General features: G+C 68.8%; 422 protein-coding genes, 9 tRNA genes, 3 rRNA genes, 1 other RNA gene and 12 pseudogenes (1 of these 447 running past the window's edge). 213 read left to right on the top strand and 234 right to left on the bottom strand.

The window, feature by feature from the left end:
• Nucleotides 1-26 precede the first annotated feature (26 nt).
• The 3 genes from E0E30_RS06420 to E0E30_RS06430 are packed head-to-tail and all read right to left on the bottom strand — an operon-like array spanning nt 27 to nt 4665.
• The gene (locus tag E0E30_RS06420; RefSeq protein WP_130865596.1) at nt 27-3017 is read right to left on the bottom strand and encodes a UPF0182 family membrane protein; all 2991 of its coding nucleotides are present in this window, start codon (nt 3015-3017) and stop codon (nt 27-29) included.
• The gene (locus E0E30_RS06425) at nt 3014-3559 is read right to left on the bottom strand and encodes a PPA1309 family protein (RefSeq protein WP_130865597.1); all 546 of its coding nucleotides are present in this window, start codon (nt 3557-3559) and stop codon (nt 3014-3016) included. Before E0E30_RS06425 ends, E0E30_RS06420 begins: the two co-directional genes overlap by 4 nt.
• Nucleotides 3553-4665: a YlbL family protein gene (locus E0E30_RS06430; RefSeq protein WP_245306528.1), complete on the bottom strand. Its 1113-nt coding sequence runs from the start codon at nt 4663-4665 to the stop codon at nt 3553-3555. Before E0E30_RS06430 ends, E0E30_RS06425 begins: the two co-directional genes overlap by 7 nt.
• 92 nt (nt 4666-4757) lie before the next feature.
• Between E0E30_RS06430 and E0E30_RS06435 the strand changes: the two genes are divergently transcribed.
• Nucleotides 4758-6107: a zinc-dependent metalloprotease gene (locus E0E30_RS06435; protein WP_130865599.1), complete on the top strand. Its 1350-nt coding sequence runs from the start codon at nt 4758-4760 to the stop codon at nt 6105-6107.
• A 34-nt stretch (nt 6108-6141) separates the two neighbouring features.
• Here the strand turns inward: E0E30_RS06435 and E0E30_RS06440 are convergent, their stop codons facing one another.
• Both E0E30_RS06440 and E0E30_RS06445 read right to left on the bottom strand, forming a co-directional pair.
• Nucleotides 6142-6726 carry a M48 metallopeptidase family protein gene (locus tag E0E30_RS06440; RefSeq protein WP_130865600.1) on the bottom strand — a complete coding sequence of 195 codons (585 nt, stop codon included), beginning with the start codon at nt 6724-6726 and terminating at the stop codon, nt 6142-6144.
• Between the two features lie 140 nt (nt 6727-6866).
• Nucleotides 6867-8084, bottom strand: a complete 1218-nt coding sequence (locus E0E30_RS06445) for an integrase catalytic domain-containing protein (protein ID WP_130865601.1) — start codon at nt 8082-8084, stop codon at nt 6867-6869.
• 465 nt (nt 8085-8549) lie between these two features.
• Between E0E30_RS06445 and E0E30_RS06450 the strand changes: the two genes are divergently transcribed.
• Nucleotides 8550-9326, top strand: coding sequence for a hypothetical protein (locus E0E30_RS06450; protein WP_130865602.1), 777 nt, complete (start codon nt 8550-8552; stop codon nt 9324-9326).
• On the opposite strand, the gene E0E30_RS06455 is transcribed toward E0E30_RS06450, so the two are convergent.
• Complete coding sequence (locus E0E30_RS06455) at nt 9269-11353, bottom strand: ATP-dependent DNA helicase UvrD2 (protein WP_130865603.1); 2085 nt, start codon at nt 11351-11353, stop codon at nt 9269-9271. The genes E0E30_RS06450 and E0E30_RS06455 overlap by 58 nt on opposite strands.
• Nucleotides 11354-12078: 725 nt before the next feature.
• Here E0E30_RS06455 and E0E30_RS13755 point away from each other — a divergent pair.
• The 7 genes and pseudogenes from E0E30_RS13755 (at nt 12079) to recD (ending at nt 22204) form a co-directional block, all read left to right on the top strand.
• On the top strand, nt 12079-12201 hold the full coding sequence (locus E0E30_RS13755) for a hypothetical protein (RefSeq protein ID WP_280953319.1): 123 nt from the start codon (nt 12079-12081) through the stop codon (nt 12199-12201).
• Nucleotides 12202-12218: 17 nt separating this feature from the next.
• Nucleotides 12219-12530: a transposase gene (locus E0E30_RS06460; protein ID WP_130865604.1), complete on the top strand. Its 312-nt coding sequence runs from the start codon at nt 12219-12221 to the stop codon at nt 12528-12530.
• Between the two features lie 5 nt (nt 12531-12535).
• Nucleotides 12536-13123: an IS3 family transposase gene (locus E0E30_RS06465; RefSeq protein ID WP_130865605.1), complete on the top strand. Its 588-nt coding sequence runs from the start codon at nt 12536-12538 to the stop codon at nt 13121-13123.
• Nucleotides 13078-13554 (top strand): annotated as a pseudogene (locus E0E30_RS06470) (transposase); the annotation flags it as partial. The gene E0E30_RS06465 and the pseudogene E0E30_RS06470, both read left to right, overlap by 46 nt.
• Nucleotides 13555-13942: 388 nt before the next feature.
• Nucleotides 13943-17038: an exodeoxyribonuclease V subunit gamma gene (locus E0E30_RS06480; RefSeq protein WP_130865606.1), complete on the top strand. Its 3096-nt coding sequence runs from the start codon at nt 13943-13945 to the stop codon at nt 17036-17038.
• Nucleotides 17035-20361, top strand: coding sequence for a UvrD-helicase domain-containing protein (locus E0E30_RS06485; RefSeq protein WP_130865607.1), 3327 nt, complete (start codon nt 17035-17037; stop codon nt 20359-20361). Before E0E30_RS06480 ends, E0E30_RS06485 begins: the two co-directional genes overlap by 4 nt.
• On the top strand, nt 20351-22204 hold the full coding sequence (gene recD / locus E0E30_RS06490; RefSeq protein ID WP_130865608.1) for an exodeoxyribonuclease V subunit alpha: 1854 nt from the start codon (nt 20351-20353) through the stop codon (nt 22202-22204). The genes E0E30_RS06485 and recD overlap by 11 nt, the downstream gene beginning before the upstream one ends.
• On the opposite strand, the gene nudC is transcribed toward recD, so the two are convergent.
• Genes nudC through E0E30_RS06505 form a run of 3 tightly spaced genes read right to left on the bottom strand, consistent with a single transcriptional unit; the run spans nt 22163 to nt 29378 of the window.
• Complete coding sequence (gene nudC / locus E0E30_RS06495) at nt 22163-23089, bottom strand: NAD(+) diphosphatase (RefSeq protein ID WP_130865609.1); 927 nt, start codon at nt 23087-23089, stop codon at nt 22163-22165. The two genes, recD and nudC, sit on opposite strands and share 42 nt — an antisense overlap.
• On the bottom strand, nt 23086-26190 hold the full coding sequence (locus tag E0E30_RS06500) for an ATP-dependent DNA helicase (RefSeq protein ID WP_130865610.1): 3105 nt from the start codon (nt 26188-26190) through the stop codon (nt 23086-23088). The genes nudC and E0E30_RS06500 overlap by 4 nt, the downstream gene beginning before the upstream one ends.
• Nucleotides 26187-29378, bottom strand: coding sequence for an ATP-dependent helicase (locus E0E30_RS06505; protein ID WP_130865611.1), 3192 nt, complete (start codon nt 29376-29378; stop codon nt 26187-26189). Before E0E30_RS06505 ends, E0E30_RS06500 begins: the two co-directional genes overlap by 4 nt.
• Nucleotides 29379-29649: 271 nt before the next feature.
• On the opposite strand from E0E30_RS06505, the gene E0E30_RS06510 reads away from it, so the two are divergent.
• From E0E30_RS06510 to E0E30_RS06520, 3 genes are all read left to right on the top strand, one after another.
• The gene (locus tag E0E30_RS06510; protein ID WP_130865612.1) at nt 29650-29862 is read left to right on the top strand and encodes a cold-shock protein; all 213 of its coding nucleotides are present in this window, start codon (nt 29650-29652) and stop codon (nt 29860-29862) included.
• A gap of 62 nt (nt 29863-29924) precedes the next feature.
• Nucleotides 29925-30956 carry a protein phosphatase 2C domain-containing protein gene (locus E0E30_RS06515; protein ID WP_130865613.1) on the top strand — a complete coding sequence of 344 codons (1032 nt, stop codon included), beginning with the start codon at nt 29925-29927 and terminating at the stop codon, nt 30954-30956.
• A gap of 93 nt (nt 30957-31049) precedes the next feature.
• Nucleotides 31050-31277, top strand: coding sequence for a DUF3107 domain-containing protein (locus E0E30_RS06520; RefSeq protein WP_130865614.1), 228 nt, complete (start codon nt 31050-31052; stop codon nt 31275-31277).
• 46 nt (nt 31278-31323) lie between these two features.
• Here the strand turns inward: E0E30_RS06520 and E0E30_RS06525 are convergent, their stop codons facing one another.
• Nucleotides 31324-31992 carry a hypothetical protein gene (locus tag E0E30_RS06525; protein ID WP_245306529.1) on the bottom strand — a complete coding sequence of 223 codons (669 nt, stop codon included), beginning with the start codon at nt 31990-31992 and terminating at the stop codon, nt 31324-31326.
• 227 nt (nt 31993-32219) lie between these two features.
• On the opposite strand from E0E30_RS06525, the gene E0E30_RS06530 reads away from it, so the two are divergent.
• Complete coding sequence (locus E0E30_RS06530) at nt 32220-33977, top strand: DEAD/DEAH box helicase (protein ID WP_130866782.1); 1758 nt, start codon at nt 32220-32222, stop codon at nt 33975-33977.
• A 98-nt stretch (nt 33978-34075) separates the two neighbouring features.
• Here the strand turns inward: E0E30_RS06530 and trpS are convergent, their stop codons facing one another.
• The 6 genes from trpS to E0E30_RS06560 all read right to left on the bottom strand — a co-directional run bounded on the left by trpS (nt 34076) and on the right by E0E30_RS06560 (nt 43765).
• Nucleotides 34076-35182, bottom strand: coding sequence for a tryptophan--tRNA ligase (trpS, locus tag E0E30_RS06535; protein ID WP_130865615.1), 1107 nt, complete (start codon nt 35180-35182; stop codon nt 34076-34078).
• Between the two features lie 165 nt (nt 35183-35347).
• Complete coding sequence (locus E0E30_RS06540) at nt 35348-37081, bottom strand: cation:proton antiporter (protein WP_130865616.1); 1734 nt, start codon at nt 37079-37081, stop codon at nt 35348-35350.
• 132 nt (nt 37082-37213) lie between these two features.
• Nucleotides 37214-38068 (bottom strand): PHP domain-containing protein, encoded by an 855-nt coding sequence (locus E0E30_RS06545; protein WP_130865617.1) that lies wholly within the window; start codon nt 38066-38068, stop codon nt 37214-37216.
• Between the two features lies 1 nt (nt 38069).
• Nucleotides 38070-42725 carry an NAD-glutamate dehydrogenase gene (locus E0E30_RS06550; RefSeq protein WP_411914024.1) on the bottom strand — a complete coding sequence of 1552 codons (4656 nt, stop codon included), beginning with the start codon at nt 42723-42725 and terminating at the stop codon, nt 38070-38072.
• A 415-nt stretch (nt 42726-43140) separates the two neighbouring features.
• Nucleotides 43141-43377, bottom strand: coding sequence for a hypothetical protein (locus E0E30_RS06555; protein WP_130865618.1), 237 nt, complete (start codon nt 43375-43377; stop codon nt 43141-43143).
• A 10-nt stretch (nt 43378-43387) separates the two neighbouring features.
• On the bottom strand, nt 43388-43765 hold the full coding sequence (locus E0E30_RS06560) for a hypothetical protein (RefSeq protein ID WP_130865619.1): 378 nt from the start codon (nt 43763-43765) through the stop codon (nt 43388-43390).
• 592 nt (nt 43766-44357) lie between these two features.
• Between E0E30_RS06560 and E0E30_RS06565 the strand changes: the two genes are divergently transcribed.
• Nucleotides 44358-44831, top strand: a complete 474-nt coding sequence (locus E0E30_RS06565; protein WP_130865620.1) for a DUF2505 domain-containing protein — start codon at nt 44358-44360, stop codon at nt 44829-44831.
• A gap of 137 nt (nt 44832-44968) precedes the next feature.
• Here E0E30_RS06565 and E0E30_RS06570 read toward each other — a convergent pair whose 3' ends face one another.
• Nucleotides 44969-45460: a DUF6912 family protein gene (locus E0E30_RS06570; protein WP_130865621.1), complete on the bottom strand. Its 492-nt coding sequence runs from the start codon at nt 45458-45460 to the stop codon at nt 44969-44971.
• 177 nt (nt 45461-45637) lie between these two features.
• Between E0E30_RS06570 and E0E30_RS06575 the strand changes: the two genes are divergently transcribed.
• Entirely contained in the window at nt 45638-46189 is a 552-nt protein-coding gene (locus E0E30_RS06575) for an Rv3235 family protein (protein WP_130865622.1), read from the top strand.
• A gap of 38 nt (nt 46190-46227) precedes the next feature.
• Here E0E30_RS06575 and secA read toward each other — a convergent pair whose 3' ends face one another.
• The 10 genes from secA to E0E30_RS06625 form a co-directional block, all read right to left on the bottom strand.
• Nucleotides 46228-49002, bottom strand: a complete 2775-nt coding sequence (gene secA, locus E0E30_RS06580; protein ID WP_459348731.1) for a preprotein translocase subunit SecA — start codon at nt 49000-49002, stop codon at nt 46228-46230.
• A 59-nt stretch (nt 49003-49061) separates the two neighbouring features.
• Entirely contained in the window at nt 49062-50291 is a 1230-nt protein-coding gene (locus tag E0E30_RS06585) for a winged helix-turn-helix domain-containing protein (protein ID WP_130865623.1), read from the bottom strand.
• Between the two features lie 130 nt (nt 50292-50421).
• The gene (gene hpf / locus E0E30_RS06590) at nt 50422-51036 is read right to left on the bottom strand and encodes a ribosome hibernation-promoting factor, HPF/YfiA family (RefSeq protein ID WP_130865624.1); all 615 of its coding nucleotides are present in this window, start codon (nt 51034-51036) and stop codon (nt 50422-50424) included.
• A gap of 174 nt (nt 51037-51210) precedes the next feature.
• On the bottom strand, nt 51211-51855 hold the full coding sequence (locus E0E30_RS06595) for a ComF family protein (protein ID WP_245306532.1): 645 nt from the start codon (nt 51853-51855) through the stop codon (nt 51211-51213).
• 25 nt (nt 51856-51880) lie between these two features.
• Complete coding sequence (locus tag E0E30_RS06600) at nt 51881-53689, bottom strand: GerMN domain-containing protein (RefSeq protein ID WP_130865625.1); 1809 nt, start codon at nt 53687-53689, stop codon at nt 51881-51883.
• A complete protein-coding gene (gene mtrB / locus E0E30_RS06605) occupies nt 53686-55179 on the bottom strand; it encodes an MtrAB system histidine kinase MtrB (protein WP_280953307.1) in 1494 nt (497 codons plus the stop codon). Before mtrB ends, E0E30_RS06600 begins: the two co-directional genes overlap by 4 nt.
• An 80-nt stretch (nt 55180-55259) precedes the next feature.
• The gene (gene mtrA, locus E0E30_RS06610) at nt 55260-55967 is read right to left on the bottom strand and encodes an MtrAB system response regulator MtrA (RefSeq protein WP_280953263.1); all 708 of its coding nucleotides are present in this window, start codon (nt 55965-55967) and stop codon (nt 55260-55262) included.
• Nucleotides 55968-56053: 86 nt separating this feature from the next.
• Nucleotides 56054-56620 carry a YqgE/AlgH family protein gene (locus tag E0E30_RS06615; protein ID WP_130865626.1) on the bottom strand — a complete coding sequence of 189 codons (567 nt, stop codon included), beginning with the start codon at nt 56618-56620 and terminating at the stop codon, nt 56054-56056.
• Nucleotides 56621-56768: 148 nt separating this feature from the next.
• Nucleotides 56769-56972 (bottom strand): hypothetical protein, encoded by a 204-nt coding sequence (locus E0E30_RS06620; protein ID WP_210115791.1) that lies wholly within the window; start codon nt 56970-56972, stop codon nt 56769-56771.
• Between the two features lie 154 nt (nt 56973-57126).
• On the bottom strand, nt 57127-57750 hold the full coding sequence (locus E0E30_RS06625; RefSeq protein ID WP_130865627.1) for a TetR/AcrR family transcriptional regulator: 624 nt from the start codon (nt 57748-57750) through the stop codon (nt 57127-57129).
• Nucleotides 57751-57837: 87 nt separating this feature from the next.
• On the opposite strand from E0E30_RS06625, the gene E0E30_RS06630 reads away from it, so the two are divergent.
• On the top strand, nt 57838-58485 hold the full coding sequence (locus tag E0E30_RS06630) for a hypothetical protein (protein WP_130865628.1): 648 nt from the start codon (nt 57838-57840) through the stop codon (nt 58483-58485).
• 14 nt (nt 58486-58499) lie between these two features.
• Here E0E30_RS06630 and E0E30_RS06635 read toward each other — a convergent pair whose 3' ends face one another.
• The 11 genes from E0E30_RS06635 to smpB form a co-directional block, all read right to left on the bottom strand.
• A complete protein-coding gene (locus E0E30_RS06635; protein ID WP_130865629.1) occupies nt 58500-58985 on the bottom strand; it encodes a GyrI-like domain-containing protein in 486 nt (161 codons plus the stop codon).
• 264 nt (nt 58986-59249) lie between these two features.
• Nucleotides 59250-60493, bottom strand: a protein-coding gene (locus E0E30_RS06640; protein ID WP_130865630.1) for an IS3 family transposase whose coding sequence is annotated in 2 segments (ribosomal slippage) — nt 59250-60208 and nt 60208-60493 — 1245 coding nt in all. Because the reading frame shifts where the segments join, the coding sequence is not laid out codon by codon here.
• Between the two features lie 531 nt (nt 60494-61024).
• Nucleotides 61025-61394: a transfer-messenger RNA gene (gene ssrA, locus E0E30_RS06645) on the bottom strand.
• Nucleotides 61395-61431: 37 nt separating this feature from the next.
• Complete coding sequence (locus E0E30_RS06650; RefSeq protein WP_245306533.1) at nt 61432-62037, bottom strand: DUF1707 SHOCT-like domain-containing protein; 606 nt, start codon at nt 62035-62037, stop codon at nt 61432-61434.
• Nucleotides 62038-62157: 120 nt separating this feature from the next.
• Nucleotides 62158-63552 (bottom strand): argininosuccinate lyase, encoded by a 1395-nt coding sequence (argH, locus tag E0E30_RS06655; protein WP_130866789.1) that lies wholly within the window; start codon nt 63550-63552, stop codon nt 62158-62160.
• Nucleotides 63553-63631: 79 nt separating this feature from the next.
• Complete coding sequence (gene argF, locus E0E30_RS06660; protein ID WP_130865632.1) at nt 63632-64594, bottom strand: ornithine carbamoyltransferase; 963 nt, start codon at nt 64592-64594, stop codon at nt 63632-63634.
• A 21-nt stretch (nt 64595-64615) separates the two neighbouring features.
• Nucleotides 64616-65830, bottom strand: coding sequence for an acetylornithine transaminase (locus E0E30_RS06665; RefSeq protein ID WP_130865633.1), 1215 nt, complete (start codon nt 65828-65830; stop codon nt 64616-64618).
• Nucleotides 65831-65876: 46 nt separating this feature from the next.
• Nucleotides 65877-66809: an acetylglutamate kinase gene (argB, locus tag E0E30_RS06670; RefSeq protein ID WP_130865634.1), complete on the bottom strand. Its 933-nt coding sequence runs from the start codon at nt 66807-66809 to the stop codon at nt 65877-65879.
• The gene (argJ, locus tag E0E30_RS06675; protein ID WP_130865635.1) at nt 66806-67945 is read right to left on the bottom strand and encodes a bifunctional glutamate N-acetyltransferase/amino-acid acetyltransferase ArgJ; all 1140 of its coding nucleotides are present in this window, start codon (nt 67943-67945) and stop codon (nt 66806-66808) included. Before argJ ends, argB begins: the two co-directional genes overlap by 4 nt.
• A 9-nt stretch (nt 67946-67954) precedes the next feature.
• On the bottom strand, nt 67955-69034 hold the full coding sequence (gene argC, locus E0E30_RS06680) for an N-acetyl-gamma-glutamyl-phosphate reductase (protein ID WP_130865636.1): 1080 nt from the start codon (nt 69032-69034) through the stop codon (nt 67955-67957).
• Nucleotides 69035-69095: 61 nt separating this feature from the next.
• Nucleotides 69096-69578, bottom strand: coding sequence for an SsrA-binding protein SmpB (smpB, locus tag E0E30_RS06685; RefSeq protein ID WP_130865637.1), 483 nt, complete (start codon nt 69576-69578; stop codon nt 69096-69098).
• Nucleotides 69579-69696: 118 nt separating this feature from the next.
• Here smpB and E0E30_RS06690 point away from each other — a divergent pair, with 118 nt between their 5' ends.
• Together E0E30_RS06690 and E0E30_RS13290 are read left to right on the top strand one after the other, a co-directional pair.
• A complete protein-coding gene (locus E0E30_RS06690; protein ID WP_130865638.1) occupies nt 69697-70629 on the top strand; it encodes a hypothetical protein in 933 nt (310 codons plus the stop codon).
• 59 nt (nt 70630-70688) lie between these two features.
• Nucleotides 70689-70853, top strand: a complete 165-nt coding sequence (locus tag E0E30_RS13290; protein WP_167853910.1) for a hypothetical protein — start codon at nt 70689-70691, stop codon at nt 70851-70853.
• A 482-nt stretch (nt 70854-71335) separates the two neighbouring features.
• Here the strand turns inward: E0E30_RS13290 and E0E30_RS06695 are convergent, their stop codons facing one another.
• From E0E30_RS06695 to prfB, 4 genes are all read right to left on the bottom strand, one after another.
• Nucleotides 71336-72781 carry a M23 family metallopeptidase gene (locus tag E0E30_RS06695; RefSeq protein ID WP_130865639.1) on the bottom strand — a complete coding sequence of 482 codons (1446 nt, stop codon included), beginning with the start codon at nt 72779-72781 and terminating at the stop codon, nt 71336-71338.
• Nucleotides 72782-72806: 25 nt separating this feature from the next.
• Entirely contained in the window at nt 72807-73709 is a 903-nt protein-coding gene (ftsX, locus tag E0E30_RS06700; protein WP_210115792.1) for a permease-like cell division protein FtsX, read from the bottom strand.
• Nucleotides 73710-73789: 80 nt separating this feature from the next.
• A complete protein-coding gene (gene ftsE, locus E0E30_RS06705; RefSeq protein WP_130865640.1) occupies nt 73790-74476 on the bottom strand; it encodes a cell division ATP-binding protein FtsE in 687 nt (228 codons plus the stop codon).
• 176 nt (nt 74477-74652) lie between these two features.
• Nucleotides 74653-75762, bottom strand: coding sequence for a peptide chain release factor 2 (gene prfB / locus E0E30_RS06710; protein ID WP_130865641.1), 1110 nt, complete (start codon nt 75760-75762; stop codon nt 74653-74655).
• A gap of 27 nt (nt 75763-75789) precedes the next feature.
• Between prfB and E0E30_RS06715 the strand changes: the two genes are divergently transcribed.
• A tRNA-Val gene (locus tag E0E30_RS06715) sits at nt 75790-75863 on the top strand.
• Between the two features lie 116 nt (nt 75864-75979).
• Nucleotides 75980-76627: a DUF805 domain-containing protein gene (locus tag E0E30_RS06720; protein ID WP_130865642.1), complete on the top strand. Its 648-nt coding sequence runs from the start codon at nt 75980-75982 to the stop codon at nt 76625-76627.
• 188 nt (nt 76628-76815) lie between these two features.
• On the opposite strand, the gene E0E30_RS06725 is transcribed toward E0E30_RS06720, so the two are convergent.
• Nucleotides 76816-79143 (bottom strand): FtsK/SpoIIIE family DNA translocase, encoded by a 2328-nt coding sequence (locus E0E30_RS06725; protein ID WP_130865643.1) that lies wholly within the window; start codon nt 79141-79143, stop codon nt 76816-76818.
• A gap of 281 nt (nt 79144-79424) precedes the next feature.
• Nucleotides 79425-80390 carry a thiamine-phosphate kinase gene (locus tag E0E30_RS06735; protein ID WP_130865644.1) on the bottom strand — a complete coding sequence of 322 codons (966 nt, stop codon included), beginning with the start codon at nt 80388-80390 and terminating at the stop codon, nt 79425-79427.
• Between the two features lie 23 nt (nt 80391-80413).
• On the opposite strand from E0E30_RS06735, the gene E0E30_RS06740 reads away from it, so the two are divergent.
• Nucleotides 80414-80893: a DUF3515 domain-containing protein gene (locus E0E30_RS06740; protein WP_130865645.1), complete on the top strand. Its 480-nt coding sequence runs from the start codon at nt 80414-80416 to the stop codon at nt 80891-80893.
• A gap of 57 nt (nt 80894-80950) precedes the next feature.
• On the opposite strand, the gene E0E30_RS06745 is transcribed toward E0E30_RS06740, so the two are convergent.
• The 4 genes from E0E30_RS06745 to leuC all read right to left on the bottom strand — a co-directional run bounded on the left by E0E30_RS06745 (nt 80951) and on the right by leuC (nt 84921).
• Nucleotides 80951-82057: a D-alanine--D-alanine ligase family protein gene (locus E0E30_RS06745; RefSeq protein WP_130865646.1), complete on the bottom strand. Its 1107-nt coding sequence runs from the start codon at nt 82055-82057 to the stop codon at nt 80951-80953.
• A gap of 44 nt (nt 82058-82101) precedes the next feature.
• Complete coding sequence (locus E0E30_RS06750; RefSeq protein ID WP_210115872.1) at nt 82102-82794, bottom strand: lysophospholipid acyltransferase family protein; 693 nt, start codon at nt 82792-82794, stop codon at nt 82102-82104.
• A 104-nt stretch (nt 82795-82898) separates the two neighbouring features.
• Entirely contained in the window at nt 82899-83489 is a 591-nt protein-coding gene (leuD, locus tag E0E30_RS06755; protein ID WP_130865648.1) for a 3-isopropylmalate dehydratase small subunit, read from the bottom strand.
• A gap of 1 nt (nt 83490) precedes the next feature.
• Entirely contained in the window at nt 83491-84921 is a 1431-nt protein-coding gene (gene leuC, locus E0E30_RS06760) for a 3-isopropylmalate dehydratase large subunit (RefSeq protein ID WP_130865649.1), read from the bottom strand.
• A gap of 135 nt (nt 84922-85056) precedes the next feature.
• Between leuC and E0E30_RS06765 the strand changes: the two genes are divergently transcribed.
• Nucleotides 85057-85779, top strand: coding sequence for an IclR family transcriptional regulator (locus E0E30_RS06765; protein ID WP_130865650.1), 723 nt, complete (start codon nt 85057-85059; stop codon nt 85777-85779).
• 122 nt (nt 85780-85901) lie between these two features.
• Here the strand turns inward: E0E30_RS06765 and E0E30_RS06770 are convergent.
• The 4 genes from E0E30_RS06770 to E0E30_RS06785 form a co-directional block, all read right to left on the bottom strand.
• Nucleotides 85902-85977, bottom strand: a tRNA-Glu gene (locus E0E30_RS06770).
• Between the two features lie 78 nt (nt 85978-86055).
• Nucleotides 86056-86130: transfer RNA gene (locus tag E0E30_RS06775), tRNA-Gln, on the bottom strand.
• A gap of 48 nt (nt 86131-86178) precedes the next feature.
• A complete protein-coding gene (locus E0E30_RS06780; RefSeq protein ID WP_130865651.1) occupies nt 86179-87183 on the bottom strand; it encodes a CPBP family intramembrane glutamic endopeptidase in 1005 nt (334 codons plus the stop codon).
• A 2-nt stretch (nt 87184-87185) separates the two neighbouring features.
• A complete protein-coding gene (locus tag E0E30_RS06785) occupies nt 87186-87986 on the bottom strand; it encodes a fumarylacetoacetate hydrolase family protein (RefSeq protein WP_130865652.1) in 801 nt (266 codons plus the stop codon).
• 127 nt (nt 87987-88113) lie between these two features.
• Here E0E30_RS06785 and E0E30_RS06790 point away from each other — a divergent pair, with 127 nt between their 5' ends.
• On the top strand, nt 88114-89388 hold the full coding sequence (locus E0E30_RS06790) for a thymidine phosphorylase (RefSeq protein ID WP_130865653.1): 1275 nt from the start codon (nt 88114-88116) through the stop codon (nt 89386-89388).
• A gap of 31 nt (nt 89389-89419) precedes the next feature.
• Nucleotides 89420-90910, top strand: coding sequence for a metallophosphoesterase (locus tag E0E30_RS06795; RefSeq protein ID WP_130865654.1), 1491 nt, complete (start codon nt 89420-89422; stop codon nt 90908-90910).
• Nucleotides 90911-90928: 18 nt separating this feature from the next.
• On the opposite strand, the gene E0E30_RS06800 is transcribed toward E0E30_RS06795, so the two are convergent.
• Nucleotides 90929-92020, bottom strand: a complete 1092-nt coding sequence (locus tag E0E30_RS06800) for a branched-chain amino acid aminotransferase (RefSeq protein WP_130865655.1) — start codon at nt 92018-92020, stop codon at nt 90929-90931.
• A gap of 90 nt (nt 92021-92110) precedes the next feature.
• On the opposite strand from E0E30_RS06800, the gene E0E30_RS06805 reads away from it, so the two are divergent.
• Both E0E30_RS06805 and E0E30_RS06810 read left to right on the top strand, forming a co-directional pair.
• Nucleotides 92111-93178 carry a 3-isopropylmalate dehydrogenase gene (locus E0E30_RS06805; protein ID WP_130865656.1) on the top strand — a complete coding sequence of 356 codons (1068 nt, stop codon included), beginning with the start codon at nt 92111-92113 and terminating at the stop codon, nt 93176-93178.
• A gap of 83 nt (nt 93179-93261) precedes the next feature.
• Nucleotides 93262-93828 (top strand): O-methyltransferase, encoded by a 567-nt coding sequence (locus E0E30_RS06810; RefSeq protein ID WP_130865657.1) that lies wholly within the window; start codon nt 93262-93264, stop codon nt 93826-93828.
• Between the two features lie 170 nt (nt 93829-93998).
• Here the strand turns inward: E0E30_RS06810 and ilvC are convergent, their stop codons facing one another.
• The 5 genes from ilvC to hisF form a co-directional block, all read right to left on the bottom strand.
• Nucleotides 93999-95027, bottom strand: a complete 1029-nt coding sequence (ilvC, locus tag E0E30_RS06815; protein ID WP_130865658.1) for a ketol-acid reductoisomerase — start codon at nt 95025-95027, stop codon at nt 93999-94001.
• 36 nt (nt 95028-95063) lie between these two features.
• On the bottom strand, nt 95064-95579 hold the full coding sequence (ilvN, locus tag E0E30_RS06820; RefSeq protein WP_130865659.1) for an acetolactate synthase small subunit: 516 nt from the start codon (nt 95577-95579) through the stop codon (nt 95064-95066).
• Between the two features lie 3 nt (nt 95580-95582).
• Complete coding sequence (locus E0E30_RS06825) at nt 95583-97430, bottom strand: acetolactate synthase large subunit (RefSeq protein WP_210115793.1); 1848 nt, start codon at nt 97428-97430, stop codon at nt 95583-95585.
• Nucleotides 97431-97734: 304 nt separating this feature from the next.
• Complete coding sequence (locus E0E30_RS06830; RefSeq protein WP_130865661.1) at nt 97735-98130, bottom strand: HIT family protein; 396 nt, start codon at nt 98128-98130, stop codon at nt 97735-97737.
• A 49-nt stretch (nt 98131-98179) separates the two neighbouring features.
• Complete coding sequence (hisF, locus tag E0E30_RS06835; protein ID WP_130865662.1) at nt 98180-98941, bottom strand: imidazole glycerol phosphate synthase subunit HisF; 762 nt, start codon at nt 98939-98941, stop codon at nt 98180-98182.
• Nucleotides 98942-99001: 60 nt separating this feature from the next.
• On the opposite strand from hisF, the gene E0E30_RS06840 reads away from it, so the two are divergent.
• A complete protein-coding gene (locus E0E30_RS06840) occupies nt 99002-99193 on the top strand; it encodes a hypothetical protein (RefSeq protein WP_130865663.1) in 192 nt (63 codons plus the stop codon).
• Here the strand turns inward: E0E30_RS06840 and E0E30_RS06845 are convergent.
• From E0E30_RS06845 to E0E30_RS06870, 6 genes are all read right to left on the bottom strand, one after another.
• On the bottom strand, nt 99168-101939 hold the full coding sequence (locus E0E30_RS06845) for a DEAD/DEAH box helicase (protein WP_130865664.1): 2772 nt from the start codon (nt 101937-101939) through the stop codon (nt 99168-99170). The genes E0E30_RS06840 and E0E30_RS06845 overlap by 26 nt on opposite strands.
• A gap of 53 nt (nt 101940-101992) precedes the next feature.
• On the bottom strand, nt 101993-102850 hold the full coding sequence (gene tatC, locus E0E30_RS06850) for a twin-arginine translocase subunit TatC (protein ID WP_245306534.1): 858 nt from the start codon (nt 102848-102850) through the stop codon (nt 101993-101995).
• A gap of 20 nt (nt 102851-102870) precedes the next feature.
• Nucleotides 102871-103092, bottom strand: a complete 222-nt coding sequence (locus tag E0E30_RS06855) for a twin-arginine translocase TatA/TatE family subunit (protein WP_130865665.1) — start codon at nt 103090-103092, stop codon at nt 102871-102873.
• Nucleotides 103093-103163: 71 nt separating this feature from the next.
• Nucleotides 103164-103367, bottom strand: coding sequence for a hypothetical protein (locus E0E30_RS06860; RefSeq protein ID WP_130865666.1), 204 nt, complete (start codon nt 103365-103367; stop codon nt 103164-103166).
• 1 nt (nt 103368) lies between these two features.
• Nucleotides 103369-104340: a helix-turn-helix transcriptional regulator gene (locus E0E30_RS06865; RefSeq protein ID WP_130865667.1), complete on the bottom strand. Its 972-nt coding sequence runs from the start codon at nt 104338-104340 to the stop codon at nt 103369-103371.
• Nucleotides 104337-105404: a WYL domain-containing protein gene (locus E0E30_RS06870; RefSeq protein ID WP_130865668.1), complete on the bottom strand. Its 1068-nt coding sequence runs from the start codon at nt 105402-105404 to the stop codon at nt 104337-104339. Before E0E30_RS06870 ends, E0E30_RS06865 begins: the two co-directional genes overlap by 4 nt.
• Before the next feature lie 151 nt (nt 105405-105555).
• Between E0E30_RS06870 and E0E30_RS06875 the strand changes: the two genes are divergently transcribed.
• The gene (locus E0E30_RS06875; protein WP_245306535.1) at nt 105556-106422 is read left to right on the top strand and encodes an ABC transporter ATP-binding protein; all 867 of its coding nucleotides are present in this window, start codon (nt 105556-105558) and stop codon (nt 106420-106422) included.
• Between the two features lie 6 nt (nt 106423-106428).
• Entirely contained in the window at nt 106429-109029 is a 2601-nt protein-coding gene (locus E0E30_RS06880; RefSeq protein WP_130865669.1) for an ABC transporter permease, read from the top strand.
• A gap of 48 nt (nt 109030-109077) precedes the next feature.
• Here the strand turns inward: E0E30_RS06880 and E0E30_RS06885 are convergent, their stop codons facing one another.
• From E0E30_RS06885 to E0E30_RS06895, 3 genes are all read right to left on the bottom strand, one after another.
• A complete protein-coding gene (locus E0E30_RS06885) occupies nt 109078-109656 on the bottom strand; it encodes a hypothetical protein (RefSeq protein ID WP_130865670.1) in 579 nt (192 codons plus the stop codon).
• 71 nt (nt 109657-109727) lie between these two features.
• The gene (locus E0E30_RS13900) at nt 109728-110054 is read right to left on the bottom strand and encodes a type II toxin-antitoxin system PemK/MazF family toxin (RefSeq protein WP_130865671.1); all 327 of its coding nucleotides are present in this window, start codon (nt 110052-110054) and stop codon (nt 109728-109730) included.
• A complete protein-coding gene (locus E0E30_RS06895) occupies nt 110051-110257 on the bottom strand; it encodes an antitoxin MazE-like protein (RefSeq protein WP_130865672.1) in 207 nt (68 codons plus the stop codon). The genes E0E30_RS13900 and E0E30_RS06895 overlap by 4 nt, the downstream gene beginning before the upstream one ends.
• A 62-nt stretch (nt 110258-110319) precedes the next feature.
• Between E0E30_RS06895 and gluQRS the strand changes: the two genes are divergently transcribed.
• Nucleotides 110320-111360: a tRNA glutamyl-Q(34) synthetase GluQRS gene (gene gluQRS, locus E0E30_RS06900; RefSeq protein WP_130865673.1), complete on the top strand. Its 1041-nt coding sequence runs from the start codon at nt 110320-110322 to the stop codon at nt 111358-111360.
• Here gluQRS and E0E30_RS06905 read toward each other — a convergent pair.
• The 15 genes and pseudogenes from E0E30_RS06905 to E0E30_RS06975 all read right to left on the bottom strand — a co-directional run bounded on the left by E0E30_RS06905 (nt 111321) and on the right by E0E30_RS06975 (nt 125445).
• Nucleotides 111321-112373, bottom strand: coding sequence for an FKBP-type peptidyl-prolyl cis-trans isomerase (locus E0E30_RS06905; RefSeq protein ID WP_130866792.1), 1053 nt, complete (start codon nt 112371-112373; stop codon nt 111321-111323). The two genes, gluQRS and E0E30_RS06905, sit on opposite strands and share 40 nt — an antisense overlap.
• Nucleotides 112374-112439: 66 nt before the next feature.
• Nucleotides 112440-113180, bottom strand: coding sequence for a pseudouridine synthase (locus E0E30_RS06910; RefSeq protein WP_130865674.1), 741 nt, complete (start codon nt 113178-113180; stop codon nt 112440-112442).
• Between the two features lie 92 nt (nt 113181-113272).
• Nucleotides 113273-113650 (bottom strand): hypothetical protein, encoded by a 378-nt coding sequence (locus E0E30_RS06915; protein WP_130865675.1) that lies wholly within the window; start codon nt 113648-113650, stop codon nt 113273-113275.
• Entirely contained in the window at nt 113632-114552 is a 921-nt protein-coding gene (locus E0E30_RS06920) for a ParA family protein (protein WP_130865676.1), read from the bottom strand. The genes E0E30_RS06915 and E0E30_RS06920 overlap by 19 nt, the downstream gene beginning before the upstream one ends.
• 94 nt (nt 114553-114646) lie before the next feature.
• Nucleotides 114647-115579 (bottom strand): site-specific tyrosine recombinase XerD, encoded by a 933-nt coding sequence (xerD, locus tag E0E30_RS06925; protein ID WP_411913994.1) that lies wholly within the window; start codon nt 115577-115579, stop codon nt 114647-114649.
• Complete coding sequence (locus tag E0E30_RS06930) at nt 115576-116208, bottom strand: NUDIX domain-containing protein (RefSeq protein WP_130865677.1); 633 nt, start codon at nt 116206-116208, stop codon at nt 115576-115578. The genes xerD and E0E30_RS06930 overlap by 4 nt, the downstream gene beginning before the upstream one ends.
• Entirely contained in the window at nt 116205-117935 is a 1731-nt protein-coding gene (locus tag E0E30_RS06935) for a CTP synthase (RefSeq protein ID WP_245306536.1), read from the bottom strand. Before E0E30_RS06935 ends, E0E30_RS06930 begins: the two co-directional genes overlap by 4 nt.
• Nucleotides 117936-118110: 175 nt before the next feature.
• Nucleotides 118111-119772: pseudogene (gene recN / locus E0E30_RS06940) on the bottom strand (DNA repair protein RecN); the annotation flags it as partial.
• Nucleotides 119769-120731: an NAD kinase gene (locus E0E30_RS06945; RefSeq protein ID WP_411913995.1), complete on the bottom strand. Its 963-nt coding sequence runs from the start codon at nt 120729-120731 to the stop codon at nt 119769-119771. The gene E0E30_RS06945 and the pseudogene recN, both read right to left, overlap by 4 nt.
• Nucleotides 120732-120740: 9 nt before the next feature.
• Complete coding sequence (locus tag E0E30_RS06950) at nt 120741-121475, bottom strand: TlyA family RNA methyltransferase (RefSeq protein ID WP_130865679.1); 735 nt, start codon at nt 121473-121475, stop codon at nt 120741-120743.
• Complete coding sequence (locus tag E0E30_RS06955; RefSeq protein WP_280953264.1) at nt 121472-122170, bottom strand: energy-coupling factor transporter transmembrane component T family protein; 699 nt, start codon at nt 122168-122170, stop codon at nt 121472-121474. The genes E0E30_RS06950 and E0E30_RS06955 overlap by 4 nt, the downstream gene beginning before the upstream one ends.
• Nucleotides 122167-122880 carry an energy-coupling factor ABC transporter ATP-binding protein gene (locus tag E0E30_RS06960; protein WP_130865680.1) on the bottom strand — a complete coding sequence of 238 codons (714 nt, stop codon included), beginning with the start codon at nt 122878-122880 and terminating at the stop codon, nt 122167-122169. The genes E0E30_RS06955 and E0E30_RS06960 overlap by 4 nt, the downstream gene beginning before the upstream one ends.
• Nucleotides 122877-123470, bottom strand: a complete 594-nt coding sequence (locus E0E30_RS06965; RefSeq protein ID WP_130865681.1) for a biotin transporter BioY — start codon at nt 123468-123470, stop codon at nt 122877-122879. Before E0E30_RS06965 ends, E0E30_RS06960 begins: the two co-directional genes overlap by 4 nt.
• A gap of 192 nt (nt 123471-123662) precedes the next feature.
• Complete coding sequence (locus tag E0E30_RS06970; protein WP_130865682.1) at nt 123663-124655, bottom strand: HAD-IIA family hydrolase; 993 nt, start codon at nt 124653-124655, stop codon at nt 123663-123665.
• A complete protein-coding gene (locus E0E30_RS06975) occupies nt 124648-125445 on the bottom strand; it encodes a tetratricopeptide repeat protein (protein ID WP_245306537.1) in 798 nt (265 codons plus the stop codon). Before E0E30_RS06975 ends, E0E30_RS06970 begins: the two co-directional genes overlap by 8 nt.
• A gap of 663 nt (nt 125446-126108) precedes the next feature.
• Between E0E30_RS06975 and E0E30_RS06980 the strand changes: the two genes are divergently transcribed.
• Nucleotides 126109-126315 carry a hypothetical protein gene (locus tag E0E30_RS06980; protein ID WP_130865683.1) on the top strand — a complete coding sequence of 69 codons (207 nt, stop codon included), beginning with the start codon at nt 126109-126111 and terminating at the stop codon, nt 126313-126315.
• A gap of 368 nt (nt 126316-126683) precedes the next feature.
• Here the strand turns inward: E0E30_RS06980 and rrf are convergent.
• The 6 genes from rrf to E0E30_RS07010 all read right to left on the bottom strand — a co-directional run bounded on the left by rrf (nt 126684) and on the right by E0E30_RS07010 (nt 135223).
• Nucleotides 126684-126800 (bottom strand): 5S ribosomal RNA (gene rrf, locus E0E30_RS06985).
• Between the two features lie 127 nt (nt 126801-126927).
• Nucleotides 126928-129999 (bottom strand): 23S ribosomal RNA (locus E0E30_RS06990).
• A gap of 317 nt (nt 130000-130316) precedes the next feature.
• Nucleotides 130317-131833, bottom strand: a 16S ribosomal RNA gene (locus E0E30_RS06995).
• The 16S, 23S and 5S rRNA genes sit together here, the layout of an rRNA operon.
• Before the next feature lie 859 nt (nt 131834-132692).
• Nucleotides 132693-133949 (bottom strand): tyrosine--tRNA ligase, encoded by a 1257-nt coding sequence (gene tyrS / locus E0E30_RS07000; RefSeq protein ID WP_130865684.1) that lies wholly within the window; start codon nt 133947-133949, stop codon nt 132693-132695.
• A gap of 86 nt (nt 133950-134035) precedes the next feature.
• Nucleotides 134036-134578, bottom strand: a complete 543-nt coding sequence (locus tag E0E30_RS07005) for an arginine repressor (RefSeq protein WP_130865685.1) — start codon at nt 134576-134578, stop codon at nt 134036-134038.
• 69 nt (nt 134579-134647) lie between these two features.
• Nucleotides 134648-135223: a TetR/AcrR family transcriptional regulator C-terminal domain-containing protein gene (locus tag E0E30_RS07010; RefSeq protein ID WP_130865686.1), complete on the bottom strand. Its 576-nt coding sequence runs from the start codon at nt 135221-135223 to the stop codon at nt 134648-134650.
• Nucleotides 135224-135381: 158 nt separating this feature from the next.
• On the opposite strand from E0E30_RS07010, the gene bioB reads away from it, so the two are divergent.
• Nucleotides 135382-136470, top strand: coding sequence for a biotin synthase BioB (gene bioB / locus E0E30_RS07015; protein ID WP_130865687.1), 1089 nt, complete (start codon nt 135382-135384; stop codon nt 136468-136470).
• A gap of 111 nt (nt 136471-136581) precedes the next feature.
• Here the strand turns inward: bioB and pheT are convergent, their stop codons facing one another.
• The 8 genes from pheT to E0E30_RS07055 all read right to left on the bottom strand — a co-directional run bounded on the left by pheT (nt 136582) and on the right by E0E30_RS07055 (nt 145243).
• On the bottom strand, nt 136582-139131 hold the full coding sequence (gene pheT / locus E0E30_RS07020) for a phenylalanine--tRNA ligase subunit beta (RefSeq protein WP_130865688.1): 2550 nt from the start codon (nt 139129-139131) through the stop codon (nt 136582-136584).
• Nucleotides 139128-140237, bottom strand: a complete 1110-nt coding sequence (gene pheS / locus E0E30_RS07025; RefSeq protein ID WP_130865689.1) for a phenylalanine--tRNA ligase subunit alpha — start codon at nt 140235-140237, stop codon at nt 139128-139130. Before pheS ends, pheT begins: the two co-directional genes overlap by 4 nt.
• Nucleotides 140238-140298: 61 nt before the next feature.
• Nucleotides 140299-142266, bottom strand: a complete 1968-nt coding sequence (locus tag E0E30_RS07030) for a DUF2339 domain-containing protein (protein ID WP_130865690.1) — start codon at nt 142264-142266, stop codon at nt 140299-140301.
• Nucleotides 142267-142310: 44 nt separating this feature from the next.
• Complete coding sequence (locus E0E30_RS07035) at nt 142311-143117, bottom strand: TrmH family RNA methyltransferase (protein WP_130866796.1); 807 nt, start codon at nt 143115-143117, stop codon at nt 142311-142313.
• 38 nt (nt 143118-143155) lie between these two features.
• Nucleotides 143156-143527, bottom strand: coding sequence for a 50S ribosomal protein L20 (gene rplT / locus E0E30_RS07040; RefSeq protein WP_130865691.1), 372 nt, complete (start codon nt 143525-143527; stop codon nt 143156-143158).
• 74 nt (nt 143528-143601) lie between these two features.
• Nucleotides 143602-143808: a 50S ribosomal protein L35 gene (rpmI, locus tag E0E30_RS07045; protein ID WP_130865692.1), complete on the bottom strand. Its 207-nt coding sequence runs from the start codon at nt 143806-143808 to the stop codon at nt 143602-143604.
• Between the two features lie 65 nt (nt 143809-143873).
• Nucleotides 143874-144569, bottom strand: coding sequence for a translation initiation factor IF-3 (gene infC / locus E0E30_RS07050; protein ID WP_245306538.1), 696 nt, complete (start codon nt 144567-144569; stop codon nt 143874-143876).
• Between the two features lie 260 nt (nt 144570-144829).
• Nucleotides 144830-145243 carry an SseB family protein gene (locus E0E30_RS07055; protein ID WP_245306660.1) on the bottom strand — a complete coding sequence of 138 codons (414 nt, stop codon included), beginning with the start codon at nt 145241-145243 and terminating at the stop codon, nt 144830-144832.
• Nucleotides 145244-145355: 112 nt separating this feature from the next.
• On the opposite strand from E0E30_RS07055, the gene E0E30_RS07060 reads away from it, so the two are divergent.
• Nucleotides 145356-145862: a hypothetical protein gene (locus E0E30_RS07060; protein ID WP_130865694.1), complete on the top strand. Its 507-nt coding sequence runs from the start codon at nt 145356-145358 to the stop codon at nt 145860-145862.
• 139 nt (nt 145863-146001) lie between these two features.
• Here the strand turns inward: E0E30_RS07060 and hisG are convergent, their stop codons facing one another.
• Genes hisG through E0E30_RS07080 form a run of 4 tightly spaced genes read right to left on the bottom strand, consistent with a single transcriptional unit; the run spans nt 146002 to nt 148473 of the window.
• Nucleotides 146002-146856 (bottom strand): ATP phosphoribosyltransferase, encoded by an 855-nt coding sequence (hisG, locus tag E0E30_RS07065; protein WP_130865695.1) that lies wholly within the window; start codon nt 146854-146856, stop codon nt 146002-146004.
• A gap of 7 nt (nt 146857-146863) precedes the next feature.
• Nucleotides 146864-147130 (bottom strand): phosphoribosyl-ATP diphosphatase, encoded by a 267-nt coding sequence (locus E0E30_RS07070; protein ID WP_130865696.1) that lies wholly within the window; start codon nt 147128-147130, stop codon nt 146864-146866.
• A 42-nt stretch (nt 147131-147172) separates the two neighbouring features.
• Nucleotides 147173-147838, bottom strand: coding sequence for a nicotinamide riboside transporter PnuC (gene pnuC, locus E0E30_RS07075; RefSeq protein WP_130865697.1), 666 nt, complete (start codon nt 147836-147838; stop codon nt 147173-147175).
• A gap of 53 nt (nt 147839-147891) precedes the next feature.
• Nucleotides 147892-148473 carry a DUF3090 family protein gene (locus E0E30_RS07080; RefSeq protein WP_130865698.1) on the bottom strand — a complete coding sequence of 194 codons (582 nt, stop codon included), beginning with the start codon at nt 148471-148473 and terminating at the stop codon, nt 147892-147894.
• A 106-nt stretch (nt 148474-148579) separates the two neighbouring features.
• Here E0E30_RS07080 and E0E30_RS07085 point away from each other — a divergent pair, with 106 nt between their 5' ends.
• Nucleotides 148580-149539: an aldo/keto reductase gene (locus E0E30_RS07085; RefSeq protein ID WP_130865699.1), complete on the top strand. Its 960-nt coding sequence runs from the start codon at nt 148580-148582 to the stop codon at nt 149537-149539.
• Between the two features lie 61 nt (nt 149540-149600).
• Here the strand turns inward: E0E30_RS07085 and E0E30_RS07090 are convergent, their stop codons facing one another.
• From E0E30_RS07090 to E0E30_RS07110, 5 genes are all read right to left on the bottom strand, one after another.
• Complete coding sequence (locus tag E0E30_RS07090; protein WP_130865700.1) at nt 149601-150893, bottom strand: citrate synthase; 1293 nt, start codon at nt 150891-150893, stop codon at nt 149601-149603.
• Between the two features lies 1 nt (nt 150894).
• Nucleotides 150895-152238, bottom strand: a complete 1344-nt coding sequence (locus tag E0E30_RS07095; RefSeq protein ID WP_130865701.1) for a M20/M25/M40 family metallo-hydrolase — start codon at nt 152236-152238, stop codon at nt 150895-150897.
• A 144-nt stretch (nt 152239-152382) separates the two neighbouring features.
• Nucleotides 152383-153600 carry an integrase catalytic domain-containing protein gene (locus tag E0E30_RS07100; RefSeq protein ID WP_130865088.1) on the bottom strand — a complete coding sequence of 406 codons (1218 nt, stop codon included), beginning with the start codon at nt 153598-153600 and terminating at the stop codon, nt 152383-152385.
• 396 nt (nt 153601-153996) lie between these two features.
• On the bottom strand, nt 153997-154413 hold the full coding sequence (locus E0E30_RS07105) for a hypothetical protein (protein ID WP_130865702.1): 417 nt from the start codon (nt 154411-154413) through the stop codon (nt 153997-153999).
• Nucleotides 154414-154530: 117 nt separating this feature from the next.
• Entirely contained in the window at nt 154531-155103 is a 573-nt protein-coding gene (locus E0E30_RS07110; protein ID WP_130866398.1) for an RNA-guided endonuclease InsQ/TnpB family protein, read from the bottom strand.
• A gap of 75 nt (nt 155104-155178) precedes the next feature.
• Here E0E30_RS07110 and E0E30_RS07115 point away from each other — a divergent pair.
• Together E0E30_RS07115 and E0E30_RS07120 are read left to right on the top strand one after the other, a co-directional pair.
• A protein-coding gene (locus E0E30_RS07115; RefSeq protein WP_130865704.1) for an IS3 family transposase occupies nt 155179-156422 on the top strand; the annotation gives its coding sequence in 2 pieces (ribosomal slippage) (nt 155179-155464 and nt 155464-156422; 1245 coding nt in all).
• A gap of 4 nt (nt 156423-156426) precedes the next feature.
• A pseudogene (locus E0E30_RS07120) lies at nt 156427-156903 on the top strand (transposase); the annotation flags it as partial.
• Nucleotides 156904-157056: 153 nt separating this feature from the next.
• Here E0E30_RS07120 and E0E30_RS07130 read toward each other — a convergent pair.
• From E0E30_RS07130 to E0E30_RS07150, 5 genes are read right to left on the bottom strand one after another with little or no spacing between them, the layout of a single operon-like run.
• On the bottom strand, nt 157057-157302 hold the full coding sequence (locus E0E30_RS07130) for a ribbon-helix-helix domain-containing protein (protein ID WP_130865705.1): 246 nt from the start codon (nt 157300-157302) through the stop codon (nt 157057-157059).
• A 47-nt stretch (nt 157303-157349) separates the two neighbouring features.
• Nucleotides 157350-158186 carry a bifunctional DNA-formamidopyrimidine glycosylase/DNA-(apurinic or apyrimidinic site) lyase gene (gene mutM / locus E0E30_RS07135; protein WP_130865706.1) on the bottom strand — a complete coding sequence of 279 codons (837 nt, stop codon included), beginning with the start codon at nt 158184-158186 and terminating at the stop codon, nt 157350-157352.
• Nucleotides 158179-158883, bottom strand: coding sequence for a ribonuclease III (gene rnc / locus E0E30_RS07140; RefSeq protein ID WP_130865707.1), 705 nt, complete (start codon nt 158881-158883; stop codon nt 158179-158181). Before rnc ends, mutM begins: the two co-directional genes overlap by 8 nt.
• A 19-nt stretch (nt 158884-158902) precedes the next feature.
• Nucleotides 158903-159094, bottom strand: a complete 192-nt coding sequence (gene rpmF, locus E0E30_RS07145) for a 50S ribosomal protein L32 (protein WP_130865708.1) — start codon at nt 159092-159094, stop codon at nt 158903-158905.
• Nucleotides 159095-159137: 43 nt separating this feature from the next.
• The gene (locus E0E30_RS07150) at nt 159138-159686 is read right to left on the bottom strand and encodes a YceD family protein (protein WP_130865709.1); all 549 of its coding nucleotides are present in this window, start codon (nt 159684-159686) and stop codon (nt 159138-159140) included.
• 222 nt (nt 159687-159908) lie between these two features.
• On the opposite strand from E0E30_RS07150, the gene E0E30_RS07155 reads away from it, so the two are divergent.
• From E0E30_RS07155 to E0E30_RS07165, 3 genes are all read left to right on the top strand, one after another.
• A complete protein-coding gene (locus E0E30_RS07155; RefSeq protein WP_130865710.1) occupies nt 159909-161210 on the top strand; it encodes an ABC transporter substrate-binding protein in 1302 nt (433 codons plus the stop codon).
• A gap of 117 nt (nt 161211-161327) precedes the next feature.
• On the top strand, nt 161328-162260 hold the full coding sequence (locus E0E30_RS07160; RefSeq protein WP_130865711.1) for a carbohydrate ABC transporter permease: 933 nt from the start codon (nt 161328-161330) through the stop codon (nt 162258-162260).
• Nucleotides 162257-163174 carry a carbohydrate ABC transporter permease gene (locus E0E30_RS07165; RefSeq protein ID WP_130865712.1) on the top strand — a complete coding sequence of 306 codons (918 nt, stop codon included), beginning with the start codon at nt 162257-162259 and terminating at the stop codon, nt 163172-163174. Before E0E30_RS07160 ends, E0E30_RS07165 begins: the two co-directional genes overlap by 4 nt.
• Nucleotides 163175-163180: 6 nt before the next feature.
• On the opposite strand, the gene E0E30_RS07170 is transcribed toward E0E30_RS07165, so the two are convergent.
• Complete coding sequence (locus E0E30_RS07170) at nt 163181-164191, bottom strand: LacI family DNA-binding transcriptional regulator (protein WP_130865713.1); 1011 nt, start codon at nt 164189-164191, stop codon at nt 163181-163183.
• 115 nt (nt 164192-164306) lie between these two features.
• On the opposite strand from E0E30_RS07170, the gene E0E30_RS07175 reads away from it, so the two are divergent.
• The 3 genes from E0E30_RS07175 to E0E30_RS07185 are packed head-to-tail and all read left to right on the top strand — an operon-like array spanning nt 164307 to nt 170962.
• Complete coding sequence (locus E0E30_RS07175; protein WP_130865714.1) at nt 164307-167435, top strand: alpha-mannosidase; 3129 nt, start codon at nt 164307-164309, stop codon at nt 167433-167435.
• Nucleotides 167432-168616 (top strand): glycoside hydrolase 5 family protein, encoded by a 1185-nt coding sequence (locus E0E30_RS07180; protein WP_130865715.1) that lies wholly within the window; start codon nt 167432-167434, stop codon nt 168614-168616. The genes E0E30_RS07175 and E0E30_RS07180 overlap by 4 nt, the downstream gene beginning before the upstream one ends.
• Before the next feature lie 42 nt (nt 168617-168658).
• Nucleotides 168659-170962: a glycoside hydrolase family 31 protein gene (locus E0E30_RS07185; protein ID WP_130865716.1), complete on the top strand. Its 2304-nt coding sequence runs from the start codon at nt 168659-168661 to the stop codon at nt 170960-170962.
• Between the two features lie 19 nt (nt 170963-170981).
• Here the strand turns inward: E0E30_RS07185 and coaD are convergent, their stop codons facing one another.
• The gene (gene coaD, locus E0E30_RS07190) at nt 170982-171455 is read right to left on the bottom strand and encodes a pantetheine-phosphate adenylyltransferase (protein WP_130865717.1); all 474 of its coding nucleotides are present in this window, start codon (nt 171453-171455) and stop codon (nt 170982-170984) included.
• Nucleotides 171452-172057 carry an RsmD family RNA methyltransferase gene (locus tag E0E30_RS07195; RefSeq protein ID WP_130865718.1) on the bottom strand — a complete coding sequence of 202 codons (606 nt, stop codon included), beginning with the start codon at nt 172055-172057 and terminating at the stop codon, nt 171452-171454. Before E0E30_RS07195 ends, coaD begins: the two co-directional genes overlap by 4 nt.
• 150 nt (nt 172058-172207) lie before the next feature.
• On the opposite strand from E0E30_RS07195, the gene E0E30_RS07200 reads away from it, so the two are divergent.
• Nucleotides 172208-172624, top strand: a complete 417-nt coding sequence (locus tag E0E30_RS07200) for a pyridoxamine 5'-phosphate oxidase family protein (protein ID WP_130865719.1) — start codon at nt 172208-172210, stop codon at nt 172622-172624.
• Between the two features lie 20 nt (nt 172625-172644).
• Here E0E30_RS07200 and E0E30_RS07205 read toward each other — a convergent pair whose 3' ends face one another.
• The 3 genes from E0E30_RS07205 to E0E30_RS07215 all read right to left on the bottom strand — a co-directional run bounded on the left by E0E30_RS07205 (nt 172645) and on the right by E0E30_RS07215 (nt 177155).
• A complete protein-coding gene (locus tag E0E30_RS07205) occupies nt 172645-174906 on the bottom strand; it encodes an ATP-dependent DNA helicase RecG (RefSeq protein ID WP_245306539.1) in 2262 nt (753 codons plus the stop codon).
• A gap of 171 nt (nt 174907-175077) precedes the next feature.
• Nucleotides 175078-175263, bottom strand: a complete 186-nt coding sequence (gene rpmB / locus E0E30_RS07210; RefSeq protein ID WP_130865720.1) for a 50S ribosomal protein L28 — start codon at nt 175261-175263, stop codon at nt 175078-175080.
• A 203-nt stretch (nt 175264-175466) separates the two neighbouring features.
• Nucleotides 175467-177155, bottom strand: a complete 1689-nt coding sequence (locus tag E0E30_RS07215) for a ribonuclease J (RefSeq protein ID WP_130865721.1) — start codon at nt 177153-177155, stop codon at nt 175467-175469.
• A 247-nt stretch (nt 177156-177402) separates the two neighbouring features.
• Between E0E30_RS07215 and E0E30_RS07220 the strand changes: the two genes are divergently transcribed.
• From E0E30_RS07220 to E0E30_RS07230, 3 genes are read left to right on the top strand one after another with little or no spacing between them, the layout of a single operon-like run.
• Nucleotides 177403-178005 (top strand): hypothetical protein, encoded by a 603-nt coding sequence (locus E0E30_RS07220; protein ID WP_130865722.1) that lies wholly within the window; start codon nt 177403-177405, stop codon nt 178003-178005.
• Between the two features lie 26 nt (nt 178006-178031).
• Entirely contained in the window at nt 178032-178856 is an 825-nt protein-coding gene (locus tag E0E30_RS07225; RefSeq protein WP_167853911.1) for a Tat pathway signal sequence, read from the top strand.
• 47 nt (nt 178857-178903) lie between these two features.
• Nucleotides 178904-179497, top strand: a complete 594-nt coding sequence (locus E0E30_RS07230; RefSeq protein WP_130865724.1) for a GNAT family N-acetyltransferase — start codon at nt 178904-178906, stop codon at nt 179495-179497.
• A gap of 143 nt (nt 179498-179640) precedes the next feature.
• On the opposite strand, the gene E0E30_RS07235 is transcribed toward E0E30_RS07230, so the two are convergent.
• The 7 genes from E0E30_RS07235 to truB form a co-directional block, all read right to left on the bottom strand.
• On the bottom strand, nt 179641-181380 hold the full coding sequence (locus E0E30_RS07235) for a pyruvate dehydrogenase (protein ID WP_130865725.1): 1740 nt from the start codon (nt 181378-181380) through the stop codon (nt 179641-179643).
• 118 nt (nt 181381-181498) lie between these two features.
• On the bottom strand, nt 181499-182557 hold the full coding sequence (locus E0E30_RS07240) for an LmeA family phospholipid-binding protein (RefSeq protein ID WP_167853912.1): 1059 nt from the start codon (nt 182555-182557) through the stop codon (nt 181499-181501).
• Nucleotides 182550-183290, bottom strand: a complete 741-nt coding sequence (dapB, locus tag E0E30_RS07245) for a 4-hydroxy-tetrahydrodipicolinate reductase (RefSeq protein WP_130865727.1) — start codon at nt 183288-183290, stop codon at nt 182550-182552. The genes E0E30_RS07240 and dapB overlap by 8 nt, the downstream gene beginning before the upstream one ends.
• A gap of 193 nt (nt 183291-183483) precedes the next feature.
• Entirely contained in the window at nt 183484-185700 is a 2217-nt protein-coding gene (locus E0E30_RS07250; RefSeq protein WP_130865728.1) for a polyribonucleotide nucleotidyltransferase, read from the bottom strand.
• 388 nt (nt 185701-186088) lie between these two features.
• Nucleotides 186089-186352: a 30S ribosomal protein S15 gene (gene rpsO / locus E0E30_RS07255; RefSeq protein ID WP_130865729.1), complete on the bottom strand. Its 264-nt coding sequence runs from the start codon at nt 186350-186352 to the stop codon at nt 186089-186091.
• 222 nt (nt 186353-186574) lie between these two features.
• Nucleotides 186575-187534 (bottom strand): bifunctional riboflavin kinase/FAD synthetase, encoded by a 960-nt coding sequence (locus E0E30_RS07260; protein WP_130865730.1) that lies wholly within the window; start codon nt 187532-187534, stop codon nt 186575-186577.
• Between the two features lie 16 nt (nt 187535-187550).
• A complete protein-coding gene (gene truB, locus E0E30_RS07265; RefSeq protein ID WP_210115795.1) occupies nt 187551-188447 on the bottom strand; it encodes a tRNA pseudouridine(55) synthase TruB in 897 nt (298 codons plus the stop codon).
• On the opposite strand from truB, the gene E0E30_RS07270 reads away from it, so the two are divergent.
• Complete coding sequence (locus E0E30_RS07270) at nt 188434-189885, top strand: BglG family transcription antiterminator (RefSeq protein ID WP_245306541.1); 1452 nt, start codon at nt 188434-188436, stop codon at nt 189883-189885. The two genes, truB and E0E30_RS07270, sit on opposite strands and share 14 nt — an antisense overlap.
• A 20-nt stretch (nt 189886-189905) precedes the next feature.
• Here the strand turns inward: E0E30_RS07270 and E0E30_RS07275 are convergent, their stop codons facing one another.
• On the bottom strand, nt 189906-191123 hold the full coding sequence (locus E0E30_RS07275; protein WP_130865601.1) for an integrase catalytic domain-containing protein: 1218 nt from the start codon (nt 191121-191123) through the stop codon (nt 189906-189908).
• A gap of 272 nt (nt 191124-191395) precedes the next feature.
• Here E0E30_RS07275 and E0E30_RS07280 point away from each other — a divergent pair, with 272 nt between their 5' ends.
• Together E0E30_RS07280 and E0E30_RS07285 are read left to right on the top strand one after the other, a co-directional pair.
• Nucleotides 191396-192079, top strand: coding sequence for a PTS sugar transporter subunit IIA (locus E0E30_RS07280; protein ID WP_130865732.1), 684 nt, complete (start codon nt 191396-191398; stop codon nt 192077-192079).
• Nucleotides 192080-192093: 14 nt separating this feature from the next.
• Nucleotides 192094-192255 (top strand): annotated as a pseudogene (locus tag E0E30_RS07285) (transcriptional regulator GutM); the annotation flags it as partial.
• 8 nt (nt 192256-192263) lie between these two features.
• Here the strand turns inward: E0E30_RS07285 and E0E30_RS07290 are convergent.
• Nucleotides 192264-193571 (bottom strand): ISL3 family transposase, encoded by a 1308-nt coding sequence (locus E0E30_RS07290; RefSeq protein WP_130865734.1) that lies wholly within the window; start codon nt 193569-193571, stop codon nt 192264-192266.
• 146 nt (nt 193572-193717) lie between these two features.
• Here E0E30_RS07290 and E0E30_RS07295 point away from each other — a divergent pair.
• The 4 genes and pseudogenes from E0E30_RS07295 to E0E30_RS07310 all read left to right on the top strand — a co-directional run.
• Nucleotides 193718-194233: pseudogene (locus E0E30_RS07295) on the top strand (PTS glucitol/sorbitol transporter subunit IIB); the annotation flags it as partial.
• Nucleotides 194234-194258: 25 nt separating this feature from the next.
• Entirely contained in the window at nt 194259-194630 is a 372-nt protein-coding gene (locus E0E30_RS07300; RefSeq protein WP_130865735.1) for a PTS glucitol/sorbitol transporter subunit IIA, read from the top strand.
• A pseudogene (locus tag E0E30_RS07305) lies at nt 194627-194913 on the top strand (HPr family phosphocarrier protein). Before E0E30_RS07300 ends, E0E30_RS07305 begins: the two are co-directional and overlap by 4 nt.
• The gene (locus tag E0E30_RS07310; RefSeq protein WP_130865737.1) at nt 194906-196282 is read left to right on the top strand and encodes a sn-glycerol-1-phosphate dehydrogenase; all 1377 of its coding nucleotides are present in this window, start codon (nt 194906-194908) and stop codon (nt 196280-196282) included. The pseudogene E0E30_RS07305 and the gene E0E30_RS07310 overlap by 8 nt, the downstream one beginning before the upstream one ends.
• A 59-nt stretch (nt 196283-196341) precedes the next feature.
• Here E0E30_RS07310 and rbfA read toward each other — a convergent pair whose 3' ends face one another.
• The 6 genes and pseudogenes from rbfA to E0E30_RS07340 form a co-directional block, all read right to left on the bottom strand.
• Nucleotides 196342-196770, bottom strand: coding sequence for a 30S ribosome-binding factor RbfA (gene rbfA, locus E0E30_RS07315; RefSeq protein ID WP_130865738.1), 429 nt, complete (start codon nt 196768-196770; stop codon nt 196342-196344).
• 352 nt (nt 196771-197122) lie between these two features.
• A pseudogene (gene infB / locus E0E30_RS07320) lies at nt 197123-199540 on the bottom strand (translation initiation factor IF-2); the annotation flags it as partial.
• A 276-nt stretch (nt 199541-199816) separates the two neighbouring features.
• Complete coding sequence (locus tag E0E30_RS07325; RefSeq protein WP_130866801.1) at nt 199817-200605, bottom strand: TSUP family transporter; 789 nt, start codon at nt 200603-200605, stop codon at nt 199817-199819.
• The gene (locus E0E30_RS07330; RefSeq protein WP_130865740.1) at nt 200605-201378 is read right to left on the bottom strand and encodes a sulfite exporter TauE/SafE family protein; all 774 of its coding nucleotides are present in this window, start codon (nt 201376-201378) and stop codon (nt 200605-200607) included. The genes E0E30_RS07325 and E0E30_RS07330 overlap by 1 nt, the downstream gene beginning before the upstream one ends.
• 83 nt (nt 201379-201461) lie before the next feature.
• Nucleotides 201462-203157, bottom strand: a pseudogene (locus E0E30_RS07335) (TIGR03767 family metallophosphoesterase).
• Nucleotides 203158-203442: 285 nt separating this feature from the next.
• Complete coding sequence (locus tag E0E30_RS07340) at nt 203443-205188, bottom strand: proline--tRNA ligase (protein ID WP_130865741.1); 1746 nt, start codon at nt 205186-205188, stop codon at nt 203443-203445.
• 621 nt (nt 205189-205809) lie between these two features.
• On the opposite strand from E0E30_RS07340, the gene E0E30_RS07345 reads away from it, so the two are divergent.
• From E0E30_RS07345 to E0E30_RS07365, 5 genes are read left to right on the top strand one after another with little or no spacing between them, the layout of a single operon-like run.
• Nucleotides 205810-208347: a TIGR03773 family transporter-associated surface protein gene (locus E0E30_RS07345; protein ID WP_130865742.1), complete on the top strand. Its 2538-nt coding sequence runs from the start codon at nt 205810-205812 to the stop codon at nt 208345-208347.
• 10 nt (nt 208348-208357) lie between these two features.
• Nucleotides 208358-209896 carry an anchored repeat ABC transporter, substrate-binding protein gene (locus E0E30_RS07350; protein ID WP_130865743.1) on the top strand — a complete coding sequence of 513 codons (1539 nt, stop codon included), beginning with the start codon at nt 208358-208360 and terminating at the stop codon, nt 209894-209896.
• Between the two features lie 53 nt (nt 209897-209949).
• The gene (locus tag E0E30_RS07355) at nt 209950-210930 is read left to right on the top strand and encodes a choice-of-anchor M domain-containing protein (protein WP_130866802.1); all 981 of its coding nucleotides are present in this window, start codon (nt 209950-209952) and stop codon (nt 210928-210930) included.
• Nucleotides 210923-211681 (top strand): anchored repeat-type ABC transporter ATP-binding subunit, encoded by a 759-nt coding sequence (locus E0E30_RS07360; RefSeq protein WP_130865744.1) that lies wholly within the window; start codon nt 210923-210925, stop codon nt 211679-211681. Before E0E30_RS07355 ends, E0E30_RS07360 begins: the two co-directional genes overlap by 8 nt.
• A 12-nt stretch (nt 211682-211693) precedes the next feature.
• The gene (locus E0E30_RS07365; RefSeq protein WP_130865745.1) at nt 211694-212551 is read left to right on the top strand and encodes an anchored repeat-type ABC transporter permease subunit; all 858 of its coding nucleotides are present in this window, start codon (nt 211694-211696) and stop codon (nt 212549-212551) included.
• Nucleotides 212552-212637: 86 nt separating this feature from the next.
• On the opposite strand, the gene E0E30_RS07370 is transcribed toward E0E30_RS07365, so the two are convergent.
• From E0E30_RS07370 to dxr, 6 genes are all read right to left on the bottom strand, one after another.
• Nucleotides 212638-213474, bottom strand: coding sequence for a GNAT family N-acetyltransferase (locus E0E30_RS07370; protein WP_130865746.1), 837 nt, complete (start codon nt 213472-213474; stop codon nt 212638-212640).
• Between the two features lies 1 nt (nt 213475).
• Nucleotides 213476-214618, bottom strand: coding sequence for a flavodoxin-dependent (E)-4-hydroxy-3-methylbut-2-enyl-diphosphate synthase (ispG, locus tag E0E30_RS07375; RefSeq protein WP_130865747.1), 1143 nt, complete (start codon nt 214616-214618; stop codon nt 213476-213478).
• 130 nt (nt 214619-214748) lie between these two features.
• Nucleotides 214749-216599: an ExeM/NucH family extracellular endonuclease gene (locus tag E0E30_RS07380; protein ID WP_210115796.1), complete on the bottom strand. Its 1851-nt coding sequence runs from the start codon at nt 216597-216599 to the stop codon at nt 214749-214751.
• Complete coding sequence (locus tag E0E30_RS13480; RefSeq protein WP_210115797.1) at nt 216596-217333, bottom strand: lamin tail domain-containing protein; 738 nt, start codon at nt 217331-217333, stop codon at nt 216596-216598. The genes E0E30_RS07380 and E0E30_RS13480 overlap by 4 nt, the downstream gene beginning before the upstream one ends.
• Before the next feature lie 152 nt (nt 217334-217485).
• Nucleotides 217486-218769, bottom strand: coding sequence for a M50 family metallopeptidase (locus tag E0E30_RS07385; protein WP_130865748.1), 1284 nt, complete (start codon nt 218767-218769; stop codon nt 217486-217488).
• Complete coding sequence (gene dxr, locus E0E30_RS07390; RefSeq protein ID WP_130865749.1) at nt 218766-220031, bottom strand: 1-deoxy-D-xylulose-5-phosphate reductoisomerase; 1266 nt, start codon at nt 220029-220031, stop codon at nt 218766-218768. The genes E0E30_RS07385 and dxr overlap by 4 nt, the downstream gene beginning before the upstream one ends.
• 37 nt (nt 220032-220068) lie before the next feature.
• On the opposite strand from dxr, the gene E0E30_RS07395 reads away from it, so the two are divergent.
• The 3 genes from E0E30_RS07395 to E0E30_RS07405 are packed head-to-tail and all read left to right on the top strand — an operon-like array spanning nt 220069 to nt 223746.
• The gene (locus E0E30_RS07395) at nt 220069-221490 is read left to right on the top strand and encodes a serine hydrolase domain-containing protein (RefSeq protein ID WP_130865750.1); all 1422 of its coding nucleotides are present in this window, start codon (nt 220069-220071) and stop codon (nt 221488-221490) included.
• Nucleotides 221487-222590: an LOG family protein gene (locus tag E0E30_RS07400; RefSeq protein WP_130865751.1), complete on the top strand. Its 1104-nt coding sequence runs from the start codon at nt 221487-221489 to the stop codon at nt 222588-222590. Before E0E30_RS07395 ends, E0E30_RS07400 begins: the two co-directional genes overlap by 4 nt.
• 43 nt (nt 222591-222633) lie before the next feature.
• Nucleotides 222634-223746, top strand: a complete 1113-nt coding sequence (locus tag E0E30_RS07405) for a calcium:cation antiporter (RefSeq protein ID WP_245306543.1) — start codon at nt 222634-222636, stop codon at nt 223744-223746.
• Between the two features lie 127 nt (nt 223747-223873).
• Here E0E30_RS07405 and gdhA read toward each other — a convergent pair.
• The 8 genes and pseudogenes from gdhA to E0E30_RS07445 form a co-directional block, all read right to left on the bottom strand.
• Nucleotides 223874-225212: pseudogene (gene gdhA / locus E0E30_RS07410) on the bottom strand (NADP-specific glutamate dehydrogenase).
• Nucleotides 225213-225362: 150 nt separating this feature from the next.
• Complete coding sequence (rlmN, locus tag E0E30_RS07415; protein WP_130865752.1) at nt 225363-226583, bottom strand: dual-specificity RNA methyltransferase RlmN; 1221 nt, start codon at nt 226581-226583, stop codon at nt 225363-225365.
• 53 nt (nt 226584-226636) lie between these two features.
• Nucleotides 226637-227515, bottom strand: a complete 879-nt coding sequence (locus E0E30_RS07420; RefSeq protein ID WP_130865753.1) for a phosphatidate cytidylyltransferase — start codon at nt 227513-227515, stop codon at nt 226637-226639.
• A gap of 7 nt (nt 227516-227522) precedes the next feature.
• Entirely contained in the window at nt 227523-228044 is a 522-nt protein-coding gene (frr, locus tag E0E30_RS07425; protein WP_245306664.1) for a ribosome recycling factor, read from the bottom strand.
• A gap of 105 nt (nt 228045-228149) precedes the next feature.
• Nucleotides 228150-228863 (bottom strand): UMP kinase, encoded by a 714-nt coding sequence (pyrH, locus tag E0E30_RS07430; protein ID WP_130865755.1) that lies wholly within the window; start codon nt 228861-228863, stop codon nt 228150-228152.
• A gap of 193 nt (nt 228864-229056) precedes the next feature.
• Entirely contained in the window at nt 229057-229869 is an 813-nt protein-coding gene (gene tsf / locus E0E30_RS07435; protein WP_130865756.1) for a translation elongation factor Ts, read from the bottom strand.
• Between the two features lie 34 nt (nt 229870-229903).
• Nucleotides 229904-230788 (bottom strand): 30S ribosomal protein S2, encoded by an 885-nt coding sequence (gene rpsB, locus E0E30_RS07440; protein ID WP_130865757.1) that lies wholly within the window; start codon nt 230786-230788, stop codon nt 229904-229906.
• A 290-nt stretch (nt 230789-231078) separates the two neighbouring features.
• On the bottom strand, nt 231079-231630 hold the full coding sequence (locus E0E30_RS07445; RefSeq protein ID WP_167853913.1) for an LURP-one-related/scramblase family protein: 552 nt from the start codon (nt 231628-231630) through the stop codon (nt 231079-231081).
• A gap of 314 nt (nt 231631-231944) precedes the next feature.
• Between E0E30_RS07445 and E0E30_RS07450 the strand changes: the two genes are divergently transcribed.
• Nucleotides 231945-232829 carry a M23 family metallopeptidase gene (locus E0E30_RS07450; protein ID WP_459348734.1) on the top strand — a complete coding sequence of 295 codons (885 nt, stop codon included), beginning with the start codon at nt 231945-231947 and terminating at the stop codon, nt 232827-232829.
• Nucleotides 232830-232864: 35 nt separating this feature from the next.
• Here the strand turns inward: E0E30_RS07450 and E0E30_RS07455 are convergent, their stop codons facing one another.
• Nucleotides 232865-233785: a tyrosine recombinase XerC gene (locus E0E30_RS07455; protein WP_130865760.1), complete on the bottom strand. Its 921-nt coding sequence runs from the start codon at nt 233783-233785 to the stop codon at nt 232865-232867.
• Between the two features lie 53 nt (nt 233786-233838).
• On the opposite strand from E0E30_RS07455, the gene E0E30_RS07460 reads away from it, so the two are divergent.
• On the top strand, nt 233839-234876 hold the full coding sequence (locus E0E30_RS07460; protein WP_130865761.1) for a lactonase family protein: 1038 nt from the start codon (nt 233839-233841) through the stop codon (nt 234874-234876).
• A gap of 100 nt (nt 234877-234976) precedes the next feature.
• Nucleotides 234977-235579, top strand: coding sequence for a peptide deformylase (def, locus tag E0E30_RS07465; RefSeq protein WP_130865762.1), 603 nt, complete (start codon nt 234977-234979; stop codon nt 235577-235579).
• A 102-nt stretch (nt 235580-235681) separates the two neighbouring features.
• On the opposite strand, the gene E0E30_RS07470 is transcribed toward def, so the two are convergent.
• Nucleotides 235682-236491: a TrmH family RNA methyltransferase gene (locus tag E0E30_RS07470; RefSeq protein ID WP_130865763.1), complete on the bottom strand. Its 810-nt coding sequence runs from the start codon at nt 236489-236491 to the stop codon at nt 235682-235684.
• Between the two features lie 55 nt (nt 236492-236546).
• Here E0E30_RS07470 and E0E30_RS07475 point away from each other — a divergent pair, with 55 nt between their 5' ends.
• Complete coding sequence (locus E0E30_RS07475; protein ID WP_411913996.1) at nt 236547-237527, top strand: bile acid:sodium symporter family protein; 981 nt, start codon at nt 236547-236549, stop codon at nt 237525-237527.
• Nucleotides 237528-237618: 91 nt separating this feature from the next.
• On the opposite strand, the gene E0E30_RS07480 is transcribed toward E0E30_RS07475, so the two are convergent.
• The 3 genes from E0E30_RS07480 to E0E30_RS07490 form a co-directional block, all read right to left on the bottom strand.
• Nucleotides 237619-238803, bottom strand: coding sequence for an SPFH domain-containing protein (locus E0E30_RS07480; RefSeq protein WP_130865765.1), 1185 nt, complete (start codon nt 238801-238803; stop codon nt 237619-237621).
• A 168-nt stretch (nt 238804-238971) separates the two neighbouring features.
• Nucleotides 238972-239454, bottom strand: coding sequence for an NfeD family protein (locus E0E30_RS07485; RefSeq protein ID WP_130865766.1), 483 nt, complete (start codon nt 239452-239454; stop codon nt 238972-238974).
• A gap of 4 nt (nt 239455-239458) precedes the next feature.
• Nucleotides 239459-240247, bottom strand: coding sequence for an ABC transporter ATP-binding protein (locus tag E0E30_RS07490; protein WP_130865767.1), 789 nt, complete (start codon nt 240245-240247; stop codon nt 239459-239461).
• A gap of 50 nt (nt 240248-240297) precedes the next feature.
• Here E0E30_RS07490 and E0E30_RS07495 point away from each other — a divergent pair, with 50 nt between their 5' ends.
• Nucleotides 240298-241068 carry a hypothetical protein gene (locus tag E0E30_RS07495; protein WP_130865768.1) on the top strand — a complete coding sequence of 257 codons (771 nt, stop codon included), beginning with the start codon at nt 240298-240300 and terminating at the stop codon, nt 241066-241068.
• Nucleotides 241069-241111: 43 nt separating this feature from the next.
• Here the strand turns inward: E0E30_RS07495 and fabI are convergent, their stop codons facing one another.
• Entirely contained in the window at nt 241112-241885 is a 774-nt protein-coding gene (gene fabI, locus E0E30_RS07500; RefSeq protein WP_130865769.1) for an enoyl-ACP reductase FabI, read from the bottom strand.
• Between the two features lie 33 nt (nt 241886-241918).
• Entirely contained in the window at nt 241919-242644 is a 726-nt protein-coding gene (gene fabG, locus E0E30_RS07505; RefSeq protein WP_130865770.1) for a 3-oxoacyl-ACP reductase FabG, read from the bottom strand.
• Between the two features lie 79 nt (nt 242645-242723).
• Here fabG and E0E30_RS07510 point away from each other — a divergent pair, with 79 nt between their 5' ends.
• The 3 genes from E0E30_RS07510 (at nt 242724) to E0E30_RS07520 (ending at nt 244840) form a co-directional block, all read left to right on the top strand.
• Nucleotides 242724-243203, top strand: a complete 480-nt coding sequence (locus E0E30_RS07510; RefSeq protein ID WP_130865771.1) for a DUF3099 domain-containing protein — start codon at nt 242724-242726, stop codon at nt 243201-243203.
• Between the two features lie 18 nt (nt 243204-243221).
• Nucleotides 243222-243995, top strand: coding sequence for an SURF1 family cytochrome oxidase biogenesis protein (locus E0E30_RS07515; RefSeq protein ID WP_210115798.1), 774 nt, complete (start codon nt 243222-243224; stop codon nt 243993-243995).
• Nucleotides 243996-244192: 197 nt separating this feature from the next.
• The gene (locus tag E0E30_RS07520; RefSeq protein ID WP_245306665.1) at nt 244193-244840 is read left to right on the top strand and encodes a methyltransferase domain-containing protein; all 648 of its coding nucleotides are present in this window, start codon (nt 244193-244195) and stop codon (nt 244838-244840) included.
• A gap of 75 nt (nt 244841-244915) precedes the next feature.
• On the opposite strand, the gene E0E30_RS07525 is transcribed toward E0E30_RS07520, so the two are convergent.
• Nucleotides 244916-245449 carry a helix-turn-helix domain-containing protein gene (locus E0E30_RS07525; protein ID WP_130865773.1) on the bottom strand — a complete coding sequence of 178 codons (534 nt, stop codon included), beginning with the start codon at nt 245447-245449 and terminating at the stop codon, nt 244916-244918.
• 90 nt (nt 245450-245539) lie between these two features.
• Nucleotides 245540-247138 carry a ribosomal protection-like ABC-F family protein gene (gene abc-f, locus E0E30_RS07530; RefSeq protein WP_130865774.1) on the bottom strand — a complete coding sequence of 533 codons (1599 nt, stop codon included), beginning with the start codon at nt 247136-247138 and terminating at the stop codon, nt 245540-245542.
• A gap of 163 nt (nt 247139-247301) precedes the next feature.
• Here abc-f and ypfJ point away from each other — a divergent pair, with 163 nt between their 5' ends.
• Complete coding sequence (gene ypfJ, locus E0E30_RS07535) at nt 247302-248186, top strand: KPN_02809 family neutral zinc metallopeptidase (RefSeq protein WP_130865775.1); 885 nt, start codon at nt 247302-247304, stop codon at nt 248184-248186.
• 12 nt (nt 248187-248198) lie between these two features.
• Here ypfJ and E0E30_RS07540 read toward each other — a convergent pair whose 3' ends face one another.
• On the bottom strand, nt 248199-248627 hold the full coding sequence (locus E0E30_RS07540; RefSeq protein ID WP_130866805.1) for a GNAT family N-acetyltransferase: 429 nt from the start codon (nt 248625-248627) through the stop codon (nt 248199-248201).
• A gap of 162 nt (nt 248628-248789) precedes the next feature.
• On the opposite strand from E0E30_RS07540, the gene E0E30_RS07545 reads away from it, so the two are divergent.
• The 4 genes from E0E30_RS07545 to E0E30_RS07555 all read left to right on the top strand — a co-directional run bounded on the left by E0E30_RS07545 (nt 248790) and on the right by E0E30_RS07555 (nt 251397).
• The gene (locus E0E30_RS07545) at nt 248790-249149 is read left to right on the top strand and encodes a hypothetical protein (RefSeq protein WP_130865776.1); all 360 of its coding nucleotides are present in this window, start codon (nt 248790-248792) and stop codon (nt 249147-249149) included.
• Nucleotides 249150-249822: 673 nt separating this feature from the next.
• Nucleotides 249823-250032 carry a hypothetical protein gene (locus E0E30_RS13485; RefSeq protein ID WP_210115799.1) on the top strand — a complete coding sequence of 70 codons (210 nt, stop codon included), beginning with the start codon at nt 249823-249825 and terminating at the stop codon, nt 250030-250032.
• 42 nt (nt 250033-250074) lie between these two features.
• On the top strand, nt 250075-250692 hold the full coding sequence (locus E0E30_RS07550; protein ID WP_130865777.1) for a zinc metalloprotease: 618 nt from the start codon (nt 250075-250077) through the stop codon (nt 250690-250692).
• Between the two features lie 24 nt (nt 250693-250716).
• On the top strand, nt 250717-251397 hold the full coding sequence (locus E0E30_RS07555) for a hypothetical protein (RefSeq protein ID WP_210115800.1): 681 nt from the start codon (nt 250717-250719) through the stop codon (nt 251395-251397).
• Nucleotides 251398-251503: 106 nt separating this feature from the next.
• Here E0E30_RS07555 and E0E30_RS07560 read toward each other — a convergent pair whose 3' ends face one another.
• The 8 genes from E0E30_RS07560 to E0E30_RS07595 all read right to left on the bottom strand — a co-directional run bounded on the left by E0E30_RS07560 (nt 251504) and on the right by E0E30_RS07595 (nt 258338).
• Nucleotides 251504-251824, bottom strand: coding sequence for a metal-sulfur cluster assembly factor (locus E0E30_RS07560; RefSeq protein WP_130866806.1), 321 nt, complete (start codon nt 251822-251824; stop codon nt 251504-251506).
• Between the two features lie 95 nt (nt 251825-251919).
• Nucleotides 251920-252393: a Fe-S cluster assembly sulfur transfer protein SufU gene (sufU, locus tag E0E30_RS07565; RefSeq protein ID WP_130865779.1), complete on the bottom strand. Its 474-nt coding sequence runs from the start codon at nt 252391-252393 to the stop codon at nt 251920-251922.
• Nucleotides 252390-253640 (bottom strand): cysteine desulfurase, encoded by a 1251-nt coding sequence (locus tag E0E30_RS07570; protein ID WP_130865780.1) that lies wholly within the window; start codon nt 253638-253640, stop codon nt 252390-252392. The genes sufU and E0E30_RS07570 overlap by 4 nt, the downstream gene beginning before the upstream one ends.
• Nucleotides 253637-254407: a Fe-S cluster assembly ATPase SufC gene (sufC, locus tag E0E30_RS07575; RefSeq protein WP_130865781.1), complete on the bottom strand. Its 771-nt coding sequence runs from the start codon at nt 254405-254407 to the stop codon at nt 253637-253639. Before sufC ends, E0E30_RS07570 begins: the two co-directional genes overlap by 4 nt.
• Nucleotides 254408-254413: 6 nt before the next feature.
• Nucleotides 254414-254740: a Rieske (2Fe-2S) protein gene (locus tag E0E30_RS07580; protein ID WP_130865782.1), complete on the bottom strand. Its 327-nt coding sequence runs from the start codon at nt 254738-254740 to the stop codon at nt 254414-254416.
• Complete coding sequence (locus E0E30_RS07585; RefSeq protein ID WP_130866807.1) at nt 254737-255822, bottom strand: SufB/SufD family protein; 1086 nt, start codon at nt 255820-255822, stop codon at nt 254737-254739. The genes E0E30_RS07580 and E0E30_RS07585 overlap by 4 nt, the downstream gene beginning before the upstream one ends.
• Before the next feature lie 166 nt (nt 255823-255988).
• Nucleotides 255989-257449, bottom strand: a complete 1461-nt coding sequence (gene sufB / locus E0E30_RS07590) for a Fe-S cluster assembly protein SufB (RefSeq protein WP_130865783.1) — start codon at nt 257447-257449, stop codon at nt 255989-255991.
• 175 nt (nt 257450-257624) lie between these two features.
• Nucleotides 257625-258338, bottom strand: coding sequence for a helix-turn-helix transcriptional regulator (locus E0E30_RS07595; RefSeq protein ID WP_280953266.1), 714 nt, complete (start codon nt 258336-258338; stop codon nt 257625-257627).
• A gap of 456 nt (nt 258339-258794) precedes the next feature.
• Between E0E30_RS07595 and E0E30_RS07600 the strand changes: the two genes are divergently transcribed.
• The 8 genes from E0E30_RS07600 to E0E30_RS07635 all read left to right on the top strand — a co-directional run bounded on the left by E0E30_RS07600 (nt 258795) and on the right by E0E30_RS07635 (nt 269062).
• Nucleotides 258795-259898, top strand: a complete 1104-nt coding sequence (locus E0E30_RS07600) for a sugar ABC transporter substrate-binding protein (protein ID WP_210115874.1) — start codon at nt 258795-258797, stop codon at nt 259896-259898.
• Nucleotides 259899-260084: 186 nt separating this feature from the next.
• Entirely contained in the window at nt 260085-261689 is a 1605-nt protein-coding gene (locus tag E0E30_RS07605; protein ID WP_130865786.1) for an ABC transporter permease subunit, read from the top strand.
• A complete protein-coding gene (locus E0E30_RS07610; RefSeq protein ID WP_130865787.1) occupies nt 261689-262594 on the top strand; it encodes a sugar ABC transporter permease in 906 nt (301 codons plus the stop codon). Before E0E30_RS07605 ends, E0E30_RS07610 begins: the two co-directional genes overlap by 1 nt.
• A gap of 60 nt (nt 262595-262654) precedes the next feature.
• Complete coding sequence (locus tag E0E30_RS07615) at nt 262655-263671, top strand: LacI family DNA-binding transcriptional regulator (RefSeq protein ID WP_130865788.1); 1017 nt, start codon at nt 262655-262657, stop codon at nt 263669-263671.
• A gap of 339 nt (nt 263672-264010) precedes the next feature.
• Complete coding sequence (locus E0E30_RS07620; RefSeq protein ID WP_210115875.1) at nt 264011-266536, top strand: sodium-translocating pyrophosphatase; 2526 nt, start codon at nt 264011-264013, stop codon at nt 266534-266536.
• Between the two features lie 180 nt (nt 266537-266716).
• A complete protein-coding gene (locus E0E30_RS07625; RefSeq protein ID WP_411914025.1) occupies nt 266717-267427 on the top strand; it encodes an ABC transporter ATP-binding protein in 711 nt (236 codons plus the stop codon).
• A gap of 1 nt (nt 267428) precedes the next feature.
• Nucleotides 267429-268190: an ABC transporter permease gene (locus tag E0E30_RS07630; RefSeq protein WP_130865791.1), complete on the top strand. Its 762-nt coding sequence runs from the start codon at nt 267429-267431 to the stop codon at nt 268188-268190.
• Nucleotides 268187-269062, top strand: a complete 876-nt coding sequence (locus E0E30_RS07635; RefSeq protein WP_411914026.1) for a COX15/CtaA family protein — start codon at nt 268187-268189, stop codon at nt 269060-269062. The genes E0E30_RS07630 and E0E30_RS07635 overlap by 4 nt, the downstream gene beginning before the upstream one ends.
• 95 nt (nt 269063-269157) lie before the next feature.
• On the opposite strand, the gene E0E30_RS07640 is transcribed toward E0E30_RS07635, so the two are convergent.
• On the bottom strand, nt 269158-270129 hold the full coding sequence (locus E0E30_RS07640) for a heme o synthase (protein WP_130865793.1): 972 nt from the start codon (nt 270127-270129) through the stop codon (nt 269158-269160).
• Between the two features lie 177 nt (nt 270130-270306).
• Between E0E30_RS07640 and pgl the strand changes: the two genes are divergently transcribed.
• The 3 genes from pgl (at nt 270307) to E0E30_RS07655 (ending at nt 272481) form a co-directional block, all read left to right on the top strand.
• Nucleotides 270307-271041 (top strand): 6-phosphogluconolactonase, encoded by a 735-nt coding sequence (gene pgl / locus E0E30_RS07645; RefSeq protein ID WP_130865794.1) that lies wholly within the window; start codon nt 270307-270309, stop codon nt 271039-271041.
• Between the two features lie 62 nt (nt 271042-271103).
• On the top strand, nt 271104-271661 hold the full coding sequence (locus tag E0E30_RS07650; protein ID WP_130865795.1) for a DoxX family protein: 558 nt from the start codon (nt 271104-271106) through the stop codon (nt 271659-271661).
• A 28-nt stretch (nt 271662-271689) separates the two neighbouring features.
• Nucleotides 271690-272481, top strand: coding sequence for a DsbA family protein (locus E0E30_RS07655; RefSeq protein ID WP_130865796.1), 792 nt, complete (start codon nt 271690-271692; stop codon nt 272479-272481).
• A gap of 23 nt (nt 272482-272504) precedes the next feature.
• Here the strand turns inward: E0E30_RS07655 and E0E30_RS13635 are convergent, their stop codons facing one another.
• Nucleotides 272505-272681, bottom strand: coding sequence for a hypothetical protein (locus E0E30_RS13635; RefSeq protein WP_245306546.1), 177 nt, complete (start codon nt 272679-272681; stop codon nt 272505-272507).
• Between the two features lie 45 nt (nt 272682-272726).
• On the opposite strand from E0E30_RS13635, the gene E0E30_RS07660 reads away from it, so the two are divergent.
• Nucleotides 272727-273305 carry a DsbA family protein gene (locus tag E0E30_RS07660; protein WP_245306667.1) on the top strand — a complete coding sequence of 193 codons (579 nt, stop codon included), beginning with the start codon at nt 272727-272729 and terminating at the stop codon, nt 273303-273305.
• Between the two features lie 40 nt (nt 273306-273345).
• On the top strand, nt 273346-275943 hold the full coding sequence (gene valS, locus E0E30_RS07665; protein WP_130865797.1) for a valine--tRNA ligase: 2598 nt from the start codon (nt 273346-273348) through the stop codon (nt 275941-275943).
• Nucleotides 275944-276095: 152 nt separating this feature from the next.
• Here valS and E0E30_RS07670 read toward each other — a convergent pair whose 3' ends face one another.
• Complete coding sequence (locus tag E0E30_RS07670; RefSeq protein WP_245306547.1) at nt 276096-276665, bottom strand: P-loop NTPase family protein; 570 nt, start codon at nt 276663-276665, stop codon at nt 276096-276098.
• A 344-nt stretch (nt 276666-277009) separates the two neighbouring features.
• On the opposite strand from E0E30_RS07670, the gene E0E30_RS13640 reads away from it, so the two are divergent.
• Nucleotides 277010-281896, top strand: coding sequence for an endo-alpha-N-acetylgalactosaminidase family protein (locus tag E0E30_RS13640; RefSeq protein ID WP_130865799.1), 4887 nt, complete (start codon nt 277010-277012; stop codon nt 281894-281896).
• A 345-nt stretch (nt 281897-282241) separates the two neighbouring features.
• On the opposite strand, the gene E0E30_RS07680 is transcribed toward E0E30_RS13640, so the two are convergent.
• Nucleotides 282242-285520, bottom strand: a complete 3279-nt coding sequence (locus tag E0E30_RS07680; RefSeq protein ID WP_130865800.1) for a S41 family peptidase — start codon at nt 285518-285520, stop codon at nt 282242-282244.
• 110 nt (nt 285521-285630) lie between these two features.
• Here E0E30_RS07680 and E0E30_RS07685 point away from each other — a divergent pair, with 110 nt between their 5' ends.
• Both E0E30_RS07685 and E0E30_RS07690 read left to right on the top strand, forming a co-directional pair.
• Nucleotides 285631-286011 carry a hypothetical protein gene (locus E0E30_RS07685; RefSeq protein WP_130865801.1) on the top strand — a complete coding sequence of 127 codons (381 nt, stop codon included), beginning with the start codon at nt 285631-285633 and terminating at the stop codon, nt 286009-286011.
• 37 nt (nt 286012-286048) lie between these two features.
• The gene (locus E0E30_RS07690; protein ID WP_130865802.1) at nt 286049-286273 is read left to right on the top strand and encodes a hypothetical protein; all 225 of its coding nucleotides are present in this window, start codon (nt 286049-286051) and stop codon (nt 286271-286273) included.
• A gap of 17 nt (nt 286274-286290) precedes the next feature.
• Here E0E30_RS07690 and clpX read toward each other — a convergent pair whose 3' ends face one another.
• The 8 genes and pseudogenes from clpX to E0E30_RS07730 all read right to left on the bottom strand — a co-directional run bounded on the left by clpX (nt 286291) and on the right by E0E30_RS07730 (nt 293974).
• Nucleotides 286291-287580 (bottom strand): ATP-dependent Clp protease ATP-binding subunit ClpX, encoded by a 1290-nt coding sequence (gene clpX, locus E0E30_RS07695; RefSeq protein WP_130865803.1) that lies wholly within the window; start codon nt 287578-287580, stop codon nt 286291-286293.
• A gap of 153 nt (nt 287581-287733) precedes the next feature.
• A complete protein-coding gene (locus tag E0E30_RS07700; RefSeq protein WP_130865804.1) occupies nt 287734-288444 on the bottom strand; it encodes an ATP-dependent Clp protease proteolytic subunit in 711 nt (236 codons plus the stop codon).
• Between the two features lie 11 nt (nt 288445-288455).
• The gene (locus E0E30_RS07705) at nt 288456-289061 is read right to left on the bottom strand and encodes an ATP-dependent Clp protease proteolytic subunit (RefSeq protein ID WP_130866808.1); all 606 of its coding nucleotides are present in this window, start codon (nt 289059-289061) and stop codon (nt 288456-288458) included.
• Between the two features lie 349 nt (nt 289062-289410).
• Nucleotides 289411-290601 (bottom strand): annotated as a pseudogene (locus E0E30_RS07710) (AI-2E family transporter); the annotation flags it as partial.
• A 211-nt stretch (nt 290602-290812) separates the two neighbouring features.
• Nucleotides 290813-292462: a trigger factor gene (gene tig, locus E0E30_RS07715; protein WP_130865806.1), complete on the bottom strand. Its 1650-nt coding sequence runs from the start codon at nt 292460-292462 to the stop codon at nt 290813-290815.
• Between the two features lie 139 nt (nt 292463-292601).
• Nucleotides 292602-293177, bottom strand: a complete 576-nt coding sequence (locus E0E30_RS07720) for a dienelactone hydrolase family protein (RefSeq protein ID WP_130865807.1) — start codon at nt 293175-293177, stop codon at nt 292602-292604.
• Nucleotides 293178-293232: 55 nt separating this feature from the next.
• Nucleotides 293233-293814: an NAD(P)H-dependent oxidoreductase gene (locus E0E30_RS07725; RefSeq protein WP_130865808.1), complete on the bottom strand. Its 582-nt coding sequence runs from the start codon at nt 293812-293814 to the stop codon at nt 293233-293235.
• 86 nt (nt 293815-293900) lie between these two features.
• Nucleotides 293901-293974 (bottom strand) — tRNA-Gly (locus tag E0E30_RS07730).
• Between the two features lie 110 nt (nt 293975-294084).
• Between E0E30_RS07730 and E0E30_RS07735 the strand changes: the two genes are divergently transcribed.
• Nucleotides 294085-294501 carry a DUF2871 domain-containing protein gene (locus E0E30_RS07735; RefSeq protein WP_130865809.1) on the top strand — a complete coding sequence of 139 codons (417 nt, stop codon included), beginning with the start codon at nt 294085-294087 and terminating at the stop codon, nt 294499-294501.
• An 82-nt stretch (nt 294502-294583) separates the two neighbouring features.
• Nucleotides 294584-295042 (top strand): hypothetical protein, encoded by a 459-nt coding sequence (locus E0E30_RS07740; RefSeq protein ID WP_130865810.1) that lies wholly within the window; start codon nt 294584-294586, stop codon nt 295040-295042.
• A gap of 449 nt (nt 295043-295491) precedes the next feature.
• Here E0E30_RS07740 and E0E30_RS07755 read toward each other — a convergent pair whose 3' ends face one another.
• From E0E30_RS07755 to E0E30_RS07770, 4 genes are read right to left on the bottom strand one after another with little or no spacing between them, the layout of a single operon-like run.
• A complete protein-coding gene (locus E0E30_RS07755; protein WP_130865811.1) occupies nt 295492-296544 on the bottom strand; it encodes a tyrosine-type recombinase/integrase in 1053 nt (350 codons plus the stop codon).
• Between the two features lie 4 nt (nt 296545-296548).
• A complete protein-coding gene (locus E0E30_RS07760; RefSeq protein ID WP_130865812.1) occupies nt 296549-297217 on the bottom strand; it encodes a hypothetical protein in 669 nt (222 codons plus the stop codon).
• 14 nt (nt 297218-297231) lie between these two features.
• Nucleotides 297232-297636, bottom strand: a complete 405-nt coding sequence (locus tag E0E30_RS07765) for a M78 family metallopeptidase domain-containing protein (RefSeq protein ID WP_130865813.1) — start codon at nt 297634-297636, stop codon at nt 297232-297234.
• Entirely contained in the window at nt 297623-298111 is a 489-nt protein-coding gene (locus tag E0E30_RS07770; RefSeq protein ID WP_130865814.1) for a hypothetical protein, read from the bottom strand. The genes E0E30_RS07765 and E0E30_RS07770 overlap by 14 nt, the downstream gene beginning before the upstream one ends.
• A gap of 226 nt (nt 298112-298337) precedes the next feature.
• Between E0E30_RS07770 and E0E30_RS07775 the strand changes: the two genes are divergently transcribed.
• The 4 genes from E0E30_RS07775 (at nt 298338) to E0E30_RS07785 (ending at nt 300042) form a co-directional block, all read left to right on the top strand.
• Nucleotides 298338-298604: a helix-turn-helix transcriptional regulator gene (locus E0E30_RS07775; RefSeq protein WP_167853915.1), complete on the top strand. Its 267-nt coding sequence runs from the start codon at nt 298338-298340 to the stop codon at nt 298602-298604.
• Between the two features lie 96 nt (nt 298605-298700).
• Nucleotides 298701-298892, top strand: coding sequence for a helix-turn-helix domain-containing protein (locus E0E30_RS07780; protein WP_130865816.1), 192 nt, complete (start codon nt 298701-298703; stop codon nt 298890-298892).
• A gap of 143 nt (nt 298893-299035) precedes the next feature.
• The gene (locus tag E0E30_RS13300) at nt 299036-299203 is read left to right on the top strand and encodes a hypothetical protein (RefSeq protein WP_167853916.1); all 168 of its coding nucleotides are present in this window, start codon (nt 299036-299038) and stop codon (nt 299201-299203) included.
• Complete coding sequence (locus E0E30_RS07785; RefSeq protein ID WP_167853917.1) at nt 299200-300042, top strand: phage antirepressor; 843 nt, start codon at nt 299200-299202, stop codon at nt 300040-300042. The genes E0E30_RS13300 and E0E30_RS07785 overlap by 4 nt, the downstream gene beginning before the upstream one ends.
• A 161-nt stretch (nt 300043-300203) precedes the next feature.
• On the opposite strand, the gene E0E30_RS07790 is transcribed toward E0E30_RS07785, so the two are convergent.
• Nucleotides 300204-300887: a hypothetical protein gene (locus E0E30_RS07790; protein ID WP_130865818.1), complete on the bottom strand. Its 684-nt coding sequence runs from the start codon at nt 300885-300887 to the stop codon at nt 300204-300206.
• Between the two features lie 26 nt (nt 300888-300913).
• Between E0E30_RS07790 and E0E30_RS07795 the strand changes: the two genes are divergently transcribed.
• The 19 genes from E0E30_RS07795 (at nt 300914) to E0E30_RS07880 (ending at nt 311244) form a co-directional block, all read left to right on the top strand.
• Entirely contained in the window at nt 300914-301123 is a 210-nt protein-coding gene (locus E0E30_RS07795; protein WP_130865819.1) for a helix-turn-helix domain-containing protein, read from the top strand.
• A 97-nt stretch (nt 301124-301220) separates the two neighbouring features.
• Nucleotides 301221-301349 (top strand): hypothetical protein, encoded by a 129-nt coding sequence (locus E0E30_RS13760; RefSeq protein ID WP_280953267.1) that lies wholly within the window; start codon nt 301221-301223, stop codon nt 301347-301349.
• Nucleotides 301346-301936, top strand: coding sequence for a pentapeptide repeat-containing protein (locus E0E30_RS07800; protein ID WP_130865820.1), 591 nt, complete (start codon nt 301346-301348; stop codon nt 301934-301936). Before E0E30_RS13760 ends, E0E30_RS07800 begins: the two co-directional genes overlap by 4 nt.
• On the top strand, nt 301933-302142 hold the full coding sequence (locus E0E30_RS07805; protein WP_130865821.1) for a hypothetical protein: 210 nt from the start codon (nt 301933-301935) through the stop codon (nt 302140-302142). The genes E0E30_RS07800 and E0E30_RS07805 overlap by 4 nt, the downstream gene beginning before the upstream one ends.
• Complete coding sequence (locus E0E30_RS07810; RefSeq protein WP_130865822.1) at nt 302139-302354, top strand: hypothetical protein; 216 nt, start codon at nt 302139-302141, stop codon at nt 302352-302354. Before E0E30_RS07805 ends, E0E30_RS07810 begins: the two co-directional genes overlap by 4 nt.
• Nucleotides 302351-303325: a YqaJ viral recombinase family protein gene (locus E0E30_RS07815; protein WP_130865823.1), complete on the top strand. Its 975-nt coding sequence runs from the start codon at nt 302351-302353 to the stop codon at nt 303323-303325. Before E0E30_RS07810 ends, E0E30_RS07815 begins: the two co-directional genes overlap by 4 nt.
• Before the next feature lie 5 nt (nt 303326-303330).
• Nucleotides 303331-304233, top strand: a complete 903-nt coding sequence (bet, locus tag E0E30_RS07820; RefSeq protein WP_130865824.1) for a phage recombination protein Bet — start codon at nt 303331-303333, stop codon at nt 304231-304233.
• Nucleotides 304230-304619 (top strand): hypothetical protein, encoded by a 390-nt coding sequence (locus E0E30_RS07825; RefSeq protein WP_130865825.1) that lies wholly within the window; start codon nt 304230-304232, stop codon nt 304617-304619. The genes bet (E0E30_RS07820) and E0E30_RS07825 overlap by 4 nt, the downstream gene beginning before the upstream one ends.
• Nucleotides 304616-305077, top strand: coding sequence for a hypothetical protein (locus E0E30_RS07830; RefSeq protein WP_130865826.1), 462 nt, complete (start codon nt 304616-304618; stop codon nt 305075-305077). The genes E0E30_RS07825 and E0E30_RS07830 overlap by 4 nt, the downstream gene beginning before the upstream one ends.
• Complete coding sequence (locus E0E30_RS07835) at nt 305070-305531, top strand: single-stranded DNA-binding protein (RefSeq protein WP_130865827.1); 462 nt, start codon at nt 305070-305072, stop codon at nt 305529-305531. Before E0E30_RS07830 ends, E0E30_RS07835 begins: the two co-directional genes overlap by 8 nt.
• Nucleotides 305531-305752 (top strand): hypothetical protein, encoded by a 222-nt coding sequence (locus E0E30_RS07840; RefSeq protein ID WP_130865828.1) that lies wholly within the window; start codon nt 305531-305533, stop codon nt 305750-305752. The genes E0E30_RS07835 and E0E30_RS07840 overlap by 1 nt, the downstream gene beginning before the upstream one ends.
• Before the next feature lies 1 nt (nt 305753).
• Entirely contained in the window at nt 305754-306284 is a 531-nt protein-coding gene (locus tag E0E30_RS07845; protein WP_130865829.1) for a hypothetical protein, read from the top strand.
• Complete coding sequence (locus tag E0E30_RS07850) at nt 306281-307591, top strand: DNA cytosine methyltransferase (protein ID WP_130865830.1); 1311 nt, start codon at nt 306281-306283, stop codon at nt 307589-307591. Before E0E30_RS07845 ends, E0E30_RS07850 begins: the two co-directional genes overlap by 4 nt.
• 101 nt (nt 307592-307692) lie before the next feature.
• Nucleotides 307693-307956, top strand: coding sequence for a RusA family crossover junction endodeoxyribonuclease (locus E0E30_RS07855; protein WP_130865831.1), 264 nt, complete (start codon nt 307693-307695; stop codon nt 307954-307956).
• Entirely contained in the window at nt 307953-308276 is a 324-nt protein-coding gene (locus E0E30_RS07860; RefSeq protein ID WP_130865832.1) for a hypothetical protein, read from the top strand. The genes E0E30_RS07855 and E0E30_RS07860 overlap by 4 nt, the downstream gene beginning before the upstream one ends.
• Nucleotides 308273-309190: a hypothetical protein gene (locus tag E0E30_RS07865; protein ID WP_130865833.1), complete on the top strand. Its 918-nt coding sequence runs from the start codon at nt 308273-308275 to the stop codon at nt 309188-309190. The genes E0E30_RS07860 and E0E30_RS07865 overlap by 4 nt, the downstream gene beginning before the upstream one ends.
• Entirely contained in the window at nt 309190-309639 is a 450-nt protein-coding gene (locus E0E30_RS07870; protein WP_130865834.1) for a hypothetical protein, read from the top strand. The genes E0E30_RS07865 and E0E30_RS07870 overlap by 1 nt, the downstream gene beginning before the upstream one ends.
• A gap of 417 nt (nt 309640-310056) precedes the next feature.
• Entirely contained in the window at nt 310057-310863 is an 807-nt protein-coding gene (locus E0E30_RS07875) for a hypothetical protein (protein WP_130865835.1), read from the top strand.
• 78 nt (nt 310864-310941) lie between these two features.
• Entirely contained in the window at nt 310942-311244 is a 303-nt protein-coding gene (locus tag E0E30_RS07880; RefSeq protein WP_245306549.1) for an HNH endonuclease, read from the top strand.
• 240 nt (nt 311245-311484) lie between these two features.
• On the opposite strand, the gene E0E30_RS07885 is transcribed toward E0E30_RS07880, so the two are convergent.
• Both E0E30_RS07885 and E0E30_RS07890 read right to left on the bottom strand, forming a co-directional pair.
• Nucleotides 311485-311868: a hypothetical protein gene (locus E0E30_RS07885; protein WP_130865837.1), complete on the bottom strand. Its 384-nt coding sequence runs from the start codon at nt 311866-311868 to the stop codon at nt 311485-311487.
• 1 nt (nt 311869) lies between these two features.
• Complete coding sequence (locus tag E0E30_RS07890; protein WP_130865838.1) at nt 311870-312616, bottom strand: adenine nucleotide alpha hydrolase family protein; 747 nt, start codon at nt 312614-312616, stop codon at nt 311870-311872.
• A gap of 301 nt (nt 312617-312917) precedes the next feature.
• Here E0E30_RS07890 and E0E30_RS07895 point away from each other — a divergent pair, with 301 nt between their 5' ends.
• From E0E30_RS07895 to E0E30_RS07995, 23 genes are all read left to right on the top strand, one after another.
• Nucleotides 312918-313247: a phage terminase small subunit gene (locus E0E30_RS07895; protein ID WP_130865839.1), complete on the top strand. Its 330-nt coding sequence runs from the start codon at nt 312918-312920 to the stop codon at nt 313245-313247.
• Nucleotides 313248-313253: 6 nt separating this feature from the next.
• Nucleotides 313254-314768 (top strand): hypothetical protein, encoded by a 1515-nt coding sequence (locus E0E30_RS07900; RefSeq protein ID WP_130865840.1) that lies wholly within the window; start codon nt 313254-313256, stop codon nt 314766-314768.
• On the top strand, nt 314765-316090 hold the full coding sequence (locus E0E30_RS07905) for a phage portal protein (protein ID WP_245306550.1): 1326 nt from the start codon (nt 314765-314767) through the stop codon (nt 316088-316090). Before E0E30_RS07900 ends, E0E30_RS07905 begins: the two co-directional genes overlap by 4 nt.
• A gap of 2 nt (nt 316091-316092) precedes the next feature.
• Nucleotides 316093-316875 carry a VG15 protein gene (locus E0E30_RS07910; protein WP_130865841.1) on the top strand — a complete coding sequence of 261 codons (783 nt, stop codon included), beginning with the start codon at nt 316093-316095 and terminating at the stop codon, nt 316873-316875.
• Nucleotides 316876-316951: 76 nt separating this feature from the next.
• The gene (locus E0E30_RS07915) at nt 316952-317443 is read left to right on the top strand and encodes a DUF4355 domain-containing protein (protein WP_130865842.1); all 492 of its coding nucleotides are present in this window, start codon (nt 316952-316954) and stop codon (nt 317441-317443) included.
• Between the two features lie 4 nt (nt 317444-317447).
• Complete coding sequence (locus E0E30_RS07920; protein WP_130865843.1) at nt 317448-318383, top strand: phage major capsid family protein; 936 nt, start codon at nt 317448-317450, stop codon at nt 318381-318383.
• Nucleotides 318384-318414: 31 nt separating this feature from the next.
• Entirely contained in the window at nt 318415-318879 is a 465-nt protein-coding gene (locus tag E0E30_RS07925; protein WP_130865844.1) for a hypothetical protein, read from the top strand.
• Nucleotides 318876-319199, top strand: coding sequence for a hypothetical protein (locus E0E30_RS07930; RefSeq protein WP_130865845.1), 324 nt, complete (start codon nt 318876-318878; stop codon nt 319197-319199). Before E0E30_RS07925 ends, E0E30_RS07930 begins: the two co-directional genes overlap by 4 nt.
• On the top strand, nt 319192-319491 hold the full coding sequence (locus E0E30_RS07935; protein ID WP_130865846.1) for a hypothetical protein: 300 nt from the start codon (nt 319192-319194) through the stop codon (nt 319489-319491). The genes E0E30_RS07930 and E0E30_RS07935 overlap by 8 nt, the downstream gene beginning before the upstream one ends.
• 1 nt (nt 319492) lies before the next feature.
• Entirely contained in the window at nt 319493-319666 is a 174-nt protein-coding gene (locus E0E30_RS13305; RefSeq protein WP_167853918.1) for a hypothetical protein, read from the top strand.
• The gene (locus tag E0E30_RS07940; RefSeq protein ID WP_130865847.1) at nt 319663-320031 is read left to right on the top strand and encodes a hypothetical protein; all 369 of its coding nucleotides are present in this window, start codon (nt 319663-319665) and stop codon (nt 320029-320031) included. Before E0E30_RS13305 ends, E0E30_RS07940 begins: the two co-directional genes overlap by 4 nt.
• A 40-nt stretch (nt 320032-320071) precedes the next feature.
• Complete coding sequence (locus E0E30_RS07945; protein ID WP_130865848.1) at nt 320072-320644, top strand: phage tail tube protein; 573 nt, start codon at nt 320072-320074, stop codon at nt 320642-320644.
• A gap of 98 nt (nt 320645-320742) precedes the next feature.
• The gene (locus tag E0E30_RS07950; protein ID WP_130865849.1) at nt 320743-321063 is read left to right on the top strand and encodes a hypothetical protein; all 321 of its coding nucleotides are present in this window, start codon (nt 320743-320745) and stop codon (nt 321061-321063) included.
• A 137-nt stretch (nt 321064-321200) separates the two neighbouring features.
• The gene (locus E0E30_RS07955; protein ID WP_130865850.1) at nt 321201-321398 is read left to right on the top strand and encodes a hypothetical protein; all 198 of its coding nucleotides are present in this window, start codon (nt 321201-321203) and stop codon (nt 321396-321398) included.
• Nucleotides 321388-325605, top strand: coding sequence for a tape measure protein (locus E0E30_RS07960; protein WP_130865851.1), 4218 nt, complete (start codon nt 321388-321390; stop codon nt 325603-325605). The genes E0E30_RS07955 and E0E30_RS07960 overlap by 11 nt, the downstream gene beginning before the upstream one ends.
• On the top strand, nt 325602-327449 hold the full coding sequence (locus E0E30_RS07965; RefSeq protein WP_130865852.1) for a glycoside hydrolase family 78 protein: 1848 nt from the start codon (nt 325602-325604) through the stop codon (nt 327447-327449). The genes E0E30_RS07960 and E0E30_RS07965 overlap by 4 nt, the downstream gene beginning before the upstream one ends.
• Nucleotides 327446-328624: a hypothetical protein gene (locus E0E30_RS07970; RefSeq protein ID WP_130865853.1), complete on the top strand. Its 1179-nt coding sequence runs from the start codon at nt 327446-327448 to the stop codon at nt 328622-328624. Before E0E30_RS07965 ends, E0E30_RS07970 begins: the two co-directional genes overlap by 4 nt.
• Nucleotides 328621-330618, top strand: a complete 1998-nt coding sequence (locus E0E30_RS07975) for a hypothetical protein (protein ID WP_130865854.1) — start codon at nt 328621-328623, stop codon at nt 330616-330618. The genes E0E30_RS07970 and E0E30_RS07975 overlap by 4 nt, the downstream gene beginning before the upstream one ends.
• Before the next feature lie 7 nt (nt 330619-330625).
• Nucleotides 330626-330994: a hypothetical protein gene (locus tag E0E30_RS07980; RefSeq protein ID WP_210115801.1), complete on the top strand. Its 369-nt coding sequence runs from the start codon at nt 330626-330628 to the stop codon at nt 330992-330994.
• A gap of 1 nt (nt 330995) precedes the next feature.
• On the top strand, nt 330996-331925 hold the full coding sequence (locus E0E30_RS07985; protein ID WP_167853919.1) for a peptidoglycan recognition protein family protein: 930 nt from the start codon (nt 330996-330998) through the stop codon (nt 331923-331925).
• The gene (locus E0E30_RS07990; RefSeq protein ID WP_210115802.1) at nt 331922-332215 is read left to right on the top strand and encodes a hypothetical protein; all 294 of its coding nucleotides are present in this window, start codon (nt 331922-331924) and stop codon (nt 332213-332215) included. The genes E0E30_RS07985 and E0E30_RS07990 overlap by 4 nt, the downstream gene beginning before the upstream one ends.
• A complete protein-coding gene (locus tag E0E30_RS13310) occupies nt 332212-333471 on the top strand; it encodes a collagen-like domain-containing protein (RefSeq protein ID WP_167853840.1) in 1260 nt (419 codons plus the stop codon). The genes E0E30_RS07990 and E0E30_RS13310 overlap by 4 nt, the downstream gene beginning before the upstream one ends.
• A 9-nt stretch (nt 333472-333480) precedes the next feature.
• Nucleotides 333481-333975 (top strand): carbohydrate-binding protein, encoded by a 495-nt coding sequence (locus E0E30_RS07995; RefSeq protein ID WP_130865858.1) that lies wholly within the window; start codon nt 333481-333483, stop codon nt 333973-333975.
• Between the two features lie 116 nt (nt 333976-334091).
• Here E0E30_RS07995 and E0E30_RS13905 read toward each other — a convergent pair whose 3' ends face one another.
• From E0E30_RS13905 to E0E30_RS08040, 8 genes are all read right to left on the bottom strand, one after another.
• Entirely contained in the window at nt 334092-334646 is a 555-nt protein-coding gene (locus E0E30_RS13905; protein WP_130865859.1) for a MucR family transcriptional regulator, read from the bottom strand.
• Nucleotides 334643-335107 (bottom strand): hypothetical protein, encoded by a 465-nt coding sequence (locus E0E30_RS08005; protein WP_130865860.1) that lies wholly within the window; start codon nt 335105-335107, stop codon nt 334643-334645. The genes E0E30_RS13905 and E0E30_RS08005 overlap by 4 nt, the downstream gene beginning before the upstream one ends.
• Entirely contained in the window at nt 335107-335448 is a 342-nt protein-coding gene (locus E0E30_RS08010) for a hypothetical protein (RefSeq protein WP_130865861.1), read from the bottom strand. The genes E0E30_RS08005 and E0E30_RS08010 overlap by 1 nt, the downstream gene beginning before the upstream one ends.
• A gap of 62 nt (nt 335449-335510) precedes the next feature.
• Nucleotides 335511-335831: a hypothetical protein gene (locus E0E30_RS08015; RefSeq protein ID WP_130865862.1), complete on the bottom strand. Its 321-nt coding sequence runs from the start codon at nt 335829-335831 to the stop codon at nt 335511-335513.
• Between the two features lie 456 nt (nt 335832-336287).
• The gene (locus E0E30_RS08025) at nt 336288-337340 is read right to left on the bottom strand and encodes a tyrosine-type recombinase/integrase (RefSeq protein WP_130865863.1); all 1053 of its coding nucleotides are present in this window, start codon (nt 337338-337340) and stop codon (nt 336288-336290) included.
• 4 nt (nt 337341-337344) lie between these two features.
• Complete coding sequence (locus tag E0E30_RS08030; protein ID WP_130865812.1) at nt 337345-338013, bottom strand: hypothetical protein; 669 nt, start codon at nt 338011-338013, stop codon at nt 337345-337347.
• A 14-nt stretch (nt 338014-338027) separates the two neighbouring features.
• The gene (locus tag E0E30_RS08035) at nt 338028-338432 is read right to left on the bottom strand and encodes a M78 family metallopeptidase domain-containing protein (RefSeq protein WP_130865813.1); all 405 of its coding nucleotides are present in this window, start codon (nt 338430-338432) and stop codon (nt 338028-338030) included.
• Nucleotides 338419-338907, bottom strand: coding sequence for a hypothetical protein (locus E0E30_RS08040; RefSeq protein ID WP_130865814.1), 489 nt, complete (start codon nt 338905-338907; stop codon nt 338419-338421). The genes E0E30_RS08035 and E0E30_RS08040 overlap by 14 nt, the downstream gene beginning before the upstream one ends.
• A gap of 226 nt (nt 338908-339133) precedes the next feature.
• On the opposite strand from E0E30_RS08040, the gene E0E30_RS08045 reads away from it, so the two are divergent.
• From E0E30_RS08045 to E0E30_RS08055, 4 genes are all read left to right on the top strand, one after another.
• Entirely contained in the window at nt 339134-339400 is a 267-nt protein-coding gene (locus E0E30_RS08045) for a helix-turn-helix transcriptional regulator (protein WP_167853915.1), read from the top strand.
• Nucleotides 339401-339496: 96 nt separating this feature from the next.
• Nucleotides 339497-339688 carry a helix-turn-helix domain-containing protein gene (locus tag E0E30_RS08050; RefSeq protein WP_130865816.1) on the top strand — a complete coding sequence of 64 codons (192 nt, stop codon included), beginning with the start codon at nt 339497-339499 and terminating at the stop codon, nt 339686-339688.
• A 143-nt stretch (nt 339689-339831) separates the two neighbouring features.
• Nucleotides 339832-339999 carry a hypothetical protein gene (locus E0E30_RS13315; protein ID WP_167853916.1) on the top strand — a complete coding sequence of 56 codons (168 nt, stop codon included), beginning with the start codon at nt 339832-339834 and terminating at the stop codon, nt 339997-339999.
• Entirely contained in the window at nt 339996-340838 is an 843-nt protein-coding gene (locus E0E30_RS08055; protein WP_167853917.1) for a phage antirepressor, read from the top strand. The genes E0E30_RS13315 and E0E30_RS08055 overlap by 4 nt, the downstream gene beginning before the upstream one ends.
• A gap of 161 nt (nt 340839-340999) precedes the next feature.
• Here the strand turns inward: E0E30_RS08055 and E0E30_RS08060 are convergent, their stop codons facing one another.
• A complete protein-coding gene (locus E0E30_RS08060; protein WP_130865818.1) occupies nt 341000-341683 on the bottom strand; it encodes a hypothetical protein in 684 nt (227 codons plus the stop codon).
• A 26-nt stretch (nt 341684-341709) separates the two neighbouring features.
• Between E0E30_RS08060 and E0E30_RS08065 the strand changes: the two genes are divergently transcribed.
• From E0E30_RS08065 to E0E30_RS08150, 19 genes are all read left to right on the top strand, one after another.
• Nucleotides 341710-341919: a helix-turn-helix domain-containing protein gene (locus E0E30_RS08065; RefSeq protein ID WP_130865819.1), complete on the top strand. Its 210-nt coding sequence runs from the start codon at nt 341710-341712 to the stop codon at nt 341917-341919.
• 97 nt (nt 341920-342016) lie between these two features.
• Complete coding sequence (locus E0E30_RS13765; protein ID WP_280953267.1) at nt 342017-342145, top strand: hypothetical protein; 129 nt, start codon at nt 342017-342019, stop codon at nt 342143-342145.
• Nucleotides 342142-342732 carry a pentapeptide repeat-containing protein gene (locus E0E30_RS08070; protein WP_130865820.1) on the top strand — a complete coding sequence of 197 codons (591 nt, stop codon included), beginning with the start codon at nt 342142-342144 and terminating at the stop codon, nt 342730-342732. Before E0E30_RS13765 ends, E0E30_RS08070 begins: the two co-directional genes overlap by 4 nt.
• Nucleotides 342729-342938 (top strand): hypothetical protein, encoded by a 210-nt coding sequence (locus E0E30_RS08075; protein ID WP_130865821.1) that lies wholly within the window; start codon nt 342729-342731, stop codon nt 342936-342938. The genes E0E30_RS08070 and E0E30_RS08075 overlap by 4 nt, the downstream gene beginning before the upstream one ends.
• The gene (locus E0E30_RS08080; protein ID WP_130865822.1) at nt 342935-343150 is read left to right on the top strand and encodes a hypothetical protein; all 216 of its coding nucleotides are present in this window, start codon (nt 342935-342937) and stop codon (nt 343148-343150) included. The genes E0E30_RS08075 and E0E30_RS08080 overlap by 4 nt, the downstream gene beginning before the upstream one ends.
• Nucleotides 343147-344121, top strand: a complete 975-nt coding sequence (locus tag E0E30_RS08085) for a YqaJ viral recombinase family protein (protein ID WP_130865823.1) — start codon at nt 343147-343149, stop codon at nt 344119-344121. Before E0E30_RS08080 ends, E0E30_RS08085 begins: the two co-directional genes overlap by 4 nt.
• Nucleotides 344122-344126: 5 nt before the next feature.
• Nucleotides 344127-345029 (top strand): phage recombination protein Bet, encoded by a 903-nt coding sequence (bet, locus tag E0E30_RS08090; protein ID WP_130865824.1) that lies wholly within the window; start codon nt 344127-344129, stop codon nt 345027-345029.
• On the top strand, nt 345026-345415 hold the full coding sequence (locus tag E0E30_RS08095) for a hypothetical protein (protein WP_130865825.1): 390 nt from the start codon (nt 345026-345028) through the stop codon (nt 345413-345415). The genes bet (E0E30_RS08090) and E0E30_RS08095 overlap by 4 nt, the downstream gene beginning before the upstream one ends.
• A complete protein-coding gene (locus E0E30_RS08100; protein ID WP_130865826.1) occupies nt 345412-345873 on the top strand; it encodes a hypothetical protein in 462 nt (153 codons plus the stop codon). Before E0E30_RS08095 ends, E0E30_RS08100 begins: the two co-directional genes overlap by 4 nt.
• On the top strand, nt 345866-346327 hold the full coding sequence (locus E0E30_RS08105) for a single-stranded DNA-binding protein (RefSeq protein WP_130865827.1): 462 nt from the start codon (nt 345866-345868) through the stop codon (nt 346325-346327). The genes E0E30_RS08100 and E0E30_RS08105 overlap by 8 nt, the downstream gene beginning before the upstream one ends.
• Nucleotides 346327-346548: a hypothetical protein gene (locus E0E30_RS08110; RefSeq protein WP_130865828.1), complete on the top strand. Its 222-nt coding sequence runs from the start codon at nt 346327-346329 to the stop codon at nt 346546-346548. The genes E0E30_RS08105 and E0E30_RS08110 overlap by 1 nt, the downstream gene beginning before the upstream one ends.
• 1 nt (nt 346549) lies before the next feature.
• Nucleotides 346550-347080 carry a hypothetical protein gene (locus E0E30_RS08115; protein ID WP_130865829.1) on the top strand — a complete coding sequence of 177 codons (531 nt, stop codon included), beginning with the start codon at nt 346550-346552 and terminating at the stop codon, nt 347078-347080.
• Nucleotides 347077-348387 (top strand): DNA cytosine methyltransferase, encoded by a 1311-nt coding sequence (locus E0E30_RS08120; protein ID WP_130865830.1) that lies wholly within the window; start codon nt 347077-347079, stop codon nt 348385-348387. The genes E0E30_RS08115 and E0E30_RS08120 overlap by 4 nt, the downstream gene beginning before the upstream one ends.
• A 101-nt stretch (nt 348388-348488) precedes the next feature.
• Nucleotides 348489-348752: a RusA family crossover junction endodeoxyribonuclease gene (locus E0E30_RS08125; RefSeq protein ID WP_130865831.1), complete on the top strand. Its 264-nt coding sequence runs from the start codon at nt 348489-348491 to the stop codon at nt 348750-348752.
• Complete coding sequence (locus tag E0E30_RS08130; protein ID WP_130865832.1) at nt 348749-349072, top strand: hypothetical protein; 324 nt, start codon at nt 348749-348751, stop codon at nt 349070-349072. Before E0E30_RS08125 ends, E0E30_RS08130 begins: the two co-directional genes overlap by 4 nt.
• A complete protein-coding gene (locus E0E30_RS08135; RefSeq protein ID WP_130865833.1) occupies nt 349069-349986 on the top strand; it encodes a hypothetical protein in 918 nt (305 codons plus the stop codon). The genes E0E30_RS08130 and E0E30_RS08135 overlap by 4 nt, the downstream gene beginning before the upstream one ends.
• The gene (locus tag E0E30_RS08140) at nt 349986-350435 is read left to right on the top strand and encodes a hypothetical protein (RefSeq protein ID WP_130865834.1); all 450 of its coding nucleotides are present in this window, start codon (nt 349986-349988) and stop codon (nt 350433-350435) included. The genes E0E30_RS08135 and E0E30_RS08140 overlap by 1 nt, the downstream gene beginning before the upstream one ends.
• Nucleotides 350436-350852: 417 nt before the next feature.
• Nucleotides 350853-351659 (top strand): hypothetical protein, encoded by an 807-nt coding sequence (locus tag E0E30_RS08145; RefSeq protein WP_130865835.1) that lies wholly within the window; start codon nt 350853-350855, stop codon nt 351657-351659.
• Between the two features lie 78 nt (nt 351660-351737).
• Nucleotides 351738-352040: an HNH endonuclease gene (locus tag E0E30_RS08150; protein ID WP_245306549.1), complete on the top strand. Its 303-nt coding sequence runs from the start codon at nt 351738-351740 to the stop codon at nt 352038-352040.
• A gap of 240 nt (nt 352041-352280) precedes the next feature.
• On the opposite strand, the gene E0E30_RS08155 is transcribed toward E0E30_RS08150, so the two are convergent.
• Entirely contained in the window at nt 352281-352664 is a 384-nt protein-coding gene (locus tag E0E30_RS08155; protein WP_130865837.1) for a hypothetical protein, read from the bottom strand.
• A gap of 1 nt (nt 352665) precedes the next feature.
• Complete coding sequence (locus E0E30_RS08160) at nt 352666-353412, bottom strand: adenine nucleotide alpha hydrolase family protein (RefSeq protein WP_130865838.1); 747 nt, start codon at nt 353410-353412, stop codon at nt 352666-352668.
• Between the two features lie 301 nt (nt 353413-353713).
• Between E0E30_RS08160 and E0E30_RS08165 the strand changes: the two genes are divergently transcribed.
• The 23 genes from E0E30_RS08165 to E0E30_RS08265 all read left to right on the top strand — a co-directional run bounded on the left by E0E30_RS08165 (nt 353714) and on the right by E0E30_RS08265 (nt 374771).
• On the top strand, nt 353714-354043 hold the full coding sequence (locus E0E30_RS08165) for a phage terminase small subunit (protein ID WP_130865839.1): 330 nt from the start codon (nt 353714-353716) through the stop codon (nt 354041-354043).
• A 6-nt stretch (nt 354044-354049) separates the two neighbouring features.
• Entirely contained in the window at nt 354050-355564 is a 1515-nt protein-coding gene (locus E0E30_RS08170; protein WP_130865840.1) for a hypothetical protein, read from the top strand.
• Complete coding sequence (locus E0E30_RS08175; RefSeq protein WP_245306550.1) at nt 355561-356886, top strand: phage portal protein; 1326 nt, start codon at nt 355561-355563, stop codon at nt 356884-356886. Before E0E30_RS08170 ends, E0E30_RS08175 begins: the two co-directional genes overlap by 4 nt.
• A gap of 2 nt (nt 356887-356888) precedes the next feature.
• The gene (locus E0E30_RS08180) at nt 356889-357671 is read left to right on the top strand and encodes a VG15 protein (protein WP_130865841.1); all 783 of its coding nucleotides are present in this window, start codon (nt 356889-356891) and stop codon (nt 357669-357671) included.
• Nucleotides 357672-357747: 76 nt separating this feature from the next.
• Nucleotides 357748-358239 carry a DUF4355 domain-containing protein gene (locus E0E30_RS08185; RefSeq protein WP_130865842.1) on the top strand — a complete coding sequence of 164 codons (492 nt, stop codon included), beginning with the start codon at nt 357748-357750 and terminating at the stop codon, nt 358237-358239.
• 4 nt (nt 358240-358243) lie between these two features.
• Nucleotides 358244-359179, top strand: a complete 936-nt coding sequence (locus E0E30_RS08190) for a phage major capsid family protein (RefSeq protein ID WP_130865843.1) — start codon at nt 358244-358246, stop codon at nt 359177-359179.
• A gap of 31 nt (nt 359180-359210) precedes the next feature.
• Nucleotides 359211-359675, top strand: a complete 465-nt coding sequence (locus E0E30_RS08195; protein ID WP_130865844.1) for a hypothetical protein — start codon at nt 359211-359213, stop codon at nt 359673-359675.
• On the top strand, nt 359672-359995 hold the full coding sequence (locus E0E30_RS08200; protein ID WP_130865845.1) for a hypothetical protein: 324 nt from the start codon (nt 359672-359674) through the stop codon (nt 359993-359995). The genes E0E30_RS08195 and E0E30_RS08200 overlap by 4 nt, the downstream gene beginning before the upstream one ends.
• A complete protein-coding gene (locus E0E30_RS08205; RefSeq protein ID WP_130865846.1) occupies nt 359988-360287 on the top strand; it encodes a hypothetical protein in 300 nt (99 codons plus the stop codon). The genes E0E30_RS08200 and E0E30_RS08205 overlap by 8 nt, the downstream gene beginning before the upstream one ends.
• A gap of 1 nt (nt 360288) precedes the next feature.
• Complete coding sequence (locus E0E30_RS13320; protein ID WP_167853918.1) at nt 360289-360462, top strand: hypothetical protein; 174 nt, start codon at nt 360289-360291, stop codon at nt 360460-360462.
• A complete protein-coding gene (locus tag E0E30_RS08210; protein WP_130865847.1) occupies nt 360459-360827 on the top strand; it encodes a hypothetical protein in 369 nt (122 codons plus the stop codon). The genes E0E30_RS13320 and E0E30_RS08210 overlap by 4 nt, the downstream gene beginning before the upstream one ends.
• Nucleotides 360828-360867: 40 nt before the next feature.
• Nucleotides 360868-361440, top strand: a complete 573-nt coding sequence (locus tag E0E30_RS08215; protein ID WP_130865848.1) for a phage tail tube protein — start codon at nt 360868-360870, stop codon at nt 361438-361440.
• Nucleotides 361441-361538: 98 nt separating this feature from the next.
• Complete coding sequence (locus E0E30_RS08220) at nt 361539-361859, top strand: hypothetical protein (protein WP_130865849.1); 321 nt, start codon at nt 361539-361541, stop codon at nt 361857-361859.
• 137 nt (nt 361860-361996) lie between these two features.
• A complete protein-coding gene (locus E0E30_RS08225) occupies nt 361997-362194 on the top strand; it encodes a hypothetical protein (RefSeq protein WP_130865850.1) in 198 nt (65 codons plus the stop codon).
• Nucleotides 362184-366401 carry a tape measure protein gene (locus E0E30_RS08230; protein WP_130865851.1) on the top strand — a complete coding sequence of 1406 codons (4218 nt, stop codon included), beginning with the start codon at nt 362184-362186 and terminating at the stop codon, nt 366399-366401. Before E0E30_RS08225 ends, E0E30_RS08230 begins: the two co-directional genes overlap by 11 nt.
• Nucleotides 366398-368245: a glycoside hydrolase family 78 protein gene (locus E0E30_RS08235; RefSeq protein ID WP_130865852.1), complete on the top strand. Its 1848-nt coding sequence runs from the start codon at nt 366398-366400 to the stop codon at nt 368243-368245. Before E0E30_RS08230 ends, E0E30_RS08235 begins: the two co-directional genes overlap by 4 nt.
• Nucleotides 368242-369420, top strand: coding sequence for a hypothetical protein (locus E0E30_RS08240; RefSeq protein ID WP_130865853.1), 1179 nt, complete (start codon nt 368242-368244; stop codon nt 369418-369420). The genes E0E30_RS08235 and E0E30_RS08240 overlap by 4 nt, the downstream gene beginning before the upstream one ends.
• A complete protein-coding gene (locus tag E0E30_RS08245; RefSeq protein ID WP_130865854.1) occupies nt 369417-371414 on the top strand; it encodes a hypothetical protein in 1998 nt (665 codons plus the stop codon). The genes E0E30_RS08240 and E0E30_RS08245 overlap by 4 nt, the downstream gene beginning before the upstream one ends.
• A gap of 7 nt (nt 371415-371421) precedes the next feature.
• On the top strand, nt 371422-371790 hold the full coding sequence (locus E0E30_RS08250; protein WP_210115801.1) for a hypothetical protein: 369 nt from the start codon (nt 371422-371424) through the stop codon (nt 371788-371790).
• Between the two features lies 1 nt (nt 371791).
• Entirely contained in the window at nt 371792-372721 is a 930-nt protein-coding gene (locus E0E30_RS08255; protein WP_167853919.1) for a peptidoglycan recognition protein family protein, read from the top strand.
• Nucleotides 372718-373011, top strand: a complete 294-nt coding sequence (locus E0E30_RS08260) for a hypothetical protein (RefSeq protein WP_210115802.1) — start codon at nt 372718-372720, stop codon at nt 373009-373011. The genes E0E30_RS08255 and E0E30_RS08260 overlap by 4 nt, the downstream gene beginning before the upstream one ends.
• Nucleotides 373008-374267 carry a collagen-like domain-containing protein gene (locus E0E30_RS13325; RefSeq protein WP_167853840.1) on the top strand — a complete coding sequence of 420 codons (1260 nt, stop codon included), beginning with the start codon at nt 373008-373010 and terminating at the stop codon, nt 374265-374267. The genes E0E30_RS08260 and E0E30_RS13325 overlap by 4 nt, the downstream gene beginning before the upstream one ends.
• 9 nt (nt 374268-374276) lie before the next feature.
• Complete coding sequence (locus E0E30_RS08265) at nt 374277-374771, top strand: carbohydrate-binding protein (protein ID WP_130865858.1); 495 nt, start codon at nt 374277-374279, stop codon at nt 374769-374771.
• A gap of 116 nt (nt 374772-374887) precedes the next feature.
• Here the strand turns inward: E0E30_RS08265 and E0E30_RS13910 are convergent, their stop codons facing one another.
• From E0E30_RS13910 to E0E30_RS08310, 9 genes are all read right to left on the bottom strand, one after another.
• Nucleotides 374888-375442, bottom strand: a complete 555-nt coding sequence (locus E0E30_RS13910; protein ID WP_130865859.1) for a MucR family transcriptional regulator — start codon at nt 375440-375442, stop codon at nt 374888-374890.
• Nucleotides 375439-375903: a hypothetical protein gene (locus tag E0E30_RS08275; RefSeq protein ID WP_130865860.1), complete on the bottom strand. Its 465-nt coding sequence runs from the start codon at nt 375901-375903 to the stop codon at nt 375439-375441. The genes E0E30_RS13910 and E0E30_RS08275 overlap by 4 nt, the downstream gene beginning before the upstream one ends.
• Entirely contained in the window at nt 375903-376244 is a 342-nt protein-coding gene (locus E0E30_RS08280; RefSeq protein ID WP_130865864.1) for a hypothetical protein, read from the bottom strand. The genes E0E30_RS08275 and E0E30_RS08280 overlap by 1 nt, the downstream gene beginning before the upstream one ends.
• Nucleotides 376245-376306: 62 nt before the next feature.
• Entirely contained in the window at nt 376307-376627 is a 321-nt protein-coding gene (locus E0E30_RS08285) for a hypothetical protein (protein ID WP_130865865.1), read from the bottom strand.
• 398 nt (nt 376628-377025) lie between these two features.
• A tRNA-Pro gene (locus tag E0E30_RS08290) sits at nt 377026-377101 on the bottom strand.
• Nucleotides 377102-377111: 10 nt separating this feature from the next.
• On the bottom strand, nt 377112-377957 hold the full coding sequence (locus E0E30_RS08295; protein ID WP_130865866.1) for an alpha/beta fold hydrolase: 846 nt from the start codon (nt 377955-377957) through the stop codon (nt 377112-377114).
• Nucleotides 377958-378011: 54 nt separating this feature from the next.
• A complete protein-coding gene (lysX, locus tag E0E30_RS08300; protein ID WP_130865867.1) occupies nt 378012-381317 on the bottom strand; it encodes a bifunctional lysylphosphatidylglycerol synthetase/lysine--tRNA ligase LysX in 3306 nt (1101 codons plus the stop codon).
• 54 nt (nt 381318-381371) lie between these two features.
• A complete protein-coding gene (locus E0E30_RS08305) occupies nt 381372-382721 on the bottom strand; it encodes a hypothetical protein (protein ID WP_130865868.1) in 1350 nt (449 codons plus the stop codon).
• 68 nt (nt 382722-382789) lie between these two features.
• Nucleotides 382790-383605 (bottom strand): Fpg/Nei family DNA glycosylase, encoded by an 816-nt coding sequence (locus E0E30_RS08310; RefSeq protein WP_130865869.1) that lies wholly within the window; start codon nt 383603-383605, stop codon nt 382790-382792.
• Between the two features lie 133 nt (nt 383606-383738).
• Between E0E30_RS08310 and E0E30_RS08315 the strand changes: the two genes are divergently transcribed.
• On the top strand, nt 383739-384134 hold the full coding sequence (locus E0E30_RS08315) for a hypothetical protein (protein ID WP_130865870.1): 396 nt from the start codon (nt 383739-383741) through the stop codon (nt 384132-384134).
• On the opposite strand, the gene E0E30_RS08320 is transcribed toward E0E30_RS08315, so the two are convergent.
• On the bottom strand, nt 384100-384609 hold the full coding sequence (locus E0E30_RS08320; protein WP_130865871.1) for a ribose-5-phosphate isomerase: 510 nt from the start codon (nt 384607-384609) through the stop codon (nt 384100-384102). The genes E0E30_RS08315 and E0E30_RS08320 overlap by 35 nt on opposite strands.
• 78 nt (nt 384610-384687) lie before the next feature.
• Here E0E30_RS08320 and E0E30_RS08325 point away from each other — a divergent pair, with 78 nt between their 5' ends.
• Entirely contained in the window at nt 384688-385977 is a 1290-nt protein-coding gene (locus E0E30_RS08325) for a GNAT family N-acetyltransferase (protein ID WP_130865872.1), read from the top strand.
• Between the two features lie 57 nt (nt 385978-386034).
• Here E0E30_RS08325 and ligA read toward each other — a convergent pair whose 3' ends face one another.
• The 4 genes from ligA to budA form a co-directional block, all read right to left on the bottom strand.
• Nucleotides 386035-388236, bottom strand: a complete 2202-nt coding sequence (gene ligA, locus E0E30_RS08330; protein WP_130865873.1) for an NAD-dependent DNA ligase LigA — start codon at nt 388234-388236, stop codon at nt 386035-386037.
• Nucleotides 388237-388348: 112 nt separating this feature from the next.
• Entirely contained in the window at nt 388349-389905 is a 1557-nt protein-coding gene (locus tag E0E30_RS08335) for a histidine-type phosphatase (protein WP_245306551.1), read from the bottom strand.
• 149 nt (nt 389906-390054) lie between these two features.
• Nucleotides 390055-390657, bottom strand: coding sequence for a mycothiol-dependent nitroreductase Rv2466c family protein (locus E0E30_RS08340; protein WP_210115803.1), 603 nt, complete (start codon nt 390655-390657; stop codon nt 390055-390057).
• 136 nt (nt 390658-390793) lie between these two features.
• Entirely contained in the window at nt 390794-391507 is a 714-nt protein-coding gene (gene budA, locus E0E30_RS08345) for an acetolactate decarboxylase (protein ID WP_130865874.1), read from the bottom strand.
• 74 nt (nt 391508-391581) lie between these two features.
• On the opposite strand from budA, the gene E0E30_RS08350 reads away from it, so the two are divergent.
• From E0E30_RS08350 to pepN, 3 genes are all read left to right on the top strand, one after another.
• Nucleotides 391582-392043, top strand: coding sequence for a helix-turn-helix domain-containing protein (locus E0E30_RS08350; RefSeq protein ID WP_130865875.1), 462 nt, complete (start codon nt 391582-391584; stop codon nt 392041-392043).
• Nucleotides 392040-392636: a PIN domain-containing protein gene (locus E0E30_RS08355; RefSeq protein ID WP_130865876.1), complete on the top strand. Its 597-nt coding sequence runs from the start codon at nt 392040-392042 to the stop codon at nt 392634-392636. Before E0E30_RS08350 ends, E0E30_RS08355 begins: the two co-directional genes overlap by 4 nt.
• Nucleotides 392637-392761: 125 nt before the next feature.
• Nucleotides 392762-395353, top strand: a complete 2592-nt coding sequence (pepN, locus tag E0E30_RS08360) for an aminopeptidase N (RefSeq protein WP_130865877.1) — start codon at nt 392762-392764, stop codon at nt 395351-395353.
• A gap of 66 nt (nt 395354-395419) precedes the next feature.
• Here pepN and E0E30_RS08365 read toward each other — a convergent pair whose 3' ends face one another.
• Nucleotides 395420-395710, bottom strand: coding sequence for a hypothetical protein (locus E0E30_RS08365; protein ID WP_130865878.1), 291 nt, complete (start codon nt 395708-395710; stop codon nt 395420-395422).
• A gap of 190 nt (nt 395711-395900) precedes the next feature.
• Here E0E30_RS08365 and E0E30_RS08370 point away from each other — a divergent pair, with 190 nt between their 5' ends.
• Nucleotides 395901-397610: a glycoside hydrolase family 13 protein gene (locus tag E0E30_RS08370; protein WP_411913997.1), complete on the top strand. Its 1710-nt coding sequence runs from the start codon at nt 395901-395903 to the stop codon at nt 397608-397610.
• Between the two features lie 22 nt (nt 397611-397632).
• On the opposite strand, the gene E0E30_RS08375 is transcribed toward E0E30_RS08370, so the two are convergent.
• The 3 genes from E0E30_RS08375 to E0E30_RS08385 all read right to left on the bottom strand — a co-directional run bounded on the left by E0E30_RS08375 (nt 397633) and on the right by E0E30_RS08385 (nt 402392).
• The gene (locus E0E30_RS08375; RefSeq protein WP_130865879.1) at nt 397633-398517 is read right to left on the bottom strand and encodes an acyl-CoA thioesterase; all 885 of its coding nucleotides are present in this window, start codon (nt 398515-398517) and stop codon (nt 397633-397635) included.
• Between the two features lie 3 nt (nt 398518-398520).
• Nucleotides 398521-400404: an AMP-dependent synthetase/ligase gene (locus E0E30_RS08380; protein ID WP_130865880.1), complete on the bottom strand. Its 1884-nt coding sequence runs from the start codon at nt 400402-400404 to the stop codon at nt 398521-398523.
• 134 nt (nt 400405-400538) lie between these two features.
• Nucleotides 400539-402392, bottom strand: coding sequence for an AMP-dependent synthetase/ligase (locus E0E30_RS08385; protein WP_130865881.1), 1854 nt, complete (start codon nt 402390-402392; stop codon nt 400539-400541).
• A 207-nt stretch (nt 402393-402599) separates the two neighbouring features.
• Here E0E30_RS08385 and E0E30_RS08390 point away from each other — a divergent pair, with 207 nt between their 5' ends.
• From E0E30_RS08390 to E0E30_RS08400, 4 genes and pseudogenes are all read left to right on the top strand, one after another.
• Nucleotides 402600-403109: a MarR family winged helix-turn-helix transcriptional regulator gene (locus E0E30_RS08390; RefSeq protein WP_130865882.1), complete on the top strand. Its 510-nt coding sequence runs from the start codon at nt 402600-402602 to the stop codon at nt 403107-403109.
• Between the two features lie 75 nt (nt 403110-403184).
• A pseudogene (locus tag E0E30_RS13915) lies at nt 403185-403676 on the top strand (FAD-binding oxidoreductase); the annotation flags it as partial.
• 123 nt (nt 403677-403799) lie between these two features.
• Nucleotides 403800-406034 (top strand): annotated as a pseudogene (locus E0E30_RS08395) (FAD-binding and (Fe-S)-binding domain-containing protein); the annotation flags it as partial.
• 181 nt (nt 406035-406215) lie between these two features.
• Complete coding sequence (locus E0E30_RS08400; protein WP_130865884.1) at nt 406216-406542, top strand: putative quinol monooxygenase; 327 nt, start codon at nt 406216-406218, stop codon at nt 406540-406542.
• 90 nt (nt 406543-406632) lie between these two features.
• Here E0E30_RS08400 and ettA read toward each other — a convergent pair whose 3' ends face one another.
• From ettA to E0E30_RS08430, 6 genes are all read right to left on the bottom strand, one after another.
• A complete protein-coding gene (gene ettA, locus E0E30_RS08405) occupies nt 406633-408318 on the bottom strand; it encodes an energy-dependent translational throttle protein EttA (protein ID WP_130865885.1) in 1686 nt (561 codons plus the stop codon).
• A 337-nt stretch (nt 408319-408655) separates the two neighbouring features.
• On the bottom strand, nt 408656-409174 hold the full coding sequence (locus E0E30_RS13810) for a single-stranded DNA-binding protein (protein ID WP_130865886.1): 519 nt from the start codon (nt 409172-409174) through the stop codon (nt 408656-408658).
• Between the two features lie 115 nt (nt 409175-409289).
• A complete protein-coding gene (locus E0E30_RS08415) occupies nt 409290-410897 on the bottom strand; it encodes a YfjP family GTPase (RefSeq protein WP_130865887.1) in 1608 nt (535 codons plus the stop codon).
• Complete coding sequence (locus tag E0E30_RS08420) at nt 410897-412867, bottom strand: dynamin family protein (protein WP_130865888.1); 1971 nt, start codon at nt 412865-412867, stop codon at nt 410897-410899. Before E0E30_RS08420 ends, E0E30_RS08415 begins: the two co-directional genes overlap by 1 nt.
• Before the next feature lie 152 nt (nt 412868-413019).
• On the bottom strand, nt 413020-414372 hold the full coding sequence (locus E0E30_RS08425; protein WP_280953269.1) for a PrsW family intramembrane metalloprotease: 1353 nt from the start codon (nt 414370-414372) through the stop codon (nt 413020-413022).
• 80 nt (nt 414373-414452) lie between these two features.
• A tRNA-Arg gene (locus E0E30_RS08430) sits at nt 414453-414525 on the bottom strand.
• 136 nt (nt 414526-414661) lie between these two features.
• Here E0E30_RS08430 and E0E30_RS08435 point away from each other — a divergent pair.
• The 4 genes from E0E30_RS08435 to E0E30_RS08450 all read left to right on the top strand — a co-directional run bounded on the left by E0E30_RS08435 (nt 414662) and on the right by E0E30_RS08450 (nt 417266).
• The gene (locus E0E30_RS08435; protein WP_130865889.1) at nt 414662-415867 is read left to right on the top strand and encodes an MFS transporter; all 1206 of its coding nucleotides are present in this window, start codon (nt 414662-414664) and stop codon (nt 415865-415867) included.
• A 67-nt stretch (nt 415868-415934) separates the two neighbouring features.
• Nucleotides 415935-416543: an oligoribonuclease gene (gene orn / locus E0E30_RS08440; RefSeq protein ID WP_130866814.1), complete on the top strand. Its 609-nt coding sequence runs from the start codon at nt 415935-415937 to the stop codon at nt 416541-416543.
• Nucleotides 416536-417108 carry a DUF3267 domain-containing protein gene (locus tag E0E30_RS08445; RefSeq protein ID WP_130865890.1) on the top strand — a complete coding sequence of 191 codons (573 nt, stop codon included), beginning with the start codon at nt 416536-416538 and terminating at the stop codon, nt 417106-417108. The genes orn and E0E30_RS08445 overlap by 8 nt, the downstream gene beginning before the upstream one ends.
• An 85-nt stretch (nt 417109-417193) precedes the next feature.
• Nucleotides 417194-417266 (top strand) — tRNA-His (locus E0E30_RS08450).
• 190 nt (nt 417267-417456) lie between these two features.
• On the opposite strand, the gene E0E30_RS08455 is transcribed toward E0E30_RS08450, so the two are convergent.
• The 6 genes from E0E30_RS08455 to E0E30_RS08480 form a co-directional block, all read right to left on the bottom strand.
• Nucleotides 417457-418194 (bottom strand): amino acid ABC transporter ATP-binding protein, encoded by a 738-nt coding sequence (locus E0E30_RS08455; RefSeq protein WP_130865891.1) that lies wholly within the window; start codon nt 418192-418194, stop codon nt 417457-417459.
• Nucleotides 418191-419087 (bottom strand): amino acid ABC transporter permease, encoded by an 897-nt coding sequence (locus E0E30_RS08460; protein WP_130865892.1) that lies wholly within the window; start codon nt 419085-419087, stop codon nt 418191-418193. The genes E0E30_RS08455 and E0E30_RS08460 overlap by 4 nt, the downstream gene beginning before the upstream one ends.
• The gene (locus E0E30_RS08465; RefSeq protein WP_210115804.1) at nt 419084-419938 is read right to left on the bottom strand and encodes an ABC transporter substrate-binding protein; all 855 of its coding nucleotides are present in this window, start codon (nt 419936-419938) and stop codon (nt 419084-419086) included. The genes E0E30_RS08460 and E0E30_RS08465 overlap by 4 nt, the downstream gene beginning before the upstream one ends.
• Before the next feature lie 131 nt (nt 419939-420069).
• Nucleotides 420070-420525: a cupin domain-containing protein gene (locus E0E30_RS08470; protein WP_130865893.1), complete on the bottom strand. Its 456-nt coding sequence runs from the start codon at nt 420523-420525 to the stop codon at nt 420070-420072.
• A complete protein-coding gene (locus tag E0E30_RS08475; protein WP_130865894.1) occupies nt 420512-421843 on the bottom strand; it encodes an amidohydrolase family protein in 1332 nt (443 codons plus the stop codon). Before E0E30_RS08475 ends, E0E30_RS08470 begins: the two co-directional genes overlap by 14 nt.
• On the bottom strand, nt 421837-423252 hold the full coding sequence (locus E0E30_RS08480; protein ID WP_130865895.1) for an adenosylhomocysteinase: 1416 nt from the start codon (nt 423250-423252) through the stop codon (nt 421837-421839). The genes E0E30_RS08475 and E0E30_RS08480 overlap by 7 nt, the downstream gene beginning before the upstream one ends.
• Before the next feature lie 97 nt (nt 423253-423349).
• Between E0E30_RS08480 and E0E30_RS08485 the strand changes: the two genes are divergently transcribed.
• The 3 genes from E0E30_RS08485 to E0E30_RS08495 all read left to right on the top strand — a co-directional run bounded on the left by E0E30_RS08485 (nt 423350) and on the right by E0E30_RS08495 (nt 428824).
• Nucleotides 423350-425707, top strand: coding sequence for an excinuclease ABC subunit UvrA (locus E0E30_RS08485; protein WP_130865896.1), 2358 nt, complete (start codon nt 423350-423352; stop codon nt 425705-425707).
• 110 nt (nt 425708-425817) lie between these two features.
• Nucleotides 425818-426486, top strand: coding sequence for a response regulator transcription factor (locus E0E30_RS08490; protein ID WP_130865897.1), 669 nt, complete (start codon nt 425818-425820; stop codon nt 426484-426486).
• Nucleotides 426487-426496: 10 nt separating this feature from the next.
• A complete protein-coding gene (locus E0E30_RS08495) occupies nt 426497-428824 on the top strand; it encodes a sensor histidine kinase (RefSeq protein WP_130865898.1) in 2328 nt (775 codons plus the stop codon).
• A 4-nt stretch (nt 428825-428828) separates the two neighbouring features.
• On the opposite strand, the gene E0E30_RS08500 is transcribed toward E0E30_RS08495, so the two are convergent.
• From E0E30_RS08500 to E0E30_RS08510, 3 genes are read right to left on the bottom strand one after another with little or no spacing between them, the layout of a single operon-like run.
• Complete coding sequence (locus tag E0E30_RS08500; protein ID WP_130865899.1) at nt 428829-432323, bottom strand: error-prone DNA polymerase; 3495 nt, start codon at nt 432321-432323, stop codon at nt 428829-428831.
• A gap of 3 nt (nt 432324-432326) precedes the next feature.
• Entirely contained in the window at nt 432327-434015 is a 1689-nt protein-coding gene (locus E0E30_RS08505; protein ID WP_130865900.1) for a DNA polymerase Y family protein, read from the bottom strand.
• Nucleotides 434012-434653 carry a hypothetical protein gene (locus E0E30_RS08510; RefSeq protein WP_245306552.1) on the bottom strand — a complete coding sequence of 214 codons (642 nt, stop codon included), beginning with the start codon at nt 434651-434653 and terminating at the stop codon, nt 434012-434014. The genes E0E30_RS08505 and E0E30_RS08510 overlap by 4 nt, the downstream gene beginning before the upstream one ends.
• 344 nt (nt 434654-434997) lie before the next feature.
• Here E0E30_RS08510 and E0E30_RS08515 point away from each other — a divergent pair, with 344 nt between their 5' ends.
• From E0E30_RS08515 to E0E30_RS08525, 3 genes are all read left to right on the top strand, one after another.
• Complete coding sequence (locus E0E30_RS08515; RefSeq protein WP_130866816.1) at nt 434998-436161, top strand: Mur ligase family protein; 1164 nt, start codon at nt 434998-435000, stop codon at nt 436159-436161.
• Nucleotides 436158-436886, top strand: coding sequence for a type 1 glutamine amidotransferase (locus tag E0E30_RS08520; protein ID WP_130865901.1), 729 nt, complete (start codon nt 436158-436160; stop codon nt 436884-436886). Before E0E30_RS08515 ends, E0E30_RS08520 begins: the two co-directional genes overlap by 4 nt.
• A 114-nt stretch (nt 436887-437000) precedes the next feature.
• A tRNA-Lys gene (locus E0E30_RS08525) sits at nt 437001-437073 on the top strand.
• Nucleotides 437074-437281: 208 nt separating this feature from the next.
• On the opposite strand, the gene E0E30_RS08530 is transcribed toward E0E30_RS08525, so the two are convergent.
• The 6 genes from E0E30_RS08530 to E0E30_RS08555 form a co-directional block, all read right to left on the bottom strand.
• A complete protein-coding gene (locus E0E30_RS08530) occupies nt 437282-438640 on the bottom strand; it encodes an MFS transporter (protein WP_130865902.1) in 1359 nt (452 codons plus the stop codon).
• A 122-nt stretch (nt 438641-438762) separates the two neighbouring features.
• Nucleotides 438763-439713 (bottom strand): sugar kinase, encoded by a 951-nt coding sequence (locus E0E30_RS08535; RefSeq protein ID WP_130865903.1) that lies wholly within the window; start codon nt 439711-439713, stop codon nt 438763-438765.
• Nucleotides 439710-440411, bottom strand: a complete 702-nt coding sequence (locus tag E0E30_RS08540) for an L-ribulose-5-phosphate 4-epimerase (RefSeq protein ID WP_280953311.1) — start codon at nt 440409-440411, stop codon at nt 439710-439712. Before E0E30_RS08540 ends, E0E30_RS08535 begins: the two co-directional genes overlap by 4 nt.
• Nucleotides 440411-441280 (bottom strand): L-ribulose-5-phosphate 3-epimerase, encoded by an 870-nt coding sequence (locus tag E0E30_RS08545; protein WP_130865905.1) that lies wholly within the window; start codon nt 441278-441280, stop codon nt 440411-440413. The genes E0E30_RS08540 and E0E30_RS08545 overlap by 1 nt, the downstream gene beginning before the upstream one ends.
• Nucleotides 441277-441963, bottom strand: a complete 687-nt coding sequence (locus E0E30_RS08550) for an orotidine 5'-phosphate decarboxylase / HUMPS family protein (protein WP_130865906.1) — start codon at nt 441961-441963, stop codon at nt 441277-441279. Before E0E30_RS08550 ends, E0E30_RS08545 begins: the two co-directional genes overlap by 4 nt.
• A 5-nt stretch (nt 441964-441968) precedes the next feature.
• A complete protein-coding gene (locus E0E30_RS08555; protein ID WP_130865907.1) occupies nt 441969-442961 on the bottom strand; it encodes a phosphotriesterase family protein in 993 nt (330 codons plus the stop codon).
• Between the two features lie 174 nt (nt 442962-443135).
• On the opposite strand from E0E30_RS08555, the gene E0E30_RS08560 reads away from it, so the two are divergent.
• The 4 genes from E0E30_RS08560 (at nt 443136) to E0E30_RS08575 (ending at nt 447663) form a co-directional block, all read left to right on the top strand.
• The gene (locus E0E30_RS08560) at nt 443136-444068 is read left to right on the top strand and encodes a sugar-binding transcriptional regulator (RefSeq protein ID WP_130865908.1); all 933 of its coding nucleotides are present in this window, start codon (nt 443136-443138) and stop codon (nt 444066-444068) included.
• 208 nt (nt 444069-444276) lie between these two features.
• The gene (locus E0E30_RS08565) at nt 444277-445584 is read left to right on the top strand and encodes an ABC transporter substrate-binding protein (protein ID WP_130865909.1); all 1308 of its coding nucleotides are present in this window, start codon (nt 444277-444279) and stop codon (nt 445582-445584) included.
• Between the two features lie 187 nt (nt 445585-445771).
• Nucleotides 445772-446809 (top strand): carbohydrate ABC transporter permease, encoded by a 1038-nt coding sequence (locus E0E30_RS08570; RefSeq protein WP_130865910.1) that lies wholly within the window; start codon nt 445772-445774, stop codon nt 446807-446809.
• Nucleotides 446806-447663, top strand: coding sequence for an ABC transporter permease subunit (locus E0E30_RS08575; protein ID WP_130865911.1), 858 nt, complete (start codon nt 446806-446808; stop codon nt 447661-447663). Before E0E30_RS08570 ends, E0E30_RS08575 begins: the two co-directional genes overlap by 4 nt.
• Before the next feature lie 147 nt (nt 447664-447810).
• On the opposite strand, the gene E0E30_RS08580 is transcribed toward E0E30_RS08575, so the two are convergent.
• Nucleotides 447811-448356, bottom strand: coding sequence for a DUF3618 domain-containing protein (locus E0E30_RS08580; protein WP_130865912.1), 546 nt, complete (start codon nt 448354-448356; stop codon nt 447811-447813).
• A 103-nt stretch (nt 448357-448459) separates the two neighbouring features.
• On the opposite strand from E0E30_RS08580, the gene E0E30_RS08585 reads away from it, so the two are divergent.
• The 5 genes from E0E30_RS08585 to E0E30_RS08605 all read left to right on the top strand — a co-directional run bounded on the left by E0E30_RS08585 (nt 448460) and on the right by E0E30_RS08605 (nt 455248).
• Nucleotides 448460-448945 carry a peroxiredoxin gene (locus E0E30_RS08585; RefSeq protein ID WP_130865913.1) on the top strand — a complete coding sequence of 162 codons (486 nt, stop codon included), beginning with the start codon at nt 448460-448462 and terminating at the stop codon, nt 448943-448945.
• A 48-nt stretch (nt 448946-448993) separates the two neighbouring features.
• A tRNA-Leu gene (locus E0E30_RS08590) sits at nt 448994-449075 on the top strand.
• A gap of 205 nt (nt 449076-449280) precedes the next feature.
• A complete protein-coding gene (locus E0E30_RS08595) occupies nt 449281-450885 on the top strand; it encodes a class I SAM-dependent DNA methyltransferase (RefSeq protein ID WP_130865914.1) in 1605 nt (534 codons plus the stop codon).
• Nucleotides 450882-452093, top strand: a complete 1212-nt coding sequence (locus E0E30_RS08600) for a restriction endonuclease subunit S (RefSeq protein ID WP_130865915.1) — start codon at nt 450882-450884, stop codon at nt 452091-452093. Before E0E30_RS08595 ends, E0E30_RS08600 begins: the two co-directional genes overlap by 4 nt.
• Nucleotides 452090-455248: a type I restriction endonuclease subunit R gene (locus E0E30_RS08605; RefSeq protein WP_245306553.1), complete on the top strand. Its 3159-nt coding sequence runs from the start codon at nt 452090-452092 to the stop codon at nt 455246-455248. Before E0E30_RS08600 ends, E0E30_RS08605 begins: the two co-directional genes overlap by 4 nt.
• Nucleotides 455249-455424: 176 nt before the next feature.
• Here E0E30_RS08605 and E0E30_RS08610 read toward each other — a convergent pair whose 3' ends face one another.
• Nucleotides 455425-456079, bottom strand: the 3' portion of a protein-coding gene (locus E0E30_RS08610; protein WP_130865916.1) for an ISL3 family transposase. The gene runs 653 nt beyond the window's last position; only the last 655 of its 1308 coding nucleotides appear in the window; its start codon lies beyond the right edge, outside the window — the gene reads right to left on this strand; the stop codon is at nt 455425-455427.

A 456079-nucleotide genomic window follows, 5' to 3' on the forward strand; every position in this document is an offset into this window, starting at 1 on the left:
CCTGCCGGGGTCGCCACCCGAGGCCGTCAGCGAGTGCCGGTCCGGGCCTGTTCGACGAGCTTGCGGGCGGCCTCGACCTGCTTCTGGTAGCCGGCGAGGTCGCCGGCCTTGAGAGCCTTGTCGGCCGCCTGGAAAGCGGCGTCGGCCTGGTCGAGCAGGGCCTTGGCCTCGGCGCTGAGCGGGGTGCCGCTGCCGGACCCGCCACCCGACGAGGCACCCGCGGTCGAGCCCGATCCCGATCCCGCGTTGCCCTCCCCGGTCGTCGCCCCGGCGTCGCCACCGAAGACCTGGTCGAGCGCCTCCTGGAGGGTGTCGCCGATGCCGACGTGTTCGCCGAACCGCACCGCGACGAAGCGCAGCACCGGGTATCCACCGGTTCCGGTCTGGCGTTGGGCGTAGATCGGCTGTACGTAGAGCAGTCCCCCGCCCATGGGCAGGGTGAGGAGGTTGCCATGGGTGGCCGACGCCGACCCGCGGTTCTGGTACGGCAGGAGCTTGGCCGAGACCTTCTCGTCGGCGGTGATGGCGCTGGCCGTCTGGTTCGGTCCGGCGATCTGCGTGGTGCCCGACATCCGCAGCACGCGGATCTGCCCGTAGCCCGGTTTCGTGGCGTCCGAGCCGACGGCGACGTAGGCCGCGAGGTTCTGCCTCTTGCTGGGCACCATGACCGCGGTCGCCGAGTACTGGGCGCTGGCGTCGCCGGGCCAGGTGATCGTCAGGTAGTACGGCGGCTCGAGGCCGGCGTTGGTGCGCACCGGGTCGTCGGGGGCCTCCCACACGTCGTTGCGCTGGTACCAGGTGTCCGGGTTGGTCGTGTGGTAGCGGCCGAGCACCTGACGCTGCACCTTGAAGAGGTCCTGGGGGTACCGCACGTGGGCCAGCAGGCCGGCGCTCATCGCCGAGCGCGGCTGGACCAGCCCCGGGTACACCTTCTGCCAGGTGCGCAGGATGGGGTCCGAGGAGTCCCAGGCGTAGAGCTTGACGGTGCCGTCGTAGGCGTCGACGACGGCCTTGACGCTGTTGCGGATGTAGTTGACCGGGGTCGTCTCCTGGGCCACTCGCGACGGCGTCGTCGAGTCGGAGGCGGCCTCGCGCAGGTCGACCCGGGTGGAGTTCGGGTAGTCCGATGACGTCGTGTACCCGTCGACGATCCACACCAGACGACCGTCGACGACGGCCGGGAGGGCGTCGGAGTCGACGGTGAGCCACGGCGCGACCTTCGAGACGCGGTCAAGCGGGGCGCGGTCGTAGAGGATGCGCGAGCCGGCGTGGACCCGGTCGGACAGCAGGAGGTTGATGTCGCTCATCCTCGTGGCGTACATGGCCCGGACCATGGGATTGGTCAGCGAGACGCCGCCCTTGCCGGTGTACGTCGTCATCGTCTCGGTGCCGGTCGTGCCCGATCCGCCGCCCGGGGTGTCGAGTTCGACCGGTTGGGCTCCCGGACGTGCCCCGACGACGACCCACTGGTCGGACATCTCGCCGTAGTAGACCCGGGACTGCTGCTCGGCGATCGACCCGGTGGTGGGGATGTCCTTGGCCAGCCACTCGGGCTCCCCCGAGTTCTGACGCCGGCTGCCGGCCGCGGCGACCATGCCGAAGCCGTGGGTGTAGACGGTGTGGATGTTGTTCCAGCTCTTGTCGCCGATACCCGCCTCGTCGATCTCGCGGGCGGCGACGACGGCGTCGGTGGACCGACCATCGATGGTGTAGTGGTCGACGTCGAGGGTCCTGGGGAACGAGTAGAACCCGCGGACCTGCTGGAGCTGTTCGAAGGTCGGCGCGATGACCGACGGGTCCATGAGGCGGATCGACGGCAGCGCCTCGGCATCGGCCTTGAGCTGACCGGCCGAGACGCTCGTCCGCGCCGCATAGTCGGTGATCGTCGTCTGGTCGATGCCGAAGGCCTTGCGGGTGGCCGCGATGTTGGCGCTGATGTAGGGACGTTCCTTGTCCGGGGCGTCCGGGGTCACCTGGAAGCGCTGCATGATGCCCGGGTAGATGCCCTGGACGATGATCGTCGAGACGAGCATGAGGACGATGCCGAGACCGGGCACCGCCCAATGCCTCAACCATGCGTTGACGACGAACAACGCTGCGACGAGGAAGGAGATGACGGCGACGATGATCCGCGCCGTCGCCCGGTAGTGGTCGGCGGTGTACCCGACGCCGGTGAACAGCCCGTTGTCGGACAGGGCCAGACCGTAGCGTCCCAGCAGCGCCGAGATGCCGAAGACGACGAGGGTGAGCGCGACGAGGATCGACAGATGCCCCTGGGCCCCGGCGCTGAGGAACCGACGATGCGCCCGCCGCGTCCCCGGCCCGCCCTGGGCGGCCCCACCGGCCCGGACGGCACCGGGCGTCATGATCGTCGGCACGACCTGGACCGCGCCCATCGCCAGATGGACGCAGAACGCACCGATGAGGCTGACGATGAGGGTCGTCATCGCCAAGGAGGTGCAGAACCGGTACCACGGGAAGTCGAAGACGTAGAAGGACGCGTCTTTGCCGAAGTAGGGGTCGCGCACGCCGAAGGGGACGGCGTTCCACCAGGCCAGCAGGGTCGACGTCTGGCTGGCGGCCGATGCCGCGGCGAGCAGCCCGATGAGCGTCGCGGGGGCGACGATGGCCGCGCCGTGGTGGGACCGGAGGAACCCCTGGTACCGAGCGAGCAGCTCCGAGGACGTTCCGGAGGGCGATGCCGGCCGCAGTCGCAGGGCCAACCGCATGTTGGCGCCGACGAACGTCGCCACGAGGACGAGGGTGACGACGAAGAGCAGGGCGCCGGTGATGGTGCGGGTGAGGAAGACGGCGCGGAACCCGATCGCCGAGTACCACAGGAGATCGGTACCCAGTGCCGAGGCGATGGCCCAGCCCAGGACGAGGGCCGCGACGGTGACCAGGACGATGCGCAGGACCCGCCGCGCCCGGCCGACCGAGCCGGGCTGCCGGCCACCGGGGCCGGTGCGACGTGGCCTGCCGGGCTGGTTCGCGGATCGTCGCGGGGTCGGGCTCATCGTCCGGGCTCCGGGGTGACGGTCTGCAGGGTTCGAGCGAGCGCTGACTCGAGGGCCGGAACGAGGTCGACCCCGCCGAGGAGATCCTCGGGGTGGTCGAGCAGCCGCGCCAGGCCGTGATGGGTGCCGTCGCGCAGGGCGCCGACGACGACACGGACGTCCTGACGACGCGGGTGCGCCGCGACGAACCGGGCGGCCTCCTCGGGATCGGCGGGGATCTCGTCCTCCACATCGGCCGGCAGGAAGACCCGCTCCAGGGTGAGGGCGGCACCGGCGACCGTGTCGGGCCACATGATGGTGTCGAGGGCCGCCTCGACGTCGTCGCCGGCGTGGAACCCGTCCTGCTCGATGCTCGAGAGGGAATCGGGGGAACCGGCACTCACCTGACCGACGAGGGTCGGTTCGGCGGCCAGGAGCTCATCGGTGCGCACCAGGGCGAAGAGTCGTGCGGGAGCCCCCCAGCCGGCGTCGGCGACGAAGCGGTCGATCTCGGCCAGGGCCGCCACCAGGGCGTCCGAGGGGTTGGCGTCGTCACTCAGCAATGGGGAACCTCCTTGACGTCGACCCCGGACCGGATCTTCTGGATGGCGGAGATGGCCTCCTTGAGGCTGGCGACCTTGACGAGAGTCATCGTCGAGGAGGTCCCGGCCAGGTCGCGACAGTTGGACGCCGGCACGAGGAAGATCCGGGAGCCGTCACGCTGGGCGCCGGCGACCTTCTCACGGATGCCGCCGATCGCACCGACCGTCCCGTCGGGGGCGATCTCGCCGGTGCCGGCGACATGGAGCGAGCCGATGAGGTCGGCCGGGGCGATGGCCTGGTAGATCGCCAGCGACATCATGAGCCCGGCGCTGGGACCGACGATGTCGGAGGGAATGTTGTAGGTGACCGTCGGGGTGTACCGGTAGCCGGTGCCGACCGAGATGCCGATGACCGGGATCTTGGGGTCCTTGCTCGACGAGGCCGTCATGACGTAGAGGTTGCGGGTGGTGCCGTTGCGCAGCACGGTGATGGCCACCGAGTCGCCGACGGTGTGCTTGCGGATCGCCCGCTGGATGTCGGCTGCCGACTGCACGGCGGTGCCGTCGACCTTGGTGATGAGGTCACCGGGCTGGATGACGTTGTAGGACGGCCCGGAGGTGCTCACCGCAGCGGCCATGGGCAGCTCGGTGACGGGCTGGCCGGCGGCACGCAGGGCTGCGACGACGGCGTCGCGCTGGGAGGTGTCCATCATCTGCACCTCGTCGGCCTTGACCTGGTCGCTGCTGCGTCCGGGTTGGTAGACGGCTTCCCGGGGCAGGGCGTCACGATGCGGGAGCCACGCCGCGACGAGGGCTTCGGCCAGGCCGACGTGCGAGTCGACCTTGGTGACCGAGACCGTCGTCATGCGGATCTCGCCCTTGCTGCGCCGCGAGGTGAGTCCCTGGACCTGGATGATGGGCCGGTTCTGGGCAGTGGTTCCGGCGAGGTTGACGGTGCGGCCGGGAGCCCAGGTGACGAAGGGCACCGGGATGACGACGAGGGCGACGATGATGACGACGAGGACACTGGCCGCGGCGACGGCCGTCCACCGGTGCGGGCCGACGGTCGACGGGCGGTCGATCCGGTCCGCGGGGGACGGATCAGGGCTGGTCGCGGCGGCTGGCATGGCCGCCATGCTACTTCCTCACGCCGTTCGCGCCGCACCTACACTGGGTCGCGTCCACGAGCAATTCGACCGCAGCACCGAGGAGCAGGCCCATGAGCGACTCCGGCACCCCTGGCCCAGGCCAACCCGATCCCGAGGAGATGGCCGAACAGCTGCGCCGCATGATGGCGCAGATGGGCATGCCGGTCGGGGACGACGCCGCCTCCTTCGTGAACCAGCTCACCCAGATGTTCCAAGGGTTGTCGGCCGCCCAGACGGCGTCAGGACAGAACGGGCCGGTCGACTGGTCGCGCATCAAGGACATCGCCCGTCACGTCGCCGCCTCCCAGGGCCCCGACCCGACGCCCGGCCGCAAGGAGCGCGACGCCCTGCTCGACGCCTCCCGGCTCGCCGAGAACTGGCTCGACCAGGCCTGCGAGTTCGCCCAGGTGAGCGCACAGCCGGCGTGCTGGAGCCGCGCCGAGTGGATCGAGCACACCTTCCCGGCCTGGCAGAGCCTCGTCGAACCGGTCCTCACCTCCCTCTCGGACGCCCTCGTCGGCCTCGTCCAGTCGCAGACGCCGCCGGAGCAGGACCCCATGGCCGGGCTCGTCTCGATGATGGGGCCGTTCTTCAAGCAGATGGCCGCGAGCCTCTACGGGGCGCAGCTGGCCGAGGGGCTGGCCGAGTTGGCGGCGACGACGGTGAGCGGCACCGAGGTGGGCCTGCAGGTGCTGTCGGTGCCGCAGGTCGTCACGCTGCCCGCGAACGTCGCAGCCGCGTGGAACGATCTCGACCTCGACCCGCGCGACGTCGAGTTGTACCTCGTGCTGCGCGAGGCCGCTCGGCAGCGTCTCTTCAACTCGGTGGGCTGGCTGGGTCCGCAGCTGCTGGCCCTCGTCGAGCACTACGCGCGGGAGATCCGGATCGACTCGTCGGCGATCGAACAGGCCATCGACGTCGACGACCTGCAGAACCTCACCCCCGAGAGGATGCAGGAGATGTCACAGCAGCTGCAGGGTCGGCTCTTCGAGCCCACCCGCACCCCCGAGCAGGAGGGCATCCTGGCGCGCCTGGAGACCCTCCTCGCACTCATCGAGGGGTGGGTCGACGAGGTCACCGGCCAGGTCGCCGCGACGTGGCTGCCCAGTCACGCCCAGCTCGTCGAGGCGCTGCGTCGGCGTCGGGCCACCACCGGCCCGGCCGAACGGTTCTTCCAGTCCTTGCTGGGTCTGGAGTTGCGTCCGCGTCGGGTGCGGGACGCCGCCAACCTCTGGGCGGCGCTGCGCGACGCCAAGGGGACCGTCGGGCGTGACGCCGTCTGGCACCATCCCGATCTCGTGCCGACGGCCTCCGACCTCGACGACCCGCTGGGCTATGTCGCCGGGGAGCAGGAGGCGCCGCACGGTGCGGAGGACCTCGACGCCGAGCTGGAGCAGCTGCTGCGCGACGAAGGTCAGTGAGCGCGGGCTGCCGATCGCGTCGTCCGGGTGCGGCTCACCAGTCGCCCGGGTCGTCCGTGGGCTCGTCACCGTCACGCTCGGCGTCTCCCTGGGCCCAGGACCAGCCGCGGAGGAATCCCTCGGCCTCCTGGGCCCGCGGATGCCGGGCGACGAGGGTCCTGAACGCCGGCCCGTGGTCGGCGTGGACGAGGTGGCACAGCTCGTGGAGCAGGACGTAGTCGACGACCCAGCCGGGGAAGGCCTGCATGCGGTCGGACAGTCGGATCTCCCCGGTCGTGGCGGTGCACGATCCCCAGCGCTGGTTCTGGTTCGTCACCCAGCGGACCGACGTCGGGCGCACCGGGTGACCGACGTGCGGGTCGAGGTAGGTGTGGGCCAGGGTCCTGGCGCGTCGGGCGAGGTCGTCGTCCCCCCGATGGGAACGCCGGCGTCGGGCGAGCACCTTGCCGACGAGGTCCTCGACGCCGCGTCGTTCCTCCCGCGGATCCATCCCCCAGGGCACCATGACGAGGATGCCGTCGCCGTCCCGGCGGGCCGAGAGCGTCCGGCGACGGCGTCGACTGCGGCGGATCGTCACCGCGGGCCGATCAGGGGTCGGGGCCAGGTACGACTCGGTCATGGGCCCATCATCGCTCACGAGGACGGTCACTGTCGCGGGCTCGTGGGCACCTCGCCCGCTCAGGTGGCGTCTTGCCTCATGTCAAGATGTCCGGATGAGCGCAGCGCTTGCCTCAGCTGAAATGTCCGGATGGAGATGAGTCAGGCGGCGGGTTGGTCGGTCTGGGTGCGACGTTCGGCTAGGCGGATGAGTTGGTTCTGGATGTCGGTGATCCGCCGGGCCAGATCGGCGGGGTTGAGCCTGTCGTGCTCGGCTGCCAGGCGGGCCCGTGTGGCGGGGTCCAGGACACGGGAGTCGACCAGCCGCTGGTAAGGGGTCTTGGGCTTGTCGTAGACCCGCTTCTTGCGCCCCGCGGAGGTGGTGGTCCAGCCGATGGCCTTGACGCAGGGTAGTAGGTGGTTCTTGCGGGCCATCACCAGGGGCCACAATTGGTTGAGCAGCTGAAGCTCGGTTGCGGTCTCGTAGCGGTATCTGAAGGCGTGGCGGCGGACCCAGTCGCCGTTGCGCTGCTCGACGTGGGCGTTGTCGTTCTTCTTGTAGGGCCGCGAGCGGGACATCGCGATGTCGTGGCCCTTCGCCCAGTCGATGAGGCCCCAGTTGATGAACTCCGACCCGTTGTCGACGTGGACCTCCGCCACGGGCACGGGCATCTGGTCGACGATCCGGTCCATGCCGGCCCCGATGTGGACGAATGCCTTGTTCTTGACCGTGGTCAGGACCGTGTAGCCGGAGACGGGCAGGGTGGCCGACAAGGTCCACAGGAATTCCCCGACCAGGGTGTGGCCGCAGTGGGCCACGGTGTCGACCTCTACCAGCCCGGGATCGGTGATCGGCCCGTCCAGGCTGGTGCGCAGGGGCACCGCGGCACGCAGGATGTGAGGGGCGGGCCGGGTGGCTGACAGGCCGGCGGCCGGGTAGGCGGCGTCCTTGAAGGGTTTCAGGTACCTGTCGATGGTGGCCGCCGACATGGAGCGCAGTTCGGTCAGCACCGCGGGGGTGGCCCGGCGGGTGACTTTCCCGAACTCCTTGAAGCGTTCCAGCCTGTTCAGGGTGTCGTCCATCACGGGGGCCAGGTACTTCCCGGAGGGCTGACCCGTCACGCTCCACACGTGCTGGAGGACCTTCACGGCGTCGTAGGAGTACTTGCGGGGCCGGGGCCGGCGCTTCTGCTGGGACGCGGCACCTTTCCGCGTCAGGGCTGCCCGGATCGCGCGGCGGGCGTGGTCACGGGTCCAGCCTGTGGTGGCGGTCAGGGAGTCCAGCAGCACCGACTTGTCCTTCTTCGATGCGGCCCGGTACTGGTGGGCGTACTTCTTGGTGATCTCACGGCGTGCGGCCATCGACAGCTCCCGATCCATGGCCCGGGCCTACACCGTCAGTACGCGGACATCCTCATCTGAGGCACGTGCTGCCGCATCCGGACCTTTTACGTGAGTCTCGTCGGNGTACTTCTTGGTGATCTCACGGCGTGCGGCCATCGACAGCTCCCGATCCATGGCCCGGGCCTACACCGTCAGTACGCGGACATCCTCATCTGAGGCACGTGCTGCCGCATCCGGACCTTTTACGTGAGTCTCGTCGGGTGGTTGACCGGGACGGCCGGAACTCACTAGAGTCTGGCCAGACCCCCGGATCGCGGGTGTGCAGGGGAAGGCACACCGTACGGTCCGGGGGTTCTCGCTTCGTATGGTGTTGCCCGGGCGCCGTCGGGTGTTGCCCGGGTGTTGCTCCCGACCGGCCCGGTGTTGTCCGTTGTCACCGCGGTGTTGTCCGTCGGTCTCGGGATCTGGCCCCGCGGCCGGCGGACGGCAAGGGTGGGACCCATGATCCGACAGACCTTCCACCTCGACGCCGAGCTCGTCGCCGTTCCCGGCGGGACGAGGGTGCTCGCCGCCGACGGCCGCTGCTGGCTGCTCACCGGTGCCACCCGGGACGACGTCGCCGCCCTGCGCCTGCCGCGGGCCCTGGTCGATGCCCTGCTGGGGACCGGGATCGTCCGGGCACCACGGCATCGCTCGGTGGCCGTCGTCGGTTCGTGCGGTGCCGCTGACGACCTGGCACGGCGGCTCGGCGCGGATCCGGGCCTCGACTGTTCCTTCGTCGACGCGGCGCCCGGACTGGGCCGACCGGCCACCTGGCTGACGCTCGGCCTCGACCATCGCCGACACCCCACCGATCTGGCCGTCGTGTGGCCCGACGACCCGCTGGGATCGCGCCGTCTCGTCGACCTCCTGTGGCGGCGCGGGATTCCGGTGGTCGTGGCCTGGGGAACGACGAGCACCGGGTTCGTGGGGCCCACGAGCGTGCGCGGTCATGCCGTGTGCCAGTCGTGCCTCGACCTGTCCCTGGCCGGTCGGGACGCCTCGTGGACGTCGACGGTCGCCTCGGTGCGCACGACGAGCTGCGCACCGTGGGTCCTCGATCACCTGACCACCGAGATCGCCCGCAGATCGACGGGCTCGCCCTGCCCGGACTGGGCGGCGTGGTCGAGGTCAGGGGTGCGTCGCGGGACGGTACCGGTCAGTCCGGACTGTCACCGCTGTCACGAGGGCGCATCGGAGGAGGAGCCGTGGAGCACGGCGAGCAGATCGGTGGCGTAGCGCTCGACCTTGCGTCGTCCGATCCCCGGCAGGGCGAGGAGGGCCTGTTCGTCCTCGGGCAGGTGCTCGGCCACGGCCAGCAGACTGACGTCGGTGAGGACGACGTAGGGGGGCACCGAGTCGGCCTCGGCCCGTTCCTTGCGCCAGGCGCGGAGCCGGTCGACGAGTTCGGGGCTGACGTCGACCTCGCACGCCAAGTGGTGCCCGAGCTTGCGGTCGGTGGCGGCCGTCAGCGGGCCGCCGCACACCGAGCAGTCGACGACGCGGTGGCCACGGCGTCGCCCGGGCGCCGAACCCCTGGCCGTGCCCTGCCGCGGGGTGCCCGGCAGCCCGCGCAGGAACCGCGAGATGCCCCACCGGCCCCGGGCCGCCCCGGTCCGGGGGAACGAGATCCACAGCTCGCGTCGGGCCCGGGTCACCGCCACGTGGAGCAGGCGCCGCTCCTCGGCGAGCTCCTCGGCGCTCTCGGCCATGATGAACGGCACCATGGTGTCGCTCACTCCAACCAGGGCGACGACGTCCCACTCGAGGCCCTTGGCGGCGTGCATGGTGCACAGCGTGACGCCGTCGCTCACCGGCACGTCCTGACGTCGCGCCCGCTCCCCCAGCTCGGCGACGACGGCGGCCAGGGTGGCGGCCGGGTCGGCGTCACGGACGGAGCGCACGACCTCGTGGAGGGCCTGCAGCGACTCCCAGCGCTGTCGGACGGCCCCGTGTCCCTCGGGGGGTTGGTCGGTCCAGCCCTGGTCGGCCAGGACGGCGTCGGCCACCTCCGCGCCCGCGTCGGGGTCCGTCTCGGCACGACGGGCGAGCATGGTGAGCGTTCGGCGCACCTCGGCGCGTTCGTAGAACCGCTCGGCTCCCTTGACGACGTAGGGCACGTCGGCAGCCGCCAGGGCCGACTCGAGGGCCGGGGACTGGGAGTTGACGCGATGCAGCGCGGCCATCTGCGACCAGGGCGTGCCTGCTTCGTGGCGGGTGCGGAACCACTGGGCGACGGCGTCGGCCTCGGTGGTGTCGTCGGCGAAGGAGGCGTAGTGGGGAGCAGGTCCCGGCTGGCCCTGGCCGCGCAACCGCACGCCCTGACCGTGGTGGGCGCGCTCCTCGTCGTCGAGGTGATGGACGAGGACCGTGTTGGCCAGGGCGACGACCGGTTCGGTCGAGCGGTAGTTGCGCACGAGCTCGATGCGGCGGGCCCCGGGGTGGTCGGTGACGAAGTCCATGAGGTAGTCGGCCCGCGCTCCGGCGAAGGCATGGATCGACTGGTGCGGATCGCCGACGACGCACACGTCGTCGCGCCCGTCGAACCACAGCTCCAGCAGGGAGTGCTGGATCGGCGAGACGTCCTGGTACTCGTCGACGACGAAGTGGCGGTACTGCGAGCGGACCTGTTCGGCGACGTCCGGGTGGTCGCTGAGCAGGCCGACGGCGCACAGGAGGATGTCGTCGAGATCGATGACGCCGGCCTCCTGCTTGGCTGCCTCGTACCCGGCCAGGATGCGGCCGACCATGGCCGCCGACACACTGGCGACGACCCGGCCCTGGGCACGGGCCAGCGGGGCGTACTGGTCGGCGGGGATGTTGCTCACCTTGGCCCAGGAGATCTCCGCCGACAGGTCGCGCAACAGGGCGGTGTCGACGCCCAGGCCCGCTCGCCGCGCCGACTCGGCCACCAGCGGGAACCGGCCGTCACTCACCGGCGGCAGTTCGCATCCGTACGCGCGGGGCCAGAAATACCTCACCTGGCGCAGGGCGGCCGAGTGGATGGTGCGGGCCTGGACGCCGCGCACCCCGAGCTCCTCCAACCGGGTCCGCATGGTCCCGGCGGCACGGGTGGTGAAGGTGACCGCCAGGGTGCGCCGCGGGTCGAGCACGCCCGTCGACGCCCCGTAGGCGATGCGGCGGGTGATGGCCCTCGTCTTGCCGGTGCCGGCCCCGGCGATGACGCACACCGGCGCTCCGAAGGACGTCGCCACCTGGCGTTGTTCAGGGTCGAGGGCCTCCAGGATCGCCGCGGCATCAGTCACCCGACCACCATAGGGTGCGACGACGACAGGTTCGTGACGGGCTCGGTGGGCGGCGTCGGTCTCGGTGGGTTCTGGCCGCACTCATCGCATCGCTGCTGGCCGGCTCCGTGCTGGGGTCGCTCCTCCACCGTCCCTACTCGTGGAACACGACGATCAGCGACTGACCGACGCAGACCTGCGTCGTCCCGGTGTCGTGGAGTCGTCGTCACACGGTGAACGGCACCGCAGCGAAGCGTGACCGAGGTTGCGCTCATACCGAGGGTTCGGGCGCCATCGAACCTGCGGAGCGCGCCCTGCTCACCGCAATGCGGGGTCCCCATGAATGACGACACCGTGTAGTACGACAGGGCGGTCACGTCCTCCGCGATCTATCGGCGTGCCTTCGTGCGCCCGCGTCGTGACGCCCGGGACAGGACGATCGTCAGGATGGCGAGTGACACGGCAATCCCAGCGAGCTGACGGCTGTTCCCATCCGACACGATGACGACCAGGGACACAGCGACGGCAACGATCCCCACCGCCCACGCGGCGACAAGAACCACGCGATTCATGATGACCTCCTGTATCACCACTGGACTGGCTCTTCAGGATCCAGGGTGTAGTTGTGACTTGACTGTGTGAGAGTCTGCTGTAGTTGGCCTGTGGGGCCGGGGTGCGTGGGGGGAGGACCCTGCGCGAGGATCGGAGTGTCTTGAGTCCCGTCCTCGTGAATCGCAAGGTCCTCCATGAACCACGCTACCTTCGGCGCCCCCGACCTGACCACATTCGCCCGTCTGGACGAACTCGGTCTGGAGGTCACCGGCCAGCTGATCAGTGATGAATCGGCCTGGGTTTCGTTCCGTTCTTGAAGCAAGGATGGAACACGATGAACCAGAAGTACTCTCCCGAGATGCGCGAGCGCGCGCTGCGGATGCTCGATGAGGCCAAGGCCTCTGGTGAGCACTCGAATTTGATGTCCGCCGTGCGGCATGTTGCGGGGCTCCTCGGGATGAGCGCGGAGACGCTGCGGGTGTGGCATCGCCGCCGCGAGGTCGACGCCGGCGCGAAGCCCGGTGTCTCGAGCGATGTCGCTGAGGAGAACAAGCGCCTGCGCCGCGAGGTGGCCGAGCTGCGGAAGGCGAATGAGATCCTCAAGGCTGCGAGCGTGTTTGTCGCGAAGGAGCTCGACCGGCCCTGACCGGGATGATCCGCTTCATCGACGAGTATCGAGAGCGGTTCGGGGTCGAGCTCATCTGCCGGACGCTGCGCCCGGCAGTGCAGGGATTCATCACGTCCCGCGGGTATCGCGCCGCGAAGACCCGCGTAGCCTCCGCCCGGCAGCTGCGCGACGAGCTGCTGGTGCCCGAGGTCGCCAGGCTGCATGCGCAGAACTACGGCGTCTACGGGCGGCGGAAGATGCATGCTCTCCTGAAACGGCAGGGGTGGGGCATCGGCCGCGACCAGACCGAGCGCCTCATGCGCCTCGCGGGAGTGGGTGGGGTTCGCAAGTCGAAGAAGGTGTTCACGACCAGGCCGGACAAGGCGCAGGCCCTACCGCGGGACCTCGTCCAGCGGCGGTTTCCTGCGGACGCGCCGCGCCGACTCTGGGTTGCAGACATCACGTATGTGGCCACCTGGGCGGGCTTCGCATACGTCGCGTTCGTCACCGACGTCTATTCACGTCGGATCGTGGGCTGGAACGTCGCGGCGACGCTGCGCGCGGAGGTGCTGCCGCTGCAAGCGCTGGACATNGGGGCCGGGCGGGCGACCCCCTGTTCGGGGTCAGGCTGACCCTGCACACGGGCCGGGACCTGCTCACCGACCGGCAGGCCGCCCGCCTGGAACAGGTGTTCGCCGCCGACGCCCACGCCCCGGTCCAGGTCACCTGGGCGGTCTACCAGGAGATCGTGGCCGCCTACCGCGCCGAGAACCGTGCCGAGGGCAGACGCATCATGGCCCACCTCATCGACGCGATCGCCACCAAAGTCCCGAAGGCCCTGCCCGAAGTCACCACTCTGGGCCACACCCTGAAGAAGCGGGCCGACGACATCCTGGCCTACTTCGACCACCCCGGGACCTCGAACGGGCCCAGTGAAGCCATCAACGGCAGACTCGAACACCTCCGCGGCATCGCCCTGGGATTCCGCAACCTCACCCACTACATCACCAGATCACTCCTGGAGACCGGAGGATTCAGACCCCGACTACACCCTGGATCCTGAAGAGCCANTGAAGCCATCAACGGCAGACTCGAACACCTCCGCGGCATCGCCCTGGGATTCCGCAACCTCACCCACTACATCACCAGATCACTCCTGGAGACCGGAGGATTCAGACCCCGACTACACCCTGGATCCTGAAGAGCCACTGGACTGTCACGAAATGATACTTCCAGCCGGTCACGTATCCTCGGTAACTCATCCAGGGTACCCCCTACTCATCGCATAGTGGCTGCATGGGTTGAGGGCGATTGCGGTGGGGCAGGGTGTGGCGCAGCGCTGCGCGATCCTGGCCTCGCAGGCGCAGAACTGTCGTACCTGTCTCATAGAGTCGTCTTCATACCGATGACCCGCGTCCGCCGCCCGGGGATGAGTACGAGAGGAGAGGCCCATGACGCCGTCGTTGACGCTGCACCTCCACGACGACTGGGACGCCCTCGCCGACGACGCCGCGACCATCCTCACCGCGCCCCGCGCCGACCCGTTCGCCGTCCCGCTGCTCGTCACCTCCTCGACCGCCCATTCCCGAGCACTGGGACAGGCCGTGGCGCGGCGCCGCGGCGTCGCCGCCGGTCTGCAGGGCATGAGCCCCGCAGGCTTGCGGGCGCACCTCGAGGAGGCCGTCCTCGGCCCAGACGCCGACGCGGACCGGTGGTCGGGCGAGGCCCTCACCCTGCGCATCCTCGACCTCATCGATTCCCCGAGGCTCACCGGCGACCCCGACCTGGAACCGGTCCGCCAGCACCTGGCCCACAGCGCCGACCGGGGTGTTCCGCGTCCGGCCTGGACGACGGCGCGGAGGGCCGGCAGCGCCCTGGAGGCCCTGGTGCGCCAGAATCCTGCGCTGCTGGCCCGGTGGCGCCGCGGCGAGCGGGTCGACTCCTCGGGAGCACCGCTGGGAGCCGACCGGGCCTGGTGGGCTGCGGTGTGGCAGGGATTGCACGAGGAGCACCCCGACGAGGCCGACGTCGACCCCGTCGAGCGGCTCGCCCTCACCTGCCAGCGCCTCACGGCCGACCAGGTGACCTGGCCATCGGTGCTGTGGCTGACCGGGCCCGTGACGCAGCAGGCCGACGTGCAGCTCGTCGCGGCGTTGTCCCGGCACGTCCCGGTCACCGTCATGCACGTTGACCACGACGTGTCCGGGTTCCAGACCTTCGGGTTGGCCCGCGCCGCGACGACGGCGACGTGGCGTCAGGCGGTCGATGAGGTCGGCGGTGAGGTCGTCGACCGTCGTACCGGACGGCGCCCCACGGCCGCCCTCAGTCTGCACGAGTGCCACGGACCGGACCGACAGGCCGAGGTCGTCGCCGACGTCATCTGCCACAGCCTGGCCGAGATGCCCGACAGCGAACCGCGTGACATCGTCGTCCTGTGCCCCGCCGGGTCCGAGCAGGCAGAACTGCTCGTGGCCATGTCGCGTCCCCACGACCCGACCTCGACGAGCCTGCCGACGCCGATCTCGCGGTGTCGAGTCGCCGGGCGTCCGGCCGGGGGGACGGGAAACCCCGTGGCCGACGTCGTCGTCCGGGTGCTGCGGATGCCCGGATCGCGTCAGGGGGCCGGGGACCTGCTCGACCTGTGTGCCATGCCTGCGGTGGCGCAACGCTTCGACCTGTCCCCCGACGATCTCGGCGAGCTGCGTCGACTCGTCGTCGACGCCGGCATCCGCTGGGGACTCGACGCGGCCGACCGGGCACGCAACGGGGTGGACGGCGTCCGCCAGTCGACGTGGCTGGCCGGGGTCGACAGGATGCTCCTGGGCATCGCCATGTCCGTCGATCCCCCGTCGCACATCGGCACCATCACCCCGGTCGATGACATCGGCACGACGACCATTCCCCTCGTCGGAGCCGTGGCCGAACTCGTGTCACGACTGCGTCGGGCCCTCCTGCTGTGCGCCGAACCCGCCACGGTGAGCCAGTGGGCCGAGCGCGTCGCCACCCTCGTCGACGATCTGGCCGCGGCCCCCGCGTCGATGTCCTGGGCCGTCCCGGCGACCCTCGGAATGCTCACCGGACTGCAGACGAGCGCCACGGGTCGGCTCCTCGACTCCCGCGAGGTCGCCGACCTGCTCGAATCCCTGGCCGCCCGACGACCGGGCCGACCGTCGTGGTTCAACGGGTCGTGCCAGGTGTGTTCACCGGCCGAACTCGACACCATCGCCCACGACGTCGTCATCCTCGTCGAACCCGACCGCACCGAGCCGTCGACGGACCTGCTGCGCGGGCTGCGCGCCCCCGGGGACCCACGAGACGACCCGGGCGCCCTCTCGAGGCAGTACCTGGTCGACGCCGTCGCCGCGGCCCGTCACCGGCTCGTCGTCGTGCGTGGCGGCCTCGACCCGGTGACCAATGCGCCGGTGCTGCCCGGCCCCTTCGTCTCGGCCCTGGTCGCCAGCGGCGCCACGAGAGTCGTCCATGGTCTGCAGCCGTTCTCCCCCGCGGAGTTCCCGCCCGGGCCCGCCCCATGGCGCAGCGTCGACGCCGTCAACGCCGTGGCGCGGTCGACTCCCCAGCCAAGACCGCGCCTCCTGCCGCCCCCGGCCGACCCGCGCTCGCCGCAGTACGCACCCGCCGACATCGCCGCGGCGCTGACGAACCCGGCGCGCACCGTGCTGCGAGCCAGGATGGGTGCCCCTGCTGCCGCCCGGCATGACGAGGTCGACGAGGCGCTCCCCCTCGTCCTCGACCCGCTGGCCGGCTTCGGGGTCCGGCAGCGGCTGCTCGACGACCTCGAACACGGTGCCGACGCCCAGCAGGCCGCGATCGCCGAGCGACTCCGCGCCAGCACTCCACCCGGCGAGCTGGGCCGTGGACCGCTGTACGAGCGGCTCGCCGAAGCCGAGTCCATCGCCGCCACCGCCGCCGGGCTGCGCGGTGAGGCACCGACGCGGGTCGTCGACGTCGATTTCGACCTCGTCGACGGGATGCTGCCGCCGCTGCGCTGGCCCGACGGGGCGCTCATCGATCCGCAACGTCCGCTGCGCCTCGTCGGGCGGATCCTCTCGTCCGGACCGGTCCTCGTGCGATCGGGGGCCTCGCGGGTCAACGGTCGGGCCATCCTCTCGGCCTGGGTCGATCTGCTGGCGGCCGCCGCCTGCGACCCGGCCCCCGGCCTGTGGCGGGCGGTCCTCGTGAGCCGCAGCGGCACGCTGCAACTCGTGGCCCCCGACCCGACGACGTCGACGCAGCTGCTCGCCGGACTGCTCCGGGCGGCGTGGTGGTCGTCCCAGCAACTCCTGCCCATGACCGCCTCACTGGCGGCGGTCATGACCGGCATGGTGACGCCGTGGGTTCCCCGCGGGTCCTCCCCCGCCGAGCAGCAATGGGGCCAGGATCACGACGCGAACTGGGCGCCCTTCATCGGTCCGACGCTCACCGATCTCGAAGCAGCCTGCCGAGATCTCGACACGACACCCCAGGACCTGGCCGACTGGCTCATGGGGCCGGTCGTCGAGGCGGCAGGACGGCAGGTGCAGCCATGACCGACATCTTCGACATCACCGCACCCCTGCCTCACGGCACGGTCCTGCTCGAGGCCAGCGCCGGGACGGGCAAGACCTGGTCGATCGCGGCGGTGTGCGCCCGCGCCATCGTCGCCGACGGCCTCGACGTGTCCGCCCTGCTCGTCGTCACCTTCAACCGCTCGGCCACCCGCGAACTACGCGGCCGCATCCACGGCCGGCTGGCCCACACCGTCGCGGTCCTCGAGGGTCGGGGGGCACCCAAGGACCAGCTCGACGAGTTCCTCCTCGACGCCGATGAGGCCGTCCTGGCCGAGCGTCTCGAGCGGGCTGGACGGGCCCTCGACCACATGGGGGCGGCGACCATCGCCACGACCCACGAGTTCGCCGCCCGGATGCTCGATGAGCTGGGCATCCTCGCCGATTCCGATCCCACGTCGACCCTCCTGCCCGACCTCGGCCCGCTCGTCGACGAGGTGAGCGCCGATCTGTTCCTGACCGATCACGTCGACGACCCCCAGGCTCCCCGGCCGGAGTCATGGCAGCGTCTGGGCAGGCAGGTCGCCGTACGCCACGGCGAGGTCGACCTGCCCGAACCACCCGCCGACGGCCCCGGGCGGGCGCGTAACACGTGGGCGCAACGGGTCCGCGCCGAGAGCACGCGCCGCAGTCGTCTGCTCGGGGTGCACACCTTCGACGACCTCATCAGCGACCTCGCGTCGGCCCTGGCCGACCCGCAGCGGGGCCAGGTGGCCTGTGCCATCCTCGCCGACCGGTTCCGACTCGTCCTCGTCGACGAGTTCCAGGACACCGACCCGCTCCAGTGGGAGGTGCTGCGCCGGGCCTTCCACCATCGATCCGACCTGTGGCTCATCGGCGACCCCAAGCAGTCCATCTACGCCTTCCGTGGGGCCGACATCCACTCCTACCTCGCCGCCGCCTCGGCGGCCGATCACCGTCTGGAACTGGCGACGAACTGGCGCTCCGACGGGCCGGTCGTCGACGCCGTGAGCACCGTCTTCGGGCGTGCCTGGCTCGGTGACCCGCTCATCCACGTGAGCCGGGTCGAGGCCCGTCACGCCACCTGCCGGCTCGAGTCCGTGCCATCCGGGGATCACCGGTACGACTGGTCGCAACCGGTGCAACTGCGCGCCATCGCCCCGGAGGGCCCGGCGGCGATGACCGGTCCGCGGGCCGACGAGCTCATCACCGCCGACCTCGTCAACCAGGTCATCATGATGCTCGAGGGCGGCTCGACGTGGCAGCCCGACGGCCAACCCCGCCGTCCGCTGGAACCCGGCGACATCGCCGTCCTCGTGCGCACCCGACGCCGCGGGGCACAGATCCAGGCGGCGCTGGCCGCGGCCGGACAACCGGCGGTCTTCGCCGGCGACACCTCGGTGTGGTCCTCCCGGGCGGCCGGCGACCTGGCTGACCTCCTCGAGGCCCTCGACGACCCGCAGCCGACGACGATCACCCGGCTGTGCCTCAGCCACCTCATCGGGGCCAACCCCGCCGATCTGGCCCGCGAGGACTCGCGGATGCGCTCCGACCTCGCCGTCGACCTGGCCGCCTGGGCACCCCGATGGGACGAGCTGGGCCCGTGGGGGGTCGTCCAGGCGCTCGTCCACCGCCCCGGACTGCTGGCCCGGATCCTCGGCTCGCCCGAGGGCGAGCGGTATGTCACCGACCTGCGCCACGTCGCCCAGGGCACCCATGCCGCCATCCGCGACAACGCCCTGACAGCGGCCGATGCCGCGGCGTGGATCCGTGGCCGCTCCGCGCTGTCCGACGACGAGTCGCCCCGACGCCTGGAGACCGACCGGCGGGCGGTGTCCATCATGACGATCCACCGCGCCAAGGGCCTCGGCTTCCCCGTCGTCCTCCTGCCTGACGTCGCCTCCTCGTGGGTGCGCCGGGACAAGCCCGAGGAGCCCATCGTGTGGTTCGACGGCTCCCGGCGTGTCCTGCACCTGGGCGGGTCCGGGGCCGACCGGGACCGGGCCTGGCGGTCCCACCGGGACGACGAGTTGGCCGAGGACCTGCGCACGCTCTACGTCGCCATGACCCGGGCCCGCTCGGCCCTGAGGCTGTGGTGGGCCCCGGCACCGTCCCGATTCCGCGGCTCGGCCCTGCAACGCCTCCTCGAGTTCGACGACGCACGAGGCGCCGACCCGGGCGTCGGCGAGGCGCTGCACCACGGACCGCACGAGTGCGCCCGCCTCGCCGGCTCGCCCGTGCATGTCGTCGACGTCCCCCGACAGATCGCCCTGGAACGCCATGACGACGTCGCCGACCGGCACCTGGGGCAGGCGGCGTCCATGACGCGGCCCATCGACGGCACCTGGGTCCGGACCTCCTACTCCGCCCTCACCGCAGACCTCCACGCGGCGGCGCTCGTCGAGGCCAGGAGCGGTCTCGACGAGCCCGAGGCGGACGCGGCACCAGAACCCCTCGCCACCGGCGCGGCGACCGACACCACCGACGCCACGTCGGCCCAGCCCAGCGAGGAGGAGACGACCCTGCTGTGCACCATGCCCGGCGGAACGTCGTTCGGCACCCTCGTCCACGCCGTCCTCGAGCGCGTCGACACCGACACCGACGATCTGCACGCCGAGGTGCTCGCACGCACCCGCCGCCTCCTGCGTTCCGGACCGATGGACGGCGTCGCCCCCGAACAGCTCGCCGACGGCCTCGTCGACGTGCTCCACGCCGACCTGGGCGACCTGCTGCCCGGGCAGTGCCTGGCCGACGTGCCCGTCAGGGATCGACGGGCCGAGCTCGACTTCGAGCTGGCCCTGGCCCCGCGCAGCTCAGGTGCCGCCACCGTCGGCGACATCGCCGCGGCCCTGCGGGACCCCGCGCTCGTACCACCCGAGGATCCCCTGGCCGGGTACGGCGCCGTCCTGGCCGAGTCCCCCGCCGCCCCCCGAGTGCTCGCGGGCTTCCTCACCGGCTCCATCGACGCCGTCCTGCGCACCCCGCAGGGCCGCTTCGTCGTCGTCGACTACAAGACGAACCGAGCCCCGACACCGCCTGGGCGGCTGCTGAGACCGGCCGACTACGACGCGGCGACGATGACGGCGATGATGATCGACTCGCACTATCCGCTCCAGGCGCTGCTCTACAGCGCGGCCCTGCACCGCTTCCTCGCGGCGACCCTCGCCGACTACGACCCGGCGCGCCACCTGGGTCCGGTGGGTTACCTCTTCGTCCGCGGCATGTCCGGGCACCGCACCGGCGTCGCGGCCGGCACCACGCCGCCCGGGGTCTTCGTCTGGCATCCGCGCACCGACCTGGTGGTGCGGGTGAGCGATCTGTTGGGAGGACGCCGTGCCCGCTGACCTCGTCCCCCTCACCGCCGGGCCGCTCCTGGAACCGCTGTGCCGTGCCGGCGTCCTCACCGCCGCCGACGTCCACCTCGCCCGGCTGCTCTGCCGGACCTGCGGCGAACGGGACGAGCGGGTCGTCCTGGCGCTGGCCCTCACCTGTCGGGAACTGCGACGCGGATCGGTGCACCTGGACCCCCGCACCATCGCGGCCGACGTCCTGCGCGACCTCGTCGACCCCGCCTTCCTCGAGTCCGCCGACCCGGCGGTGCGCTCCGCCGTCGACGCCGTCGAGGCCATGACCTGGCCCGACCCCGACGACTGGCTCGCCACTCTGGCGGCCAGCCCCGCCGTCGCCGACCTCACCAGCCCCGTCAACACCCTGCCGGCACGCCTCGACGACGACCTGCTCCATCTGGAGCGCTACTGGCAGGCCGAGGACGTCGTCGCACGACGCCTGGCCGAGCTCGCCGCCGATCTCCCACGCACCGATCCCGTCGAGGCCGTCGCCCTCGTCCGCGACGCCCTGGCGGGCAGCCACACCATCCTCGACGAGGCACAACTCGACGCCGCACGAGCGGCCGCGTCGCACCGGGTGTCCGTGCTCGCCGGCGGGCCCGGCACCGGCAAGACGACGACCGTCTGCGCGATCCTCGCCGTCCTGCGCGCCGCGGACCCACACCTGGGGCGGATCGCCCTGGCCGCCCCCAGCGGCAAGGCCGCCGCCCGGCTGCGGGACGCCGTCGCCGAGGTGTCCCAGCGGATGCCCGCCGACCTCGTCCCACCGACCGCCGAGGCCATGACCGTCCACTCGCTGCTGGGCTGGCACGGCCCCGGGCGCGGGTTCACCTTCGACCGGCTCGACCCGCTGCCCTACGGGGTCATCGTCGTCGACGAGGCCTCCATGCTCTCGCTGCCGCTCACCGCCTCCCTGCTCGACGCCGTCGGGCCCGCCACCCGGGTGCTCCTCGTCGGCGACCCCGGCCAGCTCGTCTCGGTCGACGCGGGGTCGGTGCTGGCCGACATCGTCGCCTCGGCCGACCTCCTCGGCCGCACGGATCGCGGCGAGCCGAGGCTGCCGGTGACCACCCTCACCCGCAACCATCGCTCCGGTGGGGGCATCGCCGACCTCGCCGAGGCGGTCCGACGCGGCCTGCCCGTCGACGCCCTGGCCGTGCTCTCCGAGAACCCCGAGACCATCACCTTCATCGACGCCGACCCGGCCATGACGCCGCTTGACACCATCCCGGAGGTCCTCGCGACCGTCCGTCGCACCGCCACGACGGTCCGCGACCATGCCGCTGCCGGCCGCGACGACGAGGCCCTCGCCGGGGTCGACGCCCACCGTCTGCTGTGCGCGCACCGACTGGGCCCGTACGGCGTCGCCGAATGGTCGGGCCAGATGATCGCCGCCCTGTCCGACGTCATGCCGGGGCTCGGCCGAGGACGCTGGGTGCTCGGCGAGCCGACGATGGCGACCCACAACATGCGCCAGCTCCAAGTGAGCAACGGCGACTGCGGGGTCGTCGTCGAGACCACACCGGTGCCGACGGTCGCCCTGCCCGGCCCCGGCGGCACGAGCTGGCGTCTGCCCTGTTCCCTCGTCCAGACCCTGCAACCCTTGCAGGCCATGACCGTGCACAAGGCCCAGGGCAGCCAGTTCGACGACGTCACCGTCGTCCTGCCCCCGCCCGACTCGGCCCTGCTCACCCGGGAACTCCTCTACACGGCGCTCACCCGGGCACGGCGTCACCTCACCGTCGTCGGCACCCGCGAGTCGGTGACCCGGGCCGTCCTCCAGCCCACCCGGCGTCACTCAGGGCTGGCGCGACGCTGGAGACGTCAGATCGACTCCTGACTCCGGGCTCGGCAGACGCCCGGCCAGCCATGAGTCGATGAGCAGACGCGCCACCGACATCGGCCCGGGCAGGGTCATCTCGCCGCGGGCCACGAGGTCGCGCACCTCGTCGCGCCGGTACCAGGCCCCCTCGACGAGCTCCTCGCCGTCGACCCGCACCGGTCCGGTCCCACGCGAGACGAAGGCGAGCATGAGCGAGCGCGGGAAGGGCCACGGCTGGGAGACGACGTAGCGCGTCGCCTGCACCTGCACCCCGGTCTCCTCGGCCACCTCGCGGGCCACCGCGTGCTCGGCGGCCTCGCCGGCCTCGACGAACCCGGCGAGCACCGACACCCGTCCGGGTGCCCACCGCCCCTGACGGGCCAGGACGATCCGGTCGTCGTCGTCGAGGACGGCGGTGATGATCGCCGGATCGGTTCGCGGGAAGACGACGTGACCACACAGGACGCACACCCGCGCCGGACCACCGCTGGTCGCCCGGGTCGACCCGTGACAGCGCGGGCAGGCCGGCATCGACTCGTGCCAGGTGAGCGTCGCCAGCCCCGCCCAGGCCAGCTCCCGGTCGGCTGGCCCCAGCTCTGCGCTGCGCAGCTGGACGACGCCGCCGTCCCCACCCGCAGGGGCACTCGGCTCGGTGATCGACCCGCGGAGGGTGAACCACGGGCGACCGTCCACGAGCCCGAGAAGGAAGTGGCGCTGGTCGTCCCGCTCCCCCTGCGTCGGTACCCCCGACAGCCGCCCGTCACCGTCGACCGCGACCCGGCAGTCCTCGTCGATGACGAGGACCCGCGCCTCCGGGCTGGTCCACCGCGCCTCGTTGGCGGCCGGGTCGTCCCGGTCGGCATGGCAGCGGTCGAGCTGGGCTGCGGTGATGAAGGTCGTCACGGTCTCGAGCCTAGAACGGCGGCCAGGTCATCGGCGTCGAGAAGCTCCTGCGGCTCGACGGTCCGGTTGGCCCCGACGTGGTGGAAGACCGCCCGTACCAGGGCCGGGTCGAGCCCGCGTGCCTGCGCCCAGGCCAGTCGGTAGATCGCCAACTGGACCGGGTCGGCGGCACCCGGGCGCGAGGTCTTCCAGTCGACGACGACCTGTCCACCGGGACGATCCGGATCCTCGAAGACCGCGTCGAGCCTGCCCCGCACGACGTGGCCGGCGACGACGACGGCGAACGGCTCCTCGACGGCGACCGGTTCCAGTCGCGCCCACCGGCTGGTCTCGAAGGCGTCCTTGAGTTGCTCCAGACCGGGCACGGTCGGCACCGGCTCCTCGAAGAGCACGGACGCCGGGTCGAGCCGCCGGCTCACCCAGGCATGGAAGGCCGTCCCGATCGTCGCCCCCCGCGACACCGCACGCGGCATCGGGCGGCGCAGCTCGGCCAGGAGGGCCTCGGGGTCGGCATGCAGTCCGACGACCTGGGAGGCGGTGAGTGCCCTGGGCAACTCGGTGGTCGGACGCCGCCGGTCCCGCGCCCGGGCCACGAGCAGCTCGGCGTCCTCCTGCCACCGGCGCACCAGCTCGGCCTCGGCGGGGTCATCGGGTTCGGGCAACCACACCTGCGACCCCTCCGCCAACCACCCGACGACCTGCTCGCGCACGGCGGCCAGGCCGGTGTCGGCCCGCTGCGGCCAGGACGTGCCGGTGACCAGGTCGACCTCTCCGGGGCGCTCGGTCGCGGGCTCGACGACGGGCTGACCGACGACCTTCCCGACCGCGTCGATGTAGCTTCCGGCAGTGCGCGGCCGGGCCCGTCCCGGACTCCACTGGTGCCAGGAGCATCCCAGGACGTGCTTGGCGCGGGTGAGGGCGACGTACGCCAGCCGGTCCTCGGCGCCGACGGTCTCGGCCCTGAGGTCGTCCTTGAACCGGGCCAGGGCGTCCCGGTCCGCCCCGGACGGGCACGCGATGGAGGCGACGTCGCCGCGCACCCACGGCGGCAGCACGCCGACCTGGGTGACGAAGTTGTCGGCGCCGCGATCGGAGGGGAACACCCCGTGGGCCAGGTCGGGCAGCAGGACCATCGGCCACTCGAGGCCCTTGGCCCCGTGCACGGTCGACAGGACGACGGCGTCGGGCTGGGTGGCCGGGTCGCGGTCCAGACCGGAACCGAACTGCTCCTCGGCATCGAGCCAGGCGAGCACCCCGGCCAGGGTGAGCTCGGGGTCGTCGAGGCAGGCCTGGTGCACCTGGGACCACAGGGCGTCCAGCTGCCCCTGGCGGGCCGCGCCACGAACCGGGTCGTCGGCGGCGATGTCGTCGGCCAGGCCGGTGACGCCGACCGCCCGCAGGACGAGGTCGTCGGGGCCGTCAGCGGCATGGTCGCCCATGGCTGCCACCTCCGCGGCGAGCATGCGGACCGCCCGGGCCAGTGTCGGCGAGTCCAGCAGTGGCCCGGGATCGTCGAGCGCGTCGGCCAGGTGCACCTGCGGTCGCTCCGTCGCGAGGTCGACGCCGTCCGCCAGCGCCCTGGCCCGGGCCAGCGTCCTGGCCCGGTGCGAGACCATCTCGAGCAGGTCGGCGCCCAGCCCCCATCGGGCAGCGGTGAGCAGGGTCGCCAGGGCGTCGTCGTCACGCCGGTCGACGACCAGCCGCAGGTGCGCGACGACCATGGCGACATCGGGCAGGCACAGCAGACCCGAGAGGTTGGCGACCGCGACCGGCACCAGGCGCCCGGCCAGGGCGGCGTGCAGGTCGGCGATGTCGCTGTTGCGCCGCACGAGGACGGCGATCTGGCTCCACGACGCCACCTGCCCACGCTCGCGGGCCTCAACGACGGCGTCCGCCACGGCGGCGCACTCCTGGGCCCAGGTCTCGTGGTTCGAGACCGTGACCTCGCTCGTCGACGCCCGCTCCGTCTCCTCGGAGGGTCGGCGCAGCGCACCGACGACCCCGCCCATCTCCGCGCTGTCCCGCAGCGCGGCCGAGACGGCATTGGCACAGTCGAGGACGGTCTGGTCGGACCGCCGGTTCTCGGTGAGGGTGAACGTCCTGGCCGGTCTCGCTCCGGACCCGTCGGCCCGCGGGAAGGCGCCGGAGAACTCGAGGATGTTGCTGGCCGCCGCCCCCCGCCAACCGTAGATGGCCTGCAAGGGATCACCGACGGCCGTCACCGGGTGCCCCAGACCGTCGGCGACCCGCTGCCCGGTGAAGAGTTCCCGGAGCAGTCGGGCCTGGCTCGTCGAGGTGTCCTGGTACTCGTCGAGGAGCACGACACGGTACCGGGACCGCAGCTCCGCGCCGACCTGTGGGCTGGTCTGGGCCAGCGCCACCGCCTCGTTGAGCCGGTCGGCGAACTCGACGAGTCCCAGGCGTGCCTTGCGCTGCTCGTAGGCCTCGACCAGGCCGACGAGTTCCTCGCGTTCCCGGGCCACCGCGGCAGCGTCGGCGACATCGGCATACGGCTGACCGCTCTTGCGGCCGGGGGCGGCCTCGAGGTCGTCGAGCCACTGTCGATTGCGCCGGCGCACCGTGGCGGCGTCGACCCCGTGGGCCGACATCTGGCCGGCCAGGGCGACGACGGCCCGGGCGATGGAGACCGGTCTGAGGTGGGAGGCCATGAGCGGTGCGCTCTGCAGTCCCCGGACGACCTCGTAGGCGATCTGGTGGCACCGGGCCGTCGTCACCAGACGCGCCCCGGAGTCGACCCCGATCCAGGCCCCGAACTCGTCGACGAGGCTCGCGGCGAACCCGTCGTAGGTCTGCACGGTCGCTCCGGCGTCGGCCCGGGCCAGTCCGGCGTGATCGAGTCGTCCGGCGATCCGGTCGGCGAGTTCACGACAGGCCTTGCGGGTGAAGGTCAGCCCGAGCACCTGCTGGGGTTCGACCTGACCGGTGGCGACGAGCCAGACGACCCGCGCGGCCATGACCGTCGTCTTGCCGGTGCCCGCCCCGGCGATGATGACCCCGGGTTCCAGGTCCGCGGTGATGGCCCTGCGCTGTTCGGCCGAGGGGGTGAAGCCGAGCAACTCGGTGAGGTCGACGTCGGTCATCGGCGTGCTCCGTTCTCGTCTCGTCGTGGCGCCGGCGCCGAGGCCCCGCCCCGGTCGGTGGCCCGGTCCACCGCAGGATCGGGGGGCACGAGGGCCGGGCAGCCGGCGCGCGCCGGGCAGGTGCCACACCCCTGGTTGGGCACGGCCCGAAGATCGGAGCCGAGCGCGACGGCCGCCGCCTCGTCGATCCGTGCCTCGATCCAGCTGGCACATCCGGGCACCGGCGTCGGGTACTCACTGGGCGGCCACGGGACGTCGTCGAGTGAGGGCTGCCGCACGACCTTGGGATCGACACCACCGCGTCCGGCGCCGCGCAACAGATGGACGAGTTCGGCCCCGCCGACGTCGACCGGACCCTTCCCGGCCGCGTCGGGGCGAGCGCAGCCGCCAGCGCGCACCGCCGCCTGGTACACCGCGATCTGCACCTCGTGGCTGCGCGCGACCAGGGGCGAGGTGCTGCGTCCGGTCTTGATGTCGACGACGTGGAGACGGCCCTCGTCGTCCTCCTCGAGGCGGTCGATGGTTCCGCGCACGCGCACTCGCGCCGACGGCAGGTCGAGGACGACGTCGACCGGCACCTCCGTACCGACAACGGTCCCCGGGCGACCTTCCAACCACCGGTCGAGGCGGGCGAGGGCCTCCTTGCCGGACTCGAGTTCGACCGGCCCCTGCCACGGCACCTCGAGGAGCACCTCGTCCCAGCGGTCCTCGAGTTCGGCCACGGCCTCCTCGAGGTTCCACGAGTTCGCCCGCGTCGCCGCGATGTCGTGGACGAGAGTGCCCAGGGAACTCGCGACGGTGTCGGGGCCGCTGGCGCCCAGACGACGGGTGACGAACCACCGACGCGGACAGGTGAGCAGCTCACCGACGTGGGACGGCGAGAGGGTCACCTCGGGGTGTTCGGCGGGGTCACGGGACGCCCTCCCGGCCGCCCCGGCGACGCCGTCACGCCACCACCGACGAGGGTCGGCCTGGGGTACCAGCGGCACCCCCGCGTCGGTCCGCTCGGCGAGGCTGCACAGGGTCCTGGCCGCGTGCCTGCGGACCGTCACCGACACGGTGGGGTCGGTGAGGCTGCGTCGCAACTGCCCGACGAGGCCGCCGAGCCCGGCCGGGTGCTCACGCTCGTCCGCCTCCGGACGAGCGTCGACCGCCAGGTCGGCCACGGAGGTGAGGAAGGGCGAGGGCCCCACCCCTGACTCGGGATCGTCGACGCCGGCCAGCACGAGCAGGCTGCGTGCCCGCGAACAGGCCACGAGCAGCAGACGCCGCTCGGCGGCGACCGTCGTGCCCCACCCCGGCCGGGCGACCGGGCCGGCCGGCGACCACTCGTCGACACCGACGAGCGAGCCGGTGTGATCGGGCGCCGGCCAGACGCCTTCCTCCAGACCGCACACGACGACGACCTCGAACTCCAGGCCCTTGCTGCGGTGCGCCGTCATGACCGACACGCCACGCCGATCCTGGTCGGACTCGCGGGCACGGTCGGCGGGGATCTCCTCCTCGCGCACCGAGCGGACGAGGCGCCGTGCCCCCGAGGCACCGACGAGAGTGTCGGCCCGCTCGGCCAGGTCGAACAGGGAGCACAGCCCGTCGAGCTCCCCGTCGGCGGTCGCGTCGCCCGCCAGGGCCCGGGCGCGAAGCTCACGGGACCAGTCCGACCCGTCCCACAACCGCCACAGGGCGTCATGGGCGGCCACCCTGGCGGACAGATCGTCGGCGGCCCGACGCATCCGTGCCAGGAGGACGGCGCCCGACCGCACCCGTCTCGCCAGCCCGGCGGGCAGTCTCGGCGCGTCGTCGTCCCGGGGTCCCAGGAGCAGCCCCTCGAGCCCGTCCCAGTCGAGGGTCAGCCCGTGATGGACGGCCCACTCCTCGAGCCGATGGCGGGTCGCCTGGTCCAGCCCCGACATCGGCCCGGCCAGCACGGCCGCCATCGACTCGGCCCCCGGCGACGTGCCGGCGGACAGGTCGGCACACAGGTCGAGGACCGCGAGCACCTGACGCACCGCGTGGACGTCCCACAGGACGACGTCGTCACGACTGCGGTGCACCGGGATCCCCTCGGCACCGAGCACCGTCACCAGGACGCCGAGGTCGCGTCCGTGGCGGGTGACCACCGCCATCTGCTCCCAGCCGACTCCCCGACGCAGGTGCGCCGCGCGCAGTCGCTCCGCGACACGGCGGGCCAATCGGGTCTGGCTCGACGCGGTGAGCAGCTCGGCCGATCCCGGGCCGACCGCCGTGCTCGGCACCCGACGCAGAGCTGCCACGGGTTCGACGGGCAGGGCGTCCCGGAGCCGCTCGACCACCTCGTGCACCCCGGTGCCGCACCGCCGGTCGATGTCGAGGCGGTGCACCGCCGGGTCCGGGAAATCGGCCAGCACCTCGTCGAGCCGCTCGGACTGGGCGCCCCGGAAGGCGAAGATCGTCTCCTCGGGACAGGCGGTGAGCAGGGTCGGCACGCCGGCCCGGGCCAGATCGGCCAGCAGGGCGGACTGCGACCGGTCGCACTCGGTGAGGTCGTCGCACACGAGGAGGGCCGTGCTCGAGGTGAGCGAGGCGAGCACCGCCGGGTCGGTGAGCGCGATCCGTGCCCGATGCACCGCCTCGGCGTAGTCGAGCCCACCCTCGAGATCGAGGACGTCGAGGTACTCGTCGAGGAACTGTCCGAGCACCTGCCAGTCCGACCGACCGGCGGACCGACCTTGCGCCGAGAGGTCGGCCGGGTCGAGGCCGTGCTGGCGAATCGTCGCCGCCATGACGCGCACGTCCGAGACGAACCGGGAGGTCCCTGCCGCGGCGCGCAGCCCCGCGGGCCAGGCGTCCAGCCCGCGGGCGTCGATGAGCTCGCGGATCCGGAACTCCTGCTCCGGGGCGGTGAGCAGCCGTGGCACCGGTGTGCGCGGATCGTGCGCGGACAGGACGATCGACCGAGCCAGGGCGTGCACCGTCGTCACCCGCGGGTTGAGGTGGGCCCCACCCAGACGTGCCAGCAGCCGCGCCCGCAGGTCCTGGGCCGCCGATCGACTGTGGGCCAGCAGGAGGACCTCGGACAGGTCACCGCCCGATTCCACGAACCGAGCGGCCCGCTCCAGACACACCGTCGTCCGGCCGGTTCCCGGGCCACCGAGGACGACGACCACCGGGGAGCTGTCCCCGAGGGCCTGCTCCTGTTGCTGTGACATGACGACGTCCATGGGGCCCATCGAACCACCGGCCGGTGACAGTTCCGCGACGACGACGTCGCCGGACCGCTGGAGCCACCCCGCGGCTCGCACAGGACATTGCGACGCACCGCAGGTCCACGAGGAGTGACGATGTGAGAAGCTAGGGGAGCTGCCCTGCCGAGGACGGCGTCTCCGAATGGCGCCGTACGACGCGGCTCGCCGCTGGACGAGTCCACCGGCGGGACCGGCAGCAGGGGCAGTGGGCCCCGCCACGCTCGAAGGGATTCACATGGCGACCGGAACCGTCAAATGGTTCAACGACGACAAGGGCTACGGGTTCATCTCCGTGGACGGCGACGAGGCGAACGACGTCTTCGTCCACTGGCGGTCGATCGTCGACGACGGCCACAAGCACAAGACGCTGCGCGAGGACCAGCGCGTCGAGTTCGACATCACCGAGGGTCCCAAGGGATACCAGGCCGAGAACGTGCGGCCTGCCTGAGACGTGACCGCCGGGCCCCACGGGGCCCGGCGGTGTCCGTCCAGCACGACCGAGAGGTACCCATGTCAACGCCCATCGACCCCGACGGAGCCACCGCCGAGCAGGGTCACACCGAACCGGCCGGACCCGAGGGGATCGCGAGCCCGGAGCGCCTGTTCGTCGGCGCCCGCGCCCGCACCCGCTCCGACTTGGGGCTGCGCACCGACGTCGGACTGCGTCACCCCACGAACCAGGACTTCCTCAGCGCCGACGTCGACGCCGACGACTGCCACCTCGTGCTCGTCGTCGCCGACGGCGTCTCGTCGACCGCCGGCGCCGAGCGCGCGGCGGCCATCGCCTCGCGTCACGTGTGCGCGTACCTCACCGCCGCCCTGGCCCAGGGCCTGCCCCACGGGGACGACGCCGTCATCCGCCTCTTCGAACGGGCCGTCGACCGCGCCAACCGAGCCGTCCTCGACCCGCACACCGCCGATCCGTCGCAGCTCGGCCCCGACCGGGCCACGACAGACCCGACGCCGTCCACCGACGACCCCGACGGCGCGAGCGCCGAGTCCCGGGACCACCTTGAGGACGACCCGCACGTCGCCATCGGTGCCTGCACCCTGGCCGCGGCCATCTGCTCGAACGACCGGCTGCTCGTGGCCAACATCGGCGACACCCGCGCCTACTGGTTCCCCGGTGACGGGCGCGCCATCCGCCTGTCGACCGACGACTCGGTGGCCCAGGCCCAGATCGACCTCGGCATGACGCGCGAGGAGGCCGAATCCGGGGTCGGGGCGCACGCCATCACCAAGTGGATCGGGGCTCGTGCCACCGACATCACCCCGCGGGTCGTCGCCTACACGCCGCGCTCCCCCGGCTGGCTCCTGCTGTGCAGCGACGGGCTGTGGAACCATCTTCCCGATCCTGCCGACCTGGCGGCGGTGCTGGCCGGTTTCGTCTCCCGTGCTCCCCTGGTCGACGGCCGACCCGATCCCGACGCCATCGCCGGGATGCTCGTCGACCACGCGAATGCCTGTGGTGGTCAGGACAACGTCTCGGTCGCCCTGTGGCGGGCCGACGCCGTCCCGGCGCGGGCCGCGGTCGACGAGTGAAGCCGCACGTCCCGTCCACGCCGACCCGTCGCGCCGTTCGCCAGCCGAGTGACGGTCCGGTTCCGGACGGGGCGTACCGGTAGGTTGGTCGCCATGGAGATCAAGATCGGCATCACCGACATCCCGCGCGAGGTCGTCATCGACACCGAGACCCCGGCCGAGCAGCTCGAGCAGGAACTGCGCATCGCCCTGGCGGACGCCAACGGGCTGTTCACCGTCACCGACGCCAAGGGGCGCAAGGTCCTCGTGCCCTCCCGCGACATCGCCTACGTCGACCTGGGACAGCAGAACGCCCGTCAGGTCGGCTTCGGGACGCTCTGAGCCGGCGACCTCACGTCACGGAGCCGGGCCCGGGACGCCCCCGGGCTCAGGGCTCCAGCCCGAGCCCGGTCATCCGTCGATCATGGTCGGCCAGGACGTCGGCCATGATCTCATTGATGGCGTCGAGGTCGTCGAGCTCGCCGCCGGCGGTGGCGGTGAGGGCGGAGGTGAGCGTCGAGTCGACGGCGGCGATCCGCTGGGCGACCGAGAGCACCTCGCCGACGAACTTGCGCGCGAAGAGGGAGGCCGAGGAACGGTCGGTCGCCGGGTCCTCGAGACGACGTCGCAACTCGGCGTCCCACCGGGCCCGCCCACCGGCCCCGAGCACGAGGCGTTCGGACCACGTGCCGTCGGCGGGCAGCATGGCGGCGTCGAGGTGCTCCTCGACCCGGGCGAGGAAGTCGCCGGCCAGGCCGACGAGGACGTGGTCACGCAGGAGCACCTGCACCCAGTCACGGCATGGCACGTAACCGGCCACCGAGGACACGAGGGGCTCGACCCGACGCAGGGCGGTGACCTCGTCGATGTGCGAGCGGGCCTCGTCGAGCTCCTCACCGATCTGTCGAGCCCGGTCGGCCACGAGGAATCGGCCGGTGAGATCGGGGGCCATGGACATGCCGGCCACGATCGTTCCCAGCCGGCTCAACCCGGCTGCGCAACAGATGGCCCAGAAGCTTCTCTCCGCGTCCTTGGGGGTGCTCTCGTCGGTGCTCACAGTGACAGGCTAGGGGCCCGGTCGACCTCACGGTAGAATCCTGCCCGGTGTGTCGACGAGCCCACGGCTGGTCCACACCCGAACGGGCCCCCGGGCCCACGGAAGAACGAGGCCCTGACGGGCCTGCACGAGACCGGACCCCGCCGGGGTCCGCCCACCGACAGGACCCGCACGGGCCCGCACGAGAACAGGGCCTTGACGGGCCCACGCATGAAGAGGCCACGACACTGACCAGCGACACCCTCACCATTCCCACGACCTTCGCGGACCTCGGCGTCCGCGACGACATCTGCCAGGCGCTCGAGGGGGTGGGCATCGTCTCGCCCTTCCCCATCCAGGCCATGAGCATCCCGATCTCCGTCCAGGGCACCGACCTCATCGGCCAGGCCCGCACCGGCACCGGCAAGACCCTCGCGTTCGGCATCACCATCCTCCAGCGCATCACCCTGCCGGGCGATCCGGGCTGGGACGACCTGGCCGGGCAGGGCAAGCCCCAGGCCCTCGTCATGTGCCCGACCCGCGAGCTGGCCCTCCAGGTGTCCCGCGACATCGCCACGGCCGCGACCGTGCGCGGTGCCCGCGTCCTCACCGTCTACGGCGGCGTCGGCTACGAGCCGCAGATCGACGCCCTCAAGGCCGGGGTCGACGTCGTCGTCGGCACCCCGGGCCGCCTCCTCGACCTCGTCCACCGCAAGGACCTCGACCTGTCGTGGGCACGCATCGTCGTGCTCGACGAGGCCGACGAGATGCTCGATCTCGGCTTCCTGCCCGACGTCGAGAACCTTCTGGGACACTGCCCGGCCGGACGCCAGACGATGCTCTTCTCGGCCACTATGCCGGCTGCGATCATGGCTCTGGCCAGGGCGAACCTCGACCACCCGGTGCACATCCGGGCCGAGGGGGCCGACTCCCAGGCGACCGTTCCCGAGACCACCCAGTTCGTCTACCAGGCCCATCCGCTCGACAAGATCGAGATCATCGGGCGGGTGCTCCAGTCGCGTGACGTCGAGAAGGTCATCATCTTCTGCCGCACCAAGCGGTCCTGCCAGCGCCTGGCCGACGACCTCGTCGACCGCGGCTTCAAGGCCAGGGCGCTCCACGGCGACCTCACCCAGGTGGCCCGGGAGAAGGCCCTCAAGAAGTTCCGCACCGGCGACGCCACCGTCCTCGTGGCCACCGACGTCGCGGCCCGCGGCATCGACGTCACCGGCGTCTCCCACGTCATCAACCATGAGTGCCCCGAGGACGAGAAGACGTACGTGCACCGCATCGGCCGCACCGGCCGCGCCGGGGCCAAGGGCGTCGCCGTCACCCTCGTCGACTGGGCCGACGTCACCCGGTGGAAGGTCATCAACAAGGCCCTCGACCTCGATTTCCCCGAGCCCGTCGAGACCTACTCCACCTCGCCCCACCTCTACACCGATCTTGACATCCCCGAGGGCACGAGGGGTTCGGTGCCCGGCGCCGAGCCGAGCGCGCACCGCAAGCACGAGGACGACGAGGACCGCAAGGGACGCCGCCGTCACAAGCACGACGAGGCCGAGGAGGGCGGCCACAAGCGCCACAAGAAGTCCCGCGAGGACGCCGACAAGCCGCGACGCCGTCGCACCCGTCGCCGCAACGGCGAGGTCGTCCGCTCGGCCGAGGAGGGGGTCGACGCCGTCGAGCCGGTGACCGCCGCGGCTCCGGTCGCCGACACCCCGGCCGCCGCACCGGAGGACACTCGGATCGAGGACGACTCGCAGAAGCGCGAGTCGGACAAGCCGAAGCGTCGTCGTCGCGCCTCCGCCAAGCGAGCCTCGACCGCCCAACCGGTCCCGGCCGCCGACCAGGTCGCGATCCCGGAGCCCGAACCGGTCGCGACCCAGGAGCCCGCCAGCGAGCCCGAGCCCGCCCCGTCGACGCGCTCGATCGACCCCGACTCCCGCGGGACGACCGCCCAGCAGCGTCGTCAGCGTCGGGCCAGGCGTCCCCGGACCCTCTGAGCCACACCAAGGAACTCCAGAAGAGCTCGCGAGGAGCTCACGAGGAAGCGGCCGCGCCCCTGGGGCACGGCCGCTTCCTCGTCACGGAGCCGAGGCCGTCAGTAGATCATCCGCATGGCCTCGCGCACCTCGTGCAGGGTCTGGTCGGCGACCGCACCAGCCCGCTCGTTGCCCTCCCGCAGCACCTGCCGCAGGTATCCCTCGTCGGCCGCGACCTCGGCCCGCCGGGCGCGCATCGGGGCGAAGTACTCGTTGAGGGAGGCGGTGAGGCGCTTCTTGAGGGTGCCGGACCCGCCGTCACCGATCTCCTCGGCGATGAGGGCCGGATCGGCCACCTCGCCGTCCTGCCCACGCTCGCACAGGGCGGTGAGGAGGAGGAGGTTCGAGACCTCCGGGCGGTTCTGCGGGTCGTAGGTGATGTGCCGCTCGGCGTCGGTCTTCGCCTTCCTGATGAGCTTGGCCGTCTCGTCGGCGCTCATCCCGATCTCGATGGTGTTGCCACGCGACTTGCTCATCTTCGTGCCGTCCAGACCCAGCACGTGCGGGGTCGCCGAGAGCAGGGCCTCGGGCTCGGGGAAGACCGGGTGCTCGGGATCGACGCGGCCGTAGCGCTCGTCGAACCGGCGGGCGATGACGCGGGTCTGCTCGATGTGCGGCAGCTGGTCGGTGCCGACCGGCACGACGTTGGCCTTGCAGAAGAGGATGTCGGCGGCCTGGTGCACCGGGAAGGTGAGCATGAGCCCCGACATCGGCCGGTCGGAGGTGGCCAGCTCGTCCTTGACGGTGGGGTTGCGACGCAGCTCCGCGTCGGTCACCAGGGACAGGAAGGGCAGCATGAGCTGGTTGAGTCCGGGCAGGGCCGAGTGGGTGAAGATCGTCGTGCGCGCCGGGTCGATGCCGATGGCCAGGTAGTCGGCCATGGCCGACATGACGTTGTCCTGGAGCTCCCCGACGCCGTCCCGGTCGTAGATGACCTGGTAGTCGGCGATGACGAGGTACGAGTCGAGGCCCAGGTTCTGCAGGCGTACCCGGTTGGCCAGGGACCCGAAGTAGTGACCGATGTGGAGCTTGCCGGTGGGGCGGTCGCCGGTGAGCAGGCGCCACCGCTGCGGATGCACCGCCAGATCGGCCTCCACCTTGTCGCTGCGCTGCTGGGAGCGGGCGACGGTGGCCTCGTTGGACCCGGTCTCGTCGGGGTTCGTCATGATGTCCTTCCTCGCCGCCGAGGCCGACGACGAGGATCACCGCCGGTCCGGGCGGTCACCTCATGGAATCAGGGCCGCACGGTGCGGCGCCACCAGTCCAGCCGCGTGCTGCGGCAGGAGGACGCGGTGGCGTCGGCGGTCGTCATGGCGCCGATGATAGCAGCGTCAGTCGGCCGCCTCCTTCTCGATCCGTTCCATCTGGATCTCGTAGTCGTCGAGCACCCGTTGCGCCTTCGCCAGGGACTCGGACGAGAACTCCCCCATCCGGCGTTCGGCGGCCATGGCCTGACGCTGCGCGGCGAGCTGTGCCTGCCGCAGGCGCCTCATCTGGGGGCCGAGGTCGGCCGCCGGCCCCGTGGCGCCCCTTCCCAGGGCAGTGGCCCGCCTCGACCGCTCGTCGAGGCGCTTGCGGAAGACCTCCTCGACCTTCGGGTCGACGCCGCCCCGGGCGACCTCCTCCTCGAGGCTGGTGCGGGCGACGTCGGTGAGGCGTCCCATGAGGGTGACGAGCTCGTCGGCCTCGTGGTCGTCGGCCTCCTCGTCGGCGGGTGGACGCAGCGCCCGCACGACGGCAGGAAGGGCGAATCCCTGGGGCAGGAGGGTGGCCAGGGCGACGACGAAGGCGACGAGGACGAGGGGGTCATGGACGTCGTCGGAGGACAGGGTCTGGACTCCGGCGATGGTGACGACCCCCCGCATCCCCGCCAGGGACAGGACGACCGAGTCCCGCCAGCCGAGCGCCTCGTCACGTTGGGCGGTGATGTCGAAGCGCGCCTTCTGCAGGCGCCTGCGGCCCTGCCGCAGCCGGGCGACGAGGCGGTCGTCGAGGGCGGACTCGGGGATCGCGTCGAACTGCTCGAACCGTTCCTCCATGCGGTCCTGTCGTTGCTCACGGATCCTGGCCGAGTGCCTCATCGAGGCCAGCACGAGCGGCATGTAGGCGAAACGCACGGTGATGAGGGCCACGGTCACCGCCAGGCCGACGAGGATCACCCGGGGCAGGTCGGCGGCGACGTTGCGCAGCACCGGCGGCAGGAGGTAGCCCATGACGAGGAAGACGCCGTTCTCGGCGATCATCGTGAAGGACTCCCAGTTGGCGGCCTCGGCGCGACGGCGTGACGCCGGCAACCGCGCGATCCCGTGGTTGCCGACGACCATGCCGGTGCAGACCACGGCGACCACCCCGGAGGCGTCGATGGCTTCGGCGGCCAGGAACGACACGAACGGGGTGACAAGGGCCAGGGCGGTGTCGAGGACGGCGTCGCCGGCCCGGGACCGCACCTTCACCGCGGCCAGGGCGACGAGGTCCCCGACGAGGACCGCCCCGAGGACGGCCCAGACGAAGCTGCCGACGACGCCGATCCCGCTCACCTGACCACCGTCGACGAGGGACAGCGCGGTGGACAGCAGCACGAGGGCGGTGGCGTCGTTGACCAGCCCCTCCCCCTCGAGGATGGTGACGACCCGTGACGGCAGGCCGAGCCGCTTGCCCAGGCTCGTCGCCGCGACGGCGTCAGGTGGGGCGACGACGGCACCCAGCGCGACCGCCAGGGCCAGCGGCACCGTCGGCATCATCGCCTTGACGACGCCGGCCGCCACGGCCGCCGAGACGAGCACAAGGACGACTGCCAAGGAGGAGATGACCGTGAGATTGCGTCGGAAGTCGACGAAGGGAACCTTGCGGGAGGCCGCGTAGAGCAGCGGTGGCAGGACGAGTTCGAGGATGACCTCCGGGTCGAGGACGATCGTCGGTGCCCCCGGGATGAACGCCGCACCGACCCCGGCCAGGACGAGCAGCAGGGGCGCGGCCACTCCCAGTCGCGCCGAGAATCCCGAGACGACGCCGATGATGACCATCGCCAGGATCACCAGGCCGATGATTCCTTCCAGACCGCCCATGGGACGAGAATCCCATGCCGAGCCGTCCACGGTCGAGCCGATGTCTCACCCGTCGGGCAGGCGTCGCACCATCAGCCCCACCCTGCCATGGCAGCCCCACCCTGCCATGGCACCACGGGGCGGCGGCCGCGGTCAGCGCAGGAGGACGCCCCCGCGCATCTGGATGCGCGTGCAGATCTCCCGGTAGGCCGTCTCCCGGGTGGTGTTGCACCCCAGGTCGTGACCCCTCTTGCCGGTGCCGTGGTAGTCGCTCGACCCGGTACGGATGAGTCCGAGGCGCCCACCGAGGTCGAAGAGTAGTCGGCGGGCCTGCGGGGTGTGGTCGTTGTGGTCGACCTCGATGCCCTCCAGGCCGCGGTCGACGAGTTCGGCGAGGACCTCCGCGGTGAGCACCCGGTCGGCGCCGCGCCCCCACGGGTGGGCCAGGACGGGCACGCCGCCGGCCTCGCGCACGAGGTCGATGCCCCGGTGCAGGTCGATGGAGTAGCGGCGTACATAGCCGGGTCGCCCGTGCGAGAGCCACTTCTCGAAGGCCTCGTCGCGGTCGGCGACATAGCCCTTGGCGACCATGACGTCGGCCACGTGCGGGCGCCCCACGCTCGAGGCGCTGCGGGCGATCGTCATGACCTCCCTGGGGGTGACGGGCATGCCCTCGGCCGTGAGCCGGTCACAGATCCGTTGCAGTCGACCCTGCCGGGAGGCCCGGGTCCGGGCGAGTTCCGCGTCCAGATCCGGGTCGTCCATCCGGCAGCCGTACCCGAGTAGGTGCACGTCGACGTCGACCTGCCGACAGGTGATCTCGATGCCCGGCAGCACCCGCACACCGAACCGTTGGCCGGCGGCGGCGGCCTCGGCGACACCGTCGAAGGTGTCGTGGTCGGTCAGCGAGATCACCCCCAGCCCGACGGTCGAGGCCTTCATGACGAGCCGGGTCGGCGAATCCGTCCCGTCGGAGACCGTCGAATGGGTGTGCAGGTCGATCCGCATCTCAACTCCCTACCGACGCCCGCAACCTCCGGACGACCATGACCAGTTCCGCAAGCCCCGGGGCTGCCGAGACCTCGTCGGCGAGGGTGTCGACGCCGATGAGGACATTGTCCTCCCCTTCGGCCAGCGCCGTGCGGGTCGCGGCACCAAGACATCCCAGAAGATCGTGACGAAGTCCGGCACGCACCTGGCTCTCGGCCGGGCTGCCCTGCGGAAGGGCCTCGACCGCACGGGTGAGGGCGTCCAGATGGACCCGACGCGCCAGCCGCAGGAAGGTCGCGGCGACGTCGTCCAGGTCGTGCCCACTGGTCCGTGAGATGTCGACGACGTCGAGCAGCACCGAGGTCCACGAGCGCGCCGAGATGGTCCTCGCGACCCGCTCGGGGACCTCACTGGCCTCCAGCTCGGTGCGCCGAGCCGTGACGTCGGCGCCGTCGTCGCCGAGCATCGTCTCGAGGTTCGTCACGACCCGCTCGATGCCGGGGGCGAAGTCCTCGACCGTGCGGGCGATGTCGCGGGTGCCACCGTGGTTGAGCAACCAGCGCGTGGCGTCCTTGACGATGTCACGCAGGTCGAACCGCACCTCGGCGCCGAGTTTCGGCGGCAGGCCACACCGCGAGACCGTCGTCTCCACCTGGCCCATGGCGAAGATCGACCGGGCAGCCACCTGGGCGCGGATGACCTGGGCGATGTCGGCCCCGGTCGCGGCGTGCAGACGGTGGAAGGCGGTGATGCCCTGGGAGTCGACGAAGCGGTTGACCGCCTCCGTCGTGATGATCTCCCGATGCAGGCGGTGCCTCGGCATCGACGCCGCGAAGCGCTCCCGCAGCAGCGGCGGGAAGTACGCGACGAGGCGTTCGGCGACGTACGGGTCCTCGGGCAGGTCGGTGGCCAGGGCGGCGTCGCACAGGGCGATCTTCGTCCAGGCGAGCAGGGTGCACAGCTCCGGACTGTGCAGGGACTCCCCCGCCGCGGCCCGCCGTGCCATCTCCTCCTTGGAGGGCATCGTCTCGACGACCCGGTCGAGATGACCGGACTGCTCGAGCTGCTCCATCCACGCCTCGAGCACCGAGTTGAGGGCACCGCCACGACCCAGCGAGTTCGCCAGGGCGACGTTCTGCGAGGTGTTGTGGCGCAGCACGAGGGCGGCGACGTCGTCGGCCATGCGTGGCAGCAGGGCGTCGCGCTCCTCGACCGACAGGCGTCCCGCGGCGACCTCGGCGTCGAGGAGGATCTTGATGTTGACCTCGTGGTCGGAGGTGTCGACGCCGGCCGAGTTGTCGATGAAGTCGGTGTTGATCCGTCCGCCACCGACGGCGTACTCGATGCGTCCAGCCTGGGTCCAGCCGAGGTTGCCGCCCTCACCGGCACAGCGCGCCCGCACGTGGGTGGCGTCGATCCGCACCGCGTCGTTGGTCCGGTCGCCGACCTGGTCGTGGGTCTCGGTCGTCGCCTTGACGTAGGTGCCGATGCCGCCGTTCCACAGCAGGTCGACCGGGGCGCGCAGGATGGCCGAGATGAGCTCGTCGGGGGTGAGCTGGGTGACGCCGTCCGCCAGGCCGAGCACCTGACGCATCTGGGCGCTCACCGGCACCGACTTGGCCGTGCGCGGCCAGACTCCGCCACCGGCGCTGATGAGCTGGGCGTCGTAGTCGCCCCAGCTCGAGCGGGGCAGGTCGAAGAGGCGCTTGCGCTCGTTCCACGAGATGAGCGGGTCAGGGTTCGGGTCGACGAAGACGTGCCGGTGGTTGAAGGCGCCGACGAGCTTGATGTGCTTGCTCAGGAGCATCCCGTTGCCGAAGACGTCACCGGACATGTCCCCGATGCCGACGGTGGTGAAGTCATCGGCCGACTCGTCGATGCCCAGATCGGCCAGATGGCGCTTGACCGACTCCCAGGCGCCACGGGCGGTGATGCCCATGGCCTTGTGGTCGTAGCCGTGCGAGCCGCCGGAGGCGAAGCCGTCACCGAGCCAGAAGCCACGCTCGGCGGAGATGGCGTTGGCGGTGTCGGAGAACTTCGCCGTGCCCTTGTCGGCGGCGACGACGAGGTACGGGTCGTCCTCGTCATGGCGCACCACGTGGGCCGGGGCGATGACGGCACGGTCGACGATGTTGTCGGTGAGGTCGAGCAGGGAGCCGACGAAGATCCGGTAGCACTCGGTGCCCTCGGCGGCCCATCCGGCACGGTCGGTCGTCGGGTCGGGAAGCCGCGCGGGCACGAAACCGCCCTTGGCGCCGGCGGGGACGATGACCGAGTTCTTCACCATCTGCGCCTTGACGAGGCCGAGCACCTCGGTGCGGAAGTCCTCGGGACGGTCGGACCAGCGCAGTCCACCGCGGGCCACGTGGCCGAAGCGCAGGTGGGTACCGGAGACCCGGGGGCTGTTGACGAAGATCTCGAACCGCGGCCGTGGTGCCGGGGCGACGTCGATGAGGGTCGGGATGACCTTGAAGGCCAGGGCGCGCCGTCCGGGCTGGTAGTGGTTCGTGCGCACCATGGCCGACAGCACCTGGACCATCATCCGCAGGATCCGGTCCTGGTCGAGGGAGGCGACGGTGTCGAGGCCCGCGATGACCTCGGCGGTCGCCTTCTCGGCTGCCTCCTGGCGTGCGGTGCCGGCGCGGTCGCCGTCGTCGAAGGCGGTCGGGTCGAACTTCGTCTCGAAGACCGTGACGAGTCCACGGGCCAGGTCGGGATTGGCGACGAGCGCCCGGGCCATGTACGACTGCGAGAAGCGCACCCCGAGCTGACGCAGGTATCGGGCCATCCCGCGCAGGACGGCGACCTGCTGCCAGGTCATCCCGGCGGCCACGACGAGACCGCCGAAGGTGTCCGGCTCGCCCCGGCCCAGCCACGACGCCTCGAAGGCGTCGGTGAACCGATGCCGGTCCTCGGCCGTCCAGTCGCGTCCACCGGCGACGGCCAGGCCGAGGTCGAAGAGCCAGATCTCGCGACCACGCAGGACGATCCGGTGCGGGTGCTCGTCGAGCACCTGGACCCCCAGGCTCGACAGGTGTGGCATGACCTGGGACAGGCTCATGGCACTGGTCGGGTTGAAGATCTTGAGGCGCAGGTCGGACGGATCGGTGGGGTCGTCCGGCCGGTACATCACCAGGCCCAGGGCGGCGTCGGCGGGCAGCGCGTTGAGGAGTTCGAGGTCGAGGAGACCCTGGCGCGGGGTGAACTCCGACTTGTACTCCGGGGCGAACTCGACCCCACGCCGGTCGGCCGGAAGGGACCCGGCAAGGTCGATGAACCCGTCCTCCCAGGTCCGGGTGGCCTCCGAGAGCTGCGCCTCGAGATCCTTCTCGTCGATGGTCGGCAGGGTCACCCCCTCGGGCATCCGAGCGGTGACGTGGACCCGCACGAGCGAGGAGTCACTCATGGCGCCGCGGCCCTCGACCTCCTCGGCCCCCGAGACCTTCTCGACGATCCCGCGGACGACGTCGACGGTGTCGGCGGTGAACCGGTCCCTGGGAATGAAGACGAGGACGTGGAGGAATCGTCCCCATCGGCCGGGACGCACGAAGGAACGCACCCGACGGCGCTCGCGCAGACCGATGATCGAGGTGACGATCGGGGTGAGCTCCTCGGCCCCGGCCTCGAAGAGCTCATCGCGTGGGTACCCCGCCAGGGCACGGATGATGGCCTTGCCGCCGTGGGAGTCCGCCCGGTAGCCCGACAGGGCGAGCACCCGGTTGGCCTTGGCGCGCAGCACCGGGATGCGGTCGACCGACTCGGTGTAGGCCGCCGAGCCGAGCAGCCCGAGGAAGCGACGCTCGCCGACGACGTGGCCCTGCTCGTCGCGCACCCGCACCCCGACGTAGTCGCGGTAGGCGTTGCGCTGGATCGTCGAGCGGTGCGAGTCCTTGGTGAGGACGACGGTCGCGTGGTCGTCGGGGCCGGCGACGGCGTCGAACCGCGGGCCGTCCTCGTGCCGGCACACGCCCAGCGCCGATCCCTCGACCGGGGTCATCGTCGTGCCGTCGACGACGAACTCCTCGTAGCCGTGGAAGACGAAGTGGTCGTCGATGAGCCAGCCGAGCAGCTCGACGCTCGAGTCGCGATCGTCGCTGGACCCGGCGGAGGCGCCGACGAGGTCGGCGGCTTCGCGCATCTGCTCGCGCATGGAGCGCCAGTCCTCGGTGATGGTCTGCAGGTCCGCCAGGGCCGACTGCAGTCCCTCCCGGACCTGCGCACCGGTGACCCTGGGATCGGCGCCGAGCGGGGCCATGGCCTCGACGCACACCCACGACTCGTCGTGGAACCCGTGCCCGCCGCGGGCCTCGACGGCCTCAAGGTGACCCTGCTGACGGCGTACCGACAGCACCGGATGGAACACCTCGCCGATGGTCCACCCCTGGCGCTGCATGGTGAGCAGCACCGTGTCGACGAGGAACGGATGGTCGGCCATGACGACCTGGACCGTGCTCGAGGCGCCCTGCGCCCAGGCCGGGGAGGTCTCGACGTCGACGACGATCTGTCCCTCGTCGAGGTCACGGGCCAGGTCGAGGTGGTGACGGATGATCGCCGCCACCGCGTCGGCCGATCGGTCGGCCAGATCCGCGTCGGTGACGTGCGCCAAGTAGGCCCGGGCCGCCCGGGCGTCGGCCGCGGATGTCTCGCCGACGAGGCTGATCGTCTCCTCTCGCACGCTGGGACGGCTCGCCGTCCCGGCCCGGCCCGAGGCGGGCCTGGCCGATGAACGGGTCGTCGCGGTCGGGGTGGAACCTGGCTTCTTCGTCACGGTCGCAACACTTCCTGGCTGAGGACCACTTCTGCGTGGGGTCGCGTTCCACTCTAACGGGAGGCCCCGACGAGAGCCACCGGGTGACGCCCGAGGTCGAAGCCATGTCCACCTGACGGCAGGCGCCTGCTGTGGACCCGCCCGTGAGCACGATCACGCGGCCGCGTCGCCGAACAGCCCGGTGAGTCGAATCCCTCGGGCGACAGGCCGTCCAGCATCGGGCGACATGACGTCGTATGGGGCGCTGGGGACCGCCGACATGGATCAGGGGCTGGGGCCATGCGGCCCCAGCCCCTGATCCATCGAGCCGACGAGGCAGGCCTCATCGCTCGTCCCGGAACACCGGAGATGCCATGAATGGCGTGCCCGGCTTGGATATCGCTGCCCTCAGCAGGGCTGCCAAGACGCTGAAGGCCAGCAGGCCGACGAGGCACATGAAGGTATCCCAGTGCCCTGTCACGAAGAGAATGGCCATGACGACGAGGGAGGCCGAATAGAACAGTGCGAAGTTCGCCAGGAACCGAAGGAAAAAGTTGTCAGGGTTGATATATCTACTCATTTCATCCTCTCTAGCACGCGTCATTGAAGTTCGGCATCGCCCCAAGTAGCCCCATCGCAACAGCGCAGGCAAACGCCGCAGGACCAGAGAACGGGACACACATCAGTGCTGAGCCAGCCAGCCAGGCAGAAAATGCAGCCCATGCTTTACCACACTTGGGCAATGAAGTGGACATGAGTACCACCCTTTGCGCCGTGGCTCCAAAGGAATCTCCCACTGCTTCACCCGGGACGAGTGCGATTGAAGGATTGCCTTCCGTTCCCGAGATTTCGAAGTGTTTGCCCTTCGTATTAATTACGAGCGCTTGTGACTGATCTTTCGTAGAAACAGCCGCGAAATAGTCAAGAGCTTCATCTGCGTTCGGCGTATATTTCTTGAGGACAGCCATGAAAGCACTGCTCTTGGCTATAAGTATTCCGCTTCCACGAGAAGTTCTGTGGATCATTATGCCTAGCATTGACGATCACATTCTTGGTCTGGCGTGGCGCGAGGCGTTGGATTCCGTCTTGCGCCGCACTCGCAGATATGGTGCGCCCTCGATCGTCTGCCTTGATTTCATGTGCCGCCGCTGCGGGGCTGTTAAAGCCAAGCATTAGGCATGCAACAATAGATGCGATACTCTTTGCTAACCCATGTGTGATACCCATTGCCATAACTCCTTCTTTCTACGTGGCAGGAGCGGGTTACAGATTGTTTCGAGTTGGCATGTTGAGTTGTATGAGGTTGACGTAGCGGACTGCACCGGTGCTCTCTAGCCGTAAACCAGACCTCTGGCAGAGAGCATATACCACGTCGAACCGGGTTGACCCAAGTCGACGGGGTAGCGCGGCTCATGCCCAGCTGTGCGTCACCACAAGCGATCAGATGGCTCTGGCAGCGCGGGAGCAGCACTCTCGCGCGGCAGGCAATCCCCGTTCCTCTCGCCGCCGTACTGACCGTCGTGCTAGATGTCAGACCCGAGGAGAGACCACAATGGACCCATGGACATCAACTCTTCGGCCCAGTTCGCCGCGACTCCCGATCGGGTCGCCCAGATGATGAGCGATCCCGCCTGGTGGCAGGATGTCTACCGCCGGATCGGGGCGACGACGTCGAACCCGACGACCCGCGACGGGGTCCTCTCGCTCGACGCCGACCTGCCCGCCCCGGCCCAGGTGACGAAGTTCGTCGGCAACACCCTCCGGGCCCGACAGGAACTGCGGTGGGGACCTGCCGCCGAGGACGGCTCGCGCGACGGCACCCTGACGATCACCCCTGCCGGGATGCCCGCCAAGGCGGTCGGGAAGGCGCACCTGGCCCCGGGGGGAAGCGGTACCTCCGTGACCTACACCGGCTCCTTCACGGTGTCGATCCCACTGGTCGGCAAGAAGCTCGAGGCGGCCGCCGGGCCACACATCACCCGGGCCTTCGACGTCCAGCAGGAGGCCGGCGACGCCTGGCTGACCACGCACTGAGACCCCTGTCGACGACCGGGCCCGGCACCCTCATCGGTGCCGGGCCCGCGCCACCTCCGGTGGGTACACCGCCGACGGTGCACCCGGCCATCCCAGTGCCGGCCAGCCCAGTGCCGGCCGACTCAGTGCCGTCCGGCTCAGTTCCGGGGATCGGTCGCCGGGTCGGGCAGGGGCTCGGTGATGTCGTGCCAGGACAGCTCGTGCTCGACGAGCAGGGTCTGGACCGTGACATCGTTCCAGGCGTCGTCGATGACCATGTCCCGGGTCGCCTCGGCCGCCTCGGCGGCGTCGAACACCTCGTCGTCGCTGAACCAGGCGGTGATCTGTCCGGGGTCGAGGTGACGCAGGGTCACGCCGCCGTTGTCGGTCTCGTCGTTGGGGGCCAGGGCGCTGTCGGGGACGTGGGCGACGAGCACGAGGCGCCGTCCGTAGTGGGTGAGGCCCCACACCGACCCGATGACCATGGCCGCGCGCTCGGTCTCCTCCTCGTCGCCGTCGACGTCGAGCACCGCCCGCAGCCCCGGGGTCACCCCGAAGGCCTGGACGTCCCGCGCCGGGGCCGACACCAGGGCACGCGCCCCGGCGGCGTCGGTCGGGACGAAGACGATGCGGGTGCTGTCGTTGGTCATGTGGATCTCCCCTCTGCATCTGCGGCATCCACGCTACCGGCAGGTCCGCGCGCATGACGAGGTGGTGCCGGCGCCGTCCCACGGGTCGGACGCGTCCCGGCGGACCGCGCGAGAGTTGTCCACAGATGTCGCGACCGACCCTTCCGTGGGGACGGCACATTACTGTGGGGTGGAGGCATGGGAGACCTCATCCTGCTGGCCAGCGCCGACGGCGTCGAGTTGTACCAGTGCCCACCCTGGCTGCCCCTCGGTGGGACGGCACCCGAGGTCGAGGAGGAGCGCCCGGGGCCCGACCAGCCGCCGCTCTTCCACGGGCTCGACGACCTCGTCGACCCCGGGCCCGCGACGGATGTCGACGTCGCCTCCTCCCCCATCGCCCGCGACCGGCGGATGCGGGTCGTCGAGGCCGCGACGCGCATCGTCCTCGAGTGCATGGCCGGGCGCCGTCCCATGGTCCACCTGGCCCGCATGTCGAGCCATGCCGCGATGATCCGGATGCGCCTGTGGCCCCGGGGCCCGGTCTGGTCGCAGGTCACCCGGACCGCGGTGCCCTTCCTCCAGTGCACCTGCGACGAGGTGCACGCCGTCATCATGGTCGAGCTGCCGGCCCGCCACGTCGCGCTGGCCATGACCCTGCGTCGCATCGAGGGAACATGGCGCCTCACCTGGGCGGACGTGCTGCGGAACCGGAGGGTCGACGAGATGCTCCGGGCGTCGCCCGCGTCATGACGCGGCTTCTCAACACTGCGTCGTGACGCGGCCCACGCTCAGTCGAAGGTTCGGTTCGCCCCGTGGCAGTTCTTGAACTTCTTGCCCGACCCGCAGGGGCACTTCTGATTGCGCCCGACGTTCTTGAAGGCGTCCTCCTTGGGCGCGTCCTGGTGGCTGGCCGCCTGCCCCTGCTCGTCGGGGGCGCTGTAGCTCAGCTGACGCTCCTGCCGTCCCAGCCCCTTGGCCAGGGGTTGTGGGGCGGACGGCGTCGCACCGTCGGCGTCCCCGACGCTCCCGGCCAGGGAGGCACCCGTGACGGCGGCACCGCTCTCGTCGGTCACCAGCCCGACCTGCTGGGCCGGCGTCTGGATCTCGAGGTTGAAGAGGAACCCGACGACCTCCTCCTTGAAGGAGTCCATCATCGACGTGAACATCTCGCCGCCCTCGCGCTGGTACTCCACGAGCGGATCACGCTGGGCCATGGCACGCAGACCGATGCCCTCCCGCAGGTAGTCCATCTCGTAGAGGTGCTCACGCCACTTGCGGTCGAGCACGGTGAGCAGCACCTGACGCTCGAGCTCACGCATGGTGTCGACGCCGAGCGCCTCCTCCCTGGTGTCATAGGCGGCCTGGGCGTCCTCGGTGAAGGACTCGACGAGCTCGTCGGCGTCCTGGCAGTCGGCGAACTGCGACTTCGACAGACCCACGGGGTACACCGTGCCCATCTCGTGCCACAGCGAATCGAGGTCCCAGTCCTCCGAGTAGCCCTCGGTGTGCTGTCGGACGACGGCCTCGACGACCCGGTTGGTCGTGGCTCGCAGCTCCGACTCGACGTCGGCCCCCTCGAGCACCTTGCGCCGGTCGGCGTAGATGACGTGACGCTGACGGTTCATGACGTCGTCGTACTTGAGGACGTTCTTGCGCATCTCGAAGTTCTGCGCCTCGACCTGCTTCTGGGCGCTCTCGATCTGCCGCGACACCCACTTCGACTCGATCGGCACGTCCTCGGGCATCTTGAGGGTCACCATGGCCCGGTCGATGACCTCCGGCTTGAAGAGCCTCATGAGCTCGTCCTGGAGGGACAGGTAGAACCGGGACTCGCCCGGGTCGCCCTGACGACCGGAGCGGCCACGCAGCTGGTTGTCGATGCGCCGCGACTCGTGCCGCTCCGACCCGATGACGTAGAGGCCACCGAGGGCGACGACCTCCTCGTGCTCGGCCCCGGACTGCTCCTCGTACTTGGCCAGGCTGTTGCGCCAGGCGGTGCGATAGGCGTCCTCGTCCTCGACCGGGTCGAGGCCCTTCTCGCGCAGGTCGAGCTCGGTGAGGAACTCCGGGTTCCCCCCGAGGATGATGTCGGTGCCTCGACCGGCCATGTTCGTCGAGACGGTGACGGCGCCCTTGCGTCCGGCCTGGGCGACGATGGCCGCCTCGGACTCGTGGTGCTTGGCATTGAGCACCTTGTGCGGGACGCCGGCCCGCTTGAGCTTGTCGGACAGCACCTCGGACTTGGCCACCGATGCCGTGCCGATGAGGATCGGCTGACCGGCCTCGTGACGCTCGACGACGTCGGCGATGATGGCGTCGAACTTGGTCTCCTCGGTGCGGTAGATGAGGTCCTTCTGGTCCTTGCGGATCATCGGCTTGTTCGTCGGGATGGGGATGACGCCCAGGCCGTAGATCTTCTGGAACTCCGATTCCTCGGTCTTGGCGGTACCCGTCATGCCGGCGAGCTTGTCGTACATGCGGAAGTAGTTCTGCAGGGTGATCGTCGCGAGGGTCTGGTACTCGTCCTTGATCTCGACGTGCTCCTTGGCCTCGAGGGCCTGGTGCAGCCCCTCGTTGTAGCGACGTCCGGCCAGGGTGCGGCCGGTGTGCTCGTCGACGATGAGGACCTCGCCGTTCATGATGACGTAGTCCTTGTCGCGGTGGAACAGCTCCTTGGCCTTGATGGCGTTGTTGAGGTAGCCGATGAGCGGGGTGTTCGCCGACTCGTAGAGGTTCTCGATGCCCAGCCGCTCCTCGACGACGGTGATGCCGTGGGCCAGCACCGAGACGGTGCGCTTCTTCTCGTCGACCTCGTAGTCCTTGTCACGGCTCAGATGCGTGACGATACGGGCGAACTCGGGGTACCACTGCTTGTTCTCCTCGGCCGGCCCCGAGATGATGAGCGGGGTCCTCGCCTCGTCGATGAGGATGGAGTCGACCTCGTCGACGATGGCGTAGTGGTGGCCGCGCTGGACGCAGTCCTCGAGGGAGGAGGCCATGTTGTCGCGCAGGTAGTCGAAACCGAACTCGTTGTTCGTTCCGTAGGTGATGTCGGCCCGGTAGGCCTCCTTGCGCTCCATCGGAGCCATGTTCGACAGGATCGCCGAGACGTCGAGACCGAGGAAGTGGTGCACCCGTCCCATCTGCTCGGACTGCACCTCGGCCAGGTAGTCGTTGACGGTGACGACGTGGACGCCCTGACCATCCAGCGCGTTGAGGTACGCCGGCAGCAGGCCGACGAGGGTCTTGCCCTCACCGGTCTTCATCTCGGCGATGTTGCACTGGTGCAGGGCGGCACCGCCCATGATCTGCACGTCGAAGTGACGTTTGCCGAGCACCCGGTTCGAGGCCTCACGCACCGTCGCGAAGGCCTCCGGGAGGAGGCGGTCGAGATCCTCGCCGTTCTCGAGGCGCTGGCGGAAGTCGGCGGTCTGGCCGGCGAGCTCCTCGTCGCTCATGGCGACGTAGTCCTCTTCGATGCTGTTGACCTGGCCCACGATGCGGTTGAGGCGGCGGATGATCCTGCCTTCTCCGGCGTGCAGCGCGCGATCCACGAGGTTCACGAGGCGAGTCCTTAGTCGTTGGTCCTGACAGGGCGCCCACAATGCGCGCCCCAGCCATCCTAGGGGGTGTGCAGGCAGGAACCCAGCGACCCCGCCAGGTCGCCGGTCCCGGAGACGACGACATCACCCAGGCCACGCCAGGCTGCGACCTGCCTCAGGTGCTCGGCCAGGGCCCCGGCGACCGCCGTCCAGCCGGGGAAGGACGCCGACTCCTCGGCTCCCGGTTCGCGCCAGGCGGTGGCCACCTCGAGGATCCCGTCGGCCCGCCTGGCTCTCAGGTCGACCCGCGCGACGAACTCCTGGCCCAGGAGGAAGGGCAGGGCGTAGTAGCCGAAGCGCCGCTTGGCGGCCGGGGTGTAGATCTCGATCCGGTAGTCGAGCCGGTGCAGGGCCAGGGCTCGCGGCCGGTGGAAGACGAGAGGATCGAACGGGGACACGACGGTGGCGGCGTCGACACGTCGCGGCACGGTGGCGCGGGCACTCATCCACCACGGGACCGTCCCCGCCCCGTCGACCTCGACCCGGCGCACTCGTCCGCTGGCCTCGAGCTCGCGCAGGGCGGCTGCCACCGGTGCCCGACGCAGCCGGAAGTAGTCGGCCAGGTCGGCCAGGGTGAAGACGCCGAGAGCGTCCGCCGCCCGCTCGGCCAGGACGAGGTGGGCCTGCGCCGGGTCGAGGTCGGGCAGCCGGCGCGCTGTGCCGGGCAGCACCCGCTCAGGCAGGTCGTAGATCTTCTCGAAGGACGCCGTCCTCCCGGCGACGGCGACCCGCCCGCACCGCCAGGCCCACTCGAGGGCGGTCTTGGTGTCCGACCAGTTCCAGCCCCAGTTCTCCGGATGCTCCCCCAGCTCACCCCCGGACAGCTGCCGCGCGGTGGCCGGCCCGTCGGCGAGCCGCGCGATGACCTCGTCGACGAGACCGGGACGCTCGGCGGCGATCCGACGCATCGACCCCCACGCCTCCTCGGCCGCGGCCCGCTGGCGGAACCGCAGGGCCGGCTCGAGGGTGACGTCGACGAGGCTGGCCATGTGGGCCCACGCCTCGTGGGCCAGGGGGTTGCGCGAGGTCGTCAGGGCGTCGAGCGTGCCGGTGCCGTAGGGACCGCAGCGGCTGAACAGCGGCATCTCGTGGGCCCTGGCCAGGACGTTGACCGAGTCGACCTGGAACAGTCCGATCCGCGTGAGGACGCCGGCGCCGGCCCGGCGTCCGACGACCGCCGGACGTGCCCGGCCCAGACCCTGGGCAGCCAGGGCGACGCGGGCGGCCTGGCCGCGGGTCAACCTCACCATCGGTCCTCCTCGGGCCGGCTCATGGGATCTGGCCTGTGGGTTCCGGCCAGCGGGCGTCCGACAGCTGTCGGATCATACGGCGACGGGGACGCCCGCCGCTGCGGTCGCCCCCGTCGTGGACGTCACGGTCTCAGGCCGTCGGCTCGGCGACGTCCAGGTGGATGACGCCGAAGTTGTAGCCCTTGCGACGCCGGTAGGCGACGCTGGGGCGCTTGGTCTCGGCATCGACGTAGAGGAAGAAGTCGTGCCCGACGAGCTCCATCTCGTCGAGGGCCTGGGCCAGGGTGAGCGGCTCGGCGGGGAAGACCTTCTCCTTGACGTACAGCGGACCGTCCCCGGTGACCTCGACGTCCCCGGCGATCTTGCGGGTGGGGACGATCTCCGGGGCCTCGCCGGTCGGCTCCTCGGGCACGTCGAGCACCTGGGAGACGCGCAGTCCGCGGCGGCTGCGACGCCGGTCCGCAGCCCGGGACAGCTGGGTGCGCAGGCGCTCGGCGGCCTTCTCGAAGGCGACCGACTTGTCCTCGGCCTGGCCGACAGCACGCACCACGGGTCCGCGCGAACGCAGCGTGATCTCGCAGGTCATGCCTTGATCGGGGGCACCCTTGACGTCCTGGGCGGTGAAGACCACCTCGGCACGCTTGACCCGATCCCTCAGCTTGTCGACGCCGAGAAGTCTGTCCTCGACCTGGGCGCGCACGTCGTCGCTGACGTGGCAGTGGCGGCCCGAAACGATGACATCCATGACAACCTCCTGTGCTGGGGTTTGCGCCGGACAGTCCGGCATGTGCAGAACGGCACGAGCCCGAACCTCACCCCGGTGACCGGTGTGACGCTCCAACTCGTGCCATGCAGCAACGCTACCGGACGTTCACCTGCTGCAACAGGAAAATCACTGGGGCGTTCACCATCGGTCATCTCAGGCCCAACGGGCCGGGTGCTCGGCGTCGGCCAGGACGATCATGGCGAGGACCTCGTGTCCCGCCTCCCGCAGCGCACGACAGGCCTCGGCCAGACTCGCCCCACTCGTGCGGACGTCGTCGACGACGACGACCGGCTCGGTCCCGGCCCGTGCCGCCATGGACCGCCGTTGGTTCCCGTCTCGTCCGTCGGGTCCGACCGCCAGCTGGTCACGGACGTGCCGGGTGCGGCGCAGCAGGGGCACCACCGGCGCGCGACGATGGCAGCACCGCACCGCCGCGACGGCAAGATCGCGAGCATGATCGGCGCCGCGTCGCCGCACCGCGGACGGGTCGGAGGGCACCGGGACGAGCCACGGCGGTTCCTCGGCGGCCTCGAGGACAGGGTCGAGGCCGCTGGCCAGCCAGCGCCCGAGGACGGGGGCCAACCAGCCGGCCCCGCGATCCTTGTGGGCGGTGACGAGAGCCGGCAGCGGATCGCGGTAGGGCAGGCAGGCGACGATCGGGGGCGGCCCGTCGAGGATGACCCGGGGAGCGGGCACGACGGCTCGCCGACAGGCCCGGCACAGGCCGGTGCCGGGACGTCCGCAGCCCGGGCAGCAGGCGCCCAGGAGGAGGTCGGCGAGCGGGTCGAGGAGGCTCACGGGCTCATCCTCGGACGCCGTGGGGTCAGGTCGTGATGGCCACGGCGGTGGCCCCGGCGGCCACCGCCCGCCAGCGGTAGCGGTCCTCGTAGCGCAGCACCTGACCGGTCGAGGTGAGGGCCGCCGCCGTGAATCCGTCAGTACGCGGCAGGGTGGCCAGGGTCACCATGTCGGCGCCGGTGAGCGGACCGACCGAGCTCACCGATGACCCGTCCAGGTCGGTCCAGTACGGAACGCCGGCTGCTCCGTCGGCACCCTTGGCCAGGACGATGAGGCTCGTCGCCGACACCCAGCCGAGGTCGACCGGGGTGACGAGGTTGGGCTCGGCGGCGCTGAGCCCGAGGGCGACCGGCGGTCCGATGCGCAGGCCGGCACCGTTCTCGGCCGGGCTCACCGTGGCCATGGCCAGGCTGCGACGGGACCCGTCGGCCAGGACGAGGGCCAGCCGGGCCAGGTCGGGTGAGACGGAGAAGGCCAGCACGGTGCGCGAGGCCAGGGACGCGGCATCGACCGGGACGCGGGCGCCGGAGCGGCCGTAGGCATGGACGACGGTGACCTGTCCCTCCCGGCCGATGGTCCAGATGCTCGCGTCGGTGAGCACCTGGGGACGCAGCAGCCCGGAGCCCGGCCCCAACCGCACCGGGTGGGCGTCCCCCTCCGTCCACGACCAGAGGCTGTCGCCGTGTGCGGAGACGAGGGCCCAGTGCTTGTCGGAGCGGGAACACGAGACCGTGCCGACCTTGACCGGGCCCATCGACCCTGCCAGCTCGGTGAAGGTCCCGCCGTCCCCGACCCGTCCGGGATGACCGTCCCGGACCGCGGCGACCGTCGCCGAGTCGACGACCGGCAGGGCCGACATGGACGAGAACATCGTCGGGGAGACCGTGTCGTCCTCGGCCGAGCCCGGCAGGGACAGGGTCGCGCCGTTGGTGCTGAACCGCACCCGTGACACCTGCGAGAAGCCCGAGAGGGTCCACATGACCTGGGCGGCCATGGTGCGTCGCTGGCTGTCGGTCATCCGCGCGGCCTCGGAGTTGAGGGCCACCGTGGCCACCCCGTAGGCATCGACCGAGACTGCCGCCGAGGCCAGTCCGACCGCGCTGGGAACCGCGCTCACGACGGCCCCGGCGATGAGTCGCGACGGGCCGGCGAAGATCGCCCGCACCGCTCCGGTGGGGGTCGCGTCGGCGTGGGGCAGGTGGATGATCTCGGGGACGAGCAGTCCTCCGTGACGGCCCAGGAAGTACACCGGGACCGAGGTGTAGCCGCGCGCGTAGGTGAACTGGGAGATGAGGATCCCCGGGGGCGGCGCGGAGATCCGCCACTGACCGTCGACCTTGACCAGACCGAAGTCGTGGTCGAGGTACTGACCGGTGACCGGGGTGTGGTGTCCCTCGGCGTCGAGCCGGGCGACGATCGGTGCCTTGAGGGTGGCCGAGGTTGCCGTCGTCACCGGCTTGTGCGCGCTGGCGTCGTAGATCCTCGTCCCGTCGGTCGGTTGCCAGGTGCGGGCGGCAGCCTCGGTGAGGTAGCTGCGCGCGGTCCGGTAGCCGTCCTTCGACCCGGACATCGACTGGAGGAACCCGGCGAGGATGAGCTCGGGGGTGCCGTCCACCGCCGGAGGTTGCGGAGCGACGTCGATCGAGTCGCCGCGAGGGGCCGACCCTCCCGAGTGCACCTTGCGGGCCGCACCGCTGGTGGGCACGCTCGCGCATCCGGCCAGGGCCCACAGGCCGCCCAGGAGGACGGCACGCCGGCCGGGGCGCGGGGCGCGAGAGATCGAGTGGCCCGGATCCGTCGGCGCGGTGGTCGGGACGGGGACGTCGTCGGTCATGACACCTCCCGGTCGGTCGGGATGAGCGGCAGCGGCGGCGTCGCCGACCGCGCGCCGGGGTGACGCGGGAGCAGGAGCCGGAACTGGGCCCCCTCGCCGGGGCGGCCCCAGGCCTGCAGGTCGCCGTGGTGAAGGTGTGCGTCCTGCAGCGAGATCGCCAGCCCCAGACCGGTGCCCCCGACGGTGCGCACCCGGGCAGGGTCGGCCCGCCAGAAGCGGGCGAAGACCTTGTCGGCCTGCCACGGTTCGAATCCGATGCCGTGGTCGCGCACGGTGACGGCGACCGTGTTGAGGTCGTACCCGACGGTGACGTCGATCGGCCGGCGTTCACCGTGCTCGACGGCGTTCGACAGGAGGTTGCGGATGATCCGACGCACACGGCGCGGATCGACCTCAGCCATCGCCCCGGAGGAGGCGTGGAGGCGGATCGGTGTGCCGAGCTTGGCGGCCAGGGACTCGGTGGCGTCGATCTGCGTGCGAACGAGGTCGACGACGTCGACCTCGTCGAGGGCCAGCACGGCGGCACCGGCGTCGAACCGCGAGATCTCGAGCAGGTCGGCCAGGAGGTCCTCGAACCGGTCGAGCTCCGTGCGCAGCAGTTCGGTGGACCGCACCAGGACGGGATCGGTGCGGTCGACCTCCCCCTCGATCATCTCGGCGGCCATCCGGACGGTCGTGAGCGGCGTGCGCAACTCATGGGAGACGTCGGAGACGAACTGCTGCTGGAGGGTCGACAGCTGTTCGAGGTCGACGATGCGGCCCTGCAGCTGCCCGGCCATCTCGTTCATCGACGTCGCCAGGGTGGCCAGGTCGTCGGTGCCGCGCACGGTCATGCGCTCGTCGAGCTGGCCGTCGGCGATGCGCCGGGCGGTCCGCGAGGCCTCGCGAATGGGTCGGGAGAAGGTACGCGTGGCGAGGAAGGTCGTCAGTCCCAGGGCGACCGTGATGATGGCTCCGGTGAGGAGGACGACTCGGTGCAGCAGGGCGATCGTGCGCACCTCCTGGTCCTCCGGGAAGATGAAGTAGATGGGGAAGGACTGTGCCCCGCCCGGCCCCCAGAGGGTCGCCCCGACGACCAATCCGGGGACGCTGGCCCGGGTCGGGTCGGTGTAGCGCACCAGGGTGGGGGCGGTGAAGACGCCGTCGTCCCCGGCCACGGCGTCGATGAGGGACTGGGGAACAGACTCGGCCGACACACCGGCCGAGATGAGTCCGGAGACCGGCCCTTGGATGAGGATGTGGTACTGGCCCGACTGGCTGGCGGCGTCGTCGGCCAGCTGGTTGAGCCGCTCGTAGAGGCTCGCGGTGCGCAGGTCCGTGGCGCGCAGCTCCTGCTGGATGCGGTTGAGCGAGGTCGTCGCCTCGGCCACGGCGGACTCCTTCTTGGCGGCGAGGATCCCGTCGGCGGCGCGCTGCATGAGGAACATGCCGCCGCCGAGGAGCACCGCGATGGCCAGGGTGAGGGTGATGGCGACCATGCGCAGCGGCAGGGACGACCACCACAGTCGCGCGGGGGCACCCAGCACGCCCCGTCGTCGTCCCGACCTCCCGACCGCGTCCACCGAACCTCTCAGCGGATCCCGCCGGCGCGGTAGCCGACGCCACGGACCGTGATGATGACCTGCGGGCGCTCCGGATCGATCTCGATCTTCGAGCGCAGTCGCTGGACGTGGACGTTGACGAGCCGGGTGTCGGCGGCGTTGCGGTAGCCCCAGACCTCCTCGAGCAGGGCGTCGCGACTGAAGACCTCGTGCGGGCGGCGGGCGAAGGCGACGAGGAGGTCGAACTCGAGCGGGGTGAGGACGATCTCCTCGGTGCCACGGGTGACCCGGTGCGCCCTGGTGTCGACCCTGAGGTCACCGATGCGAAGGACGTCGCTGGCGATGGTCGAGCTCAGCGGCTGGCGCAGCCGGGCCCGGATCCGGGCCACGAGCTCCTTGGTCTTGAAGGGTTTGGAGACGTAGTCGTCGGCGCCTGACTCGAGACCGCGCACGACGTCGGTGGTGTCGGAGCGGGCGGTGAGCATGATGATGGGCACGCCACTGACCTGGCGGATCTCCTGGCACACCTCGATACCGTTGCGGCCCGGGAGCATGAGGTCGAGCAGGACGAGGTCGGGCCGGAATCCCGCGAAGGCGGGCATGGCGTCCGAGCCGTTGTCGCACCAGTAGGTGTCGAAACCCTCGCGCGACAGGACGATCTGGATCATCTCGGCCAGGGACGGGTCGTCGTCGATGACGAGCACCCGGGGCGCCGGGGCCTCGTGCTTGTCCGCCACGACCTCTCACCTCCCATGCAACCGGCTGACGCGACTCATGGTAGCCGGCTCGGCCGGTGGGATGGCCCTGCGACCGAGTCGGCGGGTCAGTTGAGGTCAGGGTCCTCGGGCATGGTCGACAGCAGGGCGGCCGGACCGTTCTGGCGGCGCAGCACCCGACGCCACAGTGACAGCGGGTCCGAACCGAAGACGTCCTCCTCACGGGCCTGCGCGCACACCCAGTCACCCCGGATGATCTCGCCCTCGAGCTGGCCCGGGCTCCACCCGGCGTATCCGGCGAAGATGCGCAGATCGCAGTAGGCGCCCTCGACGAGTTCGACCGGGGTGTCCAGATGGAGCAGGCCGATGGCCCCCTTGACCCGGCGCCACCCCGGCGGCTCCTCGCGCACGTGCTGGAGCCGGGCCAGACAGATGGCGCCGTTGGGCGAGACCGGCCCCCCCTGGAAGATCGTCTGCGGTGGCGTCGTGAGGTGGACCCAGGCGGGCAGCACCTCGTTCATGTCGAGCCGGGCGGGCTGGTTGACGACCACGCCCAGACTGCCGTCCTCGTCACAGTCGAGGAGGTAGATCACCGTGCGGGCGAAGACACCCGCGGTGATGGCCGACCCGCTGATGAGCAGGTCGCCGGCCGCCGGGGGCTTCGCGAGGATCATGCCTCCATCTTGGCACCCCGGCCCGCGCGGATCGTGGGGTCAGGGGCGTTGGCGTCTCATGGGGTCGGGGCGCGTGGGGTCATGGGTTCGGGCGCCCCCGGGCGGGTCGGGGTCGACTCGCGCGCCGGCCTCACCTCGCGGCTGGGCGTCACCCCTTGAAGAGGTCCCAGAAGCTGAACGTCGTCCGGCGATAGACCGCTCCCTTGAGGGCGCGCGACGGGTCCTTGACCAGACCCATGCCCCTGCGCCCGTAGCCGGGGATGATCTCTCGCTTGAGTTGGCGCTTGAGCCTGCCGGTGGTCCGAGCCTTGAAGGACTTCCTGAGACTCGGCGTCCTCATCCCGATCTTCACGATGACAACGTACGCCAGCGGGCCACCGGGCGGGAGCGAGGGCGCGGCCACTGGGCGACACCGCTGCTCGACCCACGCGACGCCGCCCGATGGGAGCCGAGCAGTCGCGCGTCGAACCGGGCGTGATCCACGGAGCGCTCCCGCGGCCCATCCCTCAGGACGCACACCTCTGCTGGTTCGCCACGACCCAGTGCCAGAGCTCATCGGCCGGCTCGGTGGTGCCGACGAGATGCCCATCGAGCTCCAGGGAGAGCATCCCCACGAGGTGGGACAGGCTCGCCAAGGTCCAGGCGAGTGCCGCCGCCGAGCACCCCATGCCCGCGGCCGGCTCCTCCAGTTGGCGAGCGAGCGCCTCGGGCACCGCGGGCGGATCCGTCACGAGTTCGACGAAGCTCGCGGCGACATCGGCCGCCGGTCCCACGGTGTCCACCGGTGCCGCGTATCCCACGACCGGAGTTCCGTACAGGAGCTGGAAGTCCTGGGGACTGTCCCGGGCCCATGCCCGGAGGACGTCGGCCCGTCGCGTCCACGCCGAGCCGCCCGACCGAGGCTCGCGGTGGAGCCTGCCGGCGAGGTCTCGGTAGGCGAGCACGAGCAGTTCGGTGAGAAGTGCATCACGGCTGTCGAAGTGCCGGTACACCGCCGACGGCGCGACCCCGACGCGCCTGGCCACCTCACGCAGGGACACCTGACCGGCCCCCATGTCGCGCAGGCAGTCCCGGGCCGCACCGACGATCCGCTGCCGGGTGAGTTGCTTCGCGTCGTCCCGTGAGGTCATGACCTCACCCTACCAGGTTCAGTGAACACCGTTCTCTCAACGTGCTACCGTGACGTTCAGTGAACACCGTTCTCTCAAGGAGATGACATGACCCTGCCCACGTCACGGATCCTGGCCGCGCTGTCCGGCACGACCTTCGCCCTCTTCCCGGTCCTTCGCCCCTGGAGCGACAAGGACCCGTCCGGCCCTGGCCTCGTGGAGGCCTTCGCCTCGCCCCTGTGGTCGATCTCACACATCCTGGGCATGGCCGGATGGGTTGGCCTCGCCGGGGTCACCCTGACCTCGCCCGGACCGGGACGGCGGTGGCGATGGATGGTGCCAGCAGGCGTCGCAGCACTGCTCCCCTACTACGGCGCCGAGGCGTTCGGACTTCATGGCATGGCGCTGTCGGCGCGCGCCTCCGGTGACACGTCCGGGATCGACACGATGGCGGCACTGGTACGCCATGGCGCAGAGCAGTCCACGCTGTTCGGTCTCGGTCTCGTCCTGGCCGGCGCCGGCTCGATCGGCTGGGCGATGTCCCGTCGCGACCGTGGGCGATGGACCGCGCTCGCTGCTTCCGCGCTCGTCGCCCTCTACCTTCCCCAGTTCTTCGCTCCGCCGACCATCCGCATCGTCCACGGGCTCTGTCTGGGCCTTGCCCTGGTGACGTGGGCGGCGGTCTCGGGGAGGTCCCCATCGCTCGACGATCGCCACGCCGAGGATGGGGCTTTGGCACCTGACACCAGGAGTTGAAGGTGGCGGTCGGGTCAGGGGCGGATCGGTACACAGACGTCGGTGACGAGATCCTCCGGGCCGACCTCCTCCGGCGTGGCGAGGTAGAGGTTGAAGGCCCGCGACGCCACCGGGTCATCGGTGCCGTCGCCACGCAGGCGCAGCCCGTCGGCCGCCAGCCGTGCGGCGATGAGGTCGTGGGCCCGGGAGATCTGGTCGTACGGTCCGACGACGTGGGCGACGAGACACTCGCGCTCGGGCAGGACGTGGACGGTCAGGGGTGCGGCAGCCGTGGTGCCCGGCGCGACCGGCAGGAAGACCTCCTCGTCGACGTCGCGCTCGGTGAACTCGTCGTCGTGCTCGATGACGCCGCAGGGGCCGATGGCCCCGATCCCCTGGCGGGCGACCTCGGGCATGAGCCTGGCCCACAGCAGATGCTCGTCGGAATGGGTGGGGATGGTGTCGCGCAGGGCGACGACGGTCATCGCGTCCGTGGTGCGGCGCTCGACGGTGATGGACATGGCGGGTTCTCCTTCGAGGAGTCGGTCGATGAGGGTCAGCCGGCCACGCGGCGACGCGCCCACGTTCTCGTCGCGGCCACCCTCCCCCGGGCCCGGCGTGCCTCTACCGCGTTGGTACAGTGGACGGACGGAATGACGACGTTCCAGCCGTGCCGAGTGATCGGGGCGAGCCCCGCACCCGGGATGGTGTGCTGCAAGGAGGCTCACATGCGTTCGATCCTGTTCCAGCCCACGACGGTGGGTGAATCGGCCTGGGTTTCGTTCCTATCGGTTTCCCTGTCCGGCGGTCGCCGGGAGGCCTGATTCGAGGTCAGCGTAGTACGCGTCCTCGATCTCGATCGGGGTGCGCATGCCGAGTTCGCCGTGCAGGCGTTGATGGTTCCACCACCACACCCATTCGAGCGTCGCGAGCTCGACCTGCTCGACGGTCCTCCAGGGGCCGCGCTGGCGGATCAGCTCGGTCTTGTAGAGGTTGTTGACCGCCTCGGCGAGGGCGTTGTCATACGAGTCCCCGACGGTTCCCGTCGAGGGTGTTGCGCCAAGCTCGACGACCCGGTCGGTGTAGACCATCGACATGTAGTTCGAGCCGTGATCGGCGTGATGGATCAGCCCGTCCAGCGGGCCGTCCGCGCCCCAGGCGGCCATGTCCAGCGCTTGCAGCGGCAGCACCTCCGCGCGCAGCGTCGCCGCGACGTTCCAGCCCACGATCCGACGTGAATAGACGTCGGTGACGAACGCGACGTATGCGAAGCCCGCCCAGGTGGCCACATACGTGATGTCTGCAACCCAGAGTCGGCGCGGCGCGTCCGCACGGAACCGCCGCTGGACGAGGTCCCGCGGTAGGGCCTGCGCCTTGTCCGGCCTGGTCGTGAACACCTTCTTCGACTTGCGAACCCCACCCACTCCCGCGAGGCGCATGAGGCGCTCGGTCTGGTCGCGGCCGATGCCCCACCCCTGCCGTTTCAGGAGAGCATGCATCTTCCGCCGCCCGTAGACGCCGTAGTTCTGCGCATGCAGCCTGGCGACCTCGGGCACCAGCAGCTCGTCGCGCAGCTGCCGGGCGGAGGCTACGCGGGTCTTCGCGGCGCGATACCCGCGGGACGTGATGAATCCCTGCACTGCCGGGCGCAGCGTCCGGCAGATGAGCTCGACCCCGAACCGCTCTCGATACTCGTCGATGAAGCGGATCATCCCGGTCAGGGCCGGTCGAGCTCCTTCGCGACAAACACGCTCGCAGCCTTGAGGATCTCATTCGCCTTCCGCAGCTCGGCCACCTCGCGGCGCAGGCGCTTGTTCTCCTCAGCGACATCGCTCGAGACACCGGGCTTCGCGCCGGCGTCGACCTCGCGGCGGCGATGCCACACCCGCAGCGTCTCCGCGCTCATCCCGAGGAGCCCCGCAACATGCCGCACGGCGGACATCAAATTCGAGTGCTCACCAGAGGCCTTGGCCTCATCGAGCATCCGCAGCGCGCGCTCGCGCATCTCGGGAGAGTACTTCTGGTTCATCGTGTTCCATCCTTGCTTCAAGAACGGAACGAAACCCAGGCCGATTCATNTCAAATTCGAGTGCTCACCAGAGGCCTTGGCCTCATCGAGCATCCGCAGCGCGCGCTCGCGCATCTCGGGAGAGTACTTCTGGTTCATCGTGTTCCATCCTTGCTTCAAGAACGGAACGAAACCCAGGCCGATTCATTGCTTCTTGCCGGAAACAACAGGTCCTCCCACGATGACCCCTCTACGTCAACGCCGACGAGGGACCCGCAGGAAGTGACACCACACTAAGAGACGCACCCGTCCAGATAGCGCGGAAAGTACTGTCCTTCGCGCTCGGCCGACGGCAACATCACACCGCAACCAGTCTTCCTGCCCAACCTCTACCATCCAATCTGACCCGCTTCTGGCATTCGTTTCGACCGCACCGTGGCGCGCAAGGTGCAGTCGGGGATTCGCGGCGTTGCGAAAGCGTGGGGGGACATGTCGAATCTGCGAACGCAACGATGGCGACCCCACAAGGGGTCGCCATCGTCGTACAGGGATAGGTGGAGATGGCGGGAATTGAACCCGCGTCCTTGAAAGGCGAACCAGACATTCTCCGGGCGCAGTCGATGCTGTCGTTCTACTCGGCCCCCGCGCTCACACCGACATGGTGCGGACAGGCCCAGCCACGGTGAAGTCCCGCACGGCTCCCATGGCCGATGCCGTGCAGCAAGTCCTCAGAATGAGGCCAGGGTCCGGACGGAGGACTACGTCCGGTCTGACCCTTCGATCACCGATCAGGCGGCGAGAGCGAAGTCAGTGCGCGCGTTATCGGCACTTATTGGTTCCCAGGGGTCGTTATCGAGTTGACCCTGGATCCTCGGCCCGCTTCTCCTGGAACCACCGTCCCAAGTCGAAACCAGTCATCCCCTCTGTGCAGTTGTCCTACCCATGATACGCGCCAGAACTCAGTGACGCCATCCCAACTCGCACGTGGACGCCGGGCCCTCGTCGACGATCTTCACCGGCAGCACCTTCATGACCGGGTTGACCCAGTCGACCCCCTGGAATCCCTTGACGGCCTGGACCAACGTCAACCCGAACCACGCCATCCATCCCAGCGGAATGAGGATCTCCCCCACCCCGACGTGCCCCAGGATGATCGACACCGTGATGAGGATCGCGAAGGCCGTGAGCTGGAAACTCGCCTGCCTGGCCACCTGACGGCGCGTCCACGACCCCTTCTCGGTCAGCGCGACGCCGACGAGCGGCCCGAAGGGCCCCAGGCAGTACGGCGACAACCCGATGAGCCCGGCCCCGACGGCACCGCTCGGGCTGGGCTCGGTCCGGGAGCGTCGCACCACCGCCGTCGTCGTCAACGGCACGCGGGCCAGCCCGGACAGGGTCGCGTTGAGCTCCCGACGCGTCCTGGCCGTGAGCGCCCGTCCGACCCGGTCGTCGAACTCGACATGGCTGAGTCGACCGTCGGCGAACGCCTCCCTCAGGTATCCGACGACGCGGTCACGCTGACGGTCCGTGACTCGCCACTCCAGGGTCTCCTCCGGTCTCACCATGCCATCCATTGTCGCTCGCGGAGGGCGTCAACCCAGTGGGGTGATCCCCCGATCATCCCCTGAACTGGACCCCGGCGAGACCGCGGGACGACGGCCGCCCGGGCGAGGTCGCCGCACCCCTCAGCCGGCGAACTCCCGCAACGACGCCACCGCGGCGGCCAACTCGTCGAGCTGCTCGTGCACCCGCACCGGCGCCGTGCCGCCGCGTCCGGTTCGGGCCGCGACAGCCCCCTCGACCGTCATGACCTGGCGCACCTGCGGCGTCAAACGGCTATCGATGGCCGCCAGCTCGGGGTCGGTGAGGTCGGCGAGTTCCTTGCCCTGCTCCTCGCACACCCGCACGCAGGCCCCGGAGATCTCGTGGGCATGGCGGAACGGCACCCCCTGACGCACGAGCCATTCGGCGATGTCGGTGGCCAGGGAGAAGCCCTCCGGCGCCATCGTGGCCATCCGGTCGAGGTTGAACCGCGCGGTGTCAATCATGCCGGTGACGGCCGGCAGCAGCAGGTGCAGCTGGTCGATCTGGTCGAAGACCGGCTCCTTGTCCTCCTGGAGGTCGCGCGCGTAGGCCAACGGCAGCCCCTTGAGCGAGGCCAGCAGCCCGGACAGATCCCCGATGAGGCGTCCGGCCTTGCCACGGGCGAGTTCGGCGATGTCGGGATTCTTCTTCTGCGGCATGATCGACGACCCCGTCGAGTACGAGTCGTCGAGGGTGACGTAGGAGAACTCCTTGGTGTTCCAGATGATGATCTCCTCGGCCAGCCGCGACAGATCGACGCCGACCTGGGCGCAGACGAAGGAGAACTCGGCGACGACGTCGCGGGCGGCCGTCCCGTCGATGGAGTTGGGCACCGAGTCGGAGAACCCCAGATCGGCGGCGACGACCCGAGGGTCGAGCCCCAGCGACGACCCACCCAGGGCCCCTGACCCGTACGGGCTGGAGTCCAGGCGGGCATCGAGGTCACGGAACCGCTGGACGTCGCGCACCAACGGCCAGGCGTGCGCCGCCAGATGATGCGCCAGGAGCACCGGCTGGGCGTGCTGCATGTGCGTGCGACCGGCGATGACGGCGTCACCCACCTGCCGGGCCCGCGCCTCGAGGACGCCGACGAGGTCGAGGACCTCACCGGCCAGGGACCGCGCCTCCGACCGCAGGTACATGCGCAGCAGGGTGATGATCTGGTCGTTGCGCGACCGCCCGGCGCGGATCCGCCCCCCCAGGTCGTCCCCGGCCCGTTCGATGAGCCCACGTTCCAGCGCCGTGTGGACGTCCTCGTCGTCCTGGGACGGCGTGAACGCCCCGGAGGCGACGTCGGCGTCGAGCTCGTCGAGGGCCCGCAGCAGGCCGGCGTACTGGTCATCGTCGAGCAGTCCGGCCCGGTGCAGGACCCCGGCGTGGGCCTTGGACCCGGCGATGTCGAACCTGGCCAGACGCCAGTCGAACTGGGTCGAGACCGACAACGCCGCGAGGGCCTGGGAGGGTCCCCCGGCGAACCTGCCACCCCACAACGACAGTCGAGGTGCGGGGTGGAAATTCGTCGGGTCGGCGTGGTCGGTCACGGTCGTCCTTTCAGGCGTTCAGTCTTTCAGGTGGTCAGTCGCGTGGGGCCTGGTCGTGCTGCTGGGGATCCATGAGCCAGGCCATGAGGCCCTTCTGGGCGTGCAGCCGGTTCTCGGCCTCCCGCCACACTACCGAGGCGGGCCCGTCGATGACCTCGGAGGTCACCTCGTGCTCACGGTAGGCGGGCAGGCAGTGCATGAAGACGGCGTCCTTGCCCAGCGCCATGAGCTCGGCGGTGACGCGGTAGGGCGCGAGGATCGGCTCGGCGGCGTGGCCGGCCTCCTCGTTGCCCATTGACGCCCAGGTGTCGGTGGCGACGACGTCGACCCCCTCGACCGCCTCCTGCGCACTGTGGGTGACGCTGACGCGCCCGCCGGTGGTCGCAGCGATCTGCTCGGCCGCTTGGACGACCTCGGGGTCCGGGGACAACGACTCGGGGCAGCCGATGCGCACGTCCATGCCGGCCAGGGCGCAGCCCAGCAGGTAGGACTGGGACATGTTGTTGGCGCCGTCACCCAGGTAGGCGAAGGAGCGGCCGGCCAGCGCCGGTCCGGACTGGGCCAACCCACCCTTGACCTCGGCGACGGTGAGGAGGTCGGCGAGGATCTGGCAGGGATGGAACTGGTCGGTGAGGGCGTTGACGACCGGCACCGCCGAGTACCTCGCCATCTCGTCGATCCGCTCCTGGCCGAAGGTGCGCCAGACGATCATCGAACACATCGACGAGAGCACGCGGGCGGTGTCGGCGATGGGCTCCCCGCGTCCCATCTGGGAGCCGGAGGCGTCGATGACCAGCGGCGACCCGCCGAGATCGGCGATGCCGGTGGCGAAGGACACTCGGGTGCGGGTGGACGACTTGTCGAAGACGACGGCGACGGTGTGCGGCCCGGCGAAGGGCTTCTCGACGAACCGATCGGCCTTGAGGGCCAGGCCCCGGGCGAGGATCTGACGCTGCTCGTCGCTGGTGACGTCGTCGTCCCGAAGGAAGTGGCGCATGGTGATCTCCTTGTCAGCGTGTCACCGGTCGGTGGTGACGGTGTGGCCCTCGGCCTGTCGACCGACGGAATCGAGCAGACCTGGCAGGGCATCGGCGAACTGGTCGGCCTCCTCGACGGTGAGGACGAGCGGAGGTGCCAGTCGAATGGTCGACGGGTTGGCCGCGTTGACGATGAACCCGGCCTGCCGGGCCGCCGTGACGACCTGCCCGGCGACCTCCTGCGTCAGCTGGATGCCCAGCAGGAGCCCGGACCCTCGCACGCCCTCGACGAGATCATGACATCCCTCGATCCGCCCGCGCAGGTGCTCCCCCAGGCTCGCCGCGTGCTCGAGAAGGCCCTCTGACTCGATGGTTCGCAGCACGGCGAGGGCTGCGGCACACGCCAGGGGGTTGCCACCGAAAGTCGTGCCGTGCTGTCCAGCGGCAAGGGTGGTCGCGACGTCCTCGCCGAACGCGATGGTCGCACCGATCGGCACTCCCCCACCGAGGGACTTGGCCATGGTGACGACGTCCGGCACGACCCCGGTGACCTGGTGGGCGAACCAGTGCCCGGTGCGTCCCATCCCGCACTGCACCTCGTCTAGGACGAGCAGTGCGTCGTGGGCGCGCGTGAGCTCACGGGCCGCCCTCAGGTACGACGCCGACAGCGGCACGACACCGGCCTCACCCTGGATGGGTTCGAGGAAGACGCCGGCGACGTCACCGACCGCCAGCTCGGCGGCCAGGGCGTCGACGTCCTCGGGCGGGACGAAGGTGACGTCGGCCCCCAGTGGCTCGAAGGGCTCGCGGTAGGCGGGCTTGTGGGTGAGGGCCAGGGCGCCGAGGGTGCGGCCGTGGAAGGCGTGTTCGAGGGCCAGCACCCGACCTCCCGGGTGGTGCCTCTTGACGATCTTGAGGGCGGCCTCGTTGGCCTCGGTGCCGGAGTTCGAGAGAAACACCCGCGACCCCGCCGGGGCCTGGGCGACCTCCAGGAGCGTCTCGGCGAGCTCGATCTGGGCCGGGGTGGTGAAGAAGTTCGACACGTGCGCCAGGCGAGCGGCCTGCTCGCTCACCGCGGTCACCCAGGCCGGATGACCGTAGCCCAGGGCGTTGACGGCGATACCACCGAGGAGGTCGAGATAGGTCCGGCCGTCGGCGTCGGTGACGTGACAGCCGTGCCCCTCGACGAGGACGAGCTGCGGCGTCCCGAAGACCCCCATGAGGGAGTCCTGGTAGCGGGTGAGAAGGTCGGACATGGCTGCTCCTGCCGGTGGGTGGGGTCGAGGTCGGGGTGCGGGGACGTCACACGTAGTCGTCACGGCGCGCCATCGTGCCGACGCCCTTGGTGGTGAAGATCTCGAGCAGCAGGGCGTGGGCGATGCGCCCGTCGACGATGGCCGCGCTGCGCACCGCCCCGTCGACGGCGTCGAGCAGGGCCTGGGCCTTGGGGCGCATCCCCTCACCCAGCCGCGGGATGAGCCGACGCAGGTCGGAGGCGGAGATGTCGGGGATGAGGGTGCGCGGATCGGGCCAGGTGCGGTAGATGCCGGCGACATTGGTGAGCATGACGAGCTTCTCGGCGCCGATGGCCTGGGCGATGGCCGTGGCGGCGGCATCGGCGTTGACGTTGAGCACCTCACCGGTGGGACGTCCCGACTCGTCGACCTCGGGGCAGACCGGGGCGATGACGGGAATCTGGCCGCGGTCGAGCATGTCGTCGATGAGCTCGACGTTGACGTCGACGATGTCGCCGACGAGCCCCATGTCGACCTCCTCGCCGTCGACGACGACCCGGGCCCGGCGCGCCGAGAGGAGCCCGGAGTCCTCCCCTGACATCCCGGCGGCCAGCGGGGCGAACGAGTTGATGCACCCGACGAGCTGGCGTCCCACCTGGCCGACGAGGACCATCCGGACGGTCTCCATGACCTCGCGGCTCGTCACCCGCAACCCGTTGCGGAACTCGATGGCGGTGCCACGGTCGGCGAGCATGGCGTTGATCTGGGGTCCTCCGCCGTGGACGACGACCGGGCGGATGCCGACCGAGGCCATGAAGACGATGTCGTCGGCGAAGGCCTGCTGGAGGGCAGGGTCGATCATGGCGTTGCCGCCGTACTTGACGACGACGGTGCGGCCTTGGAAGCGGCGGATCCACGGGAGGGCCTCGACGAGGACCTCGGACTTGCGCTGGGCGGCGCTCTGGGAATCGTTGAGCGGGATGTCGAGGGTGTTCGTCATGAGGTGTAGGCGCTGTTCTCTTCGACGTATTCGTGGGTGAGGTCGTTGGTCCACACGTGTCCGTGGGCGTGTCCGGCGTGCAGATCGATGGTGATGTGGACCTCGCGGGGGGTGAGGTCGACGAGCTCCCGGTCGTCGCCGATGGCTCCTGCCCGGCAGATGGTGACGCCGTTGATGGCGACGTCGACCTCGTCGGGCCGGTACGGGGCGACGTCCTCGGGGACACACCCGACGGCAGCCAGGATGCGTCCCCAGTTGGGGTCGTTGCCGGCGATGGCGGTCTTGACGAGGTTGGACCTGGCGACCTCGCGGGCCACGGCCTCGGCGGCCTCGGTCGTCGTCGCCCCCTCGACCTCGACGAGGACGTCGTGGTGGGAACCCTCCGCGTCGGCGACGAGCTGGCGTGCCAGATCAGCGCACAGGCTCGTGAGCGCCTGGGTGAGGGCCGACCGCGACAAGGACTGACCCGAGGCCCCCGAGGCCAGGGCGATGACGGTGTCATTGGTCGACATGCAGGCGTCCGAGTCGACGCGCGAGAAGGTCACGGCGGTGGCCGCCGCCAGGGCCGGCTGCAACTCGCCGGGCCCCACGACGGCGTCGGTCGTGAGGAAGACGAGCATCGTCGCCAACTGGGGGGCCAGCATTCCGGCGCCCTTGGCGATGCCCCCGAAGGTCACCCCGCCGACGGTGAGGGTCGCGGTCTTCGTCACCGTGTCCGTCGTCATGATCGCCCGTGCCGCGGCGTCGTCCGCCGCCGGGCCGGTGGCCAGGTCGGCGTGGGCGGCGTCGGTCCAGGCCGTGATGCGGTCCATGTCGAGGGGAACGCCGATGATGCCGGTCGAGGCGACGAGGACCTCGTCGACCCCGCAGCCGAGCAGCCCGGCGACGTGGTCGGCGGTGGCACGGGCGTCGTCATCGCCCTGGGAGCCGGTGCACGCGTTGGCGCAGGCCGAGTTGGCGACGACGGCATGGGCGTGGTGGTCGGCCAGCGCCGCCCGGCTCCACACGACGGGGGCGGCGACGACGCGGTTGGAGGTGAAGACGCCGGCGGCCTCCTGCAGCGGACCCTCGTTGACGATGAGGGTGAGGTGGGGTTGGGAACCGGCGGTGAACCCGGCGGGTGCGGTGATGGACATGTGATCTCCTCAGGGGGTGACGCCGATGCGTGGCAAGCCGGTGGCCTCGGGTAGTCCGAGGGCGATGTTGAGGCACTGGACGATGGCCCCCGCCGTGCCCTTGACGAGGTTGTCGAGGGCGGCGATGACCGTCGTCACACCGGAGTCCGGGTCGACCTCGGCGCTGATGTGCACGGCGTTGCTGGCCAGGACGTCGTGGCTGTCGGGCAGACGTCCGGCGGGCAGCACGGTGACGAAGGGCTCGGCGTCGTAGGCCTCGTGGAGGGCAGCCAGCGCCTCCCCGGTGGAGGTCGTGCTCACCGTTCGCGCCGTGCACACCGCGACGATCCCGCGGGCCATGGGCACGAGCACGGGTGTCATGGCCAGGGAGGCGTCCTGGGGTGCCCCGGCCATGCGCAGCGACTGGAGTACCTCGGGGACGTGCCGGTGTGCCCCACCGACGGCGTAGGGACGCGCTCCGCCGCTCACCTGGGCGAAGAGCTGCTCGGTGCGAGCCTTGCGACCGGCCCCGGACGTGCCGACCGGTAGGACGGCGGACATGCCGTGCGGGTCAACCAGACCGGCGCGCACCAACGGCGCCAGCGCCAGGGCCATGGCCGAGGCATTGCAGCCGGGCCCGGCGATCCGGGTGACGCCGACCAGCGCGTCGCGCTGCTTGCCGCCACCGGCCAGGACGAGTTCGGGTAGGCCGTAGGCCCAGGTCCCAGCGTGCTCCGATCCGTACCAGCGCTGCCAGTCCCGGGAGTCGGCGAGCCGGAAGTCGGCCCCGGCGTCGACGAGGACGACATGGGGATCGACCGCCTCGATGCGCGCCGCCAGAGCCGCCGAGGCGCCGTGTGGCAGGGCGAGGACGACGGCGTCGTGGGAGGACAGGAGGGCCGGATCGAGGTCGGTGAAGGAGCGGTTCCCGGTCTCGGTTCCGGTGAACTGCCCGAGGACCGACTCGATCGGCTGCCCGGCGTTGCTGTGCGCAGCGAGGGCACCGAGCACGAGCCGCGGGTGGGCGGCGACGAGCCGGGCCACCTCGGCGCCGGCGTACCCGGACGCGCCGGCCACCGCGACGGTGAATGCCTTTGCAGTCATACGCATAGTTATACACGTCTGGGCATGGTCATGCACATCCGTCTCACCGACGGAGAACGACGGCGTTTCAGCGGTGCCGGTTCTTCACCCGATTGGCCATGGCCCGCTGGGCCTCACGCTTGGCGTCCCGCTCCTTGATGGCCTCACGCTTGTCCCAGTCCCTCTTGCCGGTGGCCACCGCGATCTGGACCTTGGCGTAGCCGTCCTTGAAGTAGAGCTCCAAGGGCACGATCGTCTTGCCGGCGTCGGCCGACTCGCGGCTGAGCTTGGCGATCTCCCGCTTGTTGAGCAGGAGCTTGCGCTTGCGCATGACGTCGTGGTTGCGCCAGGTGCCGAAGGCATATTCGGGGATGTGCAGGTTGTACATCCACACCTCCCCGTGGTCGTCGACCTGGGCGAAGGCGTCGACAAGGGACGCCTTGCCGGCACGCAGCGACTTCACCTCGGTGCCCTGGAGGACGAGCCCGGCCTCCCAGGTGTCGCCGATGGCGTAGTCGTGCCGAGCCTTCCTGTTCCGAGCGACGACCGTGGTCCCCTTCTCCCTGGGCATGACGACCTCCTTCGACGCCGGGGCGGACAGCCCAGTCTAGCGGCCGCCGCGGGCCCACCGTCGCTCCCCCGCTTGTGGCGGACCCGTCGCGGTGCAGCGCCTGTGGTGGAATGGCCCCGTGGACTCCGACCGTCCGCGCCAGCCGCATCGCCAGCTGACCCACCTCCACGGCGCCCGACGCCTGGCCGCCTGGCTCGACTACGAGGATCGTCTGGCAGCAGCGGAGCGACGCCGTGGCCTGGGCCTGGTCGTGGGAACCCTGCGGCGGTTCCTGTCCATCGACGGGTTCGACCTGGCAGGGCTGGTGTCCCTGGAACTGTTCCTCACCGTCTTCCCCATCACCATCGTCGGGTATGCGGTCCTGGCCCCGGCCAAGGCCCGACGCAGCGTGGGCGAACTCATGGCCCGCCAGCTCCACCTGTCCGGCGACAACGCGACCCTCGTCATCCAGACCTTCGGCGACTCGGCGAGCCTGCGCAGCGCCTACGACAGCGTCTCGGGCATTCTCGGTTTCGTCATCTGGGGCATTCCCATGTCGTTCACCGTGACCAGGGTCTTCATCAAGGCCTGGCGGCGAGCCGACCCGCGCTTCTGGTCGCAGGTGTGGCGCGGGGCGTGCTGGTTCAGCCTGTACCTCGTCGCCAGCTTCGGCTCCGACGTCGTCGAACAGACCGTCAAGCACACCATCGGGCGCTCCCTGCTCGGGTTCGTCGTGGGCATGGCCGCCGGCCTGCTGCCGCTCATCGTCCTGTGGGCGGCGTCACACCCCATCCTCGTACCGGACGCCGGCTGGGACCTGGCGGCGATGACCGTCGTCGGCCTCAGCGGAGCGGTGCTCAACGGCCTGGTCCTGCGCCTCACCGAGGTGGCGGCGTTCCCGAGCCTCATGTCGTGGTGGACGGGATTCGGCCCGTTGGGGGTGGCCATGACCCTACTCACCTGGTCCCTCGTCCAAGGGGTCGGCTGGGTGCTCACCGCGTGCCTGGGTGCCGTGCTCGTCGAGCGTCACGTCGACCCGGCCCTCAGTGCCGGGTCCTCGACCTCGCGCTGACCGCCCACCAATGTCGGGAGTCGTCGGTGCAGCCAGGGCAGGGGTGTCATAGTTTCCTCATGGACGACGACACTGCGTGCCTGGCCGCCGACTGCGCGGCTCGACTCAAGCCCGGCACCTGGGAGGCAGTCGAGGCCCTCGGCCTGCTGGCCATGGCCACCGGGGACCCCGCACACCTCGCTTCTGCCCGCCGGATTGCGTCAACCCTCCGACCGGGCTCCTGACCAACGGTACGCGCCCTGGCCCTCCTGGCGATCGCCGAGGGTGGTCCGGGCGGTCGCCTCGGCGTCGACAGGGTCCTGTGACACAGCCTGTAGCAGGCGCCGCAACGGTCCCCATGGTCCAATGGGCGTCGTCGAGGAGTCCCTGCAGCAGGCTCGACAGGGCGGGCTGGTGGTGGGTCGTCATGCGGACCGTCAGGTGGTTCTTCGCGGAATTCGATCCCACGATGACCTCCAGCCCTCACCGGCCTGGGCCAGATCACCACGGCAATTGCCACCACACCGAGGGACTCAACTCATCGCGGTCAGGTCCCTTGTTGTGGTGTCACGTGGTTGCCGAGCGGGTGCTGTCCATCGGCGGCCATGGGGCTGCACCCATGACACAGCCCTCGGACAGGCATGTCTGGGACATACCGACAGCGACCTGCACACCCCGGTCGGCTCACACCCGCGAGCGGATCAGCCGCCCCGAACCGCCAGACCCCTCAGAACCACCGGGCCATGGGATCGCCCTTGACACCGTCGGTCCACTCCATGAGGTGCAGGTGACAGCCCGTCGACCAACCAGTCGTCCCGACGTACCCGATGACCTGGCCACGACTCACGTGATCGCCGACACTCACCGTGTAGCTGATGGCGTGGTTGTAACCGGTCGTCACGTAGTGCCCGTCGACCAGTCCGTGATCGATCATGAGGCGGTTGCCGTAGGCGTCGTTCCAGTACTTCTCGACGACGGTACCGGCCCGCGGGGCTCGGATCGGCGTGCCGCACGAGGCCCCGAAATCGGTGCCGTCGTGGAGCTTCCACACGTGGAGCACCGGATGGAACCTCATGCCGTACGGCGAGGTGATGGGGGCATCGACCGGGTAGTCGAAGAAGCTCGACGCCGTGTAGGTGCTCGTCGAACTGCTCGATCGGCTCGACCGGCTCGTCGTGCTCGAGGACCCCGAGTCCGAGCTGCTCGACGAGGAGCTCGCCGCCCGACGCGCCGCTGCGGCCTTCGCGGCAGCGGCACGGGCTGCCGCCTCCCGCGCCGCCTTCTCGGCGGCGGCCTTCTTCGCCGCGGCGATCCGCGCCCGGATCCGGGCGTCGAGGTCGTCCTCCTGGGCCTGGAGCTTCTGCTGCTTGGCCTTCTCGGCGGCGACCTTGGCGTCCGCATCCTTCTTGGCGGCGGTGTTGGCGGCCACGGCCGCCGACACGGCGTCCTGGGCCTGCTGGGCCTTGGTCTGGGCGGTCCGAGTCTGCGCCAGGTGCTCCTCGGCGTCCTTCTTCTCGGCGGCGATCCTCTCCTCGGTGGCCTGCACGCGATCACGGGCCGCCTGGAGGGCCGCCTCACGCTTCTGCAGTTGATCGAGGGCATGCTGCCCACCGGCCAGCAGGGCGTCGGACCACTGGATGCGCGCGTTCACGTCGCCGGTGTTGAGGTTGGTGAGGAAGGCGGCCACGCCCATCATCGGCGTCTGTTGCTGCACTGTACGGCTGACGATGACCGAGAGCGTCTTGTGTTCGCGCGCGAGGGCGGCCTCGTTGTCCTTGACGTCCTGGCGGGCCTTGGCGAGCGCCTCCTGGGAGCGGGCCAGCTCGGCGGCCTTCGCGGCGTCGGCCTTCTGTGCAGCGGTCACCGCCGCCTGCGCCTGGCTGAGCGCGGCCCGGGCGGCGTCGAGCTTCCTGCGAGAGGCCTCGAGCGCTGCCGCGGCCTTCTGGACGTCGGCGCTGTATCCCTCAAGATCGCTCTGGGACTGGGCGATCTGCTTGCTGACGCGGTTCTTGGCGTCGGTGAGATCGTCGGCGGAGGCATGGGGCACGGCCACCGACGTCCCGACGGCCAGAACGGCCAACGCGGTGCCGAGCAGGGCGAGCCGGCGCCGGGCGCGGGGTTGATGGTGGACGTGGCGGGCGGCCGTGGCGGCTGGGGGAAGCACCCGACTCATGGAACCTTCTCTCGGGACGCGGCTCTCAGACCTTGAGATACCTCTTGGTGGCCACATAGGCCGGTAGCAGGGACAGGACGACGGCGACCACGAGCACCCACGCGATGGCGATCCACGTCTGGTGCCATCCGATCCACACGATCGTCGTGATCGAGGTGGCGGCGTGCTTCATGACGATGCCGTAGGCACCGGCCGCGATGGTGCCCGCCGCGAGGACGGCACCGATGAGACCGGCGATGAGCGACTCGAGCAGGAACGGGGTGAGGATGTACGCGTTCGAGGCTCCCACGAGCCTCATGATGCCCAGTTCACGGCGTCTGGAGAAAGCCGCCATGCGGATGGTGTTGCCAATTTGCAACGCGGCCGCCACGAGAAGCAGCGCCGACATGCCCACCGTGCCCCACTTGAGGGCGTTGAGCCACAGGAACAGCGGGTCGAGGGCGGTGTGCAGATCGACGACCGCCTGCACCCCCGGCAGACCCTGCGCCTGGGAGACGACCCCCTGGTACTGCTCGGGATTCTTGAGCTTGACCCGGAAGGAGTCCTGGATGGTTTCCTCGGTGAGGACGTCCTTGACCGGGGAGTCCTTGTAGATGCGCTGGTACTCGGTGTACGCGTCGTGCTTGGACTCGTAGTAGACGGTCTGCACCTGCGGGTTGGCCTCGAGGGTCTTGCGGATGGAGTCCTTCTGGGCCTGGGTGGCCGCCTGACCGTCGACGCACTGGCCACCGGGCACGTCCTTGACGCACAGGAAGACCGAGACCTCGATCTTGTCGTACCACTTGCCCTTGATGAGGTCGACCTGCTGGGTGGCCAGGAGCGCTGCCCCGAACAGGGACAGCGAGACCCACATCGTCACGATGACGGCGACCGTCATGGTGGCATTGCGGCGCAGCCCGGACCAGGTCTCTCGCAAGGTGTGGCGCATGGATGAACGTTCCTGTCAGTGGTGGGGTCGGAAGGTGTGGAGCAGTCGGTCGAGGTCGGTCGGCGGGATGGGGGATGGGCTCAGGCGGTGCCGTAGACGCCCTCGGACTGGTCACGGACGACCTGCCCGGCGTCGAGTTCGATGACCCTCCGGCGCATCTGGTCGACGATGGTCGAGTCGTGGGTGGCCATGATGACCGTCGCCCCGGTGCGGTTGATGCGGTCGAGGAGCTTCATGATGCCCACGCTCGTCACCGGGTCGAGGTTGCCGGTCGGCTCGTCGGCGATGAGGATCTTCGGCCGGTTGACGAAGGCCCGCGCGACGGCCACGCGCTGCTGCTCGCCACCCGACAGCTCGTCGGGCATCCGCTTCTCCTTGCCGGTGAGACCGACGAGTTCGAGGGTCTCGGGGACGACCTTCCTGATCTCCTTGGTCGGTCGTCCGATGACCTGGAGGGCGAAGGCGACGTTCTCGTAGACCGTCTTGCCCGGCAGCAACCGGAAGTCCTGGAAGACGGTACCGATCTGACGTCGCAGGGCCGGCACCTTCCACGGACGCAGGGTCGACAGGTCCTTGCCGGCGACGTACAGCGTCCCGCGGGTGGGCCGGTACTCGCGCAGGATGAGTCGGATGAAGGTCGACTTGCCCGACCCGGACTGGCCGACGAGGAAGACGAACTCGCCCTTGTCGATGTCGACGTTGACACCCTTGAGCGCGGGCCGGGACTGCCCGTCGTAGATCTTGGTGACGTTGTCGAAGGTGATCAACGATCCATCCTTAGCCTCGGCGAGGGTACTGCGACCGCCGGGAGGCCGGTCGAGGACATGAGTCTGAGAAATTCTCAGACCGCGCGCTTGAGTCTAGGCGAGATCACGCCGGGAGCAAGCATCGACGCGCCAGAGCGGGCCGCAGCCACGGTACCGGCGGGCAGGTCGATCCTCGCTCAGCTGGCGTCCTCGGTACTGCGACGCCACCGGATGCCGGCGTCGATGAAGTCGTCGATGTCCCCGTCGAAGACGGCGTCGGTGTTGCCGACCTCGTGGTTGGTGCGCAGGTCCTTGACCATCTGGTACGGGTGCAGCACGTAGGAGCGCATCTGGGCTCCCCACGAGTTGCCCTCGGACTTGAGCGAGTTCATCTCGGCCTCCTGCTCCTGACGGGCCTTCTCGAGGAGCTTGGCCTGGAGGACGCGCATGGCAGCGGCCTTGTTCTGGATCTGGGAGCGCTCGTCCTGACAGGTGACGACGATGCCCGTGGGCAGGTGGGTGAGCCGCACGGCCGAGTCGGTGGTGTTGACGCCCTGACCGCCGGGGCCCGAGGAGTGGAAGACGTCGACGCGCAGGTCCGACTCGGGGATGTCGACATGGTCGGCCTCCTCGACGACGGGCAGCACCTCGATGCCGGTGAAGGACGTCTGGCGGCGCCCCTGGTTGTCGAAGGGGCTGATCCGCACGAGTCGGTGCGTCCCCTGCTCGACCGACAGGGTGCCGTAGGCGTAGGGGGCGTGGAGGATGAAGGTGGCCGACTTGATGCCGGCCTCCTCGGCGTAGGAGGTGTCGAGCATCTCGACCTTGTAGTCGTGGCGCTCCGCCCAGCGCAGGTACATGCGCAGGAGCATCTCGGCGAAGTCGGCCGCGTCGACCCCGCCGGCCTCCGAACGAATGGTGACGACGGCCTCGCGTTCGTCGTACTTGCCCGACAGGAGGGTGCGCACCTCGAGGGCGTCGATGTCGGACCGCAACCGGCCGATCTCGGCCTGGGCCTCCGCCTCGGAGTCGGCGTCGTCCCCGTCGGCGGCGAACTCGAGCAGGACGCGGACGTCGTCCAACCGAGACCGCAACTGCCCCAGACGCTCGAGTTCGGCCTGGAGCGCCGACAACCGGGAGGTCACCTTCTGGGCGTTCTCCTGGTCGTCCCACAGATCAGGAGCAGCGACCTGCTCCTCGAGTGCGGCGATCTCCTTCTTCTTGGAGTCGGGGTCGACGACGGCCTCGATGGACTCGAGGGAGTGGTCGAGTTCGTCGACGGTCTGCTGCAGATCTACCAGTGCCACGATGGGCTACTCTACCGTGAGCCGTGGGGGCGCATAGCTCAGTCGGTCAGAGCGCCTGCCTTACACGCTGGAGGTCGCCGGTTCGAGCCCGGCTGCGCCCACCCACCCGGCGAGGTCCAGACAATTGGGGAACGTCACGCTTCCGGAAATCTCTCCGGACGACCCCCTCAGCCCCTAGTATTCATGGGTCACGTATCCCGAAGCGATAAGGAAGCCAATGTCGAACGATCAGTGGGGTCCCTACAACCCCGAGAACTCCGGCCAGCAGGGCCAGCCCCAGCATGGCGAGAACGCCGACCCGTCCCTGTACGGCCAGCCGACCCAACCCCAGCAGGGAGCCGCCTACGGTCAACCCGACCCCTATGCCGGCACCCAGAACCCCTACGCCGCCCAGGGCTACCCGTCGGATCCCTACGCCGCCCCGGCCTACGGTGATCCCTACGCCCAGCAGGGTGCCGGACGGCCCCGGCCGCACGTGTCCTTCGGTCAGGCCATCGTCCTCTTCTTCAAGAACTACGTCGTCTTCCACGGTCGGGCCTCGCGCTCCGAGTACTGGTGGGTGGCGCTCTTCTCGATCCTCGTGTCGATCGTCCTCAATGCCATCGACTCGCTCTCCGGGGGCTCGTTCACCGACCACAGCACCATCTACGACATCCTCAACACGGTGTGGGGTCTGGGCACCCTGCTGCCGAGCATCGGCATCGCCGTCCGGCGCATGCACGACACCAACCGCTCCGGCTGGTGGTTGCTCATCAACCTCATTCCCCTCGTCGGCACCATCATCTTCATCGTCTTCGCCGCCCAGCCCTCGAACCCCGAGGCCTGGCGTCGCTACGACGACGGCAAGCTGCCCGTCGAGCAGTGATCCACGGTCTGCGCGGGTCGGATCCGCGCAGACGGCAACCGGGGCCGGTCACCAGGTGGTGACCGGCCCCGGTTCGCGTCCGGAGGCCGTCCTCGAATGGCGGACGTCGTGTCGTCGTGCTCCGGATTCGTCGAGACCACCCCCGAACGACCTGGCCCCTCCCCGGCCTGGCCTCCCGGAACGCTGCCTCAGGCCTCCGCCTGGAGGTTGGCCAGGACGTCGTCGAGGTCATCGGGACGCACGAGGACGTCACGCGGCTTGGAGCCCTCGGAGGGCCCGACGACGTTACGGGTCTCGAGGATGTCCATGAGGCGTCCGGCCTTGGCGAAGCCGACGCGCAACTTGCGCTGGAGCATCGAGGTCGACCCGAGCTGCAGTTCGACGACGAGCTTGGCGGCCTCGAGGACGAGTTCCATGTCGTCACCGATGTCCTCGGCGACCTTCTTCTCGGCGCTCGGGGCGGCGACATCGGGCCGGTAGTGGGCCTCCATCTGCGAGGTGACGTGGGCGACGACGTCATGGATCTCGGCGTCGGAGACCCACGATCCCTGGACACGGATGGGCTTGGACGCCCCCATGGGTAGGAAGAGCCCGTCACCCTGCCCGACGAGCTTCTCGGCCCCGGGCTGGTCGAGGATGACCCGGGAATCGGTCATCGAGGAGGTGGCGAACGCCAACCGGGACGGCACATTGGCCTTGATGAGACCGGTGACGACGTCGGTCGACGGCCGCTGGGTGGCCAAGACGAGGTGGATGCCGGCGGCGCGGGCGAGCTGGGTGATCCGCACGATGGAGTCCTCGACGTCACGCGGGGCCACGAGCATGAGGTCGGCCAACTCGTCGACGACGACGAGAAGGTACGGATACGGCGCCAGGACTCGCTCCGAGCCCTCGGGAACCTTGACCTCTCCGGCGCGGACCGCCTTGTTGAAGTCCTTGACGTGGCGGAACCCGAAGGCCGCCAGGTCGTCGTAGCGCTGGTCCATCTCGCGCACGACCCACTGGAGGGCTTCGGCGGCCTTCTTCGCGCTCGTGATGATCGGTGTCACCAGATGCGGGATGCCCTCGTACTGGTTGAGTTCGACCCGCTTGGGGTCGACGAGCATCATCCTCACCTCGTCGGGGGTGGCGCGCATCATGACCGAGGTGATGAGCGAGTTGACGAAGCTCGACTTGCCCGACCCGGTGGCACCGGCCACGAGCAGGTGCGGCATCTTCGCGACGTTGGCGATGACGAAGCCGCCCTCGACGTCCTTGCCCAGACCGACGACCAGCGGGTTGTGGTCGTTGCGGGCCTTGCTCGAGCGCAGGACGTCGCCGAGGGAGACGATCTCCTTGTCGGTGTTGGGGATCTCGATGCCGATGGCCGACTTGCCCGGGATGGGCGAGAGGATGCGCACGTCCGGCGAGGCCACGGCGTAGGCGATGTTGCGGCTCAGGGCGGTGACCTTCTCCACCTTGACGGCCGAGCCCAGCTCGACCTCGTAGCGGGTCACCGTCGGGCCGCGGGAATAGCCGGTGACGGCGGCGTCGATCCCGAACTCCTCGAAGACCCCGCTGAGCTTGGCCACGACGGCGTCCGAGGCCTCGGTACGGGCCTTGGGCACCGACCCGGGCTTGAGCAGGTCGGCCGCGGGCAGGGTGTAGGCGATGTCCCCGGACAGCTGGAGCTGCTCGACCCGGGCCGGGATGGGCTCGTGCTCGGGGGCCTGGAGGTCGGCCGGTTCGTGCACCTGGAATCCCTGGGGCAGGCCGGCGGTGGTGCGCTTCGAGTCGGCCTCCGGTGACGGTTCCTCATCGACGATCTCGGCGTCGAGGATGGCGTCGAGCGAGGAGTTCGTCTCCTCGTCACTGTGCCGCCGACCGGTACGGTTCCGTCCCTTCGTGGGCCCCTCCTCGGTCGAGACGGAGTTGCGCGACGTGACGTCGGTGACCAGCGGGGTCTCGTAGGCCTGGCGCGACTCGATCTGTGCCGGCTCGGACCGGCGGGTCTGCTGCTCGTACTCGCGCAACCTCGCCAAGGCACCCATGAGGGGGCGTCCCCCGATGAGGACGATGCCGACGACCGTGATGACGACGAGGAGCGGAAGGGCGACCCACTTGGTGAGCAGATCGGCCAGGAAGCTCGACGAGATGAACCCCAGCATGCCACCGGCCGCCCGCAGGGCGACCGGCGCGTCAGGTCGGGGAAGGCCGTGGGCGATGTTGACGATGCCCTGCAGGCCCAGGAGGAACGCCGTCCATCCGACGAGCTGTCGTCCGCCCGTCCCGTTGTGGTCGGGGTGTCGATAGGTACGCCAGGCCATCGCCAGGCCGAAGAGCGGCAGGGCGTACGACAGAGCCCCGAAGATCGTGGCGACGCCGACGCGCCCCCCCCCGCCGATGGGGCCGGGGAACTGGAACCAGAAGGCCGCGGCGACGACGACCGAACTCAGCAGCAGGCCGGTGGCGGCACCGTCGTGACGGTCGCGGGGGTCGGCCAGACTGGTGCCGATGTGACGGACGACACGCCCCATCGCCGTGGCCAGGCCACCCCAGGTGGCCGACAGGGCGCGGGCGACGGGGTTCTCCCGGCTGGGTGCGGTCGGGGGCGTCGACCTCCTGCTCCGTGAGCTGGTCGACGTCTTCTTCCTGCTTCCCTGCGCGCCGGAACCCGACTTGCCACGGGTCCGCGCGGGGGAAGACGCACGGGTCGCCATGGAGCCGAGGGTATCAAGGAGCTGTGACGTCCCTCGTCAGGCGCGCGGAGGCGACCCCGGGGCCCTGCCCGGACGCCGCACCTGCGACATCGACCGTCTCAGCCGGCGAAGTGGGTCCATCCGCCCTTGTGGTCCCACGCCTTCCCGTCGACGAGGACGACGGGGTCGGCGCACACCGACGGATCGAGAACCGTCCCGATGACCTGCCAGCCCTCAGGGACGTCACCGGGGGCGAAGGTCGCGGCCAGGGCGTGGTCCTCTCCGCCGGTGAGCACCCACTCCATGGGGTTCTGACCGGTCGCCATGCCCACGGTGCGCAGGGGTTCGGGCACCTCGAGGGTCGTCGTGTCGACGTCGATGGCGAACCCGGAGGCCTGCGCGATGTGGCCGAGGTCGGCGACGAGCCCGTCGGAGACGTCGATCATGGCGTGGGCGCCGGCCCGGGCCGCCACCCGACCCTGGCCGTAGGGCGGTTCGGGGCACCGCTGTGCCTCGACGACGGCCCGCGGCGAACGGAACCCGCGGCCCAGCACGACGAGCCCGGCCGCCGCCCAACCCAGACGTCCGCGGATGGCCACGACGTCACCGGGAACGGCCCCGTCGCGGCGTACCGGCGCCAACCCGGCCGTCTGGCCCATGACGGTGACGTCGATCCCGATGACCGGTCCGGCCGTCGTGTCCCCGCCGATGATGCTCACCCCGGTACGCTCGGCCTCCTGCCTCATGCCGGCCATGAACTCCCGCGCCCACGAGGCCGGAAGGGTGCCCGGGGCGCTGAAGCCCAGGACGATCGTCAGCGGTTGGGCCCCCATGGCCTCGAGGTCGGCGACGTTGACGGCGACCGCCTTGCGGCCGACGTCGTGCGCACTCGACCAGTCGCGCCGGAAGTGCACCCCCTCGACGAGGACGTCGGTGGACACGACGAGCGACCCGTCGACGAGGAAGACGGCGCCGTCGTCCCCGGGGCCCACGGACACCTCGGCGCGCATGGGCAGATCGGAGACGAGGGAGTCGATGAGCGGGAACTCGCCCACCTGTGCGATGGTCGGGCCGGTGTTCGTCATGAGGGTCACGCTAGCGTGAGGCCATGACCTCCGGCCGCCGACCCCGCCGACCTGCACCGACCGCGCACCCGTGGTGTGCCGTCGGCCTGGCCCTGTCGATCCTCGCCGGCTGCTCCTCGAGCGACCAGCCGATCGTCGATCCCTCCCCCAGCGGCTCGGTCGCCAGCGCGTGCCAGGCCGTCATGGCGGCTCTCCCGTCGACGGTCGACGGTGCGGCCCGCGCCTGGACCGGGCACGACGCCGCGTCCTGGGGGACGCCGTCGATCACCCTGCGCTGCGGCGTCGCCAAGCCCGCCGGGCTGGGCCCGACGTCCCAGTGCAATGAGATCAACGGCGTCGGCTGGTTCGCCGAACAGCAGCGCGACGGGTGGCGTTTCACGACCATCGGACGCACCGGGTACGTCGAGGTGACGGTGCCCGGTCACTACACGCCGGCCGCCGACGCCCTGGTCGACCTCACGACGGCCGTGCGAGCCATGCCGCAGGTCAAGGCCTGCCAGTAGCGGACGCACCCGCTGTCCCGGGCCGGGCGGACGCACCCACCACCTCAGGCGCACCCACTACCTCAGTCCGAGCGGACGCTCGAGGGCCAGGTCGAGCAGTTCCGAGACGATCTGCGGGTAGCTCATCCCGCTGGCCTGCCACATGAGCGGGAACCCGGAGCTCTTGGTGAACCCCGGCATGGTGTTCGGCTCGTTGACGACAACCGTGCCGTCCGGCAGGACGAAGGTGTCGATGCGCGCCAGACCCTCGCAGCCCAGGGCGCGGAAGGCGTCGATGGCGACCTGCTGCACACGATCACGGGTCGCCTCGTCGAGCTCGGCCGGCACCTGGACCGTCGCCAGGGAATCACCGGTGAGGTACTTCGCGTCGAAGTCGTAGAAGCCGTCAGGGTCGTGGACGATGATCTCGCCGGGCAGCGAGGCGCGCGGGGTGGCGCCGTCATGGCCGTCGAGGACCGAGCACTCGACCTCGCGGCCGACGATGCCCTCCTCGACGACGACCTTGGGGTCGTACCGGCGAGCCTCGTCGACGGCGTCGACGAGGTCCTCGGGGCGACGCACCTTGGAGATGCCCACCGAGGACCCTCCGCGGGACGGCTTGACGAAGAGCGGGTACGACAGGGTCTCGATCCGCTCGAGGCACCCGGCGCGATCGTCGTCCCACTCGTGCGGGCGGACGACGACGTAGGGCCCGACCGGGATGCCGGCCTCGTCGAGGACCACCTTCGTGAGGTGCTTGTCCATGCAGTTGGCCGAGGCCGCGACGCCACACCCGACGTAGCGCACCCCGTTCATCTCGAAGAGCCCCTGGATCGTCCCGTCCTCACCGAACGGCCCGTGCAGGAGCGGGAAGACGACGTCGATGCGCACCGGATCCTGACCGGCCTCGGCGGCGACGATGTGGCAGGCGTCGTCGAACCGCTGCAGGCCGACCGTCGGGTGACCCTCGGTCGTCACCTCTGGAAGTCCCTCGGCGGCACGCAGGGCGAGGATCTGCTCCGGGCTCCAGCTCGTCCACACCCCGTCCCTGGTGATCCCGATGCCGACGACGTCGAACCGGTCGGCGTCGACGGCCGCGACGACGTTCGCCGCCGTGAGACACGAGATGGGATGCTCCGAGCTCATTCCGCCGAAGACGACGGCGACCGAGGTCTTGCCTGCCATGGGGTTCCTTCCAGGAGTGGTCGACTCCCCACACTACCGAGGAGTCAGGACTGGACCTTGGGGACGCGCTCGCCGGTCCTCAGGTCGTAGCGACTGTCGGGTGCCGGCTCCCCTCGAAGCTGCGCCACGAGCTCGTCGATGGCCGACATCATCCGTTCCGTGGCTGCCCGGACGGCCTCGTGGTCGTCCTGGCGGCCCCAGAGGTCGTCGAGGACGATGGGCGCACCGGCCCGCAGGTGCATGGTGTGGCGCGGAACGACGTGCGGGAAGGTCATCTCCTTGTATCCCATGACCTCCTGCGGCCCCCACTGCCCCACCGGCACGACGGGCACCCGTGTCTCGAGAGCCAGCCTCGCCGCCCCGGTGTGCGCCACCATGGGCCAGTGGAGCGGGTCCCCGGTGATGGTGCCCTCCGGGTACATGACGACGGTGCGGCCCGCTGCGAGCTGGTCGCGGGCCGCCCCGAGCACCTGGCGCGGGTCGGGATGACGCCGGTCAACCGGGATCTGGTCCGACTGCGTCGCCACCCAGCCGACGAAGGGGACCTCGAAGAGCTCCTTCTTCGCCAGCCAGTGCGGAAAACGGCCGTTGAAGGCGAGGAAGGATCCGAGGACCACCGGGTCGTAGTTCGAGACATGGTTGCCGACGACGAGCAGCGGCCCGCTCGCCGGCAGGTGCTCGGCGCCGTCGAAGTCGAGGGTGGTCACCGCCTGGGCAGCCGCTGACAGGACGACCACCGCCGCTTTGAAGATGGGCCGCGGCCGGTCGGCCGGATTGGTCAGCTTGACCCTGCGGAACACGGTGGACCTCCTGGCTGCGCGAACCGGGCCACTGTAGCCGATCAGGTCGTCACGGGCTTGAAGGCCGGTCGGGCCGCCTCGTAGGAGTCGATCTCGTCCCGGTGACGCAGGGTGAGCGAGATGTCGTCGAGCCCCTCGAGCAGGCGCTGCCGGGTGAAGTCGTCCACCTCGAAGGGGTACGACGTGCCGTCGGGAGTCGTCACGGTGCGGTCGACGAGGCTCACCGACAGCGTCGTGCCGGGTTCCTGCTCGAGCAGCGCCCAGAGCGCCTCGATGACGTCCTGGTCGACCCGGGCGACGAGGAGACCCGCCTTGCCGGCGTTGTTGCGGAAGATGTCGCCGAATCGCGAGCCGATGACGACCCGGAACCCGTAGTTCTGGAGGGCCCAGACGGCGTGCTCACGGGAGGACCCGGTGCCGAAGTCGGGGCCGGTGACGAGGACCGAACCCGACCGGTAGGGATCCTGGTTGAGGATGAACTCGGGATCCTTGCGCCAGGCCGCGAAGAGACCGTCCTCGAACCCCGAGCGGGTGATCCGCTTGAGGTAGACGGCGGGAATGATCTGGTCGGTGTCGACGTTGCTGCGGCGCAGCGGGACGGCGATTCCGGTGTGCGTGGTGAAGATGTCCATCTCAGGCCTCTTGGACAGCAGTGCTCATCGGGGCGAGGTCGGCCGGTGCGGCCAGGGTGCCGACGACCGCCGTCGCCGCGGCCACCGCCGGGGACACGAGGTGCGTGCGACCGCCCTTGCCCTGCCTGCCCTCGAAATTGCGGTTCGAGGTCGACGCCGAGCGCTCCCCCGGCGCGAGCTGGTCGGGATTCATGCCCAGGCACATCGAACAGCCTGCACCGCGCCATTCGGCGCCGGCGTCGAGGAAGACCCGGTCGAGGCCCTCGTCCATGGCCTGTTGACGCACCTGGACCGATCCGGGGACGACGAGCATCCGGGTACCCTCGGCCACCTTGCGCCCCCGGATGACCGACGCCGCCAGGCGCAGGTCCTCGATGCGTCCGTTCGTGCACGAGCCGAGGAAGACCGTGTCGATGTGGATGTCGCGCATCGGCGTGCCGGGCGTCAGATCCATGTAGCTCAGGGCGCGCTCGGCCGAGCTGCGGGCCACCTCGTCCGCGACCTGCTCGGGGGCGGGCACGACGTCACCGAGCGGTACTCCCTGCCCGGGGTTCGTGCCCCAGGTGACGAAGGGGGTGAGGGTGGACGCGTCGATGTGGATCTCCTTGTCGAAGACGGCGTCGTCGTCGGTGCGCAGGGTGCGCCACCAGGCGACGGCGTCCTCCCACTGTTGGCCGCTCGGCGCGTGCGGACGACCCTGGACGTAGGCGAAGGTCGTCTCGTCCGGGGCGATCATGCCCGCCTTGGCGCCCCACTCGATCGACATGTTGCAGATCGTCATGCGACCCTCCATCGACATCTCCTCGATGGCGCGGCCACGGTACTCGACCATGTACCCCTGCCCACCCCCGGTGCCCGTGCGGGCGATGAGGGCCAGGACGAGGTCCTTGGGGGTGACGCCGTCCGGCAGTTGCCCGTCGACCGTGACGGCCATGGTGCGCGGTCGGGCCTGTGGCAGGGTCTGGGTGGCCAGGACGTGCTCGACCTCGGAGGTGCCGATGCCGAAGGCCAGGGCGCCGAAGGCGCCGTGGGTGGAGGTGTGGGAGTCGCCGCACACGACGGTCATGCCGGGCTGGGTGAGGCCGAGCTGGGGGCCGATGATGTGGACGATGCCCTGGTCGGCGTCGCCCAGGGAGTGGAGCGGGACCCCGAACTCGGCGGCATTGTGCCGCAGGGCCTCGACCTGGGCCCGGGAGACGGGATCGGCGATGGGCCGGTCGAGATCGGTGGTGGGAATGTTGTGGTCCTCGGTGGCCAGCGTGAGGTCGGGGCGACGTACCCGGCGTCCGGCCAGACGCAGTCCGTCGAAGGCCTGCGGGCTCGTCACCTCGTGGACGAGGTGCAGGTCGATGTAGAGCAGGTCGGGCTCACCCCCTTGGCCACGATGCACGACGTGGGCGTCCCACAGCTTCTCGCTGAGCGTGCGACCCATCTCCACTCCTCTCGATCCGGATCCCCTGGCCCGGATCCCCGGGCCACCGCACCGGACCGTCGTGGGCAGGGCCCGACCCGGTGCCACGTGAAGTATGGACTGGCCGGCCGCGCAATGAGACGCTAATCTTGACATATGGACGAATCCAGCAGCGGCGTCGGAGTGCTCGACAAGGCCGCCCTCGTACTGTCCGCCCTCGAGACCGGCCCCACGAGCCTGGCCGGACTCGTCCAGGCGACCGGCCTGGCGCGTCCCACGGCGCACCGCCTGGCGCGGGCCCTCGAACACCACCGCTTCGTCGGACGCGACCTCCAGGGACGCTTCATCCTCGGGCCGCGACTGTCGGAACTGGCGGCAGCGGCCGGCGAGGACCGTCTCCTGGCCGCCTCCGGACCCATTCTCGCCCGGCTGCGCGACATCACCGGGGAATCGGCCCAGCTCTACCGACGCCAGGGGGACAGCCGGGTGTGCGTGGCCGCGGCGGAGCGTCCCACCGGACTGCGCGACACCATCCCGGTGGGCAGCCTGCTGTCCATGGACGCCGGCTCGGCCGCCCAGGTGCTGCTCGCCTGGGAGGACCACGACAAGGTGCGCCGCGGGTTGTCCCACTCGGCCTTCTCGGCCATCACCCTGGGGGCGGTGCGCAAGCGTGGCTGGGCCCAGTCCGTCGGGGAGCGGGAGCACGGCGTCGCCTCGGTGTCGGCCCCGGTGCGCTCCCCCTCGGGCAAGATCATCGCCGCCGTGTCGGTGTCCGGGCCCATCGAACGCCTCACCCGTCAGCCCGGTCGGATCCACGCCCCGGCCGTCATGGCCGCAGGGGAACGTCTGTCGGAGGTGCTGCGCCGTTCGGCCGACTGAACGACAGCGCCGTGCGGCGGTGACCCGGTCCGTCGCACCTCGTCCCGGAATGGGCCCACGCCGACGACGATCATGGACCATACGGAAAAGGCCCGGACCATGAGGTCCGGGCCTTCACCATCTGGTAGCCCCGGGCGGATTCGAACCGCCGTTTCAGCCTTGAGAGGGCCGCGTGCTGGGCCGCTGCACTACGGGGCCAGAGGTGTTTTCAATTGTCGGGCCGTGGAAGCCTAGCAATGATCTCACCAGACTGCCACCTCGGCGAATTCTCACCGATGGCTGGGGTACTAGGACTCGAACCTAGACTAACTGAACCAGAATCAGTCGGGCTGCCAATTACCCTATACCCCACCGTCATCACCGCCGGATCCCCGGCTGGCGCAACGACGTTGAACACTATCAAGCCGATGACCCCTTCGGCAAATCGACCGGTTTCCCCGGTGTCGTGCGCGCCAGGTTCATCCCCGCACCGATCCACATGGCCGCCGCCGCGATCGTCGCGAACCCGACGACGTCCCACACGGCGTCCTGCCAGGCCATCGTCGTGATGCCCCGTGCCCGGGCCGCCCCGCCCTGGAAGACGGAGTAGCCGAAGGCGAAGAGGTTGTTGACGACGTGGGCCCCGATGCCGGCCTCCAGCCCCCCGGTGACGATGACGAGCGATCCGGCGATGACACCGAAGGCGAACCTGTCGAGGAACAGCCACAGGCTCTGGGTGCCGTGTGCCAGGGCGAAGACGAGCGCCGAAACGATGACGGCGACCCATCGCCCCGCCCCCATCGACCCCAGCGCGTTCATGAGGTACCCGCGGAAGAAGACCTCCTCGGCGGCCGCCTGCAGCGGAGAGGTGAGGACGATGGCCAGGATCCACACCCACCAGTCCCGGGGCGTCGTGAAGTGCCAGGCGGCGTCCCCCTTGACGAGAACCTGGGTGAGGTTGATGACGACAGCCGCGACGACCGCGACGATGAGGCCATAGCGCCACCTCATGCCCGGCTGGACCGACCACACCCACCGGGCGCGACGATGGTGCACCCACCGCGCCAGGGCCAGGACGACGACGATGAGGCAGGCCAGGCCCAGATGCGTCGCCACGAGACCGTCGACGGTCTCGAAGCGCGTCGCACGAGCCGTGTGCTCGGCGAGGGTGCCCGGCATCCCGGTGACGAGCCACCCGACGACGATGAGCAGCTGCACGACGACCGGCACGAGGAGGGCCCAACCGAGCATGGCCCCGGCCAGGCCCAACAGGCCGCGCACCACCCCGTCGGGAGAACTGGCCAGGACATGGGCGTAGTCGACCCCCGGCTGGGGCTCGAGGTACTCACCGGGCGCCGGACGTCGTCCGGCCGGCGTGGTCCGGGACCCCGGACGACGCCCGGAAGGGGTGCCTCCAGCAGTCATCGTCAGGCCTCGACGACGGTGTTGGCGAGGGTGCCAATGCCCTCGATCTCCACCTCGACACGCTGGCCGGGCTCGATGGTGCCGACCCCGGCCGGGGTCCCGGTGAGCAGGACGTCACCGGGCAGCAGGGTCATGAAGCTCGACACGTACGACACGAGGTCGGCGATGGGCCGGATCATGAGGGCGGTGCGACCGTCCTGGCGCAGCTCGCCGTCGACCCGGGTGCGGATACCCAGGTCGGAGGCCTCGGCCAGGGAGAAGTGCGTCACCATCCATGGCCCGAGTGGACAGAAGGTGTCGGACCCCTTGGCGCGGGTCCAGTGACCATCGCTGTTCTGCAGGTCGCGGGCGGTGACGTCGTTGGCGACGGTGAACCCGAAGACGACCTCCTGGACGCGATCGGCCGGTACGTCCTTGCAGATCCGCCCGATGACGACGGCGAGCTCCCCCTCGTGGTGCAGTTCGTGGCACGCGGTCGGTCGGACGATGGCCTCGTCGGGCCCGATGACCGAGGTGTTCGGCTTGAGGAAGAGCAGCGGTTCGGCGGGCACCTCGTTGCCGAGCTCGGCGGCGTGGGCGGCATAGTTGCGCCCCACCCCGACGACCTTCGACCGCGGGATGACCGGGGACAGCAGACGCACCTGGTCCAGGTCGACGCGGGCACCGGTGTACTGCACCGGTCCGGCCACGGGGTCGCCGCTGATCTGGGCGATGGTGTCGGGATGGTCTCCACCGTCGGCGGCCAGCTCGACGATGCCGAAGCAGGGGTCCTGGTCGACGGGGGCGTAACGGGCGATGCGCATGCGACCACAGTAGTGGTCGGCACCGCCGGTCCAGCGATGAGTCGACCGACCGCCGTCGACCCGATGGGCAGGGCGGATGGAGGTCGTCGCGCGGCTGGCGACAGTCGGCTGCTGACATACTGACGCCATGACACAGTTCGACGTCGTCGACCTCATCCGCTCCAAGCGTGACGGGGCGCGCCTCTCCCCTGCCCAGATCGACTGGCTCATCGACGCCTACACGCACGGCCGGGTGGCCGACGAACAGATGTCTGCGATGGCCATGGCGGTCTTCTTCCGTGGCATGGACGACGACGAGCTGTCCCGGTGGACCGGCGCCATGATCGCCTCCGGCGAGCGGATGGACTTCTCGACGTTGAGCCGGCCCACCGTCGACAAGCACTCCACCGGCGGTGTCGGCGACAAGATCACGCTGCCACTGGCTCCCCTCGTCGCCGCCTGTGGGGCCGCGGTCCCGCAGCTGTCGGGGCGCGGACTGGGACACACCGGAGGGACCCTCGACAAGATGGAGGCCATCGCCGGCTGGAGGGCCGACCTCACCCACGACGAGATGCTCACCCAGCTCGAGGAGGTCGGCGCCGTCATCTGCGCGGCCGGTCCCGGGCTGGCCCCGGCCGACAAGAAGCTCTACGCCCTGCGCGACGTCACCGGCACGGTCGAATCGATCCCGCTCATCGCCAGCTCGATCATGAGCAAGAAGATCGCCGAGGGCACCGGGGCCCTCGTCCTCGACGTCAAGACCGGGTCGGGGGCCTTCATGAAGTCCCTCGACGACTCCCGCGAGCTGGCGCGCCGTCTCGTCGCCCTCGGCACGGCCGCCGGGGTCGCGACGACGGCTCTCATCACGCGGATGGACGTCCCTCTCGGCTACGCCTGCGGCAACGGCATCGAGATCGCCGAGGCCCTCGAGGTGTTGGCCGGACGCGGACCGGCCGACGTCGTCGAGCTCACCGTCGCCCTGGCCACGCAGATGGTCCGGGCCGCAGGGCTCGACGCCGACCCGGCCCAGGTCCTCGCCTCCGGACAGGCCATGGAGGTGTGGCGTCGCATGGTGGCCGCCCAGGGTGGCGACCCCGACGCCAAGCTCCCGGTGGCCCGGCACGGGCAGGACGTCATGGCCCCTCGCGGCGGCATCGTCACCGGGATCGACGCCATGTCGGTCGGCATCGCCGCCTGGCGACTGGGGGCCGGCCGGGCGCGCAAGGAGGATCCGGTGCAGGCCGGGGCCGGCGTCATGCTGCGTGTCCGCCCCGGTGACGAGGTCATCGCCGGGCAACCGCTGGCGACCCTGCTCACCGACACCCCCGAGGCCATCGACCGGGCCCGGGAGGCCCTGGACGGAGCGTTCACCATCGGTGAGGAGTTCACGGCCTCACCGCTCGTCGTCGGGACGATCGGCTGAGCCGACCGGATCCCGGACACGGAGGACAGACATGAGTGCCCAGCCCCTCGCCGGTGCGTTCCTCTCGGACCCCCTCCTCCTGCGCCCCCGAGCCGGCGGGGTCGACGTCGTCTGGTTCACCTCCACGCCCGGCCGGAACCACACGGTCGTCCTGGCCGATGGGCGCACCGTCCCCGCCGACACCCTCACCCTGACGCGGATGGACGAGCCGGTGTTCCGCCACGTCGGGCACGTCGACGGCATCGCCGGCCGGATCGGGTACCACGTCGTCTCGGACGGGCAGGCCTCCGGGCGGTTCAGCTTGGCCCCCGCCCCCGAGCCCGGCTCCCCGGTGCGTCTGCTCCTCACGAGCGACCACCAGGCCAAACCCAACACTGCGGCCAACATCGAGCTGGCGGTGGCCACCGTCGGGCCGCTGGACGGCGTCGTCATGCCGGGCGACCTCGTCAACGACCCGGACAGGGCGTCGGACTGGTTCGGTCCGAGTGCCGGGTCCGTCGAGAATCGCGCCTTCCTACCGGTCGTCCAGGGCCGCGCGCGGGCCCTCGACACAGGCGGTCACCGGCGTCACGGGGCGGCGCTCGTCCAGTCGACGCCGTTGCTGCCGGCGATCGGCAACCACGAGGTCGCCGGCCGGTACGGGCCCTCGTCGTGTTCGACGACGTCCTACCGGCAGGTGACCGGGATGCCGCCGTGGTACGCCCTCACCGTGGGCGACGTCCACCTCATCACGCTCTTCTGCGCCCGGATGTGGCGTGGGATCGAGGCCGATCCCGACCCGGCCACCAGGACGGCGTCGAGCAGGTACCAGGAGGCGCGCTCGGTGCTGGACACCCCGGAACTCCAGGGCGGTGGATGCTTCCTCCACGAGCCCATCGGCCCGGGATCGGCCCAGTGGGACTGGCTGGTGGCCGAACTCGACTCGCCGCAGCGCCGGGCGGCCAGGTACACCGTCGTCCAGCTGCACGAGGGGCCACACGGCCTGGGCGAGAACCTCACTCCCCCGTTCCGCGACCCGCGCCGCATCGAGGAGCGCGAGGACGGCCGGCTCGTCGGGGTGCGCTACGAGTACGACGCCGGCCGCAACCCCCTGCTCGACGACCTGGCCCCGCTGCTCGAGGACGCCGGGGTGCAGCTCGTCGTCAACGGACACTCACATCTGTGGAACCGGTTCGTCGGGCGCAACGGCCGCACGCACTGGGTCGAGGGATCGAACACCGGCAACACGTACGGGGCGTACACGCGCGACAACGGGCAGCGCCGACACGTCCCGCCGGCCCCATGGCGCTCCGAGCTGTACCCCGCCCGGGACGACCCGGACGGCCTCGAACCTCAGGTGCCGAACGTCGCCCCGCTGCTCGACGACGCCGGCCGCCCACTGCCCTATGTCGCCAGCAACGACCACGTCGTCTTCCAGGTCCTCGACTCGGGCACCGGCGACCTCACGAGTTGGATCGCCGACGTGCGCGACGAACACCCCGTCGCGCACGTCCTCGACCGGGTCAGCCTCACGGCGCAGTGACCCGACCGCGGCCCGGCCTCAGCAGACCTGCTGCATCCAGCCGCGGGTGTCCTCGACCCGGCCGTACTGGAGGTCGAGCAGACGCTCACGGATCCGCAGGGTCGTCTCGCCGGTCTGCTCGTGCACCTCGAGGGTGCCGTCCTCGTCGACGAGGGAGCCGATCGGGGTGACGACGGCCGCCGTCCCACAGGCGAAGACCTCCGGGAACTGCCCGGACCGGATGCCGTCGTACAGCTCGGTGATCGACAGCCTGCGCTCGACCGGCGTCAGACCCAGGTCGGGGGCGACCGCGAGGATCGACTTGCGGGTGATGCCCGGCAGGATCGTCCCGCTGAGCTCAGGGGTGATGAGCTCGCCGTCCTTGCTCACGACCATGATGTTCATGCCACCGAGCTCCTCCACCCAGGTGCGCTCCGCGGCGTCGACGAAGAGGACCTGCGAGCATCCCTTGGCGTAGGCCTCGACCTGCGCCTTGAGGGAGGCGGCGTAGTTGCCGCCGCACTTGGCCGCACCGGTTCCTCCGGGGGCGGTCCGCGAGTTGTGCCGCTCCACCCAGATGCGCACCGGCTTGATACCGCCGGCGAAGTAGGCGCCGACCGGGGAGGCGATGACGGTGTAGCGCACCCGCTTGGCCGGGGCGACGCCGAGGAAGTCCTCGTCGGCGATCATGAAGGGACGCAGGTACAGCGACTTCTCGCCGGCCTCCCCGGGATCGGGCACCCACCTCGAGTCGACGTCGACGAGCTGGCGCACCGAGGTGACGAAGTCCTCGACGGGCAGTTGCGGCAGGGCGAGCCGATCGGCCGAGGAGGCCAACCGCTTGCCGTTCTCGTCGGGACGGAAGAGCCACACCGAGCCGTCGGCGTGGCGGTAGGCCTTGAGGCCCTCGAAGATCTCCTGGGCGTAGTGGAGGACGGCACCTCCGGGGTTGACCGGGATGGGGCCGTAGTCGACGACCCGGTCGTCGGCCCAGCCGCCCTGCTGGGTCCACTCGGCCACGGCCATGTGGTCGCTGAAGACCTCTCCGAACCTGGGATCGGCGTGCTCGGCGGCGATCCGCTCGTCCGAGGACCAGTGGGGGGTTCCTGACGGTGCGAAGCTCAGACTCATGGGGGTCACGCTACACCGGTCGAACCACCGTGATCCCACCGATCGGACGGTTCATGTCACATCGTGGAACCGGTCGGTAACCTTGCCGGCATGACGAACGAGGCACCCCATCTGGCAGTCATCGGCGGCGACGGCATCGGCCCGGAGGTCACCGCCGAGGCCCTCAAGGTGCTGGCCGCCACCATCGGCGCCGATGGCTTCACGACGACGGACTTCGCCCTGGGGGCCGAGCACTGGAAGGCCACCGGGGAGGTGCTCCCCGACGAGACCCTCGAGCGGATCACGGCCTGCGATGCCATCGTCCTGGGGGCCGTCGGGGCCGCTCCCGGGTCCACCGAGGTGCCGTCGGGGCTGTTGGAGCGCGGGCTCCTGCTCAAGTTGAGGTTCGCCCTCGACCAGGGCGTCAACCTGCGTCCTTCGGTGTGGTACCCGGGCACCCCGACCCCCTTGTCCGATCGAGTGACCTCGGCCGGGCCCATCGACTTCGTCGTCGTCCGGGAGGGCACCGAGGGCCTCTACTGCGGCAACGGCGGGGCGATCCGTGTCGGGACGCCGCAGGAGATAGCCACCGAGGTGAGCATGAACACCGCCTTCGGGGTCGAGCGGGTGGTGCGCGACGCCTTCGCCCGGGCCCGGGCCCGACGCGGCCACCTCACCCTCGTCCACAAGCACAACGTCCTCGTCAACGCCGGGTCGCTGTGGCGTCGGGTGGTCGAGGAGGTCGGGGCGCAGTTCCCCGACGTCGAGCACGACTACCTCCACGTCGACGCGGTCACCATCGCCCTGGTCAAGGAACCGCAGCGGTTCGACGTCATCGTCACCGACAACCTCTTCGGCGACATCATCACCGACCTCGCGGGGGCGGTCACCGGCGGCATCGGTCTGGCCCCCAGCGCGAACATCAACACGAGCGGGCAGTTCCCCTCGATGTTCGAGCCGGTGCACGGCTCGGCCCCCGACATCGCCGGCACCGGACGAGCCGACCCGACGGCGGCCATCTCGTCGATGGCGCTGCTGCTCGACCACCTCGGCCGCACCGACGACGCCCAGCGCATCCGCGACGCAGTCGCGGCCGACGTCGCCGGACGCCCGGACGCGGCTCCCCGGTCCACGACGCAGATCGGGGACGCCATCGCGGCCCGGGTCGGGGCGGCCTGAGGCCCGGGCCCCCGGCCTGCCCGGACTGCGTCGGATCCGGCGAACAGCCGGGGTCAACGGCTCCGGGATGGAAGAATCACCCCATGCTGCCACTTCCCGAGACCCCCGAGATCGTCACCCGGGCCCTGCACAACGCCCTCGAGATGGGCTACTTCACGACGACCCGCAACGAGACCGGCAGATTCCTCGCCACCATGGCCGGGTCGGTCCGCGGGCCCATCGGTGAGTGCGAGACCGGTTGCGGGGCCGGGGCGGCGTGGTTGCGGCTGGGAGCGCGGGCGCGCACCCGGGTCCACACCTACGAGTTCGACCACGAGCGGGTCGAGCGGGCACGGCAGATCCTCGACGGTCTCGACATCGACATCATCGAGGGAGACTGGGACGACCTCATGGGGGTCGGCCCGTTCGGGCTGCTCTCGGTGCCCATCCGTGTGGCGCAGGCCAAGTCCGTCGAGCAGATCGTCCGGGCGGTGCACCGTGGCGGGATCATCGTCATCGACGACATGCCCCCCAGCCACGGCTTCCCGCCGCGGGACATCAACGGGGTGGTCGACCACACCCGATTGGCGTGGCTGTCGAATCCCAAGGTCAACTGCACCGAGATCCAGCTCGCCAGCGACATGGCGGCGATCGTCGCCTGCCGGCTCTGAGGCCCTGCCGGGAGGTCGACGGCGCGGTAGTGCGGTAGCGGGTGGATTTCCGACCTGGGGAGCCCACAACGGGTGGTTTCACGTCCTGAACACCCGCTCGACGTCGAAAGTCCACCCGCGGGCATGGATTCGGGGCCCCGATGCGCTCATCGGGGCCCCGAACTCCTGTGTCAGCGGGCCGCCGTGCCCTCGGTGTAGTCGGCGTCCTTGGCCTCGAGCCAGGAGAACATCTTGCGCAGCTCCTTGCCGGTCGCCTCGATGGGGTGCTTGGCCTCGGCCTCGCGCATGGCCTTGAACTCCGGCGCACCGGCATCCTGGTCGGCGATGAAGCGGCGGGCGAAGGCACCGGACTGGATGTCGTCGAGCACCGCCTTCATGTTGTCCTTGACGTGCTGGTCGACGACCCGCGGCCCGGACACGTAGTCGCCGTACTCGGCGGTGTCGGAGATGGACCAGCGCTGCTTCGAGATACCTCCCTCGATGATGAGGTCGACGATCATCTTCATCTCGTGGCACACCTCGAAGTACGCCATCTCGGGCTGGTACCCGGCGTTCGTGAGGGTCTCGAAGCCGGCCTGGATGAGGTGCGACAGCCCGCCGCACAGCACGGCCTGCTCACCGAAGAGATCGGTCTCGGTCTCCTCCCGGAAGGTCGTCTCGATGGCCCCGGCACGAAGGCCGCCGAGGGCCTTGGCGTAGGACTTGGTGAGGTCCCAGGCCCGGCCGGAGGCGTCCTGCTCGACACACACGAGCACCGGCACGCCCCGGCCGTCGGCGTACTCGCGCCGGACGATGTGGCCCGGGCCCTTGGGGGCCACCATGCACACGTCGACCCCGGCGGGAGCCTTGATGTAGCCGAAGTGGACGTTGAAGCCGTGGGCGAAGAAGAGCGCGTCGCCATCCTTGACATGCGGGGCGATCTGCTCGGCATAGAGCTGACGCTGGTTCTGGTCGGGGGCCAGGACCATGATGACGTCGGCCTCCTCGCAGGCCTCCTCGATGCCCAGGACACGCAGCCCCTCGGCCTCGGCCTTGGCGATCGACGAGGACCCCTCGCGCAGTCCGACCCGCACGTCGACGCCGGAGTCGCGCAGGTTGAGCGCGTGGGCGTGACCCTGCGAGCCGTAGCCGATGATGGCGACCTGCCGGTCCTGGATGATCGACAGGTCGGCGTCGTCGTCGTAGTACATCGTGGCCATTGATCTGTTCTCCTTCTTGACGGGAATCGTGGGGCCTCAGCGCGGACGCCGGGACGGGGTGGATGAGAGGGCTGCGGCGCCCCGGTTGAGGGCGACCTGACCGGACTGGACGAGTTCGATGATGCCGAAGGGCTCGAGCATGCTCACGAGTGCCTCCAGCTTGTCACGTCCGCCGGTGACCTCGACGGTGACCGACTCCAGTGAGACATCGACCGCCTTGCCGCGGAACAGTCCGACGGTGTCGAGGATCTTCGAGCGGTTCTCGACGTCGGAGCGCACCTTGATGAGGAGCAGCTCGCGGGCGACCGCATTGGGTTCGAGCTCGACGATCTTGTGCACCTCGATGAGCTTGTTGAGCTGCTTGACGATCTGCTCGAGGGCCGGGTCGGAGTCGACGGTGAGGCCGATCGTCATCCGCGACTCGTCGGGATCGTCGGTGGGAGAGACGGTGAGCGACTCGATGTTGTAGCCGCGTCGGGCGAACAGTCCCGACACCCGGGTGAGGACGCCGGGCCGGTTCGTCACGAGGACCGAGAGGATGTGGTTGCTCATGTCTCATGCCTCCTGCGCCGCCGCGGCGGCCTCGGACGTGTCGGCGGGCCCGGGCCTGCCGGAGGGGTCGGAACCGTCGGCGGGGTTCGCCGCCGGGACGTCGTCGCCGGAGGGACCCCAGTCGGGGGCCATGTCCTTCGCGATCCGGATGTCGTCGTTGCTCGCGCCGGCCGCGACCATGGGCCAGACCATGGCGTCACGCTGGACGACGAACTCGACGACGACGGGCCGGTCCTCGATGGCGTTGGCCCTGGCGATGACGTCGTCCACCTCGTCGGGGTCGGTGACGCGGAAGGCCGCGCACCCGAGGGCCTCGGCGAGCTTGACGAAGTCGGGGCACCGGTCCGAGTGCAGGGTGGTGTGGGAGTACCGCTCGTCGAAGAAGAGGTTCTGCCACTGCCGCACCATGCCCAGGACGCCGTTGTTGATGACGGCGATCTTCACCGGGATGTCGTTGAGGGCGCAGGTGACGAGCTCCTGGTTCGTCATCTGGAAGCAGCCGTCGCCGTCGATCCCCCAGACCATCGACTCGGGACGGCCCACCTTGGCTCCCATGGCGGCCGGCACGCAGTAGCCCATCGTCCCGGCGCCACCGGAGGTGAGCCAGTTGCGGGCCTTCTCGTGCGGCAGGAAGTGGGCGGCCCACATCTGGTGCTGGCCGACGCCGGTGACGAAGACGGCGTCGTCCGGGGCCAGGGCGCCGATCCGCTCGATGACCCACTGGGGCGACAGCCCCTCCTGGGAGGACGGGTCGTAGGTCGGCGCATAGGTGTGCTTCATGTGGGTGAGCAGCCGGACCCAGGGGCCCAGGTCGCGCAGCTCCTTGCCCTCGAGGGCTTCCCGGAGCCGGGCCAGGGTCTGCCTGGCATCACCGACGATGGGCACGTCGACAGCCCTGTTCTTGCCGATCTCCGCGGGGTCGACGTCGGCGTGGATGACCTTGGCACCGGGGGCGAAGGAGTCGAGATCGCCGGTGACCCGGTCGTCGAACCGGGTGCCGACGGCGATGAGGAGGTCGGCCCGCTGGAGGGCCCCGACGGCGGCGACGGCCCCGTGCATCCCGGGCATTCCCATGGCCAGGGGATGGGACTCGGGGAAGACGCCGCGGGCCATGAGGGTGGTGACGACCGGGATGCCGGTCTGCTCGACGAGGGCCGCCAGCTCCGCGGCGGCGTCGGCCTTGACGACGCCTCCACCGACGTAGAGCACCGGTCGGTGCGACCTGCCGATGAGGGTGGCCGCCTCCTTGATCTGGCGGGCGTGTGGCTTGGTCGTCGGCTTGTACCCGGGCAGGTCGTACTGCTTGGGCCAGACGAACGGGGCGACCTCGTTCTGGGCGTTCTTGGCGATGTCGACGAGGACCGGTCCGGGACGGCCGGTGGAGGCGATGTGGAACGCCTCGGCGATGGCCAGCGGGATCTCGGCGGCCCGCTTGATGAGGAAGTTGTGCTTGGTGATCGGCATGGTGATGCCGCGGATGTCGGCCTCCTGGAACCCGTCGGTGCCGATCATCGAGGCCCCCACCTGACCGGTGATGGCGACCAACGGGACCGAGTCGAGGTAGGCGTCGTAGATCGGGGTGACGAGGTTCGTCGCCCCCGGGCCCGAGGTGGCCATGCACACACCCACCTTGCCGGTGGCGACGGCATAGCCCTCGGCGGCATGGCCGGCGCCCTGCTCGTGCCGCACGAGGATGTGACGAACCTTCCGGGAGTCCATGAGGGGGTCGTAGGTCGGCATGATGGCTCCGCCGGGCAGCCCGAAGACAACCTCGACGCCGAGCTTCTCGAGACTCGCAATGATCATCTGCGCGCCGGTCATCATTCTGGGTTGTCGCGGATTGTCGGCCATCCCTGCTCCTGTTCCGTGTCGTCTCTCGTTCGTCATTGCCATGAGTTGCCGCCTTCTCCGGCCACCACGAGGTGGTGACCTGAAGCGCTGCTCGAGCGGTCCGGCGTCCTGATCCCGTACAAAGAAAAACCCCCGTTGCCTGAGGCATACGAGGGAGCGTCCTGACGAGAGTCGGGACGCTAGTCAATAACCAGAAGGTTGCTGGCGTGGGGGCCGTTCATGGTCATGATTCTTGACCACGAACCGCCCCACGTCAACAGATCTGGACAAACTTCCCACATCCTGAGACCGGCGCGGTGGCGGGTCAGCCGACCAGCTGTCCGAGCACCTCGTCCTGGTCGCGCAGGGGGAGCCTGGTCCGAATCCCCGCGACCCCGGGCTCACGGGCATAGCGCGGGATGACGTGGACGTGCAGGTGCCCGACGCTCTGACCGGCGACCTCACCCGAGTTGACGAGGAGGTTGACGCCGTCGGCGTCCAGCCGGTCGACGAGGGTGCGCGCCACCGTCGTCACCAAGGGCGCGACGGCGGCGAGCTGGCCGTCGTTCGCCAGCACGTCGGGCACGTGGACGCGCGGGACGACGAGGGTGTGCCCGTCCTGGGCGGGATTGACGTCGAGGAAGGCGATCGCGACGTCGTCCGAGGCGACCTGGCGGCAGGGGATGTCCCCGGCGATGATCGAGCAGAAGAGGCAGTCCATGGCCACAGTCCTACCATGGCCGACCCCACCGGACGGCGGTCCTGACCGTTCAGCGGACCTCGAACCCGGCCGACCTCAGCTCGTCCTTGACCTGTCCGATCGTCAACGTCCCGTAGTGGAAGACGGACGCCGCCAGGACGGCGTCGGCACCGGCCCGGGCGGCGTCGACGAAATGTCGGGCGGTTCCAGCCCCGCCGGAGGCCACGAGCGGCACGTCGACGACGGCCCGCACCGCCTCGATCATCTCGAGGTCGAAGCCGTCGGTGGTGCCGTCGGCGTCCATGGAGTTGAGCAGCACCTCCCCGACGCCGCGGTCGACGGCCTCCTGGCACCACTCGAGGGCGTCCAACCCGGCAGGTCGCGACCCACCGTGGGTCGTCACGCCGAACCCGGAGGGCTGGCCGGCCTCGCGGCGGGCGTCGAGGGACAGGGTGAGCACCTGGCTGCCGAAGCGATCGGCGATCCGCGAGATGACCGAGGGATCGGCGATCGCCCCGGTGTTGATGCCCACCTTGTCGGCGCCGGCCCGCAGCAGGGCGTCGACGTCCTCGACATGGCGCACTCCCCCGCCGACGGTGAGCGGGATGAAGACCGTCTCGGCGCAACGCCGCACCATCTCGCGGGTCGTGGCGCGACCCTGGGTGGAGGCGGAGATGTCAAGGAAGGTGAGTTCATCGGCGCCCTGCCGTCCGTACTCGGCGGCCAGTTCGACGGGGTCGCCGGCGTCACGCAGGTCGGTGAAGTTGACCCCCTTGACGACCCGGCCCTCGTTGACGTCCAGACAGGGGATGACGCGCAGCGCAACAGCCATGGCGGCACCCTACCTGCCTTCCCCGGACACTCCCCCGGTCGTCCGCCCCGGCCCGGCCGGGTGACGCTGTGGCTGCGGGTCGACGACGCGCCGGCCCGCGCCGGCCGATTCGTCGACGCCGGCTGGACGGTCGCCGACGACCTCACCGCCTGGGGCGCCGAGCGGACGATCTCGGTGCGCTCGCCCGACGGACTCGTCCTCGGCTTCGTCAGTACGGCGTCGGAGGTCAGTCCTGGTCCCGATCCAGCGTGACGACCCCGCGCTGGAGGGCCCCGACGACCCTCCGACAGGTCTGGGCGAGGTCCTCGCCCACCCCGGCCCGGCTGAGTTGACCGGCCAGGTCGGCCACCTGACGTACCTGCCGTACGAAGTCACCGGCGCTCATCCCGTCGGACAGGACGACGTCGAGCCCGGCCCCGCTGGCCCAGGCGTGGATGACCTCGGCGACGCCGATGTCGAGGTCGCGCGGGCGGTCGAGCCGGTGGTCGCGCTCGAGCAGGCCGATCCGGGCCCGCACGGCGCGCAGGTCGCTCTCGGCGCGCTCCGAGGCTCGGGTCGGCATCCGCACCGGTCGGCCCCGGTCGGAGGGTCGCGACTCGTGGACGACGGTCGAGAGCACCGCGGCGAGGTCGGCGACGTCGAGCCCGTCGAGGACGCCCTCCCGGGCGGCCTCACAGACGACGAGGTCGAGTTCGCTGTACACCCGCGAGAGGATGCGTCCCTGGTCGGTCACGGTGCGCCCGTCCGGGCCGAGGTAGCCCAGGGCCTCGAGGACCAGGCAGATCCGCTCGAACCTCGTGGCGATCGACGCCGACCGACGTCGAGCCTTCTCCAGGGCCTCGTCGCGGGTCCTCCTCAGCCTCATGGCGCGTTCGGCGAAGCGGGCATGGGTCTCACGGTCGGGGCAGGCGTGGCAGGGGTGGCTGCGGATCTCGGCGCGCAACCGGGCGATCCGGTCGGCGAGCTCGGCGTCGATCTCGCCCTGGTGACGACGGGAAGGAGCCGGAGCCTCGAGGTTGGCGACCGCCCGGTCGAGGGCCTGCCCCAGGGCCCGGCGTGATCCGGCGTCGCCGGGGTGGAAGTGGGCCGGCACCCGGACCCCGGCCATCCGGTGCAGGGGCGCGTCGAGGTCGTCGGGCCCGAGCTTGACGACGGCCCGCGTCGCGGTGAGGACGAGGGGGCTGGGGCGTCGCCCGTCGCGGCGTCGGCCGCGAGTGCCCGGGTCCACGACGACCGCCCAGCCCTCGTATCGGCCGGCCGGCACGTGGACGACGTCGCCCGGGTCGAGGGCCGACAGGGAGTCGACGATCTCCTCCTCGCCGATACCGCGTCTCGTCCTGGCCTGCTCGGCCTCGAGCCGGGAGACCTCCTCGCGCAGCCCGGCGTACTGCTCGAAGTCGCCGAGGTCACACCGGGCGGCCTCGAGGTAATCGGTGATGGCCTGCTCGTCCTCGCGGTTGCGCGCGGGCACGACACCGAGCCGCCGATCGGTCTGGAACTGGGCGAAGGACCGCTCGAGGAGCTCACCCGCCCGCTCCCGGCCGAGGGTGGCCACGAGGTTGACGGCCATGTTGTACGTGGGGACGAAGGCCGAGTTGAGCGGGTAGGTGCGGGTCGAGGCCAGGCCGGCGACGGCGCGCGGATCCATGCCCGGCTGCCAACACACGACGGCGTGTCCCAGGGTGTCGATGCCCCGACGTCCGGCCCGCCCGGTGAGCTGGGTGTACTCACCGGGGGTGATGTCGGCGTGGGTCTGCCCGTTGTACTTGACGAGCTTCTCGAGGACGACGGTGCGTGCCGGCATGTTGATGCCCAGGGCCAGGGTCTCGGTGGCTACGACCACCTTGAGCAACCCCTGGCCGAAGGCCTCCTCGACGACGGCCTTCTGCACCGGCAACAGGCCCGCGTGGTGCGAGGCCAGCCCGGCCTCCAGATGGGCGACGAAGGTCTCCCAGTGCAGCGCCCGACGCTCCTCCTCGGTGAGCGACTCGCCATGACGGTCGGCGATCCGCCGCACCTGCACCGCCTCCTGCGGAGTGGTGAGCACCAGATCCGTGCCGGCCAGCTGGGACACGGCGGCGTCGCACCCCACCCGGGAGAAGACGAAGATGATGGCCGGCAGGAGGTTGGCCCGCTGCAACGACCGGACGACCTGGACCCGGCTGGGGCTGTTGCGGGGCGCGTCGCGGTCGACACCGCGTCCCCGGTCCCCGCGTCGGGCGGAGGCACCGCCGAACCGTCCCGTCCCGTAGGTGACGGTGCGACGACCACGACCGCTGCGTCCACGAGGACGTCGGGAGTCGTCGCGCTGGTACCTGGCCTCCTCACGGGCCAGCCGCACGAGCTCGGGATTGACGTCACGGCCACCGCCGTCGAACAGATCGATGAGTCCTCGTCGGGCGACGATGTGCTGGTCCAGCGGCACCGGACGGCGTTCGGAGACGACGACGCGCACGTCCCCACGCACCTCGTCGAGCCATTCGCCGAACTCCTCGGCGTTCGAGACGGTCGCCGACAGGCACACGAGGGTGACGTCCGGGGCCAGGCCGAGGATGACCTCCTCCCACACGGGGCCACGGAAGCGGTCGGCCAGGTAGTGCACCTCGTCCATGACGACCCAGCCGAGCCCCGACAGGGTCGAGGACTGGGCGTAGATCATGTTGCGCAGCACCTCGGTCGTCATGACGACGAGCGGTGCCTGCGGATTGATCGAGACGTCGCCGGTAAGCAGGCCCACCTCGCCGGGGCCGTAGCGCTCGACGAGGTCGTGGAACTTCTGGTTCGACAGGGCCTTGATCGGCGTCGTGTAGAAGCACTTGCGGCCGGTCTCGAAGGCCAGGAAGGTGGCGTACTCCCCGACGACCGTCTTCCCCGCGCCGGTGGGTGCCGCGACGAGCACCCCGGCTCCCTCGTCGAGGGCGGCGCAGGCCTCCTGCTGGTAGTCGTCCAGGTCGAACGAGTAGGTGGCGGCGAACCTGCCGAAGGAGGTGGCGTCCATGTCCTCCACGATATCCGTGCCCGCCGCGGACGGCCGCCAGGACGCCGTCGACCTCAGTCGACCTTGATGTTGAACTCGTCGCGGTCGATGCCGAACTCGTCGACCGGGTGCCGCTTCTCGTTGGCGCGGCAGATGAACTCGGCGATGACGTACATGAGCGCCATGGGGACGGCCAGGGCACACATCGAGATGGGGTCACCCGAGGGGTTCGCGAAGGCGCCGATGACGAAGAAGCCGAAGATCGCCCACTTGCGTGCCGCGGCGAGCTGCGACGACGACACGACGTGGACGAGATTGAGCAGGACGAGGAAGACCGGTAGGAGGAAGCACACCCCGAAGAGGAGGATGATGCGCAGCTCGAGCGCCAGGAAGGCGTTCATGTCGAGCAGGTTGGTGATGCCCATCCCGTGAGGGGTGAAGTTGAGCATCATGGAGATGCCCTTGGGCAACACCCAGTAGCCGAGACCGGCGCCGAGCAGGAACAGCGGGACGGACGCGCCGACGAAGCGGATCGCCCACTTCTTCTCCTTGTCAAGAAGACCGGGGACGATGAAGGCCCAGATCTCGTAGAGCCAGATGGGGCAGGCGGCGATGAGCCCGGCCACCATGGCGATCCGCAGGTTGAGCAGGAACGGGGCGACGACACCGGTGTTGACGACCTGCAGCTGGGCTGTGGGGTTCTTGGCCTTGATGGCCTCACTGGCCAGTTGGTACGGCCACATGACGAGCTGCACCAGCGGCCGGTAGAAGACGAACGCCACCGAGGAGGTGACGACGATCGCCAAGATCGAGACGACGAGGCGATACCTGAGCTCGCGGAAGTGGTCGACGAGCGACATGGTGCCGCCCTCCCCCGCCTGGGGAGGACGGAACCGTGCGAATCGCCGATGGTCCTCGGCCTGGACGCTCATGGGGTCGCCTCGTCCTCGACTCAGTTGGCCGAGGAGGTGCCCTCGTCGGTGGGGCCGTCCTCGGTCTTCTTCTCGGCGTCCTTGCTGTTGAGGCCGGCCGTCTCCTCCTTGAACTCACGGATGGCGCGACCGGCACCCTTGCCGACGCCGGCGAGCCGGGAACCGCCGAAGAGCAGGACGGCGACGATGAGGAGGATGAGGATGCCCATCTCGGTGGGGATGAGCAGGAGCTGGGCGGTCATGGGCCTTGGTCCTTTCACGGGATCCCGATCGATCGACCGGCGGTCGCGATCGGTGTGGATCGGCGTTCAGGCTACCACGGCACACCAGAGGCTCCCGGGGTGTCGAGGCCGTCCAGGTCGAGCTCGTCGAGGAGCCGTCCGAGCTCGTCAAGCCTGCCTGTGAGGCTGCTCAGAGCATCCAGGAGAGCTCTGGTGCGCCGCCAGAGGTACCACGCCCCCAGGACGGTGAGGGCCAGGGCGCCGAGCAGCGCCGCGAGCAGCATCCAGAGCCACATCTCAGGTCCCGCTCGCGCCCTGGTCGACAGGATCGACCCCGTGGACCTGACACGCCCCACGGACGAGCCTCGCGGCGTCGGCGGCCGCCTCCGGAGGGTCGACGGCGAGGACGTCGGGGCCGAGGGCGACGAGGAGGTCGGCGAGCCACCGTCGACTCGCAACCGCGAAGGTCATCCGCCATCCCCGGGGCACCCGTTCCACCGTCCGGGTCGGGTGGTACTCACCCACCCAGCCCGACCGTGGGGTGAGCAGCAGGGTCACCTCGTCGTCGGCGGGCACGTCACCGAACCACTCGAGGTGCTCGGGCGGCCGCCCGTGGCTGGCGGCGGGGCCGATCTGCCGGGCGTCGACGATCCGGTCCAGACGCCAGGTGCGCCAGTCCCTGCGCGCCGTCGACCAGCCGACGAGGTACTGCCGGCCGTCGCGGACCTCCACCCGCGCCGGATCGACGACCTGCTGGGTCGCCTCGGCGGCGTCCTGCCTACGGTGGTGTATCTCAAGTCGGCGTCGCTCCCGGCAGGAGCGGACGAACCACTCGGTCCGTGGATCGCTCGTCACCGAGGCGCTGGCCTCGATGACCCCCTCGCCGACCGGGGCCAGCCCGCGCAGTTTCTCCTGGGCCGAAGCCACGGCGACGGCGGTTGTCGGATCGGCGAGGTCGGCGACGACCTGGAGGGCCGCCAGCAACGACCAGGCCTCGTCCGGGGTGAGCTTCATGGGTCTGGGCAGGGCGTCGGCATTGGTGAGGGTGATCGTGCCCTCCGCATCGACGGCGTCCATGTCGATGTCGATGAGGTCGTCGGGCAGGCCGCCGGGCAGCCCACACATCCACAGGATCCTCAGGTCGGCGACGATCCGGGACGGCGGGACGTCGAAGACCCTCGCGGCCTCGGTCACGGCCACCCCGGGATGCGACCTCAGGTACGGGACGAGGGCGAGCAGTCGGCTGACATCGGAATGACCCCGCGTCATGACGCCGCCCTCCGCACCCAGTCGAGCTGGCTCACCCGGCGGATCCGTGCGACGATCTCCTCGCGGACGTCATCCGGGCCGAGCACGAGGGCGTCTCCCCCGGCGCGCAGGACGGCCGTGGCCAGCTCCTCGACGCCCGCGCAGGTCGCCCTGACGACCACCCGGGACGGGCGACCCGCATCGCCCGACCGGGAGGGGTCCGGGGCTGGTCCGTCCACCGGCGCCATCGCCCCTGGGCCGCCCCGGAGCAGGTCGTCCCCTCGGTGGGGTGCCGAGCCAGGGTCGACGGGTTCGAGCGTGACGCCCGGCATCCTCGTGCCCTCGCGCACCGCCAGGGTGGCCTCGACGGGCGGGCTGGGCGGCGGCTCGAGGCGTCGCAGATGATCGGCCACGAGGGCCGGGTCGGGACGGCTGACCGTGCCGGGCTCGCCCGTCGTCCGCACCGACGAGGTGATGCGTGAGAGCCGGAAGACCCGAGGCTCGTCGGCATCACGGTCGCGCCCGAGCAGGTACCAGTGTCCACGCCGCAGGACCAGCCGCCACGGGTCGACGTGCCGCACCCGCTCCTCACGGTACGTGAACTCGACGGGCGCTCCTGCCAGGCTGGCCCCCCAGAGCTCCTCGAAGCCGGCCTCGTCGGCCCCGGAGGACACCTGGGTCGGCAGGCCGGCCTCGGTGTCGGGGTCGACCCCTGCCGCCCTGAGTTTGGCCAGGGCAGCGGTCGAGGACTCGTCGAGGACGCTCTCACGCCACACCCGGGCGGCCATCCCCAGGGCGTCGGCCTCGGGCTGGGTGAACTGCACGGCGGGCAGCTCGAACTCATGGCGTGGAATCCGGTACCCCACCTCGGCACCGGCGAGGGTGTCCAGGGGCACGGTCCGGATGTCGATGCCGAGCCGACGCAGCTCTTCCTTGTCCCGCTCGAAGGACCTCTTGAAGGCGTCGTCGGAGCCCTGCCGGTAGTCCTCGATGGTCTGGCGAAGGGTGGACCTCGTGAGCGGACGGTCGGTGACGAGCAGGGCGATGACGAGGTTGACGAGACGCTCCGAACGCTTCGCTGACATGGTCACCTCTCCGTTCCAGCGCGGCGCGCAGGATACCTCGGCACTCCCACCGGCGCAACACCGAGCATGGACACTCTTGATCCTAGAGTGTGCCGTGACGTCACAACAGTTGCCTGCTCGATCCACCCCTCGTCCGATCCAGGAGTACGCCATGGCGCCGACCGCCGCTGCCGCCGATCATCTCGTCAAGACCTATGGAACAGGTGATGCCGTCGTTAAGGCCCTCGACGACGTCACCGTACGCGTCGAGGCGAGCGCGCTCACCGCCGTCATGGGCCCCTCGGGCTCGGGCAAGTCGACGCTCATGCACTGCATGGCCGGGCTCGACCGCCCGACCTCGGGACGGGCCCTCATCGGCGAGACCGACGTCGCCATGCTCACCGACAAGAAGTTGACCCTGCTGCGACGCGAACGGGTCGGGTTCATCTTCCAGCAGTTCAACCTCGTGCCGACCCTCACCGCCAGGGAGAACATCCTCCTGCCCCTGGCCATCGCCGGGCGCAAGCCCGATCCCCAGTGGTGGGACGCCGTCATCGAGACGGTGGGTCTGGCCGACCGGCTCAGCCACAAGCCCTCCGAGCTGTCCGGGGGCCAGCAGCAGCGGGTGGCCTGCGCCCGGGCGCTGGTGGGACGCCCCGAGATCATCTTCGCCGACGAACCGACCGGGAACCTCGACTCGACGAGCGCCGCCGAGGTGCTCGGCTTCCTGCGCCGATCCGTCGACGAGTTCGGCCAGACGATCGTCATGGTCACCCACGATCCCGTGTCGGCGTCGTACGCCGACCGGGCTCTCTTCCTGGCCGACGGGCGGATCGTCGAGGACATCGTCGACCCCACCCATGACCGGGTCCTCGAGACGATGGCCCGGCTCGACCCGCGCCGAGCCGGGCACGCCAGCGCCACCGAGAGGAAGAACGGTCCGGAGCGCGAGGCGCCCGCCGCGCCGCGTCACGCCGATGACTCCCCTCGTCCCGGTTCCGCGGCCGCATCGGTCGCCCGCCGCGCCGAGAAGGCCTGAGCGACCATGTGGAAGGCCACCTTCACCTCCCTGTGGAGCCGCAAGCTGCGGCTGTTCATGTCGACCCTGGCCATCGTCCTGGGAGTCGCCTTCGTCTCCGGGTCCTTCGTCTTCGGCGACATGCTCCGATCCACCTTCAACTCCATCGTCTCGGGCTCGGTCTCCGACGTCGAGGTCACCAAGAACACCGACGAGGCCGTCCAGGGTGAGACGACGAACCGGTACCCGCTGACCCAGGAGGTCGTCGACAAGGTCCGCCGGGTGGCGGGCGTCAAGGACGCCCAGGGCAGCCTCGCCGAGACGGGCACCGTCCTCATCGGCCGCAACGGCAAGGCCATCACGAGTTTCGGACCGCCACAGCTGGGCTTCAGCTGGCAGACGATGCCGGCCCTCGGCGGCCAGCAGGGGATCCACGTCGTGTCAGGCCGGGAGCCGCGCAACGACGACGAGGTCGCCGTCGATCCCGAGACCCTCGACACGTCGGGTCATCGGATCGGCGACAAGGTCAAGGTCATCACGAGCAGGGCCGGCACCGTGCAGGCCACGCTCGTCGGCACCGCGACGATCGGCCAGGGCGGATCGGCCGGCGCCAGCTATGTCTTCTTCACCACCCACCGGGCCCAGGAGCTCTTCCTCGAGGGCCACGACGCGTTCACCCGCATCTCGATCCTGGCCGAACCGGGAGCCGACCGGTCGACGATCGCCAAGGCCGTCCAGAAGGTCGTGCCCAAGGGGTATCAGGCCAAGGACGGCAAGGTCATCGCCGATGAACAGATCACTGCGATCGGCAAGGCCCTGGGCTTCGTCGACATCTTCCTCCTCGTCTTCGCCGGGATCTCGCTGCTCGTGGCGAGCTTCCTCATCGTCAACACCTTCACCATCCTCGTCGCCCAGCGCTCCTCGGAGTTGGCGCTGTACCGGGCCATGGGCGCCAGCCGCGCACAGATCAGGGCCACGGTCCTCGTCGAGGCCCTCGTCGTCGGCGCCGTGGGGTCCGTCGTCGGCCTGTTCGGTGGTCTCGGCCTGGCCGTCGCCATCAAGGCGATCATGGCCGCAACCGGCTGGGACATCGGGCAGTCGACGATCACCCTGGGCCTCAAGGCGGTCATCGCGTCGCTGGTCACCGGCATCCTCGTCACTGTCATCGCGGCCCTGCTGCCGGCAGCCCGGGCCACCCGGATCTCGCCGGTGCAGGCCATGACCTCGGCCCGGACGGAATCCGAGGTCGGGTTGGGCAAGCGTGCCGTCGTCGGCGTCGTCATGGCCGCGGTCGGCGTCGCCGGGATCGTCCTGGGCGTCCTCGACGTCGTCCCCAAACGCGTCGCCTGGGCGGGGGCGGGCATGGCCCTGACGATGATCGGCGTCGCCCTGGCCTCCCCGCTGCTCGGCCGTCCGGTCATCTGGGTCGTCGGCAAGGTGTACCGGGCGGCCTTCGGCGAGCTCGGGAAGCTGGCCGAACTCAACTCGATCCGCCAGCCCCGTCGCACGGCGGCGACCGCCTCGGCGCTCATGGTCGGGCTCACCCTGGTGTCGCTCATGGCCGTGTTCGGCGCCTCCTCGACGCGCTCGGTGACCACCCAGGTCACCGACACCGTCCGGGGTGACTTCATGGTCGGACGCCAGGGGTTCCAGGAGTTCCCCGATCAGGTCCGCACCAAGGTGGCCGCCGTCCCCCAGGTCAAGGACGTCCACACCATGAAGGTCGCGTCGATGCTCGAGATCCCGGCGGGCTCGGGCACCCCGCCCAAGGAGTACTTCACCGACCCGATGGGGCGCCATGTCCGTCGCATCGCCGGTATGGACGCCTCATCCCTGGACCGGATGTTCCCGCAGACCATGACGAAGGGGCGCATGTTCCGGGCCGACGGGGAGATGATCGTCGAGGACAAGGCGGCCACCGAGAACCACCTGTCGGTGGGTTCGACCTACCGGTTGTGGTCGGTCGAGGCACAGCGGCCCATGAGCTTCACGGTCGTCGGCATCTACACGACCGGCAAGGGACAGGCCATCGCCGACATGTGGGTCTCGACCACGACCCTCACCTCGGTGGGTCTGGGGGCGACCGACAACTTCCTGTCGATCTACCTCAAGCCGGGTTCCAACCACGACGAGGCCCGCAAGGCCCTCGACGCCGCGCTGGCTGACATGCCACTGGTGAGCGTCATGGACGTCGGCCAGTACACCGACCAGATCCTCGTCAACGTCAACCGGACCATGGCGCTGCTCTACGCCCTGCTCGGACTGAGCATCGTCATCGCGGTGCTCGGCATCGTCAACACCCTGGGGTTGAGCATCATCGAGCGCACGCGGGAGCTCGGCCTGTTGCGGGCCATCGCCCTCACCCGACCCCAGGTGCGCCGGATGATCACCCTCGAGTCCGTCGTCATCGCCCTGCTCGGTGCGGTGGTCGGGGTCGGGTTGGGGACGGCGTTCGGCGTCGTGCTGCAGCGGCTCATGGCCACCCAGGGCATCGACGAGTTGTCGGTCCCGTGGCTGCAACTCGTCGCCTTCGTCGTCGCTGCCGGAATCGTCGGTGTCCTCGCCGCCCTGTGGCCGGCGCACCGGGCGGCCCGGACGAACATCCTGCGGGCGATCGCCAGCGAGTGAGGGGGGTGGACCTCCCACCTAGACCCTCACCCGCTGGTCCATCGAGCGTCAGTCGGCGGTGACCATGTCCCCGTCAATGACGTTCAGGGTCTTCGCCTGGGATGGCTTGATGGCACCCGTCACTCGCAGCAGGATCGGCCCCTTGACGAACGAATACTCGCTGCCGAAAGCCGGGGCACTCTTGAAAATCGTCTGAAGATACTTCGCCCGCTGCACCGCATCCTTGTTCGTCGCCCACTGTTCGACCGATGCTCCCCTGGACACGTCGAGCTCGCCAGCCCCGGACTCAGCGGGAATCCACTGGATGTTGGCTGCCGCAGTGTACCCGTTGGGGCGGCCGAGAAGGTTGTTCGGATCATTGTCCTCGGTGTACTCGACGATCTTGGAACCAGGCTTCTTGGCCGCCACCATCTTTGCAACCGCCATCGCCGTCATGGAAGACGCGTCGTCCTCGGATGCGGACGCCGTCGCCACGGAGCTCGACTGTCCCGTGGCTGCGGACGTGGCGGACATCGCGGGCGAGGGCGTCGTGGCACCCGCACCTGTGGATGAGCTTCCCGACCCGCCGCATCCTGCCAAGGCGATGAGGACCGTGATCGAAGCTGTCACTCCCTTGTGGATCTTCATGACCTCAAGGTAGCAGCCTCGTGTCACCTCAGTAGGCTGGAAAGACATTGAGTCTCGAATGGCTCATTCCCTCAGGACGCAAGTCCGAGGAACACCGCCATGAGTCGTTTCACGTCGGCCATCTGTTGACTCGTCAGGCGCCCGATACGACTACCCAGGTGGCTCCGTCGGACTGTGGTGATCCTGTCGATCATGAGGTCACTCGAGTGGTCCAGGCCGGACGTCCCGCCGGGTTCCACCCGAAACCTCATGAGGGGGCTGTCCACCACGTGCAAAGTGAAGGGAACCACGGTCACCGAGTCTGTCGCGTCGAACACGTCGTCCTGCACGATGAGAGCAGGCCGCGGCTTCGTCGAGTGGACCCCACCGGCCACGGTCCACACCTCGCCGCGTTTCACTCCTGGCCCCAGTCCGCCGAGATTGCCTCGACGAAATCCTCATCGTCGGTCTCCTGATCATTGACAGCCATGAGTTCGCTCTGCCGGTGAGCCTCGTCGACGAACCCAGGCGTGCGCACATCCGGCACCCAGATCTGCACCAAGCGGTACCCGCGCGCACGCATGCGACGGCGGTGATCTCTCACGCGTTCCTGGACCGTCATGACCCCAGTGCTACATGTAACAGGGTGACCCATGATCGAGTCGTCACCCTACGCTTGTCTTCATGACCGACCTGCCGCCCCAGCAAGGTGCCGGGAGGTTCGCACCCTCACCGACCTCCCACCTGCACCTGGGCAACCTGCGTACCGCCCTGGCGGCCTGGTTGCTCGCCCGCGCGACGGGACGCCGGTTCATCGTGCGCATCGAGGACCTCGACCAGCAGCGCGTGGCGGCGGCCCGAGGCCTGGCAGACCAGCAGCTGCGCGACCTGGATCGCCTCGGGCTCGACTGGGACGGCCCGGTCGTCCGCCAGTCGCAGCGCCTCGACCTCTACGCCGACGCCATCGCCTCCCTGCCCACCTACCCGTGCTTCTGCACCCGCAAGGAGATCGCCGCTGCCTCCCAGGCCCCCAACGGCCTCGCCGACTGGCGTCCCTACCCCGGCACCTGCCGCGACCTGTCCGACGCCGCCCGTGCCGAGCGCGCCGGTCACCGTCCCCCGGCGACCCGCCTGGCGAGCACCGTCGACTCGTGGACGGTCACCGACCTCGCCCGCGGTTCCTGCACCGGGGGCGTGGACGACGTCGTCCTGCGTCGCAATGACGGCACTCCGGCGTACAACCTCGCCGTCGTCGTCGATGACGGGCTCCAGGGGGTCGATCAGGTCGTCCGGGCGCGGGACCTGTGGCCGTCCGCACCGCGTCAGGCCCACCTGGCCAGCCTGCTCGGGTACCGCGAGCCGGTCTACGCCCATTGCGGGCTGGTCGAGGCGCCCGGCGGCGACCGCCTGTCGAAATCGGCCGGGGCCGGCGGACTCGATGACCTCGCCGCCGCCGGCTGGCCGCCGGCGAGGGTCGTCGCCCTGCTCAGCCGCTCCCTCGGGTTGCCGGAGGTCACCGACCCTCACGAGCTGCTGTGCGACGATCTCGCCCGGGCCCTCGAGCCACCCAGTCCGAGCGGCCCCCTCGCGAGCCCTCCCCCCGCTTCGAGTGCGCCGGGGGCCCCGCGTCCACTCGACGCAGGGCCCCTCGACGGCTCACCGGGATGGTGGAGCGACTGGGTGCCTCAGGAGGTCTTCGTCGCCATGAGGATGTCGATGACGTAGACGAGGGTCTCGCCCTTGCTGATCGACGCCGACGGGTCACCGTCGGGGTAGGCCTCGCTCGGCGGGGCGATGAGGAGCACCCGCGACCCGACGGTCTGGCCGACCAGGCCCTTCTTCCATGCCGAGATCGTCGACGACAACTGCCCCTGGATCCCTGCGGAGGTGTAGCCCTCGTCGATGACCTTGCCGGTGGACCATGCCCACGAGCGGTACTTGACGAGGAGCGTGTCGGTGGCGGTCACCTTGGCGCCCGACCCCTTGATGAGGGGCTGCACGACGAGTGTGCTCGGCTTGGTCGCCTTGCCGATCGTCAGCTGCGGGACGCCGTCCTTCATCGTCACCTTCGGCAGGCCCGCGGCGGGCGTCACGGTGGTGCCGCTGGCCTCGGTGTAGGCGACGTCGAGGATGTCGACGACGAAGATGAGCGAGTCGCCCTTGAGGATGCCGGCCTGGGCGTTGCCGCCGCTCGAGTCGTAGCCGTCGGAGCCGGGCATCATGACGAGCACGCGATCGCCGACCTTGTGGCCGACCAAGCCCTTCTGGAACCCGGCGATGACCTGGCTCAGCGAGAAGGTCGCGGCCTGGCCACGGCTGAACGAGCTGTCGAAGGTCTTGCCGGTACGCGCGTCGATGCCGACGTAGTTGATCGACAGGGTGCTGCCGCTGGCGACCTGACGGCCCGAGCCGGCCTTGAGCACCTTCGACTGGGTCTTGGCGATGGCGATGGGCCAGGCCGCCGTCACGGTCGGCTGCTTGCCGGCGTCACCCTTGACGGTGATGGCATCGAGGGAGGTGATGACCTTCGCCGCCTTCGTCGGCGTGGCCGAGGCCGAGGGCGACACGGAGGGCGACGCGGACATGCTCGCGCTGGCCGAGGCGCTCGGCGTCGGCGTGGCGGAGGAGTGCGTCGTGGACTGGTTGGATCCGCAGGCGCTCAGGGCGAGGGTGGCGACGGCGAGGGCCGCAGCCACACGGGCCGTACGGCGTCCGGACTGGCGGGAGAAGTCAAGCATCACGACTGGCAGGTTACCGGACGATGAGATCCACCCGCTGTGGCGACCTCGCCGGGAACTGCGGGCTCACAGCCCGACGATGTCGTAGAGCGACCCGAGTTCCTCACGGCTCAGCTCGCGCATGTCGCCCAACCCGAGCTTGCCGACGTGCACCGGACCGATGGCCGTGCGCGAGAGCCGACGCACCGGGTGGGCCACCGAGTCCATCATCCGTCGCACGATGCGATTGCGGCCCTCGTGGATGCGCACCTCCACCAGCGAGTGCTCGTCGGTCGCCTGGACGAGCCGAACCTCATCGGGACGCACAGGTCCGTCGTCGAGGGTGATGCCGCGCTGGAGCCGCTTGACGACCCTGAGGTCGACGCGACCCTCGACGTCCGCCAGATAGGTCTTGAGCACCTTGTACGACGGATGCGTGAGCCGGTTGGCGAACTCCCCGTCGTTGGTGAGGATGATGAGACCCTCGGTCTCGGTGTCGAGCCGCCCGACGTGGAACAGGCGGATGCCTCGCGGGACCCCCTCGAGATCGGACAGGCAGGGCCGGCCCTCGGGATCGTCCATCGTCGAGACGACGCCGCGTGGCTTGTTGAGCACGTAGTACACGTGCCGTCGGGCGGTGGGGATGCGCGATCCGTCGACGCGGATCTCGTCGCGCTCGGGGTCGACGCGGCGTCCCTGCTCGACGACGAGTTCTCCGTTGACCTCGACCCGGCCGTCGGCGATCATCTCCTCGGCGGCACGCCGGGAGGCCAACCCGGCCTGGGCCAGGACCTTCTGCAACCGGATTCCCTCGGTGTTCTCGGTCATGGGGTGTCCTCCCTGCGACACATGGGGTCGGTCGCCTGTCTCAAGTCGTGCTGTGTGGAACGTGCTGTGTCGGGTCGGCGTGGGTGACGCCGTCAGGTCGCGAGCCGGGATGCCAGGGCGGACTCGCCGTCACGCTGGTCGAGGTCGGCCAGGACGATGGCGATCGCCTCGCGGACGATCCGTCCGCGGTCGGCGGCGATCCCCCGGGCGCGCAGCCGGAGCCTGGCGTTCTCCAGGGCCAGGAGCTCCTCGGTGCTCACATAGACCGTGATCTTCTCGTCGTGACGCACCCGTCCGGTGCCACGGCGGGTCGCCTCGCCGGCGTCGGACTTCCTCGGGGATGCCGAGCTGCGGCGTCGACGTTGTCCCCGGGCCACCCCGGCGTCATCCTCACTGGTGGCCTGCTCGACCTCGGCGGTCGATCGGAAGAGCTCGGAGGCCCCCGGCAGGCTCACGCGCCGCGTCGACACCGGTACAGCACCTCCTTGGCGAGCTCACGGTAGGCGTCGGCCCCCGGGGAGCTCGGCGCATAGGTCGTGATGGGCTCGCCGGCCACGGTCGTCTCGGGGAACTTGATGGTGCGCTTGATGACGGTGTGGAAGACGACCTCGCCGAAGGCCTGGACCACCCGCTCCATGACCTCGCGGGCATGGAGGGTGCGCGGGTCGAACATCGTGCCGAGGATGCCGAGGATCTCGAGGTCCGGGTTGAGCCGGTCCTGCACCTTCTCGATGGTGTCGGTGAGCAGGGCGATGCCGCGCAGGGCGAAGAACTCACACTCCAGCGGCATGATGACGTAGTCGGACGCCGTGAGCGCGTTGATGGTCAGCAGACCCAGGGATGGCGCGCAGTCGATGAGGATGACGTCGTAGTCGCCGCGAACCTTGTCGATGACCCGCTTGAGGGTCTGCTCCCGGGCCACCTCGCTGACGAGCTGCACCTCGGCGGCGGACAGGTCGATGTTGGCCGGCAACAGGTCGAGACCCTCGACGGTCGTGTCCTGGATGACGTCGTGGACGTCGTCACGGCGCGACATGAGCAGCGTGTAGATCGACTTCTCCAGGGTGTGCGGGTTGACGCCGAGGCCCACCGACAGGGAGCCCTGCGGGTCGAAGTCGACGAGCAGCACCTTGCGACCGAACTCCACGAGGGAGGCACCGAGGTTGATGGTCGTCGTCGTCTTGCCGACGCCGCCCTTCTGGTTACACATTGAAATGACGACGGCGTGCTTGGGCCCGTCGGCGACCGACGTGGGCTCCGGCAGATCGGGAAGTGGGCGGCCGGTCGGCCCGATCGAGTTCTCCGCGGCCTCGGCGGCCTCCCGGCCGGGTGCGGGAACGCGGAACAGCGGCTCGGGTGACGAGTCGGACACCTGCGACCTCCTTGGACGACGACCCGGCGGACGCCGGATCGGTTCAACCCTAGTATGCGGGGCCGACAGCTTCACCTCATCATCGTGGAACCCCTCACCGCACCGCCCGCGGATGGGCGCTCCGATACACCTCCCGCAGGTGCTCGGCGGTGACCAGGGTGTAGATCTGCGTCGTCGTCACCGAGGCATGCCCGAGCAGCTCCTGGACGACGCGCACGTCGGCCCCTCCATCGAGCAGATGGGTGGCGTAGGAGTGCCGCAGGCTGTGCGGTGAGAGGTGGACGCCGAGGCCGGCTCGCTCCCCCGCCCTCTGGATGACCGCCCAGGCACTCTGGCGCGAGAGTCGTCCACCCCGAGAGTTGAGCAGCAGTGCCGGTGACGACGAGGCCGTCCGACCGGCCCACTCCGGCCGACCGCGCACCAGCCAGGCGTCGACCGCGTCCAGCGCGAACCGCCCCAGCGGGACGACCCGTTCCTTGTCACCCTTGCCGACGAGGCGCAGTCCGGCCGACGGGTCGGCACGGACCTCGCGCACGTCGTCGACGTCGAGGTCGCACACCTCACTGATCCGAGCTCCGGTGCCGTAGAGCAGTTCGAGCAGGGCACGGTCACGCAGCCCCTCGATGCTCGTCACGTCGCAGGAGGCCAGCAGGGCCTCGACCTGCGCGATGGTCAGCGCCTTGGGCAGCCGCTGCCGGGGAATCGCCGGTGACACGTCGCGCGCCACGTCGACCTCGAGGTGCCCCTCGCCGACCGCGAACCGGTGCAGATTGCGCACTGCGACGACCATCCGCGCCACCGACGACGCCGCCAGGCCACTGTCGGTGAGGGACCGGGCGAACTCGCTCACGTCGACGGCACTCACCTGCGCCAGATCGGTGAGACCGCGCTGGGCCAGGAACTGGTCGTACCGCCGCAGGTCGCGTCGGTAGGCGGCCACCGTGTTGGCCGACAGACCCCGCTCGGCGACGAGGTGCCGCAGGTAGTCGGCGACCTCGTCGCTGATGGGGTCCGACGCCTCGTTCACCGACGGCGTCGGTCCATCGTCGGCCACGGGCTGCCGGCCGGGCGCAGATCGTCGAGCCGCCCGGTCGCCCGGGCCAGCGCCAGGGCAGTCACCCCGGCCACCAGGGTCGGTGACTGGCACGACCCGGCGAAGACGGCGTCGACGAGGTCGTCAAGGGGCTCCCAGGAGGCCTTCATGAGCACCTCCTCGCCCTCGAGGACGAAACCGTCGGGCCGGGGTGCCGGATGCAGCGACCTGGCCAGATAGATCCGCAGGTTCTCCTGGCACCCACCGGGAGTCGTGAAGATGTCGACGAGCACACGCCAGTCGTCGGCGGCGAGCATGGCCTCCTCGGCGAGCTCGCGCCGTGCGGCGGCCAGGTAGTCCTCCCCGTCGACGTCGAGCAGTCCGGCAGGCGGCTCGACGAGGATCATCCGCACCGGGTGCCGGTACTGGCGCACGACGGCGACGCGGTCCTCGTCGTCCAGGGCGATGATGCCGACGGCACTGGGATGGGTGACGTACTGCCGCTCGATGGTCTCCCCGACCGGGGTGACGATGGTGTCGTCGACGAAGTCGCAGACCCGCCCGGTGGCGCGCACCTCGTGATTCTCGACCGTCCAGCTGGCCGGCTCGTCCCATCGGGTCACTTCTGATCGGCCTCCGGTGCCCCGACAGGCTCGCCGGACCCGCTCGTCCTGCCGTGATGCTCGTCGGGCAGCGGGACCGCGCGATCCTCGCCCTTGTTGTGGGCGATCGCGGCCGCCACGAGACCACGGAAGAGCGGGTGGGCGTGGGTCGGGCGGCTCTTGAGCTCCGGATGCGCCTGGGTGGCGACGAAATACGGGTGCATCGACCGGTCGAGCTCGACGAACTCGACAAGGGACCCATCGGGGGACGTCCCGCAGATGTGCAGTCCGGCGCCCTCGAGGCGATCACGATAGGCGTTGTTCACCTCGTAGCGGTGACGGTGCCGCTCGGTGACGGTCGTCGTCCCGTAGAGCTTGGCGACCTGCGAGTCCTTGGTGAGCTTGGCCGGGTAGGCGCCAAGTCGCATCGACCCACCGAGGTCGCCACGGCCGGCGACGACGTCGACCTGCTCGGCCATCGTCGCGATGACCGGGTCGGCGCACTCGGGATCGAACTCGCTCGACGCGGCTCCCTCGATGCCGGCCAGATCGCGGGCGACCTCGATGACCGCACACTGCAGGCCCAGGCACAGGCCGAGGAACGGGACGTTGTGTTCACGGGCCCACCGGATCGCCCCGATCTTGCCCTCGACCCCACGGATGCCGAAACCGCCGGGAACACAGACACCGTCGACATCGCCGAGGTATTGCGCGGCGCCCTGGGGAGTGGCGCAGTTGTCGGAGGCCACCCACTTGACGTTGACCTTGACGCGATTGGCGTAGCCACCGGCGTGAAGGGCCTCGGTGACCGACAGGTAGGCGTCGGGCAGGTCGATGTACTTGCCGACGAGGGCCACGGTGACCTCCCGGGTCGGCTTCTTGACCCGCTCGAGGAGGTCGTCCCAGGTCGACCAGTCGACGTCACGGAAGAAGAGGTTGAGACGCTGGACGACGTAGGCGTCGAGCCCCTCGCGGTGCAGCACCTTGGGAATGAGGTAGATGGACGGGGCGTCGGGACAGGACACGACGGCCGGCTCCTCGACGTCACACATGAGGGCGATCTTGCTCTTGATGCCCTTGACGAGCGGACGCTCCGAGCGGCAGACGATGGCGTCGGGCTGGATGCCGACCTCGCGCAGGGCGGCCACCGAGTGCTGGGTCGGCTTGGTCTTCATCTCGCCGGACGGCTTGATGTACGGAACGAGCGAGACGTGGAGGAAGAAGACGTTCTCCCTGCCGATCTCGTGGCGCACCTGCCGGGCGGCCTCGAGGAAGGGCAGCGACTCGATGTCGCCGACGGTGCCGCCGATCTCGTGGATGACGACGTCGGGGGCGCCCTCCTCCATGGCCAACATCCGGGCCTTGATCTCGTTGGTGATGTGCGGGATGACCTGGACGGTGTCGCCGAGGTAGTCACCGCGACGTTCCTTGGCGATGACAGCGGAGTAGACCTTGCCGGTGGTGACATTGGCCTCCCCGGAGAGGCTCTCGTTGAGGAACCGCTCGTAGTGACCGATGTCGAGGTCGGTCTCGGCGCCGTCGTCGGTGACGAAGACCTCACCGTGCTGGAAGGGGTTCATCGTGCCGGGGTCGACGTTGAGGTACGGGTCGAGCTTCTGCATCGTGACCTTGAGTCCACGAGCCTTGAGCAGGGAACCGAGGGAGGAGGCCGTCAGGCCCTTGCCGAGCGAGGAGACAACCCCGCCGGTGACGAACACGTGCTTGCTGCGATGCTTCTCGTTGCCCACGGACCTCCAGCCTAACTGATGAAGGGGGTCCGCGTCAGGTCGGCCTCCGTCCTCGGCCTCCGTGGTCAGGGCGTCCGGGGGACGCTGGGTCGTCAGGGCGTCCGGAGGACGCGGGGTCGTCAGGGCGTCCGGAGGACGCGGGGTCGTCAGGGCGTCCGGGGGACGCGGCGAGCCCCAGCAGCTCGGCGGCGTGGTCGAGGGCCGCCTGGGAACTCGACATGCCGCTCATCATCCGGGCCAGCTCGCGCTGCCGTGCCGCCTCCTCGACGCGCACCACCCCGGAGCGCGTCACCGTTCCGTCGTCGGCCTTGGTGACGACCAGATGGGTGTGCGCGAAGGCCGCGACCTGCGCCAGGTGGGTGACGACGAGAACCTGGTGTCGGGTGGCCAGGCGGGCCAGACGCCGTCCGATCTCGACCCCGACGCGGCCTCCGACGCCGGCGTCGACCTCATCGAAGACGAAGGTCTGCGCCTCCTGGGCGTCGGCCAGGACGACCTCGAGGGCCAGTCTGACCCGGGAGAGTTCACCGCCTGACGCCGTCTTGGCCAGCGGGGCGGGTCTGGCCCCCGAGTTGGCCGCCAGCATGATCGTCACGGCGTCGGTGCCGCGTGGCCCCATGGGGGCGGGCTCCAGCCGGAACTCGACCTTGGCCGAGGACATCGCCAGGGCGGCCAGCTCGGGGCGCAGGTCACGCTCGAGGCGGGCGGCCGTCCGACGTCGCAGACCGCCGAGAACCTGGGCCGACTCGGCGAGGGCCTCCTGGAGCTTCTCGACCCGTGACACGAGAGCCTCGACGTCGTCGTCGGAACCGGTGAGCTCGGCCAGTCGGCGTCGGTCGACCTCGGTGGCGGCCAGGAGATCATCGAGGGTGCTGGCTCGGGAGCGCAGCAGTCGTTGCAGGGACGCCAGTCGGCTGAGGACCTCGTCGAGCTGACGCGGGTCGGCCTCGGCGGCCGCGGCGCGTCCGGCCGCGGCAGCGGCGACGTCGGCCAGGTCGAGGCCCAGGCTGCGGGCCCGCTCGGCCAGTCCTGCGGCCTCGGGGTCGTGCCGCCCGGCCTCCTCGAGGGCCTCGGCGGCCTGCTGGAGCAGGCTGAGCGCGCCGGGTTCGGGGCCTTCGGCGGAGTCCATCCCGTTGAGGAGGGCGTCGGCCCGTTGCAGGGTCGAGCGCACCTCCTGGGCGCCCTGGAGACGTCGCGATCTGGCCAGGAGCTCGTCGTCCTCGCCGGCCGCGGGGTGGACGGCGTCGACCTCGGCCAGACGCCGTCGTAGCACCTCGATCTCGAGATCCCGGTCCTGGCGTCCCTCCGCGGCCCGCCGCAGGCTCGTCGACGCCGTCGCGAACTCCTGCCACAGCCGACGGTGACCCTCGAGGGCCCCGGCCAGGTCGGCCCCACCGGCCCGGTCGAGGACGTCGAGTTGATGGGCGGGATCGACGAGGCGAACCTGCTCGGACTGGCCGTGGATCGTCACGACACGGCCAGTCACCGAGGCCAGCTGTCCGGCGGTCACCTGGGCGCCGCCGACCGCCGACCTCGACCGGCGCGATGCGAGGACCTGCCGGGAGCAGATGACCTCCCCGTCCTCGACCTGTCCACCGAGGCCCTCGACGGCCTCGGCCAGATCGTCGGAGTCGAGGATGGTCTCGACGACGGCCCGATCGGCTCCCCGGCGTACCAGGGCGGGGTCGGCCCGTTCCCCCAGGAGCAGCCCGAGGCTGCTGACGACCATGGTCTTGCCGGCTCCGGTCTCGCCGGTGAGGGCGGTGAGCCCGGGCGAGGGTTCGATGGTGGCGTCCTCGATGACCCCCAGGTCACGGATGGTGAGGGAGCGGATCATCCGCGGCCCTGCCCCTGACGCCAGCCGTCGACCGGGAGGGCGAACTTCTTGACGAGCCTGGAGGTGAAGGGCTGTTCGGCCAGCCGCGCTATGCGCAGCCGGGCGTCATGGCGGACGACGGTGACCCGCTCCCCCGGCCGCACCTCGCAGCTGCGCCTTCCATCGCACCACAGCACTGCCGCGTCGGTCCCGTCGGGTTGGACGTCGAGGTCGACCCGCGCGTTCGGAGACATGACGAGGGGTCGGGCGAAGAGGGCGTGGGCGCTCAGCGGGAGCATGAGCATGGCCTCGACATCGGGCCACATGACCGGACCGCCGGCCGAGAAGGCGTAGGCCGTCGAGCCGGTCGGCGTCGACACGAGGATGCCGTCGCAGCTCCAGCGCTGCACGGGCAGTCCGTCGACCGAGGCGAGGACGTCGAGCATCCGGCGTCGGGACGCCTTCTCCAAGCTCATCTCGTTGACGGCGAAGGACCGCCAGTGCTCGCGTCCGGCGTGATCTGTGACGCGCACCTCGAGGACGAGCCGGTCCTCGACGGTGTAGTCGCGGTCGCACACCTGTCGCACGAGACTCGACATGTCGGAGCGCTCGAGTTCGGCCAGGAACCCGACGTGGCCCAGGTTGACCCCGAGCATCGGGACGTGTCGTGGCAGGGCCCACTCGGCGGCACGCAGGATCGTGCCGTCCCCTCCGAAGACGATGACGACCTCGATCCGCAGACTCTGCGGGTCCGAGATGCTCGGGTCGATGGTCGTCAACGGCACCCCGGGCACCCGGGTCTGCAGGGCGTCGCGTTGGTCGGCCAGGACGACGCTGGAGATGCCGCGCTGATCCATCGCGGCGATGAACTCACCGGCGGCGTCAAAGGCGTCCTCGCGGACGGCGTGGGAGATGACGACGACGTTGCGGGGCACGTCCTCGGTCGGATCGGACACCGTTCCCGCAGCAGGTTCACTCACGGCCCCAGCCTACCGGCGCGCCGTCGACCTCCCCAGACGCACGAAGAACTCCTGGTTGCCGTCCTGGCCGGTGACGCGACTCGGCGCGGTGCCCTCGTGGCGCCACCCGAGCCGCTGGGCGTGGCCGACGACGGCGTCGACGGACCTGGCCCGCAGTCGCGGATCCGTGACGACCCCGTGCGCCCCGAGGTCCCGGCGCCCGACCTCGAACTGGGGTTTGACGAGCAGGAGCATCGTCGCGTCCGGGGAGCACACGCCGGTCAGCGGCCCGAGCAGCAGGGTGAGGGAGATGAACGACACGTCCCCGACGACGAGGTCGACCGGGCGCCCGTCGAGATCGGCCGGGGCGAGGTCGCGCAGGTTGAGACCCTCCCGGACCACCACACGCGGGTCCTCGGCGATCACGGGTGCCAGCTGGCCGTGGCCGACGTCGACGGCGAAGACCCTCGTCGCGCCACGGTCGAGGACGACCTGGCTGAATCCGCCGGTCGACGCCCCGGCGTCGAGGACCCGCGCCGGAACGACGACGTCGAGGTCGTCGAGGGCGCCGAGGAGTTTGTGGGCACCGCGGGAGACCCAGGTCTCGGTCTCCGCCTCGATGGTCCGGTCCTCGTCGACGAGGAGGGACGGCTTGTCGGCGACTTGCCCGTCGACGCGCACCCGCCCCTCGCGCACGAGCCGTGCGGCGAGGGTGCGCGACCTGGCCAGGCCGCGGCGGACGAGCTCGACGTCGAGGCGGTTCACCGCGCGGCCACCATCGACCCGGCCCCGCTCGCCCCACGATCGGCGTCGACGCCGGCCCTGTCGTCCTCATCGTCGTCACCCAGACCCCGGGCGCGCAGGGCGTCACCGAGCTCGAGGGCGTGAGCCACCGCGGCGATGACGAAGGGCATGATGAACCGCCATGACGACCGTTCCAGGCCACGGGCGCGGGCGGCGTCGCGGACCGACAGGAAGGACGACAGGAGGTACGGGATGGTCGTCCACATGAGGGCGATGGTGAGGGCGAACTTCTCGGGGCTGGCCCCGAACCGGCGGAAGGGTCGGGCCAGCGACGCCGTGGCGTCCATGATGGCGCCGGGGTCGGTGGTGCAGGTGAGCATCCTGGCGACGTAGATCGCCGCCATGATCGCCCCGACGTAGGCCACCCCACGCTGCCAGTTCGTGAAGATGACGTGGTAGCCGAGGATGAGCAGGTTCATCGCCCACAGGGGAACCCCCAGCCGCAGGCTCGTGCGTGCCGGGAGCTGGGCGACGAGGAGCACGAGGACGACCGAGAGCACCAGGCAGATGAGGGCCAACCACCAGCGGCGCACGGCGAAGGGGGTGACGCCGACCGCGACGACGAGGACGTACTTGAGCCACAGGGGCATCCGGTGTGCCGGACTCGCCCCGGGCCGGTAGCTGCCGAGATAGTCCCCTCCACGTCCGGGGGTCACGACGCCTCCTCGATCATCCGCGCCCGGTACCGGGCGATGACCGGACCGGGCTCGCCGTCGTCGACGACCCGTCCACCCTCGACCGCCAGGACCCGATCGAAGCTCGCGGCGAGCTCGAGGTCGTGGGTGCTGCAGAGGATCTGTTGGTCGAGCCGTTCGAAGGCTCGGCGCAACCGCTCTCGGTTGCGCAGGTCGAGCAGGGTCGTGGGCTCGTCGGCGAGGATGACGCGCGGTCCGACGGCCAGGACGCTGGCCAGGGAGACGAGCTGACGTTCGCCCCCCGACAGATCGTGGACGCTGCGTCCGGCGACGTCGGCCAGGCCCTGGTCGGCCAACAGCTCGAGGGCTCGGGCGTGGCGTGCCCGGCGGTCGCGGATCTGCGAGCGCAGGGACAACTCGACGTCGGCCACCGGGGTCGACATGACGAGCTGTGACATGGGGTTGGTGAAGATGTAGCCGCAGTGACGCCGGGCCCGGGCCGGCTCGTGGGCCGGCTCGATGCCGTCGACGAGGACCCGCCCGGCGGTGGGCTCGGCCAGGCCGTTGACGAGCCGCAGCAGGGTCGACTTGCCGGCTCCGTTGGGTCCGACGACGGCCACCCGCCGTTCGGCGAGGGTGAGGTCGACGCCGTCGAGGATCGTCACCTGGCGGTGGTGTCCCTCGACGTCGTACTCGTCGACCCGCAGCTCGACCTCGCGGAACTCGATCACCGGGCCGCCGCGACCCGTCGGGTCGGCATGAGACGCGGGAACGCGGTGAGGACGCCGACCGCGACCGCCACGGCGACGAGGGCCTTGAGCAGGTCGATGAGCAGCAGCGGACCGTTGAGGGCGAGGGTCGCGCTGAGCTTCATGCCGGCCGCGGCCATGAGGCCGATCGTTCCGCACAGGTAGATGACGAGCAGGTCGACGAGGGCGACGAGGTAGAGCCAGATCGGGAGGATGGCCCTGCGGGGCCGGGTGCGCATGATCCGGGTGGCCAGGGCACCGGCGAGGAAGCCGCCGATGATGAATCCCCAGATGTACCCGCCGGTCGCCCCGAAGAGCACGCCCGGACCGCTCGTCTGGCCGGAGAACACGGGCAGCCCGAGGGCACCGACGAGGGCGTAGAGCGCGTTGGCGCTGCCACCGCGTGCGCCACCGAGGACGAGCGGGGCGAGCATGACGCCGATCATCTGGATGGCGAACGGCACCGCACCGATGGAGAACAGTGGCGGGATGATCGCGAGGACGGCGATGAGAGCCGCGAAGACGGCGATGAGGGCCAGGTCGGTGGCCTGGAACCGGCGGGATGAGGACATGTCGAGTCTCCTGAGTCGTGACGGGACGGCGCACCGGCGACGTCCGTCGGTATCGTAGCGATGAGCCTTGAACAGTGTTCAATCGGGGTCCCGGGCCGGTCCGCGGGGCACGTCCGACAGTCGACGCGTCGAGGATCCGCGCGCCGTCGGCCAGAGCGAGGAGATCCTCGCCCAGACCTCGGCGGAGCTGACTCAGTGGAGCTGGTCGAGCCTTCCGACGAGGTCGTGGTCGGGCGCGGCCCTGCCGGCCCACACGAGGGCCAGGATCGCCCGGAGCAGGTCGAGCTGCCCCTCCGTGTCGGCCGGGATCCCGGCGGCACACAGCGCCCCGTCGACGACGTCGACCTCGGCCCGGCCGCAGCGCGCGGTCGAATCGGTGAGGGTCACCGGGTGGTCCGGCGCGAGCAGGGCACCCAGATCGGCCCCGACGTGGTCCGGGCGCCGGTCCTGCGGGGCGTCGAGCAGGTCGTGGACGCCGTGCGCACCGGTGAGGACGAAGAGCGATCCCATGCCCTGGGACCGGGCGCCGAGGATGTCGGTGTCGAGCCGGTCCCCGACGAAGAGCGGCCGACGGCAGCCGAGCCGTTCGACGGTGGCCTCGAGCAGCGGCGGGTAGGGCTTGCCGGCCATCATCGGCGATCCCTCGACCGCCGTCGCCACGACGCCGATCTGGGCACCGAGTCCGGGCACCAGGCCACGGTCCGTGGGTCGGGTGAGGTCGGGGTTGGCGGCGTACCACCGGGCTCCCGCCTGGATGGCGAAGCATGCCTCCTCCAGCCGCGACCACGCCACGTGCGGGTCGTAGCCCTGGATGACGGCGTCCGGCCCGTCCTGTGCCGACTCGACCGGCACCAGACCACGCTCGCGTGCCAGGTCGTCCAGATTCGAGGTGCCGACGAGCAGCACCTTTGCCCCGGCCCCGAGGTGCGTGACGACGAGGGCGGTGACGGCCTCGGCCGAGGAGACGACGTCGTGGGCGGTGGCGTCGATCCCCATCCCCTGCAGTTGCTGCGCGACCACGCTCGTGGCGCGAGCCGCGTTGTTCGTCACGAAGGCGACGCCGATGCCCCGCTCACGCAGTCCGGCGACGGTCGCCGGTGCCGCCGGGATGGGCTCGGGGCCCAGATAGATGACGCCGTCGAGGTCGAAGAGGACGGCGTCGTGGCCGTCGACGAGCTCACTCATCGGCATCCTCCTCGTCGGGGGCCGCCGGGTCGGATCCCGACCGTCCCGGCTCCGGCTCGGCGGACTCCTCCGGGGAGGGCCCCTCGAATTCCTCCTCGGAGAAGACGAGGTCGTCCTCGTCGTCCTCGGCCGGCTCCAGACCGTCGAGGATGTCGACGCGGTCCTGGGCGTCGAGCAGACCGCCCGGATCATGGGCGGCGGCGCTGGAGAACCACCGTCTCGCGGCCTTCTCGTCGCCGTCGGCCAGCATCATCTCGGCGTAGGCGTAGTGCAGTCGGGCGACCGCCTCGGACGGACCGTCGGTGCTGCTCAAGGCAGCGCGCAGCAGACGACGCGCCTCGGAGTGCTGCCCCAGGTCCTCGCGGGCACCGGCCTTGACGAGGACGAGCTCGACCCGCTGCTTGGCCGACAGGTCGGACTCCTCCCCCTGGGCGATGATCTTGAGAGCAGCTTCGGGACGCCCCAGGGCACGTTCGCAGTCGGCCATGACGGGCAGGTAGTTCGCATTGCCGGTCATCCGATGCAGCGCCCGATAGTCGTTGAGCGCCGATGCGTACTCCCCCGCGGCATAAGCGGTCTCGGCCGCGACCTCGCGGAGCACGGGCAGACGCGCAGCGCGGCGCCGCGCGGTCTGGGCATGCGCATTCGCCAGGGCCGGGTCGTCCTCGAGCAGCTCGGCCGCAGCGACGAGGTGACCGGCGATGACGTGGGCGACGTCGGCCGGTACCCCCCGCAACTCGGCCTTGACCGACGCCGGCAGCGCCTTCTCGTCGAAGTCCAGGGGAGCCATCGGTTCGTCGGCACGCGGCTCCAGGCCTGGGTGAAGAGGGGCCTCCTCCCGTGCAGGGCGCTCCTCCCGCCGTGGGCGACCCATCGGACGTCCGCCGCCACCTCGACGCTCACCACGACCGGCACCGTCGAACGAGCGGCCGCCACCTGAGCCGGCCCTGCGTCGGTCCCCGGACCAGCGGCGCTCCCCCTCCGGGGCCGGACCACGCTCACCCCGGTCGTCCCGGCTGCCCCGCTCACCCCGCCACCCCGGACGCGGGCGGTCGGCGTCCCAACGGCGTCCCTGACGAGAATCCTCGCCGGAAGGGCGGGATCCACGACGGTCGCGATCATCGCGGCGCCCCTCGCGGTCGTCCCGATATCGATCGCCCCCGCGAAGGTCGTCGCGGAACCCGTCACGCTCGCGACGGTCGTCGCGGAACCCATCACGCTCGCGACGGTCGTCGCGGAACCGTGAACCTCGTCGCCGGTCATCGTCGCGGCGAGATCCCCAGCGACGATCTTCATCGGAGCGGGCGTCGTCACGGAAGCGGTCGCGTCCGTCCTGCCTGTCTCCTCGGGTGTCGTCCTCGCCGAAGCCGCCTCGACGCCACTGCCCGGTGCGACCACCCGACCGACCCTGGTGTCGTCCTGACTCGCCCCGGCCGTCCCTTCCGCCGAACTCATGATCGCGCCGATCGTCATGGGAACGGCGGTCGTCGCGCGAGAACCGGTCATCGCGGCCCCAACTGCCGTCACGAGCGGGGCGCGCGTCATCGCGGGAACGCCCGTCCCGGTCGGAGCCACCGCGGCCGCGACGTCCGTCACCACGGCCCCCGAACCCGCGACCGGCGTTCGACCGTCCCTGGCCACCGCGGCCGTATCCGCCTGACCGACCGCGTCCGTTGGAGCCCCCGCGGGGGGTCGAAGAATCGTCCATGTCCTCTATCTTCTCGTACCTGACGCCTAAGCGTCACCGGGCGATGACGGTGACGACCGGGCTCGGTTCACCCAAGTGCCACGACCGGCCCCGGGCACGAGCCACGTGTCGGCGCGTCATCGCATTTGTCTGTTCCTGTCGGGCGGCACACACCGCCGCGCAGTGATCTGCCCGTACGCCACTGCCGCGGCACCCTTCCGACGCGCCGCCACAGCGGCATCCGGCCGAATCCCGAGGACAGAGCGCAGGCCGCGCGTGAAAGCCTCCAGAATGCAATTGTGGCCCTGCACCCGAAGGTGCAGGGCCACAATCATATTGAAGTCCGGCAGCGTCCTACTCTCCCACAAGATCCCTCTTGCAGTACCATCGGCGCAGGGAGGCTTAACTACCGGGTTCGGAATGGGACCGGGTGTTTCCCTCTCGCCATGGCCACCGAAACACTCCGGGGCAACAATCCCCGGCATGTCACGAAAACCGTGCCCCCATACATCATGCGGACACGCCGCGTGGTGGCAGGGAGCCACACAGTGGATGCGAACAATCACACGATCAATCACGAGAGTGAGAGACAAGCCCTCGACCTATTAGTACCGGTCAGCTCCACACCTTGCAGTGCTTCCACATCCGGCCTATCAACCCGGTCGTCCACCGGAGGCCTTACCAGATTCATCTGTGGGAACCCTCATCTTGAAGCGTGCTTCCCGCTTAGATGCTTTCAGCGGTTATCACGACCCGACGTAGCCAACCAGCCGTGCTCTTGGCAGAACAACTGGCACACCAGAGGTCAGTCCGTCCCGGTCCTCTCGTACTAAGGACAGCTCTTCTCAAGATTCCTACGCGCGCAGCGGATAGGGACCGAACTGTCTCACGACGTTCTGAACCCAGCTCGCGGGCCGCTTTAATGGGCGAACAGCCCAACCCTTGGGACCGACTCCAGCCCCAGGATGCGACGAGCCGACATCGAGGTGCCAAACCATGCCGTCGCTGTGAGCGCTCGGGCAAAATCAGCCTAGTATCCCCGGGGTACCTTTTATCCGTTGAGTGACGGCGCGTCCACATGCCACCGTCAGATCACTAGTCCCGACTTTCGTCCCTGCTCGACATGTCTGTCTCACAGTCAAGCTCCCTTGTGCACTTACACTCGACACCTGATTACCAACCAGGATGAGGGAACCTTTGGGCGCCTCCGTTACCTTTTAGGAGGCGACCGCCCCAGTCAAACTACCCATCAGGCACTGTCCCTGAACCGGATCACGGTCCGAGGTTAGATAACCAGAACGACCAGAGTGGTATTTCAACAATGACTCCACAACCACTGGCGTGGCCGCTTCAAAGTCTCCCACCTATCCTACACAAGTCGTACCGATCACCAATACCAAACTATAGTAAAGGTCCCGGGGTCTTTCCGTCCTGCTGCGCGTAACGAGCATCTTTACTCGTACTGCAATTTCGCCGAGTTCATGGTGGAGACAGTAGGGAAGTCGTTACTCCATTCGTGCAGGTCGGAACTTACCCGACAAGGAATTTCGCTACCTTAGGATGGTTATAGTTACCACCGCCGTTTACTGGGGCTTAAGTTCACCGCTTCAGGCCGAAACCCTAACAGTTCCCCTTAACCTTCCAGCACCGGGCAGGAGTCAGTCCGTATACATCGTCTTACGACTTCGCACGGACCTGTGTTTTTGGTAAACAGTCGCTTCCCCCTGGTCTCTGCGACCCTCACCGCTCCAGAAGTACAACCTTCACGGATCAGGTCCCCCTTATTCCGAAGTTACGGGGGTATTTTGCCGAGTTCCTTCACCATGATTCTCTCGATCGCCTCGGTATACTCTACCAATCCACCAGTGTCGGTTTAGGGTACGGGCGGCTCACACCTCGCTCACGAAGCTTTTCTCGGCAGCACAGGATCACTCACTCACCCACCAACGTGGGCTCGCCATCATGCCTCAACCACAAGCCTGGCGGATTTACCTACCAGACGGTCCACACATTTAGCCCCGGACAACCATCGCCGGGGATGAGCTACCTCACTGCGTCCCTCCGCAGCTTGCCTACTACATGATCGGTTCACACACTCATGCAACAAGATCACCCCGAAGGGATCACCAGCACACTCGCACGCTTAGCATCACACACCTCGGCACGGACGGTGTTACACCGGTACCAGAATATCAACTGGTCGTCCATCGACTACGCCTGTCGGCCTCGCCTTAGGTCCCGACTCACCCAGGGCAGATTAGCTTGACCCTGGAACCCTTGGATATTCGGCGGACGGGTTTCTCACCCGTCATTCGCTACTCATGCCTGCATTCTCACTCGCGTCAACTCCACGACACGTCACCATGCCGCTTCACCACTGACACGACGCTCCCCTACCCAACTCACACGAGTTGCCACAGCTTCGGCGGATAACTTGAGCCCCGCTACATTGTCGGCGCGGAATCACTTGACCAGTGAGCTATTACGCACTCTTTCAAGGATGGCTGCTTCCAAGCCAACCTCCTGGTTGTCTGCGCAACTCCACATCCTTTTCCACTTAGTTACCGCTTAGGGGCCTTAGCTGATGATCTGGGCTGTTTCCCTCTCGACGACGAAGCTTATCCCCCGCCGTCTCACTGCTGCGCTACACTTGCCGGCATTCGGAGTTTGGCTGATTTCGGTAAGCTGATAGGCCCCCTAGACCATCCAGTGCTCTACCTCCGACAAGAACCACGCAACGCTGCACCTAAATGCATTTCGGGGAGAACCAGCTATCACGGTGTTTGATTGGCCTTTCACCCCTATCCACAGCTCATCCCCTCCATTTTCAACTGAAGTGGGTTCGGACCTCCACGACGTCTTACCGTCGCTTCATCCTGGCCATGGATAGATCACACCGCTTCGGGTCTAGAGCACGCGACTGTCGCCCTGTTCGGACTCGCTTTCGCTACGACTACCCCACACGGGTTAACCTCGCCACGCACCACTAACTCGCAGGCTCATTCTTCAAAAGGCACGCCGTCACCCCGAAAGGCTCCGACGGCTTGTATGCGACCGGTTTCAGGTACTATTTCACTCCCCTCCCGGGGTACTTTTCACCATTCCCTCACGGTACTGATCCGCTATCGGTCACCAAGGAGTATTTAGGCTTGACGGGTGGTCCCGCCAGATTCATGCGGAATTTCAGGAGTTCCGCACTACTTGGGGCAACCCTCACCAGCGCCGCGCTCACGTCTACGGGACTCTCACCCACTACGGTCCGCCTTCCCAGACGATTCGACTTCACACGAACACAACGGCCGACCCGACGGCAGTCAGATCAGAAGGCCCCCACAACCCCGCACATGCAACGCCTGCCGGCTTGAACACACACACGGTTTGGCCTCATCCGCTTTCGCTCGCCACTACTCACGGAATCACGGTTGTTTTCTCTTCCTGTGGGTACTGAGATGTTTCACTTCCCCACGTTACCTCCCACACCCCTATACATTCAGGGCAGGGTCACCGGACATGACTCCGGCCATTCAAGGTTTCCCCATTCGGACATCCCCGGATCACAGCTCGTTTACCAACTCCCCAGGGCTTATCGCAGGTTACAACGTCCTTCATCGGCTCTTGGTGCCAAGGCATCCACCGATCGCACTCAGTAGCTTGTCACACAAACCACTCACGCAAAATCACATACAAAGATGCTCGCATCCACTGTGCAGTTCTCAACCACCACACGAGACACCCACCACCAACACAAACGCATCAGCAGCCGCGGTGTTCGCGACACACCAGGACACCACACCAGCCGGCGTGATACCCCAGAACCCCAACAACGTGCCCCCACACCACCAACCCACCAGGGCCAGCAGCACAGACAGTCAATGTTCCACTCCAGAGCACCCCACCCCCACACAGGAGGCAAGGCAACCATGGGGCCACACCCCCAACCACAACGATCAGAGGACAACCCATGAACTCCTTAGAAAGGAGGTGATCCAGCCGCACCTTCCGGTACGGCTACCTTGTTACGACTTAGTCCTAATTACCAGTCCCACCTTCGACGGCTCCCCCACAAGGTTGGGCCACCGGCTTCGGGTGTTACCGACTTTCATGACTTGACGGGCGGTGTGTACAAGCCCCGGGAACGTATTCACCGCAGCGTTGCTGATCTGCGATTACTAGCGACTCCGACTTCATGGGGTCGAGTTGCAGACCCCAATCCGAACTGAGACCGGCTTTTTGAGATTCGCTTCACCTCACGATGTCGCAACTCTTTGTACCGGCCATTGTAGCATGCGTGAAGCCCTGGACATAAGGGGCATGATGACTTGACGTCATCCCCACCTTCCTCCGAGTTGACCCCGGCGGTCTCCACTGAGTCCCCAACCGAATTGCTGGCAACAGTGGACGAGGGTTGCGCTCGTTGCGGGACTTAACCCAACATCTCACGACACGAGCTGACGACAGCCATGCACCACCTGTGAACCGACCCCAAAGGGGGGGCAACCATCTCTGGAAGTTACCGATCCATGTCAAACCCAGGTAAGGTTCTTCGCGTTGCATCGAATTAATCCGCATGCTCCGCCGCTTGTGCGGGGCCCCGTCAATTCCTTTGAGTTTTAGCCTTGCGGCCGTACTCCCCAGGCGGGGTACTTAATGCGTTAGCTACGGCACGGAATCCGTGGAATGGACCCCACACCTAGTACCCACCGTTTACAGCGTGGACTACCAGGGTATCTAAGCCTGTTTGCTCCCCACGCTTTCGCTCCTCAGCGTCAGGAAAGGTCCAGAGAACCGCCTTCGCCACTGGTGTTCCTCCTGATATCTGCGCATTCCACCGCTCCACCAGGAATTCCATTCTCCCCTACCTTCCTCAAGTCAACCCGTATCGAAAGCACGCCCAGGGTTAAGCCCCAAGTTTTCACTTCCGACGCGATCAACCGCCTACGAGCTCTTTACGCCCAATAAATCCGGACAACGCTCGCACCCTACGTATCACCGCGGCTGCTGGCACGTAGTTAGCCGGTGCTTCTTCTCCAGGTACCGTCACTCACGCTTCGTCCCTGGTGAAAGCGGTTTACAACCCGAAGGCCGTCATCCCGCACGCGGCGTTGCTGCATCAGGCTTGCGCCCATTGTGCAATATTCCCCACTGCTGCCTCCCGTAGGAGTCTGGGCCGTATCTCAGTCCCAATGTGGCCGGTCGCCCTCTCAGGCCGGCTACCCGTCGAAGCCTTGGTGAGCCACTACCTCACCAACAAGCTGATAGGCCGCGAGTCCATCCACAACCGCCGGAGCTTTCCAACCCCCACCATGCAGCAGGAGCTCATATCCGGTATTAGCACCAGTTTCCTGGAGTTATCCCAAAGTCATGGGCAGGTTACTCACGTGTTACTCACCCGTTCGCCACTCGTGTACCCCGAAGGGCCTTACCGTTCGACTTGCATGTGTTAAGCACGCCGCCAGCGTTTGTCCTGAGCCAGGATCAAACTCTCCAATGAAAAAATATCACCACCAACCACACAGGCTGGACAGGTGTCGGAGAATCCAAAACACTGACCCAAACAAACAACTGACAAATCAGTTATCGTCTAGATCAATCAAAGGAATCCATAAAGAATTCGATACACAAATAAATAGTGCATCAGGCATTGACTATAAAAGACACGCTGTTGAGTTCTCAAGCATCACACGCGACCCGCAGTTCGCCTCCCGGCAACCCCTTGGGGCACTTGATCAANAAGGAATCCATAAAGAATTCGATACACAAATAAATAGTGCATCAGGCATTGACTATAAAAGACACGCTGTTGAGTTCTCAAGCATCACACGCGACCCGCAGTTCGCCTCCCGGCAACCCCTTGGGGCACTTGATCAATCTTAGCGATTCGTGATTTCCCGGTCAAATCCGGGCGATTCGCAAGATTCCCGTTCCTCAGGTCTCCCTGATTCCCTTCGGCCGCCTCGCGGCGACTTGATCTACTTTACCGAGCCGATTTCCTCGAGTCAAATCGAGGATTTCCTCTCGGTGCTCGTCCAAGCCATTCCCGATCACTCGGAGACGCCCCGGACGTGCCTCGCCACCCTCGGGCAGCTCGGCTGACTTTACCCGTTCCGACCTTCCCCGTCAATCCGGACTTGGGCTGCTGCTCACTGCAGGCACGCCGTGTCCCTGATCATCAGGAGGGGGATTACGGATCGTCAGGACCCCGTGAACCGAACCGCTCGAGGCGTCCCGGCCCTCAGGACCTTGGGGAACATTACCCGTGGGGGCGCCGATCGCCAAATCGGCGCCCCCACGGGTAACGGTCACGCGTCACGGTCGCCGTGCCAGACCGCACGCCACGGTGCCGACGAGGCTCATCGCAGCAGTGCCCCGACCGTCTTCTTCCCACGACGGACGAGCACCACTCCCCCAGCCAGGAAGTCATCGGCAGTGAGTTGGCGGTCGGGGTCGGTCTCCTTGAGATTGTTGAGGTATGCCCCGCCCTCGTTGACGGCGCGACGTCCGGCGGACTTCGAGTCGACCACACCGGCCAGCTCCAGGGCCTCGGCGACGGTCGGCAGGTTCGGCCCCTCGATCCGTCGGGCGCCGAGCTCAGTGGCCACGGACCCCAGGGTCGCGGCGTCGAGATCACCCAGCTCCGCTCGCCCGAAGACGGCCTGGGCCGCCTTCCGGGCGGCCTCACGCTGAGCCCGACCATGGACGAGATCGGTGATGTCGTCGGCCAGGGCGTGCTGCGCCGCCCGCTTCCACGGCTCCTCGGCCGTCTGCCGCGCGAGTTCGTCGATCTCCTCATGGGACCGCGGGCTGAAGACCTTGAGGTAGTCGATGACCTTCTCGTCCTCCGCATTGAGGAAGAACTGATGGAAGGCGTACGCACTCGTCAGCTCCGGATCGACCCACACCGTGCCCGACTCGGTCTTGCCGTACTTCGTGCCGTCGGCCTTGGTGAGCAACGGCGTCACCAGGCCATGGACGACGTCACCGGTACGGCGTCGGATGAACTCCGCCCCGGCCGTGATGTTGCCCCACTGGTCCTGGGCACCGGTCTGCAGGGTGCAGCCGTACTGCTTGTGCAGCTCGTAGTAGTCGAGGGACTGCAGGAGGACGTAGCTGAACTCCGTGTACGAGATGCCGCTGTCGAGTCGTCGGGAGACGACGTCGCGGGCGAGCATCCGGTTGATGGAGAAGTACTTGCCGACGTCACGCAGGAGATCGAGGGCCGAGTACCGGCTCGTCCAGTCGTAGTTGTTGACGATCCGCGCGGCAGCCGGGCCCTCCAGGTCGACGTACTTGCTCACCTGGGCCTTGAGGGACTCCACCCAGCCGGCCACGACCTCGCGATCGTTCATCTTGCGCTCGCCGGTCATCTTGGGGTCTCCGATGAGCCCGGTCGCCCCACCGACGAGCAACAGCGGGTGGTGCCCGCGTTCCTGCATGGCACGGACGACCATGAGCTGCATGAGGTGGCCGATGTGCAGGCTGGAGGCTGTCGGGTCGAAGCCGACATAGAAGGTGACGGGCCCCTGGGCGAGATGGGCCCCGAGGGCCTCGCGGTCGGTGGAGTCGGCGATCATGCCGCGCCACGTGAGTTCGTCCAGGATGCTCGACACCGGACTGTCCTTTCCCACAGACAAGACTGACGGCCCCACAGTACCGGGCCGACGCCCCTCACCGGCCGCCCGTCTCGCCGACGTCCTCAGGATGACGCCGGCCCTTCCGACAGCAGCGGAGCGGGGGACCCCGTCTCCGCCATGACGCGGAAGGCATCGGCCAGATCGTCCGAGCTCACCCCGGCCGCGCAGATGAGGACGATGGTGTCGTCCCCGGCGATGGTCCCGAGGATGGCCCTGGACCCCGACAGGTCGATGGCCGAGCCGAAGTACTGGGCCGCGCCCGGCGGCGTCTTGAGCACGACGAGGGACTCGTTGTTGAGCACCCCCGTGCACAGCTCCTTGGTGAGCCGCGCCAGGTGTCCCCACGCTGGCGATCCGGTCGTGACGTCGGAGGGGTGATCGCCCTCGCGCAGGGTGTAGCACGGCGTCCCGTTGAGGTCGCGGCCGCGCACCGCACCGATCTCGACGAGGTCGCGAGACAGCGTGCCCTGGGACACCGCGAGCCCCTCCTCGGCGAGGATCGCACCGAGCTCGGACTGGGAGGCGATCCCTCCGGCACGGACGAGTTCCCGGATGCGTGCCTGCCGCGCCGTTCGGGACGCCGGAGCTCCGTTGCTCGTCGCCATGTCCGCCTCCTGGATGCATATCATCAGTTCTTATGCATAACTATGCATTACGGTGCGGCTCGACGCAACTCACGTCGAGGTCCTCGTCGCGGCGATGCCGCCCACGAGCATGGCCACGCCGCGCTCGAAGTCGTCGCGTTCCTCGATCGGATCGAAGGACCCGATGACGTGGAGCTCGAAGAGCTGGCGGCGGGTCTGTTCGTCCATGACGTGACCGAGGACCAGGTGCAGGAGCGCTCGAGAAGCCGACTCGACGACCCGCTCGTCCAGTCCGTGCGACCTGAGGAACTCGCGCAGCCGCCCGGTGGGATCGACCTCACCGAGCCCGACCGACACCGTCGAGGAGACGAGCTCGGCGCCGTCGCGGTGGGACAGGAGGACCTTCCGCAGGGTCCGGGCCCACTCCATGAGGCCGGTGACGACGTCCGTGCCGTCGGTCGGGACCGTGGCCGGACCCTCGGGGCCACCGAGGATCTCGTCGCCGACTGCCGCCAGGAGGGTCTGCTTGTTGGCCACGTGCCAGTACAGCGCCCCGGCCTTGACACCGAGCCGATCGGCCACCCGGCGCATGGACAGGTCGGCCAGGCCGTAGGCGTCGAGGATCCCCAGGCCGGCGTCGACGACATCATCGCGGGTCAGTGGCACCTCGCGTCCTCCTTCGGCCTCTCCCCCGGCTCCCGGGTCGCCGTGGCACGGACGACCCCCCGCTCGCGGCCCCGATCCCCTTGCCGGATCCCGGTGCGGTACATTGAACACCGTTCATTTGAACATCGTTCAACGACGCGGCGCCACGAGGAGCACCCATGAATCTAGCCGACATGACTGCACGAGGCCTCCGCGGCCAGTCGATCACCCGCGAGGAGGCCCTGGAGATCCTCCACAGCGACGACTCCGAGCTCATGGGCATCCTCGCCGCCGCCGGCCAGGTGCGACGCCATTTCTTCGCCAACCGCGTACGTCTCAACTATCTCGTCAACCTCAAGAGCGGGCTGTGCCCCGAGGACTGCTCCTACTGCTCGCAGCGCCTCAGCTCCCAGGCGAACATCATGAAGTACTCGTGGGCCGACCCACAGACCGTCCACGACGCCGTCGAGGCCGGCATCGCCGGAGGAGCTCGTCGGGTGTGCATGGTGGCCTCCGGGCACGGGCCGTCGAACCGCGACGTCGACCGGGTCAACGGGATGGTCCGCGACCTCAAGGCCGACCACCCCGATGTCGAGGTGTGCGTCTGCCTGGGATTCGTCGACAAGGACAAGGCCGAGTCGATCAAGGAGGCCGGGGCCGACGCCTACAACCACAACGCCAACACGGCCCGGAGCAACTACCGGGACATCTGCACCACCCACACCTACGAGGAGCGGATGGACACCGTCGACGTCCTCAAGGAGGCCGGCCTGTCGCCGTGCTCGGGGATCATCGTCGGCATGGGTGAGACCGACGAGGAACTCGTCGACGTCCTCTTCGACCTTCGCGAGCACCGCGTCGACTCGGTGCCGGTGAACTTCCTCCTGCCCTTCGAGGGCACTCCCCTGGGCGGCAAGCACACGACCGACCACCTCACCCCGCGGCACTGCCTGCGCGTGCTCGCCATGACGCGGTTCATCCATCCCGACGCGGAGGTCCGTTCGGCCGCCGGACGCGAGGTGCACATCCGCACCCTTCAGCCGCTCATCCTCGAGGTGGCCAACTCGATCTTCCTCGGCGACTACCTCACCAGTGAGGGCGCGGCCGGGTCGAGCGACCTCACGATGATCGAGGACGCCGGGTTCGTCCTCGAGGGGGGCCAAGGTGAGGCGGTCCCGGTCTCGTCCCTGCGTCACGAGACGGTGCACGAGCCGCACATCGACATCCGTCACCGTGGGATCGGGTCGAAGGAGCCGGTCAACGCCTGACCGCGGCTCCTTCCCCACCCCTCCCGAGGTCCCGACGAACGAGGCCCAGCCGTCCGACCCCATCGGTCGGAGGGCTGGGCCTCATTGGTCGACGCTGCCCGAGAGCTCCGTTCAGGATCTCAGCTCGGCCCCACACCGGCTCGCGGCCTCGGCCACCGCGGCGTCCCGGGCCTGGGCGGCCTCGGCGTCGGTGAGGGTCCGGTCGGCGGCACGCAACCGCAGGCTGAAGGCCAAGGACTTGCGCCCGGACCCGACCTGCTCGCCGACGTAGACGTCGAAGAGTTCGACCGACTCGAGCAGCTCGCCACCGCCGTCGACGAGGGCCTGGCGCACGGCGGCCTCCGGCACCGTCTCGTCGACGACGAGCGCGACGTCCTCCTTGGCCACCGGGAAGCTCGACAGGGCGCGGATCTGGCCACCGTGGGGGGCGGCCTCGACCAGGGCGTCGAGGTCGAGTTCGACGGCACAGGTCCGTGCGGGCAGTCCGGCGGTGCGGCAGACGCTGGGGTGGAGCTCACCGGCATGGCCGATGAGCTGGCCCGCGACGACGAGCGCCGCACACCGTCCGGGGTGCCAGGGCGCCACGGCATCAGCCCGACGCTCGAGCCGCAGCCCGACGGCCTCGGCGGCCTCCTGGGCCAGGAGCACGGCGTGGGTCCAGTCGGCCTTGACCGGCTGCCCGTCCCACCGCGCCGGCAGCCAGTTGCCGCAGAGGATGCCGGCGAGCATCCGTGGCTGGACCGGCAGGGCGGCGGCGATCCGGGCGAGCTCGGCGTCACTGGGCCGACCCTCGACCGAGGGCCGCGGGGCGCGGGCTGGCTCACCGGCGCGGAAGACCGCTCCGGTCTCGAAGAGGGCCAGGTCCTCCTGGGAGCGCGAGAGGTTCCGGGCGACGGCCTCGACGAGGCCCGGCAGCAGGGTGGTGCGCAGGTAGGGGTGGGTGTCGTCGAGCGGATTGGCCAGGCGCACCGTGGCGTGGCGCGGGTCGTCGGCGCCGATCCCCAGGGTGTCGAGATCGGCGTCGCTCATGAAGGGCAGCGAGATGACCTCGACGAAACCGGCCGCGGCGACCGCGTGGGTCACCTCACGGCGTCCGCGCTGGGCGTCGGTGAGTCCCGCTCCCCCGGTGCTGGGCGGCAGGACCGAACCGATGGTGTCGAAGCCCAGTTTGCGTCCGATCTCCTCGACGTAGTCGTAGGGGTCGACGAGGTCTGGACGCCAGGTCGGCGGCACGAGGGTGAGGCTGTCGCCCAGGGCGGTGACGTCGACCCCGGACCGGGTGAGGATGTCGATGACCTGCTCGGTGCTCACCGGCTGGCCGAGGATGACCTGGGGCAGGTCGGCGCGGATCGTCTGGCGGGGCATGGGATCGACCCCACCGACGATGGTCGGCGTGCCGATCGTCGCGTGACCGTACGTCGCGAGCAGTTCGGCCGCCCGCACCACGGCGGTGTGGGCGCAGACAGGGTCGACGCCGCGCTCGAACCGTCGTGAGGCCTCCGATCCGAGCTTGTGACGCCGGTAGGAGCGGGCCACCGTCGTCCCGTCGAAGTGGGCGCCCTCGAGGATGATGGAGGTGGACTCGGCGGTCATCTCGGTGGATGCGCCGCCCATGACGCCGGCCAGGCCGATGGGGCCCGAGTCGTCGGCGATGACGAGGTCGTCCGGGTCGAGGGTGCGCTCGGTGCCGTCGAGGGTGGTGAGCCTCTCCCCGGCGACGGCCTTGCGCACGACGATGGCGCCACGGACCGTGTCGGCGTCGTAGGCGTGCAGCGGCTGGCCGGACTCGAGCATGACGTAGTTGGTGACGTCGACCGCCAGGTTGATCGGCCGCATCCCGGCGCGGGTGATGCGGTCGGCGATGAACCGAGGGGTCGGTGCGGCAGGGTCCAGGCCGGTCACCGGGAGGGCGACGAACCTCGAGCAGGCGTCCGACTCGAGACGCACGGCGACGGGGCCCTCGACGGGCTCGTCCGCAGATCCCTCGGTGGCACGCCCCTCGACGGCCGGAGCTGCGTACCGGTCCTCGGCGTGGATGCCGAGCACCTGACCCACCTCGCGGGCGATGCCGCGCATCGACATGCAGTAGCCGATGTCGGGGGTGACGTCGACCTCGAGGACGTCCTCGGGGATGCCCAGGACGTCGCGAGCGTCCTGGCCCGGCACGAGGGCGTGGCCGTCGACGGAGACGGGCAGGACGATGATGCCGGTGTGGTCCTCACCGATGCCGAGTTCGTCGGCGGCGCAGATCATGCCGTCGGACATGTGACCGTAGGTGCGCCGCGCCGAGATCTCGAACCCCCCGGGCAGGACGGCTCCGGGCAGCGACACGACGACGAGATCACCGGGGGCGAAGTTGTGCGCACCGCAGACGATGCCGCGTCCCTCGACCCCCTCCTCGACGTTCTTGGGGTGGCCCTGGGCGTTGAGGGCGGGGCCGACGTCGACCCGGCACCAGTTGATGGTCTTGCCGTTCTTCTGCGGCTCGGGCTGCATCGACAGCACCCGGCCGACGACGACCGGCCCGGTGACCTCGGCACCGATGTGCTCGACCCGCTCGACGGCGGCGGTGTGCTCGGTGAGGGCGCGGGCGACATCGTCGGTCGCCGTGCCCTCGGGCAGCGCGACGAGCTCGCGCAGCCAGTTCATGGGGACCTTCATCGTGCTCCTCCCAGCAGGGACCGGCTGAAGCGGACGTCGCCCTCGACGAAACCGCGCATGTCCGGGGCGTTGTTGCGGAACATGACGGTGCGGTCGATGCCCATGCCGAAGGCGAATCCGGAGAACTCGTCGGTGTCGACGCCGCAGGCCGTGAGCACCCGCGGGTTGACGATGCCGCAACCGCCCCACTCGATCCAGCCCTCGGACCTGCACGTGCGGCAGGGGTGCTCCGGGTCTGCCACGGAGGCTCCGTGGCAGACGAAGCACTCGAGATCGACCTCGGCGCTGGGCTCGGTGAAGGGGAAGTAGTGCGGACGGAAGCGCGTGCGCACGTCACCGAACATGGCGCGGGCGAAGGCGTCGAGGGTGCCCTTGAGATGGGCCATGGTCACGCCCCGGTCGACGTAGAGGCCCTCGATCTGGTGGAAGACAGGCAGGTGGGTGGCGTCGTACTCGTCGGCACGGAAGACCTTGCCGGGGCTGATGATGCGCACCGGCGGGCGCTTGGACAGGAGGGTGTGGATCTGCACCGGGCTGGTGGCGGTGCGCATGCACTTGCCGTCCGAGACCGGGTCGAGCCACAGGGTGTCCTGGAGCGCGCGCGCAGGGTGGTCCGTGCCGAGGTTGAGGGCGTCGAAGTTGAACCACTCCGACTCGGCCTCGGGCCCCTCGGCGATCTCCCAGCCCATCGAGACGAAGACGTCGGAGGCCTTCTCGATGAGGGCGGTGAGGGGGTGCATGGCGCCGCGGGGGTGGGCGACGACCGGAAGGGTGACGTCGACCCGCTCGGCGACGAGGGCGGCCTCGAGCTCGGCTGCGGCGAGCTCCTCGTGCCGCGCGGCCAGGGCCTGGTTGACGCGGCCGCGGGCCGACCCGATCCGCTTGCCGGCGTCCTTGCGCGCCTGGGGAGGAAGGGCACCGATCTCGCGGTTGGCCAGGGCCAGCGGGGAGCGGTCACCGGTGTGGGCGATCCGCACCGCCTTGAGCTCGGCCGTCGTCGTGGCACCCTCGATCGCGGCGAGCGCCTCGGCGACGCGGGCCTCGACCCGGGCCTCGTCGAGTGCGCTCACCTGCACCGGGTCGTAGTTGGTGTTGGGCCCGCTCATGGGCCTCCCCCCTGACTTCGTCGCGTCCTGCCGGGCCGGTGCCCCGGTCCGGCTCGCCAGTCTAGTGGTCCGGCCGGTGTGGTCCCCCACCCTTCCGCTCCCCGGCCGGCTCGTCGCCGTCCGCGGGGGTCTCGAGGGACTTCGACCAGACGACGGCCAGGGCGAGCAGCAGCGCACCGACGAGAAGGAAGACGACGACGCGGACGAGCCCGTCCAGGCCGATGAGGTCGACGAGGACGAGCTTGATGATGACCGCCCCGAGCAGCCAGTAACCGCCGATGCGTCGGGTGCGCGAGGAGTCGTCACGCCCACGGGAGCGCACGAGCATCGTCGCGATGGCGAGCGCGGCCAGCACCGTCGTCAGGCCCCCTGCGAGCACCCGGCCGTCCTCGGCGGGGTGGGTGCCGGTGATCCGGGAGAACGCGCGGACGAGGTCGTACATCGGGCCCCCGAGCAGGACGCAGCCGACCGCGACCGCCGCCACGGTCCACCCGGATCGACTCGTCTGTGAGGTCACCCAGCAGCGGCCCACCGAGACGAGGGCCCAGACGACGGTGGCCGTGGCCAGGGTTCCGGCGACCAGCTGGAGCAGGAGTGCCGACAGGGTCTGGTCCGGCGCCGGGGACCACGAGTTGAAGAGCCGTCCCAGGGCGATGCCGAGGCAGGGCACCGCGGCCACGAGGGCGACGACGAGGATCGAGGGATGGCGCTGGATGTGGTATTGGGCGAGCGTGACGAGCCCTAGGAGCGCCACCATGACCCCGGTGACGGGGCCGTCGGACAGGACGTTGATGCCCGCCATGACGAGCAGGACACCACTGGCGCTGCTGAGGATCCCGTGGACCTCGTGCCGGCCGCGCAGCCAGGCGGGCACGCTGCCCTGGACGAGGGCCACGACGCCCACCGCCACGGCGAGGACACCGCTGGCCGTGGAGTCACGGACCATCGCGAGCAGGAGCAGGGCCAGCGAGGTGACCGGCACGCACAGGGCGTGCCACAGCTGCGTCTCGCGATCCGGGTCCGGCGCTCCCCCGTGCCATCTGGCCATGAGGGCGACGCCACGCGGCAGTACCCACCAGTCCAGCAGCGGCAGGACGGCCAGCACCGTGCCGCCGACGAGGGCGGCGTCCCACACCTGGTGGTCCGTCCCGGGCGTCGTCGCCAGGGTGACCAGGTACAGGGCGGCGGGCACGATGCGCGCTGCCAGGACCGGCCACCACCCGGGGCGCCACGAGGCCGGGACGGTGACGACGACGAGCACGAGGACGAGGATGACTCCGGTGCGGACGGAGTCGTTGCACACCACGGGAACCATGACGAGGGCCCCGGCAGCGGCGATGGTGCCGACGATCTGCGACCGCCATGCCCAGGCGACCGCCAGCCCTGCCATGGCGATGAGGGCACCGATGGCCCCGGCGACCGGCACGACCAGGCCCAGCACCATGGCCATGGCCGCGACGTCGAGGTAGGCCACGGCGACCGTGGTTCCCAGGAGGGCGACGGACGCGCCGTTGCCACCGCTCTGGCGGCGCACGAGGACCGCCGTGACGGCCAGGACGATGGCCAGGACCGCCCCGACGCCCACCTGGATGAGACGTCCGGTGTGACCGTACTGGCCGGCCAGGACGAAGAGCAGGGTCGAACCGACGATGAGGACGAGGCCGCCGGCGATGCCGAGCAGATGGGCGCCATTGATCTCGCGTCGGGGGCGAGGCCCGGTGGCTGACCGGTAGTCGCCCGGCGGTGGTGTCCACGCCGGCGGCGGCCAGGGTTGCGGGGCTCCGACCGGACGCTGCGGGGCAACCGGAACCGCCTGCCCCTGCCACCCGGCCCCCGCCTGAGGTTGTCCGGACGGCGTCCGGGCGGGGCCGCCAGCTGCCGATGTCGGCCGGACCGGCGGATGCATCCATGGCTGCGCCACGGGACGCCCGACGACCGCCTCGAGGGCCTGGACCCGGGCACGCAGGTCCCGCACCTCCTCCTCGAGAAGGTCACGGTCCGTGGCGTCAGGCGAAGGGCGGTCGACCATGGGGACATGCTAGGGGCCCCGATGTCACCGGACCCGGGAGGCCCTCAGGACCGCTGGGCGCTGGCGGTCGCGTACAGGCAGACGGCGGCGGCCGTCGAGAGGTTGAGGGACTCGGCCGCACCCCACATGGGGACGCCGACGACGTCGTCGGCCAGGGACCGTTCGGCCTCGGGCAGTCCCCAGGCCTCGTTGCCCATGATCCAGGCGGTCGGCCCGGTGAGGCGCCCCGTCCGGCCCAGCTCGTCGAGGCTCGACCCGCCGCCGTCAGCGGCCAGCACCTGCATCCCGTGCCCGTGGGCCCAGCTGACGGCGTCCTCGAGCTCGACGCCGACGATGACCGGAAGGTGGAAGACCGACCCGACCGAGGAACGGACGGTCTTGGGGTTGTGCGGATCGACCGACCCGCGGGTGAGGATGACGGCGTCGGCCCCGAAGGCATCGGCGCACCGGATGACGGTGCCGGCGTTGCCGGGGTCGCGCACCTGGGCGCAGATGACGACGAGCCACGGCTGGGCGATGTCCGGCAGGTCGTCGCTGGCGACCTGCTGGCAGACGGCGAAGAGCCCTTGGCTCGTCACGGTCTCCGAGAGGGCCTCGACCTCGTCCGGCCCGAGCACGGCCGTGCGCGCCCCCCTTGCTCTGGCGGCGTCGAGGTGCACGGCGTCGCGGACCGGATCACAGGTCGCCACCAGGGTGACCCGCCCCGGCCAGGCCAGCGCCTCGCGCACCGCCTGGGCACCCTCGACGAGGAAGAGGCCGGACTCCTCACGACCCCGTCGCGACAGCAGCCGACGGGCCGAACGCAGGCTCCCCTTGGAGATGGGGAGCGGTGCATCCGGCCCGTCGGTCATGTCGGTGCGATCCACGGGGTCGTCAGTCCACGCGATCGTCAGGCAGCCGCGTTCTCGGGCTGGTGGTCCTTGGCCACGGCGACGAGCTGCGCGAAGGTCTGGGCGTCGTTGACGGCCAGGTCGGCGAGGATCTTGCGGTCGACCTCGACACCGGCGTTCTTGAGCCCGTTGATGAACCGGTTGTAGGTCATGCCCTCGGCACGGGCGGCGGCGTTGATCCGCTGGATCCACAGGGCCCGGAAGTCACCCTTCTTGGCGCGACGGTCGCGGAAGGAGTAGGTGCCCGAGTGCAGGATCTGCTCGTGGGCCTTGCGGTACAGGCGCGACCGCTGACCGCGGTAGCCGGAGGCCTGCTCGAGGACGGAACGACGCTTCTTCTTGGCGTTCACAGAACGCTTGACGCGTGCCATGGTGATCTCCTTGTGTCTGCCGGTCCCGGCTCGTCATCCGGGATCGGGGAAGTGGGGTGGGGTTCGGGTGGGGGTCAGCGTCCGGCGCGGCCGGCGAGCAGCTTCTTGATCTTGTTCGCGGGGCCGGTGGCCAGGGTCGACTCACCGGTGAGACGGCGGGTGCGACGCGAGGACTTGTGCTCGTTGAGGTGACGCTTGCCGGCGCGGTTGTGCGCGACCTTCCCGGATCCGGTCACCTTGAAACGCTTCTTGGTGCCCGAGTGGCTCTTCATCTTCGGCATGGTGGCTCCAATCGTGGTCATGCGGATCGCCGATCCGCGTGAGGGTGGTTCTGACCCTGTCGGGATCAGAGGTCGATGTCGGGGTCCATGTTGTCGGCGGGCCCCTTCTTCTTCTTGGTCTGACCGGAGGCGGCCGCGCGCTGCTTGGCCTCGTACTCGCGGTCGGCCTCGGCATCGGCGGCGCGCTGGGCGGCCTTGCGGTCGCGCTCGGCGCGCTGGTCGGCGCGGGCCTCGGTCTTCTTGCGGGTCGGGGCCAGGATCATGAGCATGTTCCGGCCCTCCTGCTTCGGCGGGGACTCGACCGTCGCGTACTCCTGCACGTCGTCGGCCAGACGCCGCAGCAGGTTGACGCCGAGCTCGGGCCGGGACTGCTCACGGCCGCGGAACATGATGGTGATCTTGACCTTGTCGCCGCCGCGCAGGAAGCGCACGACGTGACCCTTCTTCGTCTCGTAGTCGTGGTCGTCGATCTTCGGTCGGAGCTTCATCTCCTTGATGACCGTGTTCGTCTGGTTGCGACGCGACTCACGAGCCTTCTGGGCGGCCTCGTACTTGAACTTGCCGTAGTCCATGAGCTTGACGACGGGCGGACGCGCCTGGGGCGCCACCTCCACCAGGTCGAGGTCGTGCTCACGGGCCAGCTGCATGGCCTGCTCGACGCGCACGATGCCGACCTGTTCGCCGTTCGGCCCGACAAGGCGCACCTCGGGAACTCGGATCCGCTCGTTGATGCGGGGTTCAGTACTGATGGGTCCTCCCAATGTCTCGTCATCATCGACCTGGACGACAAAGGCTCCCGTGAGCACACGGGAGCCTGACGCACGACGAGGACCGGCCGGCGGCGCACGCCGACGGCGGACACACCGGACGAACCGGCGTCTCGACGAACCCGGCGAACGACATTCGCCCAGGTGGGAGGTCAGGCCTCCGCTTCACGGACCACCCTGGCGGGCAGGTCACCCGGCAATGATAGGTGATCGGCCCGGGATGGCCAAACGCGGGATGGCCCGACACACCCGGTTCAGGTCGCCGCCGAGGGCCCAGGCGCCTCGACGAGGCTGAGCCAGGCGAACCCGTCGCCGGTGCGCACCAGACGACGTCCCTCCTCCAGTGGGCCGAGCAGCTCCGGGCCGAGGACCACCGGGGTGGGACCGGCGACGTCGAGCAGGAGGACGTCCGCCCCGGCCTCGGTGACGGTCGCGGCCAGGTCGTCGAGGTGGCCGGGAACGGGCCGGGCCCGGGCGTCCCAGGCGGTGAGGGAGTCGATTCCGGTGAAGGCGAGCAGCGCCGTCCTTCCCTGGGCGTTGGTGAGCTTGACGGCGCCGAGCTCCCGCCCCTCGCCCATGACGGGCATGAAGAACCTCGCCGTGCACAGGGCGACGACGGCATCGAGATAGGCCTCCCGCGGATCGTCGGCGTCCCGGGTGGCGGCCATGGCGGCCCGGACCGCCGGATCGGGGGCGCCGAGGTCGGCGTGGGCGTCGGGGTCGAGGAGGCTTGGCACGAGGTCAGCGTAGAGGTCGGTCCCGGTGTGGAACAGTTGTCCCATGGACGAAACGACCATCGTCGTCATCGTGACGATCATCCTCGCCGGGCTCCCTCTGGTGTGGGCCATCGCCGGTTGGGCCGGACGACGCTCCTGGCGAGCGGTGCTCCGCGGCCTCGGGCTGGCACTCGTGCCCATCGGGCTGCTGCTCACCGGCCTCATGCGCCTGCTCGTGCGTGCGGTGCGTCTCGTCGTCGACTGGTTCGCCGGCACCGCGATGACGACGATGATCTGGACCGGTATCGGTCTGGCCGTCGTCGGGGCGCTCGTGTGGTTCCTCGCCGGGTTCATGACCCCGGTCACCTCCGCTGTCGCCCGGGAGCGCAGGGCGGCGCGCGCCGCCTCCCCCGGGCAGGAGGTGACCACCGGGCCCGCACGGCCGACCCAGGGGACGGCCACGTCGACCTCGTCGACCCGCAAGGGCCGGACCGGCCGGGCCGACAGGGCGGGGTTCACCGAGGAGGACCGCGAACTCGAGCGGATCCTCAAGGAGCGCGGGATCGACTGACTCGGGATCGACTGAAGCGCGACCGACTGGGGCGCACGGGGCCGTCGGATGCCCCGGAACCGACGGCCCCGAGGCGATGGCCTCATGGCTGACAGCCCCCAGGCCGTAGCCTCAGAGCCGTAGTCTCAGGGCCGCAGCCTCAGAGCCGACAGGCCGACAGCTCGGTCGAGATGATGGCACGAGCTCCGGCGTCCCACAGGTCGTCCATGAGCGACTGCACCTGGCCACGAGGGACCATGGCCCGTACCGCGAACCATCCCTCGCGGGCCAGCGGAGAGATGGTCGGTGCCTCGAGCCCCGGGGTGAGTGCGGTGGCGGCGTCGAGCCGGTCGGCGGGCACGTCGTAGTCGAGCATGACGTAGCCACGAGCCACCTGGACGCCGCTGATCCGCTGGAGGAAGTGCTCGAAGGTCGAGCCCCCGGCGAAGTCTCCGCGCTGGATGAGCACCGCCTCGGACTCGAGGATGATCTCGCCGAAGATGCTCAGACCCGCCTTGCGCAGGGTCGTCCCGGTCTCGACGACGTCGGCGATGGCGTCGGCCACCCCGAGCTGGATGGACGACTCGACGGCCCCGTCGAGCTCGACGATCCGTGCCTGCACGCCGCGCTCGGCCAGGTGGGCACCGAGGAGGGTCGGGTACGAGGTCGCCAGTCGCCGTCCGGCCAGGGATGCGAGGTCACGAGGGCCGTCGTCCGGGCCGGCGAAGCGGAACTTCGAGCGTCCGAAACCGAGTCCCCTCACCTCGACGGCCGGGGCACCGGAGTCCAGGAGGAGATCACGCCCGGTGATGCCCAGGTCGAGGGTTCCCTCACCGACGTAGACGGCGATGTCGCGGGGACGCAGATAGAAGAACTCGACGCCGTTGTCCTCGTCGCGCAGCGTGAGGTCCTTGCGGTCGGAGCGCTGACGGTAGCCGGCCTCGAGGAGGAGCTCGGCCGAGGCCTCCGACAGGGCGCCCTTGTTGGGCAGGGCGATGCGCAGCAGATCGGTCATCATCGCCTCACAGGTACTGGTAGACGTCGTCGAGCGTCAGCCCGAGGTGGATCATGAGCACCTGGAGGTGGTACAGCTCCTGGCTGATCTCCTCGGCGGTGCGCTCCCGGCCCTCGTACTCGGCGGCCATCCACACCTCGGAGGCCTCCTCGACGATCTTCTTGCCGATGAAATGGACGCCGCGGTCGAGCTCGGCGACGGTGCCGGACCCTTCCGGGCGGTCCTGCGCCTTGGCCGAGAGCTCCGCGAACAGCTCCTCGAATGTCTTGCTCACGGGCACACCATAGCGGCACCGGGTCTGCCGCCTGGTGGAAGCTCAGTGGGCGGGACCCTCGGTGCGCTGGGCCCTCCACCAGGTGAGGAACCCGTAGGCGCAGAACAACCCGTAGAAGATGTACAGCAGGGCGCTCGGGTAGTAGTGGGCACTGAGCAGCAGGGGGACGCCGACGATGTCGACGGCGATCCACACGAACCAGAACTCGTTCCATCCCTTGGCCATGCCGTAGGTGGCCAGGATCGAACCGGTGAGGATCCACGCGTCCGACAGCGGGCCCCACGAACCGAGGGCGCGCAGGACGACGTCGAAGACGACGAGCATGACGACGGCCGCGACCAGGCCGACGATCCGCTCCCGCCCGGTGGCCCAGCGCGGGTGGACGGCGACCTGGGAAGCGCCGTTGTTGCGTCGGGTGGCCGCCCACACGACCCAGCCGTAGGCCGAGGTGAGGAGGAAGAACACCTGACGTCCGGCCTGGCCCCACAGGTCGAGGTCCTGCGGGGTGTGGAAGACACCTCCGAGGAAGACGGTGAAGAGGATGACGTTGCCGACGATCCCGACCGGCCACGCCCAGATGCGGCGTCGTGCCCCACCCAGGGCGGAGGCCAGGCCGAAGAGGTTGCCGACGATCTCGCGGTAGAGGATCGGCTTGCCCAAGCCGACGTCGAGCTGGGCGTTGAGCAGTCCGGTCAGCAGGTCACCCACGGCGGTCTCGTCTCAGTGTCATGGTCGGTCGACTCGTCGGCCAGGGTCGGCGGTCACAGGAACAGCGGTCGACGATACCCGTTCGCGCGCGGGCAGATGTGACCGCCCGGGTTGATCGGTTGGGCGCAGAAGGGGCACACCGGTCGACCGGCGCGCAGCACCGTCCTCGCCCGGGCCGCGAACTGGCGAGCCTGAGTCGGCGACAGACGGACGTCGACGGCGTCCGGGGAGTCGTCGGCACCATGGGCCAGGAGGAACTGGGGGTCGGTGACCATGGCCTGGTCGTCACCCAGGGCGAAGAGCTCGATCTGGACCCGATCGGCGGCCGAGTCCCACGACAGGGCCATGGTGCCGACGGTGAACTCCTCGGTCATGGGCAGCTCGAGGGGGCGGTCGTCGTCAGCCTCGTCGAGCCGGGGCGGGATGACGACACCTCCGTCAGACAGTCGTGCCAGCTCGTCGAGGATGCGGTCGAGGTGATCGACGAGCACCGAGACCTGGTCCTTGTGGCATCGCACGGTGACGAGGTTGTTGCCCTGGCGGACCTGGAGGAAGAAGGTGCGATCACCCGGGACGCCCACGGTGCCGACGACGAAGCGGTCGGGTCGGTGGAACCGATGGGTGAGCCGGGTCATGGCCCTCACCTTAGTGCCGCAGGTGGGCGCCGGGTCGTCGACGACGCCCGTGGCCGCACGGGGCCATTAGGGTGGCGGGGACAGCACACCATCGAGGAGACCAGCCATGGAGACGAGAACCGTCGGGGCCAGCGGGCTCGAGGTGTCCCGCCTGGGACTGGGGACGCTCACCTGGGGCACCCGGACCGACGCCCAGGAGGCCCGAGGGCTCGTCCGCGACTTCGTCGAGGCCGGCGGAACCCTCGTCGACACCGCGCCCGCGTACGGGTCGGGCATGGCCGAGGAACTCCTCGGCAGACTCATCCACACCGACCTGCGCCGCGACGACGTCGTCCTGGCCACCAAGGGTGGGTTCACCCTGCGCGGCGGCCACCGCGTCGTCGACACCTCCCGCACGGCGTTGTTGCGCGATCTCGAGGGGTCGTTGCGGCGTCTGCACACCGACCACGTCGACCTGTGGCAGGTGCATGCGTGGGGACATGCCCCCATCGAGGAGACCTGCGAGGCCCTCGACCGCGCGGTGCGTGCCGGCATGGCGCGCTACGTCGGGGTCTCGAACTTCGTCGGCTGGCAGAGCGCCACCGCGGCGACCTGGCAGGAGACGATCGGATCGCGCAGCCCACTGGTGAGCAACCAGGTGGAGTACTCCCTCCTGGCCCGGCGCGCCGAGATCGAGGTCGCCCCGGCCGCCCGCCATCATCGGATGGGGTTGCTGGCCTGGTCGGCCCTGGGACGCGGGGTGCTGGCCGGCCGGTACCGCACGGGGGTGCCACGGGACTCGAGGGCCGGGTCGCAGGCCCTGTCGTGGTTCGTCCAGCCCTACCTCACGCCGAAGTCGCGCGCGGTCGTCGAGGCCGTGGCGCGGGCCGGCGACGGGCTGTCCATGACGACGGCCCAGGTGGCGCTGTGCTGGGTGCGCGACGCGCCGGGGGTCAGTGCGGCCCTCGTCGGTCCCCGGACCCGGCACCAGTTGGCCGAACTGCTGGCAGCCGAATCCCTCGCGCTGCCAGCAGAGATCACCCGGGCGCTCGACGACATCACCGGCGGGCCGAACATCTCCCGCTGATCGCGCCGACCGGGTCGCCGGCGGGTCCGCGGGGTGGCCGACCGCGCCTCATCGTGGCAGGTCAGGCCTGGGCACGACGCAGCTCGCGCGGCACCCAGGTGGCGTCGGGTCGCCCGACGTAGAGCTGACGGGGCCGTGCGATGCGCGTCGTCGGGTCGTCGAACTGCTCCTTCCAGTGGGCGATCCACCCGGGCATGCGACCGATCGCGAACATGACGGTGAACATGTTGAGCGGGATGCCCAGGGCACGCAGGATGATGCCGGAGTAGAAATCGACGTTGGGGTACAGGCGCCGCTCGATGAAGTAGTCGTCCGACAGGACGGTGGCCTCGAGCTCACGGGCGATCTCCAGCAACGGATCGGGCCGGTTCATCGAGTCGAGCAGGGGTCCGACGACACCCCGCAGGATGCGCGCCCGGGGGTCCCAGTTGCGGTAGACGCGGTGCCCGAACCCGGCGATGCGGTCCTTGCCGTCCTTGACCCGGGCGACGTACTGGGACGGCGTCAGTCCGGAGGCGGCGATCCGCTCGAGCTGACGGACGGCGTTGACGTTCGCGCCGCCGTGTCGGTCGCCCCACAGCGCGCACACCCCGGCCGAGCAGGAGGCGAAGAGGTTGGCCCCCGAGGAGCCGACGACGCGGACCGTCGAGGTGGAGCAGTTCTGTCCGTGGTCGGCGTGCAGGACGAGGAAGAGGTTGAGCGCCCGGGCGGCGATGTCATCGGGCTCGTAGAGCCGGTAGGGCACCGAGAACATCATGTGCATGAAGTTCTCGACGTACTTGAGGTCGTAGCGCGGGTACACGGCCGGCTCGCCGATCGACGCCTTGTAGGAGGCCGCGGCGATGGTGCGCACCTTCGACATGAGCTTGGCGGCGGCGTCGGCGAAGGAGGCGTCATCGGTGATCCGCGGTCGATCATGGGTGCTCATCGCGTTGATCATCGACGACATGATCGCCATGGGGTGGCTGTTGGGCGGGAAGGCGTTGAAGTGCAGGTCCATGTTGCGGTGCAGCGGCGAGTACTCGGTGAGGAGCTCGGCGAAACGGTCCCGTTCGGCCTGGGTCGGCAGATGGCCGGAGATGAGGAGCATGGCGGTCTCGACGAAGGAGACCTTGTTCTCGGCGAAGGTCTCGATGGGGATGCCGCGATAGAGCAGTCGGCCCTTGTCTCCGTCGATCCACGAGATGGCCGAGCGGCACGAGGCGGTGTTGGCGAAGGAGGGGTCGAGGGTCGTCACGCCGGTCTGCTCACGCAGGGTCGAGATGTCGATGACGCGGTCGCCGGTGGGCCCGGTGAGGATCGGCAGCTCGATCCGGTGGCCGTCGATGGTGAGGGTGCAGGTGTCCTGGGTCATGTCATGCCTCCGCGAGGATGTGGTCGACGACGCGTGCACCGAACCGCAGCGAGTCGAGCGGCACCCGCTCGTCGACGCCGTGGAACAGCGAGATGAAGTCGAGATCGGCCGGCAGTCGCAGCGGTGTGCAGCCGTAGCAGTCGATGTGTCGGCCGTCGGGCAGGTCGGAGAACCCCTTGGCGTCGGTGCCGGCGCTGTTGAGGAAGGGCAGGACGACGGCGCCGGGGTCCTCGGCGCCGATGGCCCGCTTGATGGCCTCGACCGCGGACCCTTCGAAGGGGGCCTCGGCCGAGGGCTTGCGCGAGATCGTCTCGAACTCGATGCCCTCGCCGGCAAAGGACCTGATGGTGCTCACCATCTCGTCCTCGTGGCCGGGAATGAACCGCGCGTCGAGTTCGGCGCTGGCTCGGGTGGGGATGACATTGGCCTTGTACCCGGCGCGCAGCACGGTGGGGCTGACGTTGTGCGAGGAGCAGGCGGCGACCATGCGTGCCAGCGGCCCCAGCGGCGCGAGGGATCCCTCGAGGTCGTCGGGGTCGATGGTGATGCCCCACAGCCGGCTCACGGTCGCCAGGAACTCCTCCTGCACCGGATGGTGCAGGTCGGGCCAGGGGTGTGCGCCGATGCGCTCGAGGGCGTCGACGAGGTGGACGACGGCATTGTCCCGGTTGCGCATGGACCCGTGGCCGGCCGTTCCGGTGGCGGTCATCCGGAACCACCACAGGCCCTTCTCGGCGGACTGGACGACGTAGGCCCGGGAGCCCGAAGGGGTGGCGATGGAGAACCCTCCGACCTCGCTGATGGCCTCGGTGACGCCGTCGAAGACCTCCGGGTGGTGCTCGCCGAGCCAGGTGGAGCCCAGGGTGCCCGAGCCCTCCTCGTCGGCGAAGAGGATGAACCGGATGGGACGCGACGGCACCTCCCCCCGACGGTGCCGGGCACGAACGGCCGACAGCACCATGGCGAGGAAGCCCTTCATGTCGAGGGTGCCCCTCCCCCACAGGAAGCCGTCCTTGATCTGGCCGCCGAAGGGATCGACGCTCCAGTCCTCGGCCGCAGCGGGGACGACGTCGGAGTGGCCGTGCAGCAGGAGGAAGGGTCGGGACCGGTCCGTCCCCTCCGGGACCCAGTCGGCGACGAGGCACGGGCGTCCCTCGACGGCCTCGTACCTCGCCGACACGACGCCGATCTCCTCGAGCAGGGTCGCCACGACGTCGGTGACCTCCGCCTCCCCCCGAGCGCCGTCCGGTCCGAAATTCGACGAGTCGATCCGCACGAGTCGCCGACAGATGTCGACGACCTCGGCATCGGGTGCGTCGAGCGGGGCGAGGGCAGCGTCATCCATGGGTTGATTCTGTCATCGAGGGGTGTTGGCGGCCTCGGGAGAATCGCTCTGCGGATGCCCTTGCCGCTGATCGTCTTGCCTCATGTCAAGATGTCCGGATGAGCGCAGCGCTTGCCTCAGCTGAAATGTCCGGATGGAGATGAGTCAGGCGGCGGGTTGGTCGGTCTGGGTGCGACGTTCGGCTAGGCGGATGAGCTGGTTCTGGATGTCGGTGATCCGCCGGGCCAGATCGGCGGGGGTGAGCCTGTCGTGCTCGGCTGCCAGGCGGGCCCGTGTGGCGGGGTCCAGGACACGGGAGTCGACCAGCCGCTGGTAAGGGGTCTTGGGCTTGTCGTAGACCCGCTTCTTGCGCCCCGCGGAGGTGGTGGTCCAGCCGATGGCCTTGACGCAGGGCAGTAGGTGGTTCTTGCGGGCCATCACCAGGGGCCACAATTGGTTGAGCAGCTGAAGCTCGGTTGCGGTCTCGTAGCGGTATCTGAAGGCGTGGCGGCGGACCCAGTCGCCGTTGCGCTGCTCGACGTGGGCGTTGTCGTTCTTCTTGTAGGGCCGCGAGCGGGACATCGCGATGTCGTGGCCCTTCGCCCAGTCGATGAGGCCCCAGTTGATGAACTCCGACCCGTTGTCGACGTGGACCTCCGCCACGGGCACGGGCATCTGGTCGACGATCCGGTCCATGCCGGCCCCGATGTGGACGAATGCCTTGTTCTTGACCGTGGTCAGGACCGTGTAGCCGGAGACGGGCAGGGTGGCCGACAAGGTCCACAGGAATTCCCCGACCAGGGTGTGGCCGCAGTGGGCCACGGTGTCGACCTCTACCAGCCCGGGATCGGTGATCGGCCCGTCCAGGCTGGTGCGCAGGGGCACCGCGGCACGCAGGATGTGAGGGGCGGGTCGGGTGGCTGACAGGCCGGCGGCCGGGTAGGCGGCGTCCTTGAAGGGTTTCAGGTACCTGTCGATGGTGGCCGCCGACATGGAGCGCAGTTCGGTCAGCACCGCGGGGGTGGCCCGGCGGGTGACTTTCCCGAACTCCTTGAAGCGTTCCAGCCTGTTCAGGGTGTCGTCCATCACGGGGGCCAGGTACTTCCCGGAGGGCTGACCCGTCACGCTCCACACGTGCTGGAGGACCTTCACGGCGTCGTAGGAGTACTTGCGGGGCCGGGGCCGGCGCTTCTGCTGGGACGCGGCACCTTTCCGCGTCAGGGCTGCCCGGATCGCGCGGCGGGCGTGGTCACGGGTCCAGCCTGTGGTGGCGGTCAGGGAGTCCAGCAGCACCGACTTGTCCTTCTTCGATGCGGCCCGGTACTGGTGGGCGTACTTCTTGGTGATCTCACGGCGTGCGGCCATCGACAGCTCCCGATCCATGGCCCGGGCCTACACCGTCAGTACGCGGACATCCTCATCTGAGGCACGTGCTGCCGCATCCGGACCTTTTACGTGAGTCTCGTCGNCGTACTTCTTGGTGATCTCACGGCGTGCGGCCATCGACAGCTCCCGATCCATGGCCCGGGCCTACACCGTCAGTACGCGGACATCCTCATCTGAGGCACGTGCTGCCGCATCCGGACCTTTTACGTGAGTCTCGTCGTCCTCTTGCGCTCAAGGCAGCCGATGCCCTATACTGAAGGTCAGGAAAAACGGAGTGGGAGTCTGCGGATAGCCCACACGGCCCCCGGTGGATTGTCCAGCGTATCGCGGACCGAGGCCGGGGGATCCTTATGTCTAGGCTCCGGGCACTGCTGCCGCGACGAGCACTCACCATCACAGGCCCCGTCCGTTCCGGCGCGACGGGTCCTGCTGCCGCCGGACGTCCGGCCGGCGCACGGGTTCACCGCCGGGTCCTGCGATGGGCGTCCGTCGGGCGGCCGCGGACTGGCGGACGGCCCGGCCTTGAGCGATGGCGGCCGCGGCGGCCGCACGCTGGCGGGCCTGACGGTCAAGGGTCTGCTGGGCCTGGGTGGCGGCGGACTGGCGGACGTCCGGTCGGCGCACGGGTTCACCGGCGGGTCCTGCGATGGGCGTGCGGCGGGCGGCCGCACGCTGGCGGACGGCCCGGCCTTGAGCGATGGCGGCCTCGACGGCCGCACGCTGGCGGGCCTGAGGGTCAAGGGTCTGCTGGGCCTGGGTGGCGGCGGTCCGCACGTCAGAGAGTTCGGCTCGCAGACTGTGGACGTCCACGACCGGGTCGTGCGGCAGAGCCGCCCGGCCCTGGGACGGCGCCGGAAGCGCCTGGTCGGGGCTCTCATGGCTGATGGATTCATTGCCGTCCCGTTGCGAGTGAGTGATCTTTGGTGGTCACTCTGTTCGCACCCCGTCGTTGCCGGCGGGGACTCCGCTCGGGGCGGTTGACGCTTCGTCGCCTGCTGCCGCCGGGGCCCGAAGGCTGGCGGTCTTCTGCGTGGCTCCACGTCCAGTCGCCGGGGTACTCCCGGCCAGGCCTTGTCGGGCCAGGTTGATCGCGGCGTTCAGGTCGCGATCGAGCGACGTCCTGCAGGAGGGGTTGTCGCAGTGGTAGGTCCGTTCGGCGAGGGTCAGCTTGGTTTTCACGTGGCCACAGGTCGAGCAGGTTTTGGACGACGGGTAGAACCGGTCGACCATGATCAGGGTGCCGCCCTCGCGGGCGGTCTTGTACTCGGCGTCGGAACGGGTGCGGGCGAGAGCGGCACGAGCGATGCTGTGGTTCAGTCCTCGCTTGTAGGCGCCGCCTCGGGTCATCATGCCGGCGACGGACAGGTTCTCCACCACGACGGTCTCGAAGTGAATCGGCCTGGGTTTCGTTCCGTTCTTGAAGCAAGGATGGAACACGATGAACCAGAAGTACTCTCCCGAGATGCGCGAGCGCGCGCTGCGGATGCTCGATGAGGCCAAGGCCTCTGGTGAGCACTCGAATCTGANTGAATCGGCCTGGGTTTCGTTCCGTTCTTGAAGCAAGGATGGAACACGATGAACCAGAAGTACTCTCCCGAGATGCGCGAGCGCGCGCTGCGGATGCTCGATGAGGCCAAGGCCTCTGGTGAGCACTCGAATTTGATGTCCGCCGTGCGGCATGTTGCGGGGCTCCTCGGGATGAGCGCGGAGACGCTGCGGGTGTGGCATCGCCGCCGCGAGGTCGACGCCGGCGCGAAGCCCGGTGTCCCGAGCGATGTCGCTGAGGAGAACAAGCGCCTGCGCCGCGAGGTGGCCGAGTTGCGGAAGGCGAATGAGATCCTCAAGGCTGCGAGCGTGTTTGTCGCGAAGGAGCTCGACCGGCCCTGACCGGGATGATCCGCTTCATCGACGAGTATCGAGAGCGGTTCGGGGTCGAGCTCATCTGCCGGACGCTGCGCCCGGCAGTGCAGGGATTCATCACGTCCCGCGGGTATCGCGCCGCGAAGACCCGCGTAGCCTCCGCCCGGCAGCTGCGCGACGAGCTGCTGGTGCCCGAGGTCGCCAGGCTGCATGCGCAGAACTACGGCGTCTACGGGCGGCGGAAGATGCATGCTCTCCTGAAACGGCAGGGGTGGGGCATCGGCCGCGACCAGACCGAGCGCCTCATGCGCCTCGCGGGAGTGCGTGGGGTTCGCAAGTCGAAGAAGGTGTTCACGACCAGGCCGGACAAGGCGCAGGCCCTACCGCGGGACCTCGTCCAGCGGCGGTTCCGTGCGGACGCGCCGCGCCGACTCTGGGTTGCAGACATCACGTATGTGGCCACCTGGGCGGGCTTCGCATACGTCGCGTTCGTCACCGACGTCTATTCACGTCGGATCGTGGGCTGGAACGTCGCGGCGACGCTGCGCGCGGAGGTGCTGCCGCTGCAAGCGCTGGACATGGCCGCCTGGGGCGCGGACGGCCCGCTGGACGGGCTGATCCATCACGCCGATCACGGCTCGAACTACATGTCGATGGTCTACACCGACCGGGTCGTCGAGCTTGGCGCAACACCCTCGACGGGAACCGTCGGGGACTCGTATGACAACGCCCTCGCCGAGGCGGTCAACAACCTCTACAAGACCGAGCTGATCCGCCAGCGCGGCCCCTGGAGGACCGTCGAGCAGGTCGAGCTCGCGACGCTCGAATGGGTGTGGTGGTGGAACCATCAACGCCTGCACGGCGAACTCGGCATGCGCACCCCGATCGAGATCGAGGACGCGTACTACGCTGACCTCGAATCAGGCCTCCCGGCGACCGCCGGACAGGGAAACCGATAGGAACGAAACCCAGGCCGATTCANGGGGCCGGGCGGGCGACCCCCTGTTCGGGGTCAGGCTGACCCTGCACACGGGCCGGGACCTGCTCACCGACCGGCAGGCCGCCCGCCTGGAACAGGTGTTCGCCGCCGACGCCCACGCCCCGGTCCAGGTCACCTGGGCGGTCTACCAGGAGATCGTGGCCGCCTACCGCGCCGAGGGCAGACGCATCATGGCCCACCTCATCGACGCGATCGCCACCAAAGTCCCGAAGGCCCTGCCCGAAGTCACCACTCTGGGCCACACCCTGAAGAAGCGGGCCGACGACATCCTGGCCTACTTCGACCACCCCGGGACCTCGAACGGGCCCAGTGAAGCCATCAACGGCAGACTCGAACACCTCCGCGGCATCGCCCTGGGATTCCGCAACCTCACCCACTACATCACCAGATCACTCCTGGAGACCGGAGGATTCAGACCCCGACTACACCCTGGATCCTGAAGAGCCNGTGAAGCCATCAACGGCAGACTCGAACACCTCCGCGGCATCGCCCTGGGATTCCGCAACCTCACCCACTACATCACCAGATCACTCCTGGAGACCGGAGGATTCAGACCCCGACTACACCCTGGATCCTGAAGAGCCGGTGAAGCTTCATGCCGCGAACGCAGCCAAGGCCTGCCGAAGCACTTCGGACCGCGACAGTTTGCCCGCCTCAGCAATGGCGTCCAGTGCCGCAAGCTCAGCTGCCGTCAGGCGCACGGCCACGACCTGCATGGGCTCAGCACCACGGCCCGGGCGACCGCGCCCGCGCTTCTTCAGCAGTTCTGCGTCGTAGCCAGCCTCAGCCTCGTCCACCCACGCCTGAATCTGATCGTCGGTAACCTCGTTCCCGTTCATGGGAATGTCGTAAACGAAAACACCAGACAGAGGAGGACTCCACGATATCAGCGCAGCCGCTGGCACCGCGGACACCGGAACGAACTACGGTTCGTGAACTGCTCACGTACCATCGCCGTCCCGCATCGCAGACAGGGCTGGCCCTCGCGCCCGTAGGCGTTGAGCGACCGCCCGAAGTACCCCGAACTCCCGTTGACGTTGACGTACAGACGGTCGAACGACGTCCCGCCCTGGTCCAGGGCCTCGGCCATGACGTCGCGCGCCGTCGTCCAGACCGCGACGGCCCGTCGTTGCGACAGGGACGCGGTCGGCGTCTCGGGATGCAGTCGTGCCCGCCACAGCGTCTCGTCGGCGTAGATGTTGCCGATGCCCGAGACGAGGGTCTGGTCGAGCATGGCCCGCTTGAGGCCGGTCCGCCGGCCACGCAGCCGACGGGCGGCGTCGACGGCGTCGAAGAGGGGATCGAACGGGTCGCGAGCGATGTGGGTGATCTCCCGCGGCAGTACCGCTCCGCCGGGGCTCACCGACAGCCCACCGAACATCCGCTGATCGACGAAACGCAGCTGCCGTCCGTCATCGAGATCGACGAGCACCCGGGCGTGGGGCTGCAACACCGTCCCGATGCCGTCGACCCGGAACTGTCCGCTCATCCCCAGGTGCGCCAACAGGGCGTCACCCGAGTCGAGGACGAACCACAGGTACTTGCCACGCCGGGCGACGCCGTCGACGACCCGGCCCTCGAGCTCGGCGACGAAGGACGCCGCCCCGGCCTCGTGGCGCCGGATCGACCGGGGATGCAGCACCTCGACACCCTCGATGCGCCGCCCGACCACGTGCTCGACGAGACCTCGCCGAACCGTCTCGACCTCGGGCAGCTCAGGCACGGGTGAGTTCGCGAACCGCCAGATGCGCAGCGCCCTGCTCGGCTTCCTTCTTGTTGTGGCCGGTGAACCCGGTGTGGTCGACGCCGTCGATGACGGCGTGCGCCTCGTAGCGCCGGTCGTGGTCGGGACCGGACCCGACGATGCGATACTCCGGCCCCTCGAGGCCTTGGTCGGCGCACAGTTCCTGGAGCACCGTCTTCCAGTCGGTACCGGCTCCGGTGCGCTCGGCCTCGTCGACCAAGGGGTCGAAGAGGCGATGGACGACCGACAGCGCCGCCGGGAGCCCGCTGGACAGCTCGACCGCACCGAGCAGGGCCTCGGTGGTGTCGGCGAGGATCGAGGTCTTGTCGTGGCCTCCGGTGAGTTCCTCGCCCTTGCCCAACTTGATGTGCGGCCCGATGCCCAGGCCCCGAGCGACGTCGCCCAGGGACACCGTGCTCACGACGGCGGCACGGAGCTTGGCGAGCCGACCCTCGTGGAGGTCCGGGTAGGCCCGGTAGAGGTAGTCGGTGACGCCCACCTCGAGGACGGCGTCCCCGAGGAACTCCAACCGCTCGTTGGTGGGGATGCCACCGTTCTCGAAGGCGTACGACCGGTGCGTCAGGGCGAGCGCAAGGAGCTGGGGGTCGATCTCGACCTCCAGCTCCTCGAGCAGGGCCAGGAAGGGCCAGGTCTCGGCGGGCGCCTCGGCGCTCATCGGTGCCCTCCCACGTTCATCAGGCCTGGGTCACCTGACGCAGGTTGCTGCGCGACCCGTACTGCCCGCAGTCGGGGCAGGCGGTGTGCGGCAGGTGCTTGGCACGGCAGGCCGGGTTGGCGCAGGTGACGAGGGCAGGGGCGACCGCCTTCCACTGCGAACGACGGTGCCGGGTGTTGGCGCGGGACATCTTCCGCTTCGGGACAGCCACGATCTTCTCCTTGGTACTCGGTGTGTCTGGACTTCTGAAGGGCTCAGGACTCCGTGGGGCCGAACTCCTGGAGTGCAGCCCATCGGGGGTCGATCCGGTCCCCGTGGTCGTGGTCGGGATCGTCATTGAGGTTGACGCCGCAGTCCGGGCACAGGCCCAGGCAGTCCGGCTGACACAGCGGGTTGAACGGCAGGTTCAACACGACGGCGTCACGCAGGACGGGGTCGAGATCGACGGTGTCGTCGTCCCCGACCCGCAGCACGTCCTCCTCGGCCTCCCTGTCGGGATAGAAGTACAGCTCCTGAAGATCGAAGGCGCGATGGCCCTCGATCGGCGTCAGGCAGCGGGAGCACTCCCCCTCCAGGACGACCTCGGCGGTCCCGGTCACGAGGATCCCCTCGACCACCGACTCCAGACGGAGATCGATGTCGATCGACGAGCCCTCGGGAACAGCGATCATGTCCACACCGAGATCCGCCGGAGCGGGGAGCGAGCGTTGCACCCGGATCATCTGGCCCGCCTGACGACGCAGAGCGCTGGTCTCCACGTGGAGATCGGCGGATGCGTCCGGGCGGCGATGGTTGGTGTTCATCGCAGGAATCCCTTCGACCGGTGGAACACGACGAGGTCATGACCGACGTGCAACTCTACCTTGGCCTGCGCCGGGCGCCAAACCCTCGGAGGCCTCGGTCACCGACCCAAGCGTGTTCTTGACGACGCCACCCCCCTGCGATACTTTCACTAAAGCGTATTAGTACGCTGCTACGGCAGAACGACAACGGGTGTCGAAAGACACGTCTTCAAGGGAGAAGCCATGATGAACCCCACCATTGGACGCCGCCAGCTCCTCGGCGGCACCGGCGCACTCGCGACGCTGCTCACCCTCGGCGCCTGTGGCGTCAGCGGGAGCGGGACCGGATCGTCCTCGACGCAGGCCAGCGTCGACACCTCCGGCAAGCTCGAGGGCTCGATCCAGTTCCAGACCTGGTCGCTCAAGAACGAGAAGTTCACCCCCTACTTCGAGAAGCTCATCAAGGACTTCCAGACCAAGCACCCCGGCACGTCGATCAAGTGGCTCGACCAGCCCGGCGACGGCTACGAGGAGAAGGTCCAGCAGCAGGCCGCCGCCGGCCAGCTGCCCGACGTCGTCAACCTCCCGCAGACCTTCGCCTACCAGCTCGCCGGCGCCAGCCAGCTCATGGACCTCAAGAAGGCCGACGCGAAGGCCATCGACCTCTACACGACCGGCGGCATCGAGTCGTACACCTTCGACGGCATCGAGGGGACCTACGGCTACCCGTGGTACCTCGGCACCGACCTCAACTGGTGGAACACCAAGGCCTTCACCGACTACGGACTCGATCCGAACAAGCTCCCGACGACCCTCGACGAGCTCTTCGACCAGGCCCTCACCATGGCCAAGAACTCCAAGGGCAAGATGCCGCTCATCTCGTCCATGCCCGATTTCCCGCAGATGGGCGTGACGATGTTCCAGGACGGCAAGTTCGTCTTCAACTCCGAGGACGGCGTCGAGCTTCTCCAGCGCTACGTCGACCTGTACAAGGCCAAGGCCATGCCCCCGGAGATCCTCCAGAACACCTACCTGGGCAACTCCCAGCTGTTCATCCAGGGCAAGGTCGCGTGGACCACCGGCTCGGCCTCCTTCCCGGTCGACCTCAAGAAGGGCAACCCGACCCTCTTCAAGCAGGTCACCATGACCAAGCGCATCGGCAACCCGCCGCTGTTCGTCCAGGGTCTCTCGGTCTCCGCCAAGACGAAGAACCCGGCCCTGGCCCTGGCCTTCGCCCAGTTCGCGACGAACAACGAGAACCAGGTCGCTTTCGTCAAGCTCGCCCAGGGATTCCTCCCCGGCACCAAGGAGGGCAACGAGAACCCGTCGTCGTTCACCTCGACGATCGAGGATCCCGACATGAAGAAGGCTGCCGAACTGCTCGCCGACGAGATGAAGACGGCCAAGGCCGGCCCCGTCCAGCTCACCGACGCCATGACCAAGTACCTGGGTCAGCAGATGGCCTCGGCCATGCGCGGCGACGTCACCGCCAAGCAGGCCCTTGACAAGGCCGCCGACTACTGCAACAAGAACCTCAAGAAGTGAGTGATCGGGTGGGGCCGTCGTGCGCGGCCCCACCCTTCCCCCTCACCCCCGGTGCCANTATAAGCCCCCGGTGCCATGGCCCCCGCTCCATGGCGACGACGTCGACTGGAGTGAAACGTGAGATCCCACCGACTCATGACGCCATGGCTGCTGGTCGCCCCCGCAGTCATCTGGACGTGTGTCTTCGCGCTGTACCCGTTCATCAACACGATCATCCTGTCGTTCACGAACGCGCGCCCACTGACCGGCGGCACCTTCGTCGGCCTGGAGAACTACAGCGCGCTCATCCATGACGACATGTTCTGGAGCGCGATGCAGGTGACCTTCATCTACGTCATCGCCTGCGTCCCGCTCCTGACGATCCTCCCCCTGCTCCTGGCCCTCCTGGTCGAGAAGAAGATTCCCGGGATCGCGTTCTTCCGCACCACGGCGTACTTCCCGGTCATCGCCTCGGCGGTCGTCGTCGCCCTCATCTGGAGCTGGCTGTTCGACTCCCGTGGCCTGGTCAACCAGTCCCTGCAGCTCATGGGGCTCACCGACGCCGCCGTGCCGTTCCTCGTCGACAAGTGGAAGCTCCTGGCCTGTTCCATCGGGCTCACCGTGTGGAAGGGCCTCGGCTACTACATGATCGTCTACCTCGCGGCGCTGGGGAACGTCGACGCCAGCCTCCACGAGGCCGCGTCGATCGACGGCGCCGGCACCTTCCAACGGTTCCGCAATGTCACCATTCCCGGTATCCGTGCCGCCATGCTCCTCATCGTGGCCCTCATCGCCGTGAGCGGCATGAGGATCTTCTCGGAGCTGTACGTCCTCACCAACGGCACCGGTGGCCCCGGAGGCGAGGACTCGAGCCTCGTCATGATCATCAAGCAGGTCGGCTCGGGCCTGTCCGGCCAGCTCGGCTACGCCTCGGCCCTGTCCGTCGTCCTGTTCCTGCTCACGCTCATCCCGCTGGCCTTCATCGGGTGGGCCAACTACCGCCAGCCCGGCGGGCGACGTCGACGCCAGCGCGCGAAGGCCGCCGCGCCCACCGAAGGAGGACACCGATGAGCACGACCACCCGTGACGACACCCGACTCATCGTCGAGGCCAATCGACGTCAACGTCCGTGGCGCAGTCGCCATGCCTTCGACCCCAAGCGCCCGACCCTTCCCGGGCTCATCGGCCGCTACGTCCTCCTCCTCCTCGTGGCAGCACTGTCACTCGGCCCCTTCCTGTGGCAGCTGTCGACCTCGCTCAAGAGCCTCGCCGAGGACGTCTACTCCTTCCCGCCACACCTCATCCCCCAGCACCCGACCCTCGACGCCTATCTGCGCGTGGCGCGCGTCGTGCCCATCTGGCGGTACGCCTGGCACTCGGTCATCGTCGCCGCGGTCTGCGTCATCGGCAACGTCGTCCTGTCGACCATGGCCGGGTACGCACTGTCGTGCATGAGGTTCCGCGGCAAGAGGATCGTCATGGCCATCCTCCTGTCGGTCCTGCTCCTGCCCGGGGAGGTGACCCTGACGAGCCAGTACCTCATCATCCGCGGCATGGGCCTGGCGAACACCCTCATGGGCGTCGCGATCCCGGGCGTCGTCGGGGCGATCAACGTCCTGCTCATGGCCACGGCCTGCCGGTCCATCCCCATGTCGGTCCTCGACGCGGCCACCGTCGACGGGGCCAACACCTGGGACAAGATCCGTCACGTCGTGTGGCCCAATGTGCGGGGCATGGCCTCGGTCGTCGCCGTCTTCTCGTTCATCGGCGCCTGGGACGACTTCCTGTGGCCCCTGGTGGTCCTCAACGACCCCGACAAGTACACCCTGACGGTCGGCATGCAGTACCTCAACTCGACGATGTCGACCGATCCCCGCGAGGTCGCCGCGGGCACGATGATCGCCCTCATCCCCATCATCATCGTCTTCGCCTCGATGCAGAAGGTCTTCTTCCGCGGCGTCGAGTCCGGCGGTGTCAAGGGCTGACGCGGTTCACCTGTGCGACGCCGTCGACCCCCGGACCACGAGCACCGGCGGCTCCTCGACGACGTCGGCACAGGGCCTGCCCTCGATCCTCGCCAGGAGCATGTCGACGGCGTGGGCGCCGAGCACGGACGGATCACGGCTCAGGGCGGTGAGCGCCGGCGAGAGGACCCGGCACATGGCGGCGTCCTCGAAGGAGACGACCGCGACGTCGTCCGGGACGCTCAGGCCCCGGGCACGGATCGCGATGAGACCGCCGAGGGCCAGCACCTCGTTGTCGTAGAGGATGGCCGTCGGCGGCTGACTCGACCTGAGCAGGGACGTCGTCTCCCGGCCACCGGCGTCCTCGGAGGCGTCGGTGACGGGCACGGACGCGACCGTCATCCCACGGCGTCGGCAGGCACGGCGGAAGGCCGCCTCGCGCACCGAACTGTGCGTGAGGCCGGCACCACCACCGACCCGGGCCACCCGCTGGTGACCTCGTTCGGCCAGGTGCTCGATGATCGACTCGACCGCCGCTCCGTCGTCGATGTGCACCCCGGGCAACGGGGTCGAGGGGTCGGCGCCGACGACGACCGCCGGCATCCCGAGTTCCTCGAAGAGCTGCCACCGCGGGTCGTCGACCGCGGGATCGACCAGGACGACGCCGTCGACGCGGCGCTGCGCCCACCAGCGGCGGTGCACCTCGAGCTCCTCCTCGGCGGAGCGGACCAACTGGAGCACCAGGGCCATCGATCTGGGCGTGAGCCGTTCCTCCATGCCGGCGATGAGGCGCATGAAGAACCCCTCACCGGCGAAGGACTGGTCATCACGGGCGATGACGATGCCGACGGCGCCGGCACGGTTGCCCGACAGCGCGACGGCCGCGACGTTCGGGCTCCAGCCCATGCCCTTGGCCACCGCCTTGATCCGAGCCCGTGTCTCCTCCGACACCCCGGGCTTGTCGTTGAGTGCGAAGGACACAGCCCCCGCCGACACGCCGGTCTCCTTGGCGATGTCCTTGATCGTGGGCCGTTGCATGACTCCATCATCCCATGAAATGGGGCTTCGACGGAGCATTGCAGCGATTGAGCTAAACCGAATTAGCAACTAGGCTTGCCCCAGCCGACGACGTCACTCCGGAAGGACCCCTCCCATGCATGACCATGCGCCCATTCTCGACGGCAGGGTGCGCCGACACCTGGCCGAGAAGATCCGTCCCGCCGAGACGACGACCGTCTGCCAGCTCGACGTCGAGTGGGCACCGGTGACCGACGCCGACGGCGCCACCGACCCCAACGCCCGACCGGGCGTGGTCGGTCAGGGCGAGCCGGTGAGCATCGCCGCAGGCTTCGCGCTCGACTACGAACCCTTCGAGGTCGGACGCACCTGGGGCCCGCCCTGGGGCACCACCTGGCTGCACCTCACCGCGACGGTGCCGGCCGATCTGCGCGGCGAGCACCTCGAACTCGTCGTCGACCTGGGCGGACGATGGGAGTCGCCCGGGTTCCAGTCCGAGGGTCTGGTCGTGCGTCCCGACGGCTCGATCATCAAGGCGCTCAACCCCCGCAACACGTGGATCCCCGCCGAACCCGACGACGAGGGTCGCATCGACGTCTACGTCGAAGCGGCGTCCAACCCCATCCTGCTGGCGGTGCCGCCCTTCCAGCCCACCGAGGACGGCGACAAGCTCACCGCCTCGACCCACGACCACTACAGCCTCGAGCGGGCCGACCTCGTCGTCGTCCACGACGAGGTGCGCGCCCTGGTGGCCGACGTCGTCACCCTTGAGGGGCTCGTCGAGCAACTGCCCGAGGACACCGAGCGCACCTGGCAGATCCGTCGGGGCCTCGATCGCGCCATGGATCGGCTCGACCTGGCCGACGTCACCGGCACCGCCTCGGCCGCCCGGGCCGAGCTCTCCCCCCTGCTCGAGGTCCACGCCCCGGCGTCGGCCCAGGTCATGACGGCGGTCGGTCACGCCCACATCGACTCGGCCTGGCTGTGGCCGCTGCGCGAGACCCGCCGCAAGGTGGCCCGCACCATCGCCAACCAGCTCAACCTGCTCGACCAGTACCCAGAACACGTCTTCGCCTTCCCGGCCGCCCAGCACTCCGCCTGGCTCAAGGAGGACCACCCCGACCTCTTCGCCCGTCTCGTCGACGCCGTCGCGGCCGGCCGGATCGTCCCCGTCGGAGGCATGTGGGTCGAGTCAGACGCCAACCTGCCCGGCGGCGAGGCCATGTGCCGCCAGTTCCTCCACGGCCAGCGGTTCTTCCGCGACAACTTCGGGCGATACTGCGACGAGGTGTGGCTGCCCGACTCTTTCGGCTACTGCGCGGCCCTGCCCCAGATCGCCCGGCTCGCCGGGGCCAAGTGGTTCCTCACCCAGAAGATCTCGTGGAACCAGGTCGACAAGTTCCCCCACCACTCGTTCTGGTGGGAGGGCATCGACGGCACCCGCATCTTCACCCATTTCCCGCCCGCCGACACCTACGGGTCGGATCTGTCGGCGCATGACCTGCAGCACGCCCGGACGAACTTCACCGACAAGGGCCGCTCCAACACCTCCCTGGTGCCCTTCGGCTACGGGGACGGCGGTGGCGGCCCCACCCGCGAGATGCTCGAGCAGGCCAGGCGGGTCGCCGACCTCGACGGCTCCCCCAGGGTCGTCGTCGAGAAGCCGGAGGCCTTCTTCGAGCGGGCGCAGTCCCAGCACGAGAACCCCGCCACCTGGGTCGGCGAGCTCTACCTCGAGCTCCACCGCGGCACCTTCACCAGCCAGTACGAGGTGAAGAAGGGCAATCGCCGCAACGAGCACCTGCTGCGTGAGGCCGAACTGTGGTGCGCCACCGCCGCGGTGCGCGGACTCATGAAATACCCCGCCGAGCGCCTGGCCCAGTACTGGCGCACCATCTGCCTGTACCAGTTCCACGACATCCTGCCCGGTACGTGCATCTCGTGGGTCTACCGCGAGGTCATCGCCGATCACCGACGGATCTCCGACGAGCTCACCGAGCTCATCCACGAGGCCCAGGACCTCCTCGTGGGCGCCGCGCCGGACGACCCGCGGAACGGTGAGGAGGCACCGCAGGTCGTCCTCGACGCCGCTCCCGTCCGGCGTCCCTGGGCAGGGTCCGTCGCCCTGGGCGGCGCCGCCGTCGAACCGTCGACGGCAGCACCGGTCGAGGTGACCGAGACGCCGGAGGGCGGCTGGATCGTCGACAACGGGCTCGTGCGCCTGGCCGTCGACTCCGCCGGCCGCGTCACGGGCCTGGTCGATCTGGCCAGCGGACGCGACGCGATCCCCGCGGGCACCCGCGGCAACGTCCTCCAACTGCACCCCGACTTCCCCAACATGTGGGACGCCTGGGACATCGATCCCTTCTACGCCAACTCGGTCGTCGAGCTCACCGACGGCGTCGCCTCGCTCACCCGCGTCGGTGACGGGGTGGAGATCGCGGTGACGCGCTCCTTCGGGGCCTCCACGGCCGTCCAGAAGCTCGCCGTCAACCCGGGGGACCCGCGCGTCAAGGTCCGCACCCACCTGGACTGGCACGAACAGGACAGTCTGCTCAAGGTCGCCTGGCCCGTCGACGTGCACACCGACCACGCCCGGTACGAGATCGAGATGGGCCACGTCACCCGGCCGACCCATGCCAACACGTCGTGGGACGCGTACCGGTTCGAGGTCAACGCCCACCGCTGGGTCCACGTCGGCGAACCCGGCTTCGGGCTTGCCGTGGCGAACTCCGGCACCTACGGCTGGAACGTCACCCGCGTCCCCAAGGACGGCGGCGGCACGTACAGCGTCGTCCACGCGTCCCTGCTCAAGGGAGCCAGGTTCCCCGACCCCCGGGCCGACCAGGGCGAGCACGACTTCTTCCACACCCTGCACGCCGGGGCGACCATCGAGGACGCCGTCCGCGACGGGTACGCCGCGAACCTGTGTGTCCGACGCCGTCCGGGTCACCCCGTCGCGCCGCTGGTGAGCGTCGAGGGTGCGATGGTCGAGGCCGTCAAGCTCGCCGAGGACGGCAGCGGAGACGTCGTCGTGCGCCTCTACGAACCCTACGGACGCCGCCTGGACACGACGATGGCGCTCGGTTTCGAGGCCACCGGCGTCGTCGAGACCGATCTGCTCGAGGAGCCGCTCGAGGGCAACCCGCGGGCCCGGGTGCGTCCCGGCGCGGTGACGACGCCGTTGGACGAGGGACGTCTCGGGCTGTCGCTGCGTCCGTTCCAGATCCTCACCCTTCGCCTGACGAGGTCGGGCGGACGATGAGGGTCGGCGTCAACTGGACCCCGAGCCAGGGCTGGTTCCATTCCTGGCTCGACCTCGACCTCGACGCCGCGCGCCGGGACTTCGAGGCCATCGCGGCCCTCGGCCTGGACCACGTGCGGATCTTCCCGCTGTGGCCACTGCTCCAGCCCAACCGTGGCCTCATCCGGCCCAAGGCCCTCGACGACCTCGTCGACGTCGTCCGGTGCGCCCGGCAGGCCGGGCTGGACGTCCACGTCGACGCCCTCAACGGGCATCTGTCGAGCTACGACTTCCTGCCGTCCTGGGTGACGACGTGGCACCGGTCGAACCTCTTCACCGACCCCGAGGTCGTCGCCGGCGAGGCCGCGCTGGTGACGGCGGTGGCCTCGCGGCTGGCCGAGGAGCCCGGCGTCCTGGGACTCACCCTGGGCAATGAGTTCCCCCAGTTCGCAGCCCTGGCGCCCGGTCACACCCACCCTGACCGCAGCCCCTGCCGCGTCGAGGAGGTCGACCGGTGGCTGTCGGCCATGCAGGACGCCGTCGCCGCCGGGTGGCCGGGAGCGAGCGCCCACCTGGGCTTCGACGACGACCTGTGGTTCGTCGACGACCACCCGTTCACCCCGCGGCACGCCGTGACGACCGGGCCCGCGACGACGGTCCACTCCTGGGTCTTCGCCCAGGTCGGGCCGAGGTTCGGGGCCGGGCACCCGGCGCTGACGTGGTTCCCCCGCTACCTGGTCGAGCTGGCCCGCGCCTGGAGCCCGGACCCGTCCAGGCCGATCTGGGTGCAGGAGGTCGGGGCGCCACGCACCCACGTGCCCGACGATGCCGCCGCGGACTTCGTCGCCGCGACGGTCGAGCACCTGCTCGACGCCCCCGCCGTGGAGGCGATCACCTGGTGGTGTTCCCACGACGTCTCCCGCGACCTGCTCGACTTCCCCGAGCTCGAGTACTCCTTGGGGCTGTTCCGCGCTGACGGGACGCCCAAGCCCGAGGCGCTCCAGCTGGCCGAGATGGTCGAGGATCTGCACCGAGACCGGACCGGCGCCAGGGGCGTCACGCGGACCGGGGACATCACCTTCGAGGCCGCCTGGCACGACGGCGTCGGCAGGTCCGCGTGTGCGCCGACCGGCGAGCTCTTCGCCGGCTGGGTCGAGCAGGCGGAGGCGACCGGACGGGCACCGTCGATCCGGCGGTCCTGAGGCCCCTGCGGCCCGGTCGGCGCCCACCCCTAGGATCGATCCATGACCTCCATGGTGACGACCGACCACTACCGCGTGAGCCTGCTCACGGACCACCTTGTCCGCGTCGAATGGCGTGACGATTCCGCCGTGCCCTTCGAGGACCGGCCCACGCAGGTCGTCACGAACCGCGACCTGGGACCGGTGACCACCCGGATCACCCGCGAGGGCGACGGCGTCCGGATCGCCAACGACGACTTCGAGTTCGACTACGACGGCCGCCCGTTCAGCGCACAGGGGCTGCACGCCGTCGTCACCAGCGTCGGCAACTACCACGCCCAGTGGCACTACGGGGACGACCCCTTGGAGGGGCTCACCTTCTTCGGCCAGGCCGCCAACCTCGGTGGCACCGCGCGCACCCTCGACGGTGTCAACGGCCGGTGCGCCCTTGAGCCGGGGGTCGCCGGGTACATGGGCTGGGCGGTCCTCGACGACTCCGGTTCGCTCGCGATGACCGAGTCGGGCTGGGTCGGCCAGCGCACCGGCGACGCCGACCTCTACCTCTTCCTCCACGGCCGCGACTACCGGGCCGCCGTCGCCGACTTCTACCGCCTCACCGGTCCACAGCCGGTCATCCCCCGGTGGGCCCTGGGCAACTGGTGGAGCCGCTACCACGACTACTCCGCGCAGGAGTACCTCGAGCTGCTCGACCACTTCGCCGCCGACCGGGTACCGCTCACCGTCGGCGTCATCGACATGGACTGGCACGTCACCGACGTCGATCCGGCCATCGGCCACGGCTGGACCGGGTACACGTGGAACCGGGACCTCTTCCCCGATCCACGGGACTTCCTGGCCGAGCTCCACCGACGGGGCTTGGTGACGAGCCTCAACCTGCACCCGGCCGACGGGATCCGCCGTCACGAGGAGGTCTACCCCGCCCTGTGCGAGCGGCTCGGGCGTGACCCCCGGCTCGGCGAGCCCATCCACATGGACGTCGACGACCCCGAGTTCATGAAGGCCTACTTCGAGGTCGTCCTGCACCCCATGGAGGAGGACGGCGTCGACCTGTGGTGGATCGACTGGCAGCAGGGCACGCACAGTCGCATCCCCGGACTCGATCCGCTGTGGGTCCTCAACCACCTCCACCACGCCGACTCGGGGCGGGACGGGTCGTGCCCACTGACCTTCTCCCGCTATGCCGGTCCGGGATCGCACCGGTACCCCGTAGGGTTCTCCGGCGACACGCACATCTCATGGGAGTCCCTCGACTTCCAGCCCGAGTTCACCGCGACGGCCTCGAACATCGGCTACGGCTGGTGGAGCCACGACATCGGCGGCCACTGGGGCGGGGACCGCGACGACGAGCTCATGACCCGCTGGGCCCAGCTCGGCGTCTACTCCCCCATCAACCGGCTCCACTCGACCAAGGACGAGTTCGGCGGCAAGGAGCCCTGGCACTTCGGTGGACGCACCGGCGAGCTCATGGAGGACGCCCTGCGCCGACGCCACCAGCTCATCCCGTACCTGCACACGATGAACCTCGCCGGGCACCGCGACCTCGTCCCGCTCGTGCGGCCGGTCTACTGGACCCATCCGCGTTGGGAGGAGGCCTACGTCGATCGCAACGAGTTCTGGTTCGGCGACTGCCTGCTCGTGCGCCCCGTGACGACGAAGGGCGACCCGGCGACCGGCCTGACGACGACCCGCACGTGGCTGCCGCCGGCGGAGGACGGCAGGCCCGGCACCTGGACCGATCTGGCGACCGACGTCACGTACACGGCAGGACGGTTCGTCAACCTGGCCCGGACGCTCGCCGAGACCCCCGTGCTGGCACGGCCGGGAGCCATCGTGCCCACGGCGACCGACCCCATGGCCGGGATCGAGTGGCCGACCGACCTCACGGTGCACGTCGTGGCCGGGGCGGACGGTTCCTTCGACCTGCTCGAGACGCCGGCCGACAGTGCCGAACCGGTGGTGACGACGCCGATGAGGCTGGTCGACGGCGTCCTGGAGATCGGTGCGGCCGGCGGCGACGACCTGTCACAGGTGCCGCCGGCACGGCACTGGCGGCTCGTCGTCCACGGTGCCGGGTCACCGCGCGTCGAGCTCGATCTGGGGACGGGCTCGACGAGCCAGCCGGTCCGGGTCGACCTCACCGACCTGCCGGCCCATGAGAACCCCGTGCTGGCCAGGGGCATCGCCCTCATCGACGCCGCCCAGGTGAGCTACTTCCTCAAGACCGACCTGGCGCGCATCCTGCGCTCCGGGGACGACCGGTTGCTCCAGGTGGCGGCGATCCTCGACCTCGAGGCTCCCCGCACCCTCCAGGACGCCCTCGTCGAACTGCTCACGGCCCGCGCCTGATGGGGCCGGGGCCGGCGGCTCAGGCGCCGAACCTTGCCCGCAGGGCGGCGTCGACCATGGGGGTGACGAAGGCGCCCACGTCTCCCCCGTTGGCCGCCGCCGAGCGGATCATCGAGGAGCTGATGGTGCCGAACTCGCGTCCGGCGGGCAGGAGCACCGTCTCGATGTCGCCCATGGCCTTGTTGAGGTGGGCCATCTGGAGCTCGTAGTCGAAGTCGCCGCCGAAGCGCAGACCACGGACGATGACGTCGGCCCCGTGTGCCTCGCAGAACTCGACGAGCAACCCGTCGACGGGGGCGACGCTCACCCGATCAAGGTCCTTGACGGCGTCGCGCACGAAGGCGACCCGCTCGTCCATGGTGAAGATGCCGTTCTTGGCCGAGTTGACGGCGACGCCGACGACGATCTCGTGGAAGAGGTGGCTGGCGCGCTCGACGATGTCGACGTGGCCACGGGTGATGGGGTCGAAGGACCCCGAGAACACGGCTTTCACCGGTCGTCCTCCTTCGCGACGTCCCCAGTCGGGCGGTCCCACTGGGCGTAGTGGATGGTCGTCTCGCCGTAGGAGGCCGACCACGTCTCCATCCCCTCCGGCAGGTGCGGGGCGCGGCTGCGCGCCGAACGCTCGACGACGAGCAACCCGTTGTCGACGAGCACCCGAGCCGCAGCGTCGATGAGCTCGTCGAGGTCCTCGTCAGCCAGGTCGTAGGGCGGGTCGAACCACATGACGTCGAATCGCCGCCCGGTCGTGGCCAGCCAGGAGGCCGCCGAGGACGTGGCGACCTCCACCGCCAGGGCGAGGTGGGCGGCGTTGCCCCGGATGACCGACGCCGCGCGAGCGTCCTTCTCGATGCACACGACGGGCCCGGCACCGCGGCTGGCCGCCTCCAGCCCGATCGCCCCCGAACCGGCGAAGACGTCGGCCACCGACTGCCCGGCCAGGTGCTCGGCCGGATCGGCGTCGGCGGTGCCGTTCCAGGCGGCCAGGGCCGAGAAGACGGCCTCGCGGACGCGATCGGTCGTCGGGCGGGTCGTGCGACCCGAGGGGGTGCGCAGTCGGCGTCCCCCGGCTCGTCCGGCGATGATCCTGCTCACCACGTCAGCCTATCGAAGGGTGCTCGCGGCGGTTCGTGCCGCGAACAGGTGTCGACGCGTCGAGGTCGGTCCTACCACGCCGAGTGGGCCAGGGCGCGCCGACGTGGGCCCGCGTCGGCGTCATTGGGGGTGGGCGGGCACAATGTGGTCATGGACAATGACAGCCCAATCACCACGATCGAGGAAGACACCTGCTGGGGCTACCTCGACACCGCCGAGGTCGGTCGCCTGGCGACGAGCATCGACGGCCAGCCCGAGATGTTCCCGCTCAACTTCGTCGTCGACGGCCCGAGCATCGTCTTCCGGACCGCGGCCGGCAGCAAGCTCGAGGAGATCGCCACGAACGACCGCGTCGCCTTCGAGGCCGACGGCTGGAGTGACGACGGTGGCTGGAGCGTCGTCGTGCGCGGACACGCCTCGGTCGTCACCGATCCGGCCGAGCTGGCCCGCTGCGCCAAGATGCCGCTGCTGCCCTGGGTGCCGACGGTGAAGAAGAGCTTCGTGCGGATCATCCCCGACCAGATCACCGGTCGGGTCTTCGCCTTCGGACCAGAGCCCGAGAGCTGATCCTCCGGGGAGCCGGGCCCCTATCCCTGCTCCATGAGGTCGCCCGTGGCCATCTCCTCCGTCGACCGCACGAGGTCGAGGAGACGAGGGTCATCGGGCGACTCGTCCATCCACCGCTGGGCCAGGTCACGGGAGGCCGTGACGATCTCGGCATGGTCGAGCACCCGCAGCAGCCGTAGCGGGGAATGGCGTCCGGCCTGGTCGGCGCCCAGGACATTGCCCTCGTGGCGCTGGGCCAGGTCGAGTTCGGCCAGGGCGAATCCGTCCCGGGTGGCGGCGACGGCGTCGAGTCGCTGGCGCGCCGGGGACCCCGCCTCGGCCGAGGTGACGAGCAGGCACAGCCCGGGCAGCGTGCCGCGACCGATCCGGCCGCGCAGCTGGTGCAACTGGGAGACGCCGAAGCGGTCGGCGTCCATGATGACCATCATCGTCGCCTCGGGCACGTCGACGCCGACCTCGATGACCGTCGTCGAGACGAGCACCTGTGTCTGCCCGCCGCTGAATCGCCCCATGATCTCGTCCTTGGTGGCGGCGTCGAGCCTGGAATGGAGCGCCTCGATCCGCAGTCCCCGCAACGGGCCCTGGGCCAGGAACGGGGCGAGGTCCTCGACGGCGGCAACCCCCGACGTGGCCTCGCCCACGCCACCGAGGGTGCCCTCGTCGGCGTCGTCGGCGCTGATCCGTGGGCAGACGACGAAGATCTGGTGCCCCTCGTCGGCCTCCTCCCGCACCCGCTGCCATGCCCGGTCGAGCCAGGCCCGGTGGCGCGGCAGGTCGACGACCGTCGACTGCACCTCGGCCCGACCGGCCGGCACCTCACGCAGGCTCGAGACGACGAGGTCGCCGAAGACCGTCATCGCCACCGTCCGCGGGATGGGGGTGGCAGTGAGGACGAGTTCATGCGGCTTGACGCCGTCCCCACCGGTGAGGACCCCGCGCTGCTCGACCCCGAAGCGATGTTGCTCGTCGACGACGACCAGGCCGATGTCGTGATAGTCGACGCTGCCCGACAGGAGGGCATGGGTGCCGATGACGATGCCGGCCGATCCGTCGGCGATGGCATCCTTGGCGGCCCGGGTGGCCGCGGCGTTCATCGATCCGGTGAGCAGGGCGATCCCCGTGGCCTGTTCGGGGGCGCCGAGGGTCCGGCCGGCACCCAGATCACCGAGGAGGGCGGTGAGGGTTCGGTGGTGCTGCTGGGCGAGCACCTCGGTGGGGGCCAGCAGGACCGCCTGGTGGCCGGCGTCGACCACCTGGAGCATGGCGCGCAGGGCGACCAGCGTCTTGCCCGAGCCCACCTCGCCCTGGAGGAGGCGTTGCATGGGGCTGTGCCCGGCCAGATCGGCGGCGATGTCGTCGCCCACCTGCCGCTGGCCGTCGGTGAGGGTGAACGGGAGCCGGGAGTCGAAAGCCGCCAGGAGGCCGTCGTCGCGTCCGGGGCAGGTCGGTGCGGTGCGGGTGGCGGCCTGACGGCGTCGGGAGGCCATGGTGAGCTGGGTGGCGACGGCCTCCTCCCACACGAGACGCTCGGCGGCCCGCCCGGCCTGGGCGATGGTCGCCGGTCGGTGGACCCACTCGAAGGTCTCGTCGAGTCCGGGCAGCTCGGCCTCGGCCAACAACCAGTCTGGGAGGGTGTCGTCGAGGTGGCCCAGTTGGGACAGCACGATCTGGGCGCTCTCCGAGATCGTCCACGTCGGCAGCTTCGAGCTGGCCGGGTAGAGGCCGACCAGGCCGTTGCGCATGACCTGGGTGGCCATCGTCTGTTTGTCGCCCTTGCCGACGACCTGGCCATCGCGGTCGAACATGATGAAGTCGGGGTGGGTGAGTTGGGGCCGGTCACGGAAGGAGCCGACCTTGCCGATGAAGATGCCGTGGCTGCTCAGCGTGAACTGCTTGCTCCAGTACGCGACGAGCCACTTCTTGCCGAAGAAGGTGGCGGTGAGGCTGGTGCGTCCATCGGTGAGGGTGACCTCGAGGCGTTGCCGGGCGTTGTTGCCCTGGGTGCCGCCCCTGCCGCCGGGGCCCGAACCGTTGATGTCGTGGATCTCGACCCGGGCGACGTCGGCGACGAGGGCGACCTCGGTCCCCTCGACGAGCTCGGACAGGTCGGTGGTCTCGGTGCCGGTGAGATAGCGACGGGGAAGGTGACCCATGAGGTCACCGACGGTGTGGACACCCAGGTCGGCGAAGGCCTTGGCGGTACGCGACCCGAGAACCCCACCCAGTGACCGGTGCAGTTCGGTCTGGGTGCGGGTCAGCCAGGGATCGTGCAGTCCATCCACGCCCGCGAGGCTACCGCGTGCCTCGGACGGTTTCGCGGACGTGCCCGCGACCCGACGTCGTCCGCCCGCCGTGCGCGTGGTCCAGACCCATGCCGATGCCGGCCGAGGAACACCCGACGGGACGCGACTGAGCCCGCCCCGAAGGGCGGGCTCAGGAGCCGTGGGGGTTGGTCAGCGGTTGACGCTGCCAGCCTTGAGGCACGAGGTGCACACGTTCATGCGCTTGTGCGTGCCCTCGACGACGACGCGCACACGCTGGATGTTCGGGTTCCACCGCCGGTTGGTCTTCTTGTGCGACCAGGGGACATTGTGTCCGAAACCGGGGCGCTTGCCGCAGACGTCACAGACAGCAGCCACTGGGAGATCTCCTTGTTCAGGCCGACCAGCACGGGGCGGTCGACACACGTATCACGATCGGTGGTTCCACGCGGGAACTGGACAAGACTACATGGCCGGAAGCGGGTTGCCCAAATCGCCACGGCCGGGGCCGGTGGCCCACCTCGCGTACCGTCGCCCCGGATCGTCACCGGAGGCCGACGTCCACACGACGATGGGGCCCCTCAGACGACGATGACGACCGGCACGATCATCGGACGACGTCGATAGGTCTGGGCCACCCACCGTCCGATGGTGCGGCGGACCACCTGCTGGAGCCGGTGGTCGTCGTCGACGCCGTCCTTCATGGCCTTCTCGAGCTCCACGACGATGCGGTCGCGGATCTCGTCGTAGCCGCGGTCGTCCTCGGCGAATCCCTTGGCCTTGATGGCCGGCCCGGAGACGATCGTCGCGTGCTTGGGGTCGACGGCCGCCGAGACCGAGATGAACCCCTCCTCACCGAGGATCTTGCGGTCGGCCAGGGCGTCGGGGGTGAGCTCGCCGACCCCGGTGCCCTCGACGAGGATGTACGAGGCGTCGACCTTGCCGACGACGCTGGAGCGGCCGTCCTCCATGTCGACGACCCCGCCGTCGGTGACGACGATGACGTTGTCCTCGGCCACCCCGGTCGAGCGGGCGATGGCGGCGTTCGCCGTGAGGTGGCGGACCTCGCCGTGGATCGGCATGGCCGCGCGCGGGCGAACGACGTTGTAGGCGTAGAGCAGTTCGCCGGCGGCGGCGTGTCCGGAGACGTGGACCAGCGCGTTGCCCTTGTGGACGACGTTGGCCCCCTGCCCGATGAGCCCGTTGATGACGCGGGTCACGGCGTTCTCGTTGCCGGGGATGAGGGAGCTGGCCAGCAGGACGGTGTCGCCCTCGCCGATGGTGATGTCGCGGTGCTCACCGTGGGCGATCCGGGCCAGGGCGGACAGCGGCTCGCCCTGCGACCCGGTGCAGATGACGACGACCTCGTCGTCCCGGTAGCTGTCGAGGTCACGCAGCTCCACCAGGCTGTCGCCGGGCACGTGGAGGTAGCCCAGGTCTCGGGCGACGGCCATGTTGCGCACCATGGACCGGCCGACATAGCAGATCTTGCGGCCGTGTCTGACGGCCGTGTCGATGATCTGCTGGACGCGGTGCACGTGCGAGGCGAAGGTGGCGACGATGAGCTTGCGCCGGGCGACCTCGAAGGTGTGGTCGATGGCCGGCAGGAGGTCGCGCTCGGAACGGATGAACCCGGGGACCTCGGCGTTGGTGGAGTCGACCATGAAGAGGTCGACGCCCTCCTCACCGAGCCGGGCGAAGGCCCGCAGGTCGGTGAGGCGCCCGTCGAGGGGCAGCTGGTCCATCTTGAAGTCGCCGGTGTTGAGGATCGAGCCGGCGTCGGTCTTGACGTGGACGGCCAGGGCGTCGGGGATGGAGTGGTTGACGGCGACGAACTCGACGTCGAACTCCTCGCCGACCTCCTCGACGTCCCCCTCGGAGACGACGCGCAGGTCGTAGCCGCGGATGCGGTGTTCCTTGAGCTTGGCCTCGACGAGGGCCAGCGTGAGTTTGGAGCCGTAGACGGGGATGTCGGCGCGGCGCTTGAGGAGGTACGGGACGGCGCCGATGTGGTCCTCGTGGCCGTGGGTGAGCATGAGCGCCTTGATGCGGTCGAGCTTGTCGTCGAGGTAATCGAGGCCGGGGAGGAGGAGGTCGACGCCGGGGTGATCGTCCTCCGGGAAGAGGACGCCACAGTCGATGAGGAGGATCTCGCCGTTGATCTCGTAGCAGGACATGTTGCGACCCACGTCGCCCAGGCCGCCCAGCGGGATGATGCGCAGAACGCCGGGTCGAAGAGCGGGTGGGGTCTTGAGTCCTTGTGAAGCCACGGTCTCAGCCTACCGGTTCGACGGCGGGGCCGGACTCCCACGAGGCTCCCGGGGGCACCGTGCCGGGGCGGTCGTGGCTCGCCGCGGGCGCTGATCGGGCAGTCATCGGAGGTGTCCGGGAGGCGACGGGAGGGCGAGCATTCGAGGAACTCTGGCGCCCAAGGGTGCCGCTGACGCACAGGGTGCCGATAGAAACGGAGTCGTCCCGGCCCGAAGGCGGTCCGGGACGCCCGAGAGGAGTGACGCCGTGTCCGCCCGACGAGTACCCGTCCTCGCCCTGACCCTGTTCGCCCTCGTCACCGGATGTTCCGGAGCGGCCGACGCCGTCGAGCCCGTGACGGTCACCCCGACCCCGCGCGTGTCGGTGTCGTCGGTCGCGCCGAGTCAGACGCCCACGCCGAGTCCGACGCCGGAGCCGGTGAGTGTGGCGGAGGCGGAGAAGACGTACAGAACGATTGCTGAACAGGTCTACCTCTCGGAGAAGTCGGGCGGTCTCCGTCCCGACCAGGCCGTGCCTGCACGGCTCGCCGCGCTCACGACTGGCTCGGCATCGAAGGACTATGAACAACTCCTCCGCCAGATCTGGCTCAAGGGCAGCACATGGAAGTCGGGGAGATATGTCATCACGGGCGTTCGACAAGTCCCTCTCGACAAGGCCCACTTCAGCAACGCCCTCGCACTCGAATCATGCGAGGACGGCCGCTCAATTCGTACCTCGTGGAGCGACGGCCAGGAAACAACCGGTCAGCTCATCCACATGACGACGTGGTACCAACGCTCCGCCGACGGAACACTGCGTCAAGTTGACTGGCTCGGAAGGAGGGTCACGTCATGCGACGTCTCGCAGTGACGATCAGTGTGGCCTCAATCCTCGTCATGACGTCCCCTGTGACCGCATGGGCGGGTGGTGACTCCTCCTGGAGCAACAAGGTCTTCACCAACGGCCCCGGCTACGACGTCAGGACCGAGGTGTCGACGACTGACACCTCCGGGGGCGGATCGGGAACCTCACGCTCGGGTGAGCGCGAGACGACGAGCGTCGAGGGCCTGGACCCCTCCGATGCCTTCGCCATCCGCAACGGCTACCGCGACGCCGCCGACTACCGCTGCTCGCTCATCAAGGCCGGGGCCGAGGGCGCCCCTGACGCGGCGCAACGGGACCAGGCGTCGAAGCTGTGGCAGTCGATGTGCGCGTCATCTCCCTCAGCACCGTCGGGTCCCGACCCTGCCGTCATCGGCCGCCGCGCCGCGCTCACCCTGACCTTGCCGAGCGCGGTGCCGGTCATCGCCCCGAGTCACCTGCGCAACGAGTGGCACATCAATGCGGTCGGACAGCCGTTGTGGATCAGCGTCAATGATCCGGTGACCGTCCGCACCGCAACGATGTCCTTCTCCGGACTGGCCGTCACCCTGCGCGCCGTCCGTCGACCGTTGTCGGTCGACCTGGGCGACGGGACGCGGTTGACCTGCTCGTCGACCTCACGGTGGACGCCGTCGGTCGATCCCGACGCCGACTCCCCCACCTGCGGTCATCGGTATGCGCGGCGTCCGGCATCGGGCAGGTACACCGTGACGGCCCGGGCCACGTGGGACGTCACGTGGTCGGTCGGCGGGCAGAGCGGGGTCGTCACCGTCGTCAAGACCGGGGCGACGACCATCCCCGTCAAGGAGCTGCTCAGCGTCGACGTCCGCAATCCGTGAGCTCACTGGGCCGACGACAACGGGCGTCGAACCCGTAGGCTGGTCCCATGACTTCCCCGCAGCCCGACAGCACCGACACCTCCCCCGACGCACCGCTGGCAGCTCCCTCGGTGCGCCTGGCCATGCCGTCGGAGGCGGCGTCGATCGCCGAGGTCCAGTTGCGTGCCTGGCGGGGAGACCCGAGCCTGGCCGGAGTCGACCTGCCGACCCCCGAGGAGGTGACGTCGGCCTGGTGGGAGGCGATCGCCCGCCCGCCCCTGGCCGAACTGCGGGTGCTCGTCGCCGTCGAGCCGGCGCCCGGCGGCATGGCGGTGCGCGGCTTCGCCGCAGTCGGCCCCAGTGACGACGAGGACGCCGACCCCCGTGACGGGCTCGTCGCCGAGTTCATCGTCGACCCGGGGCATCGGCACGCCGGGCACGGCTCGCGTCTGGTCAACGCCGCCGTCGACACCCTGCGCGCCGACGGGTTCACCCGCGCGACGTGGTGGGTCCGCACGACCGATGACGTGCTGCGCGCGTTCCTCTCCGAGGCCGGTTGGGCACCCGACGGCGCCCATCGGGAGACCGGGACCGAGGACGAGCAGACCCGGGTCAAGGAGGTTCGGCTGCACACCGACATCTCCGCGGATCCCGCCTCCTGACCTCCGTCACGTCGCACCGGGTCTCCGCCCGCGTGAGCAGCCCTCGAGGAGTGCCGACACCACGCCATCGACGACGAACCCGACTCGCGACATGCCGAGGGGCCGCCACCTGCCGGTGACGACCCCTCCGTGCACGGGACGGCTCAGAACCGAGGAATGTTCCGCATGTTCGACGTGGCCATCGACACCGCCTCGCCGGCGCCTCGGTTGAGGACGATCTTGCTCATGGCCGTGGCGAACCCGATCATCTGCTCACCGGTGATCTCCGGGGGCAGCGAGAGGGCATTGGGGTCGGTGAGCACCTCGACGAGGGCCGGTCCGTCGAAGTCGAAGGCCGCCTGGAGTGCCTCACGGACATCCTTGGGGTCATCGACGCGCTGGGCGTGGAAGCCCATGGCCTCGGCGACGCCGGCGTAGTTGACGTCGTGGACGTCGGTGCCGAAGTCGGGCAGACCGTTGACGAGCATCTCGAGCTTGACCATGCCGAGGGTCGAGTTGTTGAAGACGACGACCTTGATCGGCAGGTTGAGCATGCGCGCGGTGACGAGCTCGCCCAGGAGCATGGACAGGCCGCCGTCGCCGGAGACCGAGATGACCTGGCGTCCGGGGTGCGAGGCCTGGGCGCCCAGGGCCATCGGCAGGGCGTTGGCCATGGATCCGTGGAGGAACGACCCGATGAGTCGGCGGGTGCCCAGCGGGTCGAGGTAGCGGGCCGTCCACACATTGCACATGCCGGTGTCGGCGGTGAAGATGGCGTCCCGGGCGGCCACCTCGTTGAGGACGTGCGCGACGTACTCGGGGTGGATCGGCTTCATCTTCTCGACGTTGCGGGTGTACGACCCGACCGGCGCCTTCATGATCTTCGCGTGCCGCTTGATCGTGGCGTTGAGGAACTTGTCGTCGTGCTGCTTGATGAGCGGGGTGAGGGCCTGGCACAGGGCCAGGACGTCCGCGCACACCGGGAAGGACACGTTGGTACGGCGCCCCAGCTTGTGCGGGTTGTTCTCCACCTGCACGGTGAGGGTGTCGGGCAGGAACTGGTTGTACGGGAAGTCGGTGCCCAGGAGGATGAGCACGTCGGCGTCGTTCATGCCCTCGGCGGCCGCGCCGTAGCCCAGCAGGCCGGTCATGCCGACGTCGAAGGGGTTGTCGTACTGGATGAAGTCCTTGCCACGCAGGGAGTGGCCGATCGGCGCCTTGAGCTTGTCGGCCAGCGCGATCACCTCGTCATGGGCTCCCTCGACGCCGGCGCCGGCGAAGATGGCGACCTTCCTGGCGTCGTTGAGCAGGCTGGCGAGCTGCTTGAGGTCCTCCGGGTTCGGCTCGATGCGGGGCCGGCGGAAGGGCACGTAGATCGGGGTCGGCGCGGTCGCCTTCTTGTCGGAGATGTCACCGGGCAGGGTGATGACCGACACGGACTTGTCGGCCATGGCGTGGCGGATCGCCGAGTTGACGACGCGCGGGGCCTGCTCCGGGGTCGAGATGAGCTCGCAGTAGCTGGCGCACTCGACGAACAGACGGTCGGGGTGGGTCTCCTGGAAGTACTGGGAGCCGATCTGGACGCTGGGGATGTGCGACGCGATGGCGAGCACGGGGGCCTGCGAACGGTAGGCGTCGTAGAGGCCGTTGATGAGGTGCAGGTTGCCCGGGCCGCAGGAACCGGCGCACACGGCGAGCTCACCGGTGAGCTGGGCCTCGGCCGCGGCGGCGAAGGCGGCCGCCTCCTCGTGGCGGACGTGGACCCAGTCGATGCCGCCCTTGGCCGATCCGCCGGTCTTGCGGACGGCGTCGACGATGGGGTTGAGGGAGTCGCCGACAATGCCGTAGATCCGATGCACCCCCGCATCGACGAGTTGTTCGACAATCTGTTCGGCAACGTTCATGGATGACCTCCGAAAAGCGACGGATGAGGGCCGGACGACGCGGCCGCACGCCATCCTACGGCACCGGCGGCCACGTTCCGGCCGGCTTCGCGACGCGCTGACAAGCCGCCCTGACAAGTCAGGATGGCTGCAGATCGGAGAGGCGGACGTCCTTTCCGGACAGGTTGACGACCAGACCGTTGGCCGACGCCGTGAGGGACTCGTAGGTGAGCGATCCCAGATCGGGCAGGACGGCACGCGAGACGACTGCGGCAAGGGTCGGAGCGAGCAGGGACGACGGGATGGACACTCCCTCGACGGTGGCCGTCGGGTTGGCCAGGGTGATCTGACGCGTCGACGGGTCGATGCCGGGTTCGGCGGTGACGTCGATGGACACGTTGATCCCGAGCACGCGGGCCGTGCGCTTGAGCGTCACCCGACCCGACCCGGCCGAGGTGATGGTGGCCCCGGCGAGGCTCGACAACTCGGTGTAGCTGATGCGTCCTCGGGCCGTGACGGAGTCGAAGGTCGTCCGAGTCGACTCGCGGGCGTTGTTGACCCCCGTCGCATGGAAGGAGACGTCGCTGAAGGTGACGGTGCGCGAGTCCTTGGTGAACCGTGCGGCCGGCGAGGTGACGTCGATCGATGCGAGCCGGTCGGTGGCGAGCACCGCCAGGAAGGGCCAACCGCCGATGGACACGTCGACCTGGGACGACTCGACGCCGAGCGCCGCGGCGACCTGGCCGGCGACGGAGTCCTCGGTGCGGGTGCGGGCGACGCCGTCACCGAGGAAGGCCCCGACGACGAGAGTGATGACGAGCAGCCCGGCGACCAGGGCGCCGACCCAGCGACGACGGCGTCGACCACCGGAGCGCCGGGAACCAGGGGGTGGGACCGGGGACGACGAGGCGACAGCGGTCGTCGGCGTCGGGGCCACGGACGCGGTCGCCGGGGGCTCCCAGGACTGCGGATCGGACGGGGTCTGCGGATCGGAGGGGGTCCGATCCTGTGGGCGCACCGGGGTCCACGTGGGGCCGGCAGGCTGATGACCCTGCGGCGGAGCGAAGTCGATGCGCCTGGTCGGCTCGGAGCCGAGCCCGTCCAGTCGCTGGGTCGGCTCGGGGGCGCCGACGTCGAGCCGGCGCGTCACCTCGTCGTCGGGTTCCTGCGAGCCGACGCGTTCCCCCTGGTCAGCCAAGATCGAGCAGGTCCTCGATGCCGATGGTGAGGCCGGGCCGCTCACCGACCGAGCGCACTGCCAGGAGGACGCCGGCCATGAACGAGACCCGATCCATCGAGTCGTGGCGGATCGTCAGCGTCTCCCCCTCGGAGCCGAAGAGGACCTCCTGGTGGGCGACGAGCCCGCGCAGGCGGACCCCGTGGACGTGGATACCGTCGATGTCGGCGCCGCGAGCCCCCGGCACCTCGTCGGTCGTCGCATCGGGAACCGGGCCCAGACCGGCCTCCTCACGCGCCTGGGCGATGAGTTGGGCGGTCGTGCGGGCGGTGCCCGAGGGGGCGTCGACCTTGTTGGGGTGGTGGAGCTCGACGATCTCGACGGACTCGAAGAAGCGGGCGGCCTCCTGGGCGAAGTGCACCATGAGCACGGCGCCGATCCCGAAGTTCGGGGCGACGACGGCGCCGACCCCGGGGTGCCCGGCCAGTCGGGTGCGCAGGGCGTCGTACCGCTCGGGGGTGAACCCGGTGGTTCCGACGACGACGTCGATGTCGTGGTCGATGGCCCAGGCGAGGTTGTCCATGACGACGTCCGGCCTCGTGAAGTCGACGATGACGTCGGCGCCCAGGAGGGCGTCCCGGTCGTCGTCGGCGTCCACTCCCCCGATGAACTCGAGGTCGTCGGCACCGTTGACCGCCTCGACCACCTGGGACCCCATCCGTCCGCGGGCCCCGAACACGCCGACCTTGATCATCGAGTCATCCTTCCGCCTCCGGGGATCTCGGGCGCGAGCTCCCCCGTTCCTCACGACGCGATCCACCCTACCGACTCGATCCGACAGTTCCGCGGTTCCGGACCGCCCGAGCTCCCTGACGATCCCGTGCACGGCGACGGGGCCCGCGCCGTGCACATGGCAGGCGCGGGCCCCGTCGTCAGGAACCGGCGGATCACTCCTCGTCGGAGTCGTCGTCCTCGTCGTCGTCATCGGAGGCCAGGACGAGCGAGAGCTTGCCGCGGTCGTCGACCTCGGCGATCTCGACCTGGATCTTCTGGCCCACCGACAGGACGTCCTCGACCGACTCGACGCGCTTGCCGTCGTTGAGGTCGCGCATCTTCGAGATGTGCAGCAGGCCGTCCTTGCCCGGCAGGAGCGAGACGAAGGCGCCGAAGCTCGTCGTCTTGACGACGGTGCCGAGGTACCGCTCGCCGACCTCGGGCATCTGCGGGTTGGCGATGGCGTTGATCATCGAGCGGGCGGCCTCGGCCGAGTCGCCGTTGTCGGCTCCGATGAAGATGGTGCCGTCGTCCTCGATGGAGATGTTGGCGCCCGTGTCGTCCTGGATCTGGTTGATCATCTTGCCCTTGGGGCCGATGACCTCGCCGATCTTGTCGACGGGGATGTGCACCGTGATGATCCGCGGGGCGGTCGGTGCCATCTCGTCAGGGGCGTCGATGACGTCGTCCATGACCTCGAGGATCGTCGTGCGAGCCTCCTTGGCCTGCTTGAGCGCCCCCGCCAGGACGTCGGCGGGGATGCCGTCGAGCTTGGTGTCGAGCTGCAGGGCGGTGACGAACTCGCTGGTCCCGGCGACCTTGAAGTCCATGTCGCCGAGGGCGTCCTCGGCACCGAGGATGTCGGTGAGGGCCAGGTACTTCGTCTCGCCCTTGTCATCGGTCTCGCTCATGAGGCCCATGGCGATGCCGGCGACCGAGGCCCGCAGCGGCACACCGGCGTTGAGCAGGGACAGGGTCGAGGCGCACACCGAACCCATCGACGTCGAGCCGTTGGAGCCGATGGCCTCCGACACCTGACGGATGGCGTAGGGGAACTCGTCGCGGGTGGGAAGCACGGGGATGAGGGCGCGCTCGGCGAGGTTGCCGTGGCCGATCTCACGACGCTTCGGGGAGCCGACGCGGCCGGTCTCACCGGTCGAGTAGGGCGGCATGTTGTAGTTGTGCATGTAGCGGCGCACCTTGTCGGGCGACAGGGTGTCGAGCTTCTGCTCCATGTCGAGCATGTTGAGGGTGGTGACGCCGAGGATCTGCGTCTCACCGCGCTGGAAGAGCGCCGACCCGTGCACCCTGGGGATGATCCCGGCGTCGGCCGAGAGGGTACGGATGTCACGCGGGCCACGACCGTCGATACGCACGCCCTCGTCGAGGACGCGCTTGCGGACGATCTTCTTCATGAGGGCCTTGAAGGCGCCGGAGACCTCGGACTCACGGTCGGGGAACTTCTCGGCCAGCTCGGCCTTGACCCGCGACTTGAGCTCGGACTCGGCGTCCTGACGCTCGAGCTTGGCGGCGATCTGCTCGATCCGCGACAGCTCGTCGTGGGCCAGGGCGTCGACGGCGGCGTAGACGTCGTCCTCGTAGTCCTTGAAGACCGGGAAGTCGTAGGTCTCCTTGGGCAGCTTGGCGGCCAGGGCGGACTGGGCGTCGCACAGCACCTTGATGTAGGGCTTGGCGGCCTCCAGACCGGTGGCGACGACCTCCTCGGTGGGGGCGGTACGTCCGCCACGGACGAGCTCCCAGGTGGCGGGGGTCGACTCGGCCTCGACCATCATGATGGCGACGTCACCGTCGGCCAGGACGCGGCCGGCGACGACCATGTCGAAGGTCGACTCCTTGCGCTGCTCGACGCTCGGGAAGCAGACCCACTGGTCGCCGATGAGGGCCATCCGGACGCCGCCGATGGGGCCCGAGAAGGGGAGACCGGCGATCTGGGTGGACATCGAGGCGGCGTTGATGGCGACGACGTCGTAGTAGACGTTGGGGTTGAGGGCCAGCACCGTGACGACGACCTGGACCTCATTGCGCAGGCCCTTGACGAAGGACGGACGCAGCGGGCGGTCGATGAGACGGCAGGCGAGGATGGCGCCCTCGGAGGGGCGGCCCTCACGGCGGAAGAAGGAGCCGGGGATGCGCCCGGCGGCGTACATGCGCTCCTCGACGTCGACCGTCAGCGGGAAGAAATCGATGGAGTCGCGGGGGGTCTTGGCGGCCGTCGTGGCCGACAGGAGCATGGTGTCACCGTCGAGGTAGACGGCGGCGGAGCCGTCGGCCTGCTGGGCCAGCAGGCCAGCCTCGAAGCGGACGACGTGCTTGCCGAAGCTGCCGTTGTCGATGATTGCCTCGGTGAACTCGAGACCGGGTCCCTCCATGGGGATGTTCCTTTCGCAGGGTGGCCGACCGCCTCCTGGGGGCGCACTCGCCCCTGCCCCAGCACTCGCGCCGGTCTTCGATCGAAGCCATCGGGACGGACCCCCGGTGGCCACTACCGAGGACCGAGACGTGCGTCCGGTCAGGCTGCTCGGTCGGCAGACACAGTTGTTCTTATTCTGTCGATCAGACTACGCCATGGCACCGACACAACGCGAACACCGTTGTCGCCGCGCGCGATGTCGATCGGCCCGGGGACCGGCGACCCCACGACGACTGGCTGCTGACGCTGGTCTGCCGAGGACGGGCGATGCACCCGGGACGCGACTCGGGCCGCCCCGAAGGGCGGCCCGAGAGGTGGATCGTGATGATCCGAGGTTCTGGACGAGGTCAGCGGCGCAGACCCAGGCGAGCGATGAGGTCGCGGTAGTGCTCGATGTCGTTCTTGGCGACGTAGTTGAGCAGGCGACGACGCTGGCCGACCATGAGCATGAGGCCGCGGCGGGAATGATGGTCACCCTTGTGCGACTTGAGGTGCTCGGTGAGGTCGGCGATGCGACGGCTCAGGACCGCGATCTGGACGTCCGGGGAGCCGGTGTCGCCGGGATGGGTCGCGTACTCGTCGATGATCTTCTTCTTCTCGGCAGCATCCATGTGCGTGCTCCTTCCGTGTCCGTTGCGCGGCGTCCCCGATGCTCGGTGTGCAAGGGACTCTTGGGCGGCCGCGGCCGTTCTGACGGCAACTTGTGCAGCGTACCAGCGTTCCGGTGGCAGTGCGAATCGCCGGGATGACGGCGGCTCGCCGATGCCTGTGGCCGCGGGTGACCCGATGACGCTGCGTCCCTCACGGCCCGGACGTCAGGAGTCACGCCACCTTCATCGGACGTCACCATCCGGGGACAACCGCCGCAGGATCTCCTTGCACCGGTGGACGTCGGCGGTCATCTGGGTGATGAGTGGCTCGATGCCGTCGAACCGCACCTGACCACGCAGGTGGGCGACGAACTCGACCCGGATCTCGACCCCGTAGAGGTCCAGATCGGTGCGGTCGATGACGTACGTCTCGACCCGCTTCTCGACGCCGTCGAAGGTGGGGTTCGAGCCCACCGAGATGGCAGCAGGAAGCCGCTTGCCGGCCTCGGGGCCGGACTGCCGCGTCAACCAGCCGGCGTACACCCCCTCGGCCGGGACGGCGTACTCGGACGGAAGCACGAGATTGGCGGTGGGGAACCCGAGCAGCCTCCCGCGCTGGTCACCCATGACGACGACGCCGTCGACGCCGAACGGGCGCCCCAGATGGGCGGCGGCGTCCTCCACCCGCCCCTCGGCGACGGCCTCGCGCACGGCGGTCGACGAGGTCCGAGCGTCCCCGACCGACACCAGGGCCACCGAGGTGACGTCGAAACGCCCCTGGCCGATGTCGGCCAGGGTGCTCGGGGTGCCCGCCGCCCGGGCGCCGAACCGGAAGTTGCGGCCCACGACGATGTGCCTGGGGTTGAGCGGCTCGAGGACGCGTTCGACGAAGGTCGCCGGGCTCCAGGAGGCGAACTCCTGGGTGAAGCGCACGACACGCACCTGGGACGCCCCGGCCTCCTTGAGCAGGGCGATGCGCCGCTCGAGGGTTGCCAGGAGCAGGGGCGCCTTGTCCGGGGTGAGAACGCTGATCGGATGTGGCCAGAAGGTCACGACGACGACCGGCAGGTCGGGGTCGATGGATCGCGCACGCGCGATGACCTCCTGATGCCCTCGATGAACCCCGTCGAAATTGCCGATGGCGACGGTGGTCGGGCGTGACGGGTTTGGCACGTCCGGCAGTTTACGCAATGAGCCCCGCATGACCCAGTTGACGACGTCAGACGAGAACGCAGACGGGCCTGGACCAGCCCGCTCGGTCGGGGTCGGGACGGTACAGCGCCAGGAGGTCACCGTCGGGGTCGAGCAGGGCCGTGGGATCCTGCGGGACCGGCACCTCGAGGGCTCGCCCGACGCGAACCGCGGCCTCCTGGTCCTCGTCGAGGTCGATGACGGGGAAACTCAGTCGAGCCGCCACCCCCATCGCCACGAGCGTCGGCCTCGGAGCGTCATCGGACAGGTCGACCGGGTGTTCCGGGAGGACGAACGGGCCGACCCGGGTGCGCCGCAGGGCGGTGAGGTGTCCCCCGACGCCCAGCAAGGCACCGACATCACGGGCCAGGGCGCGGACGTAGGTGCCCGAGGAGCAGGTGACGAGGCAGTCGACGTCGACGACGCCCGTCCCGTCGACCTTGAGGCGACGCACTGAGGTGGCGTCGAACCGGTCCACGTGCACCGGGCGGGCCTTGAGCTCGACCTGCTCGCCGGCGCGGACGCGGGCGTAGGACCGCTTGCCGTCGACCTTGATGGCGCTCACCGCCGTCGGCACCTGTTCGATGTCACCGCGCTGCGCCGCCATGGCGGTCTCGATGTCGGCGTCCGAGACGGCCGAGGCGTCGACCCGGTCGATGATCTGCCCCTCGGCGTCGTCGGTGACCGTCGAGACGCCCAGTCTCATCGTGGCGACGTAGTCCTTGTCGTGGAGGGCGAGGTGGCCGAGCAGACGGGTCGCGCGGTTGACGCCGACGACGAGGACGCCGGTCGCCATGGGGTCGAGGGTGCCGGCGTGGCCGACCTTGCGGGTGCCCAGGAGAGGCCGCACCCGCCCGACGACCTGGTGGGAGGTCCAGCCGGCGGGCTTGTCGACGAGGAGGAGTCCTGATGTGAGCGCGTTCATCGCCCTCATCCTCTCGTCGTGCGACCTCGCCCTCAAGTCGTCCAATCGACTTCACCCAAGCGGAAAACAACTGAATGAATGGCACTGTTCATCCGAGGCATGCTCCAACTACTGTCGTGTTGTCCGGTCAGACGAAGACGTCGCGAAGGAGGCGAACATGAGTCGGGAGGCTTTGATCCTGCGGCATCTGGAGACCTCTCTCACCGAGGATCCAAACGTGTTCGCCAGCAGACTCGTCGTGAGTCAACGTACTATCGAGAACGCAGTGGCCCGACTCAACCTACTGTTCGATGGTTCCGCCTCAATTCGACTTGTCGATGGTCGATACAGGTTGTATATCGCTGACGCCCGAAGATATGGCCACGTTCGCGACGAGGTGCTCCGGGCGAGCGACTCGCTCAATGATCCTATACAGAGGTCTGCACGAGTCTTTGCAATCCTCCTCGACGCGGACAGTCCCGTACGGATCGACGACCTCGCACGCGAGTTCAGCGTGTCTCGATCGACCCTCAATTCCGACCTGGCCGTGCTGCGTGGCGTCCTCGCCCAACATGACGTGACCATTTCAGGTCGCCCGAACAGCGGACTCACACTTCAAGGAAGTGAGTACAACCTTCGTATGGCCGTCTTGACGCACTTCTCCGGCGAGCTGTGTGAGCCAAGCGAACTCAGATGGGATGTCAGCGCAGCCGCTGGCGAGGTGTGTGCATCGTGGCATCTCAATCGGACGTCACGGACCACGGTTCTCATGTGGCTGAGGCTCACACTTGACAGGGTCACGGCTGGCCATCCGATCAGCGGGCTTCCACCGGAGTTCGACGAATTGCACAGCACCGCTGCCCATGCCTTCGCCCAGGAGCTCTTGACAGGCGTCGCCGACGTCCTCGGCCTCGCATGGACCCCGCAGGAGTCACTCTTTCTGGCGGTTGCAGCAGCCGGCATGCGAACCCCGGACGATGCCCAAGGTCGAGAGCTCTTCCCCACCTCGAGCGACATCCCCACGCTCGTCAATGACATCTTCGGACGCATTCACGAGGTCATGGGCGTCGACATCTCGTCCGATGTCCTTCTGGATGAATTCAGCCACCACCTTTCGTTCATGTTGGCAAGAATGCGATTCCGGGTCGAGGTTGACGCCGAGGCGGTCGCCGACATCCAGCGCCAATACCCGGTCGCCTACCAGATGGCACAGATCAGCCGCGAGGTCCTCGAAGAACGCAGCGGGCTGAAGATCACGGACTCCGAGGTCGGGCTGATGACGAGCTACCTCGAGGTGTTTCTCAATGCTCACCAGCGCCAACAGTCAGCTCAGCTCCACGTAGCTGTCGTAAGTGGCAACGGGAGGGTTTCCGGCCACCTGCTGCGTGCACAGCTCAGTCAGGTCCCGTCTTGCCTCATGTCAAGATGTCCGGATGAGCGCAGCGCTTGCCTCAGCTGAAATGTCCGGATGGAGATGAGTCAGGCGGCGGGTTGGTCGGTCTGGGTGCGACGTTCGGCTAGGCGGATGAGCTGGTTCTGGATGTCGGTGATCCGCCGGGCCAGATCGGCGGGGTTGAGCCTGTCGTGCTCGGCTGCCAGGCGGGCCCGTGTGGCGGGGTCCAGGACACGGGAGTCGACCAGCCGCTGGTAAGGGGTCTTGGGCTTGTCGTAGACCCGCTTCTTGCGCCCCGCGGAGGTGGTGGTCCAGCCGATGGCCTTGACGCAGGGTAGTAGGTGGTTCTTGCGGGCCATCACCAGGGGCCACAATTGGTTGAGCAGCTGAAGCTCGGTTGCGGTCTCGTAGCGGTATCTGAAGGCGTGGCGGCGGACCCAGTCGCCGTTGCGCTGCTCGACGTGGGCGTTGTCGTTCTTCTTGTAGGGCCGCGAGCGGGACATCGCGATGTCGTGGCCCTTCGCCCAGTCGATGAGGCCCCAGTTGATGAACTCCGACCCGTTGTCGACGTGGACCTCCGCCACGGGCACGGGCATCTGGTCGACGATCCGGTCCATGCCGGCCCCGATGTGGACGAATGCCTTGTTCTTGACCGTGGTCAGGACCGTGTAGCCGGAGACGGGCAGGGTGGCCGACAAGGTCCACAGGAATTCCCCGACCAGGGTGTGGCCGCAGTGGGCCACGGTGTCGACCTCTACCAGCCCGGGATCGGTGATCGGCCCGTCCAGGCTGGTGCGCAGGGGCACCGCGGCACGCAGGATGTGAGGGGCGGGTCGGGTGGCTGACAGGCCGGCGGCCGGGTAGGCGGCGTCCTTGAAGGGTTTCAGGTACCTGTCGATGGTGGCCGCCGACATGGAGCGCAGTTCGGTCAGCACCGCGGGGGTGGCCCGGCGGGTGACTTTCCCGAACTCCTTGAAGCGTTCCAGCCTGTTCAGGGTGTCGTCCATCACGGGGGCCAGGTACTTCCCGGAGGGCTGACCCGTCACGCTCCACACGTGCTGGAGGACCTTCACGGCGTCGTAGGAGTACTTGCGGGGCCGGGGCCGGCGCTTCTGCTGGGACGCGGCACCTTTCCGCGTCAGGGCTGCCCGGATCGCGCGGCGGGCGTGGTCACGGGTCCAGCCTGTGGTGGCGGTCAGGGAGTCCAGCAGCACCGACTTGTCCTTCTTCGATGCGGCCCGGTACTGGTGGGCGTACTTCTTGGTGATCTCACGGCGTGCGGCCATCGACAGCTCCCGATCCATGGCCCGGGCCTACACCGTCAGTACGCGGACATCCTCATCTGAGGCACGTGCTGCCGCATCCGGACCTTTTACGTGAGTCTCGTCGGNGTACTTCTTGGTGATCTCACGGCGTGCGGCCATCGACAGCTCCCGATCCATGGCCCGGGCCTACACCGTCAGTACGCGGACATCCTCATCTGAGGCACGTGCTGCCGCATCCGGACCTTTTACGTGAGTCTCGTCGGGTCCTTCCCAACAATACAGAGTACGTCTTACTATCGACAGACGACCTCATGACCGAGGCACTCCAGGGAATCGATGTGCTGGTGTCGACCCCTGGTATCTCTGCAGACCTGGACCTCGATGGCCTGCCGCCGATCGTCGAGCTCGGCCAAGTGTTCGACAAGTCGGAACTCATCCAGAAACTGTCCCTCCTGCGTTTCCGTCGTCAGGTCGACCTCGATCTGGCAGGCGCAGGCCCTTCTCTCATCGCCGCACTCCTCGACTCACGTCGGTTCATGTGCCTACCGAGGAGAACCTCCTACTGGGGCGCCACCGAGGCTCTGCTGGAACGACTCGAACACCTGGGGCTCACCACTCCGGCCTTCCGCAAGGCACTCATCGACCGGGAGCAAAGCGCGTCGATGCTCCTGGATGACAGGATCGGGTTTCCGCACGCAACCGTCCCCGGGTCTGATCGCATCGTGCTCGCCATGGCAGTCATCCCCCGCGATCACGACGAGCCAGGACCTCGAGCCGTCATTGTCATGGGTGTTCCGGCCAAGGCCGACTATGACGACACGATTCTTATCGATGTGTACGACGAGATCATTCGGCTCATCGCCGACCCGGACCTGCTCAATGATCTGAGCCATCTCACCAGTCACGAACAACTCTTCTGGTTCCTGACGGACCACCTCACCCAATCTGCCACACGCTCCCGTCGAGCAACGAGCGCGCAGCGTCGAACCACTTGATCGGAAGGACCACCATGTTCTGGACTGTCCTCATTGTCGTCATCATCATATATTCAGCCAATACGGCACTGGCCATGCGGCAGATGAAACGCTTCTCGACGTCCTATTCATCCCTGCGGCGCCGAGGAAAAGTTGCGATCGGCAAGCAGAAGAATGCTCTGACGTCGGGTTCCATAGCGGCTCTTCAGGATCCAGGGTGTAGTCGGGGTCTGAATCCTCCGGTCTCCAGGAGTGATCTGGTGATGTAGTGGGTGAGGTTGCGGAATCCCAGGGCGATGCCGCGGAGGTGTTCGAGTCTGCCGTTGATGGCTTCACTGGGCCCGTTCGAGGTCCCGGGGTGGTCGAAGTAGGCCAGGATGTCGTCGGCCCGCTTCTTCAGGGTGTGGCCCAGAGTGGTGACTTCGGGCAGGGCCTTCGGGACTTTGGTGGCGATCGCGTCGATGAGGTGGGCCATGATGCGTCTGCCCTCGGCACGGTTCTCGGCGCGGTAGGCGGCCACGATCTCCTGGTAGACCGCCCAGGTGACCTGGACCGGGGCGTGGGCGTCGGCGGCGAACACCTGTTCCAGGCGGGCGGCCTGCCGGTCGGTGAGCAGGTCCCGGCCCGTGTGCAGGGTCAGCCTGACCCCGAACAGGGGGTCGCCCGCCCGGCCCCGATGGCCCGTGGTGTCCTGCTGGACGCGTTGGCGGGTGACATCGAGCTGGTCGCCGGCGAGCTGAACGACGTGAAACGGATCCACGACCTCGACCGCGGCCGGGAGTTCTTCGGCGGCTGCGGTCTTGAAGCCGGTGAACCCGTCCATCGCCACGATCTGGATGCGGTCGCGCCAGGCCTGGTCGCGGCCGGCCAGCCAGGTCTTGAACACCTTCTTGGAACGTCCCGCCACCATGTCGAGCAGCCGGGAGGCCCCGGTGCCGTCGCGAAGCGGTGTCAGGTCGATGATCACGGTGACGTACTTGTCACCACGGCTGGTGTGGCGCCACACGTGCTCGTCGACCCCGATGACCTCCACGCCCTCGAAGCGGTGCGGGTCGTCGATGAGCCGGCGGGTGCCCTCGGCCAGCACCGCATCGTTGGCGGTGGTCCAGTCCACCCCCAGACCAGCGGCGATACGGGAGACCGGCAGGTGATCGAGCACCAGGCCCTCCAGTGCCCAGGCCAGCCCTCCCCGCGACAGTTTCGCCCTGGCCTGGGCGGCCTGGTCGGTGTTCTGGCGCCACACGTGTCCGCAGCCGGTGCACCGGTACCGGCGTACCCGGATCTGGAGGATCGTGGGCCGGTGGCCCATCGGGGTATGGGCCAGCCGGCGGATCACCGTGTCACGAGGGACCCCCTGGCATCCGCACCAGTGGCACCAGTCGTCGGGGGCGACGACCCGGCAGGCCAGGACCGTCTCCTCGTCACTGATCAGCTGGCCGGTGACCTCCAGACCGAGTTCGTCGAGACGGGCGAATGTGGTCAGGTCGGGGGCGCCGAAGGTAGCGTGGTTCATGGAGGACCTTGCGATTCACGAGGACGGGACTTAAGACACTCCGATCCTCGCGCAGGGTCCTCCCCCCACGCACCCCGGCCCCACAGGCCAACTACAGCAGACTCTCACACAGTCAAGTCACAACTACACCCTGGATCCTGAAGAGCCAGATCGGTCTTGGTGCGGGTCGTGTCATCTCGATCTTCTACCAGGCAGCCCGTGACGCGGTTCAGGCGATGCTCAACACCGTCATTCCGTTCATGGCCTTCGTCGCCATGCTCATCGGCATCATCAATGCATCTGGATTCGGCAACTGGTTCACCAAGCTGCTCGTGCCACTGGCAGGATCCGGCATCGGACTCATCGTCCTCGGGCTCATCTGTTCCCTGCCATTCCTTTCACCGCTGCTCGGCCCTGGTGCCGTCATCGGTCAGATCATTGGAACCCTCATCGGCGTCGAGATCGGCAAGGGCAACATTCACCCGAGCCTGGCACTTCCCGCCCTCTTCGCCATCAACACCCAGAACGCATGCGACTTCATCCCGGTCGGTCTCGGCCTGGCAGAAGCCCAGCCCGAGACGGTCGAGGTCGGGGTCCCCAGCGTTCTCTACTCCCGCTTCCTCAATGGTGTGCCTCGCGTCGCCATAGCCTGGCTTGCCAGCATCGGTCTGTACGCATCCTGACGTCGACCAGAAGGAGATGTCCATCATGGCGATCATCTACACATCGTCCGTCACGGCAATAGGCCCGGAGGCCGCGTCTTTCCTCGCAGAGAAGATGCTCGTGACGTTCGGCGCCAATGCCCCAGCAGAGTTGCGAGACTACTGCTACATCCTCGACTCGGCCACCAGCTCGGGTCCGATCCAGCCCGGCAGCACGGCGATCATCGACGGCACCGCCATGACGGTCACCGCCATTGGTTCGGTCGCGCAGAAGAACCTTGACGCGCTGGGCCACGTCACCCTGGTCTTCGACGGTGCGGACGTCCCGCGCATGGATGGTGCGATCCATCTGCTGGCCACCGGGACAGCCCTCCCCGCCCTCCAGGAAGGCAGCACGTTCACCATCGAGAACCCGTGATCCGATCACAGGTCTGCGTCGGCCATCCAGCCGGTATTCACGCACGTATCGCTGCTCAGGTCGTGCTGATTGCATCTCGGTTTCGGTCCAGTGCATATGTTCGGTCGCCCGCAGGTACAGCGAGCCTCACACGGCTGGCCGACCTGCTCGCCCTCGACATCTCCGCGCACGAGAGGATCGAGATCCTTGTCGACGGTTCTGATGAGACGCAGGCAATGGCAGCGCTCACCTCGTACCTAGAGAATTCAAATCCCCACTGAAAGGACATGCTCAACATGAGTGACATGATCATCAAGGCGGCCTTGGCGGACGCACGCGACACGGACATAGTCGAGGTGGGCAGGGGCGCCGTGTCACGCATCGGGAAGGCCATTCGCGACACGATGAACAGTGGTGCCGAGATCGATCGTCGGCCAGTCATGCTCGTCGCCGATGCCAGGACGTGGCGTGTCGCTGGGGAGGCGGTGACGACGTCCTTGGCCAACGCTGGAGTCCCCACCGTCGAACCGTTGGTGTTCCCCGCGACTCCGACGCTCTACGCGTCGCTTGACAATGCCCGTCACATCGCAGCAGTGCTTCGTCAGCGTGACAACGAGGTAGACGCCGAGGTGTTCCCCATCGCGGTGGGCTCCGGAACGATCAATGATCTGACCAAGCTCGCAGCAAAGGACCTTGGCCGTCGCTATGCCGTCGTTGGAACTGCTGCCTCGATGGACGGATACACCGGCGCCGGAGCGCCGATCAGCAACGACGGCGTCAAAGTCACGATGAACTGTGTCGCACCCCAGGTTGTCGTATTCGACCTGGATCTGGCAGCCAGGGCACCCCGTTCCATGACTGCCTCGGGGTTCGGGGACCTCAGCGCGAAGATTCCTGGCGGAGCTGACTGGCTTCTCGCAGACGCAGCTGGGGTCGAGCCCGTCGACGAGCACGTCTGGACGTTGGTGCAATCAGGAGTCCACGAAGCGTTGTCTAGGCCCGCGCAGCTGGCTGCCGGAGTGCCTGAGGCCTACGAGGGCCTCGTCAAGGGACTCATTCTGTCCGGCCTGGCCATGCAGGTGTACGACGGAACCCGGCCGGCGTCCGGCGCGGAACACTATTTCTCGCACATCTGGGAACTTGCTCACCTGGGAGCAGAGCTTGACCCGCCACTGTCGCACGGCTTCAAGGTGGCGATCGGCACGCTGGCGATGCTCTCCTTCTACGAGAAACTCCTCGCCAAGGATCCCGCCACGATCGACATCGACGCAGCCGTCGCCGCCTGGCCCGAGTGGGATGTCGTTGAGTCCGACATCCGCAGCACCTTCGACGGGGCGCTGGCCGACCATGCGGTCAAGGAGACCAAGGTCAAGTTCGTGGACAAGGATGGGCTGCGAAGCCGACTCGAGCGCTTCGTCGTCGCTTGGCCGACGGTCGCGGATCGGGTGAGACAGCAACTCGTCCCCGCCCCCGACCTCGCAGAGCAGCTCAGACTCGCCGGGGCACCGTCACGTCCCGAAGACATCGGCTTGACAGCGCGGGACGTTCAGGAGACCTTCCCAAAGGCCATGTACTACCGCTCGCGCTACACCGTCCTCGATGTCGCCCGCGAAGTCGGGTGGTTCGATGACATCGTCGCAGATGTCTTCGCTCCGGGCGGCTTGTGGACCTGACCCATAACCGACACCGAACACCGGTGTCCTCGGACCACTTCAGCGGCCCGAGGACACTGTCACTCCTCCTCGTGCTTGCGGTACGGGTCGGCCTCGCCCGCCGGCGCCTTGCCCTCGGCGAGCTTGGCGACCTCGGCGTCGGATGCCGCGGCACGGGCCAGGAGGTCCTCGATGTTCTTGGCGGTCTCGGGAGTGGCGTCGGGCACGAACTCCAGGCTGGGCGCGTATCGCAGCCCCAGGCGCTTGCCGACGGTGGAGCGCAGCATGCCCTTCGCCGACTCGAGGGCGGCAGCGGTACCCGCGACCTGTTGGGCGTCACCCATGGCGGTGTAGAAGATCGTGGCCTCACGAGAGTCGCCGGTGAGCCGGACTTCCGTGATGGTGACGAAACCGAGGCGGGGGGCCTTGACACGCCGTTCCAGGGTGCCGGCGACGACCTCACGGATCTGGTCGGCCAACTTGGCCACGCGCGGGTTCGGTGTGCTCATGGTGTTCTCCTCACGGCAGTGCGGTGATCCATCATCCCAGAAGTTGTGGAACGACGCAGGATCACCGAGACGTGACGCCGTCGTGCTCCGGCAATGGTCATCGCGACGTCAGCACGTCGGACCTCAGCTCCGCGGCGTCACGCGCTCAGGCTCGACGTCCGAGCGGTTCCTGCAGCTCCGACCCCACCCGGCACCCCGACCGACCTCAGGAAAGTCCCCGCAGCGCGCACATCCTCCCCTCCAGGGGAACAAAGTCCGGCTCACGGCAATTTCCTGACACCGGCCCCACACGACGGACCGGGGGCCCCACGGATCATGGATCCGCGGGGCCCCCGGCAGGACGACCTGAAGCTCAGTCGCGAGCCTTCTCGACCATCTCGTAGCACTGGATCTCGTCGCCGACGCGGATGTCCGAGTAGTTCGTGAGCGTGGCACCACACTCGAACCCCTCGCGCACCTCGGTGACCGAGTCCTTCTCGCGCTGCAGCGTGTTGATCTCGGTCTCCGTGATGACGACGCCGTCGCGCACCAGGCGCGCCTTGGCGTGACGTCGGATCGTTCCCGAGGTGATCATGCAGCCAGCGATCGTCCCGACCTTCGAGGAGCGGAAGATCTCCCGGATCTCCGCGGTGCCCATGGCCTTCTCCTCGAAGATGGGCTTGAGCATGCCCTTGAGGGCGGCCTCGATCTCGTCGATGGCGTCGTAGATGACCGAGTAGTACCGGATGTCGACGTTCTCCTCGTCGGCCAGCCGCTGGGCGTGGGCCGTCGGACGCACGTTGAAGCCGATGATGACGGCCTTGGACGCCGCAGCGAGCGACACGTTGGTCTCGGTGATGGCACCGACACCACGATCGATGACCCGCAGGTCGACCTCGTCGCCCACGTCGATCTTCGCCAGCGCGTCCTCGAGGGCCTCGACCGAACCTGCCCCGTCACCCTTGAGGATGAGCAGCAGCTCCTGGGTCTCGCCCTTCTCGAGCTGGTTGAACAGGTCGTCGAGGGTCTTCGGCCGGCTCATCCGGGCCTGCTGGGCGGCACGCATCCGCGCCTCCCGCTTCTCGGCGATCTGGCGGGCCATCCGGTCGTCCTCGACGACCAGGAAGTTGTCGCCAGCACCGGGTACCGAGGTCAGACCGAGCACCTGCACCGGCGTCGCCGGAGCGGCCTCGTCGACCGTCTCACCCTGGTCGTTGATCATGGCGCGGACGCGGCCGTAGGCCGATCCGGCGACGATCGAGTCACCGATGTGCAGGGTTCCACGCTGGATGAGGGCGGTCGCCACCGGCCCGCGACCCTTGTCGAGATGCGCCTCGATCGCCACGCCCTGGGCGGGCATGTCGGGGTTGGCACGCAGATCGAGGGCGGCGTCGGCGGTGAGGATGATGGCCTCGAGCAGCTCGTCGAGTCCGATCCCGGTCTTCGCGGAGACGTTGACGAACATCGTGTCGCCGCCGTACTCCTCGGGCACCAGGCCGTACTCGGTGAGCTGGCCACGAACCTTGTCGGGATCGGCGTCCGGCTTGTCGACCTTGTTGACGGCCACGACGATCGGCACGTCGGCGGCCTTGGCGTGGTTGAGCGCCTCGACCGTCTGGGGCATGACGCCGTCATCGGCCGCGACGACGAGCACCGCGATGTCCGTGGCCTTGGCGCCACGGGCACGCATGGCGGTGAAGGCCTCGTGACCGGGGGTGTCGATGAAGGTGATCCGGCGTTCCTGGCCGTCGACCTCGGTCTCGACCTGGTAGGCGCCGATGGCCTGGGTGATGCCGCCGGCCTCTCCCTCGACGACGTGCGTGTGGCGGAAGGCGTCGAGCAGCTTCGTCTTGCCGTGGTCGACGTGACCCATGACGGTGACGACCGGCGGGCGCGGAGCCAGATCGGACTCATCGCCCTCGTCCTCGCCGAACTCGAGGTCGAAGGACTCGAGCAGCTCGCGGTCCTCGTCCTCGGGCGAGACGACGACGATCTTGTAGTCGAGCTCGGCGCCGAGCACCTCGAGGGTCTCATCGGGCACCGACTGGGTCGCCGTCACCATCTCGCCGAGATTGAAGAGCACCTGCACCAGCTGTGCCGGCTCGGCGTTGATCTTCTCGGCCAGGTCGGACAACGACGCGCCACGGCGCAACCGCACCGTCTCGCCACTGCCCTTGCGGACGCGCACACCGCCTACCAGCGGTGCCTGCATCTCGTCGAACTCCTGCCTACGCTGCTTGCGCGACTTGCGTCCGCGCCGCGAGCCGCCATGCCCGAAGGCACCCTGGGTGCCGCGACCGCCGCGGCCACCGCGACCGCCACCGGTCCCGCGGTTGGGGGCGCCGCCGAAGCCGGCCGAACCGCCACCGAAGCCACCTCCGGGACGACCACCCGAACGTCCGCCGCCACGACCGCCGCGGCCACCACGAGAGGGAGCCTGGCCGATCTGCTCGGACTGGTGCTTGGGCATCATGGCCGGATTCGGCCTGGGCATGCCGGAGGTGCCGCCGGGACGAGGCATCCGCTCGCCACCGGGGCGAGCGCCGTCACGACCACCGGGTCGGGCACCGCCGGACCGCCCGGCACCGCCCTCGGGACGGCGACGGCTCTGGCCCATGCCCTGGCTCGAGGCGAACGGGTTGTTGCCCGGACGCGGAGCCCCGGAACGGCGTCCGGCCCCCGGCTTGGGACCGGGATGCGGCCCACCGGATCCGGCGTGCGGGGTGGGATGCGGTCGGGGCCCGGGAGTCGGCGTCGACGAGCCACCCGGACGCGGAGCACCGGGGCGGGGACCGCCGGGACGCGGCCCGGTGCTCCGCGTCCGGGTGGCTCGTCGNGCCCCCCGAGTTCCAGGGCCGACCACAGCGATCGGGTCGACGCCGGCGTCGACCCGATCGCTGTGGTCGGCCCTGGAACTCGGGGTGCTGGCGGGGCTGGGGCGGGTCGCCGCCGCGACGGCGTCCGGGCAACGCACCGACGCCGTCGACGCCCTCACCGACGAGCTCACGGTGCTGGCCGGGCTGGGGACCGGGGCACCCACCTGGCCGGGGTGGGCCTGACCCTCGCCTCAGAACATCCGCACCGTGTCGATCGCCAGCTTGACGCCCAGGGCGATGACGGTGAGGAAGAAGATCCGTCGGACGAACCCACTACCGTGCCGGATGGCCATCCGTGCGCCGATGAACCCGCCGAGGAGATTGGCCGCCGCCATGGGCAGCCCGACCGCCCAGAGGATCTGACGGTGCACCGCGAAGACGACGATGGCACCGAGGTTCGTCGCGAGGTTGGCGAGTTTGGCCAGGGCGCTGGCCTCGAGGAAGCCGTAGCCGATGAGGGCCACCAGGGCGATGACGAAGAAGGTCCCGGTGCCCGGGCCGACGGCCCCGTCGTAGACGCCGATGGTCAGGCCGATCGCACCGAGTCGCCACAGCCGCCCGGCGCCGTGGTGGCGCACCTCGTCGCGCAGGCCGAGGGCGGGGCGTCGCCACATGAAGACGCCGACCCCGATGAGGACGACGAGGATGAGCGGGGTGAACCAGCGTCGAGGCAGGTACTGGACGATGCGCGCGCCGGCGGTCGACCCGGCGTAGGCACTGACCATGATCGTCAGCGCCGACGGCCAGCCCAACGCCACCGAGCGGATGAAGGTGGCGCTGGCCACGAGGGTCCCGGCGAAGGAGGAGATCTTGTTGGTGCCCGAGACGGTCGCGACCGGGGTCGACGCCGGCAGTCCCACGAGCAACGAGGGAAGCTGGATGAGCCCTCCCCCGCCGACGACGGCGTCGACCCACCCGGCCAGGAAGGCCGCCCCGACGAGCACCGTCAGGACGAGCGGGGTGACCTCGTGCAGACCCATCACGCCTGGTCCATGACGAGCTGGACGAGCAGGCGGACCCCCAGCACCGAGATGACGAGCAGGAACATCGTGCGGACGAACCGATCACCGTGACGTTGCGCCGTCCGGGCCCCGACGACCCCGCCGACGACGTTGGCGATGACGAGCGGCCAGGCGACGTGCCACAGCACCTGCCGGTGGATCGCCAGGGTGACGATCGTCACGAGGTTCGTCGTCGCATTGCACACCTTGGCCATCCCGGAGGCCCGCAGGAAGCTGTAGCCGCCGACGGCGACGAAGACGAGCACCCAGAAGGTGCCGACCCCCGGACCGATGGCCGCGTCGTAGCACCCCAGGAGCAGTCCCAGGGCGGCGACGGAGAGCTTGTGCCGTCCCTGCGTCGCCTCGTCGGCGACGACCCCCATGCGCGGCCGACGCCACGTGAAGATACCGATGGCCACGAGCACGACCAGGAGGATCGGCGTGTACACCGCCCGCGACATGAGACGCAGGATCCGCACCCCGATGAGCGCCCCGACGAAGGCCATCCCGGCGGCGGACAGGAACATCGGCCAGTCGGGACGCTGCCGGCGCAGGTACGAGATCCCGGCGGTGAGGTTGCCGACGACCTGGGCCGTCTTGTTCGTCCCGGCGACGGTGGCCACCGGGGTCGACGCCGGCAACCCGACGAAGAGCGACGGCAACATGATGAGTCCCCCGCCGCCGACGACGGCGTTGACCCAGCCGGCACCGAACGCGGCCAGGAGCAGTCCGGCGAACACCCACGTGGTCATCGGACCCTCCTTCCGACGTCGCCCGACCCGGCCACCCTAGCGAGGCGGTCGGGTCGGTGACGGCGGTCTGGGATCCGAGACGCTCAGCGCCACGGGTGTGGCAGCAGCAGCTCGGTGTTGTGGTCGGTGGCGTCCCCGACCCGCTTCGCACTGACGTGCAGGTCGTTGGCGCTGAACTCTCGGTAGAGGCTGGCGAGGCCGCGCGGGCTCGTCGTGTCGTGGTCGGCCTGATAGGGGGCGTCGGACTCGATGAGGGTGGTGAACAGGCTCACCGTCCCGTCATGGTTGTCGGCGACCTCGATGATCCGGGCCATCTGCGGGAAGTCCACGTGGGACGCCGTGTTGATCTCCCACCAGCTGCGTCGTGCGTCGAGGGCGTGCCGGTGGGGGGGTGATCCTGTTGTCGTGGGTGTGGCCGTTGACCCAGCCCAGGACGTTCGGGAAGTGCGAGAGCATCCCGACGAGTTCGATGCCGGCGTGCCGGATGCCGGTGCCGTCGCCGGGCAGCAGGAGGTTGTCCATCGAGGCGGAGTCGTGATGGCTGAAGAGGATGAACATCTCGTCGCTCACCGCCTGGGTGCGCTTGATGCCCCAGTCGTCGTAGTAGACGCTGCTGCCGGCGCGCAGCACCTTCTTGAGCCACCTCCACTGGCGGTCGTCGATCGACCCGTTCGTGTAGCCGGCCCGGTTCGTCGAATCCATGGCGATACCGGTGACGCCCTCGGCGATCCGGAACGTGTAGTAGCCGCGGACGGCGTCGAGATCGTCCTCGGTGAACCCGTGCCCGTGCGGCCCGGGCCCGTCGACGCCGTCGGCCAGGTGGGCCTGGATGTAGTCGAAGGGCGTGAAGGGGCGCCGTCGCGGGTCAGGGGTGACGCGTCGGGTGAGGGACACGGCATCGTTCGACAGATCGACCGGCGTGCCGCCCCGGGTCGCCGATAGGAAGCTGCGGGTGTCGGCATCGCTGGCGAACCCGAGGATCTTCTGGTCCCCGGTGTACATCGACACGAGAAGCGGCCAGTCCGAGGGCAGGGTGCCCTGGACCGAGTCGTCGTGATTGCCGAACACCGAGTACCACGGCACCGTCAGACCCGGGGAGGTCACCTGCGCCATCGCCCGGCGGAAGTAGTTCGGGAGCTGGGGGAACCCCGCCTGCTTGTAGCGATCGGCAAGGGACGACTCGGGGTTCCAGTACAGCGTGTCGCCGCCGTTCTGGACTCCCTCCCACCGGTCCGGGGCACCGGTGTTGGGGGTGAGGGTGCCGCCGGACAGAAGGGTGAGGAACCAGTCGAGCTCGACGTGCTCGTGGTTGTCGGTGTTGTCACCGGTGCTGACGACGGCGTCGAACCGGCGTCCGGTGGCGGGCCCACCGGACAGGGAGTTGACGCGACGCACCAGCGCGGCGGTGCCGACCGGGCCGAGGGCCTCCTGGGGGCGGAAGGCCTAACCGACGAGCGGGTGCATGAACTCGACCCGCATGGGCGACTGGACGTCGGTGACGTGCAGGTCGGTGAGCTGGACGATCGAGGCCACGCCCTCGCGACGGTCGTCACGGCCTGCCTTGGCTGGGGCGAGGTCCTCCCGGACGACGAGCGGGTACCCGGGTTGCGCGGCGATCCGGCGGTACCCGGTGCCCTCGGGGCGGGCTCCGACCTGCTCGAAGGTCGTGCCTGCGGTGTCGTGGAGACGGTCGGCGGCGTGGGCCGCGGTCCCCGCGACGCCGGTGACGGCGGTGGCCGCGACGAGGGTCGCCCCGCCGAGGAAGGTACGACGCGCCAGGGTCCGGGCCCCACCGGTGGCTGCCGCCGTGTCGGGCTGGCCGGTGCCCGTCCTCTCGACGCCACGTCCCTCGACGCTGGGATTCTCGATCTGCGACACCTCGACGTCTCCTTCGCACACGGGCCATGGGCACGGCGTGGGAGTGTCCCCCGCGTGGTCGTCGACGAACGACGGGGCCGGTCGAGGCAGCACGTTAGGACTGCCGACCGACCCCGCCGGAACCTCCGGGTGTCGATTGACTGAACGGTCAGTGACGACTTGGCGCCCCCACGACCTTCGGACGGATCAGCCGCGCACCTCGGCCAGGACCGCGGTGACGGCGTCGGCCACGGCGACCTCGCGACGCTCTCCGCTGGCGCGGTCGCGGATCTCGACGAGGCCGTCCTTGAGGCCACGCCCCACGACGACGCTCGTCGGCATGCCGAGGATCTCGGCGTCGGCGAACTTCACCCCGGGAGAGGCCTTGCGGTCGTCGAGGAGCACCTCGAGCCCCTGGGCCGACAGCTCACCGGCGATCCGGGTGGCCTCGGCCAGGACCTCCTCGCCCTTGCCCGTGGCGAGGACCTGGACGTCGAAGGGGGCGACGTCGCGTGGCCAGGCCAGGCCCTTGTCGTCGCAGGTGTACTCGGCCACCGCGGCGACGGCGCGGGAGACGCCGATGCCGTAGGAGCCCATCGTCACCGTGACGAGCTTGCCGTTCTGGTCGAGGACCTTGAGCCCCAGGGACTCGGCGTACTTGCGCCCGAGCTGGAAGATGTGACCCATCTCGATGCCCCGGGCCAGAGACAGCGGACCCGACCCATCAGGGGCCGGGTCGCCCTCGCGGACCTCGGCGACGTCGATGACGCCGTCGGGCGTGAAGTCGCGTCCGGCGACGAGGTTGAAGACGTGCCGACCCTCCTCGTCGGCCCCCGTGAGCCAGACGGTCCCCGTGACGACGCGGGGGTCGACGAGGTAGCGGACCTTCGAGGTGTTCGTCTCGCCGAGGACCCGCGGGCCGATGTAGCCCTTGACGAGGGTCGGGTTGGCGGCGAAGTCGTCCTCACCGAAGGGTTCGGCGGTGGCCGGTTCGAGGGCGGCCTCCAGACGCTTCTCGTCGATCTCGCGGTCCCCGGGCACGCCGATGGCCAGCGGGTGGCGGGTGCCGTCGGGCTCGGTCACCGTGAAGAGGATGTTCTTGAGGGTGTCGGCCCCGGTCCAGGGACGGTCGTCGCGGGGGCGCAGGTCGTTGGCCATGGCGACGAGGGCGTCGATGGTCGGCACGTTCGGCGTGTCGACGACCTCGGGGGCCGGAGCCGTCGAGTAGTCGAGGGGTTCGGGAGCCGGGATGCGCACGGCCTCGACATTGGCGGCGTACCCGCCCGGGGAGCGCACGAAGGTGTCCTCACCGTTGGGGGCGACGGCCAGGAACTCCTCGGACTTCGAGCCGCCCATGGCCCCCGACATGGCCTGGACGATGGCGTAGTCGAAGCCGAGACGGTCGAAGATCTTGATGTAGGCGCCGCGGTGGCGGGCGTAGGCGGCGTCGAGCCCCTCGTCGTCGATGTCGAAGGAGTAGGAGTCCTTCATGACGAACTCGCGGCCACGCAGGATGCCTGCGCGGGGGCGGGCCTCGTCACGGTACTTCGTCTGCACCTGGTAGATCGACAGCGGCAGGTCCTTGTAGGACGAGTACAGATCCTTGACGAGAAGGGTGAACATCTCCTCGTGGGTCGGCCCGAGGAGCATGTCGACGCCCTTGCGGTCCTTGAGGCGGAAGAGATTGTCGCCGTACTCGACCCAGCGGTTGGTCTGCTTGTAGGGCTCGGACGGCAGCAGGGCCGGGAAGAGCACCTCCTGGGACCCGATGGCGTCCATCTCCTGGCGGACGATGGCCTCGATGCGACGCAGCACCCGCAGACCCAGCGGCAGCCACGTGTAGACGCCGGGGGCGGCGCGTCGGATGTAGCCGGCGCGCACCAGCCACCGATGGCTCGGCACCTCCGCGTCGGCCGGGTCCTCCCGCAGGGTTCGGACGAAGAATTCGGACATGCGTGTCAACACGACGTGTTCACCTTTCCGGTCGTCCTCGACCCTCCGCCGCCCTTCGGCGTGACCGGACACGACCGCAGGGCATCCTACCGGGCCGTCGCCGGGGGCGACGCTGTTCACGGCACCGTTGACCTTGGCGACTCTGCCCCCCAACCGTCACCCCGGGGGCGACCCTGCTCCCCGAACCGGACCCGCCGGGGCGACTCTGCTCCCCACCCGTCGCCCCCACCTGACGTAGCGCCGGAACCTGCACCTGGCGCCCTGAATACAGGGAGCAGAGTGCAGGTTCCGGCGCCAGGTCGCGATGGGCGCCGTCCGGGCGGTCGCTTCTGGAACACAGTGCACGTTCTGGCGCGACGTCGCGACGGACGAGCTGGAGCGGACGCTTGAGGCGCGGAGTGCAGGGTCTGGAGCTCGGTCGCAGCCGATCCCCGGCCGGGCGGTCGCTTGCGGAGCAGGGTCGCGTCGGGACATGACTGCCACCTTCGAAGGACCGTCCCGGTACGCCGTCGCCCCGATCCCAGATCGCCGGCCCGGTCCCGGATCCCAAGCCGGGACCCACATCACCGACCAAGGAGCACATCCCAGGTTTGTAGCGATAACGGTTCTCATTATAGGCTGATGTGGACCGCACCGTGCGCACAGGATCGCGCGGTACAGGACTGGAAAGGCGCCCACGTGAGACGACATGCAGCAGCGTTATCCGCCGCGGTGGCATTGGTGATGCTCGCACCACCGGTGGCCGAGGCAGGCACTCGACTTCTTCCCCAGGCCCCGGCAGCCGCGCCGGGACTGCCGGCCGCACCGACGACCGGAGAGGTCCGCAGCGACCTTCTCACCCTTGACAGCGGCCACTCCGACATCTTCCGTGTCGGGTACGACGGCAGCGCTCTCACCCTCAACCTCCAGGAGGACGTCACCGGCAGCCACGTCCAGCGCACCGCCGAGTCGGTGCTGCTGCGGGTCGGCTCGGGTGCCCTCATGGACATTCCCGAAGGCATCCCGGGTGCACCGCGCGGCTACGTCCTGCCGTTGACACAGAACCCGAAGCTCCTGTGGCCCGGATGGGAGACCCTCGCCCTGCAGGAGTACGGGTTCACCTCCACCGACATCGAGGTGACGAAGGTCTCGGGCCCCGGGAAGGTGCGAGTCTTCACCCAGTCGGCCTTCGCCGGCCCCAAGTCCCTGCTGGTCGGCGGCGGATTCGACCTGCCCGGCACGATCCACGTGCCGTCCCCGTCCCACGTGCACGCCAACTGGGTCTTCGAGAAGGCCGGCGTCTACACGTTCACGGTGAGGGCCAAGGCGGTCAAGGACGGCAAGACGATCGTCAGCCCGGAGCACACCTACACCTGGGCGGTCGACGGGGTGGTCGTCGGGGTCGACGTGGGAGCTGGCGTCGGGGTNCCCACCCCGACGCCGACGCCCAAGCCGACCCCCAAGCCCACGCCGACCCCGACGCCTACTCCCACGTCGACCCCGACGACCACCCCGTCGACCCCGGTGCACCCCAGGCCGACCCCGGGCAAGCTCACGCTCGACCATGGCCACACCGACATCTTCCGGGTCGGGTCGGCCGCTGACGGCGGGATCGACCTGTCGCTCCAGGAGGACGTCACCGGTCAGCACGTGCGTCACGTGCCCGAGGACGTCACCCTCGCTGTCAAGCCGTCGGCCCTGACGTCGATCCCCCAGGGTGTGCCCGGCGCCCCCAAGGGCTACGTGCTGCCGCTCACCCAGAACCCGCAGCTGCTGTGGCCCGGGTGGGAGACCTTCGACATCGCCAGCAATGGCTTCAGCGGCGTCGACATCAACGTGCGCACGGTGTCCGGCCCCGGCAAGGTGCACCTGTTCACCCAGGACTTCGGCGGCGTCAAGCCCCTCCTGTCGAACGGCAAGTACGAGCTGCCCGGCACGATCCGTGTCGCCCAGCCCGCCCATGTGCACGCGAACTGGGTCTTCGAGAAGGCCGGAACGTACACCTTCACCGTCGACGCCACGGCCACCAAGGGCGGCCGGACCTGGAAGACCCCGACCCACACCTACACGTGGAAGGTCGGTAACGTCGCCACCCCCGGTGACCCCGGCAAAGGCGGCAATCCGTCCAACCCGACCCAGCCCACCAACCCCGGTCAGCCCAGCGCCAATCCCTCGCAGGGCCTCAATCCGGGGTCGGGAGTCGTCCCCGGCACGAACCCGACCGACGCCCCGGCCACCAGCGGTTCCTCGACCGGCACCTCGAAGGCCGTCGACTGCCGTCCGGTGAAGGTGCCCAGGAAGAAGGCTGCTTCGTCCTCGGCCAAGCCGGCCACGACGAAGCGCGTCTCGAGTGCTGCCTCGGTGGCCACCGAGGGTCACTTCGACTGGGGAGTCCAGCTCGTCGACGGCAAGCTCGTCTCGTCCCTCAAGGACGACCGCCAGCAGCCGGCGTCGTGGGTCAACCCCTCGAACATCGTCATGTCGATGCAGTCGACCTCGCAGGTCGCTGCTCCGGCCGGCATGAACTTCATCGACAAGCCCGGACAGAAGGTCTGGATCATCGGGGCCACGCAGGTCTCCGGGGTGCCGTGGCTGGGTGTCAACACGATGCACCCGAGCATCGTCAACGGCACCACCGGCCCGGTCACCATGCACCTCGACAAGATCTCCGGCCCCGGCAAGCTCGCGGTCTTCATGTCCGGCACCTTCGGTGGCGGAGTCGGCCAGCGGGTCTTCGACAACGCCGGCGGACCGCAGTCGTACACTGTCCCGGCCAACACCCATGCGCACCCGAACTGGGTGTTCACGGCTCCGGGCCACTACGCGGTGACCGTGACCCAGTCGGCGAAGCTCAAGTCGGGCGGCACGGTGAGCACCACCGGCACCCTGCACTTCGCCGTCGCGGTCGACGCCGCCAGGATCGCCTCCTCGATCGGCACGACGACGACCCAGCAGGGCGCCGACTCCGCTGACTCCTCCGACAGCGGCTACGTCACCGAGGGTCGCACTCCCGATGGCAAGCCGTGCAACCTCAAGCCCGACCAGATGCCGGGCTCGGGTGCCGAGGGCAACACCGAGGCCGCCCTGGGAGCCTCCGGGCTGTTGGGTCTCGGCCTGGCCGGGGCGCTCGGCCTGCGGCTTGGCGCCGGTCGGATCGTCTCTCGCCGAGGCCGCCGATGAGCGGACTCCGATGAGAAGGAGCCTCAGGGCTGCCGTGGCCGCACTCGTGACGTCGGGACTCGTCCTGACCGGGTGCGGCCACGGTCCGCAGGCCGCCGAGCACCGGCTGGACGTCGTCACGACGACGCCGGTGCTCGCCGACCTGGCACGCAATGTCGCCGGCGACCGGGCGACCGTCACATCCCTGGTGCCCTCGGGCGCCGACCCTCACACCTACGAGCCGTCCTTGCGTGACGTGCGCACCGTCGTCCATTCCAAGGTGGCGCTGTCGAACTACCTCATGCTCGAGCCGCACTCGGTCATCAAGACGATCGACGCCTCGTTGCCGTCCGGGGCGGTCAATGTGTCCCTGGCCGAGGAGGCCCAGAAGTACGGCGCCGAGGTCATCCCGTTGGTGGAGAACGCCAACCTCGACACCGTGTGGTTGGGCCTGCGTGTCATCGGCACCGGGGCGGCCCGTGGTGCCGACCGCAGTTCCACGGTGCACCTGCGACTCGTCGGGGTGGAGGGCCCCGGCGTCCTCACCGCCTATGTCACCGGAACCTTCGGGCGCCCACAGATCTACTACTCCAGCGGGGACGGCGTCGACGATCGCGACGACGTCGAACTGCCGACCGACGCGCACACCCACATGTCGTGGGCCTTCAGCGCGCCGGGCGTGTACCGGGCCAGGTTCAGGGCCAGCATCCAGACCTCGCGCGGCACCACCGACCTGCCCGAACGCACCCTCACGCTGGCCGTCGGGGCCGATCCTCGCACCACGCCAGGTCTGGCGGGTCGGGAGGTCGTCGACAAGGGCCACGCCGATCTGTCGGCCGACATCGACACCGGCCAGACCCTCCTGCTGTCCGACCCGACCGGTGGCGGGACGCGGACGCAGCGCCGTCTCGACCTCGACCACACCGTCGTCTGGGTGCCCCCCAAGGCCCTCACCGAGATCCCGCCGAGCCCGGCCTTCCGCTTCCTCGGCCGACCGGGGACCTCGATCCACCAGCTCCCCCAAGCCGTCCTCGGCGCGCACGTCCACGGCGAGATCGACCCGCACCTGTGGATGAGCGTGCGCAACACCAAGGCCTACGTCCAGGTCATCCGGGACGCCCTCACCCGGGCCGACCCGGCGGGACGGGCCCAGTACGCCGCCCGCGCGGAGCGCTACAGCGCCCAGCTCGACGAGACCGCCAGGTACGTCGACAGGAAGATCGCGAGCATCCCGCGAGGACGACGTCAACTCATCACCACCCACGACGCGTACGGCTACCTGGCCCACGAACACGGGATGCAGGTCGCCGGCTTCGTCACCGCCAACCCCGGCGTGGAGCCGTCACTGGCCGCGCGACGCAAGCTCAGTCGAACCATCACCGATCTGCACGTGCCGGCCGTCTTCCTCGAACCGACCGTCCTGCGCAGTTCATCGGTGCTGGCCGCGGTGGCCGCCGACAACGGGGTGCGCGTGTGCCCCATCTACGCGGACACCTTCGACGAACGCGTCACCACCTACATCGACCTCATGAGGTTCGACGCCGATTCCCTGGCCCGATGCCTCTCATGACAGGAGCACCTGTGAACCACACCCGACACCCCCTCGGACGACTCCGCCGCCTCATGGCGTCCGGCTTGGCCGCGCTCGTCCTGGCCGCACCGACGTTGATGACCCCCAGCCCGGCCCTCGCCGAGCCCTCCCCCGGGGCCAGCGGCAGCGCTGATCCTGCGCTCCGGCAGACCGTCACCGCGGACGAGAAGGTCGCCCACGGTCCGGCCGAGGTCACCAAGGGGCACGTCGATGTCGGCCCTCGTCTCATCGACGGGCGGTGGACACTCATGGCCCGCGACGACACCGCGAACCCGCCGGTCTGGCGCTCCCTCGATGACCTCGTCATGAGGGTCGCCGACGCCTCGCTCATCGACGTGCCGAACGAGGACCAGTACTCCTTCCTCGGCGACGTGCGCGGCCACAAGGCCTACGTCATCCCTCAGACCCAGGACCAGAGGGTCGCCTGGCTGGGGTGGAACACCCAGTCCCCCGAGATCGTCAAGTCCTTCCCGCGGGGCGCCGACCTCATCCTGTCCGGCCACGAGGGGCCCGGCTCGGTGCACCTGTTCATCCAGAACGGGTTCGACGCCCCCCTGTCCCTCTACGACTCGACGAAGTCGCAGGCCCAGTCGGTGCACATGGAGCCCAACACCCACGTGCACGCCAACTGGGTGTTCGAGAAGCCCGGGGTCCATACCCTGTCCATCGAGGTGCGTGGCCGCGACGCGTCCGGGAACGAGCACCGCTTCCCGACCCGGTTGAGGTTCGCCGTGGGTGACGCCGCCTCGGCCGACGCCGCCCGGGCCATGGGGGCCTCCTCGGCCTCCCCCGGCGCCTCGACCTCGACCGCCTCCTCCGGCTCCGCCTCGCCGGCCACCTCGACCAGCACCACCCCCGCCCCGGCAGCCGGGAACCATGGTTCCCCGGTGCGCACCGTCGCCGTCGTCGCCGCCGCGATCGTCCTGGCCGGCCTGGCCGTCGGCGGGGTGCTCACCGCCCGAAGGTCGCGTCGGCTGCGGGCCGAGGCGTGGAAGGAGGACGGTGATGAGTGATCTGGGACGCGTCGACATCGACGGCGTCGCCGTCGATCTGGGGGGACGGCGGGTGCTCCACGACGTCGACCTCCATGTGGCCCCCGGTGAACTGCTCGCCCTGCTGGGGCCCAACGGCGCCGGCAAGACGACCCTGCTGCGCACCCTGCTCGGGCTCGTCCGGGCCGCCGAGGGCAAGGTCCGGGTGGCAGGACAGGAGCCCGGGCGCGGTTGGCGCCACGTCGGCTACGTGCCACAGCGCCACGAGTTCGCCTGGGACTTCCCCATCAGTGTCGAGGACGTCGTCATGAGCGGCCGGACCCGTCACATCGGGTGGCTGCGCCGTCCCGGCCGGGACGATCATCGCGCCGTCCGGGACGCCCTGCGCACCTCCGGCATGGCCGATCTGGCCGATCGCACCGTCGGAGAGTTGTCCGGGGGCCAGCGCCAGCGTGTGCTCATCGCCCGGGCACTGGCCACCCGGCCGACCGTCCTGCTGCTGGACGAGCCCTTCACCGGCGTCGACATGCCCACCCAGGAGCAGCTCACCGAACTCTTCATCGAGCTGTCGCGGTCCGGCACCACCCTCGTCATGACCACCCACGACCTGGCCCAGGCCATGGCGACGGCCGATCGGGTCTGCCTGGTCAACCGGACCGTCATCGCCGACTCGACCCCCGAGGAGCTGCGTGATCCGGCGATGTGGATGCAGGCCTTCGGGGTCTCCGGGTCCTCTCCCCTGCTGACGATCGTCGGCGCCAAGGCCGCCTGAACGAAAGACACCATGCTCTCCCCCCTCGACTTCCTCTCCGACCTCACCAACCCGCTGCTGAGCTTCCTGCCCAAGGCGCTGCTCGTCGCCGTGGTCTGCTCGGTGGTGGCCGGCGTCATCGGTTCGCACGTCGTCCTGCGCGGCATGGCGTTCATCGGTGACGCCGTCGCCCACTCGGTCTTCCCCGGCCTGGCCGTGGCCTTCCTGCTCCAGGGCTCCCTGCTCCTCGGAGGTTCGGTGGCAGGACTGGCCACCGCGATCCTCGTGGCGATCGTCTCCCAGAACCGGCGCCTCAAGGAGGACTCGGTCATCGGCATCCTCTTCGCCGGAGCCTTCGCCCTGGGCATCGTCATCATCTCCAGGGCGCCCGGCTACTCCGGGTCTCTCCAGCAGTTCCTCTTCGGATCGATCACCGGCATCACCGACGACGACATCGTCGTCGTGTGCGTGGCCGGAACCCTCGTCCTGCTCCTGGAACGGGCGGTCCACAAGGAACTCGTCACCGTCGGCCTCGATCGCGAGACCGCGCGGGCCTCGAACCTGCCCGTCTTCGCCCTCGACCTGCTGCTCTACGTCCTCGTGACGATGACCGTCGTCATCTCGGTGCAGGTCATCGGCAACGTCCTCGTGCTGGCCCTGCTGGTGACGCCGGCTGCCACGGCCCGACTGCTCACCGACCGGCTGGGTCGGATGATGGTGCTGGCCCCGGTCATCGGCGGCCTGAGCGCCCTGGTGGGCCTGTACCTGTCGTGGTCGATCGACCTTCCGGCCGGCGGGACGATCGTCCTCGTCGCGACGGCGGTGTTCCTCCTGTGCTGGGTGCTCGCCCCGCGCGGTCTGCTCGGGGGGATGCGGCGCAGGGCGGCCTGAGGCACCCGTGCCTCGCACGGTGGTGCTCCCCGTGACCCGCAGATGTTCCGTACCCGGCTCGAGGTCGGCGCGGCAACCGCCGAAGGTCAGTAGAGCACCGTTGCCATCGTCCCGACCTGCCCGAACCCGACGGCCCGGTAGGTGCGCAGGGCACGGGTGTTGAAGTCGTTGACGTACAGCGAGACGACCTCGTGCTGGCGCCGCGCCAACTCGACGACGGCGGCCATCGCCGGGGCGGCCAGGCCACGGCCACGCCACTGCGGGTCCATCCACACCCCCTGGACCTGACAGACCTCGCCCCAGGACACGGCGATGTCCGACTTCCACCGCACGACGGCGTCCTCGACGATCCCGAAACACCGGCCCTGCCGCACCAGCGACAGCATGTGCCGTCGGTACCCACCGCCCGGGTCCAGGGGCGAGACGCCGACCTCCTCGGTGTACATCGCCACGGCTGCCCGGAAGTACCCCTCGAAGTCGCGCTCGTCGACACCTCGGACCCGCCCGTCCGGGCCCACCTGCGCCTCTCCACGGATGGTCAACAGGGGTTGCCGCGGACGGGTCTCGCGCGGCCGCCCCCAGGCCAGCGACCCGATCCGGCACAGTTCCTCGTACAACGGCAGGACGGACTCGGCCGGCCCCATGATCGACGAGGACCGACGCCAGCGTCCGACCCGGGAGGCCAGGGCCGGCACCACCTCGGGTTCCGCCACGGCAGGCACGAGGTTCGCCCCGACATGGACGATGCCGGCGAGCTCGTCGCCCCGGAAGGCGCCGTACACCGGACAGCCGAGCCGACCGGCGTCGAGCCCGCCCTGGCGCAGCCGTGACAGCAGGAAGAGGTGGGCCACCGGGTCCGTCGCGAGGAACTCGACGACCTGGGCCAGATCCGAGTCGTCGAGCTGTCTGACCCGCGTCCTCACCTCAGGAGACCGTGACCTCGGCGGCGCCGTTGGTGTCCATCTCGGCTGCCATTCGACGGGCCTCCTCGACGAGGATCGGGACGATCTGATCCTCCGGGACGGTGCGGATGACCTCTCCGTGCTGGAAGATCTTGCCCTTGCCGTTGCCCGCGGCCACGCCGAGGTCGGCCTCCCGGCCCTCCCCCAGTCCGTTGACGACGCAGCCCATGACGGCCACGCGCAGCGGGGCGTCGAGCCCCTCGAGGGCATCGGTGACGTCATTGGCGAGCTTGAGGACGTCCACCTGGCAGCGCCCGCACATGGGGCAGGAGACGATCTCCAGTCCACGGGGGCGCAGGTTGAGCGCCTCGAGGATCTTGATGCCGACCTTGACCTCCTCAACCGGGTCGTCGGACAGCGACACGCGGATGGTGTCGCCGATCCCCTCGGCCAGCAGGTGTCCGAAGGCCACGGACGACTTGATGGTGCCCTGGAAGGCTGGACCGGCCTCGGTGACGCCCAGGTGCAAGGGGTAGTCGCACTGGGCAGACAGCTGCTCGTAGGCCTTGATCATGACGACGGGGTCGTGGTGCTTCACCGAGATCTTGAAGTCGTGGAATCCGACCTGCTCGAAGAGGCTGGCCTCCCACAGGGCCGACTCGACGAGGGCCTCGGCGGTCGGCGACCCGTACTTGGCCAGGATGCGCGGGTCGAGGGAGCCGGCATTGACGCCGATCCGCAGGCTCGTCCCGTGTTCCGACGCCGACTTGCAGATGCCCTCGATCTGGTCGTCGAACTTGCGGATGTTGCCGGGGTTGACGCGGACCGCGCCGCAGCCGGCCTCGATGGCCGCGAAGACGTACTTGGGCTGGAAGTGGATGTCGGCGATGACCGGGATGTTCGACTGCTTGACGATGATCGGCAGCGCCTCGGCGTCCTTGTCGGTGGGGCACGCGACGCGGATGATGTCGCAGCCGGCGGCGGTGAGGGCCGCGATCTGCTGGAGGGTGGCACCGATGTCCCAGGTCTTCGTCGTCGTCATCGACTGCACGGAGATGGGTGCGTCTCCCCCGACGAGGACGTCGCCCACCTTGATCTGGCGGGTCTTGCGACGCGGGGTCAGGGTCGGGACGGGGGGCTTGGGCATGCCCAGGTTGACGGTCATCGAACATCTCCTCGAAGGCGGGCGCTATCCAACACAGCGAAGCCTAGTGCCTCGGGCAAGGCCCGGCCTCCCCACAGGTCGCTGTGGGGAGGCCGGTCGAGCGACGGTCAGGGCTGTGCCCGGAGCCGGGTCAGGCGCCGGTGTGCGGCAGGCCGGGACGTGGCCCGTGGCTCGGCGGCGTCACGCCGGGGGTCGGCATGGTCGGGGCCGACGGGGTCGGAGTCGGCGTCGGGGCCGGCGTCGGGGTCACCGTGGGGGTCGGCGCGGCCTTGGTGACGATCCCGACGATCGCCGGGTCGTGGTCAGAGGCCGCCCACGGGCCGGTCGTGTGGAAGTCCGTGACGTTGTAGTTGCGGCGCGAGTACTGCATGGCCACCGACTCGTCGGCGTTGATGTCCCAGACGCCGGCACCCGACACGAGGGCCATGGCCGCCCGGTTGGCGAAGATGTGGTCGAGCGAGCCGAGGCGCCCGGAGTACTGGTAGGTCGACGATCCCGGGGCCTTGGCGTCGACCACCTCGGTGAACCCGGCCGACTCGATCCGGCGGACCGGGTCCTCCATGGCGTACGCGTTGAAGTCACCGAGGAGGAAGGTCGGAGTCGTCCCGAACTGCTGGGACACCCAGTCGGTGAGGGCCTTGGCCTGCGCCACCCGCGACGGGTTCGACAGGCCCTGGCCGGTGCCGTCGTCCTCCCCCGAACCCTTCGACTTGAAGTGGTTGGCGACAGCGACGAAGGAGGTCGCCCCCTCGGTGGTGACGAACGTCTGGGCCAGCGGCTGACGCGCGTTGGCGAAGGCCGGGTCCATGAGGATCTGCGAGGGACCCTCGGGACGCACGGAGCCGACCTTGTAGATGAAGGCGGTGCGGATGACGTCCTCGTTCGCGGGCACGACCGTCGGGGACGGCACGTAGGCCCAGACCTTCGACCCGGCGGCCTTGTTGAGCTCGTCGACGAGGTGGGCCAGGGCCTTGTCACGCGGTTGCCCGGGCAGGTAGGTGATGGCTGCGGAGTTCTCGACCTCCATGAGCGCGACGACGTCGGCCCCCAGCCCGTTGATCGCGGTGACGATCTTGGCCTGCTGGTCGGCGAAGGCCGACGCGGTGTAAGCACCGCGCACCTGGCACATGTTCGAACTCACCGGGTTGCCGGCGCGGTCGGTGTAGGCCTTGCACCCGGACTCGTCCTGGCCCAGATCGGTGAAGTAGTTGAGGACGTTGAAGCTCGCCAGCTTGAGGTCACCGCCGACAGCCGGCGGGGTGTTCGGACGATCGTTCGTCGAGCTCACCGGGATGAGCGGCGAGTCGGAGCCGACGACCTGCCCGGTGGGCTGGAAGTTCCACCCGAAGCGCTCGTCGAGGATGACCGGCTTGGTGAAGCTGATGTGCGAGCCGGTGCGCATCGGGGTCGCCTGCGACAGGTACGGCAGCGGCGAGTCCTTGGCGGTGGCGTTCGTCATGTAGTTCCAGCTCGAGCCGTCGTCGAGGTTGATGGCCCTGGTGAGGTTCTGGGCCTCGACGGCGGCGGCGTCGGCACCCGGCCTGGCGACCTCCGTCGACTGGTACAGCGGCTTGTCCCCGACGGCCAGACCGACGGTGCCGTACTGGTTGAGGGCGTAGTTGTTGGTGATGGTGTACGTGCCCTCGGGCTCGACGAGCATCCCCTCGTAGGGCTCCTTGTCGGCGTCCGTGGCCGGCAGGCTGGCCAACGGCGTCGGCTTGACCGGGGCGCAACCGGTCGTGGCGTCGACCCGGGTGCTGCCACCGATCTCGGTGAGACCGCTGTACTCCGAGACGGTGCCCTGGACGACGACGCAGTCACCGACCTTGACGTGGCTGGCCGCCCAGCTGGAGTAGACGAAGACGCCGTCGGAGGCGTCGCCGGCCTTCTTGGCGACGCCGCCACTGCCGGGGGTCTGGATGTAGATGCCGTTGAAGCCACCGGTCGGGTACGCCGCGGTCACCACACCGGTCGTCGTCACCACCTGGCCGACGAGCGGGCTCGCCGAACCGGTCCCCTGGATCCGGGCGATCGGCGTGGTCGACGGGGTGGGCGTGGAGGTCGGGGTGGNGGGGTGGGTGTGGGGGTCGGCGTCGTCCCGCCGGCGCCGGAGTTCGTCGGGCTCGGAGCGCCGACGACGAAGTCGGCCGAGTTGTCGTCAGTGTCGGTGAACGACCTCCGCTGCGCCGAGGTCGTGTTGGTGAGCGCCGGCGCGGCGGCCTTCTCGACCATCGTCGTCGCCCCGTAGCCGACGAGGTCGACGACGGCACCGGAGGCGTCGACGATGCGCACGGACCCCTTCGTCCCACTCATGTTGGCGTCGCAGGTGGCGTCGGGGGCAGGCAGCGCGGTCGTGCCCCCGGCTCCAGCGGCCTCCTGGACGAGGAAGGAGGAGCCGGCGGCGACACTGCCGGTGAGGTCGCAGCTGTTGCCGAGGTTGCCGGTGGCCGAGTAGTACTGGACCTTCCATCCGTCGACGGAGATGGCGCCAGAGGTCGGGTTGTACAGCTCGACGAAGTCATGGGTGTAGGTGGCGCCGGCGTTGCCACCACCCCCGTAGACCTCGTTGATGAGCAGGTGGTCGGCGCCGGCGGCGCGAGCACTCGGGGCGACGAGGCCGGCGACGGCCAGGCTCGTCGAGGCCAGCGCGGCCAGCCCACCGAGCACCACGCGGCGTCGACGACGGGAGGACACTGGCTGTGTGCGGGAGGTCATGTCTCAGCTCCTGGGGACAATCTCGGGCCATCCGGACGCGGCCCACCGGGCCCACTCTGCCCGTTCCGCCCCGCCTTCGCTCGCTCAGCAGGCGTCTGTTCACCCAAATGTCATCGACAGGTGAACCACGGCTGTCCGAAAGGTCGGATCGTTCAGAAGATCTTCACCGGGGAGACGACGTCGGCGACGATGAGGATGACCCCCATGAGGAGCAGGAGCCCTCCGATGACCCAGGCGACCGGGAGCATCATGGCGGTGTCGGCGGGGCCGGGGTCCGGGCGTCGCCGCAACCGGAACCAGCCTCTCTTGACGGTCTCGTAGATCGCGCCGGCCATGTGCCCACCGTCCATGGGTGGCAGGGGGACGACATTGAGCCAGAAGAGGAAGAGGTTGAGGCTGCCCAGCAGGCTCGCCCCGAACGCGATCTTGTCACCGATCGACAGCTTGGTGTTGGCCGCGACGTCCCCGGCGACGACCGAGGCACCGACGATGCTCATCGGGCTCGACGCGTCCCGGGCCCGCCCGGTGACGACGTCGCTGGCGACGTGCCAGGTGAGGATCGGCAGCCGGGCCAGGGCGACGAGGGACTGCTTCGACATCTGCCACATCTGGTCGACGGTGTCGCCCGGGCCGGAGTGGACGACGACCGTGGCCGGGGAGAACCCGACGAATCCGGCCGATACGGTGCGGGTGGGGTCCGAGGTCCGTCGCACCTGGTTGAGAACGGTGTTCGTCGTCGGCAGCCTGAGGTTCTTGCCACCTCGGCTCACGACGAGCGTGGCGGGGTGGTCGGCGTTGTCACGGATGAGCCCCGACAACTGCTCCCAGGATGTGACCGTGGTGCCGTTGAACGAGACGATCCGGTCGCCCGCCCGTAGTCCCATCCTGCTGGCCGGGGTGGGGGCGTCGCCGCTGTGGCAGGTCTGGTCGGCGCGCGTGGCGGGGACGACGCACTGACTCACCGAGCCGACGGTCGTCGTCTCGGCCACCCGTCCCGAGATCCCGAACACCCCCCAGAAGAGGAGGAAGGCGAGCAACAGGTTCGTGAGGATGCCGCCGCTCATGACGATGAGTCTCTGCCAGACCGGCTTGTCGGTGAAGAGCCGGCCGTCGTCGTCCGGGGTGATGTCCTGCGCCTCGGCCTCACGGGCCTCGTCGGCCAGCCGGGTGAGCCAGTTCCGGCGCCGGTGCGTGACATGGGCCGGGTACATCCCGACGAGCTTGGTGTAGCCCCCGAAGGGCAGCCACTTGAACCCGTAGGTCGTCTCGCCTCGGCGCATCGACCATATGGTCGGACCAAAACCAGCGAAGAACTCGGTCGTCTTGACCCCGAAGAGCTTGGCGGGAACGAAGTGTCCGGCCTCGTGCAGGAGCACCGAGACGATGATGAGGGCGAAGAAGACGATCGCCCCGAGGATCTCGACGAGCACCGTCACGGGCGGCGTCCCTCCTGGGTGCGGTCGGTGGCCGGGGTGCAGCGCGCGGGCAGGTCGCGGCACAGCGCCGCGGCTCGCTCACGCCCCCATCGATCGGCGGCGAGCACGTCGTCGAGGGTGACGACGTCGTCGCCGACATGGGCCGACCCCGGCCGGCCGTCGCCGGGACCGTCGAGATGCTCGGACAGGACCCGTCCGATGGTGGCCGTGATGTCGAGGAAGCCGATCTCACCGCGGCAGAAGGCGTCGACGCAGGACTCGTTGGCCGCATTGAACACGGCGGGGGCGGTCCCGGCGGCCTTGCCGGCACGCCGGGCCAACTCCACCGCGCCGAAGGTCTCGGCGTCGAGGGGCTCGAAGGTCCAGCTCGTGGCGCGGGTCCAGTCGCAGCCGGCGGCGGCGTCGGGCAGCCGGTCGGGCCAGGTGAGGCCCAGGGCGATGGGCAGACGCATGTCGGGCGGGGAGGCCTGCGCGATCGTCGCACCGTCGCAGAACTCCACCATGGAGTGGACCATCGACTGCGGGTGGACGACGACGGTGATGTCGTCGAGGTCGACGTCGTAGAGCAACGCAGCCTCGAGCAGCTCGAGCCCCTTGTTGACGAGGGTCGCCGAGTTGATGGTGATGACCCGACCCATCGACCAAGTGGGGTGGCGCAGGGCGTCGGCGACGGTCACCTCGCGCAACTCGTCACGGGTGCGACCCCGGAAGGGTCCGCCCGAGGCGGTGAGGACGAGCCGACGCACCTCGCGGCGTCCGCCCCCGCGCAGGCACTGGGCGAAGGCCGAGTGCTCCGAGTCGACGGCCACCAGCTGCCCCGGGGCGGCGGCCCGGGTGACGAGGCGCCCGCCGATGACGAGGGACTCCTTGTTCGCCAGGGCCAGGGTGGTGCCGGCCTCGAGGGTGGCCAGGGTGGCCAGCAGCCCGGCGGCGCCGGTGATGGCATTGCACACCGTGTCGGCCGGACGCCGGGCCAACTCGGCCGAGGCGTGCTCGCCGGCCAGGACCTCGACCCGAGGGACGGCTCGCCCCAGCTGGGCGGCGCGGGACTCGAGGGCCCGGTGCAGCGGGTCGACGGCGGCGGCGTCGGCCAGGGCGACGACGCGCACGTCGAACTCGAGCACCTGGTCGGCCACCAGGTCGACGTGCGACCCTCCGGCCGCCAGCCCCACCACCTCGAATCGATCTCGTCGGGGACGGATGACGTCGAGTGTCTGGGTGCCGATCGATCCGGTTGAGCCCAGGATGATGACCTTCTTCACCCGTCCAGTCTTCCATGCCGGTCACTAGGCTGAGCCCATGAGCCACACCGCCGCCGCCCGGGCCGTCGAACGCACCGTCGACCACCTCGTCGAGATCGGGACCAGGCCGCACCGGCTCATCGTCTCCCAGCACGGTCACGTGCTGGCCGACCATCGACGGGAACCGTGGCGGGCAGGGCTTCCCGGCCTCGTCTACTCCTGTTCCAAGACCTTCACGAGCGCAGCTGTCGGGCTGGCGGTCGCCGATGGCGCATTCGACTACGACGACCTGCTCGTCGACCTGTGGCCCGAGGCCGTACCGCCGACGGTCGGCCCGCGCGCCCGATCGATCCGGGTCCGGGACGCCCTGGCCATGGCCACCGGACACACCCAGGAGCAGGCCGACGCCCTCATGGCCTCCCGCGTCCCGCCGACCCTCGACACGGCCCGAGCGTTCCTGGCCGCCGAACCGCAGGCCACCCCCGGCCGCGACTTCGCCTACAACAATCTCTCCCCTTGGTTGTTGTCACGCATCGTCGAGCTCCACACCGGCACCGACGTCGAGACCCTGCTGGCCGACCGCGTCCTGACGCCGCTGGGCATCACGGACCACGCCTGGCAGCGTGACGGCGACGGGCTGCCGCTGGGATTCTCCGGGCTCCACATCGACGCCATGGACCTGTGGCGGTTCGGCCAACTCCTCCTGGACGACGGCGTCCACGAGGGGACCCGCCTGCTGCCGACCGAGTGGATGGTCGGGCACCGCACCCGCCAGGTCGACTCCGACGGGCTGGCCGGCCCCGACTGGGGACTCGGGTACGGCTGGCAGGTGTGGATGTCGCGTCACGGCTACCGGCTCGACGGGGCGTTCGGACAGTTCGTCCTCGTCCTGCCGCAGGTCGACGCCGTCGTCGTGTCGACCAATGACGCCGCCCATGAGGGTCCGGTGACGACCCAGGACGTCCTGGCCACCATCTGGGAACACCTGTGGCCGGTGCTGTCCTCCCGATCCGAGGAGCAGGATGACCCCCGGTCCGACGACGCGGTCGCCGAGCCCGTCATCTCCACGAGCACCGTCGACGTCGTCGACGGCACCTTCGACCCGGTTCGATCGGCCCAGGGGATCCTCGACGGGGAGCACCTGCTCGTCTCCCCCGGCATCGACGGCTGGAACCTCGCGTGGACCCCACCGACCGGCCCCGTCATGAGGTTGCGGGTCGGGCACCGGCGCTGGGAACCCACCCATGTCGTCGTCGAGCCCGGCCCGTGGAGTCCGTGGACCGGTGGCCTGCCCGGCGCCCTCGACGTCGCCGCCTGCGGCGGGTGGACCGACGAGGGGCTCGTCATCGAGGTGGCCGTCGTCTCGAGCCCGCACTCGCTGCGGCTGGTGCTGGGACCGGACGGGCCCTCGGCCACCCCGGACACCGAACCGCTCAATCCGGGGCTGCTGCACGGGCTGTTGAGGCCGGTGACGACGTGAACGCCGGGCTCCGGGTCGGCACCGAGATCGACACCCTCGACGCCCTCCACCGCGCCCTGGCCGACGACACCCTGGCCCGTGCGGCGGTGCAGGGGCTCGACCTGCGCCCGCTGGCCGACCGGGTGCTCGCCGCCGACGTGCGCGGCACCATCCTGCTCGGCTGCACCCTCGACGACGACCTGGCCGACCGGCTGCGGGCCCGCGGTGCCCTCGTCTTCCCCGACCTGCCGGACATCCCCTTCAACCCGTACCAGCCGGCCCTCTACCGGGCCCGGGAACTCTACGACGGCGTCGAACGGGGATATCAGGAGACGCCGGACGCCAAGGTGTACGCCTGGACGAAGAAGCTGGCCAACCCGCCGCTGCTGCGTGACACCCTGGCCATGGCGTTGCATGACGACTCCATCACCGATTCCCTCGACGACATCCTTGTCGGCCACTCTCCGGGGACCGTGGTCGGCGTCATGGGTGGGCACGCCGTCCATCGCGGCGACGAGGGCTACCGTGACGCCGCCCGACTCGGGGCCCTGCTCGCCGAGCACGGGCTTCTCGTGGCCACCGGCGGCGGACCGGGAGCGATGGAGGCCGCCAATCTCGGCGCGGCCTGCCCCGACGGGGCCCTCGACGACGCCCTGGCCAGGGTGTCGACCGTCCCCTCGTTCACCCCCGACGTCACCGCCTGGGTCGACGTCGCCCTGGCGGTCGTCGCGTCCTGGGACGGTCGGGCACGCCCCTGCCTGGGCATCCCCACGTGGTTCTACGGTCACGAACCGCCCAACGTCTTCGCCTCGGGCATCGCCAAGTACTTCTCGAACGCCCTGCGCGAGGACGTCCTGCTCGACCGGTGTCGCGGCGGGATCGTCTACCTTCCCGGTGCCGCAGGGACCGTCCAGGAACTCTTCCAGGCCCTCACCGGCGACTACTACGCGGCCACCGACGCCGACCTCACTCCCCTCGTTCTCGTCGGCAAGGACCACTGGACACGCACCGTGCCGGCATGGCCGCTGCTCAAGGTGCTCACCAAGGGCCGCCCGGTGGCCCGGCACATCCATCTGGTCGACGACGTCGCCGAGGCCGTCGAGGTCGTCGCCAGCCGCTGAGACACTGCTTGAAAGCTCACCCACGGTCGGTATCATGAAAGTGATGTCGACGACCATGCCTGCCTCGCCCCGCGCCGCCCTCCGACGATGGACCACATGGGTGCCGCCGATGGGGCTGCTCACCCTGGCCGCGACCTGGCACCGGGACCTGCCGATCCTCGTCGGTGTGCTCGTGGCGGCGGTGCTCGCCGCATCGGTCATGGCGGCGGTCGAACACGCCGAGATCGTCGCCGCGAAGGTCGGGGAACCGTTCGGTTCCCTCCTCTTGGCCGTGGCCGTCACCGTCATCGAGGTCGGGCTCATCGTCATGCTCATGACCTCCGACGGATCGGGGACCTCGTCCCTGGCCCGTGACACGGTGTTCTCGGCCGTCATGATCACGTGCAACGGGATTCTCGGCCTGGCCATCCTCGCCGGGACGGGGAAGGGCCGCACCGGGATGATCAACGAGGAGGGCTCGGAGGCGGCGCTGTCGACCGTTGCCGTCCTGGCCGTCCTCACCCTGGTCGTGCCGAGGTTCACGACTTCGGCGGAGGGGCCCTACCTCACGAACTCGCAACTCGTCTTCGAGGCGGTGGCCTCGATCGTCGTCTACGGCGTCTTCGTGACGACCCAGTCCGTACGACACCGTGACTTCTTCCTGCCGCTCGACCGGGCCGGGGCGGTCATCGAGCCCGCCGACCACGCCGAGCCTCCTCGAACCGATGTCGCCCTCACCAGCCTCGGCCTGCTCCTGTGCGCCCTCGTCGCCGTCGTCGGGCTGGCCAAGGTGGAGTCGCCGGCCATCGAGTCGGCGGTCAAGGGGGTCGGGCTGCCGGAGTCCTTCGTCGGCGTCGTCATCGCACTGCTCGTCCTGGCGCCGGAGACCCTCGCCGCGCGCAATGCAGCCCGGCGCGGGCACCTCCAGGTGGGGATCAACCTGGCCCTGGGTTCGGCCATGGCGAGCATCGGCCTCACCATCCCGACCCTCGCCGCCCTGTCGCCCTTCCTCCACACCCGACTCGAACTGGGACTGGGCAACCTCCAGCTCGTCCTCCTGGCGACGACCCTCGTCATCGGCACTCTCACCGTCTCGGGACAACGCGTGACGCGACTGCACGGCGAACTGCACCTCGTCGTCCTGGCGGCCTTCGTCTTCCTGTCGATGGTCCCCTGATCGCCCCGAACCAGGGCGTGGTCCACACCACGCACCGCCCCCGAACCAGGGCGTGGTCCACACCACGCACCGCCCCCGAACCAGGGCGTGGTCCACACCACGCACCGCCCCCGAACCAGGGCGTGGTTCACACCACGCCCATGGCGATGACCGCGTCGGCGACCTTGGTGAACCCGGCGATGTTCGCCCCCCATGACGTAGTCGCCCGGCTGACCGTAGGCCTCGGCGGTCTCCATGCAGCGGTCATGGATGTCAGCCATGATCTGCTGCAACCGCGCCTCCGTCTCCTCGAATCCCCAGGAGTCCCGGGCCGCGTTCTGCTGCATCTCGAGCGCCGACGTCGCCACGCCACCGGCGTTCGACGCCTTGCCGGGGGCGAAGAGCACACCGGCCTCCTTGAAGGCGTGCACCGCCTCCGGGGTGCACGGCATGTTCGCGCCCTCGGCCACGGCCACCACGCCATTGCGGACGAGGCTCGACGCGGCCGATCCGTCGAGCTCGTTCTGCGTGGCACACGGCAGGGCGACGTCGACCGGGACGTCCCAGATCGACCCGGCGGTCCGGAACTCGGCAGAGCCACGACGCTCGGCGTACTGGCTGATGCGAGCCCGCTCGACCTCCTTGACCTGCTTGAGCAGATCCACGTCGATGCCGTCCTCGTCGACGACGTATCCACTGGAGTCCGAGCACGCCACGACGGTCGCGCCGAGCGCCTGGGCCTTCTCGATGGCGTAGATGGCGACATTTCCCGACCCGGAGACGGCCACCCGCCTGCCGTCGAGGTCCTGGCCGGCGGTGCCGAGCATCCGCTGCACGAAGAAGACCGTCCCGTAGCCGGTGGCCTCGGTTCGCACGAGGGACCCGCCCCAGGTGAGCCCCTTCCCGGTGAGGACCCCCGACTCGTGACGGTTGGTGATGCGCTTGTACTGCCCGAAGAGGAACCCGATCTCGCGGCCGCCGACGCCGATGTCCCCGGCCGGCACATCGGTGTGCTCGCCGAGGTGACGGTACAGCTCGGTCATGAAGGACTGGCAGAACCTCATGACCTCGGCCTCGGAGGCCTCGTGCGGGTCGAAGTCGGAGCCTCCCTTGGCCCCGCCGATCGGCATCCCGGTGAGGGCGTTCTTGAACACCTGCTCGAAGCCGAGGAACTTGATGGTGCCCAGGTACACCGACGGATGGAACCGCAGCCCGCCCTTGTACGGCCCCAGGACCGAGGAGTACTCCACCCGGAATCCCCGGTTGATGCGCACCCGGCCGGCGTCGTCGACCCACGGCACCCGGAAGATGATCTGACGTTCCGGCTCGCAGATGCGCGACAGGACCATCGACTCGACGTACTGGGGGTTCTTGCGCAGCACCGGGCCCAAGGACTCGAAGATCTCCCGGACGGCCTGATGGAACTCGGCCTCCCCCGGGTTGCGGCGCAGGACCATCTCGTAGGTGTGCTCGAGCTGGGTGTCCATCTCCATGAACCTCCTGTGCGTCGTCAATGAGGATGGGCCGATTGTGACATCGGCCCAGGGGCCATCCGACGGATGCTCACCTGCTGGATGCCGCGCCGGGACGTCTGCGGGCCGGCGGTCCGCCCATCGGAACCGCTGGACCGGCACGGCTCAGACGCCGAGCTCGTCGATGCGACCCTTGGCGGCGAGCTGGCCACACGCGCCGTCGATGTCCGAGCCCCTCGTGTCACGGATCGTCACGGGGATCCGCCACCTTTCGAGGGTGGCGACGAAGGCGTCCTGGTCCTCCCGGCGCGACGCCGTCCACCTCGACCCGGGGGTCGGGTTGAGCGGGATGAGGTTGACGTGGGCCCAGGTCCAGTCGCCACGGCGTCGGATCTGCCTGGCCAGAACGGCGGCGCGGTCGGCCTGGTCGTTGATGTCACGCATGAGGGCGTACTCGATCGAGACACGCCGCTTGGTCGTGCCGGCGTAGTCCCAGGCGGCGTCGAGCAGCTCGTCGACCTTCCAGCGCCGGTTGACCGGGATGAGCTCGTCGCGCAACTCGTCGTCCGGGGCGTGCAGGGACACCGCCAGGGTGACCGGGATGCCCTCGGCGGTGAGCGCACGGATCCGTGGCACGAGACCGACGGTGGAGACGGTGAGGGCGCGGGCGCTCATCCCGATGCCGTCGGGGGTCGGGGCGGTGAGGGTCCGCACGGCCTGGAGCACCGACTTGTAGTTGGCCATGGGCTCGCCCATGCCCATGAAGACGATGTTGTGCACCCGCTCGTGCGCGTCGGGAACCCCACCGGACAGCAGCAGCCGGTTCGCGGCGAGCACCTGGCTGACGATCTCGGCGGTCGACATGTTGCGCTGGATCCCGCCCTGACCGGTGGCGCAGAACGGGCAGGCCATGCCGCAGCCCGCCTGGGACGAGATGCACAGGGTCGTGCGGGCGGACGAGTGTCGGGTGGCCGGGTAGTGCATGAGGACGGACTCGACGAGGGCCCCGCCATGGAGGCGCCACAGGGTCTTGACGGTCATCCCACCGTCGCAGGACTGTCGGGACACCTCGGTGAGCATCGTCGGGAACCAGGCATCGGCCACCTCCTGACGGACCGACGCCGGCAGATCGGTCCATGCCGTCGGGTCGACCTCGTAGCGTTCGAGGACGTGGGCGTTGATCTGCCTGGCCCGGAAGGCGGGAAGGCCCAGCTCCTTGACGGCCTCGATGCGCTCGTCCGCCGTCAGGTCGATCCAGTGGCGCGGCGGCCGGGCACGGCTCGGGGTCCTGACGACCAGGGGCATCTCGGTGCCCGGTTCGGCCAGCGGCGTCGTCGGCAGGACGAGGCCGGACGTCGAGACGGCGGGGCGGGGGGTGTCGGTCATGATGTTCCGTTCTGGCAGGTCACGGGCCCGCGAGGATCACGGGACCCCGGAGATCACAGGCACAGCGACAGGACGAGCCAGGCTGCCGGCGCCGAGAAGAGCAGTGAGTCGAGTCGGTCCATGACGCCACCATGACCGGGCAGGAAGTTCGACATGTCCTTGATGCCGACGTCGCGCTTGATGAGCGACTCGATGAGGTCCCCGGTCGTGCCGAAGACCGCCATCGTCAGACCCAGGATCGGACCGATCCACACCGGGGCGTGGAGCAGCCAGACGACGCAACCGGTCGCCACGAGCATCGCGGTGACGACCGATCCGGCCATCCCCTCCCAGCTCTTCTTCGGACTGATGTGCGGGGCCATGGGGTGCCTGCCCAGCAGGACGCCGACGGCATATCCGCCGGTGTCCGAGCCGATGATGCACAGCAGCCAGGTGATGATGCGTTTCGGCCCCTGGTCATCGGCCATCATGAGCGGCACGAAGCAGCCGAGCAGCGGCAGGTAGGCGATGGTGAGCAGGCTGGCGGCGGCGTCCTGGACGAATCCCTCATGGCCGCGGGGCAGCCGCCACAGCATGGAGATCGCCGTCGTGAGCCCGAGCGCCGCGATGAGCAGGGTGTTCGAGGCGATGCCGAGATCCGTCGTCCGCGCCGCGTAGGCCCCGATGACCATGGCCGCGGTGCCCACGCAGATGGGGACGACCGCCGAGACCATGCCGATCCGCCTCATGGCGCGGTGCAGCTCCACGGCACCGGCACTGAGCGCTGCGGCCATGAGCAGGACGAACCCCCAGTGCCACCAGCCGACCGTGCCGACGACCGCCCCCGCCAGGATGACCCCGGTGATGATGGCGGCCGGCAGGTTGCGCCCGGCACGCGACGACCGCGGCGTCCCCGAGGTGGTGACGCCGTCGGCCGGACTCGTCGAGCTCACCCGTGCCTCAGATCTCGAGGAGCTCCTGCTCCTTGTCCTTGAGCAGGGTGTCGATCTGCTCGACGTGACGCTTCGTCACCTGGTCGAGCTCCTTCTCCAGACGGGTGAGGTCGTCCTCGGAGATCTCCTTGTCCTTCTGCTGCTTCTTGACGACGTCGTTGGAGGCGCGACGGATGTTGCGCACCGCGATGCGCCCCTCCTCGGCCTTGGCCTTGGCCATCTTGATGTACTCCTTGCGGCGCTCCTCGGTGAGGGCGGGCAGGACGCAGCGCACGACGTTCCCGTCGGTCGACGGGTTGACGCCGAGGTCGGAGTCACGCACGGCCTTCTCGACGGCGTTGACCGAGCTCTTGTCGAAGGGGACGATGAGGACGGTGCGCGCCTCGGGCACCTGGAAGGTGGCGAGCTGCTGCAGCGGGGTCGGGGTGCCGTAGTACTCGACCATGATCTTGTTGAACATCGCCGGATTCGCCCGGCCGGTGCGGATCGCGGCGAACTCCTCACGGGCGTGCGCGACGGCAGCCTCCATCTTGGTGCCGGCGTCCTTGATGATGTCCTCGCTCACGGTGGGGTCCTTCCGTAGTGATGTCCGTGTGTGGGTCGATGGGTGCATGGTTGACCGGGTGCGGTCGGGTCAGGCGTGGACGGTGGTGCCGATCGGCTCGCCGGCCACGACGCGGGCGATGTTGCCCGGCGTCTCGAGGTTGAAGAAGATCATCGTGAGATCGTTGTCACGGGCCATGGCCACGGCGGTGGCGTCGGCCACCTTGAGGTCGCGGGAGAGAAACTCGTCGTAGCTGAGTTCGTCGAACTTGCGGGCGGTCGGGTCCTTCTTGGGGTCCTTGTCGTAGACGCCGTCGACCCCCTGCTTGCCCATGAGGAGGGCGTCGGCGCCGATCTCGAGGGCCCGCTGGGCGGCCACGGTGTCGGTCGAGAAGTAGGGCATGCCCGATCCGGCACCGAAGATGACGACACGACCCTTCTCGAGGTGTCGCTCGGCCCGCCTCGGGATGTACGGCTCGGCGACCTGGGCCATGTTGATGGCGGTCTGGACGCGGGTGGGAACCCCCGTCTTCTCGAGGAAGTCCTGGAGGGCCAGGCAGTTCATGACGGTGCCGAGCATGCCCATGTAGTCGGCCCGGTCACGGTCCATGCCGTGCTGCTGGAGCTCGGCGCCGCGGAAGAAGTTGCCGCCACCGACGACGATGGCCACCTGGGTGCCCTCCTCGACGATCCTGGCGATCTCCTGGGCCTTGCCGTCGACGACGTCCGGGTCGACGCCGACCCCTCCGCCGCCGAAGACCTCGCCGGACAGCTTCAGCAGGACACGGTGATAGGCAGTGGGCATCGGCACTCCTTGCTCGCGGTTGCGTCGCTCCAGCCTATCGTGCCCGCAGTCGGTTCCGCCCGATGGCTGGGGCCGACGCCGGCCGGACCGGGACCTCGGGGCAGGAGGGGTCGTTCGCAGGAGGCGTCGTCGGCAGGAATGCTCGTGGGGCCCCACCTCAGCGGTGGGGCCCCACGAGCGTCAGGGATTCAGCTCACTCGCCGGCGGAGAACCGCACGAAACGGGTCACCGTGACGCCGGCGGCCTTGAGCAGGTCGGCGACGGTCTTCTTGTCGTCGGAGATGGCCGGCTGCTCGAGCAGGCAGTTCTCCTTGAAGAAGCCACCGAGGCGACCCTCGACGATGCGGTCGATGATCTTCTCCGGCTTGCCCTCCTCGCGAGCGATGTCGGCGGCCACGGTGCGCTCGTGCTCGACGACGTCTGCCGGGACCTCCTCGCGGGACAGCCAGCGCGGGCTCATCGCGGCGATCTGCAGGCAGGTGCCGTGGATGGCGTCGGCGTCGTCACCGGAGTACTCGACCATGACGCCGACCTGCGGCGGCAGGTCCTGGGAGCGACGGTGCAGGTACACCTGGGTCGTGCCCTCGAAGTAGGCGGCGTCGGCCAGCTCGATCTTCTCGCCGATCTTGGCGGCGAGCTCGGCCAAGGTCTGCGCGACGGTGCGACCGTCGGCCAAGGTGGCCTCGTTGGCGGCGTCCTTCGAGTCGGCCTTGGCGGCCTCGACCGCCTGGGCGATCTGGGCGGCGGCGGCGATGAACTCGTCATTCTTGGCGACGAAGTCGGTCTCGGAGCCGACATGCACCAGGGCATTGCCGGAGGCGGAGACCAGGCCGTTGGAGGCCTCACGCTCGGAGCGCTTGGCGGCCTTGGCCTGACCGGCGACACGCAGGATGTCGACGGCCTTGTCGAAGTCGCCGTCGGCCTCGGTGAGAGCCTTCTTGGCGTCCATCATTCCGGCGCCGGTGGCGTCGCGGAGCTTCTTGACATCAGCAGCCTTGATGGCCATGGGATGTGTTCCTCTCGGTCGTCAGTGGGAGTTGTCAGTGGGACTCGTCCGCGGCCGGGGCGGCCTCGGCGACGTTCTCGGCGGCGACGGTGACGTCCTTGGCCAGCTCGGTCGCCTGGGCGTCGGTGGCCTCGGTCGTGGCGGCCTCGTCCTTGCCCTCGAGCAACTCACGCTCCCAGTCGGGCATGGGCTCGGCGGCCGGTGCGGACTCGTCGCCGGTGGAGGCCTGGGAACGGGCCATGAGGCCCTCGGCGACGGCGTCGGCGATGATCCGGGTCAGCAGCGAGACCGAACGGATGGCGTCGTCGTTGCCGGGGATGGCGTGGTCGACCTCGTCGGGGTCGCAGTTGGTGTCGAGGATGGCGACGACCGGGATGTGGAGCTTGCGGGCCTCGTCGATGGCCAGGTGCTCCTTCTTGGTGTCGACGATCCACACGGCCTGGGGCACCTTGCCCATGTCGCGGATGCCGCCGAGGTCCTTGGCGAGCTTGTCCTTCTCACGGGAGAGCATGAGCAGCTCCTTCTTCGTGAGACCGGAGCCGGAGACCTTGTCGAAGTCCATCGCCTCGAGCTCCTTGAGCCGGGCGATCCGGGTCGAGATGGTCTGGAAGTTCGTGAGCATCCCACCGAGCCAGCGCTGGTTGACGTACGGCATCCCGACGCGGTTCGCCTGCTCGGCGATGGTCTCCTGGGCCTGCTTCTTCGTGCCGACGAAGAGGATCTGGCCACCCTTGGCGACGGTCTCCTTGACGAAGGCGTAGGCCTTGTCGATGTAGGTCAGCGACTGGTGCAGGTCGATGATGTAGATGCCGTTGCGCTCGGTGAAGATGAAGCGCTTCATCTTGGGGTTCCAGCGGCGGGTCTGGTGTCCGAAGTGGACGCCGCTCTCGAGGAGCTGGCGAGTGGTGACGACGGCCATGACCGTGTCCTTCCATGTCAGGGCGCACTCGTGGTGCACCGAACGGTTGTCCGACGGCGGGCTCGCCGTCGCCTGATGCGTCGCCGGGCTCTGCCCGCGCGGACGCGGGACCTGTTGGGACCGACCCTCGGTGAGGACGGACGCATGCGAAGTCAGCCCGAGGTGTCTCGGACTGCCGGGCCAGTGTATGTCATGAGGTGGTCCGGGCTCCATCCGAGGCCATCAGCCATGAGGTCGAGGGTCCGCCGGGGCCCGGTGTTAGACCGTCGACCCGACGCCGGCCGGCGGCCTCAGCTCTGGTTCCGTTGCTTCGTCAGCGACAGGTCGCTGCCGATGACTCCACCCAGGACGGCGGCTCGGAGTCGGCCCGGCAGGCCGGGCACGAACTGGAGGATGTAGTGGTCGCGCTCGAGGAGGAGACTCGACAGGCTGGGCAACCGGCGGCTGACGGAGGCGACGATGCCCTGCTCGGTCTCGACGGTGAACTCCCGTTCGAGGATGCTTCCGCGCAGCTCGAGTTGCAGGCCGTCCTCGAGGGTGATGGTGACATGCGGACGCATGACGGTGATCCGCTTGAGGATCTCGGCCAGACGCGCACCGTCGGGGCCGAGGATGTCCATCCGGTCCCGGCCGAAGGACACCTTGTCGTGGACGAGCAGACAGGGGACGCCGGCATCGTCGCGGACCTCGAGGCTGCGGTTGCCCAGGACGAGGCGAACGAGCAGCGGGTCCGTGGTGAGGATCGTGCCGACGCGGACGCCCTGCCCGTCGACGATGTCGAAGTCGGCGGAGAACACGGAGCGCACCTGTTGCAGGACGAGGATGTCGCGATCCCAGATCATGGGACCAGAGTAGGTGCGACCGGGACCACGACGGACGACGCCGCAGGTTGTCCACAAGGGGCTGGACGCCGATCGTGCGGGTTGTCCACAGATTCGCATCTCGGTGCCGAAAATCCGCCGCCGCCCCGATAACTGTGGCATGAGGACCCATCATGACCCGCCCCCGTCTCCCGNAAGAGCCAGGCCCGCCCCCCGCCGGCCGGACCTGTCGGCCGGCTCCCGATCAGCCCCGACACCCCGGCCTGCTCCTCGTCCTGTGGCTCGTCGCGCTGCTCCTGGCCGTCCTCGTCGACGTGCCGGCGCCGACGGTGGCCATGGCCGCCGGACGATCCGACCCACCGGTGCCCGGTCCGGTCGTGCGACCCTTCGACCCACCCGACAAGCCGTGGTTGCCCGGACATCGGGGGGTCGACATCGCCGCCCCCGTGGGCACCCCCGTGCGCTCTGTGACACCGGGGGTCGTCGTCGTGGCCGGGGTCGTCGTGGACCGGCCGGTCGTCGTCGTCCTCATGGCCGACGGGCGTCGGGTGACCCACCAGCCGGTCGATCCGGCCGTCGAGGTGGGCGACGTCGTCCACCCGGGGCAGGTCCTCGGACACCTGGCAGGCGGGGGCGACTGCGCGACGAGCTGCCTGCACTGGGGCCTCAAGCGCGGCACGACGTACGAGAACCCCTTGTCGCTGTTGGGGTTCGTGCCGGTGCGGTTGCTGCCGGCCGGAAGTCGCCCCGCTCCCCCGCCCGATCCCGGCCCGCAGGAGGTCACCGACCCCCGGGGTCTGCCATCGGCCTCGGGCAGGACGTCGACGATGCTACGGCCGACCTCCGGGCCGGTCTCCTCCCCCTTCGGGATGCGGGTGCACCCGGTGACCGGGGTCCGCAAGCTGCACGACGGCGTCGACCTCGCGTCCCCGTGCGGGACGCCGGTGCGCGCCGGGTACTCGGGGCGCGTCGTGTGGTCGGGCTACAACCGCGCCTGGGGACACCGGGTCGTCGTCGACCATGGACGTGTCGGTGGAGTGCACGTGCGCACCACCTACAACCACCTGGCCTCCTCGGGGCCACCGGTCGGCACGGTGGTCCTGCGTGGCCAGAGCCTGGGTCAGGTGGGGTCGACCGGCTACTCCACCGGGTGTCACCTCCACCTGGGGCTGGAGCGGGACGGGACCCTCATCGACCCGGTTCCCTATCTGGGCAGGTGAGGATCTGGGCAGGTGAGGGGTCGATGCGCCGGCTGTCAGGCCCGGGGGTGCGCGCGCTCGAAGGCGGCACGCAGACGTTCGGTCGACACGTGGGTGTAGATCTGCGTCGTAGACAACGACTCGTGCCCGAGCATCTCCTGGACCGATCTGAGGTCTGCCCCGCCCTCGAGCAGGTGGGTGGCCATGGCGTGTCGCAGCCCGTGGGGGCCGAGGTCGGGTGCGTCGTCGTCGAGACGAAGGTGCTGGTGGACGATCCGCCGGACGACCCGCTGGTCGATGCGGCCACCCCGGGTTCCAAGGAGGACTGCCCGGCCCGAGGCCGGCGTCACCCATTCCCCGCGCCGGGCCAGCCACCGGTCGAGGGCGGCCCAGGCCGGGGCACCCAGCGGCACGGTGCGTTCCTTGTCGCCCTTGCCCGTCACGCGGATCGTGTCGCGGTCCCGGTCGAGGTCGTCGAGGTCGAGCCCGCACAGTTCCGAGACACGCACTCCCCCGGCGTAGAGCACCTCGAGGATGGCGGCGTCGCGGCGACCTCGAGGCGTGGGGTCGTCGCCGGCCCGGGCGACGGCGTCGTCCATGACCCTGCGGGCCTGGTCGGCGGTGAGCACCTTCGGCAGTCGCCGTGGCACCTTGGCGGCTCTCAGCCCGGCAGCGGGGTCGGTGTCGACGAGGCCCTCGGCGCGCGCCCAGCGGAAGAAGCTGCGGGCACTGGCCCAGTGCCGCTGCATCGTCGCCGGGGAGGCCCCGCCCTGGCGCGATGCGGCCAGCCAGTCACGGAGTTCGGCCAGGTCGACCTCGGCCAGTCTGGTGATGCCGTGCTCGTGAGCATGCACCATGAGCCCCTCGAGGTCGCGCCGGTAGGCACGCACGGTGTTCGCCGAACGCCGGATCGCCACGAGGTGGTCGCAGAAGTCGTCGATCGGCACGCCGAGGGCAGCAGGAACAGTGGTCGTCATCGGCTCCACTGTCCCACCCCGACGTCGACGCGTCGAGGTTCTAGGCTCACCCCATGCAGCGCACCCCCGTCCTCATCTGCGGAACGACGACTCCCCACGGCACCGGCGGCATCTCGACCTGGCTGGTCTCCTGGCCGGAGCAACCGGACGGCGAGCCCGCGCCCACCGCCGAGCAGACCGGCGCGCTCACCCTCGGTGACGCGAGCTGGGTGACGCCGGTCGGCGACCGTCTGGCGGTCATCGGCGAACGGGATCATCACCTGTGGCTGGTGCGTCCAGGGGAATGTCCGACGGTCGAGGCAGACCTCGACCTCGTCGGCGGTGAGCCGTGCCATGCCGCCCTCGACCCCACCGGGCGGATCCTGGCGGTGGCGCACTACGGATCGGGCGAGGTGAGCCTCGTCGACCTCGACTCGTGGGGCCGTCCACCGCACGTGCTCACCCGGTGCGGATTCGAGGGACACGGACCGGTCGCCGACCGCCAGGCCGGCGCCCACGCCCACCACATCCTCTGGCTCGACCGCACCCACCTCGCGCTGTGCGACCTCGGCTCCGACCTCGTGCGCATCCTGCGGCTCTCCGACGCCGGTCTGGAGCAGGTCGGCGAGCTGAGGACGCCCGCCGGACTGGGACCCCGGCACGCCGTGCTGCGTCGGGACGGCGGCAAACAGGTCCTCACCGTCACCGGTGAGTTGTCAGGCTCGGTGTTCAGCTGGTCGCGCCCGGCCGGTGAGGACGCCTGGGCGCGGCAGTGGCGTCCGGTCGTGGAGACGCCGACATCCCGGCAGCCGGGAGCAGTCCCCTCGGGGCTGGTCCCGGGGCCCGACGGGACCCTCCTCGTCGCCAACCGCGGGACCGGCACGCTCGGCGTCCTGCGAGGGAGGTTCGGCCGACTCACCCTGACCGACGAGGTCCCGCTGTCCGGACGTCACCCCCGCGACCTCACCAGTGATGGCTCCCGCGTGTGGGTGGCAGACCGGGCCGAGGGGACCGTCGAGTGCCTCACCCTCGGTGAGGACGGCGCCCGACGCGAGCTGGTGCTGGCGTACCACGGCGCCAGCCGGGTGCTCGTCGGACCCACGCTGGGCTGAGGACGGTCCCGACCGGGCCGGCCGGCGTGCCACAATGAACGGTCGAACAGCCATCACGTCGCCGGTCGGACCGCCCACGGCGACATCGCGAGGAGTAGCCATGCGCAAGCACACCCCCAACGACGACCCCCGCTGGGAGGACCTCCTCACCGGGGGGACCCTGCGCCGGGTGACCCGGTGGGGTGAGCCCGTGCTCCACGCGAGGACGGCACCGATCACGCAGTTCGACGACGACCTGCACACCCTCATCCGCGACATGTTCGCCACCATGGACGCCGCAGACGGGGTCGGCCTGGCAGCCACGCAGGTCGGCGAGAGCCTGGCACTGTTCGTGTACATCTGCCCCGACGACGACAACGTCGTCCACCACGGCGCCATCTGCAACCCGGTCGTCACCCTGCCGGAGGGCCGCGACCGTCACCTCGTCGCCCACGACGAGGGATGTCTGTCGTGGCCGGGCGGGTTCCAGCAGTTGGCCCGACCCGACCTGGCGACCTGCGAGGGCCAGGATCCCTGGGGCAACGCCGTCACCGTCACCGGCACCGGGTTCTTCGCCCGCTGCCTGCAGCACGAGACCGACCACTGCAACGGCATCGTCTTCGGCGATCGACTGTCGAAGCGATCACGGCGCAAGTTGGACGAGCAGCACGCCGAACTCGACCACCTCTACCCGGCCGACTGGCCGGTCCACCCCAAGGGCTGAGGGCCGTCACCCCGCGCGCTGCGGGCGTTGCTCGCCCAGCGCATGACATGCCCTATTCACCCAGCGCATGACATGCCCTATTCACCCAGCGCATGACATGCCCTATTCACCCAGCGCATGACATGCGACGGCCGCAGCGGCGGCGACGTTGAGCGAGTCGACTCCCCGCGCCATGGGAATCCGCACGACGACGTCGGCCTGACCGATCCAGTGCGACGACAGGCCCGCCCCCTCGGTCCCCATGAGAAGGGCCACCTTGCGCGGCCGCTCCCGCAGCTCGGCGGCGAACTCGTCCAGACCCACCGAATCGTCCGACAACGCCATCGCCGCCACCGTGAACCCGTGTTCCTTGAGCCGCAACAGCCCCTGCGACCAGTCCTCCAGCCGCGCCCAGGGCAGGGCGAAGACCGTCCCCATCGACGTCTTGATCGCCCGGCGGTACAACGGGTCGGCTGCTCTCGGGGCCAGCAGGACGCCGTCCCACCCCAGGCCGGCGGCGCACCGGATGATCGCCCCGACATTGGTGTGGTCGACGATGTCCTCGCAGACGACCAGACGTCGCGCCCCCAGCAGGTCCTCGGCCCTCCATCGGGTCTGCCGCTCCATCGACGCCAGCGCACCACGGTGCACGTGGAAGCCGGTGACCTGCTCGGCCATCGACTCGGTCAGGACGTACACCGGGGCATCGACGGCGTCGAGCAGATCACGCAGCCCGTCGATCCACCGCGGCGCCAGGAGGAACGATCGCGGGCGGTACCCGGCTTCGCACGCCCGCCGGATGACTTTGGCCCCCTCGGCGATGAAGAGCCCCTCCGCGGCCTCCAGGCTGCGCCTCAGACTGACGTCGCGCAGGCTCACGTAGTCCGCGAGCCGCGGGTCGGCCGGGTCGGTGATGTCGATGAATCGGGCCACCGGCACAACCTACCGCCGCAGCCGAGGCCGGCCCCGGGGCCCTAGGGTGTCAGCCATGAGTTCGCGCCGGCGTCCGCCCATCGACCGCTTCGTCCTCGCCATCATCATCAGCGCGATCATCGGTTCCCTGCTGCCGGCCCGCGGACCCATGGTGCCGGTGGTCAGTGACGGCGTCCTCGTCATGGTCTTCCTCCTGTTCTTCCTCTACGGGGCGCGACTGGAACCGTCCGAGACCCTCGCTGGCCTACGTCACTGGCGACTGCACGGGCTCATCATGGCCTTCACCTTCGTCATGTTCCCGTTGCTCGGCATCGGCCTGCGCCTCCTCGTGCCCTGGGCCCTGCCGCCGGCGCTCTACGCCGGAGTGATGTGGATCTGTCTGGTGCCCTCCACGGTGCAGTCGTCGATCAACTTCACCTCGATAGCCCACGGCAACGTCGCCGGGGCGATCGTCGCGGCGACGACGTCGAACCTCATCGGGACCTTCCTCACCCCGGTGCTGGCGATGTTCCTCATGACGACCAGCGGTGGGCTGCACATCGACGCCAGGTCTTTCCTCGACGTCATCGTCCAGTTGCTTCTGCCGTTCGTCCTCGGCCAGCTGTCACGACGGTGGACGGCGAGCTTCGTGACGACGCACCGCAAACCCCTCAAGTTCGTCGACCAGGGAGTCATCATCCTCGTCGTCTACTCGGCCTTCTCGGCAGGGATGCGCGAACACATGTGGTCGCTGGTGAGCCCGACATCCCTGGCCGTCGTCGTCATCGTCTGCCTGGCACTGCTCGCCTTCGCCCTGTGGATCACCTGGGCCACCTCGGGCTGGCTCGGGTTCAACCGCGGCGACCGCATCGCCATCCAGTTCTGCGGCACGAAGAAGTCGCTGGCCACCGGGCTCCCCATGGCCACGGTCCTCTTCGCCGGTCAGCCCGTCGGACTCATCGTCCTGCCGCTCATGATCTTCCACATGACCCAGCTCGTGGCGTGCGGCACCCTGGCCGGACGCTACGCGGAACAGGACGCGCAGGTCACGACCTGAGACACGTCGCGCTGGTCGACCCGACGCGCCGCGATGAGCTGCCCCGGCCCGATGAGCCGGGATCGGCGGGGCACGCCGCCAGCGGCCGGCCTCAGCCCTCGTCGGGCTGCGTCGGCCCCCAGTCCTGGACCGTCGCCTCCTCGGAAAACCGCTGGGGAGCCGGCGTCAACTCCTCAGGGGCCTGCGGGGCGGGCACGGAGTGCTGACGGACGCCGGGATTCTCGAGCTTGGCGGCCTCCTCGATGGCCTGCTGGACGGTGGCGTCGGAGGCCTCCTTCTCGTCGGCCTTCTGCTGGGCGATCTCGGCGAAGACGTCGACCTTCTCCGGCGCCTTGAAGTGTCCCGGGTCGGCAGCCTCATAGGGCGTCCGGGCGTCGCCGTCATGGCCGACCATCGATCCCAGCCCCCGCAGGGCGTCATTGAGCTCGGAGGGAATGACCCACACCTTGTTCGCATCGCCACGGGCCAGGGTCGGCAGCATCTGCATGTACTGGTAGGCCAGCAGACCCTGATCGGGCTGTCCGGCATGGATGGCGCCGAAGACGGTCGTGATGGCCTGGGCCTCGCCCTCGGCACGCAGCATCTGGGCCTGACGGTCGGCCTGGGCACGCAGCACCGCGGCCTCCCGATCGCCCTGGGCGCGGAGGATCGCCGACTCCCGGTCACCGCCGGCGGCGAGGATCTGGGACTGACGCTGGCCCTCCGCCAGGAGGATGGCGGCTCGCTTGTCACGCTCGGCTCGGGCGCCCTTCTCCATGGCGTCACGGATCGTCGGCGGGGGCTCGATGGCGCGCAGCTCGACACGGTTGACCTTGATGCCCCACTTTCCGGTGGCCTCGTCGAGGACCGAACGGAGCTTCTGGTTGATCTCCTCGCGGCTCGTGAGGGCCGCCTCCATGTCCATTCCACCGATGATGTTGCGCAGGGTCGTCATGGTGAGCTGTTCGATGGCCGTCTTGTACGACTGGGCCTCGTAGGCCGCACGCTCCGGATCGACGATCTGGAAGTAGATGACCGAGTCGATGTTGACCATGAGGTTGTCCTCGGTGATGACACCCTGCGGCGGGAAGGGGACGACCTGCTCGCGCATGTCGAGGTTGTACTGGACGTGGTCGAGGATCGGGATGACCAGATGCGGGCCGGGATTGAGCCGCCGGTGGAACTTGCCGAGCCGCTCGACGAGACCGATCTTCTGCTGGTGGATGATCTTGACGCTCGAAGCGAGAGCGACGAGGACGACCACCAGGATGATGAGACCGACGATGAGTTCGGGCATGGGAAGCTCCTCAGCAGGCGACGGGGTCCCGGACCGTTCCGGGATCACCTCAGTCTGCCACCCGGGTAGGTCAGGACGCGACGGAATCCGCCGGCCCACTCACGCGGACTGACGCGCTCAGTTCACGAGGGCTGACGCGCACAGTTCACGAGGGCTGACGCGCACAAGTCATGAGGGCTGGCGCCCGGGCCACCCCAACTCGGCGTCGGCCGGGTACACCAGCAGGGTCGTCCCCTCGACGCCGTAGACCTCGACCCGCTCCCCGTCCTCGACGACCCGGCCCGGGGTGACCAGACGTGCCGTCCACGTGTCCCCGTTGACCTTGACCTCACCCCTGCCATCGGTGACCTGCCCGACGGCGACCCCCTCGGCACCGACGAGGCTGTCCAGGGACGAGCGGTACCCCGGCGAATTGCGCACCCGGCGCAGCAGGGTCGGGCGCAGCACCGCCAGCAGCAGTACGGCGACGACGACCGCGACGATGACCTGGGCCAGCCACATGCCCGGGAGCACGGCTGCCGTCACCGCCCCGGCCAGGGCGCCGGCCGCGATCATGAGCAGTGTGAAGTCGCCGGTGAGCATCTCGAGGCAGGCCAGCACGGCCGAGGCGACGAGCCAGGCCAACCACAGGTGTCTGCTGAAGTAGTTCATGACCTCACCCCCTGCCGGCCCGGGCGCTCCATCGTCCATCCTCGTGCCCGACCTCCAGGTCCATGCCGAAGGCCCGGCTGAGCACCTGCGAGGTGAGGGTCCGCTCGATCGGACCGGCCTCGACGATCCGGCCTGCCGACAGGACGAGGGCATGGGTGATGCCCCAGGGGATCTCCTCCATGTGGTGCGTGACGAGCACCGTCGCCGGGGCGTCAGGGTCGGTGCAGATCTGGCTCATGACGCCGACGAGCTGTTCACGGCCGGCCAGGTCGAGTCCGGCGGCCGGCTCGTCGAGCAGCAGCAGCTCCGGGTCGGTCATGAGGGCCCGGGCGATCTCGACCCGCTTGCGCTCCCCCTCGCTGAGGGTGCCGTAGGTCCGATCCTCGAGACCGGCCAGTCCCATCTGCGCGACGAGCGCGGCGGCACGGGCCTCGTCCATGGGATCGTAGGCCTCGCGCCAGCGTCCCAGGACCGCCCAGGCGGCCGAGACGACGACATTGCGCACGGTCTCCGACTCCGGGATGCGATGGGCCAGGGCTGAGGAGGAGACGCCGATCCGCGGCCGGAGCTCGAAGACGTCGACGGCTCCGAGGATCTCGTCGAGGATCTCGACCAGGCCGCTGGTCGGGAACATCTGGGCGGCGAGGATCTGCAGCAGGGTCGTCTTCCCGGCCCCGTTGGGCCCGACGAGGACCCACCGCTCGCCCTCGTCGACGACCCAGTTGACGTCGTCGAGGATGATGGTTCCACCACGTCGGACGGTGACGTCGGCCAACTGCACCACTGCGCTCATGGACGTGACGCTACCGCACCCCCACCCCGGGTCGCGCCTATCGTCGAGGGATGCTGTCGATCTGCCTTCGTCTGGCGTGCGAGCTCAACGCGCTGTCGTCGGGCCTGACGACCCCGGCGCACGCCGAGCAGGCCCTTCTCCGGCTCGTGCCGGCGCACCACGTCGCCGATCCGGACGAGCTGTTGGGGATGCCCGAGCACGATCCCGTCGCGTCGGTGCCGGTGCGGATGGCCCTGTCGCGCATCGGCGCGGGATCCCCGTGCCCGACGCCGTCGGGCCCATCACCGACCGAACCGACGCGCTGGGCCCTCCTCCTACCGGGCCCGGGCCGTCCGGCTGGCCTGCGCGGACCGGCGGAGGTCACCGCGGCGGCCATGGACGCCGGCGTCGTCGTCACCTGTCACGAGTCACCCCGCGACGATCTGCTCGGGCTCACGTGGATCGGCGACCTCGTGGGCCAGGGAGTCCACTGGCGCCTGCTCCGGGCGCGACGCCCCCTTCCGCCGCCGACACCGGCAGAGGCCTCCGGGCAGCTGCGCGCGGCGATGATCCACGCCCGCGAGGTGCTCACCGACCTCGACGACGTCGCCGGGAACCGCCCCGACGTCGTCGCCCCCACCCTCGGCCGGGGCCACGTCAAGGGCGACCAGAGCCTGCTCGACCTGGCGTGGACCGTCCTGCACGCCTGTGACGCCGGACTCGCGTCGAACCACGAGATCCTCACCGCCCATGGAACCGGGACCCGGGAGCGAGCCCTGCGGGACCTGCGGCAGGTCGCCGCCGAGGCCCTCACCGCGGCGGTGTCCTGGCCGGGACGCTGAGACGCGGCGTCCCGGCACCCGGGCACGACCCGGCCAGGGCCGCTCAGGCGCCGGTCGAGTGCAGGCCTCCGTCGACGTGGATCATCTCGCCGGTGGTGGCGGGGAACCAGTCCGACAGCAGGGCGACGATGGCCTTGCCGGCCGCCGTCGTGTCGCTGGAGTCCCAACCCAGGGGAGCCCGCTCACCCCAGACGTCGTTGAGCCCGGCCGCCCCGGGGATGGCCTTCTTGGCGAGGGTCTCCAGCGGCCCGGCCGAGACGAGGTTGCAGCGCACGCCGTCCTTGCCGAGGTACCGGGCCAGATATCGATTGGCCGACTCGAGTCCGGCCTTGGCCACGCCCATCCAGTCGTAGAAGGGCCAACTCACGGTGGCGTCGAAGGTGAGGCCGACGACCGAGGCGTCGGGGCCGAGGACCGGCTGGACGGCCTTGGCCAGCGACACGTAGGAGTACGTCGAGGTGTGCAGGGCGATGTCGACGTCCTCCCAGGCCGTCTCGAGGAAGGCCCCGCCGAGGGCGCGCTCCGGGTTGGCGTAGGCGATGGCGTGGACGAGCCCGTCGAGCCGCTCGACGCCCAACTCGGCCAGGGTCCGCGGGAGCGCAGCGAGCTGCTCGGCATCGGTGGCGTCGAGTTCGATGACGTCGGGCACCGGGTCGAGCTTGCGGACGGCGCGCCGGGTGACCCCGACGGCCCTCGGGATGTTCGACACGATGACCCGGGCTCCCTCGGCCTGGGCGATCTGGGCGGCGCTGTAGGCGATCGAGGTGTGCATCGTCACGCCGGTGACGAGGATGGTGCGGCCTTCGAGAAGTCCCATGATCAGGTCCTTTCTGGTGGGAGGTGTGGCGGATCAGTGGCCCATGCCGAGGCCGCCGTCGACCGGCAGCACGGCTCCGTTGACGTATCCGGCCCCGTCACTGACGAGGAAGCGGACGGCGGCGACGACGTCGTCCACCTCACCGAGCCGGTGTGTCGGGATCCGCCCCAGGTAGTCCGCGACGGTCGCTTCGGGCAGCTCGGCCGTCATGTCGGTGCGGATGAACCCGGGCGCGACGACGTTGGCGGTGATGCCGCGCGACCCGAGTTCACGGGCCACCGACCGCACCAGGCCGACGAGACCGGCCTTGGAGGACGCGTAGTTGACCTGCCCGGGGGAACCGAGCAGGCCGACGACCGAGGAGATCGCGACGATGCGGCCGAACCTCGCCCTCGTCATGGCGCGGGCGGCCCGACGCACGACCCGATAGGTGCCGGTGAGGTTGGTGTCGACGACCTCGGTGAAATCGCTCTCGGCCATGCGGGCCAACAGGCCGTCCCGGGTGACACCGGCGTTGGCGACGAGCACCTCGACCGGCCCGAGGGCCTTCTCGACCTGCCCGAAGGCGGCGTCCACCGATGCCTCGTCGGTGACGTCGCAGGTCACGGGCAGGACGCCGTCGGGCGCTCCGCCGGACCGGCTCGTCGCGGCGACGCGGTAGCCGGCGTCGGCCAGGGAGGCGGCGATGGCGGCGCCGATCCCGCGCGATCCACCGGTGACGAGGGCGACCCGACCGGGCGCAGAAGTCTGTTCGCTCATGTCGAAGAACCTATCGCGAGCCGAGGACAGTTCGCCGGGCCCGACCCGCAGCCGGCCCGATCGTCCTAGGGTTGGCCCCATGACCGTCGTGGGAGGCCGAACCCGGGAGGTGGCTCCCGTACGGCGTCGCAGGGCCTCCACGCACGTCATCACCCAGGCCCGGTTGTCGGCCTCCGAGGACCTCGAACGGCGTCAACGGCGCTACCTGTGGTCGATGGCGATCCGCACCGTGTGCTTCATCCTCCTCATCGTCGTGCCGAGCCCGTGGCGATGGCTCTTCATTCCCGGGGCGGCCGTGCTGCCCGCCATCGCGGTCGTCCTCGGCAACGCCGCCGACCGACGGAGCACCCGGGCGGTTCCCGATCCGCCGACCTCCGCCGGGGCGCTCGGCCCGGCCCTCACCGTCCCCGGGGAGGTGCTGACCGCGGAGTCGACGGGCGAGTCGACCCCCGACGGGCAGGCGCCCGGCACGGAGGCTCCCGACGCACCGTCGCGCGGCGCTGCCGCCGCCGGTGTGGGAGTCGCTGCTCGCCCCGCCGGACCGGCCCCTTCGCGCTGACGAGCTAGGCTCACCCGGGTGAGGAAGCTGTGGGTGCGATGGCTGGCACTGATCGGGCTGACCGCCGTCCTCGCCGCCGTCATGATCCGGCTCGGCGAGTGGCAGGTGCACCGCCTGGAGGGACGCCGGGCGGCCAACGCCATCATCCGGACCAACCGGTCGGCCGCCCCGGTCGACTGGTCGACGCTGTTCGGCGGCTCCATCACCTCGGCCCAGCAGTGGCGTCCGGTGACGGCCACCGGCACCTTCGACGCGACCAAGCAGATCCAGGTGCGCTACCGCTCGGTGGGCAGCACCGACGGCTCGGAGATCGTCACCGTGCTCCACACGACGAGCGGGCGTGACGTCCTCGTCGACCGCGGCCTGCTCCCCCGTTCCGCGTCCTCCGGCGACGACCAGACGATCCCGGCGCCGCCGTCCGGCACGGTGACGGTCACCGGGTACGTCCGCGGTGACGAGAACGGCAAGCCGACGGCCGTCGTCCCGGTCGACGGGAAGGCCCGTCTCATCAACTCGGCGGCCATCGCCAAGGCCCTCGACGTGTCCCTGCCCTCCGGCTACATCGCCCTCACCTCGGTGACGCCGTCACAGAGCGGCGGGCTGGTACCGGTCCCCTACCCGGAGCTGGACGAGGGCCCGCACCTGTCGTACGCGATCCAGTGGTTCTGCTTCACCGTCATCGCCGTCGCCGGGGTCGTCATCCTCATCCGCGCAGACCTGCGCGACCGCCACAAGATCGCCCAGCGGGCCGCCAGACGCCGCGATTCGGCCGCCCACACCGCCGACCGATGAGCGTACGCACCGACCGTCTGGAGCCGGTCCTCGACTGGCTGGCCTGCCCGGCCTGCCAGCGACGTGGACGCGAGGAGGCACTCTCCCTCGACGGGAGTTCGGTGGTGTGCCGTCAGGGCCATCGGATCGACGTCGCCCGCGACGGCCACCTCACCCTCATCAGCACCCCGGCCGGGGCCAACGCCGATTCCTCGGCGATGCTCGAGGCCCGCTCCCGGGTGCTGGCCGCCGGCCTGCTCGACGGCGTCGACGAGGTGCTCACGCGGCGTACCGCCCACGCCACACGGATCCTCGAGGCCGGGGCCGGAACCGGCCACCACCTGGCGGCCGTCCTGTCGGCCCACGACGCGGCGTCGCACCCCGCGCACGGCCTGGCCACCGACATCTCCCCGGCGGCGGTGCGCAGGGCCGCCCGGGCCCATGAGCGGATGGCCGCCGTCGTCGCCGACACATGGCAACGGCTTCCGGTGCGCTCACACAGGGTGGACGCCGTCCTGTGCGTCTTCGCTCCCCGCAACCGTGACGAATTCGCCCGAGTCCTCGTCGAGGGAGGTCACCTCGTCGTGGCCACCCCGCTGCCCGACCACCTCGTCGAACTGCGTGAGGCCACGGGCATGATCGGTATCCAGCCCGACAAGCAGTCGAACCTGTTGGCCTCGATGGTCGGCCCCTTCGAGCCGGTGTCTCGCGACGCCGTGCGGGACCGGGTCCGCCTCGGCCCGGATCTGGCGGCCGACGTCGTCGCCATGGGACCGAGCGCCCACCATGACACGCGGGTGGCCGACGGTCTGGAGGTCACCGTGGCCGTCGAGGTGACGACCTTCACCCGACGCCCGTCCGCCTGAGCCGACCTGCCGGGGGCGCTCAGCCGCGCGGAACCTGCCGGGGGCGCTCAGCCGCGCGGAACCTGCCGGGGGCGCTCAGCCGCGCCGGGCCTCCTCGAGTGCCGCCTGGGCCTGCTCGAGCATCCGCTGGGCAGCAACAGCCTTGTCGGCACGCTTGTCCGCCTTGCGACGGGCCGCCTTGCGCTTGGCCTTGGATGCGCCCTGGTCACGGAGCTTGCGCACCTTGCGCTTGGCCTTCGTGGCCTTGCGCGTCGACCTGGCCGCCTCCTGCCGGGCCACCTCGACGGCCTCCTGGAGGCTGCTCATCGCCGCCGGATCCGACGCCGCGAGCGCTCGGCGCTCCCGGGACTCGGCCTCGTCGGCAGCTCGGACCGCCGCCTCCGCGACCTCCTCGCGCAGCGCCCTGGTGCGCGGGGACGCCGGATCGGCCCCGCCTCGCGACCGGAATTCGACGCCGGCCTCCCGCAACAGCTTCTGGACCAGCCCGTAGGACCGGCCGGTCTCCTGGGCCAGGGACCTGATCGACGCCCCGTCCTGGTACCGGACGGCGAGGTCGTCGGCGACGTCACGGCGCTCCTGGCCGACGAGTCGGGGTGCGCGAGCGGCCATGGAACCTCCTGGGATGCGGGTGGGCCTCATCGTACGGCACGGGCAGCCGTGACGCGGGCCCAGCGGGGACCGTCGTCCCCGGCCGACGGGTCAGGCCAGGGAGATGAGCTCGGCGTAGTCGGGACTCCACAGGTCCTCGGTGCCGTCGGGCAGCAACAGCACCCGATCAGGCTCCAGGGCGTGGACGGCACCCTCGTCGTGGGTCACCAGGACGATCGCCCCACCGAAGTTCGAGATGGCCCGGAGCACCTGCTCCCGGCTGGCCGGGTCGAGGTTGTTCGTCGGCTCGTCAAGGAGCAGGACGTTCGCCGAGGAGACGACGAGGGTCGCCAGGGCCACCCGGGTCTTCTCACCACCCGAGAGCACCCGGACCGGCTTGTCGACGTCGTCCCTGGTGAAGAGGAAGGAGCCGAGGATCTTGCGCATCTGGGTCTCGTTGAGGTCCTGGGCGGCACTCGCCATGTTCTCGAGAATGGTGCGGTCCATGTCGAGCATGTCGTGCTCCTGGGCGAAGTAGCCGATCCGCAGCCCGTGACCGGCGACGACCTCGCCGGTGTCCGGTTGCTCGACCCCGGCCAGGATGCGCAGGAGGGTCGTCTTGCCGGCGCCGTTGAGCCCCAGGACGACGACCTGGGATCCACGGTCGATGGCCAGGTCGACCCCGGTGAAGACCTCGAGGGAGCCATAGGTCTTGGTGAGGTTGCGCGCCATGAGCGGGGTCCGACCGCACGGAGCGGGGTCGGGGAAACGGATCGCGGCGACCTTGTCGGCGGCCCGCTCCCCCTCCACCGAGGCCAGCAGCCGTTCGGCCCGCCGGGCCATGTTCTGGGCGGCGACGGCCTTGGTCGCCTTGGCGTGGAGCTTGTCGGCCTGGGCCTGGAGAGCTGCGGCCTTGCGCTCGGCGTTGATCCGCTCCTTGTGCCGACGCTTCTCGTCGGCGGCCCGCTGCTCGAGATAGAGCTTCCAGCCCATCGAGTAGATGTCGAGAGTGGCGCGGTTGGCGTCGAGATGGAAGACCTTGTTGACGGTGGCCTCGACGAGTTCGGTGTTGTGGCTGATCATGAGGACGCCGCCCGAGTACGACTGGAGGAAGTTCCGCAGCCACACGATGGAGTCGGCGTCGAGATGGTTGGTCGGCTCGTCGAGGAGCAGCGTGTCGGCTCCGGAGAAGAGGATGCGCGCCAACTCGACCCGTCGGCGCTGCCCACCCGAGAGGTTCTTGAGCGGCTGTCCGAGCACCCGGTCGGGCAGGGCCAGGTTGGACGCGATCCGGGCGGCCTCGGCCTCGGCGCCGTATCCCCCGGCGGCGACGAGCCGGTCCTCGGCCCGGGCGTACTTGGCCATCGCCTGCTCACGCTCGGCGTCGGTGCCGTGGGCCATGGCGTGCTCGAGGGAGCGCATCTTCTCGAGCATGTGGTCCAGCCCCCGCGCCGAGAGGATCCGGTCGCGCGAGATCGTCTCCATGTCGGGATCACGAGGGTCCTGGGGCAGGTAGCCCAGGGTCCCGGTGCGTCGGACGCTGCCGGCGGCGGGCAACCCCTCACCGGCCAGGATGCGGGTGAGGGTCGTCTTGCCGGCGCCGTTGCGGCCGACCAGGCCGATCTTGTCCCCCGCCGTCACCTGGAAACTCACCGGGTTGAGCAGGAGCCTGGCCCCGACCCTGACCTCCACATCCTTGACCTGCAGCACCGGACAATCCTGCCCCGCGTCGGTGCCGGTCCCCAAACCGCGCGTCCCCACGGCCACCATGGACGACGTCGTACCGCTGTCGACGAACAGCCGGCACGAGCTGCCCCGGGCCTCTACCATGGGTCCGCACGGCCCGTGAGGGGCCCGACGGGGAGCCGCCACCATGGACTTCAAGGACGACGCGCAGATCGACCAGGACGCCATCGATTCGAGTGCCTCCAGAGGCGGAGGAGGAGGCGGGCGGATCGCCATCGGCGGTGGCGCCGGCGTCATCGTCCTCATCATCGCCCTGTTCCTGGGCATCGACCCGGCGAACATCCTCGGTTCGGACACCGGTGAGACGGGGACGGGCACCTCGTCCGTCGCGTCGACGACCTCGTGCCGGACCGGGGCCGACGTCAGGAAGGACCCGAACTGTCGGTGGGCGGCGTACGCGACGAGCATCAACCAGTACTGGGCCACCCAGATCGACGGCTACACCAAGGCCCGCGTCAAGCCCTTCACCAACGCCGTCGACACCGGCTGCGGCCATGCCAGCGCCCAGATGGGCCCCTTCTACTGCTCGGCCGACAAGCTCGTCTACCTCGACACGAACTTCCTCGGCGAACTGCTGCAGCAACTCGGTACCCAGACGAGCACCGCGGCCGAGGCCTATGTCATCGCCCACGAGTACGGACACCATGCCCAGGACCTCATCGGGACCCTGTCGAAGGCGCACTCCTCCGGCAGCCAGACCGGCGCTCACTCGGCCTCGGTGCGCCTGGAGCTCCAGGCCGACTGCTACGCCGGGGCGTACCTCAAGTGGGCCGCCGACAACCCGGACGACCTCATCGAGAACGTCACCTCCTCCGACATCGAGAAGATCGTCGCCGCCGCCAAGTCGGTCGGTGACGACCACATCCAGGAACAGCAGCAGGGGCAGGTCGACCAGGACGCCTGGACCCACGGCTCGTCCGCCATGCGGATCTACTGGACCAAGCGCGGGTTCGCCAGCGGATCACCGAAGCAGTGCGACACCTTCTCGACGAACAACCTCGAGGGTCGCTGAGGTCTGCGGGGGTCAGGGCCTGGGCGTCGGCGTGTCTGCACCCGATGCCTCCCGCACCATGGGGACGTGGTCGATCCCGGCCTCCTCGAAGTGCTGTCCGCAGGTGACGAACCCGAACCGTCCGTACCACCGCTCGAGGTACGACTGGGCGTGGATGAGAACGGTCTTGCCCCTGCACAGGTCGAGGGCGTGCTCGACGAGGAGCGCCCCCACCCCGCGCTGACGCCAGGCCGGATCCGTGACGACGCGGCCCAGGGCGACGGTGTCGCCGTCGTCGAGGATGCGCAGGTGCCCAACGACGTCGTCTCCGCTGGCCGCCCACACCAGGACGGTCGACGGCTCGAGCTCGCGACCGTCGAGATCCTCCTCGGTGACGCCCTGCTCACCGAAGAACACCCGGCTGCGCAACCAGAGGATCCGGTACAGGGTCGTCGGGTCCATGGCACCCAGGGGCCGGCTCCGCACGACGACGGGACGCGAATCCCCCGTGGTGGGCGTGAGGGCGAAGTCTGAGGTCATGGCGACATTGTCGCCGTCCCGAGGCGGGTGGCGGTAAGCGTCTCGCCGTGGCCGGGTGGGCACCTGGCTCCGGGAGTTGACACAATGGGACCCATGGCAGCACCCCGTCACGCGGCACCGGAAGAGGACCTTGAACTCCAGGCGGTCACCCGGGCGTGGCGTCGTTACATGGCCTGGGTCATCGTCGGCCTGGCCGTCGCCGTCGTCGGGCTCATGCTCTTCGGGTATCTGTCATGGTGGAGCCTGTGCCGTCAGGTCATCGGTGTGTGCAAGCGTGGGGAACCGGGCATCTTCTGGGGAGCGACCGCCTCGGCCGCCATCCTCGGCGCCATCATCGGAATCCTCTGCCAGGTGTGGGTCGAACGCCGGACGAGCGCGATCATCGCCGCCGGCGCCGCCGGGGTCATCCTCGCGGCCGGGGTGATCTTCTGGTTCGTCGTGTGAGGACGCTCCCCGTCACGTCGTCCCCACGATGACCGCCGAGGCCCGCTGACCGCAACGCGCGCTGGCCGCCGATGCCGCCCTGCCCCCCGACGGCACTCTGCTCCAGAAGCTGCGCCCTGCTCCGGAACCTGAATCCTGCTCGGGAACCTGAATCGGCACCGCGACGCCACTCCACCCCGTGAACCACCGAGCCCACCGGTCAGGGTCGCCACGTGGCGCCAGATACTGCACCCTGCTCCACAATCCGCCAGCCGCTCACCCCCGACGCCCACCCAGCGCCAGAACCTGCACCCTGCTCCCGGTATTCCCGGAGCAACGTCAATGCTCTGGAGCAACGTCGCGTCAGGGCCGGGAACGGTGGTGGTTTCCGGAGCAGAGTCCCTGTCGGCCGCGCCACCATCACCCGGTCGGCCAGACAACCGTGCTAGGCGGGCTGACCCGCGCCAGCGTCTCCACCGACGACGGCGTCATCATCCTCTGCCCCATGACCCGCACCCCACACTCGAGACATCTCGGATGGCGCCACCCCTCGCGAATCCTCGAGGTGAATCGCATAGATGCCATGCCCGTCTCGCACGTCAATCTGGCCCCGGACGACCATCGATGGCTCAGGTCATGAGGAGACTCCACACCACTCACGTGGCCGGAGTCATGAGGATGGGCTCAACCTCGGATGGCTGACCATGCCGCGGCCCGGCACCTGCAATCGCAAAACAGCCGGGCGACACCATCCGAGGCGACCGACACTGTCAACCTCCCCCGCCGCACTCACACGGAAGAGCTAGACTTTCAACAACGTATTCACAGCATGGCGGCGACGGTTCACGTCATCAACACGCCGCCCCCGGACAGGGTCAGAGTCGACCCCGTCAACGACGAATGACAGGTTCAGACGGAGCCACCCCCCACGACGAAGGAACACCCGATGAAGGACATCCTCGCACGAACCAGCCTTTTCCAGACAGCACTGTCGCGAGTCACGCGCATCGTGCCCGCATTGCTGATCATCATGTGCATGGCCATGGCGTCGATCTTGCTTTCCAGCCCGGGCACAGCCCATGCGTATGCGCTGACGGGCTGCAAGTCCACGAACCTGAGCCGCAAGCTTCCCGACTACTACGCGACAGGGATCGGAATGACGGTGTGGTATAGCGACGTTCTCGATCAATCGACTATACATTGGTGGCGAAATGGCGTCAGCGGCGGATTCAAGCGATCTGCGAACTACGACATTCTCGTCAAACGGGAACCAGTTGGGGGCGCCGGCTACTGGATGATGTCATACTGGTCGTGCGATATCTTCGGCCACATGCACGCCCGATCCATCACTGTCAACTCGAAGACCACCGATGGCCTCGAAGCCTGGAAGATCAAGTACATATTCATTCATGAATTCGGGCACCAACTCGGCTTGGCACACACCGACTACGGATGCGGTGTTTCCATCATGCGCGGCAACTCCAATGCCGAGGGCGCCCAGTGCCCAGGGTCGTTCCCACCATGGTCTGACGACCTCAAGGGCTACCACCACATCTACGGCTGACACAGCGAACGAAAGGACTCCACCATGACCCGGCACACCTACACCCGCAGACACGCACTCTTCCTGGGCGCAGGTTCGGTAGCGCTCCTCACCCTCACCAACTGTTCATCCTCCCAGGGCTCGGGCGGCGGTCAAGCAGCCCACGTCCACTTGGCGAGCCCGGCCTGGGACTCCATCGAAGCCATCGCGAAGTACTCCAGCACGGTCGTCATGGGAACCTTCGCCTCCTTCTCCGAGGGCCAGACCAACGTCGGACCGGACGAGACACCGGTCATGGCGAACCTCCGAGTCGGAAAGCTCACGGTGACCCAGGGAGACCTCGCCGGGGAATCACCCCTGACCGTGATGTTCCCCTATCCCATCGAGTCCACACCGGGCGGCATCCAAGTGGAACAGGACGTCGAACAGCCAGCGGCCGTGAAGAAGCAGATCGACGATCTCCAGACGGACGGAACCACCTATCTCATCTTCACGTACAGAACCAAGAAGGAAGACATCCAAGACGCAGAACTCAAGAAACTCAATTCCGACACATATCTGGAAATGGGCGACATGCGGGGAACCTTCGTCGTCAAGGGCGACCGGGCCTATCCGGTCGGGAAACCCGTGCCGTGGGACTCCGCCACCGCGTCGACGACCGCACCACCGGAGAGCTGGCCGGTCGACGACCTCCTCAAGGTGAAACTCGGGAGAGCCTCGTCCTGAGTGGATCCTCTGACACAGCACCTCACCCGGGACGACGACGTGGGGGGTCGGGCGACCACGCCACCCGACCCCCCACGATCCCACGACCTCAGACGATCCCACGTCCTCAGACGTTGAACCCGATGGCCTGCAACTGCGCCCGACCGTCGTCGGTGATGCGCTCCAGACCCCACGGCGGCAGCCACACCCAATTGATCCGCACCGAGGTGACGAGCCCCTCGAGGACGGTCTGGGTGTCGTACTCCAACCGGTCGGTGAGCGGGCAGGTCGGGCTGGTGAGCGTCATGTCGATGACGACCGACCCGTCGTCGTCGATGTTGACGCCGTAGACGAGGCCGAGGTCGACGACGTTGACCATGAGCTCCGGGTCGATGACGTCCTTCATGGCCTCGATGACGTCGTCGACGCTGGGCCTGGCGCTGGGCACCGACGGCGTCCCGCCCTCGACGGCCCCGCCCTGCTTCCCCGACCCGTCGGGGAAGGTGTCGTTGACCAGGTCGGACGGCCTGGTGGTGTCCTCGCTCACGACTGATCCTCCTTCGTCTGCGGCGCGGCGGCCGAGTCCCGGGTGCTCTCCAGGAGGGCGTCCTCCAGGGCCGACCACCCGAGCATGGCGCACTTGACCCGCGCCATGAGCTGGGCGACGCCCTCGAAGGCGACGGCGTCCTCGTACACCTCCTCGTCGAGCTTGACCCGACCGCGCGAGCGCATCATCTCCTGGAATCCGCGGTACAGCTCCTGGGCCTCGTCGATCGTCCGGCCGATGACGAGGTCGGTCATGACGGAGGTCGAGGCCTGCGAGATGGAGCAACCCACCGCGTCGTAGGAGACGTCGGTGATCCGGTCGCCGTCCAGATGCAGCCTCAACAGCAACTCGTCCCCGCAGGAGGGGTTGACCTGGGTCACCTCGGCGGCGTAGCCGTCACGCAGCCCGCTGTGATGCTTCTCCTTGTAGTGATCGAGGATGATCTGCTGGTACATCTCCTCGACGTTCATGAGGCCCTCCCTCCGGCGAAGAAGTCGCGCGCGTGCTCGACGGATTCGACGAGCCGGTCGATCTCCTCGCGGGTCGTGTACAGGTACGACGAGGCGCGCAGCGATGACTGGATGCCCAGCCGCTCGTGCAGCGGACGCGCACAGTGGTGCCCGCCGCGCACCGCGACGCCACGGCCGTCCATGATGCTCATGGCGTCGTGCGGGTGCACCCCCTCGACGGTGAACGAGACGGTGCCCGTGTGGTCGACGGCATCGCGCGGGCCGAGGATGCGCACGCCGCGCACTCCCCCGAGCCCCTCGAGCATGTAGCCGGCGAGCTCGTGCTCATGGGCGGCGATGGCCTCCATGCCGATCCCGTCGAGGTACTCGGCGGCCGCAGCCAACCCGACCATCTGGGCGATCGGCGGGGTGCCGGCCTCGAACCGGTGCGGCGGCTCGGCGTAGGTCGAGTGGTCCATCCTCACGATCTCGATCATCTCGCCGCCGCCGAGGAAGGGCGGCAGCTCGGCGAGGAGCTCGTAGCGGCCCCAGAGGATCCCGATCCCGGTCGGTCCGACCATCTTGTGGCCGGTGAAGGCGACGAGGTCGGCGCCCAGGCTCGACACGTCGACCGGCAGCTGCGGGACGGCCTGGGAGGCGTCGACGACGACGGTCGCGCCGACGGCGTGGGCCTGCTCGGCGATCCGACCCACCGGGTTGACGGTGCCCAGGACGTTCGAGGCCAGAGCCAGCGAGACGACCTTGGTGTGCTCGTTGATGAGCCCCTCACGCTCGGCTGCTGCCAGGTCGAGGCGGCCCTCGTCGGTGATGTCGAACCAGCGCAGGCGGGCCCCGGTCCGCTGGCAGGCCAGCTGCCAGGGCACGAGATTGGAGTGGTGCTCCATGACGGTGACGACGACCTCGTCACCGGGCCCCAGCCTCGACCCCAGGGTGTGGGCGCACAGGTTGAGGGCCTCGGAGGCATTGCTCAGGGCGATGACCTCCTCGGGGCGAGCCGCCCCGATGAAGCGCGCGATACGTTCACGTCCACCCTCGTAGGCCTGGGTGGACTCGAGCCCCAACCGGTGCATGGCCCGGGCGACGTTGGCGTTGTGGTGCTCGTAGTGGTCGGCGAGGGCGTCAATGACGACCTGCGGCTTCTGCGAGGTGTTGGCGGAGTCGAGGTAGGTCAGGGGGTACCTCCCCACCCTCGTCGCGAGGATGGGGAAGTCGGCTCGGATCGCGTCGACGTCGAGGACGTCGGTCATGAGGCGAGCGCCTTCGCGGCCTCGACGTACTTCTCGTACCCGCTGGCCTCCAGCTCCTCGCCCAGCTCCGGACCGCCGGTGGCGACGACACGGCCGTCGACGAAGACGTGCACCCGGGTGGCGTGGACGTAGCGCAGGATCCGCGTGTAGTGGGTGATGAGCATGAGCCCCTTGGCGGGGTCCTCGAGGTAGTGGTTGACGGCCGTCGACACGACCTTGAGGGCGTCGATGTCGAGGCCGGAGTCGGTCTCGTCGAGGATGGCGACCTTGGGATGGAGCAGCTCGAGCTGGGCCATCTCGGAGCGCTTCTTCTCGCCGCCGGAGAAGCCCTCGTTGACCGAGCGCTCGGAGAAGTCGGCGTCGAGCTCCTGGCGGGCCAGGGCCGAGGTGACCTCCTTGACCCAGGTGCGCAGCTTGGGGGCCTGGCCGTCGATGGCGGTCCGCGCGGTGCGCAGGAAGTTCGCCATGGAGACGCCGGGCACCTCGACCGGGTACTGCATCGACAGGAAGAGGCCGGCGCGAGCACGCTCGTCGACGGACATGGCGAGCAGGTCCTCGCCGTCCAGGGTCACCTGCCCGCCGGTGACGGTGTACTTCGGGTGACCGGCCAGGGTGTAGGCGAGGGTCGACTTGCCCGAACCGTTGGGACCCATGATGGCGTGGACCTCACCGGAGTTGATGGTGAGGTTGACGCCCTTGAGGATCTCCTTGGGGCCGGACTCGGTCTCGACATTGGCACGAAGGTCGGTGATCTGCAGGGTTGCCATGGGTGTTCAGGACTCCTTGATGGGATGGGCGGCGTCGACGAGGACGTCGTCGCCGTCGATGGTCACGGGATAGACGGGGATCGGCTCGGTGGCCGGGAGGTTGAGGGGCTTGCCCGTGCGCAGGTCGAACATCGACCCGTGCATGTAGCACTCCAGGGCGCATCCCTCGACGTCGCCGTCGACCATGGGCACCTGGGCGTGCGAGCAGATCGCTCCGACGGCGTGGACGGTTCCCTCGGTGAGGACGAGGACGACGTCGGTCCCCTCGACACTCACCTCGACGGGACGGTCCTCCTCGAGCTGTGAGAGGGCCATGGCCTTGACGGCGCTCATGCCTCCACCTGCTCCGGGGCGGACCCGAGCGTCGCGACGAGCTCGGCCTCGATCCGCTCGATGAGCTCATCGGTCAGCTCGGGCACGCCGATCTTGCGGACGATGTCGGTGAAGAAGCCGTGGACGACCAGGCGCCGCGCCTCGGCCTCCTCGATGCCGCGGGCCTGCAGGTAGAAGAGCTGGTCGGCGTCGAACCGGCCGGTCGAGGCGGAGTGCCCGGCGCCGCGGATCCGTCCGGTCTGGATCTCCAGGTTGGGGACGGCGTCGGCGCGACAGCCCTCGGTGAGGACGAGGTTCTTGTTCGACTCGAAGGTCTCGATGTCCTCGGCGGTCGGCCGGATGAGGACGTCGCCGATCCACACGGAGTGGGCGTCCTGGCCCTGGAGACAGCCACGGAAGTCGACATGGGAGACGGTGCGCGGGGCGTCGTGGTCGACGAAGAGCCGGTGCTCGATGTGCTGGTCGGCGTCGACGAAGTACACGCCGAGCTGGGTGAGGTCGCCGCCGGGGCCCTGGTAGGAGGCCGTCTGCGAGATACGCAGCACCTTGCCCCCGAAACTCGCCTGGGCGGTGCGCACCGTGGTGTCGCGTCCCAGCTCGAAGGCGATCTGGGCGCCGTGGACGGCGTCGTCCTCCCACTCCTGGACGAAGAGGATCGTCGTGTGGGCGCCGTCGCCGATCCGGAAGGTCCAGTTCTCGTCGAGGGCGGCCGAGCCGCGGTAGCGCACGACGATGGTCGAGGAGCTGGCCTCACCGATCTCGACGACGACGTTCTGGAAGACCGCCGTGCCCGGGCCGGTCCCCGACAGGGTGATCTCGACGGGGCTGTCGAGCTCCACCCCGGCCGGCACGACGACCCGCCGCGCCGGGGCCTGGGCGTTGGCCACGGCCAGCACCGAGAGACGGTCCTGCGGGGTCTCGGCGAGATCGCGCAGATCGGCGGCCTCGAGGGCCGTCGTGGTGACGGCGTCCGGACCGGCGACGTGCCAGTCGAGTTCGGCGGCCGTCGGGGCCTCACCGAGGATCGGGGTGAACCGGTCCACCGGCGTGAACCGCCAGATCTCCTCCTGACCGGTCGGCATGGGGTGGTCGGCGACCTGCCACGAGGGCCTGGGGTGGAGGTGGGACTCGACGTCCCCCTCGATGGTGACGTTGTGTCCCCGGTCGGTCGAGGCCTGCGGGGTGGACACGGGTGCGCTCAACGCGTTCTCTCCTTCTTGAGCTGCGTGTTCGGGGTGCCGGGCCGGGTCAGCCGACCGCGCCCTCCATCTGGATCTCGATGAGCCGGTTGAGCTCGAGGGCGTACTCCATGGGCAGCTCCTTGGCGATGGGCTCGACGAACCCGCGCACGATCATGGCCATGGCGTCGGACTCGGTGAGACCGCGCTGCATGAGGTAGAAGAGTTGGTCCTCACTCACCTTGGACACCGTCGCCTCATGGGCCATCGACACCTCGTCGGTGCGGATGTCGTTGTACGGGTAGGTGTCGGAGCGGGAGATGTCGTCGACGAGCAGGGCGTCGCAGCGCACCGCCGAGGAGGAGTGGTGGGCATCCTTGCCGACGGCCACCAGACCGCGGTAGGCCGAGCGTCCACCACCCTGGGAGATCGACTTGGAGACGATCGTCGAGGAGGTGTACGGGGCGAAGTGGACCATCTTCGCACCGGTGTCCTGGTACTGCCCCTCCGAGGCGAAGGCCACCGACAGGGCCTCGCCCTTGGCGTGCTCACCCATGAGGTAGCAGGCCGGGTACTTCATGTTGGCCTTGGAGCCGATGTTCCCGTCGATCCACTCCATGGTGCCGCCGGCCTCGACGTAGGCCCGCTGGGTGACGAGGTTGTAGACGTTGTTCGACCAGTTCTGGATGGTCGTGTAGCGCACCCGGGCGTCCTTCTTGACGACGATCTCGACGATCGCGGCGTGCAACGAGTCGGACTTGTAGATGGGCGCCGTGCAGCCCTCGACGTAGTGCACGTAGGAGCCCTCGTCGGCGATGATGAGCGTGCGCTCGAACTGGCCGAGGTTCTCGGTGTTCATGCGGAAGTAGGCCTGCAGCGGGATGGTGCAGTGCACGCCCTTGGGCACGTAGATGAACGACCCACCTGACCACACGGCCGAGTTGAGGGCGGCGAACTTGTTGTCGCCCAGGGGCACGACGGAGGCGAAGTACTCCTGGAAGAGGTCCGGGTGCTCACGCAGCGCGGTGTCGGTGTCGAGGAAGATGACGCCCTGGCGGGCGAGTTCCTCGTTGATCTTGTTGTAGACGACCTCGGACTCGTACTGGGCGGCAACGCCGGCCACGAGGCGGTCCTTCTCGGCCTCGGGAATGCCGAGCCGGTCGTAGGTCGCCTTGATGTCGGAGGGCAGGTCCTCCCAGGACTCGGCCTGCCGATCGGAGGCGCGCACGAAGTACTTGATGGCGTCGAAGTCGATGGAGTCGAGCTTGACCCCCCACGTCGGCATGGGCTTGCGCTGGAACAGACGCAGCGCCTTGAGCCGCATCTTGAGCATCCACTCGGGTTCGTTCTTGAGGGCCGAGATGCCCCGGACGACGTCCTCGGACAGTCCGCGCTGCGAGGCGGCGGCGTAGGCGTCGGAGTCGTGCCATCCGTACTTGTAGCCGCTCAGGGCGGCCAGGTGCTCGTCCTGGGTGGCTCCGGTGCCGGGCAGCGGCGTCACCGCCGTCGTGGGGTTGTCTAGCTGGGTCATGGATCAGCCTTTCGGATGGATCGCTCGAGGGTGGTGCAGCGGTGGAGTCGGATGGCCCGTGGTCGAGCCGGGTCGGCGCGGCCTCTTCGGACCCGCACGCCGGACCCTCGATTTCACTCGCCCATTGTTGCGTAATTGGCTGTGAGGTCAAAGTCCCCGACGAGAACGGCGTCCGTCAGGGATGCCGCGTTCGCTGACGGATGAGTTCGACGTCGATCGGCACGTGGGTCGTGCACACACCGTCCCCGTGGGCGATGGTCGCCAGCCGCTGGACATGGGACCCGAGGAGTTGTGAGAAGAGTTCGGTCTCGACGTCGCACAACTGCGGGAAGACCTTGGCGACCTCGGCCACCGGGCAGTTGTGCTGGCAGATCTGCCGCCCCAGGGACGCCGGCGTGATCGACGCCGCGTACCCATCGGCCGACAGGGCCCGGGTCAGGGCGTCGACGGGGTCACACGTCGGGTCGGACGCACGCAGCTGCCGGTACCGCGCCTCGATGTCGTCGACACGGGCCTGGGCGACCGCCTTGAGCGCGTCCTGCCCCCCGGCCTCGGCCAGGTGCCGCAGGGCGTTGATGGCCAGCTCGTCGTAGGCCGTGTAGAAATCGGCGCGTCCGGCGTCGGTGAGGAAGAAGACGCGCGAGGGTCGACCCCGCCCGCGGGCACCGAAGACACGCTTCTCCCGCGATCCGACGAGGCCCTCGTCGGTGAGCGACGCGAGGTGTCGTCGGACAGCGGCGGCCGTCAGCCCGAGTCGTTCTGCCAGGTCGGAGGCCGTCGAGGGGCCGTTGTGAAGGATGGAGGACATGACGCGCTCCCGGGTCGAGCCGTCGGAGACCTGCTCCTCGGGTGACTCGGGGGTCTGCGTCGAACCTGCCGAAGATTTCACAACTACATTGTTGCCAAATGGGACGCAGATGCAAGTCCTCCCTCGCACGTCCGGGTCGAGAGCCGACCCACGCGCAAGAGCCCGGCAGACACCCAGAGCCAGATGAAAGATTCATGGCAAGAAGGATTCATGGCAAGAACGACTGGACATCTCTGAAAACTTTTGCAAGACTGTCTCTCGGTTGCAAGGACCGCACTCCCGATGCCGGGTTGTCCAGAACCTGCGCCGCCACAGCTCGACGAAGAGCGTCGAGCAGACCATGAAAGTGAGACAACCATGTCTGACATGTCGCGCCGTTCCATCCTGCTCGGTGGCCTCGGCCTCGCCGCCGTCGGTGCTCTCTCGGCCTGCGGCGGCTCGAGCAGCTCCACCGGCTCCTCCGCCTCCGCTTCCACCGCTGCCTCCTCGGCCACCTCCGCCGCCTCGTCGGCCGCCGCCGACGCCGGCTCGATCCTCGTGTGGACCGACTCCAACCGCGAGCCCGTCCTGCGCAAGGTCGCCGCCCAGTTCAAGCAGGACACCGGCGTCACCGTCAACCTCGCCGTCAAGGACTTCGCCAAGATCCCCGACGACTTCATCACCCAGGTGCCGACGGGCAAGGGCCCCGACGCCGCCATCGCCGCCCACGACGGCACCGGCCGCATGGTCCAGAACGGCGTCGTCGCCCCGCTCGAGCTCGGTGACACCTCCGCCTTCCAGAACGTCGCCATCCAGGCCTTCACCGTCAACGGCAAGATCTACGGCGTCCCCTACGCCACCGAGAACATCGCCCTGGTGCGCAACACCAAGCTCGTCAAGGAGGCCCCCAAGACCTTCGACGAGATGATCGAGATGGGCAAGAAGTCCGGCGCCAAGTACCCGTTCGTCGTCGGCATCGACCCCAAGAACGCCGACCCGTACCACCTGTACCCCTTCCAGGCGTCCTTCGGTGCGGCCGTCTTCGCGATGACCGACAAGGGCTTCGACTCCTCGAAGCTCACCATGGGCGGGGCGAACGGTGACAAGTTCGCCGCCTGGCTGCTCGCCCAGGGCAAGGCCAAGACCCTCAACCTCAACATCTCCCAGGACATCTCCAAGGACCTCTTCTCCAAGGGGCAGGCCGCGTTCATCGTCACCGGTCCGTGGAACATCGACGCCTTCAAGAAGGCCGGCATCTCCTACGAGATCTCCGCCGTGCCGTCCGCCGGCGGCCAGGACGCCACCCCGTTCGTCGGTGTCCAGGGCTTCTGGATGAGCGCCAAGGCCAAGAACCCCGTCGCCACGCAGAAGTTCCTCGTCGAGTATCTGGGCAACGAGAGCGTCCAGACCGAGCTGTTCAAGGTCGGCAACCGCGCCCCCGCCAACAAGAAGGCCTTCGAGGCCGCCAAGTCCGACAAGGACGTCGCCGCCTTCGGTGCCGTGGGCGAGAAGGCCGTCCCGATGCCGAACATCCCGGCCATGGGCTCGGTGTGGGCCGACTGGGGCACCGCCGAGGCCCAGCTCATCGGTGGCAAGGCGACCGACGCCACCGCCACTTGGGAGAAGATGGTCAAGACCATCGACGGCAAGATCAAGGGCTGATCCGCTCGACCGGTCGTCGGTCCGCCGGCCCGATCACGTCACCGTGATCCGTGCCGACGGCTGACCACCACCATCGGGGCCCCGTCGTCATCGACTCGGCGGGGCCCCGCCCCCAGATCCCCTCCACCCCCCACACCCAGCTGTCGGCAGCGACGCCGTCGACCGTTCCCCGGGAGTCCCCTCATCATGTCCTCACCTGTTCCCTCGAGCAGCGCGGACCGCGAGAAGCGGGTCGCGCGAGCCAGCGCCTCCTATTCCGGGTCGCTGACGGCCTGGATCGTCAAGATCGCCCTCCTCGGGCTGCTCGACGCCGTCGCCGTCTACGGCGTCATCGTCGCCATCGCCCACCACTCGTGGTGGATGGCAGCCGGCATCGCTGCCGTGGCCGTCGTCATCACGATCATCTACCTGCCGCCGAACCGCATGCTGCCGGCCAAGTATCTGGCCCCGGGCATCGTCTTCATGCTCATCTTCTCGCTCGGCGTCATGGCCTACACGGTCTACGTCGGGTTCACCAACTACGGTGACGGCCACAACGGATCCCGTGACGATGCCATCGCCGCCATCCAGTCCGACAACCAGGTGCGCGCGACCGACAGCCCGACCTATTCCTCGGCCGTCGCGACCAAGGACGGCAAGCTCGCCCTCATCATCGTCGACCCGACGACCAGGAAGGTCGAGGCCGGCACCGCGGACGAACCCCTCAAGGAGATCCAGGGAGCTCAGACGAACTCCCTGGGAGCGGTGACCTCCGCTCCCGGCTACCAAGTGCTCTCCTTCGCCGAGGTCTCCAAGCGGGGCGACGAGATCGCCAAGCTCAAGGTGCAGTTCTCCGACAACATCGCCGACGGTTTCGTGCGCACGACGACCGGCTCCCAGGCCTTCCGCTTCGTCTCGACGATGAAGTACGACGCCGCAGCCGGCACGATGACCGATTCCAAGGGCACCGTCTACAAGGACAACGGGCGCGGCAACTTCGTCTCCAGCTCCGGCAAGGTGCTCGAGCCCGGGTGGAAGGTCAACGTCGGCCTGTCGAACTTCCAGCGGGCCTTCACCCAGTCCGACATCCGCAGCCCCTTCCTGCGCGTCACCGCCTGGACCTTCGCCTTCGCGATCCTCTCGGTCCTCACGACCTTCGCCCTGGGACTTGCCCTGGCCCTGCTCTTCAACGACACCACGATGAAGGGCCAGAAGATCTACCGCATCCTCATGCTGCTGCCGTACGCCTTCCCCGGGTTCCTCTCGGCCCTGGTGTGGAGCGGCATGTTCAACCAGGAGTTCGGCTTCATCAACCAGGTCTTTTTCGGTGGGGCGTCCATCCCCTGGCTCACCAACCCGACCATGGCCAAGCTCGCCGTGCTCATCGTCAACCTGTGGCTGGGCTTCCCCTACATGTTCATCGTCTCGACCGGCGCGCTCCAGTCCATCCCCTCGGACATCCTCGAGGCGGCGAGCATCGACGGCGCCTCCGGTTGGCGCATCTTCAGCAAGATCAAGCTGCCCCTGCTCATGGTGCCGCTGGCCCCGCTGCTCATCAGCTCCTTCGCCTTCAACTTCAACAACTTCACCCTCATCTACATGCTCACCCAGGGCGGACCCCGGTTCACCGACACGAGCCTGGACGTCGGCTCCACCGACATCCTCATCTCCATGGTGTACAAGGTCGCCTTCGGCGGAGCCGGGCGTGACTACGGTCTGGCGAGCGCCTTCTCCGTCCTCATCTTCATCATCGTCGGTGTGTTCGCCTGGCTCGGCTTCCGCCAGACCAAGGCTCTCGAGGAGGTCAACTGATGAGCACCGCATCCATCTCCGAGGCCGTCGCCCACGCCAACCGCAAGACACCCCTGGCCAAGCGACTGGCCAGCCAATGGTGGCGTCACCTGCTGGGGATCATCGCCGTCGTCTTCGCGGCCTTCCCCATCGTCTACATCCTCTCGGCATCGTTGGCCTCCGGCGGCACCCTCACCGGATCCAACAAGCTCTTCTCGTCGGTCGACCTGGGCAATTACAGCCAGCTGCTGTCCGACCCGGTGCGCCCCTACGGAAAGTGGTACCTCAACACCGTCATCATCGCCCTGGTGTGCGCGGTGGCCACCGTCTTCCTCGGCGCCCTGGCCGCGTACTCCTTCTCACGGATGCGCTTCAAGGGCCGCCGTGGCGGTCTGCTCGCCCTCATGCTCATCCAGATGTTCCCGCAGATGCTCACCGTCGTGGCGATCTTCCTGCTGCTCACCTGGCTCGGTGACGTCTACCCGGTGCTCGGCGTCGGCTCGCGCACCGCGCTCATCATGGTCTACCTGGGTGGTGCCCTCGGGGCGAACACGTACCTCATGTACGGCTTCTTCAACACCGTCCCGGCCTCCCTCGACGAGGCGGCCAGGGTGGACGGCGCCGGTCACGCGAGGATCTTCTTCACGATCATCCTGCCGCTCGTCGCCCCGATCCTCGCGGTCGTCGGCCTGCTGAGCTTCATCGGGACGTTCACCGAGTACGTCGTCGCCTCGGTCATCCTCGGCGCCGACCCGAACACCGAGACCCTGGCGGTGGGCCTGTACCAGTACGTCTCGACCGAGACGAGTTCGAACTGGGGGGTCTTCGCGGCGGGCGCCGTCCTGGCGGCCCTGCCCCCGATGATCCTCTTCCTCTGGCTCCAGAAGTACATCGTCTCCGGTCTGACCGGCGGCGCCGTCAAGTGATCGCGGGTCGGGGGTGGTCCCCATCCACCCCCGACCCGTCCTCGGAAGGAGGACGAAGCCATGAACGGCCCCACACTGGCCGACATCGCCAACCAGGCGGGTGTGAGCCAGGCCACCGTCTCGCGCGTCCTCAATGCGCGTCCAGGAGTCTCCGAGTCGACACGACAGTCGGTCCTCACCGCCCTCGACGTCCTGGGCTACCAGCGTCCGTCCCACCTGCAACCGGTGACGACCGGCATGATCGGCCTCATCGTCCCCGAGCTGACGAACCCGATCTTCGCCCAGCACGCCCAGGTGGTCGAGACCACCCTGGCCCGCGAGGGGTACGCCACCGTCGTGTGCACCCAGGCCCCCGGCGGGATGCGTGAGAGCGACTACATCAGCCTGCTGCGTTCGCGTCAGGCCGCCGGGATCATCGTCATCTCCGGGTCCCACGCCGACACCAGCGCCGAGATGTCGACCTACCTCGAGCTCGTCGACGTCGGGCTGCCGCTCGTCCTCGTCAACGGCTTCGCACCGAGCGTCCCGGTCCCCTCCATCAGCGACGACGACGTCTCCGCGGTCGAGCAGGCCGTCGGGCACCTCATCGCCCTCGGTCACCGACGTCTCGGCCTGGCCACCGGGCCGGAGCGCTACGTGCCGGTGCAACGCAAGGAGCAGGCCTTCCTCGAGGCCATGGAACGTCGGCTGGGCGACGAGGGCATCGGCCTGGTGAGCCACTCGATCTACTCCATCGACGGTGGTTCGCGGGCGGCGATCGATCTGCTGGCCGGCGGGGTGACAGGCATCCTCTGCGCCTCCGACCTCATGGCACTGGGAGCCATCCGGGCCATCCGCGCCCAGGGACTCACCGTGCCCGGGGACGTCTCGGTCATCGGCTGTGACGACTCCGCCCTCGTGCGCTTCGCCAATCCCGCCCTGACGACCCTGCACCAGAACGTCGACCTCATCGGCGCCCTGGCGGTCTCGGCGATGCTGGCACAGATCCGGGGGGACCAGCCCTCCCTCACCGAGCGGCTCGTCCGCCCCGAACTCGTCATCCGGTCGACGACCGCCCCGCCTCCGGGGAGGTCCTGAGACCAGTCGGGGTGACCACCCCCACGGGTCGGGACGGCCCGGCCGCCCTCATCACGTCGATGCGCTCACGCCGTTGAGCGCATCGACGCCGTTTTTGTGGGCTTGGCCACATCGAGGACCCTGACCGCTGACATCGTCACCGCGGGCGCATAGCGTGGACCTGTCACCTCCTCTGTCGGGTGGTGGCAAGTACCGCGCGCAGTCGCGCGGACCGACCGACGACGTCACGGCGTCCCGGCCGGGAGTGCTCGAGGAAGAGGACACAACGTGAACGGCACAGCGGCCGCATCTTGCGGCACCACCTCGTCCGGTGACCCGGGCAGGTCCCGGTCCAGACATCTGCTCACCCCTGCCCTGGTCGTCGTCCTGACCCTGCTCGCCGGGTGCGGGACGACCGGATCGGGCTCGACCGGTGGCGGCGAGGCCAACCTCAAGTTGCCGCCCCTCAACGAGAAGGTCGGCTCGATGTCGGGCACGACCCTGCTGTGGATCGGCCTGGTCGTCTGCATCCTCGGGCTGCTCTTCGGTCTGCTGAGCTACTCCAAGCTGCACAAGCTGCCCGTCCACGAGTCCATGCGCGAGGTCTCCGAACTCATCTACGCCACCTGCAAGACCTACCTCAAGCAGCAGGCGAAGTTCCTCATGCTCCTGTGGGCCTTCATCGCCGCCGTCATCCTCGTGTACTTCCTGTTCCTGGAGCACATGGGGGCGAAGGTCCTCATCATCCTCCTGTTCAGCCTCATCGGGATGGCCGGGTCCTTCGGAGTGGCTTGGTACGGCATCCGCGTCAACACCTTCGCCAACTCGCGCACCGCCCACGCCTCCCTGCGTGGCAGCCCCTACGAGTGCTTCGACATCCCCATGCGTTCGGGCATGAGCATCGGCATGGTCCTCATCAGCGTCGAGCTGTTCATGATGCTGCTCATCATGCTGCTCCTGCCAGGTGACCTGGCCGGCCCCTGCTTCATCGGCTTCGCCATCGGCGAGTCCCTCGGCGCGGCCTGCCTGCGCATCGCCGGCGGCATCTTCACCAAGATCGCCGACGTCGGCGCCGACCTCATGAAGATCGCCTTCCACATCAAGGAGGACGACGCCCGCAACCCCGGCGTCATCGCCGACTGCACCGGCGACAACGCCGGGGACTCGGTGGGCCCGTCGGCCGACGGGTTCGAGACCTACGGCGTCACCGGCGTCGCCCTCATCACCTTCGTCCTGGGCGCCGTCCCGAACCAGTCCGAACAGGTCCAGCTGCTCGTGTGGATCTTCGTCGTGCGCGTCGTCATGCTCGTGGCGAGCTTCCTGTCGTACCTGCTCAACTCGGCCATCGCCAAGGCCAGGTACGGCCAGGTCGCCGAGTTCGACTTCGAGAAGCCGCTCACCAGCCTGGTGTGGATCACCTCGATCATGTCGATCCTCCTCACCACCGTCACGACGTGGTGGATGCTCGGATCGATGGGTGACGGCTCGATGTGGTGGAAGCTGTCGATCATCATCTCCTGCGGCACCCTCGCCGGTGCCCTCATCCCCGAACTCGTCAAGGCCTTCACCTCGACGAACTCCCGTCACGTCCGCGAGGTCGTCACCAGCGCCAAGGAGGGCGGGGCCTCCCTCGACATCCTCTCGGGTCTGGTCGCCGGCAACTTCTCCGGTTACTGGCTCGGCGTCGTCATCGTCGGCCTCATGGGGGTCTCCTTCCTCGTCGCGGGCACCGGCTCGGGGCTGGGCGACATGGGCGCCATGAGCGACGTCAAGTGGGCCGTCTTCGCCTTCGGCCTCGTGGCCTTCGGATTCCTCGGCATGGGCGCGGTGACGATCGCCGTCGACTCCTACGGGCCGGTCACCGACAACGCGCAGAGCGTCTACGAGCTGTCGACCATCGAGGATCTGCCCGGTATCGACGAGGAGGTCGAGAAGACCTTCGGGTTCCAGCCGAAGTGGGATGTCGCCAAGCACTTCCTCGAGATGCAGGACGGTGCCGGCAACACCTTCAAGGCCACCGCGAAGCCGGTGCTCATCGGAACGGCCGTCGTCGGTGCGACGACGATGATCTTCTCCATCGTCATGATGCTCACCAATGGCATGCAGAATGCCGCCGAGGTGGCCAAGCTCGGCCTCACCCATGCCCCCTTCCTCCTCGGCCTCATCACCGGCGGCGCCGTCATCTACTGGTTCTCCGGGGCCTCGATGCAGGCGGTCTCGACCGGCGCCTACCGGGCGGTCGAGTTCATCAAGGGCAACATGAAGCTCGACGCCAACGCGACGAAGGCCTCCACCGAGGACTCGAAGAAGGTCGTCCAGATCTGCACCGAGTACGCCCAGAAGGGCATGCTCAACATCTTCCTCGGGGTGTTCTTCTCGGCCCTGGCCTTCGCCTTCCTCGATCCCTTCTTCTTCATCGGCTACCTCATCTCGATCGCCGTCTTCGGTCTGTACCAGGCGATCTTCATGGCCAATGCCGGTGGGGCCTGGGACAACGCCAAGAAGATCGTCGAGGTCGACCTCGACGCCAAGGGCACTCCCCTCCACGACGCCTCGGTCGTCGGCGACACCGTGGGCGACCCCTTCAAGGACACCTCCTCGGTGGCCCTCAACCCGGTCATCAAGTTCACGACCCTCTTCGGTCTGCTGGCCGTCGAGTTGGCCGTGTCGCTGGGCGCCGGAATGCTCACGCACCTCCTGGCGGCGGTGTTCTTCCTCATCAGCGCCTACTTCGTGTACCGCTCGTTCTACGGCATGAGGATCCACTCGGGTCACGACGACCTGGGCAGCCTCGCCCTCGACGAGGGCACCGAGGTGCCGGGTTGGGACGACGACGGACCCCTGGTCAAGGAGGCCGGCACTCCCGATCCGGACCGCCGCGCCTGAGCCGACCGGGGTGCGCCGAGTCCCACCGGCCCGGCGCACCCCGCCACCTCGATCCATCCTGACCCCGCCGCCCCTGACCGCATGGCCCCACCCCGTGATCCCCCCTCATGGGGCACAGCCAGCGGACAGGGGCGCCGTCGCGTCCGGAGACCTACACTTGCCCCCGTGCCGCAGTCCGCTCTGGTCCTGGAGGACCTCCACGTCTCGTTCGGTGCCGTGACGGCACTGGACGGACTGACCCTGTCCGCCGCGCGTGGTGCCGTCACCGCCGTCCTGGGCCCCAACGGGGCCGGCAAGACGACGATGATGCGCTGCTGCACCGGTCTCATCCGGCCGGGACGGGGACGCATCGAGGTGCTCGGCCACGCCCCCGGCAGCCCCGAGGCGGCCCAGGCCACCGGCCTCATGCCCCAGTCCTCGGGCGCCTGGAGCGGGATCCGCGCCGGCGAGTTGCTGCACTACATGGCGGGGCTGCACGCCGACCCCATCGACCCCGAACAGCTCATCGACGCCCTGGGCATCCGCTCCTTCGCCCGCACCACCTACCGGCGGCTGTCCGGCGGGCAGCAGCAGAGCGTCAACCTGGCGGCCGCGGTCATCGGCCGACCCGAGCTCGTCTTCCTCGACGAACCGACCGCCGGCATGGACCCGCACGCCCGTCACCACACCTGGGACGTCGTCGAGCAGCTTCGCACCGACGGCGTCTCGGTCGTGCTCACGACCCACGCCATGGACGAGGCGGAGCGCCTGGCCGACCACGTGTGGATCGTCGACGCCGGGCGGGTCGTCGTCGACGGCACCGTCGCCGAGCTCACCAGCGAGGGGAGCCTCGAGGACGTCTTCCTCGCCCACACGAGTGACCGGGCCGCCGGTCCGGTCGGGAGCCGCTGACATGACCACCCTTGACCTGCACCCCGCACCCCGGGCGGCGTCGCCGGCCCATCGCGTCTGGAACCATGGCCGCACCGAGGCCTCCCTCGTGCTGCGCAACGGCGAACAGGTCGTCCTGGCCCTCGTCGTGCCCATCGCCATCCTCGTCGCCGGACGCTACCTCGGCGGTCACGTCGACCTGCCGATCGGCGTCCTGGCCCCGTCCGTGCTCGCCCTGGCCATCTGGTCCACCTGCTTCACCTCCCAGGCCATCATGACCGGGTTCGAGCGACGCTACGGGGTGCTCGAGCGGCTGTGCGCCACTCCCCTGGGCCGCTCGGGGCTGCTGGCCGGCAAGTCCTTGGCCTATGCCCTCATCAGCGCCGGTCAGGTGATCGTCCTGGCCGTCATCGCGGTGGCGCTGGGGTGGCGCCCCCTCGGCTCGCCGATCGCCTGGCTGCCGGCGCTGCTGTCTGTCGTGCTCGCCATGATGACCTTCGGGCTGGCCGGGCTGGCCCTGGCCGGCTCCCTCAAGGCCGAGGTCACCCTGGGGCTGGCGAACCTCCTCTACCTCGTCGGCATGATCGCCGGGATCATGTGGCCGCTGCGCGACTATCCGAACGGGCTGCGTCAGGTCGTGGCCGTCCTGCCGACGACCGCCTTGGGCGAGTCCCTGCGGTCCTGGGGCATCGGGATGACCGCCTGGTGGCCCGTCGGCTCGCTGCTGTGCTGGGCCGCCGTACTCGCCCTCGTGGCCCGCAGGACCTTCCGGTGGGTGTCGTGACGACCCGGGCGCACCTGCGCGGCTGGGCCCTGGCCGCACTGTTCACCAACATGGCCCTCGTCGTCACCGGCGCCGTCGTCCGGCTCACCGGCTCGGGTCTGGGCTGCCCCACCTGGCCGCACTGTGCCCCGGGTTCCTTCGTACCCCGTCAGGCCATGGGCGTCCACTCGGCCGTCGAGTTCGGCAACCGGCTGCTCACCTTCGTCCTCCTCGTCGTCGCCGTCGGGGCGGTCGTCGCGGCCCATCGGTCGCGCGCAACCGGCCGGGTCCGGGCACTGGCGTGGATCAACCTCTCGTCGATCGTCCTCCAGGCGGTCATCGGCGGGATCAGCGTGCTCACCCACCTCAATCCCTTCGTCGTCGCCCTGCACCTGCTGGCCTCGGTGGGCATCATCCTCGTGTGCGTCAAGCTCGTCTGGCTCACCGGCGATCATCCGTGCGTCGAGGTCGACGGCCTCACCATGGGCGTGGTCCGGGCCACCGTGGCGGCCATGTGCGTCGTCATGTGGCTCGGGACGGTCGTCACCGGGTCGGGGCCCAATGCCGGTGACGGCGGCGCCAGCCGGACGGGGTTCGCCATCGAGACCGTCGCGCGGCTGCACGGCGTCTCGGCGTGGATCACGGTGCTCCTCACCGTCTGCTGCCTGGTCCTGGCGGTACGGCGACGGGTGCCCGTCCTGCGTCGCTGGGCCATCGCCCTGCTGTGCGTCGAGATCTACCAGGCCGTCGTCGGGTACGCCCAGTACTTCGCCCACCTCGATCCGTGGCTCGTCATCTGGCACATGCTCGGCATCGCCGTGGCCGCCGCGACCGTCGGCGCCCTCTGGTGCTCGGTGCGTCCGACGGTGTGGGGGCTGTCACCCCGCAGCTGATCGGCCCGTGCGGACCGGCCCTCGGTGTGGCCTTCTCCGGTCGGAACCAGGTCGGCCACGCCCGACCAGCCCCGGTCGGACCGGCTCGGCCCGCCTCACCCCAGGTGGACCAGGGGATCGATGGCGATGGCCAGGAAGAGCAGCGACAGGTACGTGTTCGTCCAGTGGAACAACCGCATCGGTTTGAGCAGCGCGTCACGCAGACCGGCGTCGGCACGACGCAGCAGGGCCACGGCCTCCCACAGGAGCACCGCCCCCGAGACCACCGCGACGACCCCGTAGATCCATCCCATCGACGCGACCGGCCACAGCGCCAGCGCGGTCGCCTCGGTGGCGACGCAGTACGCCAGGATCTGACGGGCCACGGCGGGGGCCTCCCGGACCACCGGGAGCATGGGGACCCCGGCAGCCTCGTAGTCGGTGCGATAGCGGAAGGACAGCGCCCAGGTGTGCGGCGGCGTCCACCAGAAGACGAGCAGGGCCAGCAGCAGCGGGGTCCAGGCCAGGTGCCCGGTGACGGCCGTCCAACCGATGACCGGCGGGAAACAGCCGGCGATGCCACCCCAGACCGTGTTCTGCCAGGTGCGTCGCTTGAGCACCATCGAGTAGACGAAGACGTAGAAGAGATTGGCCCCCACGGCCAGCCCGGCGGACAGCCAGTTCGTGAGCAGACCGAGGACGAGGGCCCCGGCCACTCCGAGGACGACGCCGAAGACGAGGGCGTCCCGGGTCGGCACCTGGTGACGGGGCAGCGGGCGACGCCGGGTGCGTCGCATCTTCTCGTCGATGTCCGCGTCGACGACGCAGTTGAAGACGTTGGCACTGGCCGCCTCGAGGAATCCCCCGACGAGGGTCGCCAGGGCGAGGACGAGATCGGGCAGACCGCGGGTCGCCAGGAACATCACCGGCAGGGTCGTCACCAGGAGAAGCTCGATGATCCGGGGCTTGGTGAGGGCGACATAGGCACCGATGACGTGACGGACATGGGTGCGGTCACCGGTCGACTCGGCGGTGCGGGTCCTCGGCGTGGTGGGGGCGTGCTCGGTCACGGCGTCCTTCGGGGTCAGCGGTCCCGGGCATTACCACACGACGCTCGTCGTCCTGCCTCGGGGTCCCCTGAAGTATAGGTAAACCGGCGAGGGCATGCTCGGGGGCGACGCCGTGCACCCGGCGTGGAATGATTCATCATGAAAGCACGCCGGCGATCCACCCGGGCGTGGAACCGGACCAAGGAGGACCTCGTCATGGCCACACCGCGTGTCATGCGGTACTCTTCGCCCGACGACCTCGCCGACGGGCTGGCCCACCGCCTCGTCCATGCGATCGTGCGCCGGCAGGACGACCAGCAGCGGATCGACCTGTGCGTGGCCGGGGGACGGATCGCCACCCGCGTCTACGAGGCCCTGGGGCGCGTCCCCGAGCGGCAGGCGGTCGACCCGGCGAAGCTGCACGTCTGGTGGGGTGATGACGCCTTCGTCCCGACCGGCAGGCCAGAGCGCAACTCCCAACGCACCCTGCCGTTGCTCACCGCCGCCTTCCACCTCGATCCCTCACGCACCCATCTCATGCCGACCGTCGACGGCAAGGCCGACCCCGACGAGGCCGCCTACGCCTACGCCCAGGAGCTCGGCGAGACGACCTTCGACCTGTGCCTGCTCGGGGTAGGACCCGACGGCGAGGTGGCCTCGCTCCACCCCGACCGGCCCTCCTTCTCCCCTGAGACGTCGGCCCTGGCGGTCGGCGTCACGGACTTCCCGGTGCCGCCCGCGGAGCGGATCTCGCTCACCCTGCCCGAGTTCAACCGGTCACGTCAGCTCTGGCTCGTCGCCTCGGGGGCCGAGAAGGCACAGGCCCTGGCGGAGGCCCTGTGCGGGTCGGTCCGCTCCCCCGCCGCCCTCGTCCACGGCACCGAGGAGACCTGCTGGTGGACCGACCAGGAGGCTGCGGCCGGGCTGCCGAGCTACAACTGCTCGCTCTGAGCCCGGCCCGCCGCCGGTCCCACCGGTCCCGGACCGTCCGAACCGCTGGGTACGATGGCGCCATGACCGCACCCACAGCGACGCCCGACCGGGAGGTCGTCGTCCACCGGCAGGCCCGACGTCCGCTGGACTGGATCGGGCTGCTGGCCCGGCTCGCCCTGGGGGTCACCCTCGTCGTCGCCGGGACCATCAAGGCCACGAACTTCGCCAACACCGTCCTGTCGGTGCGCGCCTACCGCATCCTGCCGTGGGACGTGGCCCCGGTCGTCGGCTACGCCATGCCGATCCTCGAGATCCTCGTCGGCCTGGCTCTCGTCGCCGGCCTGTGGACGCGCTGGTCGGCTCTCCTGGGCGCCCTGTCGATGGTCGTCTTCATCGCCGGCATCTCGTCGGCCTGGGCGCGCGGCATCAAGCTCGACTGTGGATGCTTCGGCACCGGCGGCCTCGTCGGCGAACCTTGGAGCACCGTCCGCGCCGGCTACCTGCGCGACATCCTGCGCGATCTCGGCCTCCTCGTCGCCGGTCTGTGGCTCGTCGTGCGGCCCCGCAGCCCGTTCTCCCTCGACTCGTGGATGGCCCCGCCCGTCCTCGACGACACCACCTCCCCGGACCCCTCCTGACCACCCTCGACCCTTGGAGCACCCCCCGATGAGCCAGTCCCAGTCGTCCCGACGCGCCGCCCTGCGAGCCCAGCAGCAGGCCCAGGAGACCGCCTCCCGACGCCGCAAGATCATCTCGGTCATCGCCGGGGTCGTGGCGGTCGCCGTCATCGCCGTCGTCGTCATCATCGCGATCACGAGGAACTCCGGTGACGGTTCCAGTGCGTCGAACCAGGTGACGCCGCCCAGTGCGGACGCCTCGACCGGCATCTACACCCTCAATGCCGACAAGGTCCGGGCCGGGGCGCCGACGGTCACGGTGTACGAGGACTACCAGTGCCCCATCTGCAAGGAGGCCGAGACCGCCTTCGGACCGTCCCTCGACGCCTTGTCGGCGAAGGGCCAGATCAAGCTCCAGTGGCGTACCCTCACCTTCCTCGACGACAACCTTCGCAATGACGCCTCCTACCGCGCCGCCATGGCTGCTGCCGCCGCCGACAAGGTCGGCAAGCTCGAGGCCTACCACAACGTCATCTACAAGAACCAGCCCACCCAGGAGGGTCAGGGCTACACCGACGAGCAGCTGCGCGTCGACTTCGCCAAGGACGCCGGGATCACCGGCAACGATCTGGTGACCTTCCAGAAGCTCTACGACTCCAAGGCGACCTCGAGCTTCGTCAAGAACGCCGCGTCGAAGGGTCTCGAGGAGGGCACGAAGCTCGACCCGCAGTTCGGCACCCCCTTCTTCACCGTCAACGGCAAGGCCTGGACCGGTTGGCGTCAGGTGACCAACCCCACCGAGAGCACCGTGCTGGCCGCCATCCAGGCCGCCGCGAAGTGACCCGGACCGGGTGTTGAATCTGCTCACATGACGACCTCGACGCCCTCCCGACGAGACCGCTTGCGCGCTGAGCAGGAGGCCCGGGCCGCCGCGGCCCGACGCCGTCGGGTCATCGGAGTGGGTGCCGGGGTCGTGGCCGTCCTCGTCGTCGTGGCCGTCGTCACCTGGGTCGTCGTCTCCCACTCGCGGCAGTCGTCCACCGGGCAGGCCGTCGACCCGCCGCCGGGCAGAGCTCGACGGGGGCGATCCGGGTCACCGGTACGGCAACGTCGGGCGCACCGACCGTCGTCGTCTACCAGGACTACCAGTGCCCCTACTGCAAGCTCGCCGAGACGGCCGTCGGGCCCGCCCTCAACGAACTCGCCGCCAGCGGTGACGTCGTCCTCGAGTACCGCACCCTGACCTTCCTCGACTCGGGCACGAACACCTCCTCGTACCGCGCCGCGATGGCCGCAGCCGCCGCCGACGTCGTCGGCCACTACCGCCAGTACCACGACACGGTCTTCGCCAACCAACCGGCCACCGAGGGAACCGGGTACACCGACACCCAGCTGCGCGTCGACTTCGCCCGCCAGGCCGGGATCTCCGGGCCCGACCTCGAACGGTTCCAGCGGCTCTACGACACCAAGGCCACCTCGGACTTCGTCCACTCCGCCGACGCCCGCTCCCAGAAGGACCTGGCCGGACTCATCGGCAAGCCGTCGACGCCGACGTTCACCCTCGACGGAAAGGTCTGGGAGGGCTGGGAACCCTGGGTCAACCGTGATGCGGTGGCCTCCGCGGCCGATCTGCTCAAGGTCATCAAGGCCGACGCCCACAAGTGAGGTTCACGTCGTCGGGGCGCCGTTCACTAGACTTCCGCCCATGACGTCACAGACCCACGACCAGATCGACGCGCCCCTTCGCGGCGTCGTGCCCGACAAGCCGGCCCTCGAGGGGCTCGAGGCCAAATGGGGCAAGGTCTGGGAGGACGAACAGCTCTACGCCTTCCATGCCGAGGAGGTCCGCTCCCGCGAGGCGGTCTTCTCCATCGACACCCCGCCGCCCACCGTCTCGGGACATCTGCACCCGGGTCACGTCTTCTCCTACACCCACACCGACACCATCGCCCGCTACCAGCGGATGAGGGGCAAGAAGGTCTTCTACCCCATGGGCTGGGACGACAACGGGCTGCCCACCGAGCGCCGCGTCCAGAACTTCTACGGGGTGCGGTGCGACCCGACGCTGCCCTACGACCCGCAGTTCGTGCCGCCGACCAAGCCTGATCCCAAGCACCAGGTGCCGATCAGCCGACGCAACTTCGTCGAGCTGTGCGTCCAGCTCACCGGGGTCGACGAGAAGACCTTCCAGGACCTGTGGCGGTCGGTCGGCCTGTCGGTCGACTGGAACCAGCTGTACACGACGATCTCCCCGGAGTCCCAGCGCATCGCCCAGCTCGCCTTCCTGCGCAATCTCTCCCGCGGCGAGGCCTACATGAACGACGCCCCCACCCTGTGGGACGTCACCTTCCAGACCGCCGTCGCCCAGGCCGAGCTCGAGGCCCGGGACTACCCCGGTGCGTACCACCGGCTGGCCTTCCACCGCACCGACGGCTCGGGCGATGTCTTCATCGAGACCACCCGACCCGAGCTGCTGGCCGCCTGCTGTGCCCTCATCGCCCACCCCGAGGACGAGCGCTACCAGCACCTCTTCGGCACCACCGTGACCACGCCGCTCTACGGCGTCGAGGTGCCGGTCCTGGCCCATCCGGCTGCCGAGATGGACAAGGGCGCCGGCATCGCCATGTGCTGCACCTTCGGTGACCTCACCGACGTCCAGTGGTGGCGCGAACTGCAGCTGCCCACCCGCACCATCATCGGCCGCGACGGTCGGATCCTGGCCGACACCCCCGAGTGGATCGTCAACCGCGAGGCCTACGCCGACATCGCCGGCAAGACGACCATCTCGGCCCGCAAGGCCGTCGTCGAGGCGGTCCGGGCCTCCGGCGAGATGGACGGTGAGCCCCAGGCGACCGAGCGCAAGGCGAACTTCTACGAGAAGGGCGACAAGCCACTGGAGATCATCGGTACCCGGCAGTGGTACATCCGCAACGGCGGGCGCGACGAGGACCTGCGCGCCGCCCTGCTGGAGCGCGGACGCGAGCTCGAGTGGGTGCCCGACCACATGCGGCACCGTTACGAGAACTGGGTCGAGGGACTCAACGGCGACTGGCTCATCAGCCGCCAGCGGTTCTTCGGCGTGCCCTTCCCGGTGTGGTACCCCCTGGACGACCAGGGTGAACCGGACTACGACCATCCCATCGTCCCCGCCGAGGACGCCCTGCCGGTCGACCCGGCGTCCCAGGCCCCGGCCGGGTTCGAGGAGTCCCAGCGCGGTCGGGCCGGCGGGTTCATCGGCGACCCGGACGTCATGGACACCTGGGCGACGAGTTCCCTCACCCCGCAGATCGTCACCGGCTGGGAGCGTGACGCCGACCTCTTCGCCAAGACCTTCCCCATGGACTTCGCCCCCGAGGCCCACGACATCATCCGTACCTGGGTGTTCTCGCGGATCGTCCGGGCTCATCTGGAGAACGGAGTCCTGCCGTGGCGGCGCGCGGCGATCTCCGGGTTCGTCACTGACCCGGACCGCAAGAAGATGAGCAAGTCCAAGGGCAACACGGTGGTCCCCACCGAGATCATCGACGAGTTCGGTGCCGACGCCGTCCGCTGGCGCGCCGCCATGGCCCGCCCCGGCATGGACTCCCCCTTCGACAAGGCCCAGATGAAGGTCGGACGCCGCCTGGCCATGAAGATCCTCAACGCCTCGAAGTTCGTCCTCGGTTTCGGCGAGGGCGGCGAGCTCACCGCCGTGACGAACCCGGCCGATCTGGCCATGCTCGCCCAACTGCGCCAGCTCGTCACGACGGCCACCGCGAGCTTCGACGAGTTCAACTACACCGCGGCCCTCGAGGCCTCCGAGCAGTACTTCTGGACCTTCTGCGACGACTACCTCGAGCTCGTCAAGGAGCGCGCCTACGACTCGGAGGGCACGGACCCGGCCGGTGCCGCCAGCGCCCGGACCGCGTTGCGGCTCGCCCTCGACGTGCTGCTGCGGCTCTTCGCGCCGTTCCTGCCCTTCGTCACCGAGGAGGTGTGGAGTTGGTGGAAGCCCGGTTCCGTGCACACCTCGGCCTGGCCGATGACCGAGGAACTGCCCAAGGTCGGGGACATCGAGCTGCTCACCGACGTGTCGGCGGCCCTCGTCGAGCTGCGCGGGGTGAAGTCGACCCACAAGGTGCCCATGCGCACGCCGATCCTCCACGCGAGCATCACCGCTCCCGCTCCAGTCATGGCCCATCTGCAGGCGGTGGAGTCGGACCTGGCCAAGGTGTCGAGGACCGAGAGGTTCACCTGGGTCGAGGGCGGGGAGGGCATCACCCTCGAGGCCGAGCTCGGAGAGGCACCCGCCAGGAAGCGCTGAGACCCGATCGGGTCGTCATCCCGGGGGTCGCTGCGGCCCTCGATGTCGTGAAATTCCCGTGAGCGCGGGTTTCCTCCCTTCGAGGGGAGGAAACCCGCGCTCACGGGATTTTTCTGACGCTGTCCCGGGCGTCCCCGGCCGTATCCGGGTGGTCAGGGGGTTCGGGCGGCCGCGACGAGGCGATCCAGGTCCCGCGGACGGGCGAGCAGGATCGTCGGGAGCGCTGCCGGGTCGTCGTGCAGGGCCCGCATCGTCGCGCGCTTACGGGCGAACGAGGTGAGGTGCCATCGCAGGATCGAATCCTTGGAGACGAGGTTGCCCACGGTCTCGCGGTTGCCGTTGCAGATCGGGGTGCCGTCGATGATCCGCACGATGCACCGTCTCACCAGGCGCCCGAGGGACAGCCAGCGCGAGTAGTCGAGCCCGATGACGATCTCGGCGCGGGCCATGACGACGTCCCGGAAGTGGGAGTAGGTCGAGTCGAGGATCCAGGCCTCCTCGGCGCTGAGCCCGGCGGCGATGGCGCGCATCTCGTCGGGCGAGCGGTTCGTCCACGGGCTCTCCTCGGCCGGCAGGAAGCCGATCTCCTCGTCGACGAGGTGCACCGGGATCCCCAGGGCCTCCCCGAGACGGAGGGCCGCGGTCGACTTGCCGGAGCCGGTCACCCCGTGCAGGACGATCCGCCGTGCGTGACGCAGATCCTCGACGCTCCCGTGTGACATGGGCGTCATCCTAGGGGCGGGTCCCCGGGCCGCAGGCACGGTTCCCGGCTTCTGGTGTCAGGAATCACCGTGAGCACCGAGATGTTCCCCTGGCGGGGAACGATCGCCCTCCGGGGGGATTTTCCTGATGCTCGCCCCGGGGCCGCCGCCGGCCGGGCCGACGCACGACACCCGCACCGGGCGCCAGCCGCCACGTCTCGAGTGAGGTTCCGCACCGACCGGCAACGAATTGACGTGAACACTCCCGCTGAGCGCCTTGCACTGCTAATGTACACGTGTTCATACGATGGCCTCGGACGGCGGAGCAGTGGTGCCCGCCGTCGCGAACCAGGGGAAGGACAGCGATGTCACAACGAAGAACAACGGCGATCGGGGTCGGGATCGTCACGACCGGCATGATCGCCGCGATGGCCGTCGCGGCCTCGCCGGCCACCGGCGCGCCCGCGTACACACGCATCGACCAGGCCGCCATGACAGCGGTCGCCGCCGATTCGGTCGAGACCAGCGGTGAGGGCTCCAACGGCCCGATCTCCCTCATCCTCGACGGCGACGAGTCGACCTACTGGCACACCCAGTGGTCCGGCTCGGTGGCACCGCTGCCGCACTGGTTCGTCGTCAAGCTCGGCGATGAGCCCGTCGACCTCGGCCGGGTCGACCTCACGCCGCGACAGTCCTCCAACGGATCGGGACGCGTCCACGAGTACAAGCTGTTCGCCGTCAACGCCCCGCAGTGCACCAAGGACTCCTTCGGCACCGCCTCCCCGGTGGCCTCCGGCCAGTTCGACGGCCTCGTCGCCAACAAGGCCCAGGTGCGGTCGATCGTCCTCGACACCCCGGTCAAGGCGACCTGCGTCAAGGTGCAGTACGACTCCAGCTGGGGCGGAGCGAGCGGCTCGGCGGACACGTCCCCCACGGAACAGGTGGCCTCCCTCGCCGAGTTCAACGCCTTCACCGCCTCGACCCCCTCGGCGACGCCGACCACCCCCGCCGCCCCACTCACCCCCCAGGTGCCCGAGGGAACGCTGTCGATCGGTGACGGCACCCTGTCGGTGCGTCTGCGACCCGACTTCCCCCAGGTCATCGACTACTCCCTGGCCGGTCGGACCCTCGTCGGCCAGTACGGCAGCGCGCTGTCCTCGATGACCATCGACGGGAAGGTCCAGAAGGTCACCGTCGGCAAGGCCTCCGTCTCCGCCGACAAGCGGTCGGTGAGCTACCCGATCGCCCTTCCCGGGCTGGACGGCGTCCACCTCACCGCTGTGGTCTCCGTCAGGAACGGGACCCTCACGTACAAGCTCACCGACATCGTCGACCCCGGCAAGCTCGTGCACCGCATCGCCATCCCCGGCCTCGACCTCGTGAGCCTCACCGGCGCCGACGCGAAGTCCCGGATCCTCGCCGCCGACATCTCGGTGAGCCGAGGAACCTCCGGTGACAAGGTCATCGACGTCTCGACGGCGAGCCCCGGAACCGGCAGTGCCTGGATGGTCACGGCCAACAGCTCCACCCTGGCAGCCGGTTTCGAGACCAACGCCATCGGCGACAACACGGTCTCCCAGGGAGGCGGCACGACCGCCCGCTTCGTCCACACCGTCAAGGACGTCTCGGGCACGACCGTGGCCTCCGTCTCCCCCGCCCAGTGGACCTACCGTTCGGGTGCCGTGACGACCTACGACGACGGGTCCGGGATCGGCCCCGACGACGACCCCATGATCCAGGTCCGTCTCACCGCCGACGCCAATGCCGACGGCACCGTCGACTGGCAGGACGGCGCCATCGCGACCCGGCACATCCTCACGCCGATCGTCGGCGCCGCCGAGGTGCCGAACGACGTCATCGCGCACATCCCCTTCAACATCGTCTCCCAGGCGACCCACCCGTTCCTGCGAACCCTCGACGACGTCAAGCGGATCTCCCTGGCCACCGACGGGCTCGGCCAACAGGTCCTGCTCAAGGGCTACCAGGCCGAGGGACACGACTCGGCCCAAGGTGACTACGCCGGCCACTACAACGACAAGGCCGGCGGCCTCACCGACCTGCGCACCCTGGTGAACCAGGGCAAGTCGTGGAACGCCACCTTCGGCATCCACGTCAATGCCACCGAGTCGTACTCCGAGGCCATGGCCTTCGGACCCGACCTGCTGCAGATGCCCCCGCAGAAGGCCTGGGGCTGGATGAACCAGGCGTACTACATGAACAGCCCCAAGGACCTGGCCACCGGTGCGGTCCTCCAGCGGCTGGCGCAGTTGCGCAAGGACTTCCCCGCCGACAGCAACCTCAACTGGCTGTACTGGGACGTCTACTACCCGCGCGGCTGGCAGGGCGACCGGTTCGCGGCCGAGGTGGCCAAGCAGGGGTGGCGTCAGGGCTCCGAGTGGGCCGACGCCATGCCCCGCTCGAGCACCTGGTCGCACTGGGCCAATGACGAGAACTACGGCGGCTCCAACAACAAGGGCCTCAACTCCCGGCTCATCCGTTTCGTCGAGAACTCCTACCGCGACACGTGGAACCCCGACCCCATGCTCGGCAATACCAACGTCGTCGAGTTCGAGGGCTGGACGGGACACAACGACTACAACGCCTTCATCGCCAACGTGTGGGAGCGCAACCTGCCGACGAAGTTCATGCAGCGCTCCCCCATCGTCGGCTGGTCCGACCATGAGGTGAAGCTGGCCGACGGGACCGTCGCCACCTCGCCGTTGAGCTCCATCGACGGCCGGACCCTTCCGACCGATCGCACCGTCACCACCGACGGAGCGGTCGTCTACCACGACGGCACGTACCTGCTGCCGTGGAAGGACGGCGGCAAGGACCGGCTGTACTACTGGAACCCCTCGGGGCAGCCGGCCACCTGGCAGCTGACGAAGGCCTGGGCCTCGCAGTCCGGCCTCACGCTGTTCAAGCTCACCGACACCGGACGCGTCAAGGTCGCCGACCTGCCCGTCTCGGGCGGCAAGGTCTCGCTGCCGGCCACCGCGGCGAACACGGCATACGTCGTGTACCCGACCTCGGCCGTCCCGGCAGCCGCGACCCCCAACTGGGGGGAGAGCAGTCACATCGCCGACCCGGGCTTCTTCTCGGGAACGACGAAGGCCTACCGCACGAGCGGAGCGGTCACGGTGACGAAGTCCGCCCGGGGCAACTTCCAGGCCGAGCTCGGGGCGGGGGCGTCCTCCCTGTCGCAGCAGCTCGCCCTGCCCGCGGGGACCTGGAGCGCCTGGGCCTGGGTTCAGGTCCAGCCTGGTGCGACCCGCCACGTCGAGGTCGCGGTGTCCGGGTCCGGGGTCTCCCCTGCCGGTCACCAGGCCGGGCGCAAGGGTGAGGCTGTGACGTCGATCGACGCCTCGACGGCTCCGAACGCGACCGCCTCCGACGAGAAGGTCGGCACGTACTTCCAGCGGGTCCCGGTGCGCTTCACCTCGGACGGGTCCGCGGTGACCCTCTCCGTCCGTGCCGCCGAGGGCTCGGCAGTCGTCTCGGTCGATGACCTGCGCGTCGTCCCCACGACGACCCCGAAGGACCCGGCGTCGACCGGATCGACCGTCCTCTACGAGGACTTCGAGCACATCGACGACGGCTACGGGCCGTTCGTCACCGGGTCGGCCAATGCCAGTGGCGATGCCCGTACCCAGCTCGCGCAGAAGCACGCGCCCTACTCGCAGTCCGGCTGGTACGGCCTGGTCAACGACTCCGACCGTGCCGCGACCGAGGGGCAGAAGTACCTCGACAACGTCCTCGACGGTCAGTGGTCGCTCATGGCCCATCAGGAGAACGGCGGACTCATCCTGCGCACCACCCAGGGGCTCGTCCCCCTGTCCAAGGGGCACACCTATCGGGTGAGCTTCGACTACCAGACCGCCTATGACGACGACTACTCGCTGGTCGTCGGTCACGACACCTCCACCGGAAGCGCGTGGAAGGCGACCGTCGACCGCACCGTGCCGATCGCCCAGGCTCGAGGCGCCGGATGGCACTCCGGGACGACGACCGGTTCGGGGACCAAGGTGTTCAGCACCGAGTTCGCCGCTGGGGAGCACGCCTTCCTCGGGGTCGTCAAGCAGGGCAGCAAGGTCCAGGGAGACCTCGTCATCGACCGGTTCCGGGTCGAGGACCTCGGTGCCAAGCCGGTCCTGTCGGTCACCTCGAAGGCGGTGACGTCGTCCGATCCGACGATGCGCGAGCTCACCGTCACCGCCTCGCTGGCCCTGTCGCAGGGCTCGGCCACCGAGGTCCAGCTGGCCCTCACCGGCCCTCAGGGGTGGACGGTGAGGCCGGTGAGCACGGCGGCCACGAGCGTGTCGGCCGGACACGACGCCACGGCGACATGGACGGTCACGGTACCGCGCAACGCTGCGGCCGGGGACCTCACGGTCAAGGCCACGTGGACCCAGGACGGCAAGGCAGGGCAGAGCACCGAGTCGATCCCGGTCGACCCGGGACACTTCCCGCTCGTGGACCCGATCGGTGGGGCTGACCTCACGCTCGTCGAGGCGAGCTCGGAGCAGACCGGGGACGCCGAGCCGGCGCCGAACGGCCCGGCGGCGGCCGCCATCGACGGCGATCCGTCGACCTACTGGCACACCCAGTGGGACCCGACCGTCGACAGCTACCCGCACTCGATCGTCATCCGGCCGACCGCCTCGCTCACTGCGGGGACGACCTGCCAGATCAAGGGTCTGGAGTACACCGCCCGTCAGAGCGCAGCCAACGGCCGCGCCAAGGGCTACCAGGTGTACGTGTCGACCGACGGCAAGACCTGGGGTGACCCGGTGGCCTCGGGTGATTTCTCCGATGTGACGACGCCGCAGATCGTCGAGTTCGCCAAGCCGGCGACCGGCCCGTTCGTCAAGCTCGTGGAGACCTCCTCGCAGAACGGGGCACAGTTCGGCGGGGCCGGGGAGATCCGGTTGTCGGCGAGCTGCTCGGGGTCCGTGACGCCGACCCCCACGCCGACCCCGACCCCGACGCCGGGTGACACGCCCAGTGCCACGCCGACGGTGACGCCGAGCCAGCCCAGCACCACGCCGAGCCAGCCTGCCTCGCCGACCGGTCCCGGTGCCCCGGGCGAGCCCGGACGACCCAGCACACCGGCCCACCCCAGCAAGCCCAGCAAGCCCAGCAAGCCCGGCACGCTGCCGCACACCGGAGCCTCCGGGGCGGACGCCGTGGCGCCGCTCACCGCAGCGGCCCTGATGGTCATGGCGGGAGTGTCGCATCTGCGACGGCGGTGAGAGCACCGGCGTCGCGGTGAGCGACCGATGACGGGCGGGGCCACGCGGCCCCGCCCGTCGCGTTGTGTTCTCCGGCCGACTACGTCCCCACGGATCACGTCCCGGGCGACTGTCTGACTCGGTCGCCCCCAGCAGATGTCAGGACATCACCCTGAGCGGCGAGATGTTCCCCTGGAGGGGAACGATCGCTCTGTGGGGGCGATTTCCTGACGCTCATCCCCGGGGCCACCGCCGGCCGGACCCACCCTCGACGCTGGCCCCGGGCGCCGCCCCGACCGAACCCACACACAGACACACAGTGCCCGGGGCCACCATGGTGGCCCCGGGCACTGTCGACCAGGAGGGTCAGTCCTTCCTCGACCCACCGAACGCCGGGCCGGGGAAGGCGGGCGGCGTCGCCGCCGGATGCTCCGCCAACGCCGCGAGACAGACGTCGATGGCGGCGTCGAGCTGGACGTCCTGCTCGGACTCCCAGTCCTCGGGCGAGACGATGACCTCGATGTCGGGATCGACGCCGTGGTTCTCGACGCCCCATCCGTAGTTCCCGTACCAGCCGGCGTACCGCGGCTGGGTCACCGACGTCCCGTCGACGAGGTCGAAGCGTCCGTCGATGCCGACGACGCCGCCCCACGACCGCTCGCCGACGATCGTCGCGTAGCCCATCGCCTGGGTCACCGCCGAGACGATGTCGCCGTCGGACCCGGCCCACTGGTTCGTCACCATGACGATGGGACCGCGCACGGCGTTCTGCGGGTAGGTCATGGGCTCGCCGTAGTACCGCGCGAAGTCCCATCCGACGACCTTCCGGGCCAGTCGCTCGACGACCAGCTGTGAGGTGTGTCCACCGTGGTTGAACCGCACGTCGGCGATGACTCCCTCGTGCCTGGTGGCCTCGGAGATCTGCCGGTGCAGCTCGGCCCAGCCCATCGACACCATGTCGGGGACGTGGAGGTACCCCAGCCGGCCACCGGAACGCTCCTCGACGTAGCGACGCCGTGAGGCCACCCAGTCGTGGTACCGCAGGGTCGCCTCGTCGGCCATCGGGACGACGGCCACCCGACGCTCCTGCGATCCACTGCGCACGGTGAGCTCGACCGTCTGCCCGGCCGACCCCTCGAGAGCCTGCCCCAGGCCGAGCGACCGCCCGACCCGATGCCCGTCGACGGCGACGATGACGTCCCCGTCGCGCACCGCCACACCGGCGGCCCGCAGCGGCGACCAGGCCAGCGGGTCGGAGGACTCCCCCGGCACCACCCGGACGATCGGGACCCCGTCGTCGCCGGGGGCGCCGTGGTCGACACCGAGCAGGCCGGCGCGCAGGCTGGCCTCACCGTCCAGCCCGGCCGGGCTCACGTAGGAGTGCGAGGTGTTGAGTTCGCCGACCGTCTCCCAGAGGATGTCGTGCAGGTCGTCGAGGCTGTGGATGCGGTCGACCAGCGGCCGGTACCGACGCAGCACCCCGTCCCAGTCGACCCCGTTCATGTCGTCACGCCAGTAGTGGCTGGCCATGATGCGGCCGTTCTCGTCGAACATCTGACGCCACTCGTCGCGAGGGACGATCCGACGACGGAGCCGACCGAGGTCGACGCTGATGTGCGCCGGATCGTCCGACTCGACCTTGTGGTCGGCCGGGATGACCGTCACGTCGTCCTTGTGCCGCACGACGAGCCGCTCGCCATCCCCGGACACGGAGTACGAGTCGACGGCGTCACAGAGCCTGTCGGCGTGCCGGGAGGCCAGACCGTAGTGCACGAGGGCATCGGTGGGAGCGTCCCCGCTGACCCCGGCCCGGGCCGCCCCGAGCTCGCCACCGCGGTCGGCGACCTCGATCCAGGTGAGTCCGTCCTTGACGGCCGCCAGCCCACGGTACGGGCCCGACGGCACCGGGAAGGGCACGAGTCGCTCCTCGAAGCCATCGACGTCGAGGTGGCAGGTGACCTTCTCCTCGTCCTTGGACGTCTCGGCCTCAGCGGACTGCTTGGACTTGGCGTCCTGCACCTCACTGATCCGCCACCCCTCGGGGGTCGGGCCGAAGGGGGAAGGCTCGGTCGCGCTCAGCGGTGCCAGCCACGGGCGGATCGTGTGGCCGAAGGACAGATCGAAGGTCTGTCCGTCGTAGCTCGGGTCGAAGGTCCTGGCCGACAGGAGGACGAGGTACTTGCCGTCGCTGGTGAACACGGGGTTCGAGTCGTCGAACGTGCCCTTGGTGAGGGGGAAGGACTCCCCGCCGCCCTGCTCGTCCCAGCAGACGATGCGACCGTGGTCGCCCTCGCCGTCGCTGCCGGCGCGCCACACGAGGTAGCGGCCGTCGGGAGACCAGGCAAGGCCGGTGGCCTCTCCCTGGGTGGAGACGCCGACCTGCGTCACCGACCCGGACTCGACCGACACGACGAGGACCCGGCCGTCGTGGCTCACGACGGCCACCTTGGCACCGTCGGGGCTCGACGCGAGCCACAGCACCCGGCCGAGCTGCCCGGAGGCGATCCGGCGACGCTCGCCCGTGCCGTCGAGAGCCGCGACCTCAAGGCAGTCCTCCCCCTCGACGTCACTGGCCCAGACACCCAGGCCGGTGTCGCCGAGCACGCGCGGTTCGCGAATGCGGACCCCGTCCTCGGCCGCCAGGGCCCGTGCCGGTCCGCTGCGATGGGTGAGGTAGTACGCGGCGCCACGCCACTCGAGCAGCGACCCGTCACCGCCATGATCGGCGACGACCGCCTCGAGCCGGTCCGTCGGCTCCACCGGGAAGGCCGCCGGCGCGCCGATGCCCAGGTCGACGTCGATCTGACGAGGGCGCTCGTCGAGCCCGGCCATGGCGTAGAGCTGGCCGCGCGCGTGGTAGACGATCGTCCTCCCGTCGGTGCGCGGGTCGCGGACGTAGCCCTGGTCCTCGCCGTGGTGGGTGTGCTGACGAAGATCGTGCCCGTGGTCGTCGACCGACCAGATCTGCGCCTGCTCGGTCGGGTGGTCGGGCAGCGTCGCACCCATGTCGGAGGTGAAGAACAGCCGCCCGTCGTACCAGCCGATGCCGTATCGCCCGGCCGCGGCGTAGAGCCCGTCGTGGTCGTCATTGCCGTCGCGCAGGACGCGCAGCGACTTCTCCGCGTCGGCGGGACGCAGCCAGATCTGGGCGGCCGTCCCTCCTCGGTAGCGCTTCCACCGGGAGCAGTCGCCGGAGTTCGGGGTGACCGTCGCGACGTCTCCCCGGTCCGACACGGCCAGGTCCATGCCCGGACCGTGGTGCAGCCTGTCGATGACGCCGTCGAGGCTCACCGAGTACAACCACATGAGGCCGACGTCATTGGTCTGGTGCGGTGAGGAGAAGACGATGTGATCGTCGTCGAGCCACCCGATCGTCAGCAGCTTGCGGGCACCGAGCCAGGTGAGTCGACGCTGGTCGCCGCTGGCCAGGTCGAGGACGTACACCTCGGGGCGCTGGGCCAGGGACGAGGTCCAGGCGACCTTCGTCCCGTCCGGGGAGAATCGGGGATTGCGCACGGGAACGTGGTCGCTCGTGAGTCGGGCGGCACGCCCTCCCGTCAGCGGAACGAGCCACAGGTCGTCGTCGGCGGCGAGGACGACGCGGTCGTCGTGCACGTCGGGGTAACGCAGGTATCCAGAAGCCATGGCGAGAGCCTATCCAAGCCCGAGGACAGTTCCACGGACTTCGCTGCTCCCCCATGGGAACCTGCCATCTGTCACCATGGATGGGTCCGTCCCGTCGAGAGGTCACCGTCATGCCGAGCAAGTCCATCCGCGCCAGGGCCATCGGAACCGCCGTCGCGGCCGCCGTGCCCATCGCCAAGGACCTGTGGGACGTCGTCAACAAGGACGATCGAGCCGCGGACGCCCTGCGCAAGGGGTACTCCTCGGCTCGCACCTCCGCCGCGGCGCGGACCCCGTTGGGCAAGGTGGAGGCCACCGTCGCCTCGGTGCGGGCCTACGCGCGCACGACCTCCGACCCGCGCGCGGGGACGTGGATGCAGCGGGCGGACGAGATCTCCCGGCTCATCCCGTTGGCCCGGCTCCAGCGCGGCAGGGAGCGCAAGGCGTCGACGAAGCACCTGCAGACCATGGCCTCCGAACTCCTGCGGGAGGTCATCAACCTGGGCTCCTGAGGCCACGACTCAGGATCCATGACCCGGAAGGAACAGCATGTTCACCGACACGACCGCACTGACGATCCAGCTCTCGCGCATCGAGCGCAAGCTCGACGTCGTCATGGAGCACCTCGGCATCGTCGACGACCGGACCACCGCGATCCGCGACGAGGTGCGTCAGGTCAAGGAGACGGTGGGCGTCATCTCCGCGGTCAAGCGGTACCGCGAGCTCACCGGGGCGAGTCTCGTCGAGGCGAAGCTCTACGTCGAGACCCTCTGATGCCCACCCGGTGATGGTCAGGCGCTGAGCTTGCCGCGGTTCCGCGCGATGCGCGCCCGCGAGGAGTACTCACATCGCTGCTCGCCGCGAACGGCCTGCTCGGTGACGACGACCCGGGCGACGTCGTCCCGCGACGGCACCTCGAACATGACGTCCATGAGGGTCTCCTCGATGATGGCGCGCAGCCCTCGAGCCCCGGTCCCCCGTTGCAGGGCCTTGTCGGCGATGGCACCGATGGCCTCGTCGGTGAACTCGAGTTGGACCCCGTCGATCTCGAAGAGCTTCTCGAACTGTCGGGCCAGGGCATTGCGCGGCTCGGTGAGGATACGCACCAAGGCGTCCCGGTCGAGGGCGTGGACGGTCGTCACCATGGGCAACCGACCGATGAACTCGGGGATGAGTCCGAACTGGTGCAGGTCCTCCGGGGTGACCTGGGACAGGATGTCCTCATCCTCGACGGCGTGCAGGCTCTGGTCTCGGTTGAACCCCAGCGGGCGCTTGCCGACGCGCTTGTTGATGATGTCCTCCAGGCCGGCGAAGGCGCCGCCGACGATGAAGAGGATGTTCGTCGTGTCGATCTGGAGGAAGTCCTGGTGGGGGTGCTTGCGCCCGCCCTGGGGAGGCACCGAGGCCTGGGTCCCCTCGAGGATCTTGAGCAGCGCCTGCTGGACCCCTTCACCGGAGACGTCACGGGTGATCGACGGGTTCTCGGACTTGCGGGCGACCTTGTCGACCTCGTCGATGTAGATGATCCCGGTCTCGGCCTTCTTGATGTCGAAGTCGGCGGCCTGGATGAGCTTGAGGAGGATGTTCTCGACGTCCTCGCCCACGTACCCCGCCTCGGTGAGGGCCGTGGCGTCGGCCATGGCGAAGGGCACGTTGAGGCGACGGGCGAGGGTCTGGGCGAGGTAGGTCTTGCCGCAGCCGGTGGGCCCGAGCAGGAGGATGTTCGACTTGCCCAGTTCGATGCCGTCGTCCTCGGCCCGGCGGGCGCGGGAGACCTCGGAGGCGGCCTGGATCCGCTTGTAGTGGTTGTAGACGGCGACTGAGAGCGTGCGCTTGGCCTCGTCCTGCCCGATGACGTAGGAGTCGAGGAACTGGCACATCTCCTGGGGACGGGGCAGCTCGTCGAGGGGGCCGAGCGAACTGGACTCGGAGAATTCCTCCTCGATGATCTCGTTGCACAGGTCGATGCACTCGTCACAGATGTACACCCCCGGCCCCGCGATGAGCTTCTTCACCTGTTTCTGGCTCTTTCCGCAGAAGGAACACTTGAAAAGGTCACTGCTCTCACCGATCCGCGCCATGTCGTCCCCCTCCTCTCGCGACTGATCCGTCCCGTTCGTCCAACCGGCCACCGTCCGGTCCCGGCCGGTCCGTGGTTCCACCCACCCTAGCCCGGCGCGGTGCCCTCACCGGGAAAGGTGCGGCCCCGAGCCGGGCGTGTCGTCCTCAGGACCTCACTGGTCCCCGAAGATCTCGTCGATGAGGCCGTACTCCTTGGCCCCTTCGGCGGTGAGGTACTTGTCCCGGTCGACGTCCTTGGACACCTGCTCGATGCTCTGCCCGGTGGCCTCCGACAACATCTTCTCCATGAGTCGACGGATCCGCTGGATCTCGTCGTCGAGGATCTCGATGTCGGTGGCCTGTCCGTAGGTCGACTGCCCCATCGCCGGCTGGTGGATGAGGACGGTCGAGTTCGGCAGGGCGAAGCGCTTGCCCTTCGTCCCCGCCGCCAGGAGGACGGCGGCCGCGGAGGCCGCCATGCCCAGGCAGACGGTCTGGATGTCGGGGCGGACGTACTTCATGGTGTCGTAGATCGCGCTCATGGCCGAGAAGGAGCCGCCGGGCGAGTTGATGTAGATGCTGATCTGACGATCCGGGTCCATCGACTGCAGGCACAGCAGCTGCGCCATGATGGCGTTGGCGATGTCGTCGGTCACCGGCGTCCCGAGGAAGATGATGCGGTCCTCGAAGAGCTTGGTGTACGGGTCGACGCGGCGCACACCGTAGGACGTGCGCTCCTCCCACTGGGGGATGTAGTAGTCCATCGAGGGGGACGCCGGGGCGACGCCGGTGGGCAGTCCCCCCATCGACGGGACGACGCGCGGGGACGCCATCGCGGCGCCCGCCTGGGCGGCATTGAAGTCAGCCAGGTCGAAACGGTTCATGGAGCGGTACCTCACTTGGTGGGGGCGTCGTGGCCCATCTGGGCGGCGCTGGTGTAGACGTGGTCGATGAAGCCGTACTCGAGGGCCTCCTGGGCGGTGAACCAGTGGTCGCGGTCCGAGTCGGCGGTGATCTTCTCCACCGGCTGGCCGGTGTGCTCGGCGATGATCTCGGCCATCTCGCGCTTGGTGTCCTTGAGGAACTTCGCGTTGATGGAGATCTCGGTGGCCGTGCCCCCGACCCCGCCGAGGGGCTGGTGCATGAGGATCTTGGCATGGGGCAGGGCGTACCGCTTGCCCTTGGTGCCGGCGGTGAGGAGGAACTGCCCCATCGACGCGGCCATGCCCATGGCGACGGTGGCGACGTCGTTAGAGATCCATTGCATGGTGTCGTAGATAGCCATGCCGGCCGAGATCGACCCGCCCGGCGAATTGATGTAGAGGAAGATGTCCGCGGTCGGGTCCTCCGCGTTGAGGAGCAGCATCTGGGCGCACAGCGCGTTGGCGTTCTCGTCCTTGACCTCCGAGCCCAGGAAGATGATCCGGTTGCGCAGCAGCGACTGGTAGACGTTGTCGGTGAGGCCGATCCCCGCAGCGTCTGCGCCGGCCATCCGGGGCATCCCCGGTCCCTTGGGTGCATTGATGTCGTTCACGTCTACGAAACTACCGTGCCCCTACGACAGTTTCGTGCGGGGTGACACGGTTTCGCCCTCGGCACGCCCGTCGCCGCGCTCGTCCCGGCCCGCTGACGCCGTCCCGAGCGGTTCACCGTCAGCTCGCGGAGCCCTCGCCGGCCGGCTCGTCAGCCTCGTGAGGACGCGCATCCACGTCACCGTGCTCCGGGAGCGCATCGGCACCGAGCTGGCCAGGGGCATCGACCTGGTCGGAACGCTCCTGGGCACTGGGCTGCTCGCCGCTGCCGGCGACGTCGTCATCCCCGGGATGCTCGACCCGATCGTCCCTCTCCGCGTCGTCGGCGCCGTCGTCCCCCTCCTCGGGCCGCGAGGAGATGATGGCGTTGACCCACCGGGCACCGGGATCGCGATCGATGAGCAGAGACTTGACCAACAGCGAACAGGGCAGGGCGATGAGCGTGCCGAGGGCCCCGAAGCACCATCCCCACAACAACAGCGACAGGAACGACATCGTCGGCGTCAGTCCGACGGCGTCACCGGCGAACTTCGGTTGGATGATCGACTGGATGACGAAGTTGAGCACGCTGTAGGAGACGACGACGGCCAGGGCCGACCACCACCCGTCCTGGAAGAGGGCGAGCAGGGCCGGCGGGAGCAGGCCGATGACGAAGCCGATGTTGGGGATGTAGTTGGTGAGGAAGCTGAACAGGGCCCAGACCCCCGCCAGCGGTACCCCGATGACCAACAGCGCAGCCCAGTCGAAGAGGGCGACGATGATGCCGAAGAGCGTCGTCACGAGCCAGTAGCGTCGGATTCCCGAGGCGAACCCCTCGAGGGCCAGGACGATGTCGGGCTTGCTGCGGCCGGCGATCCGAAGACGCTCGTGCATGGACGGTGTGTCCATGATCATGAAGACCATGGCCGTGAGGATGACGACGATCATCGTCACGACGCTCGAGGTGTCGGACACCAGGGAGGTGGCGACCGACAGCACCTGCTGCGGGTCGATGGCCTTGAGCTTGGACGCGATGACGTCCTCGCTCCATCCGAAGCGCGTGAGCAGCTCGATGGCCTGCTTGTACATCGCGACCATGCGCGGCGTGTAGGTCTGCAGCTGGTCGACGGTTGCGGCAACCGACCACACCATTCCGGCGACCCCCGCGGCCAGGACGACGACCACCGTGAGACCTGAGGTGAGCGCGCCGAGCCAGCTCGGGAAGCGGTGACGCACCATCCAGCGGTGGATGGGATACGCGGTGATGAGCAGGTTGAGCCCGAAGAACAGGGGCGCGATGACGCTGGAGAGCTCGTGCAGCAGGCTGAGTGCGAACCACCCGGCGCCGATGGTGAGCAGGGCCAGGGTGAGGGCCGGCAGGGACGAACGCTGGCCCGACGGCTCAGCGGACTCGTCCCGGGGCTCGCGCGTCGAGGACTCTGCCGGTCCGCCGCCCGCGGGCTCCTCCCCGTCGGCCCAGGTGACCTGGCCGGCCTCGACGGCCCGGGCCAGGGCCAGGTCCTCGCGCATGGAGCTGCGGACGCGGCGCAGCCGGGCAGCCCTCGAGGCAGCGCGGGCCGCAACACGTGGCACCCTCATGTCGACCCTCCTCGGGACAGCGGTCTTCCGGGGCCCGGGACGACGTGACCGGCGCCGCACGAGCGATTGTGCAGGCGCCGGTCACGGATGTCTCAGAGCCGATCCACAGCGATCCTAGCGGCTGGGACGGACTCGACCGTGGTCAGGACTCGTCGGCCTCGGCCTTGGCGGCGGTCTTCTTCGTCGTCTTCCTGGCTGCGGGCTTCTTGGCCGGGGCCTTCCTGGCAGGCTTCTTGTCGGCCTTCTCCTCCGCGGCGGGGGCCTCGGCGGCCTTCTCCTCCTCGGCGGCCTTCTCGTCAGCTGCGGTGTCGGCTGCCGCCGCGGGCTCCTCCGTTGCGGCTGCCGCCGCGAGCTCCTCCGTTGCGGCTGCCGCCGCGAGCTCCTCCGTTGCGGCTGCCGCCGCGAGCTCCTCCGTTGCGGCTGCCGCCGCGAGGGCCCCCTCCTCGGCCGGCTCGACGACCGATCCATCGGGCGCGACGGTGTCGAGGTCGACGACGTTGCCCTCGGAGTCCTTGACGGTGGCCTTCATGACGAGGTTCGCCAGGGCCTTTCCGCGCCGGATCTCCTGCATCCACTCACCGATGTGGTTGTGCTCCATCATGTGCTGGGCCTCCTGCTCGGGGGAGGTCCCGTTCTGCTGCGCCTTCTGGAAGAGCAGCTGGGTGAGGTCGTTCTGCTCGACCTCGGACTTCTCGTCGTCGGCGAGCTTGTCGAGAACGATCTGGGCGCGTAGGGCGTCGATGGACCGCTTCTCGATCTCGGCCCAGAAGTCGTCCTCGTTGTCGGCCTCCTCCTCGGAGTCCTCGAGGTACTGCTCGACGGTGAGGCCGGCCTGGGCGAGCTGCTGGCTGACCTGCTGGCGCCGGGCCTCGATCTCGGACTCGACGAGCTTGGACGGCAGCTCGAACTCGACCTTGTCGATGACGGCCTGCAGCACGTTGTCGCGGGCGTCCGCGGCCTGGTCGAGCCGGGCCTGGTTCTCCAGGGCCTTCTTGAGGTCCGCCTTCATCTCGTCGACGGTGTCGAACTGGCTGACGAGCTGGGCGAAGTCGTCGTCCACCTCGGGCAGCTCCTGGGAGGAGACCTTGGTGACGGTGACCTTGATGTCGGCCTCCTGGCCGCGCAGGGCCCCGCCGACGAGGGTCGAGTGGAAGGTGGCGTCCTGGCCGGCGGTCAGGCCGACGACAGCGTCGTCCAGGCCCTCGAGCATCCCCTCGGAGCCGACCTTGTAGGTGATGCCCTCGGCGGTGGCGTCGGCGAGCGGCTCGCCGTCACGGCTGCCGGCCAGGTCGATGACGACGACGTCGCCCTTCTCGGCGGCACGCTCGACCTCGGTGGTCGTCGCGAAGCGCTCCCGCAGCAGCTCGATGCGCTGGTCGACGTCCTCGTCGGGGACGGAGACGGCGGGCACCTCGACGGTGATGGTCGTGGGGTCGGGCACCTCGAAGTCGGGCCGGACGTCGACCTCGGCGGTGAACTCGACGAGCTCACCGTCCTCGAGCTTGGTGACGTCGACCTCGGGCTGGCCGAGGGGGACGATGTCGTTCTCCTCGACGGCCTTGCCGTAGGCCTCGGGCAGGGCGTCGTTGATGGCCTGCTGGAGGACGGTGCCGCGCCCGAAGCGCTGGTCGATGACGGCGGCGGGGACCTTGCCCTTGCGGAACCCGGGGACGTTCACCTGGCCGGCGATGTCCTTGTACGCCTTGTCAAGCGTGGGCTTGAGCTCATCAAAGGTCATCGTGATGGTGAGCTTGACCCGGTTGGGGCTGAGCTGCTCGAGGGTGCTGGGCACGAAGGTCTCCTGAAGGGTCCGAATCTATGACTCCGCCGCAGGGGCGGACACATGCCCACCAATCCTAGCGAGCGGCCGTCGGGGCATCCAAGCCGGCAGTGAGGGCCGGACGATGGAACGCACCGCGACCCGTACCGACTCAGTCCGCCATCCCCTTCACCAGCGCGTCGATCCGCGCGATGAGCAGTCGCGTCGCCTCGGCGTCGTACTCGTCGGTGGAGTCGTCCATGAAGAGGTGACGGTCGCCGGGCAGGACGTGCACGTGCAGGTTGTCGTGGACCTGCGCCCAGGCCCGTGCTGCGTCGAGGTCCCCCTCGAGGGCGAAGAACGGATCGGCGTCCATCCCCAGCACATGGACGGGAACCTCGTCCGGCCACGATCCGGTGAGGAACCCAGGGTCGACGAAGGTGCTCAGCAGGAGCGCTCCGGCCACCGGCCGAGTGAGCAGCAGATGCTCGGCGGGGATGCCGCCCATGGACACGCCTGCGACGATCGGCGTCTCGAGCCCGGCGACCGCGTCCTCCGCCCGAGACAGGAGGGCGTCGTCACCGAGGTCCTCGCTGAAGGCCAGCCCCTCGGCGATGGTCGCGAAGGTGCGTCCGCCGAAGAGGTCCGGGGTGAGGACGTCGTGGCCGGCGTCGCGCAGCCGATCGGCGATATGGCGCAGGCCATCGGTCAGTCCGAGCACGTGGTGGAACAGGACGATCTGGGTCATGGGCCTCACGCTAGGCGCGCAGGGGTCAGGAACCCACGTCAGCAAGGAGCATCGTTCACCGGCGGGCTGCGTCGGCCGCGCCACGAGCACGCACCCGCTCGAGGAAGGCCCGTCGGGACGCCTCGGTGTCGCGGGGCCCGTCCATCCCTCCGAGCAGGAGGGTCGATGTGACGCGGACCCCGCAGTACCCGAGAACATCCTTGCGAAGTCGCGTCACGGGATAGCTGCGACGCATCCTGGCGTACCAGGCGGGCGCGTGGGAGGTGGCGACGAGAGTCGCGGTGCGTCCGGTGAGGAGCCGGTCCGGGGCGGGCCTGCCCGGTCGGTAGTGGTAGGCGATCCCGGGGACGAGCACCCGGTCGAACCACCCCTTGAGGATCGACGGCTCGGCCGCCCACCACACGGGGAGGACGAGGGTCAGATGGGCGACTTCCTGCACCAATCGGATCGACCGCTCGACGAAGGGATCCTCGGGCATTCTCTCGCGGTAGCCCATGCGAAGGACAGGGTCGAAGTCGGCGCGCGACAGATCGATGACCTCGGCCACAGCGGCAGTACCGATCCCGTCGACGTAGGCGCCCGCCAAGGCCGCGCAGAAGCTGCTCGCGTCCGGATGGCCTTGCACGACCAGGATCATGTTCACAGTGTACTCGTCGCTCGCTCCTGAGCGCCGTGAATCAGGGGAAAAGATGACGTCGACCGGTCCAGCGAGGGGACCGACGGTGGAGCGGATGACGAGAATCGAACTCGCGTAGCCAGTTTGGAAGACTGGGGCTCTACCATTGAGCTACATCCGCACGCCCCGAAGGACCTGCACCACAGTACACGAGGGGCGTCCCCCCGTCATCTCGACAAGTCATCCTTTCGGGGGATGGATGAGCGGGTCCACGCTTGATGTCATGGTGGCATGACAGCATCTCGAAAACTCCTGTACGCGGCGACGTCGTGGCTCGTGCTCGGTCTGGTCGGCGGCCTGTTCTACCGCGAGTTCACCAAGGCCCACGAGTTCACCGGGGTCACCCAACTGGCGGTGGTCCACACGCACACCCTGGCCCTCGGGTTCCTGCTCACCCTCGTCGTCCTCCTGCTGGAGAACGCCTTCACCCTGAGCCGGACGCGTGCGTTCGCCGTCTACCTGTGGGGCTTCAATCTCGGTCTGCTCGTCACGGTCGGGGTGATGATCGTCCACGGCGTCCTGCAGGTGCTCGGGCACACGAGCGTCTCCCCCGCGATCTCCGGGGTCGCCGGCCTGGGACACATCGGCCTCACCGTCGGGCTCATCGCGTTGATCGTGGCGCTGTTCGCCCGGGTCGGGAGGCAGTGACCTCAGCCCTGCCGCGTCGAGGGGGTGTGACCCCCGTGTCACCTAGCCTCACCGGAGAGGACCCCCACCGACAGGAGCCCCCGTGCAAGACCTCGAAGCCTTCACCGCAGCCCAGGTGAGGATCGGCCGGATGTGGTGGCAGTTCATGCCTGAGCAGGGATGGACGGAGTCGACCCTCACCTGGCTACGGGTGCAGCAGTGCATCTGGCGCGAACTCATCATGGTTCGCGACGACGGCCAGAAGGTGAGCGGCTCGATGCCCGACGCCCTCCAGAACGAACTCATCGCCTTCCAGGACGCCCACGGCACCATCGGCCAGCCCCGCCCCTTCGGATTCACCATGCAGCTGTCCAACACCGGAAAGGTCCAGGTCTGGATCACGTGGGACAAACGCGTCCACTTCCACACGGGCCCCGAGGCCCCGTTCCAGCCCGGCCCCCAGGGCCCCTCCATGCCGACGGACGAGATGTGGCGCGCTGAACTGGCGCAGTACCCTCGGCCGGCCGACCAGATCCCCGACTGGTGGCAGGCGCTGCTCTGAGCCACCGCGCACGCGCCGGTACCTTCCCGGGTGGATTTCTGACGTGGGGATGGGGTTCGAGACGTGAAATGCGATCGGAACGGCCTCTCCACGTCAGGAATCCACCCGCACCCCGCCCCACGGGGATCCCACCGGGCAACCAGCGGCACCCCGTACGGACCAATGGTCGGGGCGACAGGACTCGAACCTGCGGTCTCCTGCTCCCAAAGCACACCCCGCACCTAGTCAGAGGACCCCGGTACGGCACGGGTAGTGTCACTGTCAGACATCAGCCGATCCATCCTCGACGCCACATCATCCAGCCCCTGATCCCACAGGTGCCCGTACAGATCAAGCGTCATCGTCGCCGAGCGATGCCCGAGCATCCGCTGCACCGCCAGGACATCGGCANTGGTCGGGGCGACAGGACTCGAACCTGCGGTCTCCTGCTCCCAAAGCACACCCCGCACCTAGTCAGAGGACCCCGGTACGGCACGGGTAGTGTCACTGTCAGACATCAGCCGATCCATCCTCGACGCCACATCATCCAGCCCCTGATCCCACAGGTGCCCGTACAGATCAAGCGTCATCGTCGCCGAGCGATGCCCGAGCATCCGCTGCACCGCCAGGACATCGGCACCCGAGGCGATGGCCAGCGACGCAGCCGTGTGCCGCAAATCATGGATCCGCACGTCGCCCCAGCCGAGCCGGTCGCACGCCGGACGGAATCGGCGCTCACGCCACGAGTCCTTCGCGATACGCCCTCCACGGTGGGCGCGCAGCAGCGGCCTGTCAGCCGGCCCGTCAAGGTCGAGCATCGCGATGACCGACGCCGGTACGGGCACATCCCTGGCCCGCCCGGTCTTCGACCTGTGCACCCTCACCCGGCCTCGACGCTCGTCGACGTCTCCGACGTTGAGAGCCAGGGCCTCACCGATCCTCAGGCCGGTCGTGCCGAGGAGCCACACGAGCGCCGCCGACTCACCGGCGGCCGGATCCGTGTCGACCTCGGCCGCCAGGAGCCTGAGCTGGTCCATCGTCAGCGGATGCACGTCCCTGCGGACCTCGCGTGGAGCGGTCACCGTCGACAGGTCTAGCCGGTCGCGCAGCGCCCCGCGCAGACACTGGAGGCCCTGGTGTCGCAGGGATGACGAGGCTGGTCCTCCGGCGGTTGTCAGACCGGCGATCCACACCTGCACCTCGGATGCCGTGACCTGATCGATGGGCGTCCGGGCCCAGCGTGACCTGACGTGGGACGCGGCGAGGGCGGCGGCGTCGTACCCGGCAGGGCTGAGGCCACGCTTGCCGTCGAGCCACACGTCGACGAGATCGCCGACAGTGCGCCCATCCTCGGGGCGCGGTGGGGCGGTGGTGAGCCTGACAGCGTTGAGGCGTTCGGCCTCGGCGCGGGTCCGGCAGGCTGTGGTGGGCCATCCGGCCACGACGACACGCCACCGTAGTCCTCGCCCGTCGCGGCGTGTGGGCGCGCCATGACGGTCACGCCACAGATCCTGCACCGCCACTTGGTTACCTGCACAATGCAGCTGAGGACCGCTGCACCTGGCCGGCAACTCCCCCGGAGGTGTCCTCGACGCTCACCCACTGAAGATCTGTTGCGTCCAGGCATGTGAGTTGCAGGATTCTCCGTGCTGCGTCTTTCGCTTCGTCGCGGCTCAGTTTCTCCTGCACGTGCACGGTGACGTCACCGCTCCCGTTGTCGCTGATGTCTGTAATTGGGCATGCCCATGATGCGGCAGTACCGCACGTCTGCGTGAACGATGTGACACCGAGATTCTGGAGCAGGGTTTTCTTCACGGTGGGGGCGAGCGGGGCGGCCGCCTTCGATGGGGGTGTGGCGTGCCTGCTTCGCTCTGCCGTGGCGCGGCTTGTGGCCCGCGTCGGCGTCGTCGAGGCCGGCCTCGGCGACGACTGGCCGGCCTCTTCATGCCCTCCGCTCGCGACGGCAGCGATGATGATGAGGAGAATCACCGCGCCAACAACGCCGAGAACCACCGTGGCCCGCTTCTCTGCTTTGCTCCGCTCCTGCGGGGTCATCGCGTCAATGGCCGCTTGGGTTCTGCTCCTGCGCTCTTCGCGGCGTTCACGTGCAGCGTCGCGCTTCTCCTGCCGCAAACGCTCGATCTCGAGCTCGCGTTGCTTCTCCTCGAGTTTGCGGATACGTGTCCGGCGTCCCATGGGATTGTCCTTTCTCATGCCGCTTCGGTGCGGCTGTCGATGTAGGCGCGCTCCCCGTCGGTGAGGTGCGCGAGTCTAGTGGCGAGGACGTCGTCAGCGACCCACAGGTCGAGGGCGGCAGCCTCGGGCGTCGAGTCAGCCATGGCATCGGCCACCACACCCAGATCGGGCAGCAGCCACCGTGCTGTGGCGACCCGGACGCGCTCCTCGCAGACGGGCGGCTGCGGCCCGAGAAGCCCGAGCCTGATGTGGGTGAGTTCGTGGGCGAGCGTGGAGCGACGCTCACGCTGGGTCAGTCCGGTCGCGATCCAGATGGTGTGTCCGTCTGTGGCTCCACGCCATCCGGCTGGCAGCCCACCCCACACGAGGTCGAGGTGTGGCTGGTCGCGGAGTGTCTGCCACGGGTCAGGCTGGGTCATCGCCCCACTCCTGCTCCATGCGTTCCCGGTCGGTCGGCACACCAGGGTTGTCGGCTGCCAGGGCCACCTCGACGACCGCACCCACACCATCGGGGCTCTTCTGAGCGTCAGACTGCCGGTCATCACCACTACCTCCTGCCTCACGGGCTGCGAGGAGCACATCCATGATGCCCTCGACAGCCTTCCGTTCCTCTTGGGTGAGACGTTCGTAGCGCTTCCAGCCACCGACCGGCGTGTATCCGGCCTCGGCGGACTTGATGTCGTCGACATCGACGCGCAGGATCGCGGCAAGGTCACCATAGGTCCGGTCGTCCCGGATCGACTTCTGTGCGCCAGATGCGATCCGCCTGAGCGTCTCGTACGTGATCGATCCAGCTGGCAGCTTCGCCGCCCGATACATCGCGATGAGGCTGTGGGCGTTGAGGTCCCGCTGCCTGTCTGCGACGAGTTGCTGGAGTGGTGTCACGTCATCCATGGTCTGGCCCTTGTCCTGTTGCGTGCACCTCACAAGCGTATTGCTTGTACAAGCACAATGCCAGCATGGCTCATAGACGCGCCATGTGACTAGGCATTACACGCTTCCCGCTTGCTTGTACAAGTCACAAGGGCTACGGTCATGGGCCATGAGCCACTTGTACTCCAAGCGCGCAGCTTGCAGACTAGGAAGCACAACCCGCCACAAGAGACGAGGAGGGATGTGGATGAGGATCACCAACCCAGGCGCCATCGCCAGGGCCAGGCGCCGACGGTCACTGTCGCAGACCGATCTGGCCGCCATCTCCGGGTGCACCCAGCAGTTCATCTCCATGATCGAGACCGCCAGGAGCCGCACCTGCTCGGAGGCGCTCGCGCTCACCATCTGCCGGAAGCTCGACATCGACCTGGAGGACGCCTTCGAGTACGGTGAGCCCGACAGCATGCCAGCAGATACACGCTCACGCCGTGCGCTCCAAGCGAGGGCAGCATGACCCACCACACAAAGAAAGCCGCCCCCGCTGCAGCAGGGACGTCCACTGCAGACACTCGGCGTCTCGATTGTCAACGATTGCCTAGACTGCGAGGTGATGAACGTGTCAGAGGAGAAGGCCCGCGAGCTGTTGGCGGAGGTGCGCCGCGCCAGCGAGGCGATCGACGCCGCCATGGAGGACCGTCGCCGAGCGATCCAACAGGCCATGGCCGCCGGGATTGCGCGCGACGAGATCGCGGACGCTGCGGGCGTGCATCGCGTGACGCTGTACAAGCTCATGCAGCACTGACCACCCCTTGTCCAGATGTAGCCTGTGCACTACAGTCATCTGTAGCCAATCGGCTACATCATCATGAGAATGAAACCCGGAACTGCCTCCACTTTGGCGAGTCAGGGCAGCTCCGGGCCAACACCCCTAGAAGGAGCACCCCCATGGTACCTGTCCCTACCCCGTCATGCCCTGAGCCGCTGGAGGCCAGGGGAATCACATGGCAGATCATCGCCGACATTGCCAGTCGGTCCGGCGTCGCCAAGGACACCGTCATCACCGTCCTGATGGCCATGGCTGCCATCAGCGACGGGGCGGAGGACGACCGATGAGCACCTCCGTGACCCAGTTCGCGAGCCCCCAATTCGGCACCATCCGCACCGTCTCCATCGACGGCGAGCCCTGGTTCGTTGCCACGGACATCTGCACAGCGCTCGATCTGACGAACACCACCGTCACATTGCAACGACTCGACGACGACGAACGCTCTAAGTTCAACTTAGGGCGCCAGGGGGAGACTTGGTGCGTCAACGAGGCAGGCCTGTACAGCCTCGTCCTGGCATCACGCAAACCAGAGGCCAAGGCATTCAAGCGTTGGGTGACCCATGAGGTCCTGCCGTCGATCCGGCGCACCGGCGGGTACCTCACCCCCGACGCCATCGAGAAGGCACTGTCCGACCCCGACTTCATCATCCGACTCGCCACCGACCTCAAGTCCGAGCGCGCCAAGCGAGCCGAACTCGAGGCCCGCCAACAGATCCTTGCTCCCAAGGCACGCGCTTTCGACCTGTGGCTGTCAACCAACGTCGACTACTCCGTCGGCCAGATCGCCAAGGCCCTCCACAAGGCGGGGGCCACGACCCTCGAGATCGACGGGACCCGCCGATCCATGGGCCGCAACAACCTCATGTGCTGGCTGCGCGAGAACCACTGGGTCATGTCTCGCGGCAACGAGCCCATGCAGTCCCAGGTGAACCGGGGCCGCATGACCGCCCGCTACGGCGGCTACGAGAACCCCAAGACCGGCGACCAGGTTGGAACCTGCACCCCGCGCATCACCGCGAAGGGTGCCGCCCGGCTCGCCGTCATCCTTGCGGTCCTGCCCGAGGACGTACAGCGTGCCCTCGAGGACATCACCGCCGTCCACGACATCGAGGAGGTCGCGGCATGAGCGGCATCACCATGATGTGCCCGCACGAATATGCGCTCAAAGCCACTCAGGCCGACATGCTCAACACGCTGGCCGACCCGCGTGACCCCGACATGAAGCCGGGCCTGTTCGAGGCCTGCCGAATCATCACCGCGAACAAGACCGCCGCCGCACGCCTGGTGTCAGGTCGTCAGCGCTTGCATGATGCCAGCGGTGGCGCCCTCAATGGCGGCCGGTGCAGCCAGGTGAAGGATCTTGCGCAAGGCGCGGTAGAGGTTCTCGATGAGTGTGCCAGCCTTCTGCGCATCGTCGGCCGGAGCTTCACCGAAATGGACCGCGAGAGCCCCGATGAGCTCGTTGACGAGTCGTTGGACTCCGCTGGGCCCGAAGATCGAGAACTCCTCGACCGCCTTGTCGATGGCCTCGGCCAGCTCGAACAGGTAGCGCGCCGCGTCCGAGTCGAGGTAGTCGGCCGATTCGATGAGCCCGCGGACCGAATCGGTGGCCGACAGGACGTCGGACAGGTCGGATCCCGACACGCCAGCCTGCCCCCAGTTGTCGGCGAGGATCTTGAGGGCCACCAGGTCCGAGTCCCCGACAAGACGCACGACACCGCCGCGGGAACCGGTGATACCGACACTGTCGGTGAAGATCGCTGTCGCGATCGAGTCGACCAGCCCGGCATAGGTCTCGTCGGTCAATCGGTCGCGAACTTGGGAGAACCAGCCGAGGGTCTCCAGGTGGACATCGATCCAGTCGCGCCCCTCGATGGCCCTGGCGGCCTTCGGCGAACGACCTTCGGGAAGCGTCTTCCACTGCGCCAACCTGTCGTGCAGTTTCTGCGCCGGATTCGAGTCATTCGTCATGGGCACATCATCGCAGGAGAACTGTCATGACGTGGATTGATCCGGACCGCTGGTACAAGCCAGCCGAGGCCGCGCCGCTCATCGGCAAGAGCAAGCGCACCGTGCAGGACTGGTGCCGCGGCCGAATCATCTGTGCCCGCGAGGACAAGGGGCCGCGTGGCGGAGTTCGCTATCTCATTCCCGGCGGCGTCCTCGCAGCGTACGTACGGGACAACACGCCGAGGAGGGCCCGGTGATGCCTCTCTTCACGAACGGCGGCGTCCTCCTCCTGGCCGTCCTCGCCGCTGCCTTGTGGGTTGTGTGGCGACTCCACAACGATGACCGGAGGCTGTGATGACCGACTACGACGACGAGCCCGACTGGTGCACATGGTGCGACGGCATCGGCGACTACCAATGGCATGACGAACCGCTGTGCCCCCATTGCCACGGGACAGGAATCGAACCCGAGGAGAACCGATGAATCGCGATGAAGTGCTGTCCATCTGCAAGCAGGCGCTGGAGAAGGGCGGACGGCCCAACCTGAGCTACGCCAACCTGAGCTACGCCATCCTCGAAGGGGCCGACCTGCACGGTGTCGACCTGAGCTACGCCGACCTGAGCTACGCCGACCTGAGCTACGCCGACCTGCACGGTGCCAACTTGCGCTACGCCGACCTGAGCGACGCCATCCTCGAAGGGGCCGACCTGCACGGTGTCGACCTGAGCTACGCCGACCTGAGCTACGCCTACCTGAGCGGGGCCGACCTGCGGGATGCCGACCTGAGTGGGGCTGACCTCTGGAGGACTGCATGGGATGGTCTGTGTGTCGACGGTCTTCTCCGGGGCCGGTGTCTCCTGATTCCCACGCCGCACGGCTGGGTGGTTCAGGCTGGCGAGTGGTCCGGGGCCGTCGACCAGCTGCGCCAGCGCACCGCACATGATGACGACGCGCCTGATGCCATCGCCGTGGTCCGCCGACTCCACGCGGCGTTCTGCGACATGTGCGACGCCCATATCGCAGAGCACCCGCACGTCATCGACGATCTGGCTACGAGGTGGCTGCCATGACCGACCAGTCTCAGCGTGACATGTGGGCGAGCAGCCTCGACGTCGCCATGGGGGAGATCAACGAGGCGGCTGTCCGCCTGGCCACCCTCGACGACGACGCATGGACGGACACCGGCGTCGACATCGACGCCATCGTCACCACCCTCGACAACATCTACGACCAGCTCATCGACGTCTGGTCCGACCTCACAGGAGCCACCCCATGACCACGAGCCAGAACTACGCGCCCGGCTACAGCAGCATCGCAGCCGCCAACGCACTCATGGATGCAGTAGACAACATCGACGATCTCGACGACGAGACGTGGGAGGAGTCCGCTATCGACATCGACGACATGCGCAGCCAGCTCGTCCGCTGGGCGGAGTACCTCACCCGGCGCAGTATCCGCATCCTGCTAGCCGCACGGGGGCAGTCATGATCGACAGGCACACCATCAAGGTCGGGTCGGCCGTCAGGATCTACCGCGGCCCAGACGGCACCCCAGACTGGGTCGAGGCCAGGCGTCGCGGGATCGGCGGCTCCGACATCGCATCGATCCTCCGCGCCGAGGGAGCCTACCGAACACCATACGAGATATGGTGCGACAAGACCGGGCGCGGCAAAGACAAGCCGGCAGACCGCCTCCTCGAGGCCGGACACTACGCCGAAATCGCCATGCAGCACTGGTACCGAGACCACCTGCTCGACGGCAAATACCTGGCCGTGCAGCCCGGCACGTTCCGCTCCCAGACGCGGCCATGGCAGATCGCGAACCCCGACGCCCTGGTTGTCGAACCGCGCCATCAACTGTCGTCGGCAAGCCGTGTCCTGGAGTTCAAGTTCGTGCCGAACACCTCAGACAAGTGGCATGTTGGTGGCGGAGACATCACCACAGGCAACACACGCCCAGACATACCCGAAAAGTATTGGCAGCAGTGCCAGTGGTACATGCACGTCCTCGACCTACCAGTCACCGACATCGTCGCCATGGGCGGCTTCGGCATCCACTGCTGGCGTATCACCGCCAACCGCGACTGGCAGGAGGATGCGGCACGGCAGGCCGCCGATTTCTGGGCCACCGTCGAGGCCGACCTTGACGTCCACTGGGAGCCCGAGCCAGCCAACTACGAGGCCGACCGCCGCCGCCACCCCCACATCACCGCCGCCACCGTCACAGCGACCGCCGACACCGTCATCGCATGGCGTGAATACCAGCGATACCACACCTCATTCATGACCACCCAGAAAACCGACACCGCAGCCCGGCGGGGATTGCAGGCCCGCATGGCCCACGAAATGGGTGACGCAGGCACTCTCGCCCTCCCCGACGGCACCGTTCTGGCAACCCGAACCGCCAAGCGAAACGCCGACGGCACACCCGGAACCCCCTTCGTCTCCATCCGAAAGTGAGAATCATGTCCACCGACATCGTCCAGGCACGATCATCAGAACTGTCCATCGGGCCGTCCCAGACGGCATTCACGGACTCCCAGGTATCTGTCCTACGGCAGCTGGGTGTCACGTCAGCATCAGTGGACGATCTGAGGATCTTCTTCCACCGCTGCCAGTCCACCGGGCTGGACCCGTTCTCGGGGCAGATCTACATGATCGGGCGCAGGTCACGTGAGGGCCAGAACTGGGTTGTCAAGCAGACGATCCAGACCGGCATCGACGGATACCGGCTCATCGCACATCGGGCGGCTGAAGCCCGGGGCATGTCGCTGTCGTGCGACGACACCCTGTGGGCGGACGGCGACGGGCACTGGCATGACCTGTGGATCTGGGACACCCCTCCGACTGCCGCGAAGGTCGTCGTCCGTGTCGGAGAGGCCAGATTCTCCGGTGTCGCGACGACAACGGAGTACATGCCGATGCGCATGGATCGCTCCGGCCGTGAGGTGCCGATGGGGCTGTGGGCCAAGATGCCAGCCACCATGGTCGCCAAGTGTGCTGAGGCGCTCGCCCTGCGCAAGGCCTTCCCCCTCGACCTGTCTGGCATCTACACGACCGAGGAGATGATGCAGGCGGACGCACGGGAGCGCACGATCGCCACTGATACGGCACCGGCGCAGCCCCGCCCGAGGCTCGACTACAGCCGTGCCACGAGGGCCATGACCGACTGCGGGGTGACACAGGCCGAGATGCTCGAAGTCGCGAAGGACATCACCGGGCGGCGCGAATTGGCGTCGGCCAACGAGCTGACACAGGACGAGCTCGATGCCGTCGCGGACGCAGTCATCGCCGGAGCCGAAGACGACCACGACGACACCGTCGACGCCGAACTGGTGGACCCCGACACCGGCGAGGTGACCCAGTGACCGAGCACCTGTCGGATGACTACATCCACCGCCAGATCCCCGAGCCCATCCTCCTGGCAGTAGCCCGGCAGAGAGAGGCCATGAGGCGGGCGTTCCCAGAGCGGGAGAACATGGACGATGGCATTGTCGACGCCGAGCTCCGACTACACGAGAGCAAGGTTGGGCCAAGACTCCGGTCAGCGCATCTCGAGTTCATCGGCGGTGACGGTGGCCCCAGTCACGTGGGAGCGTGCATCGTCTCTCTGACCTTTACGGCGAGATCGAAAGCCGCGGATGATACGGCTCGCTGGCTCACCAGCTCCATCGCCTGCCAGTTCAGGTGGCTGGAGGACATCATCCGCCGCGAGCCCGGCATCGCCCGGGTCCTGCCGGGGAGTCCGTCGTGAGCGACATCACCGTGCCAGGCCAGGTCATCACCGACATCATGTGCCGGCTGCGGGTCACCGACGACGGACACGCCACCCTCGACCGCCCACGACGCCGACGCCACGCCAGCTGGATCCACGACGGACACCGCTACCAGCCCACCCCGGCACAGATCGTGTGGGCCTACGCCCACGGACGCCGGCTCCCCCACCACCAGGTGCGGCGCCTCTGCGGATTCGGCTGGTGCCTCCACCCGGATCACCTGTCGATCGCACGCCGACACATGCCCACCCCCGTGTGGCCCGTCGACCTCGACGACATCGCCTACCGGCGGGCACACGGCTGGAACTGGCCAGCCATCACCGAGGTCACCGGCTGGACCCCGGCAGACATCACCTCCATCCCCCACGTGCGACGTATCCACCAGCCGCTACAGGCCGACGCACACCACTACCTTCAGGAGCAGCACCATGGCTAAGGACACCCCCATCACCGTGATCGGCAACCTCACCGCCGACCCCGAACTGCGCTTCACCTCCAACGGGGCGCCGGTGGCGAACTTCACCGTGGCCTCGACCCCGCGCACCTTCGACCGTCAAACCAACGAGTGGCGCGACGGCGAGGCAATGTTCCTCGCCTGCCATGCGTGGCGCCAGTACGCCCAGAACGTCGCCGACTCCCTGTCCAAGGGGATGCGCGTCATCGTGCAGGGCAACCTCAAGGCCCGGTCCTACGAGGATCGTGACGGGAACCGTCGCACCTCGTACGAGATCGACGTCCAGGAGGTCGGCCCGTCACTGAGGCATGCGACAGCGCAGGTGACCCGTAACCCGTTCAGTGGCGGCCAGAGCCGGGGGCGTCAGCGTACCGGCGGCCAGCAGCAGGGTGTGGATCCGTGGGGCATCAGCCAGTCCGAGGAGGCCCCGTTCTGATGGCTGCACCTCGTGACACGTTCGTCGACATCGGCGCGGCCAAGATCGATCCGGTCCAGTACGGGCTCGCCGCCAGATTCCTGGCACGCCATGACGCAGAGGACCTCGCCGACATGATCCTCGACCCCAGCCAGATCATCACACCCCCACCGGCCAACGGGACGCCTCGTAGCCGCCGGTACACGAGGACCGGATTCACCAACACACGAAAGGTCGCCTGACATGACCGACAAACTCGATCTGGACGCCCTGCCGGAATGGACCGTCATTCGGGTGAACGACACGCTCAACGCTATCCGACTACTCAAGGTTGACGGACGATGGTATCCGGTCGCCGCCGACAGGGAGGATGTAGACGTGTGGCCCACTGTCACCGTGGAGCATGGCCCCATGACCTGCGCAGAACATCTCATAGCGGCATGGGATGCCGCAACCGTACCAGAAGACGGAAAGATTCGCTCCGGGGAACGATTCATCTCACTGACATGGGATGCCGAAGTTACGGTTCGAACGGCAGAACATGACTTCGCGGCAACCGCGCAATACCGTCTCATGACGCAGCGGCCACGGCCCGCATGGATGGATGCCGAATGGGTATGGGCCGACACTGAACGAGACGAGCGCGTGCTGTGGCATCACCAGTACGACGGATGGCAGTCGCTCCAAACCACCGACTGTATCCCGATGCACATCATGGAGACCCGAAGCCCGTTCATCGCCACCGTGTCCCCCGACAAGCAGGACCAGCAATGATCACCATGACCGACATCTTCGCCGGGGCTGGCGGATCGACGACCGGCGCCTGCCAGGTCCCCGGGGTCGAGGTGTCCTTGGCGGCGAATCACTGGCCTCTCGCGGTCCAGGTCCATGCCGAGAATCACCCGCACACGAATCATGCCTGCGTGGACCTCCACATGGAGGACCCCCGCAACTTTCCTCGCACGGACATTCTGTGGGCATCACCAGAATGTACCAAGTGGAGCCTGGCCAATCAGAAGGCCAAGGCGTTGTCGGTCGAGCTGGGCGGTGACCCGACCCTTTTCGACGACGTCCCCGACGGGCTGATTTCCGAGGGCGAGGACGAGATCACCCGCTCGCGGCTGCTCATGTTCGACGTGTTGCGGTTCATCGAGTACCACCGGTACCGGGCGGTCATCGTCGAGAATGTCGTCGACATCGCGACCCAGGCCAAGTACGCCGACGCGTGGGCGGCATGGCGTCGCGGCCTGCGTCGCCTCGGCTACGAGTACCGGGTCGTGAGCCTCAACTCGATGCACGCCCAGGCCGCCGGCGACCCGGCACCCCAGTCACGGGACCGTCTGTACGTCGTGGCATGGCCGCACGGCTGCACTGCTCCCGACATCGACCGGGTCATGCGGCCGGCTGCGTGGTGCCCCCGCTGCGACACCACGGTGGCCGCCCGGCAGGCATGGAAGCCTGGCCGAACCGTCGGCCGGTACCACGCCCAGTACGTGTACGTGTGCCCCGACTGCGGGGCCATCGTCGAACCCGGATGGCGGCCGGCCTCGACGATCATCGACTGGACTATCCCGGCCGAGCGGATCGCCGACCGGAAACGCCCCCTCTCCGCCAAGACACTCGCACGTATCCGTGAGGGCCTGCGCCGCTACGGCACCGCCGAACCGCTCATGGTCAGGCACAACACGACCCGCGCCGGGGACAACCCGGGCCATCTGTGCACGCCGGTCACCGAGCCCCTGCGCACCCTGACCGCGACCTCGTCCAAGGCCCTGCTCGTGCCCTACTACAGCGCCAGTGAGACGGCCAAGCCGGTCTCCCAGCCCATCGGCACCCTCACCTGCACCGACCGGTACGGCCTGGCGACCACCCAGCCGCAGATCACCGACGCCGACGTCATGGAATGCCGGTTCCGGATGCTCGCCCCCCACGAGGTCGCCGCCGGAATGGCCTTCCCTCTCGACTACCACTGGGAGGGCACCAAGCGTGACCGGGTCCGCCTCGCCGGGAACGCTGTCACCCCGCCGGCCGCCCGTGACCTCCTCACCGCCGTCACCGAGTCCATGGAGGTGGCGGCATGACGCAGGAGTTCACGCTGATGGTTCCGAATACGCTGTGGATGTCGCTCAACCACCGGAAACATTGGGCGGCCAGAGCACGCGCCACGAAAACACTCCGATGGATGGCCGCTGCGGCTTGCCGCAAACACGGTATCCACGCCGACAGCCGGGTGCGTGTCATCGCCACCATCGGATACCGCCCCGGGCGTGCCGACCCCAACAACGCGACACCCACCCTCAAAGCGATCATCGACGGCATGACCGATGCGGGCGTGTGGCCCGACGACTCCTCCGAGTACGTCCTGGGCCCCGACCCGCGTCGCGACCCCATACCGCCACCCACCGGCTACCACACCGTCACCATCGCCCTCCAGGAGACCCCATGAACAGAACCGAGAACATCGAGAATCTGGTGCATCTCGTGACGGCGCGGGAACGTCTCATGACGCTGACCGAGACCGCCTGGGAAATCCACTACGAGATCGAGCGCGTCACACCGATGCACGGCGTCATCGACGCCGAGGATCTCGACAGACTCCAGGGGAGGGCTCGGCTCCTGTCGGTCGAGCTGCGCGACTTCATCGGCCCCGTCGATGCGCTCCTGGCCGGCACCCTCGAGCTGTTCGACACCACCGACGACGTGGACGCCTCGACGACGCCCGGGCTGAAGCAGGATCCACTCGACTTCGAGGGAGGCACGGCATGAGGATCCGCACGATCAAGCCAGAGTTCTGGTCGTCGGAGGACATGGCGGTCCTGCCCTTTGTGCACCGGCTCGTCTTCGTCGGCCTGTGGTCCATGGCCGACGACGAGGGACGCCTGTCCGCTGATCCGAGACTCATCAGGTCGCAGCTCTTCCCGCTCGACGACCACATCGGTGAGGACTCAGTGAGGTATCACGGAGGACTCACTGAGGACTCAGTGAGCATTCACGACATCCTCACTGACCTCTCACGCGGGGGTCAGATCACCCTCTACAGAGGCCCCGGAAAGCGGATTTATTGCCAAGTCGACAATTTCGCCCGACACCAGAAGATCAACCGCCCCACACCCTCCAAGATTCCCGCCCCGACTACGGCAAACACAATCCTCACTGAGGACTCAGTGAGTCCTCACGGAGTCGTCACTGAGGACTCACCCCCGGAACAGGGAACAGGGAACAGGGAACAGGGAACAGGGAACAGGGAACAGGGACCCCCCTCACTTCGTTCGGGGGTCCGGGGGGACACCACGTCGACACCACCCAGCGACCTCGCCACCGCCTCCGGTCGGGACGTCGTCGCTGACGCTCCGGCCAAACAACAGACGAAACTCGGCGCACGACTTCCCGACCAATGGCAGCCAGCACGCACCAGCCCCAACCTCAACGTCGAACAGCCCCACAGTCCCGACTGGCTCGACGACCAACTCAACCGATTCCGCGACTACTGGCACGCCCAGCCCGGCGCCAAAGGCCGCAAGACCGACTGGGACGCCACCTGGCGCAACTGGATCCGCAACGCCACCGACCACACCACCAGCCGCCGACAGCAAGAAACCGACGCCCAGTACCAGCGCGCCAAACACCGCGCCGCCACCGGAACCAACCCCCTCATCGACATCATCAACGGAGCAGCCTGATGAACCTCGACCAAACGACAGACCTGGTCCGCACCATCCGAGCGATCTGCCCAGCCCAAGCCCAGGACGAGTGGACCCCCGAAGCCTGGCACCTCATCCTCGACGACATCGACCTACGCGACGCCCTCACCGCCGTCCGCACCATCGCCCGACGCCACGACACCCGACCCCTCTGGATCGACCCCCGCCAAATCCGAACCGAGGTCCACCGCGTCCACGACGACCGCCTCGACCGCGCCCGACTCGACCACCCGCCGACAGACCCGGACGCCTACCGCCAATGGCTCCGAGACACCCGCCACCACATCGCCAACCACCACAGCACCCAACCCCAAGCCCTGGAAGCCACGCCACAGCCACAGGAGCCCCGAATAGCCAACACCGGCACATCCAGGCGGGACCAGCTCCGCCAGGCTCTCAGAGTGACGCCCAGCGCGACGGAGATTTGAGCGCCTTCCAGACACCGACCCAACCCGACACCCACACCAGCCCCGAAACGCCGTCACAGGTCGATCGCAAGACCGGAAACCGGCAAAAGGAGACCAACCATGACCTGGACATGCCACCACTGCCACGCCACCTTGAGCGGAGCCAAGACACAGCACTGCACCGTGTCGGCAGGCACGGCGTCAATACCGGCCCCGATCGTCGCCGCTGCCTCACTGCCGCCGAGATGGTCGAGCGGGGACTCATCTTCGACGCGGACAGGTCAATGTGGCGTCTCCCCGGCACATGGCGCGGGCCCGCAGATAGCCCAGAAACGGACGGCGTCGAGAATCTGAGCGCCTCGCAGCCCTGACCCGGCACATCTTCCCACCCCACCACCTCCCAGAGCCTTAGAAACCGATTTCCCGAAAGGACCGTCCATGACCGACCCCCTCGTGTGGATCCCCCGATCCGATCCGGTGGCCCGCATCCGCCAGATGCCAGCCCTCGTCGCCGAGATCGAGGCCCTCGGGGGCACCCGCAATCCCGACGGCGAGACCACCCACACCCGCACCGTGCCAGGATCGCGCCCGCCGCTGGATGTCTCCCGCCTCGATGTCGTGGCCTCCGACGGCTGGGAGCCGTCCAGCCTCGTCGAGCTGTCATCGGTGGCCTCCCGCATCATCTGGCAGGCCGTTGACCCCGACACCCGGACAGCACACCCGCAGCCGTGCGGACTGTCCTGGAACACCGAGTGCGCATGGTTGGCCGACATCTGGGCGGACTCGAGGGCATGGCTCGATGACGTCGACATGGGCATCGTCGACCAGGTCGTCCACCAGACCTACTCGACCCTGACCAGACAGGCCGGCGTGCGACCTCCCACGAGGATCTCCTGCCCGTCCTGCGGGGCGTCGATGCAGCTCGTCGGTCAGGGGGTCAAGGCCGTGCTCGTGTGCGAGGCCACAGCATGGAGCAGCGACCGCCACGAGATGCCGGGCCCCGCGGCCCTGGAGCTCCAGTGGCGCTACCACCGAGCCATGACAGCCGATGAGCTCGGGGAGTGTGACCTGCCGGTGACCTGTGGACAGATCAGGCAGTGGCGCAAGCGTGGGCGCCTGCGCCCGGCTCTGCGGTCACAGCACCGTGGCGATCCCCACCACTACTGGCCGTGGGATGTCATCCGTCTCCTGTGGCCCGGGATCATCGAGGCCATCGATGCCCGTGATGCCCGGGGCGCGGCATGAACCACACCCGTGTGATTCATGTGCTATGGTACAGATCGTCGGACAAGTGTGTCCGCGATCACATCACCGGATGATCTCATGGCGACCAATCGCACAGCATCCTCAGCGCACATCAGGTGGCGCAATCGCATCCTCGCTCGTGACAGGGCTCGAGGCCTCACTCACTGCCCGCTGTGTGGCGTCGAGCTCGCCTGGGGGCAACCGGGGCTGCCCAACTCCGTCGAGGCCGACCACATCGTGCCGGTCCGCTGGGGAGGACAGAGCACCCTCGACAATGGCCGATCTATCTGCCGGACCTGCAACCGCTCGAAGGGCGATCGGGAGCAGCCCGGCCAGGTGGACATCAACCGCCAGACCAACAAGACATGTCTCGAATGGTGAGACTCGATGTCTCAACCCAGGGGGGGTCCCCCGCGTTATCGCGATTTCTCCTCCAGCGGCTTAGTGAAATCCCCCCGAGACCGGGAATCGTTCTCACTAGCGCTTAGGTTCGCGAGGCGGATGACTGTCGCCCTGGTCAGACCGGCGGCCGTGGCTATCTCCGGCCAGGTCTGTCCGTCCTCGCGGGCTCGCCGAATGAGGTCGCCCCGGATCTCTCGCAGGCGCCGATATATCCGTAGCTCACTCATCGGATCCAAGGTCGACTCCCATCACCTTGCATAGCTTGTATCCATTGATGTACTTGTCACCGAGGCTGAGGTCGCCCACCACCTGCTCGATCCAGGCCTCCTTGTCCTCACGGGTGCAGAAGCAGATCGCGACCCAGTGCTCGGAGTCGGTGGCGTACCTGCGCCTGCGCTCCTCCTGGGTGGCTCGACTGCGGTAGGCCTGCTCCATGGCCGAGAGTTCGCGCTTGGCGTCCTCCTGGACACTCCCGGTGTACTCAACCTCGGCGAAGGGGTCGGCAGCCTTCGGGTGGAACTCGTCGCCGCGAGCCTTCTTCGTCGTGCTCTTCCCGCTCGTCTTCGAGCCGAATTTCGCGTCCTTGACGTTGCCGAATCCCATGTCAGTAGTCCTTTACGATATCGGTTCTCATGATGTCGAGGTCAGCCAGGGGGAACCAGTCGAGAACTCTCTGGTAGTCCTCGGGTGCGTGGCCCCGTAGGGGTCGGATGAATCGCTCGTCGACCCCGTCGAAGGATCGGCCGAACCAGGCGTAGTCGATAGGGAGTCGCACGCCGCGCTTGGGGTCGGTCCAGGGCAACGGGAGGTCGGCCTCGCGGATGCGTCCCATGACCTCGTCGATGAGCCAGTCATGGATGGGCGAGACTTTCCGCGAGGTGGCCTTCATGACGCCGTGGCGCGTGAGTGATGCTCGGCGCTGGATCGAGTCGGCCGCCCTGACTCCGTCCGCGACCCAGGTGCGCTGGGGGAAGCCGAGGTCATCCTTGATGATCCTCCAGGTGGCGTCGTAGTCGAGGGTGGGCATCTGGGCCGCCTCGATGATGGAGCACCGCTCCGGCGGCTGGTAGACGAGTGAGTTGAGCATCCGCCACAGCGACGGGTGCGGGTACTGGTGGATCGTGATCCCCCAGGCGTCCTGGAGCCGATCGATGGTGTCGTCGACGAAACCGAGCCCGGGGATGGCGTACAGGTACACCAGGTGGGTCTCGATCCCGGCGTCGGACAGTGCCAGCGCAGTGGCGATGGCGTCCTTGCCCAGCGAGAAGGACACAAGGACTGGCTCCCTGTCTCCTGCGAGCCTGCGTCGCACCTCGGTCGATGGCGGCTGCCCTTTGACTGTCGTGGTCATGGGGAGAGTATAGAAATGAGACACTCGATGTGTCAATCGAAAGGGTGATCCACATGAGGAGAGTCGCTCGTACTCTGGCTGCTGCCAGTCGGCAGCGCTGGCGTACTGCCAGGTCTGCCCTGGCGTCGTCCAAGAGCCTGTCGGACACGGCAGGAATGCGCAGGTCTAGGAGCCAGCTCAGGTCCCTGCGTCGAGGCTGACATGTGCCATGGTCGCAGCATCGACCATGGCCGGACATGCCGCTGGGAGCCGGGGTCGATGATCCAGCCCCCAGCAGGTCGTGATGAGAGGAGTGGTCGCCATGGCGCAGCCGCCGCTGCCCGATGATGTCGACTGGGAGTGGGCCGATGCCACCCGCCAGTGGTGGAGGGCGTGGGGCGAGGATCCACGTACTGCCGACTGCTCGGATGCCGACTGGGGATTCCTCCTGGAGGCGGCAATCCTCCATACGTCTATCTGGGACGATCACGAGTTCGTCAACATCTCCAGCCTCCGAGCCCACGAGCTGGCGTTCATGTCGCGACTCGACAAGGGGCGCGAGGCGTCGGCGCAGCATGCACCCCCTGTCGTCCCGGCTGAGTCCCCGGCGGTGACGATGATGGACAAGTACCGTAAGCGCCGCACGGGGTGATGACGGGTGGCCGATGATGTCGGCAATCAGCTCCCGCGGTTCCGTGTCGCCCCGCCCTACCGCGTGAGCGCCGGGGCGGATGCGGCCAAGCTCGGCGCCATGTACGGCCTGACACCGGATCCGTGGCAGGCGGCCGTCCTTGATGACTGGCTCGCCGAGACGCGCTCGGGCAAGCTCCTGTCCGGCGTGTGCGCCTTGGTGGTGCCCCGCCAGAACGGCAAGAACGCGGTCCTCGAGATCGTCGAGCTGTTCAAGGCGACCGTTCAGGGCAGGCGCATCCTCCACACCGCCCATGAGGTCAAGACGGCGCGCAAGGCGTTCGCGCGGCTCCGGTCATTCTTCGAGAACCGGGATCGCTACCCGGATCTGGCCATGATGGTGAAAGCCATCAGGTCGACGAACGGCCAGGAAGCGATCATCCTCCATCATCCGGACTGTCGGACGATGGCCAGCGGGTGCGGATGTGCCGGATGGGGGTCGGTGGAGTTCGTCGCCAGGTCTCGCGGGTCAGGTCGTGGTTTCACGGCTGACGATCTGGTCTGTGACGAGTTCCAGGAATTGTCGGACGAACAGCTCGAGGCGTTGCTCCCGACGATCTCGGCCGCACCATCCGGTGACCCCCAGCAGCTCTTCACGGGTACCCCGCCGGGGCCGCTGGCCCCCGGCGAGGTGGCAATGCGCATCCGTAGACAAGCGCATGCGACGTCACCGAAGCGGGTCGCCTGGACGGAGTTCTCGATCCCCGACGACATGGCCCCCGAGGTGGCGATGCGCCAGTGGCGCAAGCTCGCCCAGGGGACCAATCCGGCGCTGGGCATCCGTCTCAACATGCAGACCGTCTCTGACGAGCACGAGTCGATGTCCCCGGAGGGGTTCTGCCGTGAGCGGCTGGGGCAGTGGGATCGGGCCACCCTCTCAGCCTCCGCGATCCCGGTCGGCAAGTGGGCCGAATCGGCCGTTGACGATGTCGAACCGGCGGGGCCGAAGTCCTTCGGTGTCGCCTTCTCCCGCACTGGAGCCTCGGTGGCCTTGGCGGGCGCATTGAAGACGGCTGACGCCATCCACGTGGAGGTCATCGCTGGCCAGTCCGGCGACATGGGCCATGGGCTCGGCTCACTGGCCGACTGGCTGGCTGCTAGATGGCAGGAGACGGCCCAGATTGTCATGGCCGGTGCGTCCTCGCCCACCCTGGCGGCCGAACTGGCCGATCGGGGGGTGCCGCAGCGCATGGTGGTCGTCGCCAACACCGGCCAGTACGTGGAGGCGTGCGCCGGGCTGCTCGACGCCGTCAAGTCCGGTACCCTCACGCACCCTGCCGGAGCTGGACCCAGGGACATGCTCGAGGCGTCGGTCGCATCGGCCGTGCAGAAGCCGCGCGGATCGGGGTGGGGCTGGAGGTCGTCCCGTCGCGATGGGGACGAGATCGCGATCGAGGCGGCGTCGCTGGCGGTCTGGGCGGCACGCACGACGAGAAGACGCCCGAGGGCGTCCAGGAAGGGAAAGAGGGTGTCCATCATATGAGTCTGTCGGCCGATGAGATGGACCTCGCGTCGCGGATGCATGATCGGCTTAAGCGACTCCGCCCGTGGCACCGGCGCATCGAGGGGTACTACGAGGGAAACCGTCGCGTGCGACAGCTGGGCGTGGCGATCCCCCCCGAGCTCCAGCGCATCACCTCTGTCGTGAGCTGGCCAGCCATCGCAGTGGATGCCCTGGATGAACGTCTCGATTGGCTCGGATGGACCGGAGGGGCCGATCTCGGCCTCGATGACGTGTACATGGGCAACCAGCTCGCCACGGAGTCCGGTGCATCCCATCTTGATGCGCTCATCTTCGGGATGAGCTTCGTCGTCGTGCTCTCTGCCGGCGATGGGACTGTGTCGGTGCGCCCGCAGTCGCCCAAGAATGCCACGGGGATCATGTCCCCTGATGGCCACACGCTCTCGGCCGGTCTCATCGAGCAGGAGACGGACGACATCTCCGTGGTCCTCGGCGAACTGCTCACCGAGGAGTGGATCGTGTCCATGGAGCTTCGGGGCGATCGGTGGACGGAGAAGGATCGGATGCCGAACACCCTGGGCCGCGTGCCCATGGTTCCGATCGTCAATCGGAGACGTACGTCACGGCAGCGCGGTCGCTCGGAGATCACCCCGGCGCTGCGCTCGTACACCGATGAGGCCGTGCGGACACTGCTGGGGCAGACGGTCAACCGTGAGTTCTACGCCTACCCCCAGCGGTGGATCATGGGCGTCTCCTCGGAGGAGTTCGAGCAGCCCGGCTGGATGCTGTCCATGGCGTCACTGTGGGCTGTTGACAAGGACGAGGACGGCGACACGCCCACCGTCGGGTCTTTCCCGGTCAACTCCCCTGCCCCATACGCCGATCAGGTTCGCCTGTTGGCCCAGTTGGCTTCTGGTGAGTCGGCAGTGCCGGAGCGGTACTTCGGGTTCGTCACCGCCAACCCCCCTTCGTCGGATGCTCTGGCCTCAGAGGAGGCCAGGCTTGTCAAGCGGGCAGAACGCCGTCAGGTCGGATTCGGGTTCGGGTGGAGCGATGTGGGCCTCATGGTCGCCCTAGCCCTGGGCAACGACATCGACGCGACCGAGTTCCACCGCACGGTGCGCCCCCGATGGCGCGATGCCTCGACGCCGACGCGGGCCGCCACCGCCGATGCGGTGACCAAGCTCGTCGGGGCCGGGATCATCCCGGCTGACTCCAGGGTCGTGCTGGAGATGCTGGGGATGGATGATGCGTCGATCGACTCGATCATGACCCATAGGTCCATGACGGCCCCGGATCCGTTGACGTCGCTGGCTGACGCGATCACCAAGCAGACTGTCTGACCATGTCCGAATCGGTGGCGCGGGCTGCCCGGCGACTCGTTGCCGACCATCAGCGTTCGCAGACGAGGATCGCCCGGGTGTACTCGGCCTATGCCGCCGAGCTGGGGCGTCGATGGTTCGCGGGCAAGGTGGGCGATCCGCAGTTCGTCATCATGTGGACGGCGCTGGAGAAGGCCGGGCATGCCAGTTCGGCCCAGCGGACCGCGCAGTTCATCACCGACTACCGCTCGATCCAGTCACATCGGCCCGCGTCAGCCCAGGTCGTCCTCGACGAGTTCGATCCGGCTCCCGCCACGTCGGCCGCGTTCGCGCTCATGGGGTCGGTTCGACGTGCCCCTGACGCCTTCGAGCGGATCGTGGCCGAGTATGCGTCGAGCGTGGATCGCCGGGTCCTCAATGGAGGCCGGGACACTATGGAGTGGTCAACGGCCGCGAGCCACACGACATGGCGCCGCGTCACCGATGTCAACCCGTGCGAGTTCTGCATCATGCTCGCGACGAAATCTGACTACTCGTCTCGGGAGTCGGCGCTCGTCGTAACTGGGAATCATTACCGAAAGCGGTCCTCCCATCGTCGCAGAACACCACGACAACCCGGGTCCAGATACCACGACCACTGCGGTTGCACGGCAGTCGAGGTGATCGGCCCGTGGGAACAGACAGACGCCGAACGCTCCCATGAGGAGCTGTACCGCTCGGCGGTCAGGCTTGTCGGCGACCGAGGAGAGCAGGCGATGACCACAGCAGTTCTCTCCGCCATGCGCGAGCTCAGCTCGCCCCATTGAGTTCGGCCCGGGTGTCGCCGTCAAGGACGCCCATCCCCGCACGGGGACCATCGCATCACCACCGCACGGAGGAACCATGCCAGAAGACCAGGAGTCCGCGAAGGCGGATCAGGGGACCATCGAGAATCCCGCACGGGAGGCCGGCAACAAGACCCACTCGGAGAGCGCGACGGACCGGAAGGCAGGGGCGCGCAAGTGGGAGTCCAGAGCCAAGGAGAACAAGGCCGCTCTCGATCGACTGGAGCAGGCCAACGACTCGAGCACCTCGGACATCGACAAGCTCACCAAGGCCAATGGCGAGCTCAAGGCGAAGGTCGATGCCCTCATCCTCGAACATCTCCGCCGCGACGTCGTATCCGCCAAGGGTCTCCCCCAGGAGGCCGCCGCCTACCTGTCGGGCAACGATCGGGAATCGCTCGAGAAGTCGGCTGACGGGCTCGCCGCTCTCATGGAGCCACGCCAGTCGCAGCAGATGCGCAGGCTCGCTGGTCAACCACCCACCGACAACCAAGAACGCACCGAGGAACTCGACTTCATCGACGCCCTCGTAGACATCAACCGGAGGTAACACCATGGCTGTCAATGCCACCACCATCAACTCCACCCAACTCCAGCTTCCCGGTACGGTCGTCGGGATCGTGCGCGACAAGGCGCTCGATTCTGGCACCCTGGCGGCCCTGTCGCCGGAGAAGCCGACGATCTTCGGCCCTGTCAAGGGGGCCACGTTCTCGGGCGTGCCGCGCGCCAAGATCGTCGGAGAGACCGAGAAGAAGCCCGCGGCCGCTGTGCCGACCATCACCCCGTGGTCGGCTGCTCCGATCAAGATCGTCACCCAGCAGCGCACGTCTGACGAGTTCATGTACGCGGATGCCGACTACCGTCTCGGCGTCATGCAGGACCTCATCGCCCCGGCGCTGGGATCGTCGATCGGTCGGGCCGTTGACCTCATCGCCATCCATGGGATCGACCCCGCCACCGGCGCTGCGGCAACGTCGATCCCCACGAGCCTGTCCAAGTCGACGGCGATCGTCAACATGACGGCGAGCCCGACCGATGATCTCGTCTCCGCCGTCGGGAAGATCGCCTCCACTGGAGAGTCCATGCCTGACGGCATCGCCATGACGCCCTCCTTCAACTACTCACTGGCCACCGAGGTCTACCCCAAGGGCCACTCCCTGGCGGGTCAGCCCATGTACCCGAACGCTGGATTCGGGAACATGGGGTCGTGGCGCGGCCTCAAGGTGGGCCAGTCCTCGACGATCTCCGGACTGCCCGAGATCGCCAAGGACCCCGGAATCCGAGCCGTCATGGGCGACTGGAGCAAGGTCCGCTGGGGCTTCCAGCGGAACTTCCCCATCGAGCTCATCCAGTACGGCGACCCGGACAACGCGGGCCGCGACCTCAAGGGTGCGAACGAGATTCTCCTGCGCGTCGAGGCCGTCCTGTACGTCGCCATCCTGGACCCCAACCAGTTCGTGCTGGTCAAGGACGCCTCGGTCTCCGCGTGACCGGTGACGTTCTGGGATCTGGTCGGTTGACATGGCTGTGATCAGCATCGAGGACCTGGCCCCGTTCGCGGACATTCCGACCGAGCGTGCCCAGGCGATGATCGACGACGCTGTCGCGGTGGCTCTCCGGGTCGCCCCCTGTCTGTCGGATCCGGCATTCCCGTACCTCGGTGCGGCGAAGGCCATTCTTCGTCGCGCCATCCTCCGATGGAATGAGACGGGAGTGTCCGGATCGACGACGTCGGAGACGGCCGGACCGTTCACCCATGTCATGACGACTCGACCGTCGTCGGGTCTGCTCTGGCCGTCCGAGATCACTGATCTGCAGAAGCTCTGCCGCGATGCATCGTCGTCGGGGCGTGCCTTCTCGGTCATGCCGAAGATCTCCCCCGGCCGGGGCGTCCATGCCGAGGTGTGCTCGACGGTGTGGGGCGGGACGTGCTCGTGTGGATCTGACATCAATGGGTCGGACGGCCCCCTGTGGGAGCTCCCGTGATCGCCCGCCACCCGGTGCGCCATCTCGTCCGCTCGCTGGGGGCCACCGACGTCCACGGGAACGCCACCGACGAATGGGCCTCGACCCCGCGGATGGTGTTCGGCTGGTCCCAGGAGCAGTCCGACGAACCGGCGGCCGTCGGTGCGAACCGCATCTCGACCACCTTGCAGGTGCTGTCGCCCTGGGCTGCCGCCGACAAGGATCGGGTCGTCATTCTCGGACACATGTTCGAGGTGATCGGCGAGTCAGAGGACTGGAATCACGGCCCGTTCGGGTTCGAGCCCGGATACCGGTTCAGAGTCAGGAGGATCGATGGCTGAGCCACGTCTCAAGGTGAACCGCAAGGCTCTCGTTCGAACGCTCAAGACGGCACCGGTCCGCCCCGAGGTTCTCGAGATGGCGGTCCGAGTGCGTGATGCCGCGAACCGGTGGGCCGACAGCTACCCGCGCTCAGAAAAGCATCCGGTGCAGCGACCCCACTTCGTGGTCGTCACCGAACCCGGGGAGCATCGCACCCGATACACGGTCCGGCCGGCCTCGGCGTTCGCCACCTGGCTGGTCCAGCATGACCCGCACGGCTTCATGGCGTGCCTCGAGGCCGGGAGGAGGTGACATGGACACTCTGCATGTCAAGATCCTGGAAACTGGCCGAATCGCCGAGCTGTCGCGCAGCGCCGCCAACGAGATGATCGCCGGTGGGTTCGCCGTACAGGTCGACGCACCCGACCCCGACCCTGATGACCATGAGCCCGCTCGGGCTGAACTCGACGGGGCTGATGAGCCGTGATCGTCGACATTGAAGCTGTCGTCGTGGCCGCCCTCATCGAACCCGACGGTCCGGTCGTGTCGACGGAGAGACCCCGGGACACGACCGGCCCACAGGTGCAGGTGCGCGCCTCGGGCGGCCCCACAGTGAGATCACATGTGCTCGATGAGCGCATCGTCACCATCACCGTCTGCCATGACAGTGCGCCCCAGGCGTCCGTCCTGGCCGGAACCGTGCGCGACCAGCTGTACGCGCTGGAAGGCATCTCGGCCTCAGGCGGGGTGTACATCGCCTCGGTCGAGTGCACCGCCCCGTCGTGGTTTCCCGACGAGGACGGCCGAGCCCGCTACGTCATGACCGCCACCCTCCTCACTCAGCACAACTGAACAGTCCTTCTCGCGGCGGCACACCACGAAAGGCATCATCATGGCTTCCACTCCCGTGCAGTCCACCGCAGAGGTCCGCGTCGGCGGCCCGAAGGTCGGCGGCTACGCCTGGAAGGCTCCCATCGGGTCGACCCGACCGACCGACGGGGTTGCCGCCCTCAACGCGGCTTACCTCGATCTCGGCTACATCTCCGATGACGGTCTGTCCGTCAAGACGGACAAGTCGAACGACAAGATCAAGGACTGGAATCTCGACACCATCGCAGTGATCGAGAAGTCCAACGAGGCCACCCTCGAGGTCACCTTCGACCAGGTGACGGCCAACTCCTGCAAGGCGCTCTTCGGCGACAGCAACGTCACCGTCTCGAGCACGGCGCCGAACAGGGTCACCGCCATCAGCTACACCGGGGAGACGCTCCCCCACGCCTGCTGGGCGTTCCTCACCCACGACGCGAATGGTGACGGCGTCTTCGATGTCGGCGACGGTCAGGTCACCGGGATCGACGGCTTCACCTTCAAGAAGGACGCCATCGTTTCGTTCAAGGCGACGATCGAGCTCTTCAAGGACAAGGACGGCAAGTTCTTCACCTGGCATCTGGGTGCTGCCTCCTGATCCCCCTAGTCGTCCGTGCGGTGGGACTTTCTGCCGCCGCGCCCACCGCACGGACTTTCTCTTGACGCGGCGGACACCACATGATGAAAGGCGACGGCATGAGCGACACCATCGACATCACGGTCAAGGACCGGGTGTACAGCCTCGACAGAACCGAGTTCACCGATCCACGGGTGTCGGTGCTGCGCATCCTTCGCGCAGCCAATGACGGTAATTTCGACGAGCTGATAGACCTGCCCTCCGTGCTCGAGCTCGAGGAGCGCAACTGGCGCAGGTCCGACCTCATGGAGTTCCTCGAGAAGTTCGGTGAGATCCTCCAGGAGGAGTTGGAGATGGACGTCCCGGAATCCTCTGGCTCCGTGACCTCGTCGCGGAGCATCGCGAGGAAGTCGAGTACGAGTGCATCCGAGCTGGACTGAGGCTGCGTGACGCCGAGGCCGGCCGTACGCCGTGGCGTGACGTGTTCGTCGTGTGCCGCCACGTCCCGGCCGGTAGCCCCCTGGCGGGTGCCGTCGATCCTCGCGCCGCCTGGGATGCCGCCACGTCCCTTACGGCCGTGCTGGTCGACCAGCTCAACCAGCTCTCGTGGGGTCTCGGCGGCGGGCGTGGCCCCGAACCCAAGCCGGTGTGGCGGCCGTGGGACGACGGCGACCGTAGGCAGACCGAGACGTTCCGTGGTGACTCGCTGACCCTCGCCGAGGCAGATGCCCTGGCGGCCCGATTCCGACCCCGAAAGGACCCAGATGGCCACTGAGCTCGCCCAAGGCTACCTGTCGTTGTCGGTCGGATTCGACGGGTCGCCCACCAAGCAGCTGAACGACTTCCTCGCTGGTGCCCAGCGGTCCGCCGACAGGGCCGGGAAGGCCATGGGGCGGTCGCTGTCGGCTGGGGTCCGTGATGGCGTGGAGCAGGCTCGGGCCGACACTGAGTCGGCGCGCAAGACGTTCGAGTCGGCCGAGCAGTCGGCCAAGCGCGCCTACTCGGCCCGCGAGAACGCAGCCAAGGCCGTCGAGATCGCCCAGGCCAAGCTCAATGAGACCCAGGCCAAGTACGCCGACGCGCTCGCCAAGGGGGCCGAGAAGTCCTCGGCCCTCCTGGCGGCCGAGGATCGGGCGGCTCGGGCCAAGCAGCGTCTGGCTCGAGCAGAGCTCGACGTCGCCGCTGCCGATCAGAAGCGCTCCGAGGCCGGTGGCAAGGTCACCGAGGCCATCGGCAAGCAGGAGGCCGCAGAGAAGAGGGCCGCCGACTCCCACCGTGGAGTGCTCGCCTCGATGCGCGACGGTCTGGCCGCGCTCCAGGCCAAGATGCCCAATCCGTATGCCTCCATGCCGGCCCAGGGCTCCAAGTCTGCCCAGGAGACGTCCGACAGGTTTGCCAAGACGCTGCAGCGCGCCAGCAGCAAGATGGGAACGACTCTCAAGAGTGGGCTGTCGGCGTCGTTCAAGGTCGCCGTCGGGTCCGCCGCCGCAGCAGCGGCCACGGGCGTCGGTGCACTCACCGCGACGGCTGGCGTGGCGCTGACGAAGGGATTCTCGCGCCTGTCGAGCATCGACCAGGCCACCCAGAAGCTCCGCGGTCTCGGATCGTCCGCCAAGGACGTCTCCCAGATCATGCAGGACTCGCTTTCCTCGGTGAAGGGCACCGCGTTCGGCCTGGATGAGGCCGCCACGACGTCGGCGATGATGGTGGCCACTGGGATCAAGCCCGGCCGCCAGCTGGCATCGGTCCTGCGCACCGTCGCCGACACCGCCACCATCGCCGGGATGTCGATGTCCGACGCTGGACGGATCTTCTCGTCGGTGGCAGCCCGAGGTAAGCTGCAGGGCGACGACATGATGCAGCTCACTAGCCAGGGCGTCCCCGTCCTGCAGCTGCTCAGCAAGCAGCTGCACAAGTCGACCGCCGACGTGTCGACCATGGTGAGCAAGGGCAAGATTGACTTCGCCACGTTCTCGGCCGCCATGCAGCAGGGCCTCGGAGGGTCGGCGAAGCAGTCTGGGCAGACGTTCACCGGGGCCATGAAGAACATCGGGGCCTCCCTGGGGCGCGTCGGCGCGAACTTCATGGGTGGGGTGTTCCCCAAGATGGCCCCGCTGTTCAACGGCGTCACGACCTCACTTGGCCCGCTGGAGGATGGCGCCAAGAAGGTGGGCAGCGCGATCGGATCGGTCCTCGGGCCCGCGATCGACAAGCTCACCCGCACGCTGTCCTCGGGCGGTGCCACGACAGCACTCAAGGGCCTCAGGGACGGCCTGGGTGGCCTGTACGACGTGCTCGTCAAGGGCGACTTCACGCAGCGGTTCGCCGATGCGTTCCACATGCAGGAGGATTCGGCGTTCACTGGCTGGCTCCTCGACGTCCACGACTCCATCGCTCATCTCGGCGACGGCGCCGCAGGTGCGAGGAAGAAGATCTCCGACGCCCTCGGTTCCCTCAAGCCGGTCGTCTCGGGTGTGTGGTCCGGGCTGTCCGGCGATGACGCCTTCAAGGGGGCCGACTTGGACGGCAAGCTGTCGCGATGGCAGCGACTCGGCGAGAAGATCCGTGGCGCCCTGAGTGAGGGCAAGCGGCTCCTGACCGATTTCTTCTCCTCGGTGACGACGTTCGTCAAGGGTGCCGGGGCTGCGCTCGGCCCGTTCCTGGGTGACCTGGTCAAGCTGGCTGGCGCCACGGCCTTGGGGGCTGTGGTCGGAGCCCTGAAGATCCTCACCCCGATGCTGCGTGACGTCGGGCGGTTCATGGCGCAGCACAAAAAGCTTGTCGGCTCGATCGCCGCCGGTCTGGTTACTTTTGCCGCAGGCTACAAGGCGGTCACCGTCGCCATGGACCTGTGGGCAGCTCGGACGAAGATCGTCGCCGCGGCCCAGGCGGCGCTCAACGTCGTCATGAACCTCAACCCGATAGGCATCGTCGTCGCGGGGATCGCCACTCTCGCCGCTGGCCTCATCTACGCCTACAGGCACTCCGAGACCTTCCGCAAGGGTGTCAACGCTGCGTTCTCGGGGGTCAAGAAAGCAGCAGTGGCCATCGGCCAGTGGTTCTCCGGGCCGTTCGTCGGCTTCTTCAAGTCGGCGTTCGGCTGGGTGGCCAAGGTTGCTGTCGGATTCTGGCACGGCATCGTCGCCACGTTCACGGCAATCCACAACGGTGTCCTGCGCATCGTCGAGGTCATGTGGGCCAGAATCAAGTTCGCCTTCACTCTCGGCAAGGGCATCATCCTGTATGTCGCCGACAGCATCAAGAGCGGTGTCATCACCATCTTCACCGGCATCAAGGATGGCGCGATTCGTGCCTTCACGGGCATGAAAGATGGCATCAAGAAGGTGTGGGACGCGGTCAAGTCGATCGTCAGCAAGCCCATCAGGTGGGTCATCGACACGCCGATCAACAAGGGCCTCATCGCTGCCGTCGCATCCGTCCAGAGGTTCTTCGGCGTCAAGAACCCGATGAAGCCGCTGTCGATCGCCGGATTCCGCGGCGGCGGTGTCATCCCCGGAAGCTTCGATCCAGCGCACCGCGACAATGTCCTTGGCCTGTCCATCGGCGGGGTCCCCACGGCCCGCGTCGAGCCGGGAGAATTCGTCGTCAACCGGCGCCAGACTGCCCGGAATCTGCCGCTGCTCCATGCCATCAACTCCGGCCTGCATGGCTACGCCGGGGGCGGCCTCGTGGGTGGCTCGGGGCGCTGGTCACAGGAGTTCGAGCGCCGCCTCATGGCTGTAGCTGCCTCGCTCAACGCAACCTTGCAGATCGCTCAGCGGGGCTTTCGCCCGGCTACGCCATGGTCTGGCACCTCTCACCGTGGCGATGCAGTCGACGTCGTCGGTGGTGCCGACCTGTGGAAGATCCGCGACGCTCTGCGCAGCCAAGGGATTGCCGCTTGGGTGCGCGGCCCGGCCCAGAAGTTTTCGTGGCATGTCCACGGCATCCCGCTGCCGGGGGCCGGTATCGCTCTCGGATCGGCTGTCTATCAGCAGCAGGCGTATCGCGCCGGCGGCGATGGTTTGCATGGCCTGACGGGAAAGGACCCCTACGACCGAGGCGGGTCGCGTCCCGGATGGCTCGGGCGGGCAGTCTCAGCCGTGATGAGCTGGGCGGACCAGCTGGCCGCGAAGGCCAAGGCGGCGTTCGGTGGCCTGGCCGACCCGATGGCGTTCGTGCGCTCGAAGCTGTCGGGGCTCTCATCGCAGATCAGTGGTCATCTCGGGTCCTCCGGGTGGGCGACGGCTTTGGCGGGCCTGCCCGGCAAGCTCGCCGGGGATGCGGTGGCGTGGGCGAGGGGCCTGTGGGACAAGCTCAAGAGGTCTGGCGCAGATGGCGGTCAGGCTGGTACTGCTGGCAACCAGGAATCGTGGCGGCCTATGGTCGCCCGAGCCCTGGCGGCCACGGGTATCGGTGGCGGACGCTCCGATGAGGACAAGTGGCTGCGCCAGATCATGACCGAGTCCTCGGGCAATCCCAAGCTCATCCAGTCGTCCGCCGTCTATGACGTCAACATCGCCCACGGCGATCCGGCGCGCGGCCTTGTCCAGGTGCCGAAGGTCACCTGGGACGACTTCGGCAAGGACATGGGGTCCTTCCTGCCGAACGTCTACAACCCCCTCAAGAACCTCATCGTCGGCATGCGGGCCGCCAATGCCCAGCACCGCAACTGGCGGGCCGTCATCGGCTACGGCCACGGATACGTCGGCGGCGGGACGGTGCCGTTCTCGCAGATCGCTGCCCTGTCCGAGGATGGTCGCCCCGAGATCGTCGTCGGCGCCCAGATGCGCAAGCTCAATGCTGGCTCGACGGTGTTCAACGCCCGCCAGACGGCCCAGATGCTCGGACGGCAGTCGTCCCCGTCGGTCCTGGTCGTCCGCGATGTCGACGACCAGCTCGTGGGGCGCATGTATGTCGAGGGCGCCAACGCCTTCGATGATCGGTGGGCCGATCTGGCCCGGACGGGAGCGGCAGCATGACGCACGTCACCCAGCGGGCCCAGTATTGTGCGTTCGTCGAGGAGGCTGCCCCGTCGGCGCGCAACTTCACCCGACACACCTACCTCCAGGTGTCAGGGACGTCCGGGAAGCGCTACTGGACGGTCCTGTGGTTCGCCAACCCTTTCCCGTCGACCGGGGCGAACGTCACCAAGGCTGTCCTCACGGTTCGGCTGCGTGCCAACACGAACACGAGCCATGCCATCACCGCCCAGCTCGCCGACAAGTGGGCGGCGTCGTTCTGGACCCTGGACTGGACGACGAAGCCCTCCGGCACGGGTCCACGCACCGATGCCACCCGCACGGGGGCTCTCAAGACCGGCGACCTGTGGCAGATCGATGTCACCGCACAGATGCAGCGCGTGGCTGATGGCCAGCGGTTCTACGGTCTGCTGCTGTGGTCCCCGCTGTCGGGCGACACCGTCACCATGGACGGCTCGGCGGGGGCGACGCCGACTCTCGACATCGACTGGTGGTCGAATCCGCTGCCCCCCACTGACATGTCGCCCACCTCCGGAGCCGTCGTGGGAACCCCCACTCCGACTCTGAGGTGGACGTTCTACGACCATGCGGGGCGCACCGACATTGCCACCTGTCAGGTGCAGACGGCGTCGACGCAGACCGGATTCTCCTCTCCGAGCTGGGACTCGGGGCAGGTGGCGACCACGCTGTGCCAGATGGAGACCTCGTCGGTCTCAGGGTGGCCCAAGCTCGCCGTCGGATCGCGGGTGTGGTGGCGGGTGCGAATCCAGGATGGATCTGGACTGTGGTCCGGATGGTCCGCACCGGCCAGCATGACCTATCAGTCGCTGCCGGTGGTCACACTCACGTACCCGTCGTCCTCGTCGCCGACCGTCACCGACCCCACGCCTCCGATCACCTGGACCGTTACCCCTGGGTCCGGCGGAGCCGTCACCCACTGGCGGGTCATCGTCTCCCGGTGGGATGGGGCGAGCCTGACGCAGATTGACAGCTCCGGGGTCATCTATACTTCGGCCACGTCGTGGACCCCGACGGTCCCCATGGCGTCATCCGGGCGGTATCAGGTGCTCGTGCAGGCATGGGATGGTCTGACACAACGGGTGGGGACGCCGGGATGCCCCCCTCGAGGCGAGGCGTCCGCCACTGTTTCCTATGCCCCGTCGGCCACGGTCTCCGGGGTGTCCAGTCTGACAGCCGATCAGGATCGCACGCGGCCCGAGGTGCGCCTGTCGTGGAGTCGATCCGAGCTGCCCGATGAGTGGATCATCTTGCGCGACGGCGTTCAGGTGGACCGAGTATCGGGTGCCACCTGGGGTTCGGTTGCTTCCGGTTTCGGTCGGTGGGTGTATGTCGCCTCGGGTCGTCACACTGTCGGTGTGCAGGCTGTCGTCAATGGCAAGGCATCGACTCCGACGCAGATCACGGTCGAGCGCGACCTGCAGGGCACCTGGCTCATCGACCCGGATACCGACGAGGCGGTCGGCGTCGTGGGCGACACCGATCACGACCTCAAGATGCCAGAGGTCTCCGCGAGCCTCGAGCCGCTCGGATCGCCCCGTGTCGTCGTCATCGTCTCGGCCCAACGAGGCTATGAGGGAACTGTCTCGGGGATGCTCGTGCCCCTGTCCGGGATCGCTGACACCCCTGACGTCTGGTCGCGTCGGCTCCTGGGATGGAAGACGCGCATCGGGCATCGGTTCCTGCTGGTCATCGAGGACCAGGTGCTCCCGGTCAACGTGTCGAACGTGCAGCTGTCGAGCGTCAACCGCAAGGCCGGACGCATGTGGCGGACCTCATTCGACTTCCACCAGATCGACCAGTTCCCCTTCGGCGGCGACGCATGATCGACCTCAAGCTGTCCGCCGACGACCTGGCCGCTTTCGAGGCTGGCCTGATCGTCGACCACAAGGTGCGGTTCCGGGTCGACGTACTCGACCTCGACCATCACATCATGGCCTCGGCCGACGATGGTGTCCTGTCCGGGCAGGTCGATGTCGACGTCGAGGCCGACGTTTCGCGTACCTGCACTCTCGAGCTGCGCGACCCCCAGAACCGTCTCAACCTCGACACCCAGGGTCCGGCCCAGGCGGCCCTCTACGCCGACCGCATGATTCGGGTCCATTACGGTGTCTGGTCCGAGCAGTTGCCCCGATGGGTCGATGTGCCCGTGTTCACGGGACCCATCACGAGCCTCAAGCGCAACGCCGACTCGATCTCCCTGTCCGCCCAGGGCAAGGAGTCGTTCCTCACCGTGCCGCAGTCGCGGAACTGGATCATCCCGGCCGGGGCTCGCAAGTCCGATGTCCTGTCCCGCGTCCTGACCGAGTCCGGCGAGCAGTTCACGTCGATCCCACGATGGTCAGACAAGATCACTGCGACCTGGCAGTGCCTGTCGAACGAGGCCCCATGGCCCAAGCTCCAGCAGCTGTCGTACACCCTGGCGTCCCGTGACGCCGGGACTGATCCTCTGCTGCACTACAACGGGATGGGGGTCTGCCAGCTCAAGAGCAACGTCAAGAAGCCCGCCTGGACGTTCCGGCGGGGCGTCGACATCCTCACCGAGCCTGACATCACCTCGGACGTCTCTGCGATCAAGAACTTCGTCGTTGTCTACGGGGGCACCCCAGCCGGGGCCAAGAAGGCGGTCTCGGCGACCGCGACACTTCCGGCCTCAAGCCCGTTCAGCCCCCAGAGTCTGGCCCGCAACGGCGTGCCGCGGTATCTGCGCGACGAGGTGACCAATACTGACATCACCTCGGCCAAGGACGCCAAGATCATCGCCCAGCGCAGGCTTGACGATCTGGGGTGGGCCTACGTGGACCTGGCCTTCGATTGCCTCGTCATCCCACACCTGGAACCCCGGGACATGGTGGCCGTCGAGGCTGGCGACTGGACGTGGCGGATGGCGCTCATGAAGTACTCGATCCCGCTGTCGGCCGATGGTCACATGTCCGTGAGCCGCCACACGCACGTACGCAAGGTCACGCGCCGCGTCCAGAACCCCAGGAGGCCTCGATGAGCATTCCCGGCAGGGTGTCCATGGTGACGACCGTCGAGGCCGGCGGTGTCGTCACTGGATGGTCTGGGGTCACCATGGCCATGGTCGATGCGTCCGGGCTCGCTGTCGATGCCGGGACCATCAGCCTCGATGGTGGTGTCACGACCATCGGCTACACCGATGTCACCTGGGGTGAGACCGACACTGACCCCGACCTGCTCACGACGGCCGTCTCGGCTCCGGCGGGCTGGGTGCCCGATGGCGGGGAGCAGTGGGCGCAGGTGTGGCCTCCGGCTGTCGACATCATCGCCGCCGTCCAGCTGTACGACGGCACCGATGTGCGCGCCATCGTCCCGCACTCGCTGCGAGCTGTCCTTCCTGACGGCAACCGTGACGACGACGAGGCCGAGTCGGTGACCGTCGACCTGCAGGATGGACGGTGGACCGTCACCGACGTCGTCGGACGCCGGGCCCAGATCCCCATGTCGGCGCTGTCGTCCGAGGTGACCGTGGCGATCGCGAGCGCCTCGGGCAGGAACACCAACACCTACTCCCTCAACTCGCCCGACGGGTCACCTGTCGGAAACCGCGGTGACGCCTGGTTCCAGCTCGACAGCAATGGCCACACCATCGGCATGTGGCACTCCGATGGCACCACCTGGCAGGCGGACACCATCGACGGCACTGCCCTGGCGAACTTGGATGCCGGCACCATCACGTCCGGGTCGCTGTCCGGTATCGACGTGTGGTCGCCGTCGCCAACGGCCCTCCCTCGGGTCCATGTGGGCAGTGCGACTGTTGAGGTTCTGCGTGATGACGGCGACGGCAGCGCCTACGCCTCAACGTCATTGGGCGGGGCCTCTGATGACCATCTGTTCATTTACGATGTCGCCGGTATCCCTGTGGCCGGTTTTGGCTCGGACGGCTCCGGTGTAGCTGGCGACATGGCGGTGAATGGGACGCTCACGGTTGCCGGAACTGACATTATGGATACTATTGCCGCACTGCCGCAGGGCATTGTTTTCAGGCAGAAACTCGGATCGACATCGTCGCTGAATAATCTCCAGTTCGGAAATACTGAGCTGGGCTTGCTGGAGTTTGATACTCCTTTGCACGCCGGGCGTGTCTATCGGTTCGTGGTGCAGGGTGGTGTGTGGACGAGCGCGGCAGATCAGATCTACTTGCGTCTGAGGATGACGTCTGATGTCGGTGGGGCTCCGTCGCCTGTGACGACTGGCGCAGCGCAGCTCGACATGATGTCAACCAAGGCGCCGGGCGGAAACACTTACACATATTGGGAATCCATTCTTCCGGTGCAGCAGAATGACACTACCGTGCGGCTGCTGCTGTCAGCGCACATGAACACGTTCGGCGTATACGGCCGCTTCTCGTCTACCGACACCCACATGGCGAATATCTATCTGGAGGATATGGGGTCGTACGGGTCGTGGGGGGACGGGCAGGAGAATCAGGGCGGTGGCACGCCGTACGGGTCGTCCTCGGCCGGCACAGCTCCCACAGGTGCGGCGGTGCAAACCTACACCAGGCGATGGAACGCCGCCTACACCCGCACATGGCAGGGATCGACTGTCGTCACCTCCGATCTACAGCAGGGCTCCTATGGCGGGACCCGGCGATACTCGGTGCTCCTGTGGGGCGGTGCGCCGTCGACTGAGCTGTCATCCGGTGGCGTGCATATTTCACGTATGCGGCTGTATTTACGGAATACTCACTGGTACTATTCGGCCGGCGGATATGCGCGGATCGGGCACTACGATGACACCTCCCTCCCATCCTCGCCGCAAACCTCGGGCGGCGGGGCATTCACGACCTCCCTGTGGGGTGTGGGGGCTGCAAGGTGGGTTGACATCCCGTCAGGTTGGTGGTCTGGTATCGCGAACGGAACCATTCGCGGCTTCACTCTGGGTGAGGGTGCGGGGACGGATTTGACCTATTTCGGGCGCTTCTCGAACGCTCCGTCTGATGTCAGTCTTGAAGTCACCTACACCAAGTGAGGCGCTCATGAGTCCAATGATTCCGATTCCTCCGCCTGATCAGTGGGACGACATCATCACGGCATTCGGCGGCGTCCTGGCCGCCCTGGCGGCGCTCGTCGGTGCCCTGTGGTCCGGCTACAGGACGCGTATCGAGGTGCGGGAGATGCGCGGGAAGCTCGACTCGGAAACGTCACCGGATCACGGGTCGAGCCTGCGTGATTCGGTCGACAGGATCGAAGCGAGGATCGGCGAGATGCGGGACACACAGCGTGGCATGGCCCGCGACATCGGCCGTCTGGGCAGCGCAGATCAGCGGATCGAGCAGACAGCAGACCACATTCATGAGGACATTCGTCGCCGCCTGGAGCGGCTTGAGGACACGAGGAGTAGATGACATGGCGACACCATTGACAGCTGATCAGCAGCTGGCCGCATATCGTGCGGCCGGTGTGACGATCAGGGAAGTGCCTGGATGGCGCGATAGGGGCATGTGGCGTATCCCGGCGAAGGGTTGGGAGCCGCATGGTGTGGTGATTCACCACACCGCCGGGGGGCTCGGTTCCCGTAGCGTCACCGAGTATATCTCGGACATTATCAACGGCGACCCGGCATGCCCGGACAAAGCAAACGTTGTCATCGACCCTGACGGGGTCCTGTGGGTGAATGCGGCCGGACGGGCGAACCACTGTCTCCAGTATTCCGACAAGGCATGGAGTGGTTGGCTGCACGAAACGTTCCCATTCGCGAGTAGCGTGAATTGGCGCGGCTCGAGGCAGAACGCCAACAAGTACACGTACGGGGTGGAGTGCATTGCGGCCGGTGCGCCGAACGCGAAGCAGCAGGAGACGGCGGCACGGTGGGCGGCTGCTATCTGTCGTGCTCATGGCTGGTCTGCCGGGTCGGTGTGCGGTCACGGCGAGGTCGCCGACGATAGGGACTGGTCTGATCCGGGCCTTGACATGGGGGCGTTTCGTAAGCGGGTTGCGGCGATTCTCGGCGGCGCATCCACGGCGTCAACGTCCACGACATCCACGTCCAACACATCCACTACATCCAGTGTATCCACGAGTGAAGGAGAACTCACCATGAGCCAGTACAGCGACATCATGTCGCGCCTTGAGGACATTTACCGTGCTGCCGGCGAAGGCCGTGCAGCCGCGATCCGCGCCGAACGGAAAATCGACGCGCTGCCGAAGACGTTCCTGTCGGCTATCACGTGGGGCAAGAAGGAGAACAATCTCGCCCGGCTGTTGACGCGGGTTTCCGCGTATGTGGGCCGCGAGGGTGTCGACTGGGATTTCGACAGCACGAAGAAGGCGGCATGATGACTGAGACGCAGCGTAAGGCCCTGTACGGGGTGGCCACAGCGGTCCTGGCGGCGCTGGGTGCGTGGGGTCTCATCGACGCACCGACTCAGGGGTCCATCGCCCAGGTGGTGGCGTCGGCCCTGACTCTGGCGTCGATGGTGGCGCCGCTGGTGGCACACAGGCACACCCCGTCCCCGGCGTCGGAGGTGGCTCCGACGGTGCCTGCTGCTGTGGCGGGTGAGGTCGACCCGGATGTCGAGGTGCCCGACCCGGAGCCTCAGCATGCTGACGTGGGTGACGTGTCGTGACCACACCCAGCGTGGAGCCGGCCCTCCCCACACCGGACTACGCCTACGGCTACGTGGTGGCACGCGCCATCCGGGCAGTGGGAGACATGACCCCGCAGGGCGACGAGTACCCCGATGGGCCGCCCATCACCATGCCTGGGGCGGTGACTTTTGCGCCACTGGAGCCGGGCAGGATCATCCGTGAGGGCGCCCCGGAGCCGTCGATCCGCTCCGTCCACGAGGCGGTCCGCGCCGATCTGGACGATGCCGGGTATCTGTCGATCCAGGGCCAGCGTGGCGTATGGCTGTGGACCGGCCGGTGGAGGGTGACGTTTGCCGCCTCGCTGGGGTGGGATCCGATCGAGATCGTGGTGACGACCGGGCACACTCGTCAGGCCCCGCTGGATTTGTGGGCGGCTGTCGGATATGTGCCTGAGGGGCCGTCGACGCAGCTGGTGACTCTGCTGGTGCCGGCGTCGGTGGCTGACGGTGATGTGCTCATCCGATCCGGGGATCACGTGGATGGTGTGCCACAGGCCACGTTTGCGGGGCCTGCTGGTCCGGCTGGCCCTGAGGGTCCTGCTGGTCCTGCGGGTGAGGCTGGCGCGACCGGTCCTGCCGGTCCTGCCGGCAGGGACGCTCCGGTGCCCAGCACGATCCAGACGACTGTCTCCACGGTGGATACCGGGAATCCTGCCACCGCGAGTTTTTCTGGCGCATGGCCCAATCTCACGTTGGCGTTGGGTCTGCCGCGTGGCGTCACGGGTGCCACCGGCCAGCCGTCCCCGTACATGGGTGTCGGGCAGGGGCGTCCGGATATCACGTCTACGCTGGATTCGTCTGGTCAGTCGTGGGTGCAGGCTGCGCCGGTGGGTGCTATGTGGTGCTCGACTGATGGGGCTGGTGTGGGTGCGTGGCAGTGGCAGCGTATCGGCACGGGCTGGGAGGTGGTCCTAGTGGACACCGGCTGGCGCAGCATTAAAATCAGAAATGTGGTAGATGGCGGGAGTATGATAGCGAAACGACTCAATGGCGCTATTTATGTCGTTTGGGAGTCATTGACAATGTCAGGATCTATTAACCAGATCGTTCCCGGGACAGCTAATCAATTCCTAAAGAATGGAATAAAATTTAATGCTATTTGCGTAAATGGTTCCATGACCTTTTACGGAAACGGATATGTCGACATCGTCGCGGGCAAAAATCTGTCGGGTACTGCTGTTTTCCCGGCTCCGCCTGTGGCACTGATGACCACCCTCCCAGGAACAGCCGCATAAGGAGCACACATGACAACCGCAATCACCGACCCAACCACCCTGTCGGACACCGACCTGCAAGACACCCTCCGAGCCCTCTACAACGAATCCAACCGGCGACAAGCCATAGCCGATATTCCCAAGCAGATCGAGGACGCCACCACCCGCTATCAGGATGCGTCCGGTCTTGCAGCGAAGCGCGCCCAACGCTCGGACGGGTCGTGGCCGGAATGGGTCCAGCCGTCCGGTGCCCTCGACACCTACGGGCAGGGTGACCACACCGCCCACAGCGGCAAGACATGGGTGTCCACCGTGGCGCACAATGTGTGGGAGCCCGGCGTGTCCGGCTGGCGCGAGGAAACTGCTGACGGCACACCGGCAGCTTGGTCCCAGCCGACCGGTGCACACGACGCCTACAAGACCGGCGACAAGGTGACGTACAGGGGCCACGTGTATCAGTCCACCATGGCCGCCAACGTGTGGGCGCCGGACGCCTACCCGCAAGGCTGGCGGCTCATCTCCTGAGGTGTATGATCGGATCATCCCGCTAGAGCCAACCCGCTGAGAGCAGCAAGAGGGCTCACCCCCGGTCACGTATGGAACTGAATCCTGCGTGACCGGGGGTCATTTTGTCATCCCCATCACCTGCCCGGATAGCGGCGGAGTCGCTGATGCACGCCAGCAGCCGACAGGCCGACAGCCCTGGCAATCGCCGCCGCCGAAACACCGTCACGGGCCATGAGCCGCCGAGCACGATCAGCCCACCCCGGCAGATCAGTCAGATCACCTAGCTCGGCCACCTGCTCACCGGTCAGCTCCACCCGTCGCGCAGCCGAGGCCTCCATGCGGCGGGCGACCAGCTCAGCCCTCCACCTGCCACCCGCTGTCGATGATGCCCTCGCCCGATCCGGGTCGCGGTGCTCAGCCAGTACCTCCAGATGGGCATCACGGTGGGTCTGCCATGCCGTACTCATCCGCCCCCGCACAGTGCGGGAGACCAGCGGCGTCCCGGTGGACAGCCCATGCCTGTCCCGATACACAGCGCCGGTCATGCCATGGGCCTGCGCCACATGCGTCGCCAGATGATCGTAGGTGCGGCCACACTCATGGCAGATGAGGCGGCCGTCATCGTCAGTGTCGAGGATCCCGTACCGTCCATGGCTGTCGGCCGATCCATAGGCTGGTCGACCAGTCATGGCAGGTCGCCCCGACCATCGGTGACATGCACCCCGACCTCAGCCCAGCCGTCGACCGAGTGCGGCAGATCGTCGGCCCACCAGCGCGCCACCGCATACTCGAGGGCCACATCGGCGGCCACCGACAGACCGGCCAGCCGCTCCAGCACTGCGGCTGCGGCGTCGTCGTCGGCGATGTCGCCGACCCGGCGGGCATCGTAGAGGGCGGCGGCCATGAGGCCCATCGTCGTGGGCACTGCCGCCGTCGGCATCGTGCCCATCGTGGAGGCGGCGATGAGATGCAGCTCATCGAGTGTCCAGGACTGCCTAGACAGCTCCACCTGCTGCACTGTCTGCCACATCCACAGCTCGCTCATCACCGACCGGGCCAGCCGTGTCGGCTCGCACCGCAGTGCCGCCCGGCCTGCCACCCAGTCAGCGAGGTCGGCCGGGACAGCGGCATGGATCGTCGGGGATGCCATCAGTCGTCCTCCTCGTCGTGGTCGGGGTCGACAGTGGACAGGATCGCGTGGATACGGGCCGACTCAGCTGCGGTGAAGCCGGCATCGAGGAAGGACAGGCCGTCTCCAGTGCCGTCCCCGCTGTCGACATACCGCTCGATGGTCCAGGTGTACCCGGCGGCGTCGGCGCTGATGTCGCCCGCCAGGTACCAGTGCAGATCCTCGGTGCTATCGGCCAGGGTGCGGTCGATGATGAGGTATGCCGTCGCTACTGCGGGGTCCTCTCCCGCCAGGAGCCGGCGCCCGAGGCCCCTCATCTGCTGGAGTGCTGCGCGCCCCTGGGTGGTGGTCGTGTCGATCATGTCAGTGTCCTCTCTAGGGGTGGCCCGGGGCGTCCATGCCCCGGGCCGGTCGGGTTGGTGTGTCAGATCGTGTGGCGCTGGAGGATGGCGGTCACATCAATGGTGTCGAAGAGCTCACCCAGTGTCTCCCTCTCGTCCTCGCTCAGGTCGGGGGAGTCGACCGGGCCGACGACCTCGGCATTCTTGAGCAGGGACCATTCGGGCCGGACCGCTGCCAGGGCCTCACAGCAGGACTCGTAGTAGTCGCCATTGGCGGCATCCATGTCAAAATCGCCGGCGAAATCTCCGGCGCAGTCCGTCAGGTCGAATGGATCCAGCTCCGTCAGGTGCCCATCGCTGCTGGGGAGTGAGCTGACATTGCTGGTGATGATATGCTCGGTCATGTCAGAGTCTCCATCTCTGTCCGTGCCCCCGGGAGTGCCAGCTCCGTGGGGGCTTTGTCTTGCTGACATCACTAATACTGGCACACCCTGCCTCAACATGCCAGAATCGCTCACCCAAAGTGAGCGTTTCCCTGTGACTAGGGCAAACACATCACACCGCCAAGCCAAGCACCCCGGGCGCTGCCACCGGCCTCGATACCCCCATGCCGTATCCGGCCCGGTACAGGATGGGTACAGATCCCACCCGACCAGGACCACATCACCCCTAGTCGCCGTCGTACCCGGTACGACGCACGACACACCACGACTGCACACGACCGCACACACTGCGCACCCACCGGGGGCACCAGAAGGGCCACCCCACTAGCAGTGACGCTGGCAAGATGGCCCTGACAAGGTGGTCGGGGCGACAGGACTCGAACCTGCGGTCTCCTGCTCCCAAAGCACACCCCGCACCTAGTCAGAGGACCCCGGTACGGCACGGGTAGTGTCACTGTCAGACATCAGCCGATCCATCCTCGACGCCACATCATCCAGCCCCTGATCCCACAGGTGCCCGTACAGATCAAGCGTCATCGTCGCCGAGCGATGCCCGAGCATCCGCTGCACCGCCAGGACATCGGCACCCGAGGCGATGGCCAGCGACGCAGCCGTGTGCCGCAAATCATGGATCCGCACGTCGCCCCAGCCGAGCCGGTCGCACGCCGGACGGAATCGGCGCTCACGCCACGAGTCCTTCGCGATACGCCCTCCACGGTGGGCGCGCAGCAGCGGCCTGTCAGCCGGCCCGTCAAGGTCGAGCATCGCGATGACCGACGCCGGTACGGGCACATCCCTGGCCCGCCCGGTCTTCGACCTGTGCACCCTCACCCGGCCTCGACGCTCGTCGACGTCTCCGACGTTGAGAGCCAGGGCCTCACCGATCCTCAGGCCGGTCGTGCCGAGGAGCCACACGAGCGCCGCCGACTCACCGGCGGCCGGATCCGTGTCGACCTCGGCCGCCAGGAGCCTGAGCTGGTCCATCGTCAGCGGATGCACGTCCCTGCGGACCTCGCGTGGAGCGGTCACCGTCGACAGGTCTACCCGGTCGCGCAGCGCCCCGCGCAGACACTGGAGGACCTTGTGTCGCAGGGATGCCGAGGCTGGTCCTCCGGCGGTTGTCAGACCGGCGATCCACACCTGCACCTCGGATGCCGTGACCTGATCGATGGGCGTCCGGGCCCAGCGTGACCTGACGTGGGACGCGGCGAGGGCGGCGGCGTCGTACCCGGCAGGGCTGAGGCCACGCTTGCCGTCGAGCCACACGTCGACGAGATCGCCGACAGTGCGCCCATCCTCGGGGCGCGGTGGGGCGGTGGTGAGCCTGACAGCGTTGAGGCGTTCGGCCTCGGCGCGGGTCCGGCAGGCTGTGGTGGGCCATCCGGCCACGACGACACGCCACCGTAGTCCTCGCCCGTCGCGGCGTGTGGGCGCGCCATGACGGTCACGCCACAGATCCTGCACCGCCACTTGGTTACCTGCACAATGCAGCTGAGGACCGCTGCACCTGGCCGGCAACTCCCCCGGAGGTGTCCTCGACGCTCACCCACTGAAGATCTGTTGCGTCCAGGCATGTGAGTTGCAGGATTCTCCGTGCTGCGTCTTTCGCTTCGTCGCGGCTCAGTTTCTCCTGCACGTGCACGGTGACGTCACCGCTCCCGTTGTCGCTGATGTCTGTAATTGGGCATGCCCATGATGCGGCAGTACCGCACGTCTGCGTGAACGATGTGACACCGAGATTCTGGAGCAGGGTTTTCTTCACGGTGGGGGCGAGCGGGGCGGCCGCCTTCGATGGGGGTGTGGCGTGCCTGCTTCGCTCTGCCGTGGCGCGGCTTGTGGCCCGCGTCGGCGTCGTCGAGGCCGGCCTCGGCGACGACTGGCCGGCCTCTTCATGCCCTCCGCTCGCGACGGCAGCGATGATGATGAGGAGAATCACCGCGCCAACAACGCCGAGAACCACCGTGGCCCGCTTCTCTGCTTTGCTCCGCTCCTGCGGGGTCATCGCGTCAATGGCCGCTTGGGTTCTGCTCCTGCGCTCTTCGCGGCGTTCACGTGCAGCGTCGCGCTTCTCCTGCCGCAAACGCTCGATCTCGAGCTCGCGTTGCTTCTCCTCGAGTTTGCGGATACGTGTCCGGCGTCCCATGGGATTGTCCTTTCTCATGCCGCTTCGGTGCGGCTGTCGATGTAGGCGCGCTCCCCGTCGGTGAGGTGCGCGAGTCTAGTGGCGAGGACGTCGTCAGCGACCCACAGGTCGAGGGCGGCAGCCTCGGGCGTCGAGTCAGCCATGGCATCGGCCACCACACCCAGATCGGGCAGCAGCCACCGTGCTGTGGCGACCCGGACGCGCTCCTCGCAGACGGGCGGCTGCGGCCCGAGAAGCCCGAGCCTGATGTGGGTGAGTTCGTGGGCGAGCGTGGAGCGACGCTCACGCTGGGTCAGTCCGGTCGCGATCCAGATGGTGTGTCCGTCTGTGGCTCCACGCCATCCGGCTGGCAGCCCACCCCACACGAGGTCGAGGTGTGGCTGGTCGCGGAGTGTCTGCCACGGGTCAGGCTGGGTCATCGCCCCACTCCTGCTCCATGCGTTCCCGGTCGGTCGGCACACCAGGGTTGTCGGCTGCCAGGGCCACCTCGACGACCGCACCCACACCATCGGGGCTCTTCTGAGCGTCAGACTGCCGGTCATCACCACTACCTCCTGCCTCACGGGCTGCGAGGAGCACATCCATGATGCCCTCGACAGCCTTCCGTTCCTCTTGGGTGAGACGTTCGTAGCGCTTCCAGCCACCGACCGGCGTGTATCCGGCCTCGGCGGACTTGATGTCGTCGACATCGACGCGCAGGATCGCGGCAAGGTCACCATAGGTCCGGTCGTCCCGGATCGACTTCTGTGCGCCAGATGCGATCCGCCTGAGCGTCTCGTACGTGATCGATCCAGCTGGCAGCTTCGCCGCCCGATACATCGCGATGAGGCTGTGGGCGTTGAGGTCCCGCTGCCTGTCTGCGACGAGTTGCTGGAGTGGTGTCACGTCATCCATGGTCTGGCCCTTGTCCTGTTGCGTGCACCTCACAAGCGTATTGCTTGTACAAGCACAATGCCAGCATGGCTCATAGACGCGCCATGTGACTAGGCATTACACGCTTCCCGCTTGCTTGTACAAGTCACAAGGGCTACGGTCATGGGCCATGAGCCACTTGTACTCCAAGCGCGCAGCTTGCAGACTAGGAAGCACAACCCGCCACAAGAGACGAGGAGGGATGTGGATGAGGATCACCAACCCAGGCGCCATCGCCAGGGCCAGGCGCCGACGGTCACTGTCGCAGACCGATCTGGCCGCCATCTCCGGGTGCACCCAGCAGTTCATCTCCATGATCGAGACCGCCAGGAGCCGCACCTGCTCGGAGGCGCTCGCGCTCACCATCTGCCGGAAGCTCGACATCGACCTGGAGGACGCCTTCGAGTACGGTGAGCCCGACAGCATGCCAGCAGATACACGCTCACGCCGTGCGCTCCAAGCGAGGGCAGCATGACCCACCACACAAAGAAAGCCGCCCCCGCTGCAGCAGGGACGTCCACTGCAGACACTCGGCGTCTCGATTGTCAACGATTGCCTAGACTGCGAGGTGATGAACGTGTCAGAGGAGAAGGCCCGCGAGCTGTTGGCGGAGGTGCGCCGCGCCAGCGAGGCGATCGACGCCGCCATGGAGGACCGTCGCCGAGCGATCCAACAGGCCATGGCCGCCGGGATTGCGCGCGACGAGATCGCGGACGCTGCGGGCGTGCATCGCGTGACGCTGTACAAGCTCATGCAGCACTGACCACCCCTTGTCCAGATGTAGCCTGTGCACTACAGTCATCTGTAGCCAATCGGCTACATCATCATGAGAATGAAACCCGGAACTGCCTCCACTTTGGCGAGTCAGGGCAGCTCCGGGCCAACACCCCTAGAAGGAGCACCCCCATGGTACCTGTCCCTACCCCGTCATGCCCTGAGCCGCTGGAGGCCAGGGGAATCACATGGCAGATCATCGCCGACATTGCCAGTCGGTCCGGCGTCGCCAAGGACACCGTCATCACCGTCCTGATGGCCATGGCTGCCATCAGCGACGGGGCGGAGGACGACCGATGAGCACCTCCGTGACCCAGTTCGCGAGCCCCCAATTCGGCACCATCCGCACCGTCTCCATCGACGGCGAGCCCTGGTTCGTTGCCACGGACATCTGCACAGCGCTCGATCTGACGAACACCACCGTCACATTGCAACGACTCGACGACGACGAACGCTCTAAGTTCAACTTAGGGCGCCAGGGGGAGACTTGGTGCGTCAACGAGGCAGGCCTGTACAGCCTCGTCCTGGCATCACGCAAACCAGAGGCCAAGGCATTCAAGCGTTGGGTGACCCATGAGGTCCTGCCGTCGATCCGGCGCACCGGCGGGTACCTCACCCCCGACGCCATCGAGAAGGCACTGTCCGACCCCGACTTCATCATCCGACTCGCCACCGACCTCAAGTCCGAGCGCGCCAAGCGAGCCGAACTCGAGGCCCGCCAACAGATCCTTGCTCCCAAGGCACGCGCTTTCGACCTGTGGCTGTCAACCAACGTCGACTACTCCGTCGGCCAGATCGCCAAGGCCCTCCACAAGGCGGGGGCCACGACCCTCGAGATCGACGGGACCCGCCGATCCATGGGCCGCAACAACCTCATGTGCTGGCTGCGCGAGAACCACTGGGTCATGTCTCGCGGCAACGAGCCCATGCAGTCCCAGGTGAACCGGGGCCGCATGACCGCCCGCTACGGCGGCTACGAGAACCCCAAGACCGGCGACCAGGTTGGAACCTGCACCCCGCGCATCACCGCGAAGGGTGCCGCCCGGCTCGCCGTCATCCTTGCGGTCCTGCCCGAGGACGTACAGCGTGCCCTCGAGGACATCACCGCCGTCCACGACATCGAGGAGGTCGCGGCATGAGCGGCATCACCATGATGTGCCCGCACGAATATGCGCTCAAAGCCACTCAGGCCGACATGCTCAACACGCTGGCCGACCCGCGTGACCCCGACATGAAGCCGGGCCTGTTCGAGGCCTGCCGAATCATCACCGCGAACAAGACCGCCGCCGCACGCCTGGTGTCAGGTCGTCAGCGCTTGCATGATGCCAGCGGTGGCGCCCTCAATGGCGGCCGGTGCAGCCAGGTGAAGGATCTTGCGCAAGGCGCGGTAGAGGTTCTCGATGAGTGTGCCAGCCTTCTGCGCATCGTCGGCCGGAGCTTCACCGAAATGGACCGCGAGAGCCCCGATGAGCTCGTTGACGAGTCGTTGGACTCCGCTGGGCCCGAAGATCGAGAACTCCTCGACCGCCTTGTCGATGGCCTCGGCCAGCTCGAACAGGTAGCGCGCCGCGTCCGAGTCGAGGTAGTCGGCCGATTCGATGAGCCCGCGGACCGAATCGGTGGCCGACAGGACGTCGGACAGGTCGGATCCCGACACGCCAGCCTGCCCCCAGTTGTCGGCGAGGATCTTGAGGGCCACCAGGTCCGAGTCCCCGACAAGACGCACGACACCGCCGCGGGAACCGGTGATACCGACACTGTCGGTGAAGATCGCTGTCGCGATCGAGTCGACCAGCCCGGCATAGGTCTCGTCGGTCAATCGGTCGCGAACTTGGGAGAACCAGCCGAGGGTCTCCAGGTGGACATCGATCCAGTCGCGCCCCTCGATGGCCCTGGCGGCCTTCGGCGAACGACCTTCGGGAAGCGTCTTCCACTGCGCCAACCTGTCGTGCAGTTTCTGCGCCGGATTCGAGTCATTCGTCATGGGCACATCATCGCAGGAGAACTGTCATGACGTGGATTGATCCGGACCGCTGGTACAAGCCAGCCGAGGCCGCGCCGCTCATCGGCAAGAGCAAGCGCACCGTGCAGGACTGGTGCCGCGGCCGAATCATCTGTGCCCGCGAGGACAAGGGGCCGCGTGGCGGAGTTCGCTATCTCATTCCCGGCGGCGTCCTCGCAGCGTACGTACGGGACAACACGCCGAGGAGGGCCCGGTGATGCCTCTCTTCACGAACGGCGGCGTCCTCCTCCTGGCCGTCCTCGCCGCTGCCTTGTGGGTTGTGTGGCGACTCCACAACGATGACCGGAGGCTGTGATGACCGACTACGACGACGAGCCCGACTGGTGCACATGGTGCGACGGCATCGGCGACTACCAATGGCATGACGAACCGCTGTGCCCCCATTGCCACGGGACAGGAATCGAACCCGAGGAGAACCGATGAATCGCGATGAAGTGCTGTCCATCTGCAAGCAGGCGCTGGAGAAGGGCGGACGGCCCAACCTGAGCTACGCCAACCTGAGCTACGCCATCCTCGAAGGGGCCGACCTGCACGGTGTCGACCTGAGCTACGCCGACCTGAGCTACGCCGACCTGAGCTACGCCGACCTGCACGGTGCCAACTTGCGCTACGCCGACCTGAGCGACGCCATCCTCGAAGGGGCCGACCTGCACGGTGTCGACCTGAGCTACGCCGACCTGAGCTACGCCTACCTGAGCGGGGCCGACCTGCGGGATGCCGACCTGAGTGGGGCTGACCTCTGGAGGACTGCATGGGATGGTCTGTGTGTCGACGGTCTTCTCCGGGGCCGGTGTCTCCTGATTCCCACGCCGCACGGCTGGGTGGTTCAGGCTGGCGAGTGGTCCGGGGCCGTCGACCAGCTGCGCCAGCGCACCGCACATGATGACGACGCGCCTGATGCCATCGCCGTGGTCCGCCGACTCCACGCGGCGTTCTGCGACATGTGCGACGCCCATATCGCAGAGCACCCGCACGTCATCGACGATCTGGCTACGAGGTGGCTGCCATGACCGACCAGTCTCAGCGTGACATGTGGGCGAGCAGCCTCGACGTCGCCATGGGGGAGATCAACGAGGCGGCTGTCCGCCTGGCCACCCTCGACGACGACGCATGGACGGACACCGGCGTCGACATCGACGCCATCGTCACCACCCTCGACAACATCTACGACCAGCTCATCGACGTCTGGTCCGACCTCACAGGAGCCACCCCATGACCACGAGCCAGAACTACGCGCCCGGCTACAGCAGCATCGCAGCCGCCAACGCACTCATGGATGCAGTAGACAACATCGACGATCTCGACGACGAGACGTGGGAGGAGTCCGCTATCGACATCGACGACATGCGCAGCCAGCTCGTCCGCTGGGCGGAGTACCTCACCCGGCGCAGTATCCGCATCCTGCTAGCCGCACGGGGGCAGTCATGATCGACAGGCACACCATCAAGGTCGGGTCGGCCGTCAGGATCTACCGCGGCCCAGACGGCACCCCAGACTGGGTCGAGGCCAGGCGTCGCGGGATCGGCGGCTCCGACATCGCATCGATCCTCCGCGCCGAGGGAGCCTACCGAACACCATACGAGATATGGTGCGACAAGACCGGGCGCGGCAAAGACAAGCCGGCAGACCGCCTCCTCGAGGCCGGACACTACGCCGAAATCGCCATGCAGCACTGGTACCGAGACCACCTGCTCGACGGCAAATACCTGGCCGTGCAGCCCGGCACGTTCCGCTCCCAGACGCGGCCATGGCAGATCGCGAACCCCGACGCCCTGGTTGTCGAACCGCGCCATCAACTGTCGTCGGCAAGCCGTGTCCTGGAGTTCAAGTTCGTGCCGAACACCTCAGACAAGTGGCATGTTGGTGGCGGAGACATCACCACAGGCAACACACGCCCAGACATACCCGAAAAGTATTGGCAGCAGTGCCAGTGGTACATGCACGTCCTCGACCTACCAGTCACCGACATCGTCGCCATGGGCGGCTTCGGCATCCACTGCTGGCGTATCACCGCCAACCGCGACTGGCAGGAGGATGCGGCACGGCAGGCCGCCGATTTCTGGGCCACCGTCGAGGCCGACCTTGACGTCCACTGGGAGCCCGAGCCAGCCAACTACGAGGCCGACCGCCGCCGCCACCCCCACATCACCGCCGCCACCGTCACAGCGACCGCCGACACCGTCATCGCATGGCGTGAATACCAGCGATACCACACCTCATTCATGACCACCCAGAAAACCGACACCGCAGCCCGGCGGGGATTGCAGGCCCGCATGGCCCACGAAATGGGTGACGCAGGCACTCTCGCCCTCCCCGACGGCACCGTTCTGGCAACCCGAACCGCCAAGCGAAACGCCGACGGCACACCCGGAACCCCCTTCGTCTCCATCCGAAAGTGAGAATCATGTCCACCGACATCGTCCAGGCACGATCATCAGAACTGTCCATCGGGCCGTCCCAGACGGCATTCACGGACTCCCAGGTATCTGTCCTACGGCAGCTGGGTGTCACGTCAGCATCAGTGGACGATCTGAGGATCTTCTTCCACCGCTGCCAGTCCACCGGGCTGGACCCGTTCTCGGGGCAGATCTACATGATCGGGCGCAGGTCACGTGAGGGCCAGAACTGGGTTGTCAAGCAGACGATCCAGACCGGCATCGACGGATACCGGCTCATCGCACATCGGGCGGCTGAAGCCCGGGGCATGTCGCTGTCGTGCGACGACACCCTGTGGGCGGACGGCGACGGGCACTGGCATGACCTGTGGATCTGGGACACCCCTCCGACTGCCGCGAAGGTCGTCGTCCGTGTCGGAGAGGCCAGATTCTCCGGTGTCGCGACGACAACGGAGTACATGCCGATGCGCATGGATCGCTCCGGCCGTGAGGTGCCGATGGGGCTGTGGGCCAAGATGCCAGCCACCATGGTCGCCAAGTGTGCTGAGGCGCTCGCCCTGCGCAAGGCCTTCCCCCTCGACCTGTCTGGCATCTACACGACCGAGGAGATGATGCAGGCGGACGCACGGGAGCGCACGATCGCCACTGATACGGCACCGGCGCAGCCCCGCCCGAGGCTCGACTACAGCCGTGCCACGAGGGCCATGACCGACTGCGGGGTGACACAGGCCGAGATGCTCGAAGTCGCGAAGGACATCACCGGGCGGCGCGAATTGGCGTCGGCCAACGAGCTGACACAGGACGAGCTCGATGCCGTCGCGGACGCAGTCATCGCCGGAGCCGAAGACGACCACGACGACACCGTCGACGCCGAACTGGTGGACCCCGACACCGGCGAGGTGACCCAGTGACCGAGCACCTGTCGGATGACTACATCCACCGCCAGATCCCCGAGCCCATCCTCCTGGCAGTAGCCCGGCAGAGAGAGGCCATGAGGCGGGCGTTCCCAGAGCGGGAGAACATGGACGATGGCATTGTCGACGCCGAGCTCCGACTACACGAGAGCAAGGTTGGGCCAAGACTCCGGTCAGCGCATCTCGAGTTCATCGGCGGTGACGGTGGCCCCAGTCACGTGGGAGCGTGCATCGTCTCTCTGACCTTTACGGCGAGATCGAAAGCCGCGGATGATACGGCTCGCTGGCTCACCAGCTCCATCGCCTGCCAGTTCAGGTGGCTGGAGGACATCATCCGCCGCGAGCCCGGCATCGCCCGGGTCCTGCCGGGGAGTCCGTCGTGAGCGACATCACCGTGCCAGGCCAGGTCATCACCGACATCATGTGCCGGCTGCGGGTCACCGACGACGGACACGCCACCCTCGACCGCCCACGACGCCGACGCCACGCCAGCTGGATCCACGACGGACACCGCTACCAGCCCACCCCGGCACAGATCGTGTGGGCCTACGCCCACGGACGCCGGCTCCCCCACCACCAGGTGCGGCGCCTCTGCGGATTCGGCTGGTGCCTCCACCCGGATCACCTGTCGATCGCACGCCGACACATGCCCACCCCCGTGTGGCCCGTCGACCTCGACGACATCGCCTACCGGCGGGCACACGGCTGGAACTGGCCAGCCATCACCGAGGTCACCGGCTGGACCCCGGCAGACATCACCTCCATCCCCCACGTGCGACGTATCCACCAGCCGCTACAGGCCGACGCACACCACTACCTTCAGGAGCAGCACCATGGCTAAGGACACCCCCATCACCGTGATCGGCAACCTCACCGCCGACCCCGAACTGCGCTTCACCTCCAACGGGGCGCCGGTGGCGAACTTCACCGTGGCCTCGACCCCGCGCACCTTCGACCGTCAAACCAACGAGTGGCGCGACGGCGAGGCAATGTTCCTCGCCTGCCATGCGTGGCGCCAGTACGCCCAGAACGTCGCCGACTCCCTGTCCAAGGGGATGCGCGTCATCGTGCAGGGCAACCTCAAGGCCCGGTCCTACGAGGATCGTGACGGGAACCGTCGCACCTCGTACGAGATCGACGTCCAGGAGGTCGGCCCGTCACTGAGGCATGCGACAGCGCAGGTGACCCGTAACCCGTTCAGTGGCGGCCAGAGCCGGGGGCGTCAGCGTACCGGCGGCCAGCAGCAGGGTGTGGATCCGTGGGGCATCAGCCAGTCCGAGGAGGCCCCGTTCTGATGGCTGCACCTCGTGACACGTTCGTCGACATCGGCGCGGCCAAGATCGATCCGGTCCAGTACGGGCTCGCCGCCAGATTCCTGGCACGCCATGACGCAGAGGACCTCGCCGACATGATCCTCGACCCCAGCCAGATCATCACACCCCCACCGGCCAACGGGACGCCTCGTAGCCGCCGGTACACGAGGACCGGATTCACCAACACACGAAAGGTCGCCTGACATGACCGACAAACTCGATCTGGACGCCCTGCCGGAATGGACCGTCATTCGGGTGAACGACACGCTCAACGCTATCCGACTACTCAAGGTTGACGGACGATGGTATCCGGTCGCCGCCGACAGGGAGGATGTAGACGTGTGGCCCACTGTCACCGTGGAGCATGGCCCCATGACCTGCGCAGAACATCTCATAGCGGCATGGGATGCCGCAACCGTACCAGAAGACGGAAAGATTCGCTCCGGGGAACGATTCATCTCACTGACATGGGATGCCGAAGTTACGGTTCGAACGGCAGAACATGACTTCGCGGCAACCGCGCAATACCGTCTCATGACGCAGCGGCCACGGCCCGCATGGATGGATGCCGAATGGGTATGGGCCGACACTGAACGAGACGAGCGCGTGCTGTGGCATCACCAGTACGACGGATGGCAGTCGCTCCAAACCACCGACTGTATCCCGATGCACATCATGGAGACCCGAAGCCCGTTCATCGCCACCGTGTCCCCCGACAAGCAGGACCAGCAATGATCACCATGACCGACATCTTCGCCGGGGCTGGCGGATCGACGACCGGCGCCTGCCAGGTCCCCGGGGTCGAGGTGTCCTTGGCGGCGAATCACTGGCCTCTCGCGGTCCAGGTCCATGCCGAGAATCACCCGCACACGAATCATGCCTGCGTGGACCTCCACATGGAGGACCCCCGCAACTTTCCTCGCACGGACATTCTGTGGGCATCACCAGAATGTACCAAGTGGAGCCTGGCCAATCAGAAGGCCAAGGCGTTGTCGGTCGAGCTGGGCGGTGACCCGACCCTTTTCGACGACGTCCCCGACGGGCTGATTTCCGAGGGCGAGGACGAGATCACCCGCTCGCGGCTGCTCATGTTCGACGTGTTGCGGTTCATCGAGTACCACCGGTACCGGGCGGTCATCGTCGAGAATGTCGTCGACATCGCGACCCAGGCCAAGTACGCCGACGCGTGGGCGGCATGGCGTCGCGGCCTGCGTCGCCTCGGCTACGAGTACCGGGTCGTGAGCCTCAACTCGATGCACGCCCAGGCCGCCGGCGACCCGGCACCCCAGTCACGGGACCGTCTGTACGTCGTGGCATGGCCGCACGGCTGCACTGCTCCCGACATCGACCGGGTCATGCGGCCGGCTGCGTGGTGCCCCCGCTGCGACACCACGGTGGCCGCCCGGCAGGCATGGAAGCCTGGCCGAACCGTCGGCCGGTACCACGCCCAGTACGTGTACGTGTGCCCCGACTGCGGGGCCATCGTCGAACCCGGATGGCGGCCGGCCTCGACGATCATCGACTGGACTATCCCGGCCGAGCGGATCGCCGACCGGAAACGCCCCCTCTCCGCCAAGACACTCGCACGTATCCGTGAGGGCCTGCGCCGCTACGGCACCGCCGAACCGCTCATGGTCAGGCACAACACGACCCGCGCCGGGGACAACCCGGGCCATCTGTGCACGCCGGTCACCGAGCCCCTGCGCACCCTGACCGCGACCTCGTCCAAGGCCCTGCTCGTGCCCTACTACAGCGCCAGTGAGACGGCCAAGCCGGTCTCCCAGCCCATCGGCACCCTCACCTGCACCGACCGGTACGGCCTGGCGACCACCCAGCCGCAGATCACCGACGCCGACGTCATGGAATGCCGGTTCCGGATGCTCGCCCCCCACGAGGTCGCCGCCGGAATGGCCTTCCCTCTCGACTACCACTGGGAGGGCACCAAGCGTGACCGGGTCCGCCTCGCCGGGAACGCTGTCACCCCGCCGGCCGCCCGTGACCTCCTCACCGCCGTCACCGAGTCCATGGAGGTGGCGGCATGACGCAGGAGTTCACGCTGATGGTTCCGAATACGCTGTGGATGTCGCTCAACCACCGGAAACATTGGGCGGCCAGAGCACGCGCCACGAAAACACTCCGATGGATGGCCGCTGCGGCTTGCCGCAAACACGGTATCCACGCCGACAGCCGGGTGCGTGTCATCGCCACCATCGGATACCGCCCCGGGCGTGCCGACCCCAACAACGCGACACCCACCCTCAAAGCGATCATCGACGGCATGACCGATGCGGGCGTGTGGCCCGACGACTCCTCCGAGTACGTCCTGGGCCCCGACCCGCGTCGCGACCCCATACCGCCACCCACCGGCTACCACACCGTCACCATCGCCCTCCAGGAGACCCCATGAACAGAACCGAGAACATCGAGAATCTGGTGCATCTCGTGACGGCGCGGGAACGTCTCATGACGCTGACCGAGACCGCCTGGGAAATCCACTACGAGATCGAGCGCGTCACACCGATGCACGGCGTCATCGACGCCGAGGATCTCGACAGACTCCAGGGGAGGGCTCGGCTCCTGTCGGTCGAGCTGCGCGACTTCATCGGCCCCGTCGATGCGCTCCTGGCCGGCACCCTCGAGCTGTTCGACACCACCGACGACGTGGACGCCTCGACGACGCCCGGGCTGAAGCAGGATCCACTCGACTTCGAGGGAGGCACGGCATGAGGATCCGCACGATCAAGCCAGAGTTCTGGTCGTCGGAGGACATGGCGGTCCTGCCCTTTGTGCACCGGCTCGTCTTCGTCGGCCTGTGGTCCATGGCCGACGACGAGGGACGCCTGTCCGCTGATCCGAGACTCATCAGGTCGCAGCTCTTCCCGCTCGACGACCACATCGGTGAGGACTCAGTGAGGTATCACGGAGGACTCACTGAGGACTCAGTGAGCATTCACGACATCCTCACTGACCTCTCACGCGGGGGTCAGATCACCCTCTACAGAGGCCCCGGAAAGCGGATTTATTGCCAAGTCGACAATTTCGCCCGACACCAGAAGATCAACCGCCCCACACCCTCCAAGATTCCCGCCCCGACTACGGCAAACACAATCCTCACTGAGGACTCAGTGAGTCCTCACGGAGTCGTCACTGAGGACTCACCCCCGGAACAGGGAACAGGGAACAGGGAACAGGGAACAGGGAACAGGGAACAGGGACCCCCCTCACTTCGTTCGGGGGTCCGGGGGGACACCACGTCGACACCACCCAGCGACCTCGCCACCGCCTCCGGTCGGGACGTCGTCGCTGACGCTCCGGCCAAACAACAGACGAAACTCGGCGCACGACTTCCCGACCAATGGCAGCCAGCACGCACCAGCCCCAACCTCAACGTCGAACAGCCCCACAGTCCCGACTGGCTCGACGACCAACTCAACCGATTCCGCGACTACTGGCACGCCCAGCCCGGCGCCAAAGGCCGCAAGACCGACTGGGACGCCACCTGGCGCAACTGGATCCGCAACGCCACCGACCACACCACCAGCCGCCGACAGCAAGAAACCGACGCCCAGTACCAGCGCGCCAAACACCGCGCCGCCACCGGAACCAACCCCCTCATCGACATCATCAACGGAGCAGCCTGATGAACCTCGACCAAACGACAGACCTGGTCCGCACCATCCGAGCGATCTGCCCAGCCCAAGCCCAGGACGAGTGGACCCCCGAAGCCTGGCACCTCATCCTCGACGACATCGACCTACGCGACGCCCTCACCGCCGTCCGCACCATCGCCCGACGCCACGACACCCGACCCCTCTGGATCGACCCCCGCCAAATCCGAACCGAGGTCCACCGCGTCCACGACGACCGCCTCGACCGCGCCCGACTCGACCACCCGCCGACAGACCCGGACGCCTACCGCCAATGGCTCCGAGACACCCGCCACCACATCGCCAACCACCACAGCACCCAACCCCAAGCCCTGGAAGCCACGCCACAGCCACAGGAGCCCCGAATAGCCAACACCGGCACATCCAGGCGGGACCAGCTCCGCCAGGCTCTCAGAGTGACGCCCAGCGCGACGGAGATTTGAGCGCCTTCCAGACACCGACCCAACCCGACACCCACACCAGCCCCGAAACGCCGTCACAGGTCGATCGCAAGACCGGAAACCGGCAAAAGGAGACCAACCATGACCTGGACATGCCACCACTGCCACGCCACCTTGAGCGGAGCCAAGACACAGCACTGCACCGTGTCGGCAGGCACGGCGTCAATACCGGCCCCGATCGTCGCCGCTGCCTCACTGCCGCCGAGATGGTCGAGCGGGGACTCATCTTCGACGCGGACAGGTCAATGTGGCGTCTCCCCGGCACATGGCGCGGGCCCGCAGATAGCCCAGAAACGGACGGCGTCGAGAATCTGAGCGCCTCGCAGCCCTGACCCGGCACATCTTCCCACCCCACCACCTCCCAGAGCCTTAGAAACCGATTTCCCGAAAGGACCGTCCATGACCGACCCCCTCGTGTGGATCCCCCGATCCGATCCGGTGGCCCGCATCCGCCAGATGCCAGCCCTCGTCGCCGAGATCGAGGCCCTCGGGGGCACCCGCAATCCCGACGGCGAGACCACCCACACCCGCACCGTGCCAGGATCGCGCCCGCCGCTGGATGTCTCCCGCCTCGATGTCGTGGCCTCCGACGGCTGGGAGCCGTCCAGCCTCGTCGAGCTGTCATCGGTGGCCTCCCGCATCATCTGGCAGGCCGTTGACCCCGACACCCGGACAGCACACCCGCAGCCGTGCGGACTGTCCTGGAACACCGAGTGCGCATGGTTGGCCGACATCTGGGCGGACTCGAGGGCATGGCTCGATGACGTCGACATGGGCATCGTCGACCAGGTCGTCCACCAGACCTACTCGACCCTGACCAGACAGGCCGGCGTGCGACCTCCCACGAGGATCTCCTGCCCGTCCTGCGGGGCGTCGATGCAGCTCGTCGGTCAGGGGGTCAAGGCCGTGCTCGTGTGCGAGGCCACAGCATGGAGCAGCGACCGCCACGAGATGCCGGGCCCCGCGGCCCTGGAGCTCCAGTGGCGCTACCACCGAGCCATGACAGCCGATGAGCTCGGGGAGTGTGACCTGCCGGTGACCTGTGGACAGATCAGGCAGTGGCGCAAGCGTGGGCGCCTGCGCCCGGCTCTGCGGTCACAGCACCGTGGCGATCCCCACCACTACTGGCCGTGGGATGTCATCCGTCTCCTGTGGCCCGGGATCATCGAGGCCATCGATGCCCGTGATGCCCGGGGCGCGGCATGAACCACACCCGTGTGATTCATGTGCTATGGTACAGATCGTCGGACAAGTGTGTCCGCGATCACATCACCGGATGATCTCATGGCGACCAATCGCACAGCATCCTCAGCGCACATCAGGTGGCGCAATCGCATCCTCGCTCGTGACAGGGCTCGAGGCCTCACTCACTGCCCGCTGTGTGGCGTCGAGCTCGCCTGGGGGCAACCGGGGCTGCCCAACTCCGTCGAGGCCGACCACATCGTGCCGGTCCGCTGGGGAGGACAGAGCACCCTCGACAATGGCCGATCTATCTGCCGGACCTGCAACCGCTCGAAGGGCGATCGGGAGCAGCCCGGCCAGGTGGACATCAACCGCCAGACCAACAAGACATGTCTCGAATGGTGAGACTCGATGTCTCAACCCAGGGGGGGTCCCCCGCGTTATCGCGATTTCTCCTCCAGCGGCTTAGTGAAATCCCCCCGAGACCGGGAATCGTTCTCACTAGCGCTTAGGTTCGCGAGGCGGATGACTGTCGCCCTGGTCAGACCGGCGGCCGTGGCTATCTCCGGCCAGGTCTGTCCGTCCTCGCGGGCTCGCCGAATGAGGTCGCCCCGGATCTCTCGCAGGCGCCGATATATCCGTAGCTCACTCATCGGATCCAAGGTCGACTCCCATCACCTTGCATAGCTTGTATCCATTGATGTACTTGTCACCGAGGCTGAGGTCGCCCACCACCTGCTCGATCCAGGCCTCCTTGTCCTCACGGGTGCAGAAGCAGATCGCGACCCAGTGCTCGGAGTCGGTGGCGTACCTGCGCCTGCGCTCCTCCTGGGTGGCTCGACTGCGGTAGGCCTGCTCCATGGCCGAGAGTTCGCGCTTGGCGTCCTCCTGGACACTCCCGGTGTACTCAACCTCGGCGAAGGGGTCGGCAGCCTTCGGGTGGAACTCGTCGCCGCGAGCCTTCTTCGTCGTGCTCTTCCCGCTCGTCTTCGAGCCGAATTTCGCGTCCTTGACGTTGCCGAATCCCATGTCAGTAGTCCTTTACGATATCGGTTCTCATGATGTCGAGGTCAGCCAGGGGGAACCAGTCGAGAACTCTCTGGTAGTCCTCGGGTGCGTGGCCCCGTAGGGGTCGGATGAATCGCTCGTCGACCCCGTCGAAGGATCGGCCGAACCAGGCGTAGTCGATAGGGAGTCGCACGCCGCGCTTGGGGTCGGTCCAGGGCAACGGGAGGTCGGCCTCGCGGATGCGTCCCATGACCTCGTCGATGAGCCAGTCATGGATGGGCGAGACTTTCCGCGAGGTGGCCTTCATGACGCCGTGGCGCGTGAGTGATGCTCGGCGCTGGATCGAGTCGGCCGCCCTGACTCCGTCCGCGACCCAGGTGCGCTGGGGGAAGCCGAGGTCATCCTTGATGATCCTCCAGGTGGCGTCGTAGTCGAGGGTGGGCATCTGGGCCGCCTCGATGATGGAGCACCGCTCCGGCGGCTGGTAGACGAGTGAGTTGAGCATCCGCCACAGCGACGGGTGCGGGTACTGGTGGATCGTGATCCCCCAGGCGTCCTGGAGCCGATCGATGGTGTCGTCGACGAAACCGAGCCCGGGGATGGCGTACAGGTACACCAGGTGGGTCTCGATCCCGGCGTCGGACAGTGCCAGCGCAGTGGCGATGGCGTCCTTGCCCAGCGAGAAGGACACAAGGACTGGCTCCCTGTCTCCTGCGAGCCTGCGTCGCACCTCGGTCGATGGCGGCTGCCCTTTGACTGTCGTGGTCATGGGGAGAGTATAGAAATGAGACACTCGATGTGTCAATCGAAAGGGTGATCCACATGAGGAGAGTCGCTCGTACTCTGGCTGCTGCCAGTCGGCAGCGCTGGCGTACTGCCAGGTCTGCCCTGGCGTCGTCCAAGAGCCTGTCGGACACGGCAGGAATGCGCAGGTCTAGGAGCCAGCTCAGGTCCCTGCGTCGAGGCTGACATGTGCCATGGTCGCAGCATCGACCATGGCCGGACATGCCGCTGGGAGCCGGGGTCGATGATCCAGCCCCCAGCAGGTCGTGATGAGAGGAGTGGTCGCCATGGCGCAGCCGCCGCTGCCCGATGATGTCGACTGGGAGTGGGCCGATGCCACCCGCCAGTGGTGGAGGGCGTGGGGCGAGGATCCACGTACTGCCGACTGCTCGGATGCCGACTGGGGATTCCTCCTGGAGGCGGCAATCCTCCATACGTCTATCTGGGACGATCACGAGTTCGTCAACATCTCCAGCCTCCGAGCCCACGAGCTGGCGTTCATGTCGCGACTCGACAAGGGGCGCGAGGCGTCGGCGCAGCATGCACCCCCTGTCGTCCCGGCTGAGTCCCCGGCGGTGACGATGATGGACAAGTACCGTAAGCGCCGCACGGGGTGATGACGGGTGGCCGATGATGTCGGCAATCAGCTCCCGCGGTTCCGTGTCGCCCCGCCCTACCGCGTGAGCGCCGGGGCGGATGCGGCCAAGCTCGGCGCCATGTACGGCCTGACACCGGATCCGTGGCAGGCGGCCGTCCTTGATGACTGGCTCGCCGAGACGCGCTCGGGCAAGCTCCTGTCCGGCGTGTGCGCCTTGGTGGTGCCCCGCCAGAACGGCAAGAACGCGGTCCTCGAGATCGTCGAGCTGTTCAAGGCGACCGTTCAGGGCAGGCGCATCCTCCACACCGCCCATGAGGTCAAGACGGCGCGCAAGGCGTTCGCGCGGCTCCGGTCATTCTTCGAGAACCGGGATCGCTACCCGGATCTGGCCATGATGGTGAAAGCCATCAGGTCGACGAACGGCCAGGAAGCGATCATCCTCCATCATCCGGACTGTCGGACGATGGCCAGCGGGTGCGGATGTGCCGGATGGGGGTCGGTGGAGTTCGTCGCCAGGTCTCGCGGGTCAGGTCGTGGTTTCACGGCTGACGATCTGGTCTGTGACGAGTTCCAGGAATTGTCGGACGAACAGCTCGAGGCGTTGCTCCCGACGATCTCGGCCGCACCATCCGGTGACCCCCAGCAGCTCTTCACGGGTACCCCGCCGGGGCCGCTGGCCCCCGGCGAGGTGGCAATGCGCATCCGTAGACAAGCGCATGCGACGTCACCGAAGCGGGTCGCCTGGACGGAGTTCTCGATCCCCGACGACATGGCCCCCGAGGTGGCGATGCGCCAGTGGCGCAAGCTCGCCCAGGGGACCAATCCGGCGCTGGGCATCCGTCTCAACATGCAGACCGTCTCTGACGAGCACGAGTCGATGTCCCCGGAGGGGTTCTGCCGTGAGCGGCTGGGGCAGTGGGATCGGGCCACCCTCTCAGCCTCCGCGATCCCGGTCGGCAAGTGGGCCGAATCGGCCGTTGACGATGTCGAACCGGCGGGGCCGAAGTCCTTCGGTGTCGCCTTCTCCCGCACTGGAGCCTCGGTGGCCTTGGCGGGCGCATTGAAGACGGCTGACGCCATCCACGTGGAGGTCATCGCTGGCCAGTCCGGCGACATGGGCCATGGGCTCGGCTCACTGGCCGACTGGCTGGCTGCTAGATGGCAGGAGACGGCCCAGATTGTCATGGCCGGTGCGTCCTCGCCCACCCTGGCGGCCGAACTGGCCGATCGGGGGGTGCCGCAGCGCATGGTGGTCGTCGCCAACACCGGCCAGTACGTGGAGGCGTGCGCCGGGCTGCTCGACGCCGTCAAGTCCGGTACCCTCACGCACCCTGCCGGAGCTGGACCCAGGGACATGCTCGAGGCGTCGGTCGCATCGGCCGTGCAGAAGCCGCGCGGATCGGGGTGGGGCTGGAGGTCGTCCCGTCGCGATGGGGACGAGATCGCGATCGAGGCGGCGTCGCTGGCGGTCTGGGCGGCACGCACGACGAGAAGACGCCCGAGGGCGTCCAGGAAGGGAAAGAGGGTGTCCATCATATGAGTCTGTCGGCCGATGAGATGGACCTCGCGTCGCGGATGCATGATCGGCTTAAGCGACTCCGCCCGTGGCACCGGCGCATCGAGGGGTACTACGAGGGAAACCGTCGCGTGCGACAGCTGGGCGTGGCGATCCCCCCCGAGCTCCAGCGCATCACCTCTGTCGTGAGCTGGCCAGCCATCGCAGTGGATGCCCTGGATGAACGTCTCGATTGGCTCGGATGGACCGGAGGGGCCGATCTCGGCCTCGATGACGTGTACATGGGCAACCAGCTCGCCACGGAGTCCGGTGCATCCCATCTTGATGCGCTCATCTTCGGGATGAGCTTCGTCGTCGTGCTCTCTGCCGGCGATGGGACTGTGTCGGTGCGCCCGCAGTCGCCCAAGAATGCCACGGGGATCATGTCCCCTGATGGCCACACGCTCTCGGCCGGTCTCATCGAGCAGGAGACGGACGACATCTCCGTGGTCCTCGGCGAACTGCTCACCGAGGAGTGGATCGTGTCCATGGAGCTTCGGGGCGATCGGTGGACGGAGAAGGATCGGATGCCGAACACCCTGGGCCGCGTGCCCATGGTTCCGATCGTCAATCGGAGACGTACGTCACGGCAGCGCGGTCGCTCGGAGATCACCCCGGCGCTGCGCTCGTACACCGATGAGGCCGTGCGGACACTGCTGGGGCAGACGGTCAACCGTGAGTTCTACGCCTACCCCCAGCGGTGGATCATGGGCGTCTCCTCGGAGGAGTTCGAGCAGCCCGGCTGGATGCTGTCCATGGCGTCACTGTGGGCTGTTGACAAGGACGAGGACGGCGACACGCCCACCGTCGGGTCTTTCCCGGTCAACTCCCCTGCCCCATACGCCGATCAGGTTCGCCTGTTGGCCCAGTTGGCTTCTGGTGAGTCGGCAGTGCCGGAGCGGTACTTCGGGTTCGTCACCGCCAACCCCCCTTCGTCGGATGCTCTGGCCTCAGAGGAGGCCAGGCTTGTCAAGCGGGCAGAACGCCGTCAGGTCGGATTCGGGTTCGGGTGGAGCGATGTGGGCCTCATGGTCGCCCTAGCCCTGGGCAACGACATCGACGCGACCGAGTTCCACCGCACGGTGCGCCCCCGATGGCGCGATGCCTCGACGCCGACGCGGGCCGCCACCGCCGATGCGGTGACCAAGCTCGTCGGGGCCGGGATCATCCCGGCTGACTCCAGGGTCGTGCTGGAGATGCTGGGGATGGATGATGCGTCGATCGACTCGATCATGACCCATAGGTCCATGACGGCCCCGGATCCGTTGACGTCGCTGGCTGACGCGATCACCAAGCAGACTGTCTGACCATGTCCGAATCGGTGGCGCGGGCTGCCCGGCGACTCGTTGCCGACCATCAGCGTTCGCAGACGAGGATCGCCCGGGTGTACTCGGCCTATGCCGCCGAGCTGGGGCGTCGATGGTTCGCGGGCAAGGTGGGCGATCCGCAGTTCGTCATCATGTGGACGGCGCTGGAGAAGGCCGGGCATGCCAGTTCGGCCCAGCGGACCGCGCAGTTCATCACCGACTACCGCTCGATCCAGTCACATCGGCCCGCGTCAGCCCAGGTCGTCCTCGACGAGTTCGATCCGGCTCCCGCCACGTCGGCCGCGTTCGCGCTCATGGGGTCGGTTCGACGTGCCCCTGACGCCTTCGAGCGGATCGTGGCCGAGTATGCGTCGAGCGTGGATCGCCGGGTCCTCAATGGAGGCCGGGACACTATGGAGTGGTCAACGGCCGCGAGCCACACGACATGGCGCCGCGTCACCGATGTCAACCCGTGCGAGTTCTGCATCATGCTCGCGACGAAATCTGACTACTCGTCTCGGGAGTCGGCGCTCGTCGTAACTGGGAATCATTACCGAAAGCGGTCCTCCCATCGTCGCAGAACACCACGACAACCCGGGTCCAGATACCACGACCACTGCGGTTGCACGGCAGTCGAGGTGATCGGCCCGTGGGAACAGACAGACGCCGAACGCTCCCATGAGGAGCTGTACCGCTCGGCGGTCAGGCTTGTCGGCGACCGAGGAGAGCAGGCGATGACCACAGCAGTTCTCTCCGCCATGCGCGAGCTCAGCTCGCCCCATTGAGTTCGGCCCGGGTGTCGCCGTCAAGGACGCCCATCCCCGCACGGGGACCATCGCATCACCACCGCACGGAGGAACCATGCCAGAAGACCAGGAGTCCGCGAAGGCGGATCAGGGGACCATCGAGAATCCCGCACGGGAGGCCGGCAACAAGACCCACTCGGAGAGCGCGACGGACCGGAAGGCAGGGGCGCGCAAGTGGGAGTCCAGAGCCAAGGAGAACAAGGCCGCTCTCGATCGACTGGAGCAGGCCAACGACTCGAGCACCTCGGACATCGACAAGCTCACCAAGGCCAATGGCGAGCTCAAGGCGAAGGTCGATGCCCTCATCCTCGAACATCTCCGCCGCGACGTCGTATCCGCCAAGGGTCTCCCCCAGGAGGCCGCCGCCTACCTGTCGGGCAACGATCGGGAATCGCTCGAGAAGTCGGCTGACGGGCTCGCCGCTCTCATGGAGCCACGCCAGTCGCAGCAGATGCGCAGGCTCGCTGGTCAACCACCCACCGACAACCAAGAACGCACCGAGGAACTCGACTTCATCGACGCCCTCGTAGACATCAACCGGAGGTAACACCATGGCTGTCAATGCCACCACCATCAACTCCACCCAACTCCAGCTTCCCGGTACGGTCGTCGGGATCGTGCGCGACAAGGCGCTCGATTCTGGCACCCTGGCGGCCCTGTCGCCGGAGAAGCCGACGATCTTCGGCCCTGTCAAGGGGGCCACGTTCTCGGGCGTGCCGCGCGCCAAGATCGTCGGAGAGACCGAGAAGAAGCCCGCGGCCGCTGTGCCGACCATCACCCCGTGGTCGGCTGCTCCGATCAAGATCGTCACCCAGCAGCGCACGTCTGACGAGTTCATGTACGCGGATGCCGACTACCGTCTCGGCGTCATGCAGGACCTCATCGCCCCGGCGCTGGGATCGTCGATCGGTCGGGCCGTTGACCTCATCGCCATCCATGGGATCGACCCCGCCACCGGCGCTGCGGCAACGTCGATCCCCACGAGCCTGTCCAAGTCGACGGCGATCGTCAACATGACGGCGAGCCCGACCGATGATCTCGTCTCCGCCGTCGGGAAGATCGCCTCCACTGGAGAGTCCATGCCTGACGGCATCGCCATGACGCCCTCCTTCAACTACTCACTGGCCACCGAGGTCTACCCCAAGGGCCACTCCCTGGCGGGTCAGCCCATGTACCCGAACGCTGGATTCGGGAACATGGGGTCGTGGCGCGGCCTCAAGGTGGGCCAGTCCTCGACGATCTCCGGACTGCCCGAGATCGCCAAGGACCCCGGAATCCGAGCCGTCATGGGCGACTGGAGCAAGGTCCGCTGGGGCTTCCAGCGGAACTTCCCCATCGAGCTCATCCAGTACGGCGACCCGGACAACGCGGGCCGCGACCTCAAGGGTGCGAACGAGATTCTCCTGCGCGTCGAGGCCGTCCTGTACGTCGCCATCCTGGACCCCAACCAGTTCGTGCTGGTCAAGGACGCCTCGGTCTCCGCGTGACCGGTGACGTTCTGGGATCTGGTCGGTTGACATGGCTGTGATCAGCATCGAGGACCTGGCCCCGTTCGCGGACATTCCGACCGAGCGTGCCCAGGCGATGATCGACGACGCTGTCGCGGTGGCTCTCCGGGTCGCCCCCTGTCTGTCGGATCCGGCATTCCCGTACCTCGGTGCGGCGAAGGCCATTCTTCGTCGCGCCATCCTCCGATGGAATGAGACGGGAGTGTCCGGATCGACGACGTCGGAGACGGCCGGACCGTTCACCCATGTCATGACGACTCGACCGTCGTCGGGTCTGCTCTGGCCGTCCGAGATCACTGATCTGCAGAAGCTCTGCCGCGATGCATCGTCGTCGGGGCGTGCCTTCTCGGTCATGCCGAAGATCTCCCCCGGCCGGGGCGTCCATGCCGAGGTGTGCTCGACGGTGTGGGGCGGGACGTGCTCGTGTGGATCTGACATCAATGGGTCGGACGGCCCCCTGTGGGAGCTCCCGTGATCGCCCGCCACCCGGTGCGCCATCTCGTCCGCTCGCTGGGGGCCACCGACGTCCACGGGAACGCCACCGACGAATGGGCCTCGACCCCGCGGATGGTGTTCGGCTGGTCCCAGGAGCAGTCCGACGAACCGGCGGCCGTCGGTGCGAACCGCATCTCGACCACCTTGCAGGTGCTGTCGCCCTGGGCTGCCGCCGACAAGGATCGGGTCGTCATTCTCGGACACATGTTCGAGGTGATCGGCGAGTCAGAGGACTGGAATCACGGCCCGTTCGGGTTCGAGCCCGGATACCGGTTCAGAGTCAGGAGGATCGATGGCTGAGCCACGTCTCAAGGTGAACCGCAAGGCTCTCGTTCGAACGCTCAAGACGGCACCGGTCCGCCCCGAGGTTCTCGAGATGGCGGTCCGAGTGCGTGATGCCGCGAACCGGTGGGCCGACAGCTACCCGCGCTCAGAAAAGCATCCGGTGCAGCGACCCCACTTCGTGGTCGTCACCGAACCCGGGGAGCATCGCACCCGATACACGGTCCGGCCGGCCTCGGCGTTCGCCACCTGGCTGGTCCAGCATGACCCGCACGGCTTCATGGCGTGCCTCGAGGCCGGGAGGAGGTGACATGGACACTCTGCATGTCAAGATCCTGGAAACTGGCCGAATCGCCGAGCTGTCGCGCAGCGCCGCCAACGAGATGATCGCCGGTGGGTTCGCCGTACAGGTCGACGCACCCGACCCCGACCCTGATGACCATGAGCCCGCTCGGGCTGAACTCGACGGGGCTGATGAGCCGTGATCGTCGACATTGAAGCTGTCGTCGTGGCCGCCCTCATCGAACCCGACGGTCCGGTCGTGTCGACGGAGAGACCCCGGGACACGACCGGCCCACAGGTGCAGGTGCGCGCCTCGGGCGGCCCCACAGTGAGATCACATGTGCTCGATGAGCGCATCGTCACCATCACCGTCTGCCATGACAGTGCGCCCCAGGCGTCCGTCCTGGCCGGAACCGTGCGCGACCAGCTGTACGCGCTGGAAGGCATCTCGGCCTCAGGCGGGGTGTACATCGCCTCGGTCGAGTGCACCGCCCCGTCGTGGTTTCCCGACGAGGACGGCCGAGCCCGCTACGTCATGACCGCCACCCTCCTCACTCAGCACAACTGAACAGTCCTTCTCGCGGCGGCACACCACGAAAGGCATCATCATGGCTTCCACTCCCGTGCAGTCCACCGCAGAGGTCCGCGTCGGCGGCCCGAAGGTCGGCGGCTACGCCTGGAAGGCTCCCATCGGGTCGACCCGACCGACCGACGGGGTTGCCGCCCTCAACGCGGCTTACCTCGATCTCGGCTACATCTCCGATGACGGTCTGTCCGTCAAGACGGACAAGTCGAACGACAAGATCAAGGACTGGAATCTCGACACCATCGCAGTGATCGAGAAGTCCAACGAGGCCACCCTCGAGGTCACCTTCGACCAGGTGACGGCCAACTCCTGCAAGGCGCTCTTCGGCGACAGCAACGTCACCGTCTCGAGCACGGCGCCGAACAGGGTCACCGCCATCAGCTACACCGGGGAGACGCTCCCCCACGCCTGCTGGGCGTTCCTCACCCACGACGCGAATGGTGACGGCGTCTTCGATGTCGGCGACGGTCAGGTCACCGGGATCGACGGCTTCACCTTCAAGAAGGACGCCATCGTTTCGTTCAAGGCGACGATCGAGCTCTTCAAGGACAAGGACGGCAAGTTCTTCACCTGGCATCTGGGTGCTGCCTCCTGATCCCCCTAGTCGTCCGTGCGGTGGGACTTTCTGCCGCCGCGCCCACCGCACGGACTTTCTCTTGACGCGGCGGACACCACATGATGAAAGGCGACGGCATGAGCGACACCATCGACATCACGGTCAAGGACCGGGTGTACAGCCTCGACAGAACCGAGTTCACCGATCCACGGGTGTCGGTGCTGCGCATCCTTCGCGCAGCCAATGACGGTAATTTCGACGAGCTGATAGACCTGCCCTCCGTGCTCGAGCTCGAGGAGCGCAACTGGCGCAGGTCCGACCTCATGGAGTTCCTCGAGAAGTTCGGTGAGATCCTCCAGGAGGAGTTGGAGATGGACGTCCCGGAATCCTCTGGCTCCGTGACCTCGTCGCGGAGCATCGCGAGGAAGTCGAGTACGAGTGCATCCGAGCTGGACTGAGGCTGCGTGACGCCGAGGCCGGCCGTACGCCGTGGCGTGACGTGTTCGTCGTGTGCCGCCACGTCCCGGCCGGTAGCCCCCTGGCGGGTGCCGTCGATCCTCGCGCCGCCTGGGATGCCGCCACGTCCCTTACGGCCGTGCTGGTCGACCAGCTCAACCAGCTCTCGTGGGGTCTCGGCGGCGGGCGTGGCCCCGAACCCAAGCCGGTGTGGCGGCCGTGGGACGACGGCGACCGTAGGCAGACCGAGACGTTCCGTGGTGACTCGCTGACCCTCGCCGAGGCAGATGCCCTGGCGGCCCGATTCCGACCCCGAAAGGACCCAGATGGCCACTGAGCTCGCCCAAGGCTACCTGTCGTTGTCGGTCGGATTCGACGGGTCGCCCACCAAGCAGCTGAACGACTTCCTCGCTGGTGCCCAGCGGTCCGCCGACAGGGCCGGGAAGGCCATGGGGCGGTCGCTGTCGGCTGGGGTCCGTGATGGCGTGGAGCAGGCTCGGGCCGACACTGAGTCGGCGCGCAAGACGTTCGAGTCGGCCGAGCAGTCGGCCAAGCGCGCCTACTCGGCCCGCGAGAACGCAGCCAAGGCCGTCGAGATCGCCCAGGCCAAGCTCAATGAGACCCAGGCCAAGTACGCCGACGCGCTCGCCAAGGGGGCCGAGAAGTCCTCGGCCCTCCTGGCGGCCGAGGATCGGGCGGCTCGGGCCAAGCAGCGTCTGGCTCGAGCAGAGCTCGACGTCGCCGCTGCCGATCAGAAGCGCTCCGAGGCCGGTGGCAAGGTCACCGAGGCCATCGGCAAGCAGGAGGCCGCAGAGAAGAGGGCCGCCGACTCCCACCGTGGAGTGCTCGCCTCGATGCGCGACGGTCTGGCCGCGCTCCAGGCCAAGATGCCCAATCCGTATGCCTCCATGCCGGCCCAGGGCTCCAAGTCTGCCCAGGAGACGTCCGACAGGTTTGCCAAGACGCTGCAGCGCGCCAGCAGCAAGATGGGAACGACTCTCAAGAGTGGGCTGTCGGCGTCGTTCAAGGTCGCCGTCGGGTCCGCCGCCGCAGCAGCGGCCACGGGCGTCGGTGCACTCACCGCGACGGCTGGCGTGGCGCTGACGAAGGGATTCTCGCGCCTGTCGAGCATCGACCAGGCCACCCAGAAGCTCCGCGGTCTCGGATCGTCCGCCAAGGACGTCTCCCAGATCATGCAGGACTCGCTTTCCTCGGTGAAGGGCACCGCGTTCGGCCTGGATGAGGCCGCCACGACGTCGGCGATGATGGTGGCCACTGGGATCAAGCCCGGCCGCCAGCTGGCATCGGTCCTGCGCACCGTCGCCGACACCGCCACCATCGCCGGGATGTCGATGTCCGACGCTGGACGGATCTTCTCGTCGGTGGCAGCCCGAGGTAAGCTGCAGGGCGACGACATGATGCAGCTCACTAGCCAGGGCGTCCCCGTCCTGCAGCTGCTCAGCAAGCAGCTGCACAAGTCGACCGCCGACGTGTCGACCATGGTGAGCAAGGGCAAGATTGACTTCGCCACGTTCTCGGCCGCCATGCAGCAGGGCCTCGGAGGGTCGGCGAAGCAGTCTGGGCAGACGTTCACCGGGGCCATGAAGAACATCGGGGCCTCCCTGGGGCGCGTCGGCGCGAACTTCATGGGTGGGGTGTTCCCCAAGATGGCCCCGCTGTTCAACGGCGTCACGACCTCACTTGGCCCGCTGGAGGATGGCGCCAAGAAGGTGGGCAGCGCGATCGGATCGGTCCTCGGGCCCGCGATCGACAAGCTCACCCGCACGCTGTCCTCGGGCGGTGCCACGACAGCACTCAAGGGCCTCAGGGACGGCCTGGGTGGCCTGTACGACGTGCTCGTCAAGGGCGACTTCACGCAGCGGTTCGCCGATGCGTTCCACATGCAGGAGGATTCGGCGTTCACTGGCTGGCTCCTCGACGTCCACGACTCCATCGCTCATCTCGGCGACGGCGCCGCAGGTGCGAGGAAGAAGATCTCCGACGCCCTCGGTTCCCTCAAGCCGGTCGTCTCGGGTGTGTGGTCCGGGCTGTCCGGCGATGACGCCTTCAAGGGGGCCGACTTGGACGGCAAGCTGTCGCGATGGCAGCGACTCGGCGAGAAGATCCGTGGCGCCCTGAGTGAGGGCAAGCGGCTCCTGACCGATTTCTTCTCCTCGGTGACGACGTTCGTCAAGGGTGCCGGGGCTGCGCTCGGCCCGTTCCTGGGTGACCTGGTCAAGCTGGCTGGCGCCACGGCCTTGGGGGCTGTGGTCGGAGCCCTGAAGATCCTCACCCCGATGCTGCGTGACGTCGGGCGGTTCATGGCGCAGCACAAAAAGCTTGTCGGCTCGATCGCCGCCGGTCTGGTTACTTTTGCCGCAGGCTACAAGGCGGTCACCGTCGCCATGGACCTGTGGGCAGCTCGGACGAAGATCGTCGCCGCGGCCCAGGCGGCGCTCAACGTCGTCATGAACCTCAACCCGATAGGCATCGTCGTCGCGGGGATCGCCACTCTCGCCGCTGGCCTCATCTACGCCTACAGGCACTCCGAGACCTTCCGCAAGGGTGTCAACGCTGCGTTCTCGGGGGTCAAGAAAGCAGCAGTGGCCATCGGCCAGTGGTTCTCCGGGCCGTTCGTCGGCTTCTTCAAGTCGGCGTTCGGCTGGGTGGCCAAGGTTGCTGTCGGATTCTGGCACGGCATCGTCGCCACGTTCACGGCAATCCACAACGGTGTCCTGCGCATCGTCGAGGTCATGTGGGCCAGAATCAAGTTCGCCTTCACTCTCGGCAAGGGCATCATCCTGTATGTCGCCGACAGCATCAAGAGCGGTGTCATCACCATCTTCACCGGCATCAAGGATGGCGCGATTCGTGCCTTCACGGGCATGAAAGATGGCATCAAGAAGGTGTGGGACGCGGTCAAGTCGATCGTCAGCAAGCCCATCAGGTGGGTCATCGACACGCCGATCAACAAGGGCCTCATCGCTGCCGTCGCATCCGTCCAGAGGTTCTTCGGCGTCAAGAACCCGATGAAGCCGCTGTCGATCGCCGGATTCCGCGGCGGCGGTGTCATCCCCGGAAGCTTCGATCCAGCGCACCGCGACAATGTCCTTGGCCTGTCCATCGGCGGGGTCCCCACGGCCCGCGTCGAGCCGGGAGAATTCGTCGTCAACCGGCGCCAGACTGCCCGGAATCTGCCGCTGCTCCATGCCATCAACTCCGGCCTGCATGGCTACGCCGGGGGCGGCCTCGTGGGTGGCTCGGGGCGCTGGTCACAGGAGTTCGAGCGCCGCCTCATGGCTGTAGCTGCCTCGCTCAACGCAACCTTGCAGATCGCTCAGCGGGGCTTTCGCCCGGCTACGCCATGGTCTGGCACCTCTCACCGTGGCGATGCAGTCGACGTCGTCGGTGGTGCCGACCTGTGGAAGATCCGCGACGCTCTGCGCAGCCAAGGGATTGCCGCTTGGGTGCGCGGCCCGGCCCAGAAGTTTTCGTGGCATGTCCACGGCATCCCGCTGCCGGGGGCCGGTATCGCTCTCGGATCGGCTGTCTATCAGCAGCAGGCGTATCGCGCCGGCGGCGATGGTTTGCATGGCCTGACGGGAAAGGACCCCTACGACCGAGGCGGGTCGCGTCCCGGATGGCTCGGGCGGGCAGTCTCAGCCGTGATGAGCTGGGCGGACCAGCTGGCCGCGAAGGCCAAGGCGGCGTTCGGTGGCCTGGCCGACCCGATGGCGTTCGTGCGCTCGAAGCTGTCGGGGCTCTCATCGCAGATCAGTGGTCATCTCGGGTCCTCCGGGTGGGCGACGGCTTTGGCGGGCCTGCCCGGCAAGCTCGCCGGGGATGCGGTGGCGTGGGCGAGGGGCCTGTGGGACAAGCTCAAGAGGTCTGGCGCAGATGGCGGTCAGGCTGGTACTGCTGGCAACCAGGAATCGTGGCGGCCTATGGTCGCCCGAGCCCTGGCGGCCACGGGTATCGGTGGCGGACGCTCCGATGAGGACAAGTGGCTGCGCCAGATCATGACCGAGTCCTCGGGCAATCCCAAGCTCATCCAGTCGTCCGCCGTCTATGACGTCAACATCGCCCACGGCGATCCGGCGCGCGGCCTTGTCCAGGTGCCGAAGGTCACCTGGGACGACTTCGGCAAGGACATGGGGTCCTTCCTGCCGAACGTCTACAACCCCCTCAAGAACCTCATCGTCGGCATGCGGGCCGCCAATGCCCAGCACCGCAACTGGCGGGCCGTCATCGGCTACGGCCACGGATACGTCGGCGGCGGGACGGTGCCGTTCTCGCAGATCGCTGCCCTGTCCGAGGATGGTCGCCCCGAGATCGTCGTCGGCGCCCAGATGCGCAAGCTCAATGCTGGCTCGACGGTGTTCAACGCCCGCCAGACGGCCCAGATGCTCGGACGGCAGTCGTCCCCGTCGGTCCTGGTCGTCCGCGATGTCGACGACCAGCTCGTGGGGCGCATGTATGTCGAGGGCGCCAACGCCTTCGATGATCGGTGGGCCGATCTGGCCCGGACGGGAGCGGCAGCATGACGCACGTCACCCAGCGGGCCCAGTATTGTGCGTTCGTCGAGGAGGCTGCCCCGTCGGCGCGCAACTTCACCCGACACACCTACCTCCAGGTGTCAGGGACGTCCGGGAAGCGCTACTGGACGGTCCTGTGGTTCGCCAACCCTTTCCCGTCGACCGGGGCGAACGTCACCAAGGCTGTCCTCACGGTTCGGCTGCGTGCCAACACGAACACGAGCCATGCCATCACCGCCCAGCTCGCCGACAAGTGGGCGGCGTCGTTCTGGACCCTGGACTGGACGACGAAGCCCTCCGGCACGGGTCCACGCACCGATGCCACCCGCACGGGGGCTCTCAAGACCGGCGACCTGTGGCAGATCGATGTCACCGCACAGATGCAGCGCGTGGCTGATGGCCAGCGGTTCTACGGTCTGCTGCTGTGGTCCCCGCTGTCGGGCGACACCGTCACCATGGACGGCTCGGCGGGGGCGACGCCGACTCTCGACATCGACTGGTGGTCGAATCCGCTGCCCCCCACTGACATGTCGCCCACCTCCGGAGCCGTCGTGGGAACCCCCACTCCGACTCTGAGGTGGACGTTCTACGACCATGCGGGGCGCACCGACATTGCCACCTGTCAGGTGCAGACGGCGTCGACGCAGACCGGATTCTCCTCTCCGAGCTGGGACTCGGGGCAGGTGGCGACCACGCTGTGCCAGATGGAGACCTCGTCGGTCTCAGGGTGGCCCAAGCTCGCCGTCGGATCGCGGGTGTGGTGGCGGGTGCGAATCCAGGATGGATCTGGACTGTGGTCCGGATGGTCCGCACCGGCCAGCATGACCTATCAGTCGCTGCCGGTGGTCACACTCACGTACCCGTCGTCCTCGTCGCCGACCGTCACCGACCCCACGCCTCCGATCACCTGGACCGTTACCCCTGGGTCCGGCGGAGCCGTCACCCACTGGCGGGTCATCGTCTCCCGGTGGGATGGGGCGAGCCTGACGCAGATTGACAGCTCCGGGGTCATCTATACTTCGGCCACGTCGTGGACCCCGACGGTCCCCATGGCGTCATCCGGGCGGTATCAGGTGCTCGTGCAGGCATGGGATGGTCTGACACAACGGGTGGGGACGCCGGGATGCCCCCCTCGAGGCGAGGCGTCCGCCACTGTTTCCTATGCCCCGTCGGCCACGGTCTCCGGGGTGTCCAGTCTGACAGCCGATCAGGATCGCACGCGGCCCGAGGTGCGCCTGTCGTGGAGTCGATCCGAGCTGCCCGATGAGTGGATCATCTTGCGCGACGGCGTTCAGGTGGACCGAGTATCGGGTGCCACCTGGGGTTCGGTTGCTTCCGGTTTCGGTCGGTGGGTGTATGTCGCCTCGGGTCGTCACACTGTCGGTGTGCAGGCTGTCGTCAATGGCAAGGCATCGACTCCGACGCAGATCACGGTCGAGCGCGACCTGCAGGGCACCTGGCTCATCGACCCGGATACCGACGAGGCGGTCGGCGTCGTGGGCGACACCGATCACGACCTCAAGATGCCAGAGGTCTCCGCGAGCCTCGAGCCGCTCGGATCGCCCCGTGTCGTCGTCATCGTCTCGGCCCAACGAGGCTATGAGGGAACTGTCTCGGGGATGCTCGTGCCCCTGTCCGGGATCGCTGACACCCCTGACGTCTGGTCGCGTCGGCTCCTGGGATGGAAGACGCGCATCGGGCATCGGTTCCTGCTGGTCATCGAGGACCAGGTGCTCCCGGTCAACGTGTCGAACGTGCAGCTGTCGAGCGTCAACCGCAAGGCCGGACGCATGTGGCGGACCTCATTCGACTTCCACCAGATCGACCAGTTCCCCTTCGGCGGCGACGCATGATCGACCTCAAGCTGTCCGCCGACGACCTGGCCGCTTTCGAGGCTGGCCTGATCGTCGACCACAAGGTGCGGTTCCGGGTCGACGTACTCGACCTCGACCATCACATCATGGCCTCGGCCGACGATGGTGTCCTGTCCGGGCAGGTCGATGTCGACGTCGAGGCCGACGTTTCGCGTACCTGCACTCTCGAGCTGCGCGACCCCCAGAACCGTCTCAACCTCGACACCCAGGGTCCGGCCCAGGCGGCCCTCTACGCCGACCGCATGATTCGGGTCCATTACGGTGTCTGGTCCGAGCAGTTGCCCCGATGGGTCGATGTGCCCGTGTTCACGGGACCCATCACGAGCCTCAAGCGCAACGCCGACTCGATCTCCCTGTCCGCCCAGGGCAAGGAGTCGTTCCTCACCGTGCCGCAGTCGCGGAACTGGATCATCCCGGCCGGGGCTCGCAAGTCCGATGTCCTGTCCCGCGTCCTGACCGAGTCCGGCGAGCAGTTCACGTCGATCCCACGATGGTCAGACAAGATCACTGCGACCTGGCAGTGCCTGTCGAACGAGGCCCCATGGCCCAAGCTCCAGCAGCTGTCGTACACCCTGGCGTCCCGTGACGCCGGGACTGATCCTCTGCTGCACTACAACGGGATGGGGGTCTGCCAGCTCAAGAGCAACGTCAAGAAGCCCGCCTGGACGTTCCGGCGGGGCGTCGACATCCTCACCGAGCCTGACATCACCTCGGACGTCTCTGCGATCAAGAACTTCGTCGTTGTCTACGGGGGCACCCCAGCCGGGGCCAAGAAGGCGGTCTCGGCGACCGCGACACTTCCGGCCTCAAGCCCGTTCAGCCCCCAGAGTCTGGCCCGCAACGGCGTGCCGCGGTATCTGCGCGACGAGGTGACCAATACTGACATCACCTCGGCCAAGGACGCCAAGATCATCGCCCAGCGCAGGCTTGACGATCTGGGGTGGGCCTACGTGGACCTGGCCTTCGATTGCCTCGTCATCCCACACCTGGAACCCCGGGACATGGTGGCCGTCGAGGCTGGCGACTGGACGTGGCGGATGGCGCTCATGAAGTACTCGATCCCGCTGTCGGCCGATGGTCACATGTCCGTGAGCCGCCACACGCACGTACGCAAGGTCACGCGCCGCGTCCAGAACCCCAGGAGGCCTCGATGAGCATTCCCGGCAGGGTGTCCATGGTGACGACCGTCGAGGCCGGCGGTGTCGTCACTGGATGGTCTGGGGTCACCATGGCCATGGTCGATGCGTCCGGGCTCGCTGTCGATGCCGGGACCATCAGCCTCGATGGTGGTGTCACGACCATCGGCTACACCGATGTCACCTGGGGTGAGACCGACACTGACCCCGACCTGCTCACGACGGCCGTCTCGGCTCCGGCGGGCTGGGTGCCCGATGGCGGGGAGCAGTGGGCGCAGGTGTGGCCTCCGGCTGTCGACATCATCGCCGCCGTCCAGCTGTACGACGGCACCGATGTGCGCGCCATCGTCCCGCACTCGCTGCGAGCTGTCCTTCCTGACGGCAACCGTGACGACGACGAGGCCGAGTCGGTGACCGTCGACCTGCAGGATGGACGGTGGACCGTCACCGACGTCGTCGGACGCCGGGCCCAGATCCCCATGTCGGCGCTGTCGTCCGAGGTGACCGTGGCGATCGCGAGCGCCTCGGGCAGGAACACCAACACCTACTCCCTCAACTCGCCCGACGGGTCACCTGTCGGAAACCGCGGTGACGCCTGGTTCCAGCTCGACAGCAATGGCCACACCATCGGCATGTGGCACTCCGATGGCACCACCTGGCAGGCGGACACCATCGACGGCACTGCCCTGGCGAACTTGGATGCCGGCACCATCACGTCCGGGTCGCTGTCCGGTATCGACGTGTGGTCGCCGTCGCCAACGGCCCTCCCTCGGGTCCATGTGGGCAGTGCGACTGTTGAGGTTCTGCGTGATGACGGCGACGGCAGCGCCTACGCCTCAACGTCATTGGGCGGGGCCTCTGATGACCATCTGTTCATTTACGATGTCGCCGGTATCCCTGTGGCCGGTTTTGGCTCGGACGGCTCCGGTGTAGCTGGCGACATGGCGGTGAATGGGACGCTCACGGTTGCCGGAACTGACATTATGGATACTATTGCCGCACTGCCGCAGGGCATTGTTTTCAGGCAGAAACTCGGATCGACATCGTCGCTGAATAATCTCCAGTTCGGAAATACTGAGCTGGGCTTGCTGGAGTTTGATACTCCTTTGCACGCCGGGCGTGTCTATCGGTTCGTGGTGCAGGGTGGTGTGTGGACGAGCGCGGCAGATCAGATCTACTTGCGTCTGAGGATGACGTCTGATGTCGGTGGGGCTCCGTCGCCTGTGACGACTGGCGCAGCGCAGCTCGACATGATGTCAACCAAGGCGCCGGGCGGAAACACTTACACATATTGGGAATCCATTCTTCCGGTGCAGCAGAATGACACTACCGTGCGGCTGCTGCTGTCAGCGCACATGAACACGTTCGGCGTATACGGCCGCTTCTCGTCTACCGACACCCACATGGCGAATATCTATCTGGAGGATATGGGGTCGTACGGGTCGTGGGGGGACGGGCAGGAGAATCAGGGCGGTGGCACGCCGTACGGGTCGTCCTCGGCCGGCACAGCTCCCACAGGTGCGGCGGTGCAAACCTACACCAGGCGATGGAACGCCGCCTACACCCGCACATGGCAGGGATCGACTGTCGTCACCTCCGATCTACAGCAGGGCTCCTATGGCGGGACCCGGCGATACTCGGTGCTCCTGTGGGGCGGTGCGCCGTCGACTGAGCTGTCATCCGGTGGCGTGCATATTTCACGTATGCGGCTGTATTTACGGAATACTCACTGGTACTATTCGGCCGGCGGATATGCGCGGATCGGGCACTACGATGACACCTCCCTCCCATCCTCGCCGCAAACCTCGGGCGGCGGGGCATTCACGACCTCCCTGTGGGGTGTGGGGGCTGCAAGGTGGGTTGACATCCCGTCAGGTTGGTGGTCTGGTATCGCGAACGGAACCATTCGCGGCTTCACTCTGGGTGAGGGTGCGGGGACGGATTTGACCTATTTCGGGCGCTTCTCGAACGCTCCGTCTGATGTCAGTCTTGAAGTCACCTACACCAAGTGAGGCGCTCATGAGTCCAATGATTCCGATTCCTCCGCCTGATCAGTGGGACGACATCATCACGGCATTCGGCGGCGTCCTGGCCGCCCTGGCGGCGCTCGTCGGTGCCCTGTGGTCCGGCTACAGGACGCGTATCGAGGTGCGGGAGATGCGCGGGAAGCTCGACTCGGAAACGTCACCGGATCACGGGTCGAGCCTGCGTGATTCGGTCGACAGGATCGAAGCGAGGATCGGCGAGATGCGGGACACACAGCGTGGCATGGCCCGCGACATCGGCCGTCTGGGCAGCGCAGATCAGCGGATCGAGCAGACAGCAGACCACATTCATGAGGACATTCGTCGCCGCCTGGAGCGGCTTGAGGACACGAGGAGTAGATGACATGGCGACACCATTGACAGCTGATCAGCAGCTGGCCGCATATCGTGCGGCCGGTGTGACGATCAGGGAAGTGCCTGGATGGCGCGATAGGGGCATGTGGCGTATCCCGGCGAAGGGTTGGGAGCCGCATGGTGTGGTGATTCACCACACCGCCGGGGGGCTCGGTTCCCGTAGCGTCACCGAGTATATCTCGGACATTATCAACGGCGACCCGGCATGCCCGGACAAAGCAAACGTTGTCATCGACCCTGACGGGGTCCTGTGGGTGAATGCGGCCGGACGGGCGAACCACTGTCTCCAGTATTCCGACAAGGCATGGAGTGGTTGGCTGCACGAAACGTTCCCATTCGCGAGTAGCGTGAATTGGCGCGGCTCGAGGCAGAACGCCAACAAGTACACGTACGGGGTGGAGTGCATTGCGGCCGGTGCGCCGAACGCGAAGCAGCAGGAGACGGCGGCACGGTGGGCGGCTGCTATCTGTCGTGCTCATGGCTGGTCTGCCGGGTCGGTGTGCGGTCACGGCGAGGTCGCCGACGATAGGGACTGGTCTGATCCGGGCCTTGACATGGGGGCGTTTCGTAAGCGGGTTGCGGCGATTCTCGGCGGCGCATCCACGGCGTCAACGTCCACGACATCCACGTCCAACACATCCACTACATCCAGTGTATCCACGAGTGAAGGAGAACTCACCATGAGCCAGTACAGCGACATCATGTCGCGCCTTGAGGACATTTACCGTGCTGCCGGCGAAGGCCGTGCAGCCGCGATCCGCGCCGAACGGAAAATCGACGCGCTGCCGAAGACGTTCCTGTCGGCTATCACGTGGGGCAAGAAGGAGAACAATCTCGCCCGGCTGTTGACGCGGGTTTCCGCGTATGTGGGCCGCGAGGGTGTCGACTGGGATTTCGACAGCACGAAGAAGGCGGCATGATGACTGAGACGCAGCGTAAGGCCCTGTACGGGGTGGCCACAGCGGTCCTGGCGGCGCTGGGTGCGTGGGGTCTCATCGACGCACCGACTCAGGGGTCCATCGCCCAGGTGGTGGCGTCGGCCCTGACTCTGGCGTCGATGGTGGCGCCGCTGGTGGCACACAGGCACACCCCGTCCCCGGCGTCGGAGGTGGCTCCGACGGTGCCTGCTGCTGTGGCGGGTGAGGTCGACCCGGATGTCGAGGTGCCCGACCCGGAGCCTCAGCATGCTGACGTGGGTGACGTGTCGTGACCACACCCAGCGTGGAGCCGGCCCTCCCCACACCGGACTACGCCTACGGCTACGTGGTGGCACGCGCCATCCGGGCAGTGGGAGACATGACCCCGCAGGGCGACGAGTACCCCGATGGGCCGCCCATCACCATGCCTGGGGCGGTGACTTTTGCGCCACTGGAGCCGGGCAGGATCATCCGTGAGGGCGCCCCGGAGCCGTCGATCCGCTCCGTCCACGAGGCGGTCCGCGCCGATCTGGACGATGCCGGGTATCTGTCGATCCAGGGCCAGCGTGGCGTATGGCTGTGGACCGGCCGGTGGAGGGTGACGTTTGCCGCCTCGCTGGGGTGGGATCCGATCGAGATCGTGGTGACGACCGGGCACACTCGTCAGGCCCCGCTGGATTTGTGGGCGGCTGTCGGATATGTGCCTGAGGGGCCGTCGACGCAGCTGGTGACTCTGCTGGTGCCGGCGTCGGTGGCTGACGGTGATGTGCTCATCCGATCCGGGGATCACGTGGATGGTGTGCCACAGGCCACGTTTGCGGGGCCTGCTGGTCCGGCTGGCCCTGAGGGTCCTGCTGGTCCTGCGGGTGAGGCTGGCGCGACCGGTCCTGCCGGTCCTGCCGGCAGGGACGCTCCGGTGCCCAGCACGATCCAGACGACTGTCTCCACGGTGGATACCGGGAATCCTGCCACCGCGAGTTTTTCTGGCGCATGGCCCAATCTCACGTTGGCGTTGGGTCTGCCGCGTGGCGTCACGGGTGCCACCGGCCAGCCGTCCCCGTACATGGGTGTCGGGCAGGGGCGTCCGGATATCACGTCTACGCTGGATTCGTCTGGTCAGTCGTGGGTGCAGGCTGCGCCGGTGGGTGCTATGTGGTGCTCGACTGATGGGGCTGGTGTGGGTGCGTGGCAGTGGCAGCGTATCGGCACGGGCTGGGAGGTGGTCCTAGTGGACACCGGCTGGCGCAGCATTAAAATCAGAAATGTGGTAGATGGCGGGAGTATGATAGCGAAACGACTCAATGGCGCTATTTATGTCGTTTGGGAGTCATTGACAATGTCAGGATCTATTAACCAGATCGTTCCCGGGACAGCTAATCAATTCCTAAAGAATGGAATAAAATTTAATGCTATTTGCGTAAATGGTTCCATGACCTTTTACGGAAACGGATATGTCGACATCGTCGCGGGCAAAAATCTGTCGGGTACTGCTGTTTTCCCGGCTCCGCCTGTGGCACTGATGACCACCCTCCCAGGAACAGCCGCATAAGGAGCACACATGACAACCGCAATCACCGACCCAACCACCCTGTCGGACACCGACCTGCAAGACACCCTCCGAGCCCTCTACAACGAATCCAACCGGCGACAAGCCATAGCCGATATTCCCAAGCAGATCGAGGACGCCACCACCCGCTATCAGGATGCGTCCGGTCTTGCAGCGAAGCGCGCCCAACGCTCGGACGGGTCGTGGCCGGAATGGGTCCAGCCGTCCGGTGCCCTCGACACCTACGGGCAGGGTGACCACACCGCCCACAGCGGCAAGACATGGGTGTCCACCGTGGCGCACAATGTGTGGGAGCCCGGCGTGTCCGGCTGGCGCGAGGAAACTGCTGACGGCACACCGGCAGCTTGGTCCCAGCCGACCGGTGCACACGACGCCTACAAGACCGGCGACAAGGTGACGTACAGGGGCCACGTGTATCAGTCCACCATGGCCGCCAACGTGTGGGCGCCGGACGCCTACCCGCAAGGCTGGCGGCTCATCTCCTGAGGTGTATGATCGGATCATCCCGCTAGAGCCAACCCGCTGAGAGCAGCAAGAGGGCTCACCCCCGGTCACGTATGGAACTGAATCCTGCGTGACCGGGGGTCATTTTGTCATCCCCATCACCTGCCCGGATAGCGGCGGAGTCGCTGATGCACGCCAGCAGCCGACAGGCCGACAGCCCTGGCAATCGCCGCCGCCGAAACACCGTCACGGGCCATGAGCCGCCGAGCACGATCAGCCCACCCCGGCAGATCAGTCAGATCACCTAGCTCGGCCACCTGCTCACCGGTCAGCTCCACCCGTCGCGCAGCCGAGGCCTCCATGCGGCGGGCGACCAGCTCAGCCCTCCACCTGCCACCCGCTGTCGATGATGCCCTCGCCCGATCCGGGTCGCGGTGCTCAGCCAGTACCTCCAGATGGGCATCACGGTGGGTCTGCCATGCCGTACTCATCCGCCCCCGCACAGTGCGGGAGACCAGCGGCGTCCCGGTGGACAGCCCATGCCTGTCCCGATACACAGCGCCGGTCATGCCATGGGCCTGCGCCACATGCGTCGCCAGATGATCGTAGGTGCGGCCACACTCATGGCAGATGAGGCGGCCGTCATCGTCAGTGTCGAGGATCCCGTACCGTCCATGGCTGTCGGCCGATCCATAGGCTGGTCGACCAGTCATGGCAGGTCGCCCCGACCATCGGTGACATGCACCCCGACCTCAGCCCAGCCGTCGACCGAGTGCGGCAGATCGTCGGCCCACCAGCGCGCCACCGCATACTCGAGGGCCACATCGGCGGCCACCGACAGACCGGCCAGCCGCTCCAGCACTGCGGCTGCGGCGTCGTCGTCGGCGATGTCGCCGACCCGGCGGGCATCGTAGAGGGCGGCGGCCATGAGGCCCATCGTCGTGGGCACTGCCGCCGTCGGCATCGTGCCCATCGTGGAGGCGGCGATGAGATGCAGCTCATCGAGTGTCCAGGACTGCCTAGACAGCTCCACCTGCTGCACTGTCTGCCACATCCACAGCTCGCTCATCACCGACCGGGCCAGCCGTGTCGGCTCGCACCGCAGTGCCGCCCGGCCTGCCACCCAGTCAGCGAGGTCGGCCGGGACAGCGGCATGGATCGTCGGGGATGCCATCAGTCGTCCTCCTCGTCGTGGTCGGGGTCGACAGTGGACAGGATCGCGTGGATACGGGCCGACTCAGCTGCGGTGAAGCCGGCATCGAGGAAGGACAGGCCGTCTCCAGTGCCGTCCCCGCTGTCGACATACCGCTCGATGGTCCAGGTGTACCCGGCGGCGTCGGCGCTGATGTCGCCCGCCAGGTACCAGTGCAGATCCTCGGTGCTACCGGCCAGGGCGCGGTCGAAGATGAGGTACGCCGTCGCTACTGCGGGGTCCTCTCCCGCCAGGAGCCGGCGCCCGAGGCCCCTCATCTGCTGGAGTGCTGCGCGCCCCTGGGTGGTGGTCGTGTCGATCATGTCAGTGTCCTCTCTAGGGGTGGCCCGGGGCGTCCATGCCCCGGGCCGGTCGGGTTGGTGTGTCAGATCGTGTGGCGCTGGAGGATGGCGGTCACATCAATGGTGTCGAAGAGCTCACCCAGTGTCTCCCTCTCGTCCTCGCTCAGGTCGGGGGAGTCGACCGGGCCGACGACCTCGGCATTCTTGAGCAGGGACCATTCGGGCCGGACCGCTGCCAGGGCCTCACAGCAGGACTCGTAGTAGTCGCCATTGGCGGCATCCATGTCAAAATCGCCGGCGAAATCTCCGGCGCAGTCCGTCAGGTCGAATGGATCCAGCTCCGTCAGGTGCCCATCGCTGCTGGTGAGTGAGCTGACATTGCTGGTGATGATATGCTCGGTCATGTCAGAGTCTCCATCTCTGTCCGTGCCCCCGGGAGTGCCAGCTCCGTGGGGGCTTTGTCTTGCTGACATCACTAATACTGGCACACCCTGCCTCAACATGCCAGAATCGCTCACCCAAAGTGAGCGTTTCCCTGTGACTAGGGCAAACACATCACACCGCCAAGCCAAGCACCCCGGGCGCTGCCACCGGCCTCGATACCCCCATGCCGTATCCGGCCCGGTACAGGATGGGTACAGATCCCACCCGACCAGGACCACATCACCCCTAGTCGCCGTCGTACCCGGTACGACGCACGACACACCACGACTGCACACGACCGCACACACTGCGCACCCACCGGGGGCACCAGAAGGGCCACCCCACTAGCAGTGACGCTGGCAAGATGGCCCTGACAAGGTGGTCGGGGCGACAGGACTCGAACCTGCGGTCTCCTGCTCCCAAAGCAGGCGCGCTAGCCACTACGCTACGCCCCGGTCGACCGGCTCAGTCTAGTCGAGCCGGGACGAGCGAGCGAACCGCGTCGGCGATGGCGTCGGGCCGGTCGAGCATCATGAGGTGCCGGGAGTCCTCGACGACCCGCGCCGTCCCGCCCAACAACCTCGCGAGCCGCGCCTGGTCCGGACCGTACTCGTCGGACCCGCTGGAGGCGGTGAGAACGATGGTCGGCGTACCCGGCCACGGGTGCGCGCACCGTTCGGCCATGAGGTCCCATGCCTGGCGCTCGTAGGCGAGGGTCTCGGCGGTCGCCATGGCCAGTGACCTGGGGTCGGCGTACACCTTGGTCAGCCGGCTGCCCCCGATGAAGTCGAGCACCCGCCCGGTCGACCACGTCGACTCCAGGTCCGTCCCGATCCGCACGACCGCGCCGCCGAGCCCGGTGAGCGCCTGGGCGGCACGCGCCGCCAGACGATGCAGCACTCCCCCACCGATCGGTCTGGGCTCGTGGGTCGGCCACTCGACCGAGGGGTCGACGAGCACCAGCCCGCGCACCAGTTCGGGCCGGCGGCGCGTCATCGCCTCGGCGTGGAAGGCGGCCATCGAGTGAGCCACGAGGACGACCGGCACGCCGAGGGCCTCGATCAGCCCGAGCCCGGTCTCCACCTCGTCGTCCAGGGTCGGCGCCCGTCCGGGCCAATCCGTCCCACCCATCCCGGGCCGGTCGTAGCTCACGACGTCGAATCCGTCGAGCCTCGGCAGCAGATCGCCCCAGAACTCCATCGACAGGGCAGCACCGGCCAGCAGGACGACCGTCGGCCCACTGGCGTGACGGCGTCGCACATGGATCTGACGGTCCCCCACCGTCATGACCAACCCGACCGGCTCGACCATCCCGTCCCTCCTCGTCCGTGCAGAACCCGTGCGGTGCACCCGTTCGGGAGGGCCTCAGTTCCGGCGCGGCTTGACCAGCGGGAAGGCGATCGTGTCGCGGATCGAGGCCCCCGTCAACATCATGACCAACCGGTCCAAACCCATGCCCATGCCACCCGAGGGCGGCATGGCGTACTCGAGGGCCTCGAGGAAGTCCTCGTCGAGTTCCATGGCCTCCGGATCGCCGCCGGCGGCGAGCAGGGACTGCGCGGTGAACCGCTCCCGCTGGATGACCGGGTCGACGAGCTCGGTGTAGGCCGTGGCCACCTCGGACCCCAGAACGATGAGGTCCCACTTCTCGGCCAACCGCGGGTCGTCCCGGTGCTGACGGGTCAGCGGGGAGACATCGGTCGGGAAGTCACAGAAGAACGTCGGCTCGACGGTGAGGTGCTCCGACAGGTGCTCGTGCAGTTCGATGACGACGTCACCGCGCGACCACTTGGGTCCCACCGCGATCCCGAGCCGCTCGGCGTGCCGGATCAACTCCTCGCGCGTGGTGTCGGCGGTGACCTCCTCACCGAGCCCTCGCGAGATCCCCTCGTTGACGGTGATGACCCGCCACTCGTCGGCCAGGTCGAACTCGTGGTCGACGCCGTGCCGGTCCTTCCCACGGATGACCGTCCCGCCGGTCGCTGCCCGCGCCGCGGCGAGGATCATCTCCTGGGTGAGGTGGCGCATCTGGGTGTAGTCGCCGTACGCCTGGTAGGCCTCGAGCATGGTGAACTCGGGATTGTGGGTGGCGTCGGCCCCCTCGTTGCGGAAGTTCCGACCGATCTCGAAGACCCGGTTGACCCCGCCGACCATGAGCCTCTTGAGGTAGAGCTCCGGGGCGATCCGCAGGTAGAGATCGAGGTCGTAGGCGTTGATGTGCGTCCGGAACGGTCGGGCGTTCGCACCGCCGTGGATCGTCTGGAGGATGGGCGTCTCCACCTCGAGGAAGTCGTGGCCGAGCAGGGTCTCGCGCACCGCCCGGATCGCGTTCGACCGCGACGCCAACTGGACCCTCGCCGAGGGGTTGACGATGAGGTCGAGGTAGCGCTGGCGCACCTTGGCCTCTGGGTCGCTCAGGCCCGTGTGCCGGTCGGGCAACGGCCGCAGCGACTTGGCCGACAGACGCCACTGGTCCGCCAACAGTGACGGCGTCCCGTTCCTCGAACTGCCACGACGTCCGGAGATGACGAGGTGGTCGCCCAGGGAGACGTCCGTGGCGAACCTCACCAGCGACTCGGCCCCGACGAAGCGTTCCTCGAGCAGGACCTGGCACACTCCCGTCCAGTCCTCGAGGTCGATGAAGACGACTCCACCGTGGTCGCGGATGCCGATGGCCCGGCCGCTCACCGACATCACCGTCCCGTCGGCCGCACCGGCGACCTGGCCCGGCCGGTGGTCGGGATGGCAGTCCGGCGGGTAGGCCTCGCCGCCGGCGTCGATGATGCGCTCGCGGGTGTCCATCCGGGCGCGCACCTGCTCGGGGAGCCGGCGAGCCGGCACCAGGGCCGGGGTCGACCGGGACTCGAGGAAGGCCGCGATCTCCGGATGCCCCTGGACCGAGTAGATCGGCTGGGGAGGCGGATCGACCGGGTAGATCCAGCGCGGGATGTCGACCTGACCCTCGGCCACACCCATGGCCAGTCCCACCTGGGCCAGGTCTGCGGCGTCCCCGAAGTTGAGGTATCGGGTCTGCCAGGAGGGCTGGTACTTGACGTTCGAGCGGTACAGCTGCTCGATCTGGAACCACCGCGAGGCCGCCCCGATGAGACGCCGGTTGAGCCGCTGCACCGGGCTGGCGCCCACCCGCGATCCTTCCTCGATGGTCTCGCGGAAGACGGCGAAGTTGAGCGAGACCCGGCGGATGCCCATCTCACGACCGGCATTCATGAGGCCGACGACCATGAGCTCGGTGACACCGTTGTCGGCCCCGTCGACGTCCCGCCTCATGACGTCGAGGGACAGACCGTCGTTGCCCCAGGGGGCGAAGGAGAGGATGCCAGCAGGACGCCCGGCGCGCGGGCCGTCCTCGGGGTAGAGGGCCTCGACCATGACGCAGCGTCCGTCGAGCGGGTCACCCAGGCGGGACAGGGCCATCGAGAAACCACGCTCGTCGCCGTTCTGACGCCACTTCTCGGTGAGCTCGATGAGCTCGGCGAGCTCCTGGTGCCCGATCTCGTCATGGCGGCGCACCCGGGTGGTGTAGCCGAGCTTGCGCAGCCGGTTGACGGTGTGGCGCACCGAACGGATCTCGGGCGCCTCGAGGTCGAAGGACTGCGGCGACAGGACGGCCTCGTCGCCGATCCGCATGGTGCGCAGTCCGGCCCGTTCCCAGGCGACGGCTCCGGCCTCCGAGGTGCCGACGACCGCCGGGATCCATCCATAGGCATGGGCGAGATCGATGAAGGCGTCGATGGCCCCGGGCCACTGGTTCACCGGCCCCACCGGGTCGCCGGCGGCCAGGGCGACGCCGAGTTCGGTCCGGTAGCACACGGCGGCCCCGTGGTCGGGGGCGAAGACGACGGCCTTGTCACGACGCAGGGCGAAGTATCCCAGGGAGTCGGCCGGATTCTCGTCGAGCAGTCGGCGCAGGCTGAGCTCGTCGTCCAGGGTCATGACGGCGATGTTCCGCTGGCTGCGCAGCAGGACGAGCAGGGCGACGACGACCACCACCGCCATGAGGAACCCGACGAGCGACTGGATCCACCCCGGGGAGCTCGGGCCGGTCGGGGCCGTCGTGCCGGACCCGCGGACGATGCGCATGACGAGCGCGGCCAACCGGTTGCGAGGGCGCCCGGCACCTCCGGTGGCCCACACGGCCACCCACCCGATGGCCGCCGTGGCGACCAGACCGCCGACGAGCACCGCCAGTGCCCGACCGATGTTGGCCCGGGCCGTGCGGGCCCGGAAGAGCTTGCGCTGCGTGATGAGCGCGGTGAGGATCCACCCGATGGACACCGTGTTGAACAGGTAGGCGCCGAGCTGGACGTCGGTGACGGCGTCGGTCGGCTCGCCGAGGGCGACGTCGATGACCAGGACGATGAACAGCGAGATCGACACGATCCAACTCAGCGCGAAGTACACCAGGCAGAACCACCAGGCGATGTACTTGCGCCGTCCCAGGGAGAACCCGAAGACGACGAGCAGCACCGCCGTCACCCAGCCCGCCTCGTCGATGGGGAAGACGAGGACCGAGAAAAGGGTCGTCAGCATGTCGACCCACCACGTGTGGCGGAACAACAGGTGGAGGATGAGCAGGACGGCACCGATGCCCATGAGCCGGGGGATGACGATTGCCGCGCCTCTGTTCCTGCGTGCCTGAGTCGAAGTCACGGTGCTACCTTGCCACCAACGAGTAGGCAATCGAGAGTCGCGTCATCGCTGGACTCACCACGTGAGGAGCGCGAGGACCTCGTCGTCGAGGTGGTCGGCGGCCAGCAGACGCCGTGCGGCCCGCCCTCTCGCGACGCCGACCGCCTCCCCGAAGGCCCGCGCCCGGGGCGGCCAGGCAGCGGTGATGGCCGAGGCCCACGCGGTGCGGGCGATGTCGAGGCGGCCCCCTCTGTCGACCAGCGCGGTCGGGTCGACGGCGGGGACGGCCTCGCCCAGCAGCCAGACGGCGTCGAGCGCCCGGCGTGTCTGCTCCGGGGTGCGACGCCCCGGTCCCCAGAGGGCGCGCTCGGACCGCACGAGCGGATCGGTCCGCCGGCCTGCTTCGGCGGACCGACCGTCGCTCCCCGCTGGATCCTCCCGCCCGGAGGTCAGCGCCAGGCTCGCCGCGAGGGCACGGGCCATGACCGCCCCGGGACGATCGGTCGGGAGCGCGGCGACCGCCCGACCACCCTCCTCCCAGAGGTCCGCATCGTCGAGCCGCCATCCCAGGTGGCAGGCCGCGCAGGCGGCGAAGAAGTCGACATGCGGGCGTGCCAGGAGGTTCTCGACGATGTCGACGGCGACCTCGAGGCCGTCCTGACCCACCAGTCCCCGGGACGCCGCCCAGACCACGAGCCAGGCAGCGGCCCCACGCGTCCGTCTGGGGTCGGCCCCGTCGACGACCTCCCTGGCCCGCATCCCCACCTGGTGGGCCAGGGTGGGAGCGGCTCCGACGTCGAGGAGCACGTCACCGGGGGCCCGGCGCACCTCGAGCAGGTGACGTCCCACCGGAACGGCGACCGCCGGACTGGGCATCGCGACGCCGTCGAGGACGATCCCGGCATCCTCGTCCTCGACGTCGACCGTCTCGCCGATCTCGACGACGAGCGACTCGGGAAGCCACGCCGGCAGACCGGCCCGTGCCTCGGCCAGGTCGTCGACGATCTCGCCGCGCCACATCGACAACAGCGGGCGCCGATCGCTGAGGGTGGCGGTCCGGCCCCACAGGCTCACCCCGGTGTCGACGAGTCGACAGGCCCCGGCGATCTGCGACCACACGAGCAGGCCCTCGTCGACACGGGCCACGACCCGGCCGACGGCTCCGGCCGGCCAGGCCTGCACGGGGTCGTCCAGGTCGAAGCGCCAGGTGGGCCCCGGCACGCTGAGCGCGTCGTCGGCGGGGTGTCCCTCGTCCACCTTGAGGACGACCCGCAGGCTCGGCGTCGGTTCCATGGAGACACGCGCGGTGAGCCGGGCCCCGGCCGGGTGGGCCCAGCGTGTCACCCGTTCGCCGAACTCGGTGCCGTCGTCGAGGAGCTCCCACGGATCCGGGGCCTCGACCCAGGAGGTGCGCTCGGTCCACATGGTCAGTGTCTACTCCATGCCTTGTCGGTGAGTGGTCGGTGAGTTCTCGGCCCACGGTCGGCCAGTGCTCAGTGGTGGCGACGCTGGCAGCGCGGACACCAGAAGAGGTGCCGTCCGGCGAGGTTCCTGCGCTGGACCGGGGTCCCGCAGACCAGGCACGGCTGCCCCTCCCGACGATAGACGTAGACCTCTCCGCCGTGGGCGTCGACACGGGGCGGCCGACCCATCGCCTCGGGCGTGTGTTCCGCTCGGACCGTGTCGATCCGGCCGGCGTCGACGCCGTCGGCCATGAGGAGGACGAGGTCGTCCCAGATGGCACTGAAGGTCGACGCCTTGAGGTCGCGGCCCGGCGTACCGGGGTCGATGCGGTGACGGAAGAGCACCTCGGCGCGGTAGATGTTGCCGACGCCGGCGAAGATCCGCTGGTCCATGAGGAGCTCGGCGATCGACTTCGAGCTGCGGTGCACCTTCTGCCAGGCCAGGGCAGGATCGGCGTCCGGGCGGATGGGGTCAGGGCCGAGGGCGTCGACGACCTGACGCCACCGGTCCTCGTCGACGAGGTCGCAGGTCTGCGGACCGCGCAGGTCGGCCACGTGGGCGGCGTCCGACAGGCGCAACCGCACCTGACCGGTGACGGGGACGGACGGCCCGACCGCGAACTTGCCGATGAGCCCCAGATGGATGTGGACGAGGTGCGGCCCGGGAGCGTCGAAGTCGAGCAGGAGGTTCTTGCCCCAGGCTTGGGCCCCGGACAACGTCGCCCCGTCCAGGGCGGCCGCCTCGACGGCGAAGCGCCCCTGGGGGGAGGTGACCCCCACGGGTCGGCCGCCGAAGGTCCGGTCGATCTGGCGGGCCAGTCGGTGGATGACGTGGCCTTCGGGCACGGTGATCTCCTCGCTCGATGTGGGCCGATCCGGCCCGGCTTGCCCCGGAGGGGCCGATTCGACCCGCGTTGCTCCGGAGGGGCCCGTCCGGCCCGGGCGAACCCGGTTCGGGTGGACGTGGTGGAATGGCCCGGTGAGCAGGAAGCGGACCGACTCGACGGGCACCGACGACCGTACCGCGCCCCAGGAGGGACCGGCCGGACGCCGGACGAGGTCGCCCAGGGTGCGTCCCCAGGCGCCGTCACCGGCGTCCGTGGACACGACCTCCAGTGCCTCCGGCAACACCTCCAGTACCTCCGGCAGGGACACACCGCCCTCCGGCAGGAGCCGACGCGGCCCGGTCGTCGATCGGATGAGGGCCCTGCGGGTGCGCGAACTCGGCCGGTGGGCGCGATCGCGGCCGTCCGGGTCGAGCGCTCGGATGCCCGCCAAGGGCAAGGAGTGGGACGTCGTCCTGGCCACCCTGCGTCGGCGGGCCACCGGCGGCGGAGAGGTCAGTCGAGCCGACCCGTCGTCTCCCACCGCGTGAGCAGGTCGATGCGACGCTGGTGACGCTCAGCGCCGGAGAACGGCGTCGTGAGGAACACCCGGACCATCTCCCAGGCCTCCTCGAGGGTCTGCATGCGCCCGCCCAGGCTGATGACGTTGGCGTCATTGTGCTCACGGGCCAGCCGGGCGATCTCCGGGTTGTACGCCAGGGCGGCACGCACCCCGGAGACCTTGTTCGCGGCGATCTGCTCGCCATTGCCGGACCCACCCAGGACGATGCCGAGCGATCCGGGCTCGGCGACGACGGCCTGCGCCGCGGGGATGCAGAAGACCGGGTAGTCGTCCTGGTCGTCGTAGCTGGAGGCACCGTGGTCGACGACCTGGTACCCGGCCTCGGAGAGCTTGCCGACGAGGAACTCCTTGAGGTCGAAGGCGGCATGGTCGGTGGCGATGTGGACGTGCGTGGGAACGAACGACTCCGTGGACGACTCGGGGGACGATGACAGTGAAGACATGGCCCCATGATGGCATCGGCCCGCGCCGCCTCACCGCGACCCCCCGTGACCGGCACATGTGAGCGATAGCGTGGGTGCATGGCTGCCCACTCGATACACGCCCACCTTCCCGAGCCGTACCGCTTCGATCTCGTCGACACCGACGGGACCGCCTCGGACCGGTGCCGTGACCACATGAGGGCAGTGTGCCTGGGCTTCCACGTGGCCGATCCCGATGACCGGGCCGTCGCGAACTACTGCCGCGACTCGGCGGGACGACGGCTGCGCGAGGTGCGCACGACCACCCCCGACCTCGAGCTCGGCGGTCTGCCGGTGGCCACCCTCACCAGCTACGACCTGTCGGTCAACACCGGTCACGGCCACCTCGAACCCGCCGACTTCATCACCGACGTCACCGTGCGGGCGACCCATCGACGCCGGGGCCTGCTGCGCGCCCTCATGACCCATGACCTGAGCCAGGCACGGGAGTCCGGCACGGCCCTGGCCACCCTCACCGCCACGGAGGGAGCCATCTACGGCCGATTCGGGTTCGGGGTGGCCACCCGCACCATGAGCGTCGAGGTCACCGGGGGCCGGCACTTCTCGCTCATCCACGACCCGGCAGGGTCCATCGAGCTGGCCGACCCGGGGGCGATCGACGCCCTGCGGGTCGATGTCTTCACCGACTTCCATGCCCGTCACCGCGGGTCGCACGGACGTCTCGACTGGCACACGAACATGGCTGCCGGCCGGTACCAGGAGTTCGGGTCGACGCCGAACCGCCGGCTCCGGTCCGCTCTCCATCGGGATCCCGCCGGACGAGCCGACGGGGTGGTCTCCTACGAGGTGACCGAGGACTTCGGCTCGCAACTCACGGTGCACGACATGGTTGCGGCGAACCCTGACGCCGAGCTCGCCCTGTGGGACTTCCTCACCTCGGTCGACCTCGTCACGACGGTCCGAGCAAGCCACGTCGATCCGGCGACGCCGCTGCCGTGGGCCGCCCGCGACCCGCGCATGGTGCGGATCACCGGCATGAGCGACCTCACCTGGCTGAGGATTCTCGACGTGTGCCGCGCCCTGGAGATCCGCGGCTGGGACCACGCCGGATCGGTCGCGTTCCACCTCACCGATCCGCTCGGATGGTGCCAAGGCACCTGGCGCATCGACGTCGCGGCCCCCGGTGCACAGCCCGTCGTCACCGAGCTCGACGACGCGACGGACGCCCCGACCATGGACGTCGGCACCCTCGGGTCCCTCTACTTCGGGCTGGCCGGGGTCCGATCGCTCGCCGCCGCCGGGCGGGTGCTCGGCACGCCGGACGAGATCACGGCCCTGCACCGGTTCTTCGCGACCGTCGACACGGCACACAACATCTCGTACTTCTGAGACGTCCGAGGTCGATCCCCCGGCGAGGGGTGCACGGGCTCACCCGTCGCCGGGCGCTCAGCCGATCGTCGGCACCCCGTGCGGCCCGCGCTCCAGGAGATACCGGAACCCGGCCTCGTCGAGGATGGGCCGACCGAGTTCTCGGGCCTTCGTCTCCTTCGACCCGGCGTTCGCCCCGACGACGACGTAGTCCGTGCGCTTGGACACCGATCCGGCTGCCTTGCCGCCACGAGCGACGATGGCCTCCTTGGCCTCGTCCCGACTGAACTCCTCCAGCGAACCGGTGACGACGACGGTGAGTCCCTCGAGGGTGCGATCGGACGAGGCGACGGCCTCGTCGGCCATGCGGACCCCGGCCGAGGCCCAGCGTCGGACGATCTCGTCGTGCCAGTCGACACGGAACCACTCGACGATCGACTCGGCGATGACCTGCCCGACGCCGTCGGTCCCGGCCAGTTCCTCGACGTCGGCCGCCCGGATGGCGTCGATGGACCCGAAGCGGGTGGCCAGGGCGCGCGCGGCGGTCGGTCCGACATGGCGGATGGACAGGGCGACGAGCACCCGCCACAGCGGTTGGGTGCGGGCCTTGCCGAGCTCCTCGAGAAGCTTGACCGTCGTCGCCGTCGGCACGGGCTCGGCGGCCTTGGTGAAGAAGAAGGGTTCGAGCTGCCAGGGGCCAGGTCCCTCCTTGGTGCGACGCCGCCGCCACACCCTCACCTGGCGCAGGTCCTCGACGGTGAGGTCGAACAGACCTGCCTCGCTGCTGAGGACCGGCGTCTGCCGAGGAGGCAGCACGCCGTCGACCTCACCCTCGGTGGGCCGGGAGTCCTCGGGGTCGGTGAGGGCGATGGCGGCCTCCCACCCGAGGGTCTCGATGTCGAGGGCCCCGCGCGAGGCCAGGGCGAAGACCCGCTCGCGCAACTGGGAGGGGCAGCCGCGGGCATTGGGGCACCGCAAGTCCTTGTCCCCCTCCTTCTCGTAGGCCAGTTCGGTGCCGCAGGCCGGGCAGCGGGTCGGCATGACGAAGGGCCGCTCGGTCCCGTCACGCAACTCCACGACCGGGCCGACGATCTCCGGGATGACGTCACCGGCCTTGCGCAGGACGACGGTGTCACCGATGAGCACGCCCTTGCGCCTCACCTCGAAGGCATTGTGCAAGGTGGCCATCTCGACGGTCGACCCCGCGACGACCACGGGCTCCATGACCGCGTACGGGGTGACACGACCGGTTCGTCCGACGTTGACGCGGATGTCGAGGAGCGTCGTGTTGACCTCCTCGGGAGGGTACTTGTAGGCGATGGCCCATCGAGGTGCCCGCGACGTCGCCCCGAGTCGGGTCTGGGTGGCGACGTCGTCGACCTTGACGACGATCCCGTCGATCTGGTGCGTCGCCTCGTGACGGTGTTCGCCCCAGTGGGAGACGAAGTCGAGGACCTCCTGGCCGGTGGCGACGATCCTGCGGTAGGGCGAGACCGGCAGTCCCCATCGCTCCAGCTGCTCGTAGGCGTGGCCCTGGCTGGGGAACTCGTGGCCCTCGACCCGCCCCAGACCGTGGACGATCATCGACAACGGGCGCGACGCCGTCACCGTCGGGTCCTTCTGGCGCAGCGATCCGGCGGCCGCATTGCGCGGGTTGGCGAAGGGGTTGCGCCCGGCCTCGACGAGGGAGGCGTTGAGGTCGTCGAAGTCGGCCACGGGGAAGAAGACCTCGCCACGCACCTCGAGCAGAGCGGGGACGTCGGCGCCGCGCAGGCGTTGCGGAATGGCCTTGATGGTGCGGACGTTCCCGGTGACGTCCTCCCCGACCCGTCCGTCCCCACGGGTGGCACCGGAGACGAGCCGGCCCTGCCGGTAGACCAGGTCGAGGGCCAGGCCGTCGATCTTGAGTTCGCAGAGGAACTGCACCGGCCCGTCGGCCGCGGCCACCGTGCGCGCCATCCAGTCGGACACTTCGTCGAGGGTGAAGACGTTGTCGAGGCTGAGCATCCGCTCGAGGTGCGTCACCGGGGCGAACTCGCTCACCTTCTGCGGTGCCCCGACCCGTTGGGTCGGCGAGTCAGGGGTGCGCAGCTGGGGGTGCTCGTCCTCGAGCCGCTCGAGCTCACGCAGGAGCTCGTCGTAGCGGGCGTCCGAGATCGTCGGGGAGTCGGAGCCGTAGTACGCCTCCTGGGCAGCCAGGATGACGTCGACGAGGCCGGTCCAGCGGTGGCGCAGTCCTGCCTCGTCGGTCGATGCCTCGATCGGGGTCTCGTCGTTCATGGGTCCATCCTTGCGCACCCCACGGACAGTTCCGGGACGACACCAGTCCCGGGACGTCCGACCGCCACGTGCGTCCCGGAGCACTGCGCCCCGGGACGGCCGGCCCAGGTCCTCAGGCCCCGGTGCGCGGCAGGCCGGGGCGCTCGTCGCGCCCGGGTCCCGGGTGGCCGGGGCGCTGCGGTCGGTCCTTGCCCGGCTGTCCCGCGATCCTCCAGGCGTCGGGCGCCACTGTCGCCCCGGTGAGGCACCTCTTGAGCTCGTCCTCGGTGTAGTACACCGAACCCTCACGCACGGGGCGGCAGTCCCCACCGAAGGTGGCCTCGATTTCGTTGAGCAGCATCCGCACGACGCGCTGGCCCCGGGCCGACTGGAAGACGTCCCACTGGACGTTGACGGCCATCTTCCCCTGCCGGGCGCCCCGCCAGTCGGTGGCCTGCCAGAAGTCGGTACGCGTCGGGTCGACCTGTGCGCGCGATCCGGGTGCCTTGATGAGCGCCTCGAAGGGGATGAGGGTCTCGGCATGCCCGAATCGCAGGGTCGCCGAGCCGCGAGGACTGGCCTTGGTCTGCTCGTCGATGCTCGTGAAGAAGTCGTCCAGCAGGACCTTCGAGTTGCGGTACGAGATGTCCGAGCCGACGAATCCGGGGCCCTTCTGGGCGAAGTCCTCGGCGTCCAGGCACATGGCGAACCAGTCCGCCTGTTCCCGGGTGAAGTACTTGCCGAAGTCGACCTTGACCTCCTGGGCCATGGACGGCGCGATGATGTAGAGGTTGTACAGCTTGAGAGCCGCGTCGACGACCCCCTTGAGCTTCTTGCCGGTCGCATCGGTCACCGTGATGGACCCGTCGGCGAGGCCATCGACGAAGGCCGTCGTGTACACCTTCTCGAGCACCTGTCGGGCATGACGCACCGACTCGGGACGCGCGTTGACCGCGTCGACGTAGGAGCTCACCTTGTCACCGTCGAGGTAGGCGGTGTAGTCGGCGTAGTCACTGTTGGACTTGTCGTCGTAGAACCGCAGCGTGCTCACGCTGGCCGGGATGGCTCGGGACATCTTCCCGTCCAGCGCCGGAGCCGCCGAGACGAGCCCGTCGACGAAGTCGAATCCCGACTCGGCGGCCCGGGGCTCGCCCGAGGAGACGACCCTGATGTTCGTCGCGGTGGCCCCGGTGAACAGCGACGGCATGCGCCGGGCCAGGCGTCGTCCGAGATCTCGGTGCTGCTGGGCGCCGACTCCCGTGAGATTCCCGTAGCCCTTCTCGAACGTCCCGTCATTGAGCACGACCCCGGCAGCCGTCATGCGAGCCCACGTCGCCTCGTCACCGAGCTTCTCGTTGGCCTCGTGGATCCTCTCGGTCTGGTCGAACAGGTCCTCCCCGAAGGGTTTGACGGCGTCCATGGCCTTGGCCTTCTGCCAGATGGCCATGGTCATGGCGTCGTACTTGAAGCCGGACAGGCCACGCGACCCGTGACGGGCGACGACCTGGGTGTTGACCGGGCGGAAACCGTCCGGGGCCGGGCTGTACGTCGTCGACGGGGCGACGTACACCGTCTTGGTCGACATCGAGTCGTCGTCGCCCTGGGCCTGCGCCGGCACGACGGTCCAGGACAGCGTGGCGACGACGGCCAGGCACAGGCCGCCGACGCCTCGTCGAAGGGATGCGGACATGAGCACTCCTCGGGAGAGGTGGCGGACGGCGTCCACCGGCTGTGAGAACCCTAGAAGCGCTGTGTGAACTCACGATGACGTGCGGGAACACCGCGGATGACGACTTTCCCCGTCGTTCGGTGTCGGCCGCCCGTCACTCGACGGCGACCTCAGTCGAGGATCGGACCGACCGTCCGCGTCCGCTTGAGCTCGAAGAAGCCCGGGTAGGCCGTCATCCTCACGAATCCGTCGAAGAGCTCACCGGCCTGCTCCCCGCGGGGCGCCGGGGAGATGACCGGGCCGAAGAGGGCCATTCCGTTGACGTGGAGCACGGGGGTGCCGACGTCCGAGCCCACCGGGTCCATGCCCTCGTGGTGGGAGGCGAGCAGGGCCTCGTCGAACTCGTCGGTCGTGGCCCGGCGGGCGATGTCGACGTCGAACCCGCACTCGGCCAGGGCGGCGGCGACGGTCTGCTCGGTGTGCGGCTCCTTGCCGAGGTGGTACCGCGTCCCGATGGCCGTGTAGTAGTCGCGCAGGGCCTCCTGCCCGTGCACCTGGGCGACGCCGATGCCGGCGCGCACGCCGATCCAACCGGTACGGAAGGCCTCGGCGTGCTCGTCGTCGACATCGCGACCCTCGTTGAGGATCGACAGGCTCATGACGTGGAAGACGGTGTGGACGTCGCGGACCTTCTCGACCTCGAGCATCCAGCGGGAGGTCATCCAGGCCCAGGGGCACATGGGGTCGAACCAGAAATCAACGGTGGTCGTCATGGGACCAGTCAACCGTGTGGGACCCGATTTCACCAGAGCCCCGCCCAACCGGCGTCTGCGCCGCGACAGCACCGTGACGCCGGGCCCCGGGGCCCACCGGCGAGCGCCGCCCACGGACGCCGCCGGGGCGAAGGGGTCAGTGGTGCTCGACCCGGGAGATCTCCTCGCGCATGTCACGGCTGAGGTCGGCGTCACCGAACTCCTCGGTGAGCGGCAGCCGGAGCCGGAGATCGGTACCCAGACACAGCTCGGCCTGGCCCGACTCGAGGACGAAGTCGACGAGATGCCCCCCTCGGGTGCGTTCCTCGTCGATGACGTGCGCATGGCATCCCGCCACGGAGATGCCCGACTCGTAGAGCGGGGTGCGGAACCCGGCGACGGTCCCGTCGAAGTCCTCGAAGCGGACGATCTCCTCACCCTGGGTCGCCTCGATCATGGGACGGTAGGGCCGCTCCTGCTTGACGACGGTGCGTGCGCTGGCCCAGCGGAAGTGGCCGGTGATCCGCAGCGCGTACATGTAGTTCGAGCTCGGGACGAGGGCGTCGATCCGCCGGGACAGCTCCGCCCGGGTGACCGGCTCCTCGAAGGTCCGCTGCAGGGTCGGGACGAAGTTCGTGACGACGGCGTAGGGCGTCCGCTCCGACAGGTCCGGTTCGCTCACCGAGCCGTCGTTGCGCAGCCGGTAGCACCGTCCACCGAGGATGACCATCTCGCCGTCGAGCCCGTTGAAGGTGCCGATGCCGAAGGACCCGTGCCCGAGGAGCTCGGCCAGGGTGACCTCGTCCTCGTACACGCCCTGGGCCAGGGCGGTGATGAGGCTGGTCTGGAAGATCTCGTGCCGGGTCGTCATGGTCCAAGGCTAGGCCGTGACGCACCCGACCATCTTTCCTCGTTTCGATTTTTTCGAATTGATACCATGGAGCCATGTCCCGTTCCTCCACCCCGTCGAGAACCGTCCTGCCCCCTCAAGACCTCGAGGAGATGCTCGAGCTGGCTACGTTCCTTGAGCATTCCCATGCTCCAGCCGCACTCATCGGCCCCGATGGACAAACCGTGCCCCTTCCACTGGAAGCCTTCAAGGTCCTCAAGGACGCTGCCCACGCCATGCGGGAGGGCCGCGCCATCACCATCGCCCCCGTCGACCAACTCCTCACCACCCAGCAGGCGGCCGACTTCCTGGGCATCAGCCGCCCAACGCTGGTCAAGTTGCTCGAACAGGGGCGCATCGCGTTCCAACGCCCCGGAGCCGGTCGCCATCGACGAGTTCGGCTGGTCGACCTGCTCGACTACCGGGCCGAGGCGTCGACCGAACGTCGGGCGACCCTCGATGCCCTCACGTCCGAGGCGATGGAGCTCGGTCTGTACGACGCCACGGAGGATCGGTGACCAGGTTCAGCGCACTCCTCGACACCTGCGTCCTGGTACCGATCGTCCAGGCGGACACCTTGCTCCGACTCGCGGAGAAGGGGCTGTACCGCCCCATCTGGAGCGCCAGGATCATGGACGAGTTGGTCAGTGCGATCGAGAGGGTCCACCCGCACCTGCCCCCGGGAGCCGCCTCGCGGCGATCGGCACAGATGAACAGGGCCTTCCCTGACGCCTGCGTGCGGGCCGCGAGGAGCCCTATCGAGGACCTCGTCCTGCCGGACGACGGGGACATCAACGTCCTCGAGGCCGCCATTCGTGGCCGGGCCGACGTCATCGTCACCGACAACCTCAAGGACTTCCCGGAATCCGCCCTGGCGCCTTTTGACCTGGAAGCGCAGAGCGCCGACGAATTCCTGGGGAACCAGCTCGATCTCGATCCGGATGCCACGATGATCGCGCTGGCGGAACAGTCGGCCGCCACCCGAAACCCCACAATGACGGTCGAGGCGATCCTCACCCGAATAGCCCGTGCCACTGCTCCCCAATTCGCCCGCGCAGCGAGGTCACAACTGTGGCGGATCGCCAGCACCCCCGGCAATGACGCCCCGTGACCAAGGCATCCGTCACACACCGCCGGGAAGGACGACAGAACGGCACCGAACCGATAGAGTCTCACGGTGAAAAGGCGGAATCGGAAGATACCGAACCGCACGAAGGGAATCTCCACGGAGGCACGATGAACTCGGTCAACATCACCCGCGACGAGGCGGGAGCCCGCTCCGGCATCGTGACGACCCACGGTTATCGGGTGGTCGTCGACCTGTCCGGACGTGACCCGCAGGGCCAGCCACTCGAGGACCCCACCGGCACCTTCGTCTCCTCCTCGACGGTCTCGTTCACGAGCACCGGGGACCCCACCCACATCGACCTCATCGCCGACGGTGTCTACGCGGTCGACCTGGACGGCGTCCCCCTCGATCCTGCCGCGTACAAGGACAACCGGTATCCCCTGTCCGCCGCGGAGGGCACCCACGAGCTCACCATCGTCGCCCTGTGCCGCTACTCCCATTCCGGTGAGGGTCTGCACCGCTTCGTCGACCCCGCCGACGACCGCGTCTACCTCTACACCCAGTTCGAGACCGCCGACGCCCGGCGCATGTACGCCAACTTCGAGCAGCCCGACCAGAAGGCCACCTTCGAACTGCAGGTCATCGCCCCGCGTGAGTGGGTCGTCATCTCGAACTCCCCCACCCCCGAGCCGACGGACGGTCCCTACGAGGGCATGGGCCGGTGGAGCTTCGAGCCGACTCTGCCCATCTCCACCTACCTCACGGCCCTGGTCGCCGGCCAGTACCACGTCGACAAGGGCACCATCCACGCAGCCTCGGGCGAGCTCGGCGCCGACATCCTGTGCCGCGAGTCGATGAAGGAGTTCCTCGACGCCGACCGCATCCGCCGGACGACCCAGCGTGGGTTCGAGGTGTACGAGGCCGAGTTCGGCTACCCCTACCCGTTCCGCAAGTACGACCAGTCCTTCGTCCCGGAGTTCAACGCCGGGGCCATGGAGAACGTCGGCTGCGTCACCCACCGTGACGACTACCTCTTCCGATCCCGGGTCACGTCGGCGGCCTACGAGGCGCGCGACAACACGATCCTCCACGAGCTGGCCCACATGTGGTTCGGCGACCTCGTCACCATGAAGTGGTGGGACGACCTGTGGCTCAACGAGTCCTTCGCCGAGTGGGCCTCGCACCACTGTCAGGAGAAGATCGTCGCCACGCACGGCGGGATCGACCCCTGGGTCTCCTTCGCCAACCAGCGCAAGACCTGGGGATACGCCCAGGACCAGTTGCCGACGACCCACCCCATCGCCGCCGACATGGTCGACCTGGCCGCCGTCGAGCAGAACTTCGACGGCATCACCTACGCCAAGGGCGCCTCCACCCTCAAGCAGCTCGTCGCCTTCGTCGGCGAGGACGAGTTCCTCACCGGGGTGCGGTCGTACTTCGCCGGACACGCCTTCGGCAACACCGAGCTGTCCGACCTGCTGCACGAACTCCAGGTGGCCTCGAACCGCGACCTGTCGTCCTTCACCGAGACCTGGCTGCGCACGGCCGGAGTCAACACCATGAGGGCCGACGTCGAGGTCGACGAGGAGGGCCGGTTCACCCGGTTCGACGTCGTCCAGTCCGCCGACCCGACCCACCCGACCCTGCGCACCCACCGGATGGGCATCGGCATCTACAGCCTGCGCGACGGGGCCCTCGTGCGCACCGACGGCCTGGAGGTCGACGTCCACGACGAGCGGACCCCCATCGCGGCCCTGGTCGGCCATGCACGCGGCGACCTCGTCCTGCTCAATGACGGCGACCTCACCTACGCCAAGGTGCGCCTCGACGAGCACTCGCTGGCGACGTTGCGCGAGCACATCGGGCACCTCACCGATCCGCTCGCCCGGGCCCTGTGCTGGAGTTCGGCCTGGGACATGTGTCGGGACGCCGAGATGCGCCCGCAGGACTACGTCGACCTCGTCGCCTCCGGCCTCGGCGCGGAGACCGACCTCACCGCCGTCCAGTCGCTCATCGCCCAGGCCACCCAGGCGGCCACCGCCTACTGTGACCCGTCGGTGCGGGAGCGGACCCGGGTGCGTCTCGTCGCCGCCCTGGCGGCTCTGCTCAAGGACGCCGAACCCGGCTCCGACCACCAGGTGGCCCTGGCCCAGGGTCTGGTCAATGCGACCGGCCCCGAGGGCGTCGACCTGCTGCGCGGATGGCTCGGCGGCGAGGAGGTGCCCGACGGCCTCGACGTCGACCAGGGACTGCGCTGGACGATCATCAAGGCGCTGTCACGTCTGGGGGTGGCCGACGAGTCGGTCGTCACGGCGGAGCTGGAGCGCGACCAGACGATCTCCGGGGCCGAGCAGGCCGCAGGGGCCCGCGCCGCCGCCAAGGACGCCACCGCCAAGGCCGCGGCCTGGCAGCGGGCCACCCAGGACGCGAACGTGCCGAACGAGACCTACCGGCAGCTCACCCGCGGTTTCGTCCAGCCCGACCAGGACGACCTCGTCCGCCCCTACGCCGGCAAGTACCTGCAGCTGTGCCGGACCATCGACGAGCTGTCGGGGCAGTGGGCCCGGGCCGGTCACGCGCAGATCCAGAACGCCCTCACCTGGCTGTTCCCGGCCACCGTGGCCGACCGTGAGTGGCTCGACGGGCTGTACGGCTGGATGAAGGAGCACGAGCCGGGCAGCACCGTCCGACGCGTCCTCCAGGAACGCTCCGACCATGCGGAGCGGGCCCTGCGGTGCCAGGAGCGCAGCCGCTCCTGACCGTCCGCGAAGGACCGATGACGCACGGCGGCCCGGCTCCCCACCTGGGGAGTCGGGCCGCGTGGGTCAGTGTCGGGCCTCGTCGAGGACGCGGTCGTCGAGCCCGCGATGCGGACCGGCGACGAGGGCCCTCTCCTCGGTCTGCGGGTCGGTCTCGGCCGGGTCGGCCAGTCCGGAGGCGAGCTCGTCCCGGCGACGCTCGAGTCGACCCTTGCCGGCCAGGCCGACGGCGATGAAGACCGCCGCGGTGAGCAGGGGCAGCAGCACGCACAGCAGGATGACGTGGAAGGGGCTGTAGGACGCCTCCGGCCACCCGGGCATGACCTTGAGCGGAGCGATGAGGGCGAGAACAGGCATGGCCACACCCTAGTGCACGGCGACCGTCCCGAGGACGAAGTCGACGCACGGGCCCGACGGGTCGCGCCGGACTCATCACAGCGGACCGACCACACCGGGCCCGACCACCGGGTGGCCACATCCGCCTGCCTTGCAGCCTCCCGTCACGACCGAGGAAGATGGACGACGATCTCGACCCGGCAGGAGCCCCATGTCAACCACCCCCATGTCCTCGACCGACCCCACCTCGACCACGCCGACCCCGGACGAACCGTGGTGGCGCTCGGCCGTCGTGTACCAGATCTACCCGCGCAGCTTCGCCGACGGCAACGGCGACGGCGTCGGTGATCTGCGGGGCATCATCGACCATCTCGACCACATCGTCTCGCTCGGGGTCGACGCCGTCTGGGTGAGCCCCTGGTACCCCTCCCCCATGGTCGACGGCGGGTACGACGTCGCCGACTACTGCGACATCAACCCCGACTTCGGCACCCTGACCGAGGCCCAGGAATTCCTCGACGCCGCCCACGCCCAGGGCCTGCGAGTCATCATCGACCTCGTCCCGAACCACTGCTCCTCCGCTCATCCGTGGTTCCGGGCCGCCCTGGCCGCTGGTCCGGGCAGCCCCGAACGCGAGCACTTCATCTTCCGGGACGGACGAGGCGAGGCCGGCGAGTTGCCACCCAACAACTGGCCCTCGGTCTTCGGCGGTCCGGCCTGGACCCGCGTCACCGAGCCGGACGGACGCCCCGGACAGTGGTACCTGCACTTCTTCGACCCCGGCCAGCCCGACTGGAACTGGCAGGACGAGGAGGTCCGCGCCGAGTTCGACCGGGTCCTGCGTTTCTGGTTCGACCGTGGCGTCGACGGGTTCCGTGTCGACGTCGCCGACGCCCTCGTCAAGGACATGACCCTGCCCGACGTGCCCCTCGACCCGTTCACCGGTCGCGGAACCCTCGACAAGGCGATCGACAATCCCATGTGGGCCCAGCCCGGACTCGCCGACGTCCAGCGCCGCTGGCGAACCATCGCAAACTCCTACCGCGACACCCCCCAGGGCGAGCGGATGTTCGTCGCCGAGGCCTACCTTCCCCACGACAAGCTCGTCCGGTTCCTCGAGCCCGACCGCTTCCAGACGAGCTTCGACTTCGAGTTCCTCCAGTCGGCGTGGACCGCGTCGTCGATGCGGTGGGCCATCGACCGATCCCTCGAGGCCCACGCCCGGGTCCACGCGACGTCGACCTGGGTCCTGGGCAACCATGACGTCATCCGGCCGGCCTCCCGCTACGGCAAGGCGACCTCGGGCATCGACTTCACCTCCAGCGAGCACTATGACGACCTCGCCACCAAGGCGATGCCGGCCGACCTCGAGCTGGGTCGGCGTCGTGCCCGCGCCGCCCTGCTGCTCGAGATGGCGCTGCCCGGAGGAGCGTACGTGTACCAGGGAGAGGAGCTCGGACTCGACGAGGTGTCCATCCCCGACGACCTCATCCAGGACCCCTCCTGGGAGCGTTCCGGCCACGTCGAGCGGGGCCGTGACGGCTGCCGGGTGCCGATCCCGTGGTCGGGCGAGCAGGCTCCCTATGGCTGGTCGACGACGTCGAACACCTGGCTGCCGATGCCCGGGTACTGGGCCGACCGGACGGTCGCCGCCGAGGAGGGGGACCCCGACTCGTTCCTGTCGCTGTACCGGAGGGTCCTGGCCGTACGGCGCGCCGAGCCGGCCCTGGGATCCGGGTCGATGACCTGGGACGAATCGGACGAGCAGGTGCTGTCGTTCACCCGCGAACCGGGGTTCCGCTGCGTCGTCAACTTCGGGACCACGCCGGTGCAGCTGGACCCGAGCCGGGTCATCGTCTCGTCCCTGCGGCTCGAGGGCGGCCTGCTGCCACGCGACGCGAGCGCCTGGCTGCGCGTGTGAGGGTCCCTCGCCCCGGCCGGGCTCAGGACACGAGATGCCCGGCCAGGGCGGTCCGGGTCCCCTCGTCGATCGGCGTCGCCAGCCCGGAGTCACGGTCGACGCAGACGAGCACCGTGAGCGACTCGACGACCGTTCCGGCCCCCGCCTCGATCGAGGCGGCCAGGGTCATCGAGGAGGTGCCCAACCGCGACAGCGCGGTGTGCACCCGGCACGACCTGGCCGCCGGCAGGAGTTGGCGTCGGTAACGCACGTCCTGACGCACGACCACCCACAGGTGGTCGCCGGCCCGGCGCATCCCCGGCGACCACGAGGTCGTCGCCAGGATCCGTGCCTCCTGGAGGTAGCCGGTGAGCGAGACATTGTTGACGTGCCCGTAGCGGTCGACGTCGGACCATCGGATCGGCACGGTGACGACCTCACCGGCACCCGAGACGTCGAGGAGGTCGAGATCACGCCACTGTGCCGCCGGTCCGGACATCCCGGTGAGGGTCGCGCGCTCCAGGGGGGTGAGGCGACGGGGCCGTTCCTCCTCGAAGTCGAAGGGGCAAAACTGCGTCCTGGCCCGGGCGACCTCGAGGCCGCGATGCCGGGCGCGGTACTCCATGATCGTCCGTGACGCTCCGATGGTCGAGCACCACACGTCGACGAGCAACGGCTCCTCGTCGACGACGAAGGACCTCTCGAACTCGACCCCCTGGCTCACGACGACCATGCCGGTGTCGAGCATGGGGGCGGCCGGGGTGAGGAGGAAGGCCTGGTTGCGAGCCTCCTGGACGAGTTCCCAGATGCGCACGTTGTTGACGTGTCCTTGGGCGTCCATGTCGGACCAGCGCAGGGGAATCTCGACGCGCACCGGCCCGTCGGGGATCCTCGGTTCGTCCACCGGTTCGTCGGTGCGCGTCGTCATCGCTCAGTCCTCGACGTCGTAGAGCGACTCGATGACGTCCTTGTACTGCCGGATGACGGCATCGCGACGGACCTTGAGGTTCTCGGTGACCATGCCCTGGGAACCGTCGAAGTCATGGTCGAGGATGGCGAACCTCTTGATGGTCTCCCAGCGTCCCAGGTGCGCATTGGCCCGGTCGACCCACCGTTGCACCATCTCGCGCACCTCGGGCAGTTCGGTGAGCTGTGCGTGGGACAGGTCGGCGTGGCCGTGGTTGCCCGCCCAGACGGCCAGGGCGGACGAGTCCAGGGTGATGAGGGCGACCGCGTACTTGTGCCCTTCCCCGGCGACGACGGCGTGGGAGATCATCGGTCCGTTCGCGGTGAGGGCCGCCTCGACCTTCTGCGGGGCGATGTACTTGCCGTTCGAGGTCTTGATGAGATCACGCTTGCGTTCGGTGATGGTGAGGTTGCCCTCCTCGTCGAAGGACCCGACGTCGCCGGTGTGGTACCACCCGTCCTGCGTCCACGTCCGCGCGGTGCGCTCCGGGTCGTCGTGGTAGCAGCGAGCCACCGTCGGACCGCGCAGCAGCAGCTCCCCGTCGTCGGCGATCATCGTCTCCATGCCCGGGCAGGCCTTGCCGACGGTGCCGAAACGCGGTGTCTTGGGGACGTTGAAGAAGGCGATCGCGGTCGTCTCGGTCGACCCGTAGCCCTCGACGACCGGGACACCGGCACCGAGGAACCATTCCTGGACCATGGGCGAGAGTTTGGCCGAGCCGCTGATCATCATGCGCACCCGTCCCCCCATGGCCGCCCGGAGTCTCGACAGGACGAGCCTGTCGGCGAGGGCCCGCTGGGCGGCCAGGGCGACCGGCACCCTGGCGCCGTCGAGTTCGAGCAGGGCTGCGCGGCGGCCGACGTCGAAGGCCCAACGCGACAGCCCGCCCTTGAGGCCCTTGGTGTTGCGGACGCTGGAACGAACCTTCTCGAAGATCCGCGGCACCCCGCACATGAAGGTGGGACGCACCTCCTGCATCCCGGTGAGGATGCGGTCGACCCGCCCGTCGACGGCGATGGAGTACCCGATGGTGAGGCCCACGGCCAGCAGACACTTGCCGAAGACATGGGCCAGCGGTAGCCACAGGTACTGCAGGTCACCGGGTTCCAGCGGGTCCCAGGACTCCATGGCCACCCCCATGTACGTCCAGACCCGGTGCGGCAGCTCGACACCCTTGGGGTCGCCGGTGGTGCCGGAGGTGAAGATGAGGGTCGACAAGGTCTCCGGGCCGGTGGCGTCGATGGCCCGCTGGACACATCCGGGGTCGCGACGCCGTCGTGCCTGTCCGCGCTCCTCGAGCTCCGAGAAGGCCAGGACCCGGTCGTCGTCGGCCACCAGGCGCCGCGGCGAGTCGGGGGAGCCCTGGGGCAGCCGGTCGTCGTCGACGAGGATGATGCGCCGGATCTGCTCGTCGAGGGTCGGACGCCCGAGGATCTTCACCGCCTGGGCGCTGTTCTGGGCGACGTAGACCACGGACTGGGAACGCGTGAGGATGTACTCGACGTCCTCGGGCTGGGTGTTGGCGTATACGGTCGTCGTCGCCGCCCCGGCGCACTGGATGCCGAAATCCATGAGGATCCACTCGATGCACGTGTCCGCGCAGATCGCCACCCGCTCCTCGGCGCCGACGCCGAGGTCGAGCAGTCCGGCGGCGAGGTCGTGGGCACGGTCCTGGGCCTGTGCCCAGGTGAGCCGGGTCCAGTTCTCCGGGCCACTGGCCAGACGCTGCGGGTACAGATAGGCGAGCCCCTCCGGGGTCAGGTCGACCCGACGACGCAGCATGTCGCCGACGTTCCTGGCCATGGAGGCGAGGAGGCGTTCTCGGACCTCGAGGGTGTCGCTCGTCATGGGAAATCCTCTCCGACGTGGGGCCGGCCGTGGCGTGTCCACGACGGTCGGGCGGGGCGCCGACAGGACGCCGACAGCTCGCGGACCCTGGCTCATCGTCCCACGGCGGCCCCGCGCGCCGCCACGAGACCCCCTCAGCCGGCGGTCTCGGCGGGCTCGTAGAGCGACTCGACGAGGTCGGAGTACCGCTGGGCGACCACCGAACGACGGACCTTGAGGCTCGTCGTCACCGAGTCCTGGTCCTGGGACAGGTCATGGTCGAGCACGGCGAACCGCTTGACGGTCTCCCACCGCTCGAGCCGGGCATTGGCCTTGTCGACGTCACGCTGGATCCGCTCCCCGAGGGCCGGGTCCTCGATGAGCTCGGCGTAGCTGGCGTGAGGACGACCATGACGGCGTCCCCAGGTGAGCACGGCCTGTTCCTCGAGGGCCAGCAGTGCGACGACGTACTTGTGCCCCTCCCCCAGGACGACCGCCTGGGCCAGGTAGGGGCAGTTGGCCATGAGGGTGGCCTCGACCTTCTGCGGGGCGACGTACTTGCCGCCGGAGGTCTTGATGAGGTCCTTCTTGCGGTCGGTGATGTGGAGGCAACCGTCGGCGTCGAACTCGCCGATGTCGCCGGTGTGGAACCATCCGTCGGTGAAGGCCTCGGCGGTGAGCTCGGGCTGGCCGTGGTAGCCCCTGGCCACGATCGGCCCCTTGACGAGGAGCTCCCCGTCCGCGGCGATCATCGTCTCGTTGCCCGGGCAGACCGGTCCGACGGTCCCGAACCGGATCGTCGTCGGCGTCGAGAAGAAGGCGACGGCGCACAGCTCCGTGGCCCCGTAGCCCTCGACGATCGGCACCCCGGCCGAGTAGAACCACTCCTGGACCTGCGGCGACAGCTTGGCCCCGCCGGAGATCATGAACCGCACGCCACCCAGGGCACTGCGCAGCTTGCTGAAGACGAGGCGGTCGGCCACGGTGTAGCGCATCCGCAGGCCCAGCGGCATCCGGTCGCCCCCGAGCCGGTAGGGACGGCTGTCGCGGCCGACGGCGAAGGCCCAGTGCGAGATCCGCGAACGCAGGCGGCCGGCCGGGGCCTGGGTGAGGACGCCGGCACGGATCTTCTCGAAGATCCGTGGGACGCCGCACATGACGGTCGGGTGCACCTCCTGGAGGCTGCGCGAGAGCCGCGGGATGCGGTGCTCGACGGCCTGGGTGATCCCGATCTGGAAACAGATGGCCAGCAGGCACTTGCCGAAGGCGTGCGACAGCGGGAGCCACAGCAGGTGGACGTTCCCGGCATGGATGAAGTCCATGTGTTCCCAGGCGACACCCATGTAGGTCCACGAGCGGTGCTCGATCTCGACCCCCTTGGGGGTGCCGGTGGTGCCGGAGGTGTAGATGATCGTCGCCAGGTCCTCGGGCCGGACGGCGTCGATGGTCCTTCGGACGAGATCGGGCTCGACCGCCAGACGGCGTCGCCCCCGGGCGATGAGATCGGCCAGGGTGAGCAGCCGGTCGTCGGTGACCCCCTGCTCGGCGGCGTCGTCGACGAAGGAGACGATGTGGCGCACGGTGGCGTCGACCTCGGGGCGGCCCTGGATCTTGCGCACCTGGGAGGTCGAGTCGACGAAGAGGACGGTCGACTGGGAGTCCGAGAGGATGTACCCGGCCTCCTGCGGCCCGGAGTTGGGGTAGACGGTCGTCGTCGCTCCCCCGGCGCAGGAGATGCCCATGTCGGCGAGGATCCACTCGGTGCGGGTTCCCGACATGATCGCCACCCGCTCCTGACGCTGCAGGCCGAGGTCGATGAGCCCGGCAGCGACGTCGTGGGCCTGACGACGGAACTGGGCGAAGGTCATCGGGACCCAGGTGTTGGCGTCGTCGTCAGGGCCGACCGGGGTGAGGAAGGCGACCCGGTCGGGGTGTGCGTCCGCCTGCCGGTCGAGCAGAGCCCCGAAGTTGGGGGCGGCCCTGTCGAGGAGGTTCTGCTGGAGGCCCATGGGGGCGCACCGCCTCTCGCTAGGCAATCTTGGGCTGCACTCTAGGGCAACGCCGACTGGTCGAACCCGACAACGGGCCGCGTCGAGCGTCCACCGATCCCCATAAGGACCGGACGGACCGGTCGGACGACGCCGGGGTGCCGACGTCGACCTCTGTGCGGCAGGCGCATTGGGGTCCGTCCGGGCTGTCGTATTACTGTGGATGCCATGGGATCGGATGCCGAGGCGAGTCGAACCGCCATGACGTCGGCTCCGTCGAGTTCCCGGAACGATCCTGTTCCCTGGTTGAGTGACGAACAGCAGCGTGTCTGGCGGCTCTGGGTTCAGGCGAGCCATCGCATCCAGACCTACCTCGACGAGCAACTCCATCTCGACGGCCTGGACCTGGCCGAGTACGAGGTGCTCGTGTGCCTGTCCGAGGCTCCCGGGCGCCGCATGAGGATGAGCGTGCTGGCCCATCACTCGCGCCAGTCCCGCTCCCGTCTGACCCACACCATCAGCCGGATGGAGAAGGCCGGGCTCGTGCTGCGCACCGCCGATCCGCACGACCGTCGCGGAGTCGTCGCCAACCTCACCGACGACGGCATCGACCTCATCGACCGGGCGGCACCGTCCCATGTCCGCGCCGTGCGACGTGTCCTCGTCGACGTCGCCGACCCGACTGACCTCGCCGCCCTCGGCAGGGTCATGCAGGCGGTCACGGAGGTCGAGCTGTGAGACCGACCCTCCGCTGACGGCCTCTCCATCCGGACCCTGCGACGGTCACCCGGCGGCCCGTGCGACACTGCCTCCATGGCAGCCACGAGCATCCTTCTCGACGACTTCCGGGCCCAGCTGCGTCACCTCGACCCCGGTGCCCTGACGTGCCTCGACGACTCGACCCTGGCTCGCGCGCTGTACTCCTCCGACGCGTCGATCTACCGCGTCGTGCCGCTGGCGGTGGCCCATCCCCGGTCGGTCGAGGAACTCCAGGGTCTCGTCACGGCGGCCGGCCAGGTCGGGCTGCCGATCACCGGGCGGGGTGCGGGGACGAGTTGCGCCGGCAATGCGGTCGGCGAGGGGCTCGTCATCGACCTGGCACGTCACCTCACCGGTCTCGAGGTGGACGCCGATTCCGGGACCGCCATCGTCGATCCCGGCGTCGTCCAGGAGTCCCTGCAACAGGCGGCCAGGCCCCATGGACTGCGCTTCGGACCCGACCCGTCGACGTCGACCCGCTGCACCATCGGCGGGATGATCGGCAACAACGCCTGCGGCCCGCGAGCCCTAGGATACGGTCGCACCGGCGACAACCTCGTCGAGCTCGACCTCCTCACCGCCGACGGGTCGACCCTGCACCTCGGCAAGGGTGTGACGTCCCCAGCCGACCCACGTCCGGAGCGACTTCGCGAGCTCGTGGCGGGCCATCTGGGAGTCATCCGCACCGAGTTCGGCACGTTCTCCCGTCAGGTCTCGGGCTACTCGATGGAACACCTGCTGCCCGAGCGGGGCTTCGACTTGGCCTCCTTCATCGCCGGCACCGAGGGCACCCTCGGCCTGGTGACGCGGGCGCGGGTGCGCCTGGTCGCCGACCCGCCGCACGGGGTGACGGTCGCCCTGGGCTACCCGACCATGGCCGAGGCCGCCGACGCCGTCACCGCCCTGCTGCCCTACCACCCGGTGGCCTGCGAGGGCTTCGGACGGCGCATCGTCGACGTCGTCTCCCGGGCCGGACGCCCGGTGCCCGACCTGCCCCGCGGTGGGGGGTGGATGTTCGTCGAGCTGCGCGGGGACGACGCCGCCGAGGTGGCGTCCCGGGGCAGGACCATGGTCGCCGCCGCCGGGGCCCTGGAGGGTCGCGTCGTCACCGATCCCGCCGAGGCGGCAGCACTGTGGCGCATCCGCGCCGACGGGGCCGGCCTGGCCGGGGTGAGTCTCGACGAGCCGGCCTGGGCCGGCTGGGAGGACGCCGCGGTCCCTGCCGCCGGGCTCGGCGCCTATCTGCGCGACTTCGAGGCCCTGCTCGCCGAGCACGACCTGCACGGCCTGCCGTACGGTCACTTCGGGGAGGGCTGCGTCCACTGTCGCATCGACTACCCGCTGGCCGACGAGGACGGGCCGGCGCGGTACCGGGCCTTCGTCGAGGATGCCGCCCGGCTGGTGGCCCGGCACGGTGGGTCGATGTCCGGGGAGCACGGCGACGGGCGAGCCCGGTCGGCCCTCCTGCCGGCCATGTACTCCCCCGAGGCGCTGGCGCTCCTCGGGCAGGTCAAGGGCATCCTCGACCCGGACAACCTCCTCAACCCGGGGGTGCTCGTCGATCCCCGGCCGGTCGAGGCCGACATCCGCGTCCATGCGGCACGGCACAGCCCGCTGACGGTGTCCCACCCCGAGTTCGCGGCGGCCGTCCACCAGTGCACCGGGGTGGGCAAGTGCGTCGCCGAGAACTCCTCGTCCGGCGGTGTCATGTGCCCCTCCTACCAGGCCTCCCACGACGAGAAGGACTCGACCCGGGGCCGGGCGAAGGTGCTCCAGGAGATGGTCAACGGCACCCTGGTGCACGGATGGGACTCCCCCGAGGTCGCCCGCGCCCTCGACCTGTGCATGGCCTGCAAGGGGTGTTCCCGTGACTGCCCGACCGGCATCGACATGGCGACCTATCGCTCGACGGTCCTCGACCAGCGGTACCGCGGCCGCCTCCGCCCACGGTCGCACTGGACGATGGGCCAGCTGCCCCGCTGGGAGCGCCTGCTCGACGCCGTGCCTGGTCTGCCACGGCTGGCCAACGCGATCCTGTCGGTTCCGGGCATCACCCACGCGGCCCGGTGGGTGGCCGGGGTCGACCAGCGCCGTGGGCTGCCGCGGTTCCGGTCGGCGGCGCGGCGGTCCCTCGACGACGCCCACTCCACGACGAGCGCCGAGGCGGCGCGTGCCGGGCGGGGTGCCGCGGGCGCCCGGCACGGACGGGTCGTCATCTGGGTCGACTCCTTCTCCGACATGCTCGAGGGCTGCGACCTCGGCGCCGTCGTCGCCGTCCTGGCCGACGCCGGCTACCGGCCCGAGGTGCTCACCGACGACGCCTGCTGCGGCCTGACGTGGATCACCACCGGCCAGCTCGACGGGGCGAGGGCACGGTTGCGCGCCGCCCTCGACGTCCTGGCCCCGCTGGCCGAGGCCGGGGTGCCGGTCGTCGGCCTGGAGCCCTCGTGCACGACGGTGTGGCGTTCCGACGCCCTCGACCTCGTCGGCGACGACCCCCGCACGGCCCTCGTGGCACGCACCGTCCACACCCTGGCCGAGATGCTCGAGGCCGCGGGGTGGCGACCACCGTCCCTGGCCGGTCACGTCGTCGTCGCTCAGCCGCACTGCCATCACGCCTCGGTGCTCGGATTCGGGCCGGACCGACGTCTGCTCGAGGCCTCCGGAGCACAGGTGCGGACCGTCGGCGGATGCTGCGGGTACGCCGGCAACTTCGGCGTCGAGCGGGGCCACTACGAGTTCTCGGTCGCGGTGGCCGAGCACGACCTCCTGCCGGCCATCGAGGACGCCGGGCCGGGCGCGATCGTCGTCGCCGACGGCTTCTCCTGCCGGCGTCAGACCTCCGAGCTGGCCGGCCGGCGGGCACTCACCCTCGCCGAGCTCTTCGCCTCCCATCTGGGCTGAGGTGAAACGCTCCGATGGCGTGGCGAGCACTGGGGTGAAGGGAACCTGAGACCGAATGTCCCGGGTCACCTCGGGATCCTGCTGTAGGACAGCGGACAAGCCGCTGAAGGCCTCGGCACCGAGCGCGGACATCGGGCCCAGCTCCGGGCTGACCGGACATGCATGTGGCACTGTGGGGGTCATGCGAGCAATCACCGTGAAATGGGACGTCAAGCCCGAGTACGCCGACTCCTTCCTCGACCTCACCCGTGACTTCACCCTGGCCTGTCGGGCCGAGCCGGGATGCCTGTGGTTCGAGTGGTCGAAGTCGGTCGAGGAGCCGAACGTCTTCGTCCTCCTCGAGGCCTACCGCGACGAGCAGGCCTGCATCGACCATGTCCAGTCCGAACACTTCAAGGAGGCCATGGCCACCCAGGGCCGGTACGCCGCGACCCGACCGAAGATCGTCTCGGTCGAGGCCGATCAGGACGGATGGAACGAGCTGGGCGAGATCCACATGGACGACTGACGGGGACCGCCGGGACGCATGAGCGGCCGACCACGGGACACGGTCCGGGGTCGGCCGCTCATCGGGTTCCGGGCCCGAGGGTGATGGCCCTCAGTCTCGGGTGAGTCGGCGGTGCTTCGAGGCGTGCGGGCGGGCCGCCTCGGGCCCCAGTCGCTCGATCTTGTTGGCCTCGTAGTCGGCGAAGTTGCCCTCGAACCAGAACCAGCGGGGCACACCGTCCTCGTCCTCCCCCTCCCAGGCGAGGATGTGGGTGGCGACACGGTCGAGGAACCAGCGGTCGTGGCTGATGGCCACGGCACAGCCGGGGAACTCGAGGAGGGCGTCCTCGAGGCTCGAGAGGGTCTCGACGTCGAGGTCGTTGGTGGGCTCGTCGAGCAGGAGGACGTTGCCTCCCTGCTTGAGGGTGAGGGCCAGGTTGAGGCGGTTGCGCTCACCACCCGACAGGACCCCGGCGAGCTTCTGCTGGTCCGGGCCCTTGAAGCCGAAGCTGGCGACGTAGGCGCGCGAGGGCTCCTCGAAATTGGCGACCTTGATGTAGTCGAGGCCGTCGGAGACGACCTCCCAGACGTTCTTGTCGGCGGCGATGCCCGCGCGGTTCTGGTCGACGTAGGAGAAGCTCACCGTCTCGCCGACCTTGAGCGAGCCCGAGTCGGCCTTCTCGATGCCGACAATCGTCTTGAACAGGGTCGTCTTGCCGACGCCGTTCGGCCCGATGATGCCGACGATGCCGGCCCTCGGCAGGGTGAACGACAGGTCCTTGATGAGGACGCGGTCGCCGAACCCCTTGGTGAGGTGGTCGGCCTCGAGGACGACATTGCCCAGTCGCGGGCCCGGCGGGATGTTGATCTCGGCGGTGTCGATCTTGCGGTTGCGCTCGGCCTCGGCCGCCAGCTCCTCGTACCGGGCCAGTCGGGCCTTGTTCTTGGCCTGCCGGGCCTTGGGCGAGGAGCGCACCCACTCGAGCTCCTTCTCGAGGATCTTGGCGCGCTTGGCATCCTTCTTGCCCTCGATCTGCAGACGCTGGCGCTTCGTCTCCAGGTAGGTCGAGTAGTTCCCCTCGTACGGGTGGAGCTGACCGCGGTCGACCTCGCAGATCCACTCGGCGACGTTGTCCAGGAAGTACCGGTCGTGGGTGACGGCCAGGACGGCACCCGGGTAGCTCTTGAGGTGACCCTCGAGCCAGTTGACCGACTCGGCGTCCAGGTGGTTGGTGGGCTCGTCGAGCAGGAGCAGGTCGGGCTGTTCGAGCAGGAGCTTGCACAGGGCGACCCGGCGTCGCTCACCACCGGACAGGACGTCGACCGGGGTGTCCCCGGGCGGGCACTGGAGCGCGTCCATGGCCTGCTCGAGTCGGGTGTCGATGTCCCAGGCGTTCGCATTGTCGAGATCGGTCTGCAGCTCGCCCATCTCGGCCATGAGGGCGTCGAAGTCGGCGTCCGGGTCGCCCATGGCCAGGGAGACCTCGTTGAACCGGTCGAGCTTGGCCTTGATCTCGTGCACGGCCTCCTCGACGTTCTCGCGCACGGTCTTGTCCTCGGTGAGCGGGGGCTCCTGCAGGAGGATGCCGACCGTCGCCCCCTTCGCCAGGTTGGCGTCGCCGTTGTTCGGCTTGTCGAGCCCGGCCATGAGCTTGAGCATCGTCGACTTGCCGGCTCCGTTCGGACCGACCACGCCGATCTTGGCGCCGGGGAAGAAGGACAGCGTGACGTTGTCGAGAATGACCTTGTCTCCCACCGCCTTGCGCACATTGTGCATGGTGTAGATGAACTCGGCCATCGGCACTCTCCTCCTGTGTGTGGACCGGCCTGCTGTGGGTGGACCGGATGATGACTGCACGGCGGGCGAACCGGCCCCCGGGCAGGACGTGGACGGTCGCCGGGCGACCGTGGGCCAGTATGCCAGCCGCACCGGTCGCGGACCACCGCGCGGCGCAGGCCCCGGTCACCCGAGGGCGAACCCGTCCACGTCCTCCCTTCGCCGGGGCACGGCGCCCCGGGCGACGCTCACGCCACGGCGCCTCGGGCGACGCTCATGCGACAGCACCCCCCGGGCGACGCTCACGCCACAGCACCCTGCAGGCGACGCTCACGCGACAGCACCCTGCAGGCGACGCTCACGCGTCGACGAGCACCTCACCGGTCACCGGGTCGACCCGCTCCCCGTCGACCGTCAGCTCACCGGGGTCCTCCTCGGGAGAGCTCGGGCTCGACGGCGTCCCGGACCCACCACCGAGTTCCCAGGGCGAGACCGCCTCCGAGGAACCCGTTGCCCCGGTCTCTCCCCGCGGGGAACGGGTGAACGAGCTGCTCCCCCGCGACAGGTCGTGCCCCACTGCCGAGGCGATGACGACGAGGGACTCCCGCTCACGCTCCTCGGCGTCCACCCAGACCTTGGTGCGCAGCCGACCGGAGACGACAACCGGGTCACCTTTGCGCAGACTCGCGGCGCAGTTGCGGGCCAGCCGCCCGGAGGTGCGCACCGACAGCCACGTGGTACGTCCGTCGACCCAGGTGTCGTTGACGAGTCGACGCGGGGTGTGGGCGACCCGGAACCGGGCGCCGGCCCAGTCCTCGCCCTCGTTGAACTCGACCTCGGTGCCGAGATTGCCGGTGAATGAGACATTGGCGTCCATGTGAGCTCCTTCCACTCACCCACAGTTATCGGGGCGTTCGCCGGAATCCGGCATCCGATCCCCGATCTGTGGACAACGGACGAGATCGCCGTCCAGGCCCCTGTGGACAATCGGCTCAGACCCGACGCAGCACCTCGACCGCCTCGTGGTGACGAGCCAACTCGTCCTCGACCGGGTCGAGCACCGCCCGACCGGCCACCTCGTCGACGACGTCGGTGAGGATCCGCCGAGCCCTCGCACCCTTGACCCGGGCCGCCATCTCGACGAGCAGCCGACCGACCAGCCCGAGGACGAGACCCACCGCTGCTCCCCCGACCGCCAGGATCGTCGGCAGCGGCAGACGATGCCAGTGGACCGACGGGATCGGCGGCAGCTGGAGATAGGCAAGGACGACGTCGACCCCGAGCCAGCCGAGCCCGGCGACCATGACGGCCAGCACCAGCCACTGGAGCACCCGCCACGGCGTCCACCACCACGTGCCCCGCGACATGCCCAGGTCGGCCCCGGAGATCGCCTCGTCGACCTCGTCGGCCAGGGACTCACGGTGCGACAACGAGGCCCGACGGACGGCGTCGGCCCACCCCCGTGGCAGCCCGATCGCGGCGTCGTCGGCGATCTGACGCAGCGCCGAGTCGACCTTCGCCCCGGCCACCCCGGACCGTGCCGGAAGCCCGGTGCGCTGCACCTGGGTCGGCTCGATGGCTCCCTGACGACGCGACCTGGCCGGCAGATCGAGGTGGAGCCGGCGCAACGGATCGGGACGCAGCCGTGAGATCCACGAGACGACCGGCCACCCGGTCGCCAAATGGCCCCGATGCCGCGTCGCCCCGACGACAGCCTGCGTGACGACGTCGACCCCGCCGGCCGTGCACAGCGCCGCGGTGAGCCGATCAGCGGCCCGCGTCGACACCCGATCGGTACCGTGGTCGCCGACGAGCGGGCGCAGTCTGTCCGCGGTCGCCGTGACGTCCGCACCCAACCGACTCGTCAGGGCCTTCTTCGACGACACCGCCTTGGCGAGCACGGACCGCAGCTCGTCGACCCCCTCCCCGGAGATCGCCGAGGTGGCCATGATCCGCGCCTTGCGCAGCCCCTCGGCGTCGAGCAGACGGCGCAGGTCGGCCAGGCACTGGCGGCGCTGCGCGTCATCGAGTCGGTCGACCTGGTTGAGGACGACGGTCATGACCTCACAGTGGGTCGCCAGCGGCCGCAGGTAGCCGTCATGGAGTGCGGCGTCGGCGTACTTCTGCGGATCGACGACCCACACGAACATGTCGACGAGCTCGACGAGCCGGTCGACCTCGAGCCGGTGCGCCACCTCGGTCGAGTCGTGGTCGGGAAGGTCGAGCAGGACCAGCCCGTCGAGCTGTCCGTTCGGGTCGAGCCGGTGACGTCGGGGCACGGCGAGCCAGTCGAGCAGGTCGGCCGGCACCTCCCGGCCCCAGCACGCGGCCATGGCGCGCGAGGTCGTCGGGCGGGTGACCCCGGGCTCGGCCAACCTCGCTGCGGCCAAGGCGTTGAAGAGGCTCGACTTGCCCGATCCGGTCGCCCCCGCCAGGGCGACCACCGTGTGCTCGCCGGACAAGGACAGCCGCGCATCGGCCCGCTCCACGACAGCGCGCGCGTCGACGACGACGTCCTCGTCGACCCGACCCTCCGAGAGGTCGACGACCTCACCGAGGGATCGAACCCGCTCGGGCAGCGGCGCCCGGCCGCGGGCCATCACCGCTCCCCCCGTCCGTCGGGTTCGCTCGTCGGGGAGACAGCGGGCTCGACGACCTCCGCGTCGAGCACCTCACCGACCTCGTCCGGTCCGGGACGCAGCGTCGCGCGCACGACCCGACCCGGGTCCTCACCCCTGGTGGCGACCAGATCGTCGACGCTGAGCCCGTCGGTGGAGCTCCGTCCTCCCGCGGGGCCCTGCGACAGCGCTCCACGTCGGGGCGCCGCACCGTCGAGCTCATCGACCTCCTCACGCACCCCGCCGGCCCGATGGGCCGTACCGCTGCGAGCCCGGTCGATCCGCTCCGCCCGGCCACGCAGGTCGTCGGCGAGCTTCTCGTCGACGTGCAGCCCGGCGAGGACCTCCTCGAACCGCGCCAGTTCCTGGTCCATGAGGCCGGCCACCCGCACGTCGAGGGACTCCTTGGCCCGCTTGGCCAGGGATCGGACCGCGTCGTCCCCGAAGATGGCCTCGAGCAGCCGTTGGGCGACGATGGCCGACCCGCCCGCGATGCCGGCCTCCGCCCCGGACAGCCCACCGGTGTGCACGAAGACGACGACCATGAGGGCCACCGAGACGCCGTTGACGCCCAGCGCCATGAACCGAGCCCTCGCACGCTTGTCCATGCCCTCCCCGGCGACGAGCTCCATGACGTCGCCCTGCCAGTCGCGGATGACCTTGGCGACATCAGCGGGGAAGGAGACGTCGACCCGGCCGAGCCTGGCCCCGGTGAGCTCGAGCACGGCCCGACCTGCCGGGGTCGCCTGCCACGCCGCCTCGGCGCGCTCGGCGGCGGCGTCGGCCTCGGAACGGATGAGCGCCTCGAGGCCCGACTCGACGGCGACGGTGACCTTCTCGGCCTCCGGAGGGGACCCCTTGAAGGCTCCGACGATCCGGTCACGCAACCACGAGATGCGGGCCTCCATGGCACGCATGAACTCGCCGGTGCCGACGAACTCGTGCCAGCGCGCCAGCACCTCTCCGCGCAGCAGGGTGCCGTCGGCCGACTGGACCGACACCTGGCGGGTCGCCTCGGCGAAGCTGGCGGCGGCGTCGGACCTCAGGCTGGCCAGGGCCTCGACCTGGTCGTCGATCCCCCGGGCGACATAGGGCACCCGCTCACAGATCGACCCGACCGCCCCGTCGAGGGTCTGCAGCACGACTCCGCGGCGTCGACCCTGGTCAGCGGCCAGATGGACCAGGTACGACCGCACCGGGGCGACCGCCTGGTCGGGCAACAGGCCCGACTCGTCTGTCGTCGTCTCAGGGACGGCGAAGAGGGGCGAGTCAGCCAGACCACGGTCGCTCATGAGGCGGCCGAGATGGGCCGGGACCTGGGCCATGGCAGCAGGTGGCACCCGGTCGCACACGACGGCGACGGCGGCGCGACGGTCGGCGGCCTCCCGCAGGAAGTCCCAGGGCACGGCGTCGGCATAGCGTGCCGCCGAGGTGACGAAGAGCCACAGATCAGCGGCCTGGAGGAGCTGGGCGGCCAGCTCGCGGTTGGTACGCACCACCGAGTCGATGTCGGGGGCGTCGAGCAGGGCCAGGCCACGGGGAAGGGAGGGTTCGGGGACGAGCTGCACCGAGGCCGAGTCGGACGACGCGACGTGGGTGCGGGTGAGCCCGGGAAGGATCCGGTCGTCGGTGAACCAGTGCGCGTCCTGCGGATGATGGACGAGGACCGGGGACACCGTCGTCGGTCGGATGACGCCCGGCCGGGAGACGACGCGTCGCAATAGGGAGTTGACGAGGGTTGACTTGCCGGCCCCCGTGGACCCTCCGACGACCGTGAGCAGCGGGGCGTCGATGGTCTCCAGACGCGGCAGGACGTAGTCGTCGAGCTGAGTGCGAATCCGCTCGGCGAGATCCTCACGCGTCCGGGAGTCGGGCAGGGTGACCGGCATGTGGACGTCGACGAGATCATCACGCAGTCCCGTCAGCTCGGCGAGGAGATCCTCGGTGCCCATGGCTGGTCCTTCCTCCCGCGTCCCACACCCGGTCGTTGCGACAGGCTATCGAAACCGGTGCCGCAGGACCGGGATTCCACGTGCGGCGCACCCGGGGTCGCAGCCCGCACGAGCCTGCCGTGGCGCGGCATCGATCAGGGGCGCGGCGTCCATCAGGGGCGCGGGGGCGCCCAGGAGGTCGCCACCGGCCCGGCCGGCACCGCCGCGACCGGAGCCGCCGGCACGACCTGACGCCGGGGCCACCAGGCCGGCAGGTGCGGACGCTGGAACCGGGCGCCGACCGGGTCGACGACGGCCACCGCGAAGAGGCCGTGGATCTCGTCGAGAAGCTCCTTCTCACGCGCCTCGGTGGCGTCGTCCAGGCCGCGGACGACGGCGTCACGCAGGTAGGCCAGCTCGGTCGTGCGACGTAGGAAGGTCATCGTCGCCCACCAGCGACGCGGCCCCCAGGAGGCCGCCAGCAGACCGATCCACCACCGCACGCGCAGCTTCGAGACGACCAGCGGGAGGCGATCGGGCAGCCAGCCCATGACGACGTAGTCCTGGAGTCGGTCGCGGATCATCCGCCCCTCGGCGAACAACCGCGTGACGAGGAAAATCGCCAGCGACACGACGATCCCCACGGCACCCCACCACATGATCCGCAACTGCGCCATGGGAACCGTCGAGGACAGGCCGTTGAAGATCATGTGGCCGGTCGCCGCGCCGAGGAATCCGGTCACCGGCGCGAGGATGCGTACCGTGCGGCTGCGCGCCCGCAGGCCGATGGCCAGCCCGATCGCCGTCATCGAGGTGAAGAGCGGGTGGCCGAAGGAGGTGTAGACCCCGCGCAGCAGGAACATCTGGTGAACGGCGGCCGTCGGGTCGCCGGCCTGGATCGTCACCCGCGCGTAGTTGTCGGCGCGGGCGTAGTAGATGATGTTCTCGACGAAGGCGAAGCCGATCGCCGTGAGCCCGGCCAGGCTCACCGTCTGCACCATCGAGGTGAGACGCCGCCCCAGGAACAGGGCCAGGAGGAACAGCACCGTGGCCTTCGTCGTCTCCTCGACGAAGGGCGCCGAGTACACCGCCGGCCCGGCACCCGAGGTGGGGTCGACGCCACCGGCGACCGACAGCATCGCCGCCATCCACGTGTTGACCTTGAGACTCAACCAGGACGCCACCGCCCCACCCCAGGCGAAGCAGGTGAACCACACGGCCATGTGCCGGGTGCGGAAACGGTCGAGGAGGATGAAGACCGCCGACCACACCGCAGCCGTCGGCCAGGCGTACCGCAGGGCCAGCTTGAACGAGGTCATGGTGATGCCGGGGACGATGCCCTTGCGCCCGTCCTGCTCGACCTCGACATCGCGGTGCATGAGGGAGTACGTGTCCCACAGGGAGGCGACCGTGACGAGGACCATGGCCAGGACGACCCAGGTCCACGGGCTGCGCAGCACCGCACGCCACCACGGGTGACGGACCGGCGTCGCCGGGGCGACCGGCAGGGTGCTGGGGCGAGGCATGGGCCCCACCCTACAAGGCGCCCCGTCCGGATCCTGCCGCCTGCAGGAGGCGGACGGGTGTGTCCGGGCAGGATCAAGGGCGGCCCGGGTGGGAATCGAACCCACGCGCGACAGATTAGAAGGCTGCTGCTCTATCCGCTGAGCTACCGGGCCCGTCATCCATGCTATCGGTACCGTCCGACACCGATGACGACCCGGCGATCCTACCGGTGTCGACCGGGACCAACCGGCCCGGTCGATGCCGATCGGGCCCGACCGACCCTCCGACGCCGACGTATCGTGTGGCGCGATGGACACCACCTCGACCTCCCCGACCTCCCCTGGCACCCGCTGGGGACCGATCATCGTCTCGGCGTACCTGCCGACCCTGCTGTGTTCCATCGGCTACGGGGCCGTCATCCCGCTCATCCCCCTGTCGGCGATCCACCACGGGGCCAGCCCGGCCGTGGCAGCCCTCATCGCCTCCCTCGTCGGCATCGGCCAGATCCTCGGCGACGTCCCGGCCGGCTGGCTCGTCACACGGATCGGCGAGAAGTGGGCGCTCGTGGCCGCCATGGTCCTCGACGCCCTCGCCCTGGGGACCATGGGCATCGCACCGAACCTCGGCATCCTGGCCCTGGCGGTCCTCGTCGACGGCCTCACCGGCGCCGTCTACGGGCTGGCCCGACAGAACTTCCTCACCGTCGCCATCCCCTACCGGTGGCGTGCCCGGGCCCTGTCGACCCTCGGCGGCGTGTTCCGGGTCGGATGGTTCGTCGGACCACTCATCGGGGCCTGGATCCTCAGCCATTCCTCGATGGGTTGGGCCTACACCTTCGCGTCGGCGTTCACCGTCGTCGCAGCGCTCGTGACGACGGTCATGCCCGACCTGCCCGAGGACCCTGCGGTCGAGGCAGCCCTGGCCGACGCCCCCGTCTCGACCTGGAGCGTCGCCCGGGCCAACGCGAAGGTCCTCGGCACGACCGGCGTCGGCGTCCTGGCCCTCATGATGGTGCGCTCGGCACGGCAGTCGCTGCTCCCCCTGTGGTGCCACGTCAACGGCATCTCACCGGCGACGACCGACCTCGTCTACGCGTGGTCGATGGCCGCCGACGTCATCCTCTTCCTGCCCGGAGGCTGGCTCATGGACAGGTTCGGTCGCTGGTGGGTCGCGGTGCCGTCGATCCTCGTCCAGGCCATCGCCCTGTGCCTGCTGCCACTCACCCACACCCTGACGACGATCGCCCTGGTCGCGCTCGTCATCGGCATCGGCAACGGTGCCAGCTCGGGGATCGTCATGACTCTCGGGTCGGACGCCTCCCCCGCCGTCGGACGCCCCCAGTTCCTCGCCTCGTGGCGTCTGCTGGCCGACTCGGGGTCGGCCCTCGGCCCGGTCGTCGTCACCCTCGTCACCGCCGTCGGACCCCTGGCCGCCGCGAGCCTCACCCTGGGAGGGCTGGGGTTGGCCGGCACGGGGTGGCTGGCCAGGTGGGTGCCGCGGGCGTCACGACGGTAGCGGGTGTCCTCGGCGGCACGATGCCACCGACGACCGCGGGCGAACTAGGCTGAGGGCCGTGAATGACATGCTGGTGTGGATCGACTGCGAGATGACCGGGCTCGACCTGGCCCACGACGGACTCATCGAGGTGGCTGCCCTGGTCACCGATGGGCAGCTCAACGTCCAGGGCGACGGGGTCGACGTCGTCATCAAGCCCGAGCCGCAGTGGCTCGAGCACATGAACGACTTCGTCCGCGGCATGCACACCCACTCCGGTCTCATCACCGAGCTCGACTCGGGGCTGACGATGGCGCAGGCCCAGGAACAGGTCATGGACTACGTCACGACCTGGGTCAAGGAGCCGAGGACCGCCCCGCTGGCCGGCAACACGATCGGGACCGATCGGACCTTCCTGGCCAAGGACATGCCGCAGCTCGAGCAGTACGTCCACTACCGCAACGTCGACGTCTCCTCGATCAAGGAACTGGCGCGACGCTGGTACCCCAAGGCCTTCTCGCACACCCCGGTCAAGCAGGGCAACCACCGGGCCCTGGCCGACATCCAGGAGTCCATCGAGGAACTCATGTACTGGCGTGACGCCGTCATGGCGCCTCTTCCCGGGCCCGACTCCGCCACCTGCAAGGAGGTCGCGGCCAGGTACCAGGGAATTCTCACCGGCGCCGGCCGTGACTGACGACCCTCCCGGCGCGCCCGGGGTCGTCGACTGGACGCCGTCGAGGACGCAGTGGACCTGGATCAACCTGGCAGGTCTCGCGTTGACCGCCCTCGGTCTGGTCGGGTATCTCGCCGCCTGGGCCGTCCCGCGGGGGGCCACCGGGGCGAGGTTCGGTCTCACGGCAGTGGTGGTGGCCCTCGTGGCAACCGCAGTGCTCATGGTCGTCCACGAACTGGTCCACGGGCTGGCGCTCCTCACCCTGGGGCACCGACCGACGTTCGGGGTGGCACGGGTCGACCGCGTGGTCGTCGGACTGACGACGACGGCCACCGGCGCGCGGATGTCGAAGCCGGGCTTCTGCTGGGTCGCGCTGGCGCCGATGGTCCTCCTGTCCGCGCTGACCCTGTGGTGGGCCGCCGACGGGCCGATGGGTGGGGCCGCGGTCGTGCCGGGGGCGATCCATCTGGGAGGGTGCATCGGGGATCTGGCGCTGGTGGCCCGCGCCCTGCGGACCCCACCTGGCAGCCTCATCGAGGACCGCCAGACCGGCATCCGGATCCATCCGGCCGGCGGGGCACCGTGATGGCGCGGGCCGTCCGAGGACGATTTGCGGCAGCGGCGGTCGGGTCGGTACCCTTGACGGGTTGCCCGGCGCGCCGGGCGGCATGGTGGCTGTAGCTCAGTCGGTAGAGCACCTGGTTGTGGTCCAGGTGGTCGCGGGTTCAAGTCCCGTCAGCCACCCCGAAGGATGCCCCGGGACCTGTCCCGGGGCATCCTGCATTCTAGCCGAACTCGCGTGGGCAGACCTCGGGTGGATTCTCGACGTGGGACGAGCTCCGACGACCGATTCGCGTCCGAAATCCGGCTCCCACGTCGAGAATCCACCCTCGATCCCCGACTCGAACGCACCCGACGCCCGAGCGGCACGGTCTCAGCGGACCACCCGCGCCAGGAACTCGCGCGTCGCGGCCTCCTGCGGGTCGTCGATGACCTGGGCCGGAGGGCCCTGCTCGACGATGCGGCCGTGGTCGAGGAAGACGACCCGATCGGCCACCTGGCGGGCGAAACCGATCTCATGGGTGGCCATGAGCACCGTCGCCCCCGCCTGCTTGAGGTCCCTGACGAGGTCGAGCACCTCCCCCACGAGCACCGGGTCGAGGGCCGAGGTCACCTCGTCGAGCAGGAGCAGGTCGGGATCGGTGGCCAGGGCACGGACGATGGCGACCCGCTGCTGCTGACCGCCCGACAGCTGGTCCGGATACGTCGACGCCTTCGCCGCCAGGCCGATGCGCTCGAGCAGTTCCCGCCCCTTCGCCTCGGCCCGGTCCGTCGGGACGTGGTGCACCTTGCGGGCAGCCAGGGTGACGTTGTCGAGCACCGTCATGTGCGGGAAGAGGTTGTAGCTCTGGAAGACCACACCGATCCGTGCCCGGACCTTGTCCGCGTCGATGCTCGGGTCGGTGATGTCGGTGCCGCCGAGGAAGATCTGACCGTCGTCGACGCGCTCGAGGAGGTTGACCGTGCGCATGAGCGTCGACTTGCCCGAGCCCGACGCCCCCAGCAGGACGACGATCTCGTGAGCGGAGACGTCGAGGTCGAGTCGGCGCAGGACGACGTTGGGGCCGAACCTCTTGACGACCCCCTTGACCTGCAGGACGGGTGTGGTCACACCGTGCCTCCGATCTGTTCGCGGCGCCGCAGCCGGGCGGTGTACCAGTCCGAGAGCCGGATGAACGGCCAGCTCAGGGCGATGAAGAGGATCCCGGCGACGACGTAGGAGGTGAAGTTGTACGACGTCGCCTGGGCGATCTGGGCGGCCCGGATGGCGTCGACCGCCCCGAGCACCGAGATGAGCCCGACGTCCTTCTGCATGGAGATGAAGTCGTTCATGAGGGCGGGGGTGACCTTGCGCACCGCCTGCGGGATGACGACGTATCTCAGCGTCTGGTAGTGGGTCAGGCCCATCGATCTCGCGGCGAACCGCTGGGAGGGGTGCACCGCCTCGAGCCCGGCCCGCAGCACCTCGGCGACGTAGGACGCGTAGGTGAGGACGAGCGCGATCGTCCCCAGGACGGCGGCGTCGATCCGGGACGTCGGGTTGAGCGCCGGGATGCCGAACCCGATGAGGTAGAGGACGATGAGGAAGGGGATCCCCCGGAAGATGTCGGTGTACGCGGCCGCCAGGAATCGAACCGGGAAGAACACGGCACCGCGCAACGACCTGGCGGCCGCCAGGAGCACCGCGAGCACCGCCACCCCGATGACCGAGAAGAAGAGGATCCTCACGTTGAGCCACAGTCCGGCCAGCACCCCGGGGAAGGACGCGGCGAAGTAGTGCGGCGAGAAGAAGGTCTGCTGGGTGGTGCGCCAGCCCGGGGAGTTGACGAGGACCAGGCCGATGACGACGGCGAAGACGACCGTCGAGAGGATCGAGACGACGACCGAGCGGCCTGCCCGGGAGCGCCGGTAGCGGCGTCGCTCGAGTTCGATCTCGCTCACCGCGAGGTCGTCGTCACCCCCGGGACCACCGTCGGGACCGCCGAGCTGAGCACGGTCGCTCACTTGAGGACCGGGGCCTTGATGGAGTCGGACAGCCACTGCTTCTGCAGCTTGGCCAGGGTGCCGTCGGCGGTGAGGGCCTTGATGGCCGCGTCGACGTGCGAGGTGAGCTTGGACCCCTTGGGCAGGACGAGCCCGAACTCGTCACCGCCGGCGGTCGAGGCGAACTGGCCGACGATCGTGCCCTTGTCGTACTGGGCGGCGGTGATGTAGATAGCGGTCGGCAGATCGGTGACGATGGCGTCGACCTGGCCGCCCTTGAGCGCCTGGACGGTGTCCTGGGAGGAGTTGAAGACGAGGGCCTTCTTCGACGTCTTGACGGAGTTCGCCAGGACGGTCTGGCTGGTGGTGCCGGCCTGGACGCCGAACTGGACGTCGGCGAGGCCCACCAGGGTCGTCGCCGAGGCGGCCTTGGACCCCTTGGTCGCGATGACGGCCTGGGTCGTCGTGTAGTAGGGCTCGGACATGTCGACGGCCTTCTTGCGCTCGTCGGTGATGGAGAACTGCTGGAGGTTGAAGTCCCAGTTCTTGGCGCCCGGGGCGATGGCAGCGTCGAAGGAGGTCCGCACCCAGACGACGTCGGCGGCGGCGAATCCGAGCTTGGCGGCGACGGCGTACGCGACGGCCGCCTCGAACCCCTTGCCCGACTGCGGCTTGTCGTCCTCGACCCACGGGGAGTACGCCGGCTGTCCGGTGGCCACGGTGAGCTTGCCCTCGGTGACCGTGGGGATCTGGCCGGCGGAGGTCGTCGTCGTGGCGGTGTCCGAGGTCGACGAGCAGCCCACGAGGGCGGCGAGTCCACCGGCGGCGGCCAGACCGAGGGCGGTACGGCGGGTCATCTGGGTCATGGACATGGCTGAGCTCCTCACGGGCGTGGTCGACGCCCCAAGGTATCCGATCGACGCCACCGGTGCTCGCCGGTGTCCATGGGCGGACGGGGCGGGATGGCCCGGACCGGCCGTCTCCGTCATGCCCACCCCGGGGCTCAGGACGACCTGGCCTCGTGCAGCCGCCAGTCGTCGTAGCTGAAGGCAGGCGAGACGATGCACGAGCTCATGGCCGGAGCCCGGCGGGCGAAGGTCCGCTGCCACCTCCCGGCCGGCACGAGGTGCTGCAGGGCGCCGTCGGCGCTGAGGATCGTCGGATGCGGGTCCGGTGTCGGCACCTGTCCGGTGCCGCCGTCGTGGATCTCGAGGACCCCCGGCCCGTGCCACAACCAGAGCTCGTCCGAGACGACGACGTGCCAGGCGGCCTCCTCGTCCTCGTCGAGGAGGAAGAGGATCGCCGAGGCGGTCGACCTGGGCCCGTTGGCCGTGACGACCTCGGCCCCCGCGTGCCAGGTCTCGACGAACCACCCTCCCTCGGGGTGCGGTGCCAGACCGTACCGGGCGACGAGGCTGGCCGCGGCGTCGCCGGCCGGCAGTCCGTCAGAGCGCTGCATCGATGATCTCCTGAGCTCGGGGCGAGACCCACCGGACGACGCCGTCGACAAGGGTGGCGAGCTGGCGTCCTGCCCCCGACCGCACGACCTCGTCGAGGGTGCTGTCGATGTCGGTCACCGGCACGTCGAGGACGACCATGTCGGCGACCGCGCCGGCCTGGAGCTGCCCTACCCGGTCGCGCCCGGTGGCCAGTCCCAGCGCCATCGCCCCGCCCAGGGTGGCGGCCCGCAGCAGCCGTTCCGACAGGTCGGGGCGGTGGTAGCCCTGGTCACGGGCGATCCGCTCGAGCACCGCCAACTCCCCCAGGATGTCCAAGGACGGGGAACTCGACAGCGAGTCGGTGCCGACGGCGACGAGGTTCCCCTCGGACAGGTACGCGGCCACCGGTGGCTCGGGCAGCCCGATGACGGCGTTCGACCTCGGACACAGCGCCACGGCCGTGCCCCGGGCCCGCAGTCGTCGACGGTCCTCCGCCCCGAGGAAGACCCCGTGCGCGATGTGGCAGTCAGGTCCGAGCACCCCGAGCTCGTCGACGAAGGCCGTCGCCGACACCCTCCGGCCATCGGCGCGCAGGGCCGTGAACGAGGTGGCGGCCGCGTCGCGCCACAGTCCTGCCGTCGCGACCGGCGGGACGGCGGAGTCGGCGTCGGCCAGGACGGCCTCCATGAGGGACTCCCCCAGGTGGATGTGGATCCGCATCCCACGATGGCGGGCCAGATCGGGCAGCTCCAGCAGCGGCGTCGAGTCGAGGGAGTACGGGGCGTGAGGGCTGATGCCCACCCCGGGTGTGTCCGGCATGGCGTCCACGGCGGCCAGCACCGACGCCGGCCCACGCTTCGACCAGTCCTCGTTCGACCAGTCCATGACCTCCCAGTAGGCCACCCCGTGCAGGCCGGCGTCGTGCAGGGCCGAGGCGGCCGCGGCGTCGGTGACGACGTCGGCCAGGCAGGTCGTCCCGTGGCTCAGGCTCAGCCGGGCTCCCTCCGCGGCGTCCGTCCCCCAGTCGAGGAGGGCGTCGTCGTAGACCGCGTTGAAGGCGCGTACCCAGTCGTCGAAGCCGGAGTAGATGCGCTGTCCGAGCTCTGCCATGCCGGTGTACTGCAGGTGGGTGTGCGCATTGACCAGACCGGGCAGCAGCACCCCGGGCCAGCGCACCTCGACGGCGTCCTCCCCCGCGGCACGCAGGGCGCCGAGCACCCAGTCGCGGTCGCCGACGTGCCGGATCCTCCCGTCGGACACGGCGACGGCACCGTCGAGCACGGACGGCGCGGTGATGGGGACGACGAGGTCCGCACTGTGGACGACGGTGCTCACCATGCCTCCAGTCCCGCGGCGGCCACCGCATCGTCATCGGCCTTCGGCAAGGGGCACAGTCCGGGCCCCGGCCGGTCGAGGAGGATCCGGCGCAGCGCCGCCACCTGGACGCCGAAGGACAGGTCCATGATCTCGATGGGGTTGCCCTCGCCGGCAGTGCAGTTGATGCACTGGCCACGATCGAGGATCGTCACCCGGTGCCCGTCGGTCCACTCCAGCGTGTCCACGGCCCGCGACACCGGACGCCACCGCGCCCCGTCGGCCAGCGCGTCGGCCAGACACACCTCCTCGTCGCCCCCGCCGGCCACCGCCACGACGGCGTCCCGGGGAAGGGCCCGAAGGGTGCTCGCCGGGACGGTTCCGGCGACCCCGGTGGCCGAGATGACGAGGTCGGCGCCGGCGCACAGCTCGTCCAGCGGCCCGACCCGGAACCCGTCCACGGCCGCGCGCAGGGCCCGCACCGGGTCGATCTCGACGACGCCGACGTCGGCCCCCAGCCCGGCCGCCAGACGCGCCGTCCCCCACCCGACGTCGCCGTAGCCGATGACGACGACGCGCGATCCGTCGAGGGTGCGGTCGAGGAGGTCGAGGATCGTCAGCAGGCACGACTGACCGGTGCCGTAGGCGTTGTCGAAGAGGGTCTTGGAGCGGGCGTCATTGCTGGCCACGACGGGAACACGCAGGTCGAACCCGCGCAGGGCACGCAGACCGGAGGTCGTCTCCTCGGCCGCCCCGATGAGGTGGTCGAGGGCGCCGGGGATGCGGTGCGCCGCCCGGATGAGGTGCGACCCGTCGTCGAGGAGTACCTCGAGACCGCGCCCGAGGAAGGACCCCATGAGGGGCGCCTCGTCGGTGGCCCGCGGGTCGGCGTCGACGGTGATGCCGCGACGACGCAGCTCCTCGGCGACGTCCTCGCGGGTCTCGGCGGGGTGGGCGAAGACCGCGACCCTTGCCCCGGCGTCGGCCAGCTCGGTGGCCAGGACCGCGGTCTTGGGCTCCAGGACGAGGCTGAGGCCGACCCGCACTCCGGCGACGAGGCCGCCGAGGGCGGCGACGGCGGCGCGGGTCACCGGCATGTGTTCCCGGGCCCAGTCGAGCCGGTCCGGCGCCCGGGAGGCCGGGTCACGCGGGTCGACGAGGCGCCGTCCGTCCGGGGCGAGGACGTCCAGCTCGTGGGTGACGACGACCGCACCACCGCGCGGGGGCTGCTCGCCGGGGGCCAGGAAGACCGCCTGGACGCGCTCGTCCGTGGCACCGACGGCGACCCGCGCCCCCATCCCGCGCAGCAGGCCGGCGAGACGTCGGTGATCGGGCGAGTCCACCTCGGGCAGGAGAAAGGTCCGCCCACAGACCAGGAGGTTGGTGGCGGCGGCGAATCGTCTCAGCGCGAGGTCGGCCCAGCCAAGAGTCACGGGCAGGACGGTAGCACCGCCCGTCGCACGGCCACGTCCACCGGTCCTCGACGCAGACCCGAGCGGGCCGGCGCACCACAGCCGCGACCACTACTGTGTGCCCGTGCCAGTCGCCGACCACCACGACGTCATCCGGGTCCACGGGGCCCGCGCCAACAACCTCCGCCAGGTCAGCCTCGAGATCCCCAAACGCCGTCTCACGGTCTTCACCGGCGTCTCGGGATCCGGCAAGAGCTCGCTCGTCCTCGACACCATCGCCGCCGAGTCGCAGCGCCTCGTCAACGAGACCTACTCCGCCTTCCTCCAGGGCTACATGGGTACCCCGTCGCGCCCCGACGTCGACCGCCTCGAGGGACTGACGACGGCCATCGTCGTCGGCCAGGATCCCATGGGGGCCAACCCACGCTCGACGGTCGGCACCGCGAGCGACCTCGACGCCATGCTGCGGGTCCTCTTCAGTCGTTTCGCCAGCCCGCGCATCGGATCGCCCAAGGCGTACTCCTTCAACACCCCGTCGGTGAGCGGTCAGGGGGCGGTCACCCTCACCACCGGAGACCGCAGGGGCCACAAGGAGGTGCGCTCGTTCAGCGTCGTCGGCGGCATGTGCCCGCGCTGCGAGGGCCGCGGGGCGATCTCCGACATCGACCTGACCCAGCTCTACGACCCGACGCGTTCCCTCCACGACGGGGCCCTCGACCTCATCCCCGGGTACAAGGGCGGCGGGTGGAACTCCCGGCTCTACGCCGAGTCGGGTCTCGTCGACCCCGACAAGCCCATCGGCGAGTTCACCCGCCGCGAGCTCGACGCCCTGCTGTACCACGAGCCGACGAGGATGAAGATCGCCGGCATCAACATGACCTACGAGGGTCTGGTGCTGCGCATCCGCAAGTCGATGCTCTCCAAGGACCCCGAGGCCATGCAGCCACACGTGCGGGCCTTCGTCGACCGAGCGGTGACCTTCGGCACCTGCCCCGAGTGCGAGGGCACCCGGCTCACCCGGGCCGCCCGCGACTCGCGCATCGACGGAGTGTCCATCGCCGACGCCTCCGCGATGGAGGTGCGCCATCTCGCCACCTGGGTGCGTGCCCTCGACCTGCCTGACGCCGCACCCCTGCTGGCCGGGCTCACCGAGACCCTCGACTCGCTCGTCGAGGTCGGACTGGGGTACCTGTCCCTCAACCGTCCATCCGGCAGCCTGTCGGGCGGCGAGGCCCAGCGGGTCAAGATGGTTCGACACCTGGGGTCGGCCCTCACCGACGTCACCTATGTCTTCGACGAACCGACCGTCGGCCTGCACCCGCACGACATCGCCCGGATGAACGACCTCCTGCTGCGACTGCGCGACAAGGGCAACACCGTCCTCGTCGTCGAGCACAAGCCCGAGACCATCGCCATCGCCGACCACGTCGTCGACCTCGGTCCGGGCGCCGGGGTCCACGGCGGCACCGTCACCTTCGAGGGCACCGTCGACCAGCTGCGCGCCAGCGGCACCCTCACCGGACGGCACCTGGCCGACCGCACCCGGGTCAAGGACGTCGTCCGTCCCGGTACCGGGCACCTGGCCGTGCGGGACGCCGCCGTCCACAATCTCCAGCACGTCGACGTCGACATCCCCACCGGGGTGCTCGTCGTCGTCACCGGGGTGGCCGGGTCGGGCAAGAGTTCCCTGGTCGAGGAGTGCCTGCCGGCAAGTGCGGAGGCCGTCCTCATCGACCAGAGTCAGATCAAGGGGTCACGGCGCTCGAACCCGGCCACGTACACGGGGCTGCTCGAGCCGATCCGCAAGGCCTTCGCCAGGGCCAACGGCGTCCCGGCGAGTCTCTTCAGCCCGAACTCCGAGGGGGCCTGTCCCACCTGCAACGGGCTGGGGGTCGTCCACACCGAACTGGGGTTCATGGAGACGTTCACCAGCACGTGCGAGGTGTGCCAGGGCAGACGCTTCGGACAGGAGGTCCTCGATCACCACCTCGGTGGCGTCGACATCGCCCAGGTGCTCGCCATGTCGGCCGAGGAGGCTCTCGGGTTCTTCCGGACCGGGGAGGCGAAGGTACCGGCCGCGGCGCGCATCCTGCGTCGCATCGTCGATGCCGGTCTGGGATACCTGCCCATCGGCCAACCGCTGAGCACCCTGTCCGGCGGCGAACGGCAGCGGCTCAAACTCGCCGACCGGATGGCCACCCCCGGCGGCGTCCTCGTCCTCGACGAGCCGACGACCGGGCTGCACCTGGCCGACGTCGAGCAGCTGCTCGGGCTGCTCGACCACCTCGTCGACGAGGGTCGGTCGGTCATCGTCGTCGAACACCACCTGGCCGTCGTCGCCCACGCGGACTGGGTCGTCGACCTGGGGCCGGGCGCCGGGTCGGACGGTGGTCGGATCGTCTTCCAGGGAACCCCGGCCGACCTGGCCGTCTCCGGGACGGCGACGGGACAACATCTGGCGGCATATCTGGCCTGACCTTCCACCACACGGCATCGGCGGTCCCACAAGGGGCTGGCCTGCCCCTCGTCGACGCCGTTCCGGCGCGGATCCACAGTGAACACATACTCACGTGAGACAATGGCCGGGTGATCGCCACCGACGTCCGCCGCCACGAACCCATCTCCGTCGCGGCCGTCGACGACTCGCCGGCCCTGCTGCTCGGCGTGGGGGCGAGCCTGCGCGCGGTGCTGCCGATGTCGACCTACGTGTCGGCCCCGACCGTGCAGGCTCTCCTGGCGCTGCACCCCCGGGTCGACGTCGTCCTGCTCGACCTGCGTCTCAACGACGGCTCGCTGCCCTCGGACAACACCCGGGTGCTCATCGACGAACTCGACGTGCCCGTGCTGCTCTTCTCCCAGGAGGCCCGGCCGAGCGTCGTCCGGGCCTGCCTGCAGGCCGGGGCCGCCGGTCTCGTCGAGAAGAACGCCGAGTCGGACTCGTTGGCCGAGGCCATTCGCACCGTCGTGTCGGGGGAACCCTGGCTCACCTCGCAGTGGGCCGCGGTCGTCGCCGACACCGACTGGATCCGTCCCCAGCTGTCCACCCGTGAGGTCGAGGCGCTGACGATGTACGCCGAGGGGATGCTGCTGCCGGCCGTCGCCCGTCGGATGGACGTGTCGGACGAGACGGTCAAGACGACGCTCAAACGGGTCCGCCAGAAGTACCAGGCGGCGAACCGACCCGCCCCGTCGAGAACCGAGTTGTACCTGCGCGCCGTCGAGGACGGGTACACCGAGCCTCCGGAACCGCACTGATCGACCGTCGATGTCGCAGGCCCGCTCCCCCATCGACGCCACCGCCCGTCCCGACGTCGGACCCTCCGCCGATCCCGTCGTCGCTCCCTCGGTCCGGGCCCCACTGCGTACGGTCGTGTGGGCGTTGAGCAGCCCGGACATCACCCCGCGTCTGGCCCGCACGGCCCGCATCATCGGGACCGTCTCGGGTTGGGTGGCCTGGGGGGTGAGCACCCTCGAGGTCATCGACCAGCTCGTCGAGAGCGACCTGGGCCGCACCGGCCTCACCCTGACCCTGCTCTTCCTCGTCCTCGACGCTGTCCCCATGATCCTGGCCACCGTCTGGACGCTGCAGGACGATCCCGGGGCGCGAGCGGCGTTGGCCTCGCACGTGGCACTGTGCGTCCTGGCCGCGATGATCGCCCCGGCCGTCTGGAGGCTGGGGCCGTCATCACGGTACCCACCGGCGTCCCACATCGTCATCATGGCCGTGGCCATGTCGTGGTGCTGCCTGAGATGGCAGACCGCGGCGAGCCTCATCCTGCTCGACTGCTTGGGCATCGGCCTCTTCCTGTCCGCACGCTCCGGCCCGATGGCCTGGCTCGACGCCGTCCCCAATGCCCTGCTCGCCCTCATGGCGACCTCCGCATGGGTGGCGATCGTCATGCACCTGCGCGACGCCGACCGCGAGGCCACGGCGTCCCTGGGGGCCAGCCTCACGCTGGTGCGCTCCCGGGCCCGGTCGGCCGAGTCACACCGGTGGGACGCCGTCATCCACGACCACGTCCTCGGCGCGCTGGGCACGGCGGCGCGGGCCGTCGACGAGATCGGGGACCGGGCGTCGCGGATCCTCGCCGGGCAGGCGCTGGACGCCATCGACCGGGGATTCGAGGCGGGCCGCCGACGCAGCCTGGCCGAGGAACTCTCCGCCACCGCCGAGCGGCTCGGCCTGTCGGCCCGGATCGACATCACCGGTGATCCTCCCGACGCGGTGCGCGACTCCTTCGTCATCGCCGCGGCCGAGGCGGTCACCAATGTCGCCCGCCACTCGGGCGTCGACGAGGTCGTCATCTCAGGCCGGTTCACCCCACGCTGGGGGCGGTTGCGCATCGAGGACCACGGGCGAGGATTCGATCCGGGCCAGGTCCCCGACGAGCGACGCGGTCTGCGCGGGTCCGTCCGGGCGTCGATGGAGGTCGTCTCGGGACGCTCGCACGTCGTCTCCCGTCCCGGTCGTGGCACGACCGTGCTGCTGAGCTGGGACGCCGAGCACGCCACGCCCAGGCCGACCCTGTCGCGATCGTTCCGGACGATGGTCGTCCTGCTCGGGTTGTACCTGGCCGTGCAACTGCTCGAGGGGGTGCTGCACGCCGACCTCGTCCGCAGCATGCCGGTCTTCGTGGCCGGGGCGGCGATCCTCGTCGCCCTCGTCATCCACACCATGACGACCGCACGGATCGGCGTCACCAAGGCGATCGTCATCATGAGCCTCACCGTCGACATCCAGGTGGTGCTCCTCGTCAACCTCCAGCCGGGTCTGCCCCCTGGCTTCCAGGAGTGGTTCATCGGGTTCGGCATCGGGATCTTCGGGCCGCTGTGCTGGCGTCGTCGGTCGATCTGGTGCCCCCTCGGGCCGAGCCTCGCCTGGCCGGTGACGACCCTCGTCGCCGGCTGGCTGTCGGGCCAGGGGCCGCTCGACCTCTTCCTCACCCGGGCGAGCAGCTTCGTGCTGCCGGCCATCCTGTCCTTCGCCGCGGTGTGGGTCGCGCGCAGTTCGGACGCCGCCCTGGCCACCATCCAGAGCTCCCGGTCGCGGACCCTGCGCGACACTGCCCTGCGTGCCCGGGCCGAGGCCGAACGCGAGGAGGCCTCGCGACGCCTCACCCAGATCAGCGCCGAACCTCTCGACATGCTGTCCCAGCTCGCCTCCGGCGCCCCGCTCACCGACGACGTCAAGCGGCGCTGCGCCCTGCTCGAGGCGTCGACCCGCGACCATCTCGTCGCCTCCGCCGTCATGTCGCCGCAGGTCACCGGGGAGGTCCGGCGGGCCCGGGAACGTGGGGTCGTCGTCGCCCTCACGAGCACCGGTGGGCCCTCCGGGGAACCGGCGGAGGCGTTCGACCTCTTCCGTCGCGCCGTCGTCGCGATCGTCGGGGCGGCCCCCGAGGGGGCCAGGGTCACGGCCCGCTGGCACCCGGAGTCCACCTCGTCGATGGGCACCGTCCTGGTCGACCGGCCCGTCCCCACCGATCTCCCGATGCACGCAGAGGTTCCGTGCGAGGAGGTCGGCACCGTCCTGGCCGACGTCGAGGTCACCGACCTCGACACCCGGGTGACCCTGCACCACCGGTCCTCGTAGCCCCTCATCGGAAGTCCCTCGACCTCGTCGTCACGGCCAGGTCGAGCTCCTCGAGCCGATCCGCGTAGAGGTTGACGACCCCCTCGTCCCCGCGCTCCAGGACCCCACGCACGACCATGGCCCGAGCCGTCCGCGCCACCTTGCGGTGGTGGTACCAGGCCCCGGAGGTGACGATGACGTTGAGCAGGCCGGTCTCGTCCTCGAGGTTGAGGAAGGTGATGCCGCCGGCGGTGGCCGGACGCTGCCGGTGGGTGACCACCCCGGCCACCTCGATCCGTCGCCCCGCCTCGATGCCGGACAGCAGGTCGATGGGCACGACCTGCCGCCGATCGAGGGCGTCCCGGACGTGACGCAACGGGTGATCGGCCGGCGAGATGCCGGTCGACCGCAGATCGTGACCGAGCAGTTCGAGGGCACTGGGTTCGGGCAGCAGTGGGGGCTGGCCGACGAGATCGATCTCCAGCTGGTCGGGTCCGACCCCGGCGAGCTGCCCGGCCTGCCACAGGGCACCGCGCCGTGACCCGGCGAGCCGGTCGAGGGCCCCGGACCGACCGAGCGCCTCGATCTGGTCGACGTCGAGATCGGCCCTGCGGGCCAGGTCGAGGACTCCGGTGAAGGGGGCACGGGTCCGCTCCGCGACGATCCGTTCGGCGACGGGCTGCGAGATCTCGGCGACGTCGGCCAGGCCCAGGCGTATGGCGAAGGCGCCGTCACGCCGATGGGACGCCGACTCGTCGGGACGGGTGCGGTCGAAGGGGCCGATCTCCTCCTCCCCGTGGTGCCGCAGGCAGTCGTCGAGACCGGTCTCGTCGGGCGTCACGGCGGTGCCGGTCCCGTGCCGTGCCCCGTCCGCCCCGGTCCCGAGAAGCTCGAGGCCGGCGTGCACCCCGCTGATCGTGATGTCCGGGCCGCGAATGACCACCCCGTGCCGTCGGGCGTCCCCGGCCAGGGTCGCCGGGGAGTAGAACCCCATCGGCTGGGAGCGCAGCAGGCTGGCCAGGAAGGCCGCTGGGTAGTGCAACTTGAGCCAGGCGCTGGTGTAGACGAGCCCGGCGAAGCTCAGGGCGTGCGACTCGGCGAAACCGAAGTTCGCGAAGGACTCGATGCGGTTGTAGATCTCCTGGGCCATCGTCCCGTCGATGCCGTTGGCGGCCATCCCGGCGAAGAGTGTGTCACGCAGGGAGTCGATCCGTTCGACCCCGCGTTTGGACCCCATGGCCCGGCGCAGCAGGTCGGCGTCGGCCGGGCTGCACCCGCCCACCGCGGTGGCCATCTGCATGAGTTGTTCCTGGAACAGCGGGATGCCCAGGGTCCGTTCGAGCACCGGCTCCAGGAGCGGATGAGGGTAGGTGACCGGGTCGATGCCGGTGCGTCGTCGGATGTACGGGTGGACGGCGCCACCCTGGATCGGCCCGGGCCGGATGAGCCCGATCTCGATGGCCAGGTCGTAGAAGCAGCGCGGTTGGAGCCGCGGCAGGGTGCCGATCTGTGCCCGGCTCTCCACCTGGAAGACGCCGAGGGTGTCGCCCCGGCAGAGCATGTCGTAGACCGCCGGCTCGTTGCGGGGCACCGTCTCGATGCGCCAGCTCCGTCCCAGGTACTCCCGGACGAGGTCGAAGGCGTGGCTCAGCGCCGAGAGCATTCCCAGCCCGAGCAGGTCGAACTTCACCAACCCCATCCACGCACAGTCCTCCTTGTCCCACTGCAGGACGGTGCGCCCCTCCATCCGTGCGGGCTCGATGGGGCACACCATGCCGACCGGTTCGCGGGTGAGGACCATCCCCGCCGAGTGGATGCCCAGGTGACGCGGCAGGCCGAGCACCTGGCCGGCCAGCTCACGCACCGGGGCCGGGATCTCGGTGCTCGAGTCGTCGCTGGGGCTCATCGACGCCGTCCACCGCTCCACCTGTCGGGCCCAGGCGTCCTGCTGGCCCTGGCTGTGCCCCAAGGCCTTGGCCATGTCGCGCACCGCGCTGCGCGGCCGGTAGGTGATGACGTCGGCCACCTGGGCGGCGTTGCGTCGGCCGTACCGCTGGTAGACGTACTGGATGACCTCCTCGCGACGTCCCGAGTCGAAGTCGACGTCGATGTCGGGTTCCTCCTCGCGCAGGGCCGAGAGGAACCGTTCGAAGGGCAGTCGGTAGAAGATCGGGTCGATGACGGTGATCCCCAGGACGTGGCAGACGGCCGAGGCCGCCGCCGACCCGCGACCCTGGCAGAGGATTCCCCGGGACCTGGCGAAGTCGACGATGTCGCGGACGATGAGGAAGTAGCCGGCGAAGTCCTTGGCCTCGATGACCTCCAGCTCCCCGGCCAGACGCCGCTCCGCGACCGGGTCGTCGCCGTACACCTGACGGCGTCCCTCCTCGACGAGGACCCGCAGCCAACTCATCGGCGTGTGGCCCTCGGGCACCTTCTGGTCGGGCAGATGCGGCCTGGCGGCACGCAGCGAGAAGGACGTCCGGTCGGCGATGCGCACGGTCTGCTCGACCGCCCCGGGGTACCGGCGGAAGAGTTCGGCCATCTCGGCCCCGCTGTGCAGTCGGGCGACCGGCCCCGACGGCAGCCACCCGTCGATCTCCTCGAGGCTGCGGCGGGCCCGGACCGCGGCCAGGGCGCAGGCGAGCCGGAAGCGGTCGGCGTCGGCGTAGTGGACGTCACTCGTGGCGACGACGGGCAGACCGCGCCGGGCTGCCAGACGGGCCAGCCGGTCGTTGTCGCGCGAGTCCGTCGGACAGCGGTGGTCGATGAGCTCGACGGTCACGTTCGACGCACCGAAGAGGCCGGTGAGCCGGTGCAGGGCGGCGTCGGCCTCCTCGTCGCCTCGCGCCAACCCCTGGCGCACCATCCCCTTGCGGCATCCGGTGAGGATGTCCCAGTGGCCGTCGGCGGCCTCGGCCAGGGCCTCGAGGTCGTAGACCGGCCGACCCTTCTGGCCCCCGTCGGCCAGGTAGGCGTCGGTGAGGGCCCCGGCGAGCCTGCGGTACCCCTCGGGGCCTCGAGCCAGGACGAGCAGGTGGCTGCCCACCGGGTCGGGGACCCCGTTCTGGGGTTCGGGCAGGCCGATCGACAGCTCGGCCCCGATGATCGTCGGCAGCCCGCAGGCCTCGGCGGCCTCGGCCATCCGGACCACCCCGTGGAGGCCGTCGTGGTCGGTGAGGGCCAGGGCCGACAGTCCCAGCTCGACCGCCCGGGTGACGAGGTCCTCGGGGCTCGAGGCGCCGTCGAGGAAGCTGTAGGTGGAGTGGGCGTGGAGCTCGGCGTAGGGCACGACCGGGCCCTCCGGCCGCTCGGGGTGCCGATGGTAGGGCTGACGCCGGCGTCGGTGGCCGACGCCGTCAGGGTCCTCCCGGGGTTGGGGTCGGGCCGGCCGGAGCGCCCCCGGAACCGCCGAGTCCTCCCCCGGCACTGCTCCCTCCCCGGGTCCCGGACGGGGCGCTCCACCGGCCATCCGCCGGGTGAGCTCGGACCACGGGATCGGCGGGTTGTCGTAGGTCATGGATCAGCCCTCGTCATAGCGGGCCTCCGCCCACCACGTGCCCGAGGAGGTCGCCAGCACCCAGGCCTGCCGGTCGTCGGTGACGACCTGCAGACGGTCGATCCGGGTGGCGTGGGCGTCCCACCACCGCTGGTGCACCGGCCACGGCCCGGCCCAGGCGACGACCCGGCACCGTCGTCCTCCGGCGGTGAGCCACACCGGCTCACCGGTGACGAACTCGTCGTCGACACGCAGGCAGGACCCGTCCTCGGCCCGCACCTCGACCCGCGGCGGACGGTCGTAGACGATCGTGGGGGCCGGACCGTCGAGGTGACCGGGCCAGGGCCGCCCCACCGGACGGGCGCGGTCGTCGGGTACCGACCCGAAGGGGGTGAGCCGGCGTCGATCCTTGAGCAGACGGCCCCCGACGACGTCGGGGACGAGCACCGACTCGGGCCCCAACCTGCCCTGCACCCGGGCGATGACGTGGACGAGGTGTTCGGCCGGGCGGGCCCCGAAGAGCCCCTCGGCCTGTTCGGCGGCAGAGTGGACGGTGGGGACGATGCGGATCGCCTCGACCCCGCGCTGGCAGAAGTCCTCGTCCACCTCCCCGCTGCCGGTGCCCGGCCGCCCCACGCCGGGCCACCCTGTTGGGGACCGGGTTGCGCTCGAGGACCCCGGCACCCGGGCCACCTGACGCAGCACCCGGGTGACGAGGTCGTCGGCGTCGAGGAGCCAGGGCTGACGCCAGGTCCGCTCCGAGAGGCCCGACGTGGACCGCACGAGGATCCTCGCCTCCGAGCACACCCGACCGGTGGCCCCGAGCTCGGCCATGAGGGCCTCGACGGCAGGACGCACCGCCGCCTCGATCTCGTCGGCACTCGCCAGAGGGTCGTCGAGGACCACCTCGACCGCGTGGTCGTCGGAGGGACGGTACGGCGACAGCACCGGCACGTCCATCCCCCGAGCCAGCTCGTGGCAGAGCAGCCCGTCCGGCCCGAACCGGGACGAGACGTCGGCACGGTCGAGCTCGGCGAAGAGCCCCAGGGTGCGCAGCCCGAGTCCGTGCAGGGTCGTCGTGAGGTCGGGGCGTCCCAGGACGGCCACGTCGAGGTCGGACAGGAAGACCCTGCTCCGCCCCGACGGGACGATCCTCAGCGGCGTTGCCAGAGCGGCCGCCTGCTCGGCGGCGAAGAGACCGTCGGCCACCGCCACCGTCGCCCCGGGATGACCCGCCGTTCCGGGGTCGTCCGGGCAACGCACCACCTCGAGCAGCCTGCGGGCGGCGGCCTCCTCGGACCCGTAGAACCGGGCCGGACCCCGGGCCTGCACCGCCGCCACCCCGGGGCGCACGACGTGGACCCCGGGAGCGACCCCGGCCTCGATCGCCGCGACGACCCGGGCGAACCCCTCGGCCTCGATCTGGGGATCGTGGTCGACGACGACGGCGTCCGGGCAGCGCAACTGGGCGGCCCGGGTCCGCAGCCCCACCTCGACCCCCTCCTCGGCGGCACGGTCACAGCAGGCGATGACCCGACCCCGGTCGACGACGAGGAGCGGGACGTCGGGGTCGAACGGCTCCTCCGCCCGACTCCCCTCCGCCCGACTCCCCTCCGAATGGCCCCGACCCAGGTGGTTGCGCGCCGACCACACCCGCCACTGGGGGATCCGCACGAGGATGACCCGGGCCGGGGACGTGCTGAGCCCGGTCATCCGGCCCTCCTCATCGGCGGGATCTCGCCGACACCGCCGGCCTCGACCTCTCCCTCCTCACGGCGCCGGATGCCCCGGGCGTCATGGACCAGTCCGAGGGACCGCACCCGATGGTGTCGGGTGACGGTGACCTCGAGGTCCTGGGCCGACAGGGACCCGTGGCCCCGACCCAGACCGTGCCAGCCCACCGTCCGCACCTCGATCCGGGTGCCGACCTTGGGCCAGTGCCCCAGGACGACGAGGGTCGATCCCTGCGACCGCAACCGCGCCGACAACCGTTGACAGGCCCCCGCCGGCAGGGCGCCGGGGGCGCAGGCCAGGACGACGTCGAGCCCCTCGACGAGGGTGGCGACCGTCTCGAGCCACCCTCCCGGCTCGGGCACGAGGACGAGCCGGGACAGGTCGACCCCCCACTGCTGGGCCGCCTCGACCCCCAGCTCGGGGACCCCCACCACCCCGCACCACCCGCCGACGAGCAGCCCCAGACCCACCGACGAGGCCCCCTGAAGGGAGTACACCTCCGGGCGCAGACCGCCGGGGAACAGGGGATGCAGCAGAGGGTGCACGGGATGGCCAGCGGCCCCGTCGTCCTCGGCGAGACCGCGGGTCACCGGCAGGTGGTCCAGGTTGATCGTCATGGACCCATTGTCGAACACACATTCGATGATGTCAAACACTTGTTCGTGTACGCCATGTGGCACATCTCGCCCGAGAGGGGCTCCGGGAACGATGATCCGACCCTCCGGTGACACTTTTCAGCCATCGGCCGAGCAGCGCGTTCGAACGGACCACCGGTCGTCCCTCCACAGCCGACCGGGCCGACCCTGCCATGATGGGACCCATGACCAGCTCGTCCACGCCGCCCCGACCGCCGCGACACTCCCTGCGTCTGACCGCGGCCCTGGCGGCCGGACGCCTCGCCGCGACGGCGTCACGCCTGGCGGGTCGGGGGTCGGGGGCGTCGATCCGCGGCAAGGTGACCATGACCCTCGCCCCGGACGCCTTCGGGGAGCTCATCTCGTCCCGGCGGATCGCCGCGGTGACGGGAACCAACGGCAAGACGACGACGACCCACTTCCTCACCGCCGCGGTGCGGGCCCAGCTGGCCGCCGAGGGGGCCGACCCCGCGCAGGTCGTCACCAATGCCGACGGGGCCAACCTCCACCACGGCATCGTCTCGGCCCTCGGCCAGGCACCCCGGGCCACCACCGCCATCCTCGAGACCGACGAGCGGGTCGTCGCGGATGTCGTCGCCCAGGGACACCCACAGGTGCTCGTCCTGCTCAATTTCAGCCGCGACCAGCTCGACCGCAACCACGAGCTCACCTTCCTGGGTCGTGACTGGCGCAGGGCCCTCGAGCAGGCCGGGCAGGCCGGCCCGGTCGTCGTCGCCAATGCCTGCGACCCGCTCATCGTCTGGGTGTGCCAGAAGGCCCGCCGGGTCGTCTGGGTCGACACCAAGCCGCGCTGGACGGCCGACTCCACTCTGTGCCCTGCCTGCGGAGCCGTGCTCATCCACGACGGGAACGCCTGGCACTGCCCCTCCTGCCCGCTGCGCCAACCCGAGGCGCAGTGGTGGGTCGAGGGGGGTGAGGCCGTCAGCCGCGACGGCCTCCGTCACGACCTGGCCATCAAGGTGCCGGGATCCTTCAACCTCACCAACGCCACCTGCGCCCTGGCCGCCGCGATCGAGCTCGGCGTCGACCCGGTGACGGCGATCGAGGGGATGCGCACCGTCACCTCCCCGGCCGGCCGCTACGCGACGACGAGGATCAGCGGCACCCTGGTGCGCCTCCTGCTGTCGAAGAACCCGGCCGGTTGGACCGAGTCGCTGCCCCTGACGAGTTCGGACCCGCTCGTCCTGGCCATCGACGCGGTGGCCGCCGACGGCAAGGACGTCTCCTGGCTGTGGGACGTCGACTACGAGCAGCTCGCCGGGCGCACCGTCATCTGCACCGGCCCCCGCGCCCTCGACCTGGCCGTCCGCCTGGAGTACGCCGGCGTCGAGCACGTCGTCGTCGAGGACCTCGCCGCGGCCCTCGCCTCGCCCCTGCTGGACGGTCGCTGGGATGACGACCACCCCATCGACGTCCTGTCGACGTACACCCCGTTCCAGAAGCTGCGCCGACTGGGAGGACTGGCATGAACCCCGACCATCCGAAGATCGTCCTGCTCTACCAGTCCCTGCTGGGCATCTACGGCGATCACGGCAATGCCGTCGTCCTGCTCAAGAGGCTGCAGTGGCGCGGGTTCGACGCCGAACTCGTCACCGTCGAGCCCGGCCAGCCGGTGCCCACCGACGGCGCCGTCTACCTGCTCGGCGGCGGCGAGGACACCGCCCAGATCACCGCCGTCAAGGAACTGCGGGCCGACGGCGGGCTCTTCACCGCCCTCGACTCCGGAGCCGTCCTCCTCGCCGTCTGCGCCGGCTACCAGATCTGCGGCAGGACCTTCACCATCGGCACCCGCGACGAGGTCATCGAGGGGTTGGGACTCATCGACGCCCAGACCCGCCGCGGGCCGCAACGGGCCGTCGGCGAGGTGCTCCACCACTGGACCCGCCCCGACGGCACGACCTCGCTCATCACCGGGTTCGAGAACCACGGCGGCTGGACGACCCTCGGCTCGGACGCCACCCCCCTGGCCACGGTGGAGCTCGGTTGGGGCAACGGGGACCGCCGGCACGAGGGGGCCGTGCAGGGCCGCGTCGTCGCCACCTACCCGCACGGGCCGGTCCTGGCGCGCAACCCGGACCTCGCCGACCATCTCCTGTCGACCGCCCTGGACCGCCCCCTGGAACCACTCGACCGACCCGAGATCGAGGCTCTGCGACGGCGTCGGATCGACGCCGTCCGGGCCGGACGCCCCTGACTCGCACCCGTCCCCCTCCGCACACCCCGAGGCACGACGTGGAGGAGGCCGGGCGACCGGGCGCCACCTCGATTTTGCATTGGCGACGCGGTCCGGTAATGTTCTTCCTCGCGAGCGCTGCTAGCTCAATTGGCAGAGCAGCTGACTCTTAATCAGCGGGTTCAGGGTTCGAGTCCCTGGCGGCGCACTCGTGAAGGCGGACTCCTCATGGGATCCGCCTTCGTCATTGCCTCATCATCCCTCGTCAAAGCCGTGTCGACTGGTCTGGACCCTTGACGGTCCGTTGGCCGCCTACGCCTCCTGACCGCCGTGCCGGTGACAGGGAGCCCCAACCGCCGACGACGCCACGGGGCCCGCCCTCACGGACGAGCCCCGGTGCTGTCGATCGAACCCGGTCAGATCTCCTCCAGCGCGGTCCCCCTCGTCTCCCTCGCGAAGAGGTAGATGACGCCGCCGAGCAGGAGCAGTCCGGCGAAGAGGAGGAAGGCCGGTCGGACCGCCTGCAGGGTCACCGACTGCTTGACCATGGTGCCGCCGATCATGGCGCCCATGAGGGCCGGGCCGAAGATCTTGGCCGTCGCACCGATGCCGTAGCCCAGACCGAGCCCGGTGGATCGAGCCTCGTTGGGGAACTGCTCGGCACCGAAGGCGTTGAGGATGCCGAAGGCGCCGTCACCGAAGGCCATGGTGATGAGGATCCCGATGAAGAAGGGGGTCCAGGATCCACCTTCCTTGGCCGTGAGGGCGGTGATGACGCACCCGACGGCACCCACGAGGCCGAAGAGGAACATCGTCCAGCGCCGACCGAGGTGATCGGCGAGCCACGCCGAGCCGAGACGGCCGAGCAGGTCGGCCAGCGACACGAACATGAAGAGGGTGCCCACGGTGCCGGCCGCCAGACCGAACCCGTCCTTGAGGAGCGTCTGGCCCCACGACTGGACGGTGAACGACCCGAGGATGAAGCAGAAGGACCCGAGGGTGACGATGGCCAAGGACTTGCCGTACCTGCTGAACACGACCGAGTACGAGGCCCGCTCCGCCTTCTCGATGACCGGCAGCTCGCCGACCTCCGAGGGGCTCACCTCGAGGGCCCAGGCTAGGGACTTGCGAGCGTCGTCAAGGCGGCCATGGGTCTGCAGGAACCGCGGGGACTCCGGCACCATGCGGATCCAGAACACGAGGAGGATCGGGATGGCGCCGAGCGCGATGAGCCCTCGCCAGTTGTCGGAGAAGCCCTTCTGGGCCAGGGAGCCGAGGAACAGACCCAGCGGGATGAACACCGAGGCCAGACCGGACAGCAGACCACGCTGCTTGGCCGGCACGAACTCCTGGACGTACGGGATCGACGTGATGTTGAGGCCACCCACGCCGACCCCGACGCCGACGCGCAGCACGGCGAGCAGCAACCAGCCGCGGTCAGGGGTGAACACCGAGGCGACGGTGAAGGCCACGAAGATGATGACGCACCACATGAAGGTGTTGCGCCGGCCGATCCGGTCGGCCAGCCACCCCCAGAGGATCGATCCGACGACGGTGCCGAGGCCGGAGCAGGCGAGGATGGTCCCGGCCTCGACCCCGGTGAGATGCCAGGGCTTGGTGAGGAGGGACACGACGAAGCCGATGAGGAACATGTCGAAGAACTCCGAGATGTTCCCGACGATGGCCAGACCGATGAGGGATTTCTGATGACCCGTGAGCGGGCGGGAGTCGATCTGCTCCATCGCCGTGGGACGGGTGGGGACTGCGGTGGACATGGTGTCTCACTTTCGGACATGACGCGCAGCGGTGCGCGCAGGGGATGTCGGGCGGAGGACGGTCTCCGTCCTGGTCGCGGGTCCATGGGCGGACCCGCGATGGGGACGCCTCGGCGGGAGCCTCAGCGAAGGATGTCGGTGGAGGTGGGGATGTCGAGCTCGTTGGGAGAGATGTGGGTGAGGTCGCCGTAATGGGTGAGGGCGTAGGCCGAGGTCCGCTGCCCGTACTTGATGCCCTGGACGACGTCACCGGACATGAACCCGTGCAGGGTGCCGGCGACGAACGAGTCGCCAGCGCCAGGCCGGTCGAGGATGGGGACCCGGACGACCTCGAAGGCCAACTCGCCGCGGTCGGCGTCGGACAGGTAGATCCCGTCCACCTGGTCGGTCGACACGACCGTGCGCACCCCGAACCGCTCCCTCAGCGCATGGCACACGTGCGGGCCGTTGCCCTCCATGCCGAAGACGGCCTGGCCGTCACGCCGGGAGCAGAACACGATGTCCGACTTGAGGGCGATCGGCTCGAGGACCCGCCGCGCATCCTCCGGCTCCCACAAGAGGGAGCGGTAGTTGACGTCGAGGGCGATCCTGATGCCGCGTTCGTGCGCCTGCTCGACGAAGTACGTGACGACCTTCGCCGTGTTCTCGGTGAGGGCGGCGGTGATGCCGGTGACGAAGACGAGCTTGGTGTCGAGCATCGCCTCCCAGTCGAGGTCGTCGATCTGGACGTCACGGAAGGGGGTGTGCAGCCGGTCGTAGGTGACCCGTGCGGGCATGGGGTACTCGCCGGGCTCCATGAAGTACAGCGCCACCCTCCCCTCGGGCTTGATGCACACGTGGGAGACGTCGACGCCGACTCCCCGGAACTCGTTGATGACCCGCGCCGCCAGCTCTCCGCGAGGCATGACGGAGGCCCACGAGGTCCGGCGCCCGAGCTGACTCAACAGCCCGGCGACATTCGCCTCGGAGCAGGCAGCCGTCATGCGCAGCTCCTGGGCCGACGACAGCCGCTCCCCCTTGAAGCAGGTGAGGCGGATCTGGCCCTCTCCGATCGTCGAGATGTCGTAGGTCATTTCGTCACACCCCTTGATGCGGCACTCGTGCCGTAACGGATCATGTACCGATCATGGTTGGCATCGATGTCGGCCTGGGGAAGGCTCTCGATCTGTCCCACGATCTTGGCGAAGGTGATGGTCCGAGCGACGTCCTCGACCATGACCGCTGCCTTGATGGCCTTCTCCATCGTCGCACCGATGGTGAACACCCCGTGCTGCCGCAGGAGGATGGCCGGGCTGTCACCGATGTGCTCGATGATCTGCTCACCGATCTCCTCGGTACCGATGGAAGCGTAGGCACCGCAGGGGATCGGACCGCCGAACTCGTCGGCCACTGCCGTGAGGCAGCAGGGAATGGGCTGACCGGTGGCCGCCCACGCGGTCGCGAAGGTCGAGTGGGTGTGGATGACGCTCATGACGTCGGGACGGTGCTTGTAGACGTACAGGTGCGAGGACGTGTCCGAGGACGGACCGCGGGTCCCCTCGACGATGCGGCCCTCCGGGTCCACGACGACCATGTCGTCAGGGGTCATGCCGTCGTAGAGCATGCCCGAGGGCTTGATGACGATGTACCCGGTCTCCGGGTCCCGGACGGACAGGTTCCCCCCGGTCCAGATGACGAGGCCGTGCTTCGGCAGGGCGAGGTTGCCCCGGCACACTTCTTCCTTGAGTTCTTCCAGCATGGATGTGTTCTCCTTCGAACAGGAATGGTGAATCAGTTGACGGACAGACCGGCGGCGCGGGCTCGTTCGGCGACGAACCGGCCGGCCGCGGCGGACCTGGCAGCGGAGTCAGGGGCGTCGTCGTTCCACATCTCGATCATGAGGCGACCGCCCCAGTGCTGATCGGCGAGCACGGCGAAACTGGCGTCCCAGTCGACGATCCCCTCGCCCATGGGAACCCGACGAGGTTCTCCCCGCCGCACGTCCTTGGCGTGCATGGCGACCATGTGGCCGCGTCCGGCGGCGAGCTCGGTGACGGGGTCGAGGCCCTGCTCGGCGATGTTGCCGAGGTCGGGGTAGACCTGCAGATACGGCGAGTCGACGGCGTCCACGAACTCCATGGCCTTGGTGATCGAGGTGACGTCGGTCCCGTCGACGTTCTCGATCCCCAGGATGACCCCCTCCCGGGCGGCGTCGTCGACGGAGTCGACGAGCATCTCGCGGTACCACCGCTCGGCGTCGGGATGGGGCTTCTCGTAGTAGCAGTAGTAGCCGGCGACCTGCAGGACGGGGGCGTGCAGGTCGGAGCACAGCTCGATCCCGGCTGCCATGACCTCCCTGGCGTGACGGCGCACGGCCGGGTCGGCGCTGCCCGGCCCGATGCGCCGGTGGATCGACAGGCAGATCCCGCCGATCATCGCCCCGGACTCCTCGGCGGCCCGACGGACGCTGCGGCGCTGGGCCAGGTCCCAGCCGAGGCGAGCCTCCCGCTCAGGACTCTCGTCGACCGAGATGTCAACGAAGGAGAACCCTCCCTGCGGCACCTGGGCGAAGAACTCGGCCCACTCCTCGTGCGTCCCGGGGTGGCCGGCCAGGGCCTTCTCGTAGATGCCCAGGGTGATCCCGGGGTGGAGCTCGCTCATCGTGACCACACCCTGTCGATGGCCTCCTGCAGGGTCCGGGCGGCCGCAGCAGGGTCATCGGCCTGGACGATGGAGCGGCCGGCGATGACGATGCCCACCGGACGACCGGCGAAGGTCGGCAGGTCGGCGGCGTTGACCCCACCGGTGACGGTGACGGTGAACCCCATCGCGGCGAGCTCGTCGACCCGGTCGAGGTCGTCGGGCTTCCAGGACAGGTCACCGGCCGCCTCGCGGTCCCGCGAGCGCTTGACGATGACGTGCTGGACGCCGGCCTCACGCCAGGCCCGCGCCCGCTCCGGGTCGTACCACTCGTCGGCCAGTTCCACCTGGACCTCGCCACCGAACTCCCGGGCGACCTTGCACACCTGGGTGATGGTGGCCATCGACGCCCCGGCGACGCAGGAGACGAGCGAGGCCCCCGCCTCGAAGGTCATCCGGGAGATCTTGGCGCCGGCCTCGGCGATCCGGACGTCGGCGAGGATCGGCTTGTCCGGGAAGAGCGCCCGGATGGCACGCACGGCGTGGTAGCCCTCGCTGAGGACGAGGATCGTCCCGCACTCGATGATGTCGACATCGGCGGCCGCCTTCTGCAGCGGCCCCAGGGCACTGGGCAGGTCGAAGGTGTCGAGGGCGATCTGCAACCTCGGCCGTGACGGCCGTGACTGCAATGTGGCGTCGGTCATCGTCCTCAGCCCTTGATGGGGTCGAAGGCGAAGAATCGTGCCGCATTGCGTACCAGGAGGTCTTGGACGTACTCCGGGTCGAAGCCCTCGTCCTCGACCAGACGCGGGGCGAACACCGCCGGGTCGTAGTCGATGCCGGAGACCGAGCCGTAGACCTTCTGGTAGGACGCCTTGCCCGAGTCGGTGCCGAGGAGGATCTGCGCGCCGTACCCCTTCTCACCGAGCACCTTGAGGAGGTTGACCCGGCAGTTGTCGGGGACGTACTTGATGCGGTTGGTGCCGTCGAGCTCGACGTAGCAGCCCAGCTTGACGATCTGTTCCTGGACCCAGGGATCCCAGTTGCGCTGGATGTGGCCGATGGCGATCTTCTCGGGCGCCACTCCCTGCGCCACGAGGAAGCGGGCCTGCTCCGGACCACAGGTCCCGGCGGTGACGTGGGTGTTGATCGGCGCCCCGGTCTCCTTGGACGCGATGGCGACGGCCTTGCCGGCCTTCTGCTCCCACTCGGTGATCTTGCCGTACGCGGTGGCCCACTTGATGACCCCGGCCTTGACCTCGGTGCGCTCGACGATCGGTCCCATGTAGTCGAAGCGGTCGATGCCCTCGACGATGTCGGCGATGAGCAGGTCGGCGATCTGGGTGATCGAGTACTGGTTCACCCAGGACTGGCGCCACTCGAGGTAGACCTTCTGCTGATGGAAGCCGGTGGCCTGGACGACCTGGAGCCCGGGGGTCTTCTCGACGACCTGGAGGGTCTTGAGGACGCCGCGTCCGGAGGAGGCCGGGCACATGTCGATGATGGTCCCGCCGTCGGCCCAGCGCTTGGACGCCTCGACGAAGTAACCGGCCTCGGTGGCGGCCTTGTCGACGTCGTCGAGCAGATGGTCCGGGTCGATGTACACCTCGCCGGCGCCGACGCGGATGAGGTGGTCGTGGGCGTTGACGACGCCGAGGGTCTCGGGTGCCACATCCCCGTTGATGGTGCGAACGATGGCCATGTCAGTTCCTTCCTTGGAGTGCCTGGTGACCCCATGTCATCTCGCGACAGCACCCCGGAACAAGCGCTCGTCTTCACATATGTGAGCCGACAGACATCCTGTCGACCATGGATTGCTAGAATGACCCCATGATTCCGCCATCTGCCATCACAACTCTCACGTTTGTGAATCTCCATGGATGACCGCGACCACATCAAGCTCCTCATCGAGGTGGCCCGCCGCTACTGGATCGATGGACTCGGCCAGGCCCAGATCGCCGCGGAGATCGGCTACTCACGGTCGATGATCTCGCGGCTGCTCGACGAGGCCAGGAGACGCAGGATCGTCACCATCACGGTGAGCCATCCGGTCGAGCGGGCGATGGAACTCGAGACGGAGCTGTGCCGCAGGTTCCACCTCTCCTCGGCGCGCGTCGCGACGACAAGCACCTCCGTCGATCCGTCGGAAGCCATCAGCCTCGGCGCCGAGGTGCTCCTGGAGGTCCTGCCACGCGACGGCGTCATCGCGGTGACGAACGGCCGCACGGTCTCCGCGGTCGTCAATGCCGTGGACACCCGACGCCGTCAGGCCACCGTGGCACAGGCCATGGGGGGCATCGCCCAGGGCAACCACCTCGTCGACGCCCCGGAGATCTGTCGCCAGTTGGCCGATCGACTGGCCTGTGGCTACTGCATCATGCCGGCCCCGCTGCTCGTCGGCAGCGAGTCCCTGGCCATCGCCCTGCGCCACGACCCGACGATCTCCATGACCCTCACCATGGCCTCGCACGCCGACGTCCTCCTCACCGGGATCGGCAGCACGTCGACCGGACAGGACGGAGCGATCTTCGACTACTTCGTCTCCCCCGAGGAGCACCAGGACTTCCTCGACCGGGGCGCGGTCGGGCACATCTGCGGACACCACGTCGACGCCCGGGGACGCCACGTCGACTCGGAGTTCTGCCGCCGTCTCATGGCGGTCCCCCACGATCGCCTGCCCGCGATATCGCACGTCGTCGCGGTCGCCTGGGGGGAACACAAGGCCGCGGCGATCCGGGCCGCGGCCCGGGGAGGTCTGGTCGACCATCTCGTCACCGACATGCCGACGGCCCAACTCGTCCTCGCCTGACACCGGGTGCACGCCGGCCACATCCGCCTGACTACGATTCCGAACGAGGACCGGATCCCGACACCGACACCCCGAAGGCGACCCTCATCCACCGTGACGTTGCGCACAGCGGTAACGTCTGCCCCAGTGAAAAGTGACACCCGGTCCACCACGGTGGCGGCCCGGGAACGGGGCGCGGTGCGCCGCGCCGTTTCAAGGAGGAAATACGATGTCGACCCCTACCCGCCGCGCTTTCATGCAGGGCTCACTCGGCGCCTTGGCACTCGGTGCCCTCGCCGCATGCTCCAACGGATCGACCGGAACCGGCAGCAGCAGTTCGAGTGCCAAGGCCGACTCCTTCACCGGGACCGGCCCCATCTCCTGGGTCCAGGGCAAGGACTTCTCCGGCGGCATGGTGCAGAAGCACCTGGACGAGTGGAACAAGCAGTACCCCAACGAGAAGGTCACCCTCATCGAGCTGTCCTCGGAGGCCGACCAGCAGCGTCAGTCCCTCATCAACAACGCCCAGACCAACTCGGCTGCCTATGACGTCATCGGCCTCGACGTCGTCTGGGTCGCCGAGTTCGCCGCGAACCGCTGGGTCGTCGAGCTGCCCGCCGACCAGTTCACCGACAGCGACTACATCAAGGGCGTCATGGACACCGGCCTCTACCGCGACAAGCGCTACGCCATGCCCTACGCCACCGACGCGTCGATCATGTACTACCGCAAGGACATCCTGGCCAAGGCCGGGATCAAGGACGTCCCGGCCACCTGGGACGACGTCCTCAAGGCCATCGAGGCAGTCCGCAAGCTGCCGGGCATGTCGAGCATCGGCGGCTTCGGCGGCCAGTGGGCCAAGTACGAGGGCCTCACCTGCAACATCTCGGAGTTCATCCACACCTTCGGCGGCGACATCGTCGACTCCTCCGGCAAGGTCATCATCGACTCCCCGGAGACCGTCAAGGCCGTCCAGCACGTCATCGACGCCTTCAAGAACAACGTCATCCCCAAGGCCGCGCTGGAGTGGAAGGAGGAGGACGGCCGCAACGCCTTCGAGGCCGGCAAGGTCCTCTTCTACCGGCAGTGGCCGTACCAGTACTCCAACGACCTCAAGCAGCTCGGCACCGACAAGTTCGGCGTCGCCCCGCTGCCCTCGATCAACGGCAAGAAGTACCAGGCCACCCTCGGCGGTCACAACTGCGGCATCACGACGAACTGCAAGAACAAGGCCACGGCCCTCAAGTTCGTCAAGTGGTGGACCAACAAGGAGTCCGAGCAGTACGCCCTGAGCACCCAGAGCAACGCCCCGACCATGGGGTCGCTGTACACCGGGGCCGACAACGTCAAGAAGTTCCCCTACCTGCCCACCCTCAAGGCCTCCCTCGACGAGGCCAAGGGCCGTCCGCGCGTCGTCAACTACGGCGACGTCACGGCAGCCATCCAGGACGCCATCTACCCCGCCATCCAGAGTGGCGGCGACGCCCAGTCCGTGGTGACGAAGCTGTCCGACACCCTCAAGTCGATCATCAAGTGATCCCGGGGTGGGCGGAGCGGCCACCGAGCCATCGGGCCTCGGCCCGCGCCGCCCACCACCGCTGACGCCGACCACGGCGTCCTGCTCCGGACCGACCCCGCCGCGCGTGACTGGCGTGGCGGCCCTCGCCCTGCGGGACGCCGTGTGGTCGGCCCACACCTTGGTCCCCACGCGAGGAAGTCACATCATGTCCAGCTCTGTCGCAGCACCCAGGAGGAGGTCGTCCAGGGCACGGGCCCAGGAACGCCTGGGGCTGGCCCTCATCGCCCCCACCCTGCTCGTCCTCACGATCGTCATCGTCCTGCCGGTCATCGAGTCGATCCGCCAGTCCCTCTACGGCCAGGCCGGCCTCGACCCGGCCACCGGATTCGTCTCGGACACCGAGCCCTTCGTCGGCCTGCGCAATTTCACCGAAATCTTCACCGGCAACGGCTCCAGGTTCTGGACGGCGTTCGGCAACACCACGCTCTTCGGCGTCGTCACCGTCGTCATGGAGACGGTGCTCGGCGTCATCATGGCGCTCATCATGCATCGCGCCATGGCAGGACGCGGGATCGTGCGCGCCGCGATCCTCGTGCCATGGGCCATCCCCACCGCCGTGTCGGCCATCCTCTGGGGCTGGATCTTCAACCAGAACGGCGTCGCCAACGCCATCCTCGGTCAGCAGATCATGTGGGCCTCGGGCAACTGGAGCGCCAAGTGGGCGATCATCATCGCCGACGTGTGGAAGACGGCGCCGTACATCGGTCTGCTCACCCTCGCCGGGCTGCAGGTCATTCCCGCGGAGGTCTACGAGGCGGCCAAGGTCGACGGGGCATCGGTGTGGAGACGGTTCACGGCGATCACCCTGCCGCTGGTCAAGCCGGCCCTCGTCGTCGCGGTGCTCTTCCGCACCCTCGACGCCCTGCGCATGTTCGACCTGCCGTACATCCTCGTCGGCCCGCGGAAGGGGTCGGTGGAGACGCTGTCCATGCTCGTCCAGGACGAGGCCTCCAACCTGCGCTACGGGTCGGCGGCGGCGTACGCCCTCATCCTCTTCCTCTACGTCTTCATCGTCGTCGCCGCGTTCATCAAGATCCTCGGCGCCGACCTCACCGGGGCGGGGCCCAAGGAGCGTCGTCGCAAGCTCAAGGCGTCGACCTTCGTCACCGGAGGAAGTCCGACGACCCGACGTGAACGCCGCGCGGCCGGACGTCGCGCCGACGGGAAGGGAGCCCAGTCATGAGCACCACCTCGGCCACCACTCACCGGAGCCGCGGCGGATGGGGCAAGGTCATGCCGATCATCGGCATCGTCCTCATCGTCATCTACTGCCTGGCGCCCTTCTACTGGATGATCGTCTCCTCGCTGCGACCGGACACCGAGATCTTCGAGAACACCTGGTGGCCCCGCCACACCTCGCTGCAGAACTACCAGGCCGTCTTCGCCCCCGGCAACAACTTCCTGCGTGGCCTGCTCAACTCGACCATCGTGTCGATCTCGGTGACCATCATCGCCCTGCTCATCGCCACCTTCGCCTCGTACGCCCTGGCTCGGCTCGAATTCCGGGGGAAGGCCGGGTTCCTCATGCTCGTCATCGCGACGTCGATGTTCCCGCTCGTGGCGATCATCGTCCCGCTGCTCAAGAACTTCTCGTCCTGGCACTGGATCAACACCTACCAGGCGATGATCGTGCCGGACCTGTCGTTCTCCCTGCCATTGGCCGTGTGGAACCTCACGACCTTCTTCAAGGAGATGCCCGACGAGCTCGAACAGGCGGGCATGGTCGACGGCTGCACCCCGGCCCAGGCCTTCCGCAAGATCATCCTTCCGCTGGCCGCACCGGGTATCTTCACCACCGCGATCATCGTCTTCATCGGGGCGTGGAACGAGTTCCTCGTCGCCGTGACGATGATCAACGACCCGAAGATGCAGCCGGCCACGGTTCTCCTGGCGAAGTTCACCGGGGCCTCGCAGTTCAACACCCCGTTCGGCTCCCAGATGGCCGCCGGCGTCATCATGACGGTGCCGCTGGTCATCATGGTGCTCATCTTCCAGCGCCGGATCGTCGAGGGTCTGGCGGCGGGCGGCGTCAAGTAGCTGACGTGGTGCCGGGTTCCGGCCCGGCACCACCAGCCCGGCACCACCACCGCCGATCCGGACACGAACGAGCCCCGCCGACCACGCTGTCGACGGGGCTCAAGCCATGTGCCGGGGCGGACCCGCGCACCGGGCAGTGGAACGCTATCAGACCCCCTGGGCACGCTCGGAGGCGGCCTCGGCACGCAGGGTCGCGGCCTGCTTGAGCATGGCCTGGGCCAGACCGCTGACCTTGGCGTCATCATGGGCCAGGTCGATGAGCGCCCCGCCACCCTTGCGACGGCTGCGCTTGACGAGCTTGGCCTCGACCTTGCGCAGCGCCTTGGCCTGCTTGGCGGCGGCCCTGGCCTCGGCCAGCTGCACCTTCTCGAGCTTGCGGCGAGCGGTCTGGCCGGTGGCCCGGCCGACGATCGCGCGCAGGGTCGCGAGGGCGACGATCCCGGCGACGAGCGCCCCGCCGGCGATGACGATGCGGTCGATCCGCCAGCCGTCGTCGTCCTTGACCTGCGACTTCGCCTGGTCGAACTCGGTCTGGGCGAAGGCCTTGGCACCGTTGACGGCGTCGTTCTTGAGGGTCTTGGGATGGAACTGCTCGGTGGCGTCCTCGATGGTCGACGCGACGCGCGATCGGGCGGCGTCGAGGTCCCGGCGGATCTGCTCGGCGGTGCGCGTGTCCTTGGGCTTGTTGGCCATCTGGGCCCCCTGTTCGGTCAAGCGGGTGGTTCGGCGGTGGGTGGTGCCCACGAGGGGGCGGAGGATCCGCCCCGACATGCTCTCAGCCTATACCGTGGGCCCCATGAGCACGCGCCTGGATCCCGGATCGTCAGCCCCCGACTTCTCCCTGCCCGCTGCCGACGGCTCGACGGTGAGGCTGTCGGACCTGCGCGGCCGCAAGGTCGTCGTCTACTTCTACCCCGCCGCGCTCACCCCCGGCTGCACCACCCAGGCGGTCGACTTCACCTCCCACCTCGACGAGTTCACCGACGCCGGGTACCTCGTCCTGGGGATCTCCCCCGACCCCGTCGCCAAGCTGCGACGGTTCGTCGACAAGGAGCAGTTGCGGGTCACCCTGCTGTCGGACGCCGACCGCGCCGTCATGACCGCCTGGGGCACCTACGGCCCCAAGAACGTCTACGGCAAGGAGATCGTCGGGGTCATCCGCTCGACCTTCGTCGTCGACGTGGCCGAGGACGGCGTCGCCACCGTCCAGGTGGCACAGTACAACGTGCGCGCCAAGGGGCACGTCGACAAGCTGGCCCGGGAGCTCGGCATCGCCGGGTGACGGTAGGATCGCCGTCCGTCGGGCCGCGTCGGTGCGGGTCGGCGACCGGCCGGAGTGGTGGAACTGGCAGACACGCAGGATTTAGGTTCCTGTGCCGCAAGGCGTGAGGGTTCAAGTCCCTTCTCCGGCACCGTGGGTCGTAGCGATGGTCGTGTCCGACCGCCCCTGCCTCGTGACGCAATGTGGCAGAAACCGTCTGGGAAGAGGCATGCGGGGCTCGGGGGCTCGGAGAAGTGCCACATTGCAGCCATCGCGGCGCCTGTGGGTCGGGCGGAAAGCGTCGTGGCGGCGCCCTAACATCAGCACCAGACAACCGCGATCGAAACGAGCATCTCATGGCGTCACGCAGTACCAATTCCTCCACGCTCGGGCTCGAGGCCTCCCTGTGGGATGCGGCGAACCGGCTGCGGTCCAACATGGACGCCGCCGAGTACAAGCACATAGTCCTGGGGTTGCTCTTCCTCAAGTACGTTTCGGACAAGTTCGAGGTGCGCCGAGCCCAGCTCAAGGAGCAGTACAGCGATCCCTCCTCCGAGATGTACCTGCCCTCCGAGGAGGCGCGGACGATGATGCTGGAGGACCGCGACTCCTACACCGCCGAAGGTGTCTTCTGGGTGCCGGAGGGGCATCGCTGGGACGACCTGCGCAAGGCGGGCAAACAGCCCGAGATCGGCCAGATCATCAACGATGCCATGGAGGCGATCGAGCGGGAGAATGACTCGCTCAAGGGCATCCTGCCGAAGAACTTCAATCGGCGTGAGTTGTCGCCGACGATGCTCGGTGGGCTCATCGACACCTTCTCGCGCAGTGATCTGGCTGACGAGGAGCACAAGGACGAGGACGTCCTGGGCCGGGTATACGAGTACCTGCTGGGGCGCTATGCCTCCGACGAGGGCAAGAGCGGCGGGGAGTTCTACACGCCGCGATCGGTCGTCTCCCTGCTCACCGAGATGATTCGTCCCTACCGGGGCCGCATCTATGACCCGTGCTGCGGTTCCGGTGGCATGTTCGTCCAAGCGGACAAGTTCGTGGAAGCCCACGCTGGCCACCGCGATGACCTGTCGGTCTACGGGCAGGAGATGAACCCGACGACGTGGCGGCTGGCCCAGATGAACCTCGCGATCCGAGGCATCGAGGCCAACCTCGGGCCGGTCTGGGGCGACTCCTTCACCGACGACAAGCACCCCGACCTGCGGGCCGACTTCATCCTGGCCAACCCGCCGTTCAACGTGTCCGAGTGGGGCGGGGAGCGCCTCACCGACGACAAGCGGTGGGTCTACGGAGTGCCCCCTGCGGGCAACGCCAACTATGCCTGGCTCCAGCACATGCTGTACCACTTGTCCCCGACCGGGACGATGGCCGTGGTCCTGGCCAACGGCTCGCTGACAGTGAACTCGTCCAATCAGGGCGAGATACGCAAGCAGATGGTCGAGGACGACGTCGTGGAGTGCATCGTGGCCCTACCCTCGCAGTTGTTCTATTCGGTGCAGATCCCGGTCTCGGTGTGGTTCCTCACCAAGGACAAGTCGGCCAGGAGGGTGCGAACCGAGGACCGGCAGCGAGACCGACACGGTGAGGTGCTGTTCATCGACGCCCGCAACGTCGGCTACATGGAAAGCCGCACCCAGCGAAACCTCTCGCCCGAAGACACCGCCTCGATCGCGGACACGTACAACGCGTGGCGGGGCGACCCGCAGCTCCCGGCATACAAGGACGTTCCCGGATTCTGTGCTTCCGTCACGACGCGGGCGGTGGCCGACGCCGGATATGCGTTGAGCCCGGGACGCTACGTCGGGGTCGAAGAGGTCGAGGACGACGGCGTGCCAGTCGAGGAGAAGATCGCGCGGCTGAGTGAGGAGATTCGGGTGGGATTCGCCGCGCGTGCCGACCTGCAAGCCAAGGTGGACGCTGCGCTCAACGCGCTGGAGGCAAGCGCGTGAGCCGCCAGACCTGCGAGACAACGCTCAGCGAAGTGTGCGCTCCGGACGGCTTCATCCAAACGGGTCCCTTCGGCTCTCAGTTGCACATGTCTGACTACGCGTCGGACGGTGTTCCCGTGATCATGCCCACCAACCTCGGGGATGGCTTCGTGGTGGAGCAAGGGATCATGCGAACGTCATCCGAGAAGGCCGACTCGCTCTCGCGCCACAAGGTAAGAGAGGGCGATATCGTCTACTCGCGGCGCGGCGACATTACCCGCCGAGCGTTAGTGACCGACGCGGAAACCGGCTGGCTCTGCGGCACGGGTTGCCTGCTCATCCGGCCATCACGTGAAGTCAACAGCCGCTGGCTCTCGTACTGGCTCGCTCAGCCCCGAATTCACGATTGGCTGATAAGCCACGCGGTTGGCGCGACCATGCTCAATCTCAACACCTCTATCCTCGGGGCGCTCCCCGTCACGTTACCGGCACTCCCCGAGCAGCAGCGCATCGCAGGCGTGCTCGGAGCCTTCGATGATCTCATCGAGACGAACCGACGACTTGTTTCGAACCTGCACGAGGCGGCGACCGCCTACGCTGCGGCCCTGGCGGAGCAATGCGATGGCAGCGTCCGAACCTTCGGTGAAGTCTGCACTGTCGGCGGGGGCAGCACGCCGTCGACGAAGGACCAGTCCCTCTGGGGCGAGGAGCATCCCTGGGCGACTCCGAAGGACATCACGGCCCTGCCTTCGCCTTTCCTCTTCGATACTCCACGGAAACTATCCGATGCGGGTCTGGCTAAGTGCACGAGTCCATTGAGATCAGTTGGCTCGATCCTGATGACGTCGCGAGCAACTGTGGGGGAGTTTGCACTTGCCATGGTTCCGACAGCCGTGAACCAAGGGTTCATCGTGGTCAATGGAATCGATCCCATTGACAATGAGTGGCTCTATTTCGAGATGCGTCGTCGGCGGTTGGATTTCCAATCCGTTGCCGCCAAAGGCAGCACATTTCCGGAAATCTCCAAGCGAGAGTTCCGTATGATGCAACTCAAGTGGCCTGAGCATGATTGGAGGCAGCTCTTGCACGAAAGTGTCTCACCGCTACTACGCGCCGCAGCAGAACTTCAGTCAGAGGCGGACAACTTGATCCGGCAGCGCGACGAGCTGCTCCCCCTGCTCATGTCTGGCAAGGTGCGCGTCTCCGAGATCGAAGGGAGTGTGCCGTGACCATCGCTGAGTCCAGCCTGGAGGACTGGGTGCTTGACATGCTGGCCGCCGAGGGCTGGCAGGTCGCCCACGGTCCCGACATCGCCCCGGGAACACCGGGGGCAGAGCGTGACGACTACCGCGAGGTCGTGCTTGTCAATCGGCTCCGCGATGCGATCGAAACCCTCAATCCGCTCTTGCCGGCGGAGGCCGTGGACGAGGCGGTCAAGACGGCGCTGCGCCCGGATGCCACAGTGATCGGGACGGAGAACTGGCGCGCCTACCAACTCCTCGTCTTTGGGGTGCCGGTCGAGTACCGCGACGCGGACGGCACTCTGCGCAACGTGCGGGTCCGTCTGGTCGACTGGACCAATCCCCGAGCCAACGACCTGCTAGCCGTCAATCAGTTCACGGTGGTGGGCAAGAAGGAGCGGCGCCCCGACGTCGTCCTGTTCGTCAATGGCCTGCCGATGGGGCTGTTCGAGTTGAAGAAGCCCGAGGACGAGGACGCCACTGTGCATGGGGCGTACCAGCAGGTCCAGACATACAAGAAGCAGATCCCCGCGCTCTTCACATGGAACCAAGCCGTCATCGTCTCGGACGGATTCCTTGCACGCTTGGGCACCGTCACCGCCCCGAGCAATCACTTCCAAGCGTGGAAGACCATTGACGGGCAGAATCTGGCCCCCAAGTACAAGCCGGAAATCGAGACCGTCATTGCCGGATTCCTTCGCCCCGAGGTGTTCCTTGACTGGGTACGCAACTTCATCGCCGTCAAGGGTGAGGGCGAACAAGCCGTCAAGATCGGGGCCAAATACCACCAGTACTGGGCCGTGACGAAAGCCGTGACCGAGACGGTCGAGGCCATGGAAGGTGATGGCCGTGCGGGCATCGTCTGGCACACCCAGGGCTCCGGGAAATCCTTCGAAATGGCGTGGTATGCCGGGCGTCTCATGCGTCATCCGGCCATGGAGAACCCCACCTTGGTGGTACTCACCGACCGCAATGACCTGGACGACCAGCTGTTCGAGGAGACCTTCGCCGCTACCAAGCCGGGCGCCCCACTACCCGAGCCCCCGGTGCAGGCCGACACCCGTCAGCACCTCAAGGACCTCCTCCAGGGGCGTCAGTCGGGCGGCATCATCTTCACCACCATCCAGAAGTTCGGCCTAACCAAGGACGAACGCGAGGCGGGCAAAGCCTTCCCCCTGCTGTCCGACCGGACCAACGTCGTCGTCATGGTCGATGAGGCCCACCGCTCCAACTACGACTTCATCGACGGGTTCGCCCGCCACCTTCGCGACGGTCTGCCGAATGCGACCTTCATTGGGTTCACGGGCACACCCATCGAAGCCAAGGACCGCTCGACCACCGCCGTGTTCGGCTCGGTCATCGACACCTACGACCTCACGCAGGCCGTCGAGGACGGAGCGACAGTCAAGGTGTTCTACGAGGCCCGCCTGGCCAAGGTGCGGCTACCCGAGGACGCCCTCGCCCAGATCGACGGCGCATTCGCCCAAGCCGTCTCAGGCACCGAGGAAGAAGCCCAGGAGCGTCTGAAATCGAAGTGGTCCCGCGTCGAGGCCATCGTCGGAGCCGACGAGCGGCTCGAGGAGTTGGCCGGCGACATCGTGGCGCACTGGGAGAAGCGCAAGGAGGTCATGCCGCAGGCCAAGTGCATGGTCGTCACCATGTCCCGGCGCATCGCAGTCGCCCTGCACGACAAGATCAGGGCCCTCCGCGCCGACTGGTACTCCGAGGACGACTCCAAGGGCCGGATGAAGGTCATCATGAGCGGATCGGCGTCCGACGACCCAGCCTGGCAGGAGCACCTGCGCACCAAGGAACAGACCCGAGCCCTGAAGAAGCGGGCGTCCGACCCCGACGACCCGCTCGACATGCTCATCGTGCGGGACATGTGGCTCACCGGGTTCGACTCCCCGTCGATGACGACGATGTACGTCGACAAGCCCATGGCCGGGGTGCCCCTCATGCAGGCCATCACCCGGGTGAATCGCACCTTCAAGGACAAGCCGGCCGGGCTCATTGTCGACTACATCGGTATCGCCGAGGACCTGCGCGGCGCGCTGGGCGATTACACCAAGCGGGACCAGGACAACGAGAACGTCGGGGCGGAGATCGAGAGGACCGCGATCCCGGAGATGCTCAAGGAGCACGACATCGTCTGCTCCATCCTTCACGGGTTCGAGTGGCGTCCGCTGTTGGCCGACACATCCGCCAGGGCGTACATCAACGCCGTCATGGCCGGCACCGAGTGGCTGCTGGAGGAGGATCACGTCGAGAACCCCGCCGACGAGGACATCCAGGACGAGCAGGGTTCCACGCCGATGACCATCAAGCAACGCTTCCTGGCCCACACCAAGCGCCTGCGATCGTGGTTTGCCATGGCACCGGCTTCGGAGGCTGCGACGTCGATCCGCGACGATGTGGCCTACTTCGACGCCATCCGCACCGCCATCAGCAAGATCGAGAACGCGGGCCGGGGGGCCGGCGACGCCGACGCCGAACTGGACACCGCAATCGGCCAGATCGTCTCGGAGAGCATGACCGGCACCGGCATGATCGACATCTACGCCGAGGCGGGCGTCGCCAACCCGAACATCTCACTCATTGACGACGCTTTCGTCGAGAAGATCACGAATTCCACGCACCCCAATCTTCAGATGGAGGCCCTCAAGCGCCTCCTCGCCAGCGAGATCAAGACCGTCGCCAAGCGCAACGTCGTCAAGGGTCGCGAGTTCTCCGCGATGCTCAATGAGTCCCTCATGCGATACCAGAACCGCAGTCTGGATACCGCCGCCGTCGTGGCAGAGTTGGTCAAGCTGGCGCAGACGCTCAAGGCCGAACATGCGCGCGGCGAAGCCACCGGGCTCACCGAGGAGGAACTCGCCTTCTACGACGCTCTGCGCTCCAACGAAGCGGCCGTCGAGGCGATGAAGGACGATACCTTGCGAGCTATCGCCCTCGACCTGACGAAAATTGTCCGCCGCGACGCAAAGACCGACTGGTCGTTGAAAGAACAGGTCCGCGCCAAGATGCGAAGCACCATCAAGGTGCTGCTCCTTCGCCATGGATACCCACCAGACAAGGCGCAGTCGGCCACCGAGCTCATCCTCAAGCAGGCTGAGGTCATGGGCGAAAACATGGGAGATTGAGCGCCTAGCCGTCCATGACTCCATGCCGTCTGATTTGATCCGCAGGCGAACTACAGACTTGTCATTCGCGCCCGTTACGCTTGTAGTAGAGCACCGAAGCCTTGGGCTCCTCCCAGGGCGGGAAGAACTCAGGGCTCGGCTCTAGCGGGAACTAGGCGACCGACTCTAGTGGCTCTTCAGGATCCAGGGTGTAGTCGGGGTCTGAATCCTCCGGTCTCCAGGAGTGATCTGGTGATGTAGTGGGTGAGGTTGCGGAATCCCAGGGCGATGCCGCGGAGGTGTTCGAGTCTGCCGTTGATGGCTTCACTGGGCCCGTTCGAGGTCCCGGGGTGGTCGAAGTAGGCCAGGATGTCGTCGGCTCTCTTCTTCAGGGTGTGGCCCAGAGTGGTGACTTCGGGCAGGGCCTTCGGGACTTTGGTGGCGATCGCGTCGATGAGGTGGGCCATGATGCGTCTGCCCTCGGCACGGTTCTCGGCGCGGTAGGCGGCCACGATCTCCTGGTAGACGGCCCAGGTGACCTGGACCGGGGCGTGGGCGTCGGCGGCGAACACCTGTTCCAGGCGGGCGGCCTGCCGGTCGGTGAGCAGGTCCCGGCCCGTGTGCAGGGTCAGCCTGACCCCGAACAGGGGGTCGCCCGCCCGGCCCCGGTGGCCCGTGGTGTCCTGCTGGATGCGTTGGCGGGTGACATCGAGCTGGTCGCCGGCGAGCTGCACGACGTGAAAGGGGTCCATGACCTCGACCGCGGCCGGGAGTTCTTCGGCGGCTGCGGTCTTGAAGCCGGTGAACCCGTCCATCGCCACGATCTGGATGCGGTCGCGCCAGGCCTGGTCG

Origin of the sequence: Acidipropionibacterium timonense (genome assembly GCF_900605005.1) — a bacterium.
Lineage (GTDB): Bacteria > Actinomycetota > Actinomycetes > Propionibacteriales > Propionibacteriaceae > Cutibacterium > Cutibacterium timonense.

Bases quoted from the DNA above. Each gene is read 5' to 3' on its own strand.
- E0E30_RS06420 (WP_130865596.1), bottom strand. From the start codon at position 3,017: ATGAGCCCGACCCCGCGACGATCCGCGAACCAGCCCGGCAGGCCACGT.
- E0E30_RS06430 (WP_245306528.1), bottom strand. From the start codon at position 4,665: ATGCCAGCCGCCGCGACCAGCCCTGATCCGTCCCCCGCGGACCGGATC.
- E0E30_RS06435 (WP_130865599.1), top strand. From the start codon at position 4,758: ATGAGCGACTCCGGCACCCCTGGCCCAGGCCAACCCGATCCCGAGGAG.
- E0E30_RS06440 (WP_130865600.1), bottom strand. From the start codon at position 6,726: ATGACCGAGTCGTACCTGGCCCCGACCCCTGATCGGCCCGCGGTGACG.
- E0E30_RS06445 (WP_130865601.1), bottom strand. From the start codon at position 8,084: ATGGATCGGGAGCTGTCGATGGCCGCACGCCGTGAGATCACCAAGAAG.
- E0E30_RS06450 (WP_130865602.1), top strand. From the start codon at position 8,550: ATGATCCGACAGACCTTCCACCTCGACGCCGAGCTCGTCGCCGTTCCC.
- E0E30_RS13755 (WP_280953319.1), top strand. From the start codon at position 12,079: ATGAACCACGCTACCTTCGGCGCCCCCGACCTGACCACATTCGCCCGT.
- E0E30_RS06460 (WP_130865604.1), top strand. From the start codon at position 12,219: ATGAACCAGAAGTACTCTCCCGAGATGCGCGAGCGCGCGCTGCGGATG.
- E0E30_RS06480 (WP_130865606.1), top strand. From the start codon at position 13,943: ATGACGCCGTCGTTGACGCTGCACCTCCACGACGACTGGGACGCCCTC.
- E0E30_RS06485 (WP_130865607.1), top strand. From the start codon at position 17,035: ATGACCGACATCTTCGACATCACCGCACCCCTGCCTCACGGCACGGTC.
- E0E30_RS06500 (WP_130865610.1), bottom strand. From the start codon at position 26,190: ATGACCGACGTCGACCTCACCGAGTTGCTCGGCTTCACCCCCTCGGCC.
- E0E30_RS06505 (WP_130865611.1), bottom strand. From the start codon at position 29,378: ATGTCACAGCAACAGGAGCAGGCCCTCGGGGACAGCTCCCCGGTGGTC.
- E0E30_RS06510 (WP_130865612.1), top strand. From the start codon at position 29,650: ATGGCGACCGGAACCGTCAAATGGTTCAACGACGACAAGGGCTACGGG.
- E0E30_RS06515 (WP_130865613.1), top strand. From the start codon at position 29,925: ATGTCAACGCCCATCGACCCCGACGGAGCCACCGCCGAGCAGGGTCAC.
- E0E30_RS06520 (WP_130865614.1), top strand. From the start codon at position 31,050: ATGGAGATCAAGATCGGCATCACCGACATCCCGCGCGAGGTCGTCATC.
- trpS (WP_130865615.1), bottom strand. From the start codon at position 35,182: ATGACGAACCCCGACGAGACCGGGTCCAACGAGGCCACCGTCGCCCGC.
- E0E30_RS06540 (WP_130865616.1), bottom strand. From the start codon at position 37,081: ATGGGCGGTCTGGAAGGAATCATCGGCCTGGTGATCCTGGCGATGGTC.
- E0E30_RS06545 (WP_130865617.1), bottom strand. From the start codon at position 38,068: ATGCGGATCGACCTGCACACCCATTCGACGGTCTCCGACGGGACGGAT.
- E0E30_RS06555 (WP_130865618.1), bottom strand. From the start codon at position 43,377: ATGAGTAGATATATCAACCCTGACAACTTTTTCCTTCGGTTCCTGGCG.
- E0E30_RS06560 (WP_130865619.1), bottom strand. From the start codon at position 43,765: ATGGCTGTCCTCAAGAAATATACGCCGAACGCAGATGAAGCTCTTGAC.
- E0E30_RS06565 (WP_130865620.1), top strand. From the start codon at position 44,358: ATGGACATCAACTCTTCGGCCCAGTTCGCCGCGACTCCCGATCGGGTC.
- E0E30_RS06570 (WP_130865621.1), bottom strand. From the start codon at position 45,460: ATGACCAACGACAGCACCCGCATCGTCTTCGTCCCGACCGACGCCGCC.
- E0E30_RS06575 (WP_130865622.1), top strand. From the start codon at position 45,638: ATGGGAGACCTCATCCTGCTGGCCAGCGCCGACGGCGTCGAGTTGTAC.
- E0E30_RS06585 (WP_130865623.1), bottom strand. From the start codon at position 50,291: ATGGTGAGGTTGACCCGCGGCCAGGCCGCCCGCGTCGCCCTGGCTGCC.
- hpf (WP_130865624.1), bottom strand. From the start codon at position 51,036: ATGGATGTCATCGTTTCGGGCCGCCACTGCCACGTCAGCGACGACGTG.
- E0E30_RS06600 (WP_130865625.1), bottom strand. From the start codon at position 53,689: ATGACCGACGACGTCCCCGTCCCGACCACCGCGCCGACGGATCCGGGC.
- E0E30_RS06615 (WP_130865626.1), bottom strand. From the start codon at position 56,620: ATGATCCTCGCGAAGCCCCCGGCGGCCGGCGACCTGCTCATCAGCGGG.
- E0E30_RS06625 (WP_130865627.1), bottom strand. From the start codon at position 57,750: ATGACCTCACGGGACGACGCGAAGCAACTCACCCGGCAGCGGATCGTC.
- E0E30_RS06630 (WP_130865628.1), top strand. From the start codon at position 57,838: ATGACCCTGCCCACGTCACGGATCCTGGCCGCGCTGTCCGGCACGACC.
- E0E30_RS06635 (WP_130865629.1), bottom strand. From the start codon at position 58,985: ATGTCCATCACCGTCGAGCGCCGCACCACGGACGCGATGACCGTCGTC.
- E0E30_RS06650 (WP_245306533.1), bottom strand. From the start codon at position 62,037: ATGGTGAGACCGGAGGAGACCCTGGAGTGGCGAGTCACGGACCGTCAG.
- argF (WP_130865632.1), bottom strand. From the start codon at position 64,594: ATGCGCCACTTCCTTCGGGACGACGACGTCACCAGCGACGAGCAGCGT.
- E0E30_RS06665 (WP_130865633.1), bottom strand. From the start codon at position 65,830: ATGTCCGACCTTCTCACCCGCTACCAGGACTCCCTCATGGGGGTCTTC.
- argB (WP_130865634.1), bottom strand. From the start codon at position 66,809: ATGACGAACACCCTCGACATCCCGCTCAACGATTCCCAGAGCGCCGCC.
- argJ (WP_130865635.1), bottom strand. From the start codon at position 67,945: ATGTCCATCACCGCACCCGCCGGGTTCACCGCCGGTTCCCAACCCCAC.
- argC (WP_130865636.1), bottom strand. From the start codon at position 69,034: ATGCGTATGACTGCAAAGGCATTCACCGTCGCGGTGGCCGGCGCGTCC.
- smpB (WP_130865637.1), bottom strand. From the start codon at position 69,578: ATGCCCAGGGAGAAGGGGACCACGGTCGTCGCTCGGAACAGGAAGGCT.
- E0E30_RS13290 (WP_167853910.1), top strand. From the start codon at position 70,689: ATGGACGACGACACTGCGTGCCTGGCCGCCGACTGCGCGGCTCGACTC.
- E0E30_RS06695 (WP_130865639.1), bottom strand. From the start codon at position 72,781: ATGAGTCGGGTGCTTCCCCCAGCCGCCACGGCCGCCCGCCACGTCCAC.
- ftsX (WP_210115792.1), bottom strand. From the start codon at position 73,709: ATGCGCCACACCTTGCGAGAGACCTGGTCCGGGCTGCGCCGCAATGCC.
- E0E30_RS06720 (WP_130865642.1), top strand. From the start codon at position 75,980: ATGTCGAACGATCAGTGGGGTCCCTACAACCCCGAGAACTCCGGCCAG.
- E0E30_RS06725 (WP_130865643.1), bottom strand. From the start codon at position 79,143: ATGGGGCGTGTCGTCCGTCACATCGGCACCAGTCTGGCCGACCCCCGC.
- E0E30_RS06735 (WP_130865644.1), bottom strand. From the start codon at position 80,390: ATGACGAACACCGGCCCGACCATCGCACAGGTGGGCGAGTTCCCGCTC.
- E0E30_RS06740 (WP_130865645.1), top strand. From the start codon at position 80,414: ATGACCTCCGGCCGCCGACCCCGCCGACCTGCACCGACCGCGCACCCG.
- E0E30_RS06745 (WP_130865646.1), bottom strand. From the start codon at position 82,057: ATGGCAGGCAAGACCTCGGTCGCCGTCGTCTTCGGCGGAATGAGCTCG.
- leuD (WP_130865648.1), bottom strand. From the start codon at position 83,489: ATGGACATCTTCACCACGCACACCGGAATCGCCGTCCCGCTGCGCCGC.
- leuC (WP_130865649.1), bottom strand. From the start codon at position 84,921: ATGGGTCGCACGCTCAGCGAGAAGCTGTGGGACGCCCACGTCGTGCAT.
- E0E30_RS06765 (WP_130865650.1), top strand. From the start codon at position 85,057: ATGGACGAATCCAGCAGCGGCGTCGGAGTGCTCGACAAGGCCGCCCTC.
- E0E30_RS06780 (WP_130865651.1), bottom strand. From the start codon at position 87,183: ATGACTGCTGGAGGCACCCCTTCCGGGCGTCGTCCGGGGTCCCGGACC.
- E0E30_RS06785 (WP_130865652.1), bottom strand. From the start codon at position 87,986: ATGCGCATCGCCCGTTACGCCCCCGTCGACCAGGACCCCTGCTTCGGC.
- E0E30_RS06790 (WP_130865653.1), top strand. From the start codon at position 88,114: ATGACACAGTTCGACGTCGTCGACCTCATCCGCTCCAAGCGTGACGGG.
- E0E30_RS06795 (WP_130865654.1), top strand. From the start codon at position 89,420: ATGAGTGCCCAGCCCCTCGCCGGTGCGTTCCTCTCGGACCCCCTCCTC.
- E0E30_RS06800 (WP_130865655.1), bottom strand. From the start codon at position 92,020: ATGAGTCTGAGCTTCGCACCGTCAGGAACCCCCCACTGGTCCTCGGAC.
- E0E30_RS06805 (WP_130865656.1), top strand. From the start codon at position 92,111: ATGACGAACGAGGCACCCCATCTGGCAGTCATCGGCGGCGACGGCATC.
- E0E30_RS06810 (WP_130865657.1), top strand. From the start codon at position 93,262: ATGCTGCCACTTCCCGAGACCCCCGAGATCGTCACCCGGGCCCTGCAC.
- ilvC (WP_130865658.1), bottom strand. From the start codon at position 95,027: ATGGCCACGATGTACTACGACGACGACGCCGACCTGTCGATCATCCAG.
- ilvN (WP_130865659.1), bottom strand. From the start codon at position 95,579: ATGAGCAACCACATCCTCTCGGTCCTCGTGACGAACCGGCCCGGCGTC.
- E0E30_RS06825 (WP_210115793.1), bottom strand. From the start codon at position 97,430: ATGGCCGACAATCCGCGACAACCCAGAATGATGACCGGCGCGCAGATG.
- E0E30_RS06830 (WP_130865661.1), bottom strand. From the start codon at position 98,130: ATGGACTGCCTCTTCTGCTCGATCATCGCCGGGGACATCCCCTGCCGC.
- hisF (WP_130865662.1), bottom strand. From the start codon at position 98,941: ATGGCTGTTGCGCTGCGCGTCATCCCCTGTCTGGACGTCAACGAGGGC.
- E0E30_RS06845 (WP_130865664.1), bottom strand. From the start codon at position 101,939: ATGGACGCCACCTCCTTCGGCAGGTTCGCCGCCACCTACTCGTTCGAC.
- tatC (WP_245306534.1), bottom strand. From the start codon at position 102,850: ATGAGCGTCCAGGCCGAGGACCATCGGCGATTCGCACGGTTCCGTCCT.
- E0E30_RS06855 (WP_130865665.1), bottom strand. From the start codon at position 103,092: ATGACCGCCCAGCTCCTGCTCATCCCCACCGAGATGGGCATCCTCATC.
- E0E30_RS06860 (WP_130865666.1), bottom strand. From the start codon at position 103,367: ATGTGGCTCTGGATGCTGCTCGCGGCGCTGCTCGGCGCCCTGGCCCTC.
- E0E30_RS06865 (WP_130865667.1), bottom strand. From the start codon at position 104,340: ATGACGCGGGGTCATTCCGATGTCAGCCGACTGCTCGCCCTCGTCCCG.
- E0E30_RS06870 (WP_130865668.1), bottom strand. From the start codon at position 105,404: ATGTCAGCGAAGCGTTCGGAGCGTCTCGTCAACCTCGTCATCGCCCTG.
- E0E30_RS06875 (WP_245306535.1), top strand. From the start codon at position 105,556: ATGGCGCCGACCGCCGCTGCCGCCGATCATCTCGTCAAGACCTATGGA.
- E0E30_RS06880 (WP_130865669.1), top strand. From the start codon at position 106,429: ATGTGGAAGGCCACCTTCACCTCCCTGTGGAGCCGCAAGCTGCGGCTG.
- E0E30_RS06885 (WP_130865670.1), bottom strand. From the start codon at position 109,656: ATGAAGATCCACAAGGGAGTGACAGCTTCGATCACGGTCCTCATCGCC.
- E0E30_RS06895 (WP_130865672.1), bottom strand. From the start codon at position 110,257: ATGACGGTCCAGGAACGCGTGAGAGATCACCGCCGTCGCATGCGTGCG.
- gluQRS (WP_130865673.1), top strand. From the start codon at position 110,320: ATGACCGACCTGCCGCCCCAGCAAGGTGCCGGGAGGTTCGCACCCTCA.
- E0E30_RS06905 (WP_130866792.1), bottom strand. From the start codon at position 112,373: ATGCTTGACTTCTCCCGCCAGTCCGGACGCCGTACGGCCCGTGTGGCT.
- E0E30_RS06910 (WP_130865674.1), bottom strand. From the start codon at position 113,180: ATGACCGAGAACACCGAGGGAATCCGGTTGCAGAAGGTCCTGGCCCAG.
- E0E30_RS06965 (WP_130865681.1), bottom strand. From the start codon at position 123,470: ATGTCCTCATCCCGCCGGTTCCAGGCCACCGACCTGGCCCTCATCGCC.
- E0E30_RS06970 (WP_130865682.1), bottom strand. From the start codon at position 124,655: ATGAGTGAGCTCGTCGACGGCCACGACGCCGTCCTCTTCGACCTCGAC.
- E0E30_RS06975 (WP_245306537.1), bottom strand. From the start codon at position 125,445: ATGGCTCCCCTGGACTTCGACGAGAAGGCGCTGCCGGCGTCGGTCAAG.
- E0E30_RS06980 (WP_130865683.1), top strand. From the start codon at position 126,109: ATGATCGCGCCGATCGTCATGGGAACGGCGGTCGTCGCGCGAGAACCG.
- E0E30_RS07005 (WP_130865685.1), bottom strand. From the start codon at position 134,578: ATGGCGACGAGCAACGGAGCTCCGGCGTCCCGAACGGCGCGGCAGGCA.
- bioB (WP_130865687.1), top strand. From the start codon at position 135,382: ATGAATCTAGCCGACATGACTGCACGAGGCCTCCGCGGCCAGTCGATC.
- pheT (WP_130865688.1), bottom strand. From the start codon at position 139,131: ATGAAGGTCCCCATGAACTGGCTGCGCGAGCTCGTCGCGCTGCCCGAG.
- pheS (WP_130865689.1), bottom strand. From the start codon at position 140,237: ATGAGCGGGCCCAACACCAACTACGACCCGGTGCAGGTGAGCGCACTC.
- E0E30_RS07030 (WP_130865690.1), bottom strand. From the start codon at position 142,266: ATGGTCGACCGCCCTTCGCCTGACGCCACGGACCGTGACCTTCTCGAG.
- E0E30_RS07035 (WP_130866796.1), bottom strand. From the start codon at position 143,117: ATGACCGACGGGCCGGATGCACCGCTCCCCATCTCCAAGGGGAGCCTG.
- rplT (WP_130865691.1), bottom strand. From the start codon at position 143,527: ATGGCACGCGTCAAGCGTTCTGTGAACGCCAAGAAGAAGCGTCGTTCC.
- rpmI (WP_130865692.1), bottom strand. From the start codon at position 143,808: ATGCCGAAGATGAAGAGCCACTCGGGCACCAAGAAGCGTTTCAAGGTG.
- E0E30_RS07055 (WP_245306660.1), bottom strand. From the start codon at position 145,243: ATGGCCGCCACCCGGGACGCCGACGATCCGCGGGAGGCCTATCTCGAT.
- E0E30_RS07060 (WP_130865694.1), top strand. From the start codon at position 145,356: ATGGACGAAACGACCATCGTCGTCATCGTGACGATCATCCTCGCCGGG.
- hisG (WP_130865695.1), bottom strand. From the start codon at position 146,856: ATGACCGATCTGCTGCGCATCGCCCTGCCCAACAAGGGCGCCCTGTCG.
- E0E30_RS07080 (WP_130865698.1), bottom strand. From the start codon at position 148,473: ATGACCCGGCTCACCCATCGGTTCCACCGACCCGACCGCTTCGTCGTC.
- E0E30_RS07085 (WP_130865699.1), top strand. From the start codon at position 148,580: ATGGAGACGAGAACCGTCGGGGCCAGCGGGCTCGAGGTGTCCCGCCTG.
- E0E30_RS07090 (WP_130865700.1), bottom strand. From the start codon at position 150,893: ATGACCCAGGACACCTGCACCCTCACCATCGACGGCCACCGGATCGAG.
- E0E30_RS07095 (WP_130865701.1), bottom strand. From the start codon at position 152,238: ATGGATGACGCTGCCCTCGCCCCGCTCGACGCACCCGATGCCGAGGTC.
- E0E30_RS07100 (WP_130865088.1), bottom strand. From the start codon at position 153,600: ATGGATCGGGAGCTGTCGATGGCCGCACGCCGTGAGATCACCAAGAAG.
- E0E30_RS07130 (WP_130865705.1), bottom strand. From the start codon at position 157,302: ATGAACGGGAACGAGGTTACCGACGATCAGATTCAGGCGTGGGTGGAC.
- rnc (WP_130865707.1), bottom strand. From the start codon at position 158,883: ATGAGCGCCGAGGCGCCCGCCGAGACCTGGCCCTTCCTGGCCCTGCTC.
- E0E30_RS07150 (WP_130865709.1), bottom strand. From the start codon at position 159,686: ATGAACACCAACCATCGCCGCCCGGACGCATCCGCCGATCTCCACGTG.
- E0E30_RS07155 (WP_130865710.1), top strand. From the start codon at position 159,909: ATGATGAACCCCACCATTGGACGCCGCCAGCTCCTCGGCGGCACCGGC.
- E0E30_RS07165 (WP_130865712.1), top strand. From the start codon at position 162,257: ATGAGCACGACCACCCGTGACGACACCCGACTCATCGTCGAGGCCAAT.
- E0E30_RS07170 (WP_130865713.1), bottom strand. From the start codon at position 164,191: ATGCAACGGCCCACGATCAAGGACATCGCCAAGGAGACCGGCGTGTCG.
- E0E30_RS07175 (WP_130865714.1), top strand. From the start codon at position 164,307: ATGCATGACCATGCGCCCATTCTCGACGGCAGGGTGCGCCGACACCTG.
- E0E30_RS07180 (WP_130865715.1), top strand. From the start codon at position 167,432: ATGAGGGTCGGCGTCAACTGGACCCCGAGCCAGGGCTGGTTCCATTCC.
- E0E30_RS07185 (WP_130865716.1), top strand. From the start codon at position 168,659: ATGACCTCCATGGTGACGACCGACCACTACCGCGTGAGCCTGCTCACG.
- E0E30_RS07200 (WP_130865719.1), top strand. From the start codon at position 172,208: ATGGACAATGACAGCCCAATCACCACGATCGAGGAAGACACCTGCTGG.
- E0E30_RS07225 (WP_167853911.1), top strand. From the start codon at position 178,032: ATGACGTCCCCTGTGACCGCATGGGCGGGTGGTGACTCCTCCTGGAGC.
- E0E30_RS07230 (WP_130865724.1), top strand. From the start codon at position 178,904: ATGACTTCCCCGCAGCCCGACAGCACCGACACCTCCCCCGACGCACCG.
- E0E30_RS07235 (WP_130865725.1), bottom strand. From the start codon at position 181,380: ATGAACGTTGCCGAACAGATTGTCGAACAACTCGTCGATGCGGGGGTG.
- dapB (WP_130865727.1), bottom strand. From the start codon at position 183,290: ATGATCAAGGTCGGCGTGTTCGGGGCCCGCGGACGGATGGGGTCCCAG.
- E0E30_RS07250 (WP_130865728.1), bottom strand. From the start codon at position 185,700: ATGGAGGGACCCGGTCTCGAGTTCACCGAGGCAATCATCGACAACGGC.
- rpsO (WP_130865729.1), bottom strand. From the start codon at position 186,352: ATGGATGCTGCCGAGAAGAAGAAGATCATCGACGAGTACGCGACCCAT.
- E0E30_RS07260 (WP_130865730.1), bottom strand. From the start codon at position 187,534: ATGCGGGGCTCATTGCGTAAACTGCCGGACGTGCCAAACCCGTCACGC.
- truB (WP_210115795.1), bottom strand. From the start codon at position 188,447: ATGAACGCGCTCACATCAGGACTCCTCCTCGTCGACAAGCCCGCCGGC.
- E0E30_RS07275 (WP_130865601.1), bottom strand. From the start codon at position 191,123: ATGGATCGGGAGCTGTCGATGGCCGCACGCCGTGAGATCACCAAGAAG.
- E0E30_RS07280 (WP_130865732.1), top strand. From the start codon at position 191,396: ATGACCGAGGCACTCCAGGGAATCGATGTGCTGGTGTCGACCCCTGGT.
- E0E30_RS07290 (WP_130865734.1), bottom strand. From the start codon at position 193,571: ATGAACCACGCTACCTTCGGCGCCCCCGACCTGACCACATTCGCCCGT.
- E0E30_RS07300 (WP_130865735.1), top strand. From the start codon at position 194,259: ATGGCGATCATCTACACATCGTCCGTCACGGCAATAGGCCCGGAGGCC.
- E0E30_RS07310 (WP_130865737.1), top strand. From the start codon at position 194,906: ATGAGTGACATGATCATCAAGGCGGCCTTGGCGGACGCACGCGACACG.
- rbfA (WP_130865738.1), bottom strand. From the start codon at position 196,770: ATGAGCACACCGAACCCGCGCGTGGCCAAGTTGGCCGACCAGATCCGT.
- E0E30_RS07325 (WP_130866801.1), bottom strand. From the start codon at position 200,605: ATGGGTCTGCACGAGGTCACCCCGCTCGTCCTGACGGTGCTCGTCGGG.
- E0E30_RS07330 (WP_130865740.1), bottom strand. From the start codon at position 201,378: ATGACCACGTGGGTGTTCGCCGGACTGCTCCTGGCCGCGTTCGGTGCC.
- E0E30_RS07340 (WP_130865741.1), bottom strand. From the start codon at position 205,188: ATGTCCGAATTCTTCGTCCGAACCCTGCGGGAGGACCCGGCCGACGCG.
- E0E30_RS07350 (WP_130865743.1), top strand. From the start codon at position 208,358: ATGAGAAGGAGCCTCAGGGCTGCCGTGGCCGCACTCGTGACGTCGGGA.
- E0E30_RS07355 (WP_130866802.1), top strand. From the start codon at position 209,950: ATGGCGTCCGGCTTGGCCGCGCTCGTCCTGGCCGCACCGACGTTGATG.
- E0E30_RS07360 (WP_130865744.1), top strand. From the start codon at position 210,923: ATGAGTGATCTGGGACGCGTCGACATCGACGGCGTCGCCGTCGATCTG.
- E0E30_RS07365 (WP_130865745.1), top strand. From the start codon at position 211,694: ATGCTCTCCCCCCTCGACTTCCTCTCCGACCTCACCAACCCGCTGCTG.
- ispG (WP_130865747.1), bottom strand. From the start codon at position 214,618: ATGACCGTCAACCTGGGCATGCCCAAGCCCCCCGTCCCGACCCTGACC.
- E0E30_RS07395 (WP_130865750.1), top strand. From the start codon at position 220,069: ATGAGCCACACCGCCGCCGCCCGGGCCGTCGAACGCACCGTCGACCAC.
- E0E30_RS07405 (WP_245306543.1), top strand. From the start codon at position 222,634: ATGTCGACGACCATGCCTGCCTCGCCCCGCGCCGCCCTCCGACGATGG.
- rlmN (WP_130865752.1), bottom strand. From the start codon at position 226,583: ATGACCGACACCCCCCGCCCCGCCGTCTCGACGTCCGGCCTCGTCCTG.
- frr (WP_245306664.1), bottom strand. From the start codon at position 228,044: ATGGAGGCTGCCGTCGCGCACGCCCGTGAGGAGTTCGCCGCGATCCGC.
- pyrH (WP_130865755.1), bottom strand. From the start codon at position 228,863: ATGCCCACTGCCTATCACCGTGTCCTGCTGAAGCTGTCCGGCGAGGTC.
- tsf (WP_130865756.1), bottom strand. From the start codon at position 229,869: ATGGCCATCAAGGCTGCTGATGTCAAGAAGCTCCGCGACGCCACCGGC.
- rpsB (WP_130865757.1), bottom strand. From the start codon at position 230,788: ATGGCCGTCGTCACCACTCGCCAGCTCCTCGAGAGCGGCGTCCACTTC.
- E0E30_RS07445 (WP_167853913.1), bottom strand. From the start codon at position 231,630: ATGATCTGGGATCGCGACATCCTCGTCCTGCAACAGGTGCGCTCCGTG.
- E0E30_RS07450 (WP_459348734.1), top strand. From the start codon at position 231,945: ATGGCCGCCGGACGATCCGACCCACCGGTGCCCGGTCCGGTCGTGCGA.
- E0E30_RS07455 (WP_130865760.1), bottom strand. From the start codon at position 233,785: ATGACGACCACTGTTCCTGCTGCCCTCGGCGTGCCGATCGACGACTTC.
- E0E30_RS07460 (WP_130865761.1), top strand. From the start codon at position 233,839: ATGCAGCGCACCCCCGTCCTCATCTGCGGAACGACGACTCCCCACGGC.
- def (WP_130865762.1), top strand. From the start codon at position 234,977: ATGCGCAAGCACACCCCCAACGACGACCCCCGCTGGGAGGACCTCCTC.
- E0E30_RS07475 (WP_411913996.1), top strand. From the start codon at position 236,547: ATGAGTTCGCGCCGGCGTCCGCCCATCGACCGCTTCGTCCTCGCCATC.
- E0E30_RS07480 (WP_130865765.1), bottom strand. From the start codon at position 238,803: ATGCCCGAACTCATCGTCGGTCTCATCATCCTGGTGGTCGTCCTCGTC.
- E0E30_RS07485 (WP_130865766.1), bottom strand. From the start codon at position 239,454: ATGAACTACTTCAGCAGACACCTGTGGTTGGCCTGGCTCGTCGCCTCG.
- E0E30_RS07490 (WP_130865767.1), bottom strand. From the start codon at position 240,247: ATGAGCGCAGTGGTGCAGTTGGCCGACGTCACCGTCCGACGTGGTGGA.
- E0E30_RS07495 (WP_130865768.1), top strand. From the start codon at position 240,298: ATGCTGTCGATCTGCCTTCGTCTGGCGTGCGAGCTCAACGCGCTGTCG.
- fabI (WP_130865769.1), bottom strand. From the start codon at position 241,885: ATGGGACTTCTCGAAGGCCGCACCATCCTCGTCACCGGCGTGACGATG.
- fabG (WP_130865770.1), bottom strand. From the start codon at position 242,644: ATGAGCGAACAGACTTCTGCGCCCGGTCGGGTCGCCCTCGTCACCGGT.
- E0E30_RS07510 (WP_130865771.1), top strand. From the start codon at position 242,724: ATGACCGTCGTGGGAGGCCGAACCCGGGAGGTGGCTCCCGTACGGCGT.
- E0E30_RS07520 (WP_245306665.1), top strand. From the start codon at position 244,193: ATGCTCGAGGCCCGCTCCCGGGTGCTGGCCGCCGGCCTGCTCGACGGC.
- E0E30_RS07525 (WP_130865773.1), bottom strand. From the start codon at position 245,449: ATGGCCGCTCGCGCACCCCGACTCGTCGGCCAGGAGCGCCGTGACGTC.
- ypfJ (WP_130865775.1), top strand. From the start codon at position 247,302: ATGGACTTCAAGGACGACGCGCAGATCGACCAGGACGCCATCGATTCG.
- E0E30_RS07540 (WP_130866805.1), bottom strand. From the start codon at position 248,627: ATGGACCCGACGACCCTGTACCGGATCCTCTGGTTGCGCAGCCGGGTG.
- E0E30_RS07545 (WP_130865776.1), top strand. From the start codon at position 248,790: ATGGGACCCATGGCAGCACCCCGTCACGCGGCACCGGAAGAGGACCTT.
- E0E30_RS13485 (WP_210115799.1), top strand. From the start codon at position 249,823: ATGGCTGACCATGCCGCGGCCCGGCACCTGCAATCGCAAAACAGCCGG.
- E0E30_RS07550 (WP_130865777.1), top strand. From the start codon at position 250,075: ATGAAGGACATCCTCGCACGAACCAGCCTTTTCCAGACAGCACTGTCG.
- E0E30_RS07555 (WP_210115800.1), top strand. From the start codon at position 250,717: ATGACCCGGCACACCTACACCCGCAGACACGCACTCTTCCTGGGCGCA.
- sufU (WP_130865779.1), bottom strand. From the start codon at position 252,393: ATGAACGTCGAGGAGATGTACCAGCAGATCATCCTCGATCACTACAAG.
- E0E30_RS07570 (WP_130865780.1), bottom strand. From the start codon at position 253,640: ATGACCGACGTCCTCGACGTCGACGCGATCCGAGCCGACTTCCCCATC.
- sufC (WP_130865781.1), bottom strand. From the start codon at position 254,407: ATGGCAACCCTGCAGATCACCGACCTTCGTGCCAATGTCGAGACCGAG.
- E0E30_RS07580 (WP_130865782.1), bottom strand. From the start codon at position 254,740: ATGAGCGCCGTCAAGGCCATGGCCCTCTCACAGCTCGAGGAGGACCGT.
- E0E30_RS07585 (WP_130866807.1), bottom strand. From the start codon at position 255,822: ATGCCGACCGGTCAGGAGGAGATCTGGCGGTTCACGCCGGTGGACCGG.
- sufB (WP_130865783.1), bottom strand. From the start codon at position 257,449: ATGACCCAGCTAGACAACCCCACGACGGCGGTGACGCCGCTGCCCGGC.
- E0E30_RS07605 (WP_130865786.1), top strand. From the start codon at position 260,085: ATGTCCTCACCTGTTCCCTCGAGCAGCGCGGACCGCGAGAAGCGGGTC.
- E0E30_RS07610 (WP_130865787.1), top strand. From the start codon at position 261,689: ATGAGCACCGCATCCATCTCCGAGGCCGTCGCCCACGCCAACCGCAAG.
- E0E30_RS07615 (WP_130865788.1), top strand. From the start codon at position 262,655: ATGAACGGCCCCACACTGGCCGACATCGCCAACCAGGCGGGTGTGAGC.
- E0E30_RS07630 (WP_130865791.1), top strand. From the start codon at position 267,429: ATGACCACCCTTGACCTGCACCCCGCACCCCGGGCGGCGTCGCCGGCC.
- pgl (WP_130865794.1), top strand. From the start codon at position 270,307: ATGGCCACACCGCGTGTCATGCGGTACTCTTCGCCCGACGACCTCGCC.
- E0E30_RS07650 (WP_130865795.1), top strand. From the start codon at position 271,104: ATGACCGCACCCACAGCGACGCCCGACCGGGAGGTCGTCGTCCACCGG.
- E0E30_RS07655 (WP_130865796.1), top strand. From the start codon at position 271,690: ATGAGCCAGTCCCAGTCGTCCCGACGCGCCGCCCTGCGAGCCCAGCAG.
- valS (WP_130865797.1), top strand. From the start codon at position 273,346: ATGACGTCACAGACCCACGACCAGATCGACGCGCCCCTTCGCGGCGTC.
- E0E30_RS07670 (WP_245306547.1), bottom strand. From the start codon at position 276,665: ATGTCACACGGGAGCGTCGAGGATCTGCGTCACGCACGGCGGATCGTC.
- E0E30_RS13640 (WP_130865799.1), top strand. From the start codon at position 277,010: ATGTCACAACGAAGAACAACGGCGATCGGGGTCGGGATCGTCACGACC.
- E0E30_RS07680 (WP_130865800.1), bottom strand. From the start codon at position 285,520: ATGGCTTCTGGATACCTGCGTTACCCCGACGTGCACGACGACCGCGTC.
- E0E30_RS07685 (WP_130865801.1), top strand. From the start codon at position 285,631: ATGCCGAGCAAGTCCATCCGCGCCAGGGCCATCGGAACCGCCGTCGCG.
- E0E30_RS07690 (WP_130865802.1), top strand. From the start codon at position 286,049: ATGTTCACCGACACGACCGCACTGACGATCCAGCTCTCGCGCATCGAG.
- clpX (WP_130865803.1), bottom strand. From the start codon at position 287,580: ATGGCGCGGATCGGTGAGAGCAGTGACCTTTTCAAGTGTTCCTTCTGC.
- E0E30_RS07700 (WP_130865804.1), bottom strand. From the start codon at position 288,444: ATGAACCGTTTCGACCTGGCTGACTTCAATGCCGCCCAGGCGGGCGCC.
- E0E30_RS07705 (WP_130866808.1), bottom strand. From the start codon at position 289,061: ATGCCCCGGATGGCCGGCGCAGACGCTGCGGGGATCGGCCTCACCGAC.
- E0E30_RS07720 (WP_130865807.1), bottom strand. From the start codon at position 293,177: ATGACCCAGATCGTCCTGTTCCACCACGTGCTCGGACTGACCGATGGC.
- E0E30_RS07725 (WP_130865808.1), bottom strand. From the start codon at position 293,814: ATGATCCTGGTCGTGCAAGGCCATCCGGACGCGAGCAGCTTCTGCGCG.
- E0E30_RS07735 (WP_130865809.1), top strand. From the start codon at position 294,085: ATGACAGCATCTCGAAAACTCCTGTACGCGGCGACGTCGTGGCTCGTG.
- E0E30_RS07760 (WP_130865812.1), bottom strand. From the start codon at position 297,217: ATGGGACGCCGGACACGTATCCGCAAACTCGAGGAGAAGCAACGCGAG.
- E0E30_RS07765 (WP_130865813.1), bottom strand. From the start codon at position 297,636: ATGACCCAGCCTGACCCGTGGCAGACACTCCGCGACCAGCCACACCTC.
- E0E30_RS07770 (WP_130865814.1), bottom strand. From the start codon at position 298,111: ATGGATGACGTGACACCACTCCAGCAACTCGTCGCAGACAGGCAGCGG.
- E0E30_RS07775 (WP_167853915.1), top strand. From the start codon at position 298,338: ATGAGGATCACCAACCCAGGCGCCATCGCCAGGGCCAGGCGCCGACGG.
- E0E30_RS07780 (WP_130865816.1), top strand. From the start codon at position 298,701: ATGAACGTGTCAGAGGAGAAGGCCCGCGAGCTGTTGGCGGAGGTGCGC.
- E0E30_RS13300 (WP_167853916.1), top strand. From the start codon at position 299,036: ATGGTACCTGTCCCTACCCCGTCATGCCCTGAGCCGCTGGAGGCCAGG.
- E0E30_RS07785 (WP_167853917.1), top strand. From the start codon at position 299,200: ATGAGCACCTCCGTGACCCAGTTCGCGAGCCCCCAATTCGGCACCATC.
- E0E30_RS07790 (WP_130865818.1), bottom strand. From the start codon at position 300,887: ATGACGAATGACTCGAATCCGGCGCAGAAACTGCACGACAGGTTGGCG.
- E0E30_RS07795 (WP_130865819.1), top strand. From the start codon at position 300,914: ATGACGTGGATTGATCCGGACCGCTGGTACAAGCCAGCCGAGGCCGCG.
- E0E30_RS13760 (WP_280953267.1), top strand. From the start codon at position 301,221: ATGACCGACTACGACGACGAGCCCGACTGGTGCACATGGTGCGACGGC.
- E0E30_RS07800 (WP_130865820.1), top strand. From the start codon at position 301,346: ATGAATCGCGATGAAGTGCTGTCCATCTGCAAGCAGGCGCTGGAGAAG.
- E0E30_RS07805 (WP_130865821.1), top strand. From the start codon at position 301,933: ATGACCGACCAGTCTCAGCGTGACATGTGGGCGAGCAGCCTCGACGTC.
- E0E30_RS07810 (WP_130865822.1), top strand. From the start codon at position 302,139: ATGACCACGAGCCAGAACTACGCGCCCGGCTACAGCAGCATCGCAGCC.
- E0E30_RS07815 (WP_130865823.1), top strand. From the start codon at position 302,351: ATGATCGACAGGCACACCATCAAGGTCGGGTCGGCCGTCAGGATCTAC.
- bet (WP_130865824.1), top strand. From the start codon at position 303,331: ATGTCCACCGACATCGTCCAGGCACGATCATCAGAACTGTCCATCGGG.
- E0E30_RS07835 (WP_130865827.1), top strand. From the start codon at position 305,070: ATGGCTAAGGACACCCCCATCACCGTGATCGGCAACCTCACCGCCGAC.
- E0E30_RS07840 (WP_130865828.1), top strand. From the start codon at position 305,531: ATGGCTGCACCTCGTGACACGTTCGTCGACATCGGCGCGGCCAAGATC.
- E0E30_RS07845 (WP_130865829.1), top strand. From the start codon at position 305,754: ATGACCGACAAACTCGATCTGGACGCCCTGCCGGAATGGACCGTCATT.
- E0E30_RS07850 (WP_130865830.1), top strand. From the start codon at position 306,281: ATGATCACCATGACCGACATCTTCGCCGGGGCTGGCGGATCGACGACC.
- E0E30_RS07855 (WP_130865831.1), top strand. From the start codon at position 307,693: ATGGCCGCTGCGGCTTGCCGCAAACACGGTATCCACGCCGACAGCCGG.
- E0E30_RS07860 (WP_130865832.1), top strand. From the start codon at position 307,953: ATGAACAGAACCGAGAACATCGAGAATCTGGTGCATCTCGTGACGGCG.
- E0E30_RS07865 (WP_130865833.1), top strand. From the start codon at position 308,273: ATGAGGATCCGCACGATCAAGCCAGAGTTCTGGTCGTCGGAGGACATG.
- E0E30_RS07870 (WP_130865834.1), top strand. From the start codon at position 309,190: ATGAACCTCGACCAAACGACAGACCTGGTCCGCACCATCCGAGCGATC.
- E0E30_RS07875 (WP_130865835.1), top strand. From the start codon at position 310,057: ATGACCGACCCCCTCGTGTGGATCCCCCGATCCGATCCGGTGGCCCGC.
- E0E30_RS07880 (WP_245306549.1), top strand. From the start codon at position 310,942: ATGGCGACCAATCGCACAGCATCCTCAGCGCACATCAGGTGGCGCAAT.
- E0E30_RS07885 (WP_130865837.1), bottom strand. From the start codon at position 311,868: ATGGGATTCGGCAACGTCAAGGACGCGAAATTCGGCTCGAAGACGAGC.
- E0E30_RS07890 (WP_130865838.1), bottom strand. From the start codon at position 312,616: ATGACCACGACAGTCAAAGGGCAGCCGCCATCGACCGAGGTGCGACGC.
- E0E30_RS07895 (WP_130865839.1), top strand. From the start codon at position 312,918: ATGGCGCAGCCGCCGCTGCCCGATGATGTCGACTGGGAGTGGGCCGAT.
- E0E30_RS07905 (WP_245306550.1), top strand. From the start codon at position 314,765: ATGAGTCTGTCGGCCGATGAGATGGACCTCGCGTCGCGGATGCATGAT.
- E0E30_RS07910 (WP_130865841.1), top strand. From the start codon at position 316,093: ATGTCCGAATCGGTGGCGCGGGCTGCCCGGCGACTCGTTGCCGACCAT.
- E0E30_RS07915 (WP_130865842.1), top strand. From the start codon at position 316,952: ATGCCAGAAGACCAGGAGTCCGCGAAGGCGGATCAGGGGACCATCGAG.
- E0E30_RS07920 (WP_130865843.1), top strand. From the start codon at position 317,448: ATGGCTGTCAATGCCACCACCATCAACTCCACCCAACTCCAGCTTCCC.
- E0E30_RS07925 (WP_130865844.1), top strand. From the start codon at position 318,415: ATGGCTGTGATCAGCATCGAGGACCTGGCCCCGTTCGCGGACATTCCG.
- E0E30_RS07935 (WP_130865846.1), top strand. From the start codon at position 319,192: ATGGCTGAGCCACGTCTCAAGGTGAACCGCAAGGCTCTCGTTCGAACG.
- E0E30_RS13305 (WP_167853918.1), top strand. From the start codon at position 319,493: ATGGACACTCTGCATGTCAAGATCCTGGAAACTGGCCGAATCGCCGAG.
- E0E30_RS07945 (WP_130865848.1), top strand. From the start codon at position 320,072: ATGGCTTCCACTCCCGTGCAGTCCACCGCAGAGGTCCGCGTCGGCGGC.
- E0E30_RS07950 (WP_130865849.1), top strand. From the start codon at position 320,743: ATGAGCGACACCATCGACATCACGGTCAAGGACCGGGTGTACAGCCTC.
- E0E30_RS07960 (WP_130865851.1), top strand. From the start codon at position 321,388: ATGGCCACTGAGCTCGCCCAAGGCTACCTGTCGTTGTCGGTCGGATTC.
- E0E30_RS07965 (WP_130865852.1), top strand. From the start codon at position 325,602: ATGACGCACGTCACCCAGCGGGCCCAGTATTGTGCGTTCGTCGAGGAG.
- E0E30_RS07970 (WP_130865853.1), top strand. From the start codon at position 327,446: ATGATCGACCTCAAGCTGTCCGCCGACGACCTGGCCGCTTTCGAGGCT.
- E0E30_RS07975 (WP_130865854.1), top strand. From the start codon at position 328,621: ATGAGCATTCCCGGCAGGGTGTCCATGGTGACGACCGTCGAGGCCGGC.
- E0E30_RS07980 (WP_210115801.1), top strand. From the start codon at position 330,626: ATGAGTCCAATGATTCCGATTCCTCCGCCTGATCAGTGGGACGACATC.
- E0E30_RS07985 (WP_167853919.1), top strand. From the start codon at position 330,996: ATGGCGACACCATTGACAGCTGATCAGCAGCTGGCCGCATATCGTGCG.
- E0E30_RS07990 (WP_210115802.1), top strand. From the start codon at position 331,922: ATGATGACTGAGACGCAGCGTAAGGCCCTGTACGGGGTGGCCACAGCG.
- E0E30_RS07995 (WP_130865858.1), top strand. From the start codon at position 333,481: ATGACAACCGCAATCACCGACCCAACCACCCTGTCGGACACCGACCTG.
- E0E30_RS13905 (WP_130865859.1), bottom strand. From the start codon at position 334,646: ATGACTGGTCGACCAGCCTATGGATCGGCCGACAGCCATGGACGGTAC.
- E0E30_RS08005 (WP_130865860.1), bottom strand. From the start codon at position 335,107: ATGGCATCCCCGACGATCCATGCCGCTGTCCCGGCCGACCTCGCTGAC.
- E0E30_RS08010 (WP_130865861.1), bottom strand. From the start codon at position 335,448: ATGATCGACACGACCACCACCCAGGGGCGCGCAGCACTCCAGCAGATG.
- E0E30_RS08015 (WP_130865862.1), bottom strand. From the start codon at position 335,831: ATGACCGAGCATATCATCACCAGCAATGTCAGCTCACTCCCCAGCAGC.
- E0E30_RS08030 (WP_130865812.1), bottom strand. From the start codon at position 338,013: ATGGGACGCCGGACACGTATCCGCAAACTCGAGGAGAAGCAACGCGAG.
- E0E30_RS08035 (WP_130865813.1), bottom strand. From the start codon at position 338,432: ATGACCCAGCCTGACCCGTGGCAGACACTCCGCGACCAGCCACACCTC.
- E0E30_RS08040 (WP_130865814.1), bottom strand. From the start codon at position 338,907: ATGGATGACGTGACACCACTCCAGCAACTCGTCGCAGACAGGCAGCGG.
- E0E30_RS08045 (WP_167853915.1), top strand. From the start codon at position 339,134: ATGAGGATCACCAACCCAGGCGCCATCGCCAGGGCCAGGCGCCGACGG.
- E0E30_RS08050 (WP_130865816.1), top strand. From the start codon at position 339,497: ATGAACGTGTCAGAGGAGAAGGCCCGCGAGCTGTTGGCGGAGGTGCGC.
- E0E30_RS13315 (WP_167853916.1), top strand. From the start codon at position 339,832: ATGGTACCTGTCCCTACCCCGTCATGCCCTGAGCCGCTGGAGGCCAGG.
- E0E30_RS08055 (WP_167853917.1), top strand. From the start codon at position 339,996: ATGAGCACCTCCGTGACCCAGTTCGCGAGCCCCCAATTCGGCACCATC.
- E0E30_RS08060 (WP_130865818.1), bottom strand. From the start codon at position 341,683: ATGACGAATGACTCGAATCCGGCGCAGAAACTGCACGACAGGTTGGCG.
- E0E30_RS08065 (WP_130865819.1), top strand. From the start codon at position 341,710: ATGACGTGGATTGATCCGGACCGCTGGTACAAGCCAGCCGAGGCCGCG.
- E0E30_RS13765 (WP_280953267.1), top strand. From the start codon at position 342,017: ATGACCGACTACGACGACGAGCCCGACTGGTGCACATGGTGCGACGGC.
- E0E30_RS08070 (WP_130865820.1), top strand. From the start codon at position 342,142: ATGAATCGCGATGAAGTGCTGTCCATCTGCAAGCAGGCGCTGGAGAAG.
- E0E30_RS08075 (WP_130865821.1), top strand. From the start codon at position 342,729: ATGACCGACCAGTCTCAGCGTGACATGTGGGCGAGCAGCCTCGACGTC.
- E0E30_RS08080 (WP_130865822.1), top strand. From the start codon at position 342,935: ATGACCACGAGCCAGAACTACGCGCCCGGCTACAGCAGCATCGCAGCC.
- E0E30_RS08085 (WP_130865823.1), top strand. From the start codon at position 343,147: ATGATCGACAGGCACACCATCAAGGTCGGGTCGGCCGTCAGGATCTAC.
- bet (WP_130865824.1), top strand. From the start codon at position 344,127: ATGTCCACCGACATCGTCCAGGCACGATCATCAGAACTGTCCATCGGG.
- E0E30_RS08105 (WP_130865827.1), top strand. From the start codon at position 345,866: ATGGCTAAGGACACCCCCATCACCGTGATCGGCAACCTCACCGCCGAC.
- E0E30_RS08110 (WP_130865828.1), top strand. From the start codon at position 346,327: ATGGCTGCACCTCGTGACACGTTCGTCGACATCGGCGCGGCCAAGATC.
- E0E30_RS08115 (WP_130865829.1), top strand. From the start codon at position 346,550: ATGACCGACAAACTCGATCTGGACGCCCTGCCGGAATGGACCGTCATT.
- E0E30_RS08120 (WP_130865830.1), top strand. From the start codon at position 347,077: ATGATCACCATGACCGACATCTTCGCCGGGGCTGGCGGATCGACGACC.
- E0E30_RS08125 (WP_130865831.1), top strand. From the start codon at position 348,489: ATGGCCGCTGCGGCTTGCCGCAAACACGGTATCCACGCCGACAGCCGG.
- E0E30_RS08130 (WP_130865832.1), top strand. From the start codon at position 348,749: ATGAACAGAACCGAGAACATCGAGAATCTGGTGCATCTCGTGACGGCG.
- E0E30_RS08135 (WP_130865833.1), top strand. From the start codon at position 349,069: ATGAGGATCCGCACGATCAAGCCAGAGTTCTGGTCGTCGGAGGACATG.
- E0E30_RS08140 (WP_130865834.1), top strand. From the start codon at position 349,986: ATGAACCTCGACCAAACGACAGACCTGGTCCGCACCATCCGAGCGATC.
- E0E30_RS08145 (WP_130865835.1), top strand. From the start codon at position 350,853: ATGACCGACCCCCTCGTGTGGATCCCCCGATCCGATCCGGTGGCCCGC.
- E0E30_RS08150 (WP_245306549.1), top strand. From the start codon at position 351,738: ATGGCGACCAATCGCACAGCATCCTCAGCGCACATCAGGTGGCGCAAT.
- E0E30_RS08155 (WP_130865837.1), bottom strand. From the start codon at position 352,664: ATGGGATTCGGCAACGTCAAGGACGCGAAATTCGGCTCGAAGACGAGC.
- E0E30_RS08160 (WP_130865838.1), bottom strand. From the start codon at position 353,412: ATGACCACGACAGTCAAAGGGCAGCCGCCATCGACCGAGGTGCGACGC.
- E0E30_RS08165 (WP_130865839.1), top strand. From the start codon at position 353,714: ATGGCGCAGCCGCCGCTGCCCGATGATGTCGACTGGGAGTGGGCCGAT.
- E0E30_RS08175 (WP_245306550.1), top strand. From the start codon at position 355,561: ATGAGTCTGTCGGCCGATGAGATGGACCTCGCGTCGCGGATGCATGAT.
- E0E30_RS08180 (WP_130865841.1), top strand. From the start codon at position 356,889: ATGTCCGAATCGGTGGCGCGGGCTGCCCGGCGACTCGTTGCCGACCAT.
- E0E30_RS08185 (WP_130865842.1), top strand. From the start codon at position 357,748: ATGCCAGAAGACCAGGAGTCCGCGAAGGCGGATCAGGGGACCATCGAG.
- E0E30_RS08190 (WP_130865843.1), top strand. From the start codon at position 358,244: ATGGCTGTCAATGCCACCACCATCAACTCCACCCAACTCCAGCTTCCC.
- E0E30_RS08195 (WP_130865844.1), top strand. From the start codon at position 359,211: ATGGCTGTGATCAGCATCGAGGACCTGGCCCCGTTCGCGGACATTCCG.
- E0E30_RS08205 (WP_130865846.1), top strand. From the start codon at position 359,988: ATGGCTGAGCCACGTCTCAAGGTGAACCGCAAGGCTCTCGTTCGAACG.
- E0E30_RS13320 (WP_167853918.1), top strand. From the start codon at position 360,289: ATGGACACTCTGCATGTCAAGATCCTGGAAACTGGCCGAATCGCCGAG.
- E0E30_RS08215 (WP_130865848.1), top strand. From the start codon at position 360,868: ATGGCTTCCACTCCCGTGCAGTCCACCGCAGAGGTCCGCGTCGGCGGC.
- E0E30_RS08220 (WP_130865849.1), top strand. From the start codon at position 361,539: ATGAGCGACACCATCGACATCACGGTCAAGGACCGGGTGTACAGCCTC.
- E0E30_RS08230 (WP_130865851.1), top strand. From the start codon at position 362,184: ATGGCCACTGAGCTCGCCCAAGGCTACCTGTCGTTGTCGGTCGGATTC.
- E0E30_RS08235 (WP_130865852.1), top strand. From the start codon at position 366,398: ATGACGCACGTCACCCAGCGGGCCCAGTATTGTGCGTTCGTCGAGGAG.
- E0E30_RS08240 (WP_130865853.1), top strand. From the start codon at position 368,242: ATGATCGACCTCAAGCTGTCCGCCGACGACCTGGCCGCTTTCGAGGCT.
- E0E30_RS08245 (WP_130865854.1), top strand. From the start codon at position 369,417: ATGAGCATTCCCGGCAGGGTGTCCATGGTGACGACCGTCGAGGCCGGC.
- E0E30_RS08250 (WP_210115801.1), top strand. From the start codon at position 371,422: ATGAGTCCAATGATTCCGATTCCTCCGCCTGATCAGTGGGACGACATC.
- E0E30_RS08255 (WP_167853919.1), top strand. From the start codon at position 371,792: ATGGCGACACCATTGACAGCTGATCAGCAGCTGGCCGCATATCGTGCG.
- E0E30_RS08260 (WP_210115802.1), top strand. From the start codon at position 372,718: ATGATGACTGAGACGCAGCGTAAGGCCCTGTACGGGGTGGCCACAGCG.
- E0E30_RS08265 (WP_130865858.1), top strand. From the start codon at position 374,277: ATGACAACCGCAATCACCGACCCAACCACCCTGTCGGACACCGACCTG.
- E0E30_RS13910 (WP_130865859.1), bottom strand. From the start codon at position 375,442: ATGACTGGTCGACCAGCCTATGGATCGGCCGACAGCCATGGACGGTAC.
- E0E30_RS08275 (WP_130865860.1), bottom strand. From the start codon at position 375,903: ATGGCATCCCCGACGATCCATGCCGCTGTCCCGGCCGACCTCGCTGAC.
- E0E30_RS08280 (WP_130865864.1), bottom strand. From the start codon at position 376,244: ATGATCGACACGACCACCACCCAGGGGCGCGCAGCACTCCAGCAGATG.
- E0E30_RS08285 (WP_130865865.1), bottom strand. From the start codon at position 376,627: ATGACCGAGCATATCATCACCAGCAATGTCAGCTCACTCACCAGCAGC.
- E0E30_RS08295 (WP_130865866.1), bottom strand. From the start codon at position 377,957: ATGGTCGAGCCGGTCGGGTTGGTCATGACGGTGGGGGACCGTCAGATC.
- E0E30_RS08305 (WP_130865868.1), bottom strand. From the start codon at position 382,721: ATGTGGACCGAGCGCACCTCCTGGGTCGAGGCCCCGGATCCGTGGGAG.
- E0E30_RS08320 (WP_130865871.1), bottom strand. From the start codon at position 384,609: ATGTCTTCACTGTCATCGTCCCCCGAGTCGTCCACGGAGTCGTTCGTT.
- E0E30_RS08325 (WP_130865872.1), top strand. From the start codon at position 384,688: ATGGCTGCCCACTCGATACACGCCCACCTTCCCGAGCCGTACCGCTTC.
- ligA (WP_130865873.1), bottom strand. From the start codon at position 388,236: ATGAACGACGAGACCCCGATCGAGGCATCGACCGACGAGGCAGGACTG.
- E0E30_RS08335 (WP_245306551.1), bottom strand. From the start codon at position 389,905: ATGTCCGCATCCCTTCGACGAGGCGTCGGCGGCCTGTGCCTGGCCGTC.
- E0E30_RS08340 (WP_210115803.1), bottom strand. From the start codon at position 390,657: ATGACGACCACCGTTGATTTCTGGTTCGACCCCATGTGCCCCTGGGCC.
- budA (WP_130865874.1), bottom strand. From the start codon at position 391,507: ATGACGACCCGGCACGAGATCTTCCAGACCAGCCTCATCACCGCCCTG.
- E0E30_RS08350 (WP_130865875.1), top strand. From the start codon at position 391,582: ATGTCCCGTTCCTCCACCCCGTCGAGAACCGTCCTGCCCCCTCAAGAC.
- pepN (WP_130865877.1), top strand. From the start codon at position 392,762: ATGAACTCGGTCAACATCACCCGCGACGAGGCGGGAGCCCGCTCCGGC.
- E0E30_RS08365 (WP_130865878.1), bottom strand. From the start codon at position 395,710: ATGCCTGTTCTCGCCCTCATCGCTCCGCTCAAGGTCATGCCCGGGTGG.
- E0E30_RS08370 (WP_411913997.1), top strand. From the start codon at position 395,901: ATGTCAACCACCCCCATGTCCTCGACCGACCCCACCTCGACCACGCCG.
- E0E30_RS08375 (WP_130865879.1), bottom strand. From the start codon at position 398,517: ATGACGACGCGCACCGACGAACCGGTGGACGAACCGAGGATCCCCGAC.
- E0E30_RS08380 (WP_130865880.1), bottom strand. From the start codon at position 400,404: ATGACGAGCGACACCCTCGAGGTCCGAGAACGCCTCCTCGCCTCCATG.
- E0E30_RS08385 (WP_130865881.1), bottom strand. From the start codon at position 402,392: ATGGGCCTCCAGCAGAACCTCCTCGACAGGGCCGCCCCCAACTTCGGG.
- E0E30_RS08390 (WP_130865882.1), top strand. From the start codon at position 402,600: ATGGGATCGGATGCCGAGGCGAGTCGAACCGCCATGACGTCGGCTCCG.
- E0E30_RS08400 (WP_130865884.1), top strand. From the start codon at position 406,216: ATGCGAGCAATCACCGTGAAATGGGACGTCAAGCCCGAGTACGCCGAC.
- ettA (WP_130865885.1), bottom strand. From the start codon at position 408,318: ATGGCCGAGTTCATCTACACCATGCACAATGTGCGCAAGGCGGTGGGA.
- E0E30_RS13810 (WP_130865886.1), bottom strand. From the start codon at position 409,174: ATGGACGCCAATGTCTCATTCACCGGCAATCTCGGCACCGAGGTCGAG.
- E0E30_RS08415 (WP_130865887.1), bottom strand. From the start codon at position 410,897: ATGGCCCGCGGCCGGGCGCCGCTGCCCGAGCGGGTTCGATCCCTCGGT.
- E0E30_RS08420 (WP_130865888.1), bottom strand. From the start codon at position 412,867: ATGGGCACCGAGGATCTCCTCGCCGAGCTGACGGGACTGCGTGATGAT.
- E0E30_RS08425 (WP_280953269.1), bottom strand. From the start codon at position 414,372: ATGCCTCGCCCCAGCACCCTGCCGGTCGCCCCGGCGACGCCGGTCCGT.
- E0E30_RS08435 (WP_130865889.1), top strand. From the start codon at position 414,662: ATGGACACCACCTCGACCTCCCCGACCTCCCCTGGCACCCGCTGGGGA.
- orn (WP_130866814.1), top strand. From the start codon at position 415,935: ATGCTGGTGTGGATCGACTGCGAGATGACCGGGCTCGACCTGGCCCAC.
- E0E30_RS08465 (WP_210115804.1), bottom strand. From the start codon at position 419,938: ATGTCCATGACCCAGATGACCCGCCGTACCGCCCTCGGTCTGGCCGCC.
- E0E30_RS08470 (WP_130865893.1), bottom strand. From the start codon at position 420,525: ATGCAGCGCTCTGACGGACTGCCGGCCGGCGACGCCGCGGCCAGCCTC.
- E0E30_RS08475 (WP_130865894.1), bottom strand. From the start codon at position 421,843: ATGGTGAGCACCGTCGTCCACAGTGCGGACCTCGTCGTCCCCATCACC.
- E0E30_RS08495 (WP_130865898.1), top strand. From the start codon at position 426,497: ATGTCGCAGGCCCGCTCCCCCATCGACGCCACCGCCCGTCCCGACGTC.
- E0E30_RS08500 (WP_130865899.1), bottom strand. From the start codon at position 432,323: ATGACCTACGACAACCCGCCGATCCCGTGGTCCGAGCTCACCCGGCGG.
- E0E30_RS08505 (WP_130865900.1), bottom strand. From the start codon at position 434,015: ATGACCGGGCTCAGCACGTCCCCGGCCCGGGTCATCCTCGTGCGGATC.
- E0E30_RS08510 (WP_245306552.1), bottom strand. From the start codon at position 434,653: ATGACGATCAACCTGGACCACCTGCCGGTGACCCGCGGTCTCGCCGAG.
- E0E30_RS08515 (WP_130866816.1), top strand. From the start codon at position 434,998: ATGACCCTCGCCCCGGACGCCTTCGGGGAGCTCATCTCGTCCCGGCGG.
- E0E30_RS08520 (WP_130865901.1), top strand. From the start codon at position 436,158: ATGAACCCCGACCATCCGAAGATCGTCCTGCTCTACCAGTCCCTGCTG.
- E0E30_RS08530 (WP_130865902.1), bottom strand. From the start codon at position 438,640: ATGTCCACCGCAGTCCCCACCCGTCCCACGGCGATGGAGCAGATCGAC.
- E0E30_RS08535 (WP_130865903.1), bottom strand. From the start codon at position 439,713: ATGACCTACGACATCTCGACGATCGGAGAGGGCCAGATCCGCCTCACC.
- E0E30_RS08545 (WP_130865905.1), bottom strand. From the start codon at position 441,280: ATGAGCGAGCTCCACCCCGGGATCACCCTGGGCATCTACGAGAAGGCC.
- E0E30_RS08550 (WP_130865906.1), bottom strand. From the start codon at position 441,963: ATGACCGACGCCACATTGCAGTCACGGCCGTCACGGCCGAGGTTGCAG.
- E0E30_RS08555 (WP_130865907.1), bottom strand. From the start codon at position 442,961: ATGGCCATCGTTCGCACCATCAACGGGGATGTGGCACCCGAGACCCTC.
- E0E30_RS08560 (WP_130865908.1), top strand. From the start codon at position 443,136: ATGGATGACCGCGACCACATCAAGCTCCTCATCGAGGTGGCCCGCCGC.
- E0E30_RS08565 (WP_130865909.1), top strand. From the start codon at position 444,277: ATGTCGACCCCTACCCGCCGCGCTTTCATGCAGGGCTCACTCGGCGCC.
- E0E30_RS08570 (WP_130865910.1), top strand. From the start codon at position 445,772: ATGTCCAGCTCTGTCGCAGCACCCAGGAGGAGGTCGTCCAGGGCACGG.
- E0E30_RS08575 (WP_130865911.1), top strand. From the start codon at position 446,806: ATGAGCACCACCTCGGCCACCACTCACCGGAGCCGCGGCGGATGGGGC.
- E0E30_RS08580 (WP_130865912.1), bottom strand. From the start codon at position 448,356: ATGGCCAACAAGCCCAAGGACACGCGCACCGCCGAGCAGATCCGCCGG.
- E0E30_RS08585 (WP_130865913.1), top strand. From the start codon at position 448,460: ATGAGCACGCGCCTGGATCCCGGATCGTCAGCCCCCGACTTCTCCCTG.
- E0E30_RS08595 (WP_130865914.1), top strand. From the start codon at position 449,281: ATGGCGTCACGCAGTACCAATTCCTCCACGCTCGGGCTCGAGGCCTCC.